The sequence below is a fragment of the Roseococcus sp. YIM B11640 genome (assembly GCF_049727625.1).
Classification (GTDB): Bacteria; Pseudomonadota; Alphaproteobacteria; order Acetobacterales; family Acetobacteraceae; genus Roseococcus.
This window is the reverse complement of sequence record NZ_JBBJOZ010000002.1, coordinates 1-446,480: the sequence shown is the minus strand read 5'-3', so window position 1 is coordinate 446,480 and position 446,480 is coordinate 1. Positions and strand designations below refer to the sequence as shown.

Annotated in this window: 420 protein-coding genes, 6 tRNA genes and 1 riboswitch (1 of these 427 running past the window's edge); of the genes, 208 read left to right on the top strand and 218 right to left on the bottom strand. The window is 69.5% G+C overall.

Annotated elements, in window-relative coordinates:
* The 3 genes from WJM96_RS09570 to WJM96_RS09560 form a co-directional block, all read left to right on the top strand.
* Positions 1 to 691, top strand: partial view of an SDR family oxidoreductase gene (locus WJM96_RS09570; protein WP_424812249.1) — the 3' portion only. The gene continues 65 nt to the left of window position 1, outside the view; 691 of the gene's 756 nt are visible here — the last part of the coding sequence; its start codon lies beyond the left edge, outside the window; its stop codon occupies positions 689 to 691.
* A gap of 40 nt (positions 692 to 731) precedes the next feature.
* Entirely contained in the window at positions 732 to 1,793 is a 1,062-nt protein-coding gene (locus WJM96_RS09565; protein WP_424812248.1) for a ketopantoate reductase family protein, read from the top strand.
* Between the two features lie 64 nt (positions 1,794 to 1,857).
* Positions 1,858 to 2,826 carry a tripartite tricarboxylate transporter substrate-binding protein gene (locus WJM96_RS09560; protein ID WP_424812247.1) on the top strand — a complete coding sequence of 323 codons (969 nt, stop codon included), beginning with the start codon at positions 1,858 to 1,860 and terminating at the stop codon, positions 2,824 to 2,826.
* Here the strand turns inward: WJM96_RS09560 and WJM96_RS09555 are convergent, their stop codons facing one another.
* Positions 2,827 to 4,095, bottom strand: coding sequence for a DUF5666 domain-containing protein (locus WJM96_RS09555; protein WP_424812246.1), 1,269 nt, complete (start codon positions 4,093 to 4,095; stop codon positions 2,827 to 2,829).
* Complete coding sequence (locus WJM96_RS09550) at positions 4,092 to 4,922, bottom strand: DUF6502 family protein (RefSeq protein ID WP_424812245.1); 831 nt, start codon at positions 4,920 to 4,922, stop codon at positions 4,092 to 4,094. Before WJM96_RS09550 ends, WJM96_RS09555 begins: the two co-directional genes overlap by 4 nt.
* A gap of 108 nt (positions 4,923 to 5,030) precedes the next feature.
* Between WJM96_RS09550 and WJM96_RS09545 the strand changes: the two genes are divergently transcribed.
* From WJM96_RS09545 to WJM96_RS09535, 3 genes are all read left to right on the top strand, one after another.
* On the top strand, positions 5,031 to 5,729 hold the full coding sequence (locus tag WJM96_RS09545; protein WP_424812244.1) for an ATP-binding protein: 699 nt from the start codon (positions 5,031 to 5,033) through the stop codon (positions 5,727 to 5,729).
* A 50-nt stretch (positions 5,730 to 5,779) separates the two neighbouring features.
* Entirely contained in the window at positions 5,780 to 6,766 is a 987-nt protein-coding gene (locus WJM96_RS09540) for a Bug family tripartite tricarboxylate transporter substrate binding protein (RefSeq protein ID WP_424812243.1), read from the top strand.
* 103 nt (positions 6,767 to 6,869) lie between these two features.
* Positions 6,870 to 8,516, top strand: a complete 1,647-nt coding sequence (locus tag WJM96_RS09535) for a flavin-containing monooxygenase (RefSeq protein ID WP_424812242.1) — start codon at positions 6,870 to 6,872, stop codon at positions 8,514 to 8,516.
* 30 nt (positions 8,517 to 8,546) lie between these two features.
* On the opposite strand, the gene WJM96_RS09530 is transcribed toward WJM96_RS09535, so the two are convergent.
* The 8 genes from WJM96_RS09530 to WJM96_RS09495 all read right to left on the bottom strand — a co-directional run bounded on the left by WJM96_RS09530 (position 8,547) and on the right by WJM96_RS09495 (position 15,713).
* Positions 8,547 to 9,830, bottom strand: a complete 1,284-nt coding sequence (locus WJM96_RS09530; protein ID WP_424812241.1) for a solute carrier family 23 protein — start codon at positions 9,828 to 9,830, stop codon at positions 8,547 to 8,549.
* 9 nt (positions 9,831 to 9,839) lie between these two features.
* The gene (locus tag WJM96_RS09525) at positions 9,840 to 10,547 is read right to left on the bottom strand and encodes an ABC transporter ATP-binding protein (protein ID WP_424812240.1); all 708 of its coding nucleotides are present in this window, start codon (positions 10,545 to 10,547) and stop codon (positions 9,840 to 9,842) included.
* A 73-nt stretch (positions 10,548 to 10,620) separates the two neighbouring features.
* The gene (locus tag WJM96_RS09520) at positions 10,621 to 11,379 is read right to left on the bottom strand and encodes an ABC transporter ATP-binding protein (RefSeq protein WP_424812239.1); all 759 of its coding nucleotides are present in this window, start codon (positions 11,377 to 11,379) and stop codon (positions 10,621 to 10,623) included.
* A complete protein-coding gene (locus WJM96_RS09515) occupies positions 11,376 to 12,164 on the bottom strand; it encodes an SDR family NAD(P)-dependent oxidoreductase (protein ID WP_424812238.1) in 789 nt (262 codons plus the stop codon). Before WJM96_RS09515 ends, WJM96_RS09520 begins: the two co-directional genes overlap by 4 nt.
* Entirely contained in the window at positions 12,161 to 13,123 is a 963-nt protein-coding gene (locus WJM96_RS09510) for a branched-chain amino acid ABC transporter permease (protein WP_424812237.1), read from the bottom strand. The genes WJM96_RS09515 and WJM96_RS09510 overlap by 4 nt, the downstream gene beginning before the upstream one ends.
* Positions 13,120 to 14,022 carry a branched-chain amino acid ABC transporter permease gene (locus tag WJM96_RS09505; RefSeq protein ID WP_424812236.1) on the bottom strand — a complete coding sequence of 301 codons (903 nt, stop codon included), beginning with the start codon at positions 14,020 to 14,022 and terminating at the stop codon, positions 13,120 to 13,122. The genes WJM96_RS09510 and WJM96_RS09505 overlap by 4 nt, the downstream gene beginning before the upstream one ends.
* The gene (locus tag WJM96_RS09500) at positions 14,022 to 15,263 is read right to left on the bottom strand and encodes an ABC transporter substrate-binding protein (protein ID WP_424812235.1); all 1,242 of its coding nucleotides are present in this window, start codon (positions 15,261 to 15,263) and stop codon (positions 14,022 to 14,024) included. Before WJM96_RS09500 ends, WJM96_RS09505 begins: the two co-directional genes overlap by 1 nt.
* A gap of 108 nt (positions 15,264 to 15,371) precedes the next feature.
* Positions 15,372 to 15,713: a DUF6525 family protein gene (locus tag WJM96_RS09495; protein WP_424812234.1), complete on the bottom strand. Its 342-nt coding sequence runs from the start codon at positions 15,711 to 15,713 to the stop codon at positions 15,372 to 15,374.
* Between the two features lie 100 nt (positions 15,714 to 15,813).
* Between WJM96_RS09495 and WJM96_RS09490 the strand changes: the two genes are divergently transcribed.
* Positions 15,814 to 16,791, top strand: coding sequence for a Bug family tripartite tricarboxylate transporter substrate binding protein (locus WJM96_RS09490; RefSeq protein ID WP_424812233.1), 978 nt, complete (start codon positions 15,814 to 15,816; stop codon positions 16,789 to 16,791).
* Here the strand turns inward: WJM96_RS09490 and WJM96_RS09485 are convergent.
* Both WJM96_RS09485 and WJM96_RS09480 read right to left on the bottom strand, forming a co-directional pair.
* Entirely contained in the window at positions 16,778 to 17,164 is a 387-nt protein-coding gene (locus WJM96_RS09485) for a hypothetical protein (RefSeq protein ID WP_424812232.1), read from the bottom strand. The two genes, WJM96_RS09490 and WJM96_RS09485, sit on opposite strands and share 14 nt — an antisense overlap.
* A gap of 3 nt (positions 17,165 to 17,167) precedes the next feature.
* Positions 17,168 to 18,859, bottom strand: coding sequence for a thiamine pyrophosphate-binding protein (locus WJM96_RS09480; protein WP_424812231.1), 1,692 nt, complete (start codon positions 18,857 to 18,859; stop codon positions 17,168 to 17,170).
* A gap of 132 nt (positions 18,860 to 18,991) precedes the next feature.
* Here WJM96_RS09480 and WJM96_RS09475 point away from each other — a divergent pair, with 132 nt between their 5' ends.
* The 10 genes from WJM96_RS09475 to thiC all read left to right on the top strand — a co-directional run bounded on the left by WJM96_RS09475 (position 18,992) and on the right by thiC (position 33,390).
* Positions 18,992 to 20,542 carry a porin gene (locus WJM96_RS09475; protein ID WP_424812230.1) on the top strand — a complete coding sequence of 517 codons (1,551 nt, stop codon included), beginning with the start codon at positions 18,992 to 18,994 and terminating at the stop codon, positions 20,540 to 20,542.
* A 15-nt stretch (positions 20,543 to 20,557) separates the two neighbouring features.
* The gene (locus WJM96_RS09470) at positions 20,558 to 21,592 is read left to right on the top strand and encodes a lysylphosphatidylglycerol synthase domain-containing protein (protein WP_424812229.1); all 1,035 of its coding nucleotides are present in this window, start codon (positions 20,558 to 20,560) and stop codon (positions 21,590 to 21,592) included.
* The gene (locus WJM96_RS09465) at positions 21,589 to 22,722 is read left to right on the top strand and encodes a radical SAM protein (protein ID WP_424812228.1); all 1,134 of its coding nucleotides are present in this window, start codon (positions 21,589 to 21,591) and stop codon (positions 22,720 to 22,722) included. The genes WJM96_RS09470 and WJM96_RS09465 overlap by 4 nt, the downstream gene beginning before the upstream one ends.
* 218 nt (positions 22,723 to 22,940) lie before the next feature.
* On the top strand, positions 22,941 to 23,522 hold the full coding sequence (locus tag WJM96_RS09460; RefSeq protein ID WP_424812227.1) for a transposase: 582 nt from the start codon (positions 22,941 to 22,943) through the stop codon (positions 23,520 to 23,522).
* 123 nt (positions 23,523 to 23,645) lie between these two features.
* Positions 23,646 to 25,079 (top strand): hopanoid biosynthesis associated radical SAM protein HpnJ, encoded by a 1,434-nt coding sequence (gene hpnJ / locus WJM96_RS09455; protein WP_424812226.1) that lies wholly within the window; start codon positions 23,646 to 23,648, stop codon positions 25,077 to 25,079.
* A 187-nt stretch (positions 25,080 to 25,266) separates the two neighbouring features.
* The gene (locus WJM96_RS09450; RefSeq protein ID WP_424812225.1) at positions 25,267 to 26,229 is read left to right on the top strand and encodes a Bug family tripartite tricarboxylate transporter substrate binding protein; all 963 of its coding nucleotides are present in this window, start codon (positions 25,267 to 25,269) and stop codon (positions 26,227 to 26,229) included.
* A gap of 10 nt (positions 26,230 to 26,239) precedes the next feature.
* Entirely contained in the window at positions 26,240 to 26,995 is a 756-nt protein-coding gene (locus WJM96_RS09445) for a class II aldolase/adducin family protein (RefSeq protein WP_424812224.1), read from the top strand.
* A gap of 12 nt (positions 26,996 to 27,007) precedes the next feature.
* Entirely contained in the window at positions 27,008 to 30,565 is a 3,558-nt protein-coding gene (gene putA, locus WJM96_RS09440) for a bifunctional proline dehydrogenase/L-glutamate gamma-semialdehyde dehydrogenase PutA (RefSeq protein WP_424813088.1), read from the top strand.
* A 14-nt stretch (positions 30,566 to 30,579) separates the two neighbouring features.
* Positions 30,580 to 31,377 carry a GntR family transcriptional regulator gene (locus tag WJM96_RS09435; protein WP_424812223.1) on the top strand — a complete coding sequence of 266 codons (798 nt, stop codon included), beginning with the start codon at positions 30,580 to 30,582 and terminating at the stop codon, positions 31,375 to 31,377.
* 41 nt (positions 31,378 to 31,418) lie between these two features.
* Positions 31,419 to 31,529, top strand: a riboswitch (TPP riboswitch).
* A 46-nt stretch (positions 31,530 to 31,575) separates the two neighbouring features.
* Positions 31,576 to 33,390 carry a phosphomethylpyrimidine synthase ThiC gene (thiC, locus tag WJM96_RS09430; protein WP_424812222.1) on the top strand — a complete coding sequence of 605 codons (1,815 nt, stop codon included), beginning with the start codon at positions 31,576 to 31,578 and terminating at the stop codon, positions 33,388 to 33,390.
* 5 nt (positions 33,391 to 33,395) lie between these two features.
* Here the strand turns inward: thiC and WJM96_RS09425 are convergent, their stop codons facing one another.
* From WJM96_RS09425 to WJM96_RS09410, 4 genes are read right to left on the bottom strand one after another with little or no spacing between them, the layout of a single operon-like run.
* Positions 33,396 to 33,602, bottom strand: coding sequence for a hypothetical protein (locus WJM96_RS09425; protein WP_424812221.1), 207 nt, complete (start codon positions 33,600 to 33,602; stop codon positions 33,396 to 33,398).
* A gap of 4 nt (positions 33,603 to 33,606) precedes the next feature.
* Positions 33,607 to 34,584: an amidohydrolase family protein gene (locus WJM96_RS09420; protein WP_424812220.1), complete on the bottom strand. Its 978-nt coding sequence runs from the start codon at positions 34,582 to 34,584 to the stop codon at positions 33,607 to 33,609.
* On the bottom strand, positions 34,581 to 34,901 hold the full coding sequence (locus WJM96_RS09415; protein WP_424812219.1) for a hypothetical protein: 321 nt from the start codon (positions 34,899 to 34,901) through the stop codon (positions 34,581 to 34,583). Before WJM96_RS09415 ends, WJM96_RS09420 begins: the two co-directional genes overlap by 4 nt.
* Before the next feature lie 3 nt (positions 34,902 to 34,904).
* Positions 34,905 to 35,765 (bottom strand): hypothetical protein, encoded by an 861-nt coding sequence (locus tag WJM96_RS09410; RefSeq protein ID WP_424812218.1) that lies wholly within the window; start codon positions 35,763 to 35,765, stop codon positions 34,905 to 34,907.
* Positions 35,766 to 35,852: 87 nt separating this feature from the next.
* On the opposite strand from WJM96_RS09410, the gene WJM96_RS09405 reads away from it, so the two are divergent.
* From WJM96_RS09405 to WJM96_RS09395, 3 genes are all read left to right on the top strand, one after another.
* Positions 35,853 to 36,542, top strand: coding sequence for a GntR family transcriptional regulator (locus tag WJM96_RS09405; protein ID WP_424812217.1), 690 nt, complete (start codon positions 35,853 to 35,855; stop codon positions 36,540 to 36,542).
* A 61-nt stretch (positions 36,543 to 36,603) separates the two neighbouring features.
* Positions 36,604 to 37,431 (top strand): creatininase family protein, encoded by an 828-nt coding sequence (locus WJM96_RS09400; RefSeq protein ID WP_424812216.1) that lies wholly within the window; start codon positions 36,604 to 36,606, stop codon positions 37,429 to 37,431.
* Positions 37,432 to 37,445: 14 nt separating this feature from the next.
* Positions 37,446 to 39,029 (top strand): ABC transporter substrate-binding protein, encoded by a 1,584-nt coding sequence (locus WJM96_RS09395; protein ID WP_424812215.1) that lies wholly within the window; start codon positions 37,446 to 37,448, stop codon positions 39,027 to 39,029.
* A 23-nt stretch (positions 39,030 to 39,052) separates the two neighbouring features.
* Here WJM96_RS09395 and WJM96_RS09390 read toward each other — a convergent pair whose 3' ends face one another.
* Positions 39,053 to 40,069 (bottom strand): amino acid ABC transporter substrate-binding protein, encoded by a 1,017-nt coding sequence (locus WJM96_RS09390; RefSeq protein WP_424812214.1) that lies wholly within the window; start codon positions 40,067 to 40,069, stop codon positions 39,053 to 39,055.
* 17 nt (positions 40,070 to 40,086) lie between these two features.
* Positions 40,087 to 41,421 (bottom strand): aspartate aminotransferase family protein, encoded by a 1,335-nt coding sequence (locus tag WJM96_RS09385; RefSeq protein ID WP_424812213.1) that lies wholly within the window; start codon positions 41,419 to 41,421, stop codon positions 40,087 to 40,089.
* A gap of 175 nt (positions 41,422 to 41,596) precedes the next feature.
* On the opposite strand from WJM96_RS09385, the gene WJM96_RS09380 reads away from it, so the two are divergent.
* Positions 41,597 to 41,986 (top strand): VOC family protein, encoded by a 390-nt coding sequence (locus WJM96_RS09380; protein ID WP_424812212.1) that lies wholly within the window; start codon positions 41,597 to 41,599, stop codon positions 41,984 to 41,986.
* Positions 41,987 to 41,990: 4 nt separating this feature from the next.
* Here WJM96_RS09380 and WJM96_RS09375 read toward each other — a convergent pair whose 3' ends face one another.
* The 4 genes from WJM96_RS09375 to dctP are packed head-to-tail and all read right to left on the bottom strand — an operon-like array spanning position 41,991 to position 46,132.
* Entirely contained in the window at positions 41,991 to 43,232 is a 1,242-nt protein-coding gene (locus WJM96_RS09375) for an ABC transporter substrate-binding protein (RefSeq protein WP_424812211.1), read from the bottom strand.
* A 59-nt stretch (positions 43,233 to 43,291) separates the two neighbouring features.
* Complete coding sequence (locus WJM96_RS09370; protein ID WP_424812210.1) at positions 43,292 to 44,569, bottom strand: TRAP transporter large permease; 1,278 nt, start codon at positions 44,567 to 44,569, stop codon at positions 43,292 to 43,294.
* Positions 44,566 to 45,150, bottom strand: coding sequence for a TRAP transporter small permease (locus tag WJM96_RS09365; RefSeq protein WP_424812209.1), 585 nt, complete (start codon positions 45,148 to 45,150; stop codon positions 44,566 to 44,568). Before WJM96_RS09365 ends, WJM96_RS09370 begins: the two co-directional genes overlap by 4 nt.
* 7 nt (positions 45,151 to 45,157) lie before the next feature.
* On the bottom strand, positions 45,158 to 46,132 hold the full coding sequence (gene dctP / locus WJM96_RS09360; protein ID WP_424812208.1) for a TRAP transporter substrate-binding protein DctP: 975 nt from the start codon (positions 46,130 to 46,132) through the stop codon (positions 45,158 to 45,160).
* A 115-nt stretch (positions 46,133 to 46,247) separates the two neighbouring features.
* Here dctP and WJM96_RS09355 point away from each other — a divergent pair, with 115 nt between their 5' ends.
* Genes WJM96_RS09355 through WJM96_RS09345 form a run of 3 tightly spaced genes read left to right on the top strand, consistent with a single transcriptional unit; the run spans position 46,248 to position 49,802 of the window.
* Positions 46,248 to 47,729, top strand: a complete 1,482-nt coding sequence (locus WJM96_RS09355; protein WP_424812207.1) for an N-acyl-D-amino-acid deacylase family protein — start codon at positions 46,248 to 46,250, stop codon at positions 47,727 to 47,729.
* Positions 47,726 to 48,148, top strand: a complete 423-nt coding sequence (locus tag WJM96_RS09350) for a hypothetical protein (protein WP_424812206.1) — start codon at positions 47,726 to 47,728, stop codon at positions 48,146 to 48,148. The genes WJM96_RS09355 and WJM96_RS09350 overlap by 4 nt, the downstream gene beginning before the upstream one ends.
* 52 nt (positions 48,149 to 48,200) lie before the next feature.
* Entirely contained in the window at positions 48,201 to 49,802 is a 1,602-nt protein-coding gene (locus tag WJM96_RS09345) for a thiamine pyrophosphate-binding protein (RefSeq protein ID WP_424812205.1), read from the top strand.
* Here the strand turns inward: WJM96_RS09345 and WJM96_RS09340 are convergent.
* Genes WJM96_RS09340 through WJM96_RS09290 form a run of 11 tightly spaced genes read right to left on the bottom strand, consistent with a single transcriptional unit; the run spans position 49,799 to position 59,113 of the window.
* Positions 49,799 to 51,298 carry a helicase HerA domain-containing protein gene (locus WJM96_RS09340; RefSeq protein ID WP_424812204.1) on the bottom strand — a complete coding sequence of 500 codons (1,500 nt, stop codon included), beginning with the start codon at positions 51,296 to 51,298 and terminating at the stop codon, positions 49,799 to 49,801. The two genes, WJM96_RS09345 and WJM96_RS09340, sit on opposite strands and share 4 nt — an antisense overlap.
* Positions 51,299 to 51,302: 4 nt before the next feature.
* Positions 51,303 to 51,854, bottom strand: coding sequence for a VUT family protein (locus WJM96_RS09335; protein ID WP_424812203.1), 552 nt, complete (start codon positions 51,852 to 51,854; stop codon positions 51,303 to 51,305).
* Complete coding sequence (gene queC, locus WJM96_RS09330) at positions 51,847 to 52,530, bottom strand: 7-cyano-7-deazaguanine synthase QueC (protein WP_424812202.1); 684 nt, start codon at positions 52,528 to 52,530, stop codon at positions 51,847 to 51,849. The genes WJM96_RS09335 and queC overlap by 8 nt, the downstream gene beginning before the upstream one ends.
* A complete protein-coding gene (gene queG / locus WJM96_RS09325) occupies positions 52,527 to 53,555 on the bottom strand; it encodes a tRNA epoxyqueuosine(34) reductase QueG (RefSeq protein ID WP_424812201.1) in 1,029 nt (342 codons plus the stop codon). The genes queC and queG overlap by 4 nt, the downstream gene beginning before the upstream one ends.
* Positions 53,552 to 53,950, bottom strand: coding sequence for a RidA family protein (locus tag WJM96_RS09320; RefSeq protein ID WP_424812200.1), 399 nt, complete (start codon positions 53,948 to 53,950; stop codon positions 53,552 to 53,554). The genes queG and WJM96_RS09320 overlap by 4 nt, the downstream gene beginning before the upstream one ends.
* Positions 53,947 to 54,417 (bottom strand): acyl-CoA thioesterase, encoded by a 471-nt coding sequence (locus tag WJM96_RS09315; RefSeq protein WP_424812199.1) that lies wholly within the window; start codon positions 54,415 to 54,417, stop codon positions 53,947 to 53,949. The genes WJM96_RS09320 and WJM96_RS09315 overlap by 4 nt, the downstream gene beginning before the upstream one ends.
* Positions 54,414 to 55,976, bottom strand: a complete 1,563-nt coding sequence (locus WJM96_RS09310) for an AMP-binding protein (RefSeq protein ID WP_424812198.1) — start codon at positions 55,974 to 55,976, stop codon at positions 54,414 to 54,416. Before WJM96_RS09310 ends, WJM96_RS09315 begins: the two co-directional genes overlap by 4 nt.
* A gap of 2 nt (positions 55,977 to 55,978) precedes the next feature.
* A complete protein-coding gene (locus WJM96_RS09305; RefSeq protein WP_424812197.1) occupies positions 55,979 to 57,124 on the bottom strand; it encodes an acyl-CoA dehydrogenase family protein in 1,146 nt (381 codons plus the stop codon).
* Positions 57,124 to 57,936 carry an enoyl-CoA hydratase family protein gene (locus WJM96_RS09300; RefSeq protein WP_424812196.1) on the bottom strand — a complete coding sequence of 271 codons (813 nt, stop codon included), beginning with the start codon at positions 57,934 to 57,936 and terminating at the stop codon, positions 57,124 to 57,126. Before WJM96_RS09300 ends, WJM96_RS09305 begins: the two co-directional genes overlap by 1 nt.
* Positions 57,933 to 58,415: a MarR family winged helix-turn-helix transcriptional regulator gene (locus tag WJM96_RS09295; RefSeq protein WP_424812195.1), complete on the bottom strand. Its 483-nt coding sequence runs from the start codon at positions 58,413 to 58,415 to the stop codon at positions 57,933 to 57,935. Before WJM96_RS09295 ends, WJM96_RS09300 begins: the two co-directional genes overlap by 4 nt.
* Complete coding sequence (locus WJM96_RS09290; RefSeq protein WP_424812194.1) at positions 58,415 to 59,113, bottom strand: SDR family NAD(P)-dependent oxidoreductase; 699 nt, start codon at positions 59,111 to 59,113, stop codon at positions 58,415 to 58,417. Before WJM96_RS09290 ends, WJM96_RS09295 begins: the two co-directional genes overlap by 1 nt.
* 103 nt (positions 59,114 to 59,216) lie before the next feature.
* Between WJM96_RS09290 and WJM96_RS09285 the strand changes: the two genes are divergently transcribed.
* The 3 genes from WJM96_RS09285 to WJM96_RS09275 are packed head-to-tail and all read left to right on the top strand — an operon-like array spanning position 59,217 to position 63,483.
* Complete coding sequence (locus tag WJM96_RS09285) at positions 59,217 to 61,532, top strand: bifunctional salicylyl-CoA 5-hydroxylase/oxidoreductase (protein ID WP_424812193.1); 2,316 nt, start codon at positions 59,217 to 59,219, stop codon at positions 61,530 to 61,532.
* On the top strand, positions 61,529 to 62,740 hold the full coding sequence (locus WJM96_RS09280; protein WP_424812192.1) for a flavin-dependent oxidoreductase: 1,212 nt from the start codon (positions 61,529 to 61,531) through the stop codon (positions 62,738 to 62,740). Before WJM96_RS09285 ends, WJM96_RS09280 begins: the two co-directional genes overlap by 4 nt.
* Entirely contained in the window at positions 62,737 to 63,483 is a 747-nt protein-coding gene (locus WJM96_RS09275; protein ID WP_424812191.1) for an enoyl-CoA hydratase, read from the top strand. The genes WJM96_RS09280 and WJM96_RS09275 overlap by 4 nt, the downstream gene beginning before the upstream one ends.
* Here the strand turns inward: WJM96_RS09275 and WJM96_RS09270 are convergent.
* The gene (locus WJM96_RS09270) at positions 63,480 to 65,105 is read right to left on the bottom strand and encodes a thiamine pyrophosphate-binding protein (protein ID WP_424812190.1); all 1,626 of its coding nucleotides are present in this window, start codon (positions 65,103 to 65,105) and stop codon (positions 63,480 to 63,482) included. The two genes, WJM96_RS09275 and WJM96_RS09270, sit on opposite strands and share 4 nt — an antisense overlap.
* 172 nt (positions 65,106 to 65,277) lie before the next feature.
* On the opposite strand from WJM96_RS09270, the gene WJM96_RS09265 reads away from it, so the two are divergent.
* The 13 genes from WJM96_RS09265 (at position 65,278) to WJM96_RS09205 (ending at position 78,364) form a co-directional block, all read left to right on the top strand.
* A complete protein-coding gene (locus WJM96_RS09265) occupies positions 65,278 to 66,735 on the top strand; it encodes a circularly permuted type 2 ATP-grasp protein (protein WP_424812189.1) in 1,458 nt (485 codons plus the stop codon).
* On the top strand, positions 66,729 to 67,667 hold the full coding sequence (locus tag WJM96_RS09260) for an alpha-E domain-containing protein (RefSeq protein WP_424812188.1): 939 nt from the start codon (positions 66,729 to 66,731) through the stop codon (positions 67,665 to 67,667). Before WJM96_RS09265 ends, WJM96_RS09260 begins: the two co-directional genes overlap by 7 nt.
* 18 nt (positions 67,668 to 67,685) lie before the next feature.
* The gene (locus WJM96_RS09255) at positions 67,686 to 68,423 is read left to right on the top strand and encodes a peptidase (RefSeq protein ID WP_424812187.1); all 738 of its coding nucleotides are present in this window, start codon (positions 67,686 to 67,688) and stop codon (positions 68,421 to 68,423) included.
* A 100-nt stretch (positions 68,424 to 68,523) separates the two neighbouring features.
* Entirely contained in the window at positions 68,524 to 69,486 is a 963-nt protein-coding gene (locus WJM96_RS09250; protein ID WP_424812186.1) for a Bug family tripartite tricarboxylate transporter substrate binding protein, read from the top strand.
* Complete coding sequence (locus WJM96_RS09245; RefSeq protein WP_424812185.1) at positions 69,483 to 69,938, top strand: (2Fe-2S)-binding protein; 456 nt, start codon at positions 69,483 to 69,485, stop codon at positions 69,936 to 69,938. Before WJM96_RS09250 ends, WJM96_RS09245 begins: the two co-directional genes overlap by 4 nt.
* The gene (locus tag WJM96_RS09240; RefSeq protein WP_424812184.1) at positions 69,935 to 72,034 is read left to right on the top strand and encodes a molybdopterin cofactor-binding domain-containing protein; all 2,100 of its coding nucleotides are present in this window, start codon (positions 69,935 to 69,937) and stop codon (positions 72,032 to 72,034) included. The genes WJM96_RS09245 and WJM96_RS09240 overlap by 4 nt, the downstream gene beginning before the upstream one ends.
* Positions 72,035 to 72,036: 2 nt before the next feature.
* Complete coding sequence (locus tag WJM96_RS09235; protein ID WP_424812183.1) at positions 72,037 to 72,987, top strand: ABC transporter substrate-binding protein; 951 nt, start codon at positions 72,037 to 72,039, stop codon at positions 72,985 to 72,987.
* 38 nt (positions 72,988 to 73,025) lie between these two features.
* A complete protein-coding gene (locus WJM96_RS09230; RefSeq protein ID WP_424812182.1) occupies positions 73,026 to 73,811 on the top strand; it encodes an SDR family oxidoreductase in 786 nt (261 codons plus the stop codon).
* A 138-nt stretch (positions 73,812 to 73,949) separates the two neighbouring features.
* On the top strand, positions 73,950 to 75,290 hold the full coding sequence (locus WJM96_RS09225; protein WP_424812181.1) for a CmpA/NrtA family ABC transporter substrate-binding protein: 1,341 nt from the start codon (positions 73,950 to 73,952) through the stop codon (positions 75,288 to 75,290).
* Between the two features lies 1 nt (position 75,291).
* Positions 75,292 to 76,137 (top strand): nitrate ABC transporter permease, encoded by an 846-nt coding sequence (gene ntrB, locus WJM96_RS09220; protein WP_424812180.1) that lies wholly within the window; start codon positions 75,292 to 75,294, stop codon positions 76,135 to 76,137.
* Positions 76,134 to 76,973 carry an ABC transporter ATP-binding protein gene (locus tag WJM96_RS09215; protein WP_424812179.1) on the top strand — a complete coding sequence of 280 codons (840 nt, stop codon included), beginning with the start codon at positions 76,134 to 76,136 and terminating at the stop codon, positions 76,971 to 76,973. Before ntrB ends, WJM96_RS09215 begins: the two co-directional genes overlap by 4 nt.
* 22 nt (positions 76,974 to 76,995) lie before the next feature.
* The gene (gene cynS, locus WJM96_RS09210) at positions 76,996 to 77,478 is read left to right on the top strand and encodes a cyanase (RefSeq protein ID WP_424812178.1); all 483 of its coding nucleotides are present in this window, start codon (positions 76,996 to 76,998) and stop codon (positions 77,476 to 77,478) included.
* Between the two features lie 73 nt (positions 77,479 to 77,551).
* Positions 77,552 to 78,364: an aspartate dehydrogenase gene (locus tag WJM96_RS09205; RefSeq protein WP_424812177.1), complete on the top strand. Its 813-nt coding sequence runs from the start codon at positions 77,552 to 77,554 to the stop codon at positions 78,362 to 78,364.
* A gap of 1 nt (position 78,365) precedes the next feature.
* Here WJM96_RS09205 and WJM96_RS09200 read toward each other — a convergent pair whose 3' ends face one another.
* The 9 genes from WJM96_RS09200 to WJM96_RS09160 are packed head-to-tail and all read right to left on the bottom strand — an operon-like array spanning position 78,366 to position 86,284.
* Positions 78,366 to 79,427 (bottom strand): alpha/beta hydrolase, encoded by a 1,062-nt coding sequence (locus WJM96_RS09200; protein WP_424812176.1) that lies wholly within the window; start codon positions 79,425 to 79,427, stop codon positions 78,366 to 78,368.
* Positions 79,428 to 79,477: 50 nt separating this feature from the next.
* Complete coding sequence (locus tag WJM96_RS09195) at positions 79,478 to 80,008, bottom strand: chromate transporter (protein ID WP_424812175.1); 531 nt, start codon at positions 80,006 to 80,008, stop codon at positions 79,478 to 79,480.
* On the bottom strand, positions 80,005 to 80,535 hold the full coding sequence (locus WJM96_RS09190) for a chromate transporter (protein ID WP_424812174.1): 531 nt from the start codon (positions 80,533 to 80,535) through the stop codon (positions 80,005 to 80,007). Before WJM96_RS09190 ends, WJM96_RS09195 begins: the two co-directional genes overlap by 4 nt.
* The gene (locus tag WJM96_RS09185) at positions 80,535 to 81,053 is read right to left on the bottom strand and encodes a chromate transporter (RefSeq protein ID WP_424812173.1); all 519 of its coding nucleotides are present in this window, start codon (positions 81,051 to 81,053) and stop codon (positions 80,535 to 80,537) included. Before WJM96_RS09185 ends, WJM96_RS09190 begins: the two co-directional genes overlap by 1 nt.
* A complete protein-coding gene (locus WJM96_RS09180) occupies positions 81,050 to 81,598 on the bottom strand; it encodes a chromate transporter (protein WP_424812172.1) in 549 nt (182 codons plus the stop codon). Before WJM96_RS09180 ends, WJM96_RS09185 begins: the two co-directional genes overlap by 4 nt.
* A complete protein-coding gene (locus WJM96_RS09175) occupies positions 81,591 to 82,769 on the bottom strand; it encodes a M20 aminoacylase family protein (protein ID WP_424812171.1) in 1,179 nt (392 codons plus the stop codon). The genes WJM96_RS09180 and WJM96_RS09175 overlap by 8 nt, the downstream gene beginning before the upstream one ends.
* A gap of 21 nt (positions 82,770 to 82,790) precedes the next feature.
* A complete protein-coding gene (locus tag WJM96_RS09170) occupies positions 82,791 to 83,621 on the bottom strand; it encodes an SDR family oxidoreductase (RefSeq protein WP_424812170.1) in 831 nt (276 codons plus the stop codon).
* Positions 83,618 to 85,315 (bottom strand): dihydroxy-acid dehydratase, encoded by a 1,698-nt coding sequence (locus tag WJM96_RS09165; RefSeq protein ID WP_424812169.1) that lies wholly within the window; start codon positions 85,313 to 85,315, stop codon positions 83,618 to 83,620. The genes WJM96_RS09170 and WJM96_RS09165 overlap by 4 nt, the downstream gene beginning before the upstream one ends.
* Positions 85,316 to 85,330: 15 nt before the next feature.
* A complete protein-coding gene (locus WJM96_RS09160) occupies positions 85,331 to 86,284 on the bottom strand; it encodes a Bug family tripartite tricarboxylate transporter substrate binding protein (protein WP_424812168.1) in 954 nt (317 codons plus the stop codon).
* Between the two features lie 181 nt (positions 86,285 to 86,465).
* Between WJM96_RS09160 and rplM the strand changes: the two genes are divergently transcribed.
* From rplM to WJM96_RS09120, 8 genes are all read left to right on the top strand, one after another.
* Entirely contained in the window at positions 86,466 to 86,954 is a 489-nt protein-coding gene (gene rplM / locus WJM96_RS09155) for a 50S ribosomal protein L13 (protein WP_424812167.1), read from the top strand.
* 6 nt (positions 86,955 to 86,960) lie between these two features.
* The gene (gene rpsI, locus WJM96_RS09150) at positions 86,961 to 87,461 is read left to right on the top strand and encodes a 30S ribosomal protein S9 (RefSeq protein WP_424812166.1); all 501 of its coding nucleotides are present in this window, start codon (positions 86,961 to 86,963) and stop codon (positions 87,459 to 87,461) included.
* 128 nt (positions 87,462 to 87,589) lie between these two features.
* On the top strand, positions 87,590 to 88,552 hold the full coding sequence (gene argC, locus WJM96_RS09145; RefSeq protein ID WP_424812165.1) for an N-acetyl-gamma-glutamyl-phosphate reductase: 963 nt from the start codon (positions 87,590 to 87,592) through the stop codon (positions 88,550 to 88,552).
* Positions 88,549 to 89,082, top strand: a complete 534-nt coding sequence (locus WJM96_RS09140) for a gamma carbonic anhydrase family protein (RefSeq protein ID WP_424812164.1) — start codon at positions 88,549 to 88,551, stop codon at positions 89,080 to 89,082. The genes argC and WJM96_RS09140 overlap by 4 nt, the downstream gene beginning before the upstream one ends.
* A gap of 38 nt (positions 89,083 to 89,120) precedes the next feature.
* The gene (locus tag WJM96_RS09135) at positions 89,121 to 89,696 is read left to right on the top strand and encodes a hypothetical protein (protein WP_424812163.1); all 576 of its coding nucleotides are present in this window, start codon (positions 89,121 to 89,123) and stop codon (positions 89,694 to 89,696) included.
* Between the two features lie 86 nt (positions 89,697 to 89,782).
* Positions 89,783 to 90,343, top strand: a complete 561-nt coding sequence (locus WJM96_RS09130) for a hypothetical protein (RefSeq protein ID WP_424812162.1) — start codon at positions 89,783 to 89,785, stop codon at positions 90,341 to 90,343.
* Positions 90,340 to 90,909: a hypothetical protein gene (locus WJM96_RS09125; protein WP_424812161.1), complete on the top strand. Its 570-nt coding sequence runs from the start codon at positions 90,340 to 90,342 to the stop codon at positions 90,907 to 90,909. Before WJM96_RS09130 ends, WJM96_RS09125 begins: the two co-directional genes overlap by 4 nt.
* The gene (locus tag WJM96_RS09120; protein WP_424812160.1) at positions 90,906 to 91,538 is read left to right on the top strand and encodes a hypothetical protein; all 633 of its coding nucleotides are present in this window, start codon (positions 90,906 to 90,908) and stop codon (positions 91,536 to 91,538) included. Before WJM96_RS09125 ends, WJM96_RS09120 begins: the two co-directional genes overlap by 4 nt.
* A gap of 119 nt (positions 91,539 to 91,657) precedes the next feature.
* Here WJM96_RS09120 and WJM96_RS09115 read toward each other — a convergent pair whose 3' ends face one another.
* Entirely contained in the window at positions 91,658 to 93,466 is a 1,809-nt protein-coding gene (locus WJM96_RS09115) for a PHA/PHB synthase family protein (protein ID WP_424812159.1), read from the bottom strand.
* Between the two features lie 181 nt (positions 93,467 to 93,647).
* Here WJM96_RS09115 and WJM96_RS09110 point away from each other — a divergent pair, with 181 nt between their 5' ends.
* From WJM96_RS09110 to WJM96_RS09080, 7 genes are all read left to right on the top strand, one after another.
* On the top strand, positions 93,648 to 94,190 hold the full coding sequence (locus WJM96_RS09110) for a hypothetical protein (protein WP_424812158.1): 543 nt from the start codon (positions 93,648 to 93,650) through the stop codon (positions 94,188 to 94,190).
* Positions 94,191 to 94,272: 82 nt separating this feature from the next.
* On the top strand, positions 94,273 to 95,490 hold the full coding sequence (locus tag WJM96_RS09105; RefSeq protein ID WP_424812157.1) for an LL-diaminopimelate aminotransferase: 1,218 nt from the start codon (positions 94,273 to 94,275) through the stop codon (positions 95,488 to 95,490).
* Positions 95,487 to 96,779, top strand: coding sequence for a homoserine dehydrogenase (locus WJM96_RS09100; RefSeq protein WP_424812156.1), 1,293 nt, complete (start codon positions 95,487 to 95,489; stop codon positions 96,777 to 96,779). Before WJM96_RS09105 ends, WJM96_RS09100 begins: the two co-directional genes overlap by 4 nt.
* Positions 96,779 to 97,435, top strand: a complete 657-nt coding sequence (locus tag WJM96_RS09095) for an SIMPL domain-containing protein (RefSeq protein ID WP_424812155.1) — start codon at positions 96,779 to 96,781, stop codon at positions 97,433 to 97,435. Before WJM96_RS09100 ends, WJM96_RS09095 begins: the two co-directional genes overlap by 1 nt.
* A 119-nt stretch (positions 97,436 to 97,554) precedes the next feature.
* On the top strand, positions 97,555 to 98,553 hold the full coding sequence (glpX, locus tag WJM96_RS09090) for a class II fructose-bisphosphatase (protein ID WP_424812154.1): 999 nt from the start codon (positions 97,555 to 97,557) through the stop codon (positions 98,551 to 98,553).
* The gene (recJ, locus tag WJM96_RS09085; RefSeq protein ID WP_424812153.1) at positions 98,553 to 100,322 is read left to right on the top strand and encodes a single-stranded-DNA-specific exonuclease RecJ; all 1,770 of its coding nucleotides are present in this window, start codon (positions 98,553 to 98,555) and stop codon (positions 100,320 to 100,322) included. The genes glpX and recJ overlap by 1 nt, the downstream gene beginning before the upstream one ends.
* Before the next feature lie 366 nt (positions 100,323 to 100,688).
* Positions 100,689 to 101,270, top strand: a complete 582-nt coding sequence (locus tag WJM96_RS09080; protein WP_424812152.1) for a hypothetical protein — start codon at positions 100,689 to 100,691, stop codon at positions 101,268 to 101,270.
* A gap of 3 nt (positions 101,271 to 101,273) precedes the next feature.
* Here the strand turns inward: WJM96_RS09080 and WJM96_RS09075 are convergent, their stop codons facing one another.
* A complete protein-coding gene (locus WJM96_RS09075; protein WP_424812151.1) occupies positions 101,274 to 102,095 on the bottom strand; it encodes a sulfite exporter TauE/SafE family protein in 822 nt (273 codons plus the stop codon).
* Positions 102,096 to 102,260: 165 nt separating this feature from the next.
* On the opposite strand from WJM96_RS09075, the gene WJM96_RS09070 reads away from it, so the two are divergent.
* Genes WJM96_RS09070 through WJM96_RS09060 form a run of 3 tightly spaced genes read left to right on the top strand, consistent with a single transcriptional unit; the run spans position 102,261 to position 104,179 of the window.
* Positions 102,261 to 102,968, top strand: coding sequence for an aspartate/glutamate racemase family protein (locus WJM96_RS09070; protein ID WP_424812150.1), 708 nt, complete (start codon positions 102,261 to 102,263; stop codon positions 102,966 to 102,968).
* A gap of 29 nt (positions 102,969 to 102,997) precedes the next feature.
* Positions 102,998 to 103,375 (top strand): cupin domain-containing protein, encoded by a 378-nt coding sequence (locus WJM96_RS09065; protein WP_424812149.1) that lies wholly within the window; start codon positions 102,998 to 103,000, stop codon positions 103,373 to 103,375.
* A gap of 39 nt (positions 103,376 to 103,414) precedes the next feature.
* A complete protein-coding gene (locus WJM96_RS09060; protein WP_424812148.1) occupies positions 103,415 to 104,179 on the top strand; it encodes a DUF4239 domain-containing protein in 765 nt (254 codons plus the stop codon).
* Here the strand turns inward: WJM96_RS09060 and WJM96_RS09055 are convergent.
* A complete protein-coding gene (locus tag WJM96_RS09055) occupies positions 104,169 to 105,041 on the bottom strand; it encodes a helix-turn-helix domain-containing protein (protein WP_424812147.1) in 873 nt (290 codons plus the stop codon). The genes WJM96_RS09060 and WJM96_RS09055 overlap by 11 nt on opposite strands.
* Before the next feature lie 171 nt (positions 105,042 to 105,212).
* Between WJM96_RS09055 and WJM96_RS09050 the strand changes: the two genes are divergently transcribed.
* Together WJM96_RS09050 and WJM96_RS09045 are read left to right on the top strand one after the other, a co-directional pair.
* Positions 105,213 to 106,376: an amidohydrolase gene (locus tag WJM96_RS09050; RefSeq protein WP_424812146.1), complete on the top strand. Its 1,164-nt coding sequence runs from the start codon at positions 105,213 to 105,215 to the stop codon at positions 106,374 to 106,376.
* Between the two features lie 2 nt (positions 106,377 to 106,378).
* Positions 106,379 to 106,984 (top strand): cysteine dioxygenase, encoded by a 606-nt coding sequence (locus tag WJM96_RS09045; protein ID WP_424812145.1) that lies wholly within the window; start codon positions 106,379 to 106,381, stop codon positions 106,982 to 106,984.
* Between the two features lie 211 nt (positions 106,985 to 107,195).
* Here the strand turns inward: WJM96_RS09045 and WJM96_RS09040 are convergent, their stop codons facing one another.
* The 6 genes from WJM96_RS09040 to WJM96_RS09015 all read right to left on the bottom strand — a co-directional run bounded on the left by WJM96_RS09040 (position 107,196) and on the right by WJM96_RS09015 (position 111,912).
* Positions 107,196 to 108,008, bottom strand: a complete 813-nt coding sequence (locus tag WJM96_RS09040; RefSeq protein ID WP_424812144.1) for a CHAP domain-containing protein — start codon at positions 108,006 to 108,008, stop codon at positions 107,196 to 107,198.
* Between the two features lie 373 nt (positions 108,009 to 108,381).
* Complete coding sequence (locus WJM96_RS09035) at positions 108,382 to 108,732, bottom strand: RidA family protein (protein WP_424812143.1); 351 nt, start codon at positions 108,730 to 108,732, stop codon at positions 108,382 to 108,384.
* 40 nt (positions 108,733 to 108,772) lie between these two features.
* Complete coding sequence (locus WJM96_RS09030) at positions 108,773 to 109,753, bottom strand: Gfo/Idh/MocA family protein (protein WP_424812142.1); 981 nt, start codon at positions 109,751 to 109,753, stop codon at positions 108,773 to 108,775.
* Between the two features lie 24 nt (positions 109,754 to 109,777).
* Complete coding sequence (locus WJM96_RS09025) at positions 109,778 to 111,013, bottom strand: MFS transporter (RefSeq protein WP_424813087.1); 1,236 nt, start codon at positions 111,011 to 111,013, stop codon at positions 109,778 to 109,780.
* A 1-nt stretch (position 111,014) separates the two neighbouring features.
* Positions 111,015 to 111,419, bottom strand: coding sequence for a hypothetical protein (locus tag WJM96_RS09020; protein WP_424812141.1), 405 nt, complete (start codon positions 111,417 to 111,419; stop codon positions 111,015 to 111,017).
* 13 nt (positions 111,420 to 111,432) lie between these two features.
* Positions 111,433 to 111,912, bottom strand: a complete 480-nt coding sequence (locus WJM96_RS09015) for a hypothetical protein (RefSeq protein WP_424812140.1) — start codon at positions 111,910 to 111,912, stop codon at positions 111,433 to 111,435.
* Between the two features lie 248 nt (positions 111,913 to 112,160).
* On the opposite strand from WJM96_RS09015, the gene bla reads away from it, so the two are divergent.
* The 3 genes from bla to WJM96_RS09000 are packed head-to-tail and all read left to right on the top strand — an operon-like array spanning position 112,161 to position 115,534.
* Positions 112,161 to 113,000 carry a class A beta-lactamase gene (gene bla / locus WJM96_RS09010; protein WP_424812139.1) on the top strand — a complete coding sequence of 280 codons (840 nt, stop codon included), beginning with the start codon at positions 112,161 to 112,163 and terminating at the stop codon, positions 112,998 to 113,000.
* A 25-nt stretch (positions 113,001 to 113,025) separates the two neighbouring features.
* A complete protein-coding gene (locus WJM96_RS09005; RefSeq protein ID WP_424812138.1) occupies positions 113,026 to 114,309 on the top strand; it encodes an amidase in 1,284 nt (427 codons plus the stop codon).
* Positions 114,302 to 115,534, top strand: a complete 1,233-nt coding sequence (locus WJM96_RS09000) for a flavin-dependent oxidoreductase (RefSeq protein WP_424812137.1) — start codon at positions 114,302 to 114,304, stop codon at positions 115,532 to 115,534. Before WJM96_RS09005 ends, WJM96_RS09000 begins: the two co-directional genes overlap by 8 nt.
* Here the strand turns inward: WJM96_RS09000 and WJM96_RS08995 are convergent.
* Genes WJM96_RS08995 through WJM96_RS08980 form a run of 4 tightly spaced genes read right to left on the bottom strand, consistent with a single transcriptional unit; the run spans position 115,503 to position 120,282 of the window.
* A complete protein-coding gene (locus tag WJM96_RS08995; RefSeq protein WP_424812136.1) occupies positions 115,503 to 116,933 on the bottom strand; it encodes a UdgX family uracil-DNA binding protein in 1,431 nt (476 codons plus the stop codon). The genes WJM96_RS09000 and WJM96_RS08995 overlap by 32 nt on opposite strands.
* Positions 116,930 to 118,141, bottom strand: coding sequence for a putative DNA modification/repair radical SAM protein (locus WJM96_RS08990; protein WP_424812135.1), 1,212 nt, complete (start codon positions 118,139 to 118,141; stop codon positions 116,930 to 116,932). The genes WJM96_RS08995 and WJM96_RS08990 overlap by 4 nt, the downstream gene beginning before the upstream one ends.
* 60 nt (positions 118,142 to 118,201) lie before the next feature.
* Positions 118,202 to 119,080, bottom strand: coding sequence for a KPN_02809 family neutral zinc metallopeptidase (gene ypfJ / locus WJM96_RS08985; RefSeq protein WP_424812134.1), 879 nt, complete (start codon positions 119,078 to 119,080; stop codon positions 118,202 to 118,204).
* Between the two features lie 20 nt (positions 119,081 to 119,100).
* Complete coding sequence (locus WJM96_RS08980; protein ID WP_424812133.1) at positions 119,101 to 120,282, bottom strand: acetyl-CoA acetyltransferase; 1,182 nt, start codon at positions 120,280 to 120,282, stop codon at positions 119,101 to 119,103.
* Positions 120,283 to 120,495: 213 nt separating this feature from the next.
* Here WJM96_RS08980 and WJM96_RS08975 point away from each other — a divergent pair, with 213 nt between their 5' ends.
* On the top strand, positions 120,496 to 121,425 hold the full coding sequence (locus WJM96_RS08975; RefSeq protein ID WP_424812132.1) for a Hint domain-containing protein: 930 nt from the start codon (positions 120,496 to 120,498) through the stop codon (positions 121,423 to 121,425).
* A gap of 78 nt (positions 121,426 to 121,503) precedes the next feature.
* Here WJM96_RS08975 and WJM96_RS08970 read toward each other — a convergent pair whose 3' ends face one another.
* The gene (locus WJM96_RS08970; protein WP_424812131.1) at positions 121,504 to 122,646 is read right to left on the bottom strand and encodes a bifunctional 2-C-methyl-D-erythritol 4-phosphate cytidylyltransferase/2-C-methyl-D-erythritol 2,4-cyclodiphosphate synthase; all 1,143 of its coding nucleotides are present in this window, start codon (positions 122,644 to 122,646) and stop codon (positions 121,504 to 121,506) included.
* A 112-nt stretch (positions 122,647 to 122,758) separates the two neighbouring features.
* On the opposite strand from WJM96_RS08970, the gene dusB reads away from it, so the two are divergent.
* The 11 genes from dusB (at position 122,759) to WJM96_RS08915 (ending at position 135,915) form a co-directional block, all read left to right on the top strand.
* Positions 122,759 to 123,799, top strand: coding sequence for a tRNA dihydrouridine synthase DusB (gene dusB, locus WJM96_RS08965; protein WP_424812130.1), 1,041 nt, complete (start codon positions 122,759 to 122,761; stop codon positions 123,797 to 123,799).
* A complete protein-coding gene (locus WJM96_RS08960) occupies positions 123,799 to 124,962 on the top strand; it encodes a two-component system sensor histidine kinase NtrB (RefSeq protein ID WP_424812129.1) in 1,164 nt (387 codons plus the stop codon). The genes dusB and WJM96_RS08960 overlap by 1 nt, the downstream gene beginning before the upstream one ends.
* Entirely contained in the window at positions 124,959 to 126,398 is a 1,440-nt protein-coding gene (gene ntrC / locus WJM96_RS08955) for a nitrogen regulation protein NR(I) (RefSeq protein WP_424812128.1), read from the top strand. The genes WJM96_RS08960 and ntrC overlap by 4 nt, the downstream gene beginning before the upstream one ends.
* A 16-nt stretch (positions 126,399 to 126,414) precedes the next feature.
* Positions 126,415 to 128,661, top strand: a complete 2,247-nt coding sequence (locus WJM96_RS08950) for an ATP-binding protein (RefSeq protein WP_424812127.1) — start codon at positions 126,415 to 126,417, stop codon at positions 128,659 to 128,661.
* On the top strand, positions 128,651 to 130,045 hold the full coding sequence (locus WJM96_RS08945) for a sigma-54-dependent transcriptional regulator (RefSeq protein ID WP_424812126.1): 1,395 nt from the start codon (positions 128,651 to 128,653) through the stop codon (positions 130,043 to 130,045). The genes WJM96_RS08950 and WJM96_RS08945 overlap by 11 nt, the downstream gene beginning before the upstream one ends.
* Positions 130,046 to 130,061: 16 nt before the next feature.
* Positions 130,062 to 130,934: a D-amino-acid transaminase gene (locus tag WJM96_RS08940; RefSeq protein ID WP_424812125.1), complete on the top strand. Its 873-nt coding sequence runs from the start codon at positions 130,062 to 130,064 to the stop codon at positions 130,932 to 130,934.
* Positions 130,931 to 131,635 (top strand): HAD-IA family hydrolase, encoded by a 705-nt coding sequence (locus WJM96_RS08935; RefSeq protein ID WP_424812124.1) that lies wholly within the window; start codon positions 130,931 to 130,933, stop codon positions 131,633 to 131,635. The genes WJM96_RS08940 and WJM96_RS08935 overlap by 4 nt, the downstream gene beginning before the upstream one ends.
* 69 nt (positions 131,636 to 131,704) lie before the next feature.
* Complete coding sequence (gene hfq, locus WJM96_RS08930) at positions 131,705 to 132,055, top strand: RNA chaperone Hfq (RefSeq protein WP_424812123.1); 351 nt, start codon at positions 131,705 to 131,707, stop codon at positions 132,053 to 132,055.
* 94 nt (positions 132,056 to 132,149) lie between these two features.
* Positions 132,150 to 133,367, top strand: a complete 1,218-nt coding sequence (hflX, locus tag WJM96_RS08925) for a GTPase HflX (RefSeq protein WP_424812122.1) — start codon at positions 132,150 to 132,152, stop codon at positions 133,365 to 133,367.
* A complete protein-coding gene (locus WJM96_RS08920; RefSeq protein WP_424812121.1) occupies positions 133,364 to 134,194 on the top strand; it encodes an inositol monophosphatase family protein in 831 nt (276 codons plus the stop codon). The genes hflX and WJM96_RS08920 overlap by 4 nt, the downstream gene beginning before the upstream one ends.
* A gap of 5 nt (positions 134,195 to 134,199) precedes the next feature.
* A complete protein-coding gene (locus tag WJM96_RS08915; protein ID WP_424812120.1) occupies positions 134,200 to 135,915 on the top strand; it encodes a solute carrier family 23 protein in 1,716 nt (571 codons plus the stop codon).
* Positions 135,916 to 136,034: 119 nt separating this feature from the next.
* Here WJM96_RS08915 and WJM96_RS08910 read toward each other — a convergent pair whose 3' ends face one another.
* From WJM96_RS08910 to WJM96_RS08900, 3 genes are read right to left on the bottom strand one after another with little or no spacing between them, the layout of a single operon-like run.
* Positions 136,035 to 136,748: a haloacid dehalogenase type II gene (locus WJM96_RS08910; RefSeq protein WP_424812119.1), complete on the bottom strand. Its 714-nt coding sequence runs from the start codon at positions 136,746 to 136,748 to the stop codon at positions 136,035 to 136,037.
* A complete protein-coding gene (locus WJM96_RS08905) occupies positions 136,745 to 137,626 on the bottom strand; it encodes an isocitrate lyase/PEP mutase family protein (RefSeq protein WP_424812118.1) in 882 nt (293 codons plus the stop codon). Before WJM96_RS08905 ends, WJM96_RS08910 begins: the two co-directional genes overlap by 4 nt.
* Positions 137,627 to 137,639: 13 nt before the next feature.
* Entirely contained in the window at positions 137,640 to 138,596 is a 957-nt protein-coding gene (locus WJM96_RS08900; RefSeq protein WP_424812117.1) for a Bug family tripartite tricarboxylate transporter substrate binding protein, read from the bottom strand.
* Positions 138,597 to 138,678: 82 nt separating this feature from the next.
* On the opposite strand from WJM96_RS08900, the gene WJM96_RS08895 reads away from it, so the two are divergent.
* The 6 genes from WJM96_RS08895 to WJM96_RS08870 all read left to right on the top strand — a co-directional run bounded on the left by WJM96_RS08895 (position 138,679) and on the right by WJM96_RS08870 (position 145,615).
* Entirely contained in the window at positions 138,679 to 139,896 is a 1,218-nt protein-coding gene (locus WJM96_RS08895; RefSeq protein WP_424812116.1) for a nucleotide sugar dehydrogenase, read from the top strand.
* A complete protein-coding gene (locus tag WJM96_RS08890; protein WP_424812115.1) occupies positions 139,889 to 140,281 on the top strand; it encodes a nuclear transport factor 2 family protein in 393 nt (130 codons plus the stop codon). The genes WJM96_RS08895 and WJM96_RS08890 overlap by 8 nt, the downstream gene beginning before the upstream one ends.
* Positions 140,281 to 141,231 (top strand): D-2-hydroxyacid dehydrogenase, encoded by a 951-nt coding sequence (locus tag WJM96_RS08885; RefSeq protein ID WP_424812114.1) that lies wholly within the window; start codon positions 140,281 to 140,283, stop codon positions 141,229 to 141,231. The genes WJM96_RS08890 and WJM96_RS08885 overlap by 1 nt, the downstream gene beginning before the upstream one ends.
* 195 nt (positions 141,232 to 141,426) lie before the next feature.
* Entirely contained in the window at positions 141,427 to 143,154 is a 1,728-nt protein-coding gene (locus tag WJM96_RS08880; protein ID WP_424812113.1) for a hypothetical protein, read from the top strand.
* A complete protein-coding gene (locus tag WJM96_RS08875) occupies positions 143,154 to 143,780 on the top strand; it encodes a hypothetical protein (RefSeq protein WP_424812112.1) in 627 nt (208 codons plus the stop codon). The genes WJM96_RS08880 and WJM96_RS08875 overlap by 1 nt, the downstream gene beginning before the upstream one ends.
* Entirely contained in the window at positions 143,780 to 145,615 is a 1,836-nt protein-coding gene (locus WJM96_RS08870; RefSeq protein WP_424812111.1) for a peptidoglycan-binding protein, read from the top strand. Before WJM96_RS08875 ends, WJM96_RS08870 begins: the two co-directional genes overlap by 1 nt.
* 7 nt (positions 145,616 to 145,622) lie before the next feature.
* Here WJM96_RS08870 and WJM96_RS08865 read toward each other — a convergent pair whose 3' ends face one another.
* Genes WJM96_RS08865 through WJM96_RS08850 form a run of 4 tightly spaced genes read right to left on the bottom strand, consistent with a single transcriptional unit; the run spans position 145,623 to position 149,441 of the window.
* Entirely contained in the window at positions 145,623 to 146,714 is a 1,092-nt protein-coding gene (locus tag WJM96_RS08865) for an Ldh family oxidoreductase (RefSeq protein ID WP_424812110.1), read from the bottom strand.
* A gap of 8 nt (positions 146,715 to 146,722) precedes the next feature.
* Positions 146,723 to 147,697, bottom strand: coding sequence for a Bug family tripartite tricarboxylate transporter substrate binding protein (locus WJM96_RS08860; RefSeq protein ID WP_424812109.1), 975 nt, complete (start codon positions 147,695 to 147,697; stop codon positions 146,723 to 146,725).
* A gap of 26 nt (positions 147,698 to 147,723) precedes the next feature.
* Complete coding sequence (locus WJM96_RS08855) at positions 147,724 to 148,563, bottom strand: fumarylacetoacetate hydrolase family protein (protein ID WP_424812108.1); 840 nt, start codon at positions 148,561 to 148,563, stop codon at positions 147,724 to 147,726.
* Positions 148,560 to 149,441, bottom strand: coding sequence for a TauD/TfdA dioxygenase family protein (locus tag WJM96_RS08850; protein ID WP_424812107.1), 882 nt, complete (start codon positions 149,439 to 149,441; stop codon positions 148,560 to 148,562). Before WJM96_RS08850 ends, WJM96_RS08855 begins: the two co-directional genes overlap by 4 nt.
* Before the next feature lie 71 nt (positions 149,442 to 149,512).
* Here WJM96_RS08850 and WJM96_RS08845 point away from each other — a divergent pair, with 71 nt between their 5' ends.
* Positions 149,513 to 150,763 carry an NAD(P)/FAD-dependent oxidoreductase gene (locus WJM96_RS08845; RefSeq protein ID WP_424812106.1) on the top strand — a complete coding sequence of 417 codons (1,251 nt, stop codon included), beginning with the start codon at positions 149,513 to 149,515 and terminating at the stop codon, positions 150,761 to 150,763.
* Positions 150,760 to 152,124: an MATE family efflux transporter gene (locus tag WJM96_RS08840; protein WP_424812105.1), complete on the top strand. Its 1,365-nt coding sequence runs from the start codon at positions 150,760 to 150,762 to the stop codon at positions 152,122 to 152,124. Before WJM96_RS08845 ends, WJM96_RS08840 begins: the two co-directional genes overlap by 4 nt.
* Here the strand turns inward: WJM96_RS08840 and WJM96_RS08835 are convergent.
* Positions 152,107 to 152,553: a hypothetical protein gene (locus tag WJM96_RS08835; protein WP_424812104.1), complete on the bottom strand. Its 447-nt coding sequence runs from the start codon at positions 152,551 to 152,553 to the stop codon at positions 152,107 to 152,109. The two genes, WJM96_RS08840 and WJM96_RS08835, sit on opposite strands and share 18 nt — an antisense overlap.
* Before the next feature lie 136 nt (positions 152,554 to 152,689).
* Here WJM96_RS08835 and WJM96_RS08830 point away from each other — a divergent pair, with 136 nt between their 5' ends.
* Together WJM96_RS08830 and WJM96_RS08825 are read left to right on the top strand one after the other, a co-directional pair.
* Positions 152,690 to 152,854: a hypothetical protein gene (locus WJM96_RS08830; protein WP_424812103.1), complete on the top strand. Its 165-nt coding sequence runs from the start codon at positions 152,690 to 152,692 to the stop codon at positions 152,852 to 152,854.
* Positions 152,854 to 153,072 (top strand): hypothetical protein, encoded by a 219-nt coding sequence (locus tag WJM96_RS08825; RefSeq protein WP_424812102.1) that lies wholly within the window; start codon positions 152,854 to 152,856, stop codon positions 153,070 to 153,072. The genes WJM96_RS08830 and WJM96_RS08825 overlap by 1 nt, the downstream gene beginning before the upstream one ends.
* On the opposite strand, the gene WJM96_RS08820 is transcribed toward WJM96_RS08825, so the two are convergent.
* Both WJM96_RS08820 and WJM96_RS08815 read right to left on the bottom strand, forming a co-directional pair.
* Positions 153,069 to 153,833, bottom strand: coding sequence for an exodeoxyribonuclease III (locus WJM96_RS08820; protein ID WP_424812101.1), 765 nt, complete (start codon positions 153,831 to 153,833; stop codon positions 153,069 to 153,071). The two genes, WJM96_RS08825 and WJM96_RS08820, sit on opposite strands and share 4 nt — an antisense overlap.
* 77 nt (positions 153,834 to 153,910) lie before the next feature.
* A complete protein-coding gene (locus WJM96_RS08815; RefSeq protein WP_424812100.1) occupies positions 153,911 to 154,261 on the bottom strand; it encodes a HesB/IscA family protein in 351 nt (116 codons plus the stop codon).
* A 78-nt stretch (positions 154,262 to 154,339) separates the two neighbouring features.
* On the opposite strand from WJM96_RS08815, the gene WJM96_RS08810 reads away from it, so the two are divergent.
* Entirely contained in the window at positions 154,340 to 155,488 is a 1,149-nt protein-coding gene (locus tag WJM96_RS08810; protein WP_424812099.1) for a deoxyguanosinetriphosphate triphosphohydrolase, read from the top strand.
* A gap of 68 nt (positions 155,489 to 155,556) precedes the next feature.
* On the opposite strand, the gene WJM96_RS08805 is transcribed toward WJM96_RS08810, so the two are convergent.
* The 4 genes from WJM96_RS08805 to WJM96_RS08790 all read right to left on the bottom strand — a co-directional run bounded on the left by WJM96_RS08805 (position 155,557) and on the right by WJM96_RS08790 (position 158,782).
* A complete protein-coding gene (locus WJM96_RS08805; RefSeq protein WP_424812098.1) occupies positions 155,557 to 156,060 on the bottom strand; it encodes a hypothetical protein in 504 nt (167 codons plus the stop codon).
* A gap of 247 nt (positions 156,061 to 156,307) precedes the next feature.
* Complete coding sequence (locus WJM96_RS08800) at positions 156,308 to 156,937, bottom strand: tyrosine-protein phosphatase (protein WP_424812097.1); 630 nt, start codon at positions 156,935 to 156,937, stop codon at positions 156,308 to 156,310.
* Between the two features lie 25 nt (positions 156,938 to 156,962).
* Positions 156,963 to 158,075, bottom strand: coding sequence for an S-(hydroxymethyl)glutathione dehydrogenase/class III alcohol dehydrogenase (locus tag WJM96_RS08795; RefSeq protein WP_424812096.1), 1,113 nt, complete (start codon positions 158,073 to 158,075; stop codon positions 156,963 to 156,965).
* A 32-nt stretch (positions 158,076 to 158,107) separates the two neighbouring features.
* Complete coding sequence (locus WJM96_RS08790) at positions 158,108 to 158,782, bottom strand: GntR family transcriptional regulator (protein ID WP_424812095.1); 675 nt, start codon at positions 158,780 to 158,782, stop codon at positions 158,108 to 158,110.
* Positions 158,783 to 158,974: 192 nt separating this feature from the next.
* On the opposite strand from WJM96_RS08790, the gene WJM96_RS08785 reads away from it, so the two are divergent.
* Positions 158,975 to 159,409 carry a type II 3-dehydroquinate dehydratase gene (locus WJM96_RS08785; protein ID WP_424812094.1) on the top strand — a complete coding sequence of 145 codons (435 nt, stop codon included), beginning with the start codon at positions 158,975 to 158,977 and terminating at the stop codon, positions 159,407 to 159,409.
* 52 nt (positions 159,410 to 159,461) lie between these two features.
* Positions 159,462 to 160,445, top strand: coding sequence for a Bug family tripartite tricarboxylate transporter substrate binding protein (locus WJM96_RS08780; RefSeq protein WP_424812093.1), 984 nt, complete (start codon positions 159,462 to 159,464; stop codon positions 160,443 to 160,445).
* Between the two features lie 9 nt (positions 160,446 to 160,454).
* Here the strand turns inward: WJM96_RS08780 and WJM96_RS08775 are convergent, their stop codons facing one another.
* The 4 genes from WJM96_RS08775 to hemF form a co-directional block, all read right to left on the bottom strand.
* Positions 160,455 to 161,207: an SDR family NAD(P)-dependent oxidoreductase gene (locus tag WJM96_RS08775; protein ID WP_424812092.1), complete on the bottom strand. Its 753-nt coding sequence runs from the start codon at positions 161,205 to 161,207 to the stop codon at positions 160,455 to 160,457.
* Positions 161,207 to 162,184 (bottom strand): Bug family tripartite tricarboxylate transporter substrate binding protein, encoded by a 978-nt coding sequence (locus WJM96_RS08770; protein ID WP_424812091.1) that lies wholly within the window; start codon positions 162,182 to 162,184, stop codon positions 161,207 to 161,209. The genes WJM96_RS08775 and WJM96_RS08770 overlap by 1 nt, the downstream gene beginning before the upstream one ends.
* A gap of 94 nt (positions 162,185 to 162,278) precedes the next feature.
* Positions 162,279 to 162,776, bottom strand: a complete 498-nt coding sequence (locus tag WJM96_RS08765) for a ferritin-like domain-containing protein (RefSeq protein WP_424812090.1) — start codon at positions 162,774 to 162,776, stop codon at positions 162,279 to 162,281.
* Between the two features lie 284 nt (positions 162,777 to 163,060).
* The gene (hemF, locus tag WJM96_RS08760; RefSeq protein WP_424812089.1) at positions 163,061 to 163,939 is read right to left on the bottom strand and encodes an oxygen-dependent coproporphyrinogen oxidase; all 879 of its coding nucleotides are present in this window, start codon (positions 163,937 to 163,939) and stop codon (positions 163,061 to 163,063) included.
* A 277-nt stretch (positions 163,940 to 164,216) separates the two neighbouring features.
* Between hemF and petA the strand changes: the two genes are divergently transcribed.
* The 4 genes from petA to WJM96_RS08740 all read left to right on the top strand — a co-directional run bounded on the left by petA (position 164,217) and on the right by WJM96_RS08740 (position 167,847).
* Positions 164,217 to 164,777, top strand: coding sequence for a ubiquinol-cytochrome c reductase iron-sulfur subunit (petA, locus tag WJM96_RS08755; RefSeq protein WP_424812088.1), 561 nt, complete (start codon positions 164,217 to 164,219; stop codon positions 164,775 to 164,777).
* 40 nt (positions 164,778 to 164,817) lie between these two features.
* Positions 164,818 to 166,098, top strand: a complete 1,281-nt coding sequence (locus WJM96_RS08750; protein WP_424812087.1) for a cytochrome b — start codon at positions 164,818 to 164,820, stop codon at positions 166,096 to 166,098.
* A 5-nt stretch (positions 166,099 to 166,103) separates the two neighbouring features.
* Complete coding sequence (locus tag WJM96_RS08745; protein ID WP_424812086.1) at positions 166,104 to 166,865, top strand: cytochrome c1; 762 nt, start codon at positions 166,104 to 166,106, stop codon at positions 166,863 to 166,865.
* 94 nt (positions 166,866 to 166,959) lie between these two features.
* Positions 166,960 to 167,847 carry an S-methyl-5'-thioadenosine phosphorylase gene (locus WJM96_RS08740; protein ID WP_424812085.1) on the top strand — a complete coding sequence of 296 codons (888 nt, stop codon included), beginning with the start codon at positions 166,960 to 166,962 and terminating at the stop codon, positions 167,845 to 167,847.
* Here the strand turns inward: WJM96_RS08740 and WJM96_RS08735 are convergent, their stop codons facing one another.
* The 8 genes from WJM96_RS08735 to WJM96_RS08700 all read right to left on the bottom strand — a co-directional run bounded on the left by WJM96_RS08735 (position 167,848) and on the right by WJM96_RS08700 (position 181,112).
* The gene (locus WJM96_RS08735; protein WP_424812084.1) at positions 167,848 to 168,252 is read right to left on the bottom strand and encodes a hypothetical protein; all 405 of its coding nucleotides are present in this window, start codon (positions 168,250 to 168,252) and stop codon (positions 167,848 to 167,850) included. It abuts the gene before it with no gap.
* 44 nt (positions 168,253 to 168,296) lie between these two features.
* A complete protein-coding gene (locus WJM96_RS08730; RefSeq protein WP_424812083.1) occupies positions 168,297 to 168,725 on the bottom strand; it encodes an MgtC/SapB family protein in 429 nt (142 codons plus the stop codon).
* A gap of 12 nt (positions 168,726 to 168,737) precedes the next feature.
* Positions 168,738 to 172,709 carry a glycogen debranching protein GlgX gene (gene glgX, locus WJM96_RS08725; RefSeq protein ID WP_424812082.1) on the bottom strand — a complete coding sequence of 1,324 codons (3,972 nt, stop codon included), beginning with the start codon at positions 172,707 to 172,709 and terminating at the stop codon, positions 168,738 to 168,740.
* Positions 172,702 to 174,150 (bottom strand): glycogen synthase GlgA, encoded by a 1,449-nt coding sequence (glgA, locus tag WJM96_RS08720; RefSeq protein WP_424812081.1) that lies wholly within the window; start codon positions 174,148 to 174,150, stop codon positions 172,702 to 172,704. The genes glgX and glgA overlap by 8 nt, the downstream gene beginning before the upstream one ends.
* The gene (glgC, locus tag WJM96_RS08715; RefSeq protein WP_424812080.1) at positions 174,147 to 175,418 is read right to left on the bottom strand and encodes a glucose-1-phosphate adenylyltransferase; all 1,272 of its coding nucleotides are present in this window, start codon (positions 175,416 to 175,418) and stop codon (positions 174,147 to 174,149) included. Before glgC ends, glgA begins: the two co-directional genes overlap by 4 nt.
* Positions 175,415 to 177,643, bottom strand: a complete 2,229-nt coding sequence (gene glgB / locus WJM96_RS08710) for a 1,4-alpha-glucan branching protein GlgB (protein WP_424812079.1) — start codon at positions 177,641 to 177,643, stop codon at positions 175,415 to 175,417. Before glgB ends, glgC begins: the two co-directional genes overlap by 4 nt.
* Before the next feature lies 1 nt (position 177,644).
* Positions 177,645 to 180,119: a glycogen/starch/alpha-glucan phosphorylase gene (locus WJM96_RS08705; RefSeq protein ID WP_424812078.1), complete on the bottom strand. Its 2,475-nt coding sequence runs from the start codon at positions 180,117 to 180,119 to the stop codon at positions 177,645 to 177,647.
* Between the two features lie 72 nt (positions 180,120 to 180,191).
* Positions 180,192 to 181,112, bottom strand: coding sequence for a PfkB family carbohydrate kinase (locus WJM96_RS08700; protein ID WP_424812077.1), 921 nt, complete (start codon positions 181,110 to 181,112; stop codon positions 180,192 to 180,194).
* Positions 181,113 to 181,218: 106 nt separating this feature from the next.
* On the opposite strand from WJM96_RS08700, the gene WJM96_RS08695 reads away from it, so the two are divergent.
* The gene (locus WJM96_RS08695; RefSeq protein ID WP_424812076.1) at positions 181,219 to 182,157 is read left to right on the top strand and encodes an alpha/beta hydrolase; all 939 of its coding nucleotides are present in this window, start codon (positions 181,219 to 181,221) and stop codon (positions 182,155 to 182,157) included.
* Between the two features lie 27 nt (positions 182,158 to 182,184).
* Positions 182,185 to 182,973, top strand: coding sequence for an SDR family NAD(P)-dependent oxidoreductase (locus tag WJM96_RS08690; protein ID WP_424812075.1), 789 nt, complete (start codon positions 182,185 to 182,187; stop codon positions 182,971 to 182,973).
* Here the strand turns inward: WJM96_RS08690 and WJM96_RS08685 are convergent.
* On the bottom strand, positions 182,970 to 183,683 hold the full coding sequence (locus tag WJM96_RS08685; protein ID WP_424812074.1) for a tRNA1(Val) (adenine(37)-N6)-methyltransferase: 714 nt from the start codon (positions 183,681 to 183,683) through the stop codon (positions 182,970 to 182,972). The genes WJM96_RS08690 and WJM96_RS08685 overlap by 4 nt on opposite strands.
* A 112-nt stretch (positions 183,684 to 183,795) precedes the next feature.
* Here WJM96_RS08685 and WJM96_RS08680 point away from each other — a divergent pair, with 112 nt between their 5' ends.
* The gene (locus tag WJM96_RS08680; protein WP_424812073.1) at positions 183,796 to 184,827 is read left to right on the top strand and encodes a polyprenyl synthetase family protein; all 1,032 of its coding nucleotides are present in this window, start codon (positions 183,796 to 183,798) and stop codon (positions 184,825 to 184,827) included.
* A gap of 25 nt (positions 184,828 to 184,852) precedes the next feature.
* Here the strand turns inward: WJM96_RS08680 and urtE are convergent, their stop codons facing one another.
* The 9 genes from urtE to WJM96_RS08635 all read right to left on the bottom strand — a co-directional run bounded on the left by urtE (position 184,853) and on the right by WJM96_RS08635 (position 194,611).
* Positions 184,853 to 185,545, bottom strand: coding sequence for an urea ABC transporter ATP-binding subunit UrtE (gene urtE / locus WJM96_RS08675; protein ID WP_424812072.1), 693 nt, complete (start codon positions 185,543 to 185,545; stop codon positions 184,853 to 184,855).
* A 112-nt stretch (positions 185,546 to 185,657) separates the two neighbouring features.
* Entirely contained in the window at positions 185,658 to 186,440 is a 783-nt protein-coding gene (gene urtD / locus WJM96_RS08670) for an urea ABC transporter ATP-binding protein UrtD (protein WP_424812071.1), read from the bottom strand.
* Entirely contained in the window at positions 186,437 to 187,495 is a 1,059-nt protein-coding gene (urtC, locus tag WJM96_RS08665) for an urea ABC transporter permease subunit UrtC (protein ID WP_424813086.1), read from the bottom strand. The genes urtD and urtC overlap by 4 nt, the downstream gene beginning before the upstream one ends.
* Positions 187,495 to 189,060, bottom strand: coding sequence for an urea ABC transporter permease subunit UrtB (gene urtB, locus WJM96_RS08660; protein WP_424812070.1), 1,566 nt, complete (start codon positions 189,058 to 189,060; stop codon positions 187,495 to 187,497). The genes urtC and urtB overlap by 1 nt, the downstream gene beginning before the upstream one ends.
* Positions 189,061 to 189,175: 115 nt before the next feature.
* Positions 189,176 to 190,393 carry an urea ABC transporter substrate-binding protein gene (gene urtA, locus WJM96_RS08655; protein WP_424813085.1) on the bottom strand — a complete coding sequence of 406 codons (1,218 nt, stop codon included), beginning with the start codon at positions 190,391 to 190,393 and terminating at the stop codon, positions 189,176 to 189,178.
* 247 nt (positions 190,394 to 190,640) lie between these two features.
* Positions 190,641 to 191,942, bottom strand: a complete 1,302-nt coding sequence (locus WJM96_RS08650; RefSeq protein WP_424812069.1) for a citrate synthase — start codon at positions 191,940 to 191,942, stop codon at positions 190,641 to 190,643.
* 137 nt (positions 191,943 to 192,079) lie between these two features.
* Positions 192,080 to 192,643 carry a thermonuclease family protein gene (locus tag WJM96_RS08645; RefSeq protein ID WP_424812068.1) on the bottom strand — a complete coding sequence of 188 codons (564 nt, stop codon included), beginning with the start codon at positions 192,641 to 192,643 and terminating at the stop codon, positions 192,080 to 192,082.
* A gap of 55 nt (positions 192,644 to 192,698) precedes the next feature.
* Positions 192,699 to 194,012, bottom strand: a complete 1,314-nt coding sequence (locus WJM96_RS08640) for a CHAD domain-containing protein (protein WP_424812067.1) — start codon at positions 194,010 to 194,012, stop codon at positions 192,699 to 192,701.
* A 65-nt stretch (positions 194,013 to 194,077) separates the two neighbouring features.
* Positions 194,078 to 194,611, bottom strand: coding sequence for a SixA phosphatase family protein (locus WJM96_RS08635; protein WP_424812066.1), 534 nt, complete (start codon positions 194,609 to 194,611; stop codon positions 194,078 to 194,080).
* 78 nt (positions 194,612 to 194,689) lie between these two features.
* Between WJM96_RS08635 and WJM96_RS08630 the strand changes: the two genes are divergently transcribed.
* The 4 genes from WJM96_RS08630 (at position 194,690) to WJM96_RS08615 (ending at position 198,271) form a co-directional block, all read left to right on the top strand.
* Positions 194,690 to 195,307: a DUF6134 family protein gene (locus tag WJM96_RS08630; protein ID WP_424812065.1), complete on the top strand. Its 618-nt coding sequence runs from the start codon at positions 194,690 to 194,692 to the stop codon at positions 195,305 to 195,307.
* A 127-nt stretch (positions 195,308 to 195,434) separates the two neighbouring features.
* Positions 195,435 to 196,436 (top strand): Bug family tripartite tricarboxylate transporter substrate binding protein, encoded by a 1,002-nt coding sequence (locus WJM96_RS08625; RefSeq protein WP_424812064.1) that lies wholly within the window; start codon positions 195,435 to 195,437, stop codon positions 196,434 to 196,436.
* 198 nt (positions 196,437 to 196,634) lie between these two features.
* The gene (locus tag WJM96_RS08620; protein ID WP_424812063.1) at positions 196,635 to 197,501 is read left to right on the top strand and encodes a Bug family tripartite tricarboxylate transporter substrate binding protein; all 867 of its coding nucleotides are present in this window, start codon (positions 196,635 to 196,637) and stop codon (positions 197,499 to 197,501) included.
* Entirely contained in the window at positions 197,501 to 198,271 is a 771-nt protein-coding gene (locus WJM96_RS08615; protein WP_424812062.1) for a creatininase family protein, read from the top strand. The genes WJM96_RS08620 and WJM96_RS08615 overlap by 1 nt, the downstream gene beginning before the upstream one ends.
* A 10-nt stretch (positions 198,272 to 198,281) precedes the next feature.
* Here the strand turns inward: WJM96_RS08615 and WJM96_RS08610 are convergent, their stop codons facing one another.
* Positions 198,282 to 199,010, bottom strand: coding sequence for a metallophosphoesterase (locus WJM96_RS08610; RefSeq protein ID WP_424812061.1), 729 nt, complete (start codon positions 199,008 to 199,010; stop codon positions 198,282 to 198,284).
* Entirely contained in the window at positions 199,007 to 200,407 is a 1,401-nt protein-coding gene (locus tag WJM96_RS08605; RefSeq protein ID WP_424812060.1) for a cryptochrome/photolyase family protein, read from the bottom strand. The genes WJM96_RS08610 and WJM96_RS08605 overlap by 4 nt, the downstream gene beginning before the upstream one ends.
* A gap of 123 nt (positions 200,408 to 200,530) precedes the next feature.
* On the opposite strand from WJM96_RS08605, the gene WJM96_RS08600 reads away from it, so the two are divergent.
* Positions 200,531 to 201,133, top strand: a complete 603-nt coding sequence (locus WJM96_RS08600; RefSeq protein WP_424812059.1) for a fasciclin domain-containing protein — start codon at positions 200,531 to 200,533, stop codon at positions 201,131 to 201,133.
* Between the two features lie 3 nt (positions 201,134 to 201,136).
* Here the strand turns inward: WJM96_RS08600 and pdeM are convergent, their stop codons facing one another.
* Complete coding sequence (gene pdeM / locus WJM96_RS08595) at positions 201,137 to 201,823, bottom strand: ligase-associated DNA damage response endonuclease PdeM (protein WP_424812058.1); 687 nt, start codon at positions 201,821 to 201,823, stop codon at positions 201,137 to 201,139.
* Complete coding sequence (locus WJM96_RS08590; RefSeq protein ID WP_424812057.1) at positions 201,820 to 204,351, bottom strand: ligase-associated DNA damage response DEXH box helicase; 2,532 nt, start codon at positions 204,349 to 204,351, stop codon at positions 201,820 to 201,822. Before WJM96_RS08590 ends, pdeM begins: the two co-directional genes overlap by 4 nt.
* Positions 204,352 to 204,397: 46 nt before the next feature.
* On the opposite strand from WJM96_RS08590, the gene WJM96_RS08585 reads away from it, so the two are divergent.
* A complete protein-coding gene (locus WJM96_RS08585) occupies positions 204,398 to 205,411 on the top strand; it encodes a ligase-associated DNA damage response exonuclease (RefSeq protein WP_424812056.1) in 1,014 nt (337 codons plus the stop codon).
* Entirely contained in the window at positions 205,408 to 207,015 is a 1,608-nt protein-coding gene (locus WJM96_RS08580; RefSeq protein WP_424812055.1) for a cisplatin damage response ATP-dependent DNA ligase, read from the top strand. The genes WJM96_RS08585 and WJM96_RS08580 overlap by 4 nt, the downstream gene beginning before the upstream one ends.
* A 28-nt stretch (positions 207,016 to 207,043) precedes the next feature.
* On the opposite strand, the gene WJM96_RS08575 is transcribed toward WJM96_RS08580, so the two are convergent.
* The gene (locus WJM96_RS08575; RefSeq protein ID WP_424812054.1) at positions 207,044 to 209,065 is read right to left on the bottom strand and encodes a hypothetical protein; all 2,022 of its coding nucleotides are present in this window, start codon (positions 209,063 to 209,065) and stop codon (positions 207,044 to 207,046) included.
* Between the two features lie 113 nt (positions 209,066 to 209,178).
* Here WJM96_RS08575 and WJM96_RS08570 point away from each other — a divergent pair, with 113 nt between their 5' ends.
* From WJM96_RS08570 to bfr, 4 genes are all read left to right on the top strand, one after another.
* On the top strand, positions 209,179 to 209,964 hold the full coding sequence (locus WJM96_RS08570; protein WP_424812053.1) for an HpcH/HpaI aldolase family protein: 786 nt from the start codon (positions 209,179 to 209,181) through the stop codon (positions 209,962 to 209,964).
* A gap of 96 nt (positions 209,965 to 210,060) precedes the next feature.
* Complete coding sequence (locus tag WJM96_RS08565; protein ID WP_424812052.1) at positions 210,061 to 211,086, top strand: extracellular solute-binding protein; 1,026 nt, start codon at positions 210,061 to 210,063, stop codon at positions 211,084 to 211,086.
* An 18-nt stretch (positions 211,087 to 211,104) separates the two neighbouring features.
* A complete protein-coding gene (locus tag WJM96_RS08560) occupies positions 211,105 to 211,284 on the top strand; it encodes a (2Fe-2S)-binding protein (protein WP_424812051.1) in 180 nt (59 codons plus the stop codon).
* Positions 211,285 to 211,401: 117 nt separating this feature from the next.
* Complete coding sequence (bfr, locus tag WJM96_RS08555; RefSeq protein ID WP_424812050.1) at positions 211,402 to 211,896, top strand: bacterioferritin; 495 nt, start codon at positions 211,402 to 211,404, stop codon at positions 211,894 to 211,896.
* 27 nt (positions 211,897 to 211,923) lie between these two features.
* Here bfr and WJM96_RS08550 read toward each other — a convergent pair whose 3' ends face one another.
* Positions 211,924 to 213,579 carry an ABC transporter permease gene (locus tag WJM96_RS08550; RefSeq protein ID WP_424812049.1) on the bottom strand — a complete coding sequence of 552 codons (1,656 nt, stop codon included), beginning with the start codon at positions 213,577 to 213,579 and terminating at the stop codon, positions 211,924 to 211,926.
* A complete protein-coding gene (locus WJM96_RS08545; protein ID WP_424812048.1) occupies positions 213,555 to 214,190 on the bottom strand; it encodes a flavin reductase family protein in 636 nt (211 codons plus the stop codon). Before WJM96_RS08545 ends, WJM96_RS08550 begins: the two co-directional genes overlap by 25 nt.
* Positions 214,191 to 214,308: 118 nt before the next feature.
* Here WJM96_RS08545 and WJM96_RS08540 point away from each other — a divergent pair, with 118 nt between their 5' ends.
* Positions 214,309 to 216,621, top strand: coding sequence for a methyl-accepting chemotaxis protein (locus WJM96_RS08540; protein ID WP_424812047.1), 2,313 nt, complete (start codon positions 214,309 to 214,311; stop codon positions 216,619 to 216,621).
* 12 nt (positions 216,622 to 216,633) lie between these two features.
* On the opposite strand, the gene WJM96_RS08535 is transcribed toward WJM96_RS08540, so the two are convergent.
* Positions 216,634 to 217,353 carry a DUF1028 domain-containing protein gene (locus WJM96_RS08535; protein WP_424812046.1) on the bottom strand — a complete coding sequence of 240 codons (720 nt, stop codon included), beginning with the start codon at positions 217,351 to 217,353 and terminating at the stop codon, positions 216,634 to 216,636.
* Positions 217,354 to 217,561: 208 nt separating this feature from the next.
* Between WJM96_RS08535 and WJM96_RS08530 the strand changes: the two genes are divergently transcribed.
* The 4 genes from WJM96_RS08530 to WJM96_RS08515 all read left to right on the top strand — a co-directional run bounded on the left by WJM96_RS08530 (position 217,562) and on the right by WJM96_RS08515 (position 221,395).
* Entirely contained in the window at positions 217,562 to 218,530 is a 969-nt protein-coding gene (locus WJM96_RS08530) for a TRAP transporter substrate-binding protein (protein WP_424812045.1), read from the top strand.
* 94 nt (positions 218,531 to 218,624) lie between these two features.
* Positions 218,625 to 219,608 (top strand): Bug family tripartite tricarboxylate transporter substrate binding protein, encoded by a 984-nt coding sequence (locus WJM96_RS08525; RefSeq protein ID WP_424812044.1) that lies wholly within the window; start codon positions 218,625 to 218,627, stop codon positions 219,606 to 219,608.
* A 32-nt stretch (positions 219,609 to 219,640) separates the two neighbouring features.
* Complete coding sequence (locus WJM96_RS08520) at positions 219,641 to 220,387, top strand: NUDIX hydrolase (protein ID WP_424812043.1); 747 nt, start codon at positions 219,641 to 219,643, stop codon at positions 220,385 to 220,387.
* 99 nt (positions 220,388 to 220,486) lie between these two features.
* On the top strand, positions 220,487 to 221,395 hold the full coding sequence (locus WJM96_RS08515) for a pirin family protein (RefSeq protein WP_424812042.1): 909 nt from the start codon (positions 220,487 to 220,489) through the stop codon (positions 221,393 to 221,395).
* 24 nt (positions 221,396 to 221,419) lie between these two features.
* On the opposite strand, the gene mazG is transcribed toward WJM96_RS08515, so the two are convergent.
* The 9 genes from mazG to WJM96_RS08470 all read right to left on the bottom strand — a co-directional run bounded on the left by mazG (position 221,420) and on the right by WJM96_RS08470 (position 230,127).
* On the bottom strand, positions 221,420 to 222,226 hold the full coding sequence (gene mazG, locus WJM96_RS08510; RefSeq protein WP_424812041.1) for a nucleoside triphosphate pyrophosphohydrolase: 807 nt from the start codon (positions 222,224 to 222,226) through the stop codon (positions 221,420 to 221,422).
* A 100-nt stretch (positions 222,227 to 222,326) separates the two neighbouring features.
* Positions 222,327 to 223,115: an MBL fold metallo-hydrolase gene (locus WJM96_RS08505; protein WP_424812040.1), complete on the bottom strand. Its 789-nt coding sequence runs from the start codon at positions 223,113 to 223,115 to the stop codon at positions 222,327 to 222,329.
* Positions 223,112 to 223,882 carry a TatD family hydrolase gene (locus WJM96_RS08500; protein WP_424812039.1) on the bottom strand — a complete coding sequence of 257 codons (771 nt, stop codon included), beginning with the start codon at positions 223,880 to 223,882 and terminating at the stop codon, positions 223,112 to 223,114. The genes WJM96_RS08505 and WJM96_RS08500 overlap by 4 nt, the downstream gene beginning before the upstream one ends.
* A 3-nt stretch (positions 223,883 to 223,885) precedes the next feature.
* Positions 223,886 to 225,406, bottom strand: coding sequence for a methionine--tRNA ligase (gene metG / locus WJM96_RS08495; protein ID WP_424812038.1), 1,521 nt, complete (start codon positions 225,404 to 225,406; stop codon positions 223,886 to 223,888).
* Between the two features lie 20 nt (positions 225,407 to 225,426).
* Entirely contained in the window at positions 225,427 to 226,419 is a 993-nt protein-coding gene (locus WJM96_RS08490) for a DNA polymerase III subunit delta' (RefSeq protein ID WP_424812037.1), read from the bottom strand.
* On the bottom strand, positions 226,416 to 227,033 hold the full coding sequence (gene tmk / locus WJM96_RS08485; RefSeq protein WP_424812036.1) for a dTMP kinase: 618 nt from the start codon (positions 227,031 to 227,033) through the stop codon (positions 226,416 to 226,418). Before tmk ends, WJM96_RS08490 begins: the two co-directional genes overlap by 4 nt.
* Positions 227,030 to 228,244, bottom strand: coding sequence for a D-alanyl-D-alanine carboxypeptidase family protein (locus WJM96_RS08480; protein WP_424812035.1), 1,215 nt, complete (start codon positions 228,242 to 228,244; stop codon positions 227,030 to 227,032). Before WJM96_RS08480 ends, tmk begins: the two co-directional genes overlap by 4 nt.
* A gap of 42 nt (positions 228,245 to 228,286) precedes the next feature.
* Positions 228,287 to 229,144 carry a septal ring lytic transglycosylase RlpA family protein gene (locus tag WJM96_RS08475; protein WP_424812034.1) on the bottom strand — a complete coding sequence of 286 codons (858 nt, stop codon included), beginning with the start codon at positions 229,142 to 229,144 and terminating at the stop codon, positions 228,287 to 228,289.
* Complete coding sequence (locus tag WJM96_RS08470; RefSeq protein ID WP_424812033.1) at positions 229,141 to 230,127, bottom strand: lytic murein transglycosylase; 987 nt, start codon at positions 230,125 to 230,127, stop codon at positions 229,141 to 229,143. The genes WJM96_RS08475 and WJM96_RS08470 overlap by 4 nt, the downstream gene beginning before the upstream one ends.
* A gap of 179 nt (positions 230,128 to 230,306) precedes the next feature.
* Here WJM96_RS08470 and WJM96_RS08465 point away from each other — a divergent pair, with 179 nt between their 5' ends.
* Together WJM96_RS08465 and WJM96_RS08460 are read left to right on the top strand one after the other, a co-directional pair.
* The gene (locus tag WJM96_RS08465) at positions 230,307 to 231,707 is read left to right on the top strand and encodes an MmgE/PrpD family protein (RefSeq protein ID WP_424812032.1); all 1,401 of its coding nucleotides are present in this window, start codon (positions 230,307 to 230,309) and stop codon (positions 231,705 to 231,707) included.
* A gap of 50 nt (positions 231,708 to 231,757) precedes the next feature.
* Positions 231,758 to 231,847 (top strand) — tRNA-Ser (locus WJM96_RS08460).
* A gap of 56 nt (positions 231,848 to 231,903) precedes the next feature.
* On the opposite strand, the gene WJM96_RS08455 is transcribed toward WJM96_RS08460, so the two are convergent.
* Complete coding sequence (locus tag WJM96_RS08455; RefSeq protein ID WP_424812031.1) at positions 231,904 to 232,230, bottom strand: hypothetical protein; 327 nt, start codon at positions 232,228 to 232,230, stop codon at positions 231,904 to 231,906.
* A gap of 288 nt (positions 232,231 to 232,518) precedes the next feature.
* Here WJM96_RS08455 and WJM96_RS08450 point away from each other — a divergent pair, with 288 nt between their 5' ends.
* From WJM96_RS08450 to WJM96_RS08440, 3 genes are all read left to right on the top strand, one after another.
* Positions 232,519 to 233,259 (top strand): response regulator, encoded by a 741-nt coding sequence (locus WJM96_RS08450; protein ID WP_424812030.1) that lies wholly within the window; start codon positions 232,519 to 232,521, stop codon positions 233,257 to 233,259.
* Complete coding sequence (locus WJM96_RS08445; RefSeq protein ID WP_424812029.1) at positions 233,256 to 234,590, top strand: ATP-binding protein; 1,335 nt, start codon at positions 233,256 to 233,258, stop codon at positions 234,588 to 234,590. Before WJM96_RS08450 ends, WJM96_RS08445 begins: the two co-directional genes overlap by 4 nt.
* A gap of 108 nt (positions 234,591 to 234,698) precedes the next feature.
* Positions 234,699 to 235,295 (top strand): hypothetical protein, encoded by a 597-nt coding sequence (locus tag WJM96_RS08440; RefSeq protein ID WP_424812028.1) that lies wholly within the window; start codon positions 234,699 to 234,701, stop codon positions 235,293 to 235,295.
* A gap of 42 nt (positions 235,296 to 235,337) precedes the next feature.
* Here the strand turns inward: WJM96_RS08440 and WJM96_RS08435 are convergent, their stop codons facing one another.
* From WJM96_RS08435 to WJM96_RS08425, 3 genes are all read right to left on the bottom strand, one after another.
* Complete coding sequence (locus tag WJM96_RS08435; protein WP_424812027.1) at positions 235,338 to 236,327, bottom strand: hypothetical protein; 990 nt, start codon at positions 236,325 to 236,327, stop codon at positions 235,338 to 235,340.
* Positions 236,328 to 236,360: 33 nt separating this feature from the next.
* Complete coding sequence (locus WJM96_RS08430; RefSeq protein ID WP_424812026.1) at positions 236,361 to 237,119, bottom strand: hypothetical protein; 759 nt, start codon at positions 237,117 to 237,119, stop codon at positions 236,361 to 236,363.
* Between the two features lie 134 nt (positions 237,120 to 237,253).
* Positions 237,254 to 239,050, bottom strand: coding sequence for an NAD(P)-binding domain-containing protein (locus WJM96_RS08425; RefSeq protein ID WP_424812025.1), 1,797 nt, complete (start codon positions 239,048 to 239,050; stop codon positions 237,254 to 237,256).
* 75 nt (positions 239,051 to 239,125) lie between these two features.
* On the opposite strand from WJM96_RS08425, the gene WJM96_RS08420 reads away from it, so the two are divergent.
* From WJM96_RS08420 to WJM96_RS08405, 4 genes are all read left to right on the top strand, one after another.
* Positions 239,126 to 239,767 (top strand): TetR/AcrR family transcriptional regulator, encoded by a 642-nt coding sequence (locus WJM96_RS08420; protein ID WP_424812024.1) that lies wholly within the window; start codon positions 239,126 to 239,128, stop codon positions 239,765 to 239,767.
* 61 nt (positions 239,768 to 239,828) lie between these two features.
* Positions 239,829 to 240,983, top strand: a complete 1,155-nt coding sequence (locus tag WJM96_RS08415) for a Gfo/Idh/MocA family protein (protein WP_424812023.1) — start codon at positions 239,829 to 239,831, stop codon at positions 240,981 to 240,983.
* A 2-nt stretch (positions 240,984 to 240,985) separates the two neighbouring features.
* Positions 240,986 to 242,146: a dihydrodipicolinate synthase family protein gene (locus tag WJM96_RS08410; protein ID WP_424812022.1), complete on the top strand. Its 1,161-nt coding sequence runs from the start codon at positions 240,986 to 240,988 to the stop codon at positions 242,144 to 242,146.
* Positions 242,143 to 242,970, top strand: coding sequence for a sugar phosphate isomerase/epimerase family protein (locus WJM96_RS08405; RefSeq protein ID WP_424812021.1), 828 nt, complete (start codon positions 242,143 to 242,145; stop codon positions 242,968 to 242,970). Before WJM96_RS08410 ends, WJM96_RS08405 begins: the two co-directional genes overlap by 4 nt.
* Here WJM96_RS08405 and WJM96_RS08400 read toward each other — a convergent pair.
* From WJM96_RS08400 to WJM96_RS08365, 8 genes are all read right to left on the bottom strand, one after another.
* Positions 242,921 to 244,345 carry a mandelate racemase gene (locus WJM96_RS08400; protein ID WP_424812020.1) on the bottom strand — a complete coding sequence of 475 codons (1,425 nt, stop codon included), beginning with the start codon at positions 244,343 to 244,345 and terminating at the stop codon, positions 242,921 to 242,923. The genes WJM96_RS08405 and WJM96_RS08400 overlap by 50 nt on opposite strands.
* Complete coding sequence (locus WJM96_RS08395) at positions 244,342 to 245,157, bottom strand: sugar phosphate isomerase/epimerase family protein (protein WP_424812019.1); 816 nt, start codon at positions 245,155 to 245,157, stop codon at positions 244,342 to 244,344. The genes WJM96_RS08400 and WJM96_RS08395 overlap by 4 nt, the downstream gene beginning before the upstream one ends.
* Positions 245,154 to 246,089: a branched-chain amino acid ABC transporter permease gene (locus tag WJM96_RS08390; protein WP_424812018.1), complete on the bottom strand. Its 936-nt coding sequence runs from the start codon at positions 246,087 to 246,089 to the stop codon at positions 245,154 to 245,156. Before WJM96_RS08390 ends, WJM96_RS08395 begins: the two co-directional genes overlap by 4 nt.
* Positions 246,086 to 246,940: a branched-chain amino acid ABC transporter permease gene (locus WJM96_RS08385; protein ID WP_424812017.1), complete on the bottom strand. Its 855-nt coding sequence runs from the start codon at positions 246,938 to 246,940 to the stop codon at positions 246,086 to 246,088. Before WJM96_RS08385 ends, WJM96_RS08390 begins: the two co-directional genes overlap by 4 nt.
* 1 nt (position 246,941) lies before the next feature.
* Entirely contained in the window at positions 246,942 to 247,661 is a 720-nt protein-coding gene (locus tag WJM96_RS08380) for an ABC transporter ATP-binding protein (protein WP_424812016.1), read from the bottom strand.
* Positions 247,662 to 247,699: 38 nt separating this feature from the next.
* A complete protein-coding gene (locus WJM96_RS08375; protein WP_424812015.1) occupies positions 247,700 to 248,437 on the bottom strand; it encodes an ABC transporter ATP-binding protein in 738 nt (245 codons plus the stop codon).
* Complete coding sequence (locus tag WJM96_RS08370) at positions 248,437 to 249,750, bottom strand: ABC transporter substrate-binding protein (protein ID WP_424812014.1); 1,314 nt, start codon at positions 249,748 to 249,750, stop codon at positions 248,437 to 248,439. The genes WJM96_RS08375 and WJM96_RS08370 overlap by 1 nt, the downstream gene beginning before the upstream one ends.
* A 151-nt stretch (positions 249,751 to 249,901) precedes the next feature.
* The gene (locus WJM96_RS08365) at positions 249,902 to 250,192 is read right to left on the bottom strand and encodes a hypothetical protein (protein WP_424812013.1); all 291 of its coding nucleotides are present in this window, start codon (positions 250,190 to 250,192) and stop codon (positions 249,902 to 249,904) included.
* A 119-nt stretch (positions 250,193 to 250,311) separates the two neighbouring features.
* On the opposite strand from WJM96_RS08365, the gene WJM96_RS08360 reads away from it, so the two are divergent.
* Genes WJM96_RS08360 through mepA form a run of 3 tightly spaced genes read left to right on the top strand, consistent with a single transcriptional unit; the run spans position 250,312 to position 254,553 of the window.
* Positions 250,312 to 252,282: a hypothetical protein gene (locus WJM96_RS08360; protein WP_424812012.1), complete on the top strand. Its 1,971-nt coding sequence runs from the start codon at positions 250,312 to 250,314 to the stop codon at positions 252,280 to 252,282.
* Between the two features lie 41 nt (positions 252,283 to 252,323).
* Positions 252,324 to 253,739 carry a D-glycero-beta-D-manno-heptose-7-phosphate kinase gene (gene rfaE1 / locus WJM96_RS08355; protein WP_424812011.1) on the top strand — a complete coding sequence of 472 codons (1,416 nt, stop codon included), beginning with the start codon at positions 252,324 to 252,326 and terminating at the stop codon, positions 253,737 to 253,739.
* Positions 253,732 to 254,553, top strand: coding sequence for a penicillin-insensitive murein endopeptidase (gene mepA / locus WJM96_RS08350; protein WP_424812010.1), 822 nt, complete (start codon positions 253,732 to 253,734; stop codon positions 254,551 to 254,553). The genes rfaE1 and mepA overlap by 8 nt, the downstream gene beginning before the upstream one ends.
* On the opposite strand, the gene WJM96_RS08345 is transcribed toward mepA, so the two are convergent.
* Complete coding sequence (locus tag WJM96_RS08345; RefSeq protein ID WP_424812009.1) at positions 254,554 to 256,281, bottom strand: FAD-dependent oxidoreductase; 1,728 nt, start codon at positions 256,279 to 256,281, stop codon at positions 254,554 to 254,556.
* A gap of 105 nt (positions 256,282 to 256,386) precedes the next feature.
* On the opposite strand from WJM96_RS08345, the gene lgt reads away from it, so the two are divergent.
* From lgt to WJM96_RS08295, 10 genes are all read left to right on the top strand, one after another.
* Positions 256,387 to 257,172, top strand: coding sequence for a prolipoprotein diacylglyceryl transferase (gene lgt, locus WJM96_RS08340; protein WP_424812008.1), 786 nt, complete (start codon positions 256,387 to 256,389; stop codon positions 257,170 to 257,172).
* On the top strand, positions 257,172 to 258,143 hold the full coding sequence (locus WJM96_RS08335; protein WP_424812007.1) for a class I SAM-dependent methyltransferase: 972 nt from the start codon (positions 257,172 to 257,174) through the stop codon (positions 258,141 to 258,143). The genes lgt and WJM96_RS08335 overlap by 1 nt, the downstream gene beginning before the upstream one ends.
* Entirely contained in the window at positions 258,143 to 258,871 is a 729-nt protein-coding gene (locus WJM96_RS08330; RefSeq protein WP_424812006.1) for a polyphenol oxidase family protein, read from the top strand. The genes WJM96_RS08335 and WJM96_RS08330 overlap by 1 nt, the downstream gene beginning before the upstream one ends.
* Positions 258,872 to 258,933: 62 nt before the next feature.
* Entirely contained in the window at positions 258,934 to 259,812 is an 879-nt protein-coding gene (locus tag WJM96_RS08325) for a hypothetical protein (RefSeq protein WP_424812005.1), read from the top strand.
* 82 nt (positions 259,813 to 259,894) lie between these two features.
* A complete protein-coding gene (locus WJM96_RS08320; protein ID WP_424812004.1) occupies positions 259,895 to 260,827 on the top strand; it encodes a ribose-phosphate pyrophosphokinase in 933 nt (310 codons plus the stop codon).
* An 11-nt stretch (positions 260,828 to 260,838) separates the two neighbouring features.
* A complete protein-coding gene (locus tag WJM96_RS08315) occupies positions 260,839 to 261,456 on the top strand; it encodes a glutathione S-transferase family protein (RefSeq protein ID WP_424812003.1) in 618 nt (205 codons plus the stop codon).
* A gap of 25 nt (positions 261,457 to 261,481) precedes the next feature.
* Positions 261,482 to 262,108, top strand: a complete 627-nt coding sequence (locus WJM96_RS08310) for a glutathione S-transferase family protein (protein WP_424812002.1) — start codon at positions 261,482 to 261,484, stop codon at positions 262,106 to 262,108.
* Entirely contained in the window at positions 262,105 to 262,719 is a 615-nt protein-coding gene (locus tag WJM96_RS08305) for a glutathione S-transferase family protein (RefSeq protein ID WP_424812001.1), read from the top strand. Before WJM96_RS08310 ends, WJM96_RS08305 begins: the two co-directional genes overlap by 4 nt.
* The gene (locus WJM96_RS08300) at positions 262,716 to 263,285 is read left to right on the top strand and encodes a histidine phosphatase family protein (protein WP_424812000.1); all 570 of its coding nucleotides are present in this window, start codon (positions 262,716 to 262,718) and stop codon (positions 263,283 to 263,285) included. The genes WJM96_RS08305 and WJM96_RS08300 overlap by 4 nt, the downstream gene beginning before the upstream one ends.
* Before the next feature lie 3 nt (positions 263,286 to 263,288).
* Entirely contained in the window at positions 263,289 to 264,806 is a 1,518-nt protein-coding gene (locus WJM96_RS08295; protein WP_424811999.1) for an amidohydrolase family protein, read from the top strand.
* Here WJM96_RS08295 and WJM96_RS08290 read toward each other — a convergent pair.
* Entirely contained in the window at positions 264,803 to 265,927 is a 1,125-nt protein-coding gene (locus WJM96_RS08290) for an anhydro-N-acetylmuramic acid kinase (protein WP_424813084.1), read from the bottom strand. The two genes, WJM96_RS08295 and WJM96_RS08290, sit on opposite strands and share 4 nt — an antisense overlap.
* A 53-nt stretch (positions 265,928 to 265,980) precedes the next feature.
* Here WJM96_RS08290 and tyrS point away from each other — a divergent pair, with 53 nt between their 5' ends.
* Positions 265,981 to 267,210, top strand: coding sequence for a tyrosine--tRNA ligase (gene tyrS, locus WJM96_RS08285; RefSeq protein ID WP_424811998.1), 1,230 nt, complete (start codon positions 265,981 to 265,983; stop codon positions 267,208 to 267,210).
* On the opposite strand, the gene WJM96_RS08280 is transcribed toward tyrS, so the two are convergent.
* On the bottom strand, positions 267,110 to 269,083 hold the full coding sequence (locus tag WJM96_RS08280) for an AsmA family protein (RefSeq protein WP_424811997.1): 1,974 nt from the start codon (positions 269,081 to 269,083) through the stop codon (positions 267,110 to 267,112). The genes tyrS and WJM96_RS08280 overlap by 101 nt on opposite strands.
* 127 nt (positions 269,084 to 269,210) lie before the next feature.
* Here WJM96_RS08280 and WJM96_RS08275 point away from each other — a divergent pair, with 127 nt between their 5' ends.
* Together WJM96_RS08275 and WJM96_RS08270 are read left to right on the top strand one after the other, a co-directional pair.
* Positions 269,211 to 270,911, top strand: a complete 1,701-nt coding sequence (locus WJM96_RS08275; protein ID WP_424811996.1) for an N-acyl-D-amino-acid deacylase family protein — start codon at positions 269,211 to 269,213, stop codon at positions 270,909 to 270,911.
* A complete protein-coding gene (locus WJM96_RS08270) occupies positions 270,908 to 272,608 on the top strand; it encodes an N-acyl-D-amino-acid deacylase family protein (protein WP_424811995.1) in 1,701 nt (566 codons plus the stop codon). The genes WJM96_RS08275 and WJM96_RS08270 overlap by 4 nt, the downstream gene beginning before the upstream one ends.
* On the opposite strand, the gene WJM96_RS08265 is transcribed toward WJM96_RS08270, so the two are convergent.
* Positions 272,591 to 273,526, bottom strand: coding sequence for a Gfo/Idh/MocA family oxidoreductase (locus WJM96_RS08265; RefSeq protein WP_424811994.1), 936 nt, complete (start codon positions 273,524 to 273,526; stop codon positions 272,591 to 272,593). The genes WJM96_RS08270 and WJM96_RS08265 overlap by 18 nt on opposite strands.
* A 93-nt stretch (positions 273,527 to 273,619) precedes the next feature.
* Here WJM96_RS08265 and secD point away from each other — a divergent pair, with 93 nt between their 5' ends.
* Together secD and WJM96_RS08255 are read left to right on the top strand one after the other, a co-directional pair.
* Positions 273,620 to 276,199, top strand: a complete 2,580-nt coding sequence (gene secD, locus WJM96_RS08260) for a protein translocase subunit SecD (protein WP_424813083.1) — start codon at positions 273,620 to 273,622, stop codon at positions 276,197 to 276,199.
* 54 nt (positions 276,200 to 276,253) lie between these two features.
* Positions 276,254 to 277,411: an EAL domain-containing protein gene (locus WJM96_RS08255; RefSeq protein ID WP_424811993.1), complete on the top strand. Its 1,158-nt coding sequence runs from the start codon at positions 276,254 to 276,256 to the stop codon at positions 277,409 to 277,411.
* Here WJM96_RS08255 and WJM96_RS08250 read toward each other — a convergent pair.
* From WJM96_RS08250 to WJM96_RS08215, 8 genes are all read right to left on the bottom strand, one after another.
* A complete protein-coding gene (locus WJM96_RS08250; RefSeq protein ID WP_424811992.1) occupies positions 277,402 to 278,568 on the bottom strand; it encodes an iron-containing alcohol dehydrogenase in 1,167 nt (388 codons plus the stop codon). The genes WJM96_RS08255 and WJM96_RS08250 overlap by 10 nt on opposite strands.
* Positions 278,569 to 278,603: 35 nt before the next feature.
* A complete protein-coding gene (locus WJM96_RS08245) occupies positions 278,604 to 279,650 on the bottom strand; it encodes an ABC transporter ATP-binding protein (protein WP_424811991.1) in 1,047 nt (348 codons plus the stop codon).
* Complete coding sequence (locus tag WJM96_RS08240; protein ID WP_424813082.1) at positions 279,647 to 280,636, bottom strand: ABC transporter ATP-binding protein; 990 nt, start codon at positions 280,634 to 280,636, stop codon at positions 279,647 to 279,649. Before WJM96_RS08240 ends, WJM96_RS08245 begins: the two co-directional genes overlap by 4 nt.
* Positions 280,633 to 282,066 carry an amidohydrolase family protein gene (locus WJM96_RS08235; protein ID WP_424811990.1) on the bottom strand — a complete coding sequence of 478 codons (1,434 nt, stop codon included), beginning with the start codon at positions 282,064 to 282,066 and terminating at the stop codon, positions 280,633 to 280,635. The genes WJM96_RS08240 and WJM96_RS08235 overlap by 4 nt, the downstream gene beginning before the upstream one ends.
* Positions 282,067 to 282,134: 68 nt before the next feature.
* Entirely contained in the window at positions 282,135 to 283,742 is a 1,608-nt protein-coding gene (locus tag WJM96_RS08230; RefSeq protein ID WP_424811989.1) for an ABC transporter substrate-binding protein, read from the bottom strand.
* Between the two features lie 18 nt (positions 283,743 to 283,760).
* A complete protein-coding gene (locus WJM96_RS08225; RefSeq protein ID WP_424811988.1) occupies positions 283,761 to 284,630 on the bottom strand; it encodes an ABC transporter permease in 870 nt (289 codons plus the stop codon).
* Positions 284,627 to 285,568 (bottom strand): ABC transporter permease, encoded by a 942-nt coding sequence (locus WJM96_RS08220; protein WP_424811987.1) that lies wholly within the window; start codon positions 285,566 to 285,568, stop codon positions 284,627 to 284,629. Before WJM96_RS08220 ends, WJM96_RS08225 begins: the two co-directional genes overlap by 4 nt.
* Positions 285,568 to 287,193 (bottom strand): amidohydrolase, encoded by a 1,626-nt coding sequence (locus WJM96_RS08215; protein ID WP_424811986.1) that lies wholly within the window; start codon positions 287,191 to 287,193, stop codon positions 285,568 to 285,570. The genes WJM96_RS08220 and WJM96_RS08215 overlap by 1 nt, the downstream gene beginning before the upstream one ends.
* Before the next feature lie 176 nt (positions 287,194 to 287,369).
* Between WJM96_RS08215 and WJM96_RS08210 the strand changes: the two genes are divergently transcribed.
* Genes WJM96_RS08210 through WJM96_RS08200 form a run of 3 tightly spaced genes read left to right on the top strand, consistent with a single transcriptional unit; the run spans position 287,370 to position 290,253 of the window.
* Positions 287,370 to 288,344 carry a tripartite tricarboxylate transporter substrate binding protein gene (locus WJM96_RS08210; RefSeq protein ID WP_424811985.1) on the top strand — a complete coding sequence of 325 codons (975 nt, stop codon included), beginning with the start codon at positions 287,370 to 287,372 and terminating at the stop codon, positions 288,342 to 288,344.
* A gap of 14 nt (positions 288,345 to 288,358) precedes the next feature.
* Positions 288,359 to 288,772 carry a tripartite tricarboxylate transporter TctB family protein gene (locus WJM96_RS08205; protein WP_424811984.1) on the top strand — a complete coding sequence of 138 codons (414 nt, stop codon included), beginning with the start codon at positions 288,359 to 288,361 and terminating at the stop codon, positions 288,770 to 288,772.
* Positions 288,769 to 290,253: a tripartite tricarboxylate transporter permease gene (locus tag WJM96_RS08200; protein ID WP_424811983.1), complete on the top strand. Its 1,485-nt coding sequence runs from the start codon at positions 288,769 to 288,771 to the stop codon at positions 290,251 to 290,253. Before WJM96_RS08205 ends, WJM96_RS08200 begins: the two co-directional genes overlap by 4 nt.
* Here the strand turns inward: WJM96_RS08200 and WJM96_RS08195 are convergent.
* Both WJM96_RS08195 and WJM96_RS08190 read right to left on the bottom strand, forming a co-directional pair.
* A complete protein-coding gene (locus tag WJM96_RS08195) occupies positions 290,240 to 290,731 on the bottom strand; it encodes a thioesterase family protein (protein WP_424811982.1) in 492 nt (163 codons plus the stop codon). The two genes, WJM96_RS08200 and WJM96_RS08195, sit on opposite strands and share 14 nt — an antisense overlap.
* A gap of 3 nt (positions 290,732 to 290,734) precedes the next feature.
* A complete protein-coding gene (locus WJM96_RS08190) occupies positions 290,735 to 291,439 on the bottom strand; it encodes an RraA family protein (RefSeq protein WP_424811981.1) in 705 nt (234 codons plus the stop codon).
* 116 nt (positions 291,440 to 291,555) lie between these two features.
* Between WJM96_RS08190 and WJM96_RS08185 the strand changes: the two genes are divergently transcribed.
* The 3 genes from WJM96_RS08185 to WJM96_RS08175 are packed head-to-tail and all read left to right on the top strand — an operon-like array spanning position 291,556 to position 295,851.
* On the top strand, positions 291,556 to 292,932 hold the full coding sequence (locus tag WJM96_RS08185; RefSeq protein WP_424811980.1) for a carbohydrate porin: 1,377 nt from the start codon (positions 291,556 to 291,558) through the stop codon (positions 292,930 to 292,932).
* Entirely contained in the window at positions 292,886 to 293,545 is a 660-nt protein-coding gene (locus WJM96_RS08180) for a DNA-3-methyladenine glycosylase family protein (RefSeq protein ID WP_424811979.1), read from the top strand. Before WJM96_RS08185 ends, WJM96_RS08180 begins: the two co-directional genes overlap by 47 nt.
* Before the next feature lie 14 nt (positions 293,546 to 293,559).
* Positions 293,560 to 295,851 (top strand): xanthine dehydrogenase family protein molybdopterin-binding subunit, encoded by a 2,292-nt coding sequence (locus WJM96_RS08175; protein WP_424811978.1) that lies wholly within the window; start codon positions 293,560 to 293,562, stop codon positions 295,849 to 295,851.
* Here WJM96_RS08175 and WJM96_RS08170 read toward each other — a convergent pair.
* A complete protein-coding gene (locus WJM96_RS08170) occupies positions 295,848 to 296,177 on the bottom strand; it encodes a cupin domain-containing protein (RefSeq protein ID WP_424811977.1) in 330 nt (109 codons plus the stop codon). The genes WJM96_RS08175 and WJM96_RS08170 overlap by 4 nt on opposite strands.
* Before the next feature lie 39 nt (positions 296,178 to 296,216).
* Here WJM96_RS08170 and WJM96_RS08165 point away from each other — a divergent pair, with 39 nt between their 5' ends.
* Positions 296,217 to 297,371, top strand: coding sequence for an aminotransferase (locus WJM96_RS08165; protein WP_424811976.1), 1,155 nt, complete (start codon positions 296,217 to 296,219; stop codon positions 297,369 to 297,371).
* Here the strand turns inward: WJM96_RS08165 and hydA are convergent.
* From hydA to WJM96_RS08140, 5 genes are read right to left on the bottom strand one after another with little or no spacing between them, the layout of a single operon-like run.
* Positions 297,368 to 298,813, bottom strand: a complete 1,446-nt coding sequence (hydA, locus tag WJM96_RS08160) for a dihydropyrimidinase (RefSeq protein WP_424811975.1) — start codon at positions 298,811 to 298,813, stop codon at positions 297,368 to 297,370. The two genes, WJM96_RS08165 and hydA, sit on opposite strands and share 4 nt — an antisense overlap.
* A 52-nt stretch (positions 298,814 to 298,865) precedes the next feature.
* Positions 298,866 to 299,165, bottom strand: coding sequence for a hypothetical protein (locus WJM96_RS08155; protein WP_424811974.1), 300 nt, complete (start codon positions 299,163 to 299,165; stop codon positions 298,866 to 298,868).
* A 41-nt stretch (positions 299,166 to 299,206) separates the two neighbouring features.
* On the bottom strand, positions 299,207 to 299,842 hold the full coding sequence (locus WJM96_RS08150) for an MBL fold metallo-hydrolase (RefSeq protein ID WP_424811973.1): 636 nt from the start codon (positions 299,840 to 299,842) through the stop codon (positions 299,207 to 299,209).
* A gap of 31 nt (positions 299,843 to 299,873) precedes the next feature.
* A complete protein-coding gene (locus tag WJM96_RS08145) occupies positions 299,874 to 301,256 on the bottom strand; it encodes a sensor histidine kinase (RefSeq protein ID WP_424811972.1) in 1,383 nt (460 codons plus the stop codon).
* On the bottom strand, positions 301,256 to 301,981 hold the full coding sequence (locus tag WJM96_RS08140) for a response regulator (protein WP_424811971.1): 726 nt from the start codon (positions 301,979 to 301,981) through the stop codon (positions 301,256 to 301,258). Before WJM96_RS08140 ends, WJM96_RS08145 begins: the two co-directional genes overlap by 1 nt.
* A gap of 103 nt (positions 301,982 to 302,084) precedes the next feature.
* Between WJM96_RS08140 and WJM96_RS08135 the strand changes: the two genes are divergently transcribed.
* Positions 302,085 to 302,170 (top strand) — tRNA-Leu (locus WJM96_RS08135).
* On the opposite strand, the gene WJM96_RS08130 is transcribed toward WJM96_RS08135, so the two are convergent.
* Positions 302,133 to 302,339, bottom strand: coding sequence for a hypothetical protein (locus WJM96_RS08130; protein ID WP_424811970.1), 207 nt, complete (start codon positions 302,337 to 302,339; stop codon positions 302,133 to 302,135). The genes WJM96_RS08135 and WJM96_RS08130 overlap by 38 nt on opposite strands.
* Before the next feature lie 33 nt (positions 302,340 to 302,372).
* Positions 302,373 to 303,134 (bottom strand): DUF899 domain-containing protein, encoded by a 762-nt coding sequence (locus WJM96_RS08125; protein WP_424811969.1) that lies wholly within the window; start codon positions 303,132 to 303,134, stop codon positions 302,373 to 302,375.
* A gap of 83 nt (positions 303,135 to 303,217) precedes the next feature.
* Here WJM96_RS08125 and WJM96_RS08120 point away from each other — a divergent pair, with 83 nt between their 5' ends.
* From WJM96_RS08120 to WJM96_RS08100, 5 genes are all read left to right on the top strand, one after another.
* Positions 303,218 to 304,426, top strand: coding sequence for a hypothetical protein (locus WJM96_RS08120; RefSeq protein ID WP_424811968.1), 1,209 nt, complete (start codon positions 303,218 to 303,220; stop codon positions 304,424 to 304,426).
* A 10-nt stretch (positions 304,427 to 304,436) separates the two neighbouring features.
* Positions 304,437 to 305,069, top strand: a complete 633-nt coding sequence (locus WJM96_RS08115) for a hypothetical protein (protein WP_424811967.1) — start codon at positions 304,437 to 304,439, stop codon at positions 305,067 to 305,069.
* A 71-nt stretch (positions 305,070 to 305,140) separates the two neighbouring features.
* Complete coding sequence (locus WJM96_RS08110; RefSeq protein WP_424811966.1) at positions 305,141 to 306,040, top strand: oxygenase MpaB family protein; 900 nt, start codon at positions 305,141 to 305,143, stop codon at positions 306,038 to 306,040.
* 170 nt (positions 306,041 to 306,210) lie between these two features.
* Complete coding sequence (locus WJM96_RS08105; RefSeq protein ID WP_424811965.1) at positions 306,211 to 307,452, top strand: NAD(P)/FAD-dependent oxidoreductase; 1,242 nt, start codon at positions 306,211 to 306,213, stop codon at positions 307,450 to 307,452.
* A gap of 36 nt (positions 307,453 to 307,488) precedes the next feature.
* Entirely contained in the window at positions 307,489 to 308,922 is a 1,434-nt protein-coding gene (locus WJM96_RS08100; RefSeq protein ID WP_424811964.1) for an MFS transporter, read from the top strand.
* Here WJM96_RS08100 and WJM96_RS08095 read toward each other — a convergent pair whose 3' ends face one another.
* Positions 308,923 to 309,273, bottom strand: coding sequence for a DUF1428 domain-containing protein (locus WJM96_RS08095; RefSeq protein ID WP_424811963.1), 351 nt, complete (start codon positions 309,271 to 309,273; stop codon positions 308,923 to 308,925).
* Positions 309,274 to 309,296: 23 nt separating this feature from the next.
* Positions 309,297 to 309,809: a winged helix-turn-helix transcriptional regulator gene (locus WJM96_RS08090; RefSeq protein WP_424811962.1), complete on the bottom strand. Its 513-nt coding sequence runs from the start codon at positions 309,807 to 309,809 to the stop codon at positions 309,297 to 309,299.
* A 76-nt stretch (positions 309,810 to 309,885) separates the two neighbouring features.
* Here WJM96_RS08090 and WJM96_RS08085 point away from each other — a divergent pair, with 76 nt between their 5' ends.
* From WJM96_RS08085 to WJM96_RS08065, 5 genes are all read left to right on the top strand, one after another.
* Complete coding sequence (locus WJM96_RS08085; RefSeq protein WP_424811961.1) at positions 309,886 to 310,539, top strand: glutathione S-transferase family protein; 654 nt, start codon at positions 309,886 to 309,888, stop codon at positions 310,537 to 310,539.
* Between the two features lie 77 nt (positions 310,540 to 310,616).
* Positions 310,617 to 310,910, top strand: coding sequence for an acyl carrier protein (locus WJM96_RS08080; RefSeq protein WP_424811960.1), 294 nt, complete (start codon positions 310,617 to 310,619; stop codon positions 310,908 to 310,910).
* Positions 310,911 to 310,934: 24 nt separating this feature from the next.
* Positions 310,935 to 311,363, top strand: coding sequence for a 3-hydroxyacyl-ACP dehydratase FabZ family protein (locus tag WJM96_RS08075; RefSeq protein ID WP_424811959.1), 429 nt, complete (start codon positions 310,935 to 310,937; stop codon positions 311,361 to 311,363).
* Positions 311,363 to 312,424, top strand: coding sequence for a beta-ketoacyl-ACP synthase (locus WJM96_RS08070; RefSeq protein ID WP_424811958.1), 1,062 nt, complete (start codon positions 311,363 to 311,365; stop codon positions 312,422 to 312,424). Before WJM96_RS08075 ends, WJM96_RS08070 begins: the two co-directional genes overlap by 1 nt.
* Positions 312,421 to 313,641 (top strand): beta-ketoacyl synthase N-terminal-like domain-containing protein, encoded by a 1,221-nt coding sequence (locus WJM96_RS08065; protein ID WP_424811957.1) that lies wholly within the window; start codon positions 312,421 to 312,423, stop codon positions 313,639 to 313,641. Before WJM96_RS08070 ends, WJM96_RS08065 begins: the two co-directional genes overlap by 4 nt.
* Positions 313,642 to 313,644: 3 nt before the next feature.
* Here WJM96_RS08065 and WJM96_RS08060 read toward each other — a convergent pair whose 3' ends face one another.
* From WJM96_RS08060 to leuC, 5 genes are read right to left on the bottom strand one after another with little or no spacing between them, the layout of a single operon-like run.
* Positions 313,645 to 314,403: a glucose 1-dehydrogenase gene (locus WJM96_RS08060; RefSeq protein WP_424811956.1), complete on the bottom strand. Its 759-nt coding sequence runs from the start codon at positions 314,401 to 314,403 to the stop codon at positions 313,645 to 313,647.
* Positions 314,396 to 314,839 carry a MarR family winged helix-turn-helix transcriptional regulator gene (locus tag WJM96_RS08055; RefSeq protein WP_424811955.1) on the bottom strand — a complete coding sequence of 148 codons (444 nt, stop codon included), beginning with the start codon at positions 314,837 to 314,839 and terminating at the stop codon, positions 314,396 to 314,398. The genes WJM96_RS08060 and WJM96_RS08055 overlap by 8 nt, the downstream gene beginning before the upstream one ends.
* Positions 314,840 to 314,894: 55 nt before the next feature.
* Entirely contained in the window at positions 314,895 to 315,983 is a 1,089-nt protein-coding gene (gene leuB / locus WJM96_RS08050; protein ID WP_424811954.1) for a 3-isopropylmalate dehydrogenase, read from the bottom strand.
* Positions 315,980 to 316,603 (bottom strand): 3-isopropylmalate dehydratase small subunit, encoded by a 624-nt coding sequence (leuD, locus tag WJM96_RS08045; protein WP_424811953.1) that lies wholly within the window; start codon positions 316,601 to 316,603, stop codon positions 315,980 to 315,982. The genes leuB and leuD overlap by 4 nt, the downstream gene beginning before the upstream one ends.
* Position 316,604: 1 nt before the next feature.
* Positions 316,605 to 317,999 (bottom strand): 3-isopropylmalate dehydratase large subunit, encoded by a 1,395-nt coding sequence (gene leuC / locus WJM96_RS08040; RefSeq protein WP_424811952.1) that lies wholly within the window; start codon positions 317,997 to 317,999, stop codon positions 316,605 to 316,607.
* 104 nt (positions 318,000 to 318,103) lie between these two features.
* Between leuC and WJM96_RS08035 the strand changes: the two genes are divergently transcribed.
* The 12 genes from WJM96_RS08035 (at position 318,104) to WJM96_RS07980 (ending at position 330,363) form a co-directional block, all read left to right on the top strand.
* A complete protein-coding gene (locus WJM96_RS08035) occupies positions 318,104 to 318,841 on the top strand; it encodes an SDR family NAD(P)-dependent oxidoreductase (protein WP_424811951.1) in 738 nt (245 codons plus the stop codon).
* A gap of 10 nt (positions 318,842 to 318,851) precedes the next feature.
* The gene (locus WJM96_RS08030) at positions 318,852 to 320,057 is read left to right on the top strand and encodes an acyl-CoA dehydrogenase family protein (RefSeq protein WP_424811950.1); all 1,206 of its coding nucleotides are present in this window, start codon (positions 318,852 to 318,854) and stop codon (positions 320,055 to 320,057) included.
* Positions 320,050 to 321,042 carry a phosphotransferase family protein gene (locus WJM96_RS08025; protein WP_424811949.1) on the top strand — a complete coding sequence of 331 codons (993 nt, stop codon included), beginning with the start codon at positions 320,050 to 320,052 and terminating at the stop codon, positions 321,040 to 321,042. Before WJM96_RS08030 ends, WJM96_RS08025 begins: the two co-directional genes overlap by 8 nt.
* Positions 321,035 to 321,364 (top strand): DUF6285 domain-containing protein, encoded by a 330-nt coding sequence (locus tag WJM96_RS08020; RefSeq protein WP_424811948.1) that lies wholly within the window; start codon positions 321,035 to 321,037, stop codon positions 321,362 to 321,364. The genes WJM96_RS08025 and WJM96_RS08020 overlap by 8 nt, the downstream gene beginning before the upstream one ends.
* Positions 321,361 to 323,664: a cache domain-containing protein gene (locus WJM96_RS08015; protein WP_424811947.1), complete on the top strand. Its 2,304-nt coding sequence runs from the start codon at positions 321,361 to 321,363 to the stop codon at positions 323,662 to 323,664. The genes WJM96_RS08020 and WJM96_RS08015 overlap by 4 nt, the downstream gene beginning before the upstream one ends.
* Positions 323,664 to 324,437 carry an MlaE family ABC transporter permease gene (locus WJM96_RS08010; protein ID WP_424811946.1) on the top strand — a complete coding sequence of 258 codons (774 nt, stop codon included), beginning with the start codon at positions 323,664 to 323,666 and terminating at the stop codon, positions 324,435 to 324,437. Before WJM96_RS08015 ends, WJM96_RS08010 begins: the two co-directional genes overlap by 1 nt.
* Positions 324,434 to 325,120 (top strand): ATP-binding cassette domain-containing protein, encoded by a 687-nt coding sequence (locus tag WJM96_RS08005; RefSeq protein WP_424811945.1) that lies wholly within the window; start codon positions 324,434 to 324,436, stop codon positions 325,118 to 325,120. Before WJM96_RS08010 ends, WJM96_RS08005 begins: the two co-directional genes overlap by 4 nt.
* The gene (locus WJM96_RS08000; protein ID WP_424811944.1) at positions 325,117 to 326,118 is read left to right on the top strand and encodes an MlaD family protein; all 1,002 of its coding nucleotides are present in this window, start codon (positions 325,117 to 325,119) and stop codon (positions 326,116 to 326,118) included. The genes WJM96_RS08005 and WJM96_RS08000 overlap by 4 nt, the downstream gene beginning before the upstream one ends.
* Positions 326,115 to 326,984, top strand: coding sequence for a hypothetical protein (locus WJM96_RS07995; RefSeq protein ID WP_424811943.1), 870 nt, complete (start codon positions 326,115 to 326,117; stop codon positions 326,982 to 326,984). The genes WJM96_RS08000 and WJM96_RS07995 overlap by 4 nt, the downstream gene beginning before the upstream one ends.
* A 45-nt stretch (positions 326,985 to 327,029) precedes the next feature.
* The gene (locus tag WJM96_RS07990; RefSeq protein ID WP_424811942.1) at positions 327,030 to 328,160 is read left to right on the top strand and encodes a CaiB/BaiF CoA transferase family protein; all 1,131 of its coding nucleotides are present in this window, start codon (positions 327,030 to 327,032) and stop codon (positions 328,158 to 328,160) included.
* Positions 328,161 to 328,222: 62 nt separating this feature from the next.
* Positions 328,223 to 329,383: an acyl-CoA dehydrogenase family protein gene (locus WJM96_RS07985; protein ID WP_424811941.1), complete on the top strand. Its 1,161-nt coding sequence runs from the start codon at positions 328,223 to 328,225 to the stop codon at positions 329,381 to 329,383.
* 20 nt (positions 329,384 to 329,403) lie between these two features.
* The gene (locus WJM96_RS07980) at positions 329,404 to 330,363 is read left to right on the top strand and encodes a tripartite tricarboxylate transporter substrate binding protein (protein ID WP_424811940.1); all 960 of its coding nucleotides are present in this window, start codon (positions 329,404 to 329,406) and stop codon (positions 330,361 to 330,363) included.
* On the opposite strand, the gene WJM96_RS07975 is transcribed toward WJM96_RS07980, so the two are convergent.
* Positions 330,360 to 331,871 (bottom strand): AMP-binding protein, encoded by a 1,512-nt coding sequence (locus WJM96_RS07975; RefSeq protein WP_424811939.1) that lies wholly within the window; start codon positions 331,869 to 331,871, stop codon positions 330,360 to 330,362. The genes WJM96_RS07980 and WJM96_RS07975 overlap by 4 nt on opposite strands.
* Positions 331,872 to 331,970: 99 nt before the next feature.
* Here WJM96_RS07975 and WJM96_RS07970 point away from each other — a divergent pair, with 99 nt between their 5' ends.
* Together WJM96_RS07970 and araD are read left to right on the top strand one after the other, a co-directional pair.
* Positions 331,971 to 332,729, top strand: coding sequence for an SDR family NAD(P)-dependent oxidoreductase (locus WJM96_RS07970; RefSeq protein ID WP_424811938.1), 759 nt, complete (start codon positions 331,971 to 331,973; stop codon positions 332,727 to 332,729).
* A gap of 2 nt (positions 332,730 to 332,731) precedes the next feature.
* A complete protein-coding gene (gene araD, locus WJM96_RS07965) occupies positions 332,732 to 334,453 on the top strand; it encodes an L-arabinonate dehydratase (RefSeq protein WP_424811937.1) in 1,722 nt (573 codons plus the stop codon).
* Between the two features lie 48 nt (positions 334,454 to 334,501).
* Here the strand turns inward: araD and WJM96_RS07960 are convergent, their stop codons facing one another.
* Together WJM96_RS07960 and WJM96_RS07955 are read right to left on the bottom strand one after the other, a co-directional pair.
* Positions 334,502 to 335,917 carry an amidase gene (locus WJM96_RS07960; RefSeq protein WP_424811936.1) on the bottom strand — a complete coding sequence of 472 codons (1,416 nt, stop codon included), beginning with the start codon at positions 335,915 to 335,917 and terminating at the stop codon, positions 334,502 to 334,504.
* Positions 335,914 to 336,123: a hypothetical protein gene (locus WJM96_RS07955; protein ID WP_424811935.1), complete on the bottom strand. Its 210-nt coding sequence runs from the start codon at positions 336,121 to 336,123 to the stop codon at positions 335,914 to 335,916. The genes WJM96_RS07960 and WJM96_RS07955 overlap by 4 nt, the downstream gene beginning before the upstream one ends.
* A gap of 112 nt (positions 336,124 to 336,235) precedes the next feature.
* Here WJM96_RS07955 and WJM96_RS07950 point away from each other — a divergent pair, with 112 nt between their 5' ends.
* Both WJM96_RS07950 and WJM96_RS07945 read left to right on the top strand, forming a co-directional pair.
* Entirely contained in the window at positions 336,236 to 337,363 is a 1,128-nt protein-coding gene (locus tag WJM96_RS07950) for a mandelate racemase/muconate lactonizing enzyme family protein (RefSeq protein ID WP_424813081.1), read from the top strand.
* A 22-nt stretch (positions 337,364 to 337,385) separates the two neighbouring features.
* On the top strand, positions 337,386 to 338,354 hold the full coding sequence (locus WJM96_RS07945; RefSeq protein ID WP_424811934.1) for a Bug family tripartite tricarboxylate transporter substrate binding protein: 969 nt from the start codon (positions 337,386 to 337,388) through the stop codon (positions 338,352 to 338,354).
* Here WJM96_RS07945 and WJM96_RS07940 read toward each other — a convergent pair.
* From WJM96_RS07940 to WJM96_RS07825, 24 genes are all read right to left on the bottom strand, one after another.
* A complete protein-coding gene (locus WJM96_RS07940) occupies positions 338,351 to 339,703 on the bottom strand; it encodes an NAD(P)/FAD-dependent oxidoreductase (RefSeq protein WP_424811933.1) in 1,353 nt (450 codons plus the stop codon). The genes WJM96_RS07945 and WJM96_RS07940 overlap by 4 nt on opposite strands.
* Positions 339,700 to 339,987: a (2Fe-2S)-binding protein gene (locus tag WJM96_RS07935; RefSeq protein ID WP_424811932.1), complete on the bottom strand. Its 288-nt coding sequence runs from the start codon at positions 339,985 to 339,987 to the stop codon at positions 339,700 to 339,702. Before WJM96_RS07935 ends, WJM96_RS07940 begins: the two co-directional genes overlap by 4 nt.
* A complete protein-coding gene (locus WJM96_RS07930; RefSeq protein ID WP_424811931.1) occupies positions 339,988 to 340,596 on the bottom strand; it encodes a DUF882 domain-containing protein in 609 nt (202 codons plus the stop codon).
* Positions 340,596 to 342,089 carry a L,D-transpeptidase family protein gene (locus WJM96_RS07925; RefSeq protein ID WP_424811930.1) on the bottom strand — a complete coding sequence of 498 codons (1,494 nt, stop codon included), beginning with the start codon at positions 342,087 to 342,089 and terminating at the stop codon, positions 340,596 to 340,598. The genes WJM96_RS07930 and WJM96_RS07925 overlap by 1 nt, the downstream gene beginning before the upstream one ends.
* 41 nt (positions 342,090 to 342,130) lie before the next feature.
* Complete coding sequence (locus WJM96_RS07920; RefSeq protein WP_424811929.1) at positions 342,131 to 343,252, bottom strand: NAD(P)/FAD-dependent oxidoreductase; 1,122 nt, start codon at positions 343,250 to 343,252, stop codon at positions 342,131 to 342,133.
* A 129-nt stretch (positions 343,253 to 343,381) separates the two neighbouring features.
* Positions 343,382 to 343,555, bottom strand: a complete 174-nt coding sequence (locus WJM96_RS07915; RefSeq protein ID WP_424811928.1) for a hypothetical protein — start codon at positions 343,553 to 343,555, stop codon at positions 343,382 to 343,384.
* Positions 343,556 to 343,853: 298 nt separating this feature from the next.
* Positions 343,854 to 345,026, bottom strand: a complete 1,173-nt coding sequence (locus WJM96_RS07910; protein WP_424811927.1) for an isovaleryl-CoA dehydrogenase — start codon at positions 345,024 to 345,026, stop codon at positions 343,854 to 343,856.
* The gene (locus tag WJM96_RS07905) at positions 345,023 to 346,573 is read right to left on the bottom strand and encodes an AMP-binding protein (RefSeq protein ID WP_424811926.1); all 1,551 of its coding nucleotides are present in this window, start codon (positions 346,571 to 346,573) and stop codon (positions 345,023 to 345,025) included. Before WJM96_RS07905 ends, WJM96_RS07910 begins: the two co-directional genes overlap by 4 nt.
* Complete coding sequence (locus tag WJM96_RS07900) at positions 346,564 to 347,346, bottom strand: ABC transporter ATP-binding protein (protein ID WP_424813080.1); 783 nt, start codon at positions 347,344 to 347,346, stop codon at positions 346,564 to 346,566. The genes WJM96_RS07905 and WJM96_RS07900 overlap by 10 nt, the downstream gene beginning before the upstream one ends.
* Positions 347,347 to 347,393: 47 nt before the next feature.
* Positions 347,394 to 348,674, bottom strand: a complete 1,281-nt coding sequence (locus WJM96_RS07895) for an ABC transporter substrate-binding protein (RefSeq protein WP_424811925.1) — start codon at positions 348,672 to 348,674, stop codon at positions 347,394 to 347,396.
* A 22-nt stretch (positions 348,675 to 348,696) separates the two neighbouring features.
* Positions 348,697 to 349,758, bottom strand: a complete 1,062-nt coding sequence (locus WJM96_RS07890) for a branched-chain amino acid ABC transporter permease (RefSeq protein ID WP_424811924.1) — start codon at positions 349,756 to 349,758, stop codon at positions 348,697 to 348,699.
* Positions 349,758 to 350,651, bottom strand: a complete 894-nt coding sequence (locus WJM96_RS07885; protein WP_424811923.1) for a branched-chain amino acid ABC transporter permease — start codon at positions 350,649 to 350,651, stop codon at positions 349,758 to 349,760. The genes WJM96_RS07890 and WJM96_RS07885 overlap by 1 nt, the downstream gene beginning before the upstream one ends.
* A complete protein-coding gene (locus tag WJM96_RS07880; protein WP_424811922.1) occupies positions 350,651 to 352,534 on the bottom strand; it encodes an AMP-binding protein in 1,884 nt (627 codons plus the stop codon). The genes WJM96_RS07885 and WJM96_RS07880 overlap by 1 nt, the downstream gene beginning before the upstream one ends.
* On the bottom strand, positions 352,531 to 353,301 hold the full coding sequence (locus WJM96_RS07875) for an ABC transporter ATP-binding protein (RefSeq protein ID WP_424811921.1): 771 nt from the start codon (positions 353,299 to 353,301) through the stop codon (positions 352,531 to 352,533). Before WJM96_RS07875 ends, WJM96_RS07880 begins: the two co-directional genes overlap by 4 nt.
* 88 nt (positions 353,302 to 353,389) lie before the next feature.
* Entirely contained in the window at positions 353,390 to 354,142 is a 753-nt protein-coding gene (locus tag WJM96_RS07870) for a glycerophosphodiester phosphodiesterase (RefSeq protein ID WP_424811920.1), read from the bottom strand.
* Between the two features lie 31 nt (positions 354,143 to 354,173).
* Positions 354,174 to 356,432: a tetratricopeptide repeat protein gene (locus WJM96_RS07865; protein WP_424811919.1), complete on the bottom strand. Its 2,259-nt coding sequence runs from the start codon at positions 356,430 to 356,432 to the stop codon at positions 354,174 to 354,176.
* A 1-nt stretch (position 356,433) separates the two neighbouring features.
* A complete protein-coding gene (locus tag WJM96_RS07860) occupies positions 356,434 to 357,879 on the bottom strand; it encodes a tetratricopeptide repeat protein (protein WP_424811918.1) in 1,446 nt (481 codons plus the stop codon).
* Complete coding sequence (locus tag WJM96_RS07855) at positions 357,876 to 358,208, bottom strand: flagellar biosynthesis regulator FlaF (protein ID WP_424811917.1); 333 nt, start codon at positions 358,206 to 358,208, stop codon at positions 357,876 to 357,878. The genes WJM96_RS07860 and WJM96_RS07855 overlap by 4 nt, the downstream gene beginning before the upstream one ends.
* Before the next feature lie 99 nt (positions 358,209 to 358,307).
* Entirely contained in the window at positions 358,308 to 359,213 is a 906-nt protein-coding gene (locus tag WJM96_RS07850; protein ID WP_424811916.1) for a flagellin, read from the bottom strand.
* A gap of 86 nt (positions 359,214 to 359,299) precedes the next feature.
* Positions 359,300 to 359,887 carry a hypothetical protein gene (locus tag WJM96_RS07845; RefSeq protein ID WP_424811915.1) on the bottom strand — a complete coding sequence of 196 codons (588 nt, stop codon included), beginning with the start codon at positions 359,885 to 359,887 and terminating at the stop codon, positions 359,300 to 359,302.
* Positions 359,888 to 359,943: 56 nt separating this feature from the next.
* Positions 359,944 to 362,640 (bottom strand): valine--tRNA ligase, encoded by a 2,697-nt coding sequence (locus WJM96_RS07840; RefSeq protein WP_424811914.1) that lies wholly within the window; start codon positions 362,638 to 362,640, stop codon positions 359,944 to 359,946.
* A gap of 78 nt (positions 362,641 to 362,718) precedes the next feature.
* Positions 362,719 to 363,213, bottom strand: coding sequence for a DUF2497 domain-containing protein (locus WJM96_RS07835; protein ID WP_424811913.1), 495 nt, complete (start codon positions 363,211 to 363,213; stop codon positions 362,719 to 362,721).
* Positions 363,214 to 363,258: 45 nt separating this feature from the next.
* Positions 363,259 to 364,683, bottom strand: a complete 1,425-nt coding sequence (locus WJM96_RS07830) for a TolC family outer membrane protein (RefSeq protein WP_424811912.1) — start codon at positions 364,681 to 364,683, stop codon at positions 363,259 to 363,261.
* Positions 364,684 to 364,762: 79 nt separating this feature from the next.
* Positions 364,763 to 365,458, bottom strand: a complete 696-nt coding sequence (locus WJM96_RS07825) for a protein-L-isoaspartate O-methyltransferase family protein (protein ID WP_424811911.1) — start codon at positions 365,456 to 365,458, stop codon at positions 364,763 to 364,765.
* 106 nt (positions 365,459 to 365,564) lie between these two features.
* Here WJM96_RS07825 and WJM96_RS07820 point away from each other — a divergent pair.
* A tRNA-Cys gene (locus tag WJM96_RS07820) sits at positions 365,565 to 365,638 on the top strand.
* Positions 365,639 to 365,647: 9 nt separating this feature from the next.
* On the opposite strand, the gene WJM96_RS07815 is transcribed toward WJM96_RS07820, so the two are convergent.
* The 8 genes from WJM96_RS07815 to WJM96_RS07780 form a co-directional block, all read right to left on the bottom strand.
* A complete protein-coding gene (locus WJM96_RS07815) occupies positions 365,648 to 367,477 on the bottom strand; it encodes an SLC13 family permease (RefSeq protein WP_424811910.1) in 1,830 nt (609 codons plus the stop codon).
* 10 nt (positions 367,478 to 367,487) lie between these two features.
* Complete coding sequence (locus WJM96_RS07810) at positions 367,488 to 369,020, bottom strand: AbgT family transporter (RefSeq protein ID WP_424811909.1); 1,533 nt, start codon at positions 369,018 to 369,020, stop codon at positions 367,488 to 367,490.
* A 10-nt stretch (positions 369,021 to 369,030) separates the two neighbouring features.
* On the bottom strand, positions 369,031 to 370,413 hold the full coding sequence (locus WJM96_RS07805; protein ID WP_424811908.1) for a M20/M25/M40 family metallo-hydrolase: 1,383 nt from the start codon (positions 370,411 to 370,413) through the stop codon (positions 369,031 to 369,033).
* A gap of 143 nt (positions 370,414 to 370,556) precedes the next feature.
* Positions 370,557 to 371,756 (bottom strand): patatin-like phospholipase family protein, encoded by a 1,200-nt coding sequence (locus tag WJM96_RS07800; protein WP_424811907.1) that lies wholly within the window; start codon positions 371,754 to 371,756, stop codon positions 370,557 to 370,559.
* Positions 371,757 to 371,837: 81 nt separating this feature from the next.
* Entirely contained in the window at positions 371,838 to 373,565 is a 1,728-nt protein-coding gene (locus WJM96_RS07795; protein WP_424811906.1) for a DcaP family trimeric outer membrane transporter, read from the bottom strand.
* 7 nt (positions 373,566 to 373,572) lie between these two features.
* Positions 373,573 to 373,875 carry a glycine zipper domain-containing protein gene (locus tag WJM96_RS07790; protein WP_424811905.1) on the bottom strand — a complete coding sequence of 101 codons (303 nt, stop codon included), beginning with the start codon at positions 373,873 to 373,875 and terminating at the stop codon, positions 373,573 to 373,575.
* Between the two features lie 11 nt (positions 373,876 to 373,886).
* Positions 373,887 to 374,300 (bottom strand): Rap1a/Tai family immunity protein, encoded by a 414-nt coding sequence (locus WJM96_RS07785; RefSeq protein WP_424811904.1) that lies wholly within the window; start codon positions 374,298 to 374,300, stop codon positions 373,887 to 373,889.
* 114 nt (positions 374,301 to 374,414) lie between these two features.
* Positions 374,415 to 375,497, bottom strand: coding sequence for a helix-turn-helix domain-containing protein (locus WJM96_RS07780; RefSeq protein WP_424811903.1), 1,083 nt, complete (start codon positions 375,495 to 375,497; stop codon positions 374,415 to 374,417).
* A 167-nt stretch (positions 375,498 to 375,664) separates the two neighbouring features.
* Between WJM96_RS07780 and glsA the strand changes: the two genes are divergently transcribed.
* The 4 genes from glsA to WJM96_RS07760 are packed head-to-tail and all read left to right on the top strand — an operon-like array spanning position 375,665 to position 379,873.
* Positions 375,665 to 376,669 carry a glutaminase A gene (gene glsA / locus WJM96_RS07775; protein ID WP_424811902.1) on the top strand — a complete coding sequence of 335 codons (1,005 nt, stop codon included), beginning with the start codon at positions 375,665 to 375,667 and terminating at the stop codon, positions 376,667 to 376,669.
* 17 nt (positions 376,670 to 376,686) lie between these two features.
* The gene (locus tag WJM96_RS07770; protein ID WP_424811901.1) at positions 376,687 to 378,345 is read left to right on the top strand and encodes an MFS transporter; all 1,659 of its coding nucleotides are present in this window, start codon (positions 376,687 to 376,689) and stop codon (positions 378,343 to 378,345) included.
* Positions 378,342 to 379,328, top strand: coding sequence for an asparaginase (locus WJM96_RS07765; protein ID WP_424811900.1), 987 nt, complete (start codon positions 378,342 to 378,344; stop codon positions 379,326 to 379,328). Before WJM96_RS07770 ends, WJM96_RS07765 begins: the two co-directional genes overlap by 4 nt.
* A gap of 32 nt (positions 379,329 to 379,360) precedes the next feature.
* On the top strand, positions 379,361 to 379,873 hold the full coding sequence (locus WJM96_RS07760; protein ID WP_424811899.1) for a DUF1269 domain-containing protein: 513 nt from the start codon (positions 379,361 to 379,363) through the stop codon (positions 379,871 to 379,873).
* A gap of 144 nt (positions 379,874 to 380,017) precedes the next feature.
* Here WJM96_RS07760 and WJM96_RS07755 read toward each other — a convergent pair whose 3' ends face one another.
* From WJM96_RS07755 to WJM96_RS07695, 13 genes are all read right to left on the bottom strand, one after another.
* On the bottom strand, positions 380,018 to 381,619 hold the full coding sequence (locus WJM96_RS07755; protein WP_424811898.1) for a proton-conducting transporter membrane subunit: 1,602 nt from the start codon (positions 381,617 to 381,619) through the stop codon (positions 380,018 to 380,020).
* On the bottom strand, positions 381,616 to 383,097 hold the full coding sequence (locus WJM96_RS07750; protein ID WP_424811897.1) for a complex I subunit 5 family protein: 1,482 nt from the start codon (positions 383,095 to 383,097) through the stop codon (positions 381,616 to 381,618). Before WJM96_RS07750 ends, WJM96_RS07755 begins: the two co-directional genes overlap by 4 nt.
* Positions 383,090 to 383,383 (bottom strand): NADH-quinone oxidoreductase subunit K, encoded by a 294-nt coding sequence (locus WJM96_RS07745; RefSeq protein ID WP_424811896.1) that lies wholly within the window; start codon positions 383,381 to 383,383, stop codon positions 383,090 to 383,092. The genes WJM96_RS07750 and WJM96_RS07745 overlap by 8 nt, the downstream gene beginning before the upstream one ends.
* Positions 383,383 to 384,321, bottom strand: coding sequence for a hydrogenase subunit MbhD domain-containing protein (locus WJM96_RS07740; RefSeq protein WP_424811895.1), 939 nt, complete (start codon positions 384,319 to 384,321; stop codon positions 383,383 to 383,385). Before WJM96_RS07740 ends, WJM96_RS07745 begins: the two co-directional genes overlap by 1 nt.
* Positions 384,318 to 384,596 (bottom strand): cation:proton antiporter, encoded by a 279-nt coding sequence (locus WJM96_RS07735; RefSeq protein ID WP_424811894.1) that lies wholly within the window; start codon positions 384,594 to 384,596, stop codon positions 384,318 to 384,320. The genes WJM96_RS07740 and WJM96_RS07735 overlap by 4 nt, the downstream gene beginning before the upstream one ends.
* On the bottom strand, positions 384,593 to 384,856 hold the full coding sequence (locus WJM96_RS07730; protein WP_424811893.1) for a monovalent cation/H+ antiporter complex subunit F: 264 nt from the start codon (positions 384,854 to 384,856) through the stop codon (positions 384,593 to 384,595). Before WJM96_RS07730 ends, WJM96_RS07735 begins: the two co-directional genes overlap by 4 nt.
* A complete protein-coding gene (locus WJM96_RS07725; RefSeq protein ID WP_424811892.1) occupies positions 384,849 to 385,313 on the bottom strand; it encodes a Na+/H+ antiporter subunit E in 465 nt (154 codons plus the stop codon). Before WJM96_RS07725 ends, WJM96_RS07730 begins: the two co-directional genes overlap by 8 nt.
* Positions 385,314 to 388,382: an efflux RND transporter permease subunit gene (locus tag WJM96_RS07720; RefSeq protein WP_424811891.1), complete on the bottom strand. Its 3,069-nt coding sequence runs from the start codon at positions 388,380 to 388,382 to the stop codon at positions 385,314 to 385,316. It abuts the gene before it with no gap.
* Positions 388,379 to 389,428 carry an efflux RND transporter periplasmic adaptor subunit gene (locus WJM96_RS07715; RefSeq protein ID WP_424811890.1) on the bottom strand — a complete coding sequence of 350 codons (1,050 nt, stop codon included), beginning with the start codon at positions 389,426 to 389,428 and terminating at the stop codon, positions 388,379 to 388,381. The genes WJM96_RS07720 and WJM96_RS07715 overlap by 4 nt, the downstream gene beginning before the upstream one ends.
* Before the next feature lie 176 nt (positions 389,429 to 389,604).
* The gene (locus WJM96_RS07710) at positions 389,605 to 391,014 is read right to left on the bottom strand and encodes an alpha/beta hydrolase (RefSeq protein WP_424811889.1); all 1,410 of its coding nucleotides are present in this window, start codon (positions 391,012 to 391,014) and stop codon (positions 389,605 to 389,607) included.
* A gap of 64 nt (positions 391,015 to 391,078) precedes the next feature.
* Positions 391,079 to 391,606 carry a hypothetical protein gene (locus tag WJM96_RS07705; RefSeq protein WP_424811888.1) on the bottom strand — a complete coding sequence of 176 codons (528 nt, stop codon included), beginning with the start codon at positions 391,604 to 391,606 and terminating at the stop codon, positions 391,079 to 391,081.
* A 32-nt stretch (positions 391,607 to 391,638) separates the two neighbouring features.
* On the bottom strand, positions 391,639 to 393,093 hold the full coding sequence (locus WJM96_RS07700) for a GntP family permease (protein ID WP_424811887.1): 1,455 nt from the start codon (positions 393,091 to 393,093) through the stop codon (positions 391,639 to 391,641).
* A gap of 3 nt (positions 393,094 to 393,096) precedes the next feature.
* Positions 393,097 to 394,140: a patatin-like phospholipase family protein gene (locus WJM96_RS07695; RefSeq protein ID WP_424811886.1), complete on the bottom strand. Its 1,044-nt coding sequence runs from the start codon at positions 394,138 to 394,140 to the stop codon at positions 393,097 to 393,099.
* A 277-nt stretch (positions 394,141 to 394,417) separates the two neighbouring features.
* Between WJM96_RS07695 and WJM96_RS07690 the strand changes: the two genes are divergently transcribed.
* The 4 genes from WJM96_RS07690 to WJM96_RS07675 all read left to right on the top strand — a co-directional run bounded on the left by WJM96_RS07690 (position 394,418) and on the right by WJM96_RS07675 (position 396,519).
* Entirely contained in the window at positions 394,418 to 395,458 is a 1,041-nt protein-coding gene (locus WJM96_RS07690) for an AI-2E family transporter (RefSeq protein ID WP_424811885.1), read from the top strand.
* A gap of 58 nt (positions 395,459 to 395,516) precedes the next feature.
* Positions 395,517 to 395,591: transfer RNA gene (locus tag WJM96_RS07685), tRNA-Asn, on the top strand.
* Positions 395,592 to 395,714: 123 nt separating this feature from the next.
* Complete coding sequence (locus WJM96_RS07680) at positions 395,715 to 396,065, top strand: hypothetical protein (protein ID WP_424811884.1); 351 nt, start codon at positions 395,715 to 395,717, stop codon at positions 396,063 to 396,065.
* A 67-nt stretch (positions 396,066 to 396,132) separates the two neighbouring features.
* Positions 396,133 to 396,519 carry a VOC family protein gene (locus WJM96_RS07675; RefSeq protein ID WP_424811883.1) on the top strand — a complete coding sequence of 129 codons (387 nt, stop codon included), beginning with the start codon at positions 396,133 to 396,135 and terminating at the stop codon, positions 396,517 to 396,519.
* A 6-nt stretch (positions 396,520 to 396,525) separates the two neighbouring features.
* On the opposite strand, the gene WJM96_RS07670 is transcribed toward WJM96_RS07675, so the two are convergent.
* The 3 genes from WJM96_RS07670 to phnF are packed head-to-tail and all read right to left on the bottom strand — an operon-like array spanning position 396,526 to position 399,372.
* Positions 396,526 to 397,464 (bottom strand): glycosyltransferase family 2 protein, encoded by a 939-nt coding sequence (locus WJM96_RS07670; protein ID WP_424811882.1) that lies wholly within the window; start codon positions 397,462 to 397,464, stop codon positions 396,526 to 396,528.
* A 19-nt stretch (positions 397,465 to 397,483) separates the two neighbouring features.
* Complete coding sequence (locus tag WJM96_RS07665; RefSeq protein WP_424811881.1) at positions 397,484 to 398,614, bottom strand: alpha-D-ribose 1-methylphosphonate 5-triphosphate diphosphatase; 1,131 nt, start codon at positions 398,612 to 398,614, stop codon at positions 397,484 to 397,486.
* Between the two features lie 2 nt (positions 398,615 to 398,616).
* Positions 398,617 to 399,372 carry a phosphonate metabolism transcriptional regulator PhnF gene (gene phnF / locus WJM96_RS07660; RefSeq protein ID WP_424811880.1) on the bottom strand — a complete coding sequence of 252 codons (756 nt, stop codon included), beginning with the start codon at positions 399,370 to 399,372 and terminating at the stop codon, positions 398,617 to 398,619.
* Between the two features lie 65 nt (positions 399,373 to 399,437).
* Between phnF and phnG the strand changes: the two genes are divergently transcribed.
* Genes phnG through WJM96_RS07620 form a run of 8 tightly spaced genes read left to right on the top strand, consistent with a single transcriptional unit; the run spans position 399,438 to position 405,664 of the window.
* Positions 399,438 to 399,872 carry a phosphonate C-P lyase system protein PhnG gene (gene phnG / locus WJM96_RS07655; protein WP_424811879.1) on the top strand — a complete coding sequence of 145 codons (435 nt, stop codon included), beginning with the start codon at positions 399,438 to 399,440 and terminating at the stop codon, positions 399,870 to 399,872.
* Complete coding sequence (gene phnH / locus WJM96_RS07650; RefSeq protein WP_424811878.1) at positions 399,869 to 400,438, top strand: phosphonate C-P lyase system protein PhnH; 570 nt, start codon at positions 399,869 to 399,871, stop codon at positions 400,436 to 400,438. The genes phnG and phnH overlap by 4 nt, the downstream gene beginning before the upstream one ends.
* Positions 400,438 to 401,541, top strand: coding sequence for a carbon-phosphorus lyase complex subunit PhnI (locus WJM96_RS07645; protein ID WP_424811877.1), 1,104 nt, complete (start codon positions 400,438 to 400,440; stop codon positions 401,539 to 401,541). Before phnH ends, WJM96_RS07645 begins: the two co-directional genes overlap by 1 nt.
* Positions 401,538 to 402,395: an alpha-D-ribose 1-methylphosphonate 5-phosphate C-P-lyase PhnJ gene (locus WJM96_RS07640; RefSeq protein WP_424811876.1), complete on the top strand. Its 858-nt coding sequence runs from the start codon at positions 401,538 to 401,540 to the stop codon at positions 402,393 to 402,395. The genes WJM96_RS07645 and WJM96_RS07640 overlap by 4 nt, the downstream gene beginning before the upstream one ends.
* A complete protein-coding gene (gene phnK / locus WJM96_RS07635) occupies positions 402,392 to 403,165 on the top strand; it encodes a phosphonate C-P lyase system protein PhnK (RefSeq protein ID WP_424811875.1) in 774 nt (257 codons plus the stop codon). Before WJM96_RS07640 ends, phnK begins: the two co-directional genes overlap by 4 nt.
* Positions 403,162 to 403,860 (top strand): phosphonate C-P lyase system protein PhnL, encoded by a 699-nt coding sequence (phnL, locus tag WJM96_RS07630; protein ID WP_424811874.1) that lies wholly within the window; start codon positions 403,162 to 403,164, stop codon positions 403,858 to 403,860. Before phnK ends, phnL begins: the two co-directional genes overlap by 4 nt.
* Positions 403,857 to 404,990, top strand: a complete 1,134-nt coding sequence (locus WJM96_RS07625) for an alpha-D-ribose 1-methylphosphonate 5-triphosphate diphosphatase (RefSeq protein WP_424811873.1) — start codon at positions 403,857 to 403,859, stop codon at positions 404,988 to 404,990. Before phnL ends, WJM96_RS07625 begins: the two co-directional genes overlap by 4 nt.
* 2 nt (positions 404,991 to 404,992) lie before the next feature.
* Positions 404,993 to 405,664, top strand: coding sequence for a DUF1045 domain-containing protein (locus WJM96_RS07620; protein WP_424811872.1), 672 nt, complete (start codon positions 404,993 to 404,995; stop codon positions 405,662 to 405,664).
* On the opposite strand, the gene WJM96_RS07615 is transcribed toward WJM96_RS07620, so the two are convergent.
* Positions 405,661 to 406,227 carry an EF-hand domain-containing protein gene (locus tag WJM96_RS07615; RefSeq protein ID WP_424811871.1) on the bottom strand — a complete coding sequence of 189 codons (567 nt, stop codon included), beginning with the start codon at positions 406,225 to 406,227 and terminating at the stop codon, positions 405,661 to 405,663. The genes WJM96_RS07620 and WJM96_RS07615 overlap by 4 nt on opposite strands.
* A gap of 306 nt (positions 406,228 to 406,533) precedes the next feature.
* On the opposite strand from WJM96_RS07615, the gene WJM96_RS07610 reads away from it, so the two are divergent.
* The gene (locus tag WJM96_RS07610) at positions 406,534 to 407,451 is read left to right on the top strand and encodes a Hint domain-containing protein (RefSeq protein ID WP_424811870.1); all 918 of its coding nucleotides are present in this window, start codon (positions 406,534 to 406,536) and stop codon (positions 407,449 to 407,451) included.
* Between the two features lie 14 nt (positions 407,452 to 407,465).
* Here WJM96_RS07610 and WJM96_RS07605 read toward each other — a convergent pair.
* Positions 407,466 to 407,537, bottom strand: a tRNA-Thr gene (locus tag WJM96_RS07605).
* Between the two features lie 69 nt (positions 407,538 to 407,606).
* Between WJM96_RS07605 and rlmB the strand changes: the two genes are divergently transcribed.
* The 4 genes from rlmB to glpD all read left to right on the top strand — a co-directional run bounded on the left by rlmB (position 407,607) and on the right by glpD (position 410,982).
* Positions 407,607 to 408,374 carry a 23S rRNA (guanosine(2251)-2'-O)-methyltransferase RlmB gene (rlmB, locus tag WJM96_RS07600; protein WP_424811869.1) on the top strand — a complete coding sequence of 256 codons (768 nt, stop codon included), beginning with the start codon at positions 407,607 to 407,609 and terminating at the stop codon, positions 408,372 to 408,374.
* Between the two features lie 4 nt (positions 408,375 to 408,378).
* The gene (locus tag WJM96_RS07595; RefSeq protein WP_424811868.1) at positions 408,379 to 409,143 is read left to right on the top strand and encodes a 2-keto-4-pentenoate hydratase; all 765 of its coding nucleotides are present in this window, start codon (positions 408,379 to 408,381) and stop codon (positions 409,141 to 409,143) included.
* A 136-nt stretch (positions 409,144 to 409,279) separates the two neighbouring features.
* On the top strand, positions 409,280 to 409,483 hold the full coding sequence (locus WJM96_RS07590; protein WP_424811867.1) for a hypothetical protein: 204 nt from the start codon (positions 409,280 to 409,282) through the stop codon (positions 409,481 to 409,483).
* Between the two features lie 38 nt (positions 409,484 to 409,521).
* Positions 409,522 to 410,982, top strand: coding sequence for a glycerol-3-phosphate dehydrogenase (gene glpD, locus WJM96_RS07585; RefSeq protein WP_424811866.1), 1,461 nt, complete (start codon positions 409,522 to 409,524; stop codon positions 410,980 to 410,982).
* Between the two features lie 4 nt (positions 410,983 to 410,986).
* On the opposite strand, the gene WJM96_RS07580 is transcribed toward glpD, so the two are convergent.
* From WJM96_RS07580 to WJM96_RS07560, 5 genes are read right to left on the bottom strand one after another with little or no spacing between them, the layout of a single operon-like run.
* Entirely contained in the window at positions 410,987 to 411,907 is a 921-nt protein-coding gene (locus WJM96_RS07580; protein WP_424811865.1) for a class I SAM-dependent methyltransferase, read from the bottom strand.
* Positions 411,908 to 411,910: 3 nt separating this feature from the next.
* Positions 411,911 to 413,596: a hydantoinase B/oxoprolinase family protein gene (locus WJM96_RS07575; RefSeq protein WP_424811864.1), complete on the bottom strand. Its 1,686-nt coding sequence runs from the start codon at positions 413,594 to 413,596 to the stop codon at positions 411,911 to 411,913.
* A 29-nt stretch (positions 413,597 to 413,625) separates the two neighbouring features.
* Positions 413,626 to 415,953 (bottom strand): glycosyltransferase, encoded by a 2,328-nt coding sequence (locus WJM96_RS07570; protein WP_424811863.1) that lies wholly within the window; start codon positions 415,951 to 415,953, stop codon positions 413,626 to 413,628.
* Positions 415,954 to 415,975: 22 nt separating this feature from the next.
* Complete coding sequence (locus WJM96_RS07565) at positions 415,976 to 418,072, bottom strand: hydantoinase/oxoprolinase family protein (RefSeq protein ID WP_424811862.1); 2,097 nt, start codon at positions 418,070 to 418,072, stop codon at positions 415,976 to 415,978.
* The gene (locus WJM96_RS07560) at positions 418,069 to 418,860 is read right to left on the bottom strand and encodes an SDR family oxidoreductase (protein ID WP_424811861.1); all 792 of its coding nucleotides are present in this window, start codon (positions 418,858 to 418,860) and stop codon (positions 418,069 to 418,071) included. Before WJM96_RS07560 ends, WJM96_RS07565 begins: the two co-directional genes overlap by 4 nt.
* A 112-nt stretch (positions 418,861 to 418,972) precedes the next feature.
* On the opposite strand from WJM96_RS07560, the gene WJM96_RS07555 reads away from it, so the two are divergent.
* Complete coding sequence (locus tag WJM96_RS07555; RefSeq protein ID WP_424811860.1) at positions 418,973 to 419,950, top strand: 2-hydroxyacid dehydrogenase; 978 nt, start codon at positions 418,973 to 418,975, stop codon at positions 419,948 to 419,950.
* A 23-nt stretch (positions 419,951 to 419,973) separates the two neighbouring features.
* Here WJM96_RS07555 and WJM96_RS07550 read toward each other — a convergent pair whose 3' ends face one another.
* On the bottom strand, positions 419,974 to 421,239 hold the full coding sequence (locus WJM96_RS07550; RefSeq protein ID WP_424811859.1) for a hydantoinase/carbamoylase family amidase: 1,266 nt from the start codon (positions 421,237 to 421,239) through the stop codon (positions 419,974 to 419,976).
* 102 nt (positions 421,240 to 421,341) lie between these two features.
* Between WJM96_RS07550 and WJM96_RS07545 the strand changes: the two genes are divergently transcribed.
* From WJM96_RS07545 to WJM96_RS07525, 5 genes are all read left to right on the top strand, one after another.
* Positions 421,342 to 421,992 carry a TetR/AcrR family transcriptional regulator C-terminal domain-containing protein gene (locus WJM96_RS07545; protein ID WP_424811858.1) on the top strand — a complete coding sequence of 217 codons (651 nt, stop codon included), beginning with the start codon at positions 421,342 to 421,344 and terminating at the stop codon, positions 421,990 to 421,992.
* A 114-nt stretch (positions 421,993 to 422,106) separates the two neighbouring features.
* Entirely contained in the window at positions 422,107 to 423,276 is a 1,170-nt protein-coding gene (locus tag WJM96_RS07540) for an efflux RND transporter periplasmic adaptor subunit (protein WP_424811857.1), read from the top strand.
* 10 nt (positions 423,277 to 423,286) lie between these two features.
* A complete protein-coding gene (locus tag WJM96_RS07535; protein ID WP_424811856.1) occupies positions 423,287 to 426,436 on the top strand; it encodes an efflux RND transporter permease subunit in 3,150 nt (1,049 codons plus the stop codon).
* Between the two features lie 2 nt (positions 426,437 to 426,438).
* The gene (locus tag WJM96_RS07530; protein WP_424811855.1) at positions 426,439 to 427,863 is read left to right on the top strand and encodes an efflux transporter outer membrane subunit; all 1,425 of its coding nucleotides are present in this window, start codon (positions 426,439 to 426,441) and stop codon (positions 427,861 to 427,863) included.
* Positions 427,860 to 428,477, top strand: a complete 618-nt coding sequence (locus WJM96_RS07525; protein WP_424811854.1) for a TetR/AcrR family transcriptional regulator C-terminal domain-containing protein — start codon at positions 427,860 to 427,862, stop codon at positions 428,475 to 428,477. Before WJM96_RS07530 ends, WJM96_RS07525 begins: the two co-directional genes overlap by 4 nt.
* A gap of 751 nt (positions 428,478 to 429,228) precedes the next feature.
* Here the strand turns inward: WJM96_RS07525 and WJM96_RS07520 are convergent.
* A complete protein-coding gene (locus tag WJM96_RS07520; RefSeq protein WP_424811853.1) occupies positions 429,229 to 429,771 on the bottom strand; it encodes an HlyD family efflux transporter periplasmic adaptor subunit in 543 nt (180 codons plus the stop codon).
* Between the two features lie 295 nt (positions 429,772 to 430,066).
* Between WJM96_RS07520 and acnD the strand changes: the two genes are divergently transcribed.
* Both acnD and prpF read left to right on the top strand, forming a co-directional pair.
* The gene (acnD, locus tag WJM96_RS07515) at positions 430,067 to 432,670 is read left to right on the top strand and encodes a Fe/S-dependent 2-methylisocitrate dehydratase AcnD (RefSeq protein WP_424811852.1); all 2,604 of its coding nucleotides are present in this window, start codon (positions 430,067 to 430,069) and stop codon (positions 432,668 to 432,670) included.
* A gap of 68 nt (positions 432,671 to 432,738) precedes the next feature.
* The gene (prpF, locus tag WJM96_RS07510) at positions 432,739 to 433,920 is read left to right on the top strand and encodes a 2-methylaconitate cis-trans isomerase PrpF (protein WP_424811851.1); all 1,182 of its coding nucleotides are present in this window, start codon (positions 432,739 to 432,741) and stop codon (positions 433,918 to 433,920) included.
* 341 nt (positions 433,921 to 434,261) lie between these two features.
* Here the strand turns inward: prpF and WJM96_RS07505 are convergent, their stop codons facing one another.
* From WJM96_RS07505 to WJM96_RS07480, 6 genes are all read right to left on the bottom strand, one after another.
* Entirely contained in the window at positions 434,262 to 435,140 is an 879-nt protein-coding gene (locus tag WJM96_RS07505; RefSeq protein ID WP_424811850.1) for an aldo/keto reductase, read from the bottom strand.
* Positions 435,137 to 435,712 (bottom strand): type 1 glutamine amidotransferase domain-containing protein, encoded by a 576-nt coding sequence (locus tag WJM96_RS07500; protein ID WP_424811849.1) that lies wholly within the window; start codon positions 435,710 to 435,712, stop codon positions 435,137 to 435,139. Before WJM96_RS07500 ends, WJM96_RS07505 begins: the two co-directional genes overlap by 4 nt.
* Before the next feature lie 39 nt (positions 435,713 to 435,751).
* Positions 435,752 to 436,081 carry an FmdB family zinc ribbon protein gene (locus WJM96_RS07495; RefSeq protein ID WP_424811848.1) on the bottom strand — a complete coding sequence of 110 codons (330 nt, stop codon included), beginning with the start codon at positions 436,079 to 436,081 and terminating at the stop codon, positions 435,752 to 435,754.
* 69 nt (positions 436,082 to 436,150) lie between these two features.
* Positions 436,151 to 437,305: a glutathione-independent formaldehyde dehydrogenase gene (locus WJM96_RS07490; RefSeq protein WP_424811847.1), complete on the bottom strand. Its 1,155-nt coding sequence runs from the start codon at positions 437,303 to 437,305 to the stop codon at positions 436,151 to 436,153.
* Positions 437,306 to 437,386: 81 nt separating this feature from the next.
* On the bottom strand, positions 437,387 to 437,773 hold the full coding sequence (locus WJM96_RS07485) for a putative quinol monooxygenase (protein ID WP_424811846.1): 387 nt from the start codon (positions 437,771 to 437,773) through the stop codon (positions 437,387 to 437,389).
* A 216-nt stretch (positions 437,774 to 437,989) separates the two neighbouring features.
* Entirely contained in the window at positions 437,990 to 440,254 is a 2,265-nt protein-coding gene (locus WJM96_RS07480; protein WP_424811845.1) for a PAS domain S-box protein, read from the bottom strand.
* Positions 440,255 to 440,391: 137 nt separating this feature from the next.
* On the opposite strand from WJM96_RS07480, the gene WJM96_RS07475 reads away from it, so the two are divergent.
* The 6 genes from WJM96_RS07475 (at position 440,392) to WJM96_RS07450 (ending at position 446,415) form a co-directional block, all read left to right on the top strand.
* Entirely contained in the window at positions 440,392 to 440,919 is a 528-nt protein-coding gene (locus WJM96_RS07475; RefSeq protein WP_424811844.1) for an SRPBCC family protein, read from the top strand.
* An 11-nt stretch (positions 440,920 to 440,930) separates the two neighbouring features.
* The gene (locus WJM96_RS07470) at positions 440,931 to 442,094 is read left to right on the top strand and encodes a zinc-dependent alcohol dehydrogenase (RefSeq protein ID WP_424811843.1); all 1,164 of its coding nucleotides are present in this window, start codon (positions 440,931 to 440,933) and stop codon (positions 442,092 to 442,094) included.
* 26 nt (positions 442,095 to 442,120) lie between these two features.
* Positions 442,121 to 443,212 carry a hypothetical protein gene (locus WJM96_RS07465; protein ID WP_424811842.1) on the top strand — a complete coding sequence of 364 codons (1,092 nt, stop codon included), beginning with the start codon at positions 442,121 to 442,123 and terminating at the stop codon, positions 443,210 to 443,212.
* Between the two features lie 76 nt (positions 443,213 to 443,288).
* Entirely contained in the window at positions 443,289 to 445,832 is a 2,544-nt protein-coding gene (locus WJM96_RS07460) for an excinuclease ABC subunit A (protein ID WP_424811841.1), read from the top strand.
* 18 nt (positions 445,833 to 445,850) lie between these two features.
* The gene (locus WJM96_RS07455; RefSeq protein WP_424811840.1) at positions 445,851 to 446,012 is read left to right on the top strand and encodes a hypothetical protein; all 162 of its coding nucleotides are present in this window, start codon (positions 445,851 to 445,853) and stop codon (positions 446,010 to 446,012) included.
* 205 nt (positions 446,013 to 446,217) lie between these two features.
* Positions 446,218 to 446,415 (top strand): hypothetical protein, encoded by a 198-nt coding sequence (locus tag WJM96_RS07450; RefSeq protein ID WP_424811839.1) that lies wholly within the window; start codon positions 446,218 to 446,220, stop codon positions 446,413 to 446,415.
* On the opposite strand, the gene WJM96_RS07445 is transcribed toward WJM96_RS07450, so the two are convergent.
* Positions 446,394 to 446,470: transfer RNA gene (locus WJM96_RS07445), tRNA-Met, on the bottom strand. The genes WJM96_RS07450 and WJM96_RS07445 overlap by 22 nt on opposite strands.
* Between the last annotated feature and the right edge of the window lie 10 nt (positions 446,471 to 446,480).

The window sequence follows — 446,480 nt, the reverse complement described above, 5'->3', positions numbered from 1 at the left end:
CGTCGCGGATGCCTTTCTGGAGGAAGGTGCGGAGGTCTCGGTCTGCGACGTCGACGACGCCGCGCTCGCCGCCTTGCCCGCCGCGATCAAGGGCACGCGCTGCGACGTCTCGGACCGCGCGCAGGTGGCCAAGCTCTTCTCGGGTATCGAGGCGCTGGACGTGCTGGTGAACAATGCCGGCATCGCGGGCCCGACGGGCCTCGTGGAGGAGATCAACCCCGAGGATTGGGACCGCTGCGTCGAGATCTGCCTGACGGGGCAGTTCAACGTCGCGCGCCTCGCCATCCCGCTGCTGCGGAAGAGCGCCAACCCCTCCATCGCCAATCTCTCCAGCGCAGCCGGGCGCTTCGGCTTCGGCATGCGCGCGCCCTATGCGGCGGCGAAATGGGGGGTGATCGGATTCACGAAGTCGCTTTCCATCGAGCTCGGCGGCGCGGGCATCCGGGTGAACGCCATCCTGCCAGGGCTCGTCGCCGGTGACCGGCAACGGCGCGTGCTGGAGGCGAAGGCCCAGGCGCGCGGCACGCCCTATGCGGAGGTCGAGCGCCAGGCCATGGCCTATGCGAGCATCAAGGAATTCGTGACGGCGCGGCAGCTGGCCGACCAGATCCTGCTGCTCGCCAGCACGCGCGGCCGCACGACGAGCGGCCAGGCCATCGGCATCGACGGCGATTTGCAGATGCTGTTCTGACGATCTAGCGTTTTCGCCGAAGAACGAACGAGGAAACGAGATGGGCAACCGCATCGCCATCGTCGGCGCTGGCGCCGTGGGCGGCTATGCCGGCGCGTATATGGCGCAGGCCGGCGAGGACGTCACCTTCATCGACATGTGGCCGGAGAATGTGGAGGCGATGCGCAGCAAGGGCCTGCGCATCACCCATATTCGCGACGTGCCGGAATTCACCGTGCCGGTGAACGCGATCCATCTCACCGAGCTGCAGGGCGTGGTGAAGCAGAAGCCCTTCGACATCGCCTTCATCTGCGTGAAGTCCTACGACACCGCGTGGGCCACGATGATGATCCAGCAGTACCTCTCGCCCGGCGGCTTCGTCGTGAGCCTGCAGAACTGCATGAACGAGGAGACGATCGCCGGTATCGTCGGCTGGGGCCGCACCCTCGGCGCCATCGCGAGCTCCATCACCGTGGAGCTGACGGAGCCCGGCCATGTGCGCCGTGCCTCCGGCAAGGGCGGCAGCGCGCATACCGTCTACCGGGTGGGCGAGGTGCATGGCCGCATCACCGAGCGCGCGAAGGAGGTCGGCCGTCTCACCGCGCTTTCGGACAGCACGCATGTCACGCCGAACCTCTGGGGCGAGCGCTGGTCGAAGCTCGTCACCAACGGGATGGCGAATGGGCTCTCGGCCTGCACCGGCCTCATCAGCAAGGACATCCTGCTGAACGACGCGCTGCGCCGCTTCGGTGCGCGGCTGGGCGCCGAGGGCATCCGCGTCGGCCAGGCACTGGGCTACGAGCTGGAGGAGATCCACCACCTCGACCCCGAGATCATCGCCCGCGCGGGCGAGGGCGATGCCGCGGCCAGGAGCGAGTACGACGCCCACCGCATCGCGGAGGCGCAGAAGGGCGGCGGCGCGCATCGCCCCTCCATGGGCCAGGACATGGTGAAGGGCCGCCGGACGGAGATCGAGTTCATCAATGGCTTCATCGCGGACAAGGCGAAGCCGCTCGGCATTCCCACGCCGGCCAATGCCGCGCTGACCGAGATCGTGAAGCGGGTGGAGCGCGGGGAGATCGCGCCCGATCCGAAGCACATCCTGGAGTTGCGTCTGAACTAGGGCCTACACTCCCGCAGGGCCACGCCGGGCCAACCGGCGGGCCTTCCTTGAGGGAGTCGAACGCATGCTTCGTCGCACCGTCCTGGCCGGGCTGCCCATGGCCCTGGCTTCGCCCCGACTTAGGGCCCAGACCAGCTATCCCAACCGCACCATCACCCTGATCGCCGCCGGTGCCGCCGGCGGGCCGACGGATACCATCACCCGCATCGTGGCCGACAATATGGGGCGCCATGTGGGGCAATCCGTCGTCGTGGAGTCGATCGGCGGCTCCATCGTCGGGCCGCAGCGCCTCGCGACCTCGCGGCCCGACGGCTACACGCTGATGATCAACAATATCGGCATGGCGGCGAGCGCCACGCTCTACCGCCGCATGCCCTACGACGTGCTGACGAGCTTCGCGCCGCTCGGCCTTGTCTCCGACGCCGCGATGACGGTGATCACGCGGCGCGACTTCCCGGCCGAGGACCTGCGCGGCGTCATGGCGGTCCTGGCGCGCGAGGGCGACCGCATCAACCTCGCCACCGCGGGCCTCGGCTCGGCCGCCAATCTCTGCGGGCTGCTGGTGCAGAGCGCGGCGGGCGCCAAGGCGACGGTGGTGGTGTTCCGCGGCACCGCGCCCGCCATCGCGGAACTCATGGCCGGGCGCATCGACATGATCTGCGACCAGGCGACGAACACCGTCCCCTATATCCGCGACGGCCGCGTGCTGGTGCATGGCGTCAGCAGCCCCGAGCGCCTGCCCGGCCTGCCGGAAACGCCGACGGCCGCCGAGGCGGGCTTCCCGGGCATCGCGATGTCCACCTGGCACGGCCTCTACGCGCCGGCCGGCACGCCGGAGCCGATCCAGGAATTCCTCTCCGAGGCGCTGCGCGCGACCCTGCGCGAGGAGCGCCTGCGCCAGCGCTTCGCGGAACTGCTGACGGCCCCGGCCACGGAGGAGCGCGCCAGCCTCGACTTCCACCGCCGCTTCCTGCCGGAGGAGGTGGAGCGCTGGCGCCCGATCATCCAGGCCGCGGGCGCCTACGCCGACTGATCAGCGCGGCCGGCCGGGCCCCGGGCCGGGGCCGCTGCCGAAGCCGCCACTGCCGAAGCCACCGCTGGACGGGACGAAGCCGCTCGGCGGCGCGAAATCGCCCGGCCCGCCCGCCGACGGCGCGTCCGGCCCGCCGCGCCCGCGCTCGCCGCGACCTGGGCGCGCAGTGCCAGGGGGCGCATCGCGCCGGGACATGATGCCACCGGCGGCACCGCCGGGGGCCAGGCCGCCCCGCCCCGGCATCGGCGCGATCTCCCCGCGCCACGCCCCCGGGAACCCGCCACCCGGTGCCATCCGGGCGTCGAAGCCGGAGGCGCCGAGCCGGCCATCCGCCCCGCGGGTGATTTCCATGACGCCCCGCCGCGCCCCGAACGGGGCCATGCCGGAGGGAGCCGAGAAGGTGAGCGCCGGGCCCAGCGCCATCGTCCCGGCGCCCAGGCTCACATAGCCCTCGTAGAGGAAGCGGCCGTAGCCGGGGCCGAACCAGACGGAGGGGTCGCGCAGCAGCATGTCGGGCTCGACGGAGCCCGGCACCAGGACGCCATTCTCGAGGGTGCCGGTGGCGATCACCGGGCCGGGATCGGGCAGCAGCAGCGCGTTGGAGGGGCGGATCGGCAGGTTGCCCACGGCCAGGACGCCGTCCCGCCGATTCAGCTCCCCATGCACCACGACGCGCGCGGCTGCGCCGGGCGGGCGCGGGTCGATACGGGTGGCGGCGATGCTGCCATCCGGCGCGCGCAGGCCACTGACCAGCACCGGGTCGCCCACGCGCCAGCCCGTGCCGCCCGGTGTTCCGGCGGGCACGGTCACGCGCTGGCCCGCCACCTTCAGCGCCCCGGCCTCCACCGCCTCGACCGGGCCGGAGACCTCGTAGCGCACGGCGAGGCTCCGCGCCCGATAGGCGCCGCCGCGATCGGCCGCGGAAACCGCCACGACCTGGCCCACGCGCAGGCCTGAAGGCGGCCCCGCCACCTCGCCGAAGGTGACGGGGAGCGCCGGGTCGTAGGCCACGTGCAGCCCGTTCACGCAGATGCTGGCGAAGCCCGTCACCACGCCCACGATGCCGGTGCCGCCGATGCCGCGATCCTCCTCGGCCACGCGGATGCCGGTGCCCCCGATCCCCCGGTCGTCCGAGGCCGTCTCCACCGGCGGCCCGCCATCGGGGCCGATGCGGCACGGGCGCGGCGCGGCGGGCGCGGCCGGCGGCGGTGCCTCGGCCGCGCAGGCCGCGACCAGCAAGGCCAAGGCGGCAGGAAGGGCGCGGCTCAAGGCGCCTCGGCCTCGCCATAGAGGTAGATGCCGAGGTTGAGGCGGCGCGTGGCGGCCCCCTCGGCAGCTTCGCCCGCCTCGTCGAGCAGTTCCAGCGCGAGCCTATTGAGGTCCACCAGCAGTTGCTGCGCCGCGACGCGCCCGGCTGCCTCCAGCTTCGCCGCGACCTCCGGCGGCAGGCGGTCGTAGTGCAGGCTGCGCTCGAGGAAGGGCGCGGCGCCGGCGGCCGTGATGTTGGCGACGGCGGCGGCCATGTGGTCGTGCAGGTTGCGCGCGAAGTAGAAGAGCTGCGCCTCCCGCCCCTCGCGCGGGACGAAGGCCTGCACGTTCAGGTGCACCTTCTCGTCGGCGCCCAGCGTGGCGATTCCCTGGGCCAGCCAGTTGTCGAGCACCGTGCGGGGGCGCAGGTCCGTGGTGACGGAAGCGACCAGCGCGTCGAAATCGGCGCGGGAGAGGGGCAGGGGGTCGCCCGCCTCGTCCGTGTAGTCCGCCAGGCCCAGCCAGCGGGCGATGAGCTGGCTGTTCAGCGTCACCACCGCCGGCACGGCGGCATCGGCGGGGGCGTCTTCCTCCCGCAGGCGCCGCAGCTCCTTGCGGTGCACGCCGGTCAGCAGCGAGAGGCGGCTGTCGGTGGGCGGGCGGCCGCCGGTGGGGAAATCCTGGGCCGCGGTCTCGACATAAAGGCCCCGCAGCATGTCCGCGAGGATCGGGAAGGTCACGCCCGAGCGGATCAGCAGCCGCACGAGCGGCCGCAAGGGCCGGCGCAGGGCTCGGAGCAGCTCGCTGGCCGGCGGCGCGGAGTCGGGGGAGGCGGGTTCGTCCGTCACGGGCCAGGCTCTTAGCACGGCTCGATTGTGGGAAAAATACCCACTCGATGGTTTACGTGGGAAATTCTCCCACGTATATCGTCCGGGTCACCAAGACGGAGTCTCGCCTTGACCCACCAAGCCGCCTTCGCCCGGGCGGAGCGTCCGCTCTGGACGCTCACCATGCAGGCGACGGAAGCGCCGGCCCCTGCAGCCGGCACGCCGGACGAGCTGGCCCTGCGCCTGCTGCGCCACCACACCAAGAACACGCTGCAGCGCATCCTCTCGGAGATCGTCCTGCTGGACGGCTCGCGCCTCTCCCTCGAAGGCGGCCGCCTGCTGCGCGACCTGGAGAAGCGCATCATGCTGAGCGCAGCCATCTCGGATGCGCTCTTCGGCATGACGGGCGCGCCCCGCCCGATGGCCGACCGGCTGCGGGCGCTGGCCAAGGCCGGTGCCGACCTGCTGTCCGACCCTGACCAGATCGTCCGCATCGACGTCACGGTGGATGGCGAATGCCCCTCCCACCTGCGCGAGACCGTGATGCGCGCGAGCCACGAGATGATCGGCAACGCCGTGAAGCATGGGCTGCACGAGCGCATGCTGGGCCGCATCCGCCTCCACCTCGCCAGCACGCACCGCGAGACGCGCCTGACGGTCGAGGATGACGGGTGGGGGTTCGCGGGCGTCCATGACGGGGGCGAGGGGCTGGGCCTGGCCCAGGCCCTGGCCGAGCAGCATGGCGGGCGCAGCAGCATCGCGCGCATCGCGGGCGGAACCCGGGCCGAGATGGTGCTGCCCCACCGCCCCGGCGCATCTTTGGCTTGAATCCGGCGGGCGCTTGAGGCGAGGCTCCCTGACAAAACAGGGAGGAATTCATGTCTCATGTCGCTCGCCGGGCCCTGCTCGGCGCGGCTGCCGCGTGCGCCGCCATCGGCCGCGGCGCCCAGGCCCAGGCGAATTGGCCCGAAAAGCCCTGGCGGGTTCTCGTCGGCGGCGCCCCCGGCGGGGCGAGCGACATCTTCATGCGCATCCTGGAGCCGAGCCTGCGCGAGAGCCTCGCGCACGGCTTCTGGCTGGACAACCGGCCCGGCGCGGGCGGCATGCTGGCCGCCGAGATCTGCGGCCAGGCGCCGGCCGATGGCTACAACTTCCTGGTGAACCACATCGCGAGCAACGGCATCGGCCCGCATCTGCACCGCCGCGCCGGCGGCGGTTTCGAGCCGAACCGGGACCTGACGGGCGTGGCCCGCATCGCGACCATGCCCAACTGCATGATCGTGCTGCCCACCCGCGGCTTCCGCACGGTGGCGGACCTCGTGGCCTTCGCGAAGGCCAACCCGCAGCGGGCGAGCTTCGGATCGGCCGGCGTGGGTACTTCCTCGCATCTCAGCGGCGTGCTCTTCGGCCAGCGCATGGGGCTGGACCTGACGCATGTGCCCTATCGCGGCACGGCACCGAACATGCAGGCGGTGCTGAACGGGGAGATCCTTTTCGCCATCGACAACGCGCCGGCCTCCGCCCAGCAGGTGCGGGCGGGGATGCTGACGGCCCTGGCCGTCAGCTCGGCGCAGCGCTGGTCGCAATTCCCCGAGGTGCCGACGATGCAGGAATCCGGCGTCCCTGATTTCGACGTCTCCTCCTGGTACGGGCTCGCCGCGCCCGCCGCGACGCCGCGCCCCATCGTGGAGAAGCTGGGCGGCGCCATCCTGCGCGCGCTGGCCGACCCGGCCGTGGTGCAGCGTCTGCACCAGTTCGGCGCCGATCCCTGGCCGCTGAACCCGGCCGACTACCAGGCCTTCATGCTGGGCGAGGAGCGGAAATGGGGCCCCGTGGTGCAGGCGGCGGGCGTTTCCACGAATTGAGCCGCGCCCGGCGTGGATTGTGGGATTTTGCTGCGTTGCGTGATCGGCTCTTGCCGTCGCGCGGATTGGATCGGACAATTCCGGCAAAACGGAGGTCCGATCCATGCCCGATACCCTTATGCCGAGCCCGGCCCGCGAGTACGACGCCATCATCATCGGCGCCGGCTTCTCGGGCCTCTACCAGCTTCACGCGCTGCGGGACCGTCTCGGGCTCAAGGTGCGGGTGCTGGAGGCGGCGGAGGGCATCGGCGGCACGTGGTACTGGAACCGCTATCCCGGGGCGCGCTGCGATTCCGAGAGCCATTCCTACTGCTACACCTTCTCCGACGAGTTGCTGTCCGAATGGCAGTGGTCCGAGCGCTATCCGGAGCATCCGGAGATCCGCCGCTACCTCAACTTCGTCGCCGACCGGCTGGACCTGAAGCGCGACATCCAGCTCTCCACCCGCGTCCAGGGCGCCAGCTTCGACGCGGCGTCCAGCCGCTGGACCATCCGGACCGAGGGCGGCGAGGTGTTCTCGGCGCAGTTCCTCATCACCGCGATCGGCTGCCTTTCCTCGGCGAACGTGCCGAAGATCCCGGGGCTCGAGGAGTTCAGGGGGGACTGGTACCACACCGGCGAATGGCCGCATGAGGGCGTGGATTTCACCGGCAAGCGCGTGGGGCAGATCGGCACCGGCTCCACGGGCATCCAGGCTGCGCCCGTCATTGCCTCGCAAGCGGGGCATCTCACGGTATTCCAGCGCACGCCCAACTACAGCGTGCCCGCGCAGAACGGCCCGCTCTCCGAGGAGTTCAAGGAGGAGCTGAAGCGCAGCTACGACGAGATCAAGCGCATCATGCGCTCCAACACCAACGGACATCCCTTCACCATCCAGGACCGCTCCGTCTTCGACCTGACGCCGGAGCAGCGGACCGAGGTCTACGAGAAGGCCTGGCAGAAGGGCGGGCTGCAGTTCCGCGCCAATTTCCGGGACATCCTCACCAGCGTCGAGGCGAACGACACGGCGGCGGAGTTCATCAAGGGAAAGATCCGCAGCATCGTGAAGGACCCCGCCACGGCCGATAAGCTCGCCAATATCGACCATCCCTACGCGGCCAAGCGCCCGCCCATCGACAGCTTCTACTTCGAGACCTTCAACCGCGAGAACGTCAGCCTCGAGGACATCCGCGCCGATCCCATCGACCGCATCACGCCGGACGGCATCCGGCTGAGGAGCGGCAAGGAGATCAAGCTCGACATCATCGTCTTCGCCACCGGCTTCGACGCGATGACCGGGCCCTTCCTGCGCATGGACATCCGCGGCCGCGACGGGCTGACGCTGGCCGAGGCCTGGGAAGCCGGGCCACGCACCTATCTCGGCCTCGGCGTGCCGGGCTTCCCGAACCTCTTCACCGTGACGGGGCCGGGCAGCCCCTCCGTGCTCTGCAACATGCCGGTCGCGATCGAGCAGCATGTGGACTGGATCACGGCGGCCATCGCGAAGATGCGCGCCGACGGCATCGCGACCATCGAGGCGACGGAGGAGGCGACGGCGGACTGGGTGGCGGAGGGCAACCGCGCGGCGGAGGCCACGCTGCTGCCGCAGGCCTCGAGCTCCTGGTATCTGGGCGCCAACGTGCCGGGCAAGCCGCGCGTCTTCATGCCCTATGCGGGCGGCATGGCGCATTACCGCGGCATCTGCGACGAGGTGGCCGCCAAGGGCTACAAGGGCTTCGATCTGGCGCCCGCGATGGCTTCCGCCAAGTAGGCCTGGCGTCCGATCCGGCGAATCAGCCGCTCAGCCTTTGGGGCGGGCCTGGCCGCCGAGCAGCAGGTTGAGCAGGATCGCGCCGAAGGTCGCGGTGCCGATCCCGCCCAGGGCGAAGTCGCCGAAGCGGAGCGTGAAGTCGCCCGTTCCGAGCACCAGCGCGATGGCGACCGTCATGAGGTTCGCGGGCTGGGTGAAGTCCACCCGGTTCTCCACCCAGATCCGCGCGCCCGCGATGGTGATCAGGCCGAAGACCACGATGGAGACGCCGCCCATCACCGCGAGCGGGATGGACTGGATCAGCGCGCCGAACTTCGGCGAGAAGCCGAGCACGACCGCGACCACGGCCGCCACCACGAAGACCGCGGTCGAATAGACCCGCGTGGCGGCCATGACGCCGATATTCTCGGCATAGGTCGTGACCCCTGTGCCGCCGGAGGCGCCGGCCAGCATGGTTGCCAAGCCGTCGCCCACGAAGGCGCGCCCCATATGCGGGTCCATGTCGCGGCCCGTCATGGCGGCCACGGCCTTCAGGTGTCCCAGGTTCTCCGCGACCAGCACGATGGCGACCGGCGCGATGAGCAGCATCGCGGGGCCGGAGAAGACGGGCGCGGCGAAGCCCGGCATGCCGAACCAGGCAGCGGCCGCGACCGGGCCGAAATCCATCGGCGTTCCGAAGCCCAGGCCATTGGTCAGCACGGCGTAGATGATGCTCGCCAGGATCAGCCCGACCAGGATGAGCAGGCGCTGCACCATGCCGCGCGTTCTCACCGCGACCAGCGCCAGCACCAGGAAGGTCATGGCCTGCATCCAGGCGTCGAAGCCCGTGGGCGCCATGTTCTTCACCGGGATCGCCGCGAGGTTGAGCCCGATGACCGCGACGACCGCCCCGGTCACGGCCGGCGGCATCAGCCGCTCGATCCAGCCCGTGCCGGTGGCCATGACGATGAAGCCGATCAGCGCGTAGAGCGCGCCGCAGGCGATGATGCCGCCGAGCGCCACGCCGAGATTGGCGTTCGGCCCGCTACCGGCATAGCCCGTGGCGGCCAGCACCACCGCGATGAAGGCGAAGGAGGAGCCGAGGTAGCTCGGCACCTTGCCGCGCGTGATGACGAAGAAGAGCAGCGTGCCGATGCCGCTCATCAGGATGGCGATATTGGCGTCGAAGCCCATCAGCCGCGGCGCCAGGACCGTGGCCCCGAACATCGCCACGACATGCTGCAGGCCGAGGGCGGCTGTCTGCCCCCAGGGCAGGCGCTCGTCTGGCGCGATCGCGGCGCCGTCGGTCAGCTTGCGTTCGGTCCAATGGAACATGTTGGCCTCTCAGACCTGAAGGTAGCGCGCCTGGATGTCCGGCTCGGCGCGGAACTGCTCGACGGTGCCGCGCCAGACGATCGTGCCCTTGTCGATCACCGCGACGCGAGTCGCCACTCCCAGGCAGAAACGGCTGTTCTGCTCGGCCAGGACGATGGTGGTGCCCATCTCCCGCAGGCGGCGGATGAGGCGGCCGATCTCCTGCACGATGAGCGGCGCGAGGCCCTCTGACGGCTCGTCCAGCAGCAGTACCGAGGGGTTGCCCATCAGGCTGCGGGCGATGACGAGCATCTGCTGCTCGCCGCCCGAGAGGCGGCCCGCCATGCGCTTGCGCAGCGGCGCCAGCATGGGGAATTCCTCGAAGGCGCGCGCGCGCGTCCAGCCGCCGGCGCCGGGGCCCTCGCGCTCGGCGATCTCGAGGTTCTCCTCGACGCTGTGCTCGGGGAAGACCTGGCGGTCCTCGGGCACGAAGCCGATGCCCGCGCGCGCGATGCGATAGGGCTTGCGGCCCGCCAGATCCTCGCCGCGGACCAGAACCCGGCCCGCGCGCGGGGGCAGGAGGCCCGCGATGGCCTTGAAGGTACTGCTCTTGCCCGCACCGTTGCGGCCCATGAGCGCCAGCGTCTCGCCGCGCTCCACCTCCAGCGAGACGCCGAAGAGCACCTGGCTCGCGCCATAGGCGGCATCGAGGCCTTCCACCGCGAGCTCCGCGCTCATGCCGGCCGGCCTTCCGGCTGACCCGTCAGGAGTCTTTGCTGGGCGCGCAGCCGCCACGCCAGCCCCGCGCGCGTCACAGCGCGTGCTCCGCGCCGAGATAGGCCTCGATCACGGCCGGGTCCCGGCGGATCTCCTCGGGTGTTCCTTGCGCGAGCACGGCGCCGTAGCGCAGCACGCGCACCGACTGCGCGATGCGGAAGACGATATCCATGTCGTGCTCGATGAAGACCAGCGTGATGCCCCGCGCCTCCCAGAGCCGGTGCACACGCTCGATCATGCGCCAGCGCTCGTCCGGGCCCATGCCGGCGGTGGGCTCGTCCAGCAGCAGCACCTTGGGGTCGAGCGCCAGGGCCAGCGCAATGTCCAGCAGCTTCTGGTCGCCATGCGAGAGGTGGCGGGATTCGGTGCGGGCGAGGGGGGTCAGGCCGCAAAGCTCCATCACCTCGGCCGCGCGGTCGCGCACGTCGGGCGGCGGGAAGGCGCCGAGCAGGCTCGCGCTGCGCCCGTCATGGGCCATGAGTGCCGCGGCCAGCGCCTCGGCGACCGGAAAGCTTGGGAAGAGGTTGGCCACCTGGAAGGCGCGCCCGATGCCGCGCCGCACGATCTCGCGCCGGTCGAGGCCCGTGATCTCCGCGCCATCCAGCAGCACCTGGCCGGAGGTGACGGGCAGCTTGCCGGTGATGAGGTGGAACAGCGTCGTCTTGCCCGCGCCGTTCGGCCCGATGATGGCCGAGAGCGTCCCCGGCTCGAAGGCGAGCGAGACATCGTCGGTGGCCACCACGCCGCCGAAGGCCTTGCGGAGATTCCGGAGCTCGAGCTGTCCGCCCTTCATCCGGCATTGCCCCGCGCGGGCGGCACGCCGCCATAGGTGATCCAGGAGGGCGCGACCAGCCAGCCCGCATCGACCGGCAGGTCGATGCCGGTGATGACGCGCGCGGCGTCGGAGGCGAGGAAGCAGGCGGCCTCGGCGATGTCCTCGGGCGTGACCATGCAGCCCAGCGCGCTCGTCTCCTCGAGCAGGCGCGGGTCGCGCTCGCCCGCCGCGATGGCCGCCCCCATGGCGGGCGTCATGGTGAAGCCCGGCGAAATGGAGTTCACCCGTACGCCCGAGCGTCCCCATTCGCCCGCAAGGCAGCGCGTGATCTCGATCACCGCGGCCTTGGCCGGCGCATAGGCATGCAGCGGCAGCCCGCGCGAGCCGGAGATGGAGGCGATGGTGACGATGGAGCCGCGCCCGCGCCGCGCCATGCGCGCCCCGAAGGCGACGGCCGAGAGGTAGGTGCCGATCTGGTCGATATCCACCACGCGGCGGATATCCGCTTCCGGCAGGTCCTCCGCGCGGAGCGGCCGCTGCAGCACGCCGGCCGAGGTGACGAGGATCTCGACCGGGCCCAGCGCCGCCTCGATCTCGGCGGCGGCGGCCTCGTTGGCCGCCTGGGTCGCGACGTCGAGCATGAGCGCGAGGCCGCCGATCTCCTTCGCCAGCTCCTGCGCGCGGGGCAGGTCGCGGTCCGTCACGGCCACCTTGGCGCCGCGCGCGGCCAGCATGCGGCAGCAGGCGGCGCCGATGCCGCTCGCCCCGCCCGTCACCACCGCGACCTTGCCTGCGAAGCTCATGAGGGTGCTCCCTTTCTCTCGCGCCAGCGTTCCATGATGTAGTCCAGCAGCCCCTTGCGGAGGCCGAGCACGAGCAGCAGGAGGATGCTGCCCATGAAGAGGCCGTGATGCTCGGTCAGCGCCGTGATGCGGTCGTTCAGCAGCAGGAAGATCGCGGTGCCGGCGAGGGGGCCGAGGAAGCTCGTCACGCCGCCCAGCATGATCATGAAGATCGCCTCGCCCGAGGTGGTCCAGAAGGCGAAGGTCGGGAAGGCGCCGGAGACGTAGAGGCTCATCAGCACGCCCGCGAGCCCGGCGAAGGTCCCGGCGATGACGAAGGAGGCGAGCCGGTAGCGGAACACGGACAGCCCCACGAAGGCCGCGCGGTCCGGATTGTCGCGCAGCATGCGCAGCGCGGCCCCGAAGGGCGAGCGCGTGATCTGCCGCAGCGCCACCAGCGAGGCCAGCAGGCAGCCCACGCCGAAGCCCGCGAGATGCGCGGGCTTCGCGAGGTCGATGCCCAGGAAGACCGGCTTCGGGATGCCGCCCATCAGCCCCTGGTCGCCGCCCGTGAGCCCGATCCAGGAGAGGATCACGGAGTGCAGCAGCATCTGGAAGGCCAGCGTCAGGAAGGCGAAGTAGATCTCGGACAGCCGCACGCAGAGCGCGCCGATGACGAGCGCCAGCAGCGCGGTGGCCACCAGCGCAGCCAGCATGGCGGCGGGGATGCTCCATTGCCCCGTCTGCATCAGCAGCCCGAAGGTATAGGCGCCCATGGCGAAATAGGCGGCATGCCCGAAGGAGACGAGCCCCGTCGTGCCGATCAGCAGGTTGAGCGACATGGCCAGAAGGCCGAAGGTCGCGAAGCGGATGGCGAAGTCCAGCAGCGCGGGAGAGCGCGCGCCGAAGGTCTCGAGCGCCAGGAATGCCGCCAGGACGAGGAGCGCGAGGCCGGTGTCGCGCAGCCAGCCCGGCTTCACGATCCCCGCTTCCCACCGAGGCCGCTCGGCTTCAGCAGCAGCACCAGCGCCATGATGGCGAACATCGCGCCCTCGACGAAGAGCGGAAAGCCGATGGAGCCGAAGGAGCGCGTGAAGCCCAGGATGAGCGAGGCCGCGAGCGCCCCGCCCACCGAGCCCATGCCCCCGATGACGGTGACGATGAAGCTCTCGATCAGGATGGACACGCCCGCGCCGGGCACCACCGAGCGGATCGGCGCCGAGAGCGCGCCCGCCGCGCCGGCCAGCGCCGCGCCCAACGCGAAGACGGCGGCATAGACCACGGTGGTGTTGATGCCGAGCGCACCCACCATGCCCGGGTTGATCGCCGCCGCGCGCACGATGCGCCCGAAGCGCGTATGCCCCATGCCCCAGGCGAGGCCCGCCGCGATCAGCGCCGTGATGCCGAAAAGGATGGCGTAGAAGTAGGGCACCAGCCCGCCGCCGATGATGAAGGGCGGTTGCCGGAATTCGTCCGGCACCCCCATGCTCAGGAAGTCGCCGCCCCAGACGATCTTCACCACGTCATCGAGGATGAGGATGACGCCGTAGCAGACGAGGAGCTGCATCAGCACGTCCTGCCCATAGATGCGCGCGAGCAGGAAGCGCTCGAACAGCAGGCCGAGGAGGGCGACGCCGATGGTGCCGACGGCGGCCGCCACCCAGAAGCTGCCGCTCACCTGATAGGCGCTCAGCGCGAAATAGGCGCCCATCATGTAGAGGGAGCCATGGGCGAAGTTCACGATGCCCAGCACGCCGAAGATGAGCGTCAGCCCCGAGGCGACGAGGAAGAGCAGCATGCCGATCGTCAGCCCCGCCGCCGTCTGCGTCACGAGGCAGGAGACGGTGGCGAGGCAGTCGGCGAGTTCGGTGAGCTCCACTAATTCCAGCCCTTGGACCGCTTCCACTCCTGCTCATGCTGGAAGATCGTGTCCCAGGTCGCGGACTGCATGCCCTCCACGAAGGGGTCGCGCGGGATGGTGACCCCCCAGCCGATGGCGTAGCCCACCAGCGTCTGGTCCTCGGCGCGCATGGTCACCCGGCCGTCGGCGCCGAAGGGGCTGTCCATCACCATGCCCTTGAGCTTGGCCGCGACGCCGCGCGGGTCCGTGCCGCCCTGGTCGCGCAGCGCCTTCATCAGCAGCCGCGCGCCGGTGGAGGCCTGCCAGGCCCAGTTGGTCGGGAAGGTGTTGTATTTCTGGTTGTACTCGGTGGCGAAGGCCAGGTTCTCCGGCCGGTCCGGGAAGTTCTTCAGGTAGCGGTTCCCCGAATGCACGCCGCGCGGCAGGTTCCGGATCTGCTGCAGCGTCGTGTAGTCGGCCATGTTCACGGCGAAGACGGTCGCCTGGTTGAAGAGGCCGAAGATCGAGGCCTGCTCGGTGAAGGTCACGAGGTCGCCGGCCCAGAGGCAGGAGTAGATGGCCTGCGGCCGCCCCTGCGAGAGGCGCGTGATGTTCTCGGTGTAGTCGGGCTGGAAAAGGCGCGGCCAGGTGTCGCCGATGACCTGCATCTCCGGATAGAAATGCTTCGCGTATTCGACGAACTCGGCGGTGGTGTCGCGGCCGTAGGCGTAGTCGGGCGAGACCGTCATCCAGCGGCGCAGGTTGCGGGCCTTGGCGATGTTCGCCGCATAGGCGCCGCCCGCGATGGAATCATGGATGCCCATGCGCGCCACGCGGAAGGCATTCCAGAAGCGTTGGCGCGGATCGGCGGTGAGCGAGGAGGTCTCGGAGTTGAGGTGCAGCGTGACGGTGCCCGTCTCGCGCACCACCTCATGCACGGCGAAGCCGCCGGAGGAGGGCTCGCCATCCAGCAGGAACTCGCAGCCGTCGCTGCTGATCATCTCGCGCGCCAGGCGCGCGGCCTCGGCCGGCGTGCCGCGGCTGTCGCGGATCACCATCTCGATGGGGCGGCCGTCGAGCCCGCCTTCGGAATTGAAGCGCTCGACCTCCATCATCACGGCGTTGCGCGAGGAGATGCCGAGCTGCGCGACGCGCCCCGAGAGCACCGTCGGCATGCCGACCTTGATGGGCTGGCGCGGCTGCGTGAAGCCGAGATAGGGAAAGCCCGTGACCGCGACCGCGCTGGCCGCGCCGAGCAGGCTGCGCCTGTTGAGCGACATGAAATCCCTCCGCCTTCTTGTCATTGCGCCGGTGTTCCGGCCGCTTTCCTGGACGTGGCGACGGTAGGTGTCGCGTCGAAGGACTGTCAATCGAGCCGGTGCGTTGTTCTACGCGGCGCGCAGCACCGTCGCGCGCGCGGCGTCGTGCGGCAGCGGCAGGCGGTGACGGCGGCGATAGTCCTGCGCGAAGGCGCGGCGTTCCAGCGCCTCGCATTCGTCGAGCCAGCGCATGAGCCGCCGCTCGGCGCGCATGCTGCTGCCCGTCTGCCGGCGGAAGGCGCGCCAGGCGATCATCGCGTTCACCGACCATACGTCATAGGCGTGTTCCTGGATGCGCTGGCGGATGGCGGGCGGCAGTGCGTCGAAGGCGGCCCAGTCGTCGCCGGTCCATCGGCGCCATCTTCCCTCGCGCGCGGTGACGGCGTTGGCGGGCAGGTTCGGAGCGGACATTATTACGTAATAACATAACATTCTGGCCTGGCAATCCGTGGGGTCTGTCTGCCTGCACGCGGGCCCGATAGGATCGCCGGAAATTCGGGAGAAACGATCCATGGTCCAGGCTCCGCGCCGCGCGTTGATGGCGGCCACCGCCGCCGCGCTGTCATCGCCCGCGATCCTGCGCGCACAGGATCTCTCCGCGCGTCCCATCACGCTCATCGTGCCCTCGCCAGCGGGCGGCGGCACCGACTACAGCGCCCGGCTGGTGGCCGAGCCGCTAGGGCGCGCGCTCGGCACCTCCATGGTTGTGGAGAACCGCACGGGCGGGAACGACGTCGTGGGGCTGACGGCGGTGCTGAATGCGCGGCCCGACGGGCACACGCTGCTCTGCGGATATTGCGGGACCATGGCGGGTCGCGCGGCCGCGGGCGGCCTCGGCGCGATCGTGCCGATGCGCGACTTCGTGCCGGTGGGCCAGATCACCGATACGCCGCAGCTTTTCGTCACGCATCCCTCGGTTCCGGTGGCGAACCTGCGCGAGTTCATCGACTACGCGAAGGCGCGGCCCGGCGAGATCACCTATGCCTCCGCCGGCGTCGGCTCCATGCATCACATGGGGGCGGAGCTGCTGAAGATCCGCGCGGGGATCGACATGCTTCACGTCCCCTATCGCGGCACGGGCGAGACGACGCGCGATCTCATTGCCGGGCGCGTGCAGTTCTACATGAATTCGCCGCCGCCGCTGACGCCGCTGGTGCGGGACGGGCGGCTGCGCGCGCTCTGCACCAGCGGGAACGAGCGGCATCCGGGGCTTGCGGACATCCCCTCGGCCGGGGAGCAGGGCTATCCCGACATGCCGCTGAACGTCTGGTTCTCCATCTACGCGCCGCGCGGCACGCCGGAGGGCGTCACGCGGCTCATCGGCGCCAAGCTCGGCGAGGTGCTGGCGGACCCCGCGCTGCGGCGCCGCGCCTTCGAGGCCGGCGCTCTGGTCGCGCCGCTGGGGCCGGAGGCGATGGCGGCGCGCCTGGAGCGCGAGACGGCCGGCTGGGCCGAGGTGGTGCGCGCGGCGAATATCAGCGCGGGCTAGAGGGACCGCTGAGCGCCGAGCAGATGGCGGCAGGCACCGCGCCGAGGAGCCCCCATGGCAGCGCCCAGGGGCTGTGGATGTAGCCCATCCAGGCGGTGGTGGTGAGCGGCAGGAAGGCGGCCACAAAGCCGAAGGCCGCGCTCCAGCCGGGGCGCCATCTCGTGCCGCGCTTGGCGAGGAGATGGTCGAAGCCCGCCGCCAGCAGGGCGGGCAGAAGGCCCACCCAATAGGCGACCGGCAACAGGACGAGCTGGCCCCATTCGATGCGGCCAGCCCCTCCCGCCGCCAGGTTCAGCAGCGGAAGCAGCCCCCAGAAGCCGACGAGAAAGCCCAGCGGAGGGCCAAGCAGGGCGAAGATCAGGAAGCGGCGCACCCGCTATCTTTGGGCGCGCTCGGCATGCTTGCCCATGGTGTTGTAGGGCGCATAGGGCGGGAACTCGCCGACGGCGACCATGTCCACCTCGACGAGCGTGGGCCCGTCCACCTCCAGCGCCTTCTTCACGGTGCTGCCGAAATCCTCGGCGCGGCTGACCTTGAAGTGCGGCAGGCCGGCGAGCGCGGCGAGCTGGCCGAGGTCGGGTCCCCGCAGGTCGTCGCCGAAGCGGCGGCCGTCTACTACCGCGTCCTGGATGTGGCGGATGACGCCGTAGCCCTTGTCGTTCATCACGATGGTGCAGAGGCGCGCGCGCTCCTGCACCGCGGTCCAGAGCTCGGTCATGTTCATGGCGAAGCCGCCATCGCCGACCATCGCGACCGTCTTGCGCGTGCTGCCTCCCTCTGCCGCGCCCATGGCCGCGCCAATCCCCAGCGGCAGTCCCGGGCCGATGGCCGCGCCCACGGGGTGCACGGCGTCGTGCGGGCCATAGACCTCGAAGACGCGGTTGCCCCAGGTGGAGTTGCTGATGGTGATGTCCCGCACCCAGAGCGCGTCGCGCGGCATGGCGGCGCGGATCTGCGCGGGGAAGGTGGCATAGGGGCCGAGGGTGGCGAGGTACTCCTCGTTCGCCTGGCGCTTGGCCTCGCGGAAATCGGCCGCGAAGCCCGGGTCGACCTGGATCCTGCCCTTGAGCCGCTTCGCCAGCCCCTGTGCCACCAATTGCGCGTCGCCCTGCAGGAAGTAGGCGTTGGGATAGGTGCGGCCGTTGGCGGCGGCATCCACGTCCACATGGATCAGGTTGCGCGGCAGCTTGATGGAGAAGTCCATCGTCTCGTGCCCGCGCAGGCGCGAGCCGAGGACGACCATCGCATCCACGCCCTCATAGAAGGACTGGATGCGCGGCGAGCCGTTGCCGTGCAGCGCGCCGAAGCTCATCGCATGGTCCTCGGGCACGATGCCGCGGCCGTTCCACGACGAGACGGCGCCGAAGCCGAGCTCCAGCAGCGCCAGCGCGCCGTCGCGCGCGCCGCGCGCGCCATTGCCGAGCCAGAGCATCGGGCGCTTCGACCTGGCGAGGATCTCCGCCACCTCGTCCAGCGCGGCCTCGGCGGGGGGCAGGGCGGGCGGCACGGGCAGGACCAGGCTGTCCAGTTCCGCCGGGCGGGGGATGGCCACGCGCTGCAGGTCGATGGGGATTTCCACCGAGACGGGACCGCGCGGCGGGGTCAGCGCCTCGGCGGCCGCGCGCGTCAGCACGCCCAGCGCCTCGCCGGCCGAGCGCACGCGGTATGCCGCCTTGCCCGACGCGGCGAGGATCGCCGTCTGGCCCGGCACGTCGTGCACGGTGCCCATGTCGCGGTCCACGAACTTCGTCGCCGTCTGCCCCGTGATGTGCAGCACGGGCGAGGCCGCGAAGCGTGCCTCCACCAGCCCGCCGATGCTGTTCGCCATGCCCGGCCCCGTGCTGGTGAAGAGCACGCCGAGCCCGTTGGTCACGCGGGCATAGGCGTCCGCCATGTGGGCGCCGCCCATCTCGCCGCGGCACATCACGTAGCGGATGGCGTTGCGGCGGCCGATCGCGTCCAGCATGGGCACGTTGTGCACCGAGACGATTCCGAACGCCGTGGTCACGCCGATGCGCGACAGGAATTCGGCGACGAGATCGCCCACGGTGTACTGGCTTGCGGACATTGCTTCCTCCGATGCGGTTACGCGCATCGTGGCACGCCGCGCGCGATCCGCCACCCCTTGTACGGACGCATTTCGGTTGACCCGACTCCGTATCGTTCTGTTCCGATGCATGCATTGGGTTGGGGGTTCGGAATGCGGAAGACCATCATGGCGGGGGCCGTGATGCTCGCGGTGTCCGGTGCGGGCGCGCATGCGCAGTCGATCGACGATCTGCGCCGCCAGATGCAGTTGATCCAGCGGCGCATCAACCAGCTCGAGGCCGATCAGCGCCGAGCCGAGCAAGGACGCGTGGAGGCCGAGGCCGCCGCCCGCCGCGCCCAGCAGGAAGCGGAGGCCGCCAACGCGCGCGCCGCCCGCGCCGAGGCTTCCGTCGCCGCACTCCCGGCCGCCACCACGCAGCTCGCCAGCACGGATACCCGGCCGCCGCCGACCGATGGCAGCTTCCGCATCCCGGGCACCAACACCACCGTCCGGCTCTACGGTTTCGCCAAGCTCAGCATGACGGGCGACATCGGGCCGCGGAACCGCTCGGACGTCATCACCGCGCAATCCATTCCGCTCAGCCATGGCGCGGGGGGCGCCGTCTCGCCGGGCGACTTCGCGGCGACCGCCCGGCGCTCCCGCTTCGGCGTCGAGACGCGGACCGAGACGGGAAGCTGGGTGGGCGAGATCCACACGCATCTCGAGATCGACCTCGCGGGCCAGACCAACGACCTCACCACCCAGGCGACGTCCAACTCCTACACGCCGCGCCTGCGGAAGTTCTATGGCGAGTTCGGCCAGATCGATCGCTGGGGCAGCATCCTCGCCGGCCAAAACGACTCGCTCTGGAACGATGCGGGCCTCTTGCCCTTCCAGTGGCTGAGCGACTGGACCTATCTCGGCACCAGCGCCGTCCGGCAGGCGCAGCTGCGCTACAGCTACCGCTTCGCGCCGCAATGGACCGCGTCCGTCGCCATCGAGAACAGCTACAGCGACGTCACGACCGCGAGCGGCGTGAGCTATCCCGACGCCAATGGCGGCGCGGGCTTCGGCTTCAGCCGCACGCCGGATTTCACGGCCCGCCTGCTGGCCCAGGGCGACTGGGGCCTCGCCGCCTTGCGCGGCGTGCTGCGGCCCGAGATCGCCATCGACAACCACGGCGCCGCCAACCCGGCCGACCGCTACACGCGCTCCACCACCGGCTGGGGCATCGGCTTCACCGGCGCGCTGAACCTCTTCGACAAGCGCCTCGTCCTCTCCACCGCGCTGACCTATGGCGACGGCATCGGGCGCTACCTGGACTCGACCTCCTCCGGCCTCAGCGCCGTCTCCACCGCGGGGCAGGTCAGGACCGACCAGGCACGCATCGACACGGTGCGCGTCGCCTCGGCCATGCTGGGCGCCACCTGGTTCATCCTGCCGAACCTGAAGGCCAATGTCTCCGGCGGCATCGCCGAGCTGGACTATCCCGACTACGTCTCGCGCTTCCTGGCCTCCGGCTCCTGCTCGGGCTCGGTCTGCAACACGCTGAACCGGCGCATCTACGCCGGCACGGCGGCGCTGATCTGGAGCCCCTGGCGCAGCATCGACCTCGGCATCGAGTACCAGCATGTTGAGCGCGTGCTGCTGAGCCGCAACGCGGACGGGACGCGCGGCGGCAAGGCGGACCGTTTCCAGGGCTCGGTGATCTTCCGCTTCTGAGCTATGCCGGCAGGCATGGCAGAGGTCGAATCCGCGCCCGGGCGCTGGTGGCGGCGAGGCATGTGGAATGGCGCGCTGATGGCCGCCATCGCCCTGGCCGCGATCCTGGCGCTGAACCACCAGGAGCTTCCAGGCCTCGGCCGCATCCTGGCCGACTTCCCCTCCGCCTTCGCGGTCTCCGCCGCCATCCATATCCCGCAGATCTTCATGACCGGCCTCGCCTGGCGGGTGCTGATCCCGCCCGCGCAGCGGCCCGGCATCGGCGCCATGGCCCGGCTGCGCTGGTATCGCGAGGCCGCGCACGCCCTGCTGCCGGCGGGCGCCATCCTGGGCCAGGTCGCCGCCGCGCGGCTGCTGGCCATGCGCGGCGTCGGCGCGCGCATCGCGGGCGCGACCGCGACCGTGGACGTGACCATGGAGACCGTCTCGCAGCTCTTCTTCACGCTGACGGGAATCGGGCTGCTGCTGCTCGGCCGCGATAGCCAGGGGATGACGGGGCTGGCGCTGGGCGGGCTCGGCATGGCGTGCCTGGGCGCCGGGGCGCTCATCGCCCTCAGCCGCCGCCTGCCGCTCGGCTGGATGGAGCGCATCCTGGCCCGGCTGGCCCGCCGCTGGCCCGCCATCCGGCCCGAGGCGGTGCGCGAGGTGCAGGACGCGATCCTGGAATTGCACGAGCGGCGCGGCGCCCTCCTGGCGGCCATGGCCTGGCACACCATCTCCTGGGTGCTGGGGGCCGTGGAGATCGCGCTGGTGCTGGGGCTGATGGGCCATCCCGTCTCGCTGGCCGATGCCATCGTGATCGAGGCGCTGGCCCAGGCGCTGCGCAACCTCGGCATCCTGCTGCCCGGGGCCTTCGCGGTGCAGGAGGGGGCGATCATCGGCGCCGCCGCCCTGGTGGGGGTGCCGCCCGGCGCCGCCCTGGCCGCGGCGCTGGTTCGCAGGGCCCGGGAGGTCGCGTTCAGCCTGCCCGGGCTGCTCGCTTGGCACCGGGCCGAGATCGGGTCTATGCGGGTGGATCGACCCGCCACGGCGGGCAAGGAGAGTGCATGACTGCGAAGACCGTGAGTGGGAAGATGGCGAACCCGACCAGCTTCATGGACCTGGTGCGGCTGGTTCCCAGCGGCGGGCCCGCGATCTGCAACGTCTCCGTCACCAACATGTGCAACGCGACCTGCGACTTCTGCAATTTCGCGCACCACAAGGGCTTCGTGACGCACCGCTCCTGGCTGGACGCGGCGAAGTTCGAGGATTCCATGACCATCATGAAGGAGAAGGCGAACGTCCGCTTCGTCACCTTCATGGGCGGCGAGCCGCTGCTGCACCCCAAGATCGTGGAGATGGCCACCAAGGCGACCGAGATGGGCATCCAGCCCACCCTCGTCACCAACGGCTGGAACCTGCCGCAGAAGATCGAGGCGCTGGGGACCACCGGCATCACCACGCTCTTCATCTCGATCGACAGCGACGACGAGAAGCTGCACGAGGAGAATCGCGGGCTGAAGGGCGTGTGCGACCGTATCCGGGCCAGCACCAAGCGCCTGAAGGAGCTGGGCATCGCGCCCATCGCCTCCGTCGCGATGACGCGGCTGGTGCGGGACTACAAGGCGCTCGGCCACTTCCTGCGGGAGCTGGGGTTCGAGGCCGTCACCTTCTCCTACCCCCGCAAGGCGGCGCTGGGCTCATCCTCGCTGGTCTATTCCGAGGACAGCGAGCTGGTGGACATGAGCCGCGAGGAGCTGATCGCGGCCTTCGACGGCGCGCAATCGGTCCGCGAGATCATTCCCGTGCACAACCCGCGCGAGGGAATCGCCGACATGCGCCGGCGCCTGACGGGCGAGGGCGAGCGCTTCATCTGCCATGCCGGGTACAAGTACTTCTACCTGGACTGGAACTACGACCTGTGGCGCTGTGAGGACTGGAAGGCGCCCATCTCCTCCGTCTGGGACTTCTCGCCGGACAAGGTGATGCGGGAGATCTGCCAGTCCTGCACGACGGATTGCTACCGCGACGCCAGCATCATGCTGCACTTCTCGGTCTCGCTGGGCGACAGCTTCGCGCGGCTGCGGGAAGGGAAGGTGGGGGCGGCGCTGAAGAGCCTGGCCGACCGGCGGAACCTGGGGTCGATCGGCGCGATCATGGGGCATGGGAAGCGGCTGAAGAATTTGGCGGGGGCCGGGTAAGAGGCTGGCCGGGATCCTCTCTAAGCTCTTGTCGGTGTTGTTTGTCGGTAAATCGGGAGTATTTTGGGCGGAGTTGAAATTCTTCCGCCCATATTTTCTTGTTCATCTCAATTGCGCCCCAAGGTTCGGGAGACGATGCCCATTCTGAATGGAGAAGAGACTGAGGGGCAGTCCAAGATTATCTGGTATTCAGGTTTAAAATCCTATATCATGGCGCCATGCCGTATTCGAATCTTGCTGCCTACTCCCCTCTTTCCGATCCCCAATGGGCCGCCCTCAGCCGCCACCTCCCCAAACCCACCACCGGCCGCCCCTGCGACCTCCGCGCCCGGCTCAACGCCATCTTCCACATCGCCGCCACCAACGATCCCTGGCACGCGCTCCCGCCCGAGCATGGCAGCCCCGCCACCATCGCCCGCTACTTCCGCACCCTGACCCACGCTGGGCTATGGGAACGTCTTCTCAAGGCGCTCGCCGCCGCCCCGCCCGGTGATCCGCTGCGGGAGCTCCAGCACATCATCTGCCGCGCCACGCGCCGGGCCATCCGCCTCCGCGGCCTGCCGCTCGTCGCGCTGATCCGCCGCCTCGGCCTGTTGCGGGCGCTGCCGGCGCCGCCGCGCCTCTGCCCGGACCCGGCGCTCTCCAGTCGCGTCTTCGCCATGCCGATTCCCCGCGCGGTGCCGTCATCCGCCCGGGGGATGCGCGCCGTGCTCGACTATCTGAAGTCGCTGAGAAAGCTCATCGGCATCGCCGGCGGCCGCCAGCGCATCCCGCGCGCGGTTCGCGCGGCCTGGATATGAGTGACACGGCTTGCTTTCGCTGGCCAAACGGGCCATCCGTTCCATATGGCGTGGGGGAGTCTCCGGCTCTCCCGCCACGGGGTCGCATGGCCCGGCTGAAAGTCTCGAAAGGTCGCTCTCGCGATGATGCGCACGCTCTTCCTCCAGGCCCCCTCCTTTGACGGTTTCGACGGCGGCGCGGGCTCCCGCTACCAGGCGCGGCGCGAGATCAAGAGCTTCTGGTTCCCCACCTGGCTCGCCCAGCCGGCGGCGCTGATCCCGACCTCGAAGCTGGTCGATGCGCCCCCGCACAACCAGACGCTGGCCGATGTCGCCCCCATGGCGCGGGACTTCGACATGGCGGTGCTGCACACCTCCACCCCCTCCTTCGCCTCCGACATCAAGGTGGCCGAGCGGCTGAAGGCCGAGAACCCGAACCTCAAGATCGGCCTCATCGGCGCCAAGGTCGCCGTCCAGGCCAATGAGAGCCTGCGCGACGCCCCGGTGGTGGACTGGGTCGCCCGCAACGAGTTCGACTTCACGGTGAAGGACGTGGCCGAGGGCCGCGACCTCTCCGGCATCCGGGGCCTGTCCTACCGCAATGCCGAGGGCGTGATCGTCCACAACGAGGACCGCCCGATCCTCGAGAACATGGACGACCTGCCCTTCGTCTCCGAGGTCTACAAGCGCGACCTGGAGTACAAGAAGTACTTCATCGGCTACCTGAAGCACCCCTATGTCAGCTTCTACACGGGCCGCGGCTGCAAGAGCCGCTGCACCTTCTGCCTCTGGCCGCAGACGGTGGGCGGCCACCGCTACCGCACGCGGTCGGTCGGCCATGTGATCGAGGAGATCAAGTACGTCCTGGCCAACTTCCCGGGGCTGAAGGAGATCTTCTTCGACGACGACACCTTCACCGATGACCTGCCCCGCGCCGAGGCCATCGCGAAGGAGCTGGGCAAGCTCGGCGTCACCTGGTCGTGCAACGCGAAGGCCAATGTGCCGCGCGCCTCGCTGAAGGTGATGGCCGACAACGGGCTGCGGCTGCTGCTGGTGGGCTACGAGTCCGGGAACCAGCAGATCCTGCACAACATCAAGAAGGGCATGCGCGTCGAGGTCGCCCGCCAGTTCACGAAGGACTGCCACGAGCTCGGCATCAAGATCCACGGCACCTTCATCATGGGCCTCCCCGGCGAGACGCAGGAGACCATCCAGGAGACGATCCGCTTCGCGATCGAGACCAACCCGCACACCATCCAGGTGAGCCTGGCGGCGCCGTATCCGGGCACGTTCCTGTACGACCAGGCGGCCAAGGAAGGCTGGCTGGACGTCGCGAACACGGACTATGTGGATGCGCACGGCGTGCAGATCGCGCCGCTGGCGTACCCGCACCTGACGCACACGGAAATCTTCGACAACGTCGAGACCTTCTACAAGAAGTTCTACTTCCGCGCCCCGAAGATCGCGTCCATCTGCGGCGAGATGGTGCGCGACCGCCAGATGCTGGTCCGCCGCCTGCGAGAGGGCGTGGAGTTCTTCCGCTTCCTGCGCGAGCGTTCGGGCGCGAAGGCCGCTTGAGTAAGGCGGCGCGTTTCCCCGCGCCGCATGAGACGGGCGAGATCGCCCGTCTCGCTCCGGAAACAACCTCAGCCACGCCCTTGCCGCTTCTTCCGGCCGGGCCCAGGATCGCCTCGCAAAGCCCGCCGACGAGCGGGCGAGAGGAACTGGGCACAGGCATTTGGACGCCTCGTTACGGAAGAGTCGCATGATCCGCACAACACGTCGTGGCCTGATGGCCGCCGCCGCGCTGGCCACGCCGGCCATCGCCCAGGAAGCCTGGCCCTCGCGCCCCATCCGCTGCATCGTCCCGCTGCCTCCCGGGGGCGGCACGGACCAGACGGCGCGCGTCGCCACGCGCCGCCTCTCCGAGGCGCTGGGCGTGCCGGTCGTCGTGGAGAATCGTCCCGGCGCCGGCGGTACGGTGGGAACCGAGGCCGTCGCCCGCGCCGCGCCCGATGGCTACACCATCGGCATCGCCACCAGCAGCAGCCATCCGGTCGCGCCGATCTTTCGCAGGGACCTGCCCTACGATCCGGTGAGCTCCTTCACGCCCATCACCTTGCTGGGCAACACGCCCTATGTGCTGATCGGCGGTCCCGCCGCGCAGGCCAATGACTGGCCCGCGCTGCTGGCGCGGCTCAAGGCCAATCCGGGGCAGGTGGTCTATGCCTCCGTCGGCGTCACCACGCTCGGCTACCTGCTGACGCGGCAGCTGGAACTGCTGGCTGGGATCGAGATGCGGCACGTGCCCTATCGCGGCTCGGCGCAGGTCTATCCGGATCTGCTGAACGGCACGGTGGCGCTGCTGCTGGACAACCCCCCGGCCTCCTCGGCGATGGTGCGCGAGGGCAAGTTCACCGCCTATGGGCTGAGCCGGCCGTCGGCGATGCTGCCCAACGTGCCGCTGTTTTCGAGCCTCGGCGTCCCGGGCTTCGACGCGGCCTTCTGGTACGGGCTGATGGGCCCCGCGGGCATGCCGGCCGAGATCGCGGCACGCATGCAGCAGGCGCTGGCGGCGGCCTTCCTCTCCGGCCCCGGCAAGACGGAGCTGGAGGCGATGGACGTGATTCCCGCCATGCCCACGCCCGCCGACTTCGCGCGAATCGTCGCCGAGGATTCCCAGAAGTGGCGCGCGCTGGCGCAGCGCCTCAACATCCAGCCCGAGTAAGGAGGCAGACATGGACGGCATCCAGGCCCCGGCCTACCGCGTGAACGAGCTGACGCCCGACCCGAATGTCAGTTTCGACCCGAAGACCTGCGCGAGCTACGTGAAGTACGCCCATTGGCTCGCCGCGCGCGGGCTGGTGAACAGCAGCGTGGGCGGCATGGTCGTGCGCGTGCCGCACCCCGACTATCCCGAGGGCATCTGCTACGCGAAGCCCCAGGGCATCAGCCTGGAGGAGGTGGAGGCCGAGGACCTGGTCATCACCGACATCCCTTACGGCCGCATCCTCGCCGGCGAGCGCGCCACGACCGTCGGCCACCAGATGAACCGCGAGATCATGCGGCTGCGCCCCGACGTGAACGCGGTGATCCACCTGCATCACGACGAGACCATCGCGTTCCTCGCCTCCGGCTACGAGGAAATCCGCAGCTTCAGCCTCACCTACGGCTACCTGATGCAGAAGCCGGCCCACTACCTGCCGGCCAGCGTCAACGTCGAGGAGGACGTGGCGCCCATCAAGACCTTCATCCAGGACACCAACTGCATCATCATGCGCCGCCACGGCTTCACCGTGCTCGGCCGCACGCTGTCCGAGGCCTATCACCGCACCTGCGTCCTGGTCTCCGAGGTGAAGCGCAACATCATCGTCGAGACGCTGACCTCGCGGAACGGCAAGACGCCCGAGGTCATCACCAACGAGGAGCTCGCCTACATGTGGAGCCATGGCGACGCGGTGATGTATCCCAAGACGGTCACGCGCGGCAGCTGAACGGAGCGCGCGCTGCTCGATATCGACCTCGAGGCGACGCGCGCGGCCGTTTCGCAGGCCAGGCGGCTGCCGGAAGTGGAGTGCGTCCCGCCGCTGATCGAGGCGGCGCGGCCTCCCTTCGCGCTGGAGGCGCCGGTGCGGCACCTGGCGCTGACGCTGGTGCAGAATCTTCGTGCCGGGACGCCTGAGCGATGGAGCCATGAGGCGCAGGCCATTCGCTTCGCGCTGAGCGCCCAGGGTGGGGCGGACCTTGTCGGCGTCGCGGCGACCCTGCTGCGGACGCCGGACCGGGACAATCGCGATCGCATCATCCGCGAGAAGATCCGCGGGTTCGAGGCGCGGGCCGCGGATTCCATCGGCGCGCAGGCGACAAAGCGTGGTCTCTCGCTCGCGGGGCGGCTGCTGGCACAGCGGCCCGGCGGTGGGCTCTCCGCCATCATGGCGCGCCTGGCTGTTCGCGGCAGCGAGCCCTTGGTGAGGTCCGCCGTGGATTTCGCGGCGCGGTCGCTGGTGGGCAAGTTCGTGGCAGGCCGAGATATCGATGCCTCCATCGAAGGGACGCGAGCGCTCGCGCGGCGAGGCTTCCGCCTGTCCTTCGACATGGTGGGACCGCCCGCGCTCACTGCCGGCGATGCTGACCGCCAGATGTCGTTGTTGCGGCAGGCCATCCGTGCGGTCGGCGCGGCCAGCTCGGGAACAGGCCTTCATGCACGCGGGGCCGTCTCCGTCAGGCTGTCCTCGCTGCATCCCCGATTTTCGGCCAACCAGGCCGGCCGCGTCATGGAGGAGCTGCTGCCCCGCCTGCGCGAGCTGGCGGCCACCGCGGCGCGCGAGAATATCGGCTTCAGCTTCGATGCGGAGGAGGCCGACAAGCTGGAACTGACGCTCGACCTCCTGGAGGCCCTCGCGGGCGACCCGCTCCTGGAAGGATGGAACGGGCTGGGCTTCACGATCCAGGCCTATCAGAGATGCGCGACGGCAGTGACGCAGCACGCGATCGCCATCGCGGCCCGCTACCGCCGGCGGCTCATGCTGCGCCTGGTGAAGGGTGCGGGCTGGGGCGGCGAGATCCGCAAGGCCCAGATGGCAGGCGTGGCCGACTACCCCGTCTTCACGCGCAAAGCCTACGCCGACATCTCCTACATCTCCTGCGCCCGTCTCCTCCTCGGGGCCAGGGCCGAGATCTTTCCCCAATTCGCGACGCACAACGTCCAGACGTTGAGCATGGTGCACAACCTCGCCGGGCCATCGGTCCGAGAGGACGATTGGGAGTTCATCGGCTACCGCGGGATCGGGGAGCGGCTCTTCAACCAAGTGGCTGCCTCGGTGACAGGCCGCGCCTTCCGGATCAGCACGCTGGTCGGCTCGCCGCAGGAGGCCCTGACGCATCGGGCGGCCGAGATCGGCGCCAGTCTCATCGCCGCGCACCGGCTGACGGACAAGGCCGTCCCCCCGGCGGCGCTGGCCGATCATCCGGGGAGGGAGGCCGCGCAGTTCGGGGGGCAACCGCATTCTCTCCTGACCTCGCCCTCCGCGCTGTTCGGACCCGAGCGGGTGGGCGCGCGTGGCCTCGATCTGGGGGATGCCGGCGCGCGCGCCGATCTCGCGGCCGCCTTCGCCGCCAGCCGGGCGGAGACCTTCGAGGTCGGCCCGGCGGGAGGCACGCCGCGGGTGATCCGCAATCCGGCAGACCGGCGGGACGTGGTCGGAACAGTGCGGGAGGCGGACGCCTCGATGGTGGCCGAGGCGATGATCCGCGCCGATGCCGCCGCAGAGGCCTGGATGCGTGAACCCGCCTATGCCCGCGCTGCCACGCTCGACTTCGCGGCGGATCTTTTCGAGACGGCGCGCGACGGGCTGTTGCCGCTGCTGGTGCGCGAGGGCGGAAAGACCTTGGCCGAGGCGATGGCCGAGCTGCGCCGGGCCGTCGACCACTTGCGCTACCAGGCCGCCAGCGCCCGCCAGAAGCTCGCCAACGCGCCGCATCGCGCGCTGGGTGCGGTGGCCTGCATTTGTCCCTGGGCCATGCCGCTGGGCGCCTTCACGGCGCAGCTCGCGGCCGCCTTGGCGGCAGGGAACGCCGTCGTAGCCAAGCCGGCATCGCAGGCGCCGCTGGTGGCCGGCGAGGCCGTGCGCCTGCTGCACGAGGCCGGGGTTCCGCCCGATGTGCTTCAGCTCCTGCCGGGTGACGGCCATCGGCTGAACGCTGCGCTCGCGGCCGATCCGCGCTGCCGTGGCGTGCTTTTCATCGGCTCGCCCCAGGCCGCCCGCGCGATAGAGGCCGTGCTGGCGAAGCGAGGCGACGTTCCCCTGCTCGCGCTGACGAGCGGAACGACGGCCATGATCGTGGATAGCACTGCCCCGGCCGAGCGGGTCGTGGCCGACGCCATGGAGGCGGCCTTCGGGGTGGCAGGCCAGCGCGGCTCGGCGTTGCGGTTGCTCTGCGTGCAGAAGGAGGTAGCGCCGCGCATCCTCGCGATGCTCGAGGATGCGATGTCGGAACTCACCATCGGCGATCCGGCGCTGCTGGAGACGGATATCGGCCCGGTGATGGACATTGCCGCGGAGGTGACCTTCCGCGCCCATGTGGGGTCTAGTCGCATCCGCGCGGAGCTTCCGCTCGGCGGGAATTGTCTGCACGGAAGCTTCGTGGCGCCCGTCCTGCTCCAGATCGGGAGCCTTCGGGGCATCGCCGCCGCGCCGGGCGGGCCGGCCCTGCATGTCCTGACCTATGAGCGTGACCAACTCAGCGCCGTTCTGGACGAGTTGGCCGCGGAGGGAGGGGGCCTATCCCTCGCCGTTTATTCAGCCGTGGCGGAGACCGTCGAATTGGTGGCCAACCGGTCCCGCGCCGCGAGTATTTTCATCAATCGGGGCCTGACCGGGCTTTCCGTGGGCATGCACCCGCTGGGGGGCGAGGGGCTGGGCGGGATGGCGCCAAAGCCGGCGGGCCCGCTCTATCTCCATCGCCTTCTGCGGGAAGGGCCGGAGCCGCGGCTCCACGGCAGCCGGGACGAAGCCTGCTTCGCCGAATTCGACCGCTACGCCGCCTGGGCGGCCGCAGGCGCGCTGGGATTGCTGCGCACGGGCGACCGGTTGGTGATCGCTGCGCGGCTGCAGGAGTTCCGCCAGGCCTCGCCGCTGGCGCTCACCATGGCGCTACCGGCGCCGCTCGGAGAGGCGAATAGCCTGAGGTTCCGGGGCCGGGGCAAGGTGCTGAACTTGGCCGCCACCGTCCCCGGCCTCATCCTGGGCCTGGGAGCGGCGCTGGCCACCGGCAACTCCGCCATCGCCCAGGAATCGCCGGAGGCGGAGAGGATCAACGCCTTGCTCCCAGACGGCATCCGGATGGAGCTGTTTCCCGATTGGAGCCTCGCGCCCTGCGATGCAGCGCTGGTCGCGCCTCCGCACGACGCCGGCCAGGTGCGCCGGGTCTTTGCCGGGCAGGGTGCGCTGGTTCCCGTCGTGACCGATTTGTCTGTGCGCGGTTTGCTCCGGCTGGTGGTAGAGCGGAGTCTCTCGGTCAATCAAATGGCCGATGGCGTCCTGGCGCCGGCCATGACGATCTGAGGGGGGAGAAGGGTATGGGAGTCCAGGCGCTGGCGCCGTCGCGCCGCGGCCCCGTCGCAGCATCGCGATTCGGGCGCCTGCCGGCGGGCAAGGGGCCGCTGTATCAGCGCCTCGCTGACCGGATGGAGAAGGTCATCCTTCGGCTGGGCCTCGCCGAGGGCGCGCAACTGCCGACCGAGGAACAGCTGACCCAGCATTTTGCGGTCAGCATGATCACGGTGCGCGGCGCGCTGCGGGAGCTTCACCAGCGCGGGCTGATCGAGCGTCGCCAGGGCCGAGGAACCTTCGTGCGGGAGCCGCACCCGCCCGCCCCGGAATGGGGTATCGGCAGCATGGAGGAGATCGAGGCGCTGACGCGGCTCACCGGCGTGCGCCTCCGCCTGAGCGAGCCCGCGGCCGTGCCGGAATGGGCCATGGCGAGCCTCGGCGCGCGGCGTGGCGACAGCGCCCTGCGCCTGCGCATCACGCGGGAGCAGGATGGCGTTCCCTTCATGCTCACCGATGCGCTGTATCCGCCTGGCGTCGCGGCCTTGCTCTGCCGGCAGCCGCTCGATCCGCTGCTGCAGCGCAAGCGTATCCTGCTGGAGATGGTGGAGAGCCTGACGGGCGAGCGCGCCTCCTCCATTCGTCAGGAGATGAGCGCCGCCCGCGCGCCGGCCGAGATCGCGCGCCTGCTGGGCATCAAGGCGGGAGAGCCGGTCCTGGTCATCACGCGCGTCGCGACGCTGCGCGACGGCCGGGTGCTGCAGGCCGCGCGCTCCTACTACCGCACGGACAGCGCGGTCTACACGGTCGAGCTCAAGCGGAGCTGACCGACGGAGTTTGACACCCCCGCCCGGCGGGCGCAGCATATCGTCCATCCAAGGGGAGCCCTTTCTGCAGGGCTGAGATTCCGCGAGCGACGCGGTCACCCTTCGAACCTGATCCGGGTCATGCCGGCGAAGGGATGGGCATTACGGCGAGTCGCGCCACCACTCCCTTCGTGTGTTGTTGAAGAAGGGAATCCGAGAATGCCCGACCATCTGCCGCCCGAAAGCCCCGCCGTCACCACGGGTCCGTTGCCGGCCTCGCGCAAGCTGCATGTCGCGGGGCAGCTCCACCCACAGATCCGTGTCGCGATGCGCGAGATCGAGGTCTCCGGGGGCGAGCCGCCGCTGCGGGTCTACGACACGTCCGGCCCCTATACGGACACGCGCGTCGCGACCGACATACGCCGCGGCCTCGTGCCCCATCGCCACGAGTGGATCATGGCGCGCGGCGATGTCGAGCATATCGAGGGCCGCGCGCAGAAGCCCGAGGATGACGGGCTGAAGGCGGGCGAGGAGCGCCGCGTGCCGCTCTTCGACCGCCAGGGCCGCCTGCCGCTGCGCGCCAAGCCGGGCAAGGCCGTGACCCAGCTCGCCTATGCGCGGGCGGGCATCATCACGCCGGAGATGGAATACATCGCGATCCGCGAGAACATGGGCCGCGCGGCGGCGCTTGGCCTGAAGCGGGACGGCGAGGATTTCGGCGCCTCGATCCCCGACCATGTGACGCCGGAATTCGTGCGTAGCGAGGTGGCGCGCGGCCGCGCCATCATCCCGAGCAACATCAACCACCCCGAGAGCGAGCCGATGATCATCGGCCGCAATTTCCTCGTGAAGATCAACGCGAACATCGGCAATTCCGCGGTGTCGTCGAGCGTCGCCGAGGAGGTGGACAAGCTGGTCTGGGCCATCCGCTGGGGTGCCGACAATGTGATGGACCTCAGCACGGGCCGGAACATCCATACGACCCGCGAATGGATCCTGCGCAATTCGCCGGTGCCGATCGGGACGGTGCCGATCTACCAGGCGCTGGAGAAGGTCGGCGGCAAGGCCGAGGAGCTGACCTGGGACATCTTCCGCGACACGCTGATCGAGCAGGCCGAGCAGGGGGTGGACTACTTCACCATCCATGCCGGCGTGCGCCTGGCCTATGTGCCGCTGACGGCGGAGCGCGTGACGGGCATCGTCTCGCGCGGCGGCTCGATCATGGCGAAGTGGTGCCTCGCCCATCACAAGGAGAGCTTCCTCTACGAGAGGTTCGGCGAGATCTGCGAGATCATGCGCGCCTATGACGTGTCTTTCTCGCTGGGCGACGGGCTGCGTCCGGGAAGCATCGCGGACGCCAATGACCGTGCGCAATTCGCCGAGCTGGAAACGCTGGGCGAGCTGACGAAGGTGGCCTGGGAGCAGGACGTGCAGGTCATGATCGAGGGCCCCGGCCATGTGCCGATGCACAAGATCAAGATCAACATGGAGAAGCAGCTGGAGGAGTGCGGCGAGGCACCTTTCTACACGCTCGGGCCACTCACCACGGATATCGCGCCGGGTTACGACCACATCACCTCGGGCATCGGCGCGGCCATGATCGGCTGGTACGGCTGCGCCATGCTTTGCTACGTGACGCCGAAGGAGCATCTTGGCCTGCCGGACCGCGACGACGTGAAGACCGGCGTCATCACCTACAAGATCGCGGCCCATGCGGCCGATCTCGCGAAGGGGCACCCGGCGGCGCAGATGCGCGACGACGCTCTGTCCCGCGCGCGCTTCGAATTCCGCTGGCGGGATCAGTTCAACCTGGGGCTGGACCCGGAGACGGCGGAGAAGTTCCACGACCAGACCCTGCCGGCCGAGGGCGCGAAGCTCGCGCATTTCTGCTCGATGTGCGGGCCGAAATTCTGCTCGATGAAGATCACGCAGGAAATTCGCGACGCCGCCCAGAAGGGCATGGATGAGATGAGCGCGAATTTCCGCGGCAATGGCGGCGCCATCTACCTGCCGCCCGTGGCGGCAGGGGACTGAGGGTTCTACGCGGAGGCGGGAGGCGCGGCTTCCCGCTTCCGGCGCGCGCTGCGAAGCGCGCAGACGCCGGCCACGCCGGCGACACCCGTGACGGCCACGCCCGTCACGGCTACGGCCGCGGCCGTGCCGCCGGCCAGCGCGCCCGCGGCGAAGGCTCCGCCGATCGCGGCCTTGGCGAGCTTCTTCCGGGCACGGAGCAGCTTGAGGATCATAGGGTCACTCCTTTGCCGCTGAATCTGGCCCTTTCGTGGCCGCGCGCAACCCCGGCATCAGGCGGAGCGCATTGTCGCGCTCGATCCCGGCCAGAACCTCCGGCGAAAGTCCGAGCCCCTGCAGGCCCCTGACCGTGCCGGCCATCGTCTCCTCCGGGGCAAAGGGATAGTCGCTGGCGAAGAGCACCTGCTCGGGCGGGATCACCTGGAGCATGGGGCCGAAGGCTAGCGGGTTGGCCGAGAGCGCGACGTCGAAATATAGCCGCCGCAGCTCTGCCATCACGCCATCCGGAACGCCCGCCGCGAGGTCCGGCCGGCGCTCCAGCCGGGAGATGCGCTGGGCCAGGAAGGGCACCGCGCCGCCGGCATGGGAGAAGATCCACTTCACGTTCCGGTGCCGCGCGAAGCCGCCGGAGAAGAGCAGGCTCGCGATGGCGCGGGTGGTGTCGAAGGGGAATTCCAGCGTCGCGGCCGGAATGCCGGGCGGCACGAGCGGGGCAGGACCCACGCAGGGATGGCAGAAGGCGATGGTGCCCCGCCGCTCCAGCTCATCCAGCACGGGCGCGAAGGCGGCGTCGCCGAGGTAGCGGCCGCCGTAGTTCGTCATCAGGCAGATGCCGTCGGCGCCCAGCACGTCCAGCGCATGCGCGATCTCGGCGAGGCTGCCGTCGACATCGGGCAGAGGCAGGCTGGCGAAGAAGCCGAAGCGGCCGGGAAAGCGCGCGGCCAATGCGGCCGAATACTCGTTGCAGGCGCGCGCGAGCTCCCGCGCCTGGCTGTCATCGCCGAACCAGAGGCCGGGCGCCGAGATGGAGACCACGGCGGTTGCGATGCCGTGGCGATCCATCGCCTCCAGCGAGATCTCGGGCGACCAGGCGGGGGTGCGCCCCGAGACCATGAGGGGGCCGATGCGGTCGTCGCCCGCCAGGCGGACATAGTCCGGCGGCAGGATGTGATGCTGGACGTCGATACGATGTGTCACGGCTTGTCCGGGATGTCGCGGTCATGGCCCTGGAGCGAGGCGACGAGGCGGTTGGAGGCCTCGATGGCGCCGCGGCCGGCGTCGTTGCCCCAGATGAAGCGGGACAGCTGCCCGCCGAGATAGGGATGCATCCCGAGATCGTAGAGCGCGCGAAAGTCGCGGGCCTCGATCGCGCGGCGCTCCTCGGGGCGCAGCGGGTAGCGGTCCAGCACGGAGGCTTCGTCCTGCTTGAACTGGGCGCGCAGCGCCGTATCCCACTTCAGGTCCTGCACGAGGTCATGCGTGGCGAGGCTGGGGTCGAAGCTGTCCCATCCCATCTCTCAGGCCTCCACCGTCTCGAGGTCCCAGATCACGCCGCCGACGCCGCAGCGGAAGCTCGGCCAGCCGGTGTAGCCGAAGCTGCGGCCGGGCCGCTCCCCGATGGCGCCGAGGACGACGAACCAGGACAGCAGCTCCGCCGTGCCGCCGCGCCCGGCCTCCTCCATGCGATCCACCGTCATCTCGCGCAGCAGGGCCGCGTGGTCGGGCTGCACGGCGAGCTCTAGAAAGCGCCGGTCGAACTCCTCGTCGATCTTGTAGTAGCGCGCGCCGCCCGGCTCGTGGCTGAGACCGCCGGAGCCGATCAGGGCCACACGCAGATCGGCAGGCATGTCTTCCCGGATGATCGAGGCGAGCGCCTGGCCGACCTCGATGCAGCGGGCGCCATCGGGGAAGGGGGGCACGGAGCAGTTCTGCAGGATGGGCACGACCCGGATGCCCGAGGTGTCGAGGTCCATCATGACCGTGGGCACGGAGAGGTTGTCGTCGAAGCGCAGCGGGGCGGCAGAGGCGTTCATGCGCACGCCGCGCCTGGTCATGCCGGTGAAGAGGGTTCGCGCTGCCTCCGGGTCGCCCTGGACCACGTAGTCGCGGCAGTTGATCCACTCCTTGAACCACTCGTAGGGGCCGGCATGCTCGGCCGCCATGCCGATGATGAAGTCGGGATAGGCGGTGATGCGGCTGTTGGTCAGGTGGTCATTGGCCACCATGACGATCAGGTCCGGCCGGGCGGCGCGCAACCCGCGAGAGACGGCGTCGAAGGTCGCGGAGACGACGGCGCGGACCTCGTCCGGCGCCTTGTCGAAGAGCCCGACCACGGCGGGCGCGTGCGGCACGCCGGCGGCGAAGACGATCTCGGCCATGTGTCCTCCTCGGGGCCGCATCGTCGCTCATTGCGCCGGCGGGCGGGAATCTATAAAATCCCGAAAATTCATGAACGACAAGGGCGGATGAATTTCCATCGACCTGGCGCGCCCCGCACCCTCGCCGACGAGGCGTTGCTGCGCATCCGCGCCGACATCATCGCCGGCCGCCTCGCTGCGGGCGAGAAGCTGCAGCCCGACCTGTTGGAGCAGCGCTACGCGCTCGGCCGCAGCCCCATCCGCGAGGCGCTGTCGCGGCTGGCCACCATCGGCCTGGTGCATGGCGAGGGGCAGCGCGGCTTCATGGTCCCCGCGCTCACCGAGGCGGAGCTCATGGATATCGCGGACCTGCGCTGCCGGCTCTCGACCGAGGCATTGGAACGCTCCATGCGCGAGGGCGGCGACGAGTGGGAGTCGGCCGTGGTCGCGAGCTTTCATCGCCTCACGCTGGCCGAGGGCAAGCTTCCGGCCCGGACAGATGAAAGTGCCGACGAGTGGGAGCAGCGCAACCGCGACTTCCATCGGGCGCTGGAAGCCGCCTGCGGCTCGCCCTGGCTGCAGCAGTTCTGCGACCTGCTCTACGACCAGTCGGAGCGCTACCGTCGCGCCTTCGTCCGCTATCCCGAGATCAACCCGGCCATCCACGCGCAGCACCGCGCGATCATGGAGGCCGCGCTCCGGCGGGACGCGGTGGCCGCGAAGGCACTTCTCGCGCAGCACATCATGCAGGGTGCCCACGCAACGCGCAGATTGCTGCTCGGCATCGGTCCGAAATGAATTTATAAATTATTGACACTCCATAAATCGTCGCGCTCAATCCCGTTGTCTTCGGGAGACCATGATGAGCGCGAGCGGGCTTTCCATCTTCGCGGACACGCTGGCCGAGCTGACGGCCGATGAGGTATCGGACGCCGCGAGGGCCGGCGCGGTCGCGCTCTGGGCCTTCGGCGTCATCGAGCAGCATGGCCCGCACCTTCCCACCGGCACGGATGTCTACCTGCCCGCCGCCAAGCTGCGCCTGACCAAGGAAAAGCTGGCCGCGCGCGGCATCAACGCGCTGATCGTCCCCGCCTATTACTGGGGCGTGAACCACGTCTCCGGCAGCTTCCCCGCCTCTTTCCGGGTGCGGCCGGCAGTGATGGCGGAGCTGATGTCCGACGTCATCGAGAGCCTCGCGGGCGATGGCTTCCGGCACCTCTTCTGCATCAGCGGCCATGGCGACGCGCTGCACAACCGCACCATCCTGGAGGGCATCCGCAAGGGCGTGGCGGTGGCGAGCATCGACGCCAGCTTCCTGGCGCCCACTCGCATCGTGACGCGCCTCGGCTTCGCCGCGGACGACCCGCAGGTCACGACCTTCGAGCCGAAGCCGGTCGGCCCCGCGCGTCCCTATGTCGACGTGCATGCGGGCGAGGGCGAGACCTCGGAGATGCTGGCCTCCTATCCCGGCCTCGTGCGCGAGCCGCTGCTGCCTGGCCTCGTGCCCACCAACTTCGTCCAGGCCGACCTGGAGGAGTGGCGAAAGGGGCTAGAGCACGCGAAGCGCAAGACGCCGCTCGGCTATCTCGGCGACCCCGCCGCCTCCGACGTCGCGGTGGGCGAGCGCAGCCTTCACGCCACCGCCGAGGCCATGGCGGACGCCATCGCCGCCCGCATCGCCCGCTGAGAGGAGCAGATCCCATGCCCAACCGCCGCGACCTCTTCCGCCTGGGGGCCGCGTCGGCCGCCGCGTTGCATGCGCCTTCGGTGCGCGCGCAGCAGGCGCGGGTGCTGAAGTTCATCCCGCACAGCAACCTCTTCACGCTCGACCCGATCTGGAACCCGGCGGCCGTGGTCCGGAACCACGGCTTCATGGTCTTCGACACGCTCTATGGCGTGGACGAGACCTATCAGGCGCGGCCGCAGATGGCCGCCGGCCATGTCTTCGAGGATGGCGAGCGCGTCTGTACCATCACCCTGCGCGAGGGCCTGACCTTCCATGACGGCTCGCCCGTGCGCGGCCGCGATGTCGTGGCGAGCCTGCAGCGCTGGATGCGCCGCGCCTCGGTCGGCCAGAAGCTCGCCGAGGTGACGGACGAGCTCACGACGGTGGACGACCGGCGGATCCGGTTCCAGCTCAAGCGCCGGTTCCCGCAGCTGCTGCGCGGGCTCGGCCAGGCCTCGGTGCCGATTCCCTTCATCATGCCGGAGCGGCTGGCGAATACCGACCCGTTCCAGCAGGTGCGGGAGGTGGTGGGCTCCGGCCCCTTCCGCTTCATCCAGAACGAGTTCAACCCCGGCGGCTTCGCCGCCTATGAGCGCTTCGCCGGCTACCGCCCGGCCGAGAGCGGCGAGCCGAGCCTGATCGCCGGCCCCAAGCGCGTGCATTTCGACCGGGTGGAGTGGCACATCATCCCCGATGCCGCGACGGCGGCCGCCGCGATCCAGTCCGGCGCCATGGACTGGTTCGAGGCGCCGCCGACGGAGTTGGAGCCGCTGCTGGCCCGGAGCCGGGCCATCTCGGTGGAGAGCCTGGAGACGCTGCCGCGCCCGGCGATGATGCGGATCAACCAGCTCAACTCGCCGCTCAGCGACGTGAACATCCGCCGCGCCATCCTGCCGGCGGTGGACCAGAAGGCGTTCATGTCGGCGCTGGTGGGCGACGAGCCCTCGCGCATCCTGAATTTCGGCGTCTACACGCCCGGCACGCCCTATGCCTCCGAGGCGGGGCTGGAGCCGCTGCTCGGGCCGCGCGACGTGAACAGGTCGAAGCAGATGCTGCGCGACGCGGGCTACGCGAACCAGCCGGTGCGGCTACTGGGCGCCATGGATGTCGCGGCGCAATCGGCCCTGGCGCAGGTGGCTGCGGACCTCTTCCGCCGGGTGGACATGAACCTGGACTTCGCGGCGCAGGACTGGGGCTCGCTGATGCAGCGGACCAATAATCGCGAGGGCCTGGACCGTGGCGGCTGGTCCGCCTACTGCACCTTCTTCCCGGGGCTGGAGTTCACCAATCCTGGCGCGCATCTGGTGCTGCGCGGCAACGGCCTGCGCGGCGCCAATGGCTGGCCGACGTCGGAGCGGCTGGAGGCCTTGCGCGAGGAGTGGTTCCAGGCGCCGGACGCCGCCGCCGAGATGCGGATCGCCACCGAGATGCAGCGGGTCGCGATCGACGAGGTGCTGTTCATTCCGCTCGGCGCCTATCGCGCCAATACGGCCATCAAGAAGTCGCTCACGGGCCGCGTGCAGGGCCTGCCGGTGTTCTGGAACATCCGGCAGGCGTAGCGGCTGCCCGCGAGCGGGTCAGATCACCGGAATGGGATCGCGTACTGCAGGCCGCCGCGGTTCCACAGGCCGTTCAGGCTGCGCTGCAGCTTGAGCGGGCTGCCCTGGCCGAGGTTGCGCTCGAACAGCTCGCCGTAGTTGCCCACGGCGCGGATCGTGTTGAGCGCCCAGGCGTTGTCGAGCCCGATGCGCGAGCCGAACTCGCCCGTGCGGCCGAGCAGGCGCTGCACGGTCGCGTCCGTGCTGCTGGCGGCCTGCTGCTGGGCGTTCGCGGCGGTCACGCCGTATTCCTCGGCCTCGATCAGCGCGTAGTGGATCGAGGTGATGATGTTCGCCCACTGGTCGTCACCATTGCGCACGAACGGGCCGAGCGGCTCCTTGCTGATCGTCTCCTGCAGCACCTGGAACTGGGCGGGGTTCGGTGCGACGGAGATGGCGCCGGCCAGGGCCGAGGCGTCCTGCGTCATGGCGTCGCAGCGGCCGGCGAAGAAGGCCGAGTACATCGTGTCGATGCGCTCGAAGACCACGGGCTGGAAGCGAATGTTCCGCGCACGGGCGACGTCGGCGAGGTTGAGCTCGTGCGTGGTGCCCTGGGCGACGCAGACGGTCGCGCCGTTCAGGTCGTCCACCTTGGTCACGCCCGCATCGCGGCGCACGGCGAAGCCCTGGCCGTCGTAGAAGTTCACCGGGAGCTGCCGCAGGCCGATGGAGTTGCCGCGCAGGAAGGTCTGCGTGGAATTGCGGAACAGCACGTCGATCTCGCCCGCCTGCAGCGCCGTGAAGCGGTTCTGCGCGGTCAGGGCCACGAAGCGGACCTTGGAGGCGTCGCCCAGGACGGCCGCGGCCACGGCGCGGCAGTAGTCGGCGTCGAAGCCGCGCGTCTCGCCCCGGCTGTCGGCGACCGAGAAGCCGGCGAAGCCCTGGCTCACGCCGCAGATGAGGGTGCCGCGCTGGCGCACGGTGTCGAGGGTCGCGGCGGAGGCGGCGCCGGCCCAGGCGGTGGCGACCGTCGCCGCCGCGAGGATCAGGTTGCGGAACATGGGGGTCGTCCTTTTCTTCAATGGGTGGTGGCGATGGCCGCGTCCACGGCCTCGCCCAGGATGGCCACGATGGTGTCTACCTCTTCCGCGCGCGTGATATAGGGGGGTGCGAGCAGAATATGGTCGCCGCGCTTCCCATCGGCGGTCCCGCCGCCAGGATAGCACCCCAGGCCGCGGTCGAACGCCTCCTTCTTCACGCGGGCGTTGAGCTTGAGCGCGGGGTCGAAGGGGGCCTTGGTCGCGCGGTCGGCCACCAGCTCGATGGCGCGGAACAGGCCGCGGCCGCGGATGTCGCCGACATGGCGGTGGTTGCCGAAGCGTTCCTGCAGGCGCTCCTCCAGCCGGTCACCCATGCTGCGGACCTGGGCGAGCAGGTTGTCGTCGCGGATGACCTTCTGGACCTCCAGTGCGGCGGCGCAGGCCATGGGATGGGCCAGGTAGGTGTGGCCATGCATGAAGGCGCCCGAGCCGTCTCGCATCGCGGCGAGAACGCGGCCGGAAGCGAGCACGCCGCCGATCGGCTGGTATCCGCCACCCAGGCCCTTCGCGATCGCCTGGATGTCCGGGGAGACGCCCTCCTGCTCCCAAGCATGCAGCGTGCCGGTGCGGCCCATGCCGGACATGACCTCGTCCAGGATGAGGAGCGCGCCGTGGCGGTCGCAGATCTCGCGGACCGCGCGGAAGTAGCCGGCCGGGGCGGGGACGCAACCGGCGGTGGCGCCGACCACGGGCTCGGCCAGGAAGGCTGCCACGTTCTGCGGGCCGAGGCGCTGGAACTCGGCCTCCAGCTCGGCGGCGAGGCGGGCGACGAAATCGGCCTCGCTCTCGCCCGCGGCCATCTCGCGATAGGCAAAGGCGGGCGTCACATGGCTGAAGGCGTCGGAGAGCAGCGGCGCGTAGGGCGCGCGGCGCCAGGCATTGCCGCCAGCCGCGAGCGCGCCGAGCGTGTTCCCGTGATAGCTCTGGCGGCGGGCGATGAAATGGCTGCGGCTGGGCTGGCCGATCTCCACGAAATACTGCCGCGCCATCTTGAGCGCCGCCTCGATGGCCTCGGAACCGCCGGAGACGAAGTAGGCGGCGGCCAGGCCGCCCGGCTCATGGCCGACCAGCATCTCGGCCAGCTCCTCGGCGGGCTCCGACGAAAAGAAGCCGGTATGGGCATAGGCGAGCCGGCCTGCCTGGCGCTGCATGGCCTCCACGATCCGGGGATGCTGGTGGCCGAGGCAGGAAACGGCGGCGCCACCCGAGGCGTCGATGATCTCGCGGCCATCGGCGGCGCGGATCCGGATGCCCTCGCCGCCGACGGCGATGGGCGGTGCCTCGCGGAGCGAACGGTGCATCAGGCGGGTCATGGTCGGTCCTTCGGAACGGGGGGAGGGCACGCCTGGCCGCGCGCCGCTCATGAGACATTTGTATCAGAAAACAGAAAAATATGGAACGTCCGAATCATGACGGGCCGCCGGGTTCTTGACCGCGCCGGCAGGCGCGAGAAAATCCAAGCTGTCCAAGTCCAAAGGAAGGGAAGAGATGTTCAACCACGTGATGGTCGGCTCCAGCGATGTCGAGCGTTCGAAGCGCTTCTATGACGCCGTGCTGGGGACTCTGGGCGCCGGCGCCCCCGCGCGTAACGAAGCGGCCAGCGGCCATGTCCGGTACTTCTACCGCCACAACGGCAATACGTTCGGCATCAGCCAGCCGATCGACGACAAGCCGGCCACCGGCGCCAATGGCGGCACCATCGGCTTCAAATGCGGGTCCGCCGAGCAGGTGAAGCTATTCCACGACACCGCCGTGGCGCATGGGGGCACCTCCATCGAGGAACCGCCGGGCCCGCGCCAGAGCCAGATGGGGACGATCCATCTGGCCTATGTGCGCGACCCCGACGGCAACAAGCTCTGCGCGATCTACCGGCCCTGATCTTTCAGGTGCGGACCAGCGGGCAACCGCCCTCGCTGAGCGGCCGGAAGGCTTCCTCGGCGCCCACCGTCGCGACGAGCTTGTAGTAGTCCCATTCCTGCCGGCTCTCGGCGGGGGACTTCACCTCGAAGAGATAGGCCGGGTGGATCTTCCGCCCGTCCTCGCGCACGCGGCCCGGGCCGAAGGCATCGTCGTCCGTCGGCATGCGCTTCATGACGTTCATGACCTCGATGCCCGAGGCCTTGGCGCGCGGCACCCCCACCTCCATCACGGCCTTGAGGTAATGGATGGCGCAGGAATAGGTGCCGGCATGCTCCTGGCCGGGCATGTTGGTCGGCGTGCGGCGCAGGATGCGCTGCGCCAGGCCGCGCGTGCGGTCGTTGAGGTCGTGGTAGAAGACCTCCGAGAGCAGCATGCCCTGCGCGGCTTCCAGGCCGATGGCCTTGATGTCCTGCACGAACATGATCATGCCCGCGAGCTTCTGGCCGCGTCGCGTCAGGCCGAACTCATGCGCCTGCTTCACGCAGTTCTGCGTGTCGGCGGCGGCCATGGCGAGGCCCACGACCTTCGCCCGGCTCGCCTGCGCCTGCACGAGGAAGGAGGAGAAGTCCGTCGTGCCGGGGAAGGGGTAGCGGGCGCTGCCCAGCATGCGGCCGCCGGCGCGGGTGACGAACTGGCTCGTATCGCGCTCCAGCTGGTGGCCGAAGGCGTAGTCGGCCGTGATGAAGTACCAGCTGTCGCCGCCCGAGCGCACCGTGGCGCCGCCGACGACATTGGCGAAGACCCAGGTGTCGTAGGTCCACTGGATGGTGTGGGTGGAGCATTGCGGCCCGGTGAGGGCGGAGCTGGCGGCGCCGGAGGCGAGCTGCACCTTGTCCTTCTCGCGCACCAGGTTGGCGACGGCGAGCGCGACGGCGCTGTTGTTCACCTCGCAGATCATGTCGACGCCGGCGGTGTCGATCCAGCGGCGGGCGAGTGCCAGCGCGGCGTCGGGGCGGTTGAGATGGTCGCCCTGCACGACCTCCACGTTGATGCCGCGCTGGGCCATGCCGAGATCCTCGATCGCCTGCTGCACGGCGGCGAAGGAGGTGGGGCCCGAGGTGTCGCGGTAGGGGCCGGAGAAATCCGCCAGCACGCCGATGCGGATGGTGTTGTCGCGTGCCTGGGCATGGGCGCGGCGGGCCACGGGCAGGAGGGTCGCGCCCGCGGTGGCGCCGAGGGCCCCGCGGCGGGTGATTTGATTCATGTCGTTTCCTTCCAATTGGGGGCGATGCTGCGTTGCCGCGCAGCACCGCGCAAGCCCAATCAGCGGAAGACGAGCTGAGGCAGCCAGATCACGATCGCGGGCACGTAGGTGATGACCATCAGGCAGGCGAAGATGACCGCGATGAAGATGGGCAGGTAGCGCATCATCCGGTCGATGCTGGTGCCCGCGACCTGCGCCGCGGCGAAGAGGTTCACGCCGAAGGGAGGCGTGATCATCCCCAACGCCAGGTTCACCACCATCACCGTGCCGAAATGCACCTGGTCGATCCCCATGCGCTGGGCGGCCTCGGCGAGGATGGGGGCCAGCACGATGATGCTGGCCGAGGTCTCGACGAACATGCCCACGAGGAAGAGGAACAGGTTCACGCCCAGCAGGTACCAGCCCGGCCCCTCGAAGTTCTGCACCAGCCATTCCGCCGCCGCGTCCGGCACGCCCTGCCGGTTCAGCAGCCAGGAGAAGAAGCCCGCGCAGGCGATGATGAAGAGGATGACGGCCGAGGAGATCACCGACTTGCGGAAGATCGGGTAGAGGTCCCGCACGCCGATCTCGCGGTGCAGGAACATGCCGACCAGGATCGCGTAGACCACGGCGATGACGCTCGCCTCGGTCGGCGTGGTGACGCCGCCATAGATGCCGCCCAGCACGACGACGGGCATGAAGAGGGCCCAGCCCGCCTGCTTGAGGGCGACGAGGAAGGGAAGGCGACCAAGCCCGTCCTGCTTGCCCCAGCCCATGATGCGGCACCAGACCAGCACGGTGGCCACCAGCACGCCGCCGATCAGGAAGCCCGGGCCGAAGCCGGCGATGAAGAGCTCGGGGATCGAGGTCTGCGTCGTGACGCCGTAGAGGATCATCGGGATGGACGGCGGGATGATGACGCCGAGCTCCGCGGCCGTGGCCTGCAGCGCCGCCGCGAAGGCCACCGGATAGCCGTGCTTGACCAGCGCCGGGATCATCACCGCGCCGATGGCGAAGGTGGTGGCGACGGAGCTGCCGCTGATGGCGGCGAAGATCATGCAGGTGACGATGCAGGTGGCCGGCAGCCCGCCCTGCACACCGCCTACGATGGACTTGGCGAATTCGACCAGCCGGCGCGAGATGCCGCCGACATCCATCAGGTTGCCCGCCAGGATGAAGAAGGGAATGGCGGCCAGAGGGAAGCGGTCCAGCGAGACGAAGAGCTGCTGGGCCGCCACGATCAGCGGGAAGCTCGTGAAGCCCGCGACGCCGACGACCGCCGCGATGCCGATGGCGATGGCGACCGGGATGCTGGCGGCGAAGAGCACCAGCATCACGGTGAGCATCATGGAGCTCATACGGCCATCTCCAATTCCTCGGCGCGTCTGTCGAGGAAGTGCGCAAGCGCCCCCAGCAGGCAGAAGGCCGCGCCGATCGGCAGCGCGGCATAGCCCCAGCTCATCGAGACCTCGAGGCCCGCCATTTCCTGGAACTTCACGCGCTCGGACATGATCCAGCCGAACCAGAACAGGATGCCCATCAGGGCCAGCACGGAGGCCAGCGCGGCCCCCTCCACCGCGTCGCGCAGGGCGCCGCGCGAATGGCGATGCAGCACGTCGATGGAGACCAGCGCGCCGGTGCGGATGGCCGCCGCCAGGCCCAGGAAGCCCATCCAGATCAGCGCGGTTCGGACCAGCGCCTCGGACCAGATGGAGGGCGTTTCCGTCGCGAAGCGGGCGATGACCTGCCAGAAGCCCGCCAGCACGGCGATGGCCAGCGCGAGGCAGGCCAGCAGCGTGGCCAGCCCCGTCGCGGCCCGGTCCGCTGCCAGGATCGCCTGCCGCGGCCCATCCGTGCCCCTCAGCCAGAAGGCCAGGGGTACCGCCAGCACGCTCGCCGCCGCCACGATGACGAGCGGCCAGAGGTTCATCGCATTCATCAGGCGTCTACTGGCGCGGCTGCCACTCGCGCAGGCGGCGCAGCAGGGCGCCGTCCAGCGAGCGCTCGTATTCCGCGAAGGCGGGGGCCAGCGCCGTCTGGAACGCGGCGTTGTCCAGCTGCGACGTGACCGTCATGCCCCGGCGACGCAGCTCCTCCACGCCCGAGGCCTCGTCGGCCGAGACGCGCTCGCGGTTCGCGGCCTGGGCCGCGCGGGCGGCTTCCATGAAGGCGGTGCGGTCGGCGGCGGAGAGCCGGCCCATCACGCTCGGATTGCAGATCAGCAGGGCCGGCGAATAGACATGCGCCGTCAGCGTCAGGTAGCGCTGCACCTGGTTGAGGTTGTTGGCCACGATCACCGGGATGGGATTCTCCTGCCCATCCACCGTGCCCTGCTGCAACGCGGGCACGAGCTCCGAGAAGGCCATGGGGGTGGGCAGCGCGCCGAGCGTGGTGAAGGCGCGCATATGCACCTGGTTCTCCATGGTGCGGACCTTGAGTCCGCGCACATCGGCCGGCGCGGCCACTTCGCGGCGGCTGTTGGTCAGGTGGCGGAAGCCATTCTCCAGCCAGATCACGCCGACCAGCCCGCGCGAGTTGAACTGGGTCAGGATGGACTGGCCCACATCGCTGTCCAGTACGCCGCGGGCATGGGCGTAGTCGCGGAACAGGAACGGCACGTCGACATTGCGGACCGCGGGGACGAAGTTGCCCACGGGGCCGGTGGAGGTGACGGTGCAGTCCAGCGTGCCGATCTGCGTGCTCTCGACCATCTCGCGCTCATTGTCGTTGCGCTGGATGGTGACGCGGTAGCGGTTGTTCGTCAGCCGCTCCAGCGTCTCCTTGAAGGCCGTGGCGCCGGCGCCGTAGTGGCTGTTCAGGGGCAGCGGGTGCTGGATCGTGATCTGGGTCTGCGCCAGGGCAGGGGCGGCGAGGGCCCCTGCGAGGGCTGCGGCCAGCGCGGTGCGGCGAAGCATGGACATGGTTTCCTCCTGACTTGCCTGACCGATACGTCATGGAGACGGCTTCATGCAATCGCCCCCGGATAGCCTCCCCCGCCCGGGTCGGGCATGATCGCCGTCCGACAAGGAGAAACCGATGACGCTGCGCTGTGACCTCGTCGTTCGCGACGCCCAGATCTTCGACGGGACGGGTGCCCCCCGCTTCCGGGGCGATGTGGCGGTGGAGGGCGACCGGATCGTGGCCGTCGGCGACCTCGGCAGCGCTTCGGGCCGGGAGGAGGTCCTGGCCAACGGCATGGCGCTCGCCCCCGGCTTCATCGACGCCCATACCCATGACGACCGGCTCGTCACCTGCGGGCCGGAATGCGTGCATTGCAAGACGAGCCAGGGCGTCACCACCGTCGTCGTCGGCAATTGCGGCGTCAGCCTCGCCCCCGTGCGGATGACCAAGCGCCCGCCGCCGCCGCTGGACCTGCTGGGCGACGAAAGCTGGTTCACCATGGGCAGCTTTGGCGAGTATGCCGAGGCGCTGCGGAAGCGCCCGACGGCGGTGAACACCTTCGCCTTCTGCGGCAACATGTCGCTGCGGGTGGAAGCGATGGACGGCGACGTCTATCGCGCCGCCAAGGATCACGAGATCGTGAAGATGCAGGACCGCCTGCGCGAATCCCTGCGCGAGGGCGCCTGCGGCTTTTCCACCGGCCTCTACTACCCGCCCAACGCCCAGGCGACGACCGAGGAGGTCATCGCCATCGCCGAGGTCGTGGCCGAGGTCGGCGGCATGTACGCCACCCACATGCGCGACGAGGCGGACCACGTGCTGGACAGCATCCGCGAGACGCTGCGCACCACGCGCGAGGCGGGCGGCGAGACCGGCGCGCTCGACCTCTGCATCAGCCACCACAAATGCAGCATGAGCGAGAATTTCGGCCGCTCGCGCGAGACGCTGGCGCTGATGGACCGCATGGCCCAGGACCAGCCCGTGGCCTTCGACGTCTACCCCTATCCCGCGGGCTCGACCGTGCTGATGCCCGACAAGCTTCGCCAGGACGTGCAGGTGCAGATCACCTGGTCCGTCCCGTTCCCCGAGATGGCCGGGCGCAACCTGGACGACATCGCCAATGAATGGGGCATGACGCGCAGGGCGGCCGCCGACAAGCTGCTGCCCGCGGGCGCCATCACCTTCCAGATGGACGAGGCCGATGTCCGCCGCATCATGGCGCATCCGCGCTCCATGATCGGCAGCGACGGCATCCCGCATGACGCCAAGCCTCATCCCCGCCTCTGGGGCACCTTCCCGCGCGTGCTGGGGATGTATGTGCGCGACGTGAAGCTCTTCAGCCTGGAGACCGCGATCCACAAGATGACGGGGCGCACCGCGGCCATCTTCGGCATGCCGGACCGCGGCACCATCCGCCCCGGCGGCTTCGCCGACCTCGTGCTCTTCGATCCTTCCCGCGTGAAGGACAAAGCCACGTGGTCCGAGCCGGATCTCGTCTCCGAAGGCATCCTGCAGGTCTGGTGCAATGGCGAGCGCACCTACACCGAGGGCTCCGAGCCCGGCACCGCGGCCCCGGGGCGCTTCCTCGGCAATCCGCGCCTGAAGAAGGCGGCATGATCTCGGGAGACGCGCCAACCTCCGACCGCATGCAGCCCGGCACGAAGCGCCGGGCCCTGATCGTCTTCCTGATCCTGGCTGCCCTCGTCGGGGCCGTCGCGGTCTTCTGGCCGGATCATCGTCCGCGCACGCAGATCGAACTCTACCTGCGGCAGGGCCCGCGTCGCGGCGCGGAGCTGATGAAGCGGGATATCGACGCGCTTTCGCCCGTGGGCCGCGACCCCGGCCCCGCGGTTCAGCGGCTGAATTCGCTGGGGCTCAACTGCAGCGCCCCTCCCGCGCTCACGGGCGAGTGGGTCTGCCTGATGCGCCGGCCGGGCGAGGGACGGATGATGGTCTCCATCGAGGCCACCATCCGCGTCGACCGTGGCGTCGTCACGGAAACCTCGGTGCGCTTCTGGGAGACGCCCCGGGTTTGACGGGCGGCGTGCGGGCGACGATCCTTCGTCCGGACGTTTCAAGGACAAGAACTTGCCGACTGCTGCCCAGCGCCTGGTGGACTTTCTCGTCGCCCAGGGAATCGACCGTGCTTTCTGCGTTCCCGGCGAAAGCTACATTGCCCTTCTCGAAGCCTTGCACGACGCGCCCATCGACCTGGTGGTGAACCGCCATGAGGGCGGCGCCGGATTCGCCGCGATCGCCGATGCCAAGCTCACCGGGCGGCCGGGCGTGTTCATGGTCAGCCGGGGTCCCGGCGCCTGCAACGCTGCCATCGCGCTTCATACCGCCGAGCAGGATGCGGTGCCGCTGATCCTGCTCATCGGCCAGGTGGAGGCGCGGGACCTGCGCCGCGATGCCTTCCAGGAGATCGACTACGGCCGCATGTTCGGCGGCTTCTGCAAGTTCGTGGGCGAGGCGACGCGGCCTGAGCAGGTGCCCGAGCTCATCGCGCGCGCCTACGCCATGGCCATGCAGGGCGTGCCCGGCCCCGTGGTGCTCTCGTTGCCCGAGGATGTGCTGGACATGGAATGCGCGGCGGTCGCGCCGCGCTACGCGCTCGCCCGCGCGCCGGGGCCCACGCCCGACGAAGCCGCGCGCATCGCCGCCGCGCTGGCCGCGGCCGAGCGGCCCATCCTCCTCGCGGGCCACGGCTTCGAGAGCGAGGAGGGCCGCGCCGCCCTGGCCCGTTTCGCGGAGGCCTGGAATCTGCCGGTCGCGGTCTCCTTCCGGCGGCAGGACCTCTTCGACAACCACAGCCCCCTCTATGCGGGCGACATGGGGCTGCGGAACCCCGACGCGCAGCGCAACGCCTTCGCCGAGGCGGACCTGGTGCTGGCGCTCGGCACGCGGCTCACCGACATCACCACCCAGGGCTATTCCTGGCCAGCGCCGGGGCAGAGGCTGATCCATGTCTGCCCCGACCCCAAGCATCTGAACTGGCTCTTCCCGGCCGAGATCGCGCTCGCGGCCGATCCTCTGGCAGTGATCGCCGCCATGCCGCCCTCCAACGTGCCGCCGGGCCGGGCGGCCTGGGCAAAGCGGCTGCGCGACCTGCACGTGGCCGATTGCCAGGTGAAGCCGCGCGACTGGCCGGATGGGCTGGCCTTCCCCGAGGTCGCGCAGGCGGTGGGCGCGGCCCTGCCGCCGGATGGCATCGTTACGCTGGATGCGGGCACCTTCGGCGCGCCCTTCTACCGCAAGGTCTCCTACAGCCCCGGCCAGCGGCTGCTGGTGCCGATCTCGGGCGCCATGGGCTTCGGCGTCCCCTCGGCCGTGGCGGCCACGCTGCGCTGTCCGGGCCGCACGGTGGTCTGCGGCGTGGGCGATGGCGGCATCCTGATGACGGGGGGCGAGCTGGCCGTTGCGGTGGAACGCCAACTGCCCATCAAGCTGCTGCTGTCGGAGAACCTCGGCTACGCCTCCATCCGGATCCACCAGGAGCGGCAGCATCCGGGGCGGGTGAGCGGCACCATGTTCGCCAATCCGGATTTCGCGCATTGGGCCCAGGCCTTCGGCCTGCCGGTGCTGCGGGTGAACACGCGCGACGACTTTCCGGCGATGCAGGAGGCCATCCGGCGGCCAGGGCCGGCGGCGATCCTGGTGAAGACCTCGATGCAGGCGGTGCTGCCCTAGGCGGACAGGCTTTCCGCGGGGCCGTCCGGGAGGCCGGGCGCGGTCTCCCAACCCAGGCCCACCATGGCGATGGAGCGCTGGCCGCCGCGCTCCTTCCGGCAGACGATGGCCTTGCGCTCCTCGAGCCAGCCCAGCAGCCGTCGGGCGCGGCCGACCGAATGCGTGCCATAGGCGCGGGCGATCGTCGCGTCCGAAGGGCAGGGCAGGCCGTCCAGGGCCGCGCGCGCCAGGAGCAGGTAGACGCCCTGCGCGTCTTCCGTGAGCGCTTCCGCGCGGGCAACGGCCGCCTTCCATTCCTCGCTATCCGCGGCCTCGGGCGCGATGCCGGCGCGGGCGGTTGCGAGCATGCGACGGAAGGTGGGCAGGTCCGGCGGGCCATCGATCTCGGCGATGCGCAGCCGCACAAGGAAATCCTGGTAGAGCACGCCGATGGGGCGGAAGGCGGCGTCCTCGGCCGCCAGCACCTGCTGCAGCGTGGCGGCGATGCGGCCGCGCCGCTCCTCCACCTGCTCGGGCGTGAGCTCCACCGGCTCTGGCGCGGCGGCCGCGGCCGGCGGGCTGTACTGCGCCAGTTGCACCAGGATGTCCGGCGGCGGCGGGCGCGGGGCGCGGCGCGGCGGCGGTGGGCGCTCCGGCTCGGGTTCGGAGGTCAGGATGAGCTCGCGCGCTTCCTCGAGCGTGGCGGTGCTGGGCGGCAGGACCAGGCGCGGCCCACCGCTACGCGATTCCGTCTCCACCCCCCCGATGCGGACGGAGAGCGGCCGGCGCGAGATGGCGGGGCCGAGCGCCACGAAATGCCCCCGCTCCAGATCGCGGAAGCTGTCGGCCTGGCGGCGCTCCATGCCCAGCAGGTCGGCCGCGCGCGCCATGTCGATGTCGAGGAAGGTGCGGCCCATCATGAAGTTGGAAGCCTCGGCCGCCACGTTCTTCGCGAGCTTGGCCAGCCGCTGCGTCGCGATCACGCCCGCGAGGCCGCGCTTGCGGCCACGGCACATCAGGTTGGTCATGGCGCCGAGCGAAAGCCGCCGGGCTTCGTCCGAGGCCTCGCCGGCCATGGCGGGGGCGAAGAGCTGCGCCTCGTCCACCACGACCATCACGGGCGTCCAGACGTCGCGGTCGGCGTCGAAGAGGCCGTTCAGGAAGACGGCGGCGCAGCGCAGCTGGGCCTCGACCTCCACGCTGTCGAGGTTGAGCACGACCGAGACGCGGTGCCGCCGCACGCGGTCGGCGGCACGGGCGAGGCTGGCCTCGGAATGGTCGCCCACGTCGATGACGAGGTGGCCGTACTTATCGGCCAGCGACACGAAATCGCCCTCGGGATCCACGATCACTTGCTGCACCCAAGGCGCGCTCTGCTCCAGCAGGCGCCGCAGCAGATGCGACTTGCCCGAGCCCGAATTGCCCTGGACGAGCAGGCGGGTGGAGAGCAGCTCCTCCAGATCCAGCGTCGCGGCCACGCCCTGCCGCGTCTGGCCCATCTCGATGGCGACGGTCATGGGCTCAGCAGAGGCCGAGCTGGGCGTCGCGGCGGCGGAGCAGCGCGACCGCCGGGATGGCCAGCAGCACCATCCAGGCCTTGCCGATCACCTGCCCCGGTAGGAACTCCAGGCTGCCGAAGGCGAGCCAGAGGAAGACGAGGCTGTCCAGCGTCAGCCCCACCACCGAGGAGAAGAATACCGCCCGCACCAGCCCGCGGCGCTGCAGGGGCGTGTAGACCGCGAGATCGGCCAGCTCCGACAGGAAGAAGGCCGCCGCGGAGGCCAGGACCAGCGCCGGGGGCGCCAGCAGCGCCGAAAGCGCCGTGCCGGCGACAATGGCCGCCGCCGCCCAGCCCAGGCCGAGCCGCCGTTGCACCAGGTCCCGCAGCACCAGCGCCAGGCCGATCATCAGCACGCCGGAGGGCGCCATGACGCCCGGCGCCACCGGGATCAGGCAGGGGCCCTGGGCGACGCAGACCGTGCCCACATTCCCGATCAGCCAATTGGCGACGGGGATGCAGAGGCCGAAACAGATGAGAAAGAGGAAGCCTTCGGCCTGGGCGCGGTCAGACATGGTCCCCGGAATAGGCCCGCCACCCGGCGGCGCGCAAGTCACAGGCCGGGCAGGCGCCGCAGCCGAAGCCCCAGGGGTGGAGCGTCCCGCGCTCGCCCTTGTAGCAGGAATGGCTCTCGACCCGGATCAGCTCCACCAGGGCCGGGCCGCCCAGCTGCTCCGCCAGCCGCCAGGTGGCCGCCTTGTCCAGCCACATCAGCGGCGTGTGCAGAACGAGGCGCGTGTTCATGCCGAGGTTGATGGTAGCCTGGAGCGACTTGATCGTGTCGTCCCGGCAGTCCGGATAACCGGAGTAATCCGTCTCGCACATGCCGGCCACGATGTGCTTCAGCCCACGCCGGTAGGCGAGCGCGGCCGCGAAGGTGAGGAAGATCAGGTTGCGGCCCGGCACGAAGGTATTGGGCAGCCCGTCCTCGCGCAGGGCGATCTCCGCTTCGCGGGTCAGGGCCGTCTCGCTGACCTGGCCGAGCACCCCAAGGTCGAGCATGTGGTCCGGCCCGAGGCGGGGAGAGGCCATGCCCTGGCGCAGCTTCTCCCGGCAGGTGAGCTCGATCGCGTGGCGCTGGCGGTAGTCGAAGCCCAGGGTTTCGACATGGTTGAAGCGGTCGAGCGCCCAGGCGAGGCAGGTGGCGCTGTCCTGCCCACCGGAAAACAGCACCAGTGCGCTGTCCGTCATGCTTGCAACCTCTCCACGGCCCAGCGGGCGGCCTCGGCCACCACGGGGTCCGTATCCTCGCACAGGGCACGCGCGGTGGGCAGCAGGCCGGGGTCGGCGCTGTTGGCGATGGCGTTCAGCACATTGCGGGTGAAGCGGTTGCGCCCGATCCGCTTGATGGGGGAGCCGGAATAGCGCTCGCGGAAGCCCGCATCGTCCAGCGTCGCCAGCTCCGCGAGCGGCGGGGCGATCTCGTGCCGGGGCGCCAGCTGCATCTCGGCGGATTCGCGGGCGAACTTGTTCCAGGGGCAGACGGCGAGGCAGTCGTCGCAGCCGTAGATGCGGTTGCCCATCGCCTCGCGAAACTCATGCGGGATGGGGCCGTGATGCTCGATCGTGAGGTAGGAAATGCAGCGCCGCGCATCCAGCCGGTACGGCGCGGGAAAAGCCGAGGTCGGGCAGGAATCGAGGCAGGCGCGGCAATTGCCGCAATGATCCGTCTCCGGCGCGTCGGGCGTGAGCTCCAGCGTCGTGTAGATCTCGCCCAGGAAGAGCCAGGAGCCATGTGTCCGGCTGACGAGGTTCGTGTGCTTGCCCTGCCAGCCGAGCCCCGCCTGGGCCGCCAGCGGCTTCTCCATCACGGGGGCGGTATCCACGAAGACCTTGAGTTCGCTGCCCTTGAATTGCCGGACCATCCATTGGCCAAGCGCCTTCAGGCGCTTCTTCACCACGTCGTGATAGTCGCGGCCCTGGGCGTAGGCGCTGATGGTGGCGCGGCTGGGCTGCCCGAGGCTTGCGAGCGGATCGTAGGAGGGCCCGTAGTTGAGGCCGAGGGCGATCACGCTGATGGCCTCGGGCCAGAGCTCGCGCGGCTGGGCGCGCTGGGCGCGGCGGCCCTCCAGCCAGCCCATGCCGCCATGGGCGCCCTCGTCCAGGAAGCTATCGAGGCGCTGCCGCGCCGAAAGGGGCAGCACGGCCTGGGTAAAGCGTGCGACGTCGAAGCCGAGGGCGAGTGCTTCCGCCCGGATGGCCTCCGTCGGGCTCACACCTTGGGCAGGATGGCCGTGGCCTCGATCTCCACCTTCGCCTCCTCCTCCACCAGGGCGGCAACCTGCACCAGCGTCATGGCCGGGAAGTGGCGGCCCATCACGGCGCGATAGGCGGGGCCGAGCTCGGACAGGCTCGCGCGGTACTCGCCGATATCGGTGACGTACCAGGTGAGGCGCGCGATGTCCTCGGGCTTGCCGCCGGCCTCCGCCAGCACGGCCAGGATATTGGTCAGCGCCTGGCGCACCTGGGGCACGAAGCCTTCGGCGAAGCGGCCCGTGGCGTCCCAGCCGATCTGGCCGCCCAGGATCACGAGGCGACCTTCGCCCATCAGGCCATTGGAATAACCCTTGGGCGCGGGCCAGCCCTTGGGATGCAGCGCGGTGAGGCTCATGGCGCGAGGCTTTCGCAGGAGGCGGCGTAGCGCGCAAGGGCGCCGCGCAGGTCTTCGGGGACGGGGCGGGAGCGCGCGCTGTCGAGGTCCGTCGTCGCGTTCACGAAGCGGAAGCGCACCAGTTCCGTCTCCTGGCGATGGGCGTGCAGCGTCGTGGAATAGGAGGCGCCGCCGATGCGGGTCACGATCGGCGTGAAGAGGATGCGATCCCCCATGCGGCCCGGCGAAAACCAGTCCGCCTCGGCATGCACGAAGCCCGTGCCGGTGCGGCGCTCGCCATGAAGATGATGGAAATCCACGCCGAGCGTCATGTCGAAGAAATCCTCGATCGCGGCATTGGCCAGGGTGAACCAGGCACCGAAAAAGGCGATGCCGGCGGGATCGCAGTCGGAGAAGCGGATGCGCCCGGGGATGCGCGCGGCGGCAGCGGGCAGCGCGCTCGCCGGAAGGGGCTGCGGCCGGCTCATCGCTGGCGCAGTGCGAAGCGTTGCAGCTTGCCCGAGCCGGTCTTGGGCAGCTCGGGCAGGAAGACGACCCGGCGAGGGTACTTATAGGGGGCGATCACGGCCTTCACATGTTCCTGCAACATCCGGGTCGTCGCTTCATCCGGCGACTGGCCGGCATGCAGCACCACGAAGGCGGTGACAAGCTGCCCGCGTTCGGGGTCTGCCGTGCCCACGACGCCGCATTCGCGCACGGCCGGATGCATGAGAAGCGCGACCTCCACCTCTGGGCCCGCGATATTGTAGCCCGAGGAGACGATCATGTCGTCGCTGCGGGCCTGGTACCAGAAATAGCCTTCCTCATCCTGGATGTAGGTGTCTCCCGTGATGTTCCAGCCCTTCTCCACGTACTTCCGCTGCCGCGGATCGGCGAGGTAGCGGCAGCCGGTGGGGCCGCGCACGGCAAGCCGCCCGGGCGTGCCGCGCGGAACCTCGATGCCTTCCGCATCCACCACGCGCGCCTCGTAGCCCGGGACGACGAGGCCGGTGCTGCCCGCGCGCACCTTCTCCTCCGGCGCGCCGATAAAGATGTGCAGCATCTCCGTCGCGCCAATGCCGTCCATGAGCTTGATACCGGTCTTCTCGTGCCAGAGGTCGAAGATCGGCTTGGGCAGGGTCTCGCCGGCGGAGACGCATTTGCGGAGGGACGAGATGTCGTGGCTCGCCGCATGCGCGGCCATGGCGCGGTAGGCGGTGGGCGCGGTGAAGCAGATGGTGGCGCGCTGCGCGGCGATCGCGGGCAGCAGGTCCTCGGGGCTCGCGCGCTCGAGCAGGATGGCGGTGGCACCTACGCGGAACGGAAAGAGCACGAGGCCGCCGAGGCCGAAGGTGAAGGCGAGCGGCGGCGAGCCGATGAAGCGGTCGTCCTTGTTGGGCTTCAGGACGCGCGCCGAATAGGCATCGCAGATCGCGAGCATGTCGCGATGAAAATGCATGGTGCCCTTGGGCTCGCCCGTCGTGCCGGAGGTGAAGCCGATCAGGCAGGTCTCGTCGGCGGCGGAATCATAGGGCGCAAAATCCGGGCTCGCCGCGGCGCAGCGGGCCTCCAGGTCGCCGTCGCCCCAGAAGACGAGGTGCTTCAGGTCGGGCGCGTCGGTCTTGCGCATCTCCTCGGCGAGGCGCGCGTCGCAGAGCGCGTGGCTGATGCGCGCCTTCTGGCAGATCTGCCCCAGCTCGTGCGCGCGCAGAAGCGGCATGGTCGCGACCACGACGCCGCCGGATTTCAGCACGGCGAAATAGGCGGCCACCATCCAGGCATTGTTGGCCGAGCGCAGCAGCACGCGGTTGCCCGGCACCATGCCAAGGTCGTTCACCAGCACGTTGGCGATGCGGTTCACGCGCTCGGCGAGCTCGGCGTAGGTCAGTGTCTCGGCGGGGGTGATGACGGCGGGATGGTCGGCGCGCTCCGCCAGGTTGCGGTCCAGCAGCTCCGTCGCGCAGTTCAGCCGCTCGGGGTAGGGGATGGGCAGGAAGTCGGGCCATTCCTCACGAGGCGGCAGATTGTCGCGCGCGAAGCTATCCATGCTCACATCCTTTCCCGCTCGGCGCGGGCGATCACGACACGTTGAATCTCGGAGGCGCCCTCGTAGACGCGAAGCGCGCGCACCTCGCGCGTCAGCAGCTCGGGCGCGGAATCGCGGACGACGCCGAGGCCGCCATGCAGCTGCGCGCAGGCATCGGCGATGCGGCCCGCGACCTCGGTCGCGTGGAGCTTGGCCATGCTGGCCTCGCGCGAGACGCGCGGCGTGCCCTGGTCCTTGAGCCAGGCGGCGCGATAGACGAGCAGCGCGGCGGCATCCACGTCCACCGCGGCATCCGCGATGGCGGCCTGGGTCATCTGCTGATCGAAGAGCGCCGCGCCGAACAGCTGGCGGGTCGTCGCGCGCTGCAGCAGCAGGTCCAGCCCGCGCCGGGCGAAGCCCAGCGCCGCCGCGCCGACCGTGGCGCGAAAGACATCGAGCGTCGCCATCGCGAGCTTGAAGCCCTCGCCAGGCGCGCCGATGCGATGGGCGTCGGGCACCCGCACGCCCTCGAAGCGCAGCCGCGCGAGGGGGTGCGGGGCGGATACCTCGATGCGCTCGGCCACCGCGACCTCGTCTCCCGGCACCCAGAAGGCGGTGAGGCCGCGCGTGCCCGGCGCCTCGCCGCTACGGGCGAAGACGACATAGCTGCCGGCGATGCCGCCATTGCTGATCCAGGTCTTCTCGCCATCGAGGCGCCAGTGCGCGTTGCCGTCGCGGGTGGCCGTCATGGCCAGGGCGGCGACATCGCTGCCCGCCTCGGGCTCGGACAGCGCGAAGGCGGCCAGGGTGGTGCCCGCGCGCACGCCGGGAAGCACCTCCCGCTTCAGCTCCTCGCTGCCGAAGAGCGTGATGGCGCCGGTGCCGAGGCCCTGCATGGCGAAGGCGAAATCCGCGAGGCCGGAATGCCGCGCCAGGATCTCGCGCGCGAGGCAGAGGCTGCGGACGTCGAGCTTGCCGTCCTCGGGCGCCGCGACGCGCAGCAGCCCCGCCTGGCCCATGGCGCGGGCCAGGGCGCGCGTGCTGCCATCGGCGTCGTGATGTTCGGTGAGGCGGTCGGCATTCGCGACGGCCCAGGTCTCGACCTCGGCGGCGAAGGCGCGGTGGCGCGCCTCGAAGAAGGGCCAGTCGAGGAAGCTGCTGTCGGCCATCAGTTACCCTTGAAGACGGGCGCCTGCTTCCCGACGAAAGCCTCGTAGGCGCGCCGGAAGTCCTGCGTCGTCATGCAGAGCGCCTGGGCGACGGCCTCTGCCTCGATGGCCTGCTCCACGCTCATCGCCCATTCCATGGCGAGCATGCGCTTGGTCATGGCATGGCCGAAGCCGGGGCCGGCGGCGATCTCGTCCGCCAGCGCGCGCGCCTCCGTCATCAGCGCGTCTTCGGCGACGAGGCGGTTGAAGAAGCCCCAGGCGGCACCCTCCTCGGCGCGCAGCGGGCGGCCCGTGTAGAGCAGCTCGCTCGCGCGGCCCTGGCCGATGATGCGCGGCAGGATGGCGCAGGCACCCATGTCGCAGCCCGCGAGCCCCACGCGGTTGAAGAGGAAGGCCGCCCGCGCCCGCGGCGTGGCGAGGCGGATGTCGCTGGCCATCGCGATGATGGCGCCGGCGCCGGCCGCGATGCCGTCCACGGCCGCGATGATGGGCTGCGGGCAGGCGCGCATGGCCTTCACCAGCTCACCCGTCATGGCGGTGAACTGCATCAGCCCCTTGGTGTCGCGGTCGAGCAGCGGGCCGATGATCTCGTGCACATCGCCGCCCGAGCAGAAATTGCCGCCCGCGCCCGTCACGATGAAGGCGCGCGCCTCCTCATCCTTCACGGCGGCTCGGAAGATGGCGGCCATCTCCTCGTAACTCTCGAAGGTGAGTGGGTTCTTGCGCTCCGGCCGGTCGAGCGTCAGCGTGATCACTCCCCCCGCCGCTTCGAGGCGCAGATGCTGCGCGGAGTAGGAGGAGAGGGGCGTCATTCCGTGTCGAGCCTGTCGCGGATAGAGGTCTTGGCGTGGCCGAGCAGGCGGTAGAGCTGCGCGCGATCCCCGGGCGCGAGCCCTTCCAGCATCTCGGCGATCCAGCTTTCATGGGCGGCGGATTGCCGCGCGAATTCCCGCGCGCCCTTCGCCGTCAGGCGCAGGCGGATGGAGCGCCGGTCGTCGGCGTCCAGGCGGCGCTCGATCAGCCCTTCCGCCTCCAGCCGCGTGGCGAGGCCGGTGACGTTGCCGTTGCTGACCATCATGCGGCGCGAGACCTCGCCCAGCGTCAGCCCGGCGCCGTCGCGCTCCAGAGCGGCCAGCAGATCGAAGCGGGGCAGGGTGGTGTCGAATTCCAGCCGCAGGCGGCGGCGGATCTGCGCCTCGATGAGATTCGCGCAGGTGAGAAGGCGCAGCCAGAGCCGCAGCTCGTCCTTATGGCCGGGCGCCGCGTCGGAAAGGGCGGACTCGGCATCCATCAGATCTCGCCCCCGCTGACGGGGAGCGCGGCGCCGTGGATCCCCGCGGCCGCATCCGAGCAGAGATAGAGCGCCAGCTCCGCGATCTCGCGCGGCTGGAACAGGCGCCCCTGCGGGTTGTGCTTCGCGAGCTCGGCGCGCGCCGCGGCCTCGTCTCGGCCGGTCTTGGCGGCGATGCGCTGGATGCTCTCGGCCAGCAGCGGCGTCTCGGTGAAGCCGGGGCAGATGGCGTTCACGGTCACGCCCTTGGAGGCGACCTCCAGCGCCAGCGCGCGCGTGAAACCCAGCAGCGCGTGCTTCGCCGCCACATAGGGCGCCACATAGGCATAGCCCTTGAGCGCCGCCGTGGAGGCGATGTTGACGATGCGCCCATACCCAGGCGCCAGCATGCCCGGCAGCACCGCGCGAGACAGTGAGACGGCCGTCATGAGGTTCGCGTCGAGGGCGGCGCGGAAATCGGCGTCGGTCGTCTTAAGGAAAGGCAGGCTCACCGCCGTGCCCGCCGCGTTCACCAGGATGGCGAAGCCCGGAAGTTCCGGAGGTGCCGTGGCGTCGGCGACCAGCAGCTTGGCGGCCGCGCCCGCCTCGACGGCGGCGCGCAGCGGTGCCTCGCGGCGGCCCAGAACCGTGACCTCCGCGCCCGCCCGGGTCAGCGCCTCGGCGCAGGCCAGGCCGATGCCGGTTCCGCCCCCGCTCACCAAAGCGCGCTGTCCTGCCAGGGATTGCATATTTTAAGCTTAAAGCATTGCGAGGCTCCCTTCATCAAGCCTAATTTGCGGAAGTCGAGTGACGGAGACGGCCATGCGTATCGCCATCATCGGGGGCGGCCCCGCCGGCCTCTATTTCGCGATCCTGATGAAGCGCGACCGGCCGTCGGCGCGCATCACGGTGGTCGAGCGCAACCAGGCCGACGACACCTTCGGCTTCGGCGTCGTCTTCTCCGACGCGACGCTGGACGCCTTCCGCGATGCCGATGAGCCGTCCTACCGCGCCATCGCCGACAGCTTCGCCTATTGGGACGACATCGAGATCCATGCGCGCGGCGCCACGCACCGCATCGGCGGCAACGGCTTCTGCGGATGCTCGCGCCGCACGCTGCTGATGCTGCTGCAGAACCGCGCGCGGCAACTCGGCGTGGAGCTGGAGTTCGGGCGCGACGCCCGGCCCGAGGATTTCCCGGATGCGGACCTGATCGTCGCGGCCGATGGCGTGAACAGCCCGATCCGCACCGCGCACGCGGATCATTTCGCGCCGGAAGTCGACCTCCGCCCCAACCGCTTCGCCTGGATGGGCAGCACGCGGCCGCTGGATGCCTTCAACTTCTTCTTCGTGGAGAAGCCCGAGGGCATCTTCATCGCGCATGCCTACCAGTACGAGGCCGGGGCCAGCACCTGGGTCCTGGAGACCGACCCCGAGACCTTCGCGCGTGCCGGGCTCGACCGCATGGGCGAGGAGGAGAGCGCCCGCTACATGGAGGGCGTCTTCGCCGAGGCGCTGCAGGGCCACAAGCTCATCACCAACCGCAGCCTCTGGCGGCAATTCCCCATGATCCGCTGCGCGCGCTGGGTGAAGGACAACATCGTCCTGCTCGGCGATGCGAAGGCCAGCGCGCATTTCTCCATCGGCTCGGGCACGAAGCTCGCGATGGAGGACGCGATCGCGCTGCACGGCGCCTTCATGGCCGGTGGCGATGTCGGCACCTGCCTGAACCGCTTCGAGACCGGCCGCCGCGAGGAGGTGGAGAAGACGCAGCACGCGGCGGACGTCTCCCTCGTCTGGTTCGAGCATGTGCGCCGTTTCTGGGACTTTCATCCCTCGCGCTTCGCCTTCGGCGTGATGACGCGCAGCAAGGCCATCACCTGGGACAATCTGCTGCTCCGTGCCCCGGAATTCGTGGCCGAGGTGCAAGAGGTGGTGGCGGCGGAAACGCCCGGCGGCGATAGGCGCAAGCCACCGATGTTCCAGCCGCTGAAGCTGCGCGGGATGGAGCTGCCTAACCGCGTGGTCGTCTCGCCCATGTGCATGTACAGCGCGGATGAGGGCGTGCCGGGCGACTTCCACCTCGTGCATTACGGCGCCCGCGCCATGGGCGGCGCGGGCCTCGTCTTCACCGAGATGACCTGTCCCGCACCGGACGCGCGCATCACGCCGGGCTGCGCGGGCCTATGGAACGACGAGCAGCAGGCGGCCTGGGCGCGCATCGTCGGTATCGCCCATGCCCATGGCGCGAGGATGTGCCTCCAGCTCGGCCACGCGGGCCGCAAGGGCGCGACGAAGCTCATGTGGGATGGCATGGACCGGCCGCTGGAATCCGGGGCCTGGCCGCTCATCGCCGCGAGCCCGGTTCCCTACTACCCGGACAGCCAGGTCCCGCGCGAGATGACGCGCGCCGACATGGACCGCGTGAAGGCCGAGTTCGTGGCCGCGGCGAAGCGTGGCGACGCGGTGGGCTTCGACATGCTGGAGCTCCACTGCGCGCATGGCTATCTGCTGGCCAGCTTCCTCTCGCCGCTCACCAATCACCGCACGGACGAATACGGCGGCGCCGTGGAGAACCGCCTGCGCTTCCCGCTGGAGGTCTTCGCCGCCATGCGCGCCGCCTGGCCGGAGCGGAAGCCCATGTCCGTCCGCATCTCCGCCACGGACTGGGCGGATGGCGGCATTACGGATGAGGATGCGCTTGCCATCGCGCGCGCGTTCCACGCGGCGGGCTGCGACCTGATCGATGTCTCCACGGGCCAGACGGTGGAGGATGCGGCGCCCGTCTATGGCCGCATGTTCCAGCTTCCCTGGGCGGATATGCTGCGCAACGAGGCGGGCGTCGCGGTCATGTGTGTCGGCTCCATCACCACACCGGACCAGGCGAATACCATCGTCGCCGCCGGCCGCGCGGATCTCGTGGCCTTCGGGCGTCCGCACCTCACGGACCCCTCCTTCACGCTGCACGCGGCCGCGGAATATGGTGTGCGGGATGTGAGCTCGCCCGTGCAGTACGGGCCGGGCAAGGACGCGCTCTTCCGCAACGCGAAGCGCGCGCGGGAGGATCTGATGGAGTTGCGCCGCAAGGCCAGGCCCGCAAGCCACGCGCCCGCCGCCCTGAAGCACGCCGCCGAATGAGCGCGGCGCCGATCCTGATCGGGGGAGGCGGCATCGGCGGCCTCGCGCTCGGGCTGATGCTGCACCAGCGCGGCATTCCCTGCATCGTCGCGGAATCGGCGCCGGAGGTGAAGCAGCTCGGCGTCGGCATCAACACGCTGCCGCATGCCATCGCGGAGCTGGAGCAGTTGGGCCTGCTGCCGGCGCTCGATGCCGTCGGCATCCGCACGCGGGAGCTGCGCTACCTCGACCGCTTCGGCAGCCGCATCTGGACCGAGGCTCGGGGCCTGCATGCGGGCCATTCCATGCCGCAATTCTCCATCCATCGCGGGCGGCTGCATGGCGTGCTCTGGCACGCGGCGGCCGAGCGGCTGGGCAGCGCGCTGCGGACCGGCCTGCGCCTGACGGGGCATTCGCAGCAGGGCGATCGCGTGCTCGCGGAATTCGCGGACGGCACGCGGATCGAAGGCGCGGCGCTGATCGGCGCGGACGGCATCCATTCCGTGCTTCGCCAGGCGCTGCATCCCGAGGATGGCGGCATCCGCTGGAACGGCATCCAGATGTGGCGCGGCGCCATCGACTGGCCGGCCTATGAGGGCGGCGACACCATGATCGTCGCCGGCGACATGAAGGAGAAGCTGGTCCTCTACCCGATCGGCGAGGGCGGCACGCCCGGCACGCGGCTCACCAACTGGGTAGTCTGCGCGCAGATCGGCGACCCGGCCAAGCCGCCGCGCCGCCGCGAGGACTGGTCGCGTCCCGGCCGGCTCGAGGACGTGCTGCCGCATGTGCACCGCTTTCGCGTGCCCTGGCTCGACGTCGAGGCGCTGGTGCGCGCGACGCCCGAGTTCTGGGAGTATCCCATGTGCGACCGTGACCCGCTGCCCTTCTGGACGCAGGGCCGCGTGACGCTGCTCGGCGACGCCGCGCATCCCATGTATCCGGTGGGCTCCAACGGCGCGTCGCAGGCGATCCTGGACGCGCGCAAGCTGGCCGATGCGTTGGCCGCCATGCCGGTGCAGCAGGCGCTGGCCGAGTACGAATCCGTGCGCCTGCCCGCGACGCGCGAGGTCGTGCTCACCAACCGCCGTGGCGGCCCCGAGCGCGTGGTCGACGTGGTGAGCGAGCGTGCGCCGGATGGCTTCGAGCGGCTGGAGGATGTGATCGCCGTCGAGGAGCTGGCGGCCATTGCCCGGGGCTATGCCCAGATGGCAGGCTTCGCGCGATGAACATCATAATCGAACGCCGGGGCGACGTCCGGCACGTCATCGTCGCCAATCACGCCAAGCTGAACACGCTGGGTTCGCCGCTGCTGGAGGAGCTGGCCAAGGCCTTCGACGTCGAGGACGATATCCGCGCCGTCGTGCTGACGGGCGAGGGCGATCGCGCCTTCATCGGCGGCGCCGACATCAAGGAGATGGGCGCCGTCACCACCCCCGCGGGCGGCGAGGCCTTCATCCGCCGCGTGCATGGCGCCTGCGCCGCCGTGCGCGCCTGCCGCGTGCCGGTGATTGCGCGCATCCAGGGCTGGTGCCTGGGCGCGGGGCTCGAGATCGCGGCCGCATGCGACCTGCGCATCGCCGCCACGCAGGCGAAGTTCGGCATGCCCGAGGTGCGCGTCGGCATCCCCTCCGTCGTCGAGGCCGCGCTGCTCCCGGGCCTGATCGGCTGGGGGCGCACGCGCCGCCTGCTGCTGCTGGCCGAGACCGTCGGTGCCGAGGAGATGGAGCGCTGGGGCTTCCTTGAGCGCGTGGTGCCGTTGGATGGGCTGGACACGGCGGTGGAGGAATGGATCGGCCTTCTGCGTGAGGCCGGGCCCGTCGCCATCGCCAATCAGAAGGCGCTGATCCGCGAGTGGGAGGACCTGCCCATCAGCCAGGCCATCGCCGCTGGCATCACCGCCTTCGCCAAGAGCTTCGAGACGAAGGAGCCCAACGAGATGATGGGCCACTTCCTCTCGCGGAAGCGCTAGCCGCGCAGCGCCTTGATCTGGGCGGGGTAGGAGGAGGGGTCCACCCGCACGTCGATGAGGCGCGGGCCTTGGGTGGCCAGCGCCTCGGCCAGCGCGGCATCCAGCTCATCGGCGTGCGAAGCGCGCCAGGCGCTGCCGCCCATGCCGCGCATCACCTGGGTGAAGTCCACCTCCGGCCAGTCCAGCGCGCCCTCCGGCAGGTCGCGATTGCCCTTCTTGATGTCGATCAGCGAGAGGGTCGCGTCGTTGAGCACGATGATGGTCAGGTTGAGCTTCATCGTCACGGCCGTCGCCAGCTCGCCCAGCGCCATGAGGAGGCCGCCATCGCCCGTGAAGGCGAGCGCCCCGCGTGAGGGGTCATGCCAGGCGGCGGCGATGGCGGCGGGCAGCGCATAGCCCATGGTGGCAAGGCCGTTCGAGATCAGCAGGTCGCAGGGCCGCTCGGCCTGCCAGAAGGTGGTTGCGGCGAACATGTGGGCACCCGCATCCACCGTCGCGCGCGGATCGGCGCCGCGCGCGCGGCAGCCCGCCTGCACCGCGCGCACGAGCTCGGAGGGCGACATGCCCCGCGCGCTGCCCTCGCCATTGTCCAGCACGGCAAGCCAGTCGTTCCGCAATGCCAGGAGCCGGCCGTCGGGCCAGGCGCGCCGCGGCGCGTCCTCCGCCAATGCCGCGGCCGCGACTTCCCACGCGCCCAGAACGGAAAGCGCCGGCTCGCGGTAATGCAGGCTGCGTGCGGCGGTCGCGAGGTCGAGAATGGGCGCGTCGTAGCGCCAGGGCTGCGGGATGAATTCCACCGGGTCGGCCCCGGCGAGGATGATGAGATCGGCTTCGCGCAACAGCGGTGCCTCGGCCTCGCCACCCGTGAAGACGCCGCCGAACAGCGGGTGGGTATCCGGCACGACGCCCTTGGCCTTGTAGGTGACGAGGGCGGGGCAGCCGAGCGATTCGACCAGCCTGCGCGTGGCGGCGCAGCGCGCCGGGGACGTCGCCTCGAGCCCCACGATCACGGCGGGCCTGCGCGCCGACGCGATCAGGCGCTGGGCCGACGCGATGTCCGATGGCGACGGCGCGGGCAACTCCGGGAGGATGACGGGCGGTGCCGGGGGCATGGGCGAGCGCGCCGCCTCGCCCGAGAGCTCGAGATAGGCCGGGCCGCGCGGTGCCGCCATGGCCGCCGCGAGAACCTCGGCCGCCGCTGCCGGGTGCCCTGCCACGCCGCGCTGCGCCCGGGTGACGGGCGCCATCATCGCGGTCTGGTCGAAGAGCTGGTGCGTGGCGATCGCCGCCTCCCGCGTGCCGAAGCCATCGGCGATGAGGATCACCGGCGCGCGCTCGAGATCGGCATTGGCCATGCCATTGGCGGCATTGGAGACGCCTGGGCCGCGCGTCGTCAGCAGGCCCGTGGGACGCTGGGTCAACTCCGCGGCTGCGGAGGCCATGATGCCGGCCCCGTTCTCTGTCCGGGCCAGGATGAAGGGAATGCCGGCGGCCTTGGCCGAGGAAATCAGATCGAGGCTGGAACCGCCCCCGGGCACGCCGAAGATGGCGGGCATCCCTGCCTCCCGGAAGCTCCGCGCCAATGTGTCGGCGCCGGTGGCGAGATGCGGTTGCTGGTCCATGAATACGTCCTCCTGCCGCACCATAGGCGGCCCGCACCTTGCGCCCAACCCACCTGGAAGTGCCGCTCTTCTGGGCAGGCACGGATCTCGGCAGAGGTTTGACATTCTGGCTGGCTTGCATCCGGCGCGAAGCCCGGCCCAAACTTTTCCGACCAGGGAGCCGGTTTTGGGCATGACGGTGAAGGCATTCGATGAGATGGGCGACGGCGACAGCCTTCGTCCGGCCTACAAGATGATTGCGGAATGGCTGCAGCATTCCGCGCCCGCGGATCTCGCAGCGAAGCGGGCGGAAGCGGAGGTCCTGTTCCGGCGCGTCGGCATCACCTTCGCCGTCTACGGCGAAGGTGGCGACCCCGACCGGCTCATTCCCTTCGACATCATTCCCCGCATCCTCGCGCGCAGCGAATGGGACGGGCTGGCTGAAGGGCTGACCCAGCGCGTGCGGGCGCTCAACGCCTTCCTCGCCGACATCTACGGCCCGCAGGATATCCTCAGGGACGGGCGCATCCCGGCGCATCTCATCGAGCACAACGAGCAATTCCGGCCCGAAATGAAGGGTTTCACACCTCCAGGCGGGATCTATACGCATATCTCGGGCATCGACGTGGTGCGTACCGCGCCTGACCAGTTCTACGTCCTGGAGGACAATGCGCGAACGCCCTCCGGCGTCTCCTACATGCTCGAGAACCGGGAGGCGATGCTGCGCCTCTTCCCGCGGCTTCTCGCGCGGCATCGGGTGGCTCCCGTCAGCCGCTATCCGGAGGACCTGCTGGCGACGCTGAAGGCGGCCGCGCCCGAGAGCGCCGGCCCGCGGCCCACGGTCGCGATCCTGACGCCCGGTTCCTTCAACAGCGCCTATTACGAGCATTGCTTCCTGGCCGACGAGATGGGCATCGAGGTGCTGGAGGGGCCCGACCTCTTCGTCGAGAACAACCGCGTCATGATGCGGACCACTGCAGGCGCGCGGCGCGTGGACGTGATCTACCGCCGCATCGACGACGACTACCTGGACCCCGAGGTCTTCCGTCCGGACAGCATGCTGGGCGTGCCGGGTCTGATGTCCGCCTATCGCGCCGGGAATGTCGCGCTCTGCAACGCGCCGGGCTGCGGCATCGCCGACGACAAGGCGATCTATCCCTATGTGCCGGACATGATCCGGTTCTATCTCGGCGAGGAGCCGAAGCTCGCGAATGTGCCGACCTACCTCTGCGAGCGCGACGAGGACCGGATGCATGTGCTGGCGAACCTGGACAAGCTGGTCGTGAAGCTGGCGCAGGGTTCGGGCGGCTATGGCATGATGATCGGCCCCCATGCCAGCGATGCCGAGCGCGAGGAGTTCGCCGCCCGCATCCGGGCGCGGCCGCAGGACTACATCGCCCAGCCGACGCTCGCCCTCTCGACCGTGCCCACCCTCGCGGGGGAGGACATATCGCCGCGCCACGTGGACCTGCGCCCCTTCGTGCTCAGCTCGCGCGAGGGCGTGCGGATCGTTCCCGGGGGGCTGACGCGGGTGGCACTGCGCGAAGGATCGCTGGTCGTGAATTCCTCGCAAGGGGGAGGGACCAAGGACACCTGGGTGCTGGAGCGTGACCCGCCGGCCGTCGGCAGCACGGGGTCCGCGCCATGCTGAGCCGCACGGCCGACTGCCTCTTCTGGCTCGGGCGCTATACGGAGCGGGCGGCGAATGTTGCGCGCGGCCTCGCCGTGACGGCGCGCATGGCGAGCCTCGCGGCCGAACTCAACGCCGATGGCGGCGAGTGGCGGGCGCTGCTCATCGCGTCGGGCTGCGAGCCCGGCTTCTTCGCCCTCCACGAGGAGGCGACGGAGGAGAACGTCGTCGACTACCTCGTGCGCGACCCTCAGAACCATTCGGGCATAGTGCCCTGCTTCCAGGCGGCGCGGCACAATGCGCGCACGGTCCGCACGGCGCTGACGGTGGATATGTGGAGCGGCCTGAGCGACAGCTGGGCCCGCCTGCGCAGCGTCCAGCCCTCCGAGTTCCAGGGCGAGCGCCTGCCGGGCTTCCTGGAATGGGTGCGGGAGCGCGTTCTGCTGTTCAACGGCGCCGCCATGGACACCATGCTGCGAAACGAGGCTTGGCTGTTCGTCCAGCTCGGCACGGCGCTGGAGCGCGCGGACAACACCGCCCGCTTGCTGGACGTCAAGCACGAGCTGCTGACCAGCGAGAAGGAGACGACCGTCCAGCACGGCCAATGGCAGGCGATCCTGCAGTCGGCCTCGGCGCTGCGCGCCTATCATTGGGTCTTCCGGGACAAGCTGGAGGCCGCGGGCGTGGCGGAGCTTCTGGTCCTGCGGCCGGAATTGCCGCGCAGCCTCGCCGCCAGCTACGAGCGTGTGTGCGAGGTGCTGGACGCCATCGCCGACTGCCAGGAGGGCCGGCGGGGAAGGTGCCACGGGATGGCCGAGGAGATTCGCGACAAGCTCCGCAAGGGGCAGATCGACGACATTCTTCGCGGGGGACTTCACGAATTCCTCACCGGGATCATCGTCGGAACGGCGGAACTCGGCCAGGAGATCGAATCCTTCTACATCCGAGCCTGATACCGGGCGGAGGAAGCGATGACCTACGGGGTGGGACTTCTGGTGGACGAGGGCGTCGTCATGCTCTCGGACACGCGGACCAATGCGGGCCTCGACAATATTTCGACCTTCGGCAAGATGTTCACGGTCGAGATACCGGGCGACCGCGCGCTGGTGCTGCTGACGGCGGGCAACCTCGCGATCACGCAGACGGTCTGGAACCTGCTCCAGAACGGGATCTGGCATAACGGCATCACGCAGCGGCTGGCCGATGCGCCGGATATGTTCATGGCCGCCCAGCTCGTGGGCGCGGCGGTGCGGCAGGTGCAGGCGATGGATGGCGCGGCGCTGGCCGCTCAGGGCCTCGGCTTCGAATGCAGCCTGCTGCTGGGCGGCCAGATCCTGGGCGGGCCGCCGCGCCTCTTCCTCATCTACTCGGCCGGCAACTTCATCGAGGCGACGGAAGACACGCCCTACCTGCAGATCGGCGAGCATAAGTACGGCAAGCCGATCCTGGACCGCGTGGTTTCCGCCAAGACCTCGCTCATCGAGGGTGTGGCGCTGACGCTCATCAGCATGGACAGCACGCTGCGCTCGAACCTTTCGGTCGGCATGCCGCTGGATCTCGCGGTGATCCGCACGGGGGCGCAGGCCATCTGCACCCGGCGGCGCATCACCGAGGACGACCCCTACTACCGCACCATCCGCGATGGATGGTCCAACGCGCTGCGCGAGGCGTATCTCGCGCTGCCCCGGCCGGATTTCGTGCTGGGCTAGCGTCCCGGCGGCCGGAGCGGTTTCGGCCACCCGGCGAAGCGCCCCTTGCGGCTTTCCGACCCTGCGCGCAGCATCCGCGCAGGGAAACGAGGGAAGCAGCATGCCAAAGAGACGTGGGCTCCTCCTGGCCGCGCCGGCGGTCGTCATGGCGCATGGAGCGCGCGCGCAGGCCTGGCCCAGCCGGCCTGTCCGCATCATCGTCCCCTTCGGACTCGGCGGCTCGGCCGATGTCGCGGCGCGCTTCCTGGCGGAGCCGCTGAGCGCCGCCCTCGGCCAGCCCTTCGTCATCGAGAACCGGCCCGGCGCGGGCGCCACCATCGGCACCGACCAGGTCGCGAAATCCGCGCCCGACGGCCACACCCTGCTGCTGATGAGCAACACGCACACGGCCAACGAGACGCTGCTGCCCAACCGCCCCTACGTGCTGCTGCGGGACCTGATGCCGGTGGCTTCCATCAACATCGCCTATCACGCGCTGGTGGTGCATCCCTCGATCGAGGCGCGCAGCGTCGCCGAGCTGATCGCGCTTCTGAAGGCCAACCCGGGCCGCTACGACTACGCCAGCAGCGGCCCCGGCACGCCCTACCACATCGCGGGCGAGGTCTTCCGCGCCATGGCGGGCGTCGAGATCCAGCACGTGCCCTTCCGTGGCTCCAACGAGGCGCGGACCGCGGTGATCGCGGGCCAGGTGCCCATCATGTTCGACGCCATCCCCACGATGCGGGAGCAGATCACCGCCGGGCGGGTGAGGGGGCTCGGCACCACCGGCCCCCAGCGCAACCCGCTGCTGCCCGACCTGCCCCCCGTGGCCGAGACGCTGCCGGGCTACGAGGCCTCCATCTGGCTCGGTCTCATGGCGCCGCTCAACACGCCGCGCCCGGTGGTGGAGCGCCTGAACGCCGAGGTGAACAAGGTGCTGGAGCGACCGGAGACGCGCGAGGCCCAGGCGCGTGCCGGCGCGCAGCCCATGCCCATGGGCGTCGAGGCCTTTGCCGATTTCCTGCGGACCGACATCGCCCGCCAGGCCGAATGGATCCGCATGGCCCGGATCACCGCCGGATGACGCGCTTCACCCTGAACGGCGAGGAGGTGGAGCACGCGCCGGACGGCACGCTGCTGCATGCCCTGCGCGGTGCCTTCGGCCTGAACGGCGCGAAGTTCGGCTGCGGCGAGGAGGCCTGCGGGGCCTGCCACGTCCTGCTGGACGGCACGTCCGTGCCGAGCTGCACGCTGCCCGTCGCGGAGCTGGAAGGCCGCACCGTGGTGACGCTGGAGGGCCTCGGCTCGCGCGAGGCGCCGCATCCGCTGCAGGCCGCCTTCCTGGCCGAGCAGGCGGGGCAGTGCGGCTTCTGCCTGCCGGGCATCATCGTCACCGCCAGCGCGGTACTGCGCGACAATCCCGCGCCGGAGGAAGAGGAGCTGCGCGTGGCGCTGGACGGGCATCTCTGCCGCTGCGGCAGCCACAACCGCATCCTGCGCGCCATCCGGCGAGCGGCGGCGGAGATGCGGGCGTGAACCTGGCCTTCGCCGCGGCGGGCGATGACGGGAAGCCGAAGCTGCCGGGCAGCCTGCACCTCAACCGCAGGCTCGATGCCTGGCTCAGTTTCAAGGCCGATGGCAGCGTCACCATTCATCCCGGCAAGGTGGAGCTGGGGCAAGGCATCCTCACCGCCTTCACCCAGATCGCGGCGGAGGAGCTGGACGTCGCGCCCGAGCGCATTCGCATCGCGCCCACCGTCACGGGCGCGAGCCCGAACGAGGCCGTGACCTCGGGCTCCATGTCCATCCAGGAGGGGGGCATGGCGCTTCGCCATGCCTGCGCCGATGCGCGCGCGCTGTTCCTCTCCGTCGCCGCGCAGGCCAGCGGCGTACCGCTGGAGGCGCTGCGGGTGGAGGACGGCCGCTTCCTCGGCCCGGCCGGCGAGGTCGGCTCCTATGCCGCGCTGGCGGATCGCGACCTGCTGGGCACCGAAGCCTCGCCCGACGCTCATCCCAAGCCGCCGGGAGCGCGGCGGGTGGTGGGCCAATCCTTCCCGCGCGTGGACCTGCCGGCCAAGATTTTCGGCGAGGCGCGCTTCGTGCAGGACCTGCGCCTGCCGGGGATGCAGCACGCCCGCCTCATCCGCCCGCCCGCCATCGGCGCGCGGCTGCTGGAGGCACCGCCCGGCACCATCCGCGACGGCGATTTCCTGGCCGTGATCGCGCCGACGGAGGCCGAGGCGGATCGCCTCGCCGCCCGCGGGGAACGCGAGGCGCGATGGAGCGCCGGCACCGGCCTGCCGGACCTCGGCACCTGGCTGGAGACGGCCACCGGCGCCGAGAGCGTGCAGCTCGAGCGCGGCGAGGACGCGCCCGTCGCGCGGCGCATCCGGCGCCGCTTCCGCCGTGCCTATGTGGCGCACGCCTCGGTCGGCACCTGCTGCGCGGTGGCGCTGTGGGACGGTGCCGTCATGCACGTCTGGAGCCACAGCCAGGGCCCCTACAATCTGCGCGCCGACCTCGCCAAGGCGCTCAGGCTCGCGCCCGAGAGCATCGTGGTCCAGCATGTGGAGGGCTCGGGCTGCTACGGCCATAATGGCGCGGACGACGTGGCGCTGGATGCCGCGCTCTGCGCCCGTCAGCGGCCGGGCACGCCTATCCGCGTGCTGTGGAACCGCGCGCAGGAGCTGACGAGCGCGCCGCACTCGCCCGCCATGATCGTGGATATCGAGGCCGGGCTGGATGCGGCCGGCGGCCTCGCCGAATGGCGCGTTCATGTCCGCTCCAACGGGCATTCCAGCCGGCCGGGGCGGCAGGCTGTCCCGACGCTTCATGCCGGCGCGCTGATCGAGGGCGGGCAGCCCGTCCCGCCCTCCATCAACCCGCCGCTGGCCGGCGGCGGCGGCGCTCAGCGGAACATGATCCCGCTCTATCGCGTGCCGCGCCTCAAGGCGACGATGACGCAGTTCACCGATATGCCCGTCCGCACCTCCGCCCTGCGAGGGCTGGGCGCGCTGGTGAACGTGCTGGCCATCGAGAGCGTGATGGAGGAGCTGGCGGAGATGGCTGGCAAGGATCCGCTGGATTTCCGTCTACGCCATTGCGACGACCCGCGCGCCGCGCATGTGCTGCGCGAGGCCGCCGCCATGTCCGGCTGGGCGGATCGCGCCAGGCTGCCGGAAGGCGAGGGGCTCGGCCTCGCCATGGCCCGCTACAAGAATGCCGGCGCCTGGAGCGCGGTCGTCGCGCGCGTCGTCACGGGCGAGCGCGTGCGCTGCACGAGCCTTCACATCGCCTGCGACATGGGGGAGATCATCAACCCCGACGGCGCCATGAACCAGGTCGAGGGCGGCGCGCTGCACGGCGTCTCCCACGCGCTGCACGAGGCGGCCACCTTCGGCCCCGACCGCGTGACCTCGGATTCCTGGGAGCGCTATCCCGTGCTGCGCTTTCGCGACGTGCCGCGCGTGCAGGTCAAGCTCATCGACCGGCCGGAGCAACCGCCGCTGGGCGTGGGCGAGACCACCATGGCGCCGACCATGGCCGCCATCGCCTCGGCCATCCACCAGGCGCTCGGCATCTGGCCGCGGCGGCTGCCCTTTACCCCTGAAAACCTCGCGGAATCCGAATGAGCATGGCGAAGCTGAGCCTCACCCTGGCCTGCACCCTTTCCGACCGCACGCGCCCCATCCTGGATGGGCGCGTGCCGGTGCCGGGCGTCGATTTCGTGGCGCTTCCCGGCGAGCCGGAGGACATCTTCCGCCGCGCCCTGCGCGACAAGGCCTTCGAGGTGACGGAGCTCTCGCTCGGAAGCCACATCGTCACGACGTCGCGGGGCGACAGCCCCTATATCGGTGTTCCCATCTTCCTCTCTCGCGCCTTCCGGCACAGCGCGATCTACATCCGCACGGATCGCGGAATCACGCGGCCGGAGGACCTCGCGGGCCGCACCATCGCGCTGCCGGAGTATCAGCAGACGGCAGCCCTCTGGGTCCGCGGCATCCTGCGCGAGACGCATGGCGTGGACACGAAGGCCATCAAGTGGCGCATCGGCGCCGAGCGCATCGCCATCACCCTGCCGGAAGGCTTCGACGTGGCCCCGCTGGGCGAGACGCCGGAGAACGCGCTGCGGGAGGGCCGCGTGGATGCGCTGATCGGCCCGCGCCCGCCCGCGCCGCACCCGCATATCGGCCGCCTGTTTCCGGATTATCCGGCGGCGGAAAAGGAGTGGCATGCGCAGACCGGCTTCTTCCCGCTGATGCATTGCCTCGCCGTCCGGCGGGACGTGGCGCAGGCGCATCCCTGGCTGCCCCTCGTCCTCTTCCGCGCCTTCGCGGAGGCGCGCCGCATCTCGCTGGAGGAGCTCCGGCTGGTGAACGTGCTGCGCGTCTCGCTCCCCTGGATCGCGGCGGCGATGGAGGAGCAGGAGCGCGCCATGGGCGGCGACATCTGGCCCTATGGCTTCGCGAAGAACCGCGACGAGATCGCGGCCATGATCCGCTTCGCGCGAGCCGACGGCCTCGCGGCGCGCGACGTGACGCCAGAGGAGCTCTTCCACCCCTCCACCTATGCCGAGCTGCCGTAGCGGGTTTAGCCTCGCGCCGAACCGGGAAGGAAAACCAAATGAATCTGACCATCAACGGGCGCAACGCGCTGATCACCGGCGGCTCGAAGGGCCTGGGCCTCGCCATGGCGAAGGCCTTCGCGGAGGCGGGCGGCAACGTCGCCCTCGTGGCGCGCGGCGCCGAGGCGCTGGACGCCGCGAAGGCCGAGATCCTGGCCGCCGCTCCCAAGGCCAAGGTGGCCGCGGTGCCGGCCGACATCCGCACGGCCGAAGGCTGCGCGGGCGCGGTGGCGGATGCGGCGAAGGCCATCGGGCCCATCGACATCCTGGTGAACAATGCGGGCACCTCGCAGCGCGGCCCCTTCCTCGAAGTGGACGAGGCGCTGTGGAAGGACGACCTGGACCTCAAGCTCATGGCGGCCGTGCGGCTCTGCAAGGGCGTGCTGCCGGGCATGAAGGAGCGGAAGTGGGGCCGCATCATCAACGTGCTGAACATCGGCGCGAAGGCTCCGCTCGCAACCTCGGCGCCCACCAGCGTCAGCCGCGCGGCGGGCATGGCGCTGACCAAGGCGCTGGCCAATGAGTTCGCGCCCGACAACATCCTGGTGAACGCCATGCTCGTCGGCATCATCGAGAGCGACCAGTGGGTGAAGCGCCACGCCGCCGACAAGCGCAACATCACCTGGGAGGACTGGAAGGCCGAGCAGGGCAAGTCCGTCCCCCTGGGCCGCATCGGCAAGGCGGAGGAATTTGCTGCCATGGCATTGCTTCTGGTGAGCGAGCAGTGCGGCTACGTCACCGGCACGGCCATCAACGTGGATGGTGGCCGCAGCCCGGTGGTGTAACGAGCGGCGGTTCGCCCGCGCGCTGCCCAATTGATGGGCTGATCCAGGCCCGGGACCTCGGTTCCGGGCCTTTTTGCGTGTTCAGATTCGGCGTCGGCAGGGGCATGCAGGTTGGGCAAAGTCCGAGGGAGACGCCGCATGGCCAAGCTGTTCGATCCCACCTGCGCCTGTGGCGTGCCCCACGCCGCGAACCTCGCCTGCGATACGCCGATGGATGGCACCGGGGCCATCGGCCAGGCGGTGGACGAGGCCGCGCTGCGCGCCGTCTTCCCGCATGCTCCGACCCGCCGCGCCATGCTCTCGGCCTTCGGCGCCGGCACGCTGCTCGCCGCCATCGGCGATATCCTCCCCCTGGGCGACATGCGCGAGGCGATGGCCCAGACGGGGAGCTCTTCGGCGGCGCCGGAGAAGCCCAACCTCAAGATCGGCTTCATCCCCATCACCTGCGCCACGCCCATCATCATGGCCGACCCGATGGGCTTCTACCGCAAGCACGGGCTGACGGTGGAAGTCATCCGCACCGCCGGCTGGGCCGTGATCCGTGACCGCGCCATCGCGCGCGAATACGACGCGGCGCATATGCTCTCGCCCATGCCGGTGGCCATGTCGCTCGGCGTCGGCGTCGCGGCGCCGCAGCCCTGGGCGGTGGCGGCGATCGAGAACATCAACGGCCAGGCGATCACGCTCGCCAACAAGCATCGCGAGAAGCGCGACCCGAAGGACTGGAGGGGTTTCCGCTTCGGCGTGCCCTTCGACTTCTCGATGCACAACTACCTGCTCCGCGCCTATCTGGCCGAGGCCGGGCTGGACCCGGACCGCGACGTGCAGATCCGCGCCGTGCCGCCGCCCGAGATGGTCGCGAATCTGCGCGCGGACAATATCGACGGCTTCCTCGGCCCCGATCCGTTCAACCAGCGGGCGGTCTTCGACGGCATCGGCTTCATCCATGTGCTGACGAAGGATTTCTGGGAGGGCCATCCCTGCTGCGCCTTCGCCGTGCCCGCCGCCATGCCGCGCGAGCAGCCCAATACCTTCGCCGCCCTGATGCGCGCGATCGTCGAGGCCACGGCCTATGCCGACAAGGCGGAGAACCGCGTCGAGGTATCCAAGGCGATCGCGGGGCCCAACTACCTCAACCAGCCGGAGACGGTGGTGCAGCAGGTGCTGACGGGCACCTTCGCCAATGGCCTCGGGCAGGTGCAGCGCGTGCCCAACCGCATCGGCTTCGACCCGTTCCCCTGGCATTCCATGGCCATCTGGATCCTCACCCAGATGCGCCGCTGGAACCACCTGCAGCGCGACGTCGATTACGCGGCCGTGGCGAATCAGACCTTCCTGGCGCTCGATGCCGGCCGGACCATGCGTGACATGGGCCTCGCCGTGCCCGCGAGCCCCATGCGCAAGGAAACCATCTTCGGCCGCGAGTTCGACCCGGCGGACGCCGCGGCCTATCTCTCGTCCTTCGCCATCAAGCGCTGAGGTGAAGCTGAGCCTGAACTGGCGGGCGGCGCTCCTCTCGTTCGCCATCCTCGCACTGCTGCTTGGCGCCTGGCAGCTCGCGCTGTCGGGCGGGGGCGGGGGCGGCGCGACGGTGGACCCGGAATATGCCGCGCTGGTCGGACAGGCCGCCGCGACCGGCGGGCGCACGCCCATGCCCACGCCGTCCGAGATCGGCGTGCGGCTATGGCAGCTGCTGAGCGACCCGTTCTACGTGCGCGGGCCGAACGACCAGGGGATCGGCATCCAGCTGGCCTGGTCGCTGGGGCGGGTGCTCGCGGGCTTCGGCATCGCAGCGATCATCGCCGTGCCGCTCGGCTTCCTCATCGGCATGTCGCCGCTGCTGAACGCCGCGCTCAATCCCTTCATCCAGGTGCTGCGGCCGGTTTCGCCGCTCGCCTGGATGCCGCTCGCGCTCTACACGATCCAGGACAGCTCCATCAGCTCGATCTTCGTGATCTTCATCTGCTCGATCTGGCCCATGCTGCTGAACACGGCTTTCGGCGTGGCCAATGTCCGGCGCGAGTGGCTGAACGTGGCCCGCACGCTGGAGGCCGGCACCTGGCGCACCGCCTTCCGCGTCATCCTGCCCGCCGCCGCGCCCACCATCCTGACCGGCATGCGCATCTCCATCGGCATCGCCTGGCTGGTGATCGTGGCGGCCGAGATGCTCGTGGGCGGCACGGGCATCGGCTACTGGGTGTGGAACCAGTGGAACAACCTCTCGCTCGCGGACATCGTGATCGCGATCCTGCTCATCGGGCTCGTGGGCCTGGCGCTCGACCGGCTGCTCGGGCGCGTCCAGCGGATGGTGGCCTGGCAGGAATGAGCGGCACGCACCCTTATGTCAGCGTCGAGGGGATCGCCCGGCGCTATCCGGGCCTGACCGTCTTCCAGAATGCCTGGTTCGGCATCTCGCGTGGCGAGTTCGTCTGCCTCGTCGGCCATTCGGGCTGCGGCAAGACGACCATCCTCAACATCCTCGCGGGGCTCGACCGGCCGGACGAGGGGGCGGTGGTGGTGGACGGGACCGAGATCACCGGCCCCTCGCTCGATCGCGCCGTGATCTTCCAGGGCCATGCGCTGATGCCCTGGCTGACGGCCGAGCAGAACGTCGCCTTCGCGATCTCCTGCCGGCACCCCGGCTGGGGCAAGCCGCTGGTGCGGGAGGCGGCGAGGAACGCGCTGGCGCGGGTCGGCCTCTCGGCCGCCGCGGACCGCAAGCCCGCGCAGCTCTCGGGCGGCATGAAGCAGCGCGTCGGCATCGCCCGCGCGCTGGCTCTCGCGCCCAAGCTGCTGCTGATGGACGAGCCCTTCTCGGCGCTGGATGCGCTGACCCGGGGATCGTTGCAGGAGGAGGTGAGCCGCCTCGTCACCGAGGCCGGGCAGACCGCCTTCATGATCACCCATGACGTGGACGAGGCCATCCTGCTGGCCGACCGCATCCTGCTCATGACCAACGGGCCCGAGGCCCGCGTGGCCGAGGTGGTGCACAACCTGCTGCCGCGCCCCCGCACGCGGGCCGAGCTGCATCACATGCCGGGATACCACCCGCTGCGCGACCACATCATGGATTTCCTCATCACGCGCAGCCACACGCTCGCGGGCAAGCCACCCGCGGGATACGACGCGCGAAACCCGCCCGCCGTGCAACTCGGCGGCTGAAGACAGTCAGGAGACGACGCCCATGACCCGTGCCGACCTCACCGAGAAGATCCTCGACATCAAGCGCGCCAAGGGATGGACCTGGAAGTTCATCTGCGAGGAGATCGGCGGCATGTCGCCGACCCTCATCGTCGGCGCGCTGCTCGGCCAGATGAAGCTGGTGAAGCCGCTGGCCGCCAAGGCGGCCGGCCTCTTCGGCCTCACGGCGGCCGAGCAGGCGATGCTGAACGAGGTGCCCTATCGCGGCACTGCCATGCCGCCGACCGACCCGCTGATCTACCGCTTCTACGAGATGGTGATGGTGAACGGTCCGGCCTGGAAGGCGCTGATCGAGGAGGAGTTCGGCGACGGCATTATGTCCGCCATCGACTTCGACTTCGATTTCGAGCGCATGGCCCATGAGAAGGGCGACCGGGTGAAGATCACCATGTCCGGCAAGTTCCTGCCCTACAAGTACTACGGCGCGGAGCAGGGCATCCCGCAGTACGGCTACAAGGAGGAGTAGAGCGCGATCCGTTTCGGCGGCCTGGCCGAAGCGGTGAATCGCCCTCCCGGCACTTCTCTGCTATCCGGCGCGGATGGCAAAGGAACTCACGGTCGGCATCGCCGGCCTCGGCGCGATCGGGCTGCATCTGGCCCGCGCGCTTGATCAGGGCGTCGACGGGCTCAGGCTCGTGGCCGTCAGCGCGAAGGATCAGGCCAAGGCCGCGGCGAATGTCGCGGGCTTCAAGGCCAAGCCGGCCATCGTGCCGGTGGCGCAACTGGCCGAGCTTGCCGACATCGTCGTCGAGGCCGCGCCCGCCGCCATCTTCGAAGAGGTCGCGACCGCCGCCATCGGGAAGGGCCGCATCTTCGTGCCGTCCTCGGTCGGGGCGCTGCTGCCGCGCATGCATCTCGTGGAGCTCGCGAAGAAGACCGGCGCCCGCATCGTGGTGCCGACCGGCGCGCTGCTCGGCCTCGACGCCGTGCGCGCGGCGGCCGAGGGCAACGTCGCCAGCGTCACCATCGAGACCCGCAAGCCGCCGCGCGGCCTGGTCGGCGCGCCCTATCTCGAGATCAACAAGATCGACCTTTCCGACGTCCAGAAGCCGCAGCGCATATTCGAGGGCAATGCCTTCGACGCCGCCCAGGGCTTCCCGGCCAACGTCAACGTGGCCGCCGCGCTCGCGCTGGCGGGCATCGGGCCCGAGCGCACGATGGTCGAGATCTGGGCCGACCCGACGGTGACGCGCAACACGCACACCATCCGCGTGGAATCGGCCGAGGTGCGGCTGACCATGACCATCGAGAACGTGCCGAGCGAGGAGAACCCCCGCACCGGCAAGATCACGCCGCTCAGCATCGTCGCCTGCCTGCGCGGGCTGACCAGCACGCTGAAGGTGGGCAGCTAGCTCACGCCAGGACGATGCTGCCCGGCGCGCCCTGGCCCCGGAAGGCCAGGGCGATGTCGTCGCGCACCGCCGTCACGCGCCGGTAGTACTGGTGCGAGTGATCTACGCCCCCGCCCGGCTTCTGGTCGATCACGCGGGAGCAGTCGATGAAGCGGAAGCCGTTGGGCGGGAAGACCGCCTCGTTCCCCGCCTCGGGCGGGCCGCTGCGGCCCAGCCGGCGCATCTCGTTCACGACCTGGCTGAGCCGGAGGATCTTGTCGGCCTCGGAGTGATAGAGGCTGACGCGCCCGCTGGTGCGGCGCAGGGCATCGAACCAGGCGGGCGACAGGCTGGCCTCGGCCCAGTCGGTATCGGCCGCCGCGCTGATCGCCTCGTCGAAGAGCAGGTCGGGCAGGCTGCCCATCGTGGCCCAGCGCTGGATGGCATATTGCATGGCGCGGTTGCCCATGCTGTGCGCCAGCAGGATGACGCGGCCGCCGCCGCTGCGGACCCTGCCGAAGAGCGGACGCAGCCGGTCCAGGAAGCTGATGATCGCGGGCGCCGAGGCCTTCGCCGCGGCCTGATCGGCCCGGTAAGCATTGGCGAGCGGCGATTCCGTGTGCCCCGTGGTGGCGAGGATGGCGAGCGAGAGGAAGAGCGTCGCGACACCCCCCGCGATGTCCCCCGACGCGACGGTCTTGCCTTGCGAGGGCCAGCTGAAGCCGACGATCGCGCAATCCGATCCGGCGAAGCCGCTGGCGGCGAACCACTCCCGGTTGAAGGCGGCGCGCGTGATGCTGTCGGTGAAGCTGTTGGCGAAGCCGTGCATGAAGACGATGAGGTTGCGCCCGGGCTGCGCGATCTCGGCTTCCACGCCCTGGTCGAAGGCCTCGGCGGCGATGGACGACAGGGACATGAGTTCCCCGGTCTTCAACTCGTCGATATTGGGCGGGCTGACGATGGCCGTGCCGAAGGAGAGCTGGTCGGGCTCGCCGGCGGGGCCGTCCTCGCCGGCATAATGGATGGGCAGGGAGCCATCGCCCCGTCGCGCGCGGTTCGTCGCGAAATAAACGGTCGTGGCCATGCTTTGCCCTCCGCCTTTGGCGGGAGCCTGTCACATCGGGAGGGTTGGAGTCAGCGCAAAAACATGGCGCCCAGGACGGCGCCTATCGCGAGCACCCAGAGCGGGCTCTTCTTCGTCCGCCACACGAAGATCGTGCTGCCGGCACTGATCGCGACGGGCAGCCAGCCATCCGCCGTGCCGGCCGCCAGCAGCAGGCCGGAGGCGGCGATGAGGCCGATGGCGATGGGCACCATGCCCCGCTCGAAGACCCGCATCCACAGCGCGCCGGCCACCCGCCCGCGCAGCCGCGCAAAGCCGTAGGCAAGCACCGAGCTCGGCCCGCACATCGCGAGCATGGCGAGGATCATCCCCGCCGGTCCGGCGACATGCCAGCCGATCAGCCCCACCACCATGATGTTCGGACCCGGCGCCGCCTGGGCGAGGGCGTAGCGCTTGGAGAAGGCGAGGTCGTCCATCCAGCCATGCGCATCGACCACCAGGCGGTGCATCTCCGGCAGGACGGCGATGCCGCCGCCCACGCTGAGCAGCGAAAGGCCGAGGAAGCCGAGGATGAGCTGCCAGAGGTCGTCATCCTCGCTCATGGGCGCAGCCCCCTCCAGGCGAAGTAAAGGCCCAGGGGCGCCAGCGTCAGCAGCACGTAGGGCATGGGCACGCGCAGCACGGCGAGCAGCAGCGCGGCGAGCCCGATGAGCCAGAGCGCCAGGCTGGGCTTGAGGCGCGTGGCCATCTTCACGGCCGTGCCCATCACCATGCCCGCGGCGGCGGCGGCGATCCCGGTCAGGATCGCGCGTACCAGCGGAAGCTGCCCATAGGCGTCATAGAGCGAGGCGATGGCCGCCAGCAGCGTCATGGGCCCGGCGAAGAGGCCGATGACGCAGACCAGCGCGCCCCAGGCGCCATGGAAGCGCGTGCCGATGCCGATGGCGGTGTTGAGTGCGTTGGGGCCGGGCAGGACCTGCCCGATGCCCAGCGTCTCGGCGTATTCCTGCTCGGTCATCCAGCCCTTCTTCTCGACGAAGAAGCGCCGGGCCCAGGCGTTCACCCCGCCGAAGGCCGTGAGTCCGATCTGCAGATAGGCGAGGAAGAGCTGCGTGCGGCTCGGCCGCATCACAGCAGGGCCAAACCGAGCAACCCGCCGCCCAGCAGCACCCAGAGCGGAGAGTACTTCGTGCGCCAGACGAAGATCGTGGACGCGCCGATGATCGCGAAGCTCACCCAGCCCGTACCCGCGGCCTGCGCCATGATGAGGCCCGAGGCCGCGATCAGCCCCACCGCGATGGGCACCAAGCCGAACTGGGCCGGCTTCAGCCAGGTGTTGCCGCGCAGCCGGTAGGTCAGGCCCGCCATGATCCAGGCGAGGCAAGCCGCCGGCACGAGCATGCCGAGCGTCGCCGCGATCATCCCGGCCGGGCCCGCGATGTGCCAGCCCATGACGGAGGCTGCGAGGATGTTCGGGCCCGGTGCCGCCTGCGCCAGCGCGAAGAGCTGGCTGAAGGTGGCGTCGTCCATCCAGTGGTGCACGTCCACCAGCAGGCGGTGCATCTCGGGCAGGACGGCATTGGCGCCGCCGATGGCCAGCAGCGAGAGGGTGGCGAAGGCCAGCAGGATCTGCCCGAGCAGGATCATCGGGCGGGCTTCCAGGAGCGCCGGAGCGAGAGCCAGATCCCCAACGGCGCCAGCACCACCACGATGATGGGCAGCGGCAGGCGCAGCCAGGCGGCGGCGATGATGGCGAGGATGCCCACGCCCACCAGCTCCGCCGAGGCCTTGAGGTTGAAGGCCATCTTGAGCGCGGTGCCGATCACCATGCCAGCGGCCGCGGCGGCCACGCCTTCCATGAAGGGCGCGACGCGCGGCAGGTCGCCATAAGCCTCATAGAGCAGCGACAGCACGACCAGGATGCAGAGCGGGCCGATATAGAGCCCGCCCGTCGCCAGCAGCGCGCCCGCGAACCCGTAGAAGCCCCGCCCGATCATCACGGAGGCATTGCCGACATTGGGCCCGGGCAGGATTTGCCCGAGGCCCAGCACCTCGGCATACTCGCGCTCGGTGAGCCATTTGCGCTCTTCCACGATGACGTGGCGCGCCCAGGGGCCCACGCCGCCGAAGCCCAGCGATCCGATCTTGGCGAAGCCCAGGAAGAGCTCGAGCTTGCTGGGTTTCTCAGCCACGGGGCAGCTGCTGCTCCACGAGCGTGGCCCAGTAGCTGGCGCCGATGGGCAGGATCTCGTCGTTGAAGTCGTAGAGCGGGTGATGCACGCCGGGGTCCGTCGCGGTCCTGCCGCCGCCCAGCATCAAGTAGGCCCCCGGCCGCTCGTTGAGCATGAAGGCGAAATCCTCGGCGCCCATGGTGGGCTTGGGCATGTGCGCCACGCGCTCGGCGCCCGCGACGGCCAGCGCGGCCTTCTCGGCGAGCTTCGTGCTCTCCGGCTCATTGATGGTGGCGGGGTAGGCGCGATGGAACTCGGCGGTGGCGGTGGCGCCGAAGCTGGCCGCGATGCCGGTGACGAGTGACTTGAACTTCTGCTCCATCAGGTCGCCGACCTCGGGCAGGAACCAGCGCGCGGTGCCCAGCATGGTCACCGTCTCGGGGATCACGTTGTAGGTGTGGCCGCCGTTGATGTGGCCGATGGTGATGACGCCGGCATCCGCGGCATCCAGGTTGCGCGCCACGATGGTCTGCAGCGCCTGCACGATGCTGGCGGCGATGACGATCGGGTCGTTGCCCTGGAAGGGCAGGGCGCCATGCGCGCCCTTGCCGGTGATGGTGACCTCGAGGTTGGCGACGGCGGCCATCACCGGACCTTCGCGCCAGAGGAAGGTGCCGGCGGGCGCGCCCGGCCAGTTATGCAGGCCGTAGACGCGATCCACCGGGAAGCGGTCGAAGAGGCCTTCTTCCACCATCACGCCGCCCCCCGCGAGGTTCTCCTCGGCGGGCTGGAAGATCACGTAGACCGTGCCGTCGAAATTGCGCGTCTCGGCGAGGTACTTGGCCGCGCCGAGCAGCATGGTCGTGTGCCCGTCATGGCCGCAGGCATGCATCTTGCCCGGAACGGTCGAGGCATGGGGGACGCCCGTGGCTTCCTCGATGGGCAGCGCGTCCATGTCCGCGCGCAGGCCGATGGCGCGGCCGTTCTTTCCGTTGGCGCCGTGGATGACGCCCACCACGCCCGTCTTGGCGATGCCCGTCACGACCTCGTCGCAGCCGAACTCGCGCAGCTTCTCCGCCACGATGCGGGAGGTGCGGACCTCCTCGAAGCCGAGCTCTGGATGCATGTGGAAGTCGCGGCGCCACTCCGTCATCTCGGGGTGGAACTCGGCGACGCGGTTGATGATCGGCAAGGGGACGACTCCTTTGAGGGGTCAAGAAAACGTCTGGCGCAGCCCCTCGGCAAGGGGGCGGGGCCGGATGCCCAGAATTTCTCGCATCGGCCCGATATCGAAATCCTTGTCCTCGGTCAGCCGCCGGATCTCCTCGGCGCCGATGCGGGGCAGGAAGGGCAGGATGCGGGTGAGGGGGCTTGCCGCCATGAGAAGCCCTGCGCCCAGCGGCAGGATCGGCCGGGGCCGGAGCCCGGCGGCGCGGGCGACCTCGGCGCAGAAATCGCGATAGGCCAGGGCCTCAGGCCCGGCGACGACGATCACCCGGGCATCGCCGTTGCCGAGGCCCGCGGCGGCGATCAGGCTCCGCGTCACATCGTCCTGGTGGATGGGCTGGACCAGGCTGCGCCCGCCACCCGGCAGCGGCAGCACCGGCAGGCGCCGCATGAGGGCCGCGAGGCGCTGGACATTGTCCTCGCCCTCGGCGCCGTAGATCATGGTGGGGTGCAGCATCACGCCGGCGCGGCCGCTGGCCAGGAAGGCGGCCTCGCCCGCGCGCACGCCGTCCCCATGCTCGTCCGGCCACTTCGAGTAGCGCCGCGTGCTGCCCATCAGGACGATGCGCGCACCGGCCGGCGCGGCCGCCAGGATGGCCGCCGCGTGGCGCGCATGCGCGCAGGAGATCACGACCTTCGCGCCGTCCAGTGCCGTGCGCAGAGAGGCCGCGTCGCGCAGGTCCGCCAGCGTATGGGGCGCGGCGATCCCGAGCGCCGACCATTTGGCGGCGTCGCGGACCACGGCGCGGAAGGGCTGGTCCAGGGCCCGGCAGAGCGCCGAGCCGGAACGGCCCGACGCGCCGATGATGGCGATCATCGCCCCTCGGGCAGGAGGAAGCGGAGATCCGCGCCCTGCGGCGCCTGCAGCACCTCGCGATGCACCAGCGCGTCCCAGCCGCGCTTGGGCTGCTCGCGCGACTTCCACTCGGCGCGGCGCCTGGCCAGCTCCGCCTCGTCCACCAGCAGGTCGAGCGTGCGGTTCTCCACCGAGAGGCGGATGCGGTCGCCCGTCCTCACCAGGGCGAGCGGCCCGCCGGCCTCGGCCTCGGGCGAGATGTGCAGGACCACGGTGCCGAAGGCGGTCCCGGACATGCGGCAGTCGCTCATGCGCACCATGTCCTTCACGCCCGCGCGGGCCAGCTTGCGAGGGATGGGCAGGTAGCCGGCCTCGGGGAAGCCCGCCGTGCTCAGCGGGCCCGCCCCCTTCAGGATCATGATGTCGCCCTTCTCGACATCGAGGTCGTCGCTGTCGATGCGGGCGGCGAGGTCCTCCACGCCGTCGAACACCATGCAGCGCGCCTCGGTCTCGAAGAGGCTCGGCGTCGCGGCGCTGCGCTTCAGGATCGCGCCGTCCGGCGCCAGCGAGCCGAAGAGCGAGACGATGCCGCCCACCGGGGAGACCGGCTCGTTGCGCGCCTTGATGTAGGTGCGGTCCACGAAGGCCGGGCCCGCGCCGATGCGCTCGCCGAGCGTCTTGCCGTCCACGTCCTTCTCGTCGAGGTGCAGCAGGTCGCGCAGCTCGTGCAGCAGCGCCACCATGCCGCCGGCGAAGTGGAAGTCCTCCATGTAGCCTTCGCCGGTGGGCTTGAGGTCCACCAGCACGGGCGTCGTGTCGCTGAGCTCGTTCAGGCGGTGGTAGTCGATCTTGATGCCCACGCGGCCCGCGATCGCGGCCAGGTGCACCAGGGCATTGGTCGAGCCGCCGAGCGAGAGTAGCACGCGCAGCGCGTTCTCGACGCTCTTCTCGGTGATGATCTCGTCCGGCCGCACGGGCTTGTGGATGAGGCGCACGGCCTGGGCGCCCGCTTCCTCGGCGGCGCGCAGGCGGTCGGCATGGACGGCGGGGATGCTCGCCGCGTCCAGCGGCATGAAGCCGAGGGTGGAGGTCAGGCAGGCCATGGTGCTGGCGGTGCCCATGACGCCGCAGGTCCCGGCGGTGACGGCCAGCGAGCCCTCGACCTCCTGGATGCGCTCCTCCGACACGTCGCCCGCGCGGTAGCGAGCCCAGTAGCGGCGGCAGTCGGTGCAGGCGGCCAGGCGCTCGCCCTGGTAACGGTTGGCGCTCATGGGCCCGACGACGAGCTGCACGGCGGGCGTGCCCGCGCTGGCGGCGGCCATGAGCTGGGCGGGCACCGTCTTGTCGCAGCCGCCGATGAGCACGACCGCATCCATCGGCTGGGCCGCGATCATCGCCTCGGTGTCGAGCGCCATGAGGTTGCGGTAGTGCATGGAGCAGGGCGTGAGGTAGGGCTCGCAGAGGCTGATGGTCGGGAAGGCCAGCGGCAGGGCGCCCGCCATCAGCACGCCGCGCTTCACGGCCTCGATGAGCTCTGGCGCCGTGCGGTGGCAGTTGTTGAGGTCGCTGCCCGTGTCCACGATGCCCACCACGGGCCGGCTCAGCGCATCGGCCGAGTAGCCCATGGATTTCGCGAAGGAGCGCCGGAGGTAGAGGGCAAATTCCTTATCGCCGTAGTTCGCGGCGTTCCGCGCCAGACCCTTCTTCTCGCTCATGATTTCCGTGTCGCTTCATCCAGGGGTTATGCCCGCACGCTGCATCAATTCCCGGTTTTGCGCCAGTTCCCGCCGGATGCGTTCCACCAGCGCGGCCTCCCCCGTGGGCGTGGGGCCGAGGCCCTGGCTCTCCATGAAGGCGAGGGTGCGCGGGTCGTTGAAGCTCTCGGCGGCGGCGCTGCCGAGGCGGGCCTTGATGGGCGCGGGCAGGTTGGGGGGCGCGTGCAGCGCGTACCAGGCGCCGCCGCCGAAGCCGGGAAAGCCCTGCTCGGCCACCGTGGGGATGTTGGGAAAGGCGGGCAGGCGCTCGGTGCTGACGGTGCCCAGCGCGCGGACCCGCCCCTCCTCGATATGCCCGCGCGAGGCGGCGAGCAGCGCGATCATGCAATCCGCCCGGCCCGCGATGACGTCGGTCAGGGCCGGGGGGGCGCCGTTGTAGGGCACGTGCAGCATCTCGACCCCCGCGCGGCCGGTGAGGTCCAGCATGGGAAGATGCGCCGTGGTGCCGATGCCCCAGCTGGCATAGGAAAGCTGCCCCGGCCGGGCCTTCGCCGCGGCGAAGAGCTCCTCCAGGCTCCGCCAGCGCGGGTTGGCCACCAGCATGGCATGCGTGTCGCAGAGGGCTGTGATGGCGGTGAAATCCTCGATGGGGTCGTAGCCCGGGTTGCGGAGCGCCAGGGGCGCCATGGCGAAGGTGACGACGGTGCCGACGAGCAGCGTCTGGCCGTCCGGCCGGGCCCGGGCGACGGTACGGGCCGCGATGGTGGTGGAGGCGCCGGGCTTGTGGTCCAGCACGAAGGAGCCGCCGAGCCGCTGCGTCAGCCCCTCGGCCAGGATCCGCCCCACCACGTCCGAGGCGCCGCCGGGCGAGTAGGGAATGACGAGGGCGGTGGTCGAGGACTGGGCCTGGGCGAGGGCAGGCGCGGCCAGAAGGGGCGCAGCCACGAGGCCGCGTCGCGTGATGGTCATCCGTTTCTCCCTAGTATTCCTTGATTGGCGCGCAGCCTGGGGCCCCGCCCGGCGGCGCCGCAAGGGGAAAGCGAGAATGTGGTATGATGATACCACGTCAAAAAATCGCGCTTATCGCTTGACGTTCGGCGATGGAGGCGGCAGATAGCGCGCCGTAACTCAAGTTGTCTCGAAGGTTCAGATGCTCAGCACACAGACCCGCTCGCTGAAGCCGGCGGAGGTCCAGAAGAACTGGTGGGTGATCGACGCCGAGGGCCTGGTGCTCGGCCGTCTCGCCACCATCGTCGCCAACCGGCTGCGCGGCAAGCACAAGCCGCAGTTCACCCCGCATGTCGATTGCGGCGATCACGTCGTGATCGTGAACGCGGACAAGGTGAAGCTGACCGGCAACAAGGCCGATCAGTCCGTCTTCTACTGGCACACCGGCTACGCCGGCGGCATCAAGGGCCGTTCGGCCCGTGCGCTGCTCGACGGCCGTTTCCCGGAGCGGGTCGTGACCAAGGCAGTCGAGCGCATGATCACGCGCGGTCCCCTCGGCCGGAAGCAGATGGAAAACCTGCACGTCTATGCCGGCACCGAGCATCCGCATGCCGGTCAGAGCCCCGTGGCTCTCGATGTCGCCGCCATGAACCGCAAGAATGTCGCCTCTGGCGGCGCCCAGAAGGCCTAAGAGATCATGAGTGAGCAGACCACGGCGAACTCTCTCGCCGACCTCAAGAACCTGGTTCAGGGCACCCCGGCCGCGGCCGGCACCGATGCCGCTGCCCCGGTGCAGCCGAAGCGCGACGCCCAGGGCCGCGCCTATGCGACGGGCGGCCGTAAGGAATCGGTGGCCCGCGTGTGGGTGAAGCCCGGCAAGGGCGTCTTCACCATCAACGACCAGCCCGCGTCGAAGTACTTCGCGCGCCCCGTTCTGCGCATGCTGATCGCCCAGCCCTTCCTGGTGGCCGACCGCTACCAGGCCTTCGACGTGGTCGCGACGGTGACCGGCGGCGGGCTTTCGGGCCAGGCCGGCGCGGTGCGTCACGGCATCAGCCGCGCGCTCGTGAACTACGAGCCGGAGCTGCGCTCGATCCTGAAGAAGGCCGGCTTCCTGACGCGCGACCCGCGTGCGGTCGAGCGTAAGAAGTACGGCAAGATGAAGGCGCGACGTTCCTTCCAGTTCTCCAAGCGCTGACGCCCAGCGGACCGGGCGTCACGCCCGGTCTGCATGCCGGCTATCTCGAAGGGGCGGGTCCGCAAGGGCCCGCCCCTTTTGTTTTTCCTCACGCTTTGCTTCAGACTTTCCGCAACAGGAGGGCCCCCATGGCCAAGGTTCCGAGCATCTTCATCGACGGCGAGAGCGGCACGACGGGGCTTCAGATCCGCGCGCGCCTGGCGAACCATCCCGGAATCGAGATCCGCTCCATCGCGGACGCCGACCGCAAGGACCCCGCCGCCAAGCGCAAGCTGATGGAGCAGGTGGACGCCGTCGTGCTGTGCCTGCCGGATGCCGGCGCCAAGGAGGTCGCGGCCATCGCCGCCGGGATGGGCGACGCCGCGCCCAAGCTGCTCGACGCCAGCACCGCCCATCGCGTGGATCCCGACTGGGTCTATGGATTCCCCGAGCTGACCGAGGGCCATGCCGCCAAGATCGCCGCTGCCCATCGCGTGGCGAATCCAGGCTGCTACCCCACGGGCGGTATCGCGCTGATCCGGCCGCTGGTGGATGCGGGCCTCATCCCGCCGGACTACCCGATCACGGTGAACGCGGTCTCCGGCTACACGGGCGGCGGCAAGTCCATGATCGCGGAGTTCGAGGAGACGAAGTCGGCCGGCCCGTTCTTCCTCTACGGCCTCACGCTCGAGCACAAGCACGTGCCTGAGCTCCAGCTCTACGGCGGCCTCACGGTGCGTCCGCTCTTCGTGCCCAGCGTGGGCGATTTCGCGCAGGGCATGCTGGTGAGCGTGCCGCTGCACCTCGACGCGCTGCCCGGCAAGCCGAAGCCGCGCGATCTGGAGGCCGCGCTTCAGGTCCGCTACGCGCAGTCCGGCTGGGTCGAGGTCGTGCCCGCCGATGGCGCGCAGCGGCTGGAGCCCACCGCACTCAACGGCAGCAACAAGCTGGAGCTGCGGGTCTATGGCAACGCCAGGCACAACCAGGCGGTGCTGGTGGCCAAGCTCGACAATCTGGGCAAGGGTGCATCCGGCGCGGCCGTGCAGAATCTCGGCCTGATGCTGGGTGTGGACGTCAACGCGGCGCTGCCGCTGAAAATGGCTGCTGAATGAACGGACCTCTTTTCCCCTTCGAAGGAAAGCTGCCCAGCGTGCATGAGCACGCCTGGGTGGCGCCCACTGCTGCCGTGATCGGCGACGTCACGATCGGCGAGAAGTCGAACATCTGGTACCATTGCGTGCTGCGCGGGGATTCCAACTTCATCCGCATCGGTGCCCGCACGAACATCCAGGACGGCACCATCATCCATGTGAACTCGGGCAGCTTCCCGACGACCATCGGCGACGACGTGACGGTGGGCCATGCGGCCATCATCCATGCCTGCACGTTGAAGGACCGCGCCTTCGTGGGCATGGGCGCCACCGTGCTCGACGGCGCGGTGATCGAGGAGGGGGGTGTTCTGGCGGCGGGCTCCGTGCTGCCGCCGGGCAAGCGCGTGCCCTCGCTGGAGCTCTGGATGGGTAATCCGGCGAAACTGGTGCGCGTGCTGACGCCCGAGCAGCGGGCCGGATTCGATACGACCGCGCCCCATTATGTCGAGCTCTCGGGGCGTCATCGCGCCTCGCTCCGTTCCACTTCGTAACTTGGAGCGGAAGGCGGGGCAGGGGTAACCTTCCCGCCATGAGGAAGATCGTCCAGGCGGCTGTTCTGCTGGCCCCGCTCTCGGCCTGCGCGCTGGGTTCGCCGCCTCCCAGCGCCTCGCTGCCGGGGGATGTGATCACGGGCGGAACCGACCCGATGCGGGCGGCGATCCTGGGCTCCGCCTATAGCTTCAACCGGCAGAGCACGCCGGCCGAGCGCATGCGCGCCGCCGCCCTCGTCGAATACCTGGCGGCCAACTACAATTGGGATCATCGCTGGGTGGAGTACACGCCCACCACCGGTCCCGCGCTTCTCGCCTCGCGGGCAGAGCTTCATCGCGCCTTCGGCATCGCACCCGATGCGCCGCCGCAGCTGGTGGTGGACGGGCTGATGGACACGTCTCGCACGCTCTCCCGCGGCGCGCAGCCGGTCCTGCCCGCCAACGTCTTCTCCGAGCCGCGCATGACGCTGGCCCAGCTCACGACCCCGTCCGACCTGCCGGCCACCCGCGTCGCCACGGGAATGATGGAACGGGAGCTGCTCCGTATCGACGCCGACCGCTACAATGGCGGTCCCGGGGGATCCGGGGGCGGGGGAGGTGGCGCGCATCCCTGAGGCGCCCTTGCGGCCGCTCCCTGGCGGCCGATGTTTCATGTCATACTGGCCGCCAGACTCGCGGCCCGCTGAGCCATAAGGATCGAATGATGCTTCGTAAGACACTGCTCGCTTTGCCGCTGCTGGCCGCAGCTTGCGGAACATCGCCCTTCACGCCGCCCGCCGATACGGCGGCGCTGCCGCGTGACGCCATCGTGGGCGCGGGGGATCCGTCGCGCAGCGCCATCATCTCCACGAGCGCGGCGCTGGGCCGGCAGCAGCGGCTCGACCCCGCGGGCGCGGCGCGCACCATCGCGCAGATGGAGTTCCTGGCGGTCGACCTGCCGCAGAACGTCACGCTCTACAACGCCTCCTCGACGCTGGAGCCGCAGTTCCGCGCGGCGCGCCGCGAGTGGCGCTCGGCGCTGGACATCGCGCCGGATGCGCCTGCGCAGCCGGTGATCAACGCGCTCTACTCGGCGGGCCGTGCCCTCGATGCGGGCCAGCGCGATGCGGCCGCGGCGGCGCTTCCGCCCACGCTCTTCCGCCAGGGCGGCGCGGCGACCCTGGCTCGGCTCGCGGCGCTGCCGCCGCTGCCGCAGTCGGCCTCGGCCGCCGCGACGGCGCAGCAGGCGCTGCAGACCAGCCAGCCGTCGAAGATCCTGTGAAGCGCCGCCCCCTCCTGGCCGGCCTTCTTCTCGCGGGCTGCGCCGGGCCGGGGCTGACCGTGCCGGAACCTGTCCGGCTGCCGCGCGATTCGGTGGAAGGGGCGGGCGATCCGACCCGGGCCGCCGTGTCGCGCAGTGCCTTCGCCTTCGGCACGCAGGCCGGGCTCCGCGCCCGGCCGGGTGCCGCGGCGCGGGCCATCGCCGATATGGAGTATCTGGCGTCGGCCCTCCCGGTCGACCCGAACTTCCAGCAGCGCGATCCGCTGCTGGCCGGGCGCTTCGTCCAGGCACGGGCGGAATGGCGCCAGGCCCTGGGCATCCCGGCCGAGGTGCCGGCCCAGGCGGTGATCGACAGCTTCTACGCCGTGTGGCGCGCGACGAATGCGCGCGATGCCACCGCGGCCGCGGCCGCCATTCCGCCGGCGGTGATGCCGCCGGGCGGGCAGGCCGCCCTGGTGCGGCTCGCGCAGCTGCCGCCCTTGCCGCAGACCGCGCTGGCTGCCAGCGCCGCGTCCCGCGTGATGTTCGAGGGCAACCAGCCCCATCTCGGCCAGCGCCGGCTGTGAGGCTTCCCCTTTTCCTGGCGCTCGCCGCGCTGACGGCCTGCGCCGAGATGACGCGCCCCCGCGCGCCCGAGCCGCCGAGCGCATTGGCCGGCGGCGTGATCGTGCCGCAGCCCTTGCCCGTGATCCTCGACCTCGCCACGCGCGATTTCGACATGGCGGGCGCGAACCTCCAGGGCCATCCGGCGGAAACGGCTCTGGCCGTCGCCCGGCTGGAATGGCTGGGCGGGGAGGCCCGGCCGGGCCGTCGCCTCGCGGAGCTGCAGCCTTCCTATCTCTTCGCTCTGCGACGGGCCGTCGCCGAGGCGCGCCAGATCATGGCCATTTCACCCGACGCGCCGGCCGAGGCGACGGTGCCGGCCCTGCTCGCGGCCGCCGCGGCGCTGCGCCGCGACGACACCGCGGCGGCCGAGGCCGCGCTTCGCGGTCCCGCCTTCCAGCCGACGGACCGGCCGCAGGTTCGCCGCCTGACCGAGCCTGGCGCCTTCCCCGATACCGCCCTGGCGCTTCCGGCCCTGCGCGAGGAGGTGACGCGACTGATCGCGACGAACCGCGCGGATCCGGCACTGCTCTACGACAACACGCGCTCGGGTATCACCACCTATGGGCTTGGCGGCACGACCGACCTCTAGATATATGAAAATATTGATTTTTCTGTCCGGCTGTGCCATAAGCGCGCTCGGCGGCGGCGGAGCTGCGTCCAGCCGCGAGGCGCCGGTAAGATAGTAAGATAGTAAGATAGTAAGGCAGCTCAGTCGGCCGCCATCACCTTCACATAGCTGCCCGGTGCATCCTCGATCGGCTTCAGCTTGCCCGTGCCGGGTACACGCGCGGGAACCTCCGCCTTGTCGAGTGCGGTCACCCAGCGCTGCCAGTCGGGCCACCAGCTTCCGGCGAGTTCTGTGGCTCCCGCAAACCATTCCTCGGGGTCCTGCGGCAGGTCGGTGTTGATCCAGTGGCTGTACTTGCCGGAATCGGGCGGGTTCACGACGCCGGCGATATGGCCGGATGCGGCCAGCACGAAGCGGACGGGCCCCGAATAGACCTGGGTGGCGCGATAGGTGCTCTTCCAGGGCGCGATGTGGTCCTCGCGCGTCGAGATCATATAGGTCGGCGTCTTGATCTTGCGGAGGTCGATCTTCGTGCCCAGCAGCTCGATGGCGCCGGGCTTGATCAGGTCGTTCTCCTGGTACATCCGGCGCAGGTAGAAGCTGTGCATCCGCGCGGGCATGCGCGTGCTGTCGTCGTTCCAGTAGAGAAGGTCGAACGGGAAGGGGTCCTGGCCCAGCAGGTAGTTGTTCACCACGAAGGACCAGATGAGGTCGTTCGCGCGCAGCATGTTGAAGGTCGTCGCCATCTCGCTGCCTTCGAGGAAGCCGCGCTTGCTCATGCGGTCCTCGAGCGACTTCAGCTGCTCCTCGTCGATGAAGACGCCGAGCTCACCGGCCTCCTCGAAATCCGTCATGGTGACGAAGTAGGTGGCCGACTTGATCCGGTTGTCGCGCTTGGCCGCCATGTAGGCCAGCGTGGTCGCGAGCAGCGTGCCGCCGAGGCAATAGCCTATGGCGTTCACGTCGCGCTCGCCGGTCGCGGCGTGGATCGCGTCGAGCGCGGCCAGCACGCCCTCGGTCATGTAGTCCTCGAAGCCCTTTTCCGCGAGGTGCTCGTCCGGGTTCACCCAGGAGGCGACGAAGACCGTATGCCCCTGGTCCACCGCCCAGCGGATGAAGCTGTTCTTGGGGCGCAGGTCGAGGATGTAGAATTTGTTGATCCACGGCGGGAAGATGACCAGCGGTCGCTTGAGCACCTTGGCCGTCGTGGGCGCGTACTGGATCAGCTGCATCAGCGGCGTCTGGAACACGACCTTGCCGGGCGTGACGGCGATGTTCTCGCCCACCTTGAACTTGCTGTCGTCCGTCATGCGGATGCGAAGCTGGCCCTTGCCGCGCTCGAGATCCGCCAGCAGGTTGGACAGGCCTTTCAGCAGGTTGGCGCCGCCTGTCTCGGCGGTGCGGCGTAGCACCTCGGGGTTGGTCAGCACGAAATTCGCGGGGCTCATCGCGTCCACGAACTGCCGCGTGTAGAAATCCACCTTCTGCGCGGTCTTGGGATCGAGCCCATCGGCGCTGTGGACGGCGTTGGTGAAATACCGGGCGGAGAGCAGGTAGGATTGGCGGATGAAGTCGAAGACCTCGTTCTCCCGCCAGGCTTCGTCCTTGAAGCGGCGGTCGCCCTTGGCCTCGGCGATCACGGGTCCGACATCGGTTTCGCCCAGGAAGCGCCGCGCCGTGTTGGACCAGAGGGTCAGGTAGTCCTGCCAGAAGCCGAGCTGCGCCTGGACCAGCCCGGCCGGGTTGGTCATGAGGCGGGCGGTCATCTCCAGGAAGGCCGTGCCGATGTTGAGCGGGTCGGCCGAGGGCGCGCTCTCCGCCTGCCGCTTCATGAAGTCCTGGACGATGCGCTGCCCGCGCTCCGCAACCTCGGCCATGGTGCGCGATACCTCGGCCGCGTCGGGCATATGGAAGTCCGAAGGCGGCTTGCCGCCCGGTGTCTGGCTCATTCGACTGCGTTCCGCCCTTTGAGGACCGTGCTCTCTTTCGCCGGGGCCGTCCCAGGGGTTATGGAGAGACATGGCCCGACCTGCGCAAAAACCTAGAGAGCGGCTGACGCGCGATCAAGCGCGGCGCTTCGCGGCTGCAATGCTGTTGCTGGGCCTCGGTGCATGCACATCGGACGCGCAGGTGAACCCGCGGCTCTTCTTCCGGGACCTCTCCGGCGCGTCGATGGATTCGCGCCTGCTGCCGCCGGGCATGGACCGGCCCACGCCCAACCTCGCATCGGTCCCGCCCATTCCCGAGCGACCCGATCCCGCGGCCCGCGAGGCGCTGACGCGGCGGCTCCAGGCCGAGCGCGACGCCAATTCGGCCGAGACCCCGCGCGGGCCCGACGCGCGGCTCGCCGACACGCCGTCGCCGGGGCAGCCGCCGATTCCCGCGCGCCCGCCCGCGCCGCCCGCGCTGGCTGCGGCGGCGCCGGTACCCTGGGTGCAGCCAGGCGCGGGCACGCCCTTGCGACCCTCCACGCCCGCGCGCACCGATGGCCCCCCTGTTATCCGCCCGCCCGAGCTTTTGACGCCCGACCGGCTCACCCCAGGGGACGTGCCCAGCCTGCCCACGCCGGACCTGCTCGGCCCGGCGCCTGGGGCGGGCACGCCGCCTGCGGCGCCAATCGCCCCCGGCGACGTGCCGGCGCCCCCGCCCGCGGAGCTGCTGGCGCCGCGCTAGCCAGCCCGGCTTCCACGGCGCTTTCCGTGGGCGGCCCGAGCCTTTAAACACGGCCCGCTTTCGTTCCACTGGGAGGGCCATCATGGCCGAAGAGTTCCACCGCATCCGCCGCCTGCCGCCCTATGTCTTCGCCGAGGTGAACTCGGCCAAGGCCAAGGCACGCGCGGCAGCGGAGGACATCGTGGACCTCGGCATGGGCAACCCCGACAGCCCGACGCCGCCGCATATCGTGGCGAAGATGATCGAGGCGGTGCAGGACCCCCGCACGCACCGCTACTCGATGTCCAAGGGCATTCCCGGCCTTCGCCGCGCGCTCGCCGGCTATTACGCCAACCGTTTCGGCGTGAAGCTGGACCCCGAGACCGAGGTTGTGGCGACGCTCGGTTCCAAGGAAGGGCTCGCGAACCTCGCGCAAGCGATCAGCAGCCCGGGCGACACCATCCTGGTGCCCAACCCGTCCTACCCGATCCATCAGTTCGGCTTCATCATCGCCGGCGCCTCGGCGCGCTTCATCCCCTACACGCCGGATGACGCGATGCTGGAGGCGATCGTGCGCGCGGTGAAGCATTCCGTGCCGAAGCCGACCGCGCTGATCGTGAACTTCCCGTCCAACCCGACGGCGCTGCTCGCGACGCGGGAGTTCTACAAGGAGCTGGTGAAGATCGCGCGCCAGTACGAGCTCTTCATCCTGAGCGACCTCGCCTATGCCGAGCTCTATTTCGGCGATACGCCGCCGCCGTCCGTGCTCGAGATTCCGGGCGCGATGGACTGCACGGTCGAGTTCACCAGCCTCTCCAAGACCTACAACATGCCGGGCTGGCGCATGGGCTTCGCGGCGGGCAATCCGCGGCTGATCTCGGCGCTGGCGCGGGTGAAGTCCTATCTGGACTACGGCGCCTTCACGCCCATCCAGGTCGCGGCGGCCGCCGCGCTCAATGGCCCGCAGGACTGCGTGGCCGAGATGCGCGAGCTGTACCGCGAGCGGCGCGAGGTGCTCGTGAAGGGCCTGCAGCAGGCGGGCTGGGACGTGCCCTCGCCCGAGGCCTCGATGTTCCTCTGGGCGCCGATCCCCGAGAAGTTCCGTCACCTCGGCTCGGTCGAGTTCTCGAAGCTGCTGCTTGCTAAGGCCAAGGTGGCCGTGGCGCCGGGCATCGGCTTCGGCGAGCACGGCGACGGCCATGTGCGCATCGCCATGGTCGAGAACAACCAGCGCATCCGCCAGGCGCTCCGCGGCATCCGGAGCTTCCTGCAGGGCGACAATGCGGGCCCCGTCTCGCAGGAAGAAGTGCAGTCCGTATGAACAAGCCTCTTAAACTGGGTGTGGCCGGCCTCGGCACGGTCGGCGCCGGCGTGCTCGGCCTTCTGAAGGGCAATGCCGAGGTGATCGCCGCGCGGGCCGGCCGCCCGCTGGAACTGGTGGCCGTGTCGGCGCGCGACCGCACGCGCGACCGTGGAGTGGATCTCTCGGGCGTGACCTGGCACGAGGATCCCGTGGCGCTCGCCGCCGACCCGAATGTCGAGATCGTGGTCGAGCTGATGGGCGGCTCCGAAGGTCCCGCGCGCGCGCTGGTCGAAGCAGCGCTGGCCGCGGGCAAGCCCGTCGTGACGGCCAACAAGGCGCTGCTGGCGACGCATGGCGCGGCGCTGGCGCGGCTGTCCGAGAAGTGGGGCGCGACGCTTGCCTACGAGGCCGCGGTGGCGGGCGGCATTCCCGCCATCAAGGCGTTGCGGGAGGGGCTGGCGGGCAACCGCATCAGCCGGGTGGCCGGCATCCTGAACGGCACCTGCAACTACATCCTGACCGAGATGCGCGTGAAGGGGCTGCCCTTCGGTGAGGTTCTCGCGACGGCCCAGGAGCTCGGCTACGCCGAGGCGGACCCGGCCTTCGACATCGACGGCGTGGACGCGGCGCATAAGCTCGCGATCCTGGCGGCGCTGGCCTTTGGGCACGAGGTGGATCTTCCCTCGCTGCACATCGAGGGCATCCGCAACGTCTCGGCGCTGGATATCTCGCTGGCGGGCGAACTCGGCTATCGCATCCGCCTCCTGGGCATCGCGAGCCGGGGCGAGGACGGCGTGACCGCGCGCGTCCATCCCTGCATGGTGCCCGAGAGCAGCCCCATCGCCCATGTCGACGGCGTCTTCAACGCTGTCCTGGCCGAGGGCGACGCGGTGGGCCGGGTCATGCTCCAGGGCCGTGGCGCGGGCGGCGGCCCGACGGCCAGCGCCGTGGTGGCGGACCTGATCGACATCGCGCGCGGCTGTCTGGCCCCGGTCTGGGGCGTGGCCACCGGCAAGCTCGACCATTCGCCGGCCGTGCCCATGGAAAGGCATCGCGGCGCCTATTACCTGCGCTTGATGGTGCTGGATCAGCCGGGCGTGATCGCGGATGTGACGGGCGTGCTCCGCGATGCGACAATCAGCCTCGAATCCATGTTGCAGCATGGCCGCTCGCCCGGCGAGCCGGTGCCCGTCGTGCTGGTCACCCATGAGTGCGAGGAGGCACAGATGCAGTCCGCTCTCTCCCGGATCTCGGCCCTGCCGAGCGTGGTGGAACCGCCGGCCCTGATCCGGATCGAGGCGCTCTGATGCGCCGCGCGCTTCTCGCCGCGCTGCTGATGGCTGCGCCCCTGCCTGCTTTCGCGCAGGGAGCTGAATCCCGGCTGCGCATCGCCGAGGAAGGCAGCGTCCGCACCATGCCGGATGAGATGGTGGCAAGCCTGCGCGTCGAGGCGCGCGCGCCGACTGCCGCCGCCGCGCAGGATGAGGTAAACCGCCGCGTGGCCGCTGCGCTGGAGGCGGCGCGTGGCGTGGCCGGCGTGCAGGCCGCGACGCGCGGCTATTCCACCCACACCGATGCCGAAAGGCAGCAGGCCGTGGCGCAGCAGTCCATCGAGCTCAAGAGCGGACAGGGGGCGGCTCTGCTTGCTCTGCTGGCTCGGCTTCAGGGCGACGGGCTGTTGCTCGACCATGCCGGCTGGCAGCTGACGCCGGCCGCTGGCCGCGCCGCGCGTGACGGGGCGACCAACGAGGCCATCCGGGGCGTCCAGGCCCGCGCCGCTGCCGTGGCGCGTGAGCTGGGCATGCGCGTCGCCGAGATGCGCGAGCTGTCGGTGGACGTGGTGCCCGAGGGCCCGCGGCCGATGATGGCGATGCGGGCCTCCGGCCCCGCCGAGCCCAACGTCACCGCCGAAGAGATCACGACGACGGCCCGCGTTTCGGCCGAATTCAAGCTCCGCCGCTAGGACATGATGAGGTCGCTTTCGCTTCCTCATCATGTCCTGGCGTTTGTTGATCGTGGGATTCGGACCTCCGGCGCCTTCGCGCCTGCGGTCATCCCGCTTTAGAGAGGGACCAGACAGAGATGAGCGACACCGAGACGAGGCCCTCCACGATCGTGGACCGCAACCTGGCGCTGGAGCTGGTGCGCGTCACCGAGGCCGCCGCGCTGGCCGCCAGCTCCTGGGTGGGCAAGGGCGACAAGAACGCCGCTGACGGCGCCGCCGTGGAAGCCATGCGCCATGCCTTCGATTCCGTCGCGATCCACGGCACGGTCGTGATCGGCGAAGGTGAGATGGACGAGGCGCCGATGCTCTATATCGGCGAGAAGGTCGGGCTCTACGCCAAGACCGGCGGCGGCATGCTGGCGGATATCGCGGTGGACCCGCTGGAGGGCACCACGCTCACCGCCAAGGGCGGGCCGAACGCGATGGCCGTCGTCGCGCTCGCGGCGCGCGGGGGCTTCCTGCATGCGCCCGACGTCTACATGGACAAGATCGCCATCGGTCCGGGCTATCCCGAGGGCACGATCGACATCGACCGCAGCCCGGCGGAGAACCTTGCGGCGCTGGCCAAGGCCAAGGGCGTTTCCGTCGGCGAGTTGACGGTTTGCGTGCTGGACCGCGACCGGCACAAGGACATCATCCGTGCCTGCCGCCAGGCGGGCGCGCGGCTGAACCTCATTCCGGATGGTGACGTCTACGGCGTCGTGGCCTGCGCCCAGCCGGAGACCGGCATCGACATGTATCTCGGGTGGGGCGGCGCGCCGGAGGGCGTGCTGGCCGCGGCCGCGCTGCGCTGCATCGGCGGCCAGATGCAGGGCCGCCTCATCTTCGAGGAAGAGGCCCAGATCGTCCGTGCCAAGGAGATGGGCATCGACGACCCGAACAAGGTCTACACCATGTCGGACATGGCCTCGGGCGAAGTGATGTTCGCTGCGACCGGCGTCACCAGCGGCCCGATGCTGCGCGGGGTCCGCCTGGTGCCCGGCGGCGCCATCACCCATTCCATTGTGATGCGCAGCAAGACCGGCACGGTCCGCTACGTCGAGGGTCGCCACAACTTCAAGCTGAAACCGGTCTGATGGAGACCGCGCTCGGCGTCGAGCGCAGCCTGACGGGGCGTCGCTGGGTCTGGCGACAGGGCGAGCCCCGGCTCGCCGCCGCATTGTCCCAGCAGCTGGCCTTGCCCGAGATGGTCGGACGGCTGCTGGCGGCGCGAGAGGTTTCGGTCGAGGCGGCGACGTCCTTCCTGGAGCCGACGCTGCGCGCGCTCCTGCCCGATCCGTCCGTGCTGCTGGATATGGACGCCGCCTGCGAGCGTCTGGCCGATGCGGCGCAGCGCGAGGAGACGGTCGCTGTCTTCGCTGACTACGACGTGGATGGTGCCTGCGCCGGCGCCCTGATGGTGGACGCCCTGCGCGCGCTAGGGTGCCGGGCCGCGGCCTATGTGCCGGACCGGCTCGCCGAGGGGTATGGCCCCAATGCGCCCGCCATCACGCGGCTGATGGATGGGGGCGCGACGCTCATCGTCTGCGTGGATTGCGGCATCTCGGCGCATGAGGCGCTTGCGGCGGCTTCGGGCCGGGCCGATGTCGTGGTGCTGGATCACCACAAGGCCGAGGGGCCGCCGCCGCGCGTCGTCGCGGCGGTCAACCCGAACCGGCTGGATTGCGGCTCCGGCCTGCGGCAGCTCTGCGCGGCGGGCGTAGCCTTCCTGGCAGCGGTCGGCATGCAGCGCACCCTTCGCAGGCGCGGCTTCTTCGCCCAGCGGCCCGAGCCCGACCTGCGCGTGCTGCTGGATCTCGTGGCGTTGGCGACGGTCTGCGACGTGGTGCCGCTGATCGGGGTGAACCGCGCGCTGGTGCAGCAGGGGCTTCGTTGCATGGGCCGCCGGGAGCGGCCTGGTTTGGCGGCGCTGCTGGAGCTCTCCGGCGTCCGGGATGCGCCGAGCGCCCATACGCTCGGCTTCGTGCTGGGGCCGCGGATCAATGCCGGCGGCCGGATCTCCGTTCCCGATCTCGGCCTGCGCCTGCTGCTCGAACGTGATCCCATCGAGGCGCGCGCGATGGCCGAGCGGCTGGATGCCGTGAATCGCAAGCGGCAGGAGGTCGAGGCCGGGGTGCTGGCCGCCGCCATGCGCCAGGCCGAGGAGCAGATCGCGGCCGGCCACGCCGTTCTCCTGCTTCATGATGAGGGTTGGCACCCGGGCGTCGTCGGCATCGTGGCGGGGCGCGTGAGGGAGCGGTTCAATCGCCCGGCCTGCGTCGCCGGGTTTGAGAATGGGCTGGGGAAGGGATCAGGGCGCTCGGTGCCGGGCCTCGACCTCGGTGCGGCGGTGATCGCCGCGCGGCAGTCGGGCATGCTCGTCGCGGGCGGAGGCCACGCCATGGCGGCGGGATTTACGATCGAGGCCGGGCGGCTGCCCGAACTCCATGCTCATCTGGACGAGCGCCTGTCAGCGGCCGCGACGCTGCCCGGGGCCGCCGAACTGGTGGTCGAAGGCTCGCTGAACCCTCGCGGAGCGACGGTCGAGCTGGCTGAAAGCATCGGGCGCCTCGCGCCCTTCGGCGCCGGGAATGACGAGCCGGTCTTCGCGCTGCTGCGCGCGCGTGTGGTGAAGGCCAGCCGTGTGGGCAAGGAGGGCGCGACCGTCCGGGCTTTCATCGAGGGCGAGGATGGCGGGCGGCTCAAGGCCATCTGCTTCCGCGCGAAGGACGGTCCCCTGGCGGACGCGCTGCTCACCCCAGGCGGCGGCCCGTTGCTGCTTTCCGGGCATCTCAGGGCCGAGAGCTGGAACGAGCAGACGAGCGCCGCCTTCTTCATTTCGGACGCGGCGCCCGCCCGTCCGTGAGGCGAGGCGCGTTGTCTATGTGGTTCATTTTAAAGATTAATATGAGGAAGAACTTGATTTCTGACTTCAATGATGACGGGCAATACAGTAATTATATTGGATAATTTTGCAGACCTCTAAAAACACACTATATTCCTTGATGCTATATTCTGAAAAAATTTCCGAACCTCCTGATAAACCTTGATTATTTATGATCGATCGACAAATATCGAGCATAAGTTGTAAGCGCGATATCAGGAGATCGTTATGGTTGCATCAGTTCGCCGACCATCGGAGCAGTTGGACCAGCTCGTTCGCCAGAATCTAGGAAATTGGCCTCAGAGGCCCCCTGGCCTTGAGCCCTCCGTCAAGCAGCCCGGGATCTGGTTGCGCGCCCGGCCCGACATCGAGCGCAAGGGCACCCAGCCCTATCTGAAGTTCCCAGGCGCGAACCGCCTCAAGACGCTTCCCGACGGCCTCTATCTGCATTTCAGCGGCAAGGGGGAGGAGCCCTATGTGGACATCCTCAGCATCGAGGCCTGCAGCACATATCAGAACCTCCTCGACAAGCGGTCCCGCTTCGCGCCCAGCACGGGCTCGCTGCTGGCCGTCTGTCCGGTGGAGTGGCTGATGCAGCCCGGCCTGCCCGGCAACAACATTCCCCGCTGGCGCCTGATCCGCATGCTGCGCAAGGAGCCGAAGGAGCCGCTGGTCCTGCCGGTCCGGGATTCCCGCGTTCTCTTCGCCCTCAAGCAGCAACACTACCAGGGCTTCATCGCCAGCCAGACGGCCCATCCGCATGAGTTCTTCTGCCCCATGGATGTCCTGACGGACGCCGAAGGGCCGAAGAATCCGGCGCTGCGCGCGCTTCTCGCGCGCGCCGCCATCGCGTCCAACTTCATGGATATTCCCGAGGAGCGGCGCGGCAGCCGCACCGCGCGCACCAGCCTCGTCTTCCGGCCGAACTGAGGCTCAGAAGAAGAGGGAGTAGAACATCCGCAGGCTCGTGAAGGCCAGGAAGACCGCGAAGGCCCGCTTGAGCAGCGTCGGGCTGATGCTGTGGGCGAGCGAAACGCCCCACGGCGTCGCCAGGATCGAGCCAGGGACGATCAGCGCGAAGCCGATCAGGTTGACCCAGCCGAGCGAGTAGGGCGGCCGGCCATCGGCGCCGATCCCCATCAGGATCAGCCCGATGGTCGCCGGGATGGAGATGATGATCCCGAAGGCCGATGAGGTCGCGACCGCCGAGCGGATGGGCGTGCCGAACATGCCCAGCACCGGCACCCCGACGGTCCCGCCGCCGATGCCCATCATGGCGCTGATGGCGCCGATCGCGATCCCGATCACCTGGCGAAGAATGCCGAAGGGCATGCTGTCGCGAATGCGGAACGCGACGTCCGTGAAGCCCATGTTGATCGCGACCAGCAGCGCGACCGTCGCGAAGACGAGGGTCAGCCCCGGCCCCTTCAGCACGACGGCCAGCGCCGTGCCGATGAGCACGCCCACGAAGATCGGCAGCGCCAAGCTCTTCAGCAGGGGCATGTCGATCGCGCCCTTGGCCCAATGCTTGCGCGCCGAGACGATGGAGGTCGGGATGATCGTGGCCAGCGAGGTCGCAACAGCCACCTTCATCTGCGTCGCCGTCGGCACGTCGAAGAGCGGCAGGATGTAAAAGAGCACGGGCACGATCACGATTCCGCCGCCGACCCCGAAAAGCCCAGCCAGAAGGCCCGAGAGGAGCCCCGTCGCCCCCATCGCAGCCGCCAGTCCGGCCAGCCACAGCCAATGATCCATCTAACTCCGCCCTTTCAGGGATTCGCACGGCCGCCGGCAGGTGGTCGTTCCGCCCTCAGTGCCATAGCTTCCGCCTCACGGCGTGTCATCCCCGAGGGCGGCGACATTGCTGCCCGCGCCACGGCGGCCTACTCAACCCTCACTGGTCCATGAGAGGTTGTTTCGATGAGGATGCTGGGTGTGCTGGGCGGCATGGGACCGCTCGCCTCGGCCGAGTTCATGCGTCAGCTCACGCTGCTCACGCCCGCCGCCCGGGACCAGGATCATGTCCCGGCCGTGCTCTGGTCCGACCCCCGCGTGCCCGACCGCACCGAGGCGCGCGTCCATGGCGGCGAGGATCCGCTGCCCGCCCTCCTGCGCGGGATTCGGGCGCTGGAGGCGGCAGGCTGCGGCGCCATCGCCATTCCCTGCAACACGGCCCATGGCTGGTACGCCCAGATGCAGGCGGCGACCGACCGGCCGATCCTGCATATCGTGGACGCCGCGGCGGCGGCGCTCCGGCGGCTCGGCATCACGGGTCCCGTCGGGCTTATGGGTACGACGGGAACGCTCGCGATGCGCCTCTACCAGGAGCGCCTGGGCGTGGAATGCCTCACGCCCGATGCCGAGACCCAGGCCAGCCTCGTCATGCCGGCCGTGGCCTTGGTGAAGGCGAACCGCGTCGCCGAGGCCTATGCGCCGCTGGCCGAAGTCGCCCGCGGCCTGCGCGCGCGTGGGGCGGCCGCCGTGGTCCTGGGCTGCACGGAAATTCCGCTCGGCATCGCCGCCGGGCCGGAGCTGGAGTTCCCTGTCGTGGACACCATCGCGGCCCTGGCGCTGGCCTCCATCGGCTGGGCCCGGGCGGAGCTTGCCGGGGCGGCGCCCGGCAGCTAACCCTCGGTCCAAACGGAAGGAATGTCCCGATGAGCCAACAGGCCGAAGAGTTCTTCAACATCGCCAACGAGGCCCAGGGCCTCGCGCGCGAGCTCGCGCCCGGCGTCACCACCCGCATTTTCCCCGGCGAGCAGGCCATGCTCTCCGTCGTCACCATCGCGCCGAACGGGCAGGGCACCATGCACAGCCATCCTGAGGAGCAATGGGGCCTCCTGCTGGAAGGCAGCGCCATCCGGATCCAGGGCGGCGAGGAGATCGCCGTCTCCAAGGGCGACTTCTGGCGCACGCCCGGCGGTGTGCCCCACACGATGAAGGCGGGTCCGGAGGGGTGCAAGGTCCTCGACGTGTTTGCGCCCCCGCGGGAGGCATATCGCCGTGCGGGGAAGGGCTTCGCCTCCGCCACTTAGACTCTTCGCGCCGCCATCCCGTCATGCCAGCCTGCGCGCATGAGCGCTTGGCTGGTCCTGACGCTGGCGGTGATAGGCTCCGCCCTCGGCGGATGCCTGGTCTATACGCTGGCGCGTCTCGTCATGCCCGGCGATCCCAAGGTCGCCGATCTCGCGAACCTCGTCATCGTGCGCGTCGGCATCATCCACGCGCTGATCGTCGCGCTGGCCTTCGCCGAGGTGAAGACGAACGAGCTGCACGCCCGCCGCGTCGTGGCGGAGGAGGCGGTGACGGTCTCCGATACCTTCTACGACCTGGAGCGCTACGACCTGCACGCGACCGACGCGCTTCAGCGCGCGGTCGTGCGCTACGCGAGCGATGTGGTGCGGCATGATTGGCCCTCGCTCGCTGCCACGGGCCGCATCAGCGCGGCGGCGTGGGCGAGTTGGTCACATATCCTGAACGGCGCGCTGGACCTTCAGCCCGAAGGCAGCCGGCAGGAGCTGATTCACAAGCGGCTCATCGCCAACATCTACCAGCTCGAGGACCAGCGGCAGCGCCGGGAACTCGACGCGCAGGCGGACCTGCACCCGGTCTTCTGGGTGGCCTCGGTGGTCGGCCTGATCATCATGTGCGCCTGCCTAGGCACCTATCCGCCCAGGCGCTCGACCTACCTCATGATTGCGGTCTTCGCCGGCTTCACCGGCGCCGTGGTCTACCTGGCCTACGACGTGACGACGCCCTTCGCGGGGTTGTGGATCATCCAGCCCTCGGCGCTGCTGGAGTTCCTGCAGCGCCCGGATATCCAGGCTCTCAGCGGCTGAGGCGCACCAGCTCGCGGATGCGCGCGGCGGCTTCCGTGCCCTTCAGCGCATCCCGCCACATGGTCTCGGCGACGCGCTGGTGAATGGCCACTGCTTCCTCCGCCGCCGTGACGCCGGCCACGCCCGTGGCCGTCAGGGGAGGGGTATCGGCCGGGATCGGCGAGGTGACGACATGGGCGCGGTCGCGCCCCCGCAGGATCATGAAGGGCGCGGCGGGCTGGGTGCCGGCGGCGAGCCCGATCTGCAGGCCGATGGGTACGCTCTCCATCAGGTCGGCGACGGCCTCGGCCTCTTGCTGGGCGGCGATGCGGGCACGGGTCCGGGTCGCCTCGGGGATGTTCAGCCCGGGCGCGACGCCCTCGGCCAGGAAGTTGCGGAGCATCCCCTCGCTGAGGACCGCGATCACGGTCGGCCGCTTCTGGTTGTAGAGCCGCTTCCGCGCGGACAGGGCGCCGAGACCCTGCTCGATCTGCGAGACGGCGGCTGCGCGGTCCGGGCCCGGCGGGACCGACTGGGTCCAGGCCTCGGCCAGCGCACCCTCGAGGGCCTCGCCGCTGATGGGCCAGTGGAAGGCGCCGCCGACCAGGAGAATCTGGTCCGCCTGCTCCTCCAGGCCGCGCAGGCGTTCCTGGAAGGCGGCCGGGCGGGCGAAATACTCGATTCCGATCCCGAGCAGGGAAAGCGGCGAAACCTTCAGCAGTTCAGCCAGCCGGCGGATGGTTTCGAGCTTGATGACCTCGCCCTTCTCGTAGCGGTAGAGGGCGGCGCGCGACACGCCCAGCCGGGCGGCAATCTCCTCGGCCCGCATGCCGGATTCCATACGGTAGGCACGGAGCTGTTGCCCGATGTCAGCGAACTTCATGGAAACCCTTTCAGCCCAGTTCCAGCCAAGGGCTGCAACCATAGGGTGGTAATGCTTTCAAGATACAACCCAGCTTCCCGAGATTAACAATCGCCGCACAAGACGCAATTCCAAAATCGGGACGAAGCGGGAGTCTTACCCCGGGTGCCGATTCGGGACTAGGGTAGGTGCATGGATACCGAGCTCCACGCATCCCTGACCCACTGGCGACGTCACCTTCATGCCCATCCCGGCCTGACGCTGGATGAGGGGGAAACCGCGGCCTTTGTGGTGGAGAAGCTGAAATCCCTGGGCGTGACGGAGATCGAGACCGGCATCGGCGGCCACGGCGTGGTCGCCACGCTCCGCCGCCAGGCGACGGGTGCCGGAGGCAATCGTAGCGTGGGCCTCCGCGCCGACATGGACGCATTGCCCATCCAGGAGGTGAACGAGTCTCTCCCTCATCGGAGCCTCAAGCCGGGCGTCATGCATGCCTGCGGACATGATGGTCACACCGCGGCCCTGCTGGGCGCGGCCGCGCTGCTTCAGGCCGACCAGGAATGGGCCGGCACCGTGCGCCTCGTCTTCCAGCCGGCGGAGGAGGGCGGTGGCGGCGCCCGCAAGATGATCGCGGACGGGCTGTTCAGCCGCTTTCCGATGGACCGGATCTTCGGCTGGCATAACTGGCCGGGGCTCGATGCCGGCACTGTGGCGGTGCACGGCGGGGCCGTGATGGCCGCGGGTGCCCGCTTCGACATTACCTTCGACGGCCATGCCGGCCACGCCGCGCTGCCGCACCTCACCAAGGACCCGATGATCGGCGCTGGCCACGCGATCGTGGCACTGCAATCCATCGTCTCCCGCGACGTGGACCCCATGAAGTCGGGCGTCGTCAGCATCACGGTCGCGACCTCCGGCGAGGCGCAGAACCAGGTTCCGGCCCGCGCCGTCATCAAGGGAACGGCGCGCTGGCTCGATCCGGCGGTGGGCGACCTGATCGAGACCCGCATGCGCGAGATCGTCCAGGGCCTGGCCGTCGCCTTCGGCCTGACGGGCGTGGTCAATTTCAACCGCGGCGTGCCGGTCACCATGAACCACAAGGCCGACGCGGACATCGCGGCGGCCGCGGCGGGCACGGTCACCCAAGTGCGCCTGGACATGCTGCCCGCCATGACGGGTGAGGATTTCTCCTGGTTCCTGGAGGAAGTCCCCGGCGCCTTCGTCTGGATCGGCAACGGTCCTGCCGAGGGCGGGCGGGAGCTGCACAACCCGCACTACGATTTCAACGACGACATCCTGCCCCAGGCCAGCGGCTTTCTCGCCGCCGTGGCGAAGAGGGCTCTCAGCGAGGTCTGACCATGGGCATCACCCGCCTCCGTGCGTTCATCCAGGACATGACCCGCCTGGCCGGCGAACAGCCGTCCGAGGCCCGCTGGCTGGAGGAGGGAGGCGCCTTGCTCAAGTCCCTCGTCTCGAACGACGACTGGCTGCCCGACGCCCTGGCCGAGCCGGGCCCGACCTACCGGCAGTACCTGCTGCATTGCGACCCGCTGGAGCGCTTCAGCGTGGTGAGCTTCGTCTGGGGCATCGGCCAGCGCACGCCGATCCACAATCACAAGGTCTGGGGCCTAGTCGGCATGCTGCGCGGCGCCGAGGTCAGCGTCACCATGCACCCCGAGCCCGGCCGGCCCATGCGATCCGGCCAGGTCGACCACCTGACCCCCGGCGAGGTGGTGGGCGTCGGCTCCGGCGAGGAGGACATCCACTGGGTCGAGAACGCGATTCCCGACCGGCCGTCCATCTCGATCCACGTCTATGGCGGCAATATCGGCGCCATCGAGCGCCACACCTTCGATCCCGCGACCAGCGAGCGGAAGCGCTTCGTCTCGGGCTACACGAATGTCGAGGTGCCGAACCTGTGGGATCGTTCGGCGGAGATCCGTGAGGCGCGACCGGCTCACTGAGCCGCCGCCTTACTATCTTACTATCTTACCCGTGCCTCGCCGGTGCGCGGGCGCAGGACGGGCGTTGATACGCAGACCCTAGCGCCCCGGGCGCCGTGGCGGAATCGCCGAGGCGGCGGAACAGACCCCTGAAAACAGAAGAGGCGTGATCCCGGGGTGGGGATCACGCCTCTTATGCATTCCGGGTCAGGGCGGCCGAAGCCGCGCCGCCTCAGCGGGAGGTCGGACGGGCCGAGGCCACGCGGATCGGCGCGCGCGAGGTGGTGCGGGCGCTCGTGGCGGCCTGCTGGCGGGCCGAGCTCGCCGCGCGGGCGCGGTTGCTGGAGGCCGGCGCCGGCTGGTGCTGCGAAGTCGCGGGGCGGCGCGTGCGGGTCGTGCGCCGCTCGCTCTGATAGGAGTAGGAGACCAGTCGGGCGCGCGGGGCGTCATCGGCATCGGCGAAGCTGCTGCTCGCCGGCGCGTTGTGGATGAAGCCATCGGTCGGATACTCGCGCCCGAAGGTGCTGCTGTCGTAGCCGACCTGCACGCGCACGCGCGTCCAGGAATTGTCGGAGGAGACATCGATCACGCGGACATTGTGCATCACGCTGCCGCGGCGGATGCCCGGGCCGCCCCAATTGGCGTGGTCGATCTCGATCATGCGGGGCTGCACGACGCGGGAGACGACCGCCACATGGCCGGAGCGCATGCCGCCCGATCCCGGGAAGGACAGGATGGAGCCCACGCGCGGGCGCTGGCCGCGGGCGTAGCGGCCGGCGGAGTTCTCCCACCAGTCGCGGCCATTGCCCGAAATCTCCATGCCGGTGATCGAGCGGGCGTAGGGAACGCAGGAGATGCCGCCCCAGCTGCCGCCGCTCTGCCGGCCCGCCTGCTGACGGCCCGGGCGATGCGCGCCGGTGCGGGTGAGGGAGGTGGAGGAACGCGCTTCGGTGCGGCTGTCGCTTCTGGCGGCTTCGGCCTGCTGACTGAACGGCGCAAGGGCCAGAAGCAGACACAACGACAGTTTGGCGACCCTACGGCGCATTCAAAGCCCTCCGATTCCCCCCAACCCCAGGGCGGATGTGAAGGGCGTATCGGCCAGGGTTGCATGCGACAACCCGAGAACCCGTCATATGGCGTAACTGGCCGTGATTTCCCCATACGGGACCCGCATGGCGGCTGAAATCAGGAAGATGATCCCAGGAAGCCCAGCGCCGGGGCCAGATGCCACAGTGTTGCGGCGCTACCGCCACAGTGATTCTACGTAGTCCCATCCGCGTGGGCCGCATGACAGGACTGCAAAAGCCTCCCATAGAAAGAGGCTATGGAATGAAAAATCGCGCCGGAACGGATTGTCCCGGCGCGATCCTGTCGGAATACGCCCCAGCCGATCCGGCGGGGCGAATCGTTTGCGAACGTTACTTGCAGGCCGTGACCATGATTTCCACGAGATGGCGCGGATCGGCCATGTTCGCCTGCACGCAGGCGCGCGCCGGGCGGCCGGCATCGCCCAGCCACTCCACCCACACCTTGTTCATGGCGTCCCGGTCGCGGATGTCCTTCAGCCAGATCTGGGCCTGCAGCAGGCGCGTGTTGTCCGTGCCGTTCTGCTCCAGAAGGTCGTTGATCTTCGCGACCACCTGCTTCGTCTGGCCCGTGATGTCCTGGCTCAGGTCGTCGGCGGTGATGCCCGCGCAGAAGACGAAGTTGTGGTACTCGACCGCGCTGCTGAGGATCTGGTTGCTGTTGGTCCGGTTGATCTTGCTCATATCTCGATCGCTCCTGTGACGGGGAAGTCGGTGTAACTGACTAGGCTGGGACCGCATAGGCGCTGCCCGAGGCGGCGGCGCCGATCATGCTCTCGAAGACCGCGACGCCGTGGATGGCCTCGTCCAGCGGCAGCGGATAGGCGGGCCCGCCGGCGACCGCCGCCGCGAAGGCCTCGAGTTCCGCGCGCTCGATGTCGACGGGATCGAAGTCCCGCGTCCATTCCTCGCCGCCCTCGCGGGCGCGGAAGAAGAGCTGCTCGTGCCCGCGCATCTCCATGAGCCCGTCCGAGCCGAAGAGGGCGCACCGCCAGTAGCGCGTGGCCGCGCCCAGCGTCGCGAAGGTGCAGGTCGCGCCGCTCTCCAGGGTGGCGAGCATGGCGGTCGTGTCGTCGATGGTATCCAGCACCCGCGCCTTGCTCAGCACGCGCACGTCGCGGAAGCGGCCGGCGAGGTTGATGATCATGTCGACCATGTGGATGCCCATGCCGCCCATGCCGCCGAGCGGGCTTTCCTCGCGGTCCGCGCGCCAGCCGCCGGGGACGAAAGTGAACCCGCCAGGGCCGGAGAACTGGCCCTCCACATGCAGCAGCGTGCCGAGCTTGCCGGAGGCGAGGATGGACTTCATCTCCGCCACCAGCGGCAGGAAGCGCCGGTTGTGGCCGAGCGCCATGACGACGCCGGCCTTCTGGCAGGCGGCCACGGCGGCGGCCGCGCTGGCCTGGCTGAGCGTGAAGGGCTTCTCGACGAAGACGTGCTTGCCGGCGGCCGCGGCGGCGATCACCTGCTCGGCATGCTGGGCGTGCGGCGTGGCCAGCACGACGGCGCCGATGGAGCGGTCGGCCAGGATGGGCGCCAGGCTCTCATGCAGGGTGATGCCCTTGCTGGCGGCGTAGTCGCGCGCCTTCTCCGGCGTGCCGGTGCAGCCCGCGACGAAGCGGATGCCGCTGGCATTGTTTCCCTGCACGCTGTCCACCAGCGTGCGTCCCCAGCGGCCCATTCCGATGATGGCGGCATCGAGCATCGCAAAACTCCTAGAGGCGCAATTTCAGGTCGGATTTTCCAATTGTCTGGCCCAGCCGCGCATCCGTGTCACGCCCCAGCCTGTGACAAGCAGGCCCAGGCATGCGGCAACCACGGTCGGCCAGCGCATCCCGAAGACCTCGCCGGTTGCGCCGATGACCACGGCACCCATCGCCGGGCAGGCCCGGGTGATGAGGCCCCAGAGCGAGAGCGTGCGCCCCCGCATGCGCGTCAGCGCCGCCGACTGCGCCAGCGTCTGCACCGAGATGCCGTGCGCGGAGGCGCAGGCGCCGTAGAGCGCGCCGCAAAGGATCGCGAGCGGGAAGAAGCCGGTCGCGACGAAGGCCAACGCCACCACCGCCTGCACGCCCACCGCCAGCACCGCGATGCGCGTCGTGCCCACGATCCGCCCGCGCGAGGCGACCCACAGCCCGCCGATCAGCGCGCCGACGCCGATCGAGGCTGTCAGCAATGCGAGCCCGCCCGCGCCCTGATGGAATAGCCGCTCCACGAAGGGGGGCAGCACTTCCTGGATGCCGCGCAGCAGGATCGCCGAGATGCCGGCGAAGAGGAAAATGGGGCCGATGCCGGGGTGGCCCGCGGCGTAGCGGAGGCCCTCCTTCGTCTCGGCCCAGAGCGAGGCCTCGGGCGCGTGGCCGCGGATATGCTGCGGATCCACCCGCACGAGGGGCAGGGTGAGCGTGGCGGCGAGATAGGCCGCCACGTTGCAGAGGATGACCGGCACCACGCCCCAGGCCGCGATCATCGGCCCGGCGATGCCTGGGCCCAGGAAGCGCGCGACATTGTAGCAGAGCGAGTTGCAGGCCACGGCCGCCGGCAGGTCCGAGACGGGGACGAGCCCCGGCATCATCGCCTGCCGCGCGGGCTGGGCGAAGCTCGCGGCGATGCCGCCGATCAGCTCGAAGCAGATGAGCGGCACGATGGAGATGTGGCCGCTCGCCGTCAGCATGGCCGTGCAGAACGCCTCCGCCGCGATCACGCTCTGCGCGATCATGGTCAGCTTCACACGGTCCATCCGGTCCGCCACCGCGCCCGCGACGGGGCTGAAGATCACGGCGGGCGCGAGGTCGGAGAAGGCGACCAGCCCGACCCAGAAGGCCGAGCCGGTAAGCTGCCAGGCCAGCCACATCACCGCGATGCGGTGCATCCACAGCCCCGTCCAGGAAGTCAGGCTGGCGGTGAAGAAGATCCGGGCGTCGCGATGGGAAAGGGCGCGGAGGACCGCGCCGAAGGGATGCAGGTCAGGAGCCCGACCGGCGTCGGGCCGGGGGCGGCGGCGGCGGGGCGGGGGTGTCGGTCGCCGCGTCCGCCGGCCGGGCGCCGGGCATGCTCTGCTGGGTGTTGAGGCGGATGCATTCCTGGACCTGGCGGTCGAACTGGAAGCTGCGGCCCATCTGATCCGTCACCATGCTGGGGCCGAAGCCCATGGTCTCCGAGCCGAGGCGGGAGGCGCGCTCCTCCTCGCGCATCAGCTGGCCGCGGTCCTGCCGCTGGATGCGGCGGGCCGTTTCCTCGCGGCAGGCCTGGGCGACCTGCGGGTTGGTGCGCTGGGCGTCGCCCGGCCGGGCGGGCTGCACGAGAGTGGGGGTCGGGTTGCTGCAGGCCGCCAGAAGGAGGGCGGGAAGGAGGAAGGCGGCGGCGCGCATATGTCGGCTTTCTTCAGTCGGGCGGATCGGCCCGGGGGAGGGTTCGCGACAACATGGCACGCATCGGCGCATCCTCGAAACGCCCTGTCGCATCCAAAGGCGCGCGGGCGGCGGCGGCGAGCAGGGCAGGGTGGAATTCCGCGCCCTCCGCGCCGATCGCGAACATCCCGCGCGTCCAGGCAGCGCGGCCCAGAAGTTCCACCAGGGCCAGCAGGCGCAGGCAGAGCGCCAGGCCCGGCAGCGAATCGAGGCCGCCATGGCGCGACATCGCCTCGGCCCAGCAGGCCGCATCGGCATCGGTCAGGGCGATCTCGGTGCCGCCGGGAAAGGCGAGCAGCCGGGCAGGGCCCCAGAGGCCAGCCTCGGCCGAGGCACGCGCGACCTCCCAGGCCAGCTCGATCTGGGAGGGCGCGACAGCGGGGAGGTCGGCGAGATGGACGCTCACCTCGTGGCGCATCGCGCCCGACGGGAGCTCGGTGGTGATGATGGACACGGGAGAGATGTCGGGGCGCCGCGCCGGGCCTTCAATGGCCGGCGGCAGAGCTGTCCCCTTCGCTGGCGGAACCAGCACATGCAGCGCGCAGGCGGGAGAGGGACATGGGCTGGATGCCGACGAGTGGCGCGGCACGACGGCTCCCGGAACTCCGGGTCTCGGGCCGCGATTCGCTGCGCCGCAACAGCGGCTCGCCCATTTTCATGCCCCGGTGTAGAATCCGGTCTCGCAACGGAGGAATCGATCGCATGCTCGCTCGCCGACCCTTCCTGATGGGTGCCGCCGCTGCGGGTGTGGCGCGCCCCGCCTTCGCGGCGGATGCGCTGACGGCGCTGGAGCAGCGCAGCGGCGGGAAGCTCGGCGTCTTCGCGGTGGAATCGCGCTCTGGACGGGTCATCGGCCATCGGCAGGATGAGCGTGTGCTGATGTGCAGCACCTTCAAGGCGCTGCTGGCGGGCGCCGTCCTCGCGCGGGTCGATGCGGGCCAGGAGCGCCTGGACCGCCGCGTCCCCATCGCCGAGGGCGACCTGCTGGACTACGCGCCCGCCGTCCGCGCCCATCTGGCCGAGGGGACGATGACGGTCGGGCAGCTTTGCGCGGGAATGGTGGAGCTCAGCGACAATAGCGCGGCCAACCTGCTGCTCGCGACGCTCGACGGACCCGCCGGCCTGACGCGCTTCCTGCGCGGCATCGGCGACCCGCTGACGCGGCTGGACCGGACCGAGCCCGCGCTCAACGTGGCACATGGCGAGCTCGACACCACGACGCCCCGCCGCATCGCCGAGACGCTGCGCGTGCTGCTGCTGGGCGAGGCGCTGCGGCCCGCCTCGCGCGCGCATCTGGAGGGCTGGATGGTCGCGAGCCCCACGGGCCGCGCCCGCCTGCGCGCGGGCCTGCCGGAAGGCTGGCGCGTGGGGGACAAGACCGGCACGGGCGGCAATTGGGCCAATGTCGTCGCCATCATCCACCCGCCCGGCCAGGCGCCTATCCTCGCGGCCTCCTACCTGGAGCTCCCGGGCGCGACGGGCGCGCAGCGCGATGCCGTGCACCGCGAGGTCGGAGCCATCCTGGCCGCCTGGGCAAGATAGGCATTCGGGCCTAGCCTCCGGGGCCATGTCCGATCCCGCGACCCTCTCCGCCACCGCCGCCGCCGCGCAGATCGCCGCCGGCAAGCTTTCCGCCAGCGCCCTTGCCGAGGCGATGCTCTCGCGCATCGGCAAGCGCGAGAAGACGCTGAAGGCCTTTGCGCATCTCAAGCCCGCGCAGATCCGCAAGCAGGCGGAGGCCGTGGATGCCGCGCTGAAGGCAGGGCGGAAGCTGCCGCTGGCGGGGCTGTTCCTGGGCGTGAAGGACGTGCTCGACACCTTCGACCAGCCCTCGCAATACGGCTCGCCCATCTGGGCCGGCCATAAGCCGAAGAGCGACGCCGCCTCGGTCGCGCTGGCGCGGCGGGCGGGCGCGGTGCTGGCCAAGACGCACACCACGGAATTTGCCACGCGCTTCCCGGCGCCGACCACCAATCCGCACCATGCCGGGCACACGCCCGGCGGCTCCTCGGCGGGGTCCGCGGCAGGCGTGGGGGCGGGCGTGCTGCACTTCGCCTACGGAACGCAGACCGCGGGCTCCATCGTGCGCCCGGCCGCCTATTGCGGCGTGGTCGGCTTCAAGCCGAGCTACGGCACCTTCCACCGCGCCGGCATGAAGGTGATGAGCGAGAGCCTGGACACCATCGGCCTCATGGCGCGCGACGTCGCGGACGTGGCCTTCGGCATGACGGCGCTCAGCGGCTTCGATCACACCCCCGCCGAGCCCACGCGCGGCCCGCGCCTCGCGCTGGTCATGGGCCCCACCGCCGCCGACGCGCTGCCCGAGACGCTGGAGCTGATCGAGCGCGTGAGCTTCGCCGCCCGGGCCAAGGGCGCGACCGTCACGCCCGTCACGCTCGGCGCGCCCTTCACCGAGGCCTACAACCTGCACGGCCATGTGATGAACATGGAGAGCGCCGAGGCCATCGGCTGGGAGCTGGACCACGCCCGCGACGGCCTCAGCGATGTTTTGCGCGAGCGCATGGAATGGGCCCTGGCCGAGCCCCGGGCCAAGCTGGCCGAGGGCCGCGCGGCCTTCGCCGCCGCGCAGGCCGCCTTCCCGGGCGCGATCCAGGGCTACGACGCGGTGCTGACGCCCTCCGCCCCCGGCGAGGCGCCGGAGGGGCTGGGCTCCACCGGACAGCCGGTCTTCAACACGCTCTGGACGCTGCTGCACGTGCCGGCGGTGACCATCCCGGCGGGGAAGGGGCCGAAGGGCCTGCCGCTCGGCATCCAGATCGTGACCCGGCGCGGCGAGGACCAGGCGGCGCTGACCTGGGCACAGTGGCTGGCGAGGGCGCTCGATGGCTGAGACCATTCTTCTCGCGGGGGGCGGCATCGGCGGACTGACCGCCGCGCTCTCGCTGCAGGCGGCGGGCTTCGCGCCCGTGGTCTTCGAGGCCGTCCGGGAATTCCGCCCCCTCGGCGTCGGCATCAACCTGCTGCCGCACGCGGTGCGCGAGCTGACGGAGCTCGGCCTGGCCGAGCGCCTGCCCGCCATCGGCGTCGCGACGCGCGAGCTGCGCTATGTCAGCGCCCATGGCCAGGAAATCTGGCGCGAGGATCGCGGCCGCGCCGCCGGCTACAACTGGCCGCAATACAGCGTGCACCGCGGCGAGCTGCAGATGATGCTGCTCGATGTCTGCCGCGAGCGCGGCATCCCCGTGCATCCGGGCCGCCGCGTCATCGGCTTCGCTCAGGACGGCGCGAGCGTCACTGCCCGCTTCGCCGAGGGCGGCGAGGCGACGGGCGCCGCCCTTATCGGCGCGGACGGAATCCACTCCGCGATCCGCGCGCATTTCGCGCCGGGCGAGGGCGCGCCCTCCTGGCAAGGTGCCATTCTCTGGCGTGCCACCAGCATCGCAGCGCCGTATCTCACGGGCGCGACCATGGTGCAGGCCGGGCACCACAACCAGAAATTCGTCTGCTACCCCATCGCGCACCTGCCCGACGGCCGCGTGCTGACCAACTGGATCGCGGAGATGAAGGTCGACCCCGCCCAGGGCTTCGACCGCGAGGACTGGAACCGCGAGGCCGACCGCAACCGCTTTCTGCCGCATTACGAGAGCTGGAACTGGGGCTGGCTCGACGTCCCGGGCCTCATCCGCGCGGCGGAGCGTGTCCTCGAATACCCGATGGTGGACCGCGACCCGCTGGAGCGCTGGACGGACGGCCGCGTCACGCTGCTGGGCGATGCGGCGCACCCCATGTACCCGATCGGCTCTAACGGCGCGTCCCAGGCGATCCTGGATGCGCGGCAACTCGCCCTGCACCTCGCGCGGCATGGCGTGCCGGAGGGGCTTCTGGCCTATGAGGAAGCCCGCCGCCCGCCCACCGCGAAGCTGACGCTCGCCAACCGCGCGCTGGGGCCCGACCTGATCCTCGAGGAGGTGCATCGCCGGGCCCCGGGGGGCTTCTCGGATCTGCACGCCGTGATCTCCCGCCAGGAGCTGGAGGAGGTCTCGGCCAACTACAAGAAGCTCGCGGGCTTCGATCCGCGCCTGCTCAATGAGCGCGAGAGCTGGTCCGTGAGCTGACCCACTTCCACGCCGCCGCGAGGTCGTCGCGAAAGCGCTTCGTCTCGTAGGCGCGCGTATCGGGATCCGGCAGGCGCAGCAGCGAGGAAGGGTGCACGGTCACGAACATCGCTCCGCCGCCCTCCATCTCGTGCACCCGGCCGCGCAGGTCCGACAGCCGTTCCCGGCGGCCCGTCAGTGCCGTGACGGCGGTGCGGCCCATGGCGACGACGAGCTTCGGCTTCACCAGCTTCAGCTCCCGGTCCAGCCACCAGCGGCACGCCTCGATCTCGCCGGCATGGGGAGATTGATGGATGCGGCGCTTGCCGCGCTGCTCGAACTTGAAGTGCTTCACGGCATTGGTGACATAGGCCTGGTCGCGCTCGGCGCCGGCCTGCTGCATGGTGCGGTCGAAGAGCTGGCCTGCGGGGCCGACGAAGGGGCGGCCCTGCAGGTCCTCCTGGTCGCCCGGCTGCTCGCCCACGAACATCAGCGCCGCGTGCTCCGGCCCTTCGCCGAAAACGGTCTGGGTGGCATGGCAATGCAGCGGGCAGCGGGTGCAGACCTTCGCCTGTTCGCGCAGCGCGCCGAGGCTGCCTGCCTCGCGCCGCGCCTGCAGCTTCTCGTGGAATGCCGGAGCCTCGCGCATCGCCTGTGCCTCCATCGCGGCCACGCGGGCAGGGGCCTGGGCGATGAGGTCCGGGATCAGGGCCGCCTCGGGCAGGTTGGCCCAGTATTTCCGCGGCATCTCGGACGTCATCGCCTTCACCTTCAGCCGCGCGGGATTGAAGATGCTGGAGTAGTAAGTCAGCCAGAGCGCATCGGTTGGGTCGGACAGGTCGGGCTTGAGCGCCGGCTCCTCGCCGAGAGCGAGTCTGCCCTCGTGGTAGGTCGCGGTGCCGCGCGGCGTCAGGATCATCCAGTCCATGTCGCCGAAGCGGCGCGCGAAGAAGGGCGCCGTCATGCCGACGACATGATGGTCCGGCTCGAACCAGGCGAGGAAGCGGCGGCGCTCGCCGGCCGGAACCTCGCGGAAGCGCAGGAAGGCCATCATCTTGTGCGCGTCGCGGCGCACCTGGCGATCCAGCCCGCGCGCGGCAACCACATCCGGGTCCATCGCATCGTCGAGCAGCCGGCGCTCCACCTGCAGCCGCGCGATGAGGCGGTAGAGCAAGGCGAAACGCGCCGGATCGCTGTGGCAGACCACCGCCTCGGCCAGTTCCAGGAAGGCACGCGGCACGCGGGGCGCTGGCGCGTCGGTCGGCGGGGCAGGGGGCGGCGGCGCCTCGAAGAGGCCGGAGCCACCACGGGCGCGCCACTCCACCTCATGCGGCGCGACGCCGGCCAGCAGCAGGCCGCGCGCGGCGTCCCGCCATTCGGCGAAGTCGGCGGCATGGCGGAGGAGGACGGCGAAGCTCACAGCAGGGCCAGCTGCTCGGCCGGCAGGTGCTCGCGGTCCAGCAGGCGCACGGGCGTCCAGTCGGCGGTGGAGATGAAGGGCCTGGCCTTGCGCAGCGGCACGCGCAGCCGGCCCAGATCCTCCAGCCGGATACGGCGGTGGCGCCGCGCGGCGAGAATGGCGTTCACCGCCTTCACGCCGAGGCCCGGCACGCGCAGCAGCATCGCGCGCTCGGCCCGGTTCACATCGACCGGGAAGCGCTCGCGATGCGCCAGGGCCCAGGCGAGCTTCGGGTCCATGTCGAGGTCGAGCATGCCGTCGGGGCGCGCGGAGGTGATCTCCTCGATGCCGAACTCGTAGAAGCGGAAGAGCCAGTCGGCCTGATAGAGCCGGTGCTCGCGCATCAGGGGCGGCTTGCGCGGCGGCAGCTTCGAGGACGCGTCAGGGATGGGGCTGAAGCCGGAATAGTACACGCGCCGCAGACCGTAATTCCCGTAGAGCTTGCCGCTCGTGGAAAGGATGGTCGCGTCGCTCGCGCCATCGGCGCCCACGATCATCTGCGTGGATTGTCCCGCCGGCGCGAAGCTCGGCGCGCGGCGGCCGCGATGGCTGGTCTCGCCTGCCTCCTCGATATGCGAGCGCAGCGCGCCCATGGCGCCGCGGATGCCGTCCGGCCGCTTCTCCGGCGCGAAATCCGCGAGGCCCGTGTCCGTCGGCAGCTCGATGTTGACGGAGAGACGGTCGGCATAGAGCCCCGCCTCCTCCAGCAGCTGCGGCGAGGCGTCGGGGATGGCCTTGAGGTGAATATAGCCCTGGAAACCGTGCGTGGTGCGGAGCTCCCTCGCCACCCGCAGGATCTGCTCCATCGTGTAGTCCGGCGAGCGGATGATGCCCGAGGAAAGGAACAGTCCCTCGATATAATTGCGCCGGTAGAACTCCACCGTCAGCCAGACGACCTCCTCCGGCGTGAACCGCGCCCGGGCGACGTTGCTGGAGGACCGGTTGATGCAATAGGCGCAGTCGTAGATGCAGAAATTGGTCAGCAGCAGCTTCAGCAGCGAGATGCAGCGGCCGTCCGGCGCATAGGCGTGGCAGATGCCCGAAGCCTCCGTCGAGCCCAGGCCGCCGGGCTTCGCCACCCGCCTCTCGGTGCCGCTCGACGCGCAGGAGGCATCGTATTTCGCGGCGTCGGAGAGGATGGCGAGGCGATCCTGGAGAGAAAGGCGCATGGCCTTTGTTCTCTATATGTTCTTCACCGTCGCCGCAACCCGGAAAAGCGGCGTCACCCGTCAGCGACGGATGCAGCCGCCCGGGTCGCTCGCCGCCATGCCGGTCTTGAAGGCCTGCACGCGCTGGGCGCTGCTGCCATGGGTGAAGCTCTCGGGCACCACCTGGCCGCGGCTCTGCGACTGCAGGCGGTCATCGCCCACGGCGGCCGCGGCGCCGATGCCCGACTGGATGTCGCCATCCTCCAGGATGTTGCGCATCTCGTCCGCCCGGCGCGCCCAATAGCCCGCGAAGCAATCGGCCATCAGCTCCGTGCGGACGGAAATGGCATTCGCTTCGCGCTGGCTGGACTGCTGCTGCGCCTGTTGAGAGCGGGCAAGGATGCCGAGCTGGTTCTGCACATGGTGCCCCACCTCATGCGCGATGACATAGGCGCGGGCGAATTCGCCCGGCGCGCCGAGCCGCTGCGACATCTCGCGGAAGAAGGAGAGGTCGAGATACACGCGCTGATCCACAGGGCAGTAGAAGGGGCCCATCGCCGCCTGGGCCGCGCCGCAGCCCGAACGCACGGCACCGGAGAACAGCACCAGCCGCGGCGCCTCGTAGGTGCGTCCATTGCGACGGAATTCCGCGGTCCAGACATCCTCGGTGCTGGCCAGGACCTGGCTGACGAAGCGGGCCTGGGCATCGTCCTGGGGTGGCGCCGGGGCCGGCCCACGCTGCGCTTCCTGGTAGTTGGAAGACGGTGGAGCACTGCCGTCGAGCCCGGAAAGAACCACCCCCGGATCCACGCCGAAGAGCAGCGACAGCACGATGATGGCGACCAGCCCGAAGCCGCCGATGCCGCCCGCGCGGCCGAGCGGAATCCCGCCCATGCCGCCCCCGCCATAACCCTGACCGCGCCGATCCTCGACGTTCGCGCTCTCGCGCTCATTGTCCATCCGCACGGCGCAAAACCCCCTCAGACCCGTTCGAGAATGCTCACATAGTTGGCGACCGCCGCTCCCCCCATGTTGAACACGCCGGCCCGGTCGGCCTTGGGGAGCTGCATGTCGCCTGCCTCGCCGGTGAGCTGCATGGCGGCGATGGCGTGCATGGAAACGCCCGTCGCCCCGATCGGATGCCCCTTGGCCTTCAATCCGCCCGAACGGTTGATCGGCAGGCGCCCGTCGCGCTGCGTCCAGCCCTCCAGCGCCGCGCGGCTTCCCTGGCCCTCGGGGGTCAGGCCCATCGCCTCGTATTCGAGGAGCTCAGCGATGGTGAAGCAGTCGTGCACCTCGGCGAAGGAGAGGTCGGACAGCGTCATGCCCGCGCGGTCCAGCGCGCGCGCCCAGGCCTCGCGCGGGCCCTCGAACTTGATGATGTCGCGCTTGTCGATGGGCAGGAAGTCGTTGACCTGCGCGGTGGAGCGGAAGCGCACGCCCCGGCGCGCGGCCTTGGCGACATCGCCCTCCGCAATCACGACGGCCGCCGCGCCGTCGGAGACGAGGCTGCAATCGGTGCGCTTCAGCGGGCGCGCGACGTAGGGGTTCTTCTCGCTCTCTTGGCGGCAGAACTCGTAGCCGAGGTCCTTGCGCATCTGCGCGTAGGGGTTGTCGACGCCGTTCTTGTGGTTCTTGGCCGCGATGGCGGCCAGCGCGTCCGAGGCATCGCCATGGCGCTGGAAATAGGCCTCGGCGATGCGGCCGAAGACCCCGGCAAAGCCCGCCTCGATCCCGGACTCGGTCTTGAGGTAGGAGGCCGAGAGCAGGATCTCGCCCACGCGCGGCCCGGGCGTCGAGGTCATCTTCTCCACGCCCACGACCAGCGTGATTTTCCCGCGCTTGGCGGCCAGATAATCGAGCGCACCGTGGATGGCCGCGGTGCCCGTGGCGCAGGCGTTCTCGAAGCGGGTGGCCGGCTTGAAGCGCAGCTCCGGCACGGCCTGGAAGACCAGGGAGGAAGGGAAATCCTGCTGCTGGAAACCGGCATTGAAGGTGCCGAGGAACACGGCGTCGATCTCGTGCGGCTCCAGCCCCGCATCGGCGATGGCCTGGCGCGCGACGAGGCCGATCAGCGCCTCGGCGTCCGGCGCATCTTCGAGCTTTCCGAAGCGGCTATGGGCCCAGCCGATGATGGCGGCGTCGTGCTGTGGGTCGGACATGTGCGGCTCCTCCGTTCGAGGCGAGGATAGGCTGGATTTCGCCCCCCACGAACCCCTTGAATTTCGTTCACGACAACGGGTGCGCCGTCGCATGGCGTCGGAGTCCGCATTTGTGGGGGCGAATTTACTTCCAAGAGAGGTAAGCCTTGGATAGTTTCCCGCGCATAGGAAACTTGTTCCCCTGTTTTCGCGGCACTTTGGACGGAGTTGGAGATGGGCACCTATTCAACGCTGTATCTTTATACGCTTAATCAGAACGGAAACAGCAATACGGGCTCAATCACCGGCCAGGTTCCAAATAGCAGCGCACAGGCGACTGAAGGCGTGGATGACGGTGTTGCAACCGTCAATGAAACATTCAGTATTTCTTTCAACGATCCGGGAACGGGCGCGACCTATGACGGCACATACACCTATTTGGGTCATAGCACCGGCATATCCGGTTTTATCGGTCAGGGAACGGACGGAAATTATTATTTATTTTCCAATGATCCGTCGCTGGCCAACGGCACGACCCTGAGCCATTTCACGGCCGAAAACCTCGCTCTCTGCTTCCTGCCTGGAACCTTGATTGCGACGCCGGGTGGCGCTCGCGCCGTCGAAGACCTCACCATCGGTGATCCTGTGCTGACGGCCGATGGCCGCACGATCCCGGTGAAGTGGATGGGCCGGCAGACGATCAGCACCTTTTTCGGCTTTCCGGAAGCGCGGAGACCGGTGCTTGTCGAGGCCGGAGCCTTGGGGCAGGGCCTTCCGCTCCGGGACCTGCGCCTGACCGCCGATCATGCGTTGCTGATAGACGGGCTTCTCGTGAACGCCGGGGCCTTGGTCAACGGCACGACCATCCGCCACCTGTCCGTCGCCGAGATGGGCGAGCGTCTTGTCGTCCATCATATCGAGACGGAGGGCCACGAGGTCATCCTGGCGGAAGGTTGCGCGGCGGAGACCTTCGTCGACTACGCGACGCGCGCGCACTTCGACAATTATGCCGAGTACCTCGCCCTATACGGGGAGCCCGCCGATGTCATGGAGGCGCTGGAGGCGCCACGCGTGAAAGGGCGGCGCCAGCTTCCGGCGACGCTCTGGGCGCGCATCGATGGACAGGCTGCCGCCACGCGTCGCGAGATCGACGCCGCAGCCTGACCCGGCGGAGGAGCTAGGCGGCTAGCCCGCGCCCGGCCGTCCAACGAGCCGCCTGGACTAGCCGGGCGTCTCAGGGCATCAGTCGGGAATCAGCAGGCTTACAGCCGCCTGGCAGGCGATGCCCTCGCCTCTGCCGGTGAAGCCGAGCCGCTCGGTGGTGGTGGCCTTCACGCCGATGCGCTTCTCCTCCACGCCCAGCAGCTCGGCGAGTCGGGCGATCATGGCGGGCGCGTGCGGGCCGATCTTCGGCTGCTCGCAGATGATCGTGACGTCCGCGTTCACCAGCATGCCGCCGCGGGCGGCGATTCGGCCGGCCGCATGCACCAGGAACTGGGCGCTGTCGGCGTCCTTCCACTTCATTTGGGAGGGCGGGAAGTGGCGGCCGATATCGCCCTCCGCCAAGGCGCCGTAGATGGCGTCGCAAAGGGCGTGGATGCCGACATCCGCATCCGAATGGCCATCGAGGCCGAGCTCGTGCGGCACGGTCACGCCGCAGAGGATCAGCGGGCGGCCGGGCACCAGGCGGTGCACGTCGAAGCCGGTGCCCATGCGGGGCATCAGGCGGGGGAGGAGGGAGGCTTCCACGCGGGCGAGGTCCTCTGGAAAGGTGATCTTCACGTTGCTCTCATGGCCCGGGACCAGCGCGACGGCGGCCCCCTGCCATTCGAGAAGTTGGGCATCGTCGGTCGCCTCGGCCGTCGCTGCCTCGTGGGCGGCGCGGAGGGGGGCGAAGCGGAAGGCCTGGGGCGTCTGGGCGCGATAGAGCCCGGCACGCGGCACCGTCTCGCCGATCGCGCCCGATGCCGCCCGCTTGAGTGTGTCCGAGACCGGCTGGGCGGGAATGGCGCCGGGGGCGGATTCCAGCGCGGCCAGGAGCGCCTCGATGGTTCCTGCCGGGATCACCGGCCGGGCGGCGTCATGCACCAGCACCACCTCGGGGCCATGGGGAGCGAGGGCCGCGAGGCCGGCCTTCACGCTGGCCTGCCGCGTGGCGCCGCCGGGGACGGGGGGCAGATGGGGCAGGCCCGCCAGCATGCCGACGACTCGCGCCTCCTCGCCCGCCGCGCAAACGGGCTGCAGCAGCCGGACCTGGCCGCCGGCGAGCAGCGCCTCGGCCGCCGCCCGGAGGACCGGCCTGCCGAGGAGGGAGGCATATTGCTTGGGTTCGGGGGCGCCGAAGCGCTCGCCGCGCCCGGCCGCCATCAGGAGAGCGGCAATCATTTCGGCCCACGGCATAGCCAGATCATCCCGGCAGAGGAAGCCGGGCGATGAAATCCATGACATCTCTCAGCCGCCGTGGACGTGGCGCTCCAATTTGCGTATGGCTGCACAAATGATGAGCACCCGCCTTCGCCCGATCTCGCTGTCGCGCGACGTGACCATCGAGACACCCGTCATCCTGGCCCCCATGTCCGGCGTGACGGACCTTCCGTTCCGGCGCCTGGCCCGCGCCGAGGGGACGGGTCTCGTCGTCAGTGAGATGATCGCCTCGGCCGCCATGGTCCGCGAGAACTGGCAGAGCCTGAAGATGGCCGAGACGGACGGCTTCGGCGCGCCCTCCTCGGTGCAGCTGGCCGGCTGCGAGCCCTCGGTGATGGCCGACGCGGCGCGGCTCGTGGTGGATCGCGGCGCCGCCATCGTGGACATCAATTTCGGCTGCCCCGTGAAGAAGGTGGCGGTGGGCCAGAGCGCGGGCTCGGCCCTGATGCGCGACGAGGTCCGCGCGGCCGCGATCCTGGAGGCGGTGGTGAAGGCCGTCCCGGTGCCCGTGACGCTGAAGATGCGGATGGGTTGGGACCACAACAGCCTGAATGCGCCCAAGCTCGCGCGCATCGCGCAGCAGTGCGGCATCCGCATGGTCACCATCCATGGCCGCACCCGCCAGCAGCTCTATACGGGCGTCGCCGACTGGGACTTCATCGCCAGCGTGAAGGCAGCGGTGGACCTGCCGGTCATCGCCAATGGCGACATCGTGACGGTGGACGACGCGGCGGCGGCGCTGACGCGCTCCGGCGCGGATGGCGTGATGATCGGGCGCGGCTGCTACGGCCGGCCGTGGTTCCCGCGTCAGGTGGCGGCCTTCCTCAACGAAGGTATCCGCATCCCGGATCCGACGTTGGCCGAGCAGCTGGAGATCCTGCTGCGCCACTATCGCATGATGCTGAGCCACCACGGCGAGAAGAACGCCGTGCGCATGGCCCGCAAGCACATCGCCTGGTATTCCCGGGGCCTGCCGGGCAGCGCGGAATTCCGTTCGCAGGTGAACCGCGTCGAAACCCCGGCCGAGGCCGAGGCGCTCATGCTGGGCTTCTACACACCGCTGATCGAGCAAGGCGTCGAGGCCGTGCGCGAAGCCTACGCAGAGGCCGCGTGATGGCGGCGGGCGTCATCGGCAAGGTCGCGGCCCTGGCCCGGCGGCCGCGCAACGTGCCGGTCCTGCCTGACTCGGGCGCGATCCTCTCGGCGCTGCCCATGCCGGCCGTGGTGCTCGATGCCGAGGACCGCTTCCGCTTCGCCAATCCCTCGGCCGAGCTTTTCTTCCAGCAATCGGTCCATGGGCTGACCGGCATGCCGCTCTCGGAGCTGCTGCCGGAGGACAACCGCCTCTTCGCGCTCCTGCATCAGGTGCGTGCGACGGACAGCCCCGTCGCGGATCACGACCTGGTGCTGGAGAGCCCGCGCCTGCGGCGGCACGGCGTCTCGGCCTATGGCGCGCCCATGCCGGACATGCCGGGGGGCGTGGTGCTGACCCTGCAGGACGGCTCGACCGCCGCCATGCTGGACCGCCAGCTTCATTTCCTGGGCGCGGCCCGCGGCGCCACCGCCATGGCCGCCATGCTGGCCCATGAGGTGAAGAACCCGCTCTCCGGCATCCGGGGCGCGGCGCAGCTCCTGGAACAGGGCGCCTCCGAGGCCGATCGGGAGCTCTGCACCCTCATTCAGGAGGAGAGCGACCGCATCCGCAAGCTCGTGGACCGGATGGAGATGTTCTCCGACCGGCCCATCACGCCGCGCGCGGTGAATATCCACTCCGTGCTGGACCATGTCCGGCGCGTGGCGCAGAGCGGCTTCGCCTCCTCGGTGAAGATCAGCGAGGAATACGACCCCTCGCTGCCCGCGGTCTGGGGCGACCGCGACCAGCTGGTGCAGATCCTGCTCAACCTCGTGAAGAACGCCGCGGAGGCCGTGAGCAGCGGTGGCGCCAGCGGCGGCCCGGGCGAGGTGCAGCTCGTCACCGCCTATCACCATGGCGTCCGCATCGCGATTCCCGGCAGCACGGAGCGCGTGCACCTGCCGCTGCAGGTGATGGTGCGCGACAACGGCCCCGGCATCCCCGAGGCGCTGCGCGCCACGCTGTTCGAGCCCTTCGTGACGACGAAGCGGGGCGGGCAGGGGCTGGGCCTCGCACTCGTCGCCAAGCTCGTTTCCAACAATGGCGGCCTGATCGAATGCGACAGCCGTCCCGGCCGCACCACCTTCCGCCTGTCCCTGCCGGCGCCACCCCCGGGCGAGCCCGGCCATGAGAGTGACGAATGACCGAAGCCCGTACCATCCTGATCGCCGACGACGACCGGGCGATCCGCACCGTCCTGTCCCAGGCGCTGACCCGCGCCGGCTATAATGTCCGGGCCACCTCCTCCGCCTCCACCCTCTGGCGCTGGGTCGAGGATGGCGAGGGCGACCTCGTGGTCTCGGACGTGGTGATGCCGGACGAGAACGGGCTGGACCTCCTCCCGCGCATCAAGCGCGTGCGGCCGGACCTGCGCGTGGTGGTCATGAGCGCGCAATCCACCTTCACGACCGCCGTGAAGGCCGCCCAGCGCGGCGCCTTCGAATACCTGCCCAAGCCCTTCGACCTGAAGGAGCTGCTGAACGTCGTCGAGCGCGCGCTGGTCCAGCCCGCCGCCAACGACGCCGAGGACGAGGAGGGCGAGCCCGAGCGCCTCCCGCTCATCGGCCGCAGCGCCGCCATGCAGGAGATCTACCGCACCGTCGCGCGCCTCACGACGGCCGACCTCACCGTCATGGTCACGGGCGAGAGCGGCACGGGCAAGGAGCTGATCGCCCGCGCGCTGCACGACTACGGCAAGCGCCGGCAGGGCCCCTTCGTGGCCATCAACATGGCCGCCATCCCGCGCGAGCTGATCGAGAGCGAGCTCTTCGGCCATGAGCGCGGCGCCTTCACCGGCGCGCTGACGCGCGGCGTGGGCCGCTTCGAGCAGGCCGCCGGCGGCACGCTCTTCCTCGACGAGATCGGCGACATGCCGGCCGAGGCCCAGACCCGCCTGCTGCGCGTGCTCCAGGAGGGCGAGTTCACCACGGTCGGCGGCCGCCAGCCGATCAAGGCCAATGTCCGCATCGTGGCCGCGACCCACCGGGACCTGCGCGCCTCCATCCGCGCCGGCCTGTTCCGCGAGGACCTCTTCTACCGGCTGAACGTGGTGCCCATCCGCCTGCCGCCCCTGCGCGAGCGGACGGAGGACATTCCGCTGCTGGCGCGCCATTTCCTGGACCGCGCCCGCGCCTCCGGCCTGCCGCAGAAGACCCTGAGCCCCGAGGCGCTGGAGCGCCTGAAGCGGCACGCCTGGCCTGGCAATGCGCGCGAGCTCGAGAACCTCATGCGCCGCCTCGCCGCCCTCTACCCGCAGGAGATGATCGGCGAGGAGCAGGTCGCGGCCGAGCTGGCCGAGGCCGAGGCGCCTTCCGACGGCGCGCCGCGCAGCAGCGAGACGCTGGAGCAGGCTGTCGAGCGCCACCTCAAGCTTTTCATGGCCGCGCACAAGGACGGCATGCCCATCCGCGACCTGCATGAGCGCGTGATCTCGGAGGTCGAGCGGCCTCTGCTCCGCCTGGCGCTCAGCGCCACGCGCGGCAACCAGATCAAGGCGGCGGCGCTGCTCGGCCTCAACCGCAACACGCTCCGCAAAAAGCTGCGCGATCTGGAGCTGCCCGTGGTCCGCGGCCTTTCATGAGGAAGGGCCGCCCGGCATGAGCGGCCCCGCCTCCCGCCCCCGCGTTCCGCTGCTGCGCCGCGTCTCGGACATGCTGCTGGGCCGGGGCGTCACCCTCGGCCTCGGCCTCGGCGCGCTGCTCATGGGCATCGCGACCTTCGTCCTGCTCTCGGACGGAAGTCCTTTCGGCCCGACGCGGCCGGGGCAGGTGGTCGCGATCTTCCTGACCAATGTCGCCATCATCCTGCTGCTGCTGGCCTCGCTGCTCGGGCAGCTGGTGCGTGTCTGGGCGGAGCGGCGGCGGGGCTCGGCGGGCTCCCGGCTGCACACGCGGCTGGTGCTGCTCTTCTCGGTGGTGGCGATCGTGCCGGCCATCGTGCTTTCGGGCTTCTCGGTCGGCTTCTTCAACCTCGGCATCCAGGCCTGGTTCAGCGACCGCGTCCGCACGGCGCTCGAAGCCTCGCTGGCCGCTAGCCGCGCCTATTTCGAGGAGCACCAGAACAATATCCGCGCCGACGCGCTGGCCATGGCGAACGACCTCAACCGGGCCATCGTCCTGCTGCCGGACCAGAGCCTGGCCTTCGCGCGGGTCCTGGGCCAGCAGGCGGGTGCGCGCGGCCTGACGGAGGCCGTGGTGTTCGAGCCGGTGCAGGGCCGCATCATCGCCCATGCCGGCGTCTCGTCGGGCTTCCTGCTGGCGCCGCCGCCGGACTGGGCCATCGAGATGGCCACGAACGGGGATGTCGCCGTCCTTGCCAACGAGGACGAGAACCGCGTGCGCGCGGTGGTGGCGCTGGCCCAGCCTTCGGGATTGCAGCTCATGATCGGGCGGCCGGTGGATGCCACCGTGCTCGACCATATGCAGCGGACCGAGCAGGCGGTGACGGCCTACCAGGCCATCGACCGGAACCGCGAGGGCTTGCAGATCACCTTCGTGATGATCTTCGCCATCGGCTCCCTCCTGGTGCTGCTGGCGGCGGTGCTGATCGGCCTTGTGCTCGCGAACCAGCTGGCCGGGCCCATCGCGCGCCTGATCACCGCGGCGGAGCGGGTGCGCGCCGGCGACCTCACGGTGCGGGTGGAGGAGGGCGACTCGGATGACGAGGTCGGCAGCCTCAGCCGCGCCTTCAACCGGATGACGAACCAGCTCGCGGCCCAGCGCGCCGAACTGATGGAGGCCTACCGCCAGATCAGCGAGCGGCAGAACTTCACACAGGCGGTGCTGGGCGGCGTCTCGGCCGGCGTCGTGGGTCTCGACGCAGAATTGCGGGTGAATCTTCCCAACCGCAGCGCGTCGCAGCTCCTTGGCCTCGATCTGGAACAGGCCATCGGCCGGCCCATGGCGGAGGTCGTGCCCGAATTCGCCGGGCTCCTCGCGCAGACCGGCGCGACCCGCACGGCCGAGATCCGCATCGGGCCGCCGCATGAGCGCCGCACCTTGCTCGCCCGCCTGTCTCCCGAGGAGGAGCAGAAAGGCCACGTTCTGACCTTCGACGACATCTCGGCCCTGCTCACGGCGCAGCGCCAGGCGGCCTGGGCCGATGTCGCGCGGCGCATCGCCCATGAGATCAAGAACCCGCTGACACCGATCCAGCTCAGCGCCGAGCGGCTGAAGCGGCGCTACCTCAAGCAGATTCAGGACGATCCGGAGACCTTCACCGCCTGCACCGACACCATCGTCCGCCAGGTGGGCGACATCGGCCGCATGGTGGACGAGTTCAGCGCCTTCGCCCGCATGCCCCAGCCGGTGCTACGGAACGAGGAGATGGGCCGCCTGGTCCGCGAGGCGCTGGTCCTGCAGCAGAACTCCCGCCCCGAGATCCATTGGGTGACCGAACTGCCCGAGACGCCGGTCCATGCCCATTGCGATCGCCGCCTGATCAACCAGGCGCTGACGAATCTGTTGAACAACGCGGCGGACGCGATCGCGATGCGGGTCCAGCGCGACGAGGAGGAAGGAAAGCCCAGGCCGCGCCCCTTGGGTGAAATTCGCGTCAGCCTGGCGCGGGAGGGCGACATGATGACGATCGCGGTGGAGGATGACGGGATCGGGCTGCCGGAGGGCGTGGAAGTGGATCGTCTGACCGAGCCCTATGTCACGCATAAGGCGAAGGGGACCGGCCTCGGGCTTGCCATCGTGAAGAAGATCATGGAGGACCATGGTGGACGGATCGTGCTGCGGAATGCGAAAGGTGGACCTGGCGTCCGCGCCGAGTTGCTTCTGTCGGCGCGCGATGCGGGAGTGCTGGAAGGGGAAGTGATGGAGCGCGGGCATGGCGCATGACATCCTGATCGTCGACGACGAGCCGGATATTCGTTCGCTGATCGACGGAATTCTCTCCGACGAGGGATTCGAAACCCGTCAGGCGCATAATTCCGATACCGCGCTGGCACATTTCAGGGCCCGCCGCCCCTCGCTGGTGATTCTCGACATCTGGCTGGCCAATTCCCGGCTGGACGGCCTCGGCATCCTCGACGCCATGCACCGCGAGGAGCCGCACGTCCCCTGCGTCATGATCTCCGGCCACGGGACCATCGAGACGGCCGTCCAGGCCATCCAGCAGGGCGCCTACGACTTCATCGAGAAGCCCTTCAAAAGCGACCGCCTCCTCCTGATCGTCGCCCGCGCGCTGGAGGCGGCGAAGCTCCGCCGCGAGGTGAGCGACCTCAGGCTCCGCGCCGGCTCCGAGATGGAGCTGGTGGGCGTGTCCCAGGCCATGGCGCAGATGCGCGCGGCCATCGAGCGCGTGGCGCCCACCAATTCGCGCGTCCTCATCAGCGGGCCGGCCGGCACGGGCAAGGAAGTCGCGGCCCGCATGCTGCATGCCCGCTCGCGCCGCGCGGACGGCCCCTTCATCGCGCTCAACTGCGCGACGCTGAACCCCGCCCGCATCGAGGAGGAGCTCTTCGGCGTGGAGCCGCAGGGGGATCAGCCTCGCCGCGCCGGCACGCTGGAACGTGCCCATGGTGGCACGCTTCTGCTCGACGAAGTGGCCGACATGCCGCTGGAGACGCAGGGCAAGATCGTCCGCGCCCTGCAGGAGCAAGGCTTCGAGCGGGTGGGCGGCGCCACCCGGGTGAAGGTGGATGTGCGGGTCATCGCCACCACCAACCGCGACCTCCAGGCCGAGATCGCGGCCGGGCGCTTCCGCGAGGATCTGTTCTACCGCCTGTCGGTCGTGCCGCTGCGGATGCCCGCGCTGCGCGAGCGGCGGGAGGACGTGCCCGCGCTTTCCCGCCACTTCATGGCGCGCTCCATCGAATCCTCGGGCCTCGCGCCGCGCGCGCTGGCGGAGGACACGATCGCCGCGCTGCAGACCTATGAGTGGCCGGGCAATGTCCGGCAGCTGCGCAACCTCATCGACTGGCTGCTCATCATGGCGCCGGGCGATGCGGGCCAGCCCATCCGCGCCGACGCCCTGCCACCCGAGATCGTCTCCGCCGCGCCCTCGATGCTGCGCCTGGACCGTTCCAGCGAAATCATGACGCTGCCGCTGCGCGACGCTCGCGAGATGTTCGAGAAGCAGTATCTCGAGGCGCAGCTCCTGCGCTTCGGCGGCAACATCAGCCGCACGGCCAACTTCGTGGGCATGGAGCGCAGCGCGCTCCATCGGAAGCTGAAGTTCCTTGGCGTCCAGGCCGAGGACAGGGCCACGGGAACGGCCTGACCCCCGGAAGGATCGCATGTCCAAGATCGCTTATGTCAACGGCGCCTATCTGCCGCAGCGCCATGCCGGCGTGAACGTGGAGGACAGGGGTCTTCAGTTCGGCGACGGGATCTACGAGGTCGTCCATCTCTATCGCGGCCGCTTCATCGACGAGGACCGTCACCTCGACCGCCTGGAACGCTCCGTGGCCGAAATCCGCATGCCCATGCCCATGCCGCGCTGCGCGCTCAGGATGGTGTTGCAGGAGGTGGCGCGGCGGAACCGGCTGAAGGATGGCCTGCTCTACATGCAGGTGACGCGCGGCGTGGCGCGGCGCGACCATGCCTTCCCGGCGGGGGAGGTCCTGCCGAGCCTGATCGTGACCATCCGCGGCATCCCGGCCTATCCGGCCGATGTGGAGAAGTGGACGGGCACCGCCATCACCCACCCCGACCTTCGCTGGGCCCGTTGCGACATCAAGAGCGTGAACCTGCTGCCCAACGTGCTGGCCCGACAGGCCGCGCGCGAGGCCGGCGCCACCGAGGCGATCCTCTACGACGAGGCGAGCCGCATGGTGCGCGAGGGGGCGGCGACCTCCTTCTGGATCGTGGACGCGAACGGCGTGCTGCGGACGCGTCAGCTCGACAATTCCATTCTGCCCGGCTGCACGCGCGGCGCGCTGCTGGCGGAGCTCGATGCGGCGGGCATCGCCTATTCGCTGGGCGAATACAGTCTGGACGAACTGGCGAACGCGCAGGAGGCGTTCCTCACCTCGGCCACCTCCTTCGTGAAGCCCATCCTGAAGGTGGATGGGAAGGATGTCGGCGATGGGAAGGTCGGCCCGGTGACGCGCCGGCTGTTCGATATCTTCTCGCGCCATGTGCATGCGGGGCTGGGAAACGCGGCGTGACGGCGCCCGACGATCGCAGGGCGAAGCCCGGAGATCTGAACCCGCCGCCCAGCGCCACGCCCACGGCCATCCTGTTCGATTGGGACAACACCCTCATCGACGGTTGGGCCGCGATCCAGGCGGGGTTGAATGCCGCGTTCCGCGAATTTTCCATGCCCGAATGGGATCGCGCGCAGGTTCTCGCCAATGTGCGCAAGTCGCTGCGCGACAGCTTCCCCCCGCTCTTCGGGGCGGAGTGGGAGAGGGCGCGGGACATCTTCTACGAAGCCGTCCGTGCCTCCCATATCGAGGCGCTGACGCCGCTACCCGAAACGCTAGCGATGCTGGACGCTGCCGCCGGACGGCCGCTGGGCGTGGTCTCCAACAAGCAGGGAGCGCTGCTGCGGGCGGAGGCCGAGCACCTCGGCTGGACGCGGCGCTTCGGAGCCGTGATCGGCGCGGGCGACGCCGCCGAGGATAAGCCATCGGGCGCGCCGATCCTGATGGCATTGTCGGCCATGGGGCTGACGCCTGGCCCGGGCGTCTGGTATGTGGGCGACACGGCGATCGACATGCAGGCGGCCCGCGCGGCTGGTTGTACGGCTGTTTTGCTCGGTGCGGCCGAGCATGACGGAGGTGTCGCCGCATGCTGTCCGGACATGGATTTTCCGGGCGGCGCGGCCCTGGCCGGGCATTTGCTGGGCCTGGACAAGGCGGGCTGAACACCCGACATTCGCGCCTCACTTGCGGCGGCCTCCGGCTACCGCATTAAGAAGAAGAAGGAGGCCGTGATGGCCGAGAAATCCCAGAACGTGCAGGACGTGTTCCTGAACCACGTTCGGAAAAGCAAAACTCCCGTGACGGTGTTCCTGGTGAACGGCGTCAAGCTCCAGGGGATCATCACCTGGTTCGACAATTTCTCGGTGCTGCTGCGCCGGGATGGACACACTCAGCTCGTCTACAAGCACGCGATCAGCACCGTCATGCCGGGCGCGCCGATCATGCTGTTCGACCCGCAGGCGGCCGGTGCGGCTGCCGGCACGGCGGGTGCAGCCGGTGCTGCGACGACGGCCGCGGGGACGCCGATCCGCGAGACGACGCTGACCATCGGCAGGGAGCCCGCCGCTGCCCGCGACGAGTGAAGACACCACCGCCGCGCCGACGCGCGCGGCGGTCATCCTGCCCTACGAGCGCACGCAACGTTCCAATGTGCTGGAATTCGCGCCCGCGGGCAGCATGCCCCGGGCCGCGGAGGCGCGGCTCGCCGAAGCCGTGGGCCTCGCCGCCTCCATCGGCGTGACGATCGTCCATTCGGCGATCCATCCGCTGCGCCAGCGCCGCCCTTCGACCTTGCTGGGCGAAGGGCAGGTGGCCATGGTGCGCCAGGCGCTGGAGGAGCAGGAGGCGAAGCTCGTCGTGGTCGACGCGGCGCTCACCCCCGTGCAGCAGCGCAACCTGGAGCGCGAATGGGGGGCCAAGGTCATCGACCGCACGGGCCTCATCCTCGAGATCTTCGGCGAGCGCGCCCGCACGCGCGAGGGCTCGCTGCAGGTCGAACTCGCGCATCTGGAATACCAGCGCACGCGCCTCGTCCGGTCCTGGACTCACCTGGAGCGTCAGCGCGGCGGCTTCGGCTTCCTCGGCGGCCCGGGTGAATCGCAGATCGAGATCGACCGCCGGCTGATCGGCGAGCGCATCGTGAAGATCAAGCGCGAACTGGAGCAGGTGCGCCGCACGCGCGGCCTCCACCGCAAGGCGCGCGAGCGCGTGCCGTACCCCGTCATCGCGCTGGTCGGCTACACCAACGCCGGCAAGTCCACGCTATTCAATGCGCTGACGGGCGCGGCGGTCTACGCGCAGGACCAGCTCTTCGCGACGCTGGACCCGACGATGCGGCAGATCACGCTGCCCTCCGGCCGCAACGCCATCCTCTCGGACACGGTGGGCTTCATCTCGGAGCTGCCGACGCAGCTCATCGAGGCGTTCCGCGCCACGCTGGAGGAGGTCGCGGCCGCGGACATCATCCTGCACGTGCGCGACGTCGCGCATCCGGACAGCATCGCCCAGCGCAACGACGTCTCGGGCGTGCTGGACGAGATGGCGGAGGGGCCGGACGCGCCGCTCGACGCCGGCTGGCGGGCGCGCACCATCGAGGTGCTGAACAAGGCGGACCTGCTGGGCGGCGTGGAAGCCATCGCGGCCCGCGCGGAAGGCGGGCTCGCGGTCTCGGCACTGGAGGGCGAGGGGCTGGACGAATTGCGCGCCGTGCTCGACCAGCGGCTCTCCGCCAGCATGACGACGGAGCGTTTCGACATCGAGCCGACGGATGGCGCGCGCCTGGCCTGGCTCTACCGCCATGGCGAGGTGCTGGAACGCGAGGATGAGGAGGGCGTGATCCACGTCACCGTCCGCCTCTCGCCGGCCGACCGCGCGCGCTACGATCAGCTGGCATGAAGATCGCGGCCAGTCAGGCGAGCGAATTGGCGGGCGTGCTGCGCGAGGCCGCGCGGGCCGAGATCATGCCGCGCTTCAGGCGCCTCTCCTCCGGCGACATCCGCACCAAGTCGAGTCCGCTCGACCTCGTGACGGAGGCGGACGAGGCGGCGGAGCGGCGCATCACGCCCGTTCTGCAACGGATGTTCCCCTCCGCGCTGATCATGGGCGAGGAGGCGGTGGCCGCCGACCCCTCGCTTCTGACCGCGATGCTGGAGGCCGATCTCTGCTTCGTGATCGACCCCGTGGACGGCACCGCGAACTTCGCCGCTGGCGTGCCGCTCTTTGGCGTGATGGTCGCCGCGATCCATCACGGCGAGACCATCGGCGGCTGGATCCACGACCCCCTTGGGGACGACACGGTGATCGGCCTGCGCGGGGAGGGCGCCTGGATCGAGGCGCCGGATGGCGAGGCGCGCGACTGCCGCGTCGCGCCGCCCGTGCCCGTCGGCTCCATGGTCGGCGCCATCTCCTGGGGCTTCATGCCGCCGGAGCGCAAGGCGCGCATCCTTCCCCGTCTCGCAAGGCTGGCCGGAACGCTGAACTTCCGCTGCGCCGCGCACGAGTATAGGCTCGCCGCAACCGGGGGGGCGCATCTGCTCGTGTACAACAAGCTCATGCCGTGGGATCACGCGGCCGGCGTCTTGATTCATGCGGAGGCCGGCGGCTTTTCCGCACAGCTGGACGGGCAGCCCTATTCGCCGCGGCGGCACACGGGCGGCCTGGTCTGCGCGCCGGATCGCAGCAGCCATGCCGAGGCCCTTCACACGCTCTTCGCCGAAGCCTGAGCGGAATGCTCGGCTTCGCGCCGCGTTCGGCTGACCGGGTTCCCGTCCGGCCCGCGACGGCGGTCTACGGGCTGAACGACCGCGTCCCGCTGGGCAGTGCCGCGGGCCTAGCCTTCCAGCACCTCGCCGTGCAGGCGATCTTCCTGGTGCTGCCGGTGGCCATCGGCGCGCGCTTCGGGCTGGACGTGCGGCAGGCCACGAACTTCCTTTGCCTCAGCCTGCTGGCGCTCGCGATCTTCGCAGCGCTGCAGGGCCTGCGCGTGGGACCGGTCGGCTCGGGCTATCAGGTTCCGGCCATTCCTTCGCCTATCTTCGTGGGGATCTATCTCGTCTGCGCCGGTGCGGGCCTCACGCCGGGCCGGGCGGGCGCGCTGCTGATGCTGGCGGGCGTGGTCGCGCTGGCTGCAAGCCTGCTCATCCGCCGGCCCCAGGTGCTGGTGCCGACGGAGCTCGCGGGGCTTGTGGTGGTCCTGCTGGGGGTCTCGCTGGTGCCGGTCGTTCTGGGCGAGGTGCACCTGCTGAAGCCGGCGCTGCCCGAGACCGCGACGAAGGATATCGCCGTCGCCGCAGGCTCGTTCCTCGTGATGGCGGCCATCGCGCTCTCCCGCACGCGGCTCGCGCCCTATGGCGTGCTGGTCGGCGCGGCGGTGGGCTGGCTGGCGGTGGCGCTGTTGCCGGGCGATTCCGGGATCGGCGCCGTGCTCGCAGCCAATCCCTGGTTCGCCTGGCCCCAACCCGTCTGGCCGGATTTCGAGGGCATTCCGGTGGACCTCGAGCTCGGCTTCGTCTTCGCCATGCTCCCCGCCACGGCCGTGCTGCTCGGCAATCTGCTGGCCTTGCAGCGCGCCGCGGACGCGGATTGGCGCAAGCCCGATGGTGGCCCGCTGCGCCGCGGGCTCCTGGCCCAGGGCCTGACCTTCCTGGCGACGGGCGCCATCGGCGGCATGGCGCCCTCGGCCTCGGCGGCCTGCGTGGGGCTGTCCATCGCCAACCGGACGCTGGCGCCGATCATTGCTCTGCTGGGGGCGGCGATGATCGCGGCGCTGGCCTTCTCACCCAAGCTGGTGGCGCTCTTCGTGGCGATGCCCGGGGCGGTGAAGGGGGCGATGGTCCTCTACGCCACCTGCTTCATCATCGCGACCGGGCTGCAGCTCGTGACCGCGCGCATGCTGGATGTGCGGCGGAGCCTGGTGGTCGGGCTCGGCCTCATCATGGGGCTCTCGGTGGTGATCGTGCCCAACCTCTTCGCCGAGCATTTGCCGGCCCTGGCCTCGCCGCTCACCTTCGGGGCCATGACGGGCTTCTTGCTGCACTTCGCCACCTCGCCGCTGATGATCCGGCAGGCGAGCTTCGCCCTGCCGCTCGATGCGACCCTGCCGCGCGTTGCGGAGGAGCAGGCCTTGCGCCTGGGCGGGGCCTGGGCCGCCAAGAGCGCCACGATGGAACGCGTCGAGCATTTCCTGATCGAGATCGGCGAGGTTCTGGCCTCCCGGGGCCTGGCCACCGCGCAGGTGCACGCGCGGCATGCGGATGGCGAGGTGATCGTCGCGGTTCGCTTCACCGGCCCGCCGCTGCCCGAACCCGCGGCGGCCCCGCATGTGCTGGCACTGGAGGGCGAGACGGGAGAGCAGGAGGCCTTCACGCTCTGGCTCGCGACGCGCGGCGCCTCCTGGGTCGAACGGCGCGCCCATGAATGGCGCGTCGGCTTCGATGATGCTTGATCCTGTCCCCAGGCGCCGGGCGCGCAGCGTACGGGTGCGCGGGTTGGGGTGAAGGTCTGAGCGCGGCCGCGTTTGGGCTCTCGGCCCGAGGCAACAGCGCCCCGGGCCGTCAGGCGGTGCTAACGGCAGCCCATCCGGGCTGCCAGGTCCACGAAGTCCGTCCCCACCCAGTCCCACGGGTCCTCGGCGCTGAGGTCGATGGTCTGGCCTTGGCCGTGCTCGGTCGGGCGCGGGACGAAAGCGGTGGCGAGGCCGGCCTTCCGCGCGGCGCGCAGATCCCCGTTATGCGCGGCTACCAGGCACACCTCCGAGGGCTTGAGCGCCAACAGCTCCGCCGTGCGGAGGTAGGCCTCGGGCTGCGGTTTGTAGGCCTGCACCGGTTCGGCGCCGAGCACCGCGTCCCAGGGCAGGCCCGCGCGCTTGGCCATGTTCGCCAGCAGCGCGATGTTCCCGTTGGAAAGCGGTGCCAGGAAGTACTTCCGCTTCATCCGCGTCAGGCCCAGTAGCACGTCCGGCCAGGGGTCGAGCCGGTGCCAGGCGCGGTTGAGATGGTCCAGGTCGCCCTCGCTGGCACCCGTGACGTTGTGGGCCGCGAGCACTTTCTCCAGGCTTTCCCGATGCAGCACGTCGAGCCGCGTGAAGGGCCGCCGTCCGGAACGGCATTCCTCCATCCCGGGCTGGTAGAGCTTGCGCCATGCATCGGCGAGCGCGAAGGGGTCGAGGTCGGGGCGGCCGATGCCGGGCAGGAAGGCGGCGAACTCGCGCGCGACGCCGCTGCGCCAGTCCACCACGGTCCCGAACACGTCGAAGACGAGTGCCTTGACCTCGCTCATTCCGCCGGCTCCTTCACCGCCCACTTCTTCTCGAACTCCCAGACCTCGGGGAAGCCCATCAGCTCGCAGATGCGGCCGAAGCCGTAGCTCTCGGAGGCGGGCAGGCCGTTGCTGTCACCGTGCTCCTTGAGGTGCGTGTAGGCGCGCTCCAGCGCCGCCGCGACGGCGAGGAAGCCGACCGCCGGATAGATCGCGATGCCGTAGCCGATCTCCTGCAGCCGCTTCTTGGACAGGATGGGCGTGCGCCCGCCTTCGACATTGTTGGCCAGCAACGGCTTGTCCTTGATGGCCTTGCCGATCTCCACCATCTCGGCCTCGCTCTCGGGGCTCTCGATGAAGACGACGTCGGCGCCCGCGTCGCCGTACATGCGGCCGCGGCGGATGGCTTCCTCCAGGCCCAGGCCCGTCCGCGCATCGGTGCGCGCGACGATGAGGAAGTTGGGGTCGCGCCGCGCCTCGGCCGCGACCTTGATCTTCAGCACCATCTCCTCGGCCGGGATGACCTTGCGGCCCGGCGTGTGGCCGCACTTCTTCGGGACCTCCTGGTCCTCGAGCTGGATGCCGGTGACGCCCGCGGCCTCGTAGCCCATCACCGTGTGGCGCACGTTGAGCAGGCCGCCATATCCCGTATCGGCATCGGCGATCACGGGCGTCTTCGACATCTGCGCGAAGCGGCCGACGCGCTGGATCATGTCCGTGTAGGTCGCGATGCCGGCATCGGCGACACCGAGCGCGGAGGCCACCGTGCCGAAGCCCGTGACGTAGAGGCAGTCGAAGCCCATGCCGTCCGCGACCTTCGCGCTGATCATGTCGAAGATGCCGGGTGCCACGACAAACTTCTTCTGGTCGAAACAGGCCTTGAGCGATGGATGGGCCATGGGTGTCGATATCCTATTGCTTGGGAAGGTGGCCGGCCGCGGCAGCCGCGGCCCAGATGCGGTTCTCGCGCTGGAGCGCCTCCAGCAGCCCCGCGGGCGCGCGCAGGTCCGGCTCGATGCCGAGTGCTGCGAGGCGGGCGCGGAAGGTCTCCTCGTTGAAGGCGCGCTCGATGAGCGCGTTGAGGCGTGCGGTGACGACGTCCGGCATGCCCTTCGGCCCGAACATGGCCACCCAGCCGGAGAGGTCGAAATCCGGGATGCCCTGCTCCTGCACCGTCTTCACATCGGGGAAGAAGGGCGTGCGCGTGGCGGTGGAGACGGCGATGATCTTGGCGCGGCCCGTGGTCATGTGCGGTGTCGCGCTCGCCGTGCTGGTCCAGCCTAGCGGCAGGTTGCCCGCCACGATGTCGGTCATGAGCTGGCTGCCGGCACGGTACTGCACGTCGGGAATCTCGGCGCCGATGCGCCGTGCGAGCTCCTGCCCGATGAAGCTCGACAGCGCCTCCGTGCTGCCGGAGGACAGCCGCGTCGGATGGCTGCGCGAGAAGGCGACGAGGCCAGGGATGTCGGCGAAAGGCAGGGTGTGCGAGGCGGCGAGCACCATCGTGTTGCGCGTCAGCATGGCGACGGGCGTGAAGTCGCGGATCGGGTCGTAGGGCACCGAACTCAGCACGTGGCTGTTCATGATGTGCGTCGAGACGACAGCCATCAGCGTGTGCCCGTCGGGCTCGGCGCGGGCCACGACTTCGCTGCCGATGACGCCCGCCGCGCCCGCGCGATTCTCGACCACGATCGGGTGAGGCAGGTGCGGGCGCATCGCCTCCGCCAGCGCGCGGGCCAGGATGTCGGTGCCGCCGCCGGCGGCATAGGGAACGATCAGCCGCACCGGCCTTTGCGGCCAGGCGGGCTGGGCGAGGGCGGGCGCAGCGAGCAGCACGGGGGCGGCCCATAGGGCGCGGCGGCGGATCATGGGGAACGTTTCCTTATTTGCCCGCAGCATCGCGCGCCTTTGCGGGCTGCGGAAGCCCCGGAAGCATGCCAAGCTCGCCTCCATGCGCCCCAGCGTCACCGTGATCGGCCTCGGCTATGTCGGCCTTCCCACCGCAGCGCTCCTTGCCGGCCGCGGCCTACGCGTCCATGGCGTGGACAGCTCGCCCCAGCTGCGCGCGACGCTGGCCGAGGGCCGTGTCCACATCGCGGAACCGGGAGTGGAGGCGTTGGTGCGGCAGGCCGTGGCAGATGGATCCCTCACCATCCACGACACACCGCAGCGGGCCGATGTCTTCGTCATTGCCGTGCCCACGCCGCTGGGCCCCGGCCAGGCGCCGATGCTGGACCATGTGCTGGACGCCGCCCGCGCCCTGGCCCCCGCGCTCGACGAGGGCGCGCTGGTGCTCCTGGAAAGCACGAGCCCCATCGGCACCACGGCTCAGATCGGCAAGCTGCTGCGGCAGCTCCGCCCCGATATCGCGGACATCTCCGTCGCGTATGGCCCCGAGCGCGTGCTGCCCGGCCGCATCCTGGAGGAGCTGGTGCGCAACAACCGCGTCGCCGGCGGCCTCGACCCGCGGGCGACCGAGCGCGCTGTGGCCTTCTACCGGCTCTTCGTCGAGGGCGAGGTGCACGGCACCGAGGCGGCCTCGGCCGAGATGGTGAAGCTCGCGGAAAACGCCTTCCGCGACGTGAACATCGCTTTTGCCAATGAGCTCTCGCTGATCGCGGGTCATCATGGGCTGGACGTGTGGCGCGTCATCGCGCTCGCGAACCTGCATCCGCGCGTGGATATCCTGCGGCCGGGGCCGGGCGTGGGCGGGCATTGCATCGCGGTCGATCCCTGGTTCCTGGCCCATGGCGCGCCGGGAGCCGCGCGGCTCATCCCCGCGGCGCGGGCGGTGGATGCGGCCAAGCGCGACGCGGTGCTGGAGCAGGCCTCGGCGGTCTGCATGGAGGGCGAGCGCGTCATCTGCCTCGGCCTCGCCTTCAAGGGCGACGTGGACGATTTGCGCGAGAGCCCGGCACTGGCGATCGCGACCGAGCTTGCCCGGCGCCATCCGGGCCGCGTGGCGGCGGTGGAGCCGCATCTGGCCGCCGCGCCGCCCGGCTTCCCCGCGCCGCTGATCCCGCTGGAGGAGGCGTTGATGGGGCCCGGTGCCTTGCTGGTCTTGACGGATCACAGCGTCTTCGCTGGCATCCCTCCTGAGCGGATCGCGGGGCGGCGCATCATCGACACCCGGGGAATCATCCGCCTGGAGAATCGTCCCCATGCCTGATGGTCACATGAGCCAGAACGCCATCACCGCCATCCAGGCGGTGGTGCAAACCTATCTCGACGGCCTTTACGAAGGAGATGGCGCGAAGATCGCGGCCGCCTTCCACCCCGTCTCGCACCTCTACAGCGTGGCGAAGGATGGCGGCGTAGCCGATCTGCCGCGCGAGGAATGGCTGAAGCTGATGGCCACCCGCCCGAAGCCCGCCGAGCAGGGGCTGGCGCGCGAGGACCGCATCCTGGCCGTCGACATGGCAGGCGAGGACGCGGCCTGCGTGAAGGTGAATTGCTGCATTCCGCCGCGCTGGTTTACCGACTACCTGCTGCTGCTGAAGACCAGCGAGGGCTGGCGCATCGTGAGCAAGAGCTTCCACACCGAGACCCGCTGATGCGCCGCATCCTGCTCTGGACCGACACGCCCGGCGAATACGTCGCGGCGGTGGAGGCGGCCGGCCTCGCGGCCCGCGTGCGGATGGAAAGCCTGCCCCGCGCCCAGCAGCCGAGCGAGGAACAGCTCGCCGAGACGGAGGCCTTGCTGGGCTGGACGGTCCCGCCCGGGCTGCTGCCGCGCATGCCCAAGCTGCGCTGGGCCCAGGCGCTGATGGCGGGCGTCGAGGGCTGGCTCGCGCTGCCCGATCTTCCGCCGGACCTCATCCTCTGCTGCGCGCGGGGCACGCATGGGGATTCCATGCCGGAGAATATCATCGGTGCGCTGTTTCACCTCACCAAGCCCTATGCGGCAGCCAACGAGGCGCAGAAGGAGGGCCGCTGGCAGCGGCGCGTGCCGGTCTCGCTGAACGGCAAGACGCTCGGCATCCTCGGCCTCGGCGCCATCGGGCAGGAACTGGCCATGCTCGCCGCGACGTTGCGGATGGAGGTGATCGGTACGCGGCGCCATCCCACGCCGCTGCCCGGCATTGCGGAAGTCCTGCCGCCGGAGCGCACGGACGAGGTGCTGTCGCGCGCCGATTTCGTCGTGCTGCTGCTGCCCGCGACGCCGGAGACCGAGAACTTCATTGACGCCGCGCGCCTGTCGAAGATGAAGCCAGGCGCCTGGCTGCTGAACTTCGGCCGCGGCGGCGCGATCGTCGACGCGGACCTGATCGCGGCCGTCACCGAGAAGCGCATCGCCGGCGCGCTGCTGGACGTCTTCCGCACCGAGCCATTGCCATCTGAGCATCCGTTCTGGACGACACCTGGCATCCAGGTGATCCCGCATGTGGGCGGCATGCATGCCGAGCGCGACAAGGCGGTGGCGAAGCTCTTCGTCGAGAACCTGCGGCGGTTCCTCGATGGCGAGGAGCTGCGGGAAGTGGTGGACCGGAATTCGGGATACTGAGCCGTTCCGACAACGGGTGGCCGACCATGTCGGATGAGTAACGGCGAAATAACGTCGCCCTAATAAATCACGTCCAGCCGGACGAACATGATCCAGTTACTCCGGTCCCGCGCCGCAGCGGGCCTCGGCGCGAGCCTTTCGTGAACCGGCAAGCCGGTTCCGAACGGCGGCTGTCGCCCCGGAGGACAGGCTGCCATGGTCATGCGAACCATCACCCTCGTTCTGGCGCTATCGCTATCGATCGGGGGCGCTGTGCTCGCGCAGCCGCAACCCGCGACCCCTCCGGCGGCACCGGCCGCAACCGCCCAGCCCGCCCCGCCGCCGGGGATCGCGGCCGCCCGTGTCGAGCCGCCGCCGCGCGGCGAGGCCACGGCGGCAGACCATCAGCAGGCGCTGCGCATCGTCGCGTGGTTCGTCGGCATCTTCGCGCTGGTCAGCTTCGCTGTCCTCGTGATGCTCGCCTGCAGCGTCCGCAAGAGCTTCTACGCGGACGCGAACAAGGAGGGGAACGGCGAGTGGCGTTACCAGCTGATGCAGCTTCCGCTGGGCGTACCCGAAGGCTCGATCCGCGCGCTCCTCTCCATCTTCGTGATCGTCTTTGGCCTGATGGTGCTGGTGCTCCAGAACCGCCTGGGTCTCCAGAATGTCGAGGCCATCAGCGGCTTCATCGGCATCGTCATCACCTTCTACTTCACGGCGCGAACCGGAGACCAGGCGCAGAAGGCGGTGGACGCCGCGAAGGCGGCGGTCACCAACGCCAATGAAGCCGTGGCGAGGGCGGCGGCGGATACACAGACGCAGCTCAACAGGGCCACGACCGAATTGGCCGGCGCCGCGATCCGCGCCGCCAACCCCGCGCCGGTGCCCGCTGTCGTCGTGGCTCCCGTCGGCGTCGAGACGGCGGCGGGACTGGCGCCGTTGCAGGCGACCCTGCGCGACCTGCGCGCCCGCCTGAGCGCCGTGCGCCAGGTTGCCGCGGCCGCCTCCAGCCTGGGCGTCGGCGGAGATCTGGTGGAGGGCGCGGGCCGGACGATCGAGACCGCCGACGGCCTGCTCCGCACCATCGAGCCCCTGCTCTCCGGCACGCCTTCGACGGATGCCATCGGCGCTATCCTCGATACCGCCGGCAAGACGCTGCCGGTCCTTGAGAACGCGGGCTTGCCGGGTGCTTTCGCCGATGTGCTGGCCTCCCTCCGGGGCGCGGTGCAGTTCGCGGGCCCGATCGTCGCGGGCATTCCGGGCGGGCCCATCGGCATCGCCGGCGGCGTCATCCTGGCTGGCGTGAAGCTCGCCCAGGACAACCAGCGCTTCGAGGCCCTGAAGACGGCGCTGCTTCGCAAGCCCTTCAACCCCGTGCTGCTGCCTGATTCCGCGATCCTGGGGAACGCGGCTACCGCGGCCCTCGGGATGTCCCGGCATCTCTCCACGCTGCTCGGCGACCAGCCGCCTGCGGTCGCGACCTCCCTGATGCGGGAGCTGCTTCGCCGCTCCCCGGCGGGCGGGCCGGTTCCGGCCGTGGAGATCGCGGACAGCCTCCTCAAGGACGGGCTGAACGCGGAGGGCACCATCATCCCCTTCGCAGGGCGTGTGGCGACGCGTGACGAGCTGGTGCAGGCGCTCGAGGAATACCGCAGCAACGTCGTCTTCCAGGCGGCGCGCTCGCAGCTCGAGGGCAGCGTGGACATGCCCCCGGTGGACGGGGCGCCGGGCGCCGCCATCGATCTGCGTCAGCTCGTGGATGCGGCGGCGGCGCTGTCCGGCACGCCTGCCGGGGCGTCGCAGATCGAGCGGCTGGTCTATCTCGCCGAGGCGCTGGGCAAGCTGCCCAACGAGAGCGGCGCCGTCACGACGCTGGTCGTGGATGCGCTGAACGCCGCGCAAAAGCTTCTCCCGCAACGAGTGACCCAACAGGAGAATTCGTGATGCGACGCCATGCCCTGGCCTGCGTGCTGCTCCTCACGGCGGGCTGCGTGAAGAACAACGACCTCGTCCAGTACGACCGCATGCGAAACTCGAACGATCCGCAGGCGGTCGCGGCCGAGAGCATCAGCTGCTCGGAGAAGGATATGGCCTGCGTCCGGCTGCTGGTGCTGCGAGGCTCCGCCTGCGCGCGCCTCAGCGAGGCGCCGGACGTCGCGACCCGTGTGCGGATGCGCGGCTGCGCGCTGGATGATTTCACCGCCGCGCAACGCCAGCTTCCCGCCGATGCGGAGGCGGAGGACCGGCGGAAAGTCCTGACCGGCCTCGCGGAAGCCCAGCGCAACAACCGCGACAACAGCGGCAGCCGCGCCACGGCGGATGGGCTGAACCAGCAGCTGATGACGACGGCGACCGCGCTCGGCTCCATCCCCGGGGGCGCCTCGACCGCGGCCTACTTCAAGTCCGAGGCGCTGGCCTATCAGGGCCAGCGCGCCGGTTCCGCCGGCTGCGCCGATCTTCGCGCCGCCCGTGTCGGCCTGCCCACGGCGGTGGGCGAAGATCTCGCCCCGCGCGTCGAAACGCTGCGGGTCAGTGTCACCAACGCGATGCAGACCCAGAGGTGCGTGTGATGGCGACGGCGCAGCTCGAACGAAACATCTGGTTCACGACCCCGATGATGCGGGGCGACGACGTGCTGATGGTGCAGAACCGTCTCGTCGCCAGCGGCGCGCTGCTGACGCAGGACGGGCTCTACGGCCGCGGCACGCGCAAGGCCGTCGAGACCTTCCAGCGTGCGGCCGGCCTCCTCGCGGACGGCGTGGTCGGCGTGGCCACGTGGTCCCGCCTCATGGCGCCGCCGGGCACCGCACCGGCGGCGGCGCTGCAACCGCCCACGGAAGCGGGGCAGATCATCGACGTCGCGAAGCTGACCGTTCCGCACCGGCTGTTCCAGGGCAGCGTGGAATGGTCGCTGGGTCCCCAAGGCATCTCCATCGCGGGTGGCTCGCTCGCGCCATCCGTGCAGGAGCAGCAGATGGTGGCGAAGGTCATGACGACCTTCTCCCAAGCGCTGACCACCGCCCTGTCGAAGTACAAGGTGCCGGTGGAGCTCGTCGTCGCGACCATCTGCACGGAGAGCGGCGGCAATCCTATGGCCAAGCGCATGGAGCCGGGCTGCGACCGGGACGACCCCTCGCGTACGCCGATGCGGGTCTCCTGGGGGCTGATGCAGACGCTGCTCGGCACGGCGAGGGAGGTGCTCGGACAGCCCGATCTTCCGCTGGCCCAGCTGCTGGAGCCGGAAGTCTCGATCCGGGCGGGTGCCGCCTATATGTGGCGCCAGGCGCGCCGGACGGGGTTCGATCCGCCACTGGTCGCCGCGGCTTACAATGCCGGCAGCCTCCGGTGGAACGACGGCCCGGAGAACCGGTGGAAGATGGTGCAGTACCCGATCGGCACGGGCCACCACGTGGACCGCTTCTGCCGCTTCCTCAACGCCGCCATGACCACGGATGCCGCGCTGCCGTCGCAGGTCCCGAGTCTGCGGGAAATCCTCGGCGGTGCCCCGGCGGCGAGAACGGCGACCGTCGCCGCGCCCCTCACGGCACCGGCGCCGGAACCGGAAGACCAGCCCGACGCGATGACCCCGCGCCAGTTCCAGGAGCAGCTGCATGCGGCGGGGCACTATGCCGGCCCCATCGACGGCCAGCCTTCGCCGGCGCTGGAGGATGCCATCGATGCGCGCTTCTCGGCCGAGGCGATGGCCGGGCGCCTTGCGGCCGACTGGCACGGCTGGTCCGACGCCCGGCGGCAATTGGCGGTGGAGCAGTCGCTCATCCGCGACAGGGACATCTTCGTGGGCGCGATCGACGGCCTCATCGGCCCGCAGACGCGCTTCGCGCGGCAATCCTTCCAGCACCTGATGGAGACGGGCCAGCCCCTCGTCATTCCTGAGCGGGACGAGGATCCGCCCGTCTCGATGCCGGCCGTCGGCAAGGCCATGGAGTGGCCGCGGCAGTCGGAAGTCTCGCGCTTCTACGGCGCGGTCGGCACGAACCAGGTGATGCTGGTGCTGCCCTACACGATGCGCATCGCCTGGGACACGAGCAAGACCGTCACCCGCTTCCAGTGCCACGAGAAGGTGCACGACGCCTTCCTGCGCGTCTTCCAGAAGACGCTGGCCCAGTACGGCCCGCAACGCCTTTCGGAACTGAGGCTCGATCTCTTCGGCGGCTGCCTGAACGTCCGCCCGATGCGGGGCGGCACGCGGATGTCGATGCACAGCTGGGGCATCGCCATCGACCTCGATCCCGCGCGGAACGCGCTGGACATGCATCACGACAAGGCGAGCTTCGCCCGCGACGAGTACATCCCGTTCTGGCGGATCGTCGAAAGCGAGGGCCTGGTCAGCCTCGGCCGCGTGCGCGACTTCGACTGGATGCACTTCCAGGCCGCCCGCCTGTGAAGGGGGCTCAGGTCTCCTTCAGCTCGTAGGCAACGCCCGCGCGCCCGGCTATGGCGCGCACATGGTCGATCAGGCTCTGCGGCATCGGGATGCCGTGCGCGAGGCGCTTCTCGCGCATCATCTCCTCGGGCTCGCCGGGCAGCAGGACGGGCTTGGCCGGGTCGGCCGGCGCGGCGCCGTGCAGCACGTCGATCACGGCGTCGAGGTCGGTCGTGTACTCCTCCATGTCGCGATAGGCGCGGGGGTCGATCGCCATCATGAAGTGGCCGATATTGTTCGGGTCGTCCGGCTTCTGCGTACGGTTGCGGATGGGCGAGAAGCTGGCGCCCACCATGGTCCCGCCCAGGATATGCGCCATGAGCGCGAGGCCGTAGCCCTTGTGCCCGCCCAGATGCTCCGGCCCGCCGACGGGCGTGATGCCGCCTTCCTTCTTCTTGAACACGTAGTCCATGGCGACACGCGAGTCGGTGACGGGCCGGCCGCCCTCGTCCTGCACCCAGCCCTCGGGCAGGGTCTTGTCGTTGAGGTGGTAGACCTTGACCTTGTTGCCCGCGACCGTCGTCGTCGCCATGTCGAGAACCACGGGCTTGTGGCCCGGCCCGGCAGGGGCGGCGAAGGCGATGGGGTTGGTGCCCAGCACGGGTTCCGCCGCGCGCGTGGGCACCATCAGGATGCCGCGGGTGGAAGAGGTCACGAGGCCGATCAGCCCGGCCGAGGACGCCATGCGCGCGTAGTAGCCCGCCGCGCCGAAATGATGGCTGTTCACCACGCCCACCGCGCCGATGCCGAACTGCCTCGCCTTCTCGATGGCGACGCGCATGCCCATGGCGGCGGCGGGATGGCCGAGGCCGTCCGCGCCATCCACCAGCGCGGTCGCCGCGAAGTCGCGCACCACGCGCGGCTCCCCCGCGATACGGAGCTGGCCGAGCTTCAGCATCTCCTCATAGGCCATGAGCATCGAGATGCCGTGGCTGTCCACGCCCATCAGGTCGGTCTCGACCATGATCTCGGCGGTGATGTCCGTCAGGTGCTTCGGCATGCCCCAGGCCGTCAGGATGGAGACGATCTGGGCGCGGATGGAGGGGTGGGTGAAGTTCATGCTCTCTCTCAATCGACGGTGGCGCCGGTGGCGCGCACGATGGGCACCCATTTCTCGATCTCGGCCGCGATGAAGGCTCGTGTCCGGGCGGGTGTCATGTTCTCGGGGATGGTGTTGCCGAGCTGCAGGATGCGCTCGCGAACCGGGCCGGCGGCCAGGCTCTGCGCGATCTGCTGATGCAGGAATTCCAGGATGGCCGGCGGCGTGCCGATGGCCGAGGACCACGGGGTCCAGGTCGTGGCCAGGAAGCCCGGCAGGCCGGCCTCCGCCGCGGTGGGCACGTTCGGCGTCATGGGCGAGCGCGTGCCGGTCCCGATGACGATGCCCGTCACCGTGCCCGCGCGGATGTGCTGCTCCATGAAGGAGATGGTGTCCGCCTGGAAGTGGATCCGCCCGGCCGAGAGATCGGCGAAGGAGGCCGCCGATCCCCGATAGGGCACGTGCTGCGCGACCGCGCCCATCTCGCTCAGCAGGAGCGCGGCGGAGATGTGGCCCGTCGTGCCGTTCCCCGAGCTGCCATAGATGTAGTAGCCCGGCCGCTCGATCAGCGAGGCGCGCATCTCGGCGAGATTCCGCCAGCCGGTCGAGGGATGCGCCGCCACCACCATCGCGCTTTCCGAGCTGATGGTGATGTGGTCCAGCCCGGTCAGCGGATGCACCGGCAGATTGCGGTAGAGCCCGACATTCAGCGCATGCGAGCCGAGCGCGCCCACCAGCAGCGTGTAGCCATCCGGCGCGGCACGGCCCACCGTCTCCATGGCCACCGTGCCGCCGCCCGAGGGCCGGTTCTCCACCACGAATTGCTGGCCGATCTGCGCGGACAGCGCGGTGGAGACGAGGCGCGCATTGATATCCGCATTGCCGCCGGGCGCCAGCGCCACGACGACGCGCACGGGCCTGTTAGGATAGTCGGAGCCCGGTGCGCGCGGCTGCGCGGCCGCCGTGCCGGCCAGCAGCAGCAGCGGCATGATCAGTCGCATCATTCTTGTTTCCTCCCCGCTTGTTCTTGTCAGGCGATCCCGTGCCTCAGCGCGCCGATGCGTTCGACGGTGAGTTCAAGCCGGTCGCCGCCCTGAAGGTAGCGTGGCGGCTTGCGGAAATGGCCTGAGCCCGAGGGCGTGCCGGTCGCGATCACGTCGCCCGTCTCCAGGCGCATGAAGCGCGAGACGTAGGCGATGAGCGCGGGCACGGAGAAGATCAGGTCGCGCGTATTGCCGTGCTGCACCTCCTCGCCATTCAGCATGCAGGCGATGTCGAGCGCCCAGGGCTCGCCCAGCTCGTCGGCCGTGACGATCCAGGGGCCGATCGGGCAAAACTGGGCGAGGCCCTTCGCGAAGCTCGTCATCGGCAGCGGCTGGTCGAACTGGAACTCGCGCGCCGAGATGTCGTTCAGGATGGTGTAGCCCGCGACATGGTCCAGCGCGCGGCGTTCCTCCACCTCATAGGCCGGCGCGCCGATGACGACAGCGAGCTCCACCTCCCAGTCCGGCTTCGTCACCGCGCGCGGGATGTGGACGGAGGTGCCCGGCCCGCAGACGGAGGAGGTGGGCTTCAGGAAAAGGCGAGGGGCCTCCAGCTTCGGCCCGCCCACCTCGGCGGCATGCGCGCCGTAGTTCCGGCCGACGCCGATGATCTTGCCCGGCCGCAGCGGCGCATCGAGCAGCGCCTCGTCGAAGGGCAGGCGCAGCGATGCGTTCTCCGGCCGCGCCGCAAAGGCGATCTGGCGAGAGGCGTCCGTCATCGCGGCTTCGTCGCCCAGCAGCGCGATCATCTTGCGTGCGGCCAGCGGCACCAGCGCATCCTCGATCACGCCTGCCAGGCGGCCGTCCTTCAGCGTCGCGAGCCTCATGCCGCGAGCGCTGCGTAGTCGAGGCTCGCCATCACCTGCACGCGCAGGATGAAGCGCGGCTCCTCGGGCGTGTAGTCCGCGACGGCGTTGTGCGTGGTGCCGATATTGTCCCACATCAGCACGTCGCCAGGCGTCCAGGCGTGGCTATGCAGGTATTTCGACTGCGACTGGTGACGGAAGAGATAGTCGAGCATCGCATCGCTCTCGCGCCGGTCCATACCCTCGATGTACATGGCGTAGCCGGGATTGGCGTAGAGCACGCGTCGCCCCGTGATCGGATGCTCGCGGAAGATCGGCTGGCGCACGGGCGGGCGCTTGGCGCGCTGCTCGGGCGTCAGCGGGCCGCGGATGGAACCGGGACGGATCCGCATCATGTCCCAGAACTTCTCAAAGTCGTGGATGGCGACGCGGCCTTCCAGGCGCTCCTTCACCTCGTGGGGCAGGTCTTCGTAGGCGGCGTGCATATTGCGGAACTGCGTGTCGCCGAGGGGCCGTCCGTCGCGCAGCGGCACCTCCTTGGCGTGCAGCACGTTGGCGAGCGCGATTTCCTTCGCGTAGCTCATATCCGTATGCCAGCCCTGGCCGGCGTCGTTGAGGCCCAGGGGTTTGCCCGCCTCGTCGCGCTTGTTGGAGAGGATCATCACCTCCGGCAAACCAGGCGCGTGGAACATGTTCGCCACGTTCACCTCCAGCGTACCGAAGCGCTGGCCATAGGCGGCGAGCGCGGGCGCATCGAGGTCCTGCTGCGGGAAGCAGAGCACGCCATGCTCGCCCAGGGCGCGCAGGATGTCTCGGAAATCCGAATCACTCATCGGCTTTGACAGGTCGATACCATGGACGCGCGCGCCGAGGCCGGTGTTATTCGCTATGACCTGCATGCATACCTCCCGCTTTTGCCCGACTTTCCGCGCGCATTGTGAGCGCGTCAATCTTGCACAAGCATCGTTATATGGAACGCAAGACTTCCGTCCTCGTCGCGGGCGCGGGCATCGTGGGACTTTGTACCGCCTGGTACCTCGCCCGGGCCGGCGCCGCCGTCACGATCGTGGATCGCGCCGGGCCGGGCGAGGGGACGTCCTCCGGCAATGCGGGCGCGATATCGGCGGGCTCGGTCGCGCCCCTGGCCATGCCGGGCGTGCTGCGCGACGTGCCGAAGATGCTGCTCGACCCGAAGGGCGCGCTGCACATCCCGGCGCGATACTGGCCAGTGGCGTTTCCCTGGCTATGGCAATTCGTGCGCGCGGCGGCGCCCGAGCGCGTGGAGCGGATCGCGGCCGCGCTCGCCCTGCTGCTGCGTGGCGCGGAGGACTGCCATCTGGAAATCCTGGAGGCCGAGGGCGCGGCCGACATCATCTCGCGCAACGGGCAGCTCTACCTCTATCGCGATGACGCGCATCTCGCGAAGGACGATGCGTCCTGGAAGCTGCGCCGGCAGCACGGCCTCGAGATGCAGGTGCTTCGCCGCGCCGGGATCATGGAGCTCGAGCCCGGGGTCGCCGAGACCTACAACCGAGGCGTTTTCCTGCCGAAGCAGAGCCACTCGTTGAATCCCCTGCGCCAGGCCCGCGTCGTGGCGCGCGGGATCGAGCGGATGGGCGGCAAGGTCCGCAAGGGCAACGTCACGGCGCTGATCCGCGAGGGCGACCGTATCACCGGCGCGATGGTGGACGGCGCCCCGGAGCATGCGGATCATGTCGTGCTCGCGGCCGGCGCTTGGTCGCACAGGCTGCTGGATGCCATCGGCATCAAGGTGCCGCTGGAGAGCCAGCGCGGCTATCACGTCATGCTCACCGACCCTGGCGTGATGCCGCGCCGGCCCGTCATCCCCGCCGATCGCAAGGCCTTCATCACGCCGATGGAGGAGGGGCTTCGGGTCGCGGGGACCGTGGAATTCGGCGGCACCGAGGCCCCGCCCAACCCGCGCCGCGCCGCGCTGCTGCTGGAGGATCTCGCCAGGGTCTACCCGCAGGCCGATACGCGCGCGCAGAAGCCTTTCTGGATGGGCCATCGCCCTTGCCTGCCGGACAGCCTCCCGGTCGTGGGCCCCGTGGCCTCGCGGCCCGGGTTGTGGTGCGCGTTCGGGCATGGGCATCTGGGCCTCACCGGCTCCGCCCCCACCGGGCGGCTGCTGGCCTCTTTCATGTTGGGGCCGAAGCCCAATCTCGATATTTCGCCCTTGGGCGTGGAGCGATTCGCATGAGCACCTCAGAAGCCGTCGCGACCGCCATCGCGCCGCGCCCCCCCGCGGGAGAGCTTGCCCGCCGCGTGCTGGCGCTGGCCGCGCCGACGACGCTGCTCTCCGCGCTGCAGGTGGTCGCGCTGCTGATCGAGACGGTGATCGCGGCGCGCCTGGGCCGTTCGGCGCTCGCCGGCTGGGCGGTGGTGCTGCCCTTCTCGCTGCTGCTCGGCCAGATGTCCGCGGGCGCCATGGGCGGTGGCGTGGTCAGCGCCATCGCCCGCGCGCTGGGAGCGAGGAAGGAGGAGGAAGCCTCGGCGCTGGCCGTGCATGCGCTGCTGATCGCGCTGGGCTTCGCGGCGATGTTCGTGGTGGTGCTCGCGGTCTTCCCGCGCACGGTGCTGCCATGGATCGGCGGGCCCGAGGCGGCCGCGGCGGCCGTGCCCTATTCCATCGCGCTCTTCGGCTTCGGCGCGATCCCGGCTTGGCTCGCGAACACGCTGGCCTCCATCCTGCGCGGCGCGGGCAAGCACGCGCTGGCGGCACGGGTGCTGAACTTTTGCTGGATCGCCTATCCCATCCTCGGCTTCGTGCTGGCGGAGACGCTGGGCTTCGGGCTGCTCGGCCTCGGTGTCGGCTTCGCGGTCTGCTTCTGGATCGCGGCGGGGGTGATGGCGCTGGTGGTCTTCTCCGGCGCGGCGGGCTTCCGGCCCGACCTGCGCGTCAAACTCCGCTGGCCGCTGTTCCGGCGCATCCTGGCGGTCGGCGCCATCGCCTGCTGCCTGGCTTTCGTGGCCAACATGGCGACCATCCTCGTGACGGCGCGGCTGGCTTCCTACGGGCCGGTGGCGGTCGCGGCCTACGGCGTCTCGGCCCGGCTGGAATTCATGATGATCCCGCTGGCCTTCGGCGTGGGCTCGGCGCTGACAGCGCTGGTCGGGCGCTCGGTGGGGCAGGGGGATTGGGAAACCGCGCGGCGCACCGCCTGGGTGGGTGGGCTGATGGCGCTGGCGGTATGCTCTGCCGTCGGCGTCACGGTGGCACTGTTTCCGCTGACCTTTGCGAATCTCTTCGCCTCGGATGCCGAGGTCGCGGCGATTGCGGCGCGGGCGCTCGGCTTCATCGGCCCGGCCTTCGGCGGCTTCGGCCTGGGCATGGCGATGTATTTCGCGGCGATGGGCGCTGGGCGGATGGGCTATCCCGTGGCGGCCGGCCTCTCGCGCCTCGGCATCGCGGTGGGCGGCGGCTGGCTGCTGGGTGACCAGCTGGGCTGGGGGATGGACGGGCAGTTCCTGGCGGTGGCGCTGGGCGTCACGGCCTATGGCGTGCTGACGGCGGTCGCGGTGCGGCCGGGTGTGTGGGGCCCGTCACGGACGGGTGCGTAGCCGGTCCAGCGCCGGCGCCATGACATGGCCGCCCCGCCGCAGCGCCGTGGCGGCCGCGATCAGCGACGGCATGACGCGATAGGCCGCGAGCGGCGGCGCCAGGCGGTGCAGAAGCCCAAGCGCGAGGCTGCGCGAGCCCTGCTGCGCGGCCGCGATGGCCAGCAGCAGTGCACACTCCGTCTCCGTCACATGGGGGCAGAGCGGGCTGGCCAGGTTCAGCGTGGAGAGGGAGCGCAGCAGCGGATCCAGCAGCAGGGCCGCGCCCTCTGCGCCCGCCGCGGCCAGCACGATCGCGGCCTCGCCCATGGGACCGGCCGGGCCGTCATCGGCCCAGGCACGCGCGGCATCCAGGATCAGTCGCTCCACCTCGGGCAGGGCGTCCGTGTCGTGACCTAAATGCGGCCATTGGGGCAATCCGCGAGTCGCCATGGCTGATCTCCGTTGTCCGGAGTTTGTAGTGCAATTGAGAATGAGTCGCAAATCATCATTGAGGGATTGACTGATTTAGGAACAAAGGGTGAAAATCCGCTTGCGCGCCCGCCGTGTTTATGTTTTGTTCACGGTCATGAGCGCGACCCTGATCCCCGACGACCTCCGCATTCCGCCGATGCCGCGGACCATTCGCCTGGCCACCCCGCGGCCGGCTCCCCGGCTGCGAACGCAGTTGCTGCTCGGGGCTATCGCGGGCTTCGGTTCGGCCTGGCTGCTGGCACGTTTCGTCATCGGCTGATGGACCGCATCCACGCCGCGTGCTGCACTGGCGGCATGTGGCGGGCGATGATCATCGGGGCGGCGTTGATGATGGCCGGCTGCGCGTACTTTCGCGCTGAGGACCGTCCGGAACCGATGCCCAATGCCACGGCCTATCCCGCGCCGGCGGTGCAGGGGCGGTATATGCCCTGGATACAGGGCCTCAGTGCCGATTATTACCGCACCAGGCCAAACTAGTCCGTCAGCTCGATCCATACTGGCGCGTGGTCCGAGGGGCTTTCCTCCGCCCGCGCATCCAGATCCACGCCCGATGTCACCAGCCGCTCGGCCAGCTCCGCCGACAGGAGCGCGTGGTCGATGCGGAGGCCGCGATTCTGCTCGAAGGCGGAGCCATAGTCCCAATAGGTGTAGGGCGGCTCGGACGGGTGCAGCGCCAGCAGCGCATCGGTCAGGCCCAGATGCGTCAGCGCCCGCCACCGGGCTCGCGATTCTGGATGCACCAGCGCATCCGCCGGCGGCAGGGTGCCGGGCGCCAGATCTTCGTCTGTCGGACAGACATTGTAGTCGCCCAGGATGGCGAGCGGCGTGAAGGCATCCAGCTTGTCGGCCGCCCATTCGCGCAGCCGGTCCATCCAGCGCCATTTGTAGGCCAGCCCGTCCTCACCGCCGCTGTTGCCGTTGGGAAGGTAGATGCCCGCCGCGAGCATCCCCACGCAGCTCACCGCGATGAAACGGGCGTGAGTGTCGGCGTCCTCGCCAGGAAGGGATTCGGCCACGACTTCAAAGGGCAAGCGCGATACGACGGCGACGCCGTTGCGCCCCCCATGCTGACCGACCGCGTGAACCTGGTACCCAGCCACTTCAAGGGCCGGGAATTCCTCGTTCTTGCACTTGGTCTCCTGCAGGAAGACGAGGTCCGGCTCATGCCGCGCCAGGAAGCGCTGCAGATGCGGCATGCGCCGCCGGATGGAGTTCACGTTGAAGGTGGCGAGCCGCATGCCCGTGTTGTGGCGGCCCGGCCCATTCACGGCAAGAGCGCAGTCGAGCCCGGCGGAGCCTGGCTCGCTATGGGGTATCAGACGGCGAAGCTGACGCCGCAGCCGCAGCCGCTCGTGGCCTGCGGGTTCCGGACGACGAAATGCGAGCCGATCAGCGCCTCGTGCCAGTCGAGCTCGGAGCCGGCCAGGAAGTCGAGCGAGACGCCGTCCACGTAGACATTCGTCCCTTCGACCGTGACGGTCAGATCATCGTCCCCGGCCTTGTCCTCGAGGTCGAAGCCGTATTGGAGGCCAGAACAGCCGCCCGCCGAGACCGACACGCGCAGCCCCGCGCCCGGGCGTCCCTGTCGCGAGGCGATGCTGGCAATTTCCTGCGCGGCGCGAGGCGTCACGAAGAAGGCGCGGGCGGTGGTGCTGCCGTCGGGCATATGAACTCTCCTTGGCATCCTATGTAGCGCGGTACGCCGGGATTTCCACTTCCGGCGGTGGCTGATACGCCTTGAGGCATGCAGAGCCCCCGTGCCCCCTGGGCCGTCACCTCCACGCGCGGCCGCCTTCATTCCGAATCGGAGGACGGTTTCCGCAGCCCCTGGCAGCGCGACCGCGACCGCATCATCCATTCCCGCGCCTTCCGGCGGCTGCAGTACAAGACGCAGGTCTTCGTCTTCCACGAGGGCGACCATTTCCGCACGCGCCTGACCCACAGCATCGAGGTTGCGCAGGTGGCCCGCAGCCTGGCCCGCCGCCTGGAGCTGGACGAGGATCTGGCCGAGGCGCTGGCGCTGGCCCACGACCTGGGCCACCCGCCCTTCGGCCATGCCGGCGAGGAGGCCCTGAACACCTCCATGCGAAGCTATGGCGGCTTTGCCCATAATGTTCAGAGCCTGAAGCACGTTACGCTGCTGGAGCGGCGCTACGGCGGCTTCGACGGGCTGAACCTGAGCTGGGAGACGCTGGAGGGGTTGGCCAAGCACAATGGCCCGGTCCGCCGGCCGGCCGCGTATCTGGCGCGCTACAACGCCGAGCATGACCTCGAGCTCCAGAGCCATGCGAGCGCGGAGGCGCAGGTCGCAGCCATTGCCGATGATATCGCCTACAACAACCACGATCTGGAGGACGGCATCCGCGCCGGGATTTTCCGGTTGGACGAGGTGACCGAGCTGACCTTGCCGCGCGAGGCGCTGGAGGCCGCGCGGGCCGCGCATCCCGGCATGCCCGCCGGCCGGGCCGCGCCGGAAATGGTACGGCGCGTCATCTCGCGCATGGTGAACGACGTGGTGGAGGAGACGGGGCGACGAATCGCGATGCTGAACCCGCGCTCGGCTGACGACATTCGCCACGCGCGCGCGCCAGTTGTCGCCTTCAGCACGCCCATGGCGGAGGCGAACGGCGCCATGCGCGCCTTCCTGCATGAGCGGATGTATCGCCATTTCCGGGTAAACCGCGTCACGCAGAAGTCGAAGCGGGTGCTGCAGGTGCTGTTCCAGCTCTTCCACGGAGGGCCGCAGATGCTGCCGGACGAATGGCGGGCGCGGGCGGGCGAGGCGGGAACGGCCGGCGCTGCCGAAGTGGTCTGCGACTACATCGCGGGTATGACGGACCGATACGCGCTGGAGGAGCACCGGCGGCTGACGGATCCGCATACGGGCGGCTGAATAAAAATCGCCCGCCGCGGGGTGCGGCGGGCGTCTCCGAAGATTCTACGCTTGGCGGGTAGTGCCGCTCAGCGGTTCGGCTGAACCACGGGCGGGACGCCAGGCTGCAGCTGGCCGGGCGCGACCGGCGCGGCGCGGCGGTTGCCACGCGGACCGGCGACCACGCCGGCCGGAGCCTGCTGGCCGGGCTGCACATAGGTCACGATGGGGCGGCCGTCGGCACCGGTACCGGTCACGACCGGCGTCCCGGCGGGGGCGAGGTCACCGGCGCCCGGGCCAATGTGCGTGATGACGGGGCGGCCGTTGTCGGTGCCGGCGATCACCGGGATACCGGCCGAGGTACCCTCGCTGACGCGTGGCCCAAGGGTCACGAGCTGGTCCATGCCGTTGATGTTCATGCGGATCGCCGTGCCGGGAGGCACGTTCCGCACGGCGGAGGGCGGGGCGTAGCTGACGACGCGGCCGGTGTTGTCCAGCAGCGGGTGCATGCCGGCAACCGACTGGGAGTTCTGGGTCGCATCGCAGGCAGCGAGGGCAAGCATCGCGGTAGCCGCGAGGAGTGGCTTCATCATTTGTGTTCTCTTCCCATCCTTGCAGAAGCAACAAAACGCACGGCGGCAACCAGCGAAACCGGCGTTTGCCTCCGCAACACTTCGTGACGCTAGCATCAAGCCTGACGTGACGGATAGGATTGAATGCAAACCTACGGCATGTCTGGCCGTGTGATGTTGCCGATTTGCCGCATGTGGCTGCCATAACACGCCATTTTTCGCGGATATCCAGGCGGCGGATGCGACGAATTCATCCGCGAATCCGGTGCTACTCGCGCCGCAAAACCTTATCCGTGAACCAGGCGGCTACGGGCTGCGGGCGGAAACCGGCGCGCAGCGCGTTCTCGTCATATTCAGTCGCCAGCCAAGTCTCGAAATCCAGGCCCCGCGCTTCGGCTTCGGCATAGGCCGCGAAGAAGGCGTCGAGGATGCCCGTGCGAGCGGCAGAGATATGACCGTGGCGCAATGAAAGCTCCGCCGCGGCGGTAGCGGCGTCGCGCCCCTGGATCAGGTGCCAGACCCCGGCAGCCAGGCCCGTGCGGTCCGCGCCGGACTTGCAGTGGATCAGAATCGGCTCGGGCAGGCTGCGGTAGAGCTGGATCAGCCGCAGCAGCCGGTCCTTATGCGGCGCACCGCGGCTCTCGAAGGGCTGGTCGGCGTGTACGAGGCCGAGCTTCGCCGCCTCCTCGCGCCCCAGCGCGTCGGAGCCGCAGGTCTCCCGATGGCCGCGCAGGTTGATGACGCTGCGGATGCCATGCCGGCGCGCGGCCTCGGCGAGCTGCCAGGGCAGGGGATGGTTGGAGCGATAGAGCCTGCCGCTCTCCACCACGCCCCAGTTGCGCCAGGGAATGCGCAGCAGGGCGTGGTCCACGAAGAGCGAGTTGAGCCAGGTCGTCATGCGGGAGGATCTGGCCTTCCCGCCGTCAGAAGACAACCACGCTCCGGATGCTCTCGCCGGCGTGCATCAGGTCGAAGCCCTCGTTGATCTTATCGAGCGGCATGACATGGGTGATGAGGGGGTCGATCTGGATCTTCCCCTCCATGTACCAGTCCACGATCTTCGGCACCTCGGTGCGCCCGCGCACCCCGCCGAAGGCCGTGCCGCGCCAGTTCCGCCCGGTGACGAGCTGGAAGGGACGGGTGGAGATTTCCTGCCCGGCCGCGGCCACCCCGATGATGATGGAGGTGCCCCAGCCCCGATGGGTGCATTCCAGCGCCTGGCGCATCACCTGCGTGTTGCCGATGCATTCGAAGCTGAAATCGGCGCCGCCGTCGGTCAGGTCCTGGATCGCCTGCACCACCTTGTCGCGCCCGACCACGTCGGGGTTCACGAAATGGGTCATGCCGAAGCGGCGTGCCATCTCCTCGCGGGCGGGGTTGAGATCGATGCCGATGATCTTGTCGGCGCCCACCATCTTGGCGCCCTGGATGACGTTGAGCCCGATGCCGCCCAGGCCAAAGACCGCGACGTTGGCGCCCGGCCAGACCTTGGCGGTGTTGGTCACGGCGCCGATGCCCGTCGTCACGCCGCAGCCGATGTAGCAGATCTTCTCGAAGGGCGCGTCCTCGCGGACCTTCGCGAGCGCGATCTCGGGCAGCACCGTGAAGTTCGAGAAGGTGGAGCAGCCCATGTAGTGCATCACCTGCGCGCCGTCGCAGGAGAAGCGGCTCGAGCCATCGGGCATCACGCCCTTGCCCTGGGTGGAGCGGATCGCGGTGCAGAGGTTGCTGCGCTGGCTGAGGCAGGTTTTGCACTGCCGGCATTCGGGCGTGTAGAGCGGAATCACATGGTCGCCGGGCTTGAGCGACGTCACGCCCTGGCCGACCTCGCGCACGATTCCAGCGCCCTCATGGCCGAGAATCGCGGGGAAGAGCCCCTCCGGGTCGAGGCCCGATAGCGTGTAGGCGTCGGTGTGGCAGATGCCCGTGGCCATCACCTCGACCAGCACTTCGCCGGGCTTGGGACCGGAGATGTCGACCTCGCCGATGGTGAGCGGCTTTCCGGCCTCGAAGGCGATGGCGGCGCGGGATTTCATGAGGCGGCTCCTATCGGGTCTATGGGAACGCTTTAGCGGGAGCGGCGCAGGGCCTCCAGGGTGCCAGCCTCCAGCACCTGCGAAACGCAGCCGTCGATATGCGCGCGCAGTATGCGCTCGGCCGCCTTGCGGTCTCGGCCCAGCGCGGCCTCGAGCAGCTTCTGGTGCTCTTCGGCCGCGACGGCACCCCGGAAGACCACGGCCACCATCTGGTAGCGCAGGTAGCGGTCATAGGCTGCCGCATGCGCCTGCAGCAGCGCGCGCGAGCCGCAGGCCGCGATCAGGGCGTGATGGAACTCCCAGTCGTAGCGCTTCCAGACGGCAGGCTGCGCGGCCTCGCCGGAAATCAGGCGGCGCTCGAGCGCGGCCAGCTTGTGGTGGGCGGCGACGACCTGGCCTTCCCAATCCAGGCCCCCGGCCTGGAAGGATTGCGCCATGGCATGGGTCTCGAGCAGCAGGCGAAGGTCCGCGACCTCGCGGAAGTCCTCAGGCGAGACGGCGGCGACCTCGAAGCCCCGCTGGCCCTCGGCGGTCACGAGCTCCTCGGACGAAAGGCGGCTCAGCAGCTCGCGGAGCGTGGAGACGCTGATGCCGTAGGTCTGGCGCATCCAGTCCAGCCCGAGGCGCTGCCCCGGCGCGAGGCGCCCGAAGAGGATGTCGGAGCGGACGCGGCGATAGGCGGCTTCGCCAACCGATGTCTCCTCCATGCCGATGCCAAGCCCCCGATCCAGACAGGAAATGTCGCATGGCGGGCCCGACCGCGACAAGGCGCCGGGCTGAGTCGGAATGATCCTCCATAACCAAGATCGTCGGATGATCCCTGTTTCGTATGTTTACGACGCGGCCGGTTCTTGGCAGTCTCCCGCCCAGCCGCGAGGAAACGCGGGGAGGAGACCTGATTGAGCCGCACCATCCATCTGCTGAACGGCCCGAACCTGAATCGGCTGGGTCGTCGCGAGCCGGAGATCTACGGGCGCACCACGCTGGCCGAGGTCGAGGCCATGTGCCGCGGCGCTGCGGGCGGCGACGCGATCGTCTTCCGGCAGACCAATTACGAAGGGCAGCTGGTGGACTGGATCCACGAGGCGATCGACGAGCCCGCCGCCGGCATCGTCATCAATCCGGCCGGGCTGACCTTTACCTCCATCCCGGTCCTGGACGCGCTGAAGATGTTCCCGGGCCCGATCATCGAGCTGCACATCTCCAACATCCACAAGCGCGAGGCGATCTACCACCGCTCGCTGATGTCCCCGGCGGCGACGGCCGTGATCGCGGGGCTTGGCGCGCGCGGCTACGCGACGGCCATCCGCTCCATGCAGGATCTGCTGGCCTGACGCCGCTGGCCTGACCCGGGTGGACTGACAACAACAATCATAAGGAACCGACATGACCAACACCCTTCATCCCGGCCGGCGCGGTTTGCTCGCCGGCGCGGCCGCAATCGCGGCTGCGCCCGCGCTGGCGCAGCAGGCCTATCCGAGCCGGCCGGTGACCATCATCGTGCCCTTCGCGCCGGGAGGCTCCACGGATTTCGTGGCGCGGCTGCTGGCGCAGTATCTCTCGGCCTCCATGGGCGGGTCCTTCGTGGTCGAGAACCGAACGGGCGGCAGCGGCACGGTCGGGCATGGCGCACTCGCCCGCGCCCGGCCGGATGGCTACACGCTGGACGTGGCGCCGACCGGCACCTTCGCCCTCGCGCCCTACCTCTTCAGCCCGCTACCCTACGACAATGACCGCGCCTTCGCGCCGATCAGCCTGCTCGCCAGCAACGCCATGTTCGTCTGCGTGCATCCCTCGAGCGGGATCACGAGCATGGCCGAGCTGTTCGAGAGGGCGCGGCGCGAGCCTGGGAAGCTCTCCTATGCCTCGCCGGGCGCAGGGACGGTCGGTCAGCTGGCGCCGGAACTCATGCTCGACATGGCCCGGATCGACATGCTTCACGTATCCTACCGGGGCGGCGGGCCGGCGCTGCAGGCGCTGCTGGCGCGTGAGACGACCATGGCTTTCGTGGACACTGTCACGGCCATTCCCTTCATCCGCTCCGGCGAACTCAAGGCGCTGGCCGTGACGGGCCGCACGCGCGACCCCAAGGCGCCGGACGTGCCGACGCTCGCCGAGGCGGGCCTGGCCGATTATCACGCCACGAATGATTTCGGCTTCTTCGCCCCGGCCGGCACGCCGCCCGAGATCATCCAGCGCCTTTCAGCCGCCGCACGCGCAGTCCTGAACCACCCTGAGGTGCGGGCCAAGCTGGACGAGGCTTCGATCGACGTGATCGGGGGGACGGCCGAAGCCTTCCCGCCCTATCTGGCCGCCGAGGGAAGGCGCTGGGGCGACCTCATCCGGCGGCGGAACATCAAGGCGGAGTAGCCTGTTTCTTCAGTGAAAGGTTCTGCCGGAGTCGATGACGACCGTCTGGCCCGTCATCGTCTCCGTGCGGCACATCGTCACCACCATGTCGGCGCAATCGTCCTTGTCAGCCGCCTTCTTCAGCAGCGAGGACGAGGCCGAGAGCGTCACCTGCTCGGGCCGCAGATTGGCCGTGGCGCGCGTGCCCTCCAGTAGGCCCGGCGCCACGCAGTTCACCAGCGTCTCCGGCGCTAGGGCCACCGCCATGCACTTGGTCAGGTGGATCAGCCCCGCCTTGGATACGGCATAGGCGATGGAGGAGCCTGTCGGCCCCAGCCCCGCTACCGAGGCAATATTCACGATGCGCCCGGAACCCTGCGCCTTCATCACGGGCGCCACCGCCTTGGTCAGCCGCATGGGGCCCGTGAGATTCACCGCCATGATCTTGTCCCAGACCTCCTCGGTGAGGTTGTCGAGGTCGGGAAAGGGGATCGACTTGTTGTAGGCGGCGTCGTTGATGAGGATGTCCAGCGCGCCGAACCGCGCCCGCACATCCGCCACGAGCCGTTCCACCGCTGCCTTGTCCGTGATGTCGCAGCCGAAGGCGGCGGCATTCACCTGGTATTGCGAGGCGATCTCCCGCGCCACGCCCTCGGCCTGCTCGCGGCTCTGCGCGTACATCACCCCGATATGCGCGCCCTCTCGCGCCAGGGCGTGGCAGATGCGCTGGCCCAGGCCGCCATTGCCGCCCGTGACGAGGGCGACCTTACCCTTGAGGTCCATCAGTCGAGCCTCGCGCCCGCGATGCGGACCATCTCCTGCCACTGCGGCCGCTCGCGATGCGCGCGCTCCCACACGCCGTTGGGCTCGGAGCCCAGAGCGATGGCCCCCGTCCGCAGGAAGCGGGCCTTCACCTCCGGGTCATTGGCGATGGCCTGCATGGCCTGTGACGCCTTTTCGACGATGGGGCGCGGGACGCCGGCCGGGAAGGCCATGGCGCACCAGGAGTTCACCACGAAGTCGGGAACTCCGGCCTCGGCCATGGTGGGCACGTCCGGCAGTGCCGGGTGGCGCTCGGCGCCCGTCACGGCGAAGGCGCGCATGCGGCCTTCCTGCACCACGGGAACGTAGCTCGCCAGATTGTCGATCGCGAACGTGAGGTCGCCCGAGAGCATCGCCGGAATGATCTGCGCCGCGCCGCGGAACGGCACGTGCTGGCCATCGATTCCGAGCCGGTTGCAGAAGAGCGCGCCGCAGAGCTGGGCGGTTGTACCCACACCCGGGCTGCCGAAGCTGACGCCCTGGCGGCGCGCCTTCGACCATTCGACGAACTCGCGCAGATTGGTCGCAGGCACGAACTGGGTGGGCGCGACGACCACGTTGGGCAACTGCCAATGCATCGAGATCGGCTGGAAGTCCTTGTCCCAGTCGAAGGGCAGGCGACTGTAGAGGTAGTTGGCGATGGACCACACGCCCAAGGTGAGGGGGCCCATCGTATAGCCGTCGGGCGCGGACTTCGCGATCGCATCGGCGCCGATGTTGCCGCCAGCGCCGGGCCGGTTCTCGATCACGAAGGGCTGGCCGAGCTTGATCTGAAGCTGTTCCGCGGCGAGGCGCGCGAGCACGTCCGTCGAACCTCCCGGCGGCCAGGGCACCACCATGCGGACGGGCTTGTCGGGCCAATTGGCCTGGGCGCTGGCGGTGGTCGCGATCGCCGGCGCAAAGAGGCCGGCAGCCAGGATGTGGCGGCGAGTCGTCATACTCTTCTTTCCCTCGGACGTGTTGCTTGCCGCCAGGATGAAGCAACAGGCGCCGGAGGGCGAGGGGGGTGCGCGTGAAGCGCACCCGCCGGCTTTACATTGCCTTGGCCATCTCGTTCACGCCGGCATCGGCGAGAACGGTGAGGTCCTTGTCCGTCTGCGACTCCTCCTTGAGCGTGGCATCGAGGAGCGCCACCGCCTCCTTGTGGCCGAGGAGCTGCGCCCAGCGCTTCAGCGTGCCGTAGCGCGTGATCTCGTAGTGTTCGACAGCCTGGGCGGCGGCGATGAGGCCGGCATCCACCGCCGGGGTCCCGCCGTATTCCTCCAGGATCTCCTCGCCCTCGGCGACGATTCCCTCGATCGCATCGCAGGTCTTGCCCACGGCGCGTTTGCCGATCACCTCGAAGACGTCCTGCAGGCGGCCGACCTGGCCCTCCGTCTCGAGGCGATGCTTCTCGAAGGCGGCCTTGAGGTCGGGCGAATGCGCGCCGCGCGCCATCTTGGGCAGTGTCTTCAGGATCTTTCGCTCGGCGTAATAGATGTCCTTGAGCGTGTCGTAAAAGAGATCGTCGATCGTCTTGGCCTTGGCCATGGGGCGGCTCCGTTCCAGGTGGGGTGGGAAAGCCAGGCGTCTGGCGTCCGCCCTATGAACGCCGGAAGGCGAGCCCGGTTCGCGGCAGCCTGCGATTCAGAAGCGGTTCACCCGCATGCCACAAACTTGCCGCGACACGGGCGCAGCCGCGCCGCAACCTCCTGCGAAAAGGGAAATTGAGGCTTTGGTAAGGAGTCCCGCGATGCTTGCCCGACTGATGAACAGCCTTCGCCGCTGGCTGGGTTACAGGCCCGAGCGCCGCTACATGCGCGGGACGCGATAGCTCACCAGGCGGCTTCGGGCGGGAGCGACATCAGGATCGCTTCCACATTGCCCCCGGTCTTGAGGCCGAAGACCGTGCCGCGGTCGTGCAGCAGGTTGAACTCCGCGTAGCGCCCGCGGCGGAAAAGCTGGTGCTGCCGTTCCTCGGGCGTCCAGGCCTCGTGCATCCGCCGTGCCACGATGGCGGGATAGGCCTCCAGGAAGGCCAGCCCCACATCCTTCGTGAAGGCGAAGTCCGCCTCGGTGCCGTGGCCGGGCGTCCGGTCGCCGAGCCAGTCGTAGAAGATGCCGCCTAGGCCGCGCGTCTCTTTGCGGTGGGGCAGGTAGAAGTACTCGTCGCACCACTGCTTGAAGCGGGGGTAATAGCTCGCGTCATGGCGGTCACAGGCGCGGCGGAAGGCGTCGTGGAAGAAGGCGGCGTCCTCCAGGCTTTCGGGTGCGGCCATGTCCATGGGCGTGATGTCGCCGCCGCCGCCGAACCAGCAGCGCGACGTCACGATGAAGCGCGTGTTCATGTGCGCCGTCGGCACCCGGGGGGAGCGGGGATGCGCCACCAGGGAGACCCCGGTCGCCATGAAACGGGGATCCTCTTCGGCCCCCGGTATCTGCGAGCGGAACTCGGGGGAGAATTCCCCATGGACCGTCGAGATGTTGACGCCCACCTTCTCGAACACCCGCCCGCGCATGAGGCCCATCGTCCCGCCGCCGCCCTCGGCACGGGTCCAGGGAGTATAGGTGAAGCGTCCCGCGGGCAGGCCGGCATGGGGGCCTGAGGCCAAGGCATCCTCATTCGCCTCGAAGGCCGCGCAGAGGCGGTCCCTCAGCCCGGCGAACCAGGCGCTGGCGGTTTCGGCGAGGGGGTGCGAGATCGGGTCGGTCATGGGCGCGATTCTACCCGAGGCAGCCGCGCCGGCGGGAGGGGGGAGGGGACCGATTCGACCCATGCGCGAGGCGAATGGGCAACAGCCGCCGCCGATATGCGGCCTTGGGGCAAGTCCCGGAGCCAATTGCGCCTTCTGTCGATGCGGCGCGGTTGCCACATGCCCAAACCACCCGTAATAGGCACGAAGGCGCTTCGGAGCCTTGGGCTACTGCTGCCCAAAGCCCCAGGAGCCAAGGGTTTCGTCCGCCACGGATGGGTGGCAGAGAGGTGGTTTGATGGCTGAAGCGGCGGCATCGCATGGGACTCACGGAAGCGGCACTCCGGACGTCACCAAGCGGGACTTCCTCAAGCTGACGGCGGCAGCGTTCGCCGCGGTCGGTACCGGCGCCATCGTCTGGCCCTTCATCTCGCAGCTGGCCCCCGCCCGGGACGTGCTGGCGCTGGCCAGCACCGATGTGGATATCGGGCCCGTGACCGTCGGCCAGGCCATCACGGTCATGTGGCGCGGCAAGCCCGTCTTCCTGCGTCACCGCACGCCGGAAGAGATCGCGGCCGCCAAGGCCGTTCCCATGAGCGAGCTGAAGGACCCGGCGACCGATGCGTCCCGCGTCCAGCGCGAGCCCTGGCTCGTGGTCATCGGCGTCTGCACCCATCTGGGCTGCATCCCGCTCGGCCAGAAGCCGACCGACCCGAAGGGCGACTACGGTGGGTGGTTCTGCCCCTGCCACGGCAGCCACTACGATACCTCTGCGCGCATCCGCAAAGGGCCCGCCCCGGCGAACCTCCACGTTCCGCCCTACGCATTCACGTCTGACCGCGCGGTCCGGATCGGCTGAGGCCGGTTCGCGACACACCTAGATTCAGAGGACGAGCAAGATGGCCGGTGGCCTGCACGACTCTCAGATGAAGAACCCCGTCATCCGCTGGATTGACCAGCGGATGCCGGTCTTCACCATGATGGAAAAGGAGTACGGGACGTTCCCCACGCCCCGGAACTTCAACTACTTCTGGAACTTCGGCGCCCTCGCCATGATCAACCTCGTGATCATGATCGTGACGGGCATCGTGCTGGCGATGCACTACACGCCGCATGTCACCCTGGCCTTCGATAGCGTCGAGCGCATCATGCGCGACGTGAATTTCGGCTGGCTCATCCGCTACGCGCACGCCAACGGCGCCTCGATGTTCTTCATCGTCGTGTACGTCCACATCTGGCGCGGCATGTACTACGGCTCCTTCAAGGCGCCGCGTGAGCTGCTGTGGATGCTGGGCGTGCTGATCTTCCTGCTGATGATGGCCACGGCCTTCATGGGCTACGTGCTTCCCTGGGGCCAGATGTCCTTCTGGGGCGCCACCGTCATCACCAACCTGTTCAGCGCCATCCCGCTGGTGGGCGACACCATCGTCACGTACCTCTGGGGCGGCTTCTCGGTCGATAACCCGACGCTGAACCGCTTCTTCTCGCTGCATTACCTGCTGCCCTTCGTGATCACGGGCGTGGTGTTCCTGCACATCGCGGCCCTGCACATCACGGGCTCGAACAACCCGCTGGGCATCGAGCCCAAGGGCCCGCAGGACACGCTGCCGTTCCACCCGTACTACACGATCAAGGACAGCGTCGGCATCGTCGTCTATCTGATGGTCTTCGCGGTGCTGGTCTTCTTCGCGCCCAACTACCTCGGCCACCCGGACAACTACATTCCGGCCAATCCGATGGTGACGCCGGCGCACATCGTGCCCGAGTGGTACTTCCTGCCCTTCTACGCGATCCTTCGCGCGGTGCCGGATAAGCTCGGCGGCGTGCTGCTGATGGGCGGCGCGATCGTGATCCTCTTCGTCCTGCCCTGGCTGGACACGTCGAAGGTGCGCTCGCTGCGCTTCCGCCCGATCAGCCGGATCCTGTTCCTGCTCTGGACGGTCAACTTCTTCGTCCTGATGTGGTGCGGCGGAAAGCCGGCCGAGCAGCCCTACGTCCTGATCAGCCAGATCGCGACGATGTTCTACTTCGCCTACTTCCTGGTGGCCCTGCCGCTGCTGGGCCGCTTCGAGCGCACGCTGCCGCTGCCCGAGAGCATCGCAGCCGCCGTGCTCAAGAGGCCCATGGGCGGTGGACCCCTCCCTGGCGGCGCGACCGCCCAGCCGATGGACAAGGCCTGATCCCGATGCGCAAGTTCAAGGCTTTCGCCCTCGTCGCCGCGCTCTTCGCCGCTTCCCCCGCCCTGGCGGCGGAAGGGCACGGGCCGGCTATCCCGGACGCGCATTTCAGCTTCAACCGCCTCTTCGGCACCTTCGACCGGGCGGCCGCGCAGCGCGGCTTCCAGGTCTACAAGGAGGTTTGCGCGAACTGCCACTCCATGCGGCAGCTCTTCTACCGCAACCTCACGGAGATCGGGCTGAGCGAGGCGCAGGTCCGCAACATCGCGGCCGGCTATCAGATTCAGGACGGCCCGAACGACGAGGGCCAGATGTTCGAGCGTCCGGGGCGCATCTCGGATCATTTCCGCCGGCCCTTCGCCAATGACAATGCGGCCCGTTCGGCCAATGGCGGCGCACTGCCGCCCGACCTCTCGGTCATCGTCAAGGCGCGGCCCGACGGGGCGAACTATCTTCGCGCCCTGCTGACGGGCTATGGCGAGCCGCCGGCTGGCGTGACCGTGATGGAGGGGATGCACTACAACGCCTACTTCCCCGGGCATCAGATCGCCATGGCCCCGCCGCTGAGCGACGGCCAGGTCGATTTCGGCCAGGGTGCGCCGAATACGGTGGATGCTATGGCCCGCGACGTCGCGACCTTCCTGGCCTGGGCCGCCGAGCCCGAGCTGGAAGCCCGCCGGGCGCTTGGCGTGAAGATCCTGATCTTCCTGGGCATCCTGGGCGTGCTGGCCTATCTGACCAAGAGGAAGATCTGGGCCAACGCCCACTGACCCCTCAACGTCACGGCGGCATCGCCCGCCCTGACCTATCCTTCCCAGGAGGGGGCGCTACCCGCGCCCCCTTTTCGCATATGGAGATCCGCGCGTGAGCGAGACTTTCGAACCCGTCATCGGCCTCATCGGCGGCTCCGGCCTCTACGACATCGATGGGCTGGAAAACCGTGAGTGGCGCCGCGTCTTCACCCCCTGGGGCGAGCCTTCTGACGAGCTTCTCTTCGGCACGCTCGGCGGCATCAAATGCGTCTTCCTGCCGCGCCACGGCCGCGGCCATCCGACGCCGCCCTCCGCCCTCAACTACCGTGCCAACATCGATGCGCTGAAGCGCTCGGGCGTCACGGACGTGATCTCCCTCTCGGCCGTCGGCTCGCTGCAGGAGAACCTGCCGCCCGGCCATTTCGTGATCGTGGACCAGTTCATCGACCGCACCTTCGCGCGCGAGAAGTCCTTCTTCGGCACGGGTTGTGTCGCGCATGTGAGCGTCGCGCACCCGACCTGCCCGCGCCTTTCCGATGCCATCGAGGCTTCGGGCAAGGAGCTCGGCCTGCCCATGACGCGCGGCGGCACCTACCTGGTCATGGAGGGGCCGCAGTTCTCGACCAAGGCCGAGAGCGAGCTGTACCGTTCCTGGGGCTGCCACGTGATCGGCATGACCAACATGCCCGAGGCCAAGCTCGCCCGCGAGGCGGAGCTTTGCTACGCCAGCGTTGCCATGGTGACCGATTTCGATTGCTGGCACCCGGACCATGACCACGTGACGGTTGACCAGGTGGTGAAGGTGCTGCTCGGCAATGCCGACAAGGCTCGAGCGCTGGTGAAGTCGCTGATCCCCCGCGTCGGCCAGCCGCGCAGCGCCTGCCCGGCGGGCTGCGACCGGGCGCTGGACCACGCGATCATCACGGCGCCCGAGAAGCGCGACCCCGCGCTCATCGCCAAGCTGGATGCGGTGGCTGGCCGGGTGCTGAAGGCCGCCTGATCAGATCACTCGCAGGATGGCCTCGCGCGTCAGCCGCTGGTTGGCGCGCGCCCATTCGTCCTCGGTGAAGAAGAGCGGCTCGTTCCGGTCGAAGCCGTTCACGCTCCAGTTGCTCTGGCGGGACCAGAAGGCGACGAACTCGCCCTCGTCGTCCCAGCTGGCGAGAGGGGCCTCGATCCGGGGCATGCCGTCATAGACGGTGCAGAGCGCGACACCGCGGCCCTGCTTCACCAAGCCATGGCCGCAATAGTCCCGATGCCCCTCCGGCAGGATACCGTCCTCGTACCGGTTGCGGCGCACATGCTCCCACATGCGCTCGGCGAAGGCCTCGCCGAAGGGCGAGCGATCGCCGGATAGGGCCCAGGGCTTTGGCGGCGCCGGGCCGCGCGGGAGGCGAACGAACATGGCTACGGCCAGGGCACCTAAGCCCAGCGCGGCCGCGAGCCATATCACCTTCTGGGGCCTTCGACCTTCAGAGGCGCGAGGTACCGCAGCGTGACGAAGGTCATGATGCTGATGACCACCGCCACGTCATAGACCCCGATGCCGACCGAAACGCCTACCGCCCCCGTCGCCCAGAGGCTGGCAGCCGTGGCCGTCCCGTACACCGACGTCCCGTGCTTGATGATGGCGCCGCCGCCGATGAAGCCGATGCCGGTGATGACGCCCTCGATGACGCGCGCCGCCCCTTCCGGATGGGTAGCGAGAAGGTTCTCCGTCGCCTGGACGAAGCCGCAGGCCGCGATGGCGACGAGCGGGAAGGTCCTCAGGCCCGCGCTGCGCTCCGCCTTCTCCCGGTCCCAGCCGATGGGCACCGCGAGGAGATAGGCAACGCCGAGAGCCAGCAGGTGTGGCAGAATGGAAAAGCTGTCCGTCATGGCAGCTACAATTCACATCCGGGCAGAAAGTCGCGCCAGGATTTCCTGTGCGACCGGTGTCGCGAAACAGGCCTCGGCGCCACCGGGAAGGCGGCGGCGCCAGTTGGGCCGCTCCCGGTCCGTGCCGGGAAGATTAAGGGCGATGCGCTCACCAGCCATGTCCTCCGCCTGGATGAGCAGCATGGCCGAAGGCGTCGCGGCTACATAGGCATGGATCGCCGCGGCCATGGCGGGCGAAAGGGCGGCCCCTTCCTCGCCCGAAGGCGCTTCGATCCCGGCGGCGGCCAGGGCCTCCAGCAACAGCGCCTTGTCCTCCGCCCGGGCGATGCGGGCCTCCGTCGCCTCCTCGGCGGTGAGCAGGCCCAGAGCCTCGCCTTCAGCGATGCTCGTGCCCTCCCACCAGCCGGCCAGCGGCGGAAGGTCGTGCGTCGCCACGCAGGTCGCGGCCAGCGCCGGATATTCGTCCGGCGCCCGGAAGCGGGGTCCGTCACGCTCGAACCACAGGACGCGATAGGAGAGGATCTGCGAGCCTGACATGGCTTCGCGCAGGCCGGGCGGGACCGTCCCCAGGTCCTCGCCGACCACCGTGCAGGCAGCGCGGTGCGATTCCAGCGCCAGTTCCCCGCGCCAGGCCTCGAAGGGCTGGTCCAGGTAGCAGCCCTCGGATGCCCGTGCCCCGTCTGGGACGAGGAAGAGGCGCTTCAGCCCCAGCACATGATCGATGCGGAGCGCGCCCGCATGCCGCATGTTCGCCCGGATGAGCGCGGCGAAGCCCGCGTGACCTTCGGCCTCCGAAGCGATGGGGTCCGGCGGCGGCAGGCCCCAGACCTGCCCGAGCGGCCCGAGCGGATCGGGCGGCGCACCGATGGAGACGCCGGAGAGCGTCGGGAAATCGCCGGACCATCGCTCCGCGCCGTCGAAGGCCATGCCGATGGCGAGGTCGCGGTAGAGGCGGATACCCTGCGCCGCCGCCTCCGCCAATTGGCGATCCGCAAGGAATTGCAGCCAGGCATGGAAGCCGGTCTCATCCGCCTCGCGGGCGCAGAAGGCCGCGACCCCGCTGTCGCGGCCGTGCCGCAGGCCGTCAGGCCAGCGCGAGATGTCCGTGTGGCCCGCCCGCGTCGCGATGGCGTTGAAGGCGGCAAAGCGCTGCAGGGTGGCCCCGCCCTCGGCGCGGAAGGCGAGGAAGGCGGGGTCGTTGCGGTCGAAATGCTCCCAGGCCCGGCGCAGCACGCCCAACTTCGCCTGCCAGACCGCGGGATAGTCCACCGTTTCGCCCACCCGCAGCGCCTGGAAATCCGGCGCGCCGTCGAGCCGCGACACGTCGATCAGCAGCGGCTCGAGGAACCGCCGGTCGGACGGCTGGTAAGGACTCGCGCGCTCCCGGTCGAGGAGCGGCAGAGCGTGGGGAGGGCTGATGCCGAACCAGAATGCGCCATGGCCGGCAGCCGCCCGGGCGAATTCGGCAATGGCCGTGAAGTCGCCCATGCCTTGGTCTCTGGCATGACGAAGCGCGTAGGTCTGGGCCGTCACGCCGAAGCGGCGTCCGTGCTCCAGCTGGGGTGCCATGTAGCAGGCAGGTGGTGCGGCGGTGATTTGGCAGACAATGTCGCCAACGCGAAGAACGTGCCGCCCTTCCGGAAGGGCGGGAATGGTGATGCCGCCGTGCTCGACAGCCACGGCGAGGTCCTGCCGTGTCCCGTCTTCCAGCGTCAGTTCCAACTCCAGCCGGAAAGGCGAGGCGGGTGCGAGGGGCAGGCGGGCGGGATGCCCCGCCTGGAGCGGCAGATGCGGGGGCAGCATCGGGCGGTGCTGACGGCGTTCCAGGCTTTCCCGGGCCTGAGCAGCGGTTTCTGCCGGCAGCCCAAGCGACGAGAGGACATGCCGCAGGGTGCCCTCCGGCACGTCATGGTCCACGCCCGACAGATCTCGCCAGCGCGGGGCGATGCCGGCGGCGGCGGCGAGCCGCGCCAGAGCGGCCGGGCCGGCAGCCCCGGGAGCCTTGCGCGCCCGCGGAAGCTCGGCCAGCAGCTGGACCGATCGCGGGGCCAGGATGGGCTGTTCCGGCAATTTCCGAAGATCTGGCTGGGCGCTGTCCGCCACCAGGCCCCAGGCGAAGTTCCAGCGGGGCCGTGGCAGCACCAGGGGGAGCGCTTCGTCCCCGCCGTTGCAGGCCAGCAGCACGCGATCGTCCTTGGCGTACAGAAGGGCCACCAGCGCCCGCGCCTCTTCCCAGTCGGAAGGGTTGATCACATCGCCGCCGGGATGGAGCCAGATGGCATCCGGCATGCCGGATTCATCGGCGGGGCCGCCGCTCAGCGCGTCCAGGCTGTGCAGCGCGGGATGTTGCAGGCGCGCCGAGATGAGCCGCGCGGTGAAATCCACCAGCCCCTGGTCCAGGCCATCCCAATCGAACCAGGAGACGGCGCTGTCCTGCGCATAGGCATTGTTGTTGCCGTGCTGGCTGCGCCCCGCCTCGTCACCCATGGACAGCATGGGCGTGCCGCGGGCGCCGAGCAGCGTGGCGAGCAGCGCGCGGATGTCGCCCTGCCGCTTGGCCTCGATCACCTGATCCGGGGTTGGCCCCTCGATGCCGTGGTTCCAGGAGAGATTGTTGCCGGTGCCATCCCGGTTCTGCTCGCCGTTCCCGAGGTTGTGCCTGCGTTCGAAGCTCACGAGGTCGCGCAGCGTGAAGCCGTCATGCGCGGTGATGAAGTTCACGCTCTTGCCGACGCGGCCGGCGAAGAGGTCCGCCGACCCGGCCAGCCGGGAGGCGAGGGGGCCCAGTGTCCCGCTGTCCCGCCCGCGCCAGAACCGCCGGACATCGTCGCGGAACCGGTCGTTCCATTCGGGCCAGCCATCCGGGAAGCGGCCCAGTTGATAGCCGTCCGGCGCGACATCCCAGGGCTCCGCGATGATGCGGCACCGCCGCAGCACCGGGTCCTGCTGGATCGCGGCGAGCAGGGGCGCGAAAGGGTCGAAGCCGCCCTCGCGCCGGCCGAGCGTGGTCGCGAGGTCCAGGCGGAAGCCGTCCACCCCCGCCTGCAGCGCCCAGTGCCGCATCGCGTCCATGGCCAGCCGCAGCGGCCAGATCCGATCGAAGGTGACGGTGTTGCCGCAGCCGGTATCGTCGACATAGGCGGCGGGGTCGCCCGCCATCCGGTACCAAGCGCCGTCGCCCAGTCCGCGCAGGCTTAGTGTGGGCCCGAGCGGCCCGCCCTCGCCGGTGTGGTTCAGCACGATGTCCAGGATTACGCCGATGCCCGCCGCGCGCAGCGCCGCGACCGCCGCGCGGACCTCGGCCATGCCACCGGGCGCCAGCCTCGGATCGGGTGCGAGCCAGGCCACGGGGTTGTAGCCCCAGTAGTTGGTTAGCCCGAGGGGGCCGAGATGCGGCTCGTCCACCCAGGCGGCGACGGGCAGGAGCTCGACATGTGTCGCGCCGAGCCGCTTCAGGTGTGCGATCGCGGCCGGGTGGGCCAGTCCCGCGAAAGTGCCGCGCTGCGCCTCGGGAATGTCGGGATGGAGGCGGGTGAACCCGCGCACATGCATCTCGTAGATCACGGTGGGGCCAGCCGGCAGCGGCTGAGAGGGCAGGGGCGGCAAGTCCTCCACCAGGACGGCGTGCGCCAGATGCGGCCCACTGTCGGCGGGATCCGGATGCGCCCCCGTATCGAAGGCCGAGGGGTGCAGGCGTGCCGGGGTCTGGAGCGCCCGCGCCCATGGGTCGAGCAGGAGCTTGGCCGGGTTGAAGCGCTGGCCGCGCCCTGGCGCCCATGGGCCCGACGCACGCAATCCGTAGGCCGTGCCGGCTGCCGGCCCGGCGATGCGGCCGTGGAAAACCTCTCCATCGGGCCTCAACTCGTGCCGCGCGACTTCCCGGCCGCCTTCGAAGAGGCACAGCAGCAGCTGCTCCGCGCCGGGGGCAGGAATGGCTGCCTGTATGCCGCCCTCGACCGGAAAGACGCCCAGCCGGTCAGGCACGGGCGGCGACCATCTCTCGGAACAGCGTGGCGTATCGCCGGGCCGAGCGGGCCCAGGAGACGTCACAACCCATCGCATTGGCCTGCAGGCCCGCCCAGGCGGTGGGATCGCGGTAGAGGCCGATGGCGCGCTCGATAGTCAGGCCCAGCATCTCGGCCGTGACGGGGGCGAAGGTGAAGCCCGTCCCCGTACCCGCGGCGAGCGCCATTTCATTCGCGTCGATCACCGTGTCGCCCAGCCCGCCCACATGCGAGACCACGGGCAGCGCGCCATAGCGGAGCGCGCAGAGCTGGCCGAGCCCGCAGGGCTCGAAGCGCGAGGGCATGAGGAAGATGTCCGCGCCGCCGTAGCACAGCCGCGCGAGCCCTTCCTCGAAGCCGAGAAAGCTGCCGACGCGCCCGGCCAGAGAGGCGGTTGCGCCGTGCACGCGCGCCTCCAGCTCCGGCTCCCCACTGCCGAGGATCGCCAGCTGAGCGCCCTGGCCGAGGATGAAGGGCAAGGCCTCGAGAATGAGATCCACGCCCTTTTGCCAGGCGAGGCGGCCCACGAAGGCCAGCAGCGGAGCCCCGGCGTCCTGGTTCAGACCCATGCGGGCCTGAAGTTCCAGCTTGTTGCGCTGGCGGAGATCGGCCGTGGCGGCATTGAAGCGCGCGGAGAGGCGGGTGTCCGCAGCAGGGTCCCACTCCTCGGTATCGAGGCCGTTGAGAACGCCGCAGAGTTCTGCGCCGCGTCCGCGTAGCAGGCCATCGAGGCCCATGCCGCCCTGCGGCGTGCGGATCTCGGCCGCATAGCCGGGAGAGACCGTGGTGATGCGATCGGAGAACCAGATCCCGGATTTGAGGTACCCGACGCCCCCGAAATACTCGAGGCCGCCGGTCTGAAACGCCTCGGACGGCAGGCCGAGCGCCGAGAATAGGGTCGCGGGATACCGCCCCTGGAAGGCGAGGTTGTGGATGGTGAAGAGCGTCGGGATCGCGGAACCCGAATAGCGCAGATAGGCGGGCGTCAGGCCCGCCTGCCAATCATGGGCATGCACCGCGTCGAAGCCCATGCGCCGCGCGGCCTGTGCCGCCGCATAACCGAACGCCGCGAAGCGGATCGCATTGTCGCCCCATTCCGCGCCCCCGGGCTGCTGATAGGGAGAGCCCCCCCGGGCGAAGAGGTGCGGCGCATCCACCACGAGCATCTCGCGCCCGGCCATGCGTGCGGCCAGCAGGCGGGCGTGGCCCCCGAAGAGGTCGGGAAGGGTTTCGACGGTTTCGAACCCAGCCACCGCCGCGGCCATGACGGGGGGATACCCAGGCAGCAGGGTGGTGACGGCAACGCCTTCCGGCGCGAGGGCAGCGGGAAGGGCACCCACCACATCCGCGAGGCCCCCGGTCTTGATGAACGGAAAGCCCTCCGAGGCCACCGCCAGGACGCGAAGCGGCGTCCCGCTCATGCCAGGCGGTCGAGCATCGACTGGGTGATGAGGCAGATGCCCTTCTCGGTCACGCGGAAGCGACGCTCATCCTCCGCCGGGTCCTCACCCACCACGAGCCCGTCGGGGATCCGCACGCTGCGGTCGACGACGACGTTGGTGAGCCGGGCGCCGCGGCCCACATCCACATCCGGCAAGAGCACCGCGCCATTCACCTGCGCGAAGGAATGCAGGTGCGCGCCGGTGAAGAGCAGGGAACGATGAGCCGAGGCGCCGGAGATGATGCATCCCCCGGCCACCAGCGAGGAGATGGCCTCGCCGCGACGGCCATCCTCGTCATGCACGAACTTCGCCGGCGGCACGACCTCGGCATAGGTCCAGATAGGCCATTCCTTATCGAAGAGATCGAGCGCGGGGATGATGTCGGTGAGGTCGATATTCGCCTCCCAATAGGCATCCACCGTCCCGACGTCCCGCCAATACGGTGCGCCTTCCGCGTTGGAGCGGACGCAGCTGCGCTCGAAACGATGCGCGGCGACGCGGCCTTCGCGTACCAGATGCGGAATGATGTCCTTTCCGAAGTCCCGGCTGGAATGCGGGTCGGCGGCGTCGCGCTTCAGCTGCTCGATGAGGAACTTCGTCTCGAAGACGTAGATTCCCATGGAGGCGAGGGCGAGCTCGGGCCGTCCCGGAATGCCGGGCGGGTCCTTGGGCTTCTCGACGAAGTCGCGTACCCAGCCGCTCGAATCCACGGCCATCACGCCAAATCCGACGGCCTCCAGGCGCGGCACCGCCATGCACGAGACCGTGACGTCTGCGCCCAGATCCACATGCTGCTGAAGCATGCGCTCGTAGTCCATCTTGTAGATATGGTCGCCCGCAAGGATGACCATGTGCCGGGGCGCGAGGTCCTCGATGATGTCGATGTTCTGAAACACCGCGTCGGCGGTGCCGAGATACCAGGAATGCTCCGAGACGCGCTGGCTGGCGGGGAGGATGTCGAAGCTTTCGTTCCGCTCGGGCCGCAGGAAGTTCCAGCCGCGCTGAAGATGGCGGATCAGGCTGTGCGCCTTGTATTGCGTCGCGACGGCCACGCGGCGGATGCCGGAATTGATGGCGTTCGACAGCGCGAAATCGATGATGCGGGATTTGCCGCCGAAGAAAACCGCGGGCTTCGCGCGCTTGTCGGTCAATTCCATGAGCCGGGAGCCGCGGCCACCCGCCAGCACGAAGGCCATCGCGCTGCGGGCAAGCGGCGCGGCGGCGGTCGGCGCGCGATCAGGCATCATTCCTCCGGCGGCGTAGGCTTCTTCGGCTGCCAAGCCTCTGGCATGAGATAGACGGTGGCAAGCGGCGGCAAAAGCACTTTCGCCGAGGCTGGCTGGTTGAAGGCAGGTTCATCGACAGCCTTCACGCGCCCCAGGTTACCAAGCCCGGAGCCGCCATATTCCTTCGCATCCGTGTTCAGGACCTCCCGCCACATCCCGGCCTGAGGCAGGCCGATGAGGGTGGCAACTCGCGGGACAGGCGTGAAGTTGCACAGAACCGCGACGGGCGGCCCGCCTTCGCCGTCGAAGCGGAGCCAGGTGAAAATGGACCGCTGCTCGTCATCCGCGTCGATCCAGGTGAAGCCCTCCGCCTCCGTGTCGCGGGCATGCAGGGCGGGAACCTCGCGATGCAGCCGGTTGAGCTCGCGGATCAGGTCCCGGACCCCTTGGTGGGACGGGTATTGCAGCAGCCACCAGTCGAGCTCCCGTTCCTCGGACCACTCGCGCCATTGGCCGAATTCCTGGCCCATGAAGAGCAGCTTCTTGCCCGGATGCCCCCACATGAAGGCGAAATAGGTGCGAAGGTTCGCGAAGCGCCGCCAGTCGTCACCGTCCGGCGCCGGCATGCGGCCGAGCAGCGTGCCCTTGCCGTGCACCACCTCGTCGTGACTCAGCGGGAGGATGAAGTTCTCGTTGAAGGCATAGACGAGGCCGAAATTCATGAGGCCGTGATACCAGCGCCGGTGGAGCGGATCCTTTTCCACATAGCGCAGGGTGTCGTTCATCCAGCCCATGTTCCACTTGAACGAGAAGCCGAGCCCGCCCTTCGCCACGGGCGCGGAGACACCGACCCAGTCCGTGGCCTCTTCGGCGATGGACAGCGCGCCTGGGCATTCCGTGGCCAGGAGCATGTTGGTGCGGCGCAGGAAGCCCACGGCGTCGCGGTTGTCGTTGCCCCCGTCCTCGTTCGGGACCCATTCGCCGGGACCGCGCGAGTAGTCCAGGTGGATCATCGAGGAGACGGCGTCCACCCGCAGCCCGTCCGCGTGATACTGCTCCAGCCAGAACAGCGCATTGGAGGTGAGGAAGGCTTCCACCTCCTTGCGGCCATAGTCGTAGATCGCGGTCTGCCAGTCCGGATGATAGCCCCGGCGGGGATCCGGATGCTCGTAGAGCGTGCTGCCGTCGAAATGCGAGAGCCCGTGCGCGTCGTTGGGGAAATGCGCGGGCACCCAATCGAGGATCACGCCGATACCGGCCGCATGCGCGGCATCGATGAAACGCGCCAGGCCCAGAGGATGCCCCAGCCGCGACGTCACCGCATGCAGGCCGATGGGTTGGTAGCCCCAGGAAGCATCGAAGGGATGCTCCATCACCGGCATGAACTCGATATGCGTGAAGCCGAGATCCTTCACATAAGGGATGAGATCGAGGGCCAGGCGGTCCCAGTCCCAGAAGCGTCCATCTGGGTGCCGCTTCCAGGAGGGCGCATGCACCTCATAGATGCTCATCGGCTCCCGGCGGGCATCGAGCTTCTTGCGCGCCTCGAGCCAGTTCTCGTCTGTCCACCCGAAGCCTTCGATGCAGGCGACGACACTTGCCGTCGCAGGCCGCAGCTCGGCCGCGAAGCCAACGGGATCGGCCTTGAGCGGGAGCAGCGCGCCGTCGGGACCCGCCAACTCGTATTTGTAGGCTTGGCCTTCCTCGAGGCCGGGGAGGAAGAACTCCCAGATGCCGGAATCCACGCGCCGTCGCATCGGATGGAAGCGGCCGTCCCAGCGGTTGAACTCCCCGACGACGGAAACGCGCGTCGCATGCGGCGCCCAGACCGCGAAGCGCACGCCCTTCGCGCCTTCATGCGTGATGATATGCGCACCCAGCCGGCCGGGCAGGCGATGATGGGAGCCCTCGAGCAGAAGGTGATCGTCCAAAGGGCCGAGCGTCGGGCCGAAGGCATAGGGATCAAGGATCACCATCCGCCCACCGCCCTCCCGAATGGCGAGGGCGTAGGGCGAGGGAAAGGGCCGGCCGGGGAAGAAGCCCTCGAAGAGAGGGGTGTCGCCGCGGCGCGTGAGCGGCAGCACCTCGTCCTCGAAGAGCACGTCCACGCCATCCGCGCCCGGCCGCAACGCGCGGACCACGATACCGTCGCCGCTCGGATGGGGGCCGAGAAGCGCGAAGGGGTCGCCATGGCGCGCGCCGATCAGCGCCGCGACATCCTCGTCGCTGGCCCGCCAACCGGCCACGTCAGCTCTGCACCGGAACGTTCCAGATCTCCTGGGCGTATTCCGCGATCGTCCGGTCGGAGGAGAACCAGGCCATCCGGGCGGTGTTCAGGATAGCGCTGCGCGTCCAGTCGGCCGGGTGCGCCCAGCGCTGGGCCACCGTGCGTTGCGCGGCGAAGTAGGAGTCGAAATCGGCGGTGACGAGGAAACGGTCGTCCTGCCGCAGCATGCGGACGAGATCGGAATAGCGCGCGGGATCGTCGGGCGAGAAGACGCCGGAGGCGATGGCCTCCAGCGCCTGCTGCAGCCGCGGCGACTGGTCGATGGAGTCCTGTCCCTTCCAGCCCTCGGCCCAGCGCTGCGCCACCTGCTCGGTCGTCAGGCCGAAGATGAAGAGGTTCTCCGCGCCCACATGCTCCAGGATCTCGACATTGGCGCCGTCGAGCGTGCCGATCGTCAGCGCGCCGTTGAGCGCGAGCTTCATGTTGCCCGTGCCCGATGCCTCCATGCCGGCGGTCGAGATCTGCTCCGACAGGTCCGACGCCGGGACAATCATCTCGGCTAACGAGACGTTGTAGTTGGGCAGGAAGACGATCTTCAGCCGATCGCGGATGGCCGGATCGCGGTTGACGGTTCGGGCGATGTCATGCGCCAGCTTGATGATCAGCTTGGCGCGGTGATAGCTCGCCGCCGCCTTGCCGGCCAGAATCTTCACCCGCGGCACGTAGTCGCGATGCGGCTGGGCACGCATTTCGTTGTAGAGCGCCACCGCCTCCAGCAGGTTCAGGAGCTGGCGCTTGTATTCGTGGATGCGCTTGATCTGGACGTCGAAGAGCGCGGACGGATCGACGCGCGCATTCGTCTCGCGCCGGATCAGCGCGGCCAGGCGCTCCTTGCTCGCAAGCTTCACCGCAGCGTAGCGCTGCTGGAAGGCGGCATCGCCTGACAGCGCCTCCAGCTTGCGAAGCTCCTCCGGCCTGTCGAGGAAACCGGGGCCGATCGCGTCCGTCACCAGCTCCGTCAGCCCCGGGTTGCATTCGAGCAGCCAGCGGCGGAAGTCGATGCCGTTGGTCTTGTTCGTGATGCGGTCAGGGAAGAGCATGTTGAAGTCGTGAAAGACGGTCTTCTTCAGCAGCTCGGAATGCAATGCGGAGACGCCGTTCACCTTGTGCGAGCCGAGGAAGGCGAGGTTGCCCATCCGGACCCGCCGGCCCGAATGCTCTTCGATCAGCGAGACGGAGGAGAGCAGGCGCCCATCGCCCGGATGCGCGGCCGAGACCTCGTTCAGATGCACCGCGTTGATGAGGTAGATGATCTGCATGTGGCGCGGCAGCAGCCGCTCCATCAGCGAGACGGGCCAGGTTTCGAGCGCCTCGGGCAGCAAGGTGTGGTTCGTGTAGGAAATGGTGTTGCGCGTGACGGTCCAGGCCTGGTTCCACTCCATGCCGTGGTCGTCGAGAAGGATCCGCATCAGCTCCGCCACCACGATGGCGGGGTGCGTGTCGTTGAGCTGGATGGAGACGCGGTCCGGCAGGGAGTCGAGCCCGCCATAGACGCGCACGTGGCGGCGGATCAGGTCCTGCAGTGCCGCCGAGCTGAAGAAGAACTCCTGCCGAAGCCGCAGCTCCTGCCCCGCGGGCGTGTCGTCCGACGGGTAGAGCAGGCGAGAGATCGCCTCGGCGCGCGCCCGGTCGGATTGCGCGCCGATGTGGTCGCCGGCGTTGAAGGCCTCGATCTGGAGCGGGTCGGCAGCGCGTGCGGACCATAGCCGCAGCGTGTTCACATGCTTGCAGCGCCAACCCACGATCGGTGTGTCATAGGCGACGGCCAGCACGGTCTCCGCGGGCTTCCAGACCTGGCGCTGCTCGCCATCCTCGCCCTCGACTTCCTCGACGGTGCCGCCGAAGCCGATGCGATGGGCGATTTCAGGACGCGCGAATTCCCAGGGGTTGCCGTATTGCAGCCAGTCCTCGGGGTATTCCTCCTGCCAGCCCTGGCGGATCACCTGGCGGAAGAGGCCGTGTTCGTAGCGGATCCCATAGCCGACCGCCGGGATGCCGAGCGTCGCCATGCTCGACATGAAACAGGCGGCGAGCCGTCCCAGGCCGCCATTTCCCAGGGCCGCATCGGGTTCGCTCGCCAGGATCTTCGCCTCATCCACGCCGAGCGATTCCAGCGCTGCCTTCACATCGGGCGAGAGACCGAGGTTGGAGATGTTCTCGCGCAGCAAGCGGCCGATGAGGAATTCGAGCGAGAGATAGTAGACCTGCTTGCGCCCGCCGTCGTAAGCGCCGCGCTGATCCTTCAGCCAGTCCTTGACCAGCTTGTCGCGCACCGCCAGCGCCGTTGCGATGAACCAGTCGCGGTCCAGCGCTCCGGCGAGGCTCTTGCCGAGATCGAAGGTGATCTTGCGGAGAATGGCCTCTCGCATCTCGGCGGCGGCGGGCGAAAGGTCGAGTGCGGCGGGAGGCTTGGGAAGGGCGTCGGCGTCGCTCACATCAAATTCCCCAGACAAATCAAAAACAATGGACATTGTGGCACAGGCGCTCGCACCCGCGCCGCAACTATTTCATGCAGTGCAATATTCCCGCATGAAGGTTTCGAGCTTTTCGCGATGGGGTGTGTCGCCGTCGCGCGCGCGCAGGGCCCCGGCCGCGCTGCTGAAACGAAGCGCCTCCTCCATCTCCATTCCTTCGGCCACGGCCAGTGCGAAGGCGCCGTGGAACACGTCGCCCGCGCCGGTGGTGTTGGTGGCCTGGACTCGATAGGCGGGCATCTCACGCGGCTTCTCCTCACCGCGCATCATCCAGAGGGTGCTGTCTTCGCCGCGCGTGACGGCGGCCATGCGGGTCACACCTTCCGACACGGCCTTTCGAAGCCCGTCCGCCGGACGCGCGCCGGGCGCGTAATTGTTGAGACCCGGTAGAGAAAAGATCGGGTACCGCACCAGCGGAACGAGGTCGAGCAGCAGGCGCGTTTCGCTGCGCTCGCCATCCAGCACAGTCGGGACGTCCAGGCGCTCGGCTTCCACCAATGCGTGACGCGCGCCCTCGGGCCAGCGCGGATCGCACAGGAAGGCGCCAGCCTCCTTCAGCCTCTCCAGCGGCAGCCAGGATGGATCGGTGCCCAGCCCATCGCCCCGATAACCCATGATCGTGCGCTCGCCGACGCGATCGACGAGCACGGCCGACGTCGGACTCCGGGCGCCCGGGACCCTGTGCATGCCCTGGATGTCGATGCCCTCGTCCCGGAGGCCGTCGGTCAAAAGTTCGGCATTCTGGTCGTCGCCCACGCGCCCCCAGAAGGCGGCCTGGCCGCCGAGGCGCTTGACCGCGATGGCCGCATTGGCGGCCATGCCGCCCACGCCGAGCGAATACGACCGGGCGCGTGCCTTGGCTGGCGGCTGCGGGACTTCATCCACGTGAAAGACATGGTCCGCCACGGCGTTGCCAAGGCAGATGACCAGGGGAAGGGATGTGGCGCTCATCATGCAAGGCTAGTCGCTTATCCATTGGATCGGAACATCTTTGGGCGGTTGCCGTTGCACGCGCGGCGCGCTCAGATGGTCCGGACCTAACGGAGGGGACCAAGAGAGCATGACGTCACCGTTGCATCCGGACTGTGTCGCGCTGCTGGAAATGATTCGCGAAATGGGGCGGCCTCGCTTCGAGGCGCTGCCCTATCCCGAGACGCGCGTCCTCTACGCCGCCGGGCCCAAGGTGCTGCAGCCGCCGCCGCCCGAGGTCGCGGATGACCGGCGCCTTGCTCTGCCCAACGGCGTCGCGCTGCGCTTCTACCGCCCGCTCGGCAGTACGGCGGCCGAGAAGCTGCCTTGCCTGATCTTCGTGCATGGCGGCGGCTGGGTCGTGGGCGATATCGAGACGCACAACCACCTGGCGCGCAGCCTCGCGAACCTGGCCGGCTGCGCGGTGCTGAGCGTGGACTACCGCCTCGCTCCCGAGCATCCCTTTCCCGCCGCGGTGGACGACTGCGCCGATGCGGTGCGCTACGCCGTATCCGAGGCGGAGGCGCTCGGTGTCGATCCGGCACGCCTGGCCGTCGGCGGCGATAGCGCCGGCGGGAACATCGCGGCCGTGCTCGCGCTGATGGCGCGGGACGGGGCGCTGCCGCCGCTGCGTCACCAGATGCTGCTCTACCCGGTGACGGACATGGCGCAGACCCATGAGAGCTATGTGCGCTTCACCGATGGCCTGCCGCTGGTCGACGCCACCATGCGGTGGTTTCGTGGCCATTACGCCCCGCATCGGGAGAATTGGGACGACTGGCGCGCTTCGCCGCTGCGCGCCGCCAGCGTCGCCGGCACGGCGCCAGCCTTTGTCCTGACCGTGGGCTACGACCCGCTTTGCGACGAGGGCCGCGACTACGCCAGCCGGCTGGATCGCGAAGGCGTGCGCGTCACGCATTTCCACGCCGCCGACCTGCTGCACGGCGTGCTGACCATGAGCAAGGTCGTGCGCCCCGCGGAGGCGCTGATCGCCGCCGCCGCCGCGTCACTGCGCGACGCCATCCAATAAGCACCAACAGCGGGAGGAAAAGAGACGATGCGGTTCAAGGAGAAGGTCGTCGTCATCACGGGCGGCGCCAACGGTATCGGCCTCGCAGCCGCGCGCGGCTTCGTCCAGGAAGGCGCGAAGGTGCTGCTGGTGGATCGCGATGCCGCCGGCGAGCAGGTGGCCGCCGCACTGCGCGCCGAGGGGCATGACGTCGCCTTCCATCAGGCGGACGTCACGCGCGCCGCCGAGGTGCAGGCCTATGTGAAGGCCGCAGTCGACCGCTGGGGCGCGATCCACTGCTTCTTCAACAACGCCGGAATCGAGGGCCATGTGCGTGCGATCCACGAGCAGGACGAGGAGGTGTTCGACCGTGTCATCGCGGTGAACGTGAAGGGCGTTTTCCTGGGGCTGAAATACGTGCTGCCGGTGATGATCGGGCAGGGTGGCGGCGCGGTGGTCAACACGGCGTCCACGGCGGCGCTGGTCGGCTCGGCCGGGCTCGGGCCCTACACGGCCTCCAAGCACGCGGTGCTGGGGCTGACGCGCAGCGTCTCGGCCGAGGTGGCGAAGCAGGGAGTTCGCATCAACGCGCTCTGCCCGGGCCCGACGGATACGCGCATGATCCATTCGCTCGAGGATCAGGCGCACGCCATGGGCGCAAATGACGTGGCGGAGCGCTACCAGGCGGCCATACCGCTGGGCCGCTACGCGACAGCGGAGGAGGTGGCGGCGATGGTGCTCTTCCTGTGCTCGGATGCCGCGAGCGCCGTGACGGGCGCGCATTTCCTGGTGGATGGCGGCCGGACTGCCGCACCGGGCGGAAGCGCCTGGCGCTAAAGTCCTGAGGCGCCTCGCAGCACGGCTTCGGCGGCTTGCGTGGGCGAGCCGTCGGCTTCGTGCAGGACGAGGCCGGGCAGCACCTCGTCGGGGCCCTTGCCTCCTTTACGGGCCTGGATCAGCACGCGTTTGGCCGCCACCCCTGCGCGCGGCCAGAGCGGCAGGAGGCGGACGCCCCCGCATCCCGCATCCCCCAGCAGGCCGGCCGCCTCGGCGAAGCGCGAGGCGGGCAGCACGAGGCTGAGGGTGCCCTTGTGCCGGGTGGCGCGGGCCATGACCGCGATCCAATCCAAGAGCGCGGCGTCCTCATGGGCTGCCTGGCGTTTCGCGGCATCGGGCGAGGCGGTGCCGCCGGTCCAATAGGGTGGATTGGCGAGCGCGTGGTCGACGGGGCCGAGATCCTGGATTTCCCGTGCATCGCCGGCATGGACCTCTGCAGTCACGCCATTGAGCGCGGCATTGCCCTGGGCCAGCGCGGCGAGGGCCTGATCCCGCTCCACCGCGCGGACGGAGATGCCGGGCACGCGCGCGCCGAGGCACAGGAAGGCCGCCCCGGAACCGCAGCCGAGTTCGAGCACCACGTCGCCGCTTCGGGCCGGAACGAAGGCCGCGAGCAGCACCGGGTCGATGGCCGCGCGAAAGCCCTGGCGGGGCTGCCGCAGCCTGACCCTGCCGTCCAGCAGGCCATCCTCGCTCAGATCATCGGCCATCCGGCGCGAAATCCTTGATTTCCCTAGCCTTGCCGCCATGTCGGCTGCTCGGGTATTCTAGGGCTCTGCGGCCGTGGTCAAGGCCGCTTCTGTTTTTCTGGGGATTGAGCGAGTGGCCGGTGCGATCGAAGCGAAACGGGACGGCGCCGTGACAAAGGATCGCGGCGAGGGGGCCCTGTCGCGCCTGACCGCGCTGGTGGCCCAGGACCTCGAGGCCTGCAACCGCGTCATCGTCGAGCGCATGCACAGCCCGGTGGCGCTGATCCCCCAGCTTGCCGCCCACATCGTCGCCGCCGGGGGCAAGCGGCTGCGGCCGCTGCTGACGCTCGCCGCCTCGAAGCTCTGCGGCTACGAAGGCGAGCGGCACATCAAGCTCGCCGCCTGCGTGGAATTCATCCACACGGCGACGCTGCTGCATGACGACGTGGTGGACGAAAGCGCGCTGCGGCGGGGCCAGGCCAGCGCCAACGCGCTCTTCGGCAACCAGGCCTCGGTGCTGGTGGGCGACTTCCTCTTTGCCCGCGCCTTCCAGCTCATGATCGAGGACAAGAGCCTCGAGGTGCTTCGCATCCTGGCCGCCGCCTCGGCCACGCTGGCCGAGGGCGAGGTGCTGCAGCTCATCACCCAGAACGACCTGTCGAGCACGGAGGCGCAGTATCTGGAGGTGATCGAGGGCAAGACGGCCGCGCTCTTCGCCGCCGCGACCCGCATCGGCGCCGTGGTGGCCGACCGTCCGAAAGCCGATGCCGAGGCGCTGGATGCCTATGGCCACAATCTCGGCGTCGCCTTCCAGCTGGTGGACGACGCGCTGGACTACTCGGCCGAGCAGGCGCGCCTCGGCAAGACGGTCGGCGACGACTTCCGCGAGGGCAAGATCACGCTGCCGGTCCTCATCGCCTTCCATGAGGGCGACGAAGCCGAGCGCGCCTTCTGGCGCCGCACGCTCGAAGAGGGCGAGCAGACCGAGGCCGACATGGCCGAGGCGCAGCGCCTGATGGCGCGCCACCGCTGCATCGAACGCACGGTCGAGCGGGCGGAATTCTATGGCGATGCCGCGCTGAAGGCCCTGGAGAGCTTCCCGGAGAACGAGGCGCGCGCCGCGTTGGCCGAGGTCGTGCGCTTCTGCATCGAACGCGCCCGTTGAGCTTCGGCCTTCCAGACGCCCTGCTCTAGACGGTCAAAAGCTTCCGCACCTCTTCCTCGTCCAGCTCCCTGGTCGGGCCGGCGAGCGCAACCTCGCCGCGGACCATGACGGTGATGGTGTCCGCGAGGTCCCGGGCGAACTCGAAATACTGCTCGACCAGAACGATGGCGAAGTTCCGGTCCTTCGCGAGGTGACGGATCACCTTGGCGATATCCTTGATGACATTGGGCTGGATGCCCTCCGTCGGCTCATCGAGGATGAGCAGCCGCGGGCGTGCGGTCAGCGCGCGGCCGATGGCCAGCTGCTGCTGCTGCCCACCCGAAAGGTCGCCACCGCGCCGGCGCAGGAATTGCCGCAGGATGGGAAAGAGGTCGAACACCTCGCCGGGCACGGAGCTGCCGCGCGGCGCCGCGGCCAGGGCCGTTTCCAGGTTTTCCTGCACGGTGAGAAAGGGGAAGATCTCGCGGCCCTGGGGCACGTAGCCGATGCCGGCGCGCGCGCGCTCGGCAGGGCCGAGGTCGCGGACTTCCTTGCCCTCCCACAAGATGCTGCCGCCCTGGATACGCTCGAGGCCCATGATGGAGCGCAGCAGCGAGGACTTGCCCACGCCGTTGCGCCCCAGCACGGCCGCGATCTGGCCGGGCCCGACGGAAAGCGAGACGCCGCGCAGGCAGCGGCTGGCGCCGTAGGAAAGGTCGATGTCGGTGGCGACTAGCATGAGGCCCGGTCCGATCGTGGCCGCGCGGCGGCCGCGTGAATCGGCCCGGCAGCAAAGCAGCTGATGATGCGTGGCGCGGGCGCCAGGTTCGATCGGGTGGGCCGTCGCATCCTCAGCGTCCCAGGTAGACTTCGATGACCCGCGGGTCGTTCTGGACGTGGGTGATCGAGCCCTCGGAGAGCACGGAGCCCTCGCACAGCACCGTCACCTTGCTGTTCAGCGCCTTCACGAATTCCAGGTCGTGCTCGACCACCACCACGCTGCGCTCGCCGGCGATGCCGGTGAGCAGGGCGGCCGTCTGCTCCGTCTCGTGATCCGTCATGCCCGCGACGGGCTCGTCCACAAGGAGGAGTTGGGGGTCTTGCATGAGCAGCATGCCGATCTCCAGCCACTGCTTCTGCCCGTGGCTCAGCAGGCCCGCGAGGTCGTGGGCGCGGGCGGTGAGGCCGATCTCCTGCATGGTCTTTTCGATCCGCGTCCGTGCCTCCCCGCGCAACACCCAGCGGATGCAGGCCACCGGATTGCGCGGCGCCTTGAGCGCGAGCTCCAGGTTCTCGAAGACCGTCAGCGCGTCGAAGACGGTCGGCTTCTGAAATTTCCGCCCGATGCCGAGATTGGCGATCCGGGCCTCATCCATTTTGGTCAGGTCGCGGTCGCCGAAGCGCACGATGCCCGAGCCCGGCCGCGTCTTGCCGGTGATGCAGTCCATCATCGTGGTCTTGCCGGCGCCGTTCGGGCCGATTACCGCGCGCAGCTCCCCAGGCTCGACGATCAGCGAGAGGTTGTTCAGCGCCCGGAAGCCGTCGAAGACGACGGTGACGCCGTCCAGATAGAGGCCCTTGGTCGAGACGGCATGCGGCATGTCCGCCAGCGCCTCCGGACGGGACTCGCTCATGGCTTCTTCCCTCCCTGGCGGCGCAGGATCCCGATCAGGCCCTTGGGCAGCAGCAGCGGCACGGCGACGAAGAGGCAGCCGAGCGCGATCAGCCAGAGATCGGGCGCCACCGAGGTCAGCCAGGTCTTGAGCGCGTTCACCGAGAAGGCGCCCAGCACGGCACCCACCAGCGTGCCGCGCCCGCCGAAGGCCACCCAGACGACGGCCTCGATGGAATTGCCCGGGCTGAACTCGCCGGGATTGATGATCCCCACCAACGGCACGTAGAGCGCGCCCGCCAGCCCGGCGATCATCGCGGAGAGCACGAAGACGAACAGCTTATGCTGCGTCACGTCGTAGCCGAGGAAGCGCACGCGGCTCTCGGCGTCGCGGATCGCGGTCAGCACCCGGCCATATTTGGTGCGCGTCAGCCAGGAGCAGAGCAGGAAGACCAGCACCAGCACCGCCAGCGCGGCATAGAAGAGGATCGCGCGCGTGGTGCCGCTGTTGAGCGGCATGCCCAGCAGCTCCTTGAAATCCGTGAAGCCGTTATTGCCGCCGAAGCCCATGTCGTTGCGGAAAAAGGCGAGCATGAGCGCATAGGTCAGCGCCTGGGTGATGATGGAGAGGTAGACGCCCGTGATGCGGCTGCGGAAGGCAAGATAGCCTACGACCAGCGCCAACAGCCCGGGCACGACGAGGGCCATGAGGAAGGCAAAGGGGAACCAGTCGAAGCCCAGCCAGAACCAGGGGAGCTGCTGGTAGCCCAGGAAGACCATGAAGTCCGGCAGCACCGGATGGCCATAGACGCCGCGCGGCCCGATGAGCCGCATCAGGTGCATGCCGATGGCATAGCCGCCCAGCGCGAAGAAGGCGCCGTGGCCGAGCGAGAGAATGCCCGCATAGCCCCAGGCGAGGTCGAGCGCGAGGGCCAGGATCGCGTAGCAGATCCACTTGCCGATGATGCTGACCAGGAAGTCCGAGACGTAGAGCGGATTTGAGCTGGGCAGCGCGTTCAGGACGGGCAGCGCAGCCAGCAGCAGCACCGCGACGAGGAGGACGATCCGGCGGGTCATCATTGGTCGGCCGCGCGTCCCTTGAGCGCGAAGAGACCCTTCGGCCGTCGCTGGATAAACAACATGATGCCCACCAGCAGCAGCACCTTGGCCAGCACCACGCCCGCATAGGGTTCCAGCACCTTGTTCACGAGGCCGAGGGTGAAAGCGCCGATGAGCGTGCCCATCAGCGAGCCCACGCCGCCGAAGACCACCACCATGAAGCTGTCGATGATGTAGCCCGTGCCGAGGTTGGGCGAGACGTTGTCGATCTGGCTCAGCGCCACCCCGGCCAGCCCGGCGATGCCGGAACCGAACGCGAAGGTCATGGCGTCCACGCGCCCGGTGCGGATGCCCATGGTCGCGGCGATACGGCGGTTCTGCACCACGGCCCGCATCTCCAGCCCGAAGCGGGTGAGGCGGATGGCGGCGAGCGTCGCCAGCAGCACGGCCAGCGAGAAGAGGATGATCCAGGCACGGTTCTGGGTGATGGTGACGCCGCCCGGCAGCACCAGGGTGCCCATCATCCAGGGCGGGCTGATGACCTCTCGGTTCTGGGCGCCGAAGACCAGGCGCACCACCTGCTGCAGCACCATGCCCACGCCGAAGGTGAGCAGCAGCGTCTCGAGCGGGCGGCCGTAGAGGAAGCGGATCAGCCCGCGCTCCATCGCTGCGCCGATCGCCGCGGTGACCAGGAAGGCGACGGGAATGGCCAGCGGCAGGGACCAGGGCTGGAGCGCGGGGATGCCGCGGCAGAATTCCTGCACGACCACGGTCGCATAGGCACCGATCATCACGAACTCGCCATGGGCCATGTTGATCACGCCCATGACGCCGAAGGTGACGGCGAGGCCGAGGGCGGCCAGCAGCAGCACGGAGCCGAGCGAGAGCCCCTGGAAGAAGGTCTCCGCTGCCTGGCGCAGCTGCAGCTTGCGGTCGATCGCGGCAATGGCGGCATCGATTTCGGCTGAAAGCTCGGCATTGGCGGCGCGGGAGGCCAGCAGCAGGTTCCGCGCCTCGGGCGAGGAGGAGCCGCCGAGCGTGGCGATGCCCGCGCGCTTGGCCGCGGCGTCCGACGAGGCGAGGCGGGCGCCGCCCAGGGCCAGCTCCATGCGCTCGCGGACCTGGGCGTTCTGCTCGCGACCGAGCGCGGCTTCCAGCGCGGGAATGTCCTCGGCGCTGCGGTTGCGCAGGATGGCATCGGCGGCGGACAGGCGCTGCGCCACGACGGGCGAGGCAAGCTGCAGCCGTCCCAGGGCGCCACGCAGCGCCACGCGGACGCGGTTGTTGATGCGGATGATGCTGGCGCCTTCCGGCACCGCGGCGCCCTCCTGCACGGCCACGCTGCCATCGGCGAGCTTCAGCAGCCGCGAATCGGCCAGCGCCTGAAGGAGGGGCAGGGCGCGAGCGTCGCCGAGCGAGCCCAGGCGCTCCACGGCCTCGGCCTGCTCGCCGAAGCTTCCGCCGAGGCGGGGAATGAGGCTGTCGAAATCCTGCGCACGGGCAGGGGCCAGGAACAGGAACAGCCCCAGGAGAAGCAGGGCTGCTCCCCGGCCGGTTCGCTTCAGCGATTGCCACAAGGCCAAGTCAGAACATCCCTTCGCAGCTACGCGGGGGCCGGCGCGCCCAACGGGACCCGCCGGCCTGTCGCGCCAGGGAGGCGCGTTGCCGGGCCCGCGAAGCGCGGCCCGGCAGATGCGATCACTGCCGGCGGCGGTTCGCATTCTCGGGGATGAAGGGCGACCAGTTCTCGGCCGGGATGGCGGTCGGCGTCTTGTAGACGATGTTGAACTGACCATCCGCCTGGATCTCGCCGATCATCACGGGCTTGGAGAGGTGATGGTTGCGGTGCATCTCCTCCTCGAAGCCGCAGGGCGCCATGACCTTCTGGCCATAGAGCTTGTCGCGCACGGCATCGACGGCCGTCGTGCCGGCGGCGGCCACGGCCTGCGCCCACATACGGAAGCCGGTGTAGGTGGCCTCCATGGGGTCGTTGGTCACGCGGCGCGGATTGTTGATGTAGGCGCGCCACATCGCCAGGAACTCGGCATTCGGCTGGCCGGGCACGGACATGAAGTAGTTCCAGGCGGCCAGGTGGCCGACCAGCGGGCGGGCGTCGATGCCGGCCAGCTCCTCCTCGCCGACGGAGAAGGCCACCGAGGGGATGTCCTCGGCCTTGATGCCCTGGTTGCCGAGCTCGCGGTAGAAGGGAACGTTCGCGTCGCCATTGATGGTCGAGACGATCGCGGTCTTCTTGCCCTGCGCGGCGAAGGCCTTCACGCGGCTGACGATGCCCTGCCAGTCGCTGTGACCGAAGGGCGTGTACTCCTCCATGATGTCCGCATCGGTGATGCCCTTGGAGTTGAGGTAGCCGCGCAGGATGCGGTTGGTCGTGCGGGGATAGACGTAGTCCGTGCCCAGCAGCGCGATGCGCTTGGCCGAGCCCCCATCGGGTCCGAGCAGGTACTCGACCGCCGGGATCGCCTGCTGGTTCGGTGCGGCGCCGGTGTAGAAGATGTTCCGGCTCTGCTCCTCGCCCTCGTACTGAACGGGGTAGAAGAGGAGGCCGTTCAACTCCTCGAAGACCGGCAGCACCGACTTGCGGGAGACTGAGGTCCAGCAGCCGAAGGTCACGTCCACCTTGGAGACGGCGAGAAGCTCGCGCGCCTTCTCGGCGAAGAGGGGCCAGTTGGAGGCGGGGTCGACGACCACCGGCTCGAGCTGTCGGCCCAGCAGGCCGCCCCGGGCGTTCTGCCACTGGACCATCATCAGCGCGGTGTCGCGCAGCGCGGTCTCGCTGATGGCCATGGTGCCGGACAGCGAATGCAGGACGCCGACCTTGATGGTCGCGGTCTGCCCGATGGCGGGTGCGGCCAGGGCCCCGGCCATGGGAGTGGCGAGCAGGGCTCGACGCGAAATGGGGGGAAGGGTCTTGCGCACGGCATCCTCCGGGAGTGCAACGCCCCGAAAGCTACCGAGCCGCAGGCCCGCTCAGAACGAGAGGCGAGGGAGAATTTCAGGCCGCGCGACGTGGAAGGGTATTTGTCCGCACTTTCAGCAAGCAGCCTGCCTAAACCACAATCAGCCGCGGCTGATTGTCTGGCTGCACCAACAAGAAAGCCCCAGCCTCCTCTCGGAAACCGGGGCTTTCCGGGAAGCCGGAGGCTCAGCCGCGCGTGTCGAGCGGCACGTAGTCGCGCGTGTCGGCGCCCGTGTAGATCTGGCGAGGACGGCCGATGCGCTGGCTCGGATCCTCGATCATCTCCTTCCACTGGCTCACCCAGCCGACCGTGCGGGCGACGGCGAAGATCACGGTGAACATCGAGGTCGGGATGCCCATCGCCTTTAGGATGATGCCCGAATAGAAATCGACGTTCGGGTAGAGCTTGCGCTGGATGAAGTACTCGTCCGTCAGCGCGATCCGCTCCATCTCCATCGCCATGTCCAGCAGCGGCTCGTCCTTGATGCCGAGCTCGGCGAGGACCTCGTGGCAGGTCTCCTTCATGATCTTCGCGCGCGGATCGAAGTTCTTATACACCCGGTGCCCGAAGCCCATGAGCTTCACGTTGGAGTTCTTGTCCTTCACCTGCTCGATGAAGGCCGGGATCTTATCCGGGGTGCCGATCTCGCCCAGCATCTTCAGCACCGCCTCGTTGGCGCCGCCATGCGCGGGGCCCCAGAGCGCCGCGATGCCCGCGGCGATACAGGCGAAGGGGTTGGCGCCCGTCGAGCCGGCGAGGCGGACGGTCGAGGTCGAGGCGTTCTGCTCATGGTCGGCGTGCAGGACCAGGATGCGGTCCATGGCGCGGGCCAGGATCGGCGAGACCTCGTAGGGCTCGGCCGGCACGGCGTTCAGCATGTAGAGGAAGTTGGCCGCGTAGCTGAGATCGTTGCGCGGATACATGAAGGGCTGGCCGAGGGCGTACTTGTAGGCCATCGCCGCGATGGTCGGCACCTTGGCGATCAGACGGAAGGCCGCGACCTCGCGCTGGCGCTCGTCGTTGATGTCGAGGTTGTCGTGGTAGAAGGCGGCCAGCGCGCCGACCACGCCGCACATGATCGCCATCGGGTGCGCGTCGCGGCGGAAGCCGTCGAAGAAGCGGCGGATCTGCTCGTGCACCATGGTGTGGTTGGTGACCGAGTGCTTGAACTTCGCGAGCTCGTCCTTGCTCGGCAGCTCGCCATTCATCAGCAGGTAGCAGACCTCGATGAAGTCGCTCTTCTCGGCCAGCTGGGCGATCGGATAGCCGCGATAGAGCAGCACGCCCTGATCGCCGTCGATGTAGGTGATCTTGCTTTCGCAGCTCGCCGTCTCGCCGTAACCGGGGTCGTAGGTGAAGATCCCGAGCGAGGAGTACAGCTTTCGGATGTCCGCGACCTGCGGGCCGAGCGTGCCGCCGAGCAGGGGCATGGAGGCGCTGGCGTTCGAGCCCTCCAGCGTGATGGTGATGGAGCCGTTCTTGCTCATGCTAGGAGCCTTCCCTCAAAAAACCGCTTGTCCGGACACGCCGGGCTTATGCTGCATTGCAGGATAGGCGCAAGGGCGGGCTTGTCCATCCGGCCCACCGTGACCTGTCCGCAATCACATCCGGGCCTGCAATGACTTCAGTAGCCGCGGCGCCAATGGGCCGGCGGCTCGAAACCGCCGCTCCAGAGGCCGCGTTGCGCCGCGCGCGCTTCGGCTTCCACCGGGACGAGCGCGGGGATGGCGCCCGCATCGGCCAAAGCCCAGCCTTCCGCCACCAGGGCCCGGTTGAGCTCTGTGCCGCCCGCATGGCAAACGCCGAGGGCGCGCCCGAAACGGTCGCGGCCCTGCACGCGGCAGGCAATATTGCGGTCGCCCACCAGGCGGGCGAGCCCCGCCGCGGCGGCAGTGCCGCAATCGTAGAGCTGGCCCTGGGCATTGGTGCAGAACTGCCCGCGCTCCGGCGCTTCGACACCGTAGAGGCGCAGCGTCCGTTCGCCCAGGCGGATCGTGTCCCCATCGACGATGCGAACGGCCGGTGCCGGCGAGGTCCATTCCTGATTGCGAGGGGCCGAGCCCATGAGCTCGGTCGGCAGGGCAAAAACCACGAGCGCGCCACCCGCGACAGCCGACATCGTCAGAAAGAAGGCGCGCCCCCAGCGCTGGGGCGTGCGAGCAGGCTGGAAGAGGCGGCGGCGGCGCATGGGCGGATTGGTTACCGAGCCTCGCGGCCTCTGGCAACCCGGTTGTTTCCCGATATTACGAATCGGAAGCGGGCTGTGTTTTCCAGAACAAAGGTCTTTTTTTCAATGAATTCCATGCGGCGATGGAAGCGAGGCGGGAGCCCTCGGCCCGCCCTGCCGCGAAGCCCGTAACGGTCCCGATCGCGAATTCCCCGGCACCCCGTCCGGAGAGGCTGGTGGCGAGGCTGCGCGCCACGGATGCATCGTTCGCCAAGCCCAGAGCCTCCTGCAAATCGGCGAGGCGGCGGTTGAACCGGCGCGACGCCCGGCCCGGCCAGAGCGCGGAGAAGGGCTCGGCGGCGTAGCGCAGGCGCTTGGCATCCAATCGCATCTCGTGCAGCGCCGTCGCGTCCAGCGCGGCCATCGCCCGTCCAGCGCGCTTCAGGCGCTTCCAGCGCTTCGAGAGCAAGGTGGCGGCGAAGGGGGCGAGGGGTACCGAGGGTGCGTCGGCCGGGCGGATCAGCAGCAATTGCAGCCCGCGCCAGACGAGGCGCCGGAAATCGGGACTGGCGAGGAATACGCCGAGCGCGCCATAGGCGGCGTCGCGCTCCCGCGTCGCGGCGCGCAGGAGGCGGCGCAGGCGCGCGTCGCCGTCCAGCGCTTCGAGCGTGCCACGTCCGATTCCGCCCAGGAAAACATCCCAGTCGCGCGCGGCGCCCAGGGTTTGCGCCAGCACCCGCAACTCGCCATCCCACAGCCGCCAGTCCGGCCCGTCCGCCACGGGGCGGAAGAGGCGGAGAATGGATCGCATGCGCCGAATCGCGACCCGGGACTGGTGGACGCCCCGTGGACCGAGTTCCAGACGGCATTGCGGCGTCTCGGCCAGCAGAACGTCCTGCAGATGGGCCAGAGCGGCCCGTAGGGCCGCCTCCACATCGCCGGCTCCGCTGAGGTCCGGCGGGCCGGAACGGCGCGGCAGGGCAGGCCGGCCTTCCGCCAGCGCCAAGGCTTCCTCGCCCAAAGAAACCGCGGCGGGCAGGAGAGGAAGGTCTTCGGCGAGCTGCGCGGCGAAGGGCAGTATGCGGTCGGGATCACCTTCGAGAAGAAGGCGGGCGACGCGCCGCCGGCTACCGCCGGCCTCGATCCGGCCTTCCAGCCAGAATACCCCCTCGGCGAGCTGGGCGCGCCGGCCGGTGAAGCGCGCGATGGCCACCGCTTCCTCCGGCGCGGGCTCGGTCACGAGCTCGGGCTCCGGCAGCGTGCCGGGCCAACAGCAGACGCCCGGCAGCGGCAGCGTACGAACGAGGTGCCATTCCCGGCGGCGGCGCGTCAGCAGGGCGCCGTCGCCCTCTGTTCGGCGGAACCAGGTCAGCGTCTCGGCGCGCCACACGGGCGGCTGAGCGAGAAGGGGGTGGGAGGGGCACCGGGTCAGGTTCCCGGTGGTCAATTCCAGGTTCAGGCTGCGACCTCCGGCAGATCTCGCGGCGCCAGGAAGCGCACCAGGCGGGCTCCACCCTCCGCTATCTGCCCCCAGGGTCCCGCGACGGTGAACTCGGCGAGCGCCCCGGTGGGATAGCCCTCGGCCAGCCGGCGCGCGGGGCCGCTACCCAGGGCCGCCCCGGCGGGGCCCATCAGCGCGAGCCCCAATTCGTGAACGCCTGGGTTATGGGCGATCAGCAGGACCGAACGCACGGTCTCCGGCACCTCGCGCAGGGCTTCCATCAGGCGGGGCCAAGGCGCGAGATAGAGGTCGTCCATCACCTCGATCAGCGGGCCGCCCTCGATGGGCTGCAGTGCCTCCAGCGTCTGGAGCGTCCGGCGCGACGACGAAACGAGCACGATGTCGGGCACGAGGCCGAGTTCGCGCATCTGTTCCGCCATCGCGGCGGCCGCCATGCGCCCCCGGGCGTTGAGGGGGCGCGCGTGGTCGGAGAGCGTGGCCTCGTCCCACGAGGATTTGGCATGGCGGAGCAGCAGGAGCTGGCGCATGCCCCATGATGGCACGCCATGTGTGCCGTGTCCCAGTCCCTGCTTGCGGCAAAGCCCGGGGGGAGCGATGTCAGAGAGATGAAGATGTTTCCCCGCCGCCTCCTCGCCGCCCTGGCGGCCACTCCCGGTCTTGCCCTCGCTGCCGGGCCGCAGGGCGACTATCGCTGGCGCGTGGTCCGCAACGGCACCGCCATCGGCACGCATGACGTGACCTTCACGCAGCGTGGCGAGGATCGCGTGGCGGTTTCCGACGTGTCGGTCACGCCACGCGTCATGGGCATCGTCGTCTACCGCTTCGAGCATCGCTATACGGAGATCACGCGCGGCGGGCGCTTTGTCTCGGTCGCCTCGCGCCAGAACCGCAATGGCCGGATCGTGGAAGTCGAAGCCGTCGCGCGCCCCGACGGTGTCGCCATCCGTGGGACCGAGGGCGAGCGGTTGTTGCCCCCGGGCGCGGCGCCGCTTTCGTGGTGGGAGCCCCAGCGGTTCGGCGGCGCGGTCCCAATCTTCGGCACGACGACCGGCAAACTCATGGACCTGCGCTGGTCGCGCGAGGCCCGGTCAGGCGGCGGGACGCGCTGGCGCGTGGCCGGCGAGGTGGATGCCGTCCTCGATTTCGATGTCGCAGGTCGCTGGATTGGTTACAGCGTGGTCGGCGATGATGGCAGCACGGTCAGTTATGAGGCAGCCGGCTGATCAGAGCCGCCGCGTGCGGTAGCGTGGCGGTTGACGCCCCGCGCTTCCGGCGCGAAGGGATCACGGAAACGGGAGCGTAACTTTCCAGGGAATATACTATGTATCCACACCCTCCGAGGACTCCCCCATGACGCTTCCTGTTTCCCGACGACATCTGATGCTGGGCGGCCTCGCGGCGCCGATCCTGGCCGCCCCGGCTATCGCCCAGGGCTGGTCGCCGGCCCGCACCGTCCGCATCGTGGTGCCCATCGCCCCCGGCGGCGCCAACGACCTGATCGCCCGTATGATCGCCGAGAGGCTCTCGCCCGTGCTCGGCCAGACCGTGATCGTCGAGAACCGGCCGGGCGCCGGCGGCAATATCGGCGCGCAATCGGTGTTGCAGTCCGAGAAGGACGGGCTCACCTGGATGCTCACCTCCGCCAATGTCCTGACGGCCAATACCTACCTCTACGGCAGCCGCATGCCCTTCGTGCCGCTGCGCGACTTCGCACCCGTCACGCGCGTGGGCATCGGCACGCTGCTCTGGGTGGTGAACGCCCAGCGTCCCTGGCGGAGCTTCCAGGATCAGATCGCCGCCGCCAAGCGCGATCCGGGCCGCATCACCATGGGCAGCAGCGGCACGGGCACCATCAGCCACCTGTACTTCGAGAAGGTGAAGCGCAGCGCGGGCGCGGACATGACGCACGTGCCCTATCGCGGCGGCGGCCCCGCCATCCAGGACCTGATCGCCGGCAACATCGACATGATGTTCGACGTGATCCCCGCCCTGCTGCCGCACGTGAGGGAAGGCCGCTTCCGCCCGCTCGCCGTCGGCTCCGCCAAGCGGATCGACTACGTGCCGGAACTCGCGAATGTGCCGGGCATGGATGAGCTCCTGCCGGGCGCGGGGATCGACGCGCTGAACTGGTGGTCCGTCGTGGCCGCGACGGGGACTCCTGAGGCGGCGATCGCCACCATGCACTCCGCGATCCAGCGCGTCCTCGCGCAGGAGGAGCTGAAGGAGCGGCTGCTGAGCCTGACCGTCTTCCCGCTGGCCGACCCGACTCCAGCGGCCTTCGGCGCCTTCTGGCGTGAGCAGGAGCCGATCTGGCGCGAGTTGGTCCAGGCGTCTGGCGCCACGGCGGAATAGACCTTCCAACCATTGACCTCGGGCGGTTGGCGGGACGATCCTCCGCGCGCAAGCGCGGAGGATCGGCTCGTGACCACCCGAAGGACATTCACAGCGGCCCTTGCGGGCAGCCTTGCCCTTTCGCCGCTCGGGGCAAGAGCCCAGGCTGCGCCCTTGCGCCTCATCGTGCCTTATAGCCGTGGCGGATCCACGACCGCCGTGGCGACGCTCCTGCAGCCGCACCTGCAGGAGGCGCTGCGCCGGCCGGTCGAGATGGCCTGGATCCCCGGCAACAGCGGCATCACGGGCGCCGTCGCCATGATCGATGCGCCGGCGGACGGCCATTCGGTGCTCGTCGCCTCTTCGAGCCTGCTGACCGCACATGAGTTTCTCTTCGGCGACCAGCTGCCCTACCGGCCGCGCCGCGACTTCGCGCCCATTACGCGCATCGGCGAGACGGCGGTGCTTCTGGTGGTGCCGAAGGACAAGCCCTGGGCCGACCTGTCCGCCCTTATCGCCGCGATCCGCGCGCGTCCGGGCGAGGTCAAGCTCGCCACCAGCGGCGCGGGCTCTATCGGCCATCTCGTCATGGCGCTGCTGCTGAAGCGGCTGGGGCTGCCGGCCGATGCGGTGGCCTACCAGCACCATGACGAAGGCGGGAGCTTCCAGGCCCGCGCCGTCGCCTCCGGAACGGCTGACTTCGCCATCGCCGCCGCGACGGGCCTGCTGCCGCTCATCAGGACGGGCACCGTGCGGGCCCTCGCGACAACGGGGAAGTACCGGGCCGTCTGGACGCAGGAGCTGACCATGGTCCCGACCGTGACCGAGGCGTTTCCGCAGACCGAGCTCGATGTCGACGACTGGTGGGGGCTCGTCGCGCGGAGCGGGACGCCGGATACGGCGATCACCGCCATCGGAGCGGCGATGGGCACGGCGCTCGAGGTGCCAAGCGTCCGCGCCGCGATGACCGAGCTCGGCACCCTGCCGGTTCCCGACCCTTCGCCTGCGGATTTCGTGCGGTTCCTGGAGAAGGAGTTTCCGCTACGGCAGCAGATGGTCGAGGCCTCGGGCGCGCGGCTCAACTGATGGCGCAGAGCATCGAATGGATGAAGCTCACCGCCGCCGAGGTGCAGGAGTTGGCGGCGGCGGATGCGCTGCTCATCGTGCCCGTCGCCTCCATGGAGCAGCACGGGCCACATCTCGCGACCGGCACGGATATCATCCTCGGCGGCAACGTCGCGCTGGAAACGGCGCAGATACTGGTGGAATCGGGCCACCCCGCGCTGGTGACGCCCGTGGTCTGGACCGGCCTTGCCGAGCATCACATGGCCTTCGGCGGCACGGTCACGCTCGATAGCCGGGCTTTCCAGGACATCCTGCGTCACATCGTGCGCTCCGCCGCGCGGCACGGCTTCAAGCGCGTGATGCTGCTCAACGGCCATGGCGGCAACGCCGAAGCCATCGGAACCGCCGCGACCGACCTGGCCGCGGAATTCGGGATCCGGGTCGCCGGCGGTACCTATTGGCACATGGTGCCCGAGGTGATCGCCCCGCTGCTGGAGCGCCAGGCGGGCCTCATGCACGCCTGCGAGGCCGAAACCTCCATGGTGATGCACCTGATGCCCGAGGGCGTGCGGAAGGAACGCCTGCCGGATGCGCATGGGCCCGGAAGCTCCCGTGTGCCGGGGCAGCCGCCTGGCCTGCTGATGCGCCGTTCCTTCCGCGAGTTCACGGAAAGCGGGGTCGTCGGCGACGCGCGCGTCGCGACAGCGGAGAAGGGCGAGAAGCTGCTCGCGGCCATCGCCGCGAAATGCGCGGAGCTGCTGCGCAACGAGGAGCTGTGGAAGCCGCGCTGACCGCGAGCCTCTAGAACTCCAGATCCACCCAGGAGAGATGGCCGCCCTTGCCGGAGCCGGTGTCGACGAACACGGCCTCCCCACCCAGCCGGCCATGGGTGCGCCAGGGGCGGCCGTCGGTCGAGCGCTGGTCATGCCCGCAGAAGACCGTGATGCCCGGCGGGATGGAATCTACCCAATGGAGCAGGCGCTCGGGATAGCCATCGCCCTGCGTGCGGCCCGTGACCTGGCCAAACAGCGCGCGCGAAGCGATGCCGTCCGGCCGGCGCGTGCCGGTGTCGCGCGGCGCGGCGTCGAACAACATGGCCGGGTGGAAGGCGGCGTGAACGAAGATCCGGTTGCCCAGCCGCAGCCAGGCCGGCGCCTTTGCGATGGCCTCGACCGCCCGCTGGCTGAGCCACTCGCCGTCCGGCGCTTCGCGAAGCTGCTCCAGGGTGCGCGGCGTCGCCTCGGCGGGGCTGCGGACCCGCGCGCCGACCAGCGCGCGGCGCAGCTTGTGGTCGTGGTTGCCCAGCAGGAAAAGCCCGGCCTCGGCATCGAGCATGGCGAAGGCGGCGCGGAGCACGCCCGGGGAATCCGGCCCGTAATCGGTGAGGTCGCCCAGCTGGATGATGAACAGATCCTCGTCGCAGCCGCCGATGATGGCAGCCTCCAGCGCCTTAGCCTCTCCATGGACATCGCCGACGACGCGCAGGCCGCGAAACCCCCGGGCGCGCAGCTGAGGTATGCTGGGCGTCATGACGCGCGGATCCCCGCATACCCGGCAAGGGCACGGGCCCGCGCTTCCTCATGCGCGACGATGGCACGCGGATAGTCGCGGCCGAGCTCGATCCCGGCTTTTGAAAGAAGCTCAGCGGGCGCCAGCCAGGGGCAATGCAGGAACTTCGCCGGCAGCTTAGCCAGCTCGGGCACCCACTCGCGCACATAGGCGCCGTCCGCGTCGAATTTCTCGCCCTGGGTAATGGGATTGAAGATGCGGAAGAAAGGCGAAGCGTCGACGCCCGAGCCCGCGACCCACTGCCAATTGGCCGAGTTGTTGGCGAGGTCCGCGTCCAGCAGCGTGTCCCAGAACCAGGCCTCACCCTCCTGCCACGGCAGGAGCAGGTGCTTCACGAGGAATGAGGCCGTGGCCATGCGGACGCGATTGTGCATCCAGCCGGTGCGCCAAAGCTGCCGCATGCCCGCGTCGATGAAGGGATAGCCCGTGCGGCCCTGCTGCCAGGCGCGGAGCGCCCGCGCGTCCCGCCGCCAGGGCATGCGGGCGAACTCCGGACGCAGCGGCTGCTCGGGCATCTCTGGCCGATGCGCGAGGAGGTGATACGAGAATTCCCGCCAGTAGAGCTCCTTCAGGAAAGCCCCTTCGCCGCGGGCGGCATGGAAGACCTGGCGCGGGCTGACCTCGCCGAAGTGCAGATGCGGGCTGAGGCGCGAGGTGCCGGCGCGGGCGGGGAAGTCGCGCGCCGAGCCGTAGGCCGGGAGCACCTTGCCGGCGTCCGCGAGGGCGCGTTGGGCTCCGGCCTCGCCGGGCATCCAATGCTGCGGGAACTCCCGCCACCAGTCCCGACGTGGCAGCAACCCCAGGTCGTCGAGCGCGAGACCCTGGGGAGCCTCCGCGGCCGGATGCAGGGCCTGCGGCGCCGGAAGCGGGGGCGGTGCCTCGGGCTGGGCCGAGAGAGCTCGGGCAAAGGGGGTGTAGACCGAATAGGGCTTGCCGGCGCCGGTCCTAAGCCCGTCCGGATCGTGGAGAAGCGCGCCGGTTTCCAGGGTCAGGCTGCGCCCGTCCTTCGCCAGGGCCCGCGCGACGGCGCCATCACGCCGCACGGCCCATGGCTCGTACATGCGGGCAGCTACGACTTCCTCCGCGCCGATCGCGGCCGCCAGACGGGGAATGATCTCGGCCGAATCGCCGGAGGCGAGATGCAGGCCGATGCCCCTCGCTTCCAGTGCTTCGCCCAGCGCCTTCAGGGAATGGTGCAGCCACCACCGCTGCGCGCCGCCATACGCCCAAGCGCCCGCAGCCTCGTCATCCAGCACGAAGGCGGCGAGGAGAGGGCGGGTCCGGAGGCCGAAGAGACCGGGATTGTCGGCGAGGCGAAGATCCTGTCGGAACCAGAAAAGGGCAGGTGAAGCATGCATCTGTATCGAATGTGGGGCATCGGGCGCGCCGCGCAAAGCCGAAGCCTGGCAACCGGGCGCTTTCGGCCACGTTTTGGCTGCATCGCCGCCATGCGCGGCTCCAACATGAAAGGCCCCCCGAAGATGACCTCCCGTCGCCTCATGCTGTTCGGCGCCTGCGCCGCCGCCCTGCCGCTCCCGGCCCTGGCGCAGGCCAACCGGCCCGTGGTGGCCGGCGGCAGCGTCCTTCCTGCCACCAACGTGGTCGACTCCCTGGCGCAGGCCGGGGGCTTCAACAGCTTCCTGGAATACGCCCGCCAGGCTGGCGCCATCGAGACGCTGCGCGGCCCCGGCCCGTTCACTCTGTTCGCACTGCCCGATCCGGCCGTGGAGCTGGTGCCGATCGCGCTGCGCGAGGACATGATGCCCAGCACCGGCGGCTCGAACCAGCAGCGCCAGCAGGGCGACATCGTCCGCCTGCAAGCCTTCGTCAACATGCACATCGTGGAAGGCCGCTATACGGTGGCGGACTTCGCGGAGCGCCGGGTGAACCTGCGGACCCGCAACGGCAACACGCTCGAGGTCTTCTCGCCCGCGGGCGGTGCCGTGCAGATCCGCGTGATCGGCGACAGCGGCTTCGGCGTGGGCGGCGCGAACGGCTACCCGAACCCCGCCATGCTCGCCGGCCCGCAGATCCTGGCGACCAACGGCACGGTGATGCCGGTCAACCAGCCGCTCATCATGTGACGGCTAGGCCCGCAGCGCCTCAAATGAGGCGCTATGGAGCCGGTCGCGGCCCAGCAGGAATACCCGCTGGGCCGCTTTCGCGACCATGGTCATGGCCGGGTCGCGGACGTCGAGCCCCCCAGTGAAGGCACCGAAGGCCGGCAGGACCAGGCGCTGCCCCGTCGCCAGGAAGCAGGGGCGCGTGATGCCGCCGATGCGCGTAGGGAGCGTCGCCTTGGGATGGTAGTGGCCGCTCAACTCCGCCTCGAAGCGCGCCAGCGGCGCGACGCCGCCGATATGGCGGAAGTGCAGCTTTCCTTCGCTGAACTCTCCGACGCTCTCGCCCGGCAGCACGTCCTGCGGCCTGGGGTCATGATTGCCGGCGACCCAGATCACCTCCAGCGGGGCCAGCAGCCTCCGCATGGCCGCAAGGTCGGCGGGTGCCATTCGGGCGAGGGCGTGGTCGTCATGCCACGCGTCGCCCAGCGCGATGAGGCGGCGCGGCGCATGGCGGCGGATCGCGAAAGCCAGGCGCAACAGGGTTTCGCGGGTATCATAGGGTGGCAGATGCGCGCCGCGAGCTGCGAAGGCGCTGCCCTTCTCGAAATGCAGGTCCGCGACGATGAGCGTGCGTCTGGCGGGCCAGAGGGCGACGCCGGAAGGGCACAGCATCAGCCGCTCGCCGCCGAGGTGAAGGGGGGCGGCGATCAAGGGATGGCCTCCTTCGGCACCTTCCGGTGGAAGCGCGACTTCCGGCGCTCTCGGTGGCGGGGCGCGGGCGCGGGGTTGTCCTCCGCGATGCCGCCGAGGCCGAGCTCGCCTGTGAAATGGTCCTGGCCCTCGGTCGCTTCGTCGACGAGCGCGACGGCTTCCGCGAGCACGGCCTCCTCGGCGCCGCCCGCCACCCATTCATGGCCGATCTCGATGAGCGCGGGCACGGCGAGCGGCGACACGTGATCCAGCCGCCGGTGCCGGATGTGCCCCTTGGCGCGGGCAAGGAGCTGGCCGATGCGTGCCACGTCGGTCAGGCCCCAGGCGGCTTCGGCGCGCGTGGCGCGCAACAGGACGTGGTCGGGCTCGTGGCGGCGGAGGACGTCGTAGATCAGGTCGGAATTCACGCTCATCTGTTTCCGGGATTTCTCGGCATCGGGATGGTTCTTCTGGATGAGGCCCGCGATGGTGGCGATGTTGCGGAAGGTGCGACGGAGCATGGAGCTCTCCTCCACCCATTCCTCCAGCTCCTCGCCCAGCAAGTCCTCCGTGAAGAGGGCGTCGGGATCCGCCGGCTCGAAGGCGGACCAGGTGGCCAGCACGTAGTCGGTGGAGACGAAGCCAAGCGGCCCCCAGCCCAGCCGCTCCATCCGCCGCGTCGCGAGCATGCCGAGCGTCTGGTGCGCGAGGCGCCCCTCGAAGGTGTAGGCGACCATGAACCAGCGCCCGCCACGGGGAAACGTCTCGACCAGCAGGCCGTCCTCGCGCGGCAACTCGCTGATGTGGCGCTGCATGTCGAGCCATTCCTGCACGCCCTCGGGCAGCAGGGACCAGTGCGAGCGGTCGGCCAGGATGCCGCGGACGCGGCCGGCGAGATGCGTGGAAAGCGGCATTCGGCTGCCTGCATAGGCCGGGACGCGCGGCTCGCCGCCCCCGCCGCGCGAGACCTGCGCGACCATGCCCGCCATCCCCTCGAAGCAGAGAACCTGGCCGGCGAAGAGGAAGGTATCGCCCGGGGTCAGCGTGGAGAGGAACCATTCCTCCACCTCGCCCAGGACGGGCCCGCCGCGCAGCTTCACCTTGAGCAGCGGCTGCTCGACGATGGTGCCGAGGTTGAGCCTGAGCTGCAGCGCGACCTGGTTGCCGCGCACATGGATCAACCCCTCGGAATCCCGGAAGAGCCGCCGGTAGCGCTCGTAGGAGGAGAGGGCGTATCCGCCATCCTCCACGAAGCGCAGCGTGTCGTCGAAGTCGCGGCGGGAGAGGGTGGAGTAGGCGCCCGCGCGCGTGACCTCGGCATAGAGGTCGTCCGGGTGGAAAGGCGCGTGGCAGGCCATGGCGAGGATGTGCTGCGCCAGTACGTCGAGCCCACCGGGGCGGGGCGGCTCGCCGTCCAGCTCCCCCGCCTCGACGCTCTCGATCGCGGCGGCGCATTCGATGACCTCGAAGCGGTTGGCGGGCACCAGCAGCGCGGCGCTGGCCTCGTCCATGCGGTGGTTGGCGCGGCCTACGCGCTGGAGCAGCCGCGAGACGCCCTTGGGCGCGCCCACCTGGATCACCTGGTCCACATCGCCCCAGTCGATGCCGAGGTCGAGCGAGGAGGTGGCGACGACGCCGCGCAGCTTGCCGGCCGCCATCGCGGCCTCGACCTTGCGGCGCTGCTCCACGGTCAGGCTGCCGTGGTGGAGCGCGATGGGCAGCGCGTTCTCGTTCAGCTTCCAGAGTGCGGCGAAGATGAGCTCGGCCTGGGCGCGGGTATTCACGAAGACGATGGTGACCCGCGCATCCTCGATGCGGGCCAGGATGTCAGGCGCGGAGGCGAGGCCCATATGCCCGCCCCAGGGCAGGCGCCCCTCGGGCAGCTGCACGCCGATGGAGGGCGGGGCACCGGGGGCCGCGCGGACCAGCCGCACGCCCTGGGGCGTGGCATCGGCCGAGAGCCAGGCGCGCAGCGCGTCAGGATGGTTCACGGTGGCCGAGAGCCCCACCCGCCGAGCGCCCGGGGCCAGCGACGCGAGCCGGGACATGCAGAGGGAGAGCTGGTCGCCGCGCTTGGTGCCCGCCAGCGCATGCGCCTCGTCCACCACGATGGCTTCCAGGCCCCCGAAGAGCGTTCCGGCGTCCGGCAGCGAGAGCAGCAGCGTCAGGCTCTCCGGCGTCGTCAGGAGGATGTTGGGCGGGTCCTGCCGCTGGCGGGCGCGCCGGTTCGCCGGCGTGTCGCCGGTCCGGGTCTCGACGCGGATGGGCAGGCCCATCTCGGCGATGGGCGCCTCCAGATTGCGGGCGATATCCACCGCCAGCGCCTTGAGCGGCGAGACGTAGAGCGTGTGCAGCCCTTCGCGCGGCGCCTCGTGGAGCTGGATGAGGCTCGGCAGGAAGCCCGCCAGCGTCTTGCCGCCGCCGGTGGGCGCGATGAGCAGGGCGGATTGCCCGGCTCGTGCGGCCTCCAGCATCTCCAGCTGGTGCGGGCGCGGGGACCAGCCGCGCCCGGCGAACCAGCCGGCAAAAAGTTCTGGCAATGTTCTCATCCAGCGCCAGATATATGCGAGCCGCGCGAGCGCGTGAAGGAGCCCGATGCCACCCCATCCCGAGACCTGGTTGCGCGTGACGCCCGCCGGCTTGTTCTGCGAGCCCGGCGGCTTCTTCGTGGACCCGACTCGCCCCGTGGACCGCGCCGTCATCACCCATGGCCATAGCGACCACGCCCGCCCGGGCCATGAGCGCGTGCTCGCCACCTCCGAGACGCTGGCCGTCATGCGGGAGCGCATGGGAACGGACCGGGCGGGCGTGTCGCAACAGCCGCTTGCCTATGGCGAGGTGCTGCACGTGAACGGCCTGAAGCTCTGGCTACGCCCTGCGGGCCATGTGCTCGGAAGCGCCCAGGTCTGCCTCGAATGGCAAGGTTCGCGCGCCGTGGTCTCCGGCGACTACAAGCGCCGCCCGGACCCTACCTGCGCGCCCTTCGAGCCCGAGCGCTGCGACGTCTTCGTCACCGAGGCCACCTTCGGCCTGCCCGTCTTCCACCACCCGCCGGCCGAGCAGGAGATCGGCAAGCTGCTCAAGAGCCTGCGCCTCTTTCCCGAGCGCACGCATGTCGTGGGGTGCTACTCGCTCGGCAAGGCGCAGCGGCTGATCGCGCTGCTTCGCCAGGCGGGGTGGGATTCGCCCATCCCGCTGCATGGCGCGCTGATGCGGATGTGCCAGCTCTACCAGGAGCTCGGCGTGGATCTGGGCGAGCTGATCCCGGCGACGGTCCAGGGCAAGGACAAGCTGGCCGGCACCATCGTCCTGGCCCCGCCTTCCGAGATCCAGGAGCGCTGGGCGCGGCGGCTGAGCGATCCGCTGCCTTGCCTCGCCTCCGGCTGGATGCGGGTGCGCCAGCGCGCGCGCCAGGGCGGCGTCGAGCTGCCGCTCGTCATCAGCGACCATGCAGACTGGACCGAGCTTCTGGATACCTGTGCCGAGGTCGAGGCGCCGGAAGTCTGGGTGACGCATGGCAGCGAGGACGCTCTGATCCATGCTCTCGGCCTGCGGGGCGTGCGCGGGCGGGCGCTGCATCTCATCGGGCTTGGCGAGGACGAGGAATGAGCGTCCCTGCCTTTGCGGAGCTTCTGGAGCGGCTCCTCTTTTCCCCCGGCCGCAACGCCAAGATCGCCCTGATGCGCGACTGGTTCGCGACCCAGAAGGACCCGGACCGCGGCATCGGCCTCGCGGCCCTGGCGGGCGAGCTGGTGTTCCGCACCGCCAAGCCCGCGCTTCTCCGGGAATTGATCGCGACCCGGACGGACCCGACACTCTTCGCCCTCAGCTACGACTATGTGGGCGACCTCGCCGAGACCATCGCGCTGCTCTGGCCCGAGGACCGGCGCAGCAATGCCGGCCCCGTCAGCCTCGCCGATGTGGTGGAGACGCTGGAGACGGCCTCGCGCGGCGAGGTGCCGCGGATCATCGAGGGGTGGATGGATGCGCTGGATGCCGGCTCGCGCCTCGCGCTGATCAAGCTGGTCACCGGGGGGCTGCGCGTCGGCGCCTCGGCGCGGCTGGCCAAGGTGGCGCTGGCGGAGTGGTCGAAGACCGACCTCGGCGAGATCGAGGAAGTCTGGCACGGCGTCCGCCCGCCCTACGAGCCGCTCTTCGCCTGGCTGGAGGGCAGGGGGTTGCGCCCCGACCCGAAGGGCGCGCCCATCTTCCGCCCGCTGATGCTCGCCCATCCGCTGGAGGAGAAGGACTTCGCCACCCTGGACGCCGCCGACTGGCGCGCGGAGTGGAAGTGGGACGGCATCCGCGTTCAGCTCACGGCCGGCCCCGGCGGGGCGCGCATCTGGTCTCGCTCGGGCGAGGATGTCTCGCGCGCCTTCCCGGAGGTGCTGGAGGCGATGACCTTCCACGGCGTGGCGGATGGCGAGTTGCTGGTGATGCGCGACGGTCAGGTGGCCCCTTTCGGCGACCTGCAGCAGCGCCTGAACCGCAAGCTCGTCACCCAGAAGATGCTGCGCGACTTTCCTGCCGGCGTGCGCCTCTACGACCTGCTCTTCGAAGGCGAGGAAGACCTGCGCGGGCTGCCCTTCGACGAGCGGCGCCTGCGCCTCGAAGATTGGTTCGCGCGGGTCGCGCCTAGCCGCATGGACCTCTCGCCGCTTATCGAGTTCGGCAGCATGGAGCAGCTCGCCGAGATCCGCGCCGGCGCACGTGCGGCCTCGATCGAGGGGCTGATGCTCAAGCGGCGCGACAGCATCTACTCGCCCGGCCGCGTGAAGGGGCCTTGGTGGAAGTGGAAGCGCAACCCGCTCAGCGTGGATGCGGTGCTGATGTACGCCCAGCGCGGCCACGGCAAGCGCAGCAGCTTCTACTCCGACTACACCTTCGGCCTCTGGCGCGAGGACGGCGAACTGGTTCCCATCGGCAAGGCCTATTCCGGCTACACCGACGAGGAGCTGCTGTGGCTCGACAAGTGGATCCGCAACCACACCACCAATCGCTTCGGCCCGGTACGCGAGGTTGAGCGTGGACTTGTGCTGGAGGTCGAGTTCGACGCCGCGCAGTATTCCTCGCGCCACAAGTCCGGCGTGGCGCTGCGCTTCCCGCGCATCGCCCGCATCCGCCGCGACAAGCCTCCGGAGGACGCGGACAAGCTCGGCACGCTGGTGGCGCTCATCGAGACGGGCGGAGAGGAAGCGGTCGCCGTTCCCTGAAGCCTGATCGGCTTTCGTGGATCGGGCGCTAGCCGCTCGTTCGCGTCACCACCTTCTGCGCGGCGTTGCGCCAGGAGGTCCAGGCCTGGTCCGCCGCCGCGCCCGTGCGGCTGGCCTCCAGCGAGGCCGCGTTGAGGGCCTGGCGCGCGCCCTCCTTCTCGGAGCCTGTGCGGTCCTCGAAGGCGCGCCGGGCGCGGGCGAGGGCGGATTCCGCAGCGGCGGCGTTCCGGGCCGCCGTGCGGAAGATGTCCATGAGGCGCCGCGTCTCCGCCATGTCCTGCAGCAGCCCGTCGAGATCGGCGCGGCCGGGCGCATCGGCGGGCAGGCGCTGCAGCAGGTTCCGCAGCACCTCATAGCGGTCGTTGCCGCCGGGCAGGCGGGCGATGTCGCGCTCCAGGTTCAGGTCGCGCCAGATGGGCGGCAGCGGTTCGGGAATGGAGGCGTCCCAGAGGGGGATCGCCTGCTGGAACTCGCGCTCCCACCGCCAGTCGAGACGCGTGGGCTGGCCCTCCAGCATGGCTTCCACGCGCAGGCCGAAATCGCCTTCGGCGATGGGGGTGAAGCGCGGCGTCTCGCCCCGGCGCACGGGCAGGTCCGCCACGAACTTGCCGCGCGTGCCGCGCGGATCGACAGCGAAGCTGACGGTGTGGATGCCGCGCTGGTTTACCACCACGGTCGCGCGGCGCAGCGCGACGCCCAGCGGCTGCGTCTCGCCGGCCTGGGAGGTGGTGTACTGGACGTCGCGGTCGCGCGCGAAGGCGAGCAGCCGTGTCTCGCCGCGCGGCATGCCGAGGATCTGCGCGTCGCCCAGAAAGCCGCCTGCCTCCGAGCCCGCGCTGCCGAAGACGGTCGCCAGGCCGCTAGGCAGGGCGTGCGGCGTCCCGTTGGTCAGGCGCACGGCCTGCAGGGGATGGCGGTCTCCGAGCCCTTGCACCCACCAGACGCGCTCGGCCGGGAGGCGGAGGTCAAGGAAGGGCAGGTTGGCCGTGCCGCCGCTGCCGAGGCTCACCGGCTCGGCCAGGGTGAAGGCCACGCGGCCCAGCGAGGCGGCCGCGACCGCTTCCGTGGCGGCGGGAGCAGCCTCGGCGGCCATGACGGGTGCCGGGGCGCCCGCGGCCATGCGCGCCATCGGGGCGGGGGCGGGCAGGGGCGGCGGAGGCGGCGCGGGGCGCGCGCCCGTATCGGCCAGCGCGTCCACGCGGCCGCTGCCTTCCACCGGGACCTCGCGGCGCGGCAGGTACACGGGCGTGTAGAGCGCCTGGCGCAGCGCCGCCGCCTCGCCCGAGACCAACGAGAGGCGAATGCCCAGCCAATCGGAGCCCGTTCGGTTCTCCACCACCGCCCAGCCCATCAGCCGAGCCTGGCCGCCGGTGGCGCCGAACTCCGGCACGGCGAGGCGCCAGGAGGGCTTCCAGAGCGGCGCGCCGGTCACATAGGTCGCGCCCACCTCGCGGGGCGCGGGATCGCCCGGCCGCAGCACCACGATGATCTGGCGCGTGGACTGCGCGCGCGTGACGGACAGCAGCCGCGCGGCCGTGGCGATCCGCTGGCGCAGCGCGGGGTCGAGGAGCCGCAGTTCCTCCTGGTCCCGCAGCAGCAGGCTTCGCAGCCCCGTATCCGTGATGAGCGAGACGCGCAGCCCGCCCTCGACTTCCGCCGCCTGGACGATCTGGCCGGTGACGCCGTCGATGACCACGCCGTGTCCCCGCAGCGCGTTCAGCAGCGCCGCGCGGGAGGCGAAGTCCTCGGGGCGGACGGGCAGGTTGCGGAACGCCTCGGCCGCATAGTCCTGCGGGGCCATGGTGACGCTGTCGAGCCGCCCGGCCGGATCGGCCACGACGAGCGAGCGCAGGATGTCGTCCACATCGTCCAGCGGCACGTCGAAGGCGACGCCGTTCTCGGTGCCGGGGACCGGCCCCGCGCGCTCGATCTGCGCGACGCCGGCGGAAGAAAGCGTAACTCCACGGATCGGGAGCTCGGCGGCCGAGAGCGAGGTGGTCGCGAGCAGCAGCAGGGCGAGCGGGCGGGCGAGCGGGCGGGCGAGCGTCATCTGGCCTTCCTCCGGTCTGGTTGACCGCATCATGCGCGGCTTGGCGGCAGGATTGCGGCGGATTGACCGCACGGGCCCCGCGTGATGCCCTCCGCGCAACCGGAGGAACACACATGCCTATCGTGAAGAACATCGCCAAGCAGCGCCTGGCGGAGGGTAAGCTCTCGCTCGGCTTCGGCGTGCATCATCTGCGGGGCTCGGCCGTCGGCGCTCTGGGCGCCGCATCGGGCTTCGATTGGCTCTTCATCGACATGGAGCACGGCGCGATGAGCGTGGACGACGCCACGCGCATCGCCATGGCCGCGCTGAACCAGGGCTGCACGCCCATCGTGCGCTGCTGCAAGGACGCGCTGTTCGAAGGCACGCGCTGCCTCGACAACGGCGCCATGGGCGTGGTCGTGCCGCATATCGACACCGCCGAGGAAGCGCAGGCCGTGGTGAATGCCTTCCGCTTCCCGCCGCTCGGCATGCGCAGCTGGGGCGGGCCGCCCATCCAGTACGGCTTCGCCGCGCCGGATGCCGCGACGGCGCAGAAGGAGACCAACGACGAGGTCCTGATCGCCTGCATGATCGAGACCGAGGAGGCGGTCGAGAATGCCGAGGCCATCGCGGCCGTGCCCGGCGTGGACGTGCTGAAGTTCGGCACCAGCGACCTCACGGCCACCATGGGCATCGCCGGGCAGATCGGCCATCCGCGCGTCCGCGCCGCCTACGAGAAGGTCGCGGCGGCCTGCAGGAAGCACGGCAAGGTCATGGGCATGGGCGGCGTCTACGATGAGGTCGTGGCGCGGGACTACATCGCCATGGGTGCCCGCTTCGTCCTGGGCGGGTCCGACCATGTCTTCGTCATGGCTGGCGCCTCCGCCCGGGCGAAGTTTCTCCGCGCGCTGGAAAGTTGAGCGATTCAGTGCAGTTGCGAGGCGCTCGCATCGGATCTTGCGAGCGCCTCGCAATCGCGCTAGTTCTGGCCCGACGCCAGAACCCCATGGGGACCCATGAATCGCCGGGCCTTCCTGACTTCGACCGCCGCCGCCGGCCTTGCCGTGCCGGCCATCGCCCGCGCCCAGGAGCGCGTGGTGAGCCTCTATTCCTCCCGGCACTATGATGCCGACCGGCAGCTTCACTCGGCCTTCACGGATTCCACAGGCATCCGCGTCCGCGTCATCGAAGCCAATGCCGACCAGCTGCTGGAGCGCATCCGCTCCGAGGGCACGAACAGCCCGGCCGATGTCATCATCACGGTCGATGCCAGCCGCCTGGCCCGCGCGGCCGAGCTCGGCCTGACGCAGCCCTACGCCTCGGCCACCATCGACAGCCGCGTGCCGGCCGCGCTGCGCGACCCCGATGGCCAGTGGTTCGCCGCCTCCACCCGGGCCCGCGTGCTGATGTACGACAAGGCCAAGGGCGCGCCGGCCGGCCTCTCGCGCTACGAGGATTTGGCCAAGGAGCAGTTCAGGGGGCAGATCGCCGTTCGCTCCTCCGGCAATGGCTACAACGTCGCGCTGGCATCGAGCTTCCTGGCCGCCAATGGCGCCGAGGCGACCGAGGCCTGGGCCCGCGGCATCGCGGCGAACCTGGCGCGCCCGCCCGCCGGCGGCGACCGCGACCAGATCCGTGCGATGATGGCCGGGCAGGGGACCATCGCGATCTCCAACACCTACTATCTCGGCCTCATGTCCATCTCGAACCAGGCCGAGGAGCGTGAACTCGCGCCGCGCGTCGGGATCATCTTCCCCAACCAGGGCGACCGCGGCACGCATGTGAACGTCTCGGGCGCCGCCCTGGCGAAGAACTCCCCGAACGTCGACAACGCCCGCGTCTTCCTCGAATTCCTCACCACCCCGGCGGCCCAGCGCGTCTTCGCGCTCGGCAACATGGAGTTCCCGGCGGTGGCCGAGGCCGAGGTGCATCCCTTCCTGGCCAGCTATGGCGACTTCAAGAAGGAAGCGCCCGACGGCGCGAAGATGCTCGCCAATGCCCCCGAGGCGCTTCGCCTCATGCAGCGCGCCGGCTGGCGCTAAGGGAGCCGGTACTCACCCATGGTCATTTGCCTTTGCAATGGAATGAGCGATGGGGACGTCCGCGCCGCCGTCTCCAATGGCGCGACGCGTCCCAAGGAAGTGTATGAGGGCTGCAACTGCCAGGCGCAGTGCGGCACCTGCACCGCCGCCATTCTCGGCATCCTGCGGGACCTGCCGGACGGCAAGCCGCAGCGCTGAGACGGGATGCAAACGCGTCTCACTCTAAGTCGCCTTTAAATTCAAGTATTTAGCGCTTGATTTCTCTCCGTGGCATGTGACATTCACCGGCAGCCATCCCTGCCGGAGTGAACCGCCATGCCCAAGGGCGACCCCAAGGTCATCGAATTCCTGAACACCCAGCTCACCAACGAGCTGACGGCGATCAACCAGTATTTCCTCCACGCCCGCATGCTCGACGACTGGGGCGTCACGAAGCTCGCCAAGCACGAGATGGCGGAGAGCATCGAGGAGATGAAGCACGCCGACGAGCTCATCAAGCGCATCCTCTACCTCAACGGCCTGCCCAACGTGCAGCGGCTGAACCACATCCTGATCGGCCAGAACGTGAAGGAGGTCCTGGAATGCGACCTCAAGCTCGAGCTCAAGGCGATCGAGGACCTGCGCGAGGGCATCGCCTATTCCGAGGGCGTGCGGGACTACGTCAGCCGTGACCTGCTCAAGACGATCCTGGCCGACGAGGAGCATCACCAGGACTTCCTGGAGACGCAGTTCGACATGATCGAGCAGATGGGCGTGGCCAACTACATCCAGCTCAACAGCGGCGCCGCCCCCGAGCAGCACGCCGATTGATGTCCGGCGCCGGGCGAGAGCCCGGCGTCACTCCCGCTTCATCGCCCGCGCCAGCACGATCACCGGCAGCAGCCCCACCAGGACGATGAGCAGCGCCGCCGTGCTGGCCTCGGCCAGGCGCTCGTCGGTCGCGAGGTTGTAGACGCGGACGGCCAGGGTATCGAAGTCGAAGGGCCGGACGATGAGTGTCGCCGGCAGCTCCTTCATCGTATCCACGAAGACGAGGATCGCCGCCGTCGCCAGCGCCCCGCGCGAGAGCGGCAGCTCCACCCGCCATGCCACGCCTGCCGGCCCCGCGCCCAGCGACCGGGCGGCGGCGCTCACGGAGGGCTTTAGCCGGGCGATGCCGCTCTCGATCGAGGAGAGCGCGACGCCCAGGAACCGCACCAGATAGGCGAAGACCAGCGCCACGATGGTGCCGGAGAGCAGCAGCCCCGTGCCGAAGCCCAGATGCACGCGCGCCCAGCCATCCAGGGCATTGTCGATCAGGCCGAAGGGCACCAGCGTGCCTACCGCGATCACCGAGCCGGGGATCGCATAGCCCAGCGCCACCGCACGATTTCCCATCCGGGCGAGGGCGCCCGGGTACATCCGCGCCGCCCAGGCCATCCAGGCCGCGAGCAGCACGGCCAGCGCCGCCGTTACCGCCGCCAGCAGCAGCGAATGGGTGAGATAGGGCATATAGCGGTCATGGTCGAACGGGTCGCCGGCTTCGGCCATCAGGCCGAGCAGCGCGCCGGCAGGGACCAGGAAGCCGAGCGCGAGCGGCAGAAGGCAGGCCAGCAGCGCCAGGACGCCCTTGCCCCCAGGCAGCGGCACCGGCCGCAGCGGCGCCTGGCGCGTGCTCATGGGATGGAAGCGCCGGCCGCCGCGCGCCGCCTGCTCCAGCCCGATCAGCAGCGTGATGCAGAGCAGGAGCGCGAGCGCGAGCTGCGAGGCGGCGCCGCGATCGGCCATGGCGAACCAGGCCTCGTAGATTCCGGTGGTAAAGGTGCGGACGCCGAAATGCTGCACGGTCCCGAAATCGGCCAGCGTCTCCATGAGCACCAGCAGCAGCCCGGCCGCCAGCGCCGGCCGCGCGAGTGGCAGTGCCACGTGCCAGAACACGCGCGACAGCGAATGCCCGAGCGTGCGCGATACCTCCACGAGACAGGTGGACTGCGCCAGGAAGGCCGCACGGCACAGCAGGTAGACATAGGGATACAAGACCATGGCGAGCACCATGGCCGCGCCGCCCAGGCTGCGGATCTCGGGCAGCCAGTAATCCCCGTAATGCCAGCCGGTGACGGCGCGCAGGCCGCGTTGCGCGGGTCCGGCCACATCCATCAGCCACACCCAGGCATAGCCGCTGACGTAGGCCGGCATGGCGAGCGGCAGCAGCAGCGCCCACTGCAGCAGGTCGCGCCCGGGGAACCGGCAGGCGGTCACCAGCCACGCCGTGACCGCCCCCGCGCTGCCCGCCATCAGCGCGACCAGCAGGGCGAGGAGCAGGGTATTGCCCAAAAAGTCGGGCAGGGAGCTGCGCCAAATATGCAGCCAGACATCGCCCGCGGGGGTGACGGCGGCGGCGGCGACGGCCAGGATGGGCAGCAGGACGACGCCGGCCGCCAGCAGGGCGAGCCGCGCCCAGGCGGGAGCGCGGCGGTAAGCCGTGGCGCTCAGCCCTTCTTCCTCGCTTCCCAATCGGCGACGGAGATCCGCGGCACTTCGACCCGGTCCGTCGTGCGCGCGTACCAGCCGCGGCCATGCATGCGGCCCACGAGGTCGAGCTTCGGCGTGTCGACGTAGTGCTTCACGGGATCCAGCACGGCCTCATCATGGATGTGCATCGCCAGGATCTTGCCCATGACGATGGTGTGGTGCCCGACGGGGATGAGCTGGAAGGTCTCGCATTCCATGGCGACGGGGCTCTCGCCGATGCGGGGCACCTTGATCTTGGTGGAGGGCACCTGCGTCAGCCCGGCCTCAGAGATCTCGTCCACCTCGGCGGCGAAGTCGGTGGCGGTGACGTTCATCTCCTGGATATGCGAATGCGGCACCAGGCAGACGACGAACTGGCCGGTGGCCTTGATATTGTTCAGCGTGTCCTTCGCGTGGCCCTTCGGATGCGGACCGCAGCCGATGGCGAGTACCGCCGGGTCATCCGTGAAGACGTTGAAGAAGGAGAAGGGGGCCGCGTTCACCACGCCCTTCTCGTCCTGGCTCACGACCCAGGCGATGGGCCGCGGCACCACGCTCGAAACCAGGAGCTTGTAGCGCTCGGAGGCGGGAAGGGCCTCAAAGTCGAAGAGCATGGCGGACCTCTCAGGGTTGGAGGCCGCGAAATTGACGGCGCGGCCCGGACCTGTCGAGAGGGCCTTCACGCCGCCTTAACCCCGCGCCTCTAACCCTCCATCGATCAAGGAGGTCGAGATGCGTTTCTTCAGGGATCTGTCCGTCGGCCGGAAGCTGGCCGCCAGCGCGGGAGTCGCGGTCGTGCTTCTGGCCGCGCTCGTGCTCATCGTCTCGCAGCTGGGCTCCCGCCTGCGGGAGGGACAGGCCGCCGAGCAGCGCGCCGTCGCCGCCCAGTCGAAGATCCGCCAAGTCGGCGGGCTCGTGAGCGAAGCGATCTCTGCCGAGCGCGCCGCCCTCCTGACCAACGACCCGCAGGTGATGGAGCGCGAGACGGCCGCGATGAGCGCGCGGCTCGGCTCCGCCATCCAGGGCATCAGCGAGTTACGCGCCACCGCGGATCAGGCGGCCGTTCCGGCGCTGGAGGCCTATGCCTCCGGGCTTGCCGGGCTGCGGGACAGGCTGGACGAGGTGATCCAGGCGCGCAACGAGCTCATCGCCAGGCGAGATCGGGACTTCTTCCCGCGCTTCTCGGAATTCGACCAGGCGCTTGAATCCATGCTGGCCAACTTGCAGTTCAGCGCCAATGCCGAGCAGCGGGACGAGGTCCGCGACGTGGTGAACACCTATGTCGCCTCGGTTAACGAGGTGCGGCTCGGCATCCAGCGCTTCCTCGCGACGGATGACAGCGCCATCGCCGCCCGGGTGCGCCGGGCCATGGCGCAGGGCAGGGTGCATGCCCGGCGCCTGCAGTCCGTGGCGACAGGCGAATTGCAGCAGGACGGCCAGCGCCTGACCAATGCCGGGCAGACCCTGTCCGAGCATGCCGAGGCCATGATGACGATCGGGGCCCGCATGCAGGAGATCCGGACCGTCGGCATCGCCAATGCCCGGGATGGCATCGCCGCCGCGACAGCCCAGGTCACCGAGATCCTGGCCAGCGATGCGCGCACGGCCTCCGCCTCCGCCGCCGAGGCGATGGACACGATGGAACGCTCCGTGTGGATGATCGGCCTCGCGGTGGTGCTGATGCTGGCGGTTTCGGGCTGGGTGACCGGCCGGGCCATCGGCACGCCGCTGCGCCGGATCGCGGAGGCCGTCCGGCGCATCGCGACCGGCGACACGGCCGAGCCGGTGCCGGACCGCGACCGTCGCGACGAAATCGGCCAGATCGCCATCGCGCTGGAGGAATTGCGCGGCGGCGTGGAGAAGGCCTTCGCGCAGCAGCAGATGCTGGAGCAGATGCCGCTCGGCGTCATGATGGCCGACCCGCGCGACGAATTTCGCATCCGCTACATGAACCCGGAGGCGACCCGCCTCATCGGGATGGTCGAGGATGCCTTGCCGGTGAAGGCGTCGGAGGTGGTGGGCCAGAGCATCGATATCTTCCACGCCCATCCGCAGCACCAGCGCGACATCCTGGCCGACCCCTCGCGGCTGCCCCATCGCGCCCGCTTCCCGCTGGGCCAGGAGGTGATGGACCTGAACGTGACCGCCATCACGGACCGTGCGGGCAATTATGTCGCGCCCATGCTGGTCTGGCGCCTCGCCACCGCGCAGGCGCAGCTCGCCGACAATTTCGAGCGCGAGATCGGCGGCGTGGTCGACGCCGTGGCCGCGTCGGCCGGCCAGATGCAGCAATCCGCCCATATGCTGTCCGGTAGCGCCGCCACCTCGGACCGCGAGGCGGAGGCGGTGGCCGAAGCCTCGGGCCGTGCGGAGATGGACGTCCAGGCGGTCGCGGCCAGCGCGGAGGAACTCGCGGCCAGCGTTGCGGAGATCACGCGCCAGGTCGCGGAGGGCGCGCGCGTCGCCCGCGCGGCGGCTGACGAGGCCAGGGCCACGGACGGCACGGTCCAGGGCCTGGCCCAGGCCGCGACGCGGATCGGCGATGTGGTGCGCCTCATCAGCGACATCGCGGGGCAGACGAACCTGCTGGCGCTCAACGCCACCATCGAAGCGGCGCGGGCTGGGGAGGCCGGGAAGGGCTTCGCCGTGGTGGCGAGCGAGGTGAAGAACCTCGCCGCCCAGACGGCCAAGGCCACGGAGGAGATCGCGGCCCAGATCGGCGGCATCCAGGGCACGACCGAGCAGGCCGTGACCGCCCTCCAGTCGATCAGCGGCACCATCGAGCGCATGAACGAGGTCACGGCAGCCATCGCCGCGGCGGTCGAGGAACAGGGCGCCGCGACGCGGGAGATCGCGCGCAGCGCGGCGCTGGTGGCGGAGGGGACCGGTGCCGTGACGCGCCGGATCCACGACGTGCGCGGCGCGTCCGGCGATACCGGAAGGTCGGCGAGCGAGGTGCTGGAGGCATCCAACGACCTCGCGAACCAGGCCAGCGTCCTTCGGGATCGTGCAGGAAGCTTCCTGCAGCAGGTGCGGGCGCAGTAGCGCCGCGTTCACTCAGCGGCGAAACTTCAGGTCCAGCCCCTGCCGTTGCCAGCGGGCCTCCATCGCGTCGAGGTCCGTGCTGCCGGAGGGGTTGGCCCGGCGCGGCTGAAGTTTCAACGAGGGCGCCCGCTGTTCCCGCCAGAGCTTCAAAAGCCGCTCCAGCTCGTCCAGCGGGACCGCGTGATCGTCCACCCGCAAGTCGATATCGGGGAAGTCCTCATGGGTGATGACCTTGATCGCGGCGGATTGGCGGCCGCGCTTGTCACCGCCCAGCATCTCGCCGGCCTGCAGGGCAGCGAGCATGCGCTCGGGAAAGGGCAGTTCGGAACGGGCGATGAAGCTGGCGGCAGTGTCGGTCACGACTTCCTCGCCCGCCAGCATGTTACCTGCGACCGACCAGCCCCGCCCCGAACGGGAACCGCACCATTCGACGCAGTTCTTGCCGGTCCAGGCCGCACTGCGTCCATGTCGATCGATGGCATGGATCTGGCGCAGGTTCTTCCCGTCGTCGCCAACCAGCGCCCCCTCGATCGCCGCCGCCGGTGAGAGGCCACGCGCCATGGCTTCGAGTACGGCCGGGCCCAGATAGCGGTTGGTGATAGACTGCGTGGAAACCGCCCCCACCCCCGCCCGCACAAAGGGGCAGGAGGCGCCGACCGCCAGCGCGCAGGTCGTAACGGCGACTCCGAAGCTGTCGGTTTCGGGCTCATGCGCGAGCAGCGACCAGGTCACGGCAATCCTCCGGGCTGCGCCGCTCGCGGCGCGGCCAAGCATATTCAGGAACGAAGCCCCGGGAATAGATCGGAGACTCGGCGATAGCCAATGCCACGGAACTTGTTGCGCGACGGAATTCTCTTACGGATAGTTCACTTGGAACGAGGCGCCGGCGAACAAGGCGCTCGCCAGGGATGCGGCTTCACCTTTCGGGAGACCGGTCACGATGCTGCGTATCTTGGTCCTTCTGCTGGCGCTTTTCGCCGTGCCCCAGGCCATGGCCCAGACCCGCTGGGTCATGGCGACCCCCTATGCCGAGAATTTCCACACCCTGAATATCCGGCAGTTCATCTCGGATGTGGAACAGGGCACCCAGGGCCGCCTCACCATCCAGCTGCATAACAACGCAACCCTGCTCCCGATGGGCCAGATCAAGCGCGGGGTTCAGTCCAACCAGGCGCAGCTGGGCGAGGTGCTCCTCTCCGCCTACTCGAACGAGGATCCGTTCTTCGAGGTGGACGGCGTGCCCTTCCTGGCCTGGACCTGGCCGCAGGCGGACGCCCTGAACACGGCGACCGAGCCCTATGTCCGCGCCCGCTTCGAGCGCCAGGGGCTGACGCTCCTCTTCATGGTCCATTGGGACGCGCAGGGCTTCTACACGCGCACGCCCATGACCTCGACGCAGGATCTGCGGGGAACGCGCTTCCGCGCCTATAACAACGTGACGGCCCGCATGGCCGAGCTGATGGGCGCCACGCCCGTCACCGTCCAGGCGGCGGAGGTGAGCCAGGCCTTCGCCACGAACGTCATCCAGTCGATGTTCACCTCGGCCCAGACCGGCAATTCCGTCAGCGTGTGGGACTACACGCGCTACTGGTACAATGTCGGCGGCATGCGGACGCGGAATGCCGTCTTCGCCAATACGCGCGCGCTGATGGCCCTCGACGAGCCGACCCGCGCCGCGGTGCTCGCCGCCGCGGGCCGTGCCGCCACGCGCGGCCGCCAGATGGCCATCGAGGCGGAGACCGTGATGGCCGACCGCCTGCGCCAGCGCGGCATGGAGCTGCCCGAGCCGCCGGAGCGCCTGATGACCGAGCTTCGCGCCATCGGCGAGACCCAGACGCAGGAATGGGTGCAGCGGGCCGGCGCCGAAGGCCAGCAGATGCTGGAGCGCTACCGCGCTGCGCTGCGCTGAGCTTGGCGGGCGGGTGGTGCTTGCATCGCCCGCCCGGACACGGCAAAGCCGAAGACATGGATCCGGGGCCAACCCGGAACAGGAGGATCCAAGAATGCTTCAGGGCAAGGTGGCGCGACGCGCCATTCTGGCCGGAGGCGCGAGCCTGCTCGCGGCTCCGGCGATCGCGCAGAGTTCCTGGCCGGACCGGCCCATCCGCCTGATCGTGCCCTTCGGCGCCGGCGGCGCCATCGACACGTTGAGCCGCACCGTCGCCGCCCGCTTCGCCGAGCATGCCAACGGCCAGACCCTGGTCGTGGAGAACCGACCCGGTGCGGGCGGGGCCATCGCGGGGGCTTTCACGGCGCAGCAGCGGCCGGACGGGCTGACGCTCATGATGGCCGATGTGGGCGCCAACTGCATCGCCAAGGAGATGAACCCCAACCTCGGCTACGACCCGATGACGGCTTTCTCGCCGATCATCCACCTGGTCAGCCTGCCGGGCGGGCTCATCGCGCATCCGGACGTGCCCTACCGGACCGTGCCGGACATCATCGCCGCCGCGAAAGCGCGGCCGGACGGCTTCACCTTCTCCTCGGCGGGGAACGGCAATGGCAGCCACCTTTTCATGGAGCTCTTCCTGAAGAGGGCGGGCATCCGCATGGTCCACGTGCCCTACCGCTCGGGCGCCGAGATGGTGACGGCGCTGGTGCGGGGGGACGCGCAGTTCGGCTTCCCGACCGTCTCCTCGGCCCTCAACATGATCCGCGACAACAAGGCGCGCGCCATCGCGGTGAGCTGGCCGGAGGGCACGCCGACGCTGCCGGGCGTCCCGCCGCTCTCGCGCGACGTGCCCGGCTACAACACCTCCGTCTGGCATGGCGTGGTGGGTCCGGCCGGGATGGATCGCGGCATGGTGCTTCGCATCAACGAGGTCTTCGGCAAGATCGCCGCGATGCCTGAGGTCGCCGAGGCCGTAGCGCGCCAGCAGGCCGGCCGCATGGTGGGCGGCACGCCCGAGGATTTCGCGAGCTTCATCCGCCGCGACTTCGAGACCTGGGCGCCTATCATCCGCGAGGGGAACATCCGGTCGGAGTAGCCGGGTCAGCAGCTCTGGGCTTGAATGTCCGGATGAACACGCCCGCGATTCCCCGCCCCGCCGCGACCATCCTCATGCTGCGCGATGGCGCGGAAGGGCTCGAGGTCATGATGATTTGCCGCGCGCGGGAGGTGGATTTCGCCTCCGGCGCGCTGGTCTTTCCGGGCGGGCGGGTGGAGGAGGCGGACGCCCTGCTGGCGCCACAGGGCGACCCGCTCGGCGCTTTCCGCGTCGCCGCCATCCGCGAGGCCTGGGAGGAGACGGGCCTGCTCCTCGCCGAACCACCCGGCCCGGAGGTCGAAGCCCAGACGCCGTTCCTGGACCACCTGCGCCAGCGCGGGCTGCGGCCGACCCCCGGCGTGCTGACGCCCTATGCCCATTGGATCACCCCGGCACATAGCCCCAAGCGCTTCGACACTCACTTCTTCCTCGCCGAGGCGCCGGAAGGCCAGGTGGCCGTGCATGACGGCTACGAGGCGGTCGAGGCGCTCTGGATTCGCCCCGGCGTGGCGGTGGAGGAGGCCGAGGCCGGCCGCCGCACGCTGGTCTTCGCCACGCGCCTGAACCTTCTGCGCCTCGCCCGGCATCGCACGGTCGCCGAGGTGATGGACGCGGCGCGCAGCATGCCCATCGTGACCGTGACGCCGCAACCGATCCCGGATGAGGAGGGCAATGTCATGCTGCGCATCCCGGAAGAGGCGGGCTATGGCGGCTCGCTCTTCCCGGCCAAGGACCGGCCGGCCAGCGGCGGGCGCTGGCCCGGGCAGCGCGCGAGCTGACGTCCGGCGGCCGAAGGGGCGGTCCGTCGGGCGAGGGCGGGTCATCGCTGCCGCCCTTGGCCCTGGCGTTTCGCGTTCCGCATCCCCATCCTCCGGGCCATGGAACAAGCACCCCTCCCGCCCGAGATCGAAATTGTCCTGCTGCCCCGCGCCCACGATGTGGGCGGCTTCGAGGTGCGCCGGGCATTGCCCGCGAAGGAGCGCCAGATGATCGGCCCCTTCATCTTCTTCGACCAGATGGGCCCTGGCGAGTTCCTGACCGGCAAGGGACTCGACGTCCGGCCGCACCCGCATATCGGTCTCTCGACCGTGACCTATCTATTCGAGGGCGAGGTCTTCCATCGCGACACGCTGGGCAGCGCCCAGGCCATCCGTCCCGGCGCACTGAACTGGATGACGGCCGGACAAGGCATCGCCCATTCCGAGCGCACGGCACAGGAGCTGCGAAGCCACTCCAATCGGCTCTATGGCATCCAGTCCTGGGCGGCGCTGCCCAAGACCCATGAGGAGATGGCGCCCGACTTTGCCCATCACCCAGCCGAATCCCTGCCCATTCTGGAGGATCGGGGCGCGCGGCTGCGGCTGGTCGCGGGTGATGGCTGGGGAGCGAGGGCGCCCTTTGAGACCCCCTGGCCGCTCTTCTACGCCGACCTGGAGCTGGCGCCCGGCGCCTTCTGCCCCATGCCGGACCATCATGAGGAGCGCGGGGCCTATGTCGTCCAGGGGGTGGTCGAGGTCGCGGGCCAGCGCTTCGAGGCCGGCCGCATGCTGGTCTTCCGGCCCGGCGACGGCATCGCCATCAAGGCCCTGCCGGCCGAGGAAGGCGGGCAGGGCGCGCGGCTACTGCTGCTCGGCGGCGCCGTGATGGACGGGCCGCGGCACATCTTCTGGAACTTTGTCTCTTCCAGCCGGGAGCGGATTCAGCAGGCCAAGGATGATTGGGAGGCCCGGAAATTCGGCCTTATCCCGGGCGACGATAAAGAATTTATTCCTTTGCCGCGCCTGTAGGAATTCAGTCCGTTAGGCGAGGATTCACAATCCGCGCCGCTTGGCGGCCGTCCACTCGGCCTCCATCTCCTCCAGCGAGGCATCGGCCGGCGAGCGACCCTGCCTCGCAAGAACGTCTTCTATGGCATTGAACCGACGCTCGAACTTCGTGTTCGCCTGGGAGATGCAGGCCTCGGGGTCCAGCTCCAGCTTCCGGGCCAGGTTCGCCAGGACGAAAAGCAGATCACCGACCTCGTCGGCCAGGCGGGCCGGGTCTGCGGCCGGCAGTTCGGCCCGCAGCTCGGCGGTTTCCTCGGTCAGCTTGTCCAGAACCGCGTCGGCGTCCGGCCAGTCGAAGCCCACGCGGGCAGCGCGCTTGGTCAGCTTCGCAGCGCGGGTCAGGCCGGGCAGGGTGGTCGCCACCCCGGCCAGCACGCCCGTCTCGGCCCGGGCCGCGCGCTCCTTCGTCTTCTGGGCCTCCCAGATCTCCGTGAGCCCGGCGGCGTCCGAGGCCTGGGTCTCACCAAAGACATGAGGATGGCGCCGGATCATCTTGGCCGCAATGGCGGCCGCCACATCCTCGAAGCGGAACCAGCCGCGCTCCTCGGCCATGCGGGAGTGGTAGACGACCTGGAGCAGCAGGTCGCCCAGCTCGTCCATTAGCATCGCGGGCTCCGGGCCGCGCCGGATGGCGTCCGCGACCTCGTAGGCTTCCTCGACCGTAAAGGGCGCGATGGTTCCGAAGTCCTGGACGATGTCCCAGGGGCAGCCGGTGTCGGGGTCGCGCAGCCGCGCCATGACCTCGAGCAGGCGGGGGAGCGAGGGGGCAGGTTCGGTCACGCGTGGCTCCATCCGGTTATCCACATGATAAATTACCGCATAAGATTTATTATGGAAAAAACAGACCTGGGGAAAACCCTGTGAATTCCCCTGTGAATTATGGGGCTCGATCTCAGCCCGGCACCTCGATCACCATTCCATCCACACCCATCTCGACGCCCTTCGGCAGGCGCGCCGTCATGCTGGCGTAGTCCAGCGTGTCGCCCTGGTGGGTCAGGATCGTCCGGCGCGGCCGCAGCTCCGCGACCCAGGCGAGCACCTGGTCCAGATTGGCGTGCACCGCATTCTGGCCGGTGGTCATGCAGCCCACGACCCAGGTATCGAGGCCATGGAGCCGCGCGAAGCTGTCGGGCGGGAAACGCAGCACGTCGGTCGTGTAGGCGAAGTTCCCGATCCGCAGCCCCAGGGTCCGCATGACGACATGGTCCTGGTCGAAGAGCTCCGCCTGGATGGAGCCCACCTGGATCGCCTGGCCGGGCGTCACGCGATGGCTGACCAGCGCCGGCCGGAAGATGCCCCTGGTGATCGGCAGGAAGGCATAGCCGAAGCGGGCCTCGACCTCGCTCAGGGTCGCCTCGGTCCCGAAGACCGGAAGCTCGTGGCCCAGGGCGCGGTTCACGGCGCGCAGCTCGTCGATCCCGGCGATGTGGTCGGCATGGGCGTGGGTCAGCAGCAAGGCGTCCACCCGCGCGATGCGCGCGGCCAGCATCTGGGCCCGGAAATCCGGCCCGCAATCCACCAGCAGCCGCGGGCCGTCCGCGGCCTCGATCACCGCGGAGCTTCTCTGGCGCCTGTTGCGCGCCTCCGCCGGGTCGCATTGCCCCCAGACGCCGAGGCCGTCCGGGCCGCCGATGGCCGGTACGCCCTGGGACGGACCGGTTCCCAGCAGCGTGATCTTCATGCCGCTTTGGCGAAGAGCCGGTGGAAGTTGGCGGTCGTGATCTCGCCGATCCGCTCCAGGCTCACGCCCCGGCAGTCGGCGAGGACCTTCGCCGTATGCGCCGTATAGGCGGGCTCGCATCGCTTCCCTCGGAGCGGTACGGGCGCGAGGTAGGGCGAATCCGTCTCCAGCAGCAGCCTGTCCTCCGGGAGCCGGGCCGCGACTTCGCGCAGTTCCAGCGACTTCGGGAAGGTCAGGATACCCGAGAAGGAGACATAGCCCCCCATCTCGATGGCCCGGTCCGCCAGCCAGGGCGTGGAGCTGAAGCAGTGGAGGAGGAAGGCGAACTCGCCCCCTTCCCGCTCCTCGGCCAGGATCCGCGCGATGTCGGTATCGGCCTCGCGCGCGTGGATGGCGAGCGGCAGGCCGCTCTGGCGCGCCGCACGGATGTGCCGGCGGAAGCCCTCCTGCTGCACGTCGCGCGGCGCCTTGTCGTAGAAGTAGTCGAGGCCGCTCTCACCGATGCCGATGACGCGCGGATGCTGCGCCAGCGCGACCAGCTCCTCGACCGTCGGCATGGTGCCCTCGGCCGCGCGGTGCGGATGCACGCCGACAGTGCCCCAGACCTGGGGGAACTTGTCCACGAGGCGATAGACGGCCTCGGCCTGCGGGACCGAGGTTCCGATGGTGACCATCCGCTCCACGCCCGCCTCGGCGGCGCGGGAGAGAATCTCCTCGACCTCGGTGTCGCTGAAATAGTCGAGATGGCAGTGGCTATCGACGATCACGGCTCAGGCCCCAGCCTCGATCTTCCGGAAGAGCGGCGCCGGCGGCGGCAGAGACGTGCCCGGCGGCAGCGGCGTGGCAAGGGACGCCAATCCGCGAGAATCCTCCGGCACTCCGAGCTGGTCGAGCAGCTTGGCCATGGTGGCGGGCATGAAGGGCTGCAGCACGGTCGCATAGGCGCGCAGTGCGGTGTGCAGATGGCCGAGCACGGCCACCATCCGCTCCGGGTCGGTCTTCTTCAGCGACCACGGCGCCTGGACGGTGATGTAGCCATTGGCGCCACGAACCGCGCGGAACACCTCCTCCAGCGCGAGGTGGTATTCCTGCTTCTCCAGCAGCTGGCCGACGGCGGCCGGCAGGCTCGCCAGCGGCTCCAGCAGTGCCGCATCGGCCTCGGCCGCCGGGCCGGCGGGCAGCTTGCCTTCGCAATTCCGCTGGATCAGCGAGAGCGTGCGGTTGGCGAGGTTGCCCAGTACGTCCGCGAGTTCGCCGTTCAGGCGATTGGTCAGCGCGGCGCGGGAGAAATCGCCGTCCTGGCCGAAGGGCACCTCGCGCAGCAGGAAGTAGCGCACGGGGTCCAGGCCGAATTCCTCTACCAGCGCCACCGGGTCGATGACGTTGCCCAGGGACTTGCTGATCTTCTGGCCCTCATTCGTCCACCAGCCATGGGCAAAGATGCGCGTCGGCGGCGCGATTCCGGCCGCCATGAGGAAGGCCGGCCAGTAGATGGCGTGGAAGCGGAGGATGTCCTTGCCGACGAAATGCACATCGGCCGGCCAGAAGCGCCAGAGATCGGCGCCCTCGTCAGGGTAGCCGAGTGCCGTGATGTAGTTGGTCAGCGCGTCCAGCCAGACATACATCACATGCGCGTCGTCGCCCGGCACCGGCACGCCCCACTTGAAGGAGGTGCGCGAGATGGAAAGGTCCGAGAGCCCCGACTTCACGAAGCTGATGACCTCGTTGCGGCGGCTGGCGGGCGCGATGAAGTCGGGGTTGGCCTCGTAGAACTCCAACAGCCTGTCGGCCCATTCGGAGAGCTTGAAGAAGTAGGACGGCTCGGTCACCCATTCGACCGGGGCGCCCGAGGGCGCGTATTTCACGCCATCGCGCTCGGTCAGCTCGTCCGGGCCGTAGAACGCCTCGTCGCGCACGGCGTACCAGCCCTCGTAGCCACCGAGGTAGATCTGCCCGCGATCGGCCAGCCGGGTCCAGAGCGCCTGGCATGCGGCGTAGTGGCGCTTCTCGGTCGTGCGGATGAAGGCGTCGTTGGAGAAGCCCATCGTCTGCGTCAGGTCGCGGAAAGCCTGGCTCACGCGGTCGGTGAAGGCCTGAGGCGCCTCGCCGGCATCCAGCGCGGCTTTCTCGACCTTCTGCCCGTGCTCGTCGGTGCCCGTGAGGAAAAAGACCTCGCGCCCGGCGAGCCGGTGCCAGCGGGCGAGCACGTCGGTCGCCAGGCTGGTGTAGGCGTGGCCGATATGCGGCTTATCGTTCACGTAATAGATGGGGGTCGTCAGGTAGATCGGCATGCCTGACCTATGAGGCCGAGCTACCGCCCCCGCAAGGTCTCCATTGCGACCAGCACGGCCTGACGGCGGTCGAGCGAAAGCCGCTCCGTGTCGCGAACCAGCACGCGAACAGCCTCCGCGGCCTCGGCCCAGGCCGCGAGCGGGCGCCGGGCGACCCAGGGTGCCGCCCCCTCGCCCCGCGCCGCGCCGCGGACCGCATGGGAGAGATGCCGCAGCAGCAGATCGAAGAAGCCCGGAAAGACCAGCGCGCCGTCGCGGCCCGCGATGCGATCGGCCAGCGCGTGCGCGCCTTCGGCATCCGGCAGCGCCGACAGCGTGGCCTCGGCGAGACGGGCGAGCTCCACCCCCTCCCCTTCGGCCAGCGCCAGGGCCTGTCCGGGCGAGCCTTCGGCGAGCGTGGCCAGCGCGCGGCGCTCGGAAGCGGGCTTGTCCGGCAGGAAGGCGGCGAGCGCCGCCTCCATCTCGGCCGGTTCGAGCGGCCCGAGCTCCAGCCGCCGGCAGCGGCTGCGGATGGTGGGCAGCAGGCGCCCGGGCGCGGAGGTGACGAGCAGCATCACCGTGCGCGGCGGCGGCTCCTCCAGCGTCTTGAGGATGGTGTTGGCCGAGGCCGCCTCCATCGCGTCCACCTCGTCCATCACCACGACGCGCCAGCCGCCCTCGGCGGCAGTGAGCGTCAGGAAGGAGCGCGCCTGCCGCGCCTCGTCCACCTTGATGATGCGGCGCTTTCCTGGCTCGGCCTGCGGCTCCAGCACCAGCAGGTCGGGATGCGTGCCGGCGGCGACGCGGCGGAAGGCGGGGTGATCCTCGGCGACATCCAGCGCGGCGCCGGAAGGCTGCCCCGCCAGCAGCCAGCGGGCGAAGCGATAGGCGAGCGTCGCCTTGCCGATCCCCTCCGGGCCCGTCATCAGCCAGGCATGTGCCAGGCGCCCGGAACGCGCGGCCTCGGCGAGGCTCGCGGCGGCCTCGGCATGGCCGAAGAGTGCCGGATTCGCGCGGGGCGGCTGGGCGCTCACGGCAGGCCGAACCTGTCGCGGCAGGCGGCGAGGATCGCGGCCGAGACCTCGGCCGGCGGATGCGTCGCGTCGATCACCTTGATGCGATCCGGTTCCGCCTTCGCCTGGGCCAGGAAGGCCTCGCGGACGCGTTCGTGGAAGCCGGCGCCCAGCGTCTCGTAGCGGTTCGTCTCGCCGCGGGCCTCGGCCCGGGCGAGGCCCGCTTCCACCGGCAGGTCCAGCAGCAAGGTCAGGCCCGGGGCGGCGTCGCCCAGGAGCGTGGTCCGCAGCCCCTCCCACACGGCGCGCGGCGCCCCCTGCCCGCCCACCTGGTAGGCCAGCGTGCTGTCGAAGAAGCGGTCGCTGACCACGAAGGCCCCGGCGGCCAGGCAGGGCGCGATGCTGCGGGCCCAATGCTCGCGGCGGGCGGCGAAGTGCAACGCCATCTCGGCCAGCGGGTCCCAGGGGCGGGAGAGGATCAGCTCCCGTACGCGCTCCGCGCCGGCCGAGCCGCCCGGCTCGCGCGTGCGCAGCACAGCTTGGCCCGCCTGGGCCAGGGCTTGGGCCAGCAGGCGGATCTGGGTGGATTTGCCGGCCCCCTCACCCCCTTCGAGGGTGATGAAGCGCGGGATCAACCCCCGCCGCCGATCATGCGGCCGACCACGGCCGGGATGCGGGCGATGACGCCGAGCCGCTCGACATCCGCGCCGGCATAGAGCGGCAGCGTCATGGGCGGCACGCCGCGGCCCGAGACCTCGAGTCGCCCGATTTCCTGGCCCTTCACGACCGGCGCCGGGATGGGTGCGTCGAAGCGGATCTTGGCCTGCAGCGTCTCGCGCCAGCCGCGCGGGACGGTCGCGACCACCTCGCGCCCGCCGACCATGGGAACGGTGCGGCGGTCGCCGAGATAGACCGGCACCTCGTCGATCGTATCGGCGGCGCGGAAGAGCACGACATTGTCGAACTCGCGGAAGCCCCATTCCAGCAGGCGCTCCGACTCCTCGCCGCGCGCCCGCATGGTCTGCAGCCCGCCGATCACCAGGATCAGCCGCCGGTCGCCGCGCTTGGCGCTGGCGGTGAGGCAGTAGCCCGCTTCCTCGGTATGGCCCGTCTTCAGCCCATCCGCGCCAGCGAAGCGGCCCAGCAGAGGGTTGCGGTTCTCCTGGCTGATGTTGTTCCAGCGGAAGCTGCGCTCGCCATAGAGCTTGTAGGAATCCGGATGGTCCAGGATCACGCGTCGAGCCAGCGTGGCCAGGTCGCGCGCCGTCATGCGGTGCTCGGGGTCGGGCCAGCCGGTGGCGTTGCGGAAGGTGCTGGACGTCAGCCCGATCTCTCGCGCCATGCGGTTCATGATGTCGACGAAGGCGCGCTCGGTACCGGCGATGCCCTCGGCCAGGACCACGCAGGCATCGTTGCCCGACTGGATGATGACGCCGCGCGCCAGATCCTCGACCGACACCGAGGAGTTGCGGTCGAGGAACATGCGCGAGCCGCCCATGCGCCAGGCGGCCTCGCTCACCTGCATCATCTGGTCAGGCTTGATGCGGCCGTCCTTCAGGTACTCGAAGACCACGTACATGGTCATGAGCTTGGACATGGAAGCCGGCGGGATGCGCTCGTCGGCGCCCTTGTTCAGCAGGGTCGCGCCGGTTTCGAAATCGATCAGCACCACATTGCGGGCGACGGTGTCCACGGAGCCGATCGGCGACGCCGCAGGCGGGACGGCGGGTGCGGCAGGCTGGCGCGCCGTGGGGGCGGCGGGGCGTGGCGCCTGCCCGCGCTGAGCCAGCGCCGGCACGGCGAGGCCCACGGAAGCGGTTGCACCGAGGAGAGAGCGGCGCAGCATGGTCAGATCCTCATCACGATGGGGCCGGGATACGCCCGCGAACTATTCGACCGCAAGCCGCAGGTCCGGCTGGCCCCCGCGAAGCGCGCGCAACAGCGCCGCATCGGCTTCAGCGATGCTGGCATAAGGCCCGGCGCGGACGCGCCATTGCTGCTGCCGCCCGCCGGGACCGAAGGGCTCGGCCCGGCCGCCGAGGCGAGCGGCCTGTGCCTGGGCAAGGTCACGGCGGAAGAACTGCCCCGCGTCCAGCCAGATTTGCCCAGGATTTGCATAGCCTTGCATGACGCGCTCCGGCAGTGCCTCCGGCGCGCGGGCCATCGGGGCGGCATCGTCGCTGCGTGCGCTGGCCGTCACGGCCGGGCCAGCCCCTCCCCGCGCACCCGGCGGCGGAGCCAGGCTCTCGCGGTCCACGCGGCCCATGGGCGCGGTTTCGATGGCGAGGCGCGGCTGGCCCGGCAGGCCTTCCACCGCCTCGCGCGAGGCCTGCCCATCCACCACGACTCGGGCCCGGAAGGCGCCCCGCGCGCCCAGGAGCTCGGCCGCGCGGGGCGAGACGCCGATGATCCGCCCGGGCTGCTCGGGTCCGCGATCATTCACGCGCAGTCGAACGGAACGGCCATTCTCGAGGTTCGTCACCGTCACGATCGCGGGGAGCTGCAGGGTGCGGTGCGCGGCGACCATCGCACGCGGGTCGCTCGCCTCGCCATTGGCCGTCAGGCCCTGCCGCGTGGGCTGGATTGCGGCGATCCCCGCCTCGTCGAGGCTGTAATCCTCTCGTGGATAGGACCAGAGCCCGCCCATCCGGTAGCCCTCGCCGAGCTGGTAGCGCGGCTGCGGGGCCGGGCCCGGCTTGGCGCAGGACGCGGCAAGGAGCAGGAGCGCGAGGAGGCCGAGCCTCACGCCACCCGGTCCGACAGCAGGCCGACTGCCGTCGCGTAGAAGTTGGACGGGTTGTAGCGCCGGATCTGCATGAAGTTCTGCCCGACCATGAAGGCCTGGGTGTCGCCGCGCGACAGGCCGGGGATCACGATGGCCCAGTCGCTCGCGCTGCCCGGCAGCGCGCCGCCGCTGGCGCGCGTCACGCGCATTCGGGCCCAATCCGCCATGGGGCGCATCTGGCGATGGTCGGCGAGGTTGGTGTCGAAGTTCTCGGGCAGCAGGACCTCGAAGCCCCAGATCTCGCCGTCGCGCCAGCCAGGGCCGGAGCGCGCCAGATAGTTGGCGATGGAGGCGAGCGCATCCGCTTTGCTGTCCCAGATGTCGCGCCGGCCATCGCCGTCGAAATCCACGGCCAGCCGCTCGAAGCTCGTCGGCATGAATTGCGGGTGGCCCATGGCGCCGGCATAGCTGCCGCGCATCCGCTCGAAGCTGACGTTCCCGGCATCCAGGATGCGCAGCGCGGCCATCAGCTCGGCCCGGAAGAAGCTGGCGCGGCGGCCTTCCCATGCCAGCGTGGCGAGAGCCTCGATCACGTTGAAGTTCCCGGTGAAGCTGCCGAAATTCGTCTCCATGCCCCAGATGGCGACGACGACGCGGGCGCTCACCCGGAAGCGGTTCTGGATCGAATCGAGCAATGCCCGGTTATCGACGAAGGCGCGGCGGCCCGCATCGATGCGAGTCTGCGTCAGCCGCGCGTCCCGGTACTGGGGCCAGGTCTGCGTGAACTCGGCCTGGCGCCGGTCCAGCTCGAGCACCCGGTCATTGGGGCTGAGGTTGTTGAGCGCCCGATTGAGAGTCGCCGCGCTGACACCGGCGCGGCGTGCCTCTGTCCGGACGCCATCCAGGAAGCTTGCGAAGCTCCCCTGCCCACGGGCAGTGCGGGCCAACGCGGGGGTGACCGCCAGGCCGATGAAGCCGGCCGGCAGGAGACGACGCGAGAACATGCGCTGCTAGGTGGCACTTCCAGGCCAAGGCTGCAATGCGAGATGAAGCCGGCGAGGCGGTTACATGCCTTCCATGGCATCCAATCCACAGCTCGCGCGGGTGTCCTGCGTGATACCCCGGGTGGCCGGTTTTGTCCGGTTATGTTTGAATGAGACAGCCCAAGGAGGGGACCGTTCCCATGACCGACGTTACCGCCCAGTTCGCCCGTTACGCGGCCACGATCCGTCATCAGGATCTCCCGCCCGATGTCGAAACCCGCACGCGATTCCTGATCCTCGACCTCCTGGGCAATATCGTGCGCGGCCGTCATGACGCGGAGAGCAGCGCGCCCCTGATGGCGGGCGCCCGGGCCATGGGGCTGTCGCACGGCAACCATGTCGTCCTCGGCGAGGCGAGCCGCTGGTCGCCGGCCGGCGCGGCGCTGCTGAACGGCGCCTTCGCCCATAGCCTGGATTTCGACGACACCCACGCGGCGGGCACCCTGCACCCCGGCGCCCCCGTGATTCCAGCTGCCTTCGCGGCAGCCGAGATCACCGGCGCCGCGGGCAAGGACGTCATCGCGGCGATCGTCGCCGGCTACGAGGTGACGAACCGCCTCGCCGTCGCCCTGCCCGGCGGCGACCATTACGACCGAGGCTATCATCCGACGGCCACCTGCGGCGTCTTCGGCGGCGCGGCCGCCGCCGGGCGAATCTTCGGCCTTTCCGCCGCGCAGATCGAGGACGCCTTCGGCATCGCGCTCAGCCAGTCCGCGGGTAGCCTCCAGTTCCTCAAGAACGGCGCCTGGACGAAGCGCTTCCAGGTCGGCTGGGCCGCCATGGCCGGTCTGTCCGCGGCGCTGATGGCGCGCGAAGGTTTCCGCGGCGCCGCCGAGGCCCTGGAGGGCAAGGCCGGCTTCCTGCGCGCCTATGCCCCCAACCCCAACCCGGAGCGCGCCGTCCGCAACCTCGGCTCGGAGTTCGAGCTGATGGAGACGGCGGTGAAGCCTTACCCCTCCTGCCGCTACGGCCATGCCAATGTGGACGCGGCGCTGGCAATCCGCGCCGAGCACAACCTGAAGGCCGAGGAGATCGAGAGCGTCACCATGGGCCTGCCCAACAAGGGCATGCTGCTGGTCGGGGCGCCGCTGGAATACAAGCGGCACCCGAAGAACGTGGTCGATGGGCAGTTCAGCGGCCCCTTCGTCGTCGCCTGTGCCCTGGCCCATGGCCATTTCGGCTGGGACAGCTATCCAAAGATGGACCAGCCCGATTTGCGGGCCCTGATGCCGAAGGTGACCTGCGTGGAGGACCCGGAGGTCCAGGCCGAGTTCCCGGCCTACATGTCCGGCAAGCTGACGGTTCGCGCCCGCGGGCAGGTCTTCACCAAGATGGTGGTGGTGCCAAAGGGCGAGCCGGCGAACTTCCTCACCGAGGACGAACTCCGCGCGAAGTTCCACGGCCTGGCCGACGCGGTGCTGGGCCACGCCCAGGCCGCGCAGCTGGCGGACGCGGTGGTCGGGCTGGCCGGAGCCCCGGATATCAACGCGCTGATGCGCCTGGGCGTTCCCCGCACGGAGACGCGCCTCGCGGGCGAATAGCGGGCCCAGGGCTTGCGCGGTTCCCCCGGTTCCGCGACATGCTGCGCGGGGGACAGGTGGCCGAGCGGTTTAAGGCTCCGGTCTTGAAAACCGGCGTGGGGGTAACCCCACCGTGGGTTCGAATCCCACCCTGTCCGCCACACTGCCATCAAAGACCGGCACCATCCCCTCCGAAATTGGCACCGGCCTTTTCCGGTCAACGGCTGTAGGACAGCTGCGGACGCCCATCGTCATTCGTGACGATCCGTGGCGAACGCTCGGAGCCCACCGTCCCGCGTCCGCGTCCCGAATATCTGATCGAGCGGTCCACATCGCCCGCCGGCATGAACGCCACGCCATTGGCGGTCGAGTTCAGGGCGTTGTTTTCCGGCCGGTGGATGATCGGCCGGCCATTATCGTTTCCGACGACATGCGGCGCGTGCGTGCCGCTCACCCCTGTGGGATTGGAGCGGATATCGTAGACGGGCGCCGCGACTGCGGGACCCGAGATCAGAAGGCCGATGACGGCGAGCCGGCGAAGCATTCGATTTCTCCTGTTTCGTTGCCTGTGTGCTGAACGAAACTGGCTCCCGATCCGTGTTGCTGAGTGAACCGCGCATGACGAATGATGACAGCAGGCTGAACGAATACGCTTTGACGCCGGGAAATGCTTTGTCATAGACCGACATGCCGCTGTGCACCTTGGATGCCTATTCGGAACTTACTTTCCTTACATTTTCGGAATCCCGGCCATATTCCGGGACGACATCGCTGGAGCCCTGCGTTAGCCGAAATGTCATCGCCTCTGCGCCTACCCGAGAAGTCCCCACGAATGCTGCGAGACGTCCTGAATCCCGAGCCTCACATCCTGTTCGTCGAAGATGATGGGGAGGTTCGCCATCTCCTCTCCCGCCATCTCCGGGAGAATGGCTTCGCGGTCAGCACCGCCCGAGATGGGCGCGAGATGCGGGAGGTGCTTCGGGCCCAGGGGCAGCCCGTGGACCTGGTGCTCCTCGACGTCATGCTCCCCGGCACGTCCGGCCTGGACCTTCTGAAGGAAATCCGCGCGTCCTCGCAGATCCCCGTCGTGATGCTCACGGCCCGCGGCGAGGAGACGGACCGTGTCCTCGGCCTCGAATTCGGCGCCGACGACTATGTGACCAAGCCGTTCGGCCGGCGCGAGCTCGTGGCGAGGCTGCGCGCGGTGTTGCGCCGCGCGGGCGGGCTGCCCGAGCCGCAGTCGCAACCCCCCGCGCACGCGCTGACCTTCGCAGGCTGGACACTGCACATTGGCCGCCGGGAGCTCTGTTCGCCCAAGGGCGTCCTGGTGGAGCTCTCCGGCGCCGAGTTCGACCTGCTCATGGCCTTCCTGACGCATCCCCAGCGCGTCCTGGCCCGCGATGAGCTGCTGGAGGTTGGCCGGCGCCGCATCGGCGATGCCTTCGATCGCACGGTCGATGTCCAGGTCAGCCGCCTCCGCCGCAAGATCGAGCCCGGCGAGGATGCGCCTCCGCTGATCAAGACGGTGCGCGGTGCGGGCTACATCTTCGTGGCCGAGGTCGGAAGGGCATGACCCGATGGCGCCCGCGGCTCTGGCCGAAAGGTCTCGCGGGAAGGACGATCCTGGTGCTGGTGGCGGGGCTCCTCGCGCTGCATGTCGGCAGCGTCTGGATCCACGAGGCCTCGCTGCGCGGGAGCCACCGCGTGGCGCGCGAGGATGCGATCGCCGAGGGCCTCGAGCGAGCCCGTCGCGCACTCTCCCTGTTGCCGGTGGACCGGCGGGAGGCCGCGGCGCGCGCGCTCTCCGGTCCGGGGCTGGACCTGCGCTGGCACCAGGGGCCGGCCGGGCTGGAGGATGCCCCCGAGCCCCCTTCCCTGCAGCTGGTCCGGCAATGGCTGCTACGCACCTCGCCGGAACTGGACGGCATCCGTATCGCCTGGGGCGATGGCGACAGGCACCACCTCCTCGTCGGCACGCTGCCGGTGGACCAGGCGGGCTCCCTTTCCTTCTCGGCGCCCGTCTTTCTCCTCACGGACCATGAGCCCCTCTTCGACCCGGAGGGCTTCGCCTGGCTCGCCGCGATCGCACTGGCCATCGGTGTCGCGTTCATCTTTGTCGTCCGGAGCCTGACGCGCCCGTTGCGCGAATTGTCGGCGGCGGCGGACCGCTGGGGGCGCGACGCCCAGATGACGCGCGTCGCGGAGGAAGGACCCACCGAGATCCGGCAGGCTGCCCGAGCGTTCAACGCCATGCAGGAGCGCATCCGCCGCCTGATCGAGGATCGCACCCAGGCGCTGGCCGCCGTCTCGCACGACCTGCGCACCCCCATCACGCGCATGCGGCTCATCGCGGGCTTCCTCGACGACACGCAGGCTCGCGACCGGATCGATGCGAGCCTCGACGAGATGGCCGCGATGATCGAGACGACGCTCGACTATCTGCGCGGCGCGCATGAGAGCGAGGCCCAACGCGCCACAGATCTCGCCAGCATCCTCCAGACCATCAGCGACGAAGCCGCGGATGCGGGGCACGACGTGGCCTATGAGGGACCTTCCAGCCTGGTGCTGCAGCTCCGCCCGGTCACGATGCGCCGCGCGGTTTCGAACCTCGTGAACAACGGCATCGCCTATGGCGAAACCGTTCAGATCTCGCTTCGCGAGGATCGCGGCGGCGTACGCATCGAGGTGGCGGATAGCGGCCCCGGCCTCCCGGAAGCCGAGCTGGAGCGCGCCTTCGAGCCCTTCCGGCGGATCGAGGAAAGCCGCAACCGTGCCACCGGCGGCGTGGGCCTCGGCCTGACCATCGCGCGAAGGGCGGTCGAGGCCGAGGGCGGGAGCCTGCACCTCGCCAATCGGCCCAGCGGCGGGCTCTCGGCGCATCTCTTCCTGCCCCGGAACTTGTGACGGGTCCGATATTCTTTGTCTTAGTCGGAGAAGCCCCGACACATGCGGCGACCCTAGCCTCCCCTCGCTCCGGACGGATTCCGGAGAGTGATTTCCGGAGGAAGGAAGATGATCAGGAACTTCGTACTCGCCGGCGTCGCCAGCTTGCTGGCCGCGCCGGCCTTCGCGCAGGGGCGGCCAGAATACCGTTGCCCGGCGGCGGGCACGACCGTCGAGCGGACGCGCGGGGAAAGCGTGACTTACCGAGGGCAAGGCTCCGCGCCAATCCTCTGCGCGACCTCGACCGGCGTGGAGCGCGTCCTGGGCTACTGGGGCGCCGGAGATGCCTTCTATCGCGCCGGTCGCGCGGATCTCGAGCGCCTGGTCGACACCGCGTTCAGCACGGGCCGTGCCGGGCCGGTCACCATCTCGTATTTCAGCCATTCGTCGGTGGGCTATATCCCGAACTACGTGAATGAGACTTGGTCCGTGCCCGGCGCCGAGCGCGTGACGACGCCGGCCGGCGAATTCGATACGCTGCGCGTCGATCGCCGCTTCCAGATCGCCGATACCCACTACCGCTACCGCCAGACCCTCTGGCTGGATCGGGCCACCCGCGCGCCGGTCAAGGTCGAGGTCGAACACCTGAACGGGATCATGGCCGCGCACATCTTCTCGTGGCAGAGCACGAACGTGCAGAACCGGAGCGTCACGGCGTCCCGCTGAACTCCTTCTGGATGGCGGTGCCGGTTGCCCGGCATCGCCCGTTCAGAAGCTGAAGCCGAGGCCGATCGACGTGCCGGTGATGTTGTTGTCCGCGAAGAAGTAGCGGGCGATGATACGCACCCGGGAAAGGTTGAGCCCCGCCGCGCCGATCTCCTGGCGCCCCACGTCGAACTCGATGCCGCCGCCGACCTTCACGGCCCAGGAGAAGCCCATCACGTCGCGCTGGTCGCCGAGATAATAGCTGGCCGAGCTGTCGATCACCCAGCGGACCGGCCGGCCGAAGGCTTCGAAGCCCGTCGGCCAGCGATAACGCGCCCACAAGGCCGCGGTCTGCGCCACAGCCGAGCCGCGGGCGCTGGGCAAGGTGTCGCCGAAGGTCCGCAGGTGCAACTGCGTGTACCGCAGCTCCAGGTCGATCTCCCGGCGGGGCCGATGGTCGTAGTAGGCAAGCACCATGGAGCCGCCGATGCCCCAGACATTCACATGCCTCTTGGTCAGGAAGTCCAGGTCGGTATCCGTTCGGTAGCGGACGAAGGCGCCGAAGAGCGACAGGTCCGAGGCCGCGTAGCCGGCGGCGACATTCAGGATGGGCCGCAGGTAGAGATACTCGCCGATGCGGATGTCGTAGCCCACACCCACCGTCGCCGCGATGTTGTTCCATTTCAGCGGGACGTCCCGAGCACCCAGGCCCGTGAAAGCGGCGCGCGGGTCATAGCGGGCGGTGCCGATGTAGCCCTCCAGGTAGAGCGGAAAGGATTCGCTGAGCGTGAAGCCGGACCCCAACTGGCTGAGCGTGAGCGTGCGGTCGCCCTTGCCCACGCTGTCGGTCCGCGTGCGATTGACCTGCACGGCGTTGGCCGAGCCATCGGGCGTCATGTTGTAGCCCATGAGGCCCAGAACGCCGGCGCCGCGCGAGCGCAGCGCGCCCTGCAGCGCGTCGACCCGGTCGCCGAGATCGTCCAGGCGGACGCCGAGCGCTTCGCGATTGACCAGCTGCGCCCCAGCGGCGCCGGGCAGAGCCGCGAGAAGCACTGACAGGGCCAGTGTTGCGCGGCGCATTCGCCGTCAGCCCAGCGGCGAAATGGATGTCGCGGGAGGCGCGGCACGCGGCAGCAGCGCCGAAGCGCGCCGCAAGCGCATTTCAGAGGCCCGGATCAGCCGCGCCGTCTCGAGCTGGCTCAAATGGCGCGTGCGGTCCTTGAGGAGGGCATGTCCCTCTGCCACCTGGCTGAGCAGGGCCGCGTAGTTGCGGCGCGCATCGGCCTGCACGGCGGCGTCACGTTCCCGCAGCGCGGTGACGTCCGCGAGCGCCTGGCGCAGCTCCGCATCGCGCGGAGCATCCCGGCGCCGCGTCGCTCGCGGCGGCGGGCTGGCAGGGGCTACAGCGGGCGGCGGCGCAGGTGGCTCGGTCACGAGCAGCGCCAGGTGGCCGATCAGGCTCTGGATATAGGGATCGGATTCAGTGATCGCGTCGCGAAGCTGCGGGGCCTGGTAATTCGTCCGGGTCGCATGGCGCATGCGCGCACCGAGATCGCGGATGGCCTGTGCGGATTCAGGCGAGATGCGGCCGGCCCGCTCGGTCTGAGCCTCGAAGGGGTTCTCCATGAAGGGGAGCACACCGTCGTCGGCGAGCTTGGCGAGCGCCGCGAAATAAGTGACCAGCACCTCCTGAATCGCGAGCATGGCGTCGGCCCGCTCAGAGGGCGGTGCCTCAGTCCCGACGGTCGCGGGCCGATAGTCGGTTCCAAGGCTGGCTGCCACGGCCCATTCGCGGACCGGGCTGTAGTCGGGCGCGCCGCAGGCGACGAGGCTCGCCAGCAGCAACAGGGCCGATCCGTTCCGGGCCCTCACGCCTGGTTCTCCGAAACGCTCATGCCATTCCCCTGCGGCCCGCCACGCATTCCACTTCATTCAAGCTTATCGGGTGCCGCCGATACAACCCGAATAACCTTGATATTTCAGCGCGCGAGACCTCGGGGGTCGCGCGGCTCCACGTCCAGCCCGAGCATCCGCGCCTGGAGTTGCAGGGCGAGGAAGCGCGAGTAGAAGCGGACCTGCTGCAGATTGCCGCCCTGCAGCCACAGCCCCTCCTGCCGCGTGGGCTTCCACATGTTTCGGAGCTCGCCCGCCCAGGGGCCGGGGTCGCGCCGCGTGCCGGAGCCGAGGCCCCAGACATGGCCGACCCTTTCCGCCACCTCGGGCGAAATGAGCTGCGCGATCCAGCTTTCCATCGGGTCGTAGCCGGTCGCGTAGACGATCAGGTCGGCCTCCAGCTTCGAGCCGTCGGAGAGCTCCAGCCCGTCCGGCAGCAGGCGCGCGACCTGCACGCCGCTGCGAAGCGCGATCTGGCCGCTGGCCACGAGCTCCGAGGCACCCACATCGATGTAGTAGCCTGAGGCGCGCCGCAGGTATTTCAGCGAAAGCCCGCTCTCATCCTCGCCGAAGTCGAGCATGAAGCCCGCCTTCTCCAGCCGCGCGTAGAACTCTGCGTCATGCCGGCGGATCTCGCGGTAGAGCGGCTTGTGCAGCTCCGCCAGCATGGCGAAGGGGCGGGAGGCGGCGGTGTAGTCGGCCTGCTCGGTGGTAATGCCGGCGGCCAGCGCGTCCTCGGAGAAGAGCTTCCCGACGATGAAGCGGAACAGCGTCTCGGCACGCGCGACGAGCGTGGTGGAGCGCTGGAGCATCGTGACCTCGGCCCCGTGCTCCCAGAGGTCGGCGCAGATGTCGTGCGCCGAGTTGTTGGAGCCGACGACGACGCACTTCTTCCCGGCCCAGGCCTCGCCGCTGCGGAACGCGCTGGAATGGCACTGCTCTCCCCGGAAATCCTCCGCGCCGGGGAAGCTCGGGACGGAGGGCGCGCCGGACATGCCGGTGGCCAGGACCAGCTGCTTCGGGCGCAGCGTCACGGGCCGGCCCTCGCGCTCCACCTCCACCGTCCATTCCTGCGCGACGGGATCATAGGCCGCGCCCTTCGCGGTGGTGGAACTCCAGATATGGAGGTCCATCGCGTCGGCATACATCTCGAGCCAATCGCCCATGCGGTCCTTCGAGATGTAGACTGGCCAATGATCCGGGAAGGGCATGTAGGGCATGTGGCAGGCCCAGATCGGGTCATGCAGGCAGAGCGAGCGGTAGCGCCGCCGCCAGGCGTCGCCCGGCCGCGCCAGGCTGTCCACAACCAGCGCCGGCACGCCGAGCCGCTTCAGCCGCGCGGCCAGGGCAAGCCCCCCCTGCCCGCCGCCGATGATGACGCAATAGGGCTGCTCGGTGGTGCCCAGCGCCTCTTCCTCGCGCCGGCGCAGGTCCATCCAGGTCGGGCGGTCGCGCTCGGCGCCGTGCTCCACGCCGCGTGGGCGCCGCGGGCCGGCCTTCTCCTCATGGCCCTTCAGCTCGATGGCGGAGGTGAGGAGCGTGCGGCAGAGCCCGTCCACGAGCCGGATATGGCCGCGCCCGCGCAGCAGCGCCGTCTCGAAGCGGAACCAGGCCTCGGCGCCGCCGCCATCGGTCTCCCGCGCGGTGCCTGGCTCGAAGGCGATGGAGCTGGGCGCCGTGTCGCCCAGGCGCTCGGCCAGCATCGCCTGGATCTCGTCGCGGCCCTCATGAGTGACGATGGACCAGGTGAAGCAGACCAGGTCGCGCCAATAGGCCTCCTGCGCGAAGAGGGCCGTCGTCCCGGCCACATCGCGGGCCTCCAGCGCGGCGCCGAAGCGCGCGAGCCATGTCTGGACCTGATTCTCGGCAGTGAGCTGAAGCAAGGGAGATTTCCTCGAAACCGTCGCCCCAGGCTGCGGGATCGTGCCGCCATGGGCAACCCGCGCTAGAGTTCCGAAATGGACGGCCCCTCGCCCACCCGCCCGCTCTCGCCCCGCGCCGCCGCCACGCGCGCGCGCATCCTCGACGCGGCCATCGGGGAATTCGCGGCGAATGGGCTGGCGGGCTCGCGGGTGGATGAGATCGCGGCCCGCGCCGGCGCCAACAAGCGCATGCTCTACGCCTATTTCGGCGCGAAGGAGGACCTCTGGCTCGCGGTGCTGGAGACGGTCTACGCCGCCAAGCGTGCCGAGGAGGAGCGGCTGGAGGTCGCGCACCTGGCGCCGGCCGAGGCCATGAGCCGGCTCGTCGCCTTCAACCTGCGCTACACGGCGCGGCATCCGGAATTCGTGACGCTGCTGAACCAGGAGAACATCCACCGCGCCGCCTATCTGCGCCGCTCGGCCGACGTGCCCGCCCTCTATTCGCCGCTGACGCGCATGCTGCGGGAGGTGCTGGCCCGCGGCGCCGAGGCTGGATTGTTCCGGAAGGATGTGGACCCCCTCCAGCTCTACCTTTCCATCGTGGCGCTGGGGCACTTCACGGTGGCCAACATGCACACGCTCTCCACGGTCTTCGGCACCGATCTCGGCAGCGAGGCGGCGCTGGATGCGCGCGAGGCGCATGTGACGGAAATGGTGCTCGGCTACCTGCGTCCTTGACCCCGCCGCTCGCGTAGGTAACCATCTGGTTACTTCAAGCAAGATCAAACGGGGAAGACGCATGGCGGAACGCCGCATCGGCATCATCATGAACGGCGTCACGGGGCGGATGGGGATGAACCAGCATCTCATCCGCTCCATCGCGGCGATCCGCGCCGATGGGGGCGTCAGGCTCGCCAATGGCGACGTGCTGATGCCGGATCCGATCCTGACGGGGCGGAACCGGGCGAAGCTGGAGGCCCTGGCCCGGGCCCATGGCGTGAGCCGCGTCAGCACCGACCTCGACACCTGCCTGGCCGATCCGAAGGACGAGATCTTCTTCGACGCCGCCACGACCCAGATGCGCGCGGAGCTCGTCCGCAAGGCCATCGCGGCCGGCAAGCACATCTATTGCGAGAAGCCGACGGCCGACACGCTGGAGGACGCCATCGACCTCGCCCGCATCGCCGCCCGGGCGGGCATCAAGCACGGCGTGGTGCAGGACAAGCTGTTCCTGCCCGGCCTGCGCAAGCTGAAGATGGTGATCGACAGCGGCTTCCTCGGCCGCATCCTCTCGGTGCGCGGGGAGTTCGGCTACTGGGTCTTCGAGGGCAATCTGCAGCCCGCCCAGCGCCCCTCCTGGAACTACAAGCTGGCCGAGGGTGGCGGCATCATCCTCGATATGCTGTGCCACTGGCGCTACGTGCTGGACAATCTCTTCGGCGAGGTGAAGTCGGTCTCCTGCCTCGGCGCCATCCACATCCCCGAACGCATCGGCGAGGACGGCAAGCCCTACAAGGCCGATGCCGACGACGCGGCCTATGCCACCTTCCAGCTCGAGGGCGGCGCCATCGCGCATATCAATTCCAGCTGGACGACGCGCGTGCGGCGCGACGACCTCGTGACCTTCCATGTGGACGGCACGCATGGCAGCGCGGTGGCCGGGCTTACCGATTGCCGCACGCAGTCGCGCGTGAACACGCCCAAGCCCGTCTGGAATCCCGACGTGCCCCAGACCATCGACTTCTTCGAGGGCTGGCAGAAGGTCCCCGACAGCCAGCCCTATCCCAACGGCTTCCGGGTGCAGTGGGAGCTCTTCCTGCGGCATGTGGCGGGCGAGGTCGCGGAATATCCGTGGAACCTCGCGGCCGGCGCGCGGGGCGTGCAGCTCGCCATGGCCGGGCTGCAATCCTGGAAGGAGCGGCGCTGGATCGACCTGCCGCGGCTGGAGATCTGACGATGCCCACGATCTCGCTCCCCACGGCCGGGGGCGCCCTCGCCCCCTTCACGACCAGCGCGCCGCGCGAGTTCGCGCGCGCGACGCCCCCCTTCCCCCGCGTGGCGCTGGCCGCCGCGCATGTGGTGGCCGACCCGATGGCCGAGCAGGATCCCTGGCTCGACGCCAAGGTGGACTGGGACCGCACCATCGGCTTCCGGCGGCACCTCTGGTCGCTCGGCCTCGGCGTCGCGGAGGCGATGGACACCGCCCAGCGCGGCATGGGGCTGGACTGGAAGGCGGCCCAGCAGCTCATCCGTCTCAGCCTCGATGCCGCCAAGGACGTGCCCGGCGCCGTGATCGCGAGCGGCGCGGGAACCGACCATCTGGAACCTGGCCCGCAGGTCACCGTGGACGACGTCATTCGCGCCTATGAGGAGCAATGCGAGGCCGTGGAGGCCATGGGCGGGCGCATCATCCTCATGGCCTCGCGAGCGCTGGCGAAGGCTGCGCGCAGCCCGGGCGACTACGAGCGCGTCTATGCCCGCATCCTCTCCCAGGTTCGGCAGCCCGTGATCATCCACTGGCTGGGCGAGATGTTCGACCCCGCGCTGGAAGGCTACTGGGGCGAGCCGGACCATATGAAGGCCATGGAGGTCGCGCTCTCGGTCATCCACGGGCATGCGTCCAAGGTGGACGGCGTGAAGATCTCCCTGCTCGACGACCGCAAGGAGATCGCGATGCGCCGCCGCCTGCCGGATGGCGTTCGCATGTACACGGGCGATGACTTCAACTACGCCGAGCTCATCGCGGGCGATGCGAGCGGCCATTCGGACGCGCTGCTCGGCATCTTCGACCCGATCGCGCCGGCGGTGGGGGGCGCCCTGGCCTCGCTCTCGCGCAACGACCTCTCGACCTTCCACGAGATCCTGGCGCCGACGGTCCCGCTCTCGCGACACATCTTCAAGGCGCCCACGCGGTTCTACAAGACGGGCGTGGTCTTCATGGCCTGGCTCAACGGGCACCAGGACCATTTCGTGATGGTGGGCGGGCAGCAGAGCGCGCGCAGCCTGCAGCACTTCTCCGAGCTCTTCCGCCTGGCGGATGCGGCCGGGCTGCTGGGCGATCCGGAACGGGCCGTGGCGCGCATGCGGCAGCTTCTCGCGCTGCACGGCGTGGCATGAGGCCGCTCTCGCTCAACACCGTCACGGTGCGCGAGAAGTGGGGGCTCGCGGAGTGCATCGAGGGCTGTGCGCGGCAGGGCATTCCGGGCATCTCGCCCTGGCGGGACGTGCTTCAGGCCATGGGGATCGCGGAGGCGGCGCGGCAGATCCGCGACGCGGGGCTGGGCGTCAGCGGGCTGTGTCGCGGCGGCATGTTTCCCGCCGCCGATGCCGCCGGCCGCGCCGCCGCGATCGAGGACAATCGCCGCGCCATCGAGGAAGCGCATGCGCTGCGCGCCGCCTGCCTTGTGATGGTTTGCGGTGGGCTGCCCCCGGGCTCGAAGGACCTGCCCGGCGCGCGGCAGATGGTGGCCGACGGCCTTGCCGCGATCCTGCCAGAGGCCCGCGCGGCTGGCGTCACCCTGGCGCTGGAGCCGTTGCACCCCATGACCTGCGCGGACCGCTCGGTGCTCAGCACGCTCGGCCAGGCGCTGGATCTCTGCGACGCGTTGGGCGAAGGCACAGGCGTCGCGGTGGACGTCTACCACGTGTGGTGGGACCCCGAGTTGCCCGCGCAGATGCGCCGCGCGGGCGAGCGCATCGCCGCCTTCCACGCTTGCGACTGGTTGGTGCCTACCACCGACCTCGTCTTCGACCGCGGCATGCCGGGCGACGGCGTGATCGACATCGCCGGTATCCGCGCCATGGCCGAGGAGACGGGCTATGACGGCTTCACGGAGGTCGAGCTGCTTTCGCGCCGCTGGTGGGCGGAGGATCCGGACGAGGTGCTGCGCCTCATCCGCCTCCGGCACGAGGCGCTGGAGGAGCTTTCGCCGGTTCCATAGCCCGCATGGCACCGAAATCCGGCATCACGGAGGTGCCGAAGCCTGGCGTGGCGAGGCTGCCGATGGAGAGCATGCCCTCGCGTATCGCTAGCCGCGGCCCGCGCGAGGTATCGGCATAGAGGTCCGGATGCGCCTCCATGAAGCGCACCGCTTCCGCTTTGGGCCGGCCGTTGAAGCCGTCGATGAAGTGGTGCCCGTTGCGCTCGACATGGGTCAGGCCGAGCGCGCTCACCAGCGCCAGGTCCTGCTGGACGCAGGCCCCGGCCAGGGTCGTCAGATCCTCGGCCGAGAGGAAATGCCCATCCCCCCAGGCACGGCAGCGCGCGAGGTTGACGAGCGAGCGCCACATGCCCTTGCACGCCTTGCTCGAGACGCCCGCATAGCCGAGGCCGCGCGCCGTGACGAAGGCGTCCAGCGGACCGTCGCTTTCGTCGATGATGACAGGGCGTTCCGCCGCCAGCGCGCCGATACCGGTGGCGAGCGCCTGTGCCCGCCTGATCGGCTGCTCGACGAACAGCACGGATCGGCAGAGCCGCGCGAGCCGGGGCTCGGCCCGCATGGCGCGCCAGAGGGCCAGCACGCCCTCCTCATCCCCGTATTGCTCGTTGCCGTCCAGCGTCGCGTGATAGCCGTGCAGCCTGTCGAGCACCGAGGCGATGCGCGCCAGGCGGTCCACATCCGCACGAATGTCGCCGCCCACCTTCAGCTTCCAGTAGCCGTGGCGATAGGTGGCCGCGACCTCTTCCAGCGTCTCGGGCAGCCCATCGCCCACGCGTTCGGCCTGGTCGGCGGCGGTGATGGGGTCCACCAGCCCGACCGTGTGCCGCGCGTGGATGCGCGTGGGCGCCGGCACGGCCGCGAGCATCGCTCCGAAATCGAAGCCCGCGAGGTCGGGAATGAGCGCGTGCGATGCCATCGCACCGAGATTAACGCGCAGCCCGGCATCGAAGGACAGCCCCGCGATCCGCAGCAGCGCGTCGAAGGCCGCGCGGTCCAGAAGCGCGCGGCCGAAGCTCGCGACGAGCGGGTCCAGCCCCTCGGCCGCGCAGGCCGCGACATGGGCCGCATAGCCATCGGCGAAATGGCCGAAAGCCGTGTTCTCGCCCGCCGCCAGCGCCTGCCCGCAGGCGATCTCCAGCGTGCGGCGAAGCTGGTGCTGGTTTTCGGCGTCGCTCAGGGCGGGGTTCTTGTCGAACCACTTGGCCGCCAGCGTCTCGGCCGCGACACCCCAGCCCTCGCGTCCATCCTCGGTGCGGATGCGGAGATGCAGCACCGCCTGGATGCCGTCTCGCACCGTGATCACCCCGAAGCGGAAGGGCATGCGGAGCGTGAAGTCCCACTCGTAGCGACCGGCCTCGAGAACGCGGAACCTCATGCCGCCTCTTCCAGGCCGCGCAGGTAGCCGATGGCGAAGGCGGCCGCGCCAGGCCCGTCCGGCACGTAGTCGAAGGGCTCCACGCCGCAAAAGCCGGCATACCCCTCCTCGCGCAGCGCCGCGAGGATGGGCGCGAAGCGGTCGCTCCCCTGCCCTGGCGCGCGCCGGTTGCGGTCGTTCAGATGGATATGCGCAATCAGGCCCGTGGGGAGCCATCCGTGCAGCAGGGCCGGCACATCCTCGGCCTCGCCGTTCCCGGCTGCGCTGACGTCCAGCATGGTCCTGAGCGCGGGCTCGCCGATCCGCATCACGATCGCGGCCGCTTCGGCGAGGCTAGCGGCCCAGTTGGTCTGGCCGGGATCCAGCGGCTCCAGCACATAGGTCAGCCCGGCAGCGCCCGCATGTCGCGCGGCGGCGGCAATGGCTTCCTCGGCGCGGATTCCGTCGCCCGGTACCTCCACGCGCCGCTGCGCGGGCGAGCCATGGATCAGGTAGCGCGCGCCTAGGTCGGCCGCGAGGTCCACGAGACCGCGCATCACGTCGACGGTCGCGGCTTGGCGCGACGCGTCGGTGATGGAAAGGCCGGAGGGCGCGACCAGCAACCAGTGCAGCCCGCTGATGGGCACGCCGGCATCCTCCGCGATCCGGCGCAGCTCCGCCCGGCGCGCGGCCGGCAGGCGATGCGGGGCCTCGGCGTCCAGGGTGAAGGGCGCGACCTCCAGCGCGTCATAGCCGAGCTTCGCGGCCAGCCCGGCCTGGGCCGGAAAGGCCAGCTCGCGCAGCACCTCGTTGCAGAGGGCGAGGCGCATCATTTTCGCCGCTCGAAGAGGCCCGTGATACCGCGCGGCAGGAAGAGGATGAAGAGCACCAGCAGCACGCCATAGACGAGCGGGGCCGCCCCGATGAAGGCCGTGCCGAAGGCGACGCGCAGCGATTCCTCCAGCGCGATGGTGAAGACGGCGCCCACCGTCGGCCCCAGGATCGAGTACATGCCGCCCGCGATCGCCCCGAAGACGATCTGCAGCGAGATGCCGATGCCCGCCAGCGATTCCGGATTGAGGTAGAGCCGGTACTGCGCCCCAAGCGCCCCGCCCAGCGCAGCGATGCCAGCCGAGATGATGGTGACGCGCATCTTCTCCCGCGTCACATGGATGCCGATGGAGGCGGCGGCGTCCTGATCCTCGTTGATCGCGGCCAGCGCCTTGGACCCCATGCTCCGGTCCAGCCACCACCAGACCAGCAGGCCGAAGATCCAGGCCAGCAGCGCCATCCACCAGAAGCCGAGCTTGGAGAACTGCATCGCCCAGAAGGGCGTCTCCGGCGCCAGGCGCGGCGTCATGCCGAGGGAGCCGCCGGTATGCTCGCGCAGGGCGACGATCAGCAGGCGCACGATCTCGCCGGCCGCCAGCGTGACCAGCGCGAAGTAGTGACCCACCACGCGCAGCCGGAAGCAGGGATAGCCCAGCAGCCCCGCCAGGATCATCGCCGCCCCCACGCCGATGGGCAGGCCGAGCCAGGGCGTCAGCCCCGCCTCGTTCCACAGCAGCGCCATGACGTAGGCAGCCGTGCCGATGAAGGCGCCGTGCCCCAGCGAGACGAGGCCGAAGCGACCCATCATCGCCCAGCCGGTGCCGGAGAGCGCCATCAGCAGCGAGGTGACGCCCAGGTGCAGGAAGTAGTCCGGCAGCCCCACCAGCGGCAGGACGGCCAGGATCGCGGCAAGCGCGACGGCGGCAGGGATCATCGGGCGAAGAGCCCCTGCGGCCGGGCGAAGATCACCACGATGAAGAAGGCGAAGGCGACCACGTAGCTCATCTCCGTGTTCCACCAGAAGCTGCCCGTGGAGACGATGACGCCCATGAGGAAGGCAGCCAGGAAGCCGCCCAGCATGTTCCCGAGCCCGCCCATCACGCAGATCATGAAGGTGATCGGCCCGAAGGAGAGGCCGATGAAGGGATGCACGTCGAGCTGCACCACGAGCAGGCAGGCCGCCAGCCCCGCCAGCGCGCCCCCCACCGCGGAGGCCACGACGTAGACGCGCCGCGGGTCCACCCCCATCAGCGGCATCACCTCGCGGTCGCGCGCGATGGCGCGGATGGCGATGCCGATATAGGTGAACTTCAGGAAGGCCCAGAGCGCCGCCGCCCCCACCAGCGCGGCGCAGAAGGCCGCGAGCTTGGTGCCGGAGATGAAGATGTCCGCCCACTCCATCGGCGGCAGCTCCACGCCCAGGCTGCGGAAGTCGGTGCCGAAGACCAGCATGGCGCCGCCCTGCAGGATGAAGAGCACGCCGCCCGTCGCCAGCAGCTGGTTGATGGGGGGCGCGCCCAGCAGCGGCTTCACCACGCAGAGATGCAGCAGAACCCCCAGCACGGCCACCAGCGGAAGCGCCACGGCGAAGGCCAGGCCCAGCGCCCATCCTTGCTGCGTGTGCAGGAACCAGACGGCGTACATGCCCACCATCACGAGCTCCGCGTAGCAGAGCCACACCACGTCCACGACGCCGAACACCAGGTTGCAGCCCAGCACCGGCAGCGCGAAGACGCCGCCCAGCAGGATGCCGTTGAGAATGGCCTCGAGCAGGAAGGGATCCATCTCAGTGCCCGCCCAGATAGGAGTTGCGGATGGCCGGGTCGGCGGCGAGCGCGGCCGAGGCGCCCTCCGCTACCACCCGCCCGGCGTCGAGCACATAGGCCCGGTCCACGACACGCAGCACCTGGGCCACGTTCTGCTCGACGATGAGCACCGTCAGCCCCTCGTCGCGGATGCGCTTCACCAGCTCGAAGACCTGCGCCACCACCAGCGGCGCGAGGCCGGCCGAGGGCTCGTCCAGCAGCAGGATGCGCGGCGAGCACATGAGCGCGCGGCCAATGGCGCACATCTGCTGCTCGCCGCCCGACATGGTGCCGGCCAGCTGATGCCGCCGCTGCGCCATCTTCGGAAACAGGTTGAAGACGTAGTCCGCGCGCTCCGCGAAGCGCTTGCGTGCGGTGGGGATGAAGGCGCCGACGCGCAGGTTCTCCTCCACCGTCAGGTGCGGGAAGAGGCGCCGGTTCTCGGGCACATGCGCGATCCCGGCCGCCGGCAGCTCGTGCGCGGGCGTGGCCGCGATGTCGACCGCGCCGAAGCGCGCCGTGCCCGCCTTGGGCCGCAGCATGCCGGAGATGACGCGCAGCAGCGTGGTCTTGCCCGCGCCATTGGGACCGACGACGCCCACCGCCTCTCCCGGGCGCACCTGCAGCCCCACGTCGAACAAGGCCTGGAAGTCGCCATAGCCGGCGCGGATGCCCTCCAGGACGAGGGTGCTCTCCTGCATCGTGCCTCCGGATGGGGTGGGTTTCAGCGCCGCTTCCGTCATGCGGCGCGGGTTTCGGGCGGGCCGAGATAGACCTCGGCCACCCGCTCGTCCCGCTGCGCCTCGCGCGGCGTGCCCTGGAAGATGACGGCGCCGTGGTCGAGCACCACCACGCGGTCCACGACCGAGAGCAGCACGCCCATGATATGCTCGACCCAGACGATGGTGATGCCGCGCGCGTCGCGGATGTGCTTCAGCATCTCCGCCGCCTGGCGCATCTCGCCGGCGTCGAGCCCGCCGAGGCTCTCGTCGGCCAGCAGCAGCTTGGGTTGCGTGGAGAGCGCGCGGGCGAGCTCCAGCTTCTTCAGCCCCGCCGCGCCCAGGCCGCCCACGCGGGCCGAGGCGTCCACCGGAAGCTGCGCCAGGGCCAGCGCATCGCGCGCGCGGCTCTCGGCCTCGGCGCGCGTGATATGGCCGTTCGCGCCGTAATAGGCGGCGAGCGTCGCGTTCTCGAGGATCGAGAGCTCGCGGAAGGGGCGCGGGATCTGGAAGGTGCGCCCGATCCCCTTGTGGCAGGTGCGGTCGGCGTTGAGCCCGCCGATCTCCTCGCCATCCAGCTTCACGCTGCCCGAGGTCGGGCGCAGCATCCCCGCGATGCAGTTGAAGGTGGTGGACTTACCGGAGCCATTGGGCCCCAGCAGGCCCAGGATTTCGCCCTGGGCCACGCTGAAGCTCACATTGTCCACCGCCGTGAAGCCGCCGAATTTCTTCGTCAGCCCCGAGACTTCGAGAAGCATCAGCTCCTCAGGCCGAATGGGTTGCCGGCGGCGAAGGGCAGGATCGGCGGGCCGCCGGCGATGGCGGTGGGCCACACGACCTTGGCGCGCGCATTCTCGTACTGCATCACCACGGTGGAGCTGCGGCCGTTCTGTCCGGCCATGACATGGCCCGGCGGATTGAACTTCAGCCCATGGCCCTGGATGGTCCCGCCCACCGGCAGGTCGACGCCCTGCGTTGCGCGGATCATGGCCTGCATGCTGCCGTCGCCCTCGCGCACAGCGGGCTTCAGCACGTTCTCCAGGAATGTCCAGGTGCTGTTGAAGCCAGTGGAGGCATGGGTCGGCAGGTCGCGCGCGCGGGTCCGCGTCTCATAGCGCTGCATCAGGATCTGGCGCAGCTCGCGCGCCTCGGGCGTCAGCTTGTCGGGCTCCAGCATCTGCGTGCCCGCGGGGTCGACGTTGCAGAAGCCGTTCATCTCCGCGCCGAAGGTCTCGGAGAGGCGGTCGATCTGGGAATACCCCGCTCCCTGCCCGATGATCATGCGCGTCCGCAGCCCGCCGGACTTCGCCTGGCGCAGGAAGAGCGTGATGTCCGGGTTGTAGCCCGTGTGCATGATGACGTCCGGCCGCTCGCGCCGCAGCTTCGTCACCAGCGTCGAAAGATCGGGCGTGGTGGCCGAATAGCCCTCATGCAGCACGATCTTCATGCCGGCGGCCTTGGCCTGTTCCTCCGTCGCGCTGGCAACGCCCGTGCCGTAGGGGCCGTCCTCGTGGATGATGGCGATCTTCACGTCGCGCGCGGGCATGCGGAAGGCGCGGTCCGTGTGTTCGGCGATGAACTGGACCGAGGCCTCGCCGTACTGGTCGGAATGAACGGTCGGGCGGAAGACGTGCGTGAAGTTCTTGCCCTTGAGAACGGCGGAGGAGACGGCTGTCGTTATCCACAGCATCTTCCGCTGCGCCTCGAAGCGCTGCGACAGCGGCACGGCGTGGGCCGAGCTGTAGACGCCCGCGACCACGTCCACGCGCTCCTGGCTGATCAGGCGCTCGGCCTCGTTGATCGCGACCTCGGCGCGGCTCTGGCTATCGGCGCTGACGGCCTGGACCGGGCGCCCGCCCGCGCCGCCGCGCTCGTTGAAGAGCTCGATCGCGATCTCGGCGCCGATGGCGCAGGCCTGCGAGCCCGCGGCCGCGAAGGGGCCGGAGAGGTCGAACAGCACGCCGATGCGAATGGGCTGGCCGCCCGCAGGCTGCGCCAGGCTGGTAAAGGGCTTGTAGGCGATGGGCAACGCAAGGCCGCCCGCGACGAGGCCGCGGCGAGATACGGACATGAACTCCCTCCTGTCTGGCCCGGTCTGGCCGGGTGCCTTGTCATTGGAAGGGAGCGTTGCGGCTCAATTCACCGTGGTCAAGAAAAACCGCCGCAAGGAATCGCGACGGGCCGCGACGCCCCACCCCTGGAGCCGCGGCCCGCCGGATCTCCTATCGCCAGCCGTAGGCGCGATAGGGAGGGTGATGCCAGTGCCGGGGCGGCGGCCCGTAGTAGCGGGGCGCCGGCCGGTGCCAGCCATAGTGGCGGGGCGGCGGCGGGGGCGGCGCGTAGTGCGGGCGATGGTCCCAGTGGACCGGCGTCGCCGCCATCACCTGCGGCGCATGGCCGCCATGGAACGGCGCGGCGGAAGCGGTGCCGGCCATCAGGCCGATGCCGATCGCGGCGCCCAGAACAGCCTTGGTAAAGAAGCGAGACATCATCGTGTCCTCCTCGACTTTCATGTTGGAGGATGGTCTCGGGCCAAGGCGGCAACACGGCCCGATTATCGCCAGAAAAGGGCGGTGCGTAACGGAGTGTCACGGTTCCCAAACGACTGATCCGACGCCATAAGGCGCGCCGTATGACGCTCCCCCCCGTTCCGGATTCGCGCTGGGCCGCCAGCCGGGCCGACCTGCTGGCCGCGCTGCTGGCGGGGGTTCTGGTCGCCGCCTGCATGCCGGGCCCGCGCCTCGCCGCGGGCGCCGGGGCGGCGGTGGCGGCATGGGGCGCGCTCGGCCTCGGGCGGGCCATGGCGCGCGCGTTCCGGCTCGACGCGCCGGCGGAGCTCGCCCTGGTGCTGGGCCTCGTGTTGCTGGCCTATGCGATGGCCCTGCCGCACTGGCTCTGGGGCGCGGATATCCTGTGGACCGGGATGGGCACGACGGCACTTGGCCTGCTGCTCTGGCGCCCGCCGCGCGCCCCCGGGCAAGGCGCAGCCCTGCTGGCGATCCTCGCGGCCTTTGGCTTCGCGCTGGCCTGGAACCTGGAGGTCGCGCAGCGCTTCGCCGGCTTCGCGAGCAGCGGCACGCTCGCGCTCTGGACCGATGTCTTCCTGCACGCCTCGACCATCGCCGAGATGGGCGACCCACGCTCGCTCGGACGCGGCAACTCCACCTTCGCCGACCTCCCGGTGCTCGCCTATCACTTCGTAAGCTTCGCACTTCCGGCGCTGGCCGTCCGTGGCGTGGACGCCGTCCCCCTCGCGACGGTGACGGGCATCTGGCTGCCCGTCGGCATCCTGGCCATGGCGCTGGGCGTGCTGGCCGCGGGGCGCGCGCTGGCCGGAATGGCGGGCGGCGCGCTGGCGCTGCTGCTTCTCGCCGCCCTGCCCGACAGCGCCTCGCAGGGATGGGGAGTCGGCTTCCTCTCCTTTCACTGGTTGCTGGAAACCTCGCCGGCCTCGGGCCTGGCTCTGGGCTGCGCGATGGTCTCGCTGGCCCTCCTGGCGCGGGCCGAGGGCGGGCGCGGGATCGTGTTGTCGATGCTGCCCATGCTCGCGGTGTCGCTGCTGCGGGCGCAGATCTTCGTCTGGTTCGCCCTGCCCTGGGCGGTCTGCGCCGTGCTGCAAAGCAATCTCGTGGCACGCCGCTGGAAGGCGCCGCTCATGGCAGCTGGGGCGATGCTGGCGTGGGCCGGCCTGCTCTGGATCAACCGCGCCGCGATTGCCGAGCATGGGCTCCTCGGCGATGCGACGCGCTTCTTCCGCTTCCTCCGCAGCACCGAGCCCCTCTCCGCCTATGCCGCCGCCCTCGACGGGCTCGACGGCCCCTGGGCCTGGCCGGGCGAGGCGGTCCTGGCGCTCTCGGGCTTCGGCCTCATTCCGCTGGTGGGCACGCTGCTGGGGTTGTTCTTGCTGCGCCGGCGCGGCCTCGCGACTTCCATCGATGTCTTCCCGCTGGCCGCCCTGCTCTGGGCCGTCGCGCTCATGTCCTGGGCGCCCACGCCCTCCAACGGCGATTTCACCGAGTTTCGCCATCGCGGCTTCCTGGTCGTGACGCTCGTCCTGCAGCTCTGGGTCGCCCGGGCGCTGGTCCTGCTGTTGCCCCGGCTGGCACGGCCCATGCCGCTCGCGCTCGGCGCGCTGGCGGCCGGGCTTGTGACCTGGCAGTCGGGCGCGGCATGGAAGGCGCCACGGATGGAATGGGCGCGGTCCTTCCGCCACAACGAGGTCCCGCGTCCGGTGGTCGAGGCCGCTGCCTGGATGCGCGCGAACGCCGGCCGCTCCGACGCCTTCGCCCTGGCCCGGCCGGACCCGGCGGCGATCCTCATGGACGAGGGTGCTCTTCTGGCAGGGCTGAGCGGCGTCCCCTCCTACCTCGCCCGGGCTGGCCTTCATCGGATGAACCGGCCAGGACAGGTGGCGGAACGCGAGACCGCCCTGGCCGCCATCGTCGCCGCGCCCTCCGAGGCGGAGGCCATGGCGAGGCTCCACGCCATTCGTGTCGGCTTCTATGTCGTGACCGGCGGGCAAGGGCCGGACTGGGACCCGGACCTGACCCGCGCGAACTTCCGCGCGGAGGGCATCGCCATCTATGCGGTGCCTCCCGGCTGACGCCTCTTCGGCGCGGGGCTTTCCCGGTGTAGAAGCGGGCCATGCTCGATCTTTCCGGCCACCGCGTCGTCTGTCTGGGCGACGTGATGCTCGACCGCTTCCTCTATGGCGACGCCAGCCGTCTCTCGCCCGAGGCGCCCGTCCCCGTGGTTCGCCTGGGCCGCACGCAATCCATGGCGGGCGGCGCGGGCAATGTCGCGCGCAACATCGCCGCGCTCGGCGGCGAGCCCGCGCTGATCGGCCTCGTCGGCGAGGATGACGAGGCGCGCGAGCTTGCGTCCCTGCTGGGTGGCCAGGCCCGGCTGCTGCCCTCGGCGGCGCGGCGGACCACCACCAAGCTCCGCGTCATCGCCGGCCGCCAGCAGATCGTCCGCGTGGACGAGGAGCAGCGCCGCGAGGCCGATGCCGCCGAGGCCGCCGCCATCGCTGACGCGCTCGCCGCCGCCCTGAAGGGCGCCGAGGCGCTGATCCTCTCGGACTACGGCAAGGGCGTGCTGACGCCCTCCGTCCTTGGCCACGCCATCGCGGCCGCCCGCGCGATGGGAGTGCCGGTTATCGCCGACCCCAAGGGGCGCGACTTCACCCGCTATGCCGGCGCTGCGTGCCTGACGCCCAATGCCGCCGAACTGGCGGAAGCGACCGGCCTGCCCGTCTCCGCCGACGCCGATTGCGAAGCCGCCGCCCGCGCGGTCCTGGCGGAGGTCGCGGTCGATGCCGTGCTGGTGACGCGCAGCGAGAAGGGCATGATGCTCGTCCGCCGCGACCAGCCCGCCATCACCGTCCCCGCCATGGCGCGCGAGGTCTTCGATGTCTCCGGCGCGGGCGACACGGTGATCGCGACGCTGGCGCTCGGCGTCGCCGCCGGCCTGCCGCTGGAGGGCGCGATGCGCACCGCCAATGCCGCGGCGGGCGTCGTCGTCGGCAAGCTGGGCACCGCCACCTGCTCGGCCGCCGAGCTCGACCATGCGCTGCGCGAAGCCGAGGGCGCGACCGGCGACGCGCTGAGCTGGCCCGCCGCAAAGCGACTGGTGCAATCCTGGAAGGAGCAGGGCCTGGCCGTGGGCTTCGCCAATGGCTGCTTCGACGTGCTGCATGCGGGCCATACCCGCATGCTCCGCGCCGCCCGCGCGCAATGCGACAGGTTGGTGGTGGCGCTCAACGCCGATGCCTCGGTGACGCGCCTCAAGGGCGCGAACCGCCCCGTGAACCCGCTGGAGGATCGCGCCGCCGTGATCGCCGCCCTCGCCTCGGTGGACGCCGTCATCGCCTTCGATCAGGACACGCCGTTGGAGGCGATCCTGGAGCTTCGCCCCGACCGCCTCTTCAAGGGCGCCGACTACACCATCGCGGAAGTCGTGGGCGCGCCGGAGGTCGCTTCCTGGGGCGGGCAGACCCTGCTCCTGGACCTGCTGCCGGGACGTTCCACCACCTCCATCCTGGCGCGCGCCCGTGGCTAGGCTCGCGCTGCTTCTCCTGCTGCTGATGGCGGGCCCCGCCGCCGCGCAGCCCGCCTCCGTCTGGGCCGCGGTGCCGGCGCCGAGCCAGGGCCCGCCGCGCGTGATCGGCGGCACAGCGCTCGGCTGCATCTCGGGTGCCGTCGGCCTTCCGCCGGAGGGGCCGGGTTACCAGGTGGTGCGGCTCTCGCGGAACCGTTTCTGGGGCCATCCGGACCTGATCCGCTTCGTACAGTCTCTGGCCGCGCGCACCCGTGGCCAGGGCATGCCGGACCTCTGGATCGGCGACCTGGGCCAGCCCCGCGGCGGCCCCATGCCCAATGCCCATGTGAGCCACCAGAGCGGCATCGACGTGGACATCTGGCTCGACCTCAACCCCAAGCCCGCCATGAGCCGCCCCGCGCGCGAGAGCATTCCCGAGACCTCGCTGGTGCTGCCGGACCAGTCGGCCGTGGACCCGTCCCGCTTCACGCCCCAGCACGCGCGTCTCATCCGCCTCGCGGCCGAGGCGCCGGGCGTGGACCGCGTGCTGGTGAACCACGGCATCAAGCGCAGCCTCTGCGCCATGCATCGCGGCGAATCCTGGCTGCACCGCGTGCGGCCCTGGCGGGGGCATGACAGCCACATGCATGTCCGCCTGCGCTGCCCCGCGAGCTCGCCCGATTGCCGCGAAGGCCCCGCCATCCCGGCCGGCGATGGCTGCGACTCGAGCCTCGATTGGTGGCTCAGCGATGAATCGCGCCGCCGGCCGCCGGGCCCGCCCGGGCCGCCGCCGCGCTTGCCGGCGCAGTGCCAGGGCGTGCTGCGGATGCCGTGATCAGGCGTTCTCCGATCCCACCGCATGATGGTGGGTGAAGAGGCCGTCCGGATCGTAGCGGCGCTTCACCTCGAGGAGCCGCCGGTAGTTCGAACCCCAATAGGTGATCTGCCAGTCGCGCTCGAAATAGTCGCTTTCCCAGACATAGGCCGCGGCGCCGGGAACGATGCGGCGCAGCCGTGCGATGGCGGCGGCGACCCGCGCCGCATTGAGGCGCGCCCGCGCGAGATCCGGCTCAGGTCCGGGCTGGCCGGGAAAGGCCGGCGACCCCTCGACACCGCTGATGGCAAGGGCGAAGGCATCGGCCGCGGCCGGGTGGGTGGCGGTCCCGCGGAAGGCGGCCAGCGCCTCCTGAGGCGCGCCGGAAAGCCCCTTGTTGAAATGGAGAGCGACCGTCGCGTGGCGGCTCGCCTCCAGGATGGCCTGCTGGAGCGAGACCATCCCGGCTTCTCGCAGCAAGGCCGAGGGCAGCCAGGCCGAGCCGTAGCCGTGCAGGTACTGCCCCACTTGGCCCTGGTCGCCGGCCCAGAAGAAATGGCCGGGAGCTGCGCCCGGCCTCGAATCCGGCAAGGTGAGGCCGGGCACCGCCTGCCGTAGCCAGGCGGCGTCCCACATGCGCCGCGCCGGCAGCGCCAGGACGCGGATCGGCGCCTCGATCTCCGCGTCCGCGCCGGCCAGGAAAGGCTGCCAGACCTGCTCCGCTTCCGCCTGGGAGAGGTCCTGGAAAACCATGCCGAAGACGAGCGAATTGTCAGGCCGGAAGCGCACGCTCTCGCCCCAATGCGGGTTGTGCAGCGCGTCGCGGTAGAAGGTCATGAACCGCGCGATGAGGTTCCGGAACCCAGCCTCGTCGCGCGCACGGAGGGTCCCGAAGACGCCGCCGAACGTGCCGGGCAGCGCATGGGTCCGCAGCGTGAGGCGCGTCACCACGCCGAATCCCGCGCCGCCGCCTTTCAAGGCCCAGAAGAGGTCCGGGTCCCGATCGGCGTTCACGGTCCGGATGCGGCCATCAGCGGTCACCACCTCCGCCTCCAGCAGCCCGCTGGCCGCTGTGCCGAAGCGTTTGGAGAAGCTGCCGAAGCCCCCGCCCTGCACCAGCCCGGCCACGCCGACGGTCGTACATCCGCCGCCCTGTACATAACGCCCGGCGCCCGTCGTCACGGCCTCGTAGGCGTGCAGCCAGAGCGCCCCCGCGCCGAGCGAGACGGCAGGCACGGCCTGTCCGGCGGAGCCTTGGGGCAGGAAGGCCTCGTGCAGGGTCACGTCGCGCATCCGGCGCGTCCAGATCAGCAGGGAATTCGCCGCGTTCGAGGTTCCCTTGTAGCTATGGCCGCCGCCTTTCACGACAAGCCGCAAGCCATGGGTGCGGGCGAAGTCCACGGCCGCCGCCACGTCGCCGGAATTCCGCGCGGCCACCGCATAGGCGCTCGGCCGCGACGTCCACGCCCCGGCCCAGCCGGAGGTCTGCGTCAGCGCGGGGTGGTCGCCCAGGAAGAAGGGGTTGCGAAGCTGCGCCAAGGCTTCCTGGCAGCCGGGCGCCCCGGAACAGCCGTCGAAGGGCGAGACGGGCCGCAGGAGGGCGCCCCCTACCCGGGTTTCCAGCCCCGCCCATTCGTCATGCGAGGGCCATCCTTGCTGGCCGGGCGCGGGCCTTGCCAGGGCCGGCCGCGCAATGGCAGGGCTGGCTGCCAGGGCACTGGCCGCGAGAGAGAATTTTCGTCGCTGCATCGCTCCTCCGCAGCCCGCAATTGGCGCCGGCGGCCGGATGTTCAACCGCTTCCGTGTCCCGGGAGCGATATCGCGTCCCGGCGAAATGCTTTACCCCTCCGGCGCATGCAGTACCCGCAGATCGACCCCATCGCCCTCCAGATCGGCCCGCTGGCGATCCGCTGGTACGCGCTGGCCTATATCGCCGGCATCGTGCTGGGGTGGCGCATCGCGCGCCGGCTGACGGTCACCGAGCCCAAGGCCTCAACGGCCGAGCAGATGGACGATTTCGTCACCTGGGCCACGCTCGGCATCATCCTGGGTGGGCGGCTCGGCTACGTGCTGTTCTACCGGCCGGGCCACTACCTTTTCCACCCGCTGGAAGCCCTGATGGTCTGGCAGGGCGGCATGTCCTTCCATGGCGGGCTGATCGGCGTGGTCACCGCCATCATTCTCTTCTGCCGGAAGAACAAGCTCAGCATCCTGGCCTTCGGCGACCGCATCGCCATCGTGGCGCCGATCGGCCTGTTCTTCGGCCGCCTCGCCAACTTCATCAATGGCGAGCTCTGGGGCCGGGCGGCCGATGTGCCCTGGGCCATGGTCTTCCCGGCCGACCCGCTGCAGATCCCTCGCCACCCCAGCCAGCTCTACCAGGCGGGGCTGGAAGGGCTCGTCCTCTTTGTGGCGCTGCTGCTGCTCTGGAGCCACAAGCCTTTCCGCCACCGGCCCGGCTTCTTCGTGGGCTCCATGGTGCTGGGCTACGGCATCGCGCGCATCATCGGGGAGTTCTTCCGCGAGCCGGACGCGCATCTGGGTTTCCTCTTCGCGGGCGCGACCATGGGGCAGCTCCTCTCGATCCCGATGCTGCTGGTGGGCGCTTTCCTCATCTGGCGCTCGCGGCCTTCCGCCTGATGGAGCGGCTGGACGCCTTCATGGCCCGCGCCGCCGCCGCCTATTACGCGAAGGGCGAAGGCATCGGGCGGGACTTCACGACGGCGCCGGAGATGAGCCAGGCCTTCGGCGAGTGCCTCGGCCTCTGGGCCGGCGTCACCTGGCAGGCCATGGGCGCGCCCTCCCGCGTGGTGCTGGCCGAGCTCGGACCCGGGCGGGGCACGCTGATGGCCGATGCCCTGCGCGGCGTGCGCGACGTGCTGCCCGGCTTCGCGGCGGCGATCGAGCTTCACCTGGTCGAGACCTCGCCCCAGCTTCGGGCGGCGCAGCGTGCCAAGCTGGGCGATGCAGCCCATTGGCACGAGGGGATCGACACCCTTCCACCCGGCCCCGCCATCATCCTGGCCAACGAGTTCTTCGACGCCCTGCCCATCCGCCAGTTCATCCGCCGTGCGGATGGCTGGAAGGAGCGGCACGTGGAAGCCGGCGCCTTCGCCGAGCTTCCCGCCGACCGCGCGGAAGACGCGCCGGAGGGCAGCATCCGCGAATGGGGCGAGGCCTCCGAGGCTGTCATGACGAAGCTCGCCCGTCGCATCGCCAGCCAGGGCGGCGCGCTCCTGGCGCTGGATTATGGCCCCGCCCAGAGTGGCTTCGGCGACACGCTCCAGGCGCTCCGCGGGCACGACCGCGCCGACCCGCTGGCCGACCCCGGCGAGGTGGACATCACCGCGCATGTGGACTTCGCGGCCCTCGCGGCCGTGGCGCGCCGCACCGGGGCCACCCCGCATGGCCCGCTGCCCATGGGGCTCTTCCTTCAGCGCCTGGGGCTGATGAGCCGCAGCGCGATGCTGGCCCAGGCCGCGCCCCGCAGCGCGGGCATGATCCTCTCGGCCGCCCAGCGCCTCGTGGCGCCCGAGGGCATGGGCCAGCTGTTCAAGGCGCTGGCGATCGCCCACCCTGCCCTGCCCACCCCAGCCGGATTCGAGCCCTGATGGCGGAGTTCCTGACCCATTCCGCGCTTGCCGCGCGCCATGGCTTCTTCACCCGGCGCGGAGGCGTTTCCACCGGCGCCTACGCCGAGCTGAATTGCGGCCTGCGCGGCGACGACGCAGCCGAGAACGTGGCCGAGAACCGCGCCCGGGCTGCCCGTGCCCTGGGCGGGACGCCCGAAGGGCTGCGCTCGCTCCGGCAGGTTCATGGCCCCCGCGTGATCGAGGCCGGCGCCCCCTGGGACGCCTTGCCGGAGGCAGACGGCATGGTGACGCGCGAGCCGGGCGTCACGCTCGGAATCATCACCGCCGATTGCGCCCCGGTGCTCTTCGAGGACCGCGAGGCCGGCATCATCGGCGCGGCCCATGCGGGTTGGCGGGGCGCCGTGGGCGGCGTGCTGGAGGCCACCGCCGAGGCCATGCGCGCCCTCGGCGCCACCCGGATCACTGCCGTCGTCGGCCCCTGCATCGCCCAGGCGAGCTATGAGGTCCGCGCCGATCTGCGCGACGCCGTGGCCGATCCGCGCTTCTTCACCCCCGGCCGGGACGAGGAACACTTCCAGTTCGACCTCGCGGGCTATTGCGTCGCGCGCCTGGTCGCGGCGGGACTGGAGGCTCAATCCCTGAACATCGACACCCTGACCGACGACGCCCGCTTCTTCAGCCACCGGCGACGGACGCTGGCGGGCGGCGGGCCGCTCGGCCACCAGATCTCGGCGATCATGCTATGAGCGGCCCATGCCCTACATGTTCATCTTCCTGCTGCTGCTCCTCCTGGGCGCGATGGCTTCCTGTGTCCTGGGCTAGGCTGAGCCTGGTCCTGCTGCTGGCACTGGGCGCGTGCGCGGACATCACGCCGCATTGGGGCCGGCCTGGGGGCATGTCGCGCGTTCTGGCCATCCCGCTCGCCGTGCGCCTCGCCGTGCCGCCGCCGGCAGAGGCCTTGCTGAGTAACGAGGGCGCCGACGTCTTCGCGAATGCTCTGGCCGAGGCGCTGCAGGCCGTGGACGTGCCCGCCGTGGCCACGACCACGCCCCAGCCGCTCGACTGGCGGCTGCAGATCACGGCCAGCAACACGGGCAGCACCGTCCAGCCACGCTTCGAGATCCTGAACGCCGACGGCCGTTCGCAGACCGCCTTCCAGGGCACGGCCATCCCGACCGCCGCCTGGGCCGAGGGCTCGCCCGAGCTGCTACGTTCCGTCGCCGCCCAGGCGGCGCCGCGCGTGACGCAGGCGCTGCTCTCGGTGCAGGCCGCCCGTGCCTCGGCCACGCCGGCCGCACTTCAGGCAGGTCCGTCCCGCGTCCGGCTCATGCCTGTCCGCGGCGCGCCGGGCGACGGCAACCTCGCGCTCGGCAACCGCATGCGGGAATTCCTGGGCACCAAGGGCTATGTCGTGCAGGACATCGCCGAAGGCGCGGCCTATGGGGTCACGGCAGAAGTCGCCGTCGTGCCGGGCTCCCCGGGTACCAACCGCGTGGAAATCCAATGGATCGTGTCCCGGCGGGACGGGCATGAGCTCGGCCGCGTGGTGCAGATCAACGAGGTTCCGCTGGGCAGCCTCAACCGCTTCTGGGGCGATGTCGCCTACGTCGCCGCCCAGGAGGCGGCGGGCGGCGTCGAGACCATCATCAACAACGCGAACACCCTTCCACCCGCGGGCTCAGGCTGATTTCGCGGGACGGGCAAGTTTACACATCCCGGCGCGGCGGCTATTCGCTGCCGCGTCCGGCAACCAGGGGTGACATGGCCCGATGAAGATCGTCGCGTGCAACAGCAACCTGCCCCTGGCAAAGGCGGTGGCAGACAAGCTCGGCCTGCCGCTGACCAATGCCTCGGTCCGCCGCTTCGCGGATATGGAGGTCTTCGTGGAGATCCACGAGAACATCCGCGGCGAGGATGTCTTCGTGATCCAGTCCACGAGCTATCCGGCCAATGACAACCTGATGGAGCTGCTCATCACGCTGGACGCGCTGCGCCGTTCCTCGGCCCGCCGCGTGACCGCCGTGATGCCCTATTTCGGCTACGCCCGGCAGGACCGGAAGAGCAGCCCGCGCTCGCCCATCTCGGCGAAGCTGGTCGCGAACCTCATCACCCAGGCGGGTGCCGACCGCGTGCTGACGATGGATCTGCACGCCGGCCAGATCCAGGGCTTCTTCGACATTCCCGTCGACAACCTCTACGCCGCGCCCCTCTTCGCCCGCGATATCCAGAGCCGCTTCGCCGGGCGGGACCTGATGGTAGTAAGTCCCGACGTGGGCGGCGTGGTGCGTGCGCGGGCGATCGCGCAGCAGATCCACAGCGACCTCGCCATCATCGACAAGCGCCGTCCCCGCGCCGGCGTCTCCGAAGTCATGAACGTGATCGGTGACGTCGAGGGCCGTGACTGCATCATCGTGGACGACATCATCGACAGCGGCGGCACGCACTGCAACGCGGCCGAGGCGCTGATGAAGAACGGCGCGAAGTCGGCCAGCGTGTACGTCACGCACGGCGTCTTCTCCGGCGGCGCGGTGGCGCGGGTCGAGAAGGCGCCCATCGAGTCGATGATCGTCACCGACAGCATCGCGGCGACCCAGGCGGTGCAGGAGGCGACGAATATCCGCCAGCTTCCCATCGCCCCGCTTCTGGCGGAAGCTATGCGCCGAATCAGCGAGGAGAGGTCGGTCTCGTCGCTGTTCTGCTGAACAGGGACACCATGAAGCTCTTCTATTCGCCCGGCGCCTGCTCGGTCGGCATCCATGTGATTCTGGAAGAGCTGGGCCGGCCGTTCGAGCCCGTGCGGGTCTCGACGCGCGACGGCTCGAACCGCAAACCCGAATACCTGGCCATCAATCCCAAGGCGAAGGTGCCCGCGCTGATGCGCGACGACGGCACCGTGCTGACGGAATTCCCTGTCATCGCCTGGTGGCTCGCCCGCTCCAACCCCCAAGCCGCCCTCATCCCGGCCGATCTCGACGGCGAGGCGCGCGCGATGGAGTGGATGGACTACCTCTGCGGCACCGTTCACCCGCAGGGCTTCACCCGCCAGTTCCGCGCCGACCGCTTCGCGAAGGACGAGGCCGACCAGCCGCGGGTGATCGCCCAGGGCAAGGCCGCGGCCGAGGAATACCTGGCGCTGGTGGACAGCCGCCTCGCGGGCGATCCGTGGCTGCTGGCCTCGGGCTACTCCGTCGCGGACGCGGCGCTCTTCTTCCTCGAGAACTGGGCGGCCGGCCGCGCGGGAATGACGCTGCCGCCCAGGCTCGCGAAGCATCTCGCGGCCATGAAGGCCCGCCCCGCCGTCCAGCGCGCCCTCGCGCGCGAAGCCGTCTGACACGTCCACACAGGGAGAAAAGTCCATGAAGCTCTATTACGCCCCCGGCGCCTGCTCGCTCGGCATTCACGCCCTGCTCGAGGAAAGCGGCCAGCCCTATGAGGCCGAGTGGCTCAAGATCCGCGAAGGCGCGCAGTTCAAGCCGGAATTCACCTCGATCAACTCCAAGTCCAAGGTGCCGACGCTGGTGCGCGACGATGGCTCGGTCGTCACCGAGTTCCCGGCCATCGCCTATTGGATCGCCGCCAAGTTCCCGGCCGCGAAGCTGATGCCCGCGACCGCCGAGGACCAGGCTCGCGCCATCGAGGTGACTGACTACTGTGTCGCCACGCTGCACATGCAGGCCTTCTCCCGCATGTTCCGTCCCGAGAACTACGCCCCCTCCGCCGGCGACCACGAGGCCGTGAAGGAGAAGGGCAAGGAGATGTACCTGAAGGGCCTCGCCTGGCTCGACAAGGCGATCGAGGGCAAGCAGTACATGGCCGGCGACAGCTTCAGCTTCGGCGACGCCGCGCCCTTCTACGTCATCTTCTGGGCGAAGGAGCGGATGAAGCTCGACCTGCCCAAGAACGTCGCCGCCTATTACGAGCGCCTGCTGGCCCGTCCCGCCATCGCCAAGGCGATGAAGGACGAAGGCCTGCTCGCCGCTTGATCCTCTACGTCTCCACGCGCAGCTCCAGCATGGCGGCGAGGTTCGGCCTCGCGCTCTCGGGGCTGCGCGCGGAGGTCCGGGAGATCGGGCTGCGGAAGGGCGAGGGCCGGAAGCCGGCATACCTGGCCGTCAATCCGAAGGGTCAGGTGCCCGCGCTGGTGCTCGACGACGGAACGGTCGTCACCGAGACGCCCGCGATCCTGCTGGCGCTGGGGGAGATGGCGCCAGAAAGCGGGCTGATCCCGCAGGAGCGCGTGGCGCGCTGGCGCGTGGCCGAGTTCATGGCCTGGTGCTGCTGGCAGATCCCGCGCGGCTTCCAGCCAGGCTTCGCGCCGCATCGCTTCGGGCCCGCCCCGGCCGAGGGCGAGATCCAGCGCATGGCGCTGATCCGTGTCGAGGAGGCGCTGGCCTATCTCGACACCCAACTCGAGGGCCGCGACTGGGCGGTCGGCCAGGCCCCCACGGCCGCCGACTGCACCATCGTCCTGCTCACCATTTTCGCGGGGTTCCTGGGCGTGGCCCCTCCGGATAGTCTGATGGCGCACCGCAGGCGGCTCTTCGCCCTGCCCGCGCTCGCCGCAACGCTCGAGGCTGAAGGGTTCTCCGCATGAGACTCAATCCCATCCCCTTCTGGTTCCTCCGCCATGGGGAGACCGACTGGAACGCCGAGGGGCTGAGCCAGGGCAATACCGACATCCCGCTGAACCATGTCGGGATCATGCAAGCCAGGCGCGCGGCGAAGACGCTGAGCGTGGTGCCCATCAAGACGATCGTCTGCTCGCCGCTCAGCCGCGCCAAGGACACGGCCGAGATGGTGGCCGAGCAGCTGAAGCTCGGCGTCATCGTCGATGACGAGCTGCGCGAGGTCGAATTCGGCGAGCAGGAAGGCAAGCCGATGGGCGACTGGTACGACGACTGGATCGCCGGCACCTACACGCCCGTGGGCGCCGAGACTTTCTCCGCGCTCCGGGCCCGCGCCGTCAGCGCCATCAACCGTGCGACGGCGCTGCAGGCGCCCGTCCTGGTGGTGGCGCACGGGGCGCTCTGGCGCGCCTTCCGCTACGAGGCGGGGCTGCCCGCCAATGTCCGCACGCCCAACGCCCTGCCGCTTCACGTGAAGCCAGGCGAGAACGGCGAATGGGTCATCGACCAGCTCGAGCTCGTTCCGGAGTTCTGATCCATGGCGAAGGCGGAACCCGGTTGGCAGATCATCCGGGGCGGCCGCGTCGCCGACCCGGAGCTTCGCCGCGCGGCCCCGGCCGAGATCCTGATCCAGGACGGCATCATCCGGGAGGTGGGCGAGAGCCTGGCCGCGCCCGAAGGCACCGCGGTCGTGGATGCTTCCGGCTGCCTGCTGCATCCGGGGCTGGTGAACGCCCATGTCCATGGCCATGGCGGCCTGGGCCGCGGCCAGGGCGACCGCTGGTCGCTGGAGACGCTGCTGGCCTCGGCGCCCTGGGTGGGCGGCAGCCGCAGCCTGGCCGACAAGCGCCTCTCTACCCTGCTCTGCGCGGCCGAGATGGTCGCGAAGGGCTGCACCTGCGCCTATGACCTGACGACCGAGGTGCCCACCCCGACTGTCGAGGGGCTGGACGCCGTGGCCGATGCCTATTCGGCCGTGGGCATGCGCGCGGTGGTGGCGCCCATGGTCGCCGACCGCTCGCTCTACGAGGCCATTCCCGGCCTGCTCGACGCGCTCCCGGACAATCTGCGCCGCGAGGCGGAGAAGATCCGCCTGCGCCCCGCGCAGGAGACGCTCGCCGTCATGGCCCAGGCGCTGAAGCACTGGCGCTGGAACGCCGAGGACATCCGCTTCGCCGTGGCGCCGACCATCCCGCATCACTGCACGCGGGAATTCCTCTGCGGCTGCCGGGACCTCGCGCGGGAATACGGCGTGGGCCTGCACAGCCATGTGGCCGAGAGCAAGGTCCAGGCCGTCGTCGGCATGTCCACCTACGGCCGCACGCTGACACAGCACATGGACAGCCTCGGCCTCATCGGGCCGCAATTCACGGTCGCGCACGGCGTCTGGCTGGACGATGAGGATCTGAAGCTGCTGGCGGACCGGGGCGCGTCCATTGCGCACAACCCGGCCTCCAACATGAAGCTCGGCAACGGCATGTTCCGGCTGAAGCGGGCGCTGGATCTCGGTGTGAATGTCGGGCTCGGCACGGATGGCGTGACCAGCGGCGACAATTGCAACATGTACGAGGCGATGCGCCTCGCCGCCTTCACCTCTCACGTGCAGACGCCGGTGCCGCAGAACTGGGCGACGGCCGAGCAGGTCTATCGCGCGGGCACGCTCGGCTCGGCGCGGGCGGCGGGCTTCGACGACCTGGGCGCGATCGCGCCGGGGATGAAGGCCGACATCGTCTTCCTCGATCTCGTGAAGCCGCACTGGATGCCGCACAACTCCACGATGAACCAGCTGGTCCACGCCGAGGATTCGACCGGCGTGCGGCATGTGATGATCGGCGGGCGCTTCGTCTATCGCGACGGCCGCCACACGCTCATCGACCTCGCGAAGCTGGTGGACGAGGCGGAGGCCGCGCGGGACCGGCTGGAGGCTGCGAACGCCCAGCAGAAGGCGCTGTTCGAGCTGCTGGAGCCGGTTGTGGCGAGCTTCTGCTCCGGCCTCGCGTCGCGGCCCTACCACCTGTCGCGCTACATGTGCGACGCCCCGAATTCGGGCGTCTAGAGCAACCCGCCCAGGATCTGGCCGCCGCGCATCTCGCGGGGCGCGCCGGTCGTGCCCGGGAAGCTGATCGGCAGGCCCCGCGCCGTGCGCGCGGCCAGGATGGCGAAGCACTGCGCCTCCAGCGCATCGCCGTTCCAGCCCGCGACCTCCACGGGCCGCACCGGCTCGCTCAGCGTAGCTTGCAGTGCCCGCATCATCGCCGGGTTCCGCCTTCCGCCGCCCGCGACCAGCCATTGCAGCGGCGGTTCTGGGAAATGGCGCGCGGCCGCCGCCACGCAGACGGCGGCGAAGGCCACCAGGGTGGCCGCGCCATCCTGGGGCGAGAGCGCCTGGGCGCCGGCCTCGCGCAACGCGCGGTCGAAATCGAGCCGGTCCAGCGACTTGGGCGGCTCCTGCGCCAGATAGGGGTGGCCCATCAGCCGGCCGAGCACGGCGCCATCCGCGTGGCCCGCCAGGGCCAGATGCCCGTTCTTGTCATAGTCGCGCCCCAGCGAGCGCTTGGCCCAATCGTCGAGGGGGCCATTGGCCGGGCCCGTGTCGAAGGCCATCAGCTCGCCGTCGGCGCCCAGATAGGTGACGTTCCCGACCCCACCCAGGTTCAGCACCGCAAGCGGCTTCGGAAGCCCCGCGGCCAGCGCGGCATGGGCAATGGGCACCAGCGGTGCCCCCTGCCCGCCCGCCGCCACGTCTGCCGTGCGGAAGTCATAGGCCACGGAAAGTCCGGTGCTTCGCGCCAGCAGCTGCGCGTCGCCGATCTGCCAGGTGTAGCCCCGGGCATTCGCGCCATCGCCCGGCCGGATGGGGCGGTGCAGGATGGTCTGGCCGTGGAAGCCGATCAGCTCGGCTTCCGGGAGCCCGGCCCGGGCGGCCTCCACCGCCACGCGCGCCACAGCCGCCGCATGGCGGTCCGTGAGGCGCCCCGTGCAGTCGAGCAGGAAGGGGTCGTCGGCCGAAAGGTTGGGCGCCAGTTCCAGCAGGCGCCGCAGGTCGCGACGGAGCGCAGGCTCATAGGGAACCGTCAACGCCGGGCCCAGCTGGCCCACGCGCTCCCCATCCGTCTCCACCCATGCGGCGTCCACCCCGTCGAGCGAGGTTCCGCTCATCAGGCCCACGATTCTCAACATCGGCGGATTGTGCTACGCCGCACGCCCTTACGCCAATCGGGTCCTACGGCATGTCTGCGCGAAACTTCATCGAGATCGTCCGCGAACGCGGCTTCATCAACCAGGTCACGGACGAGGCGGGGCTGACCGCGCGTTTCGCCGAGGGTCCCGTCGCCGCCTATATCGGCTTCGACGCCACGGCCGACAGCCTTCATGTCGGCCATCTCGTGCCCATCATGCTGCTGCGCTGGCTGGCCACCACGGGCAACCGACCGGTCGTCCTCATGGGCGGCGGAACGACCAAGATCGGCGATCCGTCCGGCCGCGACGAGACGCGCATGATCCTGACCGAGGAGCGGATCGAGGAGAACAAGCGCAGCATCCTGCGCGCCTTCGACAATCTGCTGACCTTCGGCGACAAGCCCGGCACGGCCATCATGCTCGACAATGCCGAGTGGCTGGACCAGCTGCGCTACATCCCGTTCCTGCGCGAGGTCGGACGGCACTTCAGTGTGAACCGCATGCTGACCATGGACAGCGTGCGCCTGCGCCTGGAGCGCGATCAGCCGCTGACCTTCATCGAATTCAACTACATGCTGCTGCAGAGCTACGACTTCGTGGAGCTGAACCGCCGCCAGGGCGTGACGCTGCAAATGGGCGGCAGCGACCAGTGGGGCAACATCGTGCTCGGCGTCGACCTGCTGCGCCGCATGGACCAGAAGGAGGCCTTCGGTCTCACCGTACCGCTCATCACCACGGCTTCCGGCGCCAAGATGGGCAAGACGGCCGCGGGTGCCGTGTGGCTGAACGCCGACCGTGTCTCGCCCTACGACTACTGGCAGTTCTGGCGCAACGCCGAGGATGCCGATGTGGGACGATTCCTCGCCCTCTTCACCGAGCTGCCGATGGACGAGGTCCGCCGCCTGGGTGCGCTCCAGGGGTCCGAGGTGAACGAGGCCAAGAAGATCCTCGCCACCGAGGCGACCGCGCTGCTGCATGGCCGCGCCGCCGCCGACCAGGCCGCCGAGACGGCCCGCCTCGCCTTCGAGCAGGGCGCGGCCGCCGAGACGCTGCCCACCATTACCGCCGCCCTGCCCGCGACGCTGGCCGACCTCCTGGTCAGCGCCGGCCTCGCCGCCAGCAAGGGGGAGGCCCGGCGCCTGGTGGCGCAGAACGGCATCCGCCTCAACGACGACACGGTCAGCGACGCGCAGCGGGCCGTGACTGCCGACGATTTGCGCGACGGGGCTGCGAAGCTCTCGGCGGGGCGGAAGAAGCACGTGCTGGTGCGGGCGGCGTAGCCACCGCCCCACCATGGAAGCAGCGGTTGCCACGGAGCGAATCCCTCAGCTCCGCGGGCACGGCGGCCACGTTGTCGGCTGCCGCGAGCCGCGCGCGCCCATCCGCGGACCATTGCGCGGGCCGGATGCTCGGGTTCGCGAAGCTGCCGCTGATCTGCATAGGCACATCGAGTGCCCAGAAGCTCGTGGTGTCGCGCTGGCTGCCGATCACCGCGTCCAGCGTGCGGCGGTTCAGGTCGAACGTCGCCATGCCGCCGACCGAGCCGGTCCCGGCCTGGATACGCAAAGGCGACAGCTCGCCCCGGCCGGCCCGGATATGCACGACGCCCAGCAGGCAGGAAATCGGCGTCCGGCCGCTCGCCGTGCGAAAGAGCGCCCGGATGTCGGTCGAGGCGAGCTCGATCACCTGGCGGTCGATCATCCCCTGCGGCATGGAAACCACCGCCGAGATATCGGCCGTGCTGGAGATGCCGTTCAGGGTCTGGCCCTGCCCCGTCGCCGCCGCGATGGCCTCCACGCGCCCGGAAAGCGGCAGCGACCGCAGTCCGAAGGCGCGGCGCAGCGTGTCGAGGTCACCCTCCCGCAGGCGGACGCCCGCCGTCACCGCGACCTGATCGCCTGGCCGGGTCTCGATCTGTCCCGCGGCGGTGATGCGCGCTCCGAAGGCCCGCATCTCGAGCTCGTCCACCACCACGCGGTCAGCGGTCGTCGCGGCCTGCAGGCGCACGGCCGTGGCCCGCAGATCGCCATAAGCGAGGCTCCCCGCCGTAAGCCGTGCCTCGATCAACGGGTCGGGCGTGGGGCTGACGAAGCGCCGCAGGTCGATATCCGTGTTGTCGCCGCCCCGCTCAGGCCCGCCCAGGATGCGGTTGAGGTCGAGCGCCTCGAAGCCGAGGTGCGCGACGAGGCGGTCGGGCTGGCCGCTTCCTCCCTCGCGCAGCTCCAGGAGATCGCCGGCGACCTTCTCGTTCGCCAGTTCACCGGTGACGCGGCGCAGGCGCCACAGGTCGCCCTCGCGCTGGAAATCGCCCTCCAGGCGAACCGGCGCATGAAGCCGCCCCTCGATCTCGCCGATGGCCAGCAGGCCCTGCGGGTCCGGCGCGTGGAAGCTCAGATGCCCTGAGATCCCGTCGAAATTGAGGGGGTCGGTGGCGGTGCCGCGCAGGCGGAGGGTCGTGTCCCGACTTTGGGCCGTCAGGTCGAAGGGAAACGGCTTTTCCCAGTCCCAGAGTTGCTCGAAGCTGCCGAGACGGGTCTCCAGCCGCAGGGGAATCCGGTTGTAGGCGCCCTGTGCGTTCAGCTGCACGGGCTGGTCGGACCCCCCGGTTTCCAGTGAGACGTCATCGAGGCCGATGCGCAGCGTCCTGCCGCTGCTGGTGCGAACCAGCACCTCGCTGCGGGTCATGGTGACGCGGGGAACATAGGGAAAGTCCCGTCGCGATTCCGGCTGCGGCCCCGAGGGGCCAGGCGCCACCGGGTCCTCCCCGCCGAGGCGCCAGTTTCTGCGACGGCCGGGTGCGCGCTCCAGCAGCAGGGACATGCCCTCGACCGCCGCGCCATGCACGACGGCCTCGCCGCGCAGCACCAGCGGCAGCAGCTCCACCTCGGCGGAAAGGGCCGCTACCTCCAGCATCTCGGGCCGGCTCCCGCCTTCGATGTTGGCGAGCTTCACGCCGCGCATGGCGATGCTCAGCGTCAGCCCGGGCGTGATCCGCAGGCTTTCCACCTCCACGCGGCGTCCGGCCGCCCGGGTGAGATAGGGCGAAGCGTAGGAGGCGAGCTCGACGCCCGGCAGCGCGAACCACGCGGCGACGACGGCCGACACCAAAAGGGCCGAGAGCGCCGAGAAGCCGATGATGAGGAGGCGCCACAAGCCCAACAATCCTTATCCACTATGGGATATCACCGAACGCCGTGACATTCCATGGAGTTGCGTCCGCCCCTCTCGCCCTCCCGTACATGCCATGCCATCATCCGGACAAATCGAGGAAGAATGTCCAATGGCAGATCCCAGCCTGATCATCCGCGGCGGAACCGTCGTGGATGGGACCGGCGCCGCGCCTTATGAGGCCGATATCGCGCTCGACGGCGCGCGCATCGCGGCGATGGGCCGCAACCTCTCCGTCCCCCGCGGGACGGAGGAGATCGATGCCCGCGGACACCTTGTCACGCCCGGTTTCGTGGACATCCACACGCATTACGACGCGCAGGTCACCTGGACCTCGCGCATCCTCTCATCCTCGCTGCACGGCGTAACGACGGCGCTGCTGGGCAATTGCGGCGTGGGCTTCGCCCCTTGCCGGCCGGATAGCCGCGACATGCTGGTGAAGCTGATGGAAGGGGTGGAGGACCTGCCCGAGGTGGTTCTGACCGAGGGCCTGCCCTGGAACTGGGAAAGCTTCCCCGACTATCTGAACGCGCTGGACAGCCGCCCCTACGATATGGACATCGCCACGCAGGTGCCGCACGCTGCGCTCCGCGTCCATGTCATGGGCCGCCGCGGTTTCGAGCGCGAGCCCGCCACGGCCGAGGACCGCGCCGAGATGGCCCGCCTGGCCCGCGAGGGCATCGCGGCGGGCGCCCTGGGCTTCTCCACCTCCCGCGCCATCGCCCACAAGACGCTGGCGGGCGAGCCCACGCCGACCCTGGGTGCGGCCGAGATCGAGCTCGCGGAGATCGCGGGCGGGCTCGGCGGCGGCTGGATGCAGCTGATCTCCGACTTCGACGACCCGGCGGAGGAAGAGTGGGAGCGGCTGATGCGGATCGCCCGCATCGCCAGGCGGCCCATGACCTTCTCGCTGCTACAGCGCGAATCCCGCCCGGAATTCTGGCGCTGGATACTGGACAAGGTCAGCGAGGCCAATGCCGAGGGCATCCCCATCACCGGCCAGGTGATGGGCCGGCCGGTCGGGCTCATGTTCGGCTGGGAGCTGTCGCAGCACCCCTTCCTGACCCGTGCCGGATACCAGGAAGTGGCGCATCTCCCCATCGCCGAGCGGGTCGAGGCCCTGCGCGACCCCGGCCGTCGCGCGCGCATCCTGGCCGAGCAGACTGAGGATCCGGCACTGCGCGCCCGCCTCAACAACTACGCCCGCCTCTACAAGCTGACGCCGGACTACGAGCCTCCGCCGGAGGCCAGCGTGCTGGAGCAAGCCAGGGCCCAGGGCCGCGACCCCGAGGACCTCTGCTACGACTGGATGATGGAGGAAGGCGGCCGCGCTATCCTCAACCGCCCGCTTCTGAACTACGCCTACGGGAACCTCGACGTGATCCGCGAGATGGTCACTCATCCGCACACGCTCATGGGCCTCGGCGATGGCGGGGCGCATGTCGGCTATATCTGCGACGCCTCCGCCCAGACCCATATGCTGACCCATTGGGCCCGCGACCGCGCCCGCGGCAATAAGCTGCCTGTCGAATTCGTGGTGAAGCGGCTGTCCTCGGACAACGCCTCGGCGCTGGGGCTTCACGACCGCGGCGTCCTGAAAGTCGGCAAGAAAGCCGATCTCAATGTCATTGATTTTGAAGCTTTGACGATCGAGCGTCCGAACATGCGCTACGACCTGCCCGCGGGCGGCAAGCGGCTCGTTCAGGGTGCCAAGGGCTATGCTGCCACCATCCTCTCCGGCCAAGTCACGCAGCGGCACGGGGAATTCACAGAGGCCCTGCCGGGCCGCCTCATCCGGGGAGCCAAGTCATGAGCCAGCACGATCTCGTCATCCGCGGCGGACAAGTCATCGATGGAACCGGAACACCGGGCTTCCGGGCGGATATCGCCATACAGGACGGGCAGATCGTCCAGGTGGGCGAGGTCAAGGGCAAGGGGCGGGAGGAGATCGACGCCACCGGCCTCGTGGTCGCGCCGGGCTTCGTCGATATTCACACGCATTATGACGGGCAGGCCGTGTGGGACAGCCACCTCGCCCCCTCCGCGATCCATGGCGTGACCACGGCCCTCATGGGCAATTGCGGCGTGGGCTTCGCCCCCTGCCGCGCCGAGGACCGCGACACGCTCATCGCCCTGATGGAAGGCGTCGAGGATATCCCCGGCCCGGTCCTGCACGAGGGGCTGAACTGGTCCTGGGAAAGCTTCCCCGAATACCTCGACGCGCTGGATCGCAAGGAGCGCGACATCGACATCGGCGCCCTGCTGCCCCACGGCGCGCTGCGCGTGCATGTGATGGGGGAGCGCGCGCTGGAGCTGGAGAACGCCACCCCGGCCGAGATCGAGGCGATGCGCCGCCTCACCGCCGAGGCCGTCAAGGCCGGCGCCTTCGGTGTCAGCACCAGCCGCACCATCAGCCACAAGACGCTGGCGGGCGATCCGACGCCGACGCTCAAGGCGCAGGAGGAGGAGCTGGCGGGCCTGGCCCACGGGCTCACTGAGGGCGGGGGCGGACTGGTGGAGATCGTCTCCGACTGGAACACGCCGGACCCGGCCACGGAATTCGCCATCGTCCGCCGCGTTTCGGAGGCCTCGGGCCGGCCTGTGGTGTTCTCGCTGACCGCACGGCATGACCGCACCGAGGCCTGGAAGGAGCTGCTGGCCCTCTCCGACAAGGCGGCCGATGACGGGCTCAGCATCCGCCCGGTCTTCCCGCCGCGGCCCATCGGCATCCTGCTCGGGCTGGTCGGTAGCCAGAATCCCTTCTCGGGCTGCCCTTCCTACAAGGAGATCGGCCACCTGCCGCCGGCCGAGCGCGCGGCCGCGATGCGCGATCCGGCACGCCGGGCCAAAATGCTGCAGGAAGACCGGGTTGCGGGCTCCAACTTCCCTCTCATCACAAGATTGAGCTGGGAGCGGATGTTTCCGTTCGGAAATCCCCCCGACTACGCCCCCACCCGCGACAAGAGCTTCGGCGCTCAGGCCGAGCGCGAGGGCCGCAGGCCGGAAGAGGTGGTCTATGATTTCCTCGCCGACGGCGAAGGTGCCAACTTCATCTTCGCACCGCTCACGAACTTTGCGGACTATACCCTTGATGCGTCAGCAGAATGCATCCGGCATCGCAATGCCATCATCGGGCTTTCGGATGGCGGGGCGCATGTCGGCTTCATCTCCGACGGCAGCTTCCCGACCTTCGTCCTGATGCACTGGACCAAGAACGGCTTCTCGCTGGAGGAGCTGATCCGTCGCCAGACGAGCGACACCGCCCGCGCCATGGGGTTGAACGACCGCGGCGTGCTGGCCCCGGGCTACCTGGCTGACATCAACCTGATCGCGACGGACGAGCTCGGGCTGGAACAGCCCCGCATGCTCCACGACCTGCCGGCAGGCGGGAAGCGGTTGATGCAGGGGGCGCGGGGGTATCGCGCCACCATCAAGCGTGGCGTCGTGACCTACCGGAACGGCAAGGCGACCGGCGCCTTGCCGGGCAAGCTGCTACGCCGAGGCCGCTAGGGCGGCTTCGACGCGCAGCGCCGCGTCCAGGGCCGCCCGGCCCTGGACGCCATTCGCCTCGTAGGCGCCGCCGCCGATCGCGGCCATGAAGGCGGCCTGCTCGGCTTCCAGGCTGTCATGATCCACCCAGCTTCGCCGGGTCAGGCCCCAGCCGGGCATGTTCTCCACCTCGACCTCGCCGTCGGGAGCCAGGAATTCGAGGCTGCGGGCCAGGAAGTCGACCCGCATCTCCCCCTCGGGGCCGAGCAGCCGCAGCTTGCGCTCCAGCCCCACGGCCACGCGGCTCGCGGTCACCTGGGCCTGGGTGCCGTCGGCGAAGCGCAGCTGGGCCACTGCCCAGTCGGGCAGCTTGGTCATGACGCTGCCGCCCACCGCCCGCACCTCGGCCAGCGGTGCCGGGACTAGGGAGAGGATCAGGTCCAGGTCGTGGATCATCAGGTCCAGCACCACGGAGACATCCAGGCTGCGCGGCCGGAAGGGCGCCACCCTCGTCGCCTCCAGCGCCACCAGCCGCCGGCCGGAAAGGCTTTCCCGCAACGTCTGGATGGCCGCCGAATGGCGCTCGATCTGCCCGACCATCAGCGTCAGGCCTCGCTCGGCGGCGAGCGCGATGAGCCCGTCGGCCTCCGCCAGCGTCGCCGTGATGGGCTTCTCCACGAAGACATGCTTGCCCGCACGCAGGGCCGCATCGGCCAGGCGCGCATGATGGAGCGTAGGAGTCGCGACGATCACCGCATCCGATGCCGCCAGCAGGGCCTCGGCGCCCAGCACCTCGCAGCCGGCCTCGCCCGCGACCAGCGCCGCGCGGGCCGCATCCGGGTCGTGCAAGCCGGAAAGATGCCCTGATTTCCCGAGCTTGAGCGCGTGGAAGCGGCCGAAATGCCCGGCGCCGAAGATGCCGACCTTGGGAGATTTCATGGGCTTTCCCTACTCCTTTCCGGGCGAGGCTTGCATCCCCCCCTCCCCCTCGTCATGTTCCGCCCGGATCGCTGGTCGAGGTATTTCTCCCTCATGATGTATTTCGCGCGCTGGAAGACAGCCGCCATTCTTCTGGTTTGCCTGCTGGGCGTGCTCGTCAGCCTGCCCAACCTCCTGCCGCGCTCGGCCTTCCCGAGCTGGGTGCCGGTTCGGCAGATCTCGCTCGGCCTCGATCTGCGCGGCGGCTCCTACCTGCTGCTGGAGGTCGATACGACCGTCCTGCTGCGCGAGCGGCTGGAAGGCCTGGTCGAGGGCGCGCGCCGCGGCATGGTCCAGGCCAATCCCCGCATCGCCTACACCGCTCTCACCACGCAGCCCGACCAGCGGCGCATGTCCCTGCGCGTCACCGACCCGGCGCAGCGCGACAACGCCCTCCGCATCCTGCGCGAGCTCGCCAATCCCGTGACCGTCGGCGGCGGAGCCCAGGCGCCGGACATCGAGGTGGCGGCGACGCCGGACGGGCTCGTCACGGCCACCGTCACCGAGGCGGGCCTGCGCGCCAAGGCCACCAGTGCCGTCGAGCAATCCATCGAGATCGTCCGCCGCCGCATCGACGAGACCGGCGTGGCCGAGGCGCTGATCGCCCGCCAGGGTCAGAACCGCATCCTCGTCCAGCTTCCCGGCGTCGAGGACCCGGGCCGCATCAAGGACCTGCTGGGCCGCACCGCCCGGATGACGTTCCACCTCCTGGACGAGACCGCGAACCTCCAGGCCCCCACGCCGCCGCCGGGCGTGCTCTTCCTCAGCGGGGAGCAGGCGGGCGAGCGCTATGCCGTGCGCCGGCGCGTGGAGGTGGACGGCGCCGACCTCACCGACGCCCGCGCCGCGCAGGACACGCGCTCGGGCGAGTGGGTGGTGAACTTCACCTTCAACAGCGTCGGCACCCGCCGCTTCAGCGAGGTCACGCGCGCCAATGTGGGCCGGCCCTTCGCCATCGTCCTCGACGAGAAGGTGATCACCGCCCCCAATATCCGCGAGCCCATCACGGGCGGCCGCGGGCAGATCAGCGGCAACTTCAACGTCCGCAGCGCGAACGACCTCGCGGTGCTGCTGCGCGCCGGCGCCCTTCCCGCGCCGCTCACCGTCGTCGAGGAACGGACGGTCGGGCCCGAGCTCGGCGCCGATGCCATCCGCGCGGGCATGATCAGCCTCGCCGCCGGCGCGGCCTTCGTCTTCCTCTACATGGGCTTCGCCTACGGCCTCTTCGGCTGGTTCGCGAATATCGCGCTGGCAGTGAACATCATTCTGATGGTCGCCTTCCTCTCGCTGCTCGAAGCGACGCTGACCCTGCCCGGCATCGCGGGCGTGGTGCTGACGCTGGGCACCGCGCTGGACGCGAACATCCTGATCAATGAACGCATCCGCGAGGAGGTGAAGGTCGGCAGGTCGCCCATCAGCGCGCTGGAGGCTGGCTACACCAAGGCCTCCGGCACGATCATGGATTCGAACCTGACGAACCTGATCGCCATGGCCTGCCTCTATGGCTTCGGCTCGGGCCCGGTGAAGGGCTTCGCGGTCACGGTCGCCATCGGCACCATCGTGCAGATGTGGACGGCCACCGTGCTGACGCGCCTCATGGTCGTCTACTGGTACCGCTGGACGAAGCCGAAGGAGCTCCCGGTGCTGGAGCGCCCGGGCCTCTCCTTCCTGCAGCGCCTGGCCCGCCCGCTGTTCCGCATCTGCCCCGACGTCACGAAGATCCGCTTCATGCGGGGCGCCGTGATGGGCCTGATCGTCTCCGGCGTGCTGTCCACCGCCTCCCTGGTCGGTGCGTTCTATCCCGGGCTGGAGAAGGGCATCGACTTCAAGGGCGGCATCGTCATGGAGGTCCGCACCCAGGGCCCCGCCGACATCAATGGCCTGCGCGCCGCTACCGGCGCGCTGAACCTCGGCGATGTCGGGCTGCAGCAGTTCGGCGACGACAGCACGCTGCTCGTCCGCCTGCCTGCCCCGGCCGAGGAGGCGCAGACCCAGCCTGTCGTCAGCCGCGTCCGCGCGGCACTGGAGCAGGCCTCCCCCGGCATTCGCGTGATGCGCGTGGAGGCGGTCGGCAACCGCGTCTCCGACGAGCTCTTCATCGGCGGCCTGCTGGCGCTCGGCCTCAGCCTGCTGGCGATGCTGATCTACATCTGGGTGCGCTTCGAGTGGCAGTTCGCCATCGCGGCCATCATCACCCTGGTCCTCGACACCACGAAGACCATCGGCTTCATGGTGCTCTTCCAGATCGAGTTCAATCTGACGACGATCGCGGCCATCCTCACCGTCATCGGCTTCTCGGCCAACGACAAGGTCGTGGTCTTCGACCGCATGCGAGAGAACCTGCGCAAGTTCAAGACGATGCCGCTTCAGGAGCTGGTGGACCTCTCGATCAACGAGACGCTGAACCGGAGTCTCGGCACCTCCATGACGCTGCTGCTCTCCGCGCTGCCGCTGGCGCTCTTCGGCGGCGACACGCTGGCGGGCTTCGCCTGGGTGATGGTCTTCGGCATCGTCGTCTCGGCCTCCTCCTCGGTCTTCATCGCGGCGCCGATCGTGCTGTTCAGCGGCCGCCATTCGCTGCGCCGCGGCGAACCCGCACCTGCGGCACCCAAGGGCCAAACCGCCATCCGCTGATTGAGTCGAAGTGGAAAAGGTGTAGGCTCGCCGCCATGATCATGGTTCCGGCCCTTGACCGGTCTTGAGACCCGCCAAGGGTCCGGGACCGTCCAGCCCGCTGCGCGCGCAGCCGGGAGGGGCCGTGTCCTGGTCATCGCGCAGGACGCCCAGCTGATCGGGCCGGTGATCCGCGCCGTGGATCACCTCGGCGGGCCCGAGCCTCTGGTACTGCGATCCCAGTCCGACGTGCTGGAGGCGGTGGTCGCCAACCTCGCGGATTTCGTCCACGTCCTCATCGAGGACACCGCGCTTCCCATCGAGCAGCCGCTGATCGACGCGCTGGCCGAGGCCTCGCCCCGCGCGCGCATCACGGCGTTGAACCTGCACACCGTGTCGTCGGAAGACGGGGGCTTTCTCGTCGGCGTCCTGGCCGGCACGCGCGACCTCGCGCACCAGCCGCGCATGCCCGGCCGCAACGATGTGCCGGATCGCACGAACTCCGAGCGGCTGCTGCTGCGCTATCAGCCCATCGTCGATTCGCGGACACGCCGTCTCGTGATGGTGGAGGCCCTGGCCCGCTGGCGCAGCGAGCCGGTCGCGCTCACGCCCATGAACTTCGTGCCGGCCATGGAGCAGATGGGCCTCTCCCGCCTGCTCGCCGCGGCCGTGACCCGCATCGCGGCGCGGGACCTCGCACGGATGGGCCCGCGGGTGCATATCCCGGTCTCCGTGAACCTGCCCGCCTCCGAACTGGAGAAGCGGGATGTCGCGGATTGGATCGGCCGCGAGATCCGGCGGGCACGCCTCCCGCGCCGGCGGCTGGCCATCGAACTTACCGAAACCATGCCGGTGACGGACCGCTCACGCCTCGCGCGGTCGCTTCAGCGGCTGACGGCGGGCGGCCACCAGATTTTTCTGGACGACCTGCTGCTGGACGACAGCCGCCTGCGCCTGCTCTCCCTTCCCTTCCATGGTGTGAAGCTGGACCGCAGCCTGGTGATGAAGCTGCCGCGTTCCGCTCGGGCCCGGCAGCTGGTGCTCCGGCTCACCCGGCAGGGGATCGCCATGACGGCGGAAGGGGTGTCCACCGCCGCGCAGATGCGCCAGCTCCGCCACCTAGGCGTCGCGCGGGTTCAGGGTTTCGGGATCGGCCGGCCGCTGCCCATCGGGGCGCTGCCGGCCTGGAACGAACGTTGGCGAGGCAGGCCGCCGAAAGCGTTTCAGCCGTAGGCTTCGGTGTAGAGCGCCATGATCTGCGTGGCATCGGGCACGCGCGGATTGTTGGCGGGGCTGCCTGAGGCCAGCGCCTGCTCGGCCATGAGCGGCAGCAGCCCGTTCCACTTGTCCTCGCCGATGCCATAGGCGCGCGGCGTCGGCACCTCCAACTCCCGGTTCAGGGCGCGCAGCTCTTCCATCAGGCGGGTTCCGGCGAGCTGGTCCGCATCGTCCGGCTCGGCCACGCCGATGCAGCGGGCGGCGGCGGCGTAGCGCGGCAGAGCCTGGTTCAGGCCGAAAGCCGTGACGGCGGGCAGCAGCATCGCGTTGGAGAGCCCGTGCGGCACGTGGAAATGCGCGCCGATGGGGCGCGACATGCCATGGACCAGCGCGACCGACGCGTTGGAGAAGGCGAGCCCCGCGAGCGTCGCGCCCATCATCATCGCCTCGCGCGCCGCCGCGTCCTCGGCATCGCGATAGACCCGGCGGAGGTTCGGGCCGATGAGGCGCATCGCGCGCTCGGCAAACATGTCGGAGACCGGGTTGGCCCGCTTGCTGACATAGGCCTCCAGCGCATGGGTCAGGCTGTCGATGCCCGTATCGGCCTTGGTGCGGGCAGGGACGGTCTTGGTCAGCTCATGATCGACCACGGCGGCCAGCGGCAACGCGCCGAGCCCCGCGATCAGCATCTTCTCGTCGCGGGCGACATCGGTGATGACGGTGAAGCGCGTAGCCTCGCTGCCCGTGCCGGCGGTGGTGGGCACGCAGATGACGGGAAGCGCGCCCTGGTCGGCGGCGTAGGGGACCTTGAACTGGCTCATGGGCGTGCCCTCCGGCGCCGCGCCGAGGATCGCCATAGCCTTGGCCGTGTCCATCGGGCTGCCTCCGCCGAAGCCCACCAGCACGTCGAAATCGCCGGCCTTCATCACCGCCACGCCGGCGGCGACGACCGTGTCGGTCGGGTCAGGCACGGTTTCGTGGAACACGGCCGGCGCAAAGCCCGCCGCGCGGAGCGGCGCGAGGCATTTCTCGACGGTGCCGGAACTCACCATCCACGGGTCGGTCACGACCAGCGGGCGGGAAAGGCCGAACTGCTTCAGCACCTCACCCAGGCGGGACAGCGTGCCCCCGCCGATGAGAAGCTGGCGGGGGGATACGATCATCGTGCTCATGTCCGGACGTTAGACGGGCTTGTCCGGTCTGGGAATCACCCTTCCGCCGCCGCCGCATAGAGAGCGAGGCGCTGCGACGCCTTCTCCGTGAGGCCGCCCGAGAAGTCGAGATCCGGCGGCGGCAGCTGGTCCGCCAGGTGGCAGGCCACGCCGTTGGTCAGCACCGGATCCTTCTCCTTGCAGACCTGCTGGGCATAGGGGCAGCGCGTGTGGAAGCGGCAGCCCGGGGGCGGGTTCAGCGGGCTCGGCAGATCGCCGCCCAGCGGCTTGACCTTGCCGCGCCGCGCCGGGTCCGGATGCGGAATCGCGGCCAGCAGCGCGCGCGTATAGGGATGGCGCGGATTTGCGAAAAGCTCGCGCTTCTCGGCGATCTCCACGATGCGGCCGAGATACATGACCGCGATCCGATCCGCGACATGCTTCACCACCGCGAGATCATGCGCGATGAAGAGGTAGGACAGCCCCAGCCGCTTCTGCAGGTCGCGCAGCAGGTTCACCACCTGAGCCTGGATCGACACGTCGAGCGCCGAGACCGGCTCGTCGCAGATCACCACATCGGGCTCCACCGCGAGCGCGCGCGCGATGCCGATGCGCTGGCGCTGGCCGCCACTGAACTCATGCGCGAAGCGCTGGGCGTGATAGGGCGCGAGGCCCACCAGGCGCAGCAGCTCCTCTGCCCGCGCGCGGCGGGAGGCCGGGTCTCCGATGCCATGGACCTCCATGGGCTCCATGATCGTCTCGCCCACCGACAGGCGTGGATTGAGCGAGGCATAGGGGTCCTGGAAGACGATCTGGGCGCGGCGGCGGAAGGCTTTCAGCTCGGCGCCGGAGAGCTTCGTCACCTCCGCGCCCTCGAACCGCACGCTGCCGGCGCTCGGCTCGATAAGCTGCAGGACCAGCCGTGCGGTGGTGGACTTGCCGCAGCCGCTCTCACCTACCAGGGCCAGGGTCTCCCCCCGCTTCATCTTGAAGGAGACGCCGTCCACGGCGCGCACCACGCCGATCTGCTTCGCACGGATCAGGCCCGCACGGACGGGGTAATGCTTGGCGAGGCCCTCGACCTCGAGCAGGGTCTCGCTCATGCCGCGACGCTCTCTTCGATCGGCGCGCGCAGGCAGGCGGCCTCGTGCCCGGGGATGATGGTCCGCAGCATGGGAACTTCCGAACGGCAGGTCTCCGTGGCGAAGGGGCAGCGCGGGTTGAACCGGCAGCCGCTGGGCAGCGCGAAGGGCGGCGGCACGGAGCCGCGGATAGCCAGCAGCCGCTCGCGCTCCTCGTCCAGCCGGGGTACGGAGCCGAGCAGGCCCAGCGTGTAGGGATGCTGCGGATCCTCGAACAACGCGCGTGCGGAAGTCCGCTCCACCACGCGGCCGGCGTACATCACCGCCACGTCGTCCGCCATCTCCGCCACGACGCCGAGATCGTGGGTGATGAGGATGATGGACATCCCCGTCTCGGCCTGGAGGTCGCGGAGCAGCTCCAGGATCTGCGCCTGCACCGTGACGTCGAGCGCGGTCGTCGGCTCGTCGGCGATGAGCAGGCGCGGCGAGCAGGCGAGCGCCATGGCGATCATGACGCGCTGGCGCATGCCGCCGGAAAGCTGGTGCGGATATTCGTCGAAGCGGCGCTCGGGCGACGGGATGCGGACGCGCTTCAGCGCGGCGATCCCGCGTTCCCGCAACTCGGCCTTGCTCGCCTTGGGTTCGTGGACGCGGATACCCTCGGTGATCTGGAACCCGACCGTGTGGACCGGGTTCAGCGAGGTCATCGGCTCCTGGAAGATCATGCCGATGTCGCGGCCGCGCACCTGGCGCATCTCCGAGTTGGAAAGGCCTGCGAGGTCCCTGCCCTCCAGCAGCACGCGGCCCGAGGCGATGCGCCCCGGATGCGCGATGAGCCGCATGATGGAGAGCGAGAGCACGGACTTCCCGCAACCGCTCTCGCCCACGATGCCGAGCGTGCGGCCACGCTCGACTTCCAGCGAGACGCCGTCCACGGCCGTGACCTCGCTGCCGGAGGTGCGGAAGACGGTCCGCAGCTCCTCGACGCGCAACAGGGGTTGGGTCACAGCCACTTGAAGGTCGGCACCGCGATCTTGTCCGCCGTCCGGTGCGCCCAGTCGCGCTCCGGCACCTGGGCGACAATGCGCTTCTGGGCTTCCGACAGCGCCAGGGCCGCCGCCTTGAAGTCCATCGTCATCACCTGGCCGTCCTTCACCACCTGCTGGCCGTCCACATAGACGTCGCGGATGGCGCGGTCGCCGGCGGCGTAGATCAGCGCGCGCACCGGATCGTGGTTGGGCTGCATGCGGGGGTGGGTCGCGTCCACCAGCACGAAGTCCGCGCGGCAGCCGGCCGCGAGGCGGCCGATGTCGTCCCGGCCCAGCGCCCGCGCGCCGCCGATCGTCGCGGCGTCGAAGATCTCGCTGGTCGTGGTCGTGCGCGGATCGTTCGCCTGGGTGCGGGCCAGGTAGGCGACGAGGCGCAGCTCATCGACCATGTTGTGGGGGTAGGTGTCGGTGCCCACGCCCATGTTCACGCCGTTGCGGCGGTAGCGGCCGAAATCGCGCAGCGTGATGCCGCGCCGGGCGAAGACCGTCGGGCAATGGGCGACGGTGGTGCCCGTCTCCGCCAGGATCGAGACGTCCTTCTTCGTGTGCCAGGGCGTGCTGGTATGGTCGTCCAGGAAGATGCCGTGGCCGATGACCGCACGCTCGTCCAGCAGCCCCATCTCGTGCAGCCACTGGATGGGCGTGAAGCCGTGGCGGCGCGTGATCTCGTGGAACTCGGAGACGGACTGCGCCGCGTGGATCTGCCAGGAGATGCCTCGCGCCCGCGCCTCCGCCCGGCTGTCGCGCAGGAGCTCGGGTGCGCAGGTGTCGATCTGCGCGGGGCAGGCCATGCCGAAGAGGCGGCCCGAGGGGTGCTGCTCGGCGCGCTGTATGAGGGTGAAGGCCTCCTCCATCGCCTTCACGCCGGCCTTCTCGTCCCATTCGTACTCGACCACGTGGCCGTTCTTCGTGAACCACCGGGCCGACTTGAACATCGGCGCGATGCAGACGCGCATGCCGGATTCCGCCAGCAGGTCCAGCCAGCCGGGATGCGCCATGGACAGGTCGGCCAGGGTGGTGACGCCGCTCAGCAGCAGCTCGGAGAGCGCCACGCGCACGCAGTCGGGCACGGCTTCCGCATCCGTGCGGAAGATCGGCATGTATTCGTAGAGCGAGGAGTTATAGAGGCCCGGGCTGCCGATCTCGTCGATCAGCCCCTTGTTCATCGGCTCGCTGGACGGGTGCGAGTGGATGTTCACGAGGCCGGGCATCACCATGAGGCCGCTGCCCGAGATGACCTCGTCCGCCACCCCCTCATAGCCGCGCCCGACGAAGCGGATGACGCCGTCCTCGAAGGCGACGTCGCCGCCCGGCATGTAGGCGTGGCGCTTCTCGGAAGCGTCCCAGGCGACGACGAGGTCGGCGCCCTTGATCAGGGTGATGGCCATTTCTTCTTGCTCCGCAGTCGGATGGGGCGGGCCGCCCCCAACGGCAGCCCGCCCGAGGGGTAGGTAGCTTAGCGCACCACGCGCAGGTCGAGCCCGCGGTAGATGCCGATGCCGTAGAGGCCGTGCGCCCGCACGCCATCCACGCGCTGGGTGGAGAAGACGCCAAGCTGCGTGCGCGCCAACGTCAGCCAGGGCGCCTGCTCGGCGAGCCGCCGCTGGATCAGCGCCGTCACCTCCGCGCGGCGGGCCGGATCGGTGCCGCGGCGGGCCTCTTCCAGCCAGGCGTCGGTCTCGGGGTCGTTCCAGTTCATGCGGTTCGGCGAAGGCCGGTTGCGGCTGTGCCAGTAGAGCGACAGCGCATCCGTGGTCGAGATGTAGGGATAGCTCAGGATGTAGGCGTCGAACTCCTGCGTCGCGAGCCGGCCCCAGGCCACCGTGGCGTCGAAGAGCTGCACGCGCATCTCGATGCCGACCTGGCGCAGGCCCTGCTGGATGATCTCGGCGCTGCGCTGGTTGTTGAGGTTGGTGATGCCGAACATCACGAAGGAGGCACGCTGGCCGTCCTTCACGCGGATGCCGTCGGAACCCATGCGCCAGCCCGCCTCATCCAGCATGCGGCGGGCGGCGGCGGGGTCGTAGTTCGGCACCATCGCATCCGACTGCGCGTCGTAGTCGAGCGTGTTCGGGTTCACGATGTTGCGGGCCGCCAGGGCGTGGCCCGACCACACGGCGCGGACGAGGCCCGTGCGGTCCACGGCCATGTGCGCGGCGCGGCGGATGACCGGATCGTTGACCACGGGCTTGTCGACCTTGAAGCCCATGAACACGTCCCAGAAGTAGTTTTCCTGGGTGCTGAAGCGGATGGTGGGCACGCGGCGCATCGCGTCCCAGAACGCCTCGGGGATGTACTGGGTGATGTCCGCCTGGCCGGCCTGGATGGCGGCGACGCGTGCCGCGGCTTCGGGGATCACGCGCCAGACGATGCGCTCGACATGCGCCGGACCCTGGTTCTGCAGGACCGGCGGGCCCCAGCGGTAGGTCGGGTGGCGGGTGGTGACGAGCTCGGAGCGCGGCGTCCAGCTGCCCCAGCAATAGGGGCCGGTGCCGTTGAAGCCCTGCACGCCGAAATTGTCGCCCAGGCGCTCGACCGTCGCGCGGTCCACGATCACGCCGAAATACTGGCTGAGCTGGGAGAGAAGCTCGCCGAAGGGCTCGGTCAGCTCATACTCGACCGTGAGCGGCCCGGTGGCGCGGACTTCCTTCACCGGGCCCGCGCGCCAGGCGACGGGCGAGACCACGCGGGGCGTGGTGCGGCCGATCCAGCGGTTGATGCTGTAGACCACGTCCTCGGCCGTGAAGGGCTTGCCGTCGCAGAAGGTGACGCCGGAACGCAGGTGGAAGGTGTAGGTCTTGCCGTCCGGGCTCACCTCCCACCGCTCGGCCAGGCCGGGCCGGATGGTGCGCATGTCGAAATCCATGCTCACCAGCGTATCGGAGAGCGTCTGGATCACCTCGCCGCCCGCGAGCGCGGTGGAGCGGTGCGGATCGTACCGGTCGCTGTCGATCTCGCGCATGATGGTGATCTGGTTGCGCGGCTGCGTCTGGGCTTGCGCCGTGACCGCGAGGCCGAGGGCGGCGAGGCCGCCCAGCGCCGCGCGTCGCCAAATCGTCGTCATTCGAGTCTCTCCCATGGTTCAGATGCGCAGCCGGGGGTCGAGCGCGTCGCGCAGCGCATCCCCCAGCAGGTTGAAGGCCAGCACGATCACGAAGATCCCGAGCGAGGGGATGACGCTGATGTGCGGGGCGATGAAGAGGAAGCTGCGCCCCTGCGCCGCCATGGCGCCGAGCTCCGCCACCGGCGGCTGCGCGCCGAGGCCGAGGAAGGAGAGCGCCGAGCCCAGCAGGATCACCTGCCCCAGCCGCAGCGTCGAGAAGACGAAGATCGGCGAGAGGCAGTTGGGTGCCAGATGCTTCAGGATGAGCCGCGTGTCGCTCATGCCCGTGGCGCGCGCAGCCTCGATGTAGTCGAGCCCCATGACCACGAGGGCCGAGCCGCGCACGATGCGCGCCATCAGCGGCACGGTGGCGATGGAGAGCGCGATGATGACCGAGGTGAGCCCCGGCCCGAAGATCGCCGCCAGCGCCAGGCCGAAGAGGATGGCCGGGAAGCTCAGCATGATGTCCATGAGCCGCATGAGCAGCCCGTCGATCCGCTTATAGAAGGCTGCCGCGAAGCCGATCACCGCGCCGATCACCCCGCCCACGAGCAGCGAGGCGAGGCCCATGAAGAGCGTCACCTGCAGGCCGTAGAGCATGCGAGCCAGGATATCCCGCCCCTGCCCGTCCGTGCCCAGCCAGTACTGCTCGGACGGCGGCTGCATGATGGCGAGCAGGTCCGTCTCGTAGGGGTCGCGCGGCGAGAGCCAGGGCGCGAACACCGCCGCCAGCACCACCAGCAGCACGATGACCAGGCTGACGATGCCGCCCGTGTCGCGCATCAGCATGCGCAGGACGCTCGGCCGCTTCGGCGCCTTCACCTCGGCTTCCATCGTGATCGTGCTCATGCCTGCCGCACCCGCGGGTCGAGCACCGCATAAAGAAGGTCCACCGCGAGGTTCACGATGATGAAGCCCGCGCTGAGGACGATGATCGTGCCCTGGGCCATCGGAAAATCGGCCGAGAGGATGGCGCCGACCGCCAGCCGCCCTACCCCGGGCCAGGAGAAGATGGTCTCGGTCACCACCGCGCCGCCGAGCAGGAAGCCGATCTGCAGCCCGATCAGCGTCACCACCGGAATAAGCGCGTTGCGCAGCGCGTGCAGCGCTACGACCTGGCTTTCCGGCAGGCCCTTGGCGCGGGCGGTGCGGACATGCTCGGCCGAGAGCTGGTCGACCACGGCCGTGCGCGTCATACGCGCCACCGGCCCGATGAAGACACCGCCCAGCGTGACCGCCGGCAGGATGATCGCGAGCAGCCCGTCCATGGTCCAGAGCGGACCCGCGCGGCCCGTGAAGGGCAGCAGCTGCCATTGGAAGCCCACGAACCAGATGAGCAGCAGGCCGAGGAAGAAGACCGGCACCGAAACGCCCGCCACGCTCACCGCCATCACCAGGCGATCCAGGATCGAGCCGCGCCAATAGGCGGCGATCGTGCCGAGGAAGATGCCGAGCGGGATGGACCAGAACAGCGCGGCGAACATCAGCTCCAGCGTCGGGCCGATGGTGTTGCCGAGCTCCTCCGTCACCGCGACGTTGTTGATGATGGAGACGCCGAGATCTCCCTGGGCGAGGCGCCAGAGATACTTACCGAACTGCACCCAGACCGGCTCGTCGAGGCCGAGCTCGGCGCGGATGGCCTGGATCACCTCCTGCGTCGCCTGCGGGCCGGCGCGCACGGTCGCGGGGTCCGTCGGCACGACCTGCATGAGCAGGAAGCCGATGAGCAGGACACCGAAGAGGACGGGTATGGCAAGCCCGATGCGTTGCAGCGCATGGCGCAGCATCAGGCCAGCGCCCCATGGCGATCGAAGATGGACACGCCGCCGCGCAGCGTGAGGTCCGCCTTCACGCCCAGATACTCGTCGGGCGGGATCTCCGTGATGTCCTGCGAGAGCACCGCGATATCGGCATCCATGCCCGGCTCCAGCGTGCCGCGTACATTCTCGGCGAAGGTCGAATGCGCGCCGCACCAAGTGTAGCAGTGCAGCGCCTCCTGGATGGAGAGGCGCTCGTCCGGCCCGAAGACCGTGCCCTGGTTGGTCTTGCGCGTGACCATGGTGAAGAGGTTCGGGAAGGGATCCACGTTCGAGACTGGCGAGTCCGTCGACGCCGCCGGGTGATGCCCCTCGTCCAGCCAGGTCTTCATCGGATAGGCATTCTCGGTGCGCGGCAGGCCGAGGTTCTTCAGGTAGAGGTCGCCGAACTCGTACATGAAGGCGGGCTGCGGGATGGGCAGAATGCCGCGCGCCTTCATGCGCCGCCGCTGGTCGCGCGTGACGAAGCCGCAATGCTCGATGCGGTGGCGGCGTTCGGGGGAAGCCCCCGCTTCCTCCATGCCCACCAGCACCTGCTCGATCGCCGCATCGCCGATGGCGTGGATGTCAAGCTGCCAGCCCTGCTCGTGATACTTCTTCAGCAGGGCATGGATCTTGTCGTCCGGGAAGGTGAAGACGCCCGTGCCGCCGCCCGCGCTGGCGAGGTAGGGGTCGAAGAAGGCTGCGGTAAGCCCTCCCGCGCTGCCATCGGCGAAGACCTTGGCCGCACCCCAGCGCAGCATGGCATGAAGGTCGTCGCCCGGCTTCCAGGGGCGCATGCCGGCGTCCCAGGCGGCATCGCCGATGCCTTCGGGATTGCCCGCGATCACCATCCACATGCGCTGCAGGCAGCGCCCATCGCGCACCGCGCGCTCATAGGCCCCGACCTCCGCCAGATCGGCCGTCATGCCGACATTCATGTCGGTGGCGGAAGCAAAACCGCGCTCGGCCAGGAAGCGGCCCGCGGCTTCGATGGCATCGACCATCTGCGCCTCGGCCGGCGAGGGAATCGCGGCCTTGATGAGGCTCATGGCCCGTTCCTGGATGAGGCCCGTGAGCGCGCCGTCGCGCCGCTCGATCACTCCGCCCTCCGGGTCCGGCGTGTTGTGGCCGATGCCCGCCGCCCGCAACGCCGCCGTGTTGGCGACGCCCATATGCCCACAGGTGCGGACGATGAAGACAGGATGGTCCGGAACAGCGGCGTCGAGCTCCGACACCGTGGGGTGGCGACCAATATCGAGCGCGCCGTGGTCGTAGCCGCGGCCCACAACCCACTCCCCCTTGGGGCGTTGCTTCGCGGCGTCGCGCAACCGGCGCAGCGCCTCGTCACGGGTTCGGACCTCCTCCGCGCGAAGGTTCACCATCGAGAGCCCGAGGCCGAAGGGCAGCAAATGCATATGCGCTTCGTTGAAGGCCGGGATCGCGAGCCGTCCCTCGAGGTCCACGCGGCGCGTCTTCGCACCTGCGAAAGATTCGACCTCGTCGCGCGAACCGACGGCCACGACCTTGCCGCCCGAAACGGCCAGCGCCTCCGCCATGCCGCCCGCAAGCCCGCGGAAAACCGACCCGCCCGTGAAGATGATCTCTGCGCTCAAGGCTCGCCCCGTATGCAACCTGTGGGGATGCTCCCGCGCGCTCCCGATGGCGTCAACCGCGCCCGCCCCATCCGGCGAAGGACATCATCCTGCGACTGCCGCCCGCTTGTGCAGCGACGCATGACATCATCGGCAGTCTCAGGCATTTTCGTTGGGACGCCGACAGGATCACGACCATGCAACGACGCGCGCTTCTCGCCGCCACGACCCTTCTTCCCCTGCCCGCGACGGCCCAGGGCTTCACGCCGCAGAATCCGGAATGCATCGCCGGGGCGGCCCCGGGCGGCGGCTTCGACATCACCTGCCGGCTGACCGCGCGCATGCTGAACGAGACGGGCATCGTGGGGCCTGCCATCCGCACGCAGAACATGCCCGGCGGCATCGGCGCGGTCGCGATCAACCACATCAACGCGCAGCGTCGCGCGGACCCGAACGTGATCGTCGCGGTCTCCACCGGTTCCTGGGTGAACATGGCGACAGGACGCTTCGGCCGCTTCGGCGAGAACGACGTTCGCTGGATCGGAACCATCGGCGCTGACTACGGCGTGATCGCGGTGAAGAAGGACAGCGCCTTCCAGAATCTGGGCGACCTCGTGACCGCGCTGCGCGCCAACCCCGCCGGCGTTCCCATGGGGGCCGGCGGCGCCGTGGGCAGCCAGGACTGGACCAAGGCCGCGCTGATCGCGCGCGCGGCGGGCGTAGACCCACGCCGCATGCGCTACGTTCCCTTCGAGGGTGGCGGCCAGACGCTGGCCGCGCTGCTCGGCGGACATATCCAGATGGCGCCGGTCGATGCATCCGAGGCGCGCGGCCAGTTCGAGGCGGGCGAGATCCGGCTGCTGGCCGTTCTTTCGGCGGAACGGCTGCCCGGCGCGATGGCCGCCGTGCCGACGGCGAAGGAGCAGGGCTTCGAGGCGGAATGGCCCATCGTGCGCGGCTTCTACGGCCCGCCGCAGATGCCCGATGCCGCCTACAACTTCTGGGTGGAAGCCATCCGGAAGCTGCAGCAGCACCCGGCCTTTCCGGAGCAGCGCGCGGCACAGGGCCTCTTCGAGTTCAACATGTCGGGCGCCGAGTTCGACGCGCTGGCCAAGCGCCGTACGGCGGAGTTCCGGCAGCTGGCGCGCGACGTGGGGCTGATCAGCCAGTGATTTCCGCGGATCGCGTGCTGGGAGTTGTCCTGCTCGTCCTGGCCGGCGGCGCGATCTGGGCCGCCCAATCCTGGGAGGTGCCCTTTGCGGCCGACCCGCTCGGTCCGCGCGGCTTTCCCTCGGCCGTCGCCGTGGTGCTCGGCGCCTGCGGATTGCTGCTGCTGATCGCGCGCGGCGCGACCTTCGAATGGCCCGAGCGGAAGCTGGCGCCCTTGCTGTTGGTCGTCGCTATGGTCGCCTATGCGTTGGTGCTGGAGACGCTCGGCTTCCTCATCGGCACGGCGCTGCTGGCGGTGGCCGTCGCGCTGCTCTTCGGCGCGCGTCCCCTGCCCGCCCTGCTGACGGGTGCCGCCACCAGCGTGGCGCTCTGGGCGCTGTTCGACCGGCTGCTGGACCTGCCCCTGCCGAAGGGACTGCTCGGCGCATGATGGACACGCTGAACGCACTGGGTGGCGGGTTTGCCGTGGCACTGGTGCCGACGAACCTGGCGCTCGCCTTCCTCGGCTGCATCATCGGCACGGCCATCGGCGTGCTGCCCGGCATCGGGCCGCTGAATGCCATCGCGCTGCTGCTGCCCTTCTGCCTCGCGCTGCGCCTGCCGCCCGAGAGCGCGCTGATCCTCCTCGCCGCCGTCTACTACGGCTCCGGCTACGGCGGGCGCATCACGGCAATCCTGCTCAACATGCCGGGCGAGCCTTCGGCCGTGCTCACGACGCTGGATGGGCATCCGCTCGCCAAGCAGGGGCGTGGCGGTGCGGCGCTGGCCATATCCGGCATCGGCAGCTTCCTGGGCGCCACCCTCTCGGTGGTGCTGATGAGCTTCCTGTCCGTGCCGCTGGCCCGCGTGGCGGTCGCTTTCTCGCCGGCGGACTACGTGGCGCTGATCGCCTTCGCGCTCTCGCTGCTGGGCGCGGTCGGCGGCGCGTCGGCGCCCAAGGCCTGGGCGGCGGGAGCGCTCGGCGTGATGCTGGCGCTGGTGGGGGTGGATTCCGGCACGGGCGTCGAGCGCTTCACCGGCGGCTCGCTGGAGCTGCTGGGCGGGCTGGACTTCACGGTGCTCGCGGTCGGCCTCTTCGCCATCGGCGAGATCCTGCTGCTGATCGAGAGCAACCTGCGCGCCGAGGCGGCCAAGATCGGCGGCGGGAAGCGCCTCTCCCTGCGGGAGATCGTCTTCTGCCTGCCCGCGATGTTCCGCGCGACGGGCATCGGCTTTGTCATCGGCGTGCTGCCCGGGGCCGGCGCCTCCGTTGCCTCCGCCCTCTCCTACACGGCCGAGAAGCGGTTGCACGAGAGCGAGGGCACCTTCGGCAAAGGCGATTTGCGCGGCGTCGCGGCACCCGAGACGGCGGACAACGCGGCGCAGATCGGCAACCTGGTGCCCATGCTCTCGCTCGGCATCCCGGGCTCGGGCACCACGGCCGTGCTGCTGGGCGCGCTGCTCATGTACAACATCACGCCGGGCCCCTTGCTGTTCACGCAAAGGCCGGACGTGGCCTGGGGCCTCATCGCGTCGATGTACATCGGCAATGCGATGCTGCTGCTGCTGAACCTGCCGCTGGTCGGCGTCTTCGCACGGCTGCTGACGGTGCCGGCCTGGGTGCTCTATCCGGGCGTGCTGGCGCTGAGCTTCGCGGGCGTCTACGCCGTCAGCAACTCGGCCTTCGACCTGCTGGTCGCGATCGGCTTCGGGCTGATGGGCTGGCTCTTCCGCAAGCTGGACGTGCCGCTGGTGCCGATCGTGCTGGGTTTCGTGCTCGGCCGCATGCTGGAGGACAACCTCCGCCGCGCGCTCTCGCTCTCGGATGGAAACGTGATGGAGCTCGCGGCCTCGCCGGTCTCCATCGCGCTCTGGGTGATGACGCTGGCGGCCATCCTCTGGCCGCTGCGCCGCAGGTTCACTTCCGCTTGAGGGCCAGGCGCTTCGGCGTCTCGCCCGTCGCGTACTCCGCGAACTTCGCCATGATCTCGGGCGGCCAGGTGCTCACCTTCCGCAGTCCGAGATCCACGCAGAGGTAGAGCACCTCGTGCTCGGACGCCGTCCAGCCCTCGGTGAGATGTGTCATCCGGTGACGGCAGAGCAGGCGCTTCTCGTCGAAGGAGATGACACGGCTGGCACCGCCGATGGGCATGCCCTCCAGCATCTCCCGCTGGTAGTCGAGCCAGGCTTCCGCCGCGAAGGTGCCGAGGCCCCGGTCGCGCAGCGGCTTTCCCAGTCCGATATGGGGCCAGAGCCGGTCGGTCTGCAGGTCATAGGCGACGAGGTAGTTGCCCATGTTCATGTGCTTGTAGCCATCCACCCATTCGGGACGGACAGACGCCAAGGGCTGGTCCCAAAGGAACCAGCCCTCCACGATACGCGGCGCGGGGCCGTTCTCGACGAACGGCACCGTTCAGTGGATTTCGTCGGACTTGGACAGCGCCTCGCGCAGCTTGCCGATGTCGAAGTCGGGCCGCTTGGCCATCTCCAGGATCACGGCTTCCTTGCGCGTCAGCAGGTCGATCGCGGCCGGCAGGGCCTTCACGGCATCGGCCGGGATCACCACGGCGCCGTGGCGGTCCGCGTGTACGACCTCGTCATGGTTCACGGCCATGCCGTGGACGGTAACCGGGCGGCCCCAGTCGACGATGTGCACGAAGGCGTGGCTCGGGTTGATGATGCCCAGGAGCTGGAAGCCCGGCGCCACCATGTCGAGGTCGCGGATCGAACCGTTGGTGACGCAGCCGAGCGCCTTCAGGCCCTTGTGGACCGTGGTGTTCACCTCGCCCCAGAAGGCGCCGGTGCCAGGGACGTCGTCGAGATCCTGCAGGACGACGACCGTCGGCATGTCCGTATTGGCGACATATTCGTACCAGCCGATGCGGGAGGCGCGGTCCGCTTCCTTGGTGCGGCCGTGCGGGAACTGCGCGCGAATGGTGCCGACGCGGGCCGGGCCGCAGATGGGCGACAACGACGGATGCGCGCAGTCGAAGGTCCGCACCGTGTAGCCGTAGCCGCGGCGGGCCGGAACCACGAGCTCCAGCGCATTGCAGATGGTGGGCGTATCCCAGGCGCAGAGCGCATCGAGATCGGCCTGGGTGTATGGACGCTGGGTCATGTGTTCCTCCGGTGAGGGCCGCAGCTTCGGGGGATGCGCGCCGCCCGTCAAACCCGCCCGTGACGTTTTCGAGTCGAACTTGCGGGACGGCATGGCGCCGGTCTAGGCGAGGGCCGATGCGCCGGCTCGCCCTCCTCCTCATGCTCCTCTGCCCCGCGGTCGCCGGGGCCCAGACCGGGCGCTACGGCTCGGGCGGCGTAGCCAATATCGGCCCGCCGGAGGACGCCCTGATCCCCCGCGCGGCCGAGCTGCAGGACCGGCTGGAGGAGCAGGGCTGGCTGCTGCGCGGCCAGGCGACCTTCATCCTCCAGGGCCATCCAGGCTTCACCTCGCCCTACCGCGCGGAGGGGAGCCTGACGCCCGCCCCCCAGGCCCGGAACACGCTCTCGACCGACCTCATCCTCGGCCGGCGGCTGTGGCACGGGGCGGAGATCATCGTGAATCCCTCGGTCACGCGGGGGTTTGGCCTGTCCAACTCCACGGGCGTGGCAAGCTTTCCCAATGGCGAGGCCTTCCGCCTCGGCACCTCCGAGCCGAACTTCTACGTGCCGCGCGTCTTCTTCCGGCAGACCATCGGCCTGTCCGGCGACACGGTCCCCTCGGATGACGACCCGCTTCGCTTCAGCGAGCCGATGGCGCGAGAGCGCATCACCTTCACCATCGGCAAGTTCGGCGCCTGGGACATCTTCGACGACAACCGCTACGCGCACGATCCGCGCACCCAGTTCATGAGCTGGGCGCTGGTGGGCGGCGGCGCCTTCGACTATGTGGCCGACGCCCGCGGCTATACCGAGGGCGCGGCGCTGGAATGGGAAAACGGGCGCTGGGCCGTGCGCGGCGGCGCCTTCCGCGTGGCGCGCGAGGCGAACGGCCTCTGGCTCGACCCCTCGGTGATCCGTGCCTTCCAACTCATCGGTTCGGTGGAGCGGCACTGGCGGATCGGTGAGCGGGAGGGCGCGCTGCGCGTGATCTACGGCGCCTCGCGCACGCGGCAGTCCACCTGGCGAGACCTCGAGAACAACGGCTTCGACACCTTCAGCAAGAACCCGACGGGCTACCGGCTGAAGCACAACGTCACCCTCTCCTTCGACCAGCAGATCAACGAGGATTTCGGCGTCTTCGCGCGGCTCTCCTGGAATGACGGGCGCACGCAGAACTGGATGTTCACCGAGATGGACCGCGCCATCAGCTTCGGCGGCGCGCTCACGGGCGGCCGCTGGAACCGCCCGCGCGACACCCTGGGCCTCGGCACCAATATCGGCTTCATCAGCGCCGGCCGTCAGCGCTACCTGGAGCAGGGCGGGATCGGCTTCATCACTGGCGACGGGCGGCTGAACTACGCGCCGGAATGGGTGACCGAGGTCTACTACGACGCGCGCGTGCTTCCTGGGGTCAACGCGGCCCTCGGCTATCAGCTTGTGGTGAACCCGGCCTATAATGCGGACCGTGGCCCCGTCTCCATCTTCAGCTTCCGCCTCCGCACCGCTTTCTGACGGCCGGGCCGAGCTCTTCGCGCTGGAGCCTCGCTTCGCGGGCATCGAGGAAGCGGCGGGGCCCCTGCCCTGGCGCACGCGGCCGCGCGGCTTCGCGGGCATCCTGCGGACCATCTGCGGCCAGCAGATCAGCAACCAGGCGGCCGGCGCCATCTGGACGCGGCTCTCGGCGCTGCCGGGCGCGCTGACGCCGGAGGGGCTGCTGGCCCTGGACGACGCCACCCTCTGCGGCGTCGCCGGCCTCTCCCGCCCCAAGGCCGCGCATGCGCGCGCCCTGGCGGAGGCCTGCCTGGACGGGCGGCTCGATTTCGCGCGCATGCAGGGCCTGCCGGACGCCGAGGCCATCGCGATGATGAGCGCGGTGCGGGGCCTCGGGCCCTGGACCTCGGAAGTCCACCTGCTCTTCGCCGAGGGACGCCTGGACGTCTTCCCCTCCGGCGACATCGCGCTGGCCAATTCGGCACGCCATCTCTTCGCGCTGGAGGACCGGCCGAAGCCGGTGGCCCTGGCGCGCATGGCCCTGGCCTGGTCGCCGCAGCGCTCGCTCGCGGCCCGATTGCTCTGGCACCACTGGCGGCACGTGACGGGTCGGCCTTTAATCGAGGACCCCTGATAAGGATGACAGGCATGGAGATGGACGTCGGGCGCTTCGGCAGCGGACGCGCGGTGCGCCGCGTGGAGGACAAGGCCCTCCTGGAAGGCCAGGGCCGCTTCACCGAGGATTTCGCGCCCGCGGGCGTCTCCCACCTCGTCTTCCTGCGCAGCCCGCACGCCCATGCGCGCATTCTCTCCATCGACACCGCCCCGGCGCTGGAGATCCCCGGCGTGCTGGCGGTGCTGACGGGCGATGACCTCGCCGCCGCCGGCGTGAAGCCGATGACGGCCGGCCTGCCCTTCAAGCGCTCCGACGGCTCGCCGCTGCAGGCCCAGCCGCAGACGCTGCTCGCGACCGGTACGGTGCGCTTCGTGGGCGAGCCGGTGGCCGCCGTGATCGCCGAGACCGTCGCCGCCGCGCGCGACGCCGCCGAGGCGATCTGGGTGGACTACGAGGAGCTGCCGTCCGTCACCGTCATTTCCCAGGCCGCCGCCGACCCGGCGCTGGTCGTGGCCCAGACGCGCTATGGCGACGAGGCCGTCGCCCAGGCCGGCTTCGACAAGGCCGCGCATGTCGTGGCCGTGGACATCGCGAACCAGCGCCTGGCTCCCGCGCCCATGGAGCCTCGCGTGGTCCTGGCCGAGGACGATGCCGCCACCGGCCGCATCACCGTCCGCCTCAGCAGCCAGATGCCGTCCACCGCGCGCGACCAGCTGGTGGACCTGCTGGGGCTGGAGAAGGGCACCGTGCGCGTCGTCATCGGCGATGTGGGCGGCGGCTTCGGCATGAAGACCAACCTCTACCCGGAGGACGCGGTCGTCGCCTTCGCCGCGCGGCGCGTGCAGCGCCCGGTGAAATGGGCCGCCACGCGCATCGAGGACTTCCTCTCCGCCGTGCATGGCCGCGACGTGGACAGCCGCGCCGAGATGGCCCTCGATGCGGAGGGCAAGGTGCTGGCACTGCGCGTGCGCGGCTTCGCCAATGTCGGCGCTTATCCGCGCAATTCCGGCATCGCGATCCAGCTGCTCATCGGCCCCTGGGTCTCGACCAGCATCTACGACATCCAGACCATCGACTTTGCCTTCACAGCGCTGATGACCAACACGGCGCCCACCGGCGCCTATCGCGGCGCGGGCCGGCCCGAGGCCATCTACATCATCGAACGGCTGATGGACGTCGCCGCCCGCAAGATGGGCCTGGACCCGGCCGAGCTGCGCCGGCGCAACATGATCGCGCCCGCGCAGATGCCCTACCGCAACGCCATGGGCCAGACCTACGACAGCGGCGCCTTCGAGCAGATGCTGGACCAGGGCCTCAAGCTCGCCGACTGGGGCGGCTACGAGGGGCGCGCGGCGGCGTCCTCCGCGAAGGGCAAGCTGCGCGGACGCGGCATCGCCACCTTCCTGGAATGGACCGGCGGCAATGCGCTGGAGGAACGCGTGACCGTCGCCGTGAAGGGCGATGGCGGCATCGAGATCTACGCGACCACGCAGCAGATGGGCCAGGGCATCGCGACCAGCTACGCGCAGCTCGCCGTCGATGTCTTCGGCGTGCCGATCGAGAAGATCAGCATCGTCATGGGCGATTCCGACCGTGGCACGGGCTTCGGCAGCGCGGGCTCGCGCTCGCTCTTCACCGCGGGCTCGGCCGTCAGCGTCGCCTCGGGCAAGGCCGTGGACCAGGGCAAGGAACTCGCGGCCGATGCGCTGGAAGTGGCCTCGGCGGATGTGGAGTACCAGGCGGGCGTCTTCCGCGTGGCCGGCACGGACCGGGAGATCGGCCTCTTCGAGGTCGCGGCGAAGCAGCCCGAGGGGCGGATCTTCATCGACTCCACCACCAAGGTGGACGGCCCCACCTGGCCGAACGGCTGTCACATCTGCGAGGTCGAGATCGACCGCGAGACGGGCGAGATCGACGTCATCTCCTATGTCTCGGTCAATGATGCGGGCCGCGTGGTGAACCCGATGATCGTGGAAGGGCAGATCCAGGGGGGCGCGCTGCAGGGCCTCGGCCAGGCGATGTGCGAGGCCGTGGTCTACGACCCCGAGAGCGGCCAGCCGCTCAGCGCCAGTTTCCAGGACTACTGCATGCCGCGCGCGGATGTGCTGGTGGCCGGCTATGTCACGGCGCTGGACCAGTCCGTGCCGTGCAAGACCAATCCGCTCGGCGTGAAGGGCGTGGGCGAGCTCGGCACCATCGGCGCCACGCCCGCGCTGGTGAATGCGGTGGCGGATGCGCTGGCCCGCGCGGGGCGGAAGACTCAGGCGGACACGCTGCAGATGCCGCTGACGCCACCCAGGGTCTGGTCGCTCTTCGCGGCCTAGCCCGGCGGCATGTGGACCGCGAGCCACAAGGTCTCGCGGTCCGTCCACGCCACGCGGTGGCGGCAGCGGGCGGGGAGGATGGCATAGTCGCCGGCCTCCATCCTTCGCTCCGTCCCGTCCTCGAAGCCGAGCACGGCGGCGCCGGCGACGAGCAGCACGAACTCGTCCCATTCCTGCTCGTACCACAAGCCCGGCGGGCTGGCCGCGCCGCGCGAGAGGATGCGCTCGACCCGCGCGCCGCCGCCCGCCAGCAGGTCCTGGAAGGTCTCGCCGCCCTCGTCTGGGCGCGTGCCGCCCTCCGCCAGCCTGCCGAAGATCGCCGTCATGCCCTGGTTCCCGCCTGCGCCCGGTGCCAATTTGGCCTCATGCCTGCCTTCTCTCCCACGATTCTCGAAACCGCCGACCCGGCCATCCCCACCGCCCGCGCCTGGGCGGCGCGCTATGACGGCGCGCGGGGCCGGGCGCTCGACCTCACCCAGGCCGTCCCCGGCTACCCGCCGCATCCCGAGCTGATGCGCCGCATCGCGGAGGCCGCGGGCTCGCGCGACACGGCGGGCTACGGCCCCATCAATGGCGACGAGGCGCTGCGCGCGGCGCTGGCCGAGGATGTGGGCGGTTTCTACGGCGCCGCCATCGCGACCGCCGACGTCGCCATCACCGCCGGCTGCAACCTCGCCTTCGCCATGACGGCCAAGGTGATCGCCAGCCCCGGCGACAACCTGCTGGTCCCCACGCCCTGGTACTTCAACCACCAGATGGCCCTCTCCATGTCGGGCATCGAGGCGCGCGCCCTGCCCTGCCGCCCCGAGGACCGCTTCGTCCCCGACCCGGCCCGCGCCGAGGCGCTGATCGACGGACGCACCCGCGCCATCCTGCTGGTCACGCCCAACAACCCGACCGGCGCCGTCTATCCCCCCGAGGTGATCCACGCCTTCGCGGCGCTCGCGAAGCGGCGCGGCCTCTGGCTCATCCTGGACGAGACCTATCGCGACTTCCTCTCCGAGGCGGATGGCCCGCCGCATGCGCTGTTCCAGGATCCGGAATGGCGGGACGGGCTCGTGCACCTCTACAGCTTCTCCAAGGCCTACTGCATTCCGGGCCACCGGCTGGGCGCCGTGGTGGCGGGGCCAGCCTTCCAGCGGCAGCTCGCCAAGGCGCTCGACACGCTCCAGATCTGCCCGGCGCGGCCGGCCCAGCGGGCGGTGGCCTGGGCTGTGCCGGCGCTGCGGGAGTGGCGCGCGGGCAACCGCGCCATCATGGAGGCCCGCGCCGCCGCCTGCCGCGCCGCGCTCAACGCCGACTGGATCGACGCGATGGGTAGCTACTTCGCCTATCTGCGCCTGCCGGATGGCGCGCCGGACGCCATGGCGGCCGCCGAGACGCTGGCCGCCGAGCGTGGACTGCTCTGCCTGCCTGGCCCCTTCTTCGGGCCAGGGCAGGAACGGCATCTCAGGCTGGCATTTGCCAATGCGGAGGCCGAGCGGCTCGCCGAGCTGCCGGGACGGCTGGCGGGCATCTAGCCCGCCCGCGCCGCGTCGAACCCGTTCGCCAGCACGCCGCGCGGCTTGATGAAGTCATAGGGGCCGCGCGGCAGGAACTGCGAGGTGCCGGGCTCCGCCTGCACCACGCCGTCGCGCATCACGACCTCGCCGCGGCGGATCGTGACCTGCGGCCAGCCGACGACCTCCAGCCCCTCATAGGGCGTGTAGTCGACCACATGCTGCATCATGGCGTTGGTGATGGTGCGGCGCGCATGGGGGTCCCAGATGACGAGGTCCGCATCCGCGCCGATCGCGATGCGGCCCTTGCGCGTCGCGAGGCCCATGATCCGCGCCGGGTTCGTCGCCGTCAGCCGGACGAAATCGTCCAGGCTGATGCGCCCCTTGGAGACGCCCTCGCTGAACAGGATGGGCAGGCGCGCGGCGAGGCCCGGGATGCCGTTCGGAATGTCGCGGAACACGGCGTCGCGCCCGTTCTGCGCCTTTCCCTTGTCGCCCTCGAAGCTGAAGGCGCAGTGGTCCGACGAGATCACGTCCAGCGTGCCCTTGCGGATCACCTCCCACATGCGCTCGTGCTCGGCGGCGTCGCGGGGCGCGGGGCTGCACATGAACTTGGCGCCCTCCAAGCCGGGGCGGTCCATATCGGCCGCGGTGAGCGTCAGGTATTGCGGGCAGGTCTCACCCCAGACCTTCACGCCGCGCGCCTGGGCGCGGGCGATCTCCTCGGCGACCTCGGCGCAGCTCACATGGAAGACCTGGATGGGCTGGTCCACCAGCTCGGCCAGCGCGATGGCGCGGTGCGTCGCCTCGCGCTCCACCACGGGCGGGCGCGACCAGGCGTGGTACTTCGGCGCCGTCAGACCCGCCGCGAGCAGCGCCTTGGTGCGCCAGTTGATCGCGTCGTAGTTCTCGCAATGGACGGTGACGAGGCAGCCGTTCTTGCGCGCCGCCACCAGCACCTTGAGGTACTCGGCGTCGTTGAGGTGCACGTTGTCGTAGGTCAGGAAGACCTTGAGGCTGCGGATACCCTTGGCCACGAGCTGCGGGATTTCCTTCTCCAGCACCTCGTCCGTCGGGTCGGCGATGATCTGGTGGAAGCCGTAGTCGACCATGCCCTTCTGCGCGCGGGCCGAGGCATCGGCATGGCGCTCCAGCACGCCGCCGCCCTTCCATTGCGGAATGAAGCAGACGACCGAGGTGGTGCCGCCCGCGAAGGCGGAGCGGCTGGCGGTGACGAAGCTTTCCTCCGCCACGCCGCCGGGCTGCGCTTCCTCGATATGGCAGTGCGTGTCCACGCCGCCGGGCAGGACCAGCAGGCCCTCGGCGGAAATCGAGGGCGATGCCGCGTCCAGCTTCTCGCCCAGCGCCACGATGCGGCCGGCCTTGACGCCGATGTCGCAATGCATGGTCCCGAGGCCGGTCGCGACCTCCCCGCCGCGCACCACCAGGTCGAATTCCGCCATGCCCATCCCCTTCAGAAGCGGCGGCGAAGATGCCGCCTTCGGGGCCAGGAGGCTAGAACCGGGTGTTGCCCTGATTGATCCAGGCGAACCAGATCGGCACCAGCGCGAAGAGCACAATGGTCAGGGAAGCGGCAAGCAGCAGCGTCTGGTGCCACTCGCGCCGCGCAAAGCCGGCGGCGACGAAGGCGCCCACCAGCCCCGCCAGCAGGAAGGTGATGCCGTAGATGGGCCAGAAGACGAGGATCGCGACGAAGGTGGTGTCGATCATCGCCGCAACCGCGACCATCACGGCCCAGGCCAGCACCGCCCCGAGCAGCCCGGCGCCGAGCCGGCTGCCATAGGATCTCCGCATCCCCGCCCTCCCCTCCTGGGAAGGATCATTCTGCCAGCGGATCAGCCCTGCAGGAAAGGATTGGTCCGTCGCTCCGTGCCGAAATCCGAGCCTGGGCCATGGCCGCAAACGAAGCCGATATCGTCGCCCAGCGGCAGCAGCTTGGTCTTGATGGCGGAGATCAGCGCGTCGTGGTCGCCATAGGGGAAGTCCGTCCGGCCGATGGAGCCCTGGAAGAGCACGTCGCCCACGAAGGCGATGCGCAGCTTCTCGCTCACGTAGACCAGGCTGCCGGGCGAATGGCCGGGGCAGTGCAGGATGGCGAATTCCTCGCCGCCGAGGGTGACCTTGCCGCCCTCCTCCAGCCACCGGTCGGGCACGAGGTTGCGCGCCTCGAGCCCATAGGCCTTGCCCTGGTTCTCCAGGTGGTCGAGCAGCATCTTGTCGCCGATCTGCGGGCCGATGACGGCGATGCCCGTCTTCTCGCGCAGCTCGTCCGCGCCGCCGGCGTGGTCGATATGGCCGTGCGTCAGCAGGATCTGCGTCAGCTTGAGCCCGTTCTTCTCCAGCGCGCCGAGGATGACGTCCACATCCCCGCCCGGGTCGATGACCGTCGCCTCCTTCGTCTCGTCGTCCCAGACGAGGGTGCAGTTCTGCTGGAAGGCGGTGACGGGGATGATACCAGCCTTGAGGGCCATGGGATGCTCCTGGAAGCGCCCCAACGGCCTATCACCCGGGCAGGCGCACCGCCACCCTCAGCCCCTGCACGGCCCCGCAGGGCCCCACCCGGTTGTGCAGCGTCACCTCTCCGCCATGGGCCCGCAGGATGCTGCGCACGATGGTAAGGCCGAGGCCGGTGCCGCCCGTCTCGCGGTTTCGGCTGCCCTCGATGCGCTGGAAGGGTTGGAACACCGCCTCCATGGATGCCTCGGGAATGCCCTGCCCGTCATCCTCCAGCAGCATGAGGATGCCGTCCTCGCGCCGCTCCAGCTTCATGCGCGCCGCCTCGCCATACTTGATCGCATTGCCGACCAGGTTGCTCAGCGCACGTTTCAGCGCCACCGGGCGCACGCGCATGACCAGATGCTCCGGCCCCTCGAAGGTGATGCGCTCGGCGCTTTCGGGGTGCGCGTCGGCGGCCTCGTCGAGCACGGTGCGGACCAGGCTCACCAGGTCCACGGCGGTCGCGGGCTCGTGCGCCGCATCGTCTCGCGCGAAGGCGAGCGTGGAGGCGATCATCGCCTCCATCTCCGCGAGATCGGCCAGCATCTTCGCGCGCTGCTCGTCATCGTCGAGGAACTCCGCGCGCAGGCGCAGCCGGGTGATGGGCGTGCGCAGATCATGGCTGATGGCCGCCAGCATCTGCGTGCGGTCGGCCACGAAGCGGCGGATATTGGCCGCCATCGTGTTGAAGGCGGCGGCCGCTGTCGCGACCTCGGCCGGGCCGGCCTCCGGCATGGGGGGTGCGTTCACGTCGCGCCCCAGCCGCTCGGCGGCCGCCGCGAGCTCGGCCACCGGCCGCGTCAGCCGCCGCACGCCCCAGAGGATGAGGATGGCCGCGGTCACCGACATGGCGATGAAGGCCACCAGGAAGGTATCCGAATGCCAGGGCCGCGGCAGCGGCGAGCGGAAGGTGAGGTTCAGCCATCCCTGGTCCGGGAAGCGCATGGAGACGGCGAAGCTGTCCGGTCCGAGCCCGCCTGCCTTCACCTCGGCCGGGCGGTAGCGGCGGGGCGGCGCTGGCATGCCGGGCGGCGGCGGCCCCGCCCCATCGATGCGGAAGACGCGCCCCAGATGTGGGGGCACGTGCGGCAGGTCCGGCGGAAGCGTCGCGACGGGGTCGAGCGAGGCCGTGAGCGTGGAGGGCAGATCCACATCCGCCAGGATCGCCGCGCGGCGCTCTGGCGGCGAGATCACCAGTGCGCGCCACAGGTTGAAGGCGCGCACCGAGGCCTCGCGGCCCGAGGCCTCGCGCTGCAATTCCACGCGGTCGAAGGCGTGGATCGTGAGTCCGAGCGCCTGCACGGCCATCAGCCCCAGGATGAGGACCAGCGCCGTCCGCCCCGCGAGGCTCGCCGGCCATAGGCGCCAGGCCGCCGAAGGCGAGGACACTAGGCGCGCTCGACGTTGGCCGACAGCACGTATCCGCCACCCCGCACGGTCTTGATGACGGAGGGGTTGCGCCCATCATCCTCCAGCTTCCGCCGCAGGCGCGAGACGGCGACGTCGATCGCGCGGTCGAAGGGGCCGGGCTGGCGGTTGTGCAGCAGGTCCATCAGCATGTCGCGCGTGAGCACCCGGTTGGGGCGCTCCAGCAGCGTGGTCAGCAGCTCGTACTCGCCGCCGGTCAGCGGCACCTCGGCGCCCTGGGGGTTGAGCAGGCGGCGACGCGCAGGCTCCAGCTGCCACCCCGCGAAGCGGACCATGGCGGTGGTGTCCTCCGGCGTGCCGCTGGAACTGTCGGCGCCCTGGGCGCGGCGCAGGACGGCGCGGATGCGCGCCAGGAGCTCGCGCGGGTTGAAGGGCTTGGCCACGTAGTCGTCGGCGCCGAGCTCCAGCCCGACGATGCGGTCCGTCTCCTCCCCCATGGCGGTGAGCATGACGATGGGAACGTTGGACTGCGACCGCAGCCAGCGCGCCACGTCGAGCCCCGATTCGCCGGGCAGCATGAGGTCGAGCACCACGAGGCTGTAGCGGGCCAGCGGCCAGATGCGCTTGGCCTCGCGCGCATCGCGGGCCAATGTGACGCGCAGGCCCTGCTTCTCCAGGAACTTGCCGAGAAGCTCACGGATCTCGCGGTCGTCGTCGAGGATGAGGATGTGCGGAGCGGGTTCCATGGGGCCCATGTTACAATCGGGGGCGGTTTCAGTACGTACCCGATTGTAACAGACCTGTGGGGCATTTGCCGCCGCGCGGTGCCTCATGCTAACCGGGCCGCGCGCGGGCGTGGTGGAATGGTAGACGCAGCGGACTCAAAATCCGCCATCCTCACGGATATGTCGGTTCGAGTCCGACCGCCCGCACCAATCCTATCGCCGCCTCTTCAGCCATTCGACCGCCGCCGCGAGCGCCGCATCGCGCGACGGGAAGACGCAAGGTACCGTCCGCGCGTTCGAGGAGGTCGAGGCAGCGGTTATGCTCCTCGTTCTCCAGGCTCTCGAAGGCGAGCCAGTCCGGCAGGAAGCTTCTGGGCATGACGCGATCCTAGAAGTCCCCGCGACAAGCGAACTACGCGTCGTACTCGTCGTGCCGGCGCCACCACATGCCCTGCTCGTTCCGCCCCAGCGGCGCGCGGTCGAGCCAGGGATACATCCCCCAGAGCGCATCGAGCCCGCGCGCATAGGTGGAGTAGGTGTGGAAGACCTCCCCTCCCTGGCGCGCGAAGGCCGATAGCCCCGGCCGTTCGCGGACGAAGCCCGCCGGATCCGTCCCGCAGCAGGCCGCCGTCTCGACCACGGGTGGAGGCAGCTCGGCGAGGTCCATCGGATGGCGGCCGCTCTGATAATTGTAGCCGCCCGTCCCCGCGCGCTGCTGGGCCTCGGTGATCGAGACGCCGTGGTCGAAGTTGAAATCGCTGCCGAGCGACGACGCCCAGGGGAAGCTCCACCCCATGCGCTGGCGATAGGCCAGCAGCGTGGGCAGCGGCGCGCGCGAGACGGCGAAGAACGAGACGTCGTGGTTCGCCAGATGCACCCGCACCCCGTCGAACCCGTCCGCGATGGCCGAGCAGGAGGGGCAGCCCGCCCGGAAATCCGGCCCGAACATGAAGTGATAGACCAGCAGCTGCGACCGGCCCCGGAAGAGCTCCGCCAGCCCCTGCCCGCCTTGCTCGGTCTCGAAGCGATAGGGCTTCTCGACCTTCACCCACGGCAGCGCCTGGCGCTGGCGCGCCAGCGCATCGCTTTGCCGCGTCAGGGCCTTCTCCGCCTCCAGCAGCTCCAGCCTCGCGGCCAGCCATTCCTGGCGCGTTCCCACTCTTTGCATCGACATGCTTGCCTCCTTGGCTGCTTGCACGGTGAATGGCTACGTCCGCGCTTCGGAGGCCGGGGAGTGACAAGTCTGACGCGATTGCCATGGACTCGCTGATCACCGCCGCCGGACGGGCGCTGGCGGCGGGCGATCCGCTGGCCGCGCTCAACCTCGTGGCGCTGCGCGAGGACGCGCCGGCACTGGCCTTGCGCGGCACCGCCATGGCGCAGCTCGGCGACCTCCCGCGCGCGACCCTGCTGCTTCGCCGCGCCGCCCGCGCCTTCGGCCCGCGCGAGGCCCTGGCACGGGCACGCTGCGTGGTAGCGGAGGCGGAGGTCGCGCTCGTCTCGCGCGACCTCGGCTTTCCCACCCGCGCGCTGGAGGCGGCACGCGTCTCGCTCGAAGCCCATGGCGACCACGCCAATGCCGCGCATGCCGCGGGCCTCGCCGCGCGGCGCCTGCTGCTGCTGGGCCGGCTCGACGAAGCGGAACGGCGGCTCGCGGCGCTGGATACCGCCGCGCTGCCCGCCGCCGCGCGCGCGGCCCATGCGCTGGCCGAGGCCGGCATCGCCATCCGCCGCATCGACACGCGCCGCGCCACGGCGGCGCTGGCCGCAGCCGCGCGGGCCGCGCGCATTCCCGGACAGGTCGCGGAGGTGGAGGCGGCGCAGCGCCTGCTGGAAAGCCCCGCGGCCCGCCGAATCGCGCGCGGCGAGGAACGCCCTCTGCGCCTCGCGGAGGTCGAGGCGCTGCTGGCCTCGGACGCGCTGGTGGTGGATGCCTGCCGCTACGCGCTGCGCGGCGACGGCGTCGTGCCGCTTGCGCGCCGCCCGGTGCTCTTCGCCCTCGCCCGCGCGCTGGCCGAAGCCTGGCCGGGAGACGTCCCGCGCGAAACGCTGATCGCCCGCGCCTTTCGCGCCCGCCATGCCGACGAATCCCACCGCGCCCGGCTCCGTGTCGAGATCGGCCGGTTGCGCGCCCTGTTGCGGAAGGCCGCCACCATCACCGCGACGCCCCGCGGCTTCGCCCTCGCACCACGCGGCGGGCGGGAGGCCATGGTGCTCGCCCCGCCCGTGGAAGGCCCGCATGGCGAGGTGCTGGCGCTGCTGGCGGACGGGGAATCCTGGCCGAGCTCTGCCCTGGCGCTGGCGCTCGGCAGCAGCCAGCGCAGCGTGCAACGCGCGCTCGATGCCCTGGCGGCAAAGGGCCAGGTGCGGCCCGTGGGCGCCGGTCGCGCGCGCCGCTGGATGACGCCCACCCTCGCCGGAATCACGACGAGCTTGTTACTCCCGGCCCCACTGCCGCCTGGATAGGCTCCGGGGTATGAAACGCACCCCAGCCCAGATCCTCCGCGAATACGGCCCCTTCGAGGGCGTCGATTCCATCGGAGGCGTGACCTTCGACGGGAGCCGCGTCTGGTTTGCCTCCGGCGACCGGATCAACGCCCTCGACCCCGACAGCGGCGAGATCGCGCGCACCCTTCCGGTGCCGGCCCATGCGGGCACGGCCTTCGACGGGACCCACATCTTCCAGATCGCGGAGGACCGCATCCAGAAGCTGGACCCGGACACGGGCGAGGTACTGGCCAGCATACCCGCCCCGGGCGGCGGCAAGGATTCCGGCATGGCCTGGGCGGAAGGCACGCTATGGGTCGGGCAATACCGCGAGCGCAAGATCCACCAGATCGATCCCGAGACGGGCGCCATCCTCCGCACGCTGGAATCCAACCGCTTCGTCACGGGCGTGACCTGGGTGGGCGCCGAGCTCTGGCACGCCACCTGGGAAGGCGAGGAAAGCGAGATCCGCCGCATCGAGCCCGTGACGGGCGAGGTGCTGGAGGCCATGACCATGCCGGAAGGCGTCTTCGTCTCGGGCCTGGAGGCGGACGCGAAGGGCCGGCGCTTCTTCTGCGGCGGGGCCGGCAGCGGCAAGCTTCGCAGCGTGCGGCGGGGGTGATGGGCATGTGCTGCTGCGGCGGATATGGCGCGGCGGCTGAAACCCTCGGCGCCGCCGGTTATTATTCAGGCATGATAGCGCAAGGCATTCTCGAGGAACCGCTGGACCGCATGGGCGCGCGCCTGATGGCCGCGCCCGGCCTGGCGGATTTCGATTACGCCAAGCCGGCCGGCGCGCCGGCTCTGGTGGGGCCGGACTCGGTCTCCTGGCAGATTTTCAAGAACCCCGTGGCACTCTTCGTCGGCGGCGTCGCGGCTGTGCTGCTGGAGCTGGCCGAGCCCGCGGTGCGCAGCGGCGTGTGGGAGCATTCCTCCTTCCGGCGCGAGCCGGTGCCGCGCCTGCAGCGCACCGGCGCCGCCGCCATGATGACCGTCTACGGCCCGAGCGAGGCCGCGCGCCGCATGATCGCGGGCGTGGTGCGCCGGCACGAGGCCGTGGAGGGCGCAACCCCGGCCGGCGAGGCCTACCGCGCCAACGACCCGAAGCTGCTCGACTGGGTGCAGGCCACGGCCACCTTCGGCTTCGCGGGCGCTTATGACCGCTACGTCCGCCCGCTGGGCCCGAGCGGCCTCGACCGCGCCTTCGCGGAGGCCGAGCCGGCAGCCCGGCTCTACGGCGCCACGGGCGCGCCGCGTTCCTGGGCGGAATGGGAATCCGCTCTGGAGCGGATGCGCGATCGGCTGGAGCCTTCGCCCATCGTCGACGAATTCCTGGGCATCATGCGCGATGCACCGGCGCTGCCGCGCGTGATGCGGCCGCTGCAGCGGCTGATGATCCGCGGCGCGGTGGACCTGCTGCCTGGGTGGGTGCGCGACAGGCTGTGGCTGAGCCAGGCCGGGCTGCGCCGTGGCGAGGCCTGGCTGCTGCAGCGCGCGGCCGGTCTCGCGGATCGCATCGTGCTGCGCTCCGCGCCTCCCGCCCAATCCTCCCTGCGGCTCGGGCTGCCCGCCGACTACCTCTATAAATCTTGATTTTTCTGACGTTTATGGCTATTGGCAGAGCACCAAGGGGCCCAGTTGCGTCCGCCCTGCCCGCACCTTGGGCACGGGTTGGAAAGTAAGATGGTAAGATAGTAAGGCGGCGGACTTTCCGTCCTGGCCGATCCGATCCAACCTCTGGGCCAAAGACGGAAGTTGGGTGAATGACTCAGTCGGTGATGGTTCTGGGCGCCGGAATGGTGGGCGTCTCGGTGGCGCTGCATCTCAAACGGCGCGGCTTCGATGTGGTGCTGGTGGACCGCCAGGGCCCAGGCGAAGGCGCTTCCTTCGGCAATGGCGGGCTGATCCAGCGTGAGGCGGTGTTCCCGCACGCCTTCCCGCGCTCGGTTTCCGAACTGATCCGCATCGCGAAGAACCGGGCGGTGGATGTCTCGTACCACACGACGGACCTGCCCGGCTTCGCGGTGCCCCTGCTGCGCTACTGGTGGCATTCCGAGCCCGCGCGCTACCAGCGCACGGTCGAAGCCTGGGCCAAGCTGATCGAGACCTGCGTGGACGAGCACCTGGCGCTGGCCGAGGGCACGCCCGCCATGGATGTGCTGCGGCCCATCGGCTGGCTGCGGCTCTACGGCAACCAGCAGGCGCTCGACGCGGCACTGGCGCAGGCCGAACGCGCGCACAAGGAATACGGCGTGAACTACCGCGCGCTGGACGCAGCGGCGATCGCGGAGGCCGAGCCCTCGCTGCTGATCCGCCGCCCCGGCGGCATCCACTGGACCGACCCGCTGTCGGTCAGCGACCCGCATGCGCTGGTGATGGCCTATTTCCACCTCTTCGCGCAGGAGGGCGGCCGCTTCGCGCTGGGCGACGCGACCACGCTGGCGCAGGCCGGCTCCGGCTGGCGGGTGCAGACGCAGGAAGGGCCGGTCGAGGCCGAGCGCGTGGTCGTGGCGCTGGGTGCCGCGGCCGAGAAGGTGACCAAGCCGCTCGGCTATGACCCGCCGCTGTTCGGCAAGCGCGGTTATCACATGCACTACCGGATGCAGGGCAATGCGGTGCTGAACCGCCCGGTGATCGACACCGACAGCGGCTTCGCGCTCATGCCCATGCGCGCCGGCATCCGCCTGACCACCGGCGCCGAGTTCGCCGGCACGGATGACGAGCCCACGCCCATCCAGCTCGAGCGCGCCGAGCCCGTGGCGCGCAAGATCCTGCCGCTGGCCGACCGCGTGGATGCCAAGCCCTGGATGGGCGTCCGGCCCTGCATGCCGGACATGCTGCCCGTCATCGGGCCCCTGCCCGGCAAGCCAGCGGTCTGGTGCGCCTTCGGGCATGGCCACCAGGGCCTGACGCTCGGCCCCACCACCGGGCGCCTGGTGGCGGAGATGATGAGCGGGGACGCTCCCTTCGTGGATCCCGCGCCTTACAGGCCCGAGAGGTTCTGACTGCAACTTCCGGGCGTCCAGGCCGTCTAACCCTGGATGCCCGATACATTCCGCACCGACATCCCGCACCGGCTAGACCGGCTTCCCTGGGGCCGCTTCCACTGGCTGGTGGTGGTGGCGCTAGGCGTCACCTGGATCCTGGACGGGCTGGAGGTCACCCTCGTGGGATCGTTGGCGGGGGCGATCCATCAATCCCCGAGCCTACGCCTCACGGAAAGCCAGATCGGCCTCACCGCCTCGGCCTATCTGCTGGGGGCGGTGAGCGGCGCGCTGTTCTTCGGCTGGCTGACGGACCGGTTGGGCCGCAAACGCCTCTTCACGCTGACGGTGCTGGTCTATCTGACCGCGACCATCGCGACGGGCTTCTCCTGGGACTTCTGGTCCTTCGCCATCTTCCGCTTCTTCACCGGCGCGGGCATCGGCGGCGAATACGCGGCGGTGAATTCCGCGATCCAGGAGCTGATACCCGCACGGCGGCGCGGCACCACGGACCTCGCGGTCAATGGCACCTTCTGGGGCGGTGCGGCCATCGGCGCGCTGTCCTCGGTGCTGCTGCTGGACCCGGCGGTGATCGACCCTGAGCTCGGCTGGCGGCTGGCCTTCGGTATCGGCGGCGCGCTGTCCCTCATCGTGCTGCTGCTGCGCCGCTGGATCCCGGAAAGTCCGCGCTGGCTCATGACCCATGGCCGCCGGGAGGAGGCCGAGGCCATCGTGGGCGATATCGAGGCCTGGGTCGCGCGCGATACGGGCAGGCTGCCGCCGGTGGAGGGCAAGCCCATCGCGATCCGGCCGCGCAGCCACACCTCGCTCGGCGAAGTGGCGGCGACGATGTTCCGCACCTATCGCCAGCGTTCGGTACTGGGCGTGGTGCTCATGGCCTGCCAGGCCTTCTGCTACAACGCGGTCTTCTTCACCTACGCGCTCGTGCTGACGAAGTTCTATGGGATCGAGGCGCAGCATATCGGCTGGTTCATGCTGCCCTTCGCGCTGGGAAACCTGATGGGACCGCTGCTGCTCGGCCATTTCTTCGACAGCATCGGCCGCAAGCCCATGATCACGGCGACCTACGGCATCGCGGGCGTGCTGATGGCACTGACGGGCCTGGCCTTCGCCCAGGGCTGGCTGTCAGCCTGGGAGCAGACGCTGGCCTGGACGGTGATCTTCTTCTTCGCCTCCGCGGCGGCCTCGGCGGCCTATCTCACGGTGGGCGAGAGCTTCCCGCTGGAGATGCGCGCCATGGCGATCGCCCTGTTCTACGCCTTCGGCACGCTGGTCGGCGGCGTGGCGGGGCCTGCGCTCTTCGGCCATCTGATCGAGGGCGGCCAGCGCACGGACATCATGTGGGGCTATCTGCTCGGCGCCGCCCTGATGCTGATCGCCGCCGCGACGGAGTGGAAGCTGGGCTTCGCGGCGGAGGGGCGTTCGCTGGAGGAAGTCGCGCGCCCGCTCTCGCATGCAGGGGAGGAGTGATCAGAGATCCAGGATCTTGAAGCCGCCATAGATCATGCGCTTACCGTCGAACGGCATGTTGGTCATGGAGGGCTTGAGGCGCGGATCGGCCATGACCTTCGCATTGATGGCATCGCGGGCCTCGCGGCTTTCGTAGGTGATCCAGGAAAAGATCACCACTTCGTCTTCCTTGGCCAGGACGGCGCGGGGAAAAGAGGTCAGCTCGCCATAGGGCACGTCATCGGCGAGGCATTCCACGTAGTCGATCGCGCCGTGCTCCTTCCAGACGTCGCGGGCGAGGCGCGCCATCTTCCGGTATTCCTCGAGATTGGCCTGGGGAACCGCGAGAACGAAGCCGTCGACGTAAGGCATGATCTCTCTCCTTTGCGTGACCTTCAGGAAGAACCGGGGCGGTCGGAGACGGTTGCGAGAACGGCCAGGTAGGCCGCCCTCAGCTCCGCCCAGACGGATGTCGCGGGCGCCGGCGCGCCGAGATGCTGGTGCCGCAGCTCATCCATGAAGCGCCCCCAGAGCTCGGGCCCTCCCTGCTCCAGCAATTCGGCGCGGATGGACAGCTCGGGGGATACGGGGCGGTGCCGGCGGCCCCAGGCGCCCATCTGGGCCAGCAAGGGTAACAGCTGGATGGCGGGCTCGGTCAGGCTGTAGATGCCTTTCTGCCGGTGCGCCGGGTCGTCGCGGCGCGAAAGCAGCCCCGCCGCCACCAGCCGCTTTAGCCGGTCGGCCAGGATGTTGGAGGCGATGCCTTCCTCGGAATTCTGCAGCAGTTCCCGGTAATGGCGCCGGTTCCCGAACATGACATCGCGAATGACGATGAGGCTCCAGCGGTCGCCGAGAACCTCCAGCGTCAGGTTGATCGGGCAGCCCGAGCGTGGGTCGGTGAAATTCATGACTGCTTGCAAATCGGGATCGGTTTCGGCATAGGGGATCTGCTTGCACTATGCAATCAGAACGGGGAGCACGTCCATGAGCCTTGCCCTCTACAGCCATCCCTTCTCGGCCTACTGCCAGAAGGTGCTCGTCGCGCTCTACGAGAACGGGACCGCCTTCGAGTACCGCACGCTGGAGGAAAAGGCCTTCCAGGAGGAGCTCCACGCCATTTGGCCCTTCAAGCTCTTTCCCGTGCTGACCGACGGCCCCCGCCCCGTCCGGGAATCGAGCATCATCATCGAGTACCTGCAGCAGCAACACCCGGGCCCCGTCCGGCTGATCCCGCAGGACCCCGAAGCGGCGCTGGAGGTCCGCTTCATGGACCGGGTCTTCGACAATTACGTGCAGACCCCGATGTCCAGCATCGTCTTCAACAGCCTCCGCCCCGAGGACAAGCGTGATCCCTTCGGCGTCGAGCGGTGCCGCGCGCAGCTGGATACCGCCTATTCCTGGCTGAACGAGGTCATGGCCGCCCGCCGCTGGGCTGCCGGGGCCGAGTTCTCGATGGCCGACTGCGCCGCGGCGCCCTCGCTCTTCTACGCGGATTGGGTCCATCCCTTCGGGGACCGTTTCCCGCACCTGCGCACCTACCGGGAGAGGCTGCTGGCCCGGCCCTCCTTCGCCCGCGCAGTGGACGAGGCGCGGCCCTTCCGGCACTACTTCCCCCTGGGCGCGCCGGACCGGGACTGAGCCGGGAGGGAAGGAAGCTGGACAGCGCGCCTCATCCGCGCCAAATCCTGCCACCCGCCCCTACGGAGTCTGCCTGCATGAGCTCGGCATCGACTGAGACCTTTGACACGATCGCCGATATCATCGCGGAAACGGCCAATGTGGACCGGGAGAAGATCACGCCCCAGGCGCATGTGATCAACGACCTCGGCATCGACAGCCTGGATTTCCTCGATATCGTCTTCGAGATCGACAAGCGGTTCGGCATCAAGGTCCCCGTGGAGGCCTGGACCGAGCAGGTGAACAGCGGCAAGGCGCCGGCCGAGCAGTTCTTCGTGATGGGCAGCCTCGCGGACCGCATCGCCGAGCTCGTGGCCGCCAAGCAGGGCTGAGAATTGCGGCTCGAATACTTTGAGATGATCGACCGCGTCCGCGCCTTCGAGCCGGAGCGGTTGGTGGCGGAGGCCCGCGTCCCCGAGAAAAGCCCCGTCTTTGAGGGGCATTTTCCCGGCTTTCCCATCATGCCCGGCGTGCTGATGGTAGAAACCATGGCGCAGGCCTGCGGCTGGCTGGTCATCGCCCGCAGCAATTTCTCCCGCATCGCCCTGCTGGCCAAGGTGGAGCAGGCGAAGATGCGCGGCATGGTGAAGCCCGGCGCCTCCCTCGTCGTGACGGCCGAGCTCGTGCATGACGGCTCGGGCTACGCCGTGATGCGCGGCCAGCTGGCCGAGGGCGAGGCCCGCGTCGCCGAGGCCGAGCTGACGCTGCGGGTCGTTCCCTACCCCTCGCCGGATCTCGAGGCCGCCGTGCGGTCCCGCGCCGCGCAGATCGGGCTCGCGGCCTGATGCGGCGCGTCGCGATCACGGGGCTCGGGCTCGCCTCCTCGGCCGGCGAAGGGCGGGACGCGCATGCCGCCCTGCTCAACGGGGCGCCACCCGTGCTGGATGAGGCCCGCTTCGCGCCGCACCCCGTCCATCCCCTGGCTCCCATGCCGTTCGAGACCGCCATTCCACGCCGCGAGAACCGGCAGATGGAGAATTGGCAGCGCCTGGGCGTCTACGCGGCCGGCCTCGCTCTCGACGACGCGGCCCTGCGCGAGCGCGTGGCGGGCATCGACCTCACCGTGGCGGCCGGCGGAGGGGAGCGCGACACGGCGCTGGACGAGCAGATCCTCGCCGCGAAGCCGGACGCCCCGGGCCTGAACCGCATGCTCATGGACGGGCTGCGGCCGACGCTGTTTCTGGCGCAGCTCTCCAACCTGCTGGCAGGCTCGATTTCGATCGTGCACAACGTGGCGGGGTCCTCCCGCACCCTGCTGGGCGAGGAGATCGCCGGCGCCGAGGCGATCCGCGTCGCGGCACTGCGCATCGCGGCCGGGACGTCGGAAATCGGCCTCGCGGGCGCCGGCTTCATCGCCGAGCGGTCCGACAACCTGCTGCTTTACGCCATGGGCGGCGGACTGCATGCCGGGCCGTGGGCGCGGTTGCCGCAGCGCCAGGGCATGGTGCTGGGCAGCGCGGCGGCCTTCCTGACCTTCGAGGCAGCCGACGCGGCCTCCAACCCGCTCGCGATCCTCTCCCACATCGCGACCGACCAGGGGGCACCCGCGGGCCGGCCGGGGCGGCTGGCCCGGCTGATGGCCGGGCTGCCCGCCGCACGGCCGGGGCGGATCGTCATCTCCACCACCTCCGGAGCGCCCGGCCCGACGCGCGACGAACTCGCGGCGATCGGCGCCCTGCCGGACGTCTTCACTGGCAACCTGCTCGGCCATGCCGTGGAAGCCGCCTTCCCGATGGGCCTGGCGCTCGGCGTGCTCGCGATCCAGGCCGGCGCGCCGCAGGTGCTAGTCACCGGGACGGGCCAATGGCGCGGCGAGGCTGTGGCGATGCTGGAGGCCCCCGCATGAGAACGCGCATCGCCGTCACGGGCATCGGCCTGGTCACCGCACTCGGCTTCGGCGCGGAAGCGAATTGGGGCGCCCTCGCCGCCGGGCGCTCGGGCGTCCGCCACATCACACGCTTCGATGCCACCGGCATGCGCGCCACCATCGCCGCCTGCGTGGACCTGCCCGAGGACAAGCCTGGCCAGCCGCTCTCCGTCGCCAAGCGCGTCGAGCGCATGGGCGAGATGGCCATCGCCGAGGCACTGGCCCAGGCGGGGCTGTCCGCGCCCTTCGGCGGCCCGCTCGCCTTCGGCATGCCGCCGGTCGAGATGGAATGGCCGCAGCGCGCGAGCTTCGGCGCGGAGAACTACGCGCAGCTGTTGGCCGGCGCCCCGGGGCACCAGGAATTCTACGAGGAGTTCCTCTTCGGCGGCTCCGGCGCGCGGCTGGCCGAGCGTTTCGGCACCACCGGCGTGCCGCAGATCGTGACCACCGCCTGCGCGTCCGGCGCCTCGGCCATCCAGCTCGCCATCGAGGCGATCCGGCGCGGCGAGGCGCCGATGGCCATCGCCGGTGGTTCCGAGGCCAGCCTGCAGACCGAGACGCTGATCCGCTTCGGGCTGCTCCAGGCGCTCTCCACCCAGAACGAGCGGCCGGAAGCGGCCTCGCGGCCCTTCACCCTCTCGCGCGACGGCTTCGTGATGGGCGACGGCGCGGGCGCCCTGATCCTGGAGACCGAGGAGCACGCCCGCGCGCGCGGCGCGACCATCCTCGGCTACGTGCTGGGAACGGGCGAGGCCGCCGACACCTTCCACCGGACCCGCTCCTCGCCGGACGGGGCGGCGATCATCCGATCCATGGCGGATGCGATCGCCGATGCGGGGCTGGAGCCAAGCGCGATCGGCTACATCAACGCCCACGGCACATCGACGCCCGAGAACGACAAGATGGAGGCGCTGGCCATCCGCGCCCTCTTCGGCGAGGCCCCGCCGCCGGTCAGCTCCACCAAGTCGATGATCGGCCATACGCTCTCCGCCGCCGGTGCCATCGAGGCGGCAATTTGCCTGCTGGCTTTGCAGCATCAGACCCTGCCGCCGACCATCAACCAGGACGACGTGGACGAATCCCTCGGCCTCGACACGGTGCCGCAGGCGCGCCCGCACGGCTTCCGGGCGGCGCTGTCCAATTCCTTCGGCTTCGGCGGCCAGAACGTGTCCGTGGTGCTCGGCGCGGCGGATTGAGGATCAGGCGGCGAGGAAGCCGCCATCCACGCTGAGCGCGTGGCCGGCCACGAAGCTGCCCTCGGAAGACAGGAGCCAGCAGACGGCGGCGGCGACCTCCTCCGGCCGGCCCAGCCGGCGCAGCGGTAGCCCGGCCGCTACCTGCGCCATGTCGGCGATGCCGGAAGCGAGCATCATCTCCGTCTCCACGCGGCCGGGCGAGACGGCGTTGATGCGGATGCCGCGCGGCGCATATTCCATGGCGGCCGCGCGGGTAAACGCCAGGGCAGCAGCCTTGGAGGCGGCATAGAGCGCCAGTCCCGGATTGGGATTCCGAACGCCGCTCACGCTCGCATTGTTCACGATGGCCCCGCCGCCGCCCGCCTCCATCGCGGGGATCTGATGGCGCAGCGCATGGAGCAGGGAACGGAGATTGGTATCGAGCACCTGGTCGTACACCGCGTCCGTTTGCTCCGCGGCCAGGGCGCGCCGTTCCTGGAAGCCGGCATTGTTGAAGGCGGCGTCCAGCCGGCCGAACTCGCGCATCGTGATGGCGACGAGGCGCTGCATCTCTTCATCCCGCCGGACGTCCGTCAGGACGAAGAGGGCACGGGCGCCCGCGTCACGCACGGCCTGCGCGGCCGCCTCGCCCTCCGCTGCGCGGCGCCCGGCGATGACGACGGCCGAAGCGCCCTCCCCCGCCATGCGCAGCGCGGTGGCAAGGCCGATGCCGCTGCCGCCACCGGAAACGAGGCAGACCTTGCCCGCGAGAAGCTCACCCATCGCCATCCTCCATCCGTCCCTGCGCGAGCGCCGCCGCATAGGCACCGAGAGCGCCGGCCAGCGCGCGTCGTGACGCCGGTTCCATCCGCACCAGCGCCGCCGAGACTTGGCGCTCCGCAAACCGGTCGATACGGGCGAGCGTGGCCCTGCCCTTCGGCGTCATGGAGACCGGCCTGGCGCGGGCGTCGGTCTCGCTGGGCCGGGCCACGATCTCTCCCGCCGCGGACAGCTTGGCCAAGAGGCGGCTGACGCTGGACTTCTCCAGCAGCAGCACCTCGCAGAGCTCGGCAGCGGTCAGGGAGCCGCGCGCCCCGATCTCCACGAGCGCATGCACGGCGGAAGGCGACAGGTCGGTGCCGGCGAGGGTCGGGCGCATGAAGCCCAGCTCCCGCACCAGCCGCCGCGACGCGGCGCGGATATCGGCGATATCGGACATAGTTGTATTATACAACTATTTGCACCGCACCGCCAGCGGCGCGGGACAGCCGCTTTCAGAGTTCCGCGATCACCGCATCGCCCATGGCGCGGGTCGAGAGCGTGCTCTCCCCGGGGCCCGCGATATCGGCCGTGCGCGCTCCCTTCGCGAGCGCGCGATCCACGGCCGCCTCGAGATGCGCGGCATCCGCCGGCCGCTCCGCGCTCCAGCGGAGCATCATCGCGACGGAAAGGATGGCGCCGAGCGGATTGGCGATGCCCTTCCCCGCGATGTCGGGGGCGGAGCCATGGATCGGCTCATACAGCGCGCGCCGCCGCCCCTGCCCATCGGGCGCGGAGAGCGAGGCCGAGGGCAGCATGCCGAGCGAGCCGATGATGGCGCCGGCCGCGTCGCTCAGCAGGTCGCCGAAGAGGTTGTCCGTCACCAGCACGTCGAAGCGCTTCGGATGGCGAGCGAGCTGGATGGCGCAATTGTCGGCCAGCATGTGCTCGAAGCCGACGTCGGGGAACTCGGACTGATGGATGCCCGTCGCGATCTCGCGCCAAAGGGCGCCGGCCTCCATGACATTGGCCTTGTCCACGCTGGTCACGTGGTTGCGCCGCGTGCGCGCGAGGGCAAAGGCGAAGCGCACGGCGCGCGCAATCTCGGCCTCGGTGTAGCTGTGCGTGTTGATGCCGCGGCGGCTGCCGTCGGGCAGCGTCTCCACCCCGCGCGGGGTGCCGAAGTACATCCCCGCCGTCAGCTCCCGCACGAAGATGAGATCCACGCCATCCGTGACGCGGCTCTTGTAGGGGCTGGCCTCGGCGAGCGCGGACGGCATCCGCACGGGGCGCATGTTGGCGAAGACGTCGAGCGCCTTGCGCATCCGCAGCAGCGAGCCCTTGCGCCGCTCCTCGGGCGGAATGATGCCGGCCTGGTCCAGGCTTCCGGTCGCGCCGAAGAGGATGGCGTCGGCAGCCTCGATCTGCCCCCAGGTCTCGTCCGGCATCATCGTGCGGTGCTTGAGCCAGTTGGTCATGCCGAAATCGCGCTCGGCGAGGCTGAGCTCCAGGCCGCGATGCGCCGCGAACCACTCCAGCGCACGCACGGCCTGGGCCGTCACCTCGGGGCCGACACCGTCGCCGGCCAGTACAAGAACCTTCAAGCCACACTCTCCCAAGCCCAGCCATGCGCCGCGCGGTCGCGCTCGCGGAAGGCGGCGATGGCGTCGGCGTGCTTCATGGTCAGCGAGATGTCGTCGAGACCGTCCAGCATCGCCTCGCGCTTGCGGTCATCCACGGTGAAGGGAATGGCCTCGCCACGCGGGGTGATCACCAGCTTGCGTTCCAAGTCCACGGTGGTGCGGGCATTGCCCGGTGCCTCCTCCGTCTGCTCGGCGATGCGGCGGATGGCCTCGATGGGCAGCTTCACCGGCAACAGCCCGTTCTGGAAGCAGTTGGAGAAGAAGATATCTCCGAAGCTCGGCGCGATCACGCAACGCACGCCCATGCCCATCAGCGCCCAGACCGCGCCCTCGCGCGAGGAGCCGCAGCCGAAATTCTCGTCCGCCAGCATGATGGGGCTGCCGCGATAGGGCGGCTGGTTGGGGATGAAGTCCGGATTGTCGGCGCCGCCCGCCACGTAGCGCCGCCGCTCGAAGGCATAGGGGCCGAGCCCCTCGCGGCCCGAGCCGACGAGGCGCTGGATCGGGATGATCACGTCGGTATCGACATTGGCTTCCATGAGCGGAATGGCCGTGCCCTCGACCGTGCGGAAGGCCTGCATCTCAGTAGCTCCTCACATCCACGATGGCGCCGGCCAGCGCGGCAGCCGCGGCCATGGCGGGCGAGGCGAGATGCGTGCGCGCCCCCGTGCCCTGCCGCCCCACGAAATTGCGGTTGGAGGTCGAGACGCAGCGCGCGCCGTTGGGAACCGTCTCGCCATTGGCGGCGACGCAGAGCGCGCAGCCCGGCTCGCGCCATTCGAAGCCGGCCTCGCGGAAGCGATGGTGCAAGCCCTCGGCCTCCGCATCGGCCTTCACCTGCTCGCTTCCGGGCACCACCCAGGCCGTCACGTGCTCGGCCTTCTTGCGGCCCTTGATCACGTCGGCGGCGGCGCGCAGGTCCGAGAGGCGCGAGTTGGTGCAGCTGCCGATGAAAACCCAGTCCACCTTGGTGCCCGCGATCTTCTGCCCCGGCTCCAGCCCCATGTAGCGCAGCGCGGCTTCGAGGCCCGCGCGGCGGCTCGGCACCGTGTCTTCCAGCGCCGGGACATGGCCGGTGACGTCGGCCACCATCTCCGGGCTCGTGCCCCAGGTGATCTGCGGCGCCAGCGTCGAGACGTCGATCACCTCGTCGCGCGTGAAGCGCGCATCGGGGTCGGAAGGCACCTGGCGCCAATCGGCGAGCGCCGCGTCCCAGGCCGCACCCTTCGGCGCGAAGCGGCGGCCCGCGATGTATTCGAAGGTGGTGTCGTCGGGCGCGACCATGCCCGTCTTGGCGCCCATCTCGATCGACAGGTTGCAGAGGGTCAGACGCTCCTCGACGCTCATGGCCCGCACGGCGCTGCCGGCATATTCCATCGCCATGCCCGTGCCGGCCGCCGCGCTGAAGCGCCCGATGGCGGCCAGGATCATGTCCTTCGCGGTGACGCCCGCCGGGCGCACGCCCTCGTAGCGGATGCGGAAGGTGCCGGGGCGTCGCTGCGGCAGGGTCTGCGTGGCCAGGGCGTGCACCAGCTCGCTGGACCCGATGCCGAAGGCCAGCGCGCCCATGCCGCCATTGGTGCAGGTGTGGCTGTCGCCGCAGGCGACCGTCAGCCCCGGCAGCACGATGCCTTGCTCCGGTCCCACCACATGGACGATGCCGTTGCCCGGCGTGCCGATGTCGAAGATCCGCACGCCCTGCTTCGCCGATTCCTCACGCAGCGAGGCCAGGAGCTTCGCTCCCTGGGGATAGGTATGCTCCGTACGTCCCGGCGCGCTGGAAAGCGCATGGTCCGGCACGGCGAAGACCTTGTTCGGCTCGGCTACGCGACGGCCCTTTTCGGCGAGCTCCCGCATCGCTCGGCCGCCGCTGAGGTCATGCACCAGCAGCCGGTCCAGATAGAGCAGCGACCATCCCTCGCCGAGATCGGCGATCACCCGCCGGTCCCAGATGCGGTCGAACATGGTGCTCGCCATTTCCCGTCCACTCCCCGTCCGTTCTTGAGGGCAGCATAGGCCCGGGTTGACCCGCAAGGCAGCCCCCCCGATCCTCCGCGCGCCGCATTGCGGGAGGATGGAACGTGTTCAATCTGGAGGGCCGCAGAGCCCTCGTGACGGGGGCCTCCGGCCTCCTGGGCGGGCATTTCGCCCGGGTACTCCACAAGGCCGGGGCGGAGGTCGTGCTGGCGGCGCGCCGCATCGAGGCCTGCGAGGCGCTGGCGGCCGAGCTCGGCCCGCGCGCCAGTGCAGTGAAGCTCGACGTGCAGGACGAGGCGAGCATCGCCGCCGCGCTTGATCACGGCCCCGTCTGCGACATCCTCGTGAATAATGCCGGCATCGCCGCCACCCGCGGCTTCCTCGACCAGACCGCGCGGGACTGGGACGGCGTGCTCGACATCAACCTGCGCGGTGCCTTCCTGGTGGGCCAGGCGGCGGCGAAGCGGATGGTCGCGGCGAAGAGCGGCGGCTCCATCATCAACATCGCCTCCATCCTCGGCCTGCGCATCATCCCCGGCGTCGCGGGCTATACGGCGGCGAAGGCGGGCCTGATCCAGCTGACGCGGCAGATGGCCGTGGAGCTCGCGCGCCATTCCATCCGCGTGAACGCCATTGCCCCCGGCTACATCGCCTCCGAGCTCAATGCCGAGTTCTTTGCCTCGGAGGCAGGGCAGGCCATGATCCGCCGCGTACCGCAGCGGCGCCTCGGCAAGCCGGAGGACCTCGACGGCGCGCTGCTTCTGCTGGCCTCCCAGGCGGGCGCACACATGACCGGCTCCGTCATCACGGTCGACGGCGGCCACTCGATCAATCCCATCTGAAGGCAGCACCATGGACTTCACCCTCGACCCCAAGAGCGAAGCGAAGCGCCAGGCCGTCCGCGCCTTCGTCAACGACCGCCTCATCCCGCTGGAGGCCGACCGCGCCAGCTATGACGAGCACGAAAACATCGCGCCCGCGCTGCTGAAGACGCTGCGCGCCGAGGTGAAGGCCGCTGGCCTCTGGTGCCTGCAGCTGCCCGAGGAGATCGGCGGCCAGGGCCTGCCCTTCACGGGCATGGCGGCGTGCTACGAGGAGATGAACCGCTCCATCTTCGGACCGGTCTGCTTCAACTCCGCCGCGCCGGACGACGGCAATATGATGGTGATGAACAAGGTCGCCACCCAGGCGCAGAAGGACTGGTGGCTGATGCCGGTCGTGCGCGGGGACGTGCAATCCGCCTTCGCGATGACCGAGCCCGGCGGCGCCGGCAGCGACCCGGGAATGACCTACACCTCCGCCGAGCGCGTCGGGAACGACCGTTGGCGCATCACCGGCCGCAAGTGGTTCATCACCGGCGCCGGCGAGGCGCACAACTTCATCCTGATGGCCAAGACCAGCGACGATCCGCGCAAGGGCCTTACCGCCTTCCTCTTCCACAAGGACGCGCCGGGCTGGGAGATCGTCCGCCGTATCCCGATCATGGGGCCGGAAGAACATGGCGGGCATTGCGAGCTGAAGTTCGACGGGCTGGAGATTCCCGACGAGAACCGCCTCATGGGCGTAGGCGACGGGCTGAAGCTGACGCAGATCCGCCTCGGCCCCGCGCGACTCACCCACTGCATGCGCTGGACCGGCATGGGCCGGCGCGCGCTGGAGATCGCGCAGGCGCATACCGAGCAGCGCTCCACCTTCGGCACGAAGCTCGCCGACCGCGAATCCGTGCAGATGATGGTGGGCGAGGCCGCGATGCAGCTCGACATCAGCCGCATGCTGACCATGCGCGCCGCCTGGAAGCTCGACCAGGGCGACTTCGCGCGGAAGGAGGTCAGCATGGCGAAGATCGTGGCCGCCGATGCGCTTCACAAGGCGGCGGACACGGCGATCCAGCTGCTGGGCGCCAAGGGCTATTCCAAGGACACGCCGGTCGAATGGATGTACCGCTACGCCCGCCAGGCGCGGCTGGTTGACGGCGCGTCGGAGGTGCATCGCATGGTGCTGGCGAACTTCCTCCGGCGCGAGGGCAGCGACTTCTTCGGCTGGGGCCACCATGGATGAGGCGCGCCGCGCGGCGCTGACCGGCTGGCTGACCGAAGCGGCGGGCGTGCCCGTCGCGATCACGGCGGCGGAACTGCTCTCCGGTGGCGCCATCCAGCAGAACTGGGCGATCTCCGTCACGCGCGGCGGCGTGCCCGAGGAATGGGTGCTGCGGACCGACAATGCCGCCACCCTCGCCGTCTCTCTGCCGCGCGAGGCCGAGTACGCGCTTCTGCGCGCGGCCTTCGCGGCGGGGGTGACCGTGCCGGAACCCCTTTTCGGTTGCCCCGATGCGGGCGTGATCGGCGCGCCCTTCTTCGTGATGCGCCGCGTAGGCGGCATCGCGACCGGCTTCCGGCTTGCCAAACAGGCGGCATCCACCGGTGGGGACGACGCGCTGGTCCGCGCGGCCGGCCAGGAGATGGCGCGCATCCACACCATCCGCCCGCCGCGCGACGACCTCGCCTTCCTGGGCGAGCCGCCAGCCGATGCGGGCATCGCCTTCATCGCCGCCATGCGCGCCCGGCTGGACGCCGCGGGCACGCCCCGCCCGGCGCTTGAATGGGGGCTTGCCGCGCTGCAGCGACACTTGCTTCCCCCCCTGCCCGCCGTGCTGTGCCACAATGATTTCCGGACAGGGAATCTGATGGTGGACCAGCATCGCGTGACCGCCGTGCTCGACTGGGAGTTCGCCGCCTGGGGCGACCCGCATGCGGATCTGGGCTGGTTCTGCGCGCCGTGCTGGCGCTTCGGCAATCTGGGGCTGGAGGCCGGCGGTCTCGGCTCCCGCGCCGCGCTGCTGGAAGGCTACGGCCCGGGTGCCGACCCGTCCCGCCTGCCCTTCTGGGAACTCGCGGCCAGCATCCGCTGGGCCGTGATCGCTGCCGACCAGGGCGCCCGCCATCTCTCCGGCCAGGAACGCGGGCTGGAGCTGGCGCTCACCGCCCACATCATCCCGGAGCTGGAGATGGACATCCTGCGGCAGGCGGAGGCGCTCGATGCTTGAAGCCCCCGACGCGGCGGACCTGCTGGCCACCGCCCGCGCCTCGCTGCTGGAGAAACTGCTGCCGGCCCTGCCGCCGCATCTGCACTACGAGGCACGGATGGCCGCCAATGCGCTCGCCATCGCGGGCCGTGCGATCGGCGCCGACGCGGCGGCAGTGGAAGCCCGGCTCGGCCGCCTCGCGGGGGACCAGGCGGGCTTCGCGCGCCGCATCCGCGCGGGCGAGTTCGCCCCCGGCACCCCCCAGCATGCCGAGGCCGCTTCCGTCCTCGCCGAGCTGGTCAGGCTGCGCTGCTCCGTCAGCGCGCCGCGCGCGCTGAAATGAGCGACGCCCAGGGGCTCGACAGCCGGCGCCAGGCGGCGCTGCGTGTGCTGCTGCCCCTGGGAGGCGTGCTGCTCATCGTGGGCGCCCTCGCCTCGATCGCGCTCTATGGCTATCAGGCCAACCGTCGCGGGGCGCTGGACCTCACCGAGAGCCTGCTGACCGACCTGCAGTCCCGCATCGGCCGGGAGGTCGAGATCTTCTTCCTCTCCTCCGAACGCGCTGTGCGCCTCTCGCGCGAGCTTTTCGTGGGCCAGGACGTGCGGGGAGAGCGGCGCGAGACGCTGGAGCATTTCGGCCAGGCGATGCTGCGGGAGCTCCCGCAGGTCTCGCTCTTCATGGCGGCCGATGCCCAGGGGAACTACCTCGCCGTGCGGCACCGGCGCGAGGGGGGCTTCACCTCCTTCATCATCCGCAACTCGCCCGGGCCCCGCCGGCTCACCCAGCGCAGCTTCGACCCGAATGGCCGCCTCCTGGGCGAGGAGGAGCAGCCGGAGAACAATTTCGACCCCCGCACCCGCCCCTGGTACATCGAGGCGACGCAGGATGACGACGAGGCCTGGACGGAGCTCTATCGCTTCTTCACGGACCGCATGATCGGCGTGACGGTCGCGACTGCGATCCGGCGTCCGCCATCGCCCGAGCCGACAGGGGTCATCGCCCTCGATATTTCGCTGCGCTCGCTCTCGGCCTTCCTCGCGAGCCTCGAGATCGCGCGCAACGGCCGCGCCGTCATCATCGACCGTAACGGGCGCGTCGTCGCCTATCCGGACTTCGCCGTCACGATGCGGACCGCGCCGGATGGCGAGACGCCGCTCAGGCTCGACGAGCTGGGCGACCCCGTTCTGGCCCGCGCCTATGACCGCACGCGGCTGGAGGGCGACTTTAGATCCGTCGAGACGGTCGATGGGCAGCGCCACATCATCATGACGACCTCGCTGCAGGACCAGGCGGTCGCGGGCTGGCGGCTGCTCGTCGCCGTGCCGGAAAGCGACTTCACGGGCTTCGTGGACACCAACTCCCGCCGCGTCCTCGTCATGGCGCTCGGGGTCGTCGCCTTCGTTCTCGTGCTGGCCCTGCTGCTGATCCGCCAGGGCCTGCGCGCGGACCGCGCCGCGCGGCACCTGCTGCGTGAGCGCGCGAGCATCGCCTCGCAATCCGCCGCCTTCTCCGAACTGGCGGGATCGCCCGCGCTCTTCGACCCGGGATCGCCGCTTCCGCCGGAACTGACGGAGCGCATGGCGCGCGTGACCGGTGCCGCGCGGGCCTGCATCTGGCGCCTTTCTCCCGACGGGCGGAGCCTGACGCTGGAGGACAGCTTCGATTCCGACCGCATGGGCCACACCGGCGACGCCCGGCTGCTGCGGGAGGAGATGCCCGCCTTCTTCTCGCGCCTGGCTTCCGGCGAGCCCATCCTCGTGGAGGATGCCGCCACGAAGCCCGAGACGGCGGCGCTTCACCGGGCCTGGCTCAGCCCGCTCGGCACCCGCTCCGTGCTCGCAGTGCCGATCCAGCATGGCGCGCGTAACCTCGGTGTGGTCTGGGTCGAGGATGCGCGCCACGCCAGCGGGGGACTGCAGTTCCTCGGCGCGGTGGCCAGCCTCCTCGCCGTTCGCGCCGCCGGCGGCGCGGGCAAGCTGGCCGAGCGCGCCGCGGCGGTCCATGCGCTCGAGCCCGAGGCCAGCAAGCCCGAATCCACGACCAGCTTCGTCGACACCGCGCTCTGCGCGGCGCTGGGCAGCGAGATTCTCGCGGACGTCTATCCGCAGGCGGCGGTGATGGTTCTGCGTTTCACCGATCCCCTGGCACTGGGCGGCCGCCGTGGCGGCGGCACCACCGGCACCCTCTTCGAACGCCTCGCCCATGGGCTGGAACGCGCCGCCGGGCAAAGCGGCATTCCCTATCTGCGGGTGCTGGGCACCCAGGTCGTGGCCGCGACCGGCCTCGGCCCGGAGGCCGATCCAGCGCCCGCCAACGAGATCGCGGATTTCGCGCTCGCCGCGCGCAAGCTCTGCACGACGCTGTTCGAGGAGGCAGGAGGTGAGCCCGCCTTCCGGATCGGCATGGACCTCGGCATCGCCTTCGGCGGCCGCGTGGGCCCGGGCGAAGGCTTCCTCAACCTCTGGGGCGAGGCCGTCACCCTGGCCGGCCATATGGCCGACAGCGCGCCGCTGGGGGGTATCCAGGTGACCGCCGCGCTGTATGGCGCGGTGTCCGGCCAGTTCCTCTTCCGTCCCCGTGGCGCCTTCCTCATGCCGCGCCATGGCCGGAAGGCGAGCTACGTCCTGGCAGCGGCGCTCTGATGCTCGCTGCGATCGGCAGGCCCTTCCGGCAAAGCTTCCTGGAGCTGCTGCACGTCCTGGCGCTTTGCGTGCATTTCATCGCCTGGGGCATGCGCCCCTTCGGGCGCCCGTTGCCGGAACGACGCGAGTTCTTCCGCCGTCTCCGCCAGGCCTTGCTTGGCGGCATGCTGCCCAGCCTCGTCCTCGGCGTGCTCATCGGCATGGGCCTGGTCTTCCAGGGCATCACCTGGGCGGGTGCCGCCGATCAGCGCGGGCTGCTGGCCACCGTGCTGGTGACCGTCCTGGTGCGGGAGCTGGCACCCGTCCTCATCGCCACGCTGATCCTGGGCCGCTCGGGCATCGCGGTCGCGGCGGACCTCGGCGCGCTCCGCGCGACGGGTGCGGAGCGCGCGCTGACCCTGCAGGGCGTGGACCTCGTGCGGCTCTACGCGGCGCCGGCCGCCGTGGCCCAGTCGCTCTCCTGCCTCACCCTCGGGATCATCTTCGTGGCGGTCGCGCTCGTCTCGGGCAGCGCCTTTGCCGCCCTCCTGGGCGGACAGTCCGAAGCGATCCTCGGCTCGCTGAACGATGTGCTGCGCGCGATGAGCCCCGCCGATGTCGTGATCTTCCCCGCGAAGCTGCTGGTCACCGGCATGCTGGTGGGTGCCGTCGTGGCCCATACCCCGCTGACCGCGCCGCGCAACACGCGCACGTCGCAACTTCTTCCGGCCTGCTTCGTCCGCGGCGTGCTGGCGATCCTGACATCCTCCGTCGTACTGAGCCTCGCCGTATGAGCACCTCGATGCCTCCCGCGCTGGAACTGAAGGATGTGCATACATCCGAAGTGGGCGAACGCTTCTCGCTGACGCTCCATCCGGGCGAGATGGCCCTGATCCAAGCCGAAGAGCTCGCCAGCCTCTCCCGCTTCACCGAGCTTTGCCTCGGCCTCCTCCCCATCACCGGCGGCGAGGTAAGGGTCTTCGGCCGGGACTGGCGGGCGCTGCGGCCCGAGGAGGTGCGGCGCCAGCGCGCGCGGATCGGCGCGACCTTCCTGCACGGCGGCTGGCCGCCCCACCTTACGGTCGCCGAGAGCATCATGCTGCCGGCCCTGGAACACCGGATATCCGACGAGGAGCCTCTGCGCGAACGTGCCTCCGATCTCTGCCGCCGCTTCGGGCTGCCGGGCATGCCGCTCCAGCCCCCCGAGCATCTATCGCCGGCCGAGCTCGCCGCCGCGGCCTGCGCGCGCGCCCTTCTGATGCGTCCGGACCTCCTGATACTCGAGCGCCCGCTGCTGGGCGGTCTGGTGGACGAGCTCCGGCTACCGCTGCTCGATGCCATCGCCGCCGCCTATCCCATCGCCTGCGTCTGGCTGACCTCCTCGCTGTCGCGATGGACCGACCAGGCCGTTCCCGACGCACACCGCTACCGCCTCAGCCAGCAGGGGCTGATGCAGGTGAGGGGCTTCTCGGCATGAGCGCCCCCCGCCCCTGGCGCGCCCGGATGAACGGCGACGAGTGGATCGGCCTCATCGTGCTGCTTGCCGTGCTCATCTTCCTCGGCGCCGTGCTGCAGGCTGGCGTGCTGCGCGACTGGCTGACTCCCTCGGCCACGCTGCGCGTCCTGCTCCCGAACGAGGGTATCGGCGGACTCTCGGTCGGCGCAGAGGTCGAGGTGCTGGGCACCCGCGCGGGCACCGTGCGCCGCGTGGTCATCGCGCCCGCCGCCCGCCTCTATGCCGAGGTCCAGCTGGACGAACAGGCCAAGGCTTTCGTCCGCCGCGACTCGGTCGCGACCATCCGCAAGCGCTACGGTGTCGCCGGCGCGGCCTTTCTGGATATCGCGCGGGGCACCGGCGCGCCGCTCGACTGGAATTTCGCCGTGATCGAGGCGAATTCCGACCGGGCCCCGACCGAAACGCTGGGTGCCATCTTCGACGAGGTGCGAGGCAAGGTGATGCCCATTCTGGACGATCTCGGCCGCGCGGCGCACAGCCTGTCGGAGACCGCCGCGCGCATCCAGCGGGGCGAAGGCTTCGTCGGCCGCCTGGTCTCCGACGACGAGATGAGCGGCCAGGCCCGGGACATGCTGGCCGAGGTGCGATCCATGATGGACACGCTCCGCCGCGTGCTCGCCAGCGCGGAAACCGCGGCGGCCGAAGGCGCGCGTTTCACAGGCAGCCTGAACGGCCCGCAAGGCGTGCCCTCCTTGCTCCGGCGCGCGGATTCCATGATGGCCGACCTCCAGCGCGTCACGCGGGAGCTCGCCCGGATGGCGCCGCGCGGCCAACCCCTGGTCCGCAGCGCGGAGGAAAGCCTGGCGGAGGTGCCCGCCCTCCTGCTCCAAGCGCAGTCCACCGCACGTGAGCTGGAGCAGCTGACGGCCCAGCTTCGTACGCTCTGGATCCTCGGCGGCGGTGGTCCACCCGCGCCCCCCGAGCGCCAACGGGTGCCGGTGGAACGGATCCGGCCATGAGAACGCTGCTGGTCCTGCTGCTGCTCGCCGCGTGTTCCTCGCGCAGCCCGGGGCCTGCCCCGGTGCAGCCGGATGAGACGCTGAACCAGCAGCTCCGCATCGGCCGCCTCGCGCTCGAAGCGGGGCGCAACGCGGAAGCGGCGCGCCTTTTCGACCGGGCCCTGGTTCGCGCGAGGGAACGCGATTCAGCGACCGAGATCGCCGACGCCGCCACAGGAAGCAGTGTCGCATTGCTGGGCCAGGGCCGGGCGGCGGAGGCAGGCCAGCAGGCGGCGCGCGTTGCGGCCGAGTTGCGCCGGAGGGGCACGCCCGTCCCGCCGGACCTGATCCTCGCCGAGGCGGTGGCGCGCTTCCGCCTGGGCGAATTCGACGCGGCGACCGCGCTTCTCACGCCGCTCCGCGCTTCGCCCGACCAGGACGTGATGCGGCGCGCGAGCTTCATCGAGGGGCTGATCGCCGGCGCGCGGCGCGATCCCGTGGCGCTCGCCCAGGCCAGGGGACGGATCGGCACGCCGGAAGGCCGCTCCTTCCAGGCCGACGCCGCCGAGCTTGCGGCCATGGCGGCGTTGCTGAACCGCGACGAATCCACAGCCTTCGCGGAGGCCGAGCGCGCCGCTGGCCTTCGCCGCGATACGCTCGACTACCGGGGCATCAGCCGGGCGCTGGAACTTTCGGCCGATGCCGCGCGCCAGTCCGGCCTGCCGGAACGCGAGGCGGATTTCGCGCTGCGCGCCGCCCTCGGCGCCAGTTCGCGCGGCGACAAGGCGGAAGCGCGGCGCCTGATGTTGCGCGCGCGTTCCGTCACGACGGACCCACGCATGCGGGATACCATCACGCGCGAGCTGGCCGCCCTCGACGCGCGCTGACGCGGCGCCTAGCCTTCATCCCAAGAACTTCGAGGGAGACACGCCATGGGTCCGCTGGCCGGCACCATCGTCCTGGAAATCGCCGGCATCGGGCCCGGACCGTTCTGCGCCATGTTGCTGGCCGATCTCGGCGCGGAAGTCATCCGCATCGAGCGATCCGAGGGGCCGGCGGGATCGCGGCAGGACGTGCCGCTGCGCAACCGGCGCTCGCTGGCCCTGGACCTCAAGCAGCCGGCGGCGGTGCAGGCGGTCCTGCGCATGGCCGAGAAGGCCGACGTGCTGATCGAGGGCTTCCGCCCCGGCGTGATGGAGCGCCTGGGCCTCGGCCCGGCGGCGGTGCAGGCGCGCAACCCGAAGCTGATCTATGGCCGCATGACGGGCTGGGGCCAGGAAGGCCCGCTGGCGCCGCGCGCCGGGCACGACATCAACTACATCGCGCTGACCGGCGCGCTCCACGCTATGGGCCGCGCGGGCGAGCCCCCTGCCCCGCCGCTCAACCTCGTGGGCGACTATGGCGGCGGGGGGATGTTGCTGGCGATGGGCGTCCTGGCCGCGCTGGTGGAGCGCGGGCGCAGCGGCCAGGGCCAGGTGGTGGATGCCGCCATGGTCGATGGCGCCGCGCTGCTCATGGCGCCCATCTACGGCATGATGGCGCGCGGCCGCTGGTCGGATGCGCGCGCCTCCAACCTGCTCGACGGCGCGGCGTCCTTCTACGACACCTATGCCTGCGCCGATGGCGACTTCGTCGCCGTGGGCCCGATCGAGCCGCAGTTCTTCGACGAGATGGTGGCGCGCATGGGCCTCGATCCGAAGCTCTTCGAAGGGCGGATGGAGCCGGGGCGCTGGCCCGCGCACAAGGCACTACTCGCCGCGGCCTTCGGCGCCAGGCCGCGCGCGTATTGGACGGCGCTCTTCGCCGACAGCGATGCCTGCGTGGCGCCGGTCCTCTCGATGCAGGAAGCACCGCACCATCCGCACAACGCCGCGCGCGGCACTTTCGCGACGCTGGAAGGCACGGTGCAACCGGCCCCCGCCCCGCGCTTCTCCCGCACGCCCGGAGAACTGCGCCGCCCGCCGCCGCTACGCGGCGAGCACAGCCACGAGGTCCTGGCGGAATTCGGCTTCTCGGCGGAGGAGATCGAGGCTCTGGCCACGCGCGTGCCCGCCCAGGCCTGAAACCGCGCTTCCGCCGCGGCGGATCGCGCTCTAGCCTCTCCCGCAACAGGGGAGTACGTCCAATGGACACGCACGCCGCAGGCTCGATCCGCGCCCGCAATGTCTTCACCGCCGAACATGAGATGTTCCGCGAGCAGGTCCGCCGCTTCGTGGAGCGCGAGATCGTGCCGCATCACCGCGACTGGGAGCGCACGGGGCTGGTCCCACGCGAGCTGTGGAAGAAGGCCGGCGCACAGGGCCTGCTCTGCACCATGGTGGCGGAAGAATATGGCGGCGGCGGCGGGGATTTCGGCCATGCCGCCGTGGTGATGGAGGAGCTGGCGCGCGCCGGCGCCTCGGGCGTGGCCTTCCAGCTCCATTCCGACATCATCGTCCCCTATGTCAGCGCCTATGCCAGCGAGGAGCGCAAGCGCGACTGGCTGCCCCGCATGGCCTCGGGCGAGATGATCGGCGCCATCGCCATGACCGAGCCCGGCATGGGCAGCGATCTCAAGGCCGTGCGGACCCGCGCGGTGCGCGACGGCGATCACTGGGTCATCAACGGCAGCAAGACCTTCATCTCCAACGGGCAGAATGCGGGCCTCGTGATCGTGGTCTGCAAGACGGATCCAGAGGCCGGGCGCCGCGGCATCTCGCTCATCGGTGTCGAGGAAGGAACGCCGGGCTTCAGCCGCGGCCGCAACCTCGAGAAGATCGGCATGCATGCGCAGGACACGTCGGAGCTCTTCTTCGAGGATGTGCGTGTGCCGGCCGGGAACCTTCTCGGCGAGGAGAATGGCGGCTTCCGCCACCTCATGCACCAGTTGCCGCAGGAGCGCCTGATCATCGCGCTGCGCGCCGGCGTGGTGATGGAGACGATGCTCGAGAAGACCATCGCCTACACGAAGGAGCGGCAGGTCTTCGGCCATTCCGTGTTCGATTTCCAGGTGCACCGATTCAAGCTGGCCCAGGCCAAAGCCGAGATCGCCATGTATCGCGTCTATCTGGACGACTGCATCGCGCGCCACATGCGCGGCGAGCTTTCGGGCGAGGACGCGGCCGCCGCCAAGCTGCTCGGCACCGAGATGCAGAACCGGCTGCTGGACGACTTCCTGCAGATGCATGGCGGCTACGGCTACATGGCCGAATTCGACATCGGCCGCGCCTGGACCGATGCGCGCGTGGGCCGGATCTATGGCGGTTCGAGCGAGGTGATGCGCGAGATCATCGCGCGCACGCTCTAAGAAGAAAGGAAGCAGGAGCCATGAAACGTCGCGAGCTTCTGGCAGGGGCCATTGCCGCCCCCGCCTTCGCGCCCGGCCTTTCCCGGGCGCAGAGCTTTCCCACCCGGCCCATCACCATCCAGATCTCCTTCCCGGCGGGTGGCGCCACGGATGTGCAGATGCGCGGCTTCGCCGAGGCCGCGACGCGCGCCTTCGGCCAGCAGGTGATCATCGAGAACCGCCCCGGCGGCGGCGGCACGCTGCCGGCAGCCAACATGCGGAACACCAGGCCCGACGGCTATACCATCGCGCAGTTCGCGCTGCCCGCCATCCGCCTGCCCTTCATGCAGCGGATGGCCTTCAACCCGCGCACGGACTTCACGCCCATCATCCATCTCACCGGCTACCTGTTCATGGTGCTGATCCGGGCCGAAAGCCCCTATCGCACCTGGGCCGACCTCGTGGCCGACGCCCGGCGGCGGCCCGGCGCGCTGAAGTTCGGCAATACAGGCGCCAACGGCACGCCGCATCTGACCATGATCGACCTGGCCGAGCGCGAGCGCCTGGAGGTCACGCATGTGCCCTTCCGCGGCGAGGGCGACGGCATCCCCTCCCTGATGGGCGAGCATATCGATGCCATGGCCGCGGGCTCCGGCGCGATGCAGCTGATCCTCGACGGGAAGCTCCGGCCGCTGAACGTCTGGTCCCGCAGCCGGGCGCCGAAGCTGCCCGATGTGCCGACCCTGATCGAGCTGGGCTACGACAACATGGTCGTGACCTCGCCCTACGGTCTCGTCGGGCCGCTCGGCATGGATCCGGAGATCGTGGCCCGGCTGCATGACGGCTTCCGCACGGCCGCGCACGACCCGCAGCATATCGCGACGCTGGCGCGGCTCGACATGCCGCTGGAATATCTCAACAGCGCCGACTACGGCCGCTTCATCGCCCGCACGGCCGACGAGGAGGAAGCGCGCGTCACGCGCCTTGGGCTCAGGATCTAGTTGTAGCGTTCCTTCAGCACGCGCCGGAGGAGCTTGCCCGCCTCCGAGCGCGGCAGCTCCTCCAGGAATTCCACCGCGCGCGGGATCTTCGGGCCCGCCAGATGCGCGCGGCAATGGGCGATGAGCTCGGCGGCGAGCATGTCGTCGCCCTCACCGAGCGGTACCACCAGCGCGCGCGGGCGTTCGCCGAACTCCTCGTCCTTCACGCCGATGACCGCCGCCTCGCTGACGCGCGGATGCTGCGCCAGCACGCTCTCGATCTCCGCCGGATAGACGTTCACGCCGCCCGAGAGAATGAGATCGGCGCGCCGGTCGGAGAGAAAGAGGAAGCCCTCCGCATCGACCCAGCCGAGATCGTGCAGCGTGGCCCAGCCGCGCTCGTTGTAGGCCTGCGCCGTCTTGGCGGGATCGTTGTGATAGGCGAAGCGCGCGCCGCCCTCGAACCAGATGCGCCCCGTCTCGCCCGGCGGCAGCTCGCGGTTCTCGTCGTCGGCGATATGGATCCTGCCATAGGCGGGACGGCCCACGCTGCCCGGCTTCCGCAGCCAGTCCGCGCTGTCGATGATGACGGTGCCGATGCCCTCGCTGCCCGCGTAGTACTCGCGCAGGATCGGCCCCCACCATTCGATCATCCCGCGCTTCACGGCGGGCGGGCACGGCGCCGCCGCATGGATGGCACAGCGGTGGCTGGATAGGTCGTATCGCGCGCGCACCTCCCCCGGCAGCGCCAGCATGCGTACGAACATGGTAGGCACCCATTGGCTATGGGTAATGCGCTGCTTCTCGATCGTGGCGAGGCACTGTTCCGCGTCGAACTTCTTCAGGATCACCGAGGTTCCGCCATGGTCCATCGCCCGCTGCACGTAGCGGTTGGGGGCCGCGTGATAGAGCGGCGCGGGGGAGAGGTAGATGCTGTCCTCGCCGAAGCCGTAGAAAGGCTTCCAGGTCATGTCGAATTCGGGGTTCAGCCGGTCCGCGAAGGGAATCAGGGGGCGGCGGATTCCCTTCGGGAGCCCCGTGGTGCCGGACGAGTAGAGGAATTCCCGCCCGATCGGCCTCTCGCCCTCTGGCCAGGTCGTGGGCTGGCCGTCGAGCAGGGCGCCGAAGGGTTTGAAGCCGGCAAGCGCGCCGTCGACGGCGAAGCGGTGCGGTACCTCCGAAAGATCCAGCGCCGCGACCAGCGAAGCGAGATGCGCCGAAGCGAACAGCGCCCGCGCGCCCGAATCCGTCAGCACATGCGCGACCTCGGGCGGGCGCAGATGGATCGAGAGCGGCGTCACCATCAGGCCGGCGCGCTTCGCGCCATAGGTCAGGATCAGGAAGTCGGGCCCGTTCTCCAGCGAGAGCGCGATCCCCTCGCCCGGCTGGAGCCCCAGCGCGATCAGCCCATGGGCCGCTTGGTTGGCCCGCGCGTCGAGCTCGGCGAAGGTCAGGCTCGCGCCCGTATCCGGAAATATCGCGCAGACCTTGCCGGGCGTAAGCGCGGCATGGCGGGCCAGCAATGGCATGGACGTCCCCCTGGTTGTTGCCCGACAGGTTCGGACCGCCGCGCGGGTTGCGTCAATGCGGATCGCGTGGTGCCTTAGGATCGTAGCCAGGAGGAAAACATGGACGTCAAGAATGCGGTCGCCATCGTCACCGGCGGGGCTTCGGGCCTCGGTCTCGCCACGGCACGGCGGCTTGCCGCGAAGGGCGCGAAGGTCCTGATCGCCGATCTCGCCACCTCCCATGGCGCCGACGTCGCGAAGGAGCTGGGCGGCGGCTTCGCGGTCGCCGACGTGGCCGACGAGGTCAGCATGCAGGCGGCTGTGGAGCAGGCCGAGGCGATGGGCCCCGTGCGCGTCCTGGTGCATTGCGCGGGCCGCGGCGGGCCGCTGCGCCTCATCGAGAAGGACGGCTCCGCCGGCAGCCTCGCGCACTTCCAGGAAGTCATCCGGGTCAACCTGACCGGCACCTTCAACGCCGTGCGCCTCGCGGCCGTCGCCATGGCCAAGACCGACCCCATCGAGGGCGAACGCGGCGTCTGCATCCTGACCGCCTCCATCGCGGGCATCGAGGGGCAGATCGGCCAGATCCCCTACGCGACCTCGAAGGCGGGCGTCATCGGCATGACGGTCGTCGCGGCGCGTGACCTCGCGAGCAAGAACATCCGTGTCTGCACCATCGCGCCCGGCATCTTCGACACCCCCATGCTTCAGCGCCTGCCGGACGCCATCAAGGCCTCGCTGGCGCAGGGCGTGCCCAACCCCCACCGCCTCGGCATCCCCGACGAATACGGAAAGCTGGCCATGAGCATCATCGAGAACGGCTACCTGAACGGCGAGACCATCCGTCTCGACGGCGCGCTTCGCATGGCGCCGCGCTGACCATGGCGAAGAAACCCGAGGAGCTCCGCAGCCACCGCTGGTTCGGCACCGAGACCATGCGCTCGGCCAACCATCGTTCGCGTCTTCTTCAGCTTGGCTTCGACTATCCGGAGTTCCGCGGGAAGCCGGTGATCGGCATCATCAACACCTGGTCCGACCTGATGCATTGCCACGGCCATTTCCGTGAGCGCGCGCAGGATGTGAAGCGCGGTGTCTGGCAGGCCGGCGGCGTGCCGATCGAGCTGCCGGCCATGGCGCTGCCGGAGGTCTTCCAGAAGCCCTCCACCATGCTGTACCGCAACTTCCTTTCGATGGAGACGGAGGAGCTCGCGCGCTCCCTGCCCATCGACGGGCTGGTACTGATGGGCGGCTGCGACAAGACGGGCCCGGGCCTGATCATGGGCGCCATCAGCATGGGGCTGCCCACCATCTACATCCCAGCGGGCCCGATGCTGCGCGGCAACTGGCGCGGCAAGAAGCTCGGCTCCGGCAGCGACGTCTGGAAGTACTATGCCGAGCTGCGCGCGGGGAACATCACGCAGCAGGATTGGAACGACATGGAGGCCGGGCTGTCGCGCTCGGCCGGCACCTGCATGACGGCGGGCACGGCCAGCACCATGGCCCTGGCGGCCGAGGCGATGGGCCTCACCCTTCCCGGTGCGGCCAGCATCCCGGCGGTGGATTCCGGCCATGCGCGCATGGCCTCGGGCGCGGGCTCCCGCATCGTGGGCATGGTGTGGGAGGACCTGACCATCGCGAAGCTGCTGGACCAGCGCAGCCTCGACAATGCGGTGGCCGCGACGATGGCCTTCGGCGGCTCCACCAACGCCATCCCGCACCTCATCGCCATGGCGCGGCGCGCGGGCATCGAGATGGACCTGGAGCGCTTCGACCAGATCAGCGCGCGCGTGCCGCTGATCGCGAACCTGCGCCCCAATGGCGACACCTATCTGATGGAGGATTTCTACTACGCCGGCGGCAGCCGCGCCTTCCTGGCCACGCTGGCGCCGCACCTGGCGCTGGACGCGGTGACGGTGAACGGCACGCTCGGTCAGCAGATCGAGGGCGCCGAGGTCTTCGACGCCGACATCATCCGCCCGCTCGACAAGCCGCTGCAGCCCGAGGGCGGCGTGGCCATCCTGCGCGGCACGCTGGCGCCCGAGGGCGCCGTGATCAAGCACAGCGCCGCGAGTCCGGAGAAGCTGGTCCATACCGGACCCGCGATCGTCTTCGAGGACTACGAGGACCTCGATGCGCGCATGGATGACCCGGACCTGCCGGTGACCAAGGACAGCGTGCTCATCCTGCGCTGCGGCGGCCCCATCGGCGCCCCGGGCTTCCCGGAATGGGGCATGATGCCCATCCCGAAGAAGCTGCTGAAGGAGGGCGTGCGCGACATGGTGCGCGTGTCCGACGCGCGCATGTCGGGCACCAGCTACGGCACCTGCGTGCTGCACGTGGCCCCGGAAGCGGCGCTGGGCGGGCCGCTGGCGCTGGTGCGCGATGGCGACCTCGTGAAGCTCGACGTGCCCGGTCGGCGGATCGACCTGCTGGTGGACGCGGCCGAGCTCGCCGCGCGCCGTGCCGAATGGAAGCCTCGCAAGGCGCTGCAGGAACGCGGTTGGACCGGCCTCTACCAGCGCAGCGTGCGACAGGCGGATACGGGCTGCGACATGGACTTCCTGGAGCGGGGCGCGCCCACGCCAGAGCCGGAGATCCACTAGCGTCCGGCCCCCTTCGACGGACCCGCCGAAGGGGGCCTTCCCCGCGATTCAGGGAAGCGGGTTGCGCCGGTGCCAGTCGGTCTCGCGCTGGTAGGCATCGGCCACCTTGAGGACACGGGCCTCCGCGAAGGGACGGCCCGCGATCTGCATGCCGATGGGCAGGCCCACATCGTCCAGCCCGATCGGCACGCTCACCGTCGGCAGGCCCAGGTAGTTGAAGGGCCGCGTGTTGGCGGAGAGATCCATGAAACGGTCCCAGTTCTCCGGGCTGGCCTCGATGCTCGTCTCCGCGCGCGTCGGCACGCGCACCTTGATGGTCGGCGTGATCACCACGTCGAAGCGGCCCAGCGCCTCATCGCAGAAGCGGCGCAGCAGCGGGCCGCGGCGCGAGAGCGCTTCCAGATAGGCCGTCCCTGGAATGGCGTTGCCGCCATAGATGCGGGCGGAGAGGTGAACCGCGTAGTCGTCCGGCCGCTCGCGCATCCATTGCTGGTGGATGGTGGCTCCTTCGACGCGCGAGACGACGGCCGTGTAGGTGTTGATGGCGAAGATGGATTCCGGCTGCACCTTCTCGACCGTCGCGCCGAGGCTCTTCAGCACCTCCATCGCCGTGTCGAAGGCCGCATAGACCGGCTCGGCGATGCCGTCGAAGAAGTGCGGCATCACGACCGCGACCCGAAGCCCCCGGATATCGCCGGTCAGCGCCGCCTCGTAGTCGGCCACCGGCTCCTTCGCGCTGGTCGGGTCCGCCGGGCAGGCGCCCGCGACCACGCCCATGAAGCGCGCCGCGTCGCGCGCCGTGCGCGTCAGCGGCCCGACATTGTCGGCCGAGAAGGAGAGCGGCATCACGCCCGTGCGCGGCACGCGGGTCTGTGTGGGCTTGATGCCCGTGACGCCGCACATGGTCGCCGGCAGGCGGATGGAGCCGCCCGTGTCCGAACCCAGGGCCGCCGTCACGATCCGCGCGCCCACGATGGCGCCCGAGCCCGAGGAGGAGCCGCCCGTGCAATGCGCCGCGTTCCAGGGGTTCATGCAGTCGCCGAAATGGCTGTTGTGGCCCGTCGGGTTCTGCGCGAACTCCGCCATGTTGAGCGTGCCGCAATCGATCGCGCCCGCCGCGTCGAGCCGCTTCAGCACCGTCGCCGTCAAATCGGGCACGAAGTCCCGCCGGATCTTGCTGCCGCAGGTGCTGACCTTGCCGGCGCGGTAGTACATGTCCTTGTGCATCATCGGCACGCCCGCGAGCGGGCCGAGCTTCGTCCCCCCTGCCCGGGCCTTGTCCGCCGCCAGCGCCGCCGTGCGCGCCTCGTCGCGGTCGAGGCGGATCACGGCGTTGACCTTCGCCTCGTGCTTCTCGATCCGGTGGAACACCGCCTCGACCAGTGCGGCGGCCGTGACGTCGCCGCGCGCGAAGGCGTCGGCGGCCTCGGTCATGGAAAGCTCGGAGAGGGCGTCGGGGCTCATGCCTGCTTCTCCTTGCAGGCCTGCAGCGCGGCCTCGAAGCCCGAGGGCTCGTCCTCGAACACGAGCCCGCCGCGCAGCTTCTCCAGCGCGGCGATCAGGCCGGCCATGTCCTTCAGCCCGTAGCGCGCGGCCTCATTGGGCACGGCGATACCCTGCCAGCGGCTGATGGCGTCGATGGTGGGGAGGACCAGTTTGGGTTCGCTCATGCACGAGGCTCCTGCTGCACTGCGATAGTGGCGCGGCATTTCCGTGCTTGCCAGCCCCTGCGTCATCAGCGAGCCTCCCGCGCAAATAGGGAGGAAACGGGTTTTGAAGATCGTGGATATCCGCGCCTATCCGACGAGCTTTCCGCTGCCGCCGGGCGGCCCGAAGCTCGGCATCGGCCAGGCGGTGAAGCGCGACGCGGTGATGGTGAAGGTCACCACCGAGGACGGCATCGTGGGCTGGGGCGAATCCCACCATGGCCGCGCGCATACCGCCGTCGCGCGCCTGCTGGAGACGACGCTGAAGGGCCTCGTCCTCGGCATGAGCGCAGCCGATGTCGTGGGCGTCTGGGCCAAGATCTACAAATACCAGCTCGCCTCGCACGGGATGGGCGCGGGCACGTCGCTCGCCATGAGCGGGCTCGACATGGCGCTGTGGGATATCCGCGCGAAGGCGGCCGGCTGGCCGCTCTACAAGCTGCTGGGCGGCGTCTCCAAGCCCATCCCGGCCTATGCCGGCGGCGTCGCGCTCGGCTACCAGCCGCCCGCGCAGCTGATCGAGGAAGCGACGCCGCACATGGCGGCCGGCTACAAGGCGCTGAAGCTGCGCGTGGGTGACAATCCGCGCGACGACATCGCCCGCATGGAGGCCGTCCGGAAGCATTTCGGCGACGAGATCGACATCCTGACCGACGCGAATATCGGCTACACGATCGAAGACGTGCGCCGCGTCATGCCCGCCATGGACGCGCTGAACATCGGCTGGCTCGAGGAGCCCTTCCCCGCCCATGACCACGAGGTCTATCGCCAGGCCGCCGGCTATGGCCGCACGCCGCTCGCGGCCGGCGAGAACCACTTCACGCGCTACGAGTTCAGCCGCGTGCTCCAGGACGGCATCATCCGCATCTGGCAGGGCGACCTTTCCAAGGCCGGCGGCATCACGGAGTGCATGCGCATCGCCGCCATGGGCAGCGCCTTCAAGATCCCGTTCCACCCGCACTCCTCGATGACGGGCATCAACCAGGCGGCGTCGATCCACCTGCTCTGCGCCATCGACAATGGCGGCTACTTCGAGGCCGACATCAGCAAGGCCAACAAGTTCCGCGACGAGCTGTGCAGCACGCCGTGGAAGATCGAGGCCGACGGCTGCGTGCGGCCGAACGAGGCGCCGGGCATCGGCGTGGAGGTCGACGAAGAATTCCTGAAGGCCCACCCCGCGATCGAGGGCCCCGGCTACGTGTGACCGCTGACCCAGGAGGATGGACATGACACGACGCCTGTTCGGGGCGGCCATCGCCGCCATCTTCGCCCTTCTTCCGCTGGCCGGGCGCGCACAGGATTTTCCGGCGCGCGACGTGCGCTTCCTCTGCGGTTTCGCGCCCGGCGGCACCTGCGACCTGCTGACGCGGCTCCTCGCCGACAAGCTCTCGCCCGTGCTGGGCCAGCGCGTGGTGGTGGAAAACCGCACGGGCGCAGGCGGCCTCATCGCTGCCGAGGCCGTCGCGCGCTCGGCCCCCGATGGGCACACCGTCTTCCTCGTCAGCATGGCCAACATGACGGTGATGCCGGTGATGCCGGGCACGCGCATGCCCATCGACGTGGATCGCGAGCTGATGCCGATCGCGCAGGTGGCGAATGTCTACAACATCCTCGTCACCGGCCCGCAGGCGCGCTTCCGCGACGTGCCCACGCTGATCGCGCTGGCGCGGGCGGAGCCGGGGCGGCTCAGCTACGCCTCCACCGGCAACGGCTCCTCGCAGCATCTCGCCGCCGCGCTGTTCGAGCGGATGGCGAATGTCAGCCTGCTGCACGTACCGTTCCGCGGCGGCGCGCCGGCGGTGGTGGAGATGGCTGCGGGGCGCGTCGACATGATGTTCGGCAACATGCCGGAATTCCTCGGCCAGATCCGCGACGGGGGGCTGAGGGCCGTGGCCTATGGCGCGCCGCGCCCGTCGCCGCTGCTGCCCCTGCCGCTGGTGAGCGAGGCGCTGCCGGGGTTCGAGATGTCCTCCTGGTTCGGCATCGCGGGCCCCGCGGGCCTGCCGCCGCGCGTTGTGGACCGGTGGATGGAGGCGCTCTACCGCGTGGGCGCCGATCCGGACTTCCAGCGCAAGATGACGGAGAACGCGATGGAGATCACGCTCACCGATCCCGACCAGTTCCGCACCACCATCAACCGCGACCGCACACGTTGGCAGGAGGTGATCCAGCGGGCGGGCATCCGCGCGGACTAAGCGAGGGACGCGATCTCGCCGACCGTGACCGGCTTGCTCGGGAAGCGCGTACGCAGCGGGGCCAGTGTGCCGGGGGCGACGCCGCGTGCCTCGGCCAGGATGCGATGCGCGAGCGGCCCGCAGACCCGCCCCTGGCAGGCGCCCATGCCCACGCGCAGGAAGGATTTCGCCTGGTTCGGCCCCTGCGCCCCCAGCAGCGCGGCCCCGCGCAGTTGGCCCGCCGTGATCTCCTCGCAGCGGCAGACCATCGTGCCGTCGGCGATGCGTGACGGCGCGAGCGGCGCATAGAGCGCATCGAGGAAGGCGCGCGGCGCCACCTCCGCCCGGCGCCGCATCTGGAGCGGCCCGGCCAGCGCATCCCGCTGCTCCACGGTCAGGCGCCCGGCGCGCCGAGCGGCTTCCAGCGCGGCGATGCGACCCGAGAGCGCCGAGGCGGCGGCGCCGATGATGCCGCCCGCATCGCCGGCGACCATCACGCCCTCCACGCTGGTCGCACCCCATTCGTCGAGGACGGGACGGAAGCTCGCCTGCGCGTCGTCCCATACATGCGCGCAACCCTGGATGGCGCGGGTCAGCTGGGTATTGGGCACTACGCCGTCATGGAGCAGCAGCAGGTCGGCCGCCGCCTCCTGGCCGTCGAAGCGGATGGCCTCCAGCCGCCCCTCGCCCAGCGCCGCCACTTCGCGGGCGCGATGCACGGGCACGCCCGCCGCCCGCACGGCCCGCATCCAGGAAAGTCCGCTCCACATCATGCCGGGCCGCATCAATGCGAATGGCAGGCGAAGCGCCGCCCGTCTCCAGGCCGTGCGGTCCGACAGGTCCAGGATACCCGCGAGCCGCCCACCCTTGGCCAGTACCTGCGCCGCGTAGAGCCATAACAGCGGCCCCTGCCCCGCGATCCAGGTCTCCCCTTCCGGAACCAGCCCCGAGGTCTTCAGCAGGATCTGCGCGGCGCCCACGCCCATCACGCCCGGCAGATCCCAGCCCGGGATCGGCAAGGCCCGCTCCAGCGCGCCGGGGCAGAGCAGGATGGTCTGCGCCTGCCCGCGCTGTGCGACACCGCTTTCGGACCAGGTCACGGTGCCGTCGCCCTCGATGGCCCAGAGCGTCGCGCCGAAGCGCATTTCCGCGCCGCTGGCCCTGGCGGCCTCGATCAGCGCCAGGCCATCACGGGCCTGCGCGGCACCCGGGGCCTGGGCCTCCGGCCGGTACGCCCCGCCCACGGCGCGGTGGACCTGCCCGCCGGGCGCAGCATTCTCATCCAGCAGCAGGACATCGAGGCCCTGCCGCCGGGCCTCGACGGCGGCACCGAGGCCGGCCGGGCCGGCGCCGAGAATGAGGAGGTTCACTCGCCCGCGATCCGCGCGCCGTCCTGGCTGCGCGCGCTGATGCCGGGCGTGACGCTGACCATGCAGGCCTGCTTGTTGGGCACGCCGTCGAGCTCCACGAGGCAGTCGAAGCACGCGCCCATCAGGCAGAAGGGGCCGCGGCCCGCGCCGGTCACGGCCGTCTGCCGGAAGCCCGCGACACCCGCCGCCAGGAGTGCGGCGGCCAATGGCTCGCCGGCCCGCGCCGGGATCTCCTGCTCATTCCATCGGATGGTGCAGTCGGTCGGCCCGGTCCGGCGAAACATCTACCAGCGCCGCGAAGGCCCGCAGTCGAGATGCACGAAGCCGTCGCGCCGGTAGAGGCCGACGCCGCCCGTCTGCATGTCCGCCGCGATGCGCGCGATGCCGAGCGAGTTGCGCCCCGGCAGGCGGCAATCGGCGGCCATGCCCGACATATGCAGCGAGGCACGGCTGACGCGGCGTGACTGGCGCGCGCGGGCCGCATTGGTCTCGGGCGCGCGATACCCGCTGATGACTTCCCAGGAATCATCGGAATCCAGGTGCCGCCGCACGGTGTTCAGCACATCGAACAGCCGCGGGTCCATCGGCGTCGCCTCGGACATGCCGGGGTCGCGCATCACCCAGTCCAGCCGCTGCAGCGCTTCGCGCTCATAGCGGCCGTCGCGCCAGTAGACGCCCTCGAAGGCCTCGTTGGTCTGCATGCGCTTGATGGAGATGGTCCGCGTGCCGGCATTGCCGAGGCGCTGGGCGATGGCTTCCGGCGTCAGCAGCGAGAAACCCACGGCACCGGCCAGCAGGCCGAGCGCACCGCGGCGCGATACCACGCCACCCTCGCAACCCAACCCCTCCGCACCCTCGCAGGCCGGGCAGGAATGTTCGAAGAGCCGGGCCATCAGAGGGCCGCCGCCATCGGAACGCCGGGCACGCGCGTGCGCGTCTCCATCGCCCGGGCATAGGCCTGGTCGAGGCCGTAGATGTCCTGGCGGACCCGCAGCTCGGAACCCTCGGCCGTCACGGTGCTGTAGAAGAGCCGCACCGGCAGTTGGCGCCGCAGCGTCACCACCGAGGTCGCGCGGCTGGCCAGCACGCGGTCCACCCGCTCGCGGTCCCACATGCCGTCGAGCATCAGGGTCAGGAAGTCCATGGGTTTCTCGAGCCGCACGCAGCCCGAGGACTGCGCCCGGTCCGCGCGGCGGAAATAGTGCCGGTCCGGTGTGTCGTGCATGTAGATATCGTCGCTGTTGGGCATGATGAACTTGAGGCGTCCTAGGGAGTTCGCGTCGCCCGCATCCTGGCGGATGTAGTACGGGAAACGGTCGGGGTTGATGGAACGCCAGTCGATGGTGGTCGGGTCGATCTCCATGAGCTCCCCCTCCACGCGCTGAAACACGCGGAAGCCGCGTTGGGACATGGCCGCCGGATCGCGCCGGAAACGCGGCAGCAGATCCTCCTTGGCGTTGCGCTGCGGTACGCCCCAGGGCGGGTTGAACTGCACCGACGTGACGCGCGTGGTGATCATCGGCGTCTGGCGCGCGGGCCGGCCCACGACCACCGCCATGTCCATGACCGTGCGGCCATCCTCGAGCACACGCAGGCGATAGTCTGGGATGTTGACCTCGATCCGCCGGTCGCGTCCCCGCTGTACGGCGGCGCGACGCATGTCCATCGCGACGCGGATCTGGTTCACGGTGGCCTCGGGCGGCCGGTTCAGCAGCGCCATGGTCGAGATGCCGATGCGGCCGTCGGGCTCCGTGCCGACCGCCGCTTGGAAGCGCTTCACCGCCGCCTGGAGGCTCTCGTCATAGACGGGCCCGCTGCCGGGGCTGGCGGCCAGGATGGCGTCCGTCGCCACCAGACGCTCGCGCAAAGCGGTGACGCGCGCCTCGTCCGTGACGCCGGGCTCCAGCGTGCGGCCCCCCACAGGGAAGCTCGGCCAGCCGGCGGCCGCACGCGCCCGCGCGGCGGCAAGGCCGGCCTTGAACACGGCGGCGTCGGGAATGGAATCGGAGGCACGGTCGATGACCAGAGCCGGCTCCGCGGCGTCGGCGATCTGCTGCAGCCACGCATTCAGCGCGGCCGGGTTGCTGTCGCGCTGAATGTCGATCCGGCCAGGCAGGGAAGCGACTCGCCCTTGCACCAGATCGGCCAGCGCGAGCCCCGCCGCGCGCGCGACGGCCGCCGGCTCGCGCAGGGTTTGCGGATTGAGCCCGTACCATTGCGGGTCGAGCCCATCTTCCTCCAGCCGCGCCAGGCGCTCCGCCAGGCGGCGCATCGCTTCGGGCTGCGCCACCATCGTGCGGCCGGCGGCGCCCGGTCCCTGGGCATACGCGGCACCCGGCGCCGCGGCGAGAGCCGCGAACCCGGTCAGAAATTGTCGACGGTCCATGTGGATAACTTACACCAAATCATTCCCCGCCAGCAAACCGCTCAGGCTGCCTGCAACGCCTTGAACCGCCGGGCGGAGAACAATTCGAGGGCGGAATCGAGGGTGCCGGCGGCCACCATCGGGGCGAAAACCTTGGCATGCGCAGCCGCTAGCGTGACGCCGGAATGGCAATTCGCCGTGAAGGCACCGGGATAGATTTCGCTTTCATCATAAACCGGCAAGCCGTCCGGAGCCATGACTCGCAGCGCAGACCAGGCACGGATGACGTTGAGCCGGTCGATCCAGGGGAAGCAGCGGACGGCCCGCTGGGCGATGGCGGACATCACCATGGGCGCCTGGGACAGGTCGAAGCCCGCCTCCTCATGGCTGTCGCCCAGCAGCAGCGTTCCCTCATTCGTCTGCCGGATGGTCGTCGTGGGCATGGGCAGCAGCTCGCGGGCACGCTCGGTCACCAGGATCTGCCCGCGCTGCGGGCGCACCGGGGCGCGAAGACCGAAATGCGGGGCCAGTTCCGCATTGCCCAGTCCGGCAGCCAGCACCGCGCGCGGCGCACGGAAATCGCCGGCCGAGGTCTCGATCCGGAAGTCGCGCGGGGCGGCCTGGACCGCGAGGGCGCGAGCCTCGCTCACATAACGCCCGCCCGACGCCACGAAGCTCGCATGCAGGGCATGCAGCAGGTTGAGAGGATTGGCGTGGCCGTCGTAACGGGTCCAGGAGGCACCGACCACGTCGCGGCCAATGCCGGGCAGCATGTCGCTTAATTCCCGCCGGTCGAGCATCCGATACTCGTAGCCGTAATTGCCTGCCTCGGCCTTCATGCGCTCCATGCGGCTGGCCCGGTCCTCGAGCTCAGCCTCGCTGAGGCAGAGGTGAACCCCGCCTGGCTGGCGGTGTCCGCAATCCAGGCCGGTCAGGCCTTGCAGCTCGGCCGCGAAGCCGGACCATTCCTCGGCGGATCGCCGGGTCCATCGCTGATAGTGCGGCGCGCCCAGGCCCTTGGACTGCACCCAGACGAGACCGAAATTTCCACGTGATGCACGAAAGGCCACGTCGCCTTCGTCGAGCAGGATCGTCGCGAGGCCGGCACGCTGCAGCCCCCAGGCGATGGCCGAGCCCACCAGGCCGCCACCCACCACGATCGCATCGGCGCTGCGAGCTGGCATGGCCCCTCCCCGTCGAGGCGCGAATGGAGCACCGCCGCGGCCGGCGGTGCAAGGGGAATGCGGCGCGAAGGCGCGCTATTCAACTGTTAGGTGAGGGCTTCCACTCTTAAGTGAAATGGCTCGCCGGGGTCAGCTGATGATCCAGCCGAGGACCAGGATGCCGCAGATCAGGAAGATCACGGCACGCAGGACGGCCCAGAACTCACCCTTCGCAGAGCCTTCCTCGGCCTTCGCGATACGGATCACATTCGCCTGATGGGCCGGAACGGCCGCTGCCGCCGGGCCTTCGGTTTCCTCAGCCATTGGTTCACGCCCCATTGATGACTTCGGTCCAGACGTCAGCTTTGAGCTTCAATAGGACCGCGTGCAAGGGGAATCAGACCGACCCGAAACGATCCGGTCAAGGCATCGACTAAAAAAATTAGCAGAAAAATACAAAAAATCAGTCGATATCATCAGGTTCACAAGTTCTGCGAGTAGAACCGGGAAAGCATACTTCTCCTTGGTTGAGTAAGCCTTCCCGCACGGCCAGTCCCGTGCATTCCCGAGCGAATGCCCAGCCTGGTTTGCAAAGGATTCGCGACGGCCAGACGGCCGATCGTCACGCGGTTTCGCGAAACAGCTCCCGGCCGATGAGCAGGCGGCGGATCTCGCTGGTGCCGGCGCCGATTTCGTAGAGCTTCGCGTCGCGCAGCAGGCGGCCGGTCGGGTTGTCGTTGATGTAGCCATTGCCGCCGAGGATCTGGATCGCGTCCAGGCTTGCCTTCGTCGCGGCCTCGGCGGCGAAGAGGATGGCGCCGGCAGCGTCCTTGCGCGTCGTCTTTCCGGCATCGCAGGCCCGTGCCACGGCATAGACATAGGCCCGCGCCGCGTTGAGCTGCGTGTACATGTCAGCAACCTTGCCCTGGATGAACTGGAATTCGCCGATCGCCTGGCCGAACTGCTTGCGCTCGTGGATATAGGGCACGACGACATCCAGGCAGGCCTGCAGGATGCCGATGGGCCCCGCCGCCAGCACCGCGCGCTCGTAGTCCAGGCCCGACATCAGCACGCGCACGCCGCCATTGACCGCGCCCAGCACGTTCTCCTCCGGCACCTCGCAATCCTCGAAGACGAGTTCCGAGGTGGGCGAGCCGCGCATGCCGAGCTTGTCGAGCTTCTGCGCGGGGGTGAATCCCTTCATCCCCTTCTCGACGATGAAGGCCGTGATGCCCTTGGGCCCGGCGGTCGGGTCGGTCTTGGCGTAGACGATCAGCGTCTCGGCGTAATGCGCGTTGGTGATCCAGAGCTTGGTGCCGTTCAGCACGTAGCGGTCGCCACGCTTCTCGGCGCGCAGCTTCATGCTGACCACGTCGCTGCCCGCCCCGGGCTCGCTCATCGCGAGCGCGCCCAGATGCTCGCCGCTGATGAGCTTCGGCAGGTACTTCGCCTTCTGGGCGGCGTTGCCGTTCCGGGTGAGCTGGTTGACGCAGAGGTTGGAATGCGCGCCGTAGCTCAGCCCCACGCTGGCCGAGGCGCGGCTCACCTCCTCCATGGCGACGCAATGGGCGAGGTAGCCCATGCGCGCGCCGCCATACTCCTCCTCCGCCGTGATGCCGTGCAAGCCGAGCGCGCCGAGCTCCGGCCAGAGATGGCGCGGGAATTCGTCGGTGCGGTCGATTTCCGCGGCAATGGGCGCGATGCGGTCGGCGGAGAAGCGCTGCGTCGCGTCGCGCAGCGCGTCGATCTCCTCGCCGAGGCCGAAATCGAGCGAGGGGGGCGAGTTCGGGATCATGGGAGACGGCTCCAGTCCTGGCGCAGCACTCGGCGCATGATCTTGCCGGTGGCGGTCTGCGGCAATTCTGCCACGAAGCGGATGTGGCGGGGATAGAGATGCGCCGCGAGGCGGGAGCGCACGTGCTCCTGCAGGCGGCGCGCGAGGTCCTCGGACGGCTGCTCGCCCGCGCGCAGCACGATGGCGGCGGCGACGGCCTCGGTGCGCAGAGGGTCCGGAATGCCGACCACCGCGGCCGCGGCGACGGCGGGATGGCGGATGAGGCAGTCCTCCACCTCGGCGGGGCCGATGCGATAGCCGGCGGAGGTGATGACGTCATCCGCCCGGCCGACGAAGCGGATGAAGCCGCCGGCGTCCATCTCGCCGGCATCGCCGGTCATGAGCCAGCCGTCGCGGTATTTCTCCGCCGTGGCCTCGGGGCGGTTCCAGTAGCGCAGGAACATCACCGGGTCGGGCGCCTTCACCGCGATCTCGCCATCGATGACCGCGACCTCATGGCCCGGCACGGCGCGGCCGATCCAGCCTGGCTTCGGCGGGAAGAGCGCGCCGCAGGACGACACGGTGAGGTTGCATTCCGTCTGGCCGTAGAACTCGTTGATGGTGACGCCGAAGGCCTCGCGCCCCCATTCCAGCATCTCGCTCCCCAGTGTCTCGCCGCCGGAGCCGATGGAGCGCGGGCGGGCACCGAACGATGCGGCATCCGGCACCTGCCGCATCAGGCGCAGGGCGGTGGGCGGCAGGAACAAGTTGCGCAGGCGGTGTTCGGCGATGAGACGGAAGGCGCGCTCGGGGTCGAACTTCTCCATCCGCAGCGCCATCACCGGCACGCCGTGGAACAGCGAGGGCAGCAGCACGTCCAGCAGCCCGCCGATCCAGGCCCAGTCGGCCGGCGTCCAGAAGGCGTCGCCGGCCTGGGGAAAGAGATCCTGAGGCATCTCCACGCCCGGCAGATGGCCGAGCAGCACACGATGGGCGTGGAGCGCGCCCTTCGGCGCGCCCGTCGTGCCGCTGGTGTAGATGATGAGCGCGGGGGCGTCGGCGGCGGTGTCGGCGCATTCGTGCCGGTCGCTGGCCCGGCCCATGGCCTCGTGGAAATCCACCGCACCCGCCGCGCGCCCTTCGGTAAGGATGACCAACGGCCCTTGCGGCAGCTTGGGCAGCCCCGCTGCATCGGTGATCACCGCGCGCGCGTCGCAATCGGCCAGCCGATAGGCGACCGCATCCGCCCCGAACAGCGCGAAAAGCGGCACGGCGATCGCGCCCATCCGGTAGATGGCGAGATGCGCGACCGCGACCTCCCACCCCTGCGGCAGCAGGATCGCGACCCGGTCGCCCGGCCGGAGGCCCTGGGCAAGGAGGGCGTTGGCCAACCGCGCGCTGCGTTCGCGCAGGTCATCGAAGGTGAGGCCCCTGCCCGCCTCGCTCAGCAGCGCCGGGCGGCCGCTGCCGTCCGCCCAGCGGTCGCAGCAGGCATGGGCGATGTTGAAGCGACCCGGGATGTTCCACCGGAAGTCCCGGCGCCATTCCTCGTAGGAAGTCACAGCCACCTTTTGCGCCGCTTGTAGCTCTTGATGTTGCGGAAGCTCTTCCGCTCGGCACCATGGCCGCCGAGGTAGAATTCCTTCACGTCCTCATTGTCCATCAGGGCGCTGGCCGCGCCGTCCAGCACGACCTTCCCCTGCTCCATCACATAGCCGTAGCTCGCGACCGAGAGCGCCATGCGGGCATTCTGCTCGACCAGCAGGATGGTGATGCCGAGTTCCCGGTTCAGGCGCTGGATGATGCCGAAGACCTCCTTCACCAGCAGCGGCGAGAGGCCCATCGATGGCTCGTCCATCAGGATCAGCTTGGGCCGCGCCATCAGCGCGCGGCCGATGGCCAGCATCTGCTGCTCGCCGCCCGAAAGGTAGCCGGCGAGGCCCGTCCGCTCCTTCAGGCGGGGGAAGTAGTCGAAGACCATTTCGATATCGCGCTTCACTTCGCCATCCGAGCGCGTGAAGGCGCCGAGGCGCAGGTTCTCCAGCGAGGTCATGTCGGCGACGATCCGCCGCCCCTCCATCACCTGGAAGATGCCGCGCCGGACGATGAGGTGCGGGTCGATCCCGTCGATGCGCTCGCCGCCGAAGCGGATCTCGCCGCGCGTGACCTCGCCTTCCTCCGTCTTGAGCAGGCCGGAGATGGCCTTGAGCGTCGTGGACTTGCCCGCGCCATTGGCGCCGAGGAGGGCCACGATCTCCCCCTTCGGCACCTCCAGCGAAAGCCCGCGCAGGACGAGGATGACGTCGTTGTAGACGACCTCGATGTTGTTCACCTGCAGCAGCAGCTCTCGCGCTGCCGCGGGCGCTCCCGGCGCGGGCAGAACCTCACTCACCAGCCGAGCCAGTCGCGGCGGCGGTCGAGGTTGACGGTGGTCACATGCTCCAGCCGCATCGTGCCGGCGCGCATGAGCTCGTCGACGCTGCCCTGCGTGGTGTCGCCGCGCACGACCGCCCGGTAGAGACCGACGGCCAGCGTGCCGCGATGGTCCTCGGCGGTGAAGTTGGAGGGCGCGCAGACGCCTTCGAAGCCCGCGGGCACCCAGTTCTGCCGCGCGTAGAAGCCGTCGCGGATGCTGACGCCGGTCACCTGCCCGCCATTGGCGGCGGCGCTCTCCATCGCCTCCACCATCAGCATGGCGGCGCAGACCCCGGCGACGTAGTGCACGGGCCGGTAGGCGTTGCCGGCCTGGTCGCTGATGCGCGAGATGGCGCGCACCTGCGCCATGCCCGGGGCATCCGCGCCCCAGACGGCCGCGGTGCGGACCGGGAAGACCACGCCGTTGGCCGCGGTCCCTGCCGCCTTCATCGCGTTCTCATCCATCCCCCAGACATTGCCAAGGAACTGCACCTGCACGCCCACCGTCTGGCAGGCCCGCAGCACCGAGATGTTGGAGCCCGCCGTATTGCCCAGATAGGCGTAGTTGGCGCCCTGGTTCTTCAGCGTCAGGCACTGCGCGGTGTAGTCGCCGGGCGTGAGCGCGAACTGGATCGCGGGCAGCACCTCGAAGCCGAGCTCGGCCGCCAGCGCCTCGCCCGCCGCCTTGGGCGAGTTCGGATAGGGGTGGTTGGCGCCCATATGCACGTAGCGCGGCCGGCCCTGCTGGCCCCTCGCCTGCCAGTCGTCTCGCGCCCAGATGAGCATGGCGCGCAGCGCGTCCGAATAGGACGGGCCGTAGAAGAAGTTGAAGGGCGCCGCCTTCTCCGCACGCGGCGCGCGGCCCGTGGGGTCTGTCAGCGCGGCCGAGTAGGAGCCGGAGATGTAGGGCACCCGGTCGCGTGTCACGAAGGTCGTCAGCGCCTCGGTATCCGCCGTGCCCCAGCCCTGGATCGCGACCGGCCGCTCGCGGCCCATCCAGCTCTGATACTGGGCGATGGCGCGCTGGGCCTGGTAGCCGTAGTCCATCGTCATGACGTTCATGGTGCGCCCGCCGATCCGGCGATTGGCGTTCACCCAGGCCAGCGCATCCTGCACGCCGCGCCCATAGGGCACGCCGACATCGGAGGTCGCGCCGCTGTAATCGGCAATATGGCCAATGGGATAGGGCGCCTGGGCCATGGCAGGGGCTGCCATCGCCAGGGAAAGCGCGCCCGCGAGGATCGTCTTCTTCATCGTTGCCTCCACTGTTTTTTGCTTAATGGGAGTAAGGATACAGCTTCCAGTAGGCCTTGATGAGCCGCCATCTGCGGGCGAGCCCATCCGGCTCGAAGATCAGGAACAGGATGATGGCGGCACCGATCGCCATCTCACGCAGGAAGTTGATCGAGGCGCCCAGCGAGAGCGCGCGGTCGATCGCCCCGCCCTCCAGCGCCTGGGCCGCGCTCTGCACCAATTCCGGCATCAGCACCATGAAGGCCGCGCCCATCAGGCTGCCCATGACCGAGCCCAGCCCGCCGATGATCACCATCGCCAGGAACTGGATGGAGAAGAGGATGTTGAACGCCTCCACGCTCACGAACAGCAGGTAGTGGGCGTAGAGGGCGCCACCCAGCCCCGCGAAGAAGCTCGCGATGCCGAAGGAGAGCGTGCGGTAGTAGGCGAGGTTGATGCCCATGATCTCGGCGCTGAGATAATGGTCGCGCACCGCGATCAGGGCCCGGCCGTCGCGCGTCCGCATCAGGTTGGCGGCCGCCACGAAGGCCACCACCACCCAGAAGAGCACGACGTAGAAATACGTCTCCTCGCGGTCGAAGCGCAGGCCGAAGAGGGTGAAGGGCTCCGTGATGCGCCCCGCCACGCCGCCCGAGAACCACTGCGCGCGGGCGAAGAAATCCTCCAGGATGAACTGCGCGGCCAGCGTCGCGATGGCGAGGTACAAGCCCTTCAGCCGCGCCGCGGGGAGGCCGAAGACCAGCCCCACCAGGGCCGTCGCCACGCCTGCAAGCGGAATGGCCAGCGGCACCGGCACCCCGTGCTCCACCAGCCCCGCCGAGGCGAAGGCGCCGAAGCCGAAGAAAGCCGCGTGACCGATGCTGATCTGCCCCGTGAAGCCCACCAGGATATTGAGGCCCAGCGCCGCGATCCCCATGAACCCGATCTGGATCATGAGCGAGAGCTCGTACCGGCCGAGCACCAGCGGCGCGGCCATGGCCAGCACCAGGCCGGCCAGAAGCGCCAACCGCGAGTTGCGCGTCGGGAAGATCGTCATGTCCGCCGCGTAGCTGGTGCGGAAATCCCCGCAGGGCGTCATGCTCATCAGAGGCGCTCGATGTTCTTGGTACCGAACAGCCCGTAGGGCTTGATCAGCAGGATCAGCACCAGCGCGTAGAAGGGCGCGATGTTGATCATGTTCCCCCAGTTCAGCCATTGCGCGTCGAGGTACTGGGCCAGGTTCTCCAGCAGGCCCACGATCAGCCCGCCCAGCATGGCCCCCACGATGGAATCCAGCCCGCCCAGGATCACCGCCGGGAACACCTTGATCCCGTAGAAGCTGAGGCCGGAGCTGACGCCCGAAACCACACCCACCACCACCCCCGCGACGGCCGAGACCACCGCCGAGATCGCCCAGGACATGGCGAAGACCCGAGGCACGGAGACGCCCAGCGACTGCGCCACCTGCTGGTCGAAGGCGGTGGCCCGCATGGCCAGCCCATGCTTGCTGAAGGTGAAGAACCACCAGAAGCCCAGCATGATCACGCCCGAGAGTGCGAGCGACAGGAGGTAGACGCTCTGCATCTCCAGCCCGAAGAGGGAGACGCGCTCGGCTGGGAAGATCGGCGGGAAGGGCTGCGCGAAGACGCCGAACATCCACTTCATCAACGCCTGAAAGAAGATGGAGAGACCGACCGTGGCCATGATGACGCTGATCACCGGCTCGCCTATCAGGGGCCTCAACACCACGATCTGCACCACGATGCCGAAGATCGTCATGAAGGCGAGGCAGACGGGAAAGGCGATCCAGAAGGGCAGCGCCCATTGGGTCAGCAGCCACCAGCAGGCCCAGGCGCCGACCAGCATGAACTCGCCCTGCGCGAAGTTGACCACCTGGCTGGCCTTGTAGATCAGCACGAAGCTCATCGCGACGACGCCGTAGAGCGCGCCCACGATCAGCCCGTTCAGCACGAGCTGGAGGAGAAGGCTGCCCTGCATCACGCCACCGCCTTCTCGGCCGGGGCACCGGCGCGGCGCACATGCAGCGTGGTGCGGATGCGGCTCTTGGAGCCGTCCTGGAAGGTGATGGTCGTATCCACCGGGATCTCCGCCTGGCCGGCATAGACGGCTTCGATGATGTCGCCGTACTTCTCGTTGATCACGCCGCGCCTGACCTTGCGCGTGCGCGTCAGCTCCTCGTCGTCCGCGTCCAGCTCCTTGTAGAGCAGCAGGAAGTCGCGGATGCGCTGGGCGGCGGGCAGCGTGGCGTTCACGCGCTCCACCTCCGCCGCGATCAGCTCCATCACCTGCGGCCGGGCCGCGAGGTCGGTGTAGGTGGTGAAGGCGATGCGTTGCCGCTCGGCCCATTTGCTGACGATGGGGAAGCGGATGCAGATCATGGCCGCGAGATGCGGGCGCCGGTCGCCCAGCACCACGGCCTCGGCGATATAGGGGCTGAACTTCAGCTTGTTCTCGATGTATTGCGGGCTGAAGCGCGTGCCGGCGGATGTGCTGGCGATGTCCTTGATGCGGTCGATGATGACGAGGCGCCCTGCCGCATCCATGAAACCCGCATCGCCGGTGTGCAGCCAGCCCTCGCGCATGTCCGCCGTCTCGGTCGTGCCGAAATAGCCGTGGAACATGTTCGGGTGGCGGGTCACGACCTCGCCCACGCCATTCGCGTCCGGATCGTCGATGCGCAGGTCGATCTCGGGCCCGAACGGAATGCCGACGCTCTCGAAATCCGAGCGGCCCGGCGCCTGCAGCGTATAGGCACCCAGCAGCTCCGTCTGGCCGTAGAGCTGGCGCAGCGGCACGCCGAGCGCGAGGAAGAAGCGGAAGGTGTCCGGCCCCAGCGCCGCGCCGCCCGTGGCGGCCGAGCGCAGGTTGGAGAAGCCGAGCCGGTCCCGCAGCGCGCGGAAGAGGATCTGGTCCGCGGCGGCGCTTCGCCCGCCCTTGTCCAGCGCGGCGAGCCCCAGCTTCATGCCGGCATCGTAGAGCCGCCGCTTGAGCGGGCTGGAATCCAGGACGCGCGCGCGGACCTCGGCGGCGATAGCCTCCCAGGTGCGGGGGGCGAAGAGGACGAAGGTAGGGCCGATCTCCCGGAAATCGGCCATCATCGTCTCCGGCTCCTCGACGAAATTGACCTTCATGCGCGCGATGAGGTTCCAGCCCACCGCGTAGATCTGCTCCATGATCCAGGGCAGCGGCAGCACGCTGACATATTCGTCGCGCGGCCCCTTGGGGTCGGCGCGCAGGTAGGATTCGCAATGGCGGATCAGCCGCCCGGCGCTGAGCTGGGCGAGCTTCGGCTTCGCCGTGGTGCCGGAGGTGGTGCAGAGAATGGCCACCGCCTCGCCATCCGTCGCCGCGACCATGGCGTCGTAGTCCGCCGCGGGCCGCTTCGCGCCCAGCGCCAGCAGATCATCGGCGCTGATGAGCCGCGGATCCGCGAGCTTGCGCATCCCTCGCGGATCGCTGAAGACGATGTGGCGCAGGCCGGGCAGCCGGTCTCCGATGTTGAGCAGCTTGTCGACCTGCTCCTCATCCTCGGCGAAGACGACCGAGGCGCCGCTGAAGCCCAGGAGATAGGCGACCTCCTCCTCCAGCGCGTCGCGATAGACGCCGAGGCTGCGGCAGCCCAGCGCATGGGCCGCGACCTCGCCCATCACCCAGTCCGGCCGGTTGTCGCCGATGAGGCCGATCACCTCGCCGGCCTGCACGCCGAGCTCGGCCAGGCCGAGCGCGAAGCCGCGCGTGCGGTCCTGGTATTGCGCCCAGGTGATCTCCCGCCAGATCCCGAAATCCTTCTCCCGCAGCGCGATCTCATGCGGGAATTCACCGGCGTTGCGCGCCAGCAGCTTCGGCAGGGTATCCGTCATGCGGCGAGGACTTCCTCCCCGGCCTCGCCGAGATAGGCGCGCTTCACATGCGGGTCGGCCAGCACCTCCTCGGCCGTGCCCAGGGCGATGCGCTTGCCGAAATCGAGGACCATCACGCGGTGGCTGATATCCATCACCACGCCCATGTCGTGCTCGATCATCAGCACGGTCATGCCCCATTCCTGGTTCAGGTCCATGATGAAGCGGGCCATGTCCTCCTTTTCCTCGAGGTTCATGCCCGCCATGGGCTCATCCAGCAGAATCAGCCGGGGCTTGAGCGCGATGGCCCGCGCCAGCTCGACGCGCTTGCGCAGGCCATAGGGCAGCGTGCCGGCCGGCGCCTTGCGGACGTGCTGGATCTCCAGGAAATCGATGATCTCCTCGACCTCGCGGCGATGCGCCAGCTCCTCGCGCTGCGCGCCGCCGAGCCAATAGGCCATGCCGCGCAGAAAGCCGCTCTTCAGCAGGTGGTGGCGGCCGACCATGATGTTGTCGAGCACGCTCATGTGCCCGAACAGCGCCAGGTTCTGGAAGGTTCGGCCGATGCCCAGCGGCGCCCGGCGCGCGGAAGGCAGCCGCGTGATGTCCTGCCCCTGGAAGAGGATGCGCCCCTCGGTCGGGCGGTAGCGGCCGGAGATGCAGTTGACCATGGAGGTCTTGCCCGCGCCGTTCGGGCCGATGATGGAAAAGACCTCTCCCTGCCGGATGTCGAAATTCACATCCGACAGGGCGCGGATGCCACCGAAACGAAGGGAAACCCCCTCCACGGCCAGAATCGAATCACCCGCGCCCAAAGGCACCACCCGCTCCCCCTGAAGAATTCTCGTTGGGGCGAAGGCTAGGCGGGGCGGAAAGTCAGCGCAATGAAATTGCGCGCTGGCGCATCTCCAGGGCCAGCGGCGGATCATCCGTCGCCAGCACGTCCACGCCGATGGTCAGCGCCCGGGCCATGCTCTCGGCATGATTGGCGCCCCAGACCGAGAGCCGAAGCCCCGCGGCGCGCAGGGCATCGAGCAGCGCGCGATCGGCCACCGCCTCATGCACGCCGAGCTCGGTGGCACCGCAGCTGCGGCAAAGCGCGATGGCATCGGCCGGCCGCAGCGCGCGCATGGGCCGCGTCTCGATGAGCAGCACGTATTGCTCGAACCCGCCCAGAGCCACGGCCTCGGCCACGCTGCTCGCCTCGAAGCTCATCATCACGGTGCGGGCGCGAAGACCGGACTGGTCCAGCACCTCCGCGCAGCGGCGGACCAGGCCCGGGTACGGGCGGCCGTTGCTGTCGGCCTTGATCTCCATGCGCAGGCGCTGGGGGCTCGGCGCGATGATGGCGCCCGCGTCGCGCAGATGCGGGACGGTCTCGCCGCCCGTGCCGCGCAGCCGGACGCGTCGCAGCGCCTCCCACGTCCATTCCGCGATGGTGCCCGAGCCATCGGTCGTGCGGTCGAGCGTTGAGTCGTGGATGACGACTGGCTCGCCATCCGCGCTCATATGCACGTCGAATTCCAGCTGCTCGGCGTCCCAGCTGACGGCGTGCCGGAAGGCCAGGAGGCTGTTCTCCGGCCAGAGGAAGGCCCCGCCGCGATGGGAGGCGATTTCGGTTGCGCTCATGCCGCAGAAGTTCGCGCGGAAAGACCCGGCGTCAACCCTTCCCGGGCCGTTCGCTCCAGGCGCGACGCAGCGCTTCGGCCAGGCCGGCGCCGAAGCGCGGCCCGTCGCAGAGCGGCGAGGCCGCCACCCGCGCCCTTAGCCCCGCCCTCAGCGCCGCCAGGGCGGCCGGGTCCGCCGCGCGACGGATGGCCTGGCGCACATACCCCTGCTCATCCGCCTCGGCCCAATCCGCGAGTCCGACATTGGACAAGTGCGAGAAGGCATGGCGCCCCGCGAAATGCTCCCCGATCCGCGCCAGCACGGGCACCCCCATCCAGAGGGATTCACAAACGGTCAGCCCACCATTGTAGGGAAAGGGGTCGAGCGAGATGTCGATACCGCCATAGGCCGCCAGCAATTCGCCATGCGGCAGGGCGCTGTGCATCTCGACGCGATCCATCGGCAGGCCGGCCTCCCCTGCCCGCGCTTCGAAGGCGGCGCGGGTGGGCGCGTCGCCCAGGGCATGGGTCCGCAGCACCAGCCGCGCATCCGGCAGCGCCCGCATGATGCGCTCCCAGCAGGCGAGCAGCCCGGGCGTCACCTTCGCCAAATTGTTGAAGCAGCCGAAGGTCACATGGCCCCGCGCGAGGATGGGTGCAGGCCCCACCTCCGGCGCATGGGGCGGCGGCAGGTAGCAGACATAGCCGTCGGGCAGGCGCAGCAGGCGCTCGGTGTATTGGGCCTCGAAGCCCGCAGGCGTCTCCCACCGGTCGGTGAGCATCCAGTCCACATTCGGCACGCCGGTGGTCGCCGATTGCGAGCCGACCCACTTGATCTGCACCGGCGCGCAGCGGTGCCGCAGCGCGCGAACGCGCCCGCCATGCCCATGGCCGCCCAGGTCGATGAGGATGTCGAACTCCTCCGCCCGCAGCATGTCGACAAGGCCGCGCTCGGTGATACCTGGGTTGATGGCGATCCAGCGATCGGCCCGCTCGCGGAAACGGCGTGCCAGCGGCCCCTCGCGATCGCCCAGCGACAGGATGACGAGCTCCATCTCCTCTCGAGGCAGCGCCTCGATGCCCGGCAGCGTCAGCCAGCCCACCGGATGGGTGCCGAAGTGAGCCGAGAGCAGTCCGATCCGCAGCCGCTCGCGCCCCGCGCGCGCCGGGGCCTGATACGGCAGCAGGTCGGTGGAAAGACCCGCATGCAGCCGGTCGGCCACGGCGCGCAGCTCCAGCGGCCGTGACAACTCGTCGTGATAGGGGCCGAGGCTGCACAGGCGGAGCAGCAGCTCGTTCTCGCCACCTGCGGCCTCGCAAGCGCCCAAGGCCTGGTCCTGCAGGCCCTGGGCGACCTCCACCAGCGCGAGCGTGGCATTGCCCCGGTAGTCCGGGCCCAGCTCCCGCATGGCCCTGCGGAGCGTCTCCGCCGCCTCCGCCAGGCGGTGCGTGCGGAACAGCTGCTCGCCCAAGGCCACCCGGATCTTGCGGTCCTGCGGGAGGATGGCGACCGCGCGCTCGAAGACCGCCCGCGCTTCCTGATAGCTGCGCTGCCGCCACAGCGCATGACCAAGCCCGCTCAGGATCTGTCCATCCTGGGGCGCCAAGGCTTCCGCCAGCCGCCATTGCGCCAGCGCCTCCGAGGGCGCGCCGCAGCCGTCCAGCATGGCCGCCAGCCCGGCGACACGGGCTGCGCCGAAGGGGTCGGCCGCGATCGCCCGCTCCATGCGTTCCCGCGCGGCCGCATGGCCATGCGCTTGCACCAGCGCGTCGGTCCAGAGAAGGCCGGCCTGGCCGTGCTCCGGCTCGCGCTCCAGCACGGCCTCGATCTCCTCCAGCGCCTGGAGATGCTCGCCCCTCGACATCCGGCTACGCGCCAGTTCGAGCATGACGGAGCTGTCGCCTGGCGCGTGCAGCAGGGCTTCCCGCAACAGCGCCTCGGCCTGGAGCGGGCGCCCCTCCGCCTGCTCCACCACGCCAAGCCCGGCCAGGGCGGGCACGTGGTCGCCTCGGCGCAGCAGCGCGGCTTCGTAGCCCTGCCGTGCCGCCGCGAGATCGCCGCGCAGATGCGCGAGGCGGCCCAGCCGGAACTGCGGCTCGGCCATATGGGGAAGCGCCGCCGCGGCCTCCTGCAAATGCGGCTCGCAACTGTCGAGCCGGCCGATATCCATCAGGGCCATGCCCAGGTTGAGCCGCGCGAGCGCGTGTTCCGGCTCGGCGACCAGCGCGGCTTCCAACAAGGGCACGGCATCGAGCCCCCGCCCCTGCTTCAGCGCGGCCACCGCCTCGCTGAACGCGGCGAGCGCCGGCATCTCAGGAGATCGCCTCGGCGAGGACGATGTAGCCCCGCACGGGCTCTCCATTCTCATGCCGCAGCACTTCGTCCCGGAAATCGGCGGCCAAGAAGCCCGCCGCCGCGAGGCAGGCGCGAACATACTCGGCACTTTGCTGGTAGCGGCCATTGCGCGAGAGCGTCCAACGCGAGCCCTCCTCCCCCGCCTCGATGCTGAACAGCAGGACGCCTCCCACCTCAACCCGTTGACGCGCTGCACGGAACAGCGCGTCGAGCGCACCGAAGTAGCAGAGCACATCGGCGAGGATCACGGCCTGGTAGGTGGTGCCGTCGCCTTCCAGCGCCGCAAGCGCATCCATGCGCCGAAGCTCGGTATAGATGCACTTGTCCCGCGCCACATCGAGCATGCGCTGGGACAGATCCACGCCCACGAGCCGCCCGCCCAGCAGGTCATGCAGCACGACGCCGATGAGGCCCGTCCCGCAGCCGAGGTCCAGCACATCGCCGATCTTCCGGGAGCCGTTGGCGATGCCGGGCCAATGCGCCTCGATCATCCGCAGCATCACGCCGGGTATGCGGTAGCCGAGCGCGAAGAGCGCGCCCTCGAAGCGGGCCGCGAAGCCGTCGAAGACCTCCGTGACGTAATGGTCGGAAGCACGGTCGGCATCCGTCGTCATCCCGCCGGCGGAAGTGGCCAGATGGGCGAGATAACCATTCCCCGGATCCAGCTCCGCCGCGCGGCGATAGGCCTCTGCCGCGAGCTCGGCCTGCCCCTGCCGCTGGCGCGCCTGGGCCAGCATGGCCCATTGCGCGCTCTCCTCCGGCATCTGCAGGACCGAGGCTTCCAGCATCGCGATGGCACTCTCGACGCGACCGTCCAGGATCGCGTTCTGGGCGCGCAGGACGACCAGCCTCTCGGCGCCCTGGCGGCTCTGGGCCCGCGCGAAGAGCTCCTCAGCTGCCTCATGGCGCCCGGCCCGCATGAAGGCCATGGCAAGCATGGCTTCGGCATGCGCGTCCGCGGGGCGCTGGGCGAAGACCTGGTGAAACAACAGGATGGCTTCGTCATGCCGGCCTGCCTCGGACAGGCATGTCGCCAGGAAGGACTTCGCCTCGGCGCAGGAGGGATCGGCCATCACCGCAGCCGCCGCATCCTCCATGCTGCCCGGCACATCGCCGCGGTTTCGCCGGATCCGCGCGCGCAGCAGGCGCAGCATGCCATCCGCCTGCTTGCGTGCGATGGCGATATCGGCGGCGGCCAGGGCCTCGGCCTCACGGCCGCCCTCGGAGAGCGCCTCGGCGAAGAGGCCATAGGCTTCGGCCGGCGCATCGGGCACCGCGACCGCGCGCTCCAGCAGCGTGATGGCGTCCAGCGTCTTGCGATCGCTCAGCATGGCGCGTCCGCGCTCGATCAGGCGGTTCAGAACGGCAGGATCGCGCGGTGGGGCGATGACGGAGGTGCTCATGTCCAGAGAGCCGCCGCCATGTGCTCGTTGATCTCGATGATGAGGTTGGCATCCGGCGCCTCGGCATCGCATTCGCGCAGGATCGTGCGGGCGACGCTCGCGATCTGGCCGCGGAGCGAAATGGGAAGCTGGTTGGCGGGGTCGACGACGGAACCCAGTACCGCGTCCCAGAGGCGGCGGTTGTCCGCCATGGCACGGGCCAGCGCGACCGGATTGTCGAGCTCGAGCGCCTCGCGGAGAGCGCGTGTGGCGCGAGCATAGATCTGCGCTTCGGCCTGCTTGGGTGTCAGGCGGCGGCGATAGCTATCGGCCACGGAGGAGGGATTCATGGCAGGCCTCGATCATGGGGCAAACCGTCACGCAGAATGCGTGGTCCGGTGAGGTGGGAAGGAAAGGCGGGCGGCCTCCTGCCAGCCCTGGAACTGCGATCAGCCGAAGAGGCGAAGAAGAACCTGCGGCGCCTGGTTGGCGATGCCGAGCGCCTGCGTGCCGAGCTGCTGGCGGATCTGCAGCGACTGCAGCCGGGCCGATTCCTTCGCAAGATCCGCGTCGATGAGCGCGCCCATGCCGGACTCCTGCGCGTCCATCTTCGCCTTGTTGAAGGTGATCTGGCTGTCCACGTAGCCGCTGTAGCTCCCGAGGTTGTTGAGGGCCGTCAGCGTGGCGTTGATCGCGCCGTTCACGGCGCCGCCGGTGGTCAGCGCGGCCGCGAAGCTGCCCAGCGCCGCCGTCAGCGTCGCGCCCGCCGCCACGCCGGAGGTCGTCATGCCCAGCGCCGTGAGCGCCGTGAAACCCGCCGCGCCGTTGAGCGGGGCAGTCGCGATCTTCGCGAAGGCATAGGAAGCGCCCTCGCCATTGCGGACCGTCCGCACCTCGCCCAGCGTCGTGCCCGTGTCGCCGGCCGTGGCCGTCGTGTTGAGCATGGACTGGCCGTTGTAGGAGGTGTCCGAGAGGAAATTCTTGATCTGCGAGAACTTCTCCTTCAGCGAAGCCATGTACTGCTCGCGCTGGCCTGGCGTGATGTTGCTGTCGGATAGCGCGACCACGGTGGACTTCACTTCCTTGAGCATGTCCGAGACGCCCTGCAGCCCGGCCATGGTGGTATCCAGCAGGCCCTTCACACCGCCGAGCTGCTGGTTCGCGGAAGTCGTGGCCGCGAGGTCGCCGCGCACACGCTCGGCCACGGCGTAGGCGGCGCCGTCGTCCTTCGCATCCGCGACGCGGTAGCCGGTGGAGATGCGCTTCTGCGTCGCGGCCATCTCCTCGCCGGTCTTGTTGAGCGACTGGAGCGCCACCATCGCGCCCATATTCGTATTGACGGAGTTCAGAGACATGGGGCTTTTCCTTTGCCTTCACCCCCGATGGCTTTCGGGGGCATGCGCAGCTTGAAGGCGGCCGACTTAAGGAAAGGTTACGCCGCCTAACGCGGGTCGCGATGGAAGGCGCCGGGCGCCGGGATCGTCGCCCCGGGCTTGGGGCGCAGCAGAACAAGGCTCACCGAGGTGCCGACCAGATCGGCCCATTCGAGCACAGGCCGATAGTATTCGCGGGGCCAGAAGTCATGGATGGCGACCAGCCCGCCGGGGGCGAGCCGCGCCAGCGCCGAGAGCGCGCAAGCGACGCGGAAGCGGCCATCCACCAGCACGAAGCCGGGCGTTGGCGCATCCTTCCAGGGCGCCTCCGCATAGATCGCTCCATCGCCGTGGCGCGCGGCGTCCGCGGGCCATCCCCAGCGACCCACCGGGCCCAGATCGGCATGCAGGCCGCGCCAGCGACCCGACGCTTCGGCCGCGGCACAGGCCGGGTCGGCGCGCACACGCTCCAGCCAGGCGGGATCGCTCTCGGTGGAAACCAGCTGGCCCGCCACCACTTCCAGCAGCAGGCGCGTGCTGCCGCCCGTGCCGAATTCGACGGCGCTGGCCGCGCCGCGCGCGGCCTCCCGCAGCAGGGATTGCTCGGCGGGCGACATGGCCGGCACCAGTCCGGCGGGCTCCAGTGAATCCAGCATCCTGCGGGCTCCATCCTCGATCGGCTGAGGATGGCCCACAGGTGCTGAGGAAGTGGTTAACCCGCGATACGCGCCATGGCGGCGTCGAGGCGGGCGATCTCCGCTTCCGCGTCGGCCAGCCGCTCGCGGTTCTCGTCGATCACCTCCTCCTTCGCCTTGGCGATGAAGTCGGCATTGCCGAGCTTGGCGGAAATCTTCTTCACCTCGCCCTCGGCCTTCGCGCGTTCCTTCGAGAGGCGCGCTCGCTCGGCCCCGAGGTCGATCACGTCGCCCAGTGGCAGGAGCAGCGTGGCCTCGCCGACCACCGCCTGCACGACGCCCGGCGGCACCGGGCCATCCAGCTTCTCGATTTCCGTCACGCGGGCCAGGCGACGGATCGCGTCGATCCAGCGGTCCGCCCGCGCCAGCGTCTCGGGCGAGGCGCCCTGCACCAGCAGCTTGGTCGTGATCGAAGGCGGCACGTTCACCTCGGCCCGCACGGCGCGGACCTCCGTGATGAGCCGCACCACGCCGTCGAGCTCGGCGCGGGCCTCGGCCGCGCCGGACACCTCGGCCGCGGCCGGCCAGGGGGCCTTGATCAGGCTGGCCTCGCCGCCGAAGCCGAGATGGGTCCAGAGCTCCTCGGTGATATAGGGCATGACCGGCTGCAGCAGGCGCAGGATCGTGCCGATCACATGCTGGGCCGCACCCTTCACCTCGTCCTTCTCGGCGCCGTCGGGGCCGTTCAGCACGGGCTTCGCGAACTCGATGAACCAGTCGCAGAAGCTGTTCCAGGTGAAGCGGTAGAGCACCGAGGCGTATTCATCGAAGCGGAAGGCGTCGAGCGCCGCGGTCGCCTCGGCGATGGCGGTGTTCGCGCCGTCCAGGATCCAACGCGCCAGCGCGCCCTGGGCGCTCTCGGGCTTCCAGGCCGGATTGGCGGCGATGCCGTTCATCTCCAGAAAGCGCGAGGCGTTCCACAGCTTGGTCGCGAAGGCGCGGTAACCCTCCATGCGCGACTTGGCGAGCTTGATGTCGCGTCCCGGCGAGGCGAGCGCGCAGAGGGTGAAGCGCACCGCATCCGCGCCATAGGCATCCACCAGCTCGAGCGGGTCGAGGACATTGCCCTTCGACTTGCTCATCTTGGCGCCCTTCTCGTCCCGCACGAGGCCGTGGATGACCACGTGCTTGAAGGGGACCTCGCCCATGATGTGGATGCCGAACATCATCATCCGGGCGACCCAGAAGAAGATGATGTCGAAGCCCGTCACCAGCACGTCGGTCGGGTAGTACTTGGCGAGCTCGGGCGTCTGCTCCGGCCAGCCGAGCGTCGAGAAGGGCCAGAGGCCGCTGCTGAACCAGGTGTCCAGCACGTCCTCGTCGCGCGTCAGCGCGACATCGCCGCCGAACTTCGCCCGCGCCGCCGCCTGGGCGGCTTCCTCGTCCTTCTCGACGAAGACGCTGCCGTCGGGCGCGTACCAGGCCGGGATCCGATGGCCCCACCATAGCTGGCGCGAGATGCACCAGGGCTGGATGTCGCGCATCCAGGCGAAGAAGGTGTTCTCCCACTGCTTGGGCACGAATTCGGTCTTGCCGGTCTCCACGGCCTCGATGGCGGGCTTGGCCAGGGTCGCGGCGTCGCAATACCACTGCAGCGTCATGCGCGGCTCGATCGGCACGCCCGAGCGGTCGCCATGCGGCACCATGTTCGTGTGCGCGTCGGCCTTCACGAGCAGCTCCAGCCGCTCCAGCTCGGCCAGGATGCGCTTGCGCGCCTCGAAGCGGTCCACGCCCGCGAGGGCGCGCACGAAGTCCGGATCGGCCACGCCGTCGACGGCGCGCAGGTCGGCCTCGATCTCCGCCAGCCAGACGCGCGCCTCGGCATCGAGCACGGAGGGCATCGGCAGGTCATGCCGGCGGCCCACGCCGTAGTCGTTGAAGTCGTGCGCGGGCGTGATCTTCACCGCGCCAGTGCCCTTCTCGGGGTCGCTGTACTCGTCTGCCACGACGGGGATGGCGCGGCCCGTCAGCGGCAGGATGGCGCGCTTGCCGACCAGGTCGCGGAAGCGCTCGTCCTCCGGGTGCACGGCGACCGCGGTATCGCCCAGCATGGTCTCGGGGCGCGTGGTCGCGACCTCGATGAAGCGGCCGGGCTCGCCCTCCACCGGATAGCGCAGGGTCCAGATCTGGCCCTTCATCTCGCGGTTCTCAACCTCGAGGTCGCTGATCGCGGTCTGGAAGACCGGGTCCCAGTTCACCAGCCGCGTGTCGCGGTAGATCAGGCCTTCCTTGTGCAGCCGCACGAAGACCTCGATCACGGCCTTGGAGAGGCCGGCATCCATGGTGAAGCGCTCGCGCGGCCAGTCCAGCGAGGCGCCCAGGCGGCGCAGCTGGCGGGTGATGGTGCCGCCGCTCTCCGCCTTCCACTCCCAGATGCGGTCCACGAAGGCCTCGCGGCCCAGCTCCTTGCGGGTCTTGCCCTGGCTGCCGAGCAGGCGCTCCACCACCATCTGGGTGGCGATGCCCGCATGGTCGGTGCCCGGCATCCAGAGCGCGTCGCGCCCCTGCATGCGGCGGTAGCGCACCAGCACGTCCTGCAGGGTGTTGTTCAGCGCATGGCCGATGTGCAGGCTGCCGGTGACGTTCGGCGGCGGGACGACGATGGTGAAGGGCTGCGCATTGCTCTCCGGATTCGCCGAGAAGGCGCCGGAGGCTTCGGAAGCGGCGTAGAGGCGCGCTTCCATGGAGGCGGGGTCGAAGGCCTTGTCGAGCATCGCGAAGAGGTCGAACGCGGCGCCCGGAACGTCAAGCCCCAAAGGGGCATGCGAGGGCCGTGGCCCCCGGGGGTCAGGTCAACCCTGGCGGGACATCACCCGCTCGATCTCGGCACGAACCAGACGCTCGACGGTCGCAGGAAGGTGGGCGTCGAGCCACGCCTTGAGCATGGGGCGGATCTCCTCGCGGATCACCTCTTCCAGGCTCGGCCCACGCGGGGTCACGGCCACGGCGCGGTCCTGGGCGAGGCGCGAGAGCTGGCTGAAGGCCGAGGCCGCGGCGGCAGCCGCCGAGGCATCCACCAGGGTCTCGGGTTGCTGGGGCTCCAGGCTCATCAGGATCGACTCCGAGGGGGACGAGGGGGCGGCGGCCAGGACCGGCGCCGGCTCGGGCATGGATTCGGCGACCGGGGGCGGGGCGGCCTCGGCCACCGGCGCGGCCGGGGTGACCATCATCTCGGGCGTGAGCTGGATGGCTTCCGCCACCGGCGCGACGGGCGCGACCACCGTCTGGGCCGCGGCCTGCTCGTCCTCGTTCAAGATTTTGCGGATGGACGCCAGGATATCATCCATCGAGGGGTCATTGCCGCCCCCCGGCGGCCGGGACGCCGACATGCCTCAGCGCCTCACGGAGGCGGTGGAGTAGTCGCCGATGCCGGCCCAGCGATTGCGGACGGCATTGTAATAGGCGGTCATGTCGTAGATCTCGACCTGCAGGCCCAGATCCTGCGCCGTCAGGCGGCCGATGGAGGCAGCCAGGGCATAGGATCCCGTGATGACCAGCGAGAGCGCGTTCACGAGGCTCGTGCGCGCGTTGAGCAATTCCTGCTCGGCGTTCAGCACGTCCAGCGTGGTGCGGCTGCCCACGATCGCCTCGCGCTGCACGCCGTCCAGGGCGATTTCGGCGGCGCGGATCTGGGCGCGGACACTCTCGACCGCCGCCCGGGCGCTGCGCAGCGACTCCCAGGACTGCGAGGCGTTCTGGGCCACGAGCCGGCGCTGCTCATCCACCTGGGTGATGGACTGCTGGGCCTGCTGACGCGCCTGGCGCACGGCCGAGTGCTCGGCGCCGTTCTGATAGATCGGCACCGTGAGGTTCAGCGTCGCCTGGCCGCCGGTCTGGCGCGTATGCGGGGCGAGGTTGTTGTCCTGGCGGAAAGCCTGCGCGGTCGCGGAAACCTGCGGCAGCAGGACCGAGATCTGCACGTCCACATTGTCGCGCGCGGAGGCCGCGCTGAACAGCGCGGACACCACGTTCGGGTTGTTGGCCATCGCGACCTGCTGCGCCTCGCCGGCGCTGCGGACAGGCACGGCCAACGGCTGCGGGTTCACCAGGCGGCGCGGCTGGTCGCCGATCACGCGCTGATAGGTGGCGCGGGCGACCTGGAGCGTGCCCTCGGCCTGCGTCCGCGACGTCCGCGCGCCGGCCAGGCGGCTCTCCGCCTGAGCCACGTCCGTCCGAGTGATCTCACCGACGCGGAAGCGTTCGTTCGTCGCTTCGAGCTGGCGGCCAAGGACCTGCTCGTTGTTGATGTTCAGGCGCAGCAGCTCGGCGTTCTGGATCACGCCGATATAGGCCTGGACGGCATCGCCCAGCACCTGCTGCTCGACGGCGAGCAGCCGGGCGCGCTGCGCCAGCACCGCATTCTCGGCCTGCCGGGTCTGCGCCGTCGTGCGGCCGCCGCGGAAGATCGGCTGCGTCATGGTGATCGTGGCGGCAGCGGGCGTGCGCTCCTGCCGGATCGTATTGGGAACCGGGTAGGTCTGGTCGCGGAAGTAGAAGCTGCCATCCGGCCGGAAGGAGGTCGCCAGGCTTCTGGAGCGGGCATCCGCCGCGCCGGCCGAACCCGCGATCACGACCGAGGGGCGCCAGCCGGCAAGGGCCTGGGGCACGCCTTCGTCAACAGCCCGCAGCTGCGCGCGCGCGGCGAGCAGCGTGGGGTTGTTGTTATAGGTCTGCGCGAGGGCTTCCTGCATCGTCTGGGCGGAAACCGGCGCCGCCAGGGCCCCAGCCGCCCCGGCCAACAGGAGAATCTTCCTCATGCCGCGCTGCATCCGCCTCATACCCCAATCCCCACTGCCGAGTACTTATACCCATCTTCCGCCGAAATGGCACCACGGCTCAGAAAGTGAAGCCCGGCTCCGGAGCGAAATCGGCAAGAGGTGTGGCCGCCGCGTCCGGCCCCTGAATTTCGCTCACCGTGCCCCCCAGGCGGCGCCACATCACAATGCGGCCTGGACCGCCCGCGACGCGGCGCACCGTCACGATTCGCCCGCCCTCGCCCAGCTGGGCAGTCAGGGCATCGGGAACCGCCTCGACCGCCCCCTCGATCAGGATCAGGCGATAGGGCGCCCCGGCGGGATTGCCCGCCGCGGCCCCGCCCGCGATCAGGCGCGGCCGGTTGCCCTTGAGGTCGAAATCCAGGGCCGAGCCCGCAATGGCCGAAAGCCGCGCATCGCTTTCCACCGCATCCACGATGAGGCCCATGCGCGCCAGCACCGCCGCGCCGTAGCCCGTGCCCGAAGCCAGGACCAGCGCGCGGTCGCCCGGCTGCGGCAGGGCCATCTGGATCATCTTGGCCAGGACCATGGGCGCCAGCATGAAGCGCCCCTCGCCCAGCGGCACCGCCTCATCGGCATAGGCGCGGACGCCCAGTCCGGCGGGCAGGAAGTCCTCGCGCGGCAGCTCGGCTATGGCGCCCAGCAGCAGCGGGTCCGTGATGCCGTTCGGGGTGAGCTGACCATCCACCATGAACTTGCGGGCGCGGGAAAAATCCTCCGCGGGCGCGGGCGCGCTCAATTCCAGGCCTTGCGGCATCTGACCACCTATTCGTCCTTGTCCCCGGGTTTATAGGCCGCGTGCCGCAGCGCGGAAAGCAGGTGCCTTGACCTTGGCGCGGCGGCGCCCGATACACCCCCCGAATGGTCCGATGGCCGAGTGGTTAGGCACAGGTCTGCAAAACCTGCTACGGCGGTTCAATTCCGCCTCGGACCTCCAAGCGCCCGCTCAGTGAAACGGCAGGATGACCGGCACCAGCAGGACGCTCACCACCATGACCATGATGCTGAGCGGCACGCCGACCTTCACGAAATCCCCGAAGCTGTAGTTGCCCGGCCCCACCACCAGCGTGTTCACGGGCGATGACACCGGCGTCATGAAGGCTGTCGAGGCTGCCAGGGCGATGATCATGGCAAAGGGGTAGGGCGAGGCCCCGATCTCCTGCGCCACAGCCAGCGCCACGGGCGCCATCAGCACCGCTGTCGCCGTGTTCGAGATGAACAGCCCCAGCACCATCGTGATGAGGAACAGGAGCGCCATCACCGCGTGGGGCGATGCCTCCCCCGCCACCGCCGTCACCGCCTCGGCCGCCAGGTCCACCCCGCCCGTTCGCTGCAGGGCGAGCGAGAAGGGAAGCATGCCCACGATCAGGACGAGGCTCTTCCAGCTGATGGACCGATAGGCCGAGTTCATGTCGATGCAGCCGAAGGCGCCCATCAGCAGGCATCCGATCAGCGCCGCGTGCACATTGGCCACGACGCCGCTGATCATGAGCACGACCGTGACCGCCAGCGCCCCGACCGCGAAGAACGCCCGTCCGGAAGCGGGCAGGATCTCATCCAGCTCCGCCGGCAGGCTCAGCAGCACGATGCTGCCCGAACCCGCCTGCAGGCGCCGGATATCGGACCAGAAGCCGGTGACGAGCAGCGTGTCGCCGAGCTTCAGCCTCTCCTCCGCCAGGCCGGCGCCCATCACCTTGCGGCCCCGCCGGAGGCCAATGACCGTGAGGCCCGATTCGGAGCGCAGCCGCGCTTCCAGCACCGTGCTCCCGATCAGCTCCGACTCGGGAGGGATGATCACCTCCGCCATCCCGATCTCCTGCGAGACGCCGGTGATGTAGCCGCTCTCCCCCAGAGGCAGGACCTCGAGCCGGAACTTTTCGCGCAGCTCGTCGATCCGGACACCGGGCAGGATGACGTCCACCAGCAGGATCTGGCCTGCCTGGAGCACCGTCGAGGGCGTCGGCCGGATCACCTCGGTCGAGAAGCGGCCGCCGATCTCGATAGCGAGGAGGTTCGCGCCCTCCTTGCGCATGAAGAGCTCGTCGAGCTTCTTCCCGATGAGGGGCGATCCCACCATGATCCGCACCCGGTAGGCGCGCCGCGCGAGATCGTATTGCTCGATCCAGTCCTGCAGCTTCGCCCGCCGCCCGGCGGGCGCGGGAACCGACACCCCCGACAGCATCCGGCGCGCGAAGAGCATGTACGCGATCGCGATGGCCAGCACCGGCAGGCCGAAGGGCGTGAAGGAAAAGAACCCGAAGCCCTCCGGCACATGGCGCATCAGCTCCCCGTTGACCACGAGGTTCGGCGCCGTCGCGACCAGCGTCATCATGCCGCTCACCAGCGCCGCCACGCTCAGCGGCATCATGAGCCGCGCGGGCGCCGTTCCCGTGTTCTGGCAGATGCGCAGCACGACCGGGATGAAGATCGCGACGACGGCGGTCGAGCTCATGAAGGCGCCCAGCCCGCAGGCAGAGGCCATCAGCAGCACCAGCAGCTTGGTCTCGCTGTCGCCCGCCTTCGCATTCAGCCAGTCGCCCATCGCGCGGGCGACGCCGGTCCGCACCAGCCCCTCGCCGATGACGAAGAGCGCAGCGATCAGCACGACGGTGGCGTCCGCGAAGCCCGCGATCGTCTCGCCGATGGTCACGACCCCGGTGAAGGGCAGCAGGACGATCATGAGGACCGCGACGATGTCCATTCGCGGACGGTTGAGCATGAACATGCCCACCGAGGCGGCGAGCAGCGCCAGGACGATGAGAAGTTCGTGATTCAAGGCGGCGCCCCTAGTGAAGACCCCAGGGCAGGCCCATGACCTGCCACGCCGCGAGCAGTGCCGTCCAGATCAAGGAAATCCAGATCACATAGGGCAGCATCAGCGCGATCACCGTGCCGACGCCCGCATCCTTCTGGTACTTGATGGCGAAGGTCACGATCATCGCGAAATAGGCGTTGAGGGGCGTGATCGCGTTCATCGGGCTGTCGCCGACGCGGTACGCCGCCAGCACGGCTTCCGGTTCGACGCCGAGCTGCATGAGCAGCGGCACGAAGATCGGCGCGAAGATCGCCCATTTGGCGATGGCCGCCGTGATGATCAGGTCCAGCAGGAAGACCACGAACACGAAGCCGATCAGCAGCCACAGCGCGTCCAGGTTCATCCGCCCCAGGACGCTGCCGAGCGAGACGGCCGCAAGCGTCGCCATGTTGGTATAGTTGAAGAAGGCGATGAACTGGCTGATCACCAGCAGAAGCAGGATCAGCCCCGCCAGGCCCACGATGGCCTTCTGCATGGCGGCGATGACGTCGTTCACGCCCTTCATGCTGCCCGAGCCTATGCCATAGGCCGCGCCGCAGGCGAGGAAGATCAGCGCGATGGAGACGATCAGGCTCGTCATGAACGGCGAATTGCCGATGATGGCGCCCGTCTCCGGGTGGCGCAGCGGCGCGCCCGGCGGCAGCACCAGCAGCGCGATGAAGGCGAAGGAGGCGATCATGCCCCAGAAGGCGAAGCTGAGGCCGCGATGCTCGTCGTCCGAAAGGCCCGTCTCGCCGGGAACGGCGTAGTCGCCCTCATACTGGCCAAGGCGCGGCTCGATGATGCGCTCGGTGATGAAGGTGATCAGGAAGGTCAGCATGATCACCGAGACGATCGAGAACCAGATATTGGCCGCGAGGTCGATGGAGCGGCTGGAGTTCATGAGGCGGATCGCGTCGTTGGTGATCTCGGTCAGGATGCCATCCACCGGCACGATCAGCACGTTCACCAGGAAGGCCGAGGCCACGGCCGCGAAGGCCGCCGCCAGGCCGGCCAGCGGGTGCCGCCCCACGCTCACGAAGGCCGCTGCCGCAAGGGGGATGAGCACCAGATATCCCGCATCGGCCGCGATGGAGGAGACGATGCCGACGAAGACCAGGATGTAGGTCAGCGCCTTGCGCGGGGCGACAACCACCAGCTTGCGGATCAGCGCCTTGACCAGCCCCGCCTCCTCAGCGACGCCCACGCCCACCATGGCGACGATGATCACGCCGACCGCGTTGAAGTTCATGAAGTTCTGGACGACGCCCGTGAACATGAAGCGGATGCCCTCGGCCGTCAGCAGGCTCCGCGCATGGGTGCTGGCTGGCTCGATATCGCCCGTGGCCGGGTTGTAGGCCTGGTAGTTCACATGCACGCCCATCGCCCCGAAGACGGCCGAGAGCACGATCACGATGGCGATCAAGTAGACGAAGATCATCACCGGGTGCGGCACGCGGTTGCCCACGCGCTCCACCGTGTCGAGGATTCTCTGCATGCGGGTCTTCGCGGCGGCGTCGCTCATGGTCGGGCTCCTACTTCGCCAGCGCGTCGAGGATCCGCGCCCAGGAGCGGATGCCCTTCAGGAAGCAGTTCAGGTTGTACTTCTCGTTCGGGCTGTGGATGCGGTCATCCTCCAGGCCGAAGCCGGCTAGGATCACGTCCATGCCGAGCGAGGTCTTGAGCTGATGCGTCACGGGGATCGACCCGCCGCCGCCGATGAAGAAGGCCTCCTTCCCCCATTCGGCCGAGAGCGCATCGCGCGCCTGGCCGAAGGCGGGGGCATCGATGGGGAACCGGATGGCGCGCCCGGCGCCGTGCTCCAGGAATTCGACCTTGCAGTCGGCCGGCACGCGGGCGCGGACGAAGGCGCGGAAGGCCTCGCGGATCTGGTGCGGATCCTGGTCGAAGACCAGGCGGAAGGAGATCTTGGCCGAGGCCTTGGAGGGGATGACGGTCTTGAACCCGTCGCCCTGGTAGCCGCCGCCCATGCCGTTGATTTCGCAGCTCGGCCGCGACCACGTCATCTCCAGCACCGAGCGGCCCTTCTCGCCGGCGGGCACCGACAGGCCAACGGCGCCGAGGAAGGCCTTCGGGTCGAAGGGCAACGCCTCCCACTGCGCCTTGAGCGCGGGATCGAGCTCGGGCACGCCGTCATAGAAGCCGGGCAGCGTGACGCGGCCATCGGCGTCGCGCAGCTCGGCCAGGATGCGCGCCAGGACGTAGTTCGGGTTCGCCGCGGCCATGCCGTAGAAGCCGGAATGCAGGTCCCGGTCGGCGGCGGTGATGATGATCTCCTCGCCCACCAGGCCGCGCAGCATGGTGTTGATGGCCGGGGTGGTCGCGTCCCACATGTTGGTGTCGCAGATCAGGCCGATATCGGCCTTCAGCTCGGCGGCATTGTCCTCGAGGAAGCCGGGCAGGCTCGGCCCGCCCGACTCCTCCTCGCCTTCCAGCAGGATCGTCACCGGGATGGGCAGGCTGCCGGTCACGGCCTTCCAGGCCCGGCAGGCCTCGACGAAGGTCATGAGCTGGCCCTTGTCGTCGGCCGCGCCGCGTGCGCGGATCACCTTCGTGCCGTCCGCGAGCGTCTCCAGCTTCGGCTCGAACGGATCATGCTCCCACAGTTCCAGCGGATCGACGGGCTGCACGTCGTAATGCCCGTAGAACAGCGCCGAGGTGCCCTTCGCGCTGCGGTCGTGCGCGACGACGATGGGATGGCCGGGCGTTCCCCGCGCCTCGGCCTGGAAGCCGATGGAGGCGAGGTCCTTCGCGTGCCATTCGGCGCAGGCCCGGCATTCGGCGGCATAGGCCGGGTCCGTCGAGATCGACTTGATCCGCAGCAGCGCGAAGAGCCGCTCGAGCGCGGCATCCTGCTGCGCGTCGATATGGGCGAGGACGTCGTTCAATCGGCTCATGGCTCTTCCCCCAGCGAATGCTGCAGGAGCGAAGGCGCGGTCTACCCGCGTTAGCTCCCGCCGCCATACCGTGACACGAGACTACATCAGCCGGAACGGTAGACGGATGCCGTGCTCGTCCCTCCCGTTGGCCTGCCGTCCCATCACCGGACGGCGGCGGCGCCTCCGCGCGGGAAAGTCGCGGTGCTGACCCCCGGCGGGGAGCTGAGCCAGCGCCCCCCTTCCCGCCCCTGGGCGTAGCCATAGTCGAAGAGCGCCTGCATGAACGCCTGGTCGAAAGGCTCGCTGCGCTCGGCGTGGAAATCCGAACCGATGAAGGCCAGGCGGAAATCCACATTGTCCCGCAGCGTGGTCAGGTAGATGCGGCTGATGTCGCCGATCGCGCTGAAATGCAGCAGCGTGGCGGCCGCGCGGCGGGCGATGCTGAACAGGCCCCGCCGCGTGCTCTCGCCCTCCACGTCGATCCGCCCGTTACGGACGACATAGGCGACGCGCTGGCGACGCGAGCCGCGTGCCGCCCGCAGCTCCTGCAGGCGCAGCGAGGGCGGGTAGAGGAAGACCTGCGTGGCGGCGCCGCCATCGACATGCATTTCCTGATACGATTGCCCGTTGAGCTCCACCGGCATGAGCACCGGCGGGAACGCGCCGGGAATGGAGGCGGAAGCCAGCAGGATGCGGCGGAAGAGATCGAGCGCGCCGGGATGTCCGCTGGCCGCGATGGCGCCGATATTCCAGAAGACGGGCCGTTGCAGGTCGAGGTTCGTGGTGCCGATCAGCAGCAGCCGGCCCTTCCGGTACTCGCGCGCGATCGCGGCTAGCATCTCCTCGTTGGCGTGGCGGATGATGAGGCGGTAGAGCGGCGAGGCATCGCCCAGCGCCTCTCCAAAGAGCGAGAACACCGCGAAGACCTGGCGCGGCAGCAGCAGGATGTCGCGCGGCGCGACGCCCGTGAACACCTCGCGCAGCTGCGGATCGTAGTCGGGGCCGAGGAAGGCGAAGGGCGCGATCAGCGCGCCGGCCGAAATGCCGGTGACGATGTTGAACTCGGGCCGGCTTCCGGCCGCCGTCCATCCCACCAGCAGCCCCGCGCCGAAGGCCCCGCTATCCGCCCCTCCCGAGAGCGCGAGCATCGCGGCCGGCGGCAGGCTCGCGCCACGCGGCAGGAGGGCGGTCTCGCGCTGGGCCGCAAGCTCGCCCTCGCGCTCCAGCTCGTCAGGCCGGGCGTCGAGCCAGAAGCGGGCATTGGCGATGCCAAGCGGGGCGACGGCCTCGGTCTGCTCGGCAGGCGGCGCCGGCTGGCGGACGACAGTGCTGCAGGCGGAGAGAACGAGCGCGGCGAGCACCAGAGCCCCGCGCCGGAATGCCTGTTGTCCTGCCTTCATGCTGCGGTTGTAGCGTCTCGGTTCTGCGCTGTCGCGCCCCGATCAGAAGCGGGCGATCGTCGCGAAGAGGATGCGATTGGCGATGCCGTGCCCCACCTGGCCTGTCCCCGCCGCCGCCGCACCGCCGTAGATATCCCTACGCGTGTGGACGAATTCCAATCCGAGGTCGAGCCAGCTCGCGGAGAAGCCGCCGTCACGCACGGTCCCGAAGGGGCTCCAGATCAGGTTGGCGAAGATCTGGTGAACACCCCTGTTCAGCGAGGTCGCGGCCGCGGAGCCTGGCGCGAAGGAAAGCGCATAGCTCGGGAAATCCTGCCGCGAATAGGCATAGGAGAAGTTGCTGCGGAGCTGCGGCAGCCAGAAGCGGCGGTAGGCTGCCGTCACGCCCCAGGCCGGGATCGGGTTGAGGCTCACGCTGCCCTGCACGCCCGCCAGGCCGATGTTGGAAAGCGCATCCTGCCCATTGGTGCTGCCCGGGAAATAGCGGCCGATGCCTTCGCCGTAATAGGCCATGCCCAGCAGCTCGTCCGCGCCGAACCAATCCGAGACCCAGCGCATCGGGAAGCGCCCATGAGCAGCGAAGCCCCAGCCCGTCGCGCGCACGCTGGCCGGCGGTGCCACCGCCACGGCCGCCGTGCCGTCGGGACGGATCTGGATCTGGCGCAGCAGGCCCCGCATACCGACCTCCAGCCCATCCTTGCGATAGGTCAGGCGGCCCAGGAAATCCGGCATGGAATTGAAGGATGGGCTCGCGCCACCGTCGAGGCCGCTGCCGGGCAGGAACACGCCGCGCGCCGAGGTGTACTGCGTCTCCGGCGCTTCTATCGAGAGCTGGCCCGTCAATCCGGGCATGAGCCGGCCCGTGACGCGCAGCTGAGCCTGCCGGATGAAGGACTGGTTGAGGTTCGTGGCGTCGATCAGGGTCTCGAACAGCCCCTCGTTCCACAGGCTGTTGGCCTGGCCCGCCAGCACGCGGAAGGAATCGGAGCCGAGCTCCGCCCAGGCCTGGCGCAGGCGGAAGACCGCGTTGGTCGAGGTCGCGGCACCGCCGCCGAAATCGCCTTCGATGCGCGTCTCGAGCGTACCCCATCCGGTGAGCGTGCGCGTGTCGATGCCGAAGCGGCTGAAGCGCGCGGTAGCGCCGAAATCGCCGCCTTGCCGGTCGGCATCGCTGCCGCGCAGCGGAATGCCGCCAGGCAAAGGCGCATCCGTCTGGTTGCGGGCACCGAAGTCGTTATAGGCGGAGATCTTGGCAAAGCCGTAGAGCCGGACCTGCGTGTCGGTCCCCGGAACGCGAAAGGCGATCCCCGGCAGATCGGAGCGCAGCGCATCCTCATAGGGGCTACCCATGAGTTCATTGGCGCGTAGCCCAGGGACCGTCCGCTCGGCATAGGAAGCACCGGCCGGCGGAAGCGGCGCGGGCGCCGTGGCCAGGCTGCGTTGAATCGCCGCGGCCTCGTCGGCCGAGGCACGAGCCTCGCGCGCCGCTTGCTGCGCGGCCTGGGCATCGGCCTGCACGGCGCGGCGCGGGGCTCGCTCCGGCGGAGGCGCGGCCGCTACGGCCGGGGGCCGGGCGCTCTGCCGCGCGACCCGGGCCTCGAGTTCCTCGAGGCGCCGGCGCATGGCGTCAAAGCCCGAAAGCTGGCGCCGCATCTCCTCCACCTGACGCTGCAGCTCCGCGACGGTCGCGGCCTCCCCTTGCGCGTGTGCGCCCGAGGAAAGACCGGCCACGCAAAGCCCCAGGACCAGGGCGAGAGGACGCGGCGTCACGAGAACGTCAGCGCCGCGCGGGCGGCGGTGGCGGCGCGCCGGCTCGCCCGGCAGCGACCCCCTGGTTGAAGGCGCGCTGGCGGCTGCGCTGGTGCTGGTCCCAGGCGAAGCCGCCCGCACCGCCGACGCCCGCGCCGATCAGCGCGCCCGTCCCGGCATTGCCGGACAGCGAGCCGATGGCAAGGCCGGTGAGCGCGCCGGCGGCGGCACCGCCGCCGATGCGCTGCGTGGTCGGGCTGACATACATGGGCTCGTTGCAGCCGGCGAGGCCGGCGAGCAGCAGTGTGGGGATCACGAAACGGATGCGCATGGCTGTACCTTTCACCGGCGGCTGCCGCGCGCCGGCGCGGAGGTCGGGCAGGGATAGGCGGAGGCGGCCCAGCGCATCAGCCCGTCGATGGCCTTGTCATTGCCATAACCTGGATTGGCAGCGACCCAGGCGACGAAGGCGCTCTGCGCCGCGTCGAGCGTGGGCGCCGGGTCCGGCAGGCAGAAGACGGCCGGCGCGCCGCCCGGACGCGTGATCTCGGTGTGATACTGCCAGGCGCCGATGATGAAGCCGCGGCAATAGCCCACGGCCATGGCGCCCTCGCCGTCCGGAGCAGCGGCGCAGAGGTTCGCGAGCGTGGCGGTGCTGAGCGGCCCCGTCGCCGGACTCGCCGTCTGCGCGGAGGCCGCGCCCATCGCGCCTGCCATCAGCAGCAGGCCGCCCGCCCATGTCCCGAGTTTACGCATGTTCGATGCCCTCTCCGTTCCCGGACATGCCGGGTTGTCCCATGACGCTAGGATTGCGGGGGGCGCGATCCAATAGGCGCGCCGTACCCCCATGGTGCCGAGAATCCCAACCGGTCACAGCCGGCGCAGGGTGCTCACGAAGTCGCTTCCCGCCAGCGCGCCCTCGCCGCCCTTGCGCGCGGGCGCGGCGAACCATCCGCATTGCGCTGCCGCGCGAAGCTGACTCGGCGCATAGCCGAACTCGCGGCGGAAGGCGCGGCTGAAGGCCGAGGGGTCGAAGAAACCGAAATCCTCGGCGACACGGATGATGTCGCGCGCGTGGGACTGATCCGCGATGGCCCGGTGCGCTTGCCGAAGGCGCTCGCTCTGGATGTAGCGCGCCACGCCGCCGAAGGGCTCGAAGAGCCGGTAGAGCTGCGAGCGCGACACGCCGGCGAGCTTGCAGAGCCGGTCGGGCCCGAGCCGCGTGGACCGCAGGTTCTGTCGGATGATCTGCCGTATGCGTCCGAGCCGCGCGCGCTTGACGGTCGCCTCGCCCGGCTCGTTCGGCAGGTTGGGCGTGATGCAAGCCGCGATCACGGCGCGCGTCGCTTCCGACAGCCGCGGCAGATCGGCGGTGGGCATGTCCGGCAGCGTCGCGGCAAGCCCGTCCATGAAACTCGCCAGCACGCCGCCCATCGCGCTGGTCAGCGGCGTATCCCAGCAGGCGTCGAGCGCGGGGGCCAGATGGGTGAAGGCATCGCGCGAGACGTAGAGCGACAGCCATTCCGCATCGCCGCGCTCACCGTCGAAGCTCTGGTCGAGGGAGAGAATGTGCGGAACGCCGGCCGGGATCCACAGATCCGCGCCATCGATCCGGATTCGCGTCGTGCCCTTCCGTACGAGATTGATCTGCCAATGGTCGAGCGAGTCCCGCCGTATCTGCGCTTCGGTGCGACGAAAGCCGAAGGCCGGAGAGGTGACGGTGCTGAACGCGAAATGCCCGAACTTCCATAAGCGGAACCGCACGGCATAGCCCGGCGGGCGGTCCGGCAAAGGCCAGCATTCGATGACCGGCGCACAATGCTCGCGCCACGCGTCGAATTGCCGCGCCACCGGAAGATGCTGGGTGGAGAACTCGATCGATGAGGAACTCGCGTACCCCCCATCCGCCGCAATCTCCGCGCAGTCTTCCGCAACACTACCGCGACCGTCCATCCATCGATCCTCCGGGCCCCGCAGGACCGGATATATTCGAAGCGGCACACTGCACCGTATCGCCCACCGAAATCGGGACGCAAGGGATAGTTCGAGGATTTCCGGCTCATCTGCCCTAGGCTGGGAGTACCTAGTGTCACATCACAGACCCGGTGGAAGGGCCAGACATGGATATCCGCCTGCACCTCGACGACGCCGACGCATCCCACACCGTATCGACTGGCCATCTTCCCGATCCCGACCGGGTCCGCCGCCTCGTGGACGAGGCATGGGCGCGCTATGCGCCGATCTCCGAGGGCAAGGTCGCGGACTATATTCCCGCCCTGGCCTCCGCTGCGCCGGACCTCTTCGGCCTTTGCGTCGCAAGCGTGGATGGCGCCATTTACCAGGTGGGCGATGCCGAGCGCCCCTTCTCCATCCAGAGCATGTCCAAGCCCTTCGTCTTCGCCCTGGTCTGCCAGGCGTTGGGCGGCGGCCAGGCCCGAGAGAAGATCGGCGTGAATGCGACCGGCCTCGCCTTCAATTCCGTCATGGCCATCGAGCTCAATGCCGACCGTACCATGAACCCCATGGTGAACGCGGGCGCCATCGCGACCACGAGCCTCGCCCCCGGCGGCAATGCCGAGGAGAAGTGGAAGTTCATCCGCGATGGCCTCTCGCGTTTCGCCGGCCGCGAGCTGGAGATGGACCAGGAGGTCTATGCATCCGAGGCCGCGACCAACCAGCGCAACCAGGGCATCGCACGGCTGCTGCTGGGCTACGGCCGAATGTATTCGGACCCCGACGAGGCAACGGACATCTACACGAGGCAGTGCGCGCTGAACGTCACCGCCCGCGACATGGCGGTGATGGGCGCCACTCTCGCCGATGGCGGCGTCAATCCGGTGACGCGGGAGCGGGTGATGGATGCCGACCGCTGCGCCCGCGTGCTGGCCGTCATGGCCACCGCCGGGCTCTACGAACAATCGGGCGACTGGCTCTACGAAGTCGGCCTGCCGGGCAAGAGCGGCGTGGCGGGCGGTATCGTGACCATCGCGCCCGGAAAAGGGGGTCTTGGCACCTTCTCTCCCCCGCTCGACGAGGCAGGCAACAGCGTGCGTGGCCAGCTCGCCACCAAGTTCCTTTCCGAAAGGCTCGGCCTGAATCTCTTCGCGTCCAAGCCAGAAATCTGAACCAAGGAGCCCCCGAGATGAGCGCCACCACTGAAGAACCCCGCGCCTCCTGGGTGCCAATGATCGCCATCGCCCTCGGCCAGGTGCTGATGTCGTTCAACGTCGCCGCGCTGCCCGTGTCGCTGGCGGGCATGGTGAGCAGCTTCGGCGTGCCACCCACCACCGTCGCGACCGGGATCGTGATGTACTCGCTCTCCGTCGCGGGCTTCGTGATGCTGGGCGCCAAGCTGGTGCAGCGCTTCGGCTCGACGGCGGTGTTCCGCGTCGTGGTCGGAATTTTCGCCATCGCGCAGGTGATGATGGTGATGGCGCCCGTCGCCACGATGATGCTCGCCGCCCAGCTCGTCGCGGGCCTCGCCGCCGCGGTCATTGTCCCGGCGCTGGTCGCGCTCATCGCGCATCACTATCGGGGCGCCCAGCAGGCGACGGCGGTGGGCGCGCTCGGCTCCGCGCGCGCGGCGGCGGGCGTCGCCGCCTTCCTGATCGGCGGCATGCTGGGCACCTTCATCGGCTGGCGGCCGGTCTTCGGCATCCTCGTCGTACTGGCCGGCATCGTCTTCCTGCTGAGCTTCAAGCTGAAGCCCGAGGATTCACGGCCCGATGTGAAGATCGACTTGGTGGGCGTCGTGCTCGCCGCCTGCGCGATCATCATGATCGTCTTCGGCTTCAACAACCTCAACCGCTGGGGCCTCGGCGTCGCGCGCCCGGGCGCGCCCTTCGACGTCCTGGGCATGTCGCCGGCACCGCTGATGATCGTCGTCGGCGCGATCCTGCTGCAGATCTTCATCAGCTGGTGCCGGCGCGTCGCCGCGCGCGGCGGCACGCCTCTGCTGGATCTGCGCGTCATCACCTCGGGCGAGGAGCGCGCCGCGGTCTACGCCATGTTCACCGTGGTCGGACTGGAAGCGATGCTGAACTTCACGGTCCCGCTCTACATCCAGATCGTCCAGGGCCGCACGCCGATCGAGACCGCCGTCGCGATGATGCCCTTCAACCTGACGGTGTTCTTCACCGCCATGCTCGTGGTGCGGCTTTACGACAAGGTCTCGCCCCGCCGCATCGCGCAGGGCGGCTTCCTGCTCTGCATCGCGGGGCTTCTGTGGCTCGCCTTCGTGGTCCGCAACGACTGGTCCGCCGTCCCGGTGATGTTCGGCCTGATCGCCTTCGGCCTCGGGCAAGGCGCCTTGGTGACGCTGGTCTTCAACGTGCTGGTGACCGCCGCGCCCAAGGAGCTCGCGGGCGATGTCGGCTCGCTGCGCGGCACCACGCAGAACCTCGCGGCCGGCGTCGGCACGGCGGTCGCGGGCGCGCTGCTGGTGGGCCTGCTCTCGGCCGGCATCGTCTATCGCGTGGCGGAGAACCCGCAGCTTCCGGTGGGCGTGCTGTCGCAGATCGACATGGACAGCATCAACTTCGTCTCGAACGACCGCCTGCTCTCCATCATGGAGCGCACCGGCGCGCCGCCCGCGGCGGTCGAGGAAGCCGTCCGCATCAACACGGAGGCGCGCCTGCGAGCGCTGAAGATCGGCCTGCTGATCATGGCCGCCGTCGCGGCGCTCGCCGTCATTCCCGCGAGCCGCCTGCCCGCATACCGGCCGGGCGAGATCCCGGACGGCATCCAGCCTCGCGGGCGCCCGCCAGGACGCCGCGAGGAAGAAGCGGCGGAGAACGCATGAGCCGCAAGCCACGCCTCCTCTTCCTCTCGCTGGGCGGCACCATCACCATGGTGCCGGGCGAAGGGGCGGGGATCGCGCCGAAGCTCGGCGCGGAAGAGCTCATCGCTTCCGTGCCCGCGCTCCGCGAGGTCGCCGAGATCGATGCCGCCTCGCCCTTCCGCCTGCCCAGCCCGTCGCTGGGAGCGGACCACATCATCGACGTCGCCAAGCGCATCGAGGATGCCTTCGCGGGCGATATCGACGGCGCCGTGGTCATCCAGGGCACCGACACCATCGAGGAATCGGCTTTTCTCCTCGACCTGCTGATCCAGGGCGACAAGCCCGTGGTGGTGACGGGCGCGATGCGCGGTGCCGAGGCGCCGGGGGCGGACGGGCCGGCCAATCTGCTGGCCGCCGCGCGCGTCGCGGCCTCCCAGGAAGCGCGGGGCCTCGGCACGCTCGTCGTGCTCAACTACGACATCCACGCGGCGCGCTTCGTGCACAAGGCGCATACCGCCCTGCCCTCGGCCTTCGCCTCGCCGCTCACGGGTCCTGTCGGCGTGATCGCGGAGGGCCGGACGCGGATCCTCACCCGCCCGCCCCGCCTGCCGACGCTTCCCACCTATGGCGGCCCGCCGCCGCCGGTCGCACTGCTGACCTGGAGCATGGGCGAGGACGGCCGCATGCTCGATACGCTTCCCGGGCTCGGCTACCGTGGGGCGGTCATCGGCGGCATGGGGGCGGGCCATGTGCCGGCGGATGTCGCGCCACGCCTGGGCGAGCTGGCGATGCACATGCCCGTGGTGCTCGCCGCGCGTACGCTGACGGGGCCCGTCTTCACCGAGACCTATGGCTATCCGGGCTCGGAGATCGATCTGCTGCAGAGGGGGCTGATTCCGGCCGGCATTCTCTCCAGCCTCAAGGCAAGGCTGCTTCTGGGCCTCGCGCTCCGGGGCGGCGGCGGACAGGCTGCCGCCGGAATGGCCTTCGCCTCCTATCGCTGACCTCTTTTTTCACATTTTCCTGGAGTAACGCCATGTCCGACCTTCTTGTCATCGCCTACCCGACCGAGGCCCGCGCCGAGGAAGTCCGCACCAAGCTGCTCGGCCTGCAGCGCGAATACCTGATCGAGCTGGGCGACGCCGTCGTCGCGGTGAAGCAGCCGGACGGCAAGGTGAAGCTGAACCAGCTCTTCCAGCCCGTCGCCGCGGGCGCCGCCTCCGGCGCGCTCTGGGGCACGTTGATCGGCCTGCTGGTGCTCATGCCCCTGGCGGGCGCGGCCGTCGGCGCGGCCTCCGGCGCGCTGGGCGGCAAGCTCGCCGACCTCGGCATCAACGACAAGTTCATGAAGGAAGCCGCCCAGGCGCTGAATTCCGGCCAGGCCGCGCTCTTCCTCCTGATCCGCAAGATGACGACGGACAAGGTGATGGCCGAGCTTTCGGGTAGCGGCGGCACCATCCTGCGCAGCTCCTTCGACGAGACGAAGGAAGAGGCGCTGCGCGAAGCCCTGACAGGCGCGCAGGCGGCCGCGGGGCAGCCCTCTGCCTGACGTGGCGGGATGCGCCCTCCGGTTCCGCTGGATCTGGGGGGCGTTTCCGGCTAGGATAGCGCCTGCCAACGCCCGGGGTCCGCGCCCCGGGCGTTTCTGATTCCGGGAGGTAAGATAGTAAGATAGTAAGGTAGTAAGGCGGCCTCAGCGGGCGGCGAGCAGCGCGGCGCCGAAGCCCACCACCAGCAGAAGCAGCGCCAGGCCAGCATGCGGCCAGGCCCGGAGTTCCGCCTCGGCGCGGTCGATCGCCGCGGAGAACGGCACGCTCACGCTCAGATAGGCGCGCTCCTCCAGCACCAGGACATCGCCTTCCGGGATGCGAGGCAGGCGGCTTTCCACGCGCTTCAACGCCAAGGCCCCGGCACCACCCAGCAGCACGGGCCAGAGCGCCTTCCAGAGCTCCGCCGGCTTCAGCGCATCCCCGAGCGGGCCGATCCCGAGCGGCGCGTAGAGCATGGCCGGCAGCACCAGCGCCGCGAGCGTCATCGCCAGCCAGGGCACCACCATCCCGGCGGGGCGCGGCGCGCCCTCCTCCGGCATGGCGGCGCGGAGATGGCGGGCAAAATGCAGCATGAGCACGGTCGTGCCTGCCGCCGAGAAGGCGGAGAGCCAGCCCAGCATGCCTGCGCCGAGCTGATCCTTCAGCGCCGCCTTGCCGAAGGCGCCGCCCGTGAGCGGGAAGCCGCCGAAGCTCAGCACGAGCAGCAGCACCGGGAGCAAGACGGGCCAGGCCCGGCGGCGGGCCGTCGCATACGCCACACCGACCGCCAGGAACAGCGCTCCCTTGGCGAAGAGGTGATGGCTGGCCGCGAAGGCCGCGGCCAGCGGCGCGCCGGTCTGCGCGGCCGCGAGGCCGAAGCCCAGCGCGGCGGATACGACACCCATCTGGCTCACGGTGGAATAGGCCAGGATGGTCTTGGGGTTGGACTGCGTCACGCCGATGGCCACGCCGTAGAAGGCCGTGAGGAAGCCCAGCGCGCCCAGGAACTCGCCCCAGTCCACGAGGCCGTGGTCGAAGGGCAGGAAGCGGATCAGGCCGATGATGCCCGCCTTCACGATCACGCCGCTCAGCACCGCCGAGGCCGGCATGGGTGCCGCCGGATGGGCCAGCGGCAGCCAGACATGCAGCAGGAAAAGCCCCGCCTTGAGCCCAAAGCCCGCGAGGATCACGCCGATCACGACATCGCGGTTCGCGTAGTCCGGCAGCGTCGTCATCACGTCGCGGATGGCCAGGCTCGGGCCCGTGCCGGCGAAGGCCAGCAGCGCGAAGGCCGTGAGCAGCAGGATCTCGCCGATCACCGTCAGTAGCAGGTAGATGGAGCCTGCGCGCCACGCCCGCGCCGTGCGGTCATGGATCACCAGGCCGTAGGCGGCGAGGCTCACCATCGCATAGGTCAGGTAGAAGCTGACGAGGTCGCCCGAGACGAAGACGCCGAGGCTGCCGGCCTGGGTCACCAGCCACCAGGCCGTGAAGCGCCGGAAATTCGGCTTCGGGCCGAGATAGGCGGCGGCATAGGCGCCGGCCGCCATCCAGAGCAGCGCCGCCGCGCCGAGCAGCACGGCCGAGGGCGCGTCCAGCGCAAGGGTGAAGCGCAGGCGCTCCGCATCGAAGACAATGGTGTCCCCCGCGCAGAACAGCGCGGCGAGCAACCCGGGCAGCGGGGCAAGGATCAGCAGGACGGACGAGGCCCTGAGAGCCAGCAGCAGGAGCGGCCAGAGGATGGTGAGGAGAAGCAGCGCGCTCATCCGCCAATCCTGCCGATCTGCGCGACGCTGAACGAACCAAGCGGCACCAGCCCCATCACCGCCGAGAGGAGGGCAAGGCCCAGAACCACACGCTCCTGAAAGTTGAACGACGCGGGCAAGGAGACGCGCGCCGCGCCGTCGCCCTGGATCGAGGCCGCCAGTACCCGGAAGACATAGCCGCCCGTGAGCAGCCCGCCGCAGAGCATCACCACGCCCCACCACCATTGCCCCGCTTCCAGCGAGGCCTGGATCAGCAGCCATTTCGCCGTGAAGCCGCCGCTGGGCGGCACGCCCATGAGCGAGAGCCCCGCGAGGCCGAAAGCGATCACCGTCATGGGCATGGCCCGCGCGAGGCCGCCGAGGCCATCGATGCGGTCATGCCCCAGCGCCTTCGCCGCGAGCCCCGCGCCGAGGAACATCGAAGCCTTGGCAAAGGCGTGAGACACCGCCTGCAGGATGCCGCCGAGCCAGGCGGCCGCCGCTTCCGGTCCCGCGACGGAGAGCGGGAACATGAGGAAGAGGTACCCGATCTGCGCGACCGTCGAATAGGCGATGAGCAGCTTGAGCCGTGCCTGGCGCAGCGCGACCAGGCTGCCGATGAGGATGGCCGCCGCGCCCAGCGCCGCCAGCAGCTGCATCGCGAGGCCCGAGGCGGCGGCAGGCATCACGCCCAGCCAGAGGCGCAGCAGCAGGAAGAAGGCCGCCTTCACGACCAGCGCCGAAAGCACCGCGCTCGCCGGCGCCGGCGCGCCCGCATGGGCGGGCGGCAGCCAGAGATGCAGCGGGAAGAGGGCCGCCTTGGCGATGAGCCCCGCCGTCATCACCGCGGCGGCGAGGATGGTGGCGCCATCCGCCCGTGCGATGCGCGAAAGCTGGACCAGGTCCAGCGTGCCGTAGCTGCCGTAGAACAGGGCGACGCCGAGCAGGTAGAGCACCGAGCCGAGCAGCGCGAAAAGCAGGTAGCGCAGCGCGGCCTCGAGCGTCTCGCGGCTGCCGGCGAGGCAGGCGAGCGGCACCGCCGCGAAGGTCATCAGCTCCAGCCCCACGAAGAGGTTGAAGAGGTCGTTGCTCAGCAGCGTGCAGCACATGGCCGACCACAGGCCGAGCAACAGGCACCAGAACATGAGCTCCGAGCGCGACTCTGTCCCTGCTGCGAAGTCCGGCCGCACGAAAATCGAGGTCGCCAGCAGGACGATGGCGCTGGTCAGGAGCAGGGCGGCGGAAAGCCCATCGGCGCGCAGCGCGATCCCCAGCGGCGGCGCCCATCCGCCAAGGCGGTACGAAATGGCGGCGCCGCTGCCCATCAGCTCCACGCAGATCGCGACGGCCAGCATCAGGCCTAGGCCGAACGCCGCGGGGGCGAGGTTCGCGGCACGCCGGCCACCCAGCGCGAAGGCCAGCAGCAGCGCGATCACTGGGAGGATGAGCGCGGCCACCAGCAGCAGCCCGCCCGGCGTGGTGACCGGCGCCTCAGTCACGGGGTTTCCCCCGCGCGGCCGCCAGCCGCACCAGGATCGAGACGGCCAGCGTCGTCGCAGCCAGGGCCACGACGAGGCCCGTGATCACCAGCGCCTGCGGAACCGGGTCGCCAGGGAAGCCCGCCCCCTCCCCGCGCCGCGCGATCACGCCGAAGGTGAGGAAGACACCGCCGCCGAGCAGGTTGAAGGCAAGGATGCGGCGAAATGGCTCGGCCTGCACGAACACCCCGTAGAGGCCGATTCCGATCAACGCCGCCGCGACCAGGCTGAAGATCTGGGGCTCCATCACCCCTCCTCCGGCGGACCGACCAGCAGCAGCGCCAGCGCCATGGCGATCGAGACCGTCGTCGCGGCCTCGATGAGCAGGATGAGCGGCTTGGTCACCGCCTCGGGATAGGCGAGGAAGCCCTCGGCCGTCAGGCAGCCCAGCGCGCCGATCGCGATGAAGAGCAGCGGCCCAGCAACCAGCGCGCCGCGCAGCCCCGGGCTCGTGACGCGGGGCGCACGGACGAGGCCCGCCATCCAGGCGAGGATCCACATGGCCGCGAGCACCGCGGCCCCCTGGAACTTCCCGCCCGGCGCGTCAGCGCCGGTCCAGACGATATGCACGCCGATCACGATGCCGATGGGCGCCAGGATCCGCACCAGCAGGGCGAAGGGCCCATGCTCCTGCCGCGGCATCGCGGGCCCGGGCGCGCGGCCCCAGGCCCCGTCGGGCGCGAGCGACCAGACGGCGATGACGGCCAGCAGGACGACCACCGCCTCCAGCAGCGTGTCGATGGCGCGCCAGGTCATGAGCGCGCTGCTCACCGGATTGCCCAGGGCGGTGCGCGCCAGGTTCTCGGCCGCCAGCGGGGCGAGGCTGGGCGCGGGCTCCGGGAGGCCCAGCAGCACGAAGCCGACGGCGCCCGCGATCAGGGCGCTGAGGCACCCCGCCGCGATCCGCACGCCGGGGCCGGCCACGTCCTCCGGCGCCGCGAAACGGTGGCCGGCCAGCCGCGCGGACGCATGCAGCAACAGGATGCCCGTCGCGCCCGCGCCGATGGCGGCCTCGGTCATCGCGACGTCGACCGCGCCCAGGCGGATCCAGGCGAGGCTCAGCATCATGCCGAGGCCGATGAAGCCCACCAGCGCCGGAAAGACACCGCGCGCCGCGACGGTCCAGAGCGCAAGCCCCACCACCGCCAGCGCGATCACGAGATCGAGCACCGTCCCGGCGATCATCGCCGGGCCGCCCCCGCGATCATCTGCCCGACGGTGCCGCCCGAGACCGTCAGCAGGGCCCAGATCAACAGGAGCTTCATCGCGCCCATCCAGGAATCGCATTGCGGCATGAGGCCGACCAGGATGAGGCCGGCACCCAGCGCATCGGCCTTGGTGAGCGCGTGCAAGCGGCTCAGCGCATCGGGAAAGCGCAGCAGGCCGACCGAGCCGGCCAGCAGGAAGAACAGCCCGGCCAGCACGGCGACGATGGTTAAGATATCCGCCGCGAGGCTCATTCCTCGCCCTTTCCGGAGCCGAAGCGCACGAAGGCGGCCGAAGCCGTAGCCGCCAGCAAGGCCAGCACCAGCGCGGCATCCAAGATCGCGGGTTCGTCCAGCGCGAAGGCCAGCAGCGCCATGGTCGCAATGGCGGAGGTGCCGAGAAGCTGCACGGCCATGATCCGGTCCATCGCCGCCGGGCCGCGCCAGCCACGCCACAACCCGGCCAGCGCCGTGAGCAGAGCGACAGCCGCGGCGAGGGTCAGGAACTCAGCCAAGCAGCGCTCGCGCGACGCGCGCCTCCTCCCTCGCCATGTCGTCGGCGACGGGCTGCGCGCGATCCAGCGCGTGGACGGCGACGACATCCCCGCCTTCGTGCGGGACGGGCAGCGTCCCGGGCATGAGGCTGGACCAGGTGAGCAACGCGTCGCGGACCATTCCCGCCGGCAGGAGGGGCCGGAAGGCGACGACGCCCGGATCGAGCCTCAGGTCGAAGGCGCGGCAGGCCACGGCGAAGCCCGCGACGAGCGCCCGGACGGGATAGGACAGCACCAGCCCCAGGAGAGGCAGCGCCTGCGGCCTGAACTGCCCCGGCGGCAGCAGGGCGAGGCTCGCCCGGCAAGCCAGGCCCGCGGCAACCACTCCCAGCGCGAGGCCCGACAGCGTGGCGCCATCGGCCGCGAGCCAGACGGCGAGGAAACACGCGAACCTCGAGGCGGCCGCGCGCGCGGGCATCTAGCTCCTCGCCGGGCCGCGCGATGCCGGCTGCCCCCGGAACCACGCGACGTAGAGCGTGGGCAGGAAGACGAGCGTCAGCAGCGTTGCCACCAGCAGGCCGCCCATGATCGCGAAGGCCATGGGGCCCCAGAAGACCGTCGGCGCGATCGGGATCATGCCCAGTACTGTCGAGATCGCCGTGAGCATCATCGGCCGCAGGCGCGAGGTGCTGGCGCTGAGCACGGCCGCCCACACATCCCGGCCCTCCGCGCGGTCGGACTCGATCTGCACGATCAGGATCACCGCGTTCTTCGCGATCATCCCCAGCAGCGCGAGGATGCCCAGGATCGCGACGAAACCCAGCGGCTGTCGGAATGCCAGCAGGGCCGTGACCACGCCGATCATGCCCAGCGGCAGTACCGCCATCACCATGGCGAGGCGCTGGAAGCTCTGCAGCTGGAACATGAGCGCGGTCAGCATCAGCACGATCATCAGCGGCACGACCGCGAAGACCGATGCGCTGGATTCAGCGCTCTCCTCCGCGATGCCGCCGAGCTCGATGCTGTAGCCGGCGGGCAGCGTGGCGTTGAGCTCCGCGATGCGGGGGGCCAGCTCGCTCACTACCGTATCGGGCAGCACGCCGGGGCGAACATCGGCCTGGACGGTCAGTGTGGGGACACGGTCGCGGCGCCAGATGAGCGGGTATTCCTGCTCATACTCGAACGTCACGAACTGGCTGAGCGGCACGCTGCGCCCACCCGGCAGGAAGACCTGCATGGAGCGGAGGTTGGCCAGCGAAAGCCGCTCCTCCGCCGTCGCGCGGGCGATGACGTTCACGAGGTAGATGTCGTCGCGCACCTGCGTGATGGTCGTGCCCGTGATCGCGGCATTGAGCATCGCCGAGAGCCCGGCGGAGCTCAGCCCGAGCTGGCGCGCCTGTTCCTGGTCCACCCGGAGGCGCAGCTGCCGGGCGGGCTCCATCCAGTCGAAATTGACGTGCCGCGCGCCCTCGCTCGTGCCCACCACCTGCGCGAGGCGCAGCGCCACCTGCCGCACCTGCTCGAGGTCGGAGCCGCTCACCCGGTACTGCACCGGCCAGCCCACCGGCGGGCCGAGCTCCAGCGGCGAAACGCGGGAGACGACATTGGGGAATTCCTCGGCGAGCCGCTTCTCCAGCCGCTCCTGCAGGCGGATACGGCTCGGCAGGTCCTTCGCCACCACCACAACCTGCGCGAAGAACGGATTCGCGAGCTGCACGTTGAGCGGCAGGTAGAAGCGGATGGCGCCGCGGCCGATATAGGAGCTCCAGCGCTCGATATCCGGGTCCTGCGCCAGTGCCTGCTCCAGCCGCGTGGTCACCTCCTCGCTCGCCAGGATGGAGGCGCTTTGCGGCAGGGTCAGGTCCACCAGCAGCTCCGTCCGGTCGGAGGCAGGGAAGAACTGCTGCGGGACGAAGCGGATGCAGAAGATCGAGAGCGCGAAAACGCCGAAGGTCAGGGCGATGGTGATCCAGCGGGCGCGCATCGCCGTGGTTAGCAGCTTGGTGTAGACCCGCATCACGAAGCCGTCATTCGCCGCGCCCGTCCCGGCCTTCTTCATCAGCGGTTTCTTCAGCAGCGCCATGCCGATGAGCGGCGCGAAGAGCACCGCGACGAACCAGGACACGATCAGCGCGATACCCACCACGGCGAAGATCGAGAAGGTGTATTCGCCCGCCGAACTCGCCGCGAAGCCGATGGGCACGAAACCCGCGATGGTCACCAGCGTCCCCGTCAGCATGGGGGCCGCGAGGTTTCTGTAGGCGAAGGTGGCCGCCTGCTCCTTGCTGTCGCCGACCGCGAGGCGGCGGATCATGGCGTCCACCGTCGTCATCGCGTCGTCCACCAGCAATGTCAGCGCGATGATAAGCGCGCCCAGCGAGATACGCTGCAGGTCGATGCCGACCAGCGACATGATGGGAAAGACGATGGCGAGGGTTAGCGGGATGGACAGCGCCACCACCGAGCCCGGCCGAACGCCAAGGCTCACGAAGCTCGCCACCACGATGATGAGGATGGCCTGCCAGAGGCTCTCGGTGAACTCGCCGATGGCGGTGTCCACGGTCACCGCCTGGTCGGCCACGAGCGTCGGCTCTATGCCGATGGGCAGCTGGGCACGGATGCGCTCCATCTCCGCCTTGATATTCCGGCCAAGGGCCAGGATGTCGCCTGAATCCCGCATGGCCACGGCGAGGCCGATCGCCGGGCGCCCGTTGACGCGGAACATGGGCTGCGGCGGATCGGAATAGGCGCGATGCACCTCGGCGATGTCGCCGAGCCGGATCACGCGGTCGCCCACCTGGAAGTTGACGGCAAGGATATCCGCTTCGGATTCAAAGGAGCCCGAGACCCGCAGCGCGACACGCTCATCCCCCGTCGTCACCACGCCCGCGGGGCGGACGACATTCTGTGCCTGCAAGGCACCGAGCAGCGCCTGGAGATTGAGACCGAGGCCCGCCAGTCGTTCGATAGAGAATTCGATGAAGATCTGCTCGTCCTGGGCGCCCAGGATCTCGATCTTCGAGACGTCGGGCACCAGCAGCAGGCGGGAGCGCGCGGCCTCCACCTGGTCGCGCAGCTCGCGATGGGTAAAGCCGTCGGCGGTAAAGCCGTAGATGATGCCGAAGGTGTCGCCGAAATCATCGTTGAAGCCCGGGCCGATCACGCCCGGCGGCAGGGTGTGGCGCATATCGCCCACCCGCTTGCGGACCTCGTACCACATGTCGCGCACGATGGCCGGCGGGGTCGAGCCCTTGAGGTTCACGAAGATCGTGGTCGTGCCCGGGACGGTGTAGCTCCGGACATCGTCGACATTCGGCGTTTCCTGGAGCGTGCGCTCGATCCGCTCGGTGACCTGCTTCAGCGTCTCCTCGAGCGTGGCGCCAGGCCAGGAGGCCTGCACGACCATGGTCCGGAAGGTGAAGGCCGGATCCTCGTTCCGCCCGAGGCGCATGAAGGCGAGGCTGCCGGCCACCACGGCGACCAGCATGAAATAGACCATCAGCGACCGGCGGCCGATGGACCATTCGGAGAGGTTGGGGCCGATCACGACGCGGCGCCGAGCAGACGGACCTTCTGGCCTGGGCGAAGCGCCTGCACGCCAGCCGTCACCACGATGTCACCGGCCACGAGCCCGGAGGACACCACGACCCCGGCCGGATCGAACCGCGCCACCTCGACGCGGCGCAGGGAGACGGTCTGCGCGGCCGGATCCACGATCCAGACGGCCGGCTGGCCGTCCAGGCGCGTCATGGCGCTGGCCGGGATGGCGAAGCCGTCCGCACCGCCGATCTGCATGCGCCCCGACACGGTGGAACCCAGGCGCAGCCCGGTCGGCGGGTCGGAGAGGCCCACACGCACGGCAAAGGTGCCTGTCACGGGATCGGCGCGGGGCGCCACCTCGCGCACGCGGCCCTGGGCGCGGATAGACGGGTCACTGGTCAGCGAGACCTCGATCAGCGGGTTCTCGGGCGCACGGTCCTTGATCCCGGCGGGAACGCCGAAGACGGCATCGCGCCCACCATCCTGGGCGATCTGCAGGATCATGCGGCCCGGCGCCACCACTTCGCCCGGCTCGGCGCCGCGCGCGGTGACCGTGCCGGAGGAATCGGCGATCAGATCCGTGTAGCCCAGCCGGTTCTCGGCGATGTTCAGCTGCGCCTTGGCGGAATCCGCGGCCGACTGCGCGGCCTGCAGCACCTGCGTCGCCTCGTCGTAGCGGACCCGGGTGGTGAAGCCGCTCTGCAGCAGCTGGCGCTGTCGGGAATAGTTGTTCCGGGCCTCCACGACGCGCGCATTGGCGGCGACCAAGGCAGCGCGGGCGGCGCGGAGGTTGTTCTCCTCATTGTCGCGGTTCAGCCGGGCCACGACCTGACCCGCCGTCACGCGGTCGCCCACATTGACCGAACGCTCGATTATGCGGCCGTCGATGCGGAAGGAGAGGTTGACCTCCGTCTCCGCCTGGATGGTGCCGGTGAGAGCAACGATCTCGCCCCCCGCCCTGCCCTCGACAGAGATGACGCGCACGGGCCGGATTTCGGCCGGCGGGGCCTGGGGGCCGTCGTCACAGCCGCCGAGGGCGACGAGAAGCGCCATCAATCCCAGTCGCGATATCACGGCCATCCGCCAATTCCCCGCAGGATGCTGAACCAACCCGAACGAAGTCTGAGGCAAATCCCAAGCGAGGCCAGCCCCATTCTCCGTTAACCTTTTTGGCCGGCCCGAGCGCGGGTGGCTTGTCCCGAAACTACGCATGGCGTCCCAAAGAGAGCTCAGGGCCGCGGCGGAATCCCCTCTCCGATGCGGCTCAGGACATAGGTGTAGAAGGGGTTCCACGAGATCCTCACCAGGGAATCCAGGGCCAGGATCAGCACGCCCACCTCGCCGCGCGCCGCCATGGCGCCCAGGCTCACGCCGAACTCGCCTTCCGGCTGCGGGCGCGTGCCGTAGAGCGAATCCCAGGGCGGGAACGGCAGCGCCACATGCGACAGCGAATAGACGTCGCGTGGATAGATGAGGCCGAGCCTCCTCTCCTGTTCCACATCCGAGCCGGCGGCCGTGGTGCGTTCCACCATCTCCGCCTCGTCATCCGATGCGTTGGTGATGAAGGTCAGGCGCCAGTTCCGGGGCGCCGGGGGGACCATGCGGGCCAGCGAGGCGTCGAAGGCCGGGCGCAGCAGCGGGCCGAGCTTGGTGTTCCGGTTCCGGTCGAACAGCACGAGCTCGCTGCCATTGGCCGGCAGGAATTCGTAGAGCGCGCTGATCACCGCCCGGGTGCTCACCGTGAAGTCCATCACCGACTGAAAGGTGAGGACGGGCGCCAACTGGTCCAGCCGCCCGGCTCGCGAGAGCGTGCGGACCTGCTGCTGCAGCGCCTGGGTCAGCCGGTGCGACTGGCGCGCCCCGTTCACGGGAAAGGAATTGTACTTGAACGGATTGAACTCGGGGATGCGGCTGAGCCAGGCCGCCTTGGCGAAGGCCGGCAGCATGGCGGGCAGGCCGGCAAGGCCCGCGAAGCGAGCGAACACCGTGATCCCGATCATGGGCGAGAGCAGCACCAGCCGGGCCGGCCGCGCAAGGGCCGGGTTCTCGATGGCGTCCATCGCGTATTTCAGGGCCAGCGCGCCGCCATTGGAGAAGCCGACCATGTGCAGCGTGCCATCCGGCCCCACGCGCCGGCGCGCCTCCCGCATGGCGAGCCGCGTGGCGGCGGCCCAGTCTTCCCAGCTCGTGTCGGTCAGGGCAGCAGGCACCGTGCCGTGCGCGGGCACGCGCAGGCCGATGGCGACGAAGCCCGCGTCGCGGTACTGCGCCGCGATATGCCGCAGGCTGTAGGGCGCGTCCGTCAACCCATGCAGGAGCACCACGGCACCACGCGGCGTGCCCTCGGGCTCCAGCACGTAGCTGCGGTTCCAGTCCTGAGCGAAGCGGCCGGGATAGATCGGGCTTCCCGCGAAATAGCGGTTGTCCGGGGTCCGCCGCTCGGGTGGCAGCTGGTCCGTGACCTCGCGGCGCAACTCGTCGAAAAGCCGCGCCTCGGCGGCCAGGTATCCCTGCCAGTCGAGGCGGTCGATCTCCTCGGCATGCAGGTCATGCAGCGCGGCCCGGTGCCAGAGCTCCAGCGAGGGGCCGCGCTCGGTCTCGAAGACACGAAGCGCCAGGAACCCAATGAAAACGCCCACACAAAGAACGGCAAGCCGCCTCGACCACTTCCACGCAACGCGGCGCATCATCTGATTCCCGAATTCAGCCGGCGCGACTGTCCCGTTGCGCCTGGGCGTTCTTGCCCGCCTGGGAAACGCTACCGATCCGACCGCCGCTGACAATCCCGCGCGGGCGGTTGCTGGCCTTCGATGTCATGCCCGGATGGGCCGTCCGGCCGGGCTTCGGGTGATGAGCCTTGGCCTCCTGCCGCCGTGCCAGGGCACCGCGCAGGGCGGCCAGCGCGCGCTCGCGCTTCTCGGCGTCGCGGATATCCCCGAGACGGGCGTTCACGCGCTTCAGGCCGCGCGCGAAAATCTGCTTCTTCTCGGCGAGCCCGCGTTCCCCTGCCGATTCCGTGGTCGAGCCGCGGGGGTCCGCCTTGCCGCGATGAATGCGCCGACGGCCGCGCAGGATGTCGCGAAGCCGGCCGTGCTGCGAGCGAAGCCAGCGTGCCAGGGTGACGAGTTCCTCGCGCTCCAGCGTCCCGAGGTCGGGGAAATGGCTCCGGATGACCTGCGGCATCTCGTCTTCCGTGAGATGCCGGCGCTCGGCATTAAAATGGCTGCCCATGTTCTTGCTTTCTCCTTGTTTCCGTCAGCAGCTTAGAAGGAACCGACGAGGCTGCCGAGCATGATCACGACGACCAGCGCGGCCAGCGCGCTGACGATGCAGGCCATCACGATATCAAGGTAGCTCTCGCGATGCGTGCAGCCGCAGACACCCAGTAGGGTCACCACCGCGCCATTGTGCGGAAGGCTATCCAGGGTGCCCGCGCCGATGACCGCGACGCGGTGCATCAGGCCCGGATCGATCCCCTGCTGCGCCGCAATCTGCATGTAGGTCGGCCCCAGCGCGTCGAGCGCAATGGTGAGCCCGCCCGAAGCCGAGCCGGTCAGCGCCGCCAGCACATTGGTCGCGACTGCCAGGGAGACGAGCGGCCCGCCGCCGATGCCCAGCACCCATTCCCGGACCCCGGCGAAGGCCGGCATGGCGGCGACGACCGCGCCGAAGCCGACCAGGCTCGCTACGGCGAAGATCGGCAGGACGGCCGCATTGGCGCCTGCATCCATGGTCGCGCGCAGCGAAGGGATGCGGCGCCCGGCCAGAGCCAGGATGGTCAGGATGGCCGCCAGCAGCGCCACGGCCACCGACCAGACGCCCGCGACGGCGGCAAGGCTGGTGCCGCCCCAGCGCTCCTCGGCCAGGAAGCCCGCATCGAAGCGAGGCAGCACCAGGAAGGACATGATGAGGTTCACCCCCACCACCACGAGAAGCGGCAACGCGGCCGGCAAAAGGCCCGGCTCGGCCAGGGCATGCGAGCTGCGATGCGTCTCGGCCGGGTCGAAGGAGAGTGCGGTGGTCGCACGCTCGCGCAGGATGGGGTCGTCGGCCGCTTCGTCCGCGCCTCGCTCACCGGCGCCGCCGAAGCCCTCGCCCCGCGCCCGCGCCTTGGCCTCCGCGCGCATCAGCCACCAGAGGCCGATGCTCAGCATGACCGCTGCCGCGATGATGCCCAGGCCCGGCGCGGCGAAAGGCGTGGTGCCGAAGAAGGGCATGGGGATCGCGTTCTGGATCGCGGGGGTCCCCGGCAGCGCAGACATGGTGAAGGTCGACGTGCCGAGCGCGATCGCCGCCGGCATCAGCCGCCTCGGGATGCCGGAGGACTGGAACAGCGCCTGGGCCATGGGGGTGAGCACGAAGATCGCGACGAAGAGGCTGACGCCGCCATAGGTGACGGCCGCGCCCGCCAGCACCACGGCGATCATGGCCCGGCGCTCGCCCAGGCGCACCGTCATCCAGCGCGCGATGGCCGCGACCGCGCCGCTATCCTCCATCAGCTTTCCGAAGAGCGCCCCGAGCAGGAAGAGCGGGAAGAACTGCGCGACGAAGGCCGCCGCGCTGATCATGAAGGTCTGCGTCCAGTGGGCCAGCAGCGGCTCGCCGGCGAAGGCGGCCGCCACCAGCGCCGCGATCGGCGCCAGCAGCAGCACGCTCCAGCCGCGGAAGGCTAGCCAGACCAGCAGCCCCAGGCCAGCCAGGATGCCGAGCATGCCCATGGGTCAGCGGCCCGCCAGCAGCTGGTCGATATCCAGCGTCGAGCGCGTTCCGACATCGGCGCCCTTGGCCACCAGGAACTGCTCCGCCGCACGCCGGCCCTCGTCGCGGAGCATCGTCAGGAAGTCCCACTCGGCGTTGAGCTTCGAGGAGGCGCCGAGGTCGGTCAGCAGATCGCTGCGGACCAGGTGGACGCGCATATTGGCCCAATGCGCCGTTTCCGCATTGCCGGGATCGGACACCTTGCGGAGCAGCGCGATCATCCGCAGCTCCTTCAGCAGGACGGCATTGAAGGATACCTCGTTGAGGCGGTTCAATATGTCGCGCGCCGAGCGCGGCGTGCCCGCCCGCTCCACCGGGTTGATGCCGACGATGATCGTGTCGTCCGACACGCACTCCTCCATGAGCGGCGTCATGGTCGGATTGCCGGAGAAGCCGCCATCCCAATAGGCCTCGCCGTCGATCTCCACGGCCTGGAACATGGTCGGCAGGCAGGCGGAGGCGAGCAGCGCCTCGGGCGAGAGGTCGGCGTTGCGGAAGACACGGCCGCGCCCGGTGCGAACATTCGTCGCCGTGATGAAGAGCTTGATCGGCGCGGCGACCAGGGCCTCGAAGTCGATGACCTCGGCCAGGATCTCCTGCAGCGGGTTGGGCGGAGCGAAGGGAACGTCGTAGGGCGAGAAGAGCCGGCTCATGACGTCCATCGCCACGTAGCCGGGCGAGTGGTCCAGCGACCAACGGTTCAGCAGCACATCGACCGGGCCGCGCCGGAACGGGCTGAGGGCCGCGCCGGCCGACACCCGGCGCCAGAACATCTCCAGCCGCTCCCGGGCGCCCTCGGGGCCGCCGCGCTGAAAGCCGTCCACCAGGACGGCGGCATTCATCGCGCCGGCGGAGGTCCCGGAAATGGCCTCGATTTCGAAGCGATCCTCCTGCAGCAGCCGGTCCAGCACGCCCCAGGTGAAGGCACCGTGCGAGCCGCCGCCTTGCAACGCCAGATCGATCAGCACGCGCCCTTGCGCGGCTACAGGCTTCGCGGTCCTCGCCATGCATCCTCCGGTGCTGGGCAACCCGTCGCCACGAGCGAGGGGGCCGGTCAATATCCTGGCCATGGCACGGCCGGGACGAAATCATCCCATGCCATGACCCCTCGCCCGTTTCCCCGGAATAGGACGCAGATTATCGTCCGCGGCCGAAAGGCGGGGACCGCCCAGGCGTCCCATAGCTGGGCAAGTTGTCTCATTCCAGGGCAAAGTTTCGTGTCCCCTGCCCGCCCGCTGGCGAGTCCCGCTTGCCGCGCGGGGAGCTTCCTGGCGAAGGTGCCGCATGATGATCGGAATCTGCACGGCGATCCTGTCTGCCGCCGCGCTCTACTGGGCCCAGTCCATTCTGGCGCCGGTGGCCTTCGCCCTGTTCCTCATCGCGCTGGTCTGGCCCATCCAGGCGCTGTTCCGGCGCGTGCTGCCCGGGGGCCTGGCGATGCTCATCACCGTGCTGCTCGCCATGGTGGCGGTCGTGGGGCTGGGGCTGGTGGTCGCCTGGGCCTTCGGCAGCGTAGCGCAATGGGTCGTGGGCAATTCGTCGCAGATCCAGCTTCTCTACCTCCGGAAGCTGGAATGGCTCGATGCCCACGGCATCGGGGCCGCGCCGCTGGTGTCGGACCTCTTCAGCTCCCGCTGGCTCGTGCGGGTCGCGCAGGAGGTTACGTCCCAGCTCCATGGCCTCGTGAGCTTCACCGTCGTGACGGTGGTCTTTCTCGTCCTGGGACTGATGGAGGTCTCGATCGTCGACCGGCAGCTCGCGCGCATGCCGGGCCGGGTGGGCCCGACGCTGCGCCTGGCGGCTATCGAGACCGGCTCGAAGCTCCGCGTCTACATGATCGTCCGGACCGTGATGAGCGTGGTGACCGGTGTGGCGGTCTGGGCCTTCGCCCGGCTCATGGGGCTCGAGCTCGCCGCCGAATGGGGCATGATCGCCTTCGTCCTGAACTACATCCCCTTCATCGGCCCCCTGGTCGCGACGCTCTTCCCGACGGTCTTCGCCATCCTGCAATTCGAATCCTGGCAGACGGCCGTGGTCGTGTTCCTCTGCCTGAACGTCATCCAGTCGGTCTCGGGCAGCTACATCGAGCCGCTGCTGGCGGGAAAGCGGCTCGCGATCTCGCCGTTCATGGTGCTGCTGTCGGTCTTTCTCGGCGCGTTCCTCTGGGGGGTGCCGGGGGCCTTCATCGGCGTCCCGGCACTGATCGCGGCCCTGACACTGTGCCGGCACTTCTCCGGCGCGCGGTGGGTCGCGAATCTGCTCTCTGGGCAGGACGCGCCGGCGCCCGGTGATTCGCAGCCGGAAACCCAGCTTTCACCTTTGTGACGGGGGTGGTGTTGCGTCCCCCGCGAGGGGCTGCTAGAGGCTGGCCCGCCCAAGGCGATCCGGCGTGGCGCAGCGGTAGCGCAGCGGACTGTTAATCCGTTGGTCGTAGGTTCGAATCCTACCGCCGGAGCCATTCTCTTCAAACGAGAATTCTCCCTCCTCGGGCCTCCACTCACCGCCTCATTCCCGCCGCCCCGAAGCCGCGACCTTGCCGCCTGGCCCGCGTTACCTCAGCCCGTAGGAACGAGGTTTCGCCATGACCGCACGAACACCCCGCAGGGCCCTGCTGGCCCTCCTCTCGCTTGGTGGCGCCGCCACGCTGGCTCCGGCGGCGCGCGCCTATGACGATGACCGCTGGCGCCGCGAGGAATGGCGCCGCCGGCAGGAGGAAGAAGACCGCCGCCGCTACGAGGAGGCGCGCCGCCGCGAGGAAGAACAGCGCCGACACTGGCAGGAGGCCCGCCGCCGGGAAGAGGAGGACCGCCGCCGCTGGGCCGAGCAGGAGCGCCACCGCCGGGAAGCGGAACACCGCCGGCATGAGGCGGAGATGGAGCGCTGGCGGGTCGAGGACGATCGCCGCCGGATAGAGGACGCCCGGCGCTGGTGATAGCCGGCGCCCCTCTGGACCCATCGGCGCGAGCGGCTAGGCTCGCGCGGACAGAGGAGGACGCCCGATGGCAAACTTTACGTTCGATCACATCCACCTTCGCAGCCCCGACATCGAGGCGACGGCCGCCTGGTTCGAGGAGAAGCTCGGCGCCAAGGTCTCGCGCGTCATGGCGCAGGGCCGGCCGCGCATGGTTCTCACCCTCGGCGGCACAACCATCCTGATCAATCAGGCGGATGCGAACACCGCCGCGCCGCCCTCGGCCCCGAACCAGGGCGTGGACCATTTCGGACTGGCGGTTCAGGGCCTCGACGAGGCGGTGGCCGAACTCAAGGCCAAGGGCGTGCCCTTCACGATGGAGATCACGGAGGCGCGTCCCGGCGTGCGCATCTGCTTCATCCGCGGCCCCGAGAACATCTCGATCGAATTGCTGGAGCGCCAGCCGGGCGCCTGAAGCGCCTCAGGGGCGAGGCGGCACGCCGAGATAGGCGAGCCGCTTCATCTCGCGCCGGCTGTAGGCAACAGCCTCCAGCATCAGGCCCACGGCGAAGGACAGGAAGGCCGCCAGCATGATCGCGGCGGATAGCACGGCGGTGGGAAGCCGGGGCACCAACCCCGTCTCCCGGAACTCGAGGATCACGGGTAGCCCCAGGATCAACGAGACGAGCGCCAGCGCTGCTCCAGCCAGGCTGAAGAATTCGAGCGGCCTTTCGCGCCGGATCAGCGCACCGATCAGCCGCAGGATCAGGAAACCATCGCGCCAGGTCTGCAGCTTGCTGGCCGAATCCGCCGGCCGCTCGCCATACGGCGCCGAGATTTCGGCGATGGGAATCCCGAGCTCCAGGGCATGGATCATCAGCTCCGCCTCGATCTCGAACCCCGTGCTCACCGCGGGAAAGGTCTTCACGAAGCGGCGGGTGAAAAGCTTGTAGCCGGAGAGCATGTCCGTGGTGCGCGTTCCGAAAACCCGCCCGACAAGCCCGGTCAACAGCCTGTTGCCGAAGCGGTGGCCGGGCCGATAGGCCTTTTCCCCTGTCTCCAGGCGGGCCACGTTGACCATGTCATACCCGCCCTCCAGCGCCATGGAGATGAGGCGCGGGGCCGCCGTCGCGTCATAGGTCGCGTCGCCGTCCACCATCACGTAAAGGTCCGCCTCCACATCGGCGAACATGCGACGTACGACGTTGCCCTTGCCTTTGCGCTCCTCGCGCCGGACGAACGCACCCGCGGCGCGGGCGAGATCGGCCGTGCCGTCCGTCGAGTTGTTGTCGAAGACCCAGATTTCCGCCGACGGAAGCGCGGCGCGGAAATCGCGCACCACTCGCGCGACGGTCGCCGCCTCATTGTAGCAGGGAACCAGGACGGCGACGCGGGGTTCGTCAGACGGATCGGAGCGCATGGAGAGTAGGATGATCCGATCAGCTCATCCTTGTCGCCGCCGCCGGTGCCAGCCAGGCCAGTTCTCCCCGCGAAAACACCGCCGCGAGGCCGCCATCCGGCGTGACGAGCGCAAGATCCCCGCGCAGCCCCGGCGCGATCCGCCCACGATCGCCAAGCCCCAGCGCATCGGCGGCGTTGGACGACACCAAAGCCCAGGCCTGCGCGAGGTTCATGACGCCACGCGCCGCCATCCGGAACGGTGCAGCCAGCAGCGCGGGCCAGTGATAGTCGCTGGCCAGGACGGTGACGAGACCGCGTTCGGCGAGCGGCGCGGCGCTGGCCCAGCCCAGATGGCTGCCGCCCCGCACCACATTAGGGGAACCCATGACCACAGCCTCGCCCGCCGCACGCGCGTCCTGCGCGACCGGCTCGGTCATCGGAAACTCGCAGATGCCGGCACCTAGGGCCCGGAATAGCGCGCGATCCTCCAGCCTGGCGTCGTCGTGGCTGAGCATCGGAATGCCTGCCGCGCGCGCCGCCTCGGACATCCGGGCGCGCGACTGGGGAATCTCGTCCCGGCGGGCATAGGCCGCTTCCGCCAGCGCCCGGAATTCCTCCTCGCCCACCCCGGCGCGACCCGCGTATTTGCCGAGCTCCTTGGGATTGCCCAGCTTCTTGCGGATGCCGGGGGTGTGATCGTTGAAGCCGAGCAGATGCACCTCGCCGGCCGCCATCGCTGCCAGCGCCGCCGGCTCCGCCTCGAAATTATCGGCCTCGAAGCGGAGGTGAACGCGGATATCAGGCCCGGGCGGCGGTGCACGCAGCGCGCCGATCGTCGCCTCGAAGGCCTGAAGGGAGCGCAGCCCCGGCTCCCAGGACAGCGTCACCCCGAGATAAGCCGTTGTGATGCCCGAAGCGAGAAGCTGCGCGGCCGCGTCCCGCATCGCGAATCCGGCGGGGAAGTCGACATTGGGGCGCGGCTGCATGGCGCGCTCATGCGCGTCGCCATGGATATCGATCAGCCCCGGCATGACTATGAGGCCATCGGCATCGAAGCGACGATCAGCCGCGCCGGGCCCCACGGCAATCAGACCTTCCGCCAAAGTCACGTCGCCCGGCGCCAGCGCGCCGTCGCGCAAGACCGTTCCACCCGCGATGTTCCAGGACATGTTCACGACGCCTCCACGACCAATTGGGCGCGGCCAGCCGCATAGCGCGTCAGCGTGGCATCGACGGGCCGACCTTCGGCATCGACATTGACCGCCTCGGAGATCAGGAGCGGACGATTGCGGGATTGTTGCAAGACTTCGGCCTCCTCAGCCGTGGGCATTCGGGCAGTGATGCGGGTGATGCGCCGGCGATAGTCCGGAACCCCGGAACCAGCGAGCGCGCGCGTGATGGAAGGATCCTCGCGGAGCATGGCCGCGATCTTCGGAAAACGCTGGGCCGGGAAGTGGTGCGCGCCGAGCGCCACGGGCCGCCCATCGGCCATGGCGAGGCGCTCGGCCAGGATAACGTGACGGCCCGAACGGATCTCCAGCAGTTCCGCCACCCGGGCCTCGGCCGGGATTTCCGCGAGTCGCAGCAGGCGTCCGGCGGGCTCGCGATTCTGCGCGCGGATGATCTCGCTGAAGCGCGTGCGCGGCCCGAGCGGGTAATCCAGGACATCCTCCGCGACGAAACTGCCACGGCCCTGCTCGACCCGGACGATGCCGCGGCCCTCCAGCTCCTCCATCGCGCGCCGGATGGTGTGGCGATTGACGCGGAACCGTTGCGCCAGCTCGGTCTCGGTCGGCAGCCGGTCGCCGGGCGCGTGGTGCCCGGCGCGGATCGCCTCCTCGATCGCGGCACCGATCTGCCGCCAGAGGGCCACGCCCGCGCCGCGATCCAGCGCGGCGGGTCCGGGCGTCACAGAAGCTTCAACCAACTCATCGCTCCAGCCTGCCAGTTTCGCTTGACCTTACAGGGTCAGACGTTTAGTCGTCTATACAAATGATAGACCGTTCCGCATGGATGTCTATCCTCGCCCGAGCCTCGGCCGAGGATATGGAGCGCCTGATGGCAGAAGCCCCTGCCCTGCCGGCGCATCGTGTGATCCGTGGGCCCGAGATCGGGCTCACCATGCTGCGCGGCCGCGCCGGAGGTGACGGCTCCGCCTTCAACCTCGGCGAGGCCACGGTGACGCGGTGCTCCGTGAGCCTGGAAGACGGCACGCTCGGCCATTGCTGGCGCCTGGGCCGCGACAAGCGCGCGGCCGAGCTGGCGGCGATGCTCGACGCCGCGCTTCAGCAGGCGGCACTCCGGCCCGCGCTGCTCGCTTCCGTGATCACGCCGCTCGGCGATGCGCAGGCCAGTGCCGCTGCCCTGACCGCGCGCCGCGCCGCCGCCACCGAAGTCCGCTTCGCAACCCTGGCGGCCATGCGATGAAGCCCGCTTTCGCAGATCCCGTCTTCGGCGCGCAGGAAGCCTTCCGCGCGCTCATGGACGCCATGGCCCGCCCCGGCCGCATCCAGGATTGCGGGGTGCTGGCCGATCTGCCCGACGGCCTGTCGCCCGCTGCGGCCGCGGCGCTGCTCGCACTGGCCGATGCCGAGACGCCGGTCTGGACCGATGCCTCCGGCGAGGCGCGCGACTGGATCGCCTTCCACACCGGCGCGCCTCTCGTCGCCGAGCCCGGCGAGGCGCTCTTCCTGCTGGCGACCGGCGCGATGCCCGCGCTGGCCACCCTCGAGCTCGGCACCGACGAGATGCCGCAGGACAGCGCGACGCTGATCATGCAGACCGACGCCCTCGACGCCGGGACGGGCTGGCACCTGGCCGGTCCGGGGATCGAGCATGAGCACCGGCTGGCGGCCGCCGGCATGCCTTCCGACTTCGTCCAGCAATGGTCCTCGAATCGCCGGGCCTTCCCGCGCGGCGTGGACCTCGTTCTCTGCGCGGGCTCGAAGCTCGCGGCGTTGCCGCGCACGACGCAAGTGAAGGAGGCCGGCTGATGTATGTGGCCGTAAAGGGTGGCGAGGCGGCGATCGTCGCGGCGCATGGGTGGCTCGCCCAGCGTCGTCGTGGCGACGAAAGCCTGCCGGAACTCTCGCCGGCGCAGATCGAGGAACAGCTCGGTCTCAGCGTGGATCGCGTGATGGCCGAAGGCTCCTGCTACGATCGGGGCCTCGCCGCGCTCGCCATCAAACAGGCGCGGGGCGACCTGATCGAGGCCGCCTTCCTGCTGCGCGCCTACCGGAACACGCTCTCGCGCTTCGCGGCGGCCGAGCCGGTGGACACGGCGGCCATGCGCGTCGAGCGCCGCATCAGTGCGACATACAAGGATCTTCCGGGCGGTCAGGTGCTGGGCCCGACCTTCGACTACACGCACCGCCTCCTGGACTTCGCGCTGGCCGCCGAGGGCCTTCCGCCGGAAGCGCCCGAGGAAGCCGAGGCTTCCGGCGCCGCCATGCCGCACGTCACTGAGCTTCTGGCGCGCGAAGGCCTGATGGCGCGCGACGCCGTGGCGGGCGAGGAGACCCCGCCCGACCTGACGCGCGAGCCCCTCGCCTTCCCCGCCCCGCGTCCGCTGCGCCTGCAGTCGCTCGCACGCGGGGACGAAGGCTTCCTGCTCGGCCTCGGCTATTCGACGCAGCGCGGCTATGGCAACGCGCATCCCTTCGTGGCCGAGCTCCGGATGGGCGAGGTCGAGGTGATGCTGGCGCCCTCCGAGCTCGGCTTCGCCGTCTCCATCGGCGACATCACGGTCACCGAATGCCAGATGGTGAATCAGTTCGCCGGCAGCGCGCAGAATCCGCCGCAGTTCACGCGCGGCTATGGCCTCGCGATGGGCCATGGCGAGCGCCGCGCCATGGCGATGGCGCTGGTCGATCGCGCCCTCATGGCCCGGGAGATGGGCGAGGACACGACGGCGCCCGCCCAGGACGAGGAGTTCGTCCTGCTGCACGCCGACAACGTCGAGGCGACGGGCTTCGTCGAGCACCTAAAGCTGCCGCACCACGTCGATTTCCAGAGCGAGCTGGAGAAGCTCCGCAGCATCCGCGCGCGCTGGCACGCCGATCGCGCGGCGAACCCCGTCGCGGAGGCCGCGGAATGAACGCCATCACCCCTCGCAACCGCGCGGATACCGCCTACAACTTCGCCTATCTCGACGAGGCGACGAAGCGGATGATCCGCCGCGCGATCCTCAAGGGTATCGCGGTCCCGGGCCATCAGATTCCCTTCGGCGCGCGGGAGATGCCGCTGCCCTATGGCTGGGGAACCGGCGGCATCCAGGTGACGGCGGCCATTCTCGGACCCCGCGACGTGCTGAAGGTCATCGACCAGGGGGCGGACGACACGACGAACGCCGTCTCGATCCGCCGCTTCTTCGCCCGTGTGGCCGATGTGCAGACCACCACCCGCACGGCCGACGCGACGATCATCCAGACGCGCCACCGCATCCCCGAGCGCCCGCTGACCGAGGGGCAGGTGATGGTCTTCCAGGTTCCGATGCCCGAGCCCCTCTTCCGGCTCGAGCCGCGCCTGACCGAGACCCGCCGTCTGCACGCGCTGGGCGACTACTCGCTGGCCCAGGTGAGGCTCTACGAGGACATCGCGAAGCAGGGCGAGAGCGGTAGCGCCTACAACCATCCGGTGATGGTCGGCGGCCGCTACCTGATGTCGCCTTCGCCCATTCCGGGGTTCGACAATCCGAAGCTGCACAACTCGCCCGCGCTCATGCTCTTCGGCGCGGGGCGCGAGAAAAAGATATACGCCGTGCCGCCCTATACGGATGTCCGCAGCCTCGACTTCGAGGACCATCCCTTCAAGCCGATGCGGGCGCCGCAGCGCTGCTCGGCCTGCGGCAGCGCCACAAGCTACCTCGACGAGATCATCGCTGACGACAAGGGCGGGCGCATCTTCGTCTGCTCCGACACCGACCATTGCGCGGAGACCCAGGGCCGATGAGCGCACCACTTCTCGAGGCCTCGGGCCTGCAGCTCCGCTTCGGCGCCGTCCGGGCGCTGGACGGGGTGGATATCGAGATCTTTCCGGGCGAGGTCGTCGCCATCGTGGGCGAGAGCGGGTCGGGCAAGTCCACCCTGCTGCGCGTGCTGGCCGGCCAGCGTAACGCCGAGGCGGGCCGCGTGCTCTATCGGGACCCGGCCGGCGAGGAGCTGGACATCCATGCCCTCAGCGAAGCCGGGCGTCGCCAGCTCATGCGCAGCGACTGGGGCTTCGTCCACCAGAATGCGCGCGATGGGCTGCGCATGGGCATCTCCGCCGGCGGCAATATCGGCGAGCGGCTGATGGCGGCCGGCAACCGCAACTACGGCCACATCCGCTCCACGGCCGCCGAGTGGATGGGCCGTGTCGAGATGGACCCCGGCCGCATCGACGAACCGCCGAAGAACTTCTCGGGCGGCATGCAGCAACGCCTTCAGATCGCACGCTGCCTCGTGACGAGCCCCCGCCTCGTCTTCATGGACGAGCCGACGGGCGGGCTCGACGTCAGCGTGCAGGCGAAGCTGCTGGACCTGATCCGCAACCTGGTCTCCGAGCTCGGCCTCGCGGTGTTCTTCGTGACGCACGACATCGCGGCCGCGCGCCTGCTCTCGCACCGGATCGTGGTGATGCGCCATGGCCGCGTGGTCGAGGAAGGCCTGGCCGACCGGGTACTGGACGATCCGCGCCACGCCTATACGCAACTCCTCGTTTCCTCGGTGCTCGCGGCATGAGTGCAGCTCTCAAGGTCGAGGCCCTGGCCAAGGGCTTCACGCTTCATCTCCAGGGCGGTATCGGCTTCCAGGTTCTCCAGGGCGAGGAGCTGACGGTGATGCCGGGCGAGTGCGTGGCGCTCGCCGGCCCCTCGGGCGCGGGCAAGTCCACGCTCATGCGCTGCCTGCAGGGCAATTACGGCGCCGATGCCGGGCGCATCCTGCTCACCCATCGGGGCGGAGTGGCCGATCTTGCCAGCGCCGACGCGCGGCTGGTGCGCGAGATCCGGCGCGAGACGCTGGGCTATGTCTCGCAGTTCCTGCGGGTCATTCCCCGCGTCTCGGCCCGCGACGTGGTGGCCGAGCCGCTGATCGAGCGCGGCATGCCGCGGGCCGAGGCGCAGGCACGCGCCACCGCGATGCTCACCCGGCTCAACCTGCCCGCCAGGCTGCACAGCCTGCCACCAGCGACCTTCTCGGGCGGCGAGCAGCAGCGCGTGAACCTCGCGCGCGGCTTCGCGCCGCATTATCCCATCCTGCTGCTGGACGAACCCACCGCCAGCCTCGACGCCGCGAACCGCGAGGTGGTGATCGGCCTCATCCAGGAGGCCAAGGCGCGCGGCACGGCCCTCGTGGGAATCTTCCATGACATCGAAGTGCGCGACCGGGTCGCGGATCGCCTGCATGACATTCGTCCCCTAGAAGAAGCCGCATGACGGAAACAATCCTGACCCACGCCCGTATCGTCACTCCGGAGGCCGTGGTCGACGGCACGCTGACGCTGCGCGACGGCATCATCTCGGACATCCAGACCGGACGCTCCTCCAGCCCCGCCGCGATCGATTGCGGCGGCGAGTTCATCATTCCAGGCGTGGTGGATGTTCATACGGACAATCTGGAGCGCCAGGTGCAGCCCCGCGTGAATGCCCGCTGGCCTTCGCGCTCCGCCTTCGTGTCGCACGACGCTCAATGCGCGGCGGCGGGCGTGACGACGGTGCTGGATGCGCTTTGCCTCGGCGACCTGGGCTTCGACCAGGGGCGCGACCAGACCTTCCGCGACGGCGTGGAGGACCTGACCGCCATGTCCGCCACCGGCCTCATGAAGGCCGAGCACCTGCTGCACCTTCGCTGCGAGCTGCCGGCCCGCGACATGCCGGGCGCGCTGGAGCCGGTCGCCAGCCATCCGCTGGTGGCGATGGTCAGCCTCATGGACCACTCGCCGGGCGTCGGGCAGTACCGGGACCTCACGCGCTACCGCGCCATGCGCATCCGCCAGACGCGGATGAGCGAGGACGAGGTGGAACGCCGCATCGCGGCCCTGCAGGAGCAGCGGGCCGAGCTGCGCGAGAAGCAGCGCCAGCTGGTCATCGACCTTTTCGCGGGGCGCGGCATCCCGCTCGCCAGCCATGACGACGAGGACGCTTCCGAGGTCCGCCGCAACGCGGAGGACGGCATCCGCGTCAGCGAGTTCCCCGTCACCATGGAGGCGGCCGAAGAGGCCGCGCGCATCGGCGTCGGCGTCATCGCGGGCGCGCCCAACATCGTCCGTGGCGGAAGCCATTCGGGCAATGTGGCGGCGATCGACCTGATCCGCGCCAATGCCGTGAACGTGCTGGCCAGCGACTACGTCCCCCCGGCGCTGATCGAGGCGGCTTTCCACGTGGCGGACGAGATGGGGCTGCCCAAGGCCGTCGCCATGATCACCTCCGGCCCCGCGGCGATGTGCAAGCTCGAGGATCGCGGTGCGCTGGTGCCGGGCCTGCGGGCGGATCTCGTGCGCGTGGCGCGGCATGGGACCATGCCCGTGGTGCGGCAGGTGTGGCGCTCGGGCGAACGGATCGCCTGAGCATGCACCGCGTCGCCGTGTACTATGCGCCAGAGGCGCAGGATCCCCTGCACGCTGCTGCCAGTGTCTGGTTGGGGCGCGACGCCGAGACGGGCGCGACCCTGGCCCAACCTAACCTGCCGGACGTGGCGGGCATCACCGCGGACCCGCGCGGCTATGGCTTCCACGCCACGCTGAAGCCGCCCTTCCGGCTGGCGAATGGCTATGAGCGTTTCCTCGCCGACCTCCGGCAATGGGCGGCGGACGCCACTCCGTTCGAGCTTCCGGCGCTGTCGGTGCAGGATCTGAAGGGATTTCTCGCGCTGCGCGAGACGGCGCCCTGCCCGCCCCTCCACGCGCTGGCCGATAGCGCAGTAGAGGCTCTGGACGGGCACCGCGCCCCACCGACGGAAGACGAGCTCGCCCGGCGGCGCCGCGCGAAGCTCAGCGAGGCGCATGAGGCACTGCTCGCCCGCTGGGGCTATCCTTACGTGATGGGCGAGTGGCAGTTCCACATGACGCTGACGCGCCGCCTGACGCCCGATGAGCGTGACATCTACAAGCCCGCGGCGGAGGCGCATTTCGCCGGTATCGCGGACATTCCCCGAAAGGTCGAGGCGGTCTGCGTCTTCACGCAGGCCGCCCCGGGGGCTCCGTTCCTGATCGGAGAGAGGATCAGTCTGGGAGGTCGTTAGCGCGCCGGCTGCGCGGGCGCGTCCGTAGGCGCCGGGCGGTCGCCGTGGCGGTGATGCCCATGGTGATGGCGCGGCGGGCGGGGCATCTCCTCACGCGTCACCGCACCGTCACCATTCGCGTCCAAGCCACGGAAGCGCGCCTGGGCGAAGGGCTCGATCTCAGCCAGGGTCACGACGCCGTCGCGGTTGGCGTCGAGGCTGCGGAACATGACGCCGCGCATCTGCTCCATCCTCTCCCCGCCCTGGTGGCGGGGCGCCTGGCCCTCGGGGCGCACGCGGCGCAGCTGCGCGAATTCCTGCACCGTGAGGCCGCCGCTGCGGTCCGCATCGGCCGCATTGAAGCGAGTGGTGATCACCGCCCAGGCTTCGTCCCAGGTGACGCGGCCGTCGCTATTCGTGTCGAACATCGCGAAGATCCGGCCACCGGGCACGCGCTCCGGGCGGGCGGAAGGCGTGGCGGACGGGGCGGATGCGCCCGGCTGAGCCGGGGCCGCCGTCTGGGCCAGGGCGGCGCCACCGCCGAGAAGCATGGCACCAATCGCCAGGGTCTGAGCGAATTTCATCGTGGTCTCCAGTAAGGGCCGGCGAAATGCCTTCCCGATGGAGTGGAAGATGGGGTGTGTTTGTAACGGAGGCGTGGCGAACACGGTCTCGAGAAGTGAGGAAATGTGACGACGCTTCCGGAATGGCGAAGTCCTTCAGGCGTCCTTTTCCAGGAATGTCGGAAGCGGATGGACCCCGGCGATGAGAGCTTCATTTTTGCCTTGCTGCACCGCACATAGACCACTAGCCTGAAAAGAATTCGTCGCGCTCATTTTCAAAATCCGTGACCCATTGCCAGCCGATGTTCAATGCAGCGGAGCTCAAGCATGGCAACGTACATCGCTCAATACTATACTATTGGGGTATATGCCGCAGTCGACGGCGGCCGCTTTACAACTTCGGCCGCCAGCACCAATGCGGGTCCGGGCGCGATCACCATCTCGGACGGAACGCAGGGAGATCACGACCTGGCCGCTGGCGACACGATCACGATCACCGGCGGTCCTTTCACTGCTGATCCGGTAATCTATATCGGCCGTCACCTGAGCGGCGAGGGCGTGATCCTCCAGCAGAACGGCGTCCAGTACATCTTCACGGAAACGACGACCTATGCCGCGAGCCAGAACCTGCCGGCCCGCACGGCGCCCTTCGCTGCCTGCTTCCTGCGTGGCACCAGGATTGCCACACCCTCGGGCGAGGTCGCAGTGGAAACCCTTGCGATCGGGGACCTCGTCCTCGACCAGGATGGAAGAGCGAGGCCCGTCCGTTGGATCGGGCGGCAGGAGCATACGCGCCTCTTCAGCCACCCCCTGCACGCCTACCCCATCCAGATACGGGCGGGCGCCCTGGACGAGAATGTGCCCTCGCGCGACCTGTTCCTGTCGCCGGGCCATGGGCTGATGGTGGAAGGGCTGCTGGTCGAGGCGGCGGCGCTGGTGAACGGCAGCAGCATCACGCGCGTGCCGCGGCCAGCCGAGCGCTTTACCTATTTCCACATCGAGACGGATGATCACGCCGTGATCCTGGCCGAAGGGACCCCGGCCGAGACCTTGATGGACAACGCGGCCCGCTCCCGCTTCGACAATCACGCGGAGTTCGTCGCGCTCTATGGCGAGGCGGAGTTCCGTGTCGAGGAAATCGAGGCCCCGCGGGCGAAATCGGCCCGGCAGCTTCCCGCCAGTCTTCGCCGAAAGCTGGATGAACGCGCGGCGGCACTGGGACTGGCAGCGACAAGGGCTGCCTGAGAACTCGAGCGGCATGCCGGGTGTCGGGATTGAACCGACGACCTACCGCTTACAAGGCGGTTGCTCTACCGCTGAGCTAACCCGGCGCGCCCGCGGGCTTTCTAGTGCAGCAAGACGCAGCTTGCCAGCGGGGCAGCGTCGCGCTTGATGACGGCATGCGCCACCAACGTCATCGCCATCGCCCTGCCCCGGACGCCACAGGCCCCAGCGAGGGCGGCCTCTGGCTCTACGGACACCATGCCGTTTCCGCAGCCCTGGCCAATCCCGCTCGCCGTCTGCGCCGCCTGCTCGTGACCCGTACCGCCGAGCAGGAACTGGCCGAACGCTTCTCGCCCCCCTGGCGCATCACCCCGGAGCTCGTGGAACGCCAGCGCCTGGACAGCCTGTTGCCGGCCGACGCCATCCATCAGGGCGCGGCCCTTCTCGTCGAGCCGCTGAGCCCGCCCCCGCTGGAAAAAGTCCTGGACCATGGCAACGGCCCGGTCCTGGTTCTCGACCAGGTGACGGACCCCCGCAATGTCGGCGCCATCCTGCGCTCGGCCGCCGCCTTCGGCGCCGCCGCGCTGGTGGTCCAGGACCGGCACGCGCCGCAGGAGACGGGCGCCCTGGCGCGCGCCGCCTCCGGCGCGCTGGAAGTCGTGCCCATCCTGCGCGAGGTGAACCTTGCCCGCGCCCTGGAGGCGCTGAAAAAGGCGGGCCTCTGGGTCGTGGGACTGGAAGCCGAGGGGCCGGTCACCCTCGCGCAGTCGGGCCTCTCGGGCCGGCGCGTGGCCCTGGTCCTGGGAGCCGAGGGCGAAGGCCTGCGCCGCCTGACGCGAGAGACCTGCGACGAGTTGGTCCGCCTGCCGATCAAGCCGGCGATGGAAAGCCTGAACGTGTCGGCCGCCGCGGCGGTCGCGCTCTACGAACTGGCCCGGGAGTGAAGCGATGAGCGAAGCGGCACGGCTGATTCTCGAAGCCTGGAAGGCCCGGCGCATCCTGGCGCCGCTGGGAGCCGCCGCCCCCCGGACGCCGGCTGAGGGCTATGCCGTCCAGTTCGAGATCGCGCAGAGCGTGGGCGCGGTTCCGCCAGCGGGCTTCAAGATCGGCGCCACCACGAAGCAGATGCAGGACTATCTGGGCCTGCCGCACCCCGCCGCAGGCTTCGTGCCGGCGGCAAGCCTGAATGCGGACGGGCTGGAGCGCCCGTCCCTCGATTTCCTGAACCTGGGCGTCGAGTGCGAGGTGGGCGTGCGCCTCGGCGCCGACCTGCCCTTCGGCCACACCACTCGCGCCGAGGCCGAAGCCGCGGTCGCCGAGGTTTTTCCGGCCATCGAGATCGTGGAGAAACGCTACGGCGACCTGGCCGAGCTCGGCACGCCGACGCTGATCGCGGATCAGGTCTTCCACGCCTCCGGCGTGCTCGGCCCGCCCTGTCCCGGCTGGAGGAGCCTCGACCTCGGTGCCATCCGCGGCGAGATGACGGTCGACGGCGTGTCCAGGGGATTCGGCTTCGGACGGGATCTGCTCGGCCACCCCATGGAGGCCCTGGCCTGGCTCGCGAATTCCGGCGCCGCCAAGGTCTTCGGCGGCCTCCGCAAGGGGCAAGTGGTGTGGCTCGGGTCGGTCACGCCACCGATCTGGCTCGACGGCCCCTGCCGCGTCGACGTGGTCTTCGAGGGCCTTGGCCATGTGGGGGTGCGCTTCACCTGAGACCGGCGGGGAAGGAATTTGTTAACCGGCCCGGCCTAAGCACAGGCGTCCGGCGCAGGGCCGGACGGCCGGACATCCGCCAGAAGGGCGGGCAGCGAGGATGAACTATCCCATGCCACCTTCCGATTGGCGGGACATGCCTGACGAGCTCCAGCTCGTCCTCGCGCGCGAGGCGTTGCGCCGCGCGGCGGAGACCTTGGCCGAGCATGCGGAGCTTCTCGCCCTCGAGATGGAGGGCGGCAGCCTACGCGACCAGGGCGGACCGGATGCCCTCCGCCTCTTCGCCTCCGTGGTCCGGGCAACCAGTGTGGATTCCATGGGGCCGATCGGCCACGCCTGACTCTTCCCTTCGTTGCGAGGGACGGTCATTTTGGTGCGATGCAGAGTTTCGACATCCTGGTGGTGGGCGGCGGCATCAACGGCGCCGGCATTGCCAGAGACCTGACCGGCCGGGGCCATACCGTCCTCCTCGCCGAGCAGGGGGACCTCGCCCAGGCGACCTCCTCGGCTTCCTCGAAGCTCATCCATGGCGGGTTGCGGTACCTCGAGCACTACGAGTTCCGCCTCGTCCGGGAGGCCTTGGGTGAGCGGGAGGTGCTGATGCGCCTGGCACCGCACATCATCTGGCCCATGCGCTTCGTGCTGCCGCACCGGCCGGAGATGCGGCCCCGATGGATGATTCGCGCCGGCCTCTTCCTCTATGACCACCTCGCGCGCCGGGCCTCGCTGCCAGGCGCCGAGTCCTTCCGCACCGCCACGCGGCCAGCCGGCACAGTGCTGAAGCCTGAGATCACCCACGCCTTTGCCTATTCCGACGCCTGGGTGGAGGACAGCCGCCTCGTCCTGCTCAATGCGCGGGATGCCGCGGCGCGCGGCGCCGATATCCGCACCCGGACGCGTTTCGAATCGGCAACCCGCCATGCCGGCCATTGGGAGGTGACGCTGCGGGGGCTGGACGACCAGGCGCAGACCATCCACGCGCGGGCGCTGGTGAATGCAGCGGGCCCCTGGGTGCAGCAGGCCCTCGGCGCAGCGCACGAGACGCCGCCCGGCGCGGTGCGGCTCGTCCGCGGCAGCCACATCGTCGTGCCACGGCTGCATGATGGACCGGAAGCGTTCATCCTGCAGAACGACGACCGGCGCGTGGTGTTCGTCATCCCTTACGAAGACGAATTCAGCCTGATCGGCACCACGGACGTGATGCATGAAGGCAACCCTGGCCAGGCCCATTGCACGCCCGAGGAAGCCGACTACCTGCGCGAAGCGGTCTCGCGACAGTTCCGCCGCCCTGTTCAGGAATTCGATATCGTCTGGACCTATTCGGGAGTGCGGCCGCTCTATGATGATGGTGCGGCGGATCCCTCATCCGTCACGCGGGATTATGTGCTCAAGCTGGATACGGCCGCGGCGCCGCTGCTGAGCATCTACGGAGGGAAGATCACGACCTTCCGGCGCCTGGCCGAAGAGGCATCGGAACAGATCGGCAAAGCCTTAGGGCGGGAAGGTTCAGCCTGGACCGCGGGCGCCACACTGCCGGGGGGCGAGCTCCAGAACCTTACCCAGGCAGCCTATGCCCAGGAGATGGCGCGCGCCCTCCCCTTCCTCGATCGGGCGACGCTGCCACGCTTGATCCGCACGCACGGCAGCGACCTGCCCAAGGTCTTCGAGCATGGGACGGGAGCGATGCTGCCCGCGGGGCTGAGCGAGGCGGAGCTGGACTGGATGCGCCGCGTCGAATGGGCACGCACGGCCGAGGATGTGCTGTGGCGGCGCACCAAGCTGGGCCTGCACATGACTGAGGCCCAGCGGGCTGAGATCGCGGCCGCCATGGGCGGTTGAGGGGCTACTGGTCCGAAAGCACGCGGTGGAAAGCCACCTGGCGCAGCGGACCGCCGTCCAGCGGCTGCCGCAGGCTCGTCTGTTCCAGCAGCACACGGCCGGGATGGCCAGATGAGGTGAAGCTTACGAATTCCTGACGGATTTCCAGGAGCCCGGTCCGATCCACGCCCGGCCTGAGCATGTCGAGATTGGAGCGCGTCCAGCGTCCGATCTCCCGGCTGCCCGGGGGGCGATCCTGGATGACGGAGATGGGGATGATCTCCTGGCCTCCCGGCCCGCCGCGCTTCCTGAAGAGCGAGTCGATGAAGTCCCAGTCGCTCAGCCCTTCCACGTCGACGATGCGGTGCATGGGCAATGTGAGCGTGTTCTGGATCGAGAGCGCGATACGCTGATCCTTGTGAAGGACCGCGACGTATCCGTTCTGATAGGTCGACCCGATCCGGCAGATGTCGAAATCCGCAAAGGCCTCGGTCTGGGAAAAGAGATAGGACGTGTTCTTCAGCGCCAGCAACCCGCCAGGCTTCAGCACGCCCGCGAGAAGCCCGACCATGTCCTCGAACTGTGAGAACGGGAAGATCCGGGGCATCTCCTCGGGCTTCGGCATCGGGTTCACGCAGAGCACGGAGAAGGCGCAAATCAGGTCGTAAGGCCCGCGCGCACGGATCGCGGCCTCATCCGATTCGAACACCTCGGCCAAGTGTCCCACGCTCGCCGTCGCGATGGCGAGCGCCTCCCGGTTGATGTCGCAGCCCTGCAGACGAGCCCGCGGAAAAAGCGACCGCAACGTCGCGAGCTCGTCGCCGATGGAGCAGCCAAAGGAGAGGATGTTGAGCCCTTCGCCGTCACCCAGGAGATGGATGGCCGCCGCCAGCACATCCATCTCTCGAAAGAGCAGGGTCGCGGCGTTCGTCTGGGCTCGCCGCACTGCTCAGTCCCCCGCGGTGCCCGCCTGGCCGTAGACCTTCCTGGCCTGCTCGGGGCTCACCAGCCCGTCGGCCACATCGCGCGCTACCAGTGCCGCGTCGCGCTGCTTCGGATCGCCCATGCCGCCACCGCCTGGCAGCAGCAGCACGAGGTGCCGTCCCTTGGGGATCACCTGGAAGCCCTTGGTCCGCAGCACGGTCCCATTCGCGTCATCGAGCCCGACCCAGCCCCCCGCGCCGCCGCCTCCGCCGAACCGCCCCTTGGGCGGATTGGCCACGCGGTCGAAGATGGCGTTCACGGCGAACTCGGCATTCTTCTTCGCGCCGATCTCCATGACCTGGCCGAAGCCACCACGGGTCTTGCCGGCGCCGGCGCTGTCGGGGCGGAGCTCCTTCTTCCAGAAGATGATGGGCGCCACGTTCTCCGTCGCCTCCACCGGCATGGTCCGCACGCCCGAGGGGAAGGCAATACCGTCCAGCCCGTCCTTGGTCGGGCGCGCGCCGGTGCCGCCGGAGTTGAAGGTGATGATCTCGAAATCATCCACCTCCGCATCCTGGCCGCTCACCTGCGAACCGCCGCGTAGCGGCGGGTTCCACAGGGCGGAGCTGCCCTCGGCATTCACCTTTTCCGGTACCGCCTGGCCGAGGCATCCCATCATGAGGTCGGGCAGCAGCTGTCCCACCACGTGGCGGACGCTCACAGGATAGGGGCGCGGCGCGTTGAGGATGCAGCCTTCCGGGATCTCCATCACGAAGGGCGAGAGGCTGGCCCAGTTGTTCGGAATCTCGGGTGCCACGACGCATTTGATCCCGAAGCAGGAATAGGCGCGGCAATAAGCCGGCGGCACATTGATGCCCCGCGTGGAAAGCCCGGTGGTTCCCGCATAGTCGACGATAATGCGGTCATCCTCGGCGCGCATCGCCGCGCGCAGCGTCACCGGGGCCTCGTAGCCGTCGGACTTGATCTCCGCCTGCCAGACCTGACCCTGCGGCAGCTTGCGGATCTCGGCCACGGTGGCCGCGAGGCTGCTGTCGAAGATGAAGGTCGCGAGGTCGTCGATGGTGTCCATCTCGTACTCGTCCATCATCTCGACGAGCCGCTTCGCACCCGCGTCGTTGCAGGCGCAGAGGGAGTAGATGTCGCCCTCCAGCTCCACCGGCGTGCGGGAGCCCACCCGGATGAAGTCGAAGAAGGTCTCGTTGGGCTCCCCCCGGTCGAAGCACTTCACGATGGGGATGTAGAGGCCTTCCTCGAAGACCGACCGCCCCTCCGGCCCCATGCCCAGGCCGCCGATATCGATGATATGCGCGGTGTTGGCGAAGAGGCCCACGATCTTGCCGTTGCGGAAGGCCGGCGAGACGACGGTGAGGTCGTGCAGGTGGCCGGTCCCGAGCCAGGGATCGTTAGTGATGTAATGGTCCCCGGGCTTCATACCCTCGGCGGGGAACTTCGCCAGGAAGTGCCCCACACTCTCCATCATGGAGTTCACATGGCCGGGCGTGCCGGTGACGGCTTGCGCCAGCATGCGGCCCTGGAGGTCGAAGATGCCGGCCGAAAGATCGCCCGCCTCACGCACGGTCGTGCTGAAGGCGGTGCGGATCATGGTCTGCGCCTGCTCCTCGACCACCGCGATCAAGCGATTCCACTGGATCTGGCGCTGAATCTTCTCAAGGGCGTCGGTCTGTCGCATCGCGATCTCCGGTATCGTCTCTAGTCAGTTCAAGGCAAGGAATTGAGGCCGGCCTCACGCGCCGCGGCAATGGCGCACCAGTCCTCATAGAGCGGGGCCAGCGTCGTGTCGTCGGCGTGCAGCGACCAGGCCCGGTCCACTGACGCACGCACGGCGCTGTCCCATTTCGCATCGTCCCAGGCGGTGGTCGCCCGGATCAGGTTCTCGGCCTCACCGGCATGGGAATAGCCGGCCCCGGCCTCGCCCACGTATTCCGCGAAGGGCGGAAGGTTGCGGAACAGGACATGCGCGCCCGTCGCCATCGCCTCGGCGATGGAGATCGGCGCGCCGATGGGCGTCGCGTCCGGCACGCCGGGCGGTAGCGCGGTGTGGAGGTAGAGCCCGGCCCGGCCCATCAAGGACGCGACCTGCTCGCGCGGAACATCCATCATGATCTCGGCATGGCCGCCCATGCGCTCGTTGAGCGCATGCAGCTCGGCGGGCACATTCTCGCGCTGCAGGCAGGTGCCGGCCACGAGCACGAAGCGATGGTCCTGCAGGCGCGCGGCGGTCTCGAAGAAGAGGCCATAATCCTTGGAAGGCAGCGCCGCCCCCGTGCGCAGCACGAGGCGCCGGTCCTTGGGGGCCGAGGGCGGCGTGAAGAGCTGCGTATCGAAGGCCGCGCGCAAAACGCGTACGCGCGGGTCATCGAGTGGCGCGCCGGCCGTCATGCTGGGGAACAGATACAGCCGCGTGATCAGCCCGAGCGACAAGGCCGCCTCGATCCCCGCGGCCGAGGTCTCGAAGCCATGGGCACGGACGGTCATCGGCAGGCCCGCCGCCGCGACGGCCGGGCCATAGAGCGTCGCATGGCCGAGCCAATGCACATGCACCACATCCGGCCGGAACTTCACGATCGCGTCCTCGAGCAGGCCGCGATGGAAGCGGGCCGCAGGCGCGTAAGGCGAGGCGACGTTCTCCTGCGACCAGACCTCGATCTCGGCGCCCAGGCGCTGCATGCAGCGCAGCTCGGTCTCGATGTAGCTCTCGGTGATCTGGGGGTAGTGCCAGACCGCATAGAGAACGCGGGGTGCGCGATGGCCCCTGCCGGGGTTCAGCCGCTTGCGGCGCAGATGAAAGAGGTTGGGCCCGATTGGCTCCCTCAGGGTTACGCGATCGTCGAGCCGGCAGCGATAGGCTGCCGCGGGAATGGGCAAGCGCCGTGGCGTCGCGTGGTCCGCCTGGCGCAGGACCAGCTCCCAGTCGACCAGGCGGGACATTCCTTCGTCGAAGCCGCCGCATTGCTCGACGAGCTCGCTCCGGTGAACATAGGTGTTAATGTCGATGAAGTTCGTGCGCTCCAGTTCGGCCTGATCGAAGCTCTCCCAAAGATAAGGCCTGTCCGCGACCAGGGACTCGTCGGCGAATAGCATCCCGTAGGCTGACTGAAGGCTGGGGTCCGCCCGGAACTCCTCCACCATCCCCGCCAGGAAGCCGGGAAACCAGACATTGTCGCTGTCGATATAGGCGATCAGCGAACCGCGCGCCGCGGCCAGCGCGACGTTCCGGGCCGCCGAGTGGCCCCGTGCCGGCTCGCAGAACAGGCGGATGCGGTCGTCGGACGTGGCCAGGGCCGCCACGACATCAGCCGAGCCGTCCGAGCTTCCGTCATCGACGACGAGAAGCTCCCACGACACGTGCGACTGGGCCTGCACGCTGCGGATCGCGTGGGCAACGAGGTTCGCACGGTCGCGCACCGGCATGACGATGCTGACCTCGGGTAACGCGCCCGCGGACACGATCGCGGGCAGAGCCAGGGCGTCGCGCGCCTTCTGCCGCATCAGCGGATGCTGCGCCGAAACCTGCCGGTCGAGGCCCGACAGGCGCTTCTCCGCGGCCGTGGAGCGCTCGGTGAGCGCGCCGGTCGCGGCATGGAGTTTCGCGAGCTCGCCGCGAAGCGCCCTGAGCTCCCGCTGCAGGCCGGAACTGCGCTCGTCCTCCGCGGATGCACGCCGTTTCGCGGCCTCGGCCTGCGCCAGCAAGGCATCCCGCCAAGCCGTCGCCTGGGCGCGCAGGGCCTCGTCGTGCTGACGCAGCACCTCGTTCTGCTGTGTCAGAGCCGCGTTCTGCTGGGCCAGGGCGTCGGCCTGCTGACGCAAGATCTCCGCCTGCTGGACGAGAACATCCCGCAGCGCGGACGCCTCGGCCTCCAGCCTTAGCGCCACAGGGCGGTTGATCCGTGCGCGTTGCAGCTCGATCCATGGCTGCACGTTCAGCCCAAGGCGGCTCAGCGCGCCCAGACCGCGCTGCAGGAAAGCGGAGCGGGCCGGCTCGTCGCTCAGCGGGCGATCCCGGTCGGTCCCGGGCCCTCCCGGCAAGTTCGGCGACCCGCTCCGGTCATCATTCGCCCCGCTTCAGCTCCAGGTATCCGAGGCCGTCCATCCGGCAGGACCAGCCCGGCCCAACCAGTGTGCTCGTCTCGTCCTCGGCGATGATGCAGGGGCCGGGCACTTCCGCGCCAGGGCTCATCTGCGTCCGGTCGTAGACCTGCCAGGGCGAGACCAGCCCCGTTGCGGTGTCGCGGACCTGCTGCACCCGGATGGGCGCCGGCGCCGCCGCATTCGCGACCTCTGCCACGGGCTCGACCTTTTCCACCACGGTGGCGACGGTGACAGCGAAGCTCAACACCTCGACATCCGAGCCCGGGACGGGCCGATCGTAGAAGCGCGTGTACTCCGCGTCGTAGGCCGCGCGGATGTCCGCGATATCCGCCTCGGTCAACGGGCGAACAGGCAGCACCACCGCGATCTCGTGCCCCTGCCCGACATAGCGCATGTAGCCGATCCGGTTCTCGACCGTGGGCGCGCCGAAGCTGCCCTCGGCGACGACGCGCGAGGCCTCGGCGCTCATGGAGGCGAGCAGCGCATTCACTCCGGGCACGTCGAAGCTGGCGAAGCGCGTATAGAGGCTCTTCACCACCTCATAGCCCACCGGGGCGCGGAGGAAGCCGATGGCGGAGCCCACGCCCGCGCCGCTCGGCACCAGCATGCGCTTCACGCCGATCTTCTCGGCGACGCGATAGCCGTGCACCGGCCCGCCGCCGCCGAAAGCGATGATGGAACGGCCGTCGTAGGACTTCGCGCTCTCGATGGCATGGACGCGGGCCGCATTGGCCATGTTCTCGTCCACCATCTCGACCACGCCCAGCGCCGCCATGCCGTGCTCGAGGCCCAGGCCCTTGCCGACATGCGCATCCAGCGCCGCCGCGGCCGCCCCCGTGTCGAGCTTGAGCTGACCGCCGGCAAAGGCCGCCGCGTCGTAGCGGCCCAGCGTCAGGTTGGCGTCCGTTACCGCCGGCTTCGTGCCGCCGCGGCCATAACAGGCCGGTCCCGGGTCAGCGCCCGCCGACTCCGGCCCGACCTGGATGCGCCCCATGCTGTCCAGATGCGCGAGCGATCCGCCGCCCGCGCCGATCTCGACCATCTCGATCACAGGGATGCGCAGCGGCAGGCCCGAGCCCTTGCGGAAGCGGCCCACGCGCGCGACCTCGAAGGTGCGGCTGGCCTGGGGCGCGAAATCGTCGATGAGGCAGACCTTCGCCGTGGTGCCGCCCATGTCGAAGCTCAGCACCTTATCGAAGCCGCGCTGGCGAGCGACATGCGCCGAAAAGATGGCGCCGCCCGCCGGCCCGCTCTCCACAAGGCGGATCGGGAAGCGCGAAGCGGTCTCGATCGTGGTAAGCCCGCCGCCCGAGAGCATCAGGAAGATCGGGCAGGACATGCCGCCCTCGCGCAAGCCTTTCTCCAGCCGCGCCAGGTAGCTGGCCATCAGCGGCTGCACATAGGCATTGGCGACGGTGGTGCTGAAGCGCTCCCACTCGCGCATCTCCGGGCTGACCTCGGAGCTCAGCGAGATAGAAAGCTCCGGCCATTCGGCACGGACGATCTCCGCCGCGCGCTTCTCGTGCACCGGGTTCACGAAGCCATGCAGGAAGCCGATGGCGAGGCTCTCGATGCCCTCCGCGCGCAGGAAGGGAATGTGCGCGCGCAGCGCCGCCTCATCGAGCGGCTTCAGCACCTGGCCCGTATTGTCCAGGCGCTCCGGCACCGGCAGGCGCCAGCGGCGCGGCACCAGCGGTTGCGGCAGGTCGATGTTGAGATCGTACTGGTCGTAGCGGCTCTCATTGCCGAGGGCCAGAACGTCTCGGAAGCCCTCAGTGGTGAGGAGCGCGGTCCTCGCACCCTTGCGCTCGATCAGCGCATTGGTCGCCAGCGTCGTGCCGTGGATCAGCAGCTCGATATCGCCGGGTTGCAGCGACGCGCGCTGGAGCGCCACGCGGGCGCCCTCCAGCACGCCGAGCTCCGGCGCATGCGGCGTGGTCAGGACCTTGGCGGTCCAGCGCTGCTTGTTCTTCTCGCCGAGCTTCGCCTCGACGGCCACGTCGGTGAAGGTGCCGCCGATATCGACGGCCAGGCGTGCCTTGCTTCCCACGCTCACCACCCGCGAACCATGCCGCCGTCGATGCGGAAGATCTCGCCCGTAATGTAGGCGGCCTGGGGGCTGCACAGGAAGGCGACCAGCGGACCATATTCGCTCGGCAAGCCGTAGCGGCCGGCGGGGATGGTCTTGCTGCGGTCCGCGATCACGTCGTCCACCGACTTCCCTGAGCGCTTGGCCAGGCCCGCGGCCGTCTCCAGGCTGCGGTCGGTGCGGATGGCCCCGGGGGCCACGATGTTGCAGGTGACGCCCTCATGCGCGACCTCAGCGGAGAGCGTCTTCATCCAGCCCATGACGCTGGCGCGCAGCGCGTTGCTGAGCACGAGGTTGGGAATGGGCGCGGCCATGCCCGTGCTGCCCACGTTGATGACGCGGCCGAACTTTTGCGCGCGCATGCCCGGCAGCAGCTTGTTGGTGATGCGGACGGGCGCGAGGACGATGCGCTGGAACCAGGTGGTCAGCAGTTCCTCGGTCACCTCCAGCGCGGGGCCGGGCGGCGGGCCGCCGTGGTTCTGGACGAGGATGTCGACCCCGCCCATGGCCTTGATCGCGCCTTCGGCCAGGGCGTCCATCTGCTCGCCCTCGGCGACATCGGCCGGAATGCCCACACAAGAGGCAGCGCCCAGCGCCACGAGCTCCCGCGACGCCGCGTCCAGGCTCGCCTGGTCCCGGCCGCTGATGACAAGCGCCGCACCCTCCGCCGCAAGCGCATCCGCGATCGAGCGGCCCAGGCCCTTCGAGGCCCCCATCACCAACGCCCGCTTGCCCTTGAGCCCGAGATCCATCATCCAAAATCCCTGAGAAACCTGACGGCGGAACCTGCCGCCCCCCGCACCCTCTGGCAAGCCGGGCCAACCCGGCTATGTTGCGGCGCAGATCGGAAACGACCAGGAAATCGTCATGTCCAAGCCTGTGCTGCTCATCACCCGCAAGCTTCCCGAAGCCATCGAGGTCCGCGCCGCCCGCGACTTCGACGCCCGGCTGAATCCGAATGACGACCCTTGGTTCCGCAGCGGCGCCGAGATCGCCAAGCGCGCCACCGAGGCCCAGGCCGCCGGCGTCCTCTGCGCCGCAGGCGACCCGATGAATGCCGAGACGATCAAGGCCCTGCCCGCCTCGGTGAAGGCCATCGCGACCTTCAGCGTCGGCTACGACCATATCGACGTGCCCGCCGCCACCGCCCGCGGCATCGTGGTGACCAACACGCCCGAGGTGCTGAGCTTCGCGACGGCCGAGACAGCGATGACCCTCATGCTCATGGCCGCCCGCCGGGCCGGCGAGGGCGAGCGCATGGTCCGCGCCGGGAAGTGGGAAGGCTGGGCGCCCACTCAGCTCATGGGCGTGACGCTGGAGAAGAAGAAGCTCGGCATCCTCGGCATGGGCCGCATCGGGCGCGAACTCGCGGACATGGCGCGCGGGTTCAAGATGGAGATCCACTATCGCGACGTGAACAAGCTGCCGCCGGAACTGGAGAAGGGCGCCATCTATCACGACAGCGACGACAAGTTCCTGGCGACGATCGACGTGATCTCCATGCACGTCCCGGGAGGCGATGCCACGCGCAAGTGGCTGAATGCCGAGCGTTTGGCCAAGATGAAGAAGGGCAGCCTGGTCGTGAATTCCGGCCGCGGCGGCAGCGTGGACGACGAGGCGCTGATCGCGGCCCTGGCCTCGGGCCACATCCGCGCGGCCGGCCTCGACGTATACGACGGCGAGCCGGTGGTGAATCCCGGCTACTTCAAGCTGGAAAGCGTCGCCCTCCTGCCGCATCTCGGCAGCGCCACGATCGAGACGCGTGCCGCCATGGGCCAGCGCGCGCTGGAGAACCTGGACGCCGCGCTGCGGCTGGGGACGAAGCCGCCGCATGCGGTGAACTGAGCGGCCACTTCAACGTTCCGGCGTTACGCCGAAGCGATCCACTCGGCCGCCACGGCGATGGCGGCCATGAGGTCCGGTGTGTCCATGGCCTCATAGGGGTTATGACTGCCATTCTGGTTGCGGACGAGCAGCATGGCCGTCGGCACGCCGGAGGCGGCGAAGTTGTTGGCGTCGTGGCTGCCCGGGCTGTTCAGGCGCGGCGCGACGATGCCGCAGCGCTCCGCCGCCGCCGAAAGCTCGCGGATCAGGCGCGGGTCCATGGGTCCGGGCGCCGCCGCGCTGCGCTCGCCCAGCTCGATCCGCACCTTCCGCCGTGCCGCGACCTCCGCCACCAGGCGCTGCAACTCGCCCTCGAGCCTCTGGAGATGGGCCGCGTCATAGGCACGCAGGTCGAGGCTCAGCTCGAACTGGCCGGAAACGGCGGTCAGGCTGTGCCGATCGGCCGGGGTGTGGAAGCGGCCGATGGTCACGGCCATCGGGTGGCCCGCAGCCTCCTCATCCAGCCAGAGCCGCTCCAGCGCGAGCGACAGATCCGCGCCCGCGAGTGCGGCATCGTGCCGGAAGCGGTGCGGCAGGCCGGTATGCGCGTCCTCGCCCGTGATGCGGATGAAGGGATGCCGGACATTGCCCGGATTGGCGAGGCAGACCGCCAGCGGCGCGCCCGCCTCGATCAATTGTGGCGCCTGTTCGATATGGATCTCGAGATAGGCGCCCATCTCGCGGGGGTCGCGCAACGGCGTCTTCGCCCGGAGGCGCGCGGAATCGCCTCCGCAATGGTCAATGCTCTGCGCCAGGGTCCGGCGCGTGCGGGCATGCGGCAGATCCAGCGCCCCGTCAGGCAGCCGCGCCAGCATGCTGCGGCTGCCGATGAGGCCGAGGCCGAACCAGACCGCCTCCTCGCAGCGCAGGGCCAGCACCTCAATGTCCCGGCGCGGGGCGATGCCGGCGGCTTGCACGGCAGCCACGGCGCCGATGCCCGCGATCACGCCGGCCGCGCCATCGAAATTGCCGCCCTGCACCACGCTATCGACATGCGAACCGATCAGGATGGGCGGCGCCTCGGCTCTGGCGGCCGCCCAGCGCAGGGTGAGGTTCGCCCCCGCATCGGTGGCGGCAGACATCCCGAGTGCCCGCCCCGCCTCCGCGATCAGGGCCATGGCGCCGTTCTCGCCCTGGCCGAACGCGTCGCGCGTGATGCCAGGCGGATCGGCCCCGATCCGCGCCACGCCGTCCAAGAGGTTCTGCACAAGTGGCGTCTGCGCCTGAACGGCTTCCCGGATGGAGGGCATGCGAATCTCCGATGCAACGCCCGCAAGGAAGCCGAGCACGTGGCTGATGCAAATCCCTCGCGATCATGAAAATCTGCATCGATACGACTCGGAGGAACGATCATGACAGGTGCCGAGGCCGACATCGCGCTGGCGGAGACAAGCCCAGCTCGGCGGCGCCTTTCCGAGACCGAGCGCCGGGGGACCATCCTGCAATCGGCCGAGGAGGTCTTCCTGGCCCAGGGCTACGCCGCCGCGAACATGGACGATGTCGCCCGCGGCGCGCGCATGTCGAAGAAGACGCTCTATCAGATCTTCCCGTCCAAGGCCGCGTTGTTCGAGGCCGTGGTGGCACACCAGCTCTCGCCTCTCCATGAGTCCTCGCCCGACGAGTCCGGCGAGGACCCGCGGGCCTCCCTCGTCGCGCTGCTGGAACGCGCGGCCGTCACCATCCTCGATCCCAAGCAGGTCAGCCTCTTCCGGCTGCTCGCGGCCGAGAGCCGCCGCTCCCCGGAACTGGCCCAGGCCTTTCATCGCACCGGGCCAGGCCGCGGGCAGGACGCGATCCAGCGTTGCATCGCCTATCACGCGCAAGCCGGCCGCATCCGGATCACGGACCCGTTGGAGGCGGCCGGCATGCTCTATGGAATGGCCGTGGGCAAGGCGCATGTGCTGCTGATGCTGGGGCTGCGTGAACAGCCATCGGCGGCCGAGGTATCGGGGCTGGTGAACCGCGCCGTCGATCTTTTCTTGCGCGGGTCGAGACCGGACTAATCCACGAGAACCAAGCCTTTTTGCGCCAGGGCAGTCCCGGGCTGGCTCTCGCTTGACCAAAAGGAAACTCACCGGTATCTAAAACTGACGAGTTTCCCTTTGAAAGCGATTCCCATGCCCGTTCTCCCGCGCATAGCGACGCTCGCCCTCCCGGCGCTGGCTCTCTCGGCCGCCCTCCTCACCGCCGGCTGCGACGATGCGGGCGGAACCCAGGCGGCGACGCCCCAGGCCCCTCCCCCGCCCGAGGTTTCGGTCGTTACTCTCCGGCGGACCGCGGTTCCGTTGATGATGGAACTGCCCGGCCGCACCTCCGCCTTCCTGACCGCCGAGATCCGGCCGCAGGTGGGTGGCGTGCTGCAGGAGCGCCTGTTCCAGGAGGGTACGGCGGTCACCGCCGGGCAGAAGCTCTACCAGATCGACCCGGCACCCTACCGGGCCGCACTCGACAGCGCGCAGGCGACGCTCCAGCGCAGCGAGGCGACCGCCGCCTCGGCGCTGGTCACCGTCCAGCGCTACCGGCCGCTGGTTCGCGCCCGCGCCGTCAGTCAGCAGGACCTCGACCTCGCAGAAGCCGCGCTGCGCCAGGCCGAGGCTGATGTCGCCCAGGCCAAGGCCGCCGTCGAGACGGCACGCATCAACTTGGCCTACACGACGGTGTCCTCGCCCATCGCCGGCCTCGCGGGGCGCTCCTCGGTCACGCCCGGCGCGCTGGTCACCGCCCAGCAGACGAACTCGCTCGTCACGATCACCCAGCTCGACCCGATCTATGTGGACATGACGCAGCCCGCGTCGCGCCTGATGCGGTTGCGGCGCGACTTCGCCAGCGGCGCGCTTCGCAGGGACAGCGAGGGCCAGGCGGTGGTGCGCCTGAAGCTGGAGGATGGCACTGAATATCCGGAACCCGGCCGCCTCCAGTTCTCCGAGGTCATCGTGGACCAGGGCACGAGCTCGGTGACCGTGCGCGCCGTCTTCCCCAATCCCCATGGCCAGCTCATGCCCGGCCTCTTCGTCCGCGCGCAGCTTGAGGAAGGCGTCACCGACCAGGCGCTGATGGTGCCACAGCAGGCCGTGACGCGCACGCCGCGCGGCGAGGCGACGGCCCTGGTCGTGAAGGAGGACGGCACGGTCGAGGCCCGCATCCTGAACGCGGCCCGCGCCATCGGCACCTCCTGGCTCGTGACCGAGGGGCTGGCGGATGGAGAGCGCGTGATCGTGGAGGGCGTCCAGCGCGCCCGGCCCGGCGGCAAGGTCCGCGCGACCGAGATCACCCTGGCCGGCCGCTGAGCGTCATCCCATGGCACGCTTTTTCATCGACCGCCCGGTCTTCGCCTGGGTGCTCGCCATCGCCACGATGCTGGCGGGCTTCCTCGCGATCCGGAGCCTGCCGATCGCGCAATATCCCAACATCGCGCCGCCCTCCATCTCGATCTCCGTCACCTATCCCGGCGCCTCGGCCGAGACAGTGCAGAGCACCGTCGTGCAGATCATCGAGCAGCAGCTGAGCGGCATCGACAACCTGCTCTACTTCAACTCGGAGACGGCGAAGGACGGCAGCGCCACCATCACCCTCAGCTTCGCCCAGGGCACGGACCCGGACGTCGCGCAGGTGCAGGTGCAGAACAAGGTCTCGCTGGCCACGCCCCGCCTGCCGCAGGCGGTGCAGCAGCAGGGCCTGCGCATCGCGAAGGCGACGCGCAACTTCCTGCTGGTGGTGGGCTTCGTCTCCACCGACGGGCGCCTGAACAATGCAGACCTTTCCGACTTCATCGCCTCCAGCGTGCAGGACCCGCTGAGCCGCACGCCGGGCGTCGGCGATTACCAGCTCTTCGGCGCGCAGTACGCGATGCGCATCTGGCTCGACCCCGCAAAGCTCGTCAATTTCGGCCTCACGCCGGCCGATGTCGCCACAGCCATCCAGGCCCAGAACGTCCAAATCGCCTCGGGTGAGCTCGGTGCGCTGCCGCAGGTCGCGGGCCAGCAGCTCAACGCCACCATCATCGGCCCCTCCTATCTCCAGACGCCCGAACAGTTCGGCGGCGTCCTGCTGCGCGTGCAGCCGGACGGCTCCCGCGTGCTGCTGCGCGACGTGGCGCGCGTCGAGCTGGGGGGCGAGAACTATGCCATCACCTCGCGCTACAATGGCCAGTTCGCCTCGGGCATCGCCATCAAGCTCGCGAGCGGCGCCAATGCGCTGGATACGGAGCAGGCCGTCCGCGCCACCATCGAGCGCCTGCGCCCGAGTTTTCCTGCCGGCGTCGACGTGGTCTACCCGTACGATACGACGCCCTTCGTCCGCCTCTCGATCCATGAGGTGTTGAAGACGCTGGTGGAGGCGATCGTCCTCGTCTTCCTCGTGATGTTCCTCTTCCTGCAGAACATCCGCGCGACGCTGATCCCGACCATCGCCGTGCCGGTCGTGCTACTTGGCACTTTCGGGGTGCTGCTGGCCCTGGGCTACAGCATCAACACGCTGACCATGTTCGGCCTGGTGCTGGCCATCGGCCTGCTGGTGGATGACGCCATCGTCGTGGTCGAGAACGTCGAACGCCTCATGGAGGAGGAGAACCTCTCCCCGCTCGAGGCCACGCGAAAGTCGATGGATCAGATCACCGGTGCGCTGGTGGGCATCGCCCTGGTGCTCTCGGCCGTGTTCCTGCCCATGGCATTCTTCGGTGGCTCCACGGGCGTGATCTACCGCCAGTTCTCGGTCACCATCGCGACGGCCATGGCGCTCTCGGTGCTGACGGCTGTGGTCTTCACCCCTGCGCTCTGCGCGACCATCCTGAAGAAGCCGGCGAAGGGACATCACGAGAAGCGCGGCTTCTTCGGCTGGTTCAACCGCAGCTTCGACCGTGGCGCCCGTTCCTATGAGCGTGGCGTGGGGGGTGCCCTGCGGCGGCCGAAACGGATGCTGCTGCTCTATATGCTCCTGGCCGCCATCATGGCCTTCGTCTTCGTCCGGCTGCCGAAATCCTTCGTGCCAGAGGAAGATCAGGGCACGCTCTTCGTGCAGGTCGTCGCCCCACCCGGCGCCACCGTGGAGCGCACGCAGCGCGCCGTGGACGAACTGACGCGCTATTTGCTCGAGGAGGAGAAGAGCACCGTCAAATCGGTCTTCGGCATCACCGGCTTCAGCTTCGGCGGCCGTGGCCAGAACTCCGGCATGGCCTTCATCAGCCTGCGGGACTGGGATGAGCGGCCGGGTGCCCAGACCAGCGTAAATGCCCTGGCGCAGCGCGTCATGCAGCGCTTCGGCGGCTATCGCGACGCCATGATCTTCGCCTTCGCGCCGCCCGCCATCATGGAGCTCGGCAATGCCTCGGGCTTCGAGTTCCAGCTGCTGGACCGCGGCGGACTTGGCCACGAGCGCCTGCTGGCCGCTCGCAACCAACTGCTCGGCCTCGCCGCGCAGAGCCCGCTGCTGGTCGGCGTGCGGCCCAATGGGCTGAATGACGAGCCGCAGTATCGCCTCGTCATCGATTGGGAGCGCGCGAGCGCGCTGGGGCTGACCGTCGCAAGCATCAACAGCACGGTCCAGTCCGCCTGGGGCTCCAGCTACGTGAACGACTTCATCGACCGGGGCCGGGTGAAGCGCGTCTTCATGCAAGGCGACGCTTCCTCCCGCATGCTGCCGGAGGATCTGGAAAGCTGGTTCGTCCGCAATTCGTCGGGCCAGATGGTCCCCTTCTCCGCCTTCGCCACCGCCGAATGGATCTACGGTCCACCAAAGCTGGAACGCTTCAACGGCGTCGCCTCCTTCCAGATCATGGGCAACGCCGCCCCCGGCGCCTCGACCGGCCAGGCCATGGCGGAGATGGAGCGTCTGGCCGCTCAGCTGCCGGCCGGCATCGGCTTCGACTGGAGCGGCCTGTCCTATGAGGAACGCCAGTCCGGCGCGCAGGCGGCGCCGCTCTACGTCCTGTCGTTGCTGGTGGTGTTTCTGTGCCTGGCCGCGCTCTACGAGAGCTGGGCGATCCCGGCGGCCGTCATGCTCGCCGTACCTCTCGGCGTCCTCGGCGCGGTGCTGGCGACGTGGCATTTCGGGATGGCGAACGATGTGTACTTCCAGGTCGGCCTTCTCACCACGGTTGGCTTGACCGCGAAGAACGCGATCCTGATCGTCGAATTCGCCAAGGAGGAGCTCGAGCGCGGGAAGAGCCTGACGGAGGCCGCAATCTTCGCAGCCCGCCAGCGCCTGCGGCCGATCGTCATGACCTCGCTCGCCTTCGTGCTCGGCGTGATGCCGCTCGCGATCTCCACGGGTGCCGGCGCGGGCGGCCGCAATGCCATCGGCATCGGCGTGGTCGGCGGCGTCGTCTCCGGCACGCTGCTCGTCATCATCTTCGTTCCCGTCTTCTTCCTCGTGGTGCTGAACCTCTTCCGGGTGAAGCGCCCCACGGCCGAGCCGCCGCAGCCGCAACCGCAGCCCGCGGCCGGAGAGTGATCATGCGAAACCACCTGATCGCGCTGCCGCTGGCAGCGCTGCTTCTCTCCGGCTGCAGCCTGATCCCGGCGCTAGACCGCCCTGCCTCGCCCGCGCCGGCGGCCTGGCCCGATGGACCCGCGTACCGGCGACCGCCCGAGGCAGCATCGGCCATCCCTGCCGATGCGATGGGCTGGCGCGATGTGCTCCGCGACCCGCGGCTCCAGCGCGTGATCGAGCTGGCCCTGGCGAACAATCGCGATCTTCGCGTGGCGGCCCTCAACGTAGCGGCAGCGGAGGCACGCTATCGCGTCCAGCGGGCCGACCTGCTGCCTCAGATCGGCGCGAACGGCTCGCTCTCCGCGCAACGGCTTCCGGCCGATCTCTCCTCCAGCGGACGGGCGCTCACGAGCCGGTCCTGGTCCGGGGGCATCGGCTTCACCTCCTATGAGATCGATCTCTTCGGCCGCGTTCGCAGCCTGAGCGAGCAATCCTTCGAGCAATATCTGGGCTATGAGGAGACGCGGCGCAGCGCCCAGATCAGCCTCGTCGCGCAGGTCGCCAATGCCTGGCTCACCGTGCTCGCCGACCGGGAGCTCCTCGCGCTCACCGAGCAGACGCTCACGAACCAGCAGGATGCGCTGCGTCTCACCCAGGCGGGCTATGATGGCGGGACGGCCACGGCGCTGGCTCTGCGCCAGGCCCAAACCTCCGTGGAATCCGCCCGCGCCAGCCTCGCGCAGTACACGCGGCTGGAGGCTCAGGACCTCAACGCGCTGGTCGAGGTGGTCGGCGCGCCGGTGCCGGGCGAGCTGCTCGGCGCCTCGCTGCCAGGGGCTGCCGCCATCGCCACGGTCCCGGCGGGGCTCGATTCCGCCATCCTGCTGCGCCGGCCCGACGTGCTGGCGGCTGAGCACAATCTACGCGCGGCCAATGCCAATATAGGCGCGGCGCGCGCCGCCTTCTTCCCGTCCATCACGCTGACGGCGAGCGCGGGCACCGCGAGCTCGAGCTTCAGCAATCTCTTCGCGGCCGGGAGCGGCAGCTGGAGTTTCGCGCCGCAGATCAATCTCCCCATCTTCTCGGCCGGCGCATTACGCGGAAGTCTGGACCTCGCGAAGGTACAGACGCAGATTCAGGTCGCCGAATACGAGCGTTCGATCCAGACCGCGTTCCGGGAGGTCGCCGATGTCCTGGCCGCCCGCGGAACTTACGATACGCAGATTCAGGCGCAGACGGCGCTGGCCGATGCCTATGCCGACGCCTTCCGCCTCTCGATGCTACGCTTCCGCAGCGGGCTCGATACCTACCAGACGCCGTTGGACTCCCAGCGGCAATTGTTCACCGCGCAGCAGCAACTCGTGAACCTGCGCCTGCAGCGGCTGCAGACGCTCGTCACGCTCTACAAGACGCTCGGCGGCGGTTGGACCGACGCCGCTCGGCCGTGAGCGCCTCCCGGCCGCGACGCACCGATGCGGAGCGACGCGAGGCACTGATCCGGGTGGCGGAGGACGTGTTCGTCCGCGAGGGCTACGCGGCGGCGAACATGGACGAGGTCGCACGCCGGGCCGGCATGTCGAAGAAGACGCTCTACCAGGTCTTCGCCTCGAAGGAAGCGTTGTTCGAGGCCGTTCTGACGGCCCATTTCGCGCCCCTTCTGACCGTGGCGCCGAAGGAGGTGGAAGCCGGGCCGCGGGAAGGCCTCATCGCGATCCTTGAACGGGCGGCAGCCCACATCCTGAACGGCCGGCACATCGCGATTTTCCGCCTGATCTCCTCCGAGGTGAAACGCGCCCCCGAGATCGCGGCCGCCTTTCACCGGGCCAGCAGCGGCCGCGGCGCGGGCGCGCTGCAGCGGTGCCTGGAGGTTCATGTGGCCCGAGGCCGGCTGAATATCGCGGATACGTCCATGGCCGCCGGCATGCTCTTCGGGCTCGCAATCGGTGAGCCGCATCTGTGGATGCTGCTGGGCCAGCGAGAGGAGCCGGATCCGAGCGAGATCTCCTACCGGGTCGCAGCCGCCGTGGACACCTTCCTGGCCGGGACGCTCGCAAGGGGGTGATGACCGGCACGGTCTGCCTCAAGACCGCTGTTCGTCCAGACCCTGAGCCACGCCATTGAAGAGATGATGACGGCTCTGCTGGAAGCCTCGTTCAAGCAGTTCAGAGTCGTGCGGGAGCTATGCTCCGACGATCACACCTCCAAACAAGGACACTTATCGGACTGCAGGACCTTTCGAGGTATTGAAACGTCCCGCCATCGATTGCGCCCGGCTGAGCCCTGCGGGCCTCCGCGTAATCTCGGCGAGCTCTGCCGACGCATAGCGGCGTGTGAACGGGTCGCCGCCGACGGAGCCGGGCTATTCGGGTGAGCGCGCAGCAGAAATAGTATAGAAATACAAGTATGAGCTTTTAATACCCTTATATGATCTCCAACGCACTTAGACCGGACCTCTAACCGTTCATTATTTTCGGGGCCGTCGCGCAAATCACCAGATCCACTATAAGAGTGGGCAATTCTTCTTTGTCGGGACAGCGAGGTCGCCCGCGTTCGGATTTTGTCTGCCCAGCCGATATCGCTATTCTCCTCGCGCGGTGTGAGCCACCTTCTTCCATTTGCCCTGAACCCAGAAAGCCCCACTGGTGGAGCCAGTGGGGCTTTTTGGTTTGGTGGATGCGGGGACTGAGTTCGGCTCATGGCCAACCAGACTCGGTGAGTAGCTTTCCGGTCGGGTGGGCGGCCAGCAGCCAGCCCTCCTCTCAGTGTCGGCGGCTGTGCTGCACGCATCCGGCCCGCTTCGCCCTTCTGGCCGTCTATCTCTCTCGCATGGCGCGCCCGAGGGTGAGCATGACGGGGTCTAGCAGGTAGCCGAGCGCCGTTCGCTGCCGCGTGGCGATCATGACCTGGACGGGCATGCCAGGAACGATTTGCCTGCCGGAGAGCCTGACACGGCTCTCCTCGTCGATCGCGACCCTCGCCTTGTAGAACGGCGTGCCGGTGCGCTGCTCGGTGAGACGATCGGCGGAGACGAGCAGGAGTTCTCCCGCCACTTGCGGCAGTTCCACCTGCGGCAGGCCCGTGAGCTGGATCACGGCACGCCGCCCCGGCCTCAGACGCTCCACATCCTCGGGGCGGATCTCGGCCTCGGCGAGGAGGCGGTCCTCGGTCGGCACGATCTGCATGAGGAGCTGACCCGGCGAGATGACCGCGCCGACGGTGAAGATGGCAAGGCCGACGACCGTGCCGGCGACGGGCGCGCGGATCTCCAGCCGGCGCACCTGGTCGGTCGCGGAGACCAGGCGCTCCTGCGCCTCGGCCAGCGCNCTCCAAGCTCCAGCAAACCTTCGGCGTCTCATTGCCACCCTGGGAAAACGCCCTCCAACGCATCGTCAAGGCTCTGAACAGCCCTTAGGCAGCTGGTAAGGGCTGGGTGACCCCGTTCGGCGCCAGCCGCGCATCGCCCTTAACACGCATTGGTTCGCACCCCACATCTGGCGCCACCAACCCACACCGCGCACAATGCCCCCCTCGCCGCATCCAAGAGCGGCGGGGCAGCAGCCCGCCTTCCGCGCCGCTCCCTCGGCCCGGCGGCTTCTGCGGTATCGACATCGAATGAAGATCGCTGGCCCAAACCCGGCCCGGGAGTGAAGTATGAACACGCGATATCGGAAGCGCCTGCCTGGCACGGATCTGGACTTCTTCGACACTCGCGCCGCCGTAGAGGCGATCAAGCCCGGCGCCTATGACGGCCTGCCCTATACCTCCCGCGTCCTGGCCGAGAACCTGGTCCGCCGCTGCCCCCCGGCGTTGCTGGCCGATGCCCTGACCCAGCTGATCGAGCGCCGGCGGGACCTGGATTTCCCCTGGTACCCGGCCCGCGTCGTCTGCCACGACATCCTGGGCCAGACGGCGCTGGTGGACCTCGCCGGCCTGCGCGACGCCATCGCGGAGAAGGGCGGCGATCCCTCGAAGGTGAACCCGGTCGTGCCGGTGCAGCTTATCGTCGACCACTCGCTGGCCGTCGAGCATGCGGGCTTCGAGAAGGACGCCTTCGCCAAGAACCGCGCCATCGAGGACCGCCGCAACGAGGACCGTTTCCACTTCATCGAATGGACGCGCCACGCCTTCCAGAACATGGAGATCGTGCCGCCCGGCAACGGCATCATGCACCAGATCAACCTGGAGCGGATGTCGCCCGTCATCTACACGCTGGACGGCGTGGCCTTCCCCGACACGCTGGTGGGCACGGACAGCCACACGCCGCATGTCGATGCGCTGGGCGTCATCGCCATCGGCGTCGGCGGGCTCGAGGCCGAAAACGTCATGCTCGGCCGCGCCTCCTGGATGCGCCTGCCTGACATCATCGGCGTGGAGCTCACCGGCAAGGCCCGCCCCGGCATCACCGCGACCGACATCGTGCTGACGCTGACCGAGTTCCTGCGCAAGGAGCGCGTCGTCGGCGCCTGGCTGGAATTCTACGGCGAGGGCGCGTCGAGCCTGACGCTGGGCGACCGCGCGACCATCTCCAACATGGCCCCGGAATACGGCGCCACCGCCGCCATGTTCTCGATCGACCAGCAGACCATCGACTACCTGCGCCTGACCGGGCGCGAGGATGCGCAGATCAAGCTGGTGGAGACCTATGCGAAGACGGCCGGCCTGTGGTCCGGCGATCTCGCGAAGGTGGAGTACGAGCGCGTGCTGCGCTTCGACCTCTCCACCGTGGTGCGGACGCTGGCCGGCCCGTCCAACCCGCATCGCCGGCTGCCGGTCTCGGATCTCGCGGAGCGCGGCATCAGCGCACCCTGGACGCAGGAGGGCAGCCTGATGCCCGACGGCGCCGTCATCATCGCGGCCATCACGAGCTGCACGAACACCTCCAACCCGCGCAACGTCATCGCCGCCGGGCTTCTGGCGCGAAACGCGAACCGGGCGGGGCTGGTGCGCAAGCCCTGGGTGAAGTCCTCGCTGGCGCCCGGCTCCAAGGCGGTGGCGCTCTACCTGGATGAAGCGGGCCTGACGACGGAGCTGGAGGCGCTGGGCTTCGGCCTCGTCGCCTTCGCCTGCACGACGTGCAACGGCATGTCCGGAGCGCTCGACCCGGCGATCCAGCAGGAGATCATCGACCGCGATCTTTATGCGACGGCGGTGCTCTCCGGAAACCGCAACTTCGACGGCCGCATCCATCCCTATGCGAAGCAGGCCTTCCTCGCCTCGCCGCCGCTGGTGGTGGCCTATGCCATCGCCGGCACCATCCGCTTCGACATCGAGCGCGACGTGCTGGGCATCGATCCCAGCGGCAAGGAGATCCGCCTCAAGGACATCTGGCCGAGCGACGAGGAGATCGACGCGGTGGTCGCCTCCGCAGTGAAGCCCGACCAGTTCCGCAAGGTCTATGCGCCGATGTTCGGCAACCAGGGCGCGCGGAAGAAGGTCAGCCCGCTCTACGATTGGCGGCCGATGAGCACCTACATCCGCCGTCCGCCCTACTGGGAAGGGGCGCTGGCCGGCGAGCGCACGCTGCGCGGCATGCGGCCGCTCGCGCTGCTGGGCGACAATATCACCACCGACCACCTCTCGCCCTCCAACGCCATCCTGCTCGACAGCGCGGCGGGTGCGTATCTCGCGCGGATGGGGCTGCCGGAGGAGGACTTCAATTCCTACGCGACCCATCGCGGCGACCATCTGACGGCGCAGCGCGCGACCTTCGCGAATCCCACCCTGGTGAACGAGATGGCACGCAACGCCGACGGGACCCAGCGCAAGGGGTCGTTGGCGCGTGTGGAGCCGGACGGCCAGGTCATGCGCATGTGGGAAGCGATCGAGACCTACATGGATCGCAGGCAGCCGCTGATCATCATCGCGGGCGCCGATTACGGTCAGGGCTCCTCGCGCGACTGGGCGGCGAAGGGCGTGCGGCTCGCGGGCGTCGAGGCCATCGTCGCCGAGGGTTTCGAGCGCATCCATCGCACCAACCTGATCGGCATGGGCGTGCTGCCGCTGGAGTTCAAGCCGGGCACCAACCGGCTGACGCTCGGCCTCGATGGCACCGAAACCTACGACGTGGTCGGCGGACGCACGCCGCGCGCGGATCTGACACTGGTGATCCATCGCCGCGACGGCAGCACGGCGGAAGTGCCCGTGACCTGTCGGCTCGATACCGCCGAGGAGGTCTCGATCTACGAGGCGGGCGGCGTGCTGCAGCGCTTCGCGCAGGACTTCCTGGAGGCCGAGATACCGTCGAAGGCCGGCTGACCGCCGGCGCCTTCCACAAATAACGGCGCGGGGTATCCTGCGCCCAACGCACGACTCAGGAAGCGACCATGGCCTACGCCCCCCAGATCAGGATTCCCGCCACCTATATGCGCGGCGGTACGAGCAAGGGGGTCTTCTTCGTGCTGGATGATCTGCCGGAGGTCGCGCGCGTGCCCGGCCCGGCGCGTGACCGGCTGCTCCTGCGCGTGATCGGCAGCCCCGACCCCTACGGCAAGCAGACCGACGGCATGGGCGCCGCCACCTCCAGCACGAGCAAGTCGGTGATCCTGAGCCGCAGCACGCGGCCGGACCACGACGTGGACTATCTTTTCGGTCAGGTCTCGATCGACAAGCCCTTCGTGGACTGGAGCGGGAACTGCGGCAATCTCTCCGCCGCGGTCGGCCCCTTCGCGATCCGCAACGGTCTCGTCGATCCGGCCCGCGTCCCGCGCGACGGCGTCGCCATCGTGCGGATCTGGCAAGCCAATATCGGCAAGACCATCATCTCCCACGTCCCGATGACGGCCGGCGAGGTGCAGGAGACCGGCGATTTCGAGCTGGACGGCGTGACCTTCCCGGCCGCCGAGGTCCGGCTGGAATTCATGGATCCGGCGGATGATGGGGATGGCGGGTCCATGTTCCCCACCGGCAACCTGGTGGACACGCTGGAGGTGCCCGGGGTCGGCACCTTCCAGGCGACCATGATCAATTCGGGCATCCCGACGATCTTCCTGGATGCCGAAGCCATCGGCTACCGCGGCACCGAGTTGCAGGACGACATCAACGGCGATCCGGCGGCGCTGGCGCGGCTGGAGAAGATCCGCGCCTATGGCGCGCTCCGCATGGGCCTCATCAAGTCGGTCGAGGAGGCCGCGCAGCGCCAGCATACGCCGAAGGTCGCCTGGGTTTCAGCGCCTCGCGAATACACGTCGTCCAGCGGCAAGGCGATCGGCACGGGCGACGTCGACGTGCTGGTTCGCGCGATGTCCATGGGCAAGCTGCACCATGCCATGATGGGCACGGCCTCGGTGGCCATCGCAACGGCAGCCGGCGTGCCCGGCACGCTGGTGAACCTGGCGGCCGGCGGCGGCGAGCGGGAGTCGGTACGCTTCGGGCATCCCTCCGGCACGCTGCGGGTGGGTTCGCAAGCGAAGCAGGTGGATGGCCAGTGGACCGTGACCAAGGCCATCATGAGCCGCAGCGCGCGCATCCTGATGCAGGGATGGGTGCACGTTCCGTTCAGCGGGTGAAGGCGCCGCGCGTTCGAAGGCTACTTGCCGGAAAGTAGAAACGGTCCCCGACCAATGCGCGGGGCCGCTTTCTTACCTTCTTCTGTTGGCCTTGAACACCGAAAGCCCGTCGCTTGGCGGCGACGGGCTTTTTGGTTTGTTTTGGATTGGGGTGCGGGACAGGGTTCCGCCTATGGCCTGCCGGGCGAGGCGAATTCGAGTTCACTTCGAGCGAGGCCGCATATCCGGATGACGAAGATGAAGAGCCGGTGGGCCATACCGAACGGCCACTGCCTTTTAGAGCCCATCTCATTCTCGCCGTCTGAGGCCGTCCTTTAGTCGACGCCGACAGGGCCTTTGACTTAAAGCATGGGCAGCCGCCGGGGCGGCAGGCCGAGTGGGAAGGCGGCGTCGATCCGAGCGAGTTCGGCATCGGTCAGCCGCAGCGGGCCGACACCCGCATTCTCGGTGGCGTGCTCGGGGCTCGAAGCTTTTGGGATGGCGAAGGAGGACGAGTGCCGCGTGAGGAAGCGGAGCGCCACCTGTCGCAGGGTCGCTCGGTGGCTTGCCGCAATCTCCGCCAGCACTCGGCCACCCGGCGAACGCGCGTCCGGGAAGCTGCCATGGCCGAAGGGGCTATAGGCGACTGTGGCGAGGCCATGCGCCGCACACCAGGGCAGCACGGCGTGTTCGATCGCACGCTCCTCCAGATGATAGAGCACCTGGTTGCAAACGATCCGGCCCTCGCCACCAGCTTTCCAGGCCGCTTCGAGGTCGGGCACGTCAAAATTGCTGACCCCCCACGACAGGATCTTTCCCTGCTCGCGGAGCAGCTCGAAGGCGCCGAACGTCTCCTCCAGCGGGTACGAACCGCGCCAGTGCAGGAGATAGCAGTCGAGCCGATCGGTGCGCAGGCGCGTGAGCGAGCGCTCACAGGCCGCGACCGTGCCGGCGCTCGAGGCGTTGCTCGGCACGACCTTGGAAACGAGGAAGACCTCGTCGCGCCGGCCGGTGATCGCATCGCCTACCACATCTTCGGCGTCGCCATACATCTCAGCGGTGTCGATATGGGTCATGCCGAGGTCCAGACCGCGGACGAGGGCGGCGATGGCGGTCGGCCGGTGTGCGTCATCGATGTGCCAAGTCCCTTGGCCGATCACCGCGACGTTGCGCCCGGCGGAACCAAACGGCTGTAGCTCGATACCATCCTGCCTCCGCGCCGGGCCGCCCGCGGCGCTCACTTGTCCGCGGCCTGCCGCGATGGCGCGCCTACGCCAGCAAACAGGTTGATGACTTCCCGATTGAAAGCCGGGAGGTCGTCGGGCTTGCGGCTCGTGACCAGGCCCTGATCGACGACGACCTCCTGATCCACCCACTCCGCCCCTGCGTTCCGGAGGTCGGACCTCAGCGACGGCCAGGAGGTCAGGCGCCGCCCGCGAGCGGCCCCCGCCTCGATGATGGTCCAGGGGCCGTGGCAGATCGACGCGACCGGCTTGCCGGCCTCGAAGAAGGCCTTCACGAACGCGACCGCCTCGGGCAGCGTCCGAAGCTCGTCGGGGTTGATGACGCCGCCTGGCAGCAGAAGTGCGTCGAACGCTTCGGGCCGGGCGTCTTCCAGGAGCACGTCAACGGGGAAGGTGTCACCCCAATCCGTGAAGTCCCAAGCCTTTACCTGGCCGTCCTTGGGCGATACGAGCCTTGTGTCGGCGCCCGCCTCATCCAGCGCTTCGCGCGGCTCGGTCATCTCGACCTGCTCGAAGCCGTCCGTGACGAGGATGGCGACCTTCAGGCCATCGAGGGTTTGAGAGGCCATGTCATTCTCCATTCAGCAAGTGGGGATACGGGACCGCGTTCACCCTCCGCTTCGGGGCACCGGTCCACTCGCGGCGAATACGCGGCCTTTTGAGGACAGCGCGCCCGGGATGGGCCATCGGCGTACGCAACATCCGCAGCCGGCGGGATGTGCCGCCGGAGGGCCAGGCTGACCGCTTGCTCCACGCGGGTTCGAGGCGACACCGCTGCGCGGTTTCGGGGCCATGCCTGCGAGGGCCGGGGCGCTCAAAAACATCCGCGGCGCCGCGGCATCGCAAGCTGGGCAGGCACATGGGTCGCGGAATGCTGCCATGGCCCGCATCGCCGTGAATGGCCCGCAGGCAGGACAATGATAGTGGTAGATCGGCATGGCGTTCCTCGTTGTTGGGGCGATGGAGCGCAAGTGAGGCCGAGCGGCCGCCCTGCCCCGGATCGGCCGTCATGCGGCGGGCTTGAGGATCACCTTCGTCCAGCCATCAGCACGCGCGTCGAAATGCCGATACGCGGCCGGCGCCTCGCCCAGCGGCAGTTCGTGCGACACGATGAACGAGGGATTGGCCCGCCCGGTGGAGATCAGGTCGCGCAGCTGACGGTTATAGGCTTTCACGTTGCACTGGCCCGTTCCGATCGTTTGCCCCTTGAACCAGCACAGGCCGTAGTCGAACAGAATCTCGCCCTGCGCGTAGATCGGGTCCTGGGGGGCTGGATCCTGCGGGACGAAGACGCCGACCACGCCGATGCCGCCGGTGAACTTCACCGACTTCACCAGGTCGTTCATGGTCATGTTGGGATGCTCCTGGCCTTCAGGATCGTGGGCCTGGTAGCCAACGCATTCGCAGCCCCTGTCGGCGCCGATGCCGTTCGTCAGTTCCAGTACCTGCTCCACCGGGGAGCCCTTGGAATCATCAATGGCGATGGCACCGATCGATTCCGCCAGCCGCAGCCGATCGGGATGACGGTCAACCACCATGACCATACAGGCGCCCTTGATCATGGCGGAATGCGCCGCCATCAGGCCGACCGGCCCGGCGCCGAAGATGACAATTGATTCTCCGGGGCACAGTCCTGCCAGCTCGGTACAGTGCCAGCCGGTTGGAAAGATGTCGGCCAGCATCACATAATCGTTCTGACGCTCCTGTGCGTCCGGCGGCAGCTTCAGGCAGTTGTAGTCGCCGTAGGGAACGCGAAGGAGATCGGCCTGGCCACCCCGATAGGGCCCCATGCCGGCGAAGCCGTAGGCGGCGCCTGCCATGTTCGGCATGACGCTCCGGTCGGCCGTGGTCAGACAGAAGGCGCTCAGACCGCGTTCGCAGTTCTTGCAGAACCCGCAGCCGATATTGAAGGGGACGGCGACCCAGTCGCCTACCTTCACGCGGTCGACCGCGCCCCCCACTTCCGCCACCTGACCGAGATTTTCGTGCCCGAACACGCCGCCGGGCTGGAAGTCGGTGCGGCCTTCGTACATGTGCAGATCGGAGCCGCAGATGTTGGTGCTGGTGATCCTCACCAGAACGTCGGTTGGCTTTTCGATCTTCGCGTCGGGGACGTCCTGCACCGCCACATCGCGCGGGCCGTTATAGACGACTGCTCTCATGACATCCTCCTTCGTGAAACGGTCGGTTGTCTGAGCGCGTGATGATGCGGGGCACCCTCGTGATGTCGCGCGGGTCTGACATCACCCACTCACCTGGCCGCTCTGGCCGGGCAGCTTGTAGGCCAGCACCTGGGCGTGCTCGATCTCCGGGGGGCTCGCGAACAATTCCGGAGCGCGGGCAGCGAGTGCGCGTCCGACCTTGCCGGCGAGATGGGCACGGCGCCCTGCGTCATCCGGGAAGGTGTCGAAGATCGCGAAGTCGTCCTGGCCGAAGCGCACGGCATACCATGTGGTCGTGTCGTGCTCCTCCATGACGGCTTCCAGGCCGTCGCGCAGAAAGGTATCGACATCGTCGCCCTTACCCTCTTGCGCGGTAAGGCGGACAAACAGCGCTTTCGCCACCCCGGCTCCCGGCTGGTCAACCGGCGCGGCGGGTTCACGCGATGTATCAGGTGCAGAGTCGTCCATCCCGAAGCTCCTGCGATGTCTGAACGGTTTTGCAGATGTTGCGGGCTTGTGGGCACTCGCACCTTCCCTAAGGAACTGTACGCGCGCAGCCGCGCCGCCGATTTGATCGCTACCTGTCTGCCGCTGTCAGAGTGCGCCGGCCGGAAATGGAAGGCCGCCGCCATCCACCATGTCCGGTGTCAGGCCTTGACCACGTGTTGCGGCATCCGGAATGCCCTAAGTCGGCTTCCGCGCCCTTGCGCCCGCGCCGGACCGGGCGATACCCGCCGCGTGCGCGATCTGGCCCAGTTCGGTCAAGCTGCCGGCATCCAGTTTGCTCATCAATTGGGACCGATGCAGTTCGACGGTTCGTGGACTGATGCCAAGTGCCTGGGCGATGACCTTGTTGGTGCCGCCTTCCACCAGCCCGACCAGCACTTCGCGTTCGCGCGGCGTCAGGCGGGCAATATGCGCACTGGCTTCCTCGTTTCGCGTCGCGGGGCGCACTGCCGCCTGGCACTCTGCGACGACCGCGCACAGCTTGTTTCGCAGGACAGCCTCTTCGCTGAACAGGATGACATCCATCGCACCGGCCTTCATCGCCGCAACAGCTGCGTCGGCTCCGGCCCCGGCGTCATCCAGCGCTATCGTTGGCAGGGCGATGGACCGTGCCTTGAGCTCGCGCGGGATCGCCATGCCGGCCTCCCGCTTCCCGCGGAGGTCTACCAGAACGCAACCAGGCGCGAGGACCGGCGCTATGTCGAGGAAGGCGGCGGCGCTCCCGAAGATGCGGGCATGGTAGCCGCCCGTGCGGACCAGACCGGCAAGACGGCGTGCTTCGGACTCCCTGGCGCTGACGATATAGACCTGCCGGCTATCCTCATGGGTCAGGTCCTCCGCAATGCCGCCGATTCGCGTAATCGCGCCATGGCTGTCACGGATTGGGAAACTCGTATCCCGCAACCATCGGACTCCATCGTCCTTATGGCGTACGATGCGGTATTCATGCCGGGTGACCTCACCGGCCTTCACGCTCTCCAACGCGCGAAGCACACCCGAGCGATCATCAGGGTGGACGCCTTCCAACCAAGTCTCGAGGTTGTCCGGCGCCTTGTCGAGTGACTCGCCCCAGATCAGTTCGAAGACGGAGCTGCGATAGACGATCTCACCAGACGCCGTCTCGGCGATCCAAAGCAGGTTGCTGCTATTCTCGGCGAAGCTCCGGAACTGTGCGTCACTGGCGCGCACCGCCGCCTCATTCCGACGCTGCTCGGAGACATCGATGGCGGCGCCGATGAAGCTAACCGCGCGACCATATTCAAACTCTGTACGACCTGAAGTCGCGATGTGACGGGTGATGCCGTCATCCCGCCCGATCACGCGATACTCGATCATATAACGACCATCGCCCGCCGGATCCACGCAGGCGGCGATCGCCTCCCGAACACGCGAAAGGTCCTCGGGATGGATACCCGCTTCATAAACCGACATGTCGACCGGGTCGTCGGGCGAAAGCCCCCACATGAGGCGTAATCGCTCGTCCCAGTCGAGCGCACCCGTGACGGGATCCCACGCATAGATGCCGAGGCCGACCAACTCCGTGGCAGCGCGAAGGCGTGCTTCGCTGTGCCTCGAGACCTCCTCGAAAGATCGCCGCTGGCTGATGTCCCGGGACACACCGACGACGAGTTCGACCGAACCATCGTCGGCGCGGACAGGCCCCCAACGATAGGCGAAGTAGGCGGCGATGCCGGTCGGACTTTCGAAGAACACCTCGTCCTCGATTGTCACAGCATCCTTGAAGATGCGATCGATGTCCCTGTTCAGATGGCTCGCCAGCTCGGGCGGATAACCCAGATCCTCGAAGGTCCGGCCCAGCATGTCGCCGGCTGTCAGTCCGAACAGGTCTAGCATGACGGGATTGGCATAGACGAAACGGCGCCCGGCATCGAAAGCGTAGACGCAGTCGGGGATCGACGACAGCATCGCTTCCAGAAATCGCGATTGGCTGGCGTATCTCGAAACGACCGCCTCGATTTGCTCGCGCGCGCGCTTGAGATCGTCGATGTCCTGCACAACGAGAATGGCTTCATCGCCTTCGGCACCTTCGCGGCGAAAGGGAACCGCGCTGACGCGCATCCAGCGCTCCGGCCCGTCGCGGCCCTCATACAGAAAGTCGATGCCCGGCATCACCCGTTCGCCACGCAGCGCACGCGCGCCGGGATAGTCGCTGGGGTCGAGCAATCGGCCGCTGGAGTCGTACCCTCGCCAACGTCCCGCCTCCGCCGGCTGGCGCGAGGGCAGACGGCCCTGGCCTGCATCGCCCCGCAGGGATTGATTGTAGTGAATGAGATTGCCGTCGCAGTTATAGACACCGACCCCAAGCGGCAGGTTCTGAAGAACCGAAGCAAGCAGCATGCACTCGTCCTGCAGCGCACGTTCCACGCGATCGTGTGTCGACGATTCCTGGCCGGCTTCGTTGCTGAATTGATCTTCCGACATCTGCCGGCCCTCCTGCAGGCAAGGTGCCGGCAGGTCGATAACACGTCGCGGCGGGGTAAAGTTCCTTAGGGATCGTCCCTATGTGGCCAACAATCATCAAACTCTAAGTCGGTCGCACTCAACCCGAGGAGACCGGCATGAACGCCTCAATTCGGCACGACGCCCCTGAATCGGAGCTTGAGGCCTCCGCACGCGCTGCGGTCACGATCGGCCGGTCCCCCGATGACCTTCGTGCGCTCTGGCTCGATCCGGACACGCAGGCCCGCATATGGGCGCATTTCGCCGACGTGACCGCGCTCGACGGCCGCACCGCGGACTGGGTCGCCCGCGGCCCGGCAGGCGGCCAATATCGGTGGCGCACGGAGATCATCGACACCGGCTCGGATCAGATCCGTTGGTCCTCGCTGGACGGCGCCGACGTCCCGAACGCCGGCACACTCCGCTTCCGGCCGGCGCCGGGCGATCGCGGCACCGAGCTTCACCTCAATGTACGGTTCGATCCGCCCGGCGGAGTCGTCGGCGAGGCGCTGAGCAAGCTTTTCCACATCGTTCCGGAGGAGATCGTGGGAAAGGCGCTCTACCGCTTCCGCGCGCTCGCGCTGTCCGGAGAAATTCCTGCCACCGAACCGCAACCTGCCGCCCGCAAGGGTGGATCGGACCGCTAGGAGCCAGGCCGATGCGCGCACTCTGCTGGAACGGCGTCAACGACCTTCGCGTCGAGACGGTCACCGACCCCGCGATCCTGAATCCCAAGGACGTCATCCTCAAGGTGCGTCTGTCCACCACCTGCGGGTCTGACCTGCACCTGATCGACGGGCTGATCCCGACGATGCGCGAGGGCGACGTCCTGGGCCACGAGTTCATGGGCGAGATTGTCGACGTCGGGCGCGAGGTGGCGAAGGTGAAGCGCGGCGACCGCGTCGTCGTGCCGTCCTTCATCGCCTGCGGGCAATGCTGGTATTGCGAGCACGATCTCTATTCGCTTTGCGACACCAGCCATCCCAAGCCCGAACTGCAGGAGCCGCTGCTCGGCTATCCGACGGCGGGCATCTATGCCTATTCGCACGCCTTTGGCGGCTATGCGGGCTCGCATGCGGAATATGTCCGCGTGCCGTTTGCCGACACCGACTGTTTCGTCGTGCCCGGTGGCCTGGCGGACGAGGACGCGCTGTTCATCTCCGATGCCGCCCCGACAGGGTTCATGGGAGCGGATTTCTGCAACATCCAGCGCGGTGACGTGATCGCGGTCTGGGGTTGCGGCGGCGTCGGGCTGATGGCGCAGCAGAGCGCGATGATCCTCGGGGCCGAACGCGTGATCGCGATCGACCAGTATCCCGAACGGCTTGCCCAGGCGCAGGCTTTCGGCGCCATCCCGCTCGACTTCACCAAGGTGGACGTGATCGAGGCCCTGAAAGAGTTGACGGGCGGGCGCGGTCCGGATGCGTGCATCGATGCCGTCGGCATGGAGGCGGACGGTCAGGGCGCCCAGCACGCCTACGATCGCATCAAGCAGGCGCTCTATCTGGAAACGGATCGGGGGGCCGCGCTGCGCCAGGCGATGTACGCGGTCCGCAAGGGCGGCACGCTCTCTATCCTGGGGGTCTATGGCATGATGGACAAATTCCCCCTTGGGCTGTTGATGAACAAGGGCGTGACGGTGCGGACGGCCCAGCAACATGGCCAGGCCTATGTCCCGCGCCTCCTGGAACACGCCCTCCGCGGCGAGCTGACCCCTGCCGCCCTGGCCACCCATCGCTTCTCGCTGGAGGACAGCCCGACGGGGTATCGCATGTTCAAGCATAAGGAGGATGGCTGTCTTCGGGCCGTTTTCACGCCGTGAAGTGGCAGCGGACGGGAAGCTGAGCCGTGATGCTCGAACAGATGCTCGGCGTCATTCTGACGCTGCTGTTTCTTGCCGATATCTTTTTGACCGTGCTCTATGCCCGGGCGGGCTCCGGGCTCCTCGCACCCCTCTGGAACCGCGCGGTATGGACGGTGCTCCGCGGCCTCGCCCATCTGGCTGGCAGGCGCCGCGGCACGTTGCTCTCGCTGGCCGGTCCGCTCATCGTCGTGTCACTCTTCGGTTTCTGGTCGATGGGCCTTACGCTTGGCGCAGCCCTGGTCATCCAGCCTGAGCTCGGCGCCGCGATCCGCGCTTCCGGCGGCGAAACCCATACCGATTTCCTCACGTCCCTCCTCGTCGCGGGCAACAGCCTGTCGATCGTTGGCGGCGGGGACCATTCACCCTACACGACGGGCACGCGCTTGCTCTTCCTGATGAACTCCCTAGTCGGCGCGTCGGTGGTGTCGCTGGTGCTGAGTTACCTCGTCCAGGTCTATTCGGGCCTCCGCGAGCGCAACGCGCTGGCGCTGACGGTCGACCTGATGACCGACGGCACCGGAGACGCAGCGGTCATGCTCGCGCGCCTCATGCCCGAAGGTGACCCTTCAAACCTGAAGAGCCAGCTCGGGAACCTGGTCGGGTCTCTCGCCGCAACCAAGGAGGCGCACCATTTCTATCCCTTGCTGTTCTACTTTCGCTTCGAGGAGCCGCGCTACGCGGTGTCGCGCTTCAGCTTCGTCCTTCTTGACGCGACCACGCTGATCGAAACAGCACTCGACCGGCAGCGCTATGGCGGCCTTGCGACCTCCGCCGCTGTCGCATCCATCCGGCGCGGAGCACGGATGCTGATCGAGACGCTCGATTCACATTTTCCAACCGCTGAGGATCGCACCGATCTCGCTGGAGAGACTGGACGGCTCCGACGAAGCTACGCGGCCGCGACGCGAATTCTCGAGAGTGCCGGTATCCCAGTTCGCTCCGACGGCACTGAGGCGTATGTCGCGAGACGCGAGGAATGGGAGCCGCTCGTCAGGCGCGTGGCGCCGACGCTGGGCTACGCCATGTCTGAGATCGATCAGAGGCCACCGACGTCGCAAACGAGCGCGTCAGATTGATCTTCTGGGCCTTTCAACCGACGCTCGCGCGACCGAGTTGAACGAGGGGGGGCGTATCAGACGCCAGGAGATTCGCATGCGAGACAACCGGGCGTCGGGCTTCGTCCGTGTTCGCGGCGCGCGCCAGCACAACCTGAAGAATGTCGATGTCGATATCCCTCGCGATGCCCTGGTCGTATTCACCGGGGTGTCGGGATCGGGCAAGTCGTCGCTCGCCTTCTCCACCCTCTATGCGGAGGCGCAGCGCCGCTATCTGGAATCGGTCTCGCCCTATGCGCGTCGCCTCTTCCACCAGATGGAGGTGCCCGAAGTCGATGAAATAGAGGGACTGCCGCCGGCCGTGGCCTTGCAGCAGCAGCGAGGATCGCCAACCACCCGCTCCTCCGTTGGCAGCGTCACCACGCTCTCGAATCTGCTGCGCATGCTTTATTCACGCGCCGGCGACTATCCGCCCGGCCAGCCTCATCTCGATGCCGAGAGCTTTTCGCCCAACACGCCCGAGGGGGCCTGTCCGCGCTGCCAAGGCCTCGGCCGGATCCACGAGGTCACAGAGGCCTCGATGGTGCCCGATCCTTCGAAGACGATCCGCGAGCGCGCGGTCGCCGCCTGGCCGATCGCGTGGGGCGGCCAGAACCTGCGCGACATTCTCATCAGCCTTGGCATCGACGTCGATACGCCATGGCGCGACCTACCGAAGGAGGTGCGCAACTGGATCCTGTTCACCGAGGAGCAGCCGCAGGTCCCGGTCTATCCCGGTTGGAGCCACGACGAGATCAAGCGCGCGGTCCGCCGCAAGATCGAACCGGCCTATATGGGCACCTTCTCGAGCGCGCAGCGCCATGTCACCCACAGCTATGCGACCACCCAGAGCGCGATGATGAAGAAGCGCGCGGCGCGGTTCATGATCGCCAGTCTCTGCCCGGTCTGCGAGGGCAAAAGGCTTCGGCGAGAATCCCTGTCGGTCCGCTTCGAGGGCCTCGATGTGGCCGAAATGAACCGACTGCCCATGGCGGGCTTCTCCAAGATCTTCGCGCCCTATGCCGAGGCGAAATCGGGCAAGCTCGCCGCGCTGCGTCAGACCCATCCGGAGAAAGCTCTGGTGGTGGAGCGTATCGCCGGCGATCTGTGCCGCCGACTGTCGGTGCTGCTCGACCTCGGCCTCGGCTATCTGACGCTGGAACGCAGCACCCCGACGCTGTCGCCGGGCGAATTGCAGCGGCTGCGGCTGGCAACGCAGGTTGTCTCCAACCTGTTCGGCGTCGTCTATGTCATGGACGAGCCATCTGCCGGCCTCCATCCCGCCGACACGGAGGCGCTGCTGCGAGCCCTAGATCGCCTGAAGGCGGTCGGCAATTCGCTGTTCGTGGTCGAGCACGAGATGGACGTCGTCCGCCGCGCCGACTGGATCGTCGATGTCGGCCCCGCCGCCGGCGAGCAGGGCGGCAAAATCCTCTACAGCGGCCCGGTCGAGGGCCTGCGCGCGGTCGCCGCATCGCAGACGAGGCGCCATCTGTTCGACGAAGGCGGCGGGATGCCGAGCCGCAGGCGCAAGCCTACTGGCTGGCTGCGACTTGAGGGAGTTTCGCGCAACAATCTGAAAAAGGTCGATTGCGCGATCCCGCTCGGCGTGATGACGACCGTAACCGGGATCTCCGGGTCGGGGAAATCGAGCCTGGTCAGCCAGGCGCTGGTTGAGATGGTGGCCGGCGAGCTCGGCACCGTCGCAGCACCAGAGGAATCAGATTCCGAAGCCGCGCTCGAGAACCGCTCCAGCAGCGCTACGGAAGGCCTAATCGTCGGTGGCCTCGAAGGCGTCAAGCGGCTGATCGAGGTCAACCAGAAGCCGATCGGCCGCACGCCACGCTCCAACCTCGCGACCTATACCGGTCTGTTCGACCACGTCCGTGCGCTGTTCGCGGCAACCCCTGCCGCGAGGAAACGCCGCTACGATGCCGGCCGCTTCTCGTTCAATATTGCCAAGGGCCGATGCCCGCGCTGCGAGGGCGAAGGTTTCGTGATGGTCGAGCTACTCTTCCTGCCGAGCGTGTACGCGCCTTGCCCCGCCTGTCACGGCACCCGTTACAACCCTAAGACGCTGGAAATCCGCTATCGCGGCAAGACAATCGCCGATGTGCTTGCGCTCACTGTCGAGGATGCCTCGGCGTTCTTCGCCGATGTGCCAACCATTGGCCGGTCGCTCTCGGTGCTTCGCCAGGTCGGGCTCGACTACCTCCGCCTCGGGCAACCCGCGACCGAGTTTTCGGGCGGCGAGGCGCAGCGGGTGAAGCTTGCCACCGAGTTGCAGCGCGCGCAGCGCGGCGGCGCGCTTTATGTACTCGACGAGCCGACCACCGGCCTGCACCCGACCGATGTCGAGCGCCTGCTCGGCCAGCTCAGCGCGCTGGTCGATGCCGGCAACACCGTCGTCCTGGTCGATCACGACATGAAGGTCGCGGCGGCGAGCGACTGGGTGATAGATATCGGTCCCGGCGCCGGAGACGAAGGCGGCCGGATGGTTGCGAGCGGCCCTCCGCCGAAGGTCGCCGCCTGCCGGAATAGCCGGACCGCCCCCTATCTTGACCGCGCACTCAGTGGAATTGCGGTCGCCGCGATCTGCTGAACCGTTATTCTGTGCCAGTTGGAGGCGCGGATCTTCGACGCCCTCGGCAGCGAGCTCATGCGCCCGGAACTGGTCGCTGAATTCGTCGCCGAGTTGAACCGCCTCGCCTCGGGGCGGGGCTCGGACCTCTCGGCCAAGCGGCGTGAGCTGCCCGGCGCCAGGGCGCGCTGTCCGGCCTGATGGACGCGATCGCCGATGGCCTTCGGACGGCGGGGTTCAAGCAGCGACTGGAGGAGCTCGAGGCGCGTCAGGCAGTTCTTCGGGGGAGATCGCGGCTGGCGAGGCCGAGCCGCCTGCGCTCGTCTTCCTGCCGAATATCCCGGAGGTCTATCGGACCCGGGTCGTAAATCTTCGCGCATCGATACAGACGCTCGCCTCGCCCAAGGTGCTTCAGGCGCTTCGGGCGCTGATCGCGCGCGTCGAGGTCTTCACCGATCGCACGGAACTCACCGGCCACCTGACATCGATGCTGCGCGCGGGCGGCGTGGAGAGCTCTTCCGCTGGCGCTGAACGCAGAAAGCCCCACTGGCAAGGCCAATGGGGCTTTGAGTTCGGCAAAGCTGGATGCGGGGACAGGATTTGAACCTGTGACCTTCAGGTTATGAGCCTGACGAGCTACCGGGCTGCTCCACCCCGCGTGAGGTGTTG

What these genes read in the sequence shown, in the direction of transcription:
- WJM96_RS07715 (WP_424811890.1), bottom strand. Translation starts at nt 389,428, where the DNA reads ATGGCGCTTCTCGTCGCCCTCGGCGGCTGTGACGACGGCCCCCAGGCC.
- WJM96_RS07870 (WP_424811920.1), bottom strand. Translation starts at nt 354,142, where the DNA reads ATGAGCGCAACCGAAATCGCCTCCCATCGCGGCGGGGCCTTCCTCTGG.
- WJM96_RS09250 (WP_424812186.1), top strand. Translation starts at nt 68,524, where the DNA reads ATGCCAAAGAGACGTGGGCTCCTCCTGGCCGCGCCGGCGGTCGTCATG.
- WJM96_RS07495 (WP_424811848.1), bottom strand. Translation starts at nt 436,081, where the DNA reads ATGCCGATCTACCACTATCATTGTCCTGCCTGCGGGCCATTCACGGCG.
- WJM96_RS08345 (WP_424812009.1), bottom strand. Translation starts at nt 256,281, where the DNA reads ATGCAGCGACGAAAATTCTCTCTCGCGGCCAGTGCCCTGGCAGCCAGC.
- WJM96_RS07855 (WP_424811917.1), bottom strand. Translation starts at nt 358,208, where the DNA reads ATGAATCCCTCCTCCGTGGCCGATAGCTATCGCCGCCGCCTGACACCC.
- WJM96_RS07485 (WP_424811846.1), bottom strand. Translation starts at nt 437,773, where the DNA reads ATGGACGACTCTGCACCTGATACATCGCGTGAACCCGCCGCGCCGGTT.
- WJM96_RS09075 (WP_424812151.1), bottom strand. Translation starts at nt 102,095, where the DNA reads ATGGATCATTGGCTGTGGCTGGCCGGACTGGCGGCTGCGATGGGGGCG.
- WJM96_RS08095 (WP_424811963.1), bottom strand. Translation starts at nt 309,273, where the DNA reads ATGCCTTACGTCGACGGCTTCGTTCTCGCGGTTCCCCAGGCCAATCTC.
- WJM96_RS08120 (WP_424811968.1), top strand. Translation starts at nt 303,218, where the DNA reads ATGGACTCGCTGATCACCGCCGCCGGACGGGCGCTGGCGGCGGGCGAT.
- WJM96_RS07925 (WP_424811930.1), bottom strand. Translation starts at nt 342,089, where the DNA reads ATGGACCGTCGACAATTTCTGACCGGGTTCGCGGCTCTCGCCGCGGCG.
- WJM96_RS07530 (WP_424811855.1), top strand. Translation starts at nt 426,439, where the DNA reads ATGCGAAACCACCTGATCGCGCTGCCGCTGGCAGCGCTGCTTCTCTCC.
- WJM96_RS09230 (WP_424812182.1), top strand. Translation starts at nt 73,026, where the DNA reads ATGAATCTGACCATCAACGGGCGCAACGCGCTGATCACCGGCGGCTCG.
- WJM96_RS08810 (WP_424812099.1), top strand. Translation starts at nt 154,340, where the DNA reads ATGCAGAGCCCCCGTGCCCCCTGGGCCGTCACCTCCACGCGCGGCCGC.
- WJM96_RS07595 (WP_424811868.1), top strand. Translation starts at nt 408,379, where the DNA reads ATGAGCGAAGCGGCACGGCTGATTCTCGAAGCCTGGAAGGCCCGGCGC.
- WJM96_RS08395 (WP_424812019.1), bottom strand. Translation starts at nt 245,157, where the DNA reads ATGATGCGCCTCGCCCTCTGCAACGAGGTGCTGCGCGAGCTGGCCTTT.
- WJM96_RS09365 (WP_424812209.1), bottom strand. Translation starts at nt 45,150, where the DNA reads ATGAATGCGATGAACCTCTGGCCGCTCGTCATCGTGGCGGCGGCGAGC.
- WJM96_RS08125 (WP_424811969.1), bottom strand. Translation starts at nt 303,134, where the DNA reads ATGTCGATGCAAAGAGTGGGAACGCGCCAGGAATGGCTGGCCGCGAGG.
- WJM96_RS08085 (WP_424811961.1), top strand. Translation starts at nt 309,886, where the DNA reads ATGAGCCTTGCCCTCTACAGCCATCCCTTCTCGGCCTACTGCCAGAAG.
- WJM96_RS09395 (WP_424812215.1), top strand. Translation starts at nt 37,446, where the DNA reads ATGCCCAACCGCCGCGACCTCTTCCGCCTGGGGGCCGCGTCGGCCGCC.
- WJM96_RS08990 (WP_424812135.1), bottom strand. Translation starts at nt 118,141, where the DNA reads ATGCGCCTTTCTCTCCAGGATCGCCTCGCCATCCTCTCCGACGCCGCG.
- WJM96_RS08745 (WP_424812086.1), top strand. Translation starts at nt 166,104, where the DNA reads ATGCGCAAGTTCAAGGCTTTCGCCCTCGTCGCCGCGCTCTTCGCCGCT.
- WJM96_RS08410 (WP_424812022.1), top strand. Translation starts at nt 240,986, where the DNA reads ATGCCCACGATCTCGCTCCCCACGGCCGGGGGCGCCCTCGCCCCCTTC.
- WJM96_RS09100 (WP_424812156.1), top strand. Translation starts at nt 95,487, where the DNA reads ATGAACAAGCCTCTTAAACTGGGTGTGGCCGGCCTCGGCACGGTCGGC.
- WJM96_RS08650 (WP_424812069.1), bottom strand. Translation starts at nt 191,942, where the DNA reads ATGAGCAAGAACGGCTCCATCACCATCACGCTGGAGGGCTCGAACGCC.
- WJM96_RS07610 (WP_424811870.1), top strand. Translation starts at nt 406,534, where the DNA reads ATGGCAACGTACATCGCTCAATACTATACTATTGGGGTATATGCCGCA.
- phnL (WP_424811874.1), top strand. Translation starts at nt 403,162, where the DNA reads ATGAGTGCAGCTCTCAAGGTCGAGGCCCTGGCCAAGGGCTTCACGCTT.
- WJM96_RS08975 (WP_424812132.1), top strand. Translation starts at nt 120,496, where the DNA reads ATGGGCACCTATTCAACGCTGTATCTTTATACGCTTAATCAGAACGGA.
- WJM96_RS08335 (WP_424812007.1), top strand. Translation starts at nt 257,172, where the DNA reads ATGGAGCGGCTGGACGCCTTCATGGCCCGCGCCGCCGCCGCCTATTAC.
- WJM96_RS09315 (WP_424812199.1), bottom strand. Translation starts at nt 54,417, where the DNA reads ATGAGCCGGCCGCAGCCCCTTCCGGCGAGCGCGCTGCCCGCTGCCGCC.
- WJM96_RS07985 (WP_424811941.1), top strand. Translation starts at nt 328,223, where the DNA reads ATGGACACGCACGCCGCAGGCTCGATCCGCGCCCGCAATGTCTTCACC.
- WJM96_RS08970 (WP_424812131.1), bottom strand. Translation starts at nt 122,646, where the DNA reads ATGATTGCCGCTCTCCTGATGGCGGCCGGGCGCGGCGAGCGCTTCGGC.
- WJM96_RS08815 (WP_424812100.1), bottom strand. Translation starts at nt 154,261, where the DNA reads ATGCCCGACGGCAGCACCACCGCCCGCGCCTTCTTCGTGACGCCTCGC.
- ypfJ (WP_424812134.1), bottom strand. Translation starts at nt 119,080, where the DNA reads ATGGACAATGAGCGCGAGAGCGCGAACGTCGAGGATCGGCGCGGTCAG.
- WJM96_RS08365 (WP_424812013.1), bottom strand. Translation starts at nt 250,192, where the DNA reads ATGAAAGTCGAGGAGGACACGATGATGTCTCGCTTCTTTACCAAGGCT.
- WJM96_RS07970 (WP_424811938.1), top strand. Translation starts at nt 331,971, where the DNA reads ATGGACGTCAAGAATGCGGTCGCCATCGTCACCGGCGGGGCTTCGGGC.
- WJM96_RS09095 (WP_424812155.1), top strand. Translation starts at nt 96,779, where the DNA reads ATGCGCCGCGCGCTTCTCGCCGCGCTGCTGATGGCTGCGCCCCTGCCT.
- leuC (WP_424811952.1), bottom strand. Translation starts at nt 317,999, where the DNA reads ATGGCGAGCACCATGTTCGACCGCATCTGGGACCGGCGGGTGATCGCC.
- WJM96_RS08600 (WP_424812059.1), top strand. Translation starts at nt 200,531, where the DNA reads ATGACCTCCCGTCGCCTCATGCTGTTCGGCGCCTGCGCCGCCGCCCTG.
- WJM96_RS09490 (WP_424812233.1), top strand. Translation starts at nt 15,814, where the DNA reads ATGGTCCAGGCTCCGCGCCGCGCGTTGATGGCGGCCACCGCCGCCGCG.
- WJM96_RS08835 (WP_424812104.1), bottom strand. Translation starts at nt 152,553, where the DNA reads ATGGCGACTCGCGGATTGCCCCAATGGCCGCATTTAGGTCACGACACG.
- WJM96_RS08245 (WP_424811991.1), bottom strand. Translation starts at nt 279,650, where the DNA reads ATGAGCGAGACCCTGCTCGAGGTCGAGGGCCTCGCCAAGCATTACCCC.
- WJM96_RS09405 (WP_424812217.1), top strand. Translation starts at nt 35,853, where the DNA reads ATGAATTTCCATCGACCTGGCGCGCCCCGCACCCTCGCCGACGAGGCG.
- prpF (WP_424811851.1), top strand. Translation starts at nt 432,739, where the DNA reads ATGGCCTACGCCCCCCAGATCAGGATTCCCGCCACCTATATGCGCGGC.
- WJM96_RS07910 (WP_424811927.1), bottom strand. Translation starts at nt 345,026, where the DNA reads ATGATCCCGAACTCGCCCCCCTCGCTCGATTTCGGCCTCGGCGAGGAG.
- WJM96_RS07615 (WP_424811871.1), bottom strand. Translation starts at nt 406,227, where the DNA reads ATGAAATTCGCTCAGACCCTGGCGATTGGTGCCATGCTTCTCGGCGGT.
- WJM96_RS09285 (WP_424812193.1), top strand. Translation starts at nt 59,217, where the DNA reads ATGCGTATCGCCATCATCGGGGGCGGCCCCGCCGGCCTCTATTTCGCG.
- WJM96_RS07460 (WP_424811841.1), top strand. Translation starts at nt 443,289, where the DNA reads ATGCGAGACAACCGGGCGTCGGGCTTCGTCCGTGTTCGCGGCGCGCGC.
- WJM96_RS08585 (WP_424812056.1), top strand. Translation starts at nt 204,398, where the DNA reads ATGCCACCCCATCCCGAGACCTGGTTGCGCGTGACGCCCGCCGGCTTG.
- WJM96_RS07790 (WP_424811905.1), bottom strand. Translation starts at nt 373,875, where the DNA reads ATGCGCATCCGTTTCGTGATCCCCACACTGCTGCTCGCCGGCCTCGCC.
- glgA (WP_424812081.1), bottom strand. Translation starts at nt 174,150, where the DNA reads ATGAGCGGGACGCCGCTTCGCGTCCTGGCGGTGGCCTCGGAGGGCTTT.
- WJM96_RS08300 (WP_424812000.1), top strand. Translation starts at nt 262,716, where the DNA reads ATGAGACTCAATCCCATCCCCTTCTGGTTCCTCCGCCATGGGGAGACC.
- WJM96_RS08845 (WP_424812106.1), top strand. Translation starts at nt 149,513, where the DNA reads ATGGAACGCAAGACTTCCGTCCTCGTCGCGGGCGCGGGCATCGTGGGA.
- WJM96_RS09035 (WP_424812143.1), bottom strand. Translation starts at nt 108,732, where the DNA reads ATGAGCAAGATCAACCGGACCAACAGCAACCAGATCCTCAGCAGCGCG.
- WJM96_RS09415 (WP_424812219.1), bottom strand. Translation starts at nt 34,901, where the DNA reads ATGGGATGGGACAGCTTCGACCCCAGCCTCGCCACGCATGACCTCGTG.
- WJM96_RS09370 (WP_424812210.1), bottom strand. Translation starts at nt 44,569, where the DNA reads ATGAGCTCCATGATGCTCACCGTGATGCTGGTGCTCTTCGCCGCCAGC.
- WJM96_RS07865 (WP_424811919.1), bottom strand. Translation starts at nt 356,432, where the DNA reads ATGCCGGCGCTCGCCGCGTTCAGCGAGGCGGTGGCCGCGCTGAAGCAG.
- WJM96_RS09560 (WP_424812247.1), top strand. Translation starts at nt 1,858, where the DNA reads ATGCTTCGTCGCACCGTCCTGGCCGGGCTGCCCATGGCCCTGGCTTCG.
- WJM96_RS07980 (WP_424811940.1), top strand. Translation starts at nt 329,404, where the DNA reads ATGAAACGTCGCGAGCTTCTGGCAGGGGCCATTGCCGCCCCCGCCTTC.
- WJM96_RS09500 (WP_424812235.1), bottom strand. Translation starts at nt 15,263, where the DNA reads ATGTCGCTCAACAGGCGCAGCCTGCTCGGCGCGGCCAGCGCGGTCGCG.
- WJM96_RS07490 (WP_424811847.1), bottom strand. Translation starts at nt 437,305, where the DNA reads ATGAGAGCAGTCGTCTATAACGGCCCGCGCGATGTGGCGGTGCAGGAC.
- WJM96_RS09270 (WP_424812190.1), bottom strand. Translation starts at nt 65,105, where the DNA reads ATGGACCAGCAACCGCATCTCGCCACCGGCGCCGACACATTGGCGCGG.
- WJM96_RS09310 (WP_424812198.1), bottom strand. Translation starts at nt 55,976, where the DNA reads ATGGATAGCTTCGCGCGCGACAATCTGCCGCCTCGTGAGGAATGGCCC.
- bla (WP_424812139.1), top strand. Translation starts at nt 112,161, where the DNA reads ATGCTCGCTCGCCGACCCTTCCTGATGGGTGCCGCCGCTGCGGGTGTG.
- WJM96_RS07645 (WP_424811877.1), top strand. Translation starts at nt 400,438, where the DNA reads ATGTATGTGGCCGTAAAGGGTGGCGAGGCGGCGATCGTCGCGGCGCAT.
- WJM96_RS08895 (WP_424812116.1), top strand. Translation starts at nt 138,679, where the DNA reads ATGCGCCCCAGCGTCACCGTGATCGGCCTCGGCTATGTCGGCCTTCCC.
- bfr (WP_424812050.1), top strand. Translation starts at nt 211,402, where the DNA reads ATGCCCAAGGGCGACCCCAAGGTCATCGAATTCCTGAACACCCAGCTC.
- cynS (WP_424812178.1), top strand. Translation starts at nt 76,996, where the DNA reads ATGACCCGTGCCGACCTCACCGAGAAGATCCTCGACATCAAGCGCGCC.
- WJM96_RS08865 (WP_424812110.1), bottom strand. Translation starts at nt 146,714, where the DNA reads ATGAACTTCACCCACCCCTCCATCCGCGCCCAGATCGTCTCCATCCTG.
- WJM96_RS08920 (WP_424812121.1), top strand. Translation starts at nt 133,364, where the DNA reads ATGAAGATCGCGGCCAGTCAGGCGAGCGAATTGGCGGGCGTGCTGCGC.
- WJM96_RS08575 (WP_424812054.1), bottom strand. Translation starts at nt 209,065, where the DNA reads ATGACGCTCGCCCGCCCGCTCGCCCGCCCGCTCGCCCTGCTGCTGCTC.
- WJM96_RS07480 (WP_424811845.1), bottom strand. Translation starts at nt 440,254, where the DNA reads ATGTCGGAAGATCAATTCAGCAACGAAGCCGGCCAGGAATCGTCGACA.
- WJM96_RS09205 (WP_424812177.1), top strand. Translation starts at nt 77,552, where the DNA reads ATGGCAAAGGAACTCACGGTCGGCATCGCCGGCCTCGGCGCGATCGGG.
- WJM96_RS07935 (WP_424811932.1), bottom strand. Translation starts at nt 339,987, where the DNA reads ATGTTTCGCCGGACCGGGCCGACCGACTGCACCATCCGATGGAATGAG.
- WJM96_RS07885 (WP_424811923.1), bottom strand. Translation starts at nt 350,651, where the DNA reads ATGCAGGGCAGCCTTCTCCTCCAGCTCGTGCTGAACGGGCTGATCGTG.
- WJM96_RS09375 (WP_424812211.1), bottom strand. Translation starts at nt 43,232, where the DNA reads ATGAATCAAATCACCCGCCGCGGGGCCCTCGGCGCCACCGCGGGCGCG.
- WJM96_RS07670 (WP_424811882.1), bottom strand. Translation starts at nt 397,464, where the DNA reads ATGCGCTCCGATCCGTCTGACGAACCCCGCGTCGCCGTCCTGGTTCCC.
- WJM96_RS08775 (WP_424812092.1), bottom strand. Translation starts at nt 161,207, where the DNA reads ATGGACCTCAAGGGTAAGGTCGCCCTCGTCACGGGCGGCAATGGCGGC.
- rlmB (WP_424811869.1), top strand. Translation starts at nt 407,607, where the DNA reads ATGCGCCACCAACGTCATCGCCATCGCCCTGCCCCGGACGCCACAGGC.
- WJM96_RS08580 (WP_424812055.1), top strand. Translation starts at nt 205,408, where the DNA reads ATGAGCGTCCCTGCCTTTGCGGAGCTTCTGGAGCGGCTCCTCTTTTCC.
- WJM96_RS09045 (WP_424812145.1), top strand. Translation starts at nt 106,379, where the DNA reads ATGGGCATCACCCGCCTCCGTGCGTTCATCCAGGACATGACCCGCCTG.
- hpnJ (WP_424812226.1), top strand. Translation starts at nt 23,646, where the DNA reads ATGATGCGCACGCTCTTCCTCCAGGCCCCCTCCTTTGACGGTTTCGAC.
- WJM96_RS08270 (WP_424811995.1), top strand. Translation starts at nt 270,908, where the DNA reads ATGAGCCAGCACGATCTCGTCATCCGCGGCGGACAAGTCATCGATGGA.
- WJM96_RS09450 (WP_424812225.1), top strand. Translation starts at nt 25,267, where the DNA reads ATGATCCGCACAACACGTCGTGGCCTGATGGCCGCCGCCGCGCTGGCC.
- WJM96_RS07990 (WP_424811942.1), top strand. Translation starts at nt 327,030, where the DNA reads ATGGGTCCGCTGGCCGGCACCATCGTCCTGGAAATCGCCGGCATCGGG.
- ntrC (WP_424812128.1), top strand. Translation starts at nt 124,959, where the DNA reads ATGACCGAAGCCCGTACCATCCTGATCGCCGACGACGACCGGGCGATC.
- WJM96_RS08645 (WP_424812068.1), bottom strand. Translation starts at nt 192,643, where the DNA reads ATGCGCCGCCGCCGCCTCTTCCAGCCTGCTCGCACGCCCCAGCGCTGG.
- WJM96_RS07880 (WP_424811922.1), bottom strand. Translation starts at nt 352,534, where the DNA reads ATGACGGATACCCTGCCGAAGCTGCTGGCGCGCAACGCCGGTGAATTC.
- WJM96_RS09020 (WP_424812141.1), bottom strand. Translation starts at nt 111,419, where the DNA reads ATGCGCGCCGCCGCCTTCCTCCTTCCCGCCCTCCTTCTGGCGGCCTGC.
- WJM96_RS09130 (WP_424812162.1), top strand. Translation starts at nt 89,783, where the DNA reads ATGATGCTTCGTAAGACACTGCTCGCTTTGCCGCTGCTGGCCGCAGCT.
- WJM96_RS08625 (WP_424812064.1), top strand. Translation starts at nt 195,435, where the DNA reads ATGACGCTTCCTGTTTCCCGACGACATCTGATGCTGGGCGGCCTCGCG.
- dctP (WP_424812208.1), bottom strand. Translation starts at nt 46,132, where the DNA reads ATGTCCATGCTTCGCCGCACCGCGCTGGCCGCAGCCCTCGCAGGGGCC.
- WJM96_RS08765 (WP_424812090.1), bottom strand. Translation starts at nt 162,776, where the DNA reads ATGGCCAAGGCCAAGACGATCGACGATCTCTTTTACGACACGCTCAAG.
- WJM96_RS07915 (WP_424811928.1), bottom strand. Translation starts at nt 343,555, where the DNA reads ATGGCTGAGGAAACCGAAGGCCCGGCGGCAGCGGCCGTTCCGGCCCAT.
- WJM96_RS08405 (WP_424812021.1), top strand. Translation starts at nt 242,143, where the DNA reads ATGAGGCCGCTCTCGCTCAACACCGTCACGGTGCGCGAGAAGTGGGGG.
- WJM96_RS09160 (WP_424812168.1), bottom strand. Translation starts at nt 86,284, where the DNA reads ATGACCATCACGCGACGCGGCCTCGTGGCTGCGCCCCTTCTGGCCGCG.
- WJM96_RS07665 (WP_424811881.1), bottom strand. Translation starts at nt 398,614, where the DNA reads ATGTCCTGGAACATCGCGGGTGGAACGGTCTTGCGCGACGGCGCGCTG.
- WJM96_RS09260 (WP_424812188.1), top strand. Translation starts at nt 66,729, where the DNA reads ATGCTGAGCCGCACGGCCGACTGCCTCTTCTGGCTCGGGCGCTATACG.
- WJM96_RS08795 (WP_424812096.1), bottom strand. Translation starts at nt 158,075, where the DNA reads ATGAAATCCCGCGCCGCCATCGCCTTCGAGGCCGGAAAGCCGCTCACC.
- WJM96_RS07545 (WP_424811858.1), top strand. Translation starts at nt 421,342, where the DNA reads ATGACAGGTGCCGAGGCCGACATCGCGCTGGCGGAGACAAGCCCAGCT.
- WJM96_RS08940 (WP_424812125.1), top strand. Translation starts at nt 130,062, where the DNA reads ATGTCCAAGATCGCTTATGTCAACGGCGCCTATCTGCCGCAGCGCCAT.
- WJM96_RS08910 (WP_424812119.1), bottom strand. Translation starts at nt 136,748, where the DNA reads ATGAGCGAGGTCAAGGCACTCGTCTTCGACGTGTTCGGGACCGTGGTG.
- WJM96_RS09470 (WP_424812229.1), top strand. Translation starts at nt 20,558, where the DNA reads ATGGCAGAGGTCGAATCCGCGCCCGGGCGCTGGTGGCGGCGAGGCATG.
- WJM96_RS08250 (WP_424811992.1), bottom strand. Translation starts at nt 278,568, where the DNA reads ATGAGCACGATGATCGTATCCCCCCGCCAGCTTCTCATCGGCGGGGGC.
- WJM96_RS08610 (WP_424812061.1), bottom strand. Translation starts at nt 199,010, where the DNA reads ATGACGCCCAGCATACCTCAGCTGCGCGCCCGGGGGTTTCGCGGCCTG.
- lgt (WP_424812008.1), top strand. Translation starts at nt 256,387, where the DNA reads ATGCAGTACCCGCAGATCGACCCCATCGCCCTCCAGATCGGCCCGCTG.
- WJM96_RS08360 (WP_424812012.1), top strand. Translation starts at nt 250,312, where the DNA reads ATGACGCTCCCCCCCGTTCCGGATTCGCGCTGGGCCGCCAGCCGGGCC.
- WJM96_RS09000 (WP_424812137.1), top strand. Translation starts at nt 114,302, where the DNA reads ATGGCTGAGACCATTCTTCTCGCGGGGGGCGGCATCGGCGGACTGACC.
- urtD (WP_424812071.1), bottom strand. Translation starts at nt 186,440, where the DNA reads ATGAGCGAGTCCCGTCCGGAGGCGCTGGCGGACATGCCGCATGCCGTC.
- hemF (WP_424812089.1), bottom strand. Translation starts at nt 163,939, where the DNA reads ATGACCGACCCGATCTCGCACCCCCTCGCCGAAACCGCCAGCGCCTGG.
- WJM96_RS08855 (WP_424812108.1), bottom strand. Translation starts at nt 148,563, where the DNA reads ATGAGGCTCGCGACGCTGAAGGACGGCCGCCTGGCAGGCGTGATCGAG.
- WJM96_RS08185 (WP_424811980.1), top strand. Translation starts at nt 291,556, where the DNA reads ATGCGCCGGCTCGCCCTCCTCCTCATGCTCCTCTGCCCCGCGGTCGCC.
- acnD (WP_424811852.1), top strand. Translation starts at nt 430,067, where the DNA reads ATGAACACGCGATATCGGAAGCGCCTGCCTGGCACGGATCTGGACTTC.
- WJM96_RS08150 (WP_424811973.1), bottom strand. Translation starts at nt 299,842, where the DNA reads ATGGCCCTCAAGGCTGGTATCATCCCCGTCACCGCCTTCCAGCAGAAC.
- WJM96_RS08945 (WP_424812126.1), top strand. Translation starts at nt 128,651, where the DNA reads ATGGCGCATGACATCCTGATCGTCGACGACGAGCCGGATATTCGTTCG.
- WJM96_RS08520 (WP_424812043.1), top strand. Translation starts at nt 219,641, where the DNA reads ATGAACACGCCCGCGATTCCCCGCCCCGCCGCGACCATCCTCATGCTG.
- WJM96_RS08685 (WP_424812074.1), bottom strand. Translation starts at nt 183,683, where the DNA reads ATGGCCGATGATCTGAGCGAGGATGGCCTGCTGGACGGCAGGGTCAGG.
- WJM96_RS09275 (WP_424812191.1), top strand. Translation starts at nt 62,737, where the DNA reads ATGAACATCATAATCGAACGCCGGGGCGACGTCCGGCACGTCATCGTC.
- WJM96_RS08090 (WP_424811962.1), bottom strand. Translation starts at nt 309,809, where the DNA reads ATGAATTTCACCGACCCACGCTCGGGCTGCCCGATCAACCTGACGCTG.
- WJM96_RS08880 (WP_424812113.1), top strand. Translation starts at nt 141,427, where the DNA reads ATGGTCATGCGAACCATCACCCTCGTTCTGGCGCTATCGCTATCGATC.
- WJM96_RS09480 (WP_424812231.1), bottom strand. Translation starts at nt 18,859, where the DNA reads ATGTCCGCAAGCCAGTACACCGTGGGCGATCTCGTCGCCGAATTCCTG.
- WJM96_RS08140 (WP_424811971.1), bottom strand. Translation starts at nt 301,981, where the DNA reads ATGGAACCCGCTCCGCACATCCTCATCCTCGACGACGACCGCGAGATC.
- WJM96_RS08750 (WP_424812087.1), top strand. Translation starts at nt 164,818, where the DNA reads ATGGCCGGTGGCCTGCACGACTCTCAGATGAAGAACCCCGTCATCCGC.
- WJM96_RS07735 (WP_424811894.1), bottom strand. Translation starts at nt 384,596, where the DNA reads ATGAGCCTCGCGGCGGATATCTTAACCATCGTCGCCGTGCTGGCCGGG.
- WJM96_RS07770 (WP_424811901.1), top strand. Translation starts at nt 376,687, where the DNA reads ATGAGCGCCACCACTGAAGAACCCCGCGCCTCCTGGGTGCCAATGATC.
- WJM96_RS09265 (WP_424812189.1), top strand. Translation starts at nt 65,278, where the DNA reads ATGACGGTGAAGGCATTCGATGAGATGGGCGACGGCGACAGCCTTCGT.
- petA (WP_424812088.1), top strand. Translation starts at nt 164,217, where the DNA reads ATGGCTGAAGCGGCGGCATCGCATGGGACTCACGGAAGCGGCACTCCG.
- WJM96_RS07840 (WP_424811914.1), bottom strand. Translation starts at nt 362,640, where the DNA reads ATGCTCGACAAGGCCTTCGACCCCGCCTCCATGGAAGCGCGCCTCTAC.
- WJM96_RS07535 (WP_424811856.1), top strand. Translation starts at nt 423,287, where the DNA reads ATGGCACGCTTTTTCATCGACCGCCCGGTCTTCGCCTGGGTGCTCGCC.
- glsA (WP_424811902.1), top strand. Translation starts at nt 375,665, where the DNA reads ATGGATATCCGCCTGCACCTCGACGACGCCGACGCATCCCACACCGTA.
- WJM96_RS09475 (WP_424812230.1), top strand. Translation starts at nt 18,992, where the DNA reads ATGCGGAAGACCATCATGGCGGGGGCCGTGATGCTCGCGGTGTCCGGT.
- WJM96_RS08230 (WP_424811989.1), bottom strand. Translation starts at nt 283,742, where the DNA reads ATGACGACGATTTGGCGACGCGCGGCGCTGGGCGGCCTCGCCGCCCTC.
- WJM96_RS07625 (WP_424811873.1), top strand. Translation starts at nt 403,857, where the DNA reads ATGACGGAAACAATCCTGACCCACGCCCGTATCGTCACTCCGGAGGCC.
- WJM96_RS08370 (WP_424812014.1), bottom strand. Translation starts at nt 249,750, where the DNA reads ATGTCCGTATCTCGCCGCGGCCTCGTCGCGGGCGGCCTTGCGTTGCCC.
- WJM96_RS07560 (WP_424811861.1), bottom strand. Translation starts at nt 418,860, where the DNA reads ATGATGGATCTCGGGCTCAAGGGCAAGCGGGCGTTGGTGATGGGGGCC.
- WJM96_RS09300 (WP_424812196.1), bottom strand. Translation starts at nt 57,936, where the DNA reads ATGACGCCCCTCTCCTCCTACTCCGCGCAGCATCTGCGCCTCGAAGCG.
- WJM96_RS08870 (WP_424812111.1), top strand. Translation starts at nt 143,780, where the DNA reads ATGGCGACGGCGCAGCTCGAACGAAACATCTGGTTCACGACCCCGATG.
- WJM96_RS07745 (WP_424811896.1), bottom strand. Translation starts at nt 383,383, where the DNA reads ATGGAGCCCCAGATCTTCAGCCTGGTCGCGGCGGCGTTGATCGGAATC.
- WJM96_RS08210 (WP_424811985.1), top strand. Translation starts at nt 287,370, where the DNA reads ATGCAACGACGCGCGCTTCTCGCCGCCACGACCCTTCTTCCCCTGCCC.
- WJM96_RS08310 (WP_424812002.1), top strand. Translation starts at nt 261,482, where the DNA reads ATGAAGCTCTATTACGCCCCCGGCGCCTGCTCGCTCGGCATTCACGCC.
- WJM96_RS08805 (WP_424812098.1), bottom strand. Translation starts at nt 156,060, where the DNA reads ATGATGAAGCCACTCCTCGCGGCTACCGCGATGCTTGCCCTCGCTGCC.
- WJM96_RS07680 (WP_424811884.1), top strand. Translation starts at nt 395,715, where the DNA reads ATGACCGCACGAACACCCCGCAGGGCCCTGCTGGCCCTCCTCTCGCTT.
- WJM96_RS08030 (WP_424811950.1), top strand. Translation starts at nt 318,852, where the DNA reads ATGGACTTCACCCTCGACCCCAAGAGCGAAGCGAAGCGCCAGGCCGTC.
- WJM96_RS08850 (WP_424812107.1), bottom strand. Translation starts at nt 149,441, where the DNA reads ATGCAGGTCATAGCGAATAACACCGGCCTCGGCGCGCGCGTCCATGGT.
- WJM96_RS09445 (WP_424812224.1), top strand. Translation starts at nt 26,240, where the DNA reads ATGGACGGCATCCAGGCCCCGGCCTACCGCGTGAACGAGCTGACGCCC.
- WJM96_RS07780 (WP_424811903.1), bottom strand. Translation starts at nt 375,497, where the DNA reads ATGGACGGTCGCGGTAGTGTTGCGGAAGACTGCGCGGAGATTGCGGCG.
- rfaE1 (WP_424812011.1), top strand. Translation starts at nt 252,324, where the DNA reads ATGCTCGATCTTTCCGGCCACCGCGTCGTCTGTCTGGGCGACGTGATG.
- WJM96_RS07850 (WP_424811916.1), bottom strand. Translation starts at nt 359,213, where the DNA reads ATGTCTCTGAACTCCGTCAATACGAATATGGGCGCGATGGTGGCGCTC.
- WJM96_RS09350 (WP_424812206.1), top strand. Translation starts at nt 47,726, where the DNA reads ATGATCTCGGGAGACGCGCCAACCTCCGACCGCATGCAGCCCGGCACG.
- WJM96_RS08415 (WP_424812023.1), top strand. Translation starts at nt 239,829, where the DNA reads ATGGCGGAACGCCGCATCGGCATCATCATGAACGGCGTCACGGGGCGG.
- WJM96_RS09320 (WP_424812200.1), bottom strand. Translation starts at nt 53,950, where the DNA reads ATGAGCCTCACCGCGCTGCATCCCAAGGGCTGGCCCGCGCCCAAGGGT.
- WJM96_RS09340 (WP_424812204.1), bottom strand. Translation starts at nt 51,298, where the DNA reads ATGACCGTCGCCATCGAGATGGGCCAGACGCGGCAGGGCGTGGCCGCG.
- WJM96_RS08465 (WP_424812032.1), top strand. Translation starts at nt 230,307, where the DNA reads ATGACCGACGTTACCGCCCAGTTCGCCCGTTACGCGGCCACGATCCGT.
- WJM96_RS08830 (WP_424812103.1), top strand. Translation starts at nt 152,690, where the DNA reads ATGAGCGCGACCCTGATCCCCGACGACCTCCGCATTCCGCCGATGCCG.
- WJM96_RS07640 (WP_424811876.1), top strand. Translation starts at nt 401,538, where the DNA reads ATGAACGCCATCACCCCTCGCAACCGCGCGGATACCGCCTACAACTTC.
- WJM96_RS08420 (WP_424812024.1), top strand. Translation starts at nt 239,126, where the DNA reads ATGGACGGCCCCTCGCCCACCCGCCCGCTCTCGCCCCGCGCCGCCGCC.
- WJM96_RS08330 (WP_424812006.1), top strand. Translation starts at nt 258,143, where the DNA reads ATGGCGGAGTTCCTGACCCATTCCGCGCTTGCCGCGCGCCATGGCTTC.
- recJ (WP_424812153.1), top strand. Translation starts at nt 98,553, where the DNA reads ATGGAGACCGCGCTCGGCGTCGAGCGCAGCCTGACGGGGCGTCGCTGG.
- glpX (WP_424812154.1), top strand. Translation starts at nt 97,555, where the DNA reads ATGAGCGACACCGAGACGAGGCCCTCCACGATCGTGGACCGCAACCTG.
- phnH (WP_424811878.1), top strand. Translation starts at nt 399,869, where the DNA reads ATGAAGCCCGCTTTCGCAGATCCCGTCTTCGGCGCGCAGGAAGCCTTC.
- WJM96_RS08565 (WP_424812052.1), top strand. Translation starts at nt 210,061, where the DNA reads ATGAATCGCCGGGCCTTCCTGACTTCGACCGCCGCCGCCGGCCTTGCC.
- WJM96_RS08560 (WP_424812051.1), top strand. Translation starts at nt 211,105, where the DNA reads ATGGTCATTTGCCTTTGCAATGGAATGAGCGATGGGGACGTCCGCGCC.
- WJM96_RS08570 (WP_424812053.1), top strand. Translation starts at nt 209,179, where the DNA reads ATGCCTATCGTGAAGAACATCGCCAAGCAGCGCCTGGCGGAGGGTAAG.
- WJM96_RS08010 (WP_424811946.1), top strand. Translation starts at nt 323,664, where the DNA reads ATGCTCGCTGCGATCGGCAGGCCCTTCCGGCAAAGCTTCCTGGAGCTG.
- WJM96_RS08080 (WP_424811960.1), top strand. Translation starts at nt 310,617, where the DNA reads ATGAGCTCGGCATCGACTGAGACCTTTGACACGATCGCCGATATCATC.
- WJM96_RS08105 (WP_424811965.1), top strand. Translation starts at nt 306,211, where the DNA reads ATGACTCAGTCGGTGATGGTTCTGGGCGCCGGAATGGTGGGCGTCTCG.
- WJM96_RS07705 (WP_424811888.1), bottom strand. Translation starts at nt 391,606, where the DNA reads ATGGGCAGCCATTTTAATGCCGAGCGCCGGCATCTCACGGAAGACGAG.
- WJM96_RS09335 (WP_424812203.1), bottom strand. Translation starts at nt 51,854, where the DNA reads ATGTCTGACCGCGCCCAGGCCGAAGGCTTCCTCTTTCTCATCTGTTTC.
- WJM96_RS09030 (WP_424812142.1), bottom strand. Translation starts at nt 109,753, where the DNA reads ATGCTCGATGCCGCCATCATCGGAATGGGCCGCTGGGGACGCACGCTG.
- araD (WP_424811937.1), top strand. Translation starts at nt 332,732, where the DNA reads ATGGCGAAGAAACCCGAGGAGCTCCGCAGCCACCGCTGGTTCGGCACC.
- WJM96_RS08515 (WP_424812042.1), top strand. Translation starts at nt 220,487, where the DNA reads ATGGAACAAGCACCCCTCCCGCCCGAGATCGAAATTGTCCTGCTGCCC.
- WJM96_RS09200 (WP_424812176.1), bottom strand. Translation starts at nt 79,427, where the DNA reads ATGGCCACGACCGTTTATTTCGCGACGAACCGCGCGCGACGGGGCGAT.
- WJM96_RS08540 (WP_424812047.1), top strand. Translation starts at nt 214,309, where the DNA reads ATGCGTTTCTTCAGGGATCTGTCCGTCGGCCGGAAGCTGGCCGCCAGC.
- WJM96_RS07945 (WP_424811934.1), top strand. Translation starts at nt 337,386, where the DNA reads ATGACACGACGCCTGTTCGGGGCGGCCATCGCCGCCATCTTCGCCCTT.
- WJM96_RS08025 (WP_424811949.1), top strand. Translation starts at nt 320,050, where the DNA reads ATGGATGAGGCGCGCCGCGCGGCGCTGACCGGCTGGCTGACCGAAGCG.
- WJM96_RS07995 (WP_424811943.1), top strand. Translation starts at nt 326,115, where the DNA reads ATGAGAACGCTGCTGGTCCTGCTGCTGCTCGCCGCGTGTTCCTCGCGC.
- WJM96_RS08630 (WP_424812065.1), top strand. Translation starts at nt 194,690, where the DNA reads ATGAAGATGTTTCCCCGCCGCCTCCTCGCCGCCCTGGCGGCCACTCCC.
- WJM96_RS08165 (WP_424811976.1), top strand. Translation starts at nt 296,217, where the DNA reads ATGCCTGCCTTCTCTCCCACGATTCTCGAAACCGCCGACCCGGCCATC.
- WJM96_RS09005 (WP_424812138.1), top strand. Translation starts at nt 113,026, where the DNA reads ATGTCCGATCCCGCGACCCTCTCCGCCACCGCCGCCGCCGCGCAGATC.
- rplM (WP_424812167.1), top strand. Translation starts at nt 86,466, where the DNA reads ATGCTCAGCACACAGACCCGCTCGCTGAAGCCGGCGGAGGTCCAGAAG.
- WJM96_RS09245 (WP_424812185.1), top strand. Translation starts at nt 69,483, where the DNA reads ATGACGCGCTTCACCCTGAACGGCGAGGAGGTGGAGCACGCGCCGGAC.
- dusB (WP_424812130.1), top strand. Translation starts at nt 122,759, where the DNA reads ATGATGAGCACCCGCCTTCGCCCGATCTCGCTGTCGCGCGACGTGACC.
- WJM96_RS07555 (WP_424811860.1), top strand. Translation starts at nt 418,973, where the DNA reads ATGTCCAAGCCTGTGCTGCTCATCACCCGCAAGCTTCCCGAAGCCATC.
- queC (WP_424812202.1), bottom strand. Translation starts at nt 52,530, where the DNA reads ATGACGGACAGCGCACTGGTGCTGTTTTCCGGTGGGCAGGACAGCGCC.
- WJM96_RS07475 (WP_424811844.1), top strand. Translation starts at nt 440,392, where the DNA reads ATGAACGCCTCAATTCGGCACGACGCCCCTGAATCGGAGCTTGAGGCC.
- WJM96_RS09215 (WP_424812179.1), top strand. Translation starts at nt 76,134, where the DNA reads ATGAGCGGCACGCACCCTTATGTCAGCGTCGAGGGGATCGCCCGGCGC.
- WJM96_RS07740 (WP_424811895.1), bottom strand. Translation starts at nt 384,321, where the DNA reads ATGATCGCCGGGACGGTGCTCGATCTCGTGATCGCGCTGGCGGTGGTG.
- WJM96_RS08480 (WP_424812035.1), bottom strand. Translation starts at nt 228,244, where the DNA reads ATGCTGCGCCGCTCTCTCCTCGGTGCAACCGCTTCCGTGGGCCTCGCC.
- WJM96_RS09255 (WP_424812187.1), top strand. Translation starts at nt 67,686, where the DNA reads ATGACCTACGGGGTGGGACTTCTGGTGGACGAGGGCGTCGTCATGCTC.
- WJM96_RS09280 (WP_424812192.1), top strand. Translation starts at nt 61,529, where the DNA reads ATGAGCGCGGCGCCGATCCTGATCGGGGGAGGCGGCATCGGCGGCCTC.
- WJM96_RS07620 (WP_424811872.1), top strand. Translation starts at nt 404,993, where the DNA reads ATGCACCGCGTCGCCGTGTACTATGCGCCAGAGGCGCAGGATCCCCTG.
- WJM96_RS08015 (WP_424811947.1), top strand. Translation starts at nt 321,361, where the DNA reads ATGAGCGACGCCCAGGGGCTCGACAGCCGGCGCCAGGCGGCGCTGCGT.
- WJM96_RS09185 (WP_424812173.1), bottom strand. Translation starts at nt 81,053, where the DNA reads ATGATCCTGCTCGGGCAGATCCTGCTGGCCTTCGCCACCCTCTCGCTG.
- hfq (WP_424812123.1), top strand. Translation starts at nt 131,705, where the DNA reads ATGGCCGAGAAATCCCAGAACGTGCAGGACGTGTTCCTGAACCACGTT.
- WJM96_RS07760 (WP_424811899.1), top strand. Translation starts at nt 379,361, where the DNA reads ATGTCCGACCTTCTTGTCATCGCCTACCCGACCGAGGCCCGCGCCGAG.
- WJM96_RS09465 (WP_424812228.1), top strand. Translation starts at nt 21,589, where the DNA reads ATGACTGCGAAGACCGTGAGTGGGAAGATGGCGAACCCGACCAGCTTC.
- WJM96_RS08960 (WP_424812129.1), top strand. Translation starts at nt 123,799, where the DNA reads ATGGCGGCGGGCGTCATCGGCAAGGTCGCGGCCCTGGCCCGGCGGCCG.
- WJM96_RS08470 (WP_424812033.1), bottom strand. Translation starts at nt 230,127, where the DNA reads ATGTTCTCGCGTCGTCTCCTGCCGGCCGGCTTCATCGGCCTGGCGGTC.
- WJM96_RS08455 (WP_424812031.1), bottom strand. Translation starts at nt 232,230, where the DNA reads ATGCTTCGCCGGCTCGCCGTCATCGGCCTTCTGATCTCGGGTCCCGCA.
- WJM96_RS08320 (WP_424812004.1), top strand. Translation starts at nt 259,895, where the DNA reads ATGAAGATCGTCGCGTGCAACAGCAACCTGCCCCTGGCAAAGGCGGTG.
- WJM96_RS09460 (WP_424812227.1), top strand. Translation starts at nt 22,941, where the DNA reads ATGCCGTATTCGAATCTTGCTGCCTACTCCCCTCTTTCCGATCCCCAA.
- WJM96_RS07540 (WP_424811857.1), top strand. Translation starts at nt 422,107, where the DNA reads ATGCCCGTTCTCCCGCGCATAGCGACGCTCGCCCTCCCGGCGCTGGCT.
- WJM96_RS08820 (WP_424812101.1), bottom strand. Translation starts at nt 153,833, where the DNA reads ATGCGGCTCGCCACCTTCAACGTGAACTCCATCCGGCGGCGCATGCCG.
- WJM96_RS09530 (WP_424812241.1), bottom strand. Translation starts at nt 9,830, where the DNA reads ATGTTCCATTGGACCGAACGCAAGCTGACCGACGGCGCCGCGATCGCG.
- WJM96_RS07810 (WP_424811909.1), bottom strand. Translation starts at nt 369,020, where the DNA reads ATGAGCGACGCCGCCGCGAAGACCCGCATGCAGAGAATCCTCGACACG.
- WJM96_RS09140 (WP_424812164.1), top strand. Translation starts at nt 88,549, where the DNA reads ATGAACGGACCTCTTTTCCCCTTCGAAGGAAAGCTGCCCAGCGTGCAT.
- WJM96_RS09425 (WP_424812221.1), bottom strand. Translation starts at nt 33,602, where the DNA reads ATGATCCTCAAGCTGCTCCGTGCCCGGAAGAAGCTCGCCAAGGCCGCG.
- WJM96_RS08265 (WP_424811994.1), bottom strand. Translation starts at nt 273,526, where the DNA reads ATGAAATCTCCCAAGGTCGGCATCTTCGGCGCCGGGCATTTCGGCCGC.
- rpsI (WP_424812166.1), top strand. Translation starts at nt 86,961, where the DNA reads ATGAGTGAGCAGACCACGGCGAACTCTCTCGCCGACCTCAAGAACCTG.
- WJM96_RS09380 (WP_424812212.1), top strand. Translation starts at nt 41,597, where the DNA reads ATGTTCAACCACGTGATGGTCGGCTCCAGCGATGTCGAGCGTTCGAAG.
- hflX (WP_424812122.1), top strand. Translation starts at nt 132,150, where the DNA reads ATGCCCCGGGCCGCGGAGGCGCGGCTCGCCGAAGCCGTGGGCCTCGCC.
- WJM96_RS08315 (WP_424812003.1), top strand. Translation starts at nt 260,839, where the DNA reads ATGAAGCTCTTCTATTCGCCCGGCGCCTGCTCGGTCGGCATCCATGTG.
- WJM96_RS08700 (WP_424812077.1), bottom strand. Translation starts at nt 181,112, where the DNA reads ATGATGAGCGCCACATCCCTTCCCCTGGTCATCTGCCTTGGCAACGCC.
- WJM96_RS08155 (WP_424811974.1), bottom strand. Translation starts at nt 299,165, where the DNA reads ATGCGGAGATCCTATGGCAGCCGGCTCGGCGCCGGGCTGCTCGGGGCG.
- WJM96_RS09355 (WP_424812207.1), top strand. Translation starts at nt 46,248, where the DNA reads ATGACGCTGCGCTGTGACCTCGTCGTTCGCGACGCCCAGATCTTCGAC.
- WJM96_RS08900 (WP_424812117.1), bottom strand. Translation starts at nt 138,596, where the DNA reads ATGATCCGCCGCCGCGCCCTATGGGCCGCCCCCGTGCTGCTCGCTGCG.
- WJM96_RS09495 (WP_424812234.1), bottom strand. Translation starts at nt 15,713, where the DNA reads ATGTCCGCTCCGAACCTGCCCGCCAACGCCGTCACCGCGCGCGAGGGA.
- WJM96_RS08730 (WP_424812083.1), bottom strand. Translation starts at nt 168,725, where the DNA reads ATGACGGACAGCTTTTCCATTCTGCCACACCTGCTGGCTCTCGGCGTT.
- WJM96_RS07725 (WP_424811892.1), bottom strand. Translation starts at nt 385,313, where the DNA reads ATGCCCGCGCGCGCGGCCGCCTCGAGGTTCGCGTGTTTCCTCGCCGTC.
- WJM96_RS09295 (WP_424812195.1), bottom strand. Translation starts at nt 58,415, where the DNA reads ATGGATGCCGAGTCCGCCCTTTCCGACGCGGCGCCCGGCCATAAGGAC.
- WJM96_RS08440 (WP_424812028.1), top strand. Translation starts at nt 234,699, where the DNA reads ATGATCAGGAACTTCGTACTCGCCGGCGTCGCCAGCTTGCTGGCCGCG.
- WJM96_RS09305 (WP_424812197.1), bottom strand. Translation starts at nt 57,124, where the DNA reads ATGGCCGACAGCAGCTTCCTCGACTGGCCCTTCTTCGAGGCGCGCCAC.
- WJM96_RS08220 (WP_424811987.1), bottom strand. Translation starts at nt 285,568, where the DNA reads ATGCTGCGCCATGCGCTGCAACGCATCGGGCTTGCCATACCCGTCCTC.
- WJM96_RS07930 (WP_424811931.1), bottom strand. Translation starts at nt 340,596, where the DNA reads ATGGCCCGGCTCTTCGAACATTCCTGCCCGGCCTGCGAGGGTGCGGAG.
- WJM96_RS08885 (WP_424812114.1), top strand. Translation starts at nt 140,281, where the DNA reads ATGCGCCGCATCCTGCTCTGGACCGACACGCCCGGCGAATACGTCGCG.
- WJM96_RS08605 (WP_424812060.1), bottom strand. Translation starts at nt 200,407, where the DNA reads ATGCATGCTTCACCTGCCCTTTTCTGGTTCCGACAGGATCTTCGCCTC.
- WJM96_RS09390 (WP_424812214.1), bottom strand. Translation starts at nt 40,069, where the DNA reads ATGTTCCGCAACCTGATCCTCGCGGCGGCGACGGTCGCCACCGCCTGG.
- WJM96_RS09535 (WP_424812242.1), top strand. Translation starts at nt 6,870, where the DNA reads ATGCCCGATACCCTTATGCCGAGCCCGGCCCGCGAGTACGACGCCATC.
- WJM96_RS09525 (WP_424812240.1), bottom strand. Translation starts at nt 10,547, where the DNA reads ATGAGCGCGGAGCTCGCGGTGGAAGGCCTCGATGCCGCCTATGGCGCG.
- WJM96_RS09105 (WP_424812157.1), top strand. Translation starts at nt 94,273, where the DNA reads ATGGCCGAAGAGTTCCACCGCATCCGCCGCCTGCCGCCCTATGTCTTC.
- WJM96_RS09565 (WP_424812248.1), top strand. Translation starts at nt 732, where the DNA reads ATGGGCAACCGCATCGCCATCGTCGGCGCTGGCGCCGTGGGCGGCTAT.
- WJM96_RS09435 (WP_424812223.1), top strand. Translation starts at nt 30,580, where the DNA reads ATGGGAGTCCAGGCGCTGGCGCCGTCGCGCCGCGGCCCCGTCGCAGCA.
- WJM96_RS09065 (WP_424812149.1), top strand. Translation starts at nt 102,998, where the DNA reads ATGAGCCAACAGGCCGAAGAGTTCTTCAACATCGCCAACGAGGCCCAG.
- WJM96_RS08770 (WP_424812091.1), bottom strand. Translation starts at nt 162,184, where the DNA reads ATGACGACTCGCCGCCACATCCTGGCTGCCGGCCTCTTTGCGCCGGCG.
- WJM96_RS08400 (WP_424812020.1), bottom strand. Translation starts at nt 244,345, where the DNA reads ATGAGGTTCCGCGTTCTCGAGGCCGGTCGCTACGAGTGGGACTTCACG.
- WJM96_RS09225 (WP_424812181.1), top strand. Translation starts at nt 73,950, where the DNA reads ATGGCCAAGCTGTTCGATCCCACCTGCGCCTGTGGCGTGCCCCACGCC.
- mazG (WP_424812041.1), bottom strand. Translation starts at nt 222,226, where the DNA reads ATGGAGCCACGCGTGACCGAACCTGCCCCCTCGCTCCCCCGCCTGCTC.
- WJM96_RS09515 (WP_424812238.1), bottom strand. Translation starts at nt 12,164, where the DNA reads ATGAGCTTCGCAGGCAAGGTCGCGGTGGTGACGGGCGGGGCGAGCGGC.
- WJM96_RS08875 (WP_424812112.1), top strand. Translation starts at nt 143,154, where the DNA reads ATGCGACGCCATGCCCTGGCCTGCGTGCTGCTCCTCACGGCGGGCTGC.
- WJM96_RS08175 (WP_424811978.1), top strand. Translation starts at nt 293,560, where the DNA reads ATGGAGATGGACGTCGGGCGCTTCGGCAGCGGACGCGCGGTGCGCCGC.
- WJM96_RS09385 (WP_424812213.1), bottom strand. Translation starts at nt 41,421, where the DNA reads ATGACCCGCCTGATGCACCGTTCGCTCCGCGAGGCACCGCCCATCGCC.
- phnK (WP_424811875.1), top strand. Translation starts at nt 402,392, where the DNA reads ATGAGCGCACCACTTCTCGAGGCCTCGGGCCTGCAGCTCCGCTTCGGC.
- glgC (WP_424812080.1), bottom strand. Translation starts at nt 175,418, where the DNA reads ATGATGCCTGATCGCGCGCCGACCGCCGCCGCGCCGCTTGCCCGCAGC.
- WJM96_RS08690 (WP_424812075.1), top strand. Translation starts at nt 182,185, where the DNA reads ATGCGGTTCAAGGAGAAGGTCGTCGTCATCACGGGCGGCGCCAACGGT.
- WJM96_RS08375 (WP_424812015.1), bottom strand. Translation starts at nt 248,437, where the DNA reads ATGCTTCTCGAAGTCTCGGGGCTGACGAAGAAATTCGGCGGCTTCACG.
- WJM96_RS08225 (WP_424811988.1), bottom strand. Translation starts at nt 284,630, where the DNA reads ATGAGCACGATCACGATGGAAGCCGAGGTGAAGGCGCCGAAGCGGCCG.
- WJM96_RS08735 (WP_424812084.1), bottom strand. Translation starts at nt 168,252, where the DNA reads ATGTTCGTTCGCCTCCCGCGCGGCCCGGCGCCGCCAAAGCCCTGGGCC.
- WJM96_RS08445 (WP_424812029.1), top strand. Translation starts at nt 233,256, where the DNA reads ATGACCCGATGGCGCCCGCGGCTCTGGCCGAAAGGTCTCGCGGGAAGG.
- WJM96_RS08385 (WP_424812017.1), bottom strand. Translation starts at nt 246,940, where the DNA reads ATGGATCCCTTCCTGCTCGAGGCCATTCTCAACGGCATCCTGCTGGGC.
- WJM96_RS08380 (WP_424812016.1), bottom strand. Translation starts at nt 247,661, where the DNA reads ATGCAGGAGAGCACCCTCGTCCTGGAGGGCATCCGCGCCGGCTATGGC.
- WJM96_RS07785 (WP_424811904.1), bottom strand. Translation starts at nt 374,300, where the DNA reads ATGCGTAAACTCGGGACATGGGCGGGCGGCCTGCTGCTGATGGCAGGC.
- WJM96_RS09135 (WP_424812163.1), top strand. Translation starts at nt 89,121, where the DNA reads ATGAGGAAGATCGTCCAGGCGGCTGTTCTGCTGGCCCCGCTCTCGGCC.
- WJM96_RS07975 (WP_424811939.1), bottom strand. Translation starts at nt 331,871, where the DNA reads ATGCCATTGCTGGCCCGCCATGCCGCGCTTACGCCCGGCAAGGTCTGC.
- WJM96_RS08275 (WP_424811996.1), top strand. Translation starts at nt 269,211, where the DNA reads ATGGCAGATCCCAGCCTGATCATCCGCGGCGGAACCGTCGTGGATGGG.
- WJM96_RS08800 (WP_424812097.1), bottom strand. Translation starts at nt 156,937, where the DNA reads ATGACGACCTGGCTCAACTCGCTCTTCGTGGACCACGCCCTGCTGCGC.
- WJM96_RS07955 (WP_424811935.1), bottom strand. Translation starts at nt 336,123, where the DNA reads ATGAGCGAACCCAAACTGGTCCTCCCCACCATCGACGCCATCAGCCGC.
- WJM96_RS08950 (WP_424812127.1), top strand. Translation starts at nt 126,415, where the DNA reads ATGAGCGGCCCCGCCTCCCGCCCCCGCGTTCCGCTGCTGCGCCGCGTC.
- WJM96_RS08905 (WP_424812118.1), bottom strand. Translation starts at nt 137,626, where the DNA reads ATGGCCCATCCATCGCTCAAGGCCTGTTTCGACCAGAAGAAGTTTGTC.
- WJM96_RS08115 (WP_424811967.1), top strand. Translation starts at nt 304,437, where the DNA reads ATGAAACGCACCCCAGCCCAGATCCTCCGCGAATACGGCCCCTTCGAG.
- WJM96_RS07755 (WP_424811898.1), bottom strand. Translation starts at nt 381,619, where the DNA reads ATGAGCGCGCTGCTTCTCCTCACCATCCTCTGGCCGCTCCTGCTGCTG.
- WJM96_RS08390 (WP_424812018.1), bottom strand. Translation starts at nt 246,089, where the DNA reads ATGATCCCTGCCGCCGTCGCGCTTGCCGCGATCCTGGCCGTCCTGCCG.
- WJM96_RS07690 (WP_424811885.1), top strand. Translation starts at nt 394,418, where the DNA reads ATGATGATCGGAATCTGCACGGCGATCCTGTCTGCCGCCGCGCTCTAC.
- secD (WP_424813083.1), top strand. Translation starts at nt 273,620, where the DNA reads ATGATGTATTTCGCGCGCTGGAAGACAGCCGCCATTCTTCTGGTTTGC.
- phnG (WP_424811879.1), top strand. Translation starts at nt 399,438, where the DNA reads ATGATAGACCGTTCCGCATGGATGTCTATCCTCGCCCGAGCCTCGGCC.
- WJM96_RS09070 (WP_424812150.1), top strand. Translation starts at nt 102,261, where the DNA reads ATGAGGATGCTGGGTGTGCTGGGCGGCATGGGACCGCTCGCCTCGGCC.
- WJM96_RS07675 (WP_424811883.1), top strand. Translation starts at nt 396,133, where the DNA reads ATGGCAAACTTTACGTTCGATCACATCCACCTTCGCAGCCCCGACATC.
- WJM96_RS08060 (WP_424811956.1), bottom strand. Translation starts at nt 314,403, where the DNA reads ATGGGTGAGCTTCTCGCGGGCAAGGTCTGCCTCGTTTCCGGTGGCGGC.
- WJM96_RS08190 (WP_424811981.1), bottom strand. Translation starts at nt 291,439, where the DNA reads ATGACCCAGCGTCCATACACCCAGGCCGATCTCGATGCGCTCTGCGCC.
- WJM96_RS09520 (WP_424812239.1), bottom strand. Translation starts at nt 11,379, where the DNA reads ATGAAGGGCGGACAGCTCGAGCTCCGGAATCTCCGCAAGGCCTTCGGC.
- WJM96_RS08170 (WP_424811977.1), bottom strand. Translation starts at nt 296,177, where the DNA reads ATGACGGCGATCTTCGGCAGGCTGGCGGAGGGCGGCACGCGCCCAGAC.
- WJM96_RS08075 (WP_424811959.1), top strand. Translation starts at nt 310,935, where the DNA reads ATGATCGACCGCGTCCGCGCCTTCGAGCCGGAGCGGTTGGTGGCGGAG.
- metG (WP_424812038.1), bottom strand. Translation starts at nt 225,406, where the DNA reads ATGCCGATCTACCTGACGACCCCCATCTATTACGTGAACGATAAGCCG.
- WJM96_RS07805 (WP_424811908.1), bottom strand. Translation starts at nt 370,413, where the DNA reads ATGAGCCGATTGAACGACGTCCTCGCCCATATCGACGCGCAGCAGGAT.
- WJM96_RS08840 (WP_424812105.1), top strand. Translation starts at nt 150,760, where the DNA reads ATGAGCACCTCAGAAGCCGTCGCGACCGCCATCGCGCCGCGCCCCCCC.
- WJM96_RS08005 (WP_424811945.1), top strand. Translation starts at nt 324,434, where the DNA reads ATGAGCACCTCGATGCCTCCCGCGCTGGAACTGAAGGATGTGCATACA.
- WJM96_RS08295 (WP_424811999.1), top strand. Translation starts at nt 263,289, where the DNA reads ATGGCGAAGGCGGAACCCGGTTGGCAGATCATCCGGGGCGGCCGCGTC.
- WJM96_RS07895 (WP_424811925.1), bottom strand. Translation starts at nt 348,674, where the DNA reads ATGAAGAAGACGATCCTCGCGGGCGCGCTTTCCCTGGCGATGGCAGCC.
- WJM96_RS07550 (WP_424811859.1), bottom strand. Translation starts at nt 421,239, where the DNA reads ATGCCCTCCATCCGGGAAGCCGTTCAGGCGCAGACGCCACTTGTGCAG.
- WJM96_RS08860 (WP_424812109.1), bottom strand. Translation starts at nt 147,697, where the DNA reads ATGATGCGACTGATCATGCCGCTGCTGCTGCTGGCCGGCACGGCGGCC.
- WJM96_RS07700 (WP_424811887.1), bottom strand. Translation starts at nt 393,093, where the DNA reads ATGGGCATGCTCGGCATCCTGGCTGGCCTGGGGCTGCTGGTCTGGCTA.
- WJM96_RS09055 (WP_424812147.1), bottom strand. Translation starts at nt 105,041, where the DNA reads ATGAAGTTCGCTGACATCGGGCAACAGCTCCGTGCCTACCGTATGGAA.
- WJM96_RS07860 (WP_424811918.1), bottom strand. Translation starts at nt 357,879, where the DNA reads ATGAGCACCTCCGTCATCGCCCCACCGCGCGATCCTGCCGTTCTGAAC.
- WJM96_RS09195 (WP_424812175.1), bottom strand. Translation starts at nt 80,008, where the DNA reads ATGAGCGAGGATGACGACCTCTGGCAGCTCATCCTCGGCTTCCTCGGC.
- glpD (WP_424811866.1), top strand. Translation starts at nt 409,522, where the DNA reads ATGCAGAGTTTCGACATCCTGGTGGTGGGCGGCGGCATCAACGGCGCC.
- hydA (WP_424811975.1), bottom strand. Translation starts at nt 298,813, where the DNA reads ATGGCGGAATTCGACCTGGTGGTGCGCGGCGGGGAGGTCGCGACCGGC.
- WJM96_RS07890 (WP_424811924.1), bottom strand. Translation starts at nt 349,758, where the DNA reads ATGAGCATGACGCCCTGCGGGGATTTCCGCACCAGCTACGCGGCGGAC.
- WJM96_RS09040 (WP_424812144.1), bottom strand. Translation starts at nt 108,008, where the DNA reads ATGCGCCGTAGGGTCGCCAAACTGTCGTTGTGTCTGCTTCTGGCCCTT.
- WJM96_RS07825 (WP_424811911.1), bottom strand. Translation starts at nt 365,458, where the DNA reads ATGCCGCAAGGCCTGGAATTGAGCGCGCCCGCGCCCGCGGAGGATTTT.
- WJM96_RS08695 (WP_424812076.1), top strand. Translation starts at nt 181,219, where the DNA reads ATGACGTCACCGTTGCATCCGGACTGTGTCGCGCTGCTGGAAATGATT.
- WJM96_RS07835 (WP_424811913.1), bottom strand. Translation starts at nt 363,213, where the DNA reads ATGGATGATATCCTGGCGTCCATCCGCAAAATCTTGAACGAGGACGAG.
- WJM96_RS09165 (WP_424812169.1), bottom strand. Translation starts at nt 85,315, where the DNA reads ATGAGCGAGAAGAAGGGTCTGGCGCGGAACGCCGCGAACTACGGCGAT.
- WJM96_RS08980 (WP_424812133.1), bottom strand. Translation starts at nt 120,282, where the DNA reads ATGTCCGACCCACAGCACGACGCCGCCATCATCGGCTGGGCCCATAGC.
- WJM96_RS08915 (WP_424812120.1), top strand. Translation starts at nt 134,200, where the DNA reads ATGCTCGGCTTCGCGCCGCGTTCGGCTGACCGGGTTCCCGTCCGGCCC.
- WJM96_RS08235 (WP_424811990.1), bottom strand. Translation starts at nt 282,066, where the DNA reads ATGGCCATCACCCTGATCAAGGGCGCCGACCTCGTCGTCGCCTGGGAC.
- WJM96_RS09410 (WP_424812218.1), bottom strand. Translation starts at nt 35,765, where the DNA reads ATGGCCGAGATCGTCTTCGCCGCCGGCGTGCCGCACGCGCCCGCCGTG.
- WJM96_RS09170 (WP_424812170.1), bottom strand. Translation starts at nt 83,621, where the DNA reads ATGATCGCCATCATCGGCGCGTCGGGCCGTTCCGGCTCGGCGCTCTGC.
- WJM96_RS07500 (WP_424811849.1), bottom strand. Translation starts at nt 435,712, where the DNA reads ATGGCCTCTCAAACCCTCGATGGCCTGAAGGTCGCCATCCTCGTCACG.
- WJM96_RS07470 (WP_424811843.1), top strand. Translation starts at nt 440,931, where the DNA reads ATGCGCGCACTCTGCTGGAACGGCGTCAACGACCTTCGCGTCGAGACG.
- WJM96_RS09050 (WP_424812146.1), top strand. Translation starts at nt 105,213, where the DNA reads ATGGATACCGAGCTCCACGCATCCCTGACCCACTGGCGACGTCACCTT.
- WJM96_RS08200 (WP_424811983.1), top strand. Translation starts at nt 288,769, where the DNA reads ATGATGGACACGCTGAACGCACTGGGTGGCGGGTTTGCCGTGGCACTG.
- WJM96_RS08000 (WP_424811944.1), top strand. Translation starts at nt 325,117, where the DNA reads ATGAGCGCCCCCCGCCCCTGGCGCGCCCGGATGAACGGCGACGAGTGG.
- WJM96_RS08790 (WP_424812095.1), bottom strand. Translation starts at nt 158,782, where the DNA reads ATGGAGGAGACATCGGTTGGCGAAGCCGCCTATCGCCGCGTCCGCTCC.
- WJM96_RS09235 (WP_424812183.1), top strand. Translation starts at nt 72,037, where the DNA reads ATGGCGAAGCTGAGCCTCACCCTGGCCTGCACCCTTTCCGACCGCACG.
- argC (WP_424812165.1), top strand. Translation starts at nt 87,590, where the DNA reads ATGGCCAAGGTTCCGAGCATCTTCATCGACGGCGAGAGCGGCACGACG.
- WJM96_RS07845 (WP_424811915.1), bottom strand. Translation starts at nt 359,887, where the DNA reads ATGCTGGATTCACTGGAGCCCGCCGGACTGGTGCCGGCCATGTCGCCC.
- WJM96_RS09190 (WP_424812174.1), bottom strand. Translation starts at nt 80,535, where the DNA reads ATGCGGCCGAGCCGCACGCAGCTCTTCCTCGCCTATCTGCAGATCGGA.
- leuD (WP_424811953.1), bottom strand. Translation starts at nt 316,603, where the DNA reads ATGCAGGCCTTCCGCACGGTCGAGGGCACGGCCATTCCGCTCATGGAA.
- WJM96_RS08525 (WP_424812044.1), top strand. Translation starts at nt 218,625, where the DNA reads ATGCTTCAGGGCAAGGTGGCGCGACGCGCCATTCTGGCCGGAGGCGCG.
- WJM96_RS08505 (WP_424812040.1), bottom strand. Translation starts at nt 223,115, where the DNA reads ATGAAGATCACGCTGCTGGGAACCGGTCCGTCCCAGGGCGTACCGGCC.
- WJM96_RS08825 (WP_424812102.1), top strand. Translation starts at nt 152,854, where the DNA reads ATGGACCGCATCCACGCCGCGTGCTGCACTGGCGGCATGTGGCGGGCG.
- WJM96_RS09400 (WP_424812216.1), top strand. Translation starts at nt 36,604, where the DNA reads ATGATGAGCGCGAGCGGGCTTTCCATCTTCGCGGACACGCTGGCCGAG.
- WJM96_RS08635 (WP_424812066.1), bottom strand. Translation starts at nt 194,611, where the DNA reads ATGCGCCAGCTCCTGCTGCTCCGCCATGCCAAATCCTCGTGGGACGAG.
- WJM96_RS08890 (WP_424812115.1), top strand. Translation starts at nt 139,889, where the DNA reads ATGCCTGATGGTCACATGAGCCAGAACGCCATCACCGCCATCCAGGCG.
- WJM96_RS08065 (WP_424811957.1), top strand. Translation starts at nt 312,421, where the DNA reads ATGAGAACGCGCATCGCCGTCACGGGCATCGGCCTGGTCACCGCACTC.
- WJM96_RS09540 (WP_424812243.1), top strand. Translation starts at nt 5,780, where the DNA reads ATGTCTCATGTCGCTCGCCGGGCCCTGCTCGGCGCGGCTGCCGCGTGC.
- WJM96_RS07575 (WP_424811864.1), bottom strand. Translation starts at nt 413,596, where the DNA reads ATGCGACAGACCGACGCCCTTGAGAAGATTCAGCGCCAGATCCAGTGG.
- WJM96_RS08100 (WP_424811964.1), top strand. Translation starts at nt 307,489, where the DNA reads ATGCCCGATACATTCCGCACCGACATCCCGCACCGGCTAGACCGGCTT.
- WJM96_RS08545 (WP_424812048.1), bottom strand. Translation starts at nt 214,190, where the DNA reads ATGCTCTTCGACTTTGAGGCCCTTCCCGCCTCCGAGCGCTACAAGCTC.
- WJM96_RS07590 (WP_424811867.1), top strand. Translation starts at nt 409,280, where the DNA reads ATGCCTGACGAGCTCCAGCTCGTCCTCGCGCGCGAGGCGTTGCGCCGC.
- WJM96_RS08130 (WP_424811970.1), bottom strand. Translation starts at nt 302,339, where the DNA reads ATGCCCAGAAGCTTCCTGCCGGACTGGCTCGCCTTCGAGAGCCTGGAG.
- WJM96_RS09115 (WP_424812159.1), bottom strand. Translation starts at nt 93,466, where the DNA reads ATGAGCCAGACACCGGGCGGCAAGCCGCCTTCGGACTTCCATATGCCC.
- WJM96_RS09060 (WP_424812148.1), top strand. Translation starts at nt 103,415, where the DNA reads ATGAGCGCTTGGCTGGTCCTGACGCTGGCGGTGATAGGCTCCGCCCTC.
- WJM96_RS08530 (WP_424812045.1), top strand. Translation starts at nt 217,562, where the DNA reads ATGCTGCGTATCTTGGTCCTTCTGCTGGCGCTTTTCGCCGTGCCCCAG.
- WJM96_RS07765 (WP_424811900.1), top strand. Translation starts at nt 378,342, where the DNA reads ATGAGCCGCAAGCCACGCCTCCTCTTCCTCTCGCTGGGCGGCACCATC.
- WJM96_RS08055 (WP_424811955.1), bottom strand. Translation starts at nt 314,839, where the DNA reads ATGTCCGATATCGCCGATATCCGCGCCGCGTCGCGGCGGCTGGTGCGG.
- WJM96_RS07830 (WP_424811912.1), bottom strand. Translation starts at nt 364,683, where the DNA reads ATGAGGAAGATTCTCCTGTTGGCCGGGGCGGCTGGGGCCCTGGCGGCG.
- WJM96_RS07695 (WP_424811886.1), bottom strand. Translation starts at nt 394,140, where the DNA reads ATGGCGAGGACCGCGAAGCCTGTAGCCGCGCAAGGGCGCGTGCTGATC.
- tyrS (WP_424811998.1), top strand. Translation starts at nt 265,981, where the DNA reads ATGTCTGCGCGAAACTTCATCGAGATCGTCCGCGAACGCGGCTTCATC.
- urtE (WP_424812072.1), bottom strand. Translation starts at nt 185,545, where the DNA reads ATGCTAGTCGCCACCGACATCGACCTTTCCTACGGCGCCAGCCGCTGC.
- urtC (WP_424813086.1), bottom strand. Translation starts at nt 187,495, where the DNA reads ATGACCCGCCGGATCGTCCTCCTCGTCGCGGTGCTGCTGCTGGCTGCG.
- WJM96_RS08070 (WP_424811958.1), top strand. Translation starts at nt 311,363, where the DNA reads ATGCGGCGCGTCGCGATCACGGGGCTCGGGCTCGCCTCCTCGGCCGGC.
- WJM96_RS08780 (WP_424812093.1), top strand. Translation starts at nt 159,462, where the DNA reads ATGACCAACACCCTTCATCCCGGCCGGCGCGGTTTGCTCGCCGGCGCG.
- WJM96_RS07920 (WP_424811929.1), bottom strand. Translation starts at nt 343,252, where the DNA reads ATGCCAGCTCGCAGCGCCGATGCGATCGTGGTGGGTGGCGGCCTGGTG.
- thiC (WP_424812222.1), top strand. Translation starts at nt 31,576, where the DNA reads ATGCCCGACCATCTGCCGCCCGAAAGCCCCGCCGTCACCACGGGTCCG.
- WJM96_RS07960 (WP_424811936.1), bottom strand. Translation starts at nt 335,917, where the DNA reads ATGAGCCCCGACGCCCTCTCCGAGCTTTCCATGACCGAGGCCGCCGAC.
- WJM96_RS08110 (WP_424811966.1), top strand. Translation starts at nt 305,141, where the DNA reads ATGATAGCGCAAGGCATTCTCGAGGAACCGCTGGACCGCATGGGCGCG.
- WJM96_RS08020 (WP_424811948.1), top strand. Translation starts at nt 321,035, where the DNA reads ATGCTTGAAGCCCCCGACGCGGCGGACCTGCTGGCCACCGCCCGCGCC.
- WJM96_RS08615 (WP_424812062.1), top strand. Translation starts at nt 197,501, where the DNA reads ATGGCGCAGAGCATCGAATGGATGAAGCTCACCGCCGCCGAGGTGCAG.
- WJM96_RS08590 (WP_424812057.1), bottom strand. Translation starts at nt 204,351, where the DNA reads ATGAGAACATTGCCAGAACTTTTTGCCGGCTGGTTCGCCGGGCGCGGC.
- WJM96_RS08450 (WP_424812030.1), top strand. Translation starts at nt 232,519, where the DNA reads ATGCTGCGAGACGTCCTGAATCCCGAGCCTCACATCCTGTTCGTCGAA.